We start from the raw sequence: 461373 nt of genomic DNA on the forward strand, positions 1-461373 counted from the left end.
TATTTATTATCGTAAGAAAAGTCCTGAATTACATATTCAGTCAAAATATAAAATGCCAGGTGGTTTATTTATGGCATGGATGACGATGCTATTTTTAGTCTTCACTATAGTAATTTTAGCTTTAGATCATGACACACTGATTGCTTTAGAGTTTTCACCAGTATGGTTTATTGGTTTGTTTATTGCCTATAAATATAAAAAGAAAAAGATGTTGCAGCTTGATATTTTAAAAGCTCAAAAGGTTGATTATATTTAAGTCGAGTATAGTTGTTTTTATATTAAAGCTAGGTGAGTGCCTAGCTTTTTTATTTTGAAAATAATAATTTGTTTATGGTTACAATATTTAGTAGAAAACTTACTCAGAAAATTTTTGTAATGTCTGAAATTTTTTTCAGAACTTTAAACATAGTCATAAATATTAAAATGAATTAAATTGATTTTAAAACTAAAGATTACAAAGTAAAAGGAATAGTAATCCCATGATACTTAAGTGTAATGATAGTAATTTGTACGATTTTACTATTGGGAAAAGATACATCTGTTTTGGGGTGCAATTTAATGAATATCGAAATGAAACAAAGGTATCTGTTCGCCGTGATTCAGATGGTACCCCTGTTATTGTAGAAATTTCTAAATTTGAAATAATTAATCCTAGTATACCTGAAGGTTGGGAAATTTCATTTTATAAACAGGAAGATACTGTAACTACTACTATTGAACCTAAAGAATTTAGTGGAGCATTTTGGGATGACTACCATGATGGGAATCCTAAAATGGAAAAATTATTTGAAGATGCTTATATAAAGATCTGTAAGTTCCATAATTTTTCTATTATGTCTGATTGATTAATTAAAAGCCGATAAAAAAGCCTCATAACGAGGCTTTTTTATCATCCTTATTTAATATTTGGATCGCCTTTTTTCAAGAAAAAGCGAATCGCTAATTTTTGTAGGAATGTTCCATAAGGAGGGTGGAAAAGCTGAGTCGGGAAAAACCGATGACGAATAAATACAGTTTTTGCATGAGAAAGTTCACGAAAACCTTCTTCGCCATGATATGACCCCATGCCTGAGTTTCCGATACCACCGAAAGGAGCATCGTGGTTGACTACATGCCAGCCCCAGTCATTAATGGTCACACCACCCGAATGAGTTTCACGTAAAATACGATCACGTTCTACTGAATTATGCGTAAAGCAATAAAGTGCTAAAGGTCTTTCGTCCGATTTCACATAGGTAATCGCATCATCTAAAGAATCATAAGCCATCACAGGTAAAATAGGGCCAAAGAGTTCTTCTTTCATAATGCGCATATCTGGCGTGCAATTCAGCACAATCTGTACAGGCATCCTACGGCCTTGTTGGTCAAAGCTATAAGTGTCACAAGGAATAATGCATGCACCTTTTGCTTGTGCATCGGTCAAAATATCTTGAATACGTTTTAAATGGCGGTCATTCACAATGGATGTGTAATTCTCATTATTTTCAATGTTTTGACCAAACATTTTTATAAAGCTTGCTTTAGAGGCTTCTACAAACTCATCAATACTTTCTTTTGGAACCAACGCATAGTCAGGTGCTACACAGATTTGACCACTATTTGTTGCTTTACCATGCGTAATACGTTTTGCAGCATCGGCAAGCGGGTAGTTGCGGCTTACAATTGCAGGTGATTTACCACCTAACTCAAGTGTAACAGGTGTTAGATTTTCAGCTGCTGCTCGCATGACAACTTTGCCAATCGCAGGAGAGCCAGTAAATACAATATGGTTAAATGGTAAAGAGGTAAATCTTGCTGGGTCTGTAATTTCTTCACCAAACACAGCCACTTCATCTTCATTAAAGACTTCAGCCAGCATGCGTCGAAGCATTGCATTAGTATTCGGTGTAATTTCGGGCAGCTTAATCATGACTCGGTTGCCCGCAGCTAAAGCGGCAATGAGTGGGCCGAGTGCTAAATAAACGGGGAAGTTCCAAGGAACAATGACACCAACCACGCCTTTAGGTTGGTATTGCACACTTAAACGGTTTGATAAGAATAAAAGCTCGGTACGGCGTTTACTTGGGCGCATCCAGCGGCGTAAATGATGAATCGCATGATCGGCTTCTAGCACTGAGCCAAGTAGATCTAATAGTTTAGATTCATCAAGTGATCTAGAACTAAAATCGGAATTAATCGCAGCAGCCAAAGCATCTTGATAACGAATAATTTGTTTTTTGAGTTGATGCAGCTTTGTGCGACGTGCCTCAAGACTTGGATAGGGATCCGCCTCAAAATTGGCACGTTGTTTGGAAAAAATAAGTTCCATATGTTCGGTGGCAGAGCCGCTATATTCTTTTAAAGTGGAGCTTTCCATTATTGTTCCTTCCATACTTTTGCTTATCATACTTTATGCTTGAAGCGTCGTATGGTCGATGTTAAATTGAGACAACAAGAGGTAGTTTAGTGCCATTATGCACGTCACTCTAGGGATGGTGTGAGTTAAATGCCTAATAATCTTTATAAAAATGCAAATAGAGTTATCGAAGGAAATTATGATAATACATCCTTAGGCGCCAATACATATTTGCTGGGTTTGACCAGTTTATTTGATGAAATGGGTTTACAAGGGCATTCAATATCAGATGTTCTGTCGGGCATAAATATTTCGCCAGATGCTATAAATCAGCCTTCTTTATATATTTCTCAAGTCCAAAAAATTCAGCTATTTCAAAATATTCAAAAACTATCTCACGATCCCTTAATTGGTTTGCGTGCAGGGCAAAAGCAGCGGTTGTCAGATTTTGGGGTGTATGGTTACGCACTTTACTCTTCGCGTAATTTTAGACAAGCGGTAGAGCTTGGCATTCGACACATTAAGCTTGCAGGGCCTATTTTAAAGAAGTCTTTTTATATTCGAGATGATGTTGCCGTTTTTGAAGGGCAGGATATTATTGCACTTGGTAAGCTTTTGCCTTTAGTGTGCGAGTTTTGGTTTAGCTCCATGCAAACCTTAATTGAACGTGTGCTTGAAGGACCATTTCAAGCGAAGAAGCTTTTGTTGCCCTATCCAGCGCCTGCCTATGCAGAAGAATACGAAAAAGTGTTTCATTGCCCCGTTCAGTTTAATGCTGGGGTAATGCAATGGCACTTTGATTTAAAGTGGCTCGATGTGCCTTGCCCAAATGCCAACCCGATTACTGCGGACATGTGTAAGTCGTTTTGTGAGCGGATGTTAGGTGCAGCAGTAGCTGAAGAGCCCGAGTTAGTGAAAACGATTCGTTTAATATTATTGGATGGAACAGGGCTTTTTCCATCAGCTCAAGAAATGGCTGAACGGTTACATTTGTCAAAGCGTACCTTACATCGACGCTTGGCAAGTTTTGATTTAACTTATCAGGAGTTATTAGATGAGACTCGGCGCCGTCTTGCGGATGAATATTTGCGAGAAACAACTTTAACCATAGATGAAATTGCTGAAAGAATTGGCTTTTCAGATACCTCTAATTTTAGAAAAGCCTATCGTCATTGGACAGGCATTTCACCAAATGAGTATCGTGAGAAATTAATTTCATAAATTAAATATTTGAAAATAATTTAATCGTTTTCTAAATAGTGATGAGTTGAATTGTATGGATGAAAAAGATGGTGATTTAAATTTTGAAAGTTTTAAAAATATAAATAAGCCAAACTTCTTTGGTGATATTGAATATATTTACTCAATTTTTAAAATTAAAGAACTACCCGTAGATTTACTTTTTAAGATTCTAAATTTGATTTTTCCTGATTTCCTTATAATTGAAAATCATATTTTTTTAGAGAGTGAGTTTGATCAAGATAAATTTAATGATTTGAAAGAAGTAGAAGAGATAAGTAAAGCTCAGTTTTGGATGAATCTCATAGAATTGACAAGCCTACATGATGAGATAACGGCAGAGCAAGCTTTATTAATTGCGAAGAAAATCGTTGATTCTTGGAATGCAAAAATTAAATATGAGGGGTTAAATGCACACGGTAGAGCTAGATTTTTTGAAGAGATTGAATATGGTGAGTTTTTTATAACAATTGATTAGTTTTCAATTGTTATAAAACTAATATTAGAATGAGTTCTATTTGCTACTTAAATCGAGAGAGCAACTTTTTCTGCAAAAATGGATTACAGAGCAAAATCGCAAATAAAATAATAAATATGCCGATAATGCTGAATAAATCTGGTAATTCATGCCAAAAAACAAATCCCCAAATTCCTGCAAAAATAATAGCAATGTAATTCATTGGGCCAATTTGTCCTGCTGGCGCTAAGCTATAAGCATAAGACATAAATAGTTGGCTAATGTTTGCTAAAAGTCCTGCTGCAATAAGTAGGCTTAATTCATGCCAAGTGAAAATGCGCCAATGCCAAAACATTGGAATAGATGAAATTAAACTACCAAAAATACAGAAATAAAAAACGATACGTTCAGGCGGCTCTGTACTGGTTAAAGCTCTTACGGTGACAAATGCCATTGCGGATAAAAAGCATGCACCCAAGCCAATAAAAGATAATGCGTTAAATAAACCTTGGTCGGGTTTAGCGACAAATAAAACTCCAATGAGCCCAATAACTGCGGCAAAAATCATCGATTTGGTGATTTTTTCTTTTAAGAAAAGCCATGCAATCAACGGAATAAAAATAGGAGATGAATAACTAAAAACCATGGCATTTGATAGCTTTAAGTTCGCAATGGCATAGAAAAAACCATACATTGCGGCAAGCCCAACTAGGCTTCGCCACGTATGCATCCAGAGTTTATCGGTTTTAATAAAGTCTAGACCCTGTTTAAACAGCATCGGAATAAAAATAAATAAACCCACTGCATTTCTAAAAAACACGACAGTCGCATTGTCTACCGTTTGTGAAGCAAAACGAATGCATACCCCCATAATGGAAAATAATAGTGCTGATGTCATAAGACAAAGCAGTGCTTTTCCAAGTTGAGTTGAGGGGAGGTTTGGAGCAGTCTGATTTTGCATAGAGAAATACAGTTCTTAATTTTCGATGTTATTTTAGCAGCGATGTTAAGTTTTGGTGAAATGTGTCGTAATTAATATGGGAAATGTGAAAAAGATGAGGTGATATGCCTCATCTTTTAAACTTTATTAGGTCACGGGTGCTGGGTTAAACACAGCAAGTGAGTTATGAATACCCCAACGGTCCGACCACGTTTGTTGCTCGCCACTCGCTACTTGTAAAATCAGTTCAAAAAGTTCCCAACCCACTTCTTCAATAGTTTTCTTTCCAATTGCAATATCGCCAGCACTGATGTCGATCAGGTCATACCAACGGTTTGCAATATTGTTTCGGCTTGCCATTTTAATAACCGGCACAGCCGCCAATCCGTAGGGGGTACCGCGACCTGTGGTAAATACTTGAACCGTAATTCCAGATGCCATTTGCTGCGTACCACAGATAAAGTCACTCGAAGGCGTTGCCGCAAAAATTAATCCTTTTTTTGTCGATCTTTGACCTGGTGCGAGAACTTCTACAATCGGTGAGCGACCCGATTTTGCGATCGATCCCATCGCTTTTTCTACAATGTTATTCAGCCCACCTTTTTTATTACCCGGTGTAGTATTGGCACTTCGGTCGACTTGGCCTGCTGCTAAATAGTCGTCGTACCATTTCATTTCCCGAATTAGGTCTTTGGCAACTTGTTCATTTGCTGCACGTGGAGTGAGTAAGTGAATACCATCACGGACTTCCGTAACCTCAGAGAACATGACTGTACCACCACATTGCACAATCAGGTCAGCTGCGAAACCAACGGCAGGGTTAGAGGTGACTCCCGAAAATGCATCACTCCCACCACATTGCATACCTACAACTAAATGAGAAGCTGGAACTTCTTCTCGAGTACGTTGATTAAGCTTTTCAAGGTGTTGTTCTGCCACGGTTAAAATATGGTTGACCATACTTTCAAAACCGTTATGACGTTCATCTTGTAACTGAATAATATCTTCGTTTGCTAGGGGAATATATTTGTTTTCTTTAGGAATATTTAAAAGTCGTTCGGGTTGCATTTTTTCGCAGCCCAGACTCACAACCATAATTTCTCCACCAAAATTAGGGTTGAGTGCAAGGTTATGAATTGTACGAATAGGAACAATTGCAGCGGGAGCATCGATTGCTACACCACAACCATATAAATGATTTAATCCGACTACACCATCTACATTTGGATATTTAGGAAGTAAATCACGTTCAATAATTTTAACGACATAATCGACAATACCTTCTACACAGTTCACACTGGTCGTAATACCTAAAATATTCTTTGTGCCGACGCTGCCATCTTTATTTTTATAACCTTTAAATATATATCCGCTCAAGGCTGGAAGCTTTGGATCAGGACGAGTTGCTAACTCAAGATCATCTAGCTCAGGTGCCTCAGGCATTTGGGTAACGGCTTCATTTACCCAACAACCTGCGGGTAAATCTTTATTGGCATAGCCAATAATTTCCCCATAACGAACAATTGCTTCACCTTGCTTTAATGACTCTAATAAAACTTTATGTCCCTGTGGTACATGATCAACCAAGATGAGTTGGTATTCCTCAATAGGTGTAGAAGGTGGTAAACCGCCGTCATTCACTACAATGGCTACATTATCAAGAGGACTAATTTTTATGAGGAGAGGCTTCAGCATGATCGTTCCTTGTATACATTTGAAGAGAGGGCTATAACGCATAATTTGTTTAAGCGTTATAGCGAAGCATTTTTAAGAGGTAGGTTTTAACTCGAAGCGCTGGATTTTGCCGACCATAAAGAGGTAGCAAATAATTGCGATGACAGCATGTATGCCTACAAAAACAAGTGCACCATTGAAAGAACCTGTCGAGTTGATGATGTAGCCAATAGCAATAGGAATCACAATGCCCGCTGTATTACCGAAGGTATTAAATAAACCACCCGACAAACCAACCATTTCTTTTGGTGCGACATCCGACATGACTGCCCAACCTAATGCACCAAAACCTTTGCCAAAAAAGGCGAGCGACATAAAGAACAAGATGGCTGTTTGCGAATCGACATAGTTACAAACCACAATACTGGTTGATAACAACATTCCAAAAATAATGGGGAATTTGCGTGAGAAGGTCAGAGATTTATTCATCTTGATGAGTTTATCGGAAATCACACCACCTAATACGCCACCAATAAATCCGCAAAGCGCCGGTAATACAGCCGCAAAACCAGCTTCTAAAATCGACATGTGGCGTTCTTTAACAAGATAAACAGGGAACCAAGTAATAAAGAAATAGGTTAAACAGGTAATACAATACTGAGCGATAAAAATACCTAAAAGCATACGAGATGAGAGCAGCTTCTTAATATTTTTAAAATTCATTTTATTGTTTTCATCAGCAACTTTAAGCTGATTTTCACCCATGTTGGTAATAGCACCGCCTGCTTGTAAATATTTGAACTCATTTGAATTAATAGTAGGGTGTTTTTCTGGGCTATAAATGACTTTTAACCAGATAAAAGCAATCACAATGCCTAGTCCACCCATAATCCAAAACACAGATTGCCAGTGAACATGGGCAACGAGCCATCCCATGAATGGTGCAAATATGACAGTGGCAAAATATTGAGCCGAGTTAAATATCGCTGCGGCGGTTCCACGTTCTTTGGTTGGGAACCATGCTGCTACAATCTGGCTATTTCCAGGAAAGGCAGGACTTTCAGATAATCCAACCAAGAAACGTAAGATGAATAATGATGCAATAATGAGAGGGATAGAACCTAAAATATCGACAAAACCTAAGAGAATCGTGAAAAATGACCAGAGCATAATGCTCCAGAAATAGACTCGTCGAGCACCAAACTTATCGAGTAACCATCCACCCGGAATTTGGCCGATAACATAAGCCCAACCAAATGCAGAGAAGATATAGCCCATGGTTACTGAGTTTAATCCAAGCTCGTGAGACATCGGAGCAGCAGCCATTGAAAGGGTTGCCCGATCACCGTAATTTAATGAAGTGACTAAGAAAATCATCGCTAAAATGTAATAGCGGGTTTTATTATGCTTCGCTCGTTGCTGATTTACAGCAGCAAGATTTGTTTGCAGATTATCCATATACAAACTCTTTTTAATAATCGACCTATTTGCATATCCGTGAAATAGGTGACGTCATGTCAAATTCATCGATAGAATAGATGAGAAAACGGAATTTTGTATCTACTCTATAGTCCTAGTTCTAAAACCGCGTCTTTAGATGTATGACATCATATGATTAAAAATATTATTTTGGCAAGTAGGGTCGAAAAATAATTTTTATACGGGTTTATATTGACAAGTCATATGATGTCTTATAAGTTTTGATCATGAAAAAATAGTATCAAAATGCCAAGGAGTATTTTTAATGGCGACGTCTACACCTATCGTTAAATCAATTCGAGCAATTCCTGTTGCTGGACATGACAGCATGCTGCTCAATTTGAGTGGTGCCCATGGACCTTATTTCACTCGTAATATACTTATTATCGAAGATAACTCTGGAAATATTGGCGTTGGAGAAATTCCGGGTGGAGAAAAAATTTTAGCGACATTAAATGATGCTAAAGCCTTGATTGAAGGGCAGCCGATTGGCGAATATAAAAATCTACTCAAGAAAATTCAGCAAACCTTTGCTGACCGCGACAGTGGTGGTCGAGGCAATCAAACCTTTGATTTACGTACCACAATTCATGTTGTAACAGCTTATGAGTCAGCATTACTTGATTTGCTTGGTAAGCATTTAAATGTAAATGTTGCAAGTTTGCTTGGTGAAGGTCAGCAACGTAGTGAAGTTGAAGTTTTAGGATATTTGTTCTTTATCGGTGACCGAAAACAGACTTCATTAGACTATGCGACAACACCTCAACATCACCATGATTGGTATAAAGTTCGTCATGAAAAAGCGCTAACACCTGAGGCTGTACAGCATTTAGCAGAAGCATCTTATGACCGCTATGGGTTCAAAGACTTTAAGCTAAAAGGTGGCGTGTTACAGGGCGAACAAGAAGCTGAAGCTGTTACAGCAATCGCGCGCCGTTTTCCAGAAGCGCGTGTGACGCTTGATCCAAACGGTGCATGGTTTTTAGATGAAGCCATTGCTTTAGGTAAACATCTTAAAGGGGTGTTGGCCTATGCAGAAGACCCATGCGGTGCAGAACAAGGTTATTCAAGCCGTGAAATTATGGCCGAGTTTAAACGTGCAACAGGCTTACCCACTGCGACCAATATGATTGCTACGGACTGGCGAGAAATGTCGCATAGTATTCAATTGCAAGCCGTTGATATTCCTTTGGCTGATCCACATTTTTGGACATTGGAAGGCTCGGTTCGAGTTTCACAACTCTGCAATATGTACAATTTAACGTGGGGTTCACACTCTAATAATCACTTTGATATTTCACTTGCGATGTTTACCCATGTTGCCGCCGCCGCGGTAGGTAAGGTTACGGCAATTGATACACATTGGATTTGGCAAGAAGGTACAGATCAGCTAACGAAAGCGCCGCTTGAAATTAAAGATGGTAAAATTCAGGTACCAACAGCACCAGGACTTGGGGTTGAGCTGGACTGGGATCGAATTAATCAAGCCCATGAACTGTATAAATTAAAAGGTTTAGGGGCTCGTAATGATGCCGATGCGATGCAATTTTTAATACCAAATTGGTCGTTTAATAATAAAAAGCCGTGTTTGGTTCGTTAATATTTTACCGATATTTTTGAAAAATTCGCTTTTTGAGTTTTCTTAATGCTTTGCTGTCCATATGGGCAGCTTTTTTTATGTCTAACGATTAGTCCTAAAATTAAGAATTTTAACTATATTTTATAAAACAATAGGTTAAATCATTTTGGGTAATGAACTTTGATCTTTTTACAAAATTTAATTTTTCAGAGGAAAAATATATTGATTAAAATAAAATTTATGATGTAAGATGTCTGACAACATAAACATGTATGGATATTTTCTAATGGATGCTCTTGAGTTAAAAAACATTGTTTCTGATGGCCTTCTTTCTTTTCCGGTTACTGACTTTGACCAAAATGGGGACTTTAATAAATCTTCTTATGCAAAACGTCTTGAATGGCTAGCGCCTTATGGTGCAAGCGCATTATTTGCTGCGGGTGGTACAGGCGAGTTTTTCTCGTTAACTGGAAGTGAATACTCTGATGTGATTAAAACTGCGGTCGATACTTGTAAAGGTAGTGTACCGATTATTGCTGGGGCAGGTGGTCCGACACGTCAGGCGATTGAACAGGCAAAAGAAGCAGAGCGCTTAGGTGCACACGGTATTTTGTTAATGCCGCATTATTTAACTGAAGCAAGCCAAGAAGGTTTGATCGAACACGTTAAGCAAGTATGTAACTCAGTAGACTTTGGTGTAATTTTTTATAACCGTAGCGTTTCAAGATTAAATCTCGATTCAATCCAAAAGTTAGCCGAGATGTGCCCGAACTTAATCGGTTTTAAAGACAGCTCTGGTCAAATCGATATGATGACGGCAGTGATTCAGACTATGGGTGATCGTTTGTCATATCTAGGTGGTTTACCAACAGCAGAAGTTTTTGCAGCGCCATATAAGGCCTTAGGTTGCCCAGTTTATTCATCAGCTGTATTTAACTTTATTCCAAAGACTGCAATGGAGTTTTATAACGCGCTTCGCAGTGATGACTTTGAAACAACCAATCGTTTGATTAAAGATTTCTTCTTGCCACTGATTAAAATTCGCGACCGTAAATCAGGTTATGCGGTAAGCATGATTAAAGCAGGTGCCAAAATTGTTGGGCACGACGCAGGTCCAGTACGTCCACCATTAAGTGATTTAACTCAAGCGGACTATGAAGATTTGGCTGCCCTCATTGCGACACTTGGTCCGCAATAATTTTAACTGGTTAGGTATTGGAGCTTTAAAATGAGTAAAAATAACGGTCGGCAGTTTATTAATGGTCAACGCGTTGCTGCAAATGCGCCAGCCCTAAAAAGTGTAACTGCAAAAGACTATCAGCCAACAGGTTATGTATTTAGTCAGGCGACTCTTGAAGAAGTAGATCAAGCTGCTCAAGCTGCGCATAACGCTTTTTTAGTTTATAGCCAAACTTCTCAAGAGCAACGAGCTTCTTTTCTTGAAGAGATTGCTCGCCAAATTGAAGCATTAGGTGCGAACCTGCAAGAAGTCGCTTCACTTGAAACAGGCTTACCACTTCCTCGTCTTCAAGGGGAGACAGGCCGTGTTACTGGTCAGCTTCGATTGTTTGCTGAACTTTTACGTCGTGGCGATTTTTACGGTGCTCGTATTGATGTGGCATTGCCAGAACGTAAGCCTTTGCCACGTATTGATTTGCGTCAATATAAAGTTGGAGTAGGACCGGTTGCCGTGTTTGGCGCGAGTAATTTCCCACTTGCATTTTCAACTGCGGGCGGTGATACCGTAGCTGCTTTAGCAGCAGGGTGTCCGGTTGTTTTTAAAGCACACTCTGGCCATATGGCAACTGCCGAACTTGTTGCAGAAGCCATTGAAAAAGCAATTGAAGTTTGTGGCATGCCTAAAGGCACATTCAATATGATTTTTGGCGGCCGTATTGGCGCAAACTTGGTAGAACATCCACTGATTCAAGCAGCCGGATTTACAGGTTCTCTTGAGGGTGGAATGGCGCTTTATAACCTTGCGCAGAGTCGTCCTCAGCCAATTCCATTCTTTGCTGAAATGTCGAGTGTGAACCCTGTAGTGGTTTTATCTCAAGCGTTGAGTTCTCGTGGTGAACAAATCGCTCAGGACACGGTTGCCTCGTTTAATATGGGATGTGGTCAGTTCTGTACAAAACCCGGGTTAATTTTAGGCGTACAAGGACCTGAATTTGACAGTTTCGTAGCAGCTTTAGCTGAAAGCACGCAAAAAGCTGTGCCTCAGGTCATGCTGAATGAAGGAACTTTAAAAAGCTACCGTCAAGGTATTGATGCTCTAAACAGTGAAGCTGGTTTTGAAGTTATTGCGACAGGTCAAGAGGCCGAGCTAGTTACTCAAGCAAAAGCCCATCTATTTAAAGCGGACCAATCTGTTTTACTGTCAGGCAACCCAAAACTACAACATGAAGTTTTCGGACCAATGTCGATTGTGATTGGCGTAGAGGATGAAGCGACTTTATTAAAAGGAATTGAGGCTTTAGGTGGACAGCTTACGGCAACTATTATCGGTGATGAAAATGAGCTGTCCGAAGCAGGCGAGCTTCTTCATTTGCTAACCGGCAAAGCTGGCCGTGTATTGTTTAATGGCTTTCCGACAGGAGTTGAAGTGTCTGATGCCATGGTACATGGTGGTCCTTTCCCTGCAACAAGTGATGCACGCGGAACTTCGGTAGGTACGGGAGCAATTGAGCGTTTCTTGCGTCCGGTATGTTTCCAAAATACACCACAAGTTTTATTACCCGATGCATTAAAAGATAGTAATCCACTACAGATTACTCGTCTGGTTAATGGACAGTTAAGTCAGGCTCAAATTTAAAAGTTGTGCAGCTCAATCAACGCTATTGGGCTGCATATTTTTTAACTTATTCAACGCATTATTAAATATCAACAGAAACATAAGTTGCTTACTTTTTAAATATGTGTGAGGGTTTGATAAGGGAGATAAAATATTTTGATTTTAATAACTTAGAGGTATAAAAACCGAATATGACTATCGTCTAAGTTTATAGTAAAATGAATTTTCTAATTTTTTCAACATTTCATGAGTTCTTCAGATTATGTCTAGCGCAATTAAACCTAGATCAACAAAAAAACTAAGCCAGATTATTGTAGAACAACTGATCGAAAAAATTCAGTCTGGAGACTTCCAAGTCGGAGAGAAAATTCCGACCGAACTTGAATTAATTGAAACTTTTGAAGTAAGCCGTTCTGTTATTCGTGAAGCAATTACTGAATTGCGTTCTTTAGGATTTGTCGAGACTCGTCACGGAATTGGTACTTTTGTAAAAGAGCAGACGGTTGAACAGAATTTTTTGCTGTCTAATGCCAGTTTAGAAACCATTAACGATATTGTTTCTTTACTTGAGCTTCGGATTAGCCTTGAGTCTGAAGCTGTTTTTTTAGCCTCTGAGCGCCGTAAGCAAATCCACATCGATAAAATGAAAGCTGCACTTGAAGATTTTGAACGTCATATTTCATCAGATGCAAATGATGGCACAGTAAAAGCTGATTATGATTTCCATATTGCCATTGCTGAAGCTTCTGAAAATCAATATTTCGTTGATTTTTTAAAGTATCTGGGTGAAAAAATTATTCCGCGTGCACGCTTAAAATCGATTGAGCAAAGTCCCGAAAACCGTGAAGAATATTTAAAAGCGGTTCACCATGATCATGTCAATATTTATAACGCAATTGTCGATCAGGATGGTTTGTTGGCTCGACAAATGATGCGTGCTCATTTGTCTAAAAGTATTAAAAAGTTTAAGCAGTAAAGCTTGAGCTAAGACTAAAATAAAAAAAGAGAGCTTATTTAAGCTCTCTTTTAATTTTATAGAGTGTTATTTACAGCTAAAGTTTTCAGCTTTCTCGCTATCACCTTGACCATTGTAACGGGCAATCAGTGGGTAAGGGCAAAGTGGACGGGTGCGGTCTGGTGCCCAGTCTTGTGGAAGCTCAGTATTCACTTGTCCACTTGGGTTACCTGCGCCGCGTGCGGTCGCAATGATTTTGTCAGGTGCTTGGCCATATTCGACCCAGTTAACTAAAGCAGTCAATGCGTCAAATTGGTCGGTCGCAATGCCATCACGCGTATGGTTCATGCCCGGAACTCTAAAGAAACGTGCAAATTCAGGCGCAGTACCTTTTGCATCATTTTTATAGTGTTGTAGCAGCTGATCATACCAATTTTGGGTGTCATCCACAGAGAAAACACCGTCTGCTGTGCCTTGTACCACAATCATTTTTCCACCATGATTGCGGAGTTTATCCAGATTCAATTCATCTGGGGGCATCATGAATGACATGGAGCTTTCAGTGTATATATCATTAGTTGCCGAGAGTTTTGGATAGTCGGTATCAAAGTTAAAATTAAAGGCAAATTGTCTAGAGTTTTGAGCCACAGTTGGGTCGGGCGGAACCTGAAAAAGAATGCCGACTGCAACTGGGTCACGCGCTGTTCCCACCGAAGATTCAAATTTCCAGCTTGCCCAGTTACTGCCGACTAAACCAGGGTCGAAAGGCTGGGTTGCATAGAGTGCTTGTCCAGCCGAATTTACAGGGCCGCGGTAAATGTTGGCTAATACATCAATTTGTTCGGTACTTAAACAAGTGCCATCTCTTGTGCTTGAGCAAACGGGTACATGCTTATGAATATCAAAAGCTGTACGACAGGCCTCAACATCTTGAACTAAGCCATCTGCAACACCGTCTAGCGCATCGCATCGATCTAAAATCGATTTTGCTAATACTTTACGCTCTGAAAGAGTAAGAGCGGTACTTAGGTCATTTTCATTTGTTGCAACACGACGAAGTTGCTGTGCTGTGTAGAGTTGAGCCGCGGCTGCACGAGGTAAATGAAAACCCGGTGTGCTTGCCAAGATTCCATCATATTGGTCGCCCAAACGAGTTGCAGCAATCATGGCATGACGCCCGCCGTTCGATGTGCCGCCTGCATAGGAGCGATCTGGTAATTTACCATATGCTGTTTTAATTAGGTTTTTTGCCATAGGTGTGAGTTTGGTAATCGCACCGTAGCCGTAGTCAATTCTAGCTTGAGGGTCTAAACCGAACATTGGATTTTGTGAAGCATTATGTCCGGCATCGGAAGAAATAACCGCAAAACCATCATGCAGGGCATTGGTGAGGGGACCTCCGCTGCCAACCTGACCCGTTGCAGGCACTAAGTTACCATCGGTTCCACCATTACCTTGATAGAGAAAACGACCATTCCAGTCTATTGGTAAGCGCATTTCAAAACCAATTTGATAAGTTTGTCCATCGACAGGGCTTACACGTTGGTCCATATAACCTTTGACCAAACAATGAGCGCCAATCGGTTTGTTGGCGACAGTCAATGTGCCTGCTTCTTGAAGGGTAGCTGAGCTAATAACTGTATTGTTGTATTGAAATCCAAGTAAGTCCGTACAGCTTCCAGTCATTTTTACGCCCACAGCAGGAGACAACTGCGGTGGTTTGGTTGTAGAAGGAACCGTTGTGTCATCACTATCACTTCCACAGCCTGCCAAAGAACCAAGCATGGCAAGTACTAAAGCGGAGTGGGTCAAAATTCGTTTATTGTTGGTGTAATTCATTTATTCATATCCTTATTGAATGAATGGTCGCAATTAATCTAAAACCAGAAAATTAGCTGTGCTTCGTGCAATCATTTTGTTGTTTTGCCAAGCTTCACTTTCGAGATTCAGTACGGTTTTGCCTTGTTTAATGAATCGGCATTTTGTAATGACTTCACCCACAGCACAGGGCCTTAAAAAATCCATAGTTAAGTTAATGGTAGTAGCTGGTTTACGGTCATTGGCAAGAAATGCAAAAAGCCCCATCACGTCATCAAGCATCGCGCAGATCATGCCGCCTTCAACGGTGCCGCGTGGATTGGTAAAGCTTTCTAGCGCCGAGTAATAGATCGTGAGCTCAGTATTTTTTTCATTCCAATGAATATTGTGTCCCCCCAAATGGTGGTGGATGGGCGGTAAGTGTTCTAAAGTTTTTTGATCCATAATTAAGAGTCCATCCTTTTTGTAGTGTTATAAAAATTATTATTTCAGGGTATAGGCATCATAAATAACCGCTTTGCCCAAACGCATTGCACTACCTACTGCAACAGTTTGGTTAAGCCATGAATATTTGGGTGAGCTGGTCTCAAACTGCATGGTGATTTTGAAATAGTAATTTTTCGGGTCGACATCTTTGCCTTGGGCAAGCTGTTTTAGCGTTTCTGCCGAGCCATGTCGGTAACCTTTTGTTTGAAGGTAAATAAGCGCGCCGTCATCGGTTTCTAACAAATATCGCGTATCAATAATGGCTAATCCTTTACTGTCGACAATTTGCCAATCTGCGCCATTATTTAAAATGCGGCCCTTAAGTGATTTCCCTTCAAATGTCCCACCTGTAATCGGAATAATTCGGCGTTTACCTGCGTCACTGGTGGTACCTAACTCCCAAACAGGCGTATTCAAATCCACACTAAATTTTGCTAAAGGCTCAAGCTGAATAGGTGGCGGGCTATATTGAGTTTCGGCATGAGACAGGGCAATCAGACTCATTCCGCAGAGTAGTGTTACAACTTTCTTCATGATGAATTTCCCGAAATAAAAAGAGGTTCTATGTGCGACAGAACCTCTTGTTTTGAATTATTTAAATTTCCATGTGTAGTCAATGTTGATACGGGTTTCATTTACAGGCTTGATGTTCGCTGTAGAGAGCATGTTGTTGTCATAAATGGCATAGCGCGCACGTAGCCCTAGATTTTTTAACCAGCCACTTTGAACGGTGTAGCCTAAATCAAAGTCCGTTTCGCGTTCTTTTAGATTAGTTCCGCCTAAGTTGGGTGCATAAATATTATGACCTGTGGTGTAACGGGTCATAAAACGTAAACCCGGTACATAATCTTTAAAGTCATATTCATAACGGAAGCTATAGGCCTTTTCTTTTGGGTTTAAAAACTCGCCCGGCCATGTGTCAATGAGAAGCCCAGTTTCACCTCCAGTCAAATACGGAAAGGCGGTGTCGCCGTGATGCTGGAAAGTTCCAAAAATAAATTTATGGTTTTGATGTTTGAGTTCGAAATGCGCATGATACAGGTCATTATCAACTAAGCCTGCTTTCGCTTGTCCGTCATCTCGGCTGCGGTAGTAACGTAATTGCGAGCTAAGATTGGTGGTGTCATTAATTTTATGTTGGTGTAAGGCACCCACCATGGTTTGGTTATAAAGATCATCAACATCCATATAAAAAGCGGTGATCTTGAGTGCGGGATTAAACTGATAGTTTCCACCTAAATAATAGAGTCCATCCGTTTCAGCACTTTTAAAGCGTCCATTTACGCCTGAAATTTTAATTTTTTCATAGTTGGTCGAATCACGATGATTCACTTTATCGAGGTAGGCTGCCTGTAAATCAAAATCTTTAATATCTTTACTGGTCAGTGAAATTCCTCGATAGGTTTGAGGAAGCAAACGAGCAGGTGAAGCCACTAAAACTGGGTTCATCGGCATGAGCGTACCAATGCGTAGCTCGGTCTGGCTCATTTTCGCTTTTGCTGTGACCCCAATTTCGCCATAAGAGTCAGCAGGTTCATTGGTGCGAGTGTCTCTAGGTAAGTTTCCTGTACCGCCATGCTCTGCGTCGGCATCAAGTTTAAAACCCGCCGTCGCAAGAACATCCAGCCCAAATCCGACAGTCCCTTCGGTATAACCTGAATTGGCTTTGAGAATAAACCCTTGTGTCCAGTCCTTGGCAGCAGGGTAAGCAGATTGCTCTTGATAGTCGCGGTCAAAATAGAAATTTCGTGTGGTGAGTTCTACTGAACTGTTGTCAATAAAATTGCCAGCCCACACTGAACCAGAGAGCATAAGGGTAGAGTACATCCATAATTTCGACATAGCATTTCTTCCTGAAATAACATTTTTTTGTTTTCAATAAGGCATAGTTGTTGTGTCTGCCTTGTTTGGTTTTAAATCGAATTATTTTCCGAGCAGTTCTCGGGCCACGATTTCTTTCATAATTTCATTGGTTCCCCCATAAATTTTTTGTACCCTCGCATCCACAAAAAAGCGTGAAATCGGGTATTCCTGCATGTAACCGTAGCCACCAAAAAGCTGAAGTAATTGATCAATCACTTCACATTGAACATCGGTAATAAAGCATTTCAATGCGGCGACCTGAGTCACGCTTAACTGGTGTTGTTGATAAAGCGCTGCACATTGGTCTACAAAGGCTTGGGCAGCTTTTGCTTTGATGTGTGCGTTTGCGAGCAAAAACCGTGTGTTTTGCATTTGGCTTAAAGGTTGTCCGAAAGCTTTACGTTCCAAAACATAGTCTTTAGTAATTTCAATGGCGCCTAAAATTGACCCCAACGCCATCATTGAAATGCTCAAACGCTCACGCGGTAACTCTTGCATTAAATAAGCAAAGCCTTGTCCTTCTTCACCTAAACGCTGAGTTGTAGGCACATAAACATCATCAAAAAATAGTTCGGCTGTATCTTGAGCATGTAGCCCGATTTTTTGTAATGAACGGCCTTTTTTAACGCCATCTAAAGCGGCATTGACTAATAAAATCGAAATACCTTTTGCTTTAGCTTGCGGATCAGTTTTCGCAACCAGAACGATCAGGTCGGCATGCAAACCATTTGAAATAAACGTTTTTGAACCATTAATACGATAATGGTCATTTTCTAAAATCGCTTGAGTGCGTATGGCTTGTAAGTCTGAACCCGCATTGGCCTCTGTCATGGCGATTGCAGTGACGACTTCACCTGTCACCATTTTCGGTAACCAATAACGTTTTTGCTCTTCAGTTCCAATATTTTGCAGATAAGGTGAGACCAACTCATTTTGCCCGCCAATGGCAACCGCTAAAGATGCAAAACCAGCTTGAGCAGTTTCTTGAACCAACATGAGTGAGTAGTGCACAGGAGCACCGTAGCCACCATATTCTTCGGGTACATCGACGCACAAAAAGCCATTTTCCCCAAGACGAAGCCATAGATCACGTGGGATGAGGCCATCGTGTTCCCACTGTTCATAATACGGAGCAACCTGTTCTTTTAAGAACCTGCGGTAGCTGTCTCGAAATAGTTCAAATTCTGTATCGTGTGGCATGTTGAACCTTTTTTTAGGCAAAAGTGAGGCTAAGGCCCAAACCGAAGTTTGAGCTTCCTTTTTTATTTCAAATACTTATTGCTTTAAGGTGGGTACCCGAATAATCAGCGGGTTTTCGGCCTGTTTTTGATAAAGTTCATCAATTAAAGCAGCACGACGCTTGGTAATATTGCCTTGATTGAGGTTGCCTTTATCGGTCACTTCACCTGCATCGAGTTGAGGTGGCTCGGTCATTAAATAAAGCATTGAGACTGTATTTGAACTGCCAGTCGCATCTTTATTAAAGGTGGTTAAAAATTGGCGAAACCATTGCTGGACTTTAGGGTGCTGCAATATCTCTGCTGGAGAATGTTCGCCCAGCTTAAGACCAGCTTGTTGAGCACAAGCATCTAGTTTTGGAAAAATCAAAAAGCCAACCGCATTTAGGTTTGAACCTGTAATGCAGACATCTTGAACCAGTAAATTACCTTGAATGAGTACTTTGTTGCGTAGTGTGCCCACATTCACAAAAGTACCCGTATTGAGTTTAAAGTCTTCAGCAATTCGTCCGTCGTACATTAGACCTTTAGTTGGATCCTTGATATCGACCAAACGAACGGCATCACCCGTATGGAAAAAGCCTTCGTCGTCAAAAACAGTGCTTTGCTGGTCTGCTTTTAAACGCCAATAGCCTTTCATGACATGTTTGCCACGAACACAAAATTCTAGTTTGTCACCACATGGAACTAGCTTAATTTCGCATCCCGGAGCAGGGTAACCAATAAAGCCAGCCATCACGCGTGGGCCAGTGGTAAAAGCACAAGAGGGAGCAGTTTCGGTCATACCCAATCCGCTCATAATGCGAATTTTTTCTCCGCAATGTTGCTGAGCAATTTTATCGAGTCTGTTCCAGCCCGCTTCTGAAAGTGCTGCACCTGCAAAGAATAAAATTTTAACTTTGGCAAAAAAGCGGTCTCTTAATTCTTCATCTTTTTCTAAAGCTTCGGTGAGTTCTTCCCAACCCTTTGGCACATTTAAATAAACGGTTGGAGAAATTTCTTTGAGATTACGAATGGTTTCGTCAAATTTTCCTGCAACGGGTTTGCCGTCATCAATGTAAATCGTACCGCCGTTATAGAGTGCGATACCGACATTGTGACTGCCACCAAACGTGTGGTGCCAAGATAGCCAGTCGAGTAGGACAGGTGGTGTTTCTTCAAACTCAGGGAAAGTCTGCAACAACATTTGCTGATTAACACACAACATTAAATGCGTGGTCGGCACAGCTTTAGGCAATTTGGTTGAACCTGATGTAAATAGAAATTTAGCAATCTGGTTTTCATCAAGGGTTTGATAAAACTCTTGAACATTTGAAACAGGCGTATCTAATAGCGATTGAAAAGACGTGCAAATCTGATCGCCCACAATCCCTTTATTGGTCACCACTTCAATATCAGGTGTAATACATGCCTGAATCGCTTTGGCAAAAGCTTGTCCATCGCTGGCATAGACCATACCCGGTGTCAGCACTTCAAACACATGTTTAAGTTTGCCAAAGTCTTGAGAAATCAGAGAGTAGGCGGGTGAAATAGCAGAGAAAGGCACACCTGCCAGCATGGCAGCCATAGATAGTGTTAAATGTTCAAGATCATTACCACTTAAAATGATCAGAGGTCTTTCTTGGCTTAACTTACGTTCATGTAAAGCCTGAGCAATGTGCCATGCACGTTGTAAAACTTCTGCATAACTCAGTTTGACCCATTCACCTTGAGCATTGCGTTTTGCTGCAAAAATATGGTCTGGTTTAGTTTGTGCAAAATGAATTAACCGATCTGTCAGTTTTTGTGGATACGGTTTTAATTGCTCTTTTGGGCTGATATAGAGCGTGTCATCTTTATGGTGATAATGAATATCATGTTGCCCTAATTTTACGAACCGTTCGCGGTCTTGTGATTGAGTGGCATTCATTTGCATTTCTTTCACTCCATGGAAAGCGCATCACTGCGCTTTATTTTTTGCATCATGCAATTTTTATTTAATATGTTGTCCGCATTAGCCTGACTAAATCGGGTAATGACGTGATTGTGTTTGAATGGTGATCCAGCGTAGGTCGGTAAATTCGGCAACAGAGACTTTACTACCAAAACGTCCGTAACCACTCGATTTTGTTCCACCAAATGGCATTTGAGCTTCGTCATGTACGGTTGCGCCGTTAATGTGACAAATACCCGAATCAATTTGTTGAGCGACTTCTAATGCCTGTGAAATATTTTGGCTAAACACTGCCGAAGAAAGACCGAACTCGCTGTCATTTGCCAGTGCTACGCCTTCTTCAATGCTTGAAAAGCGTTGAACTGTGCATACAGGTCCAAATGATTCTTCGCGGTAAAGCAGCATGTCAGGTTTAATATTGAGCACCAGCGTCGGTTGCATGGTGGTGTCTTCAATATGAATGCCTAAAGGTAAGTCAGCACCTTTGTTTTGAGCATCTTCCAGCAAATGCTGAATACGGTTTGCAGCACGTCGACTTTCTAAAACACCGAGTACATTGTCTTTTGAGGTTGGATTACCTGCCCGAATGGAGCGGGTTTTCTCAATCAGCTTTTCAATAAACTGGTCGGCAATATTGTCTTGAACCAAAACACGTTCGGTCGACATACAAATTTGCCCCTGATTAAAGAATGCTCCAAAAGCAACTGCATTTACGGCTTCATTAATGTCAGCTTCATTTAAAACCACGACAGGGGCTTTACCACCCAATTCAAGTAAAACAGGTTTTAAATATTTAGCTGTAGTCTCGGCAATAATTTTTCCGACTTTGGTTGAACCCGTAAAATTAATACGCTTCACAGTTGGATGAGAGACTAAACGCTCTACGATTTGTGGTGCATCTTCAGCGGCATGCGTAATCACATTCACCACACCTTCGCCAAGACCTGCTTCATGTAACACTTCACCAATGAGACGATGTGTTGCTGGGCAGGCTTCTGAGGCTTTTAATACCACTGTGTTTCCACAAGCCAAAGGCATAGCAAGCGCACGTGTTGCCAAAATGACAGGGGCGTTCCAAGGTGCAATTCCTACAATCACACCACAAGGAACCCGCACACCCATTGCAAGATTGCCCGGCACATCTGACGGAATCAGACTTCCGTCAATTTGTGTGGTCATGGCTGCTGCCTCACGTAACATGTTGGCAGCAAGATGAACGTTAAACCCATACCATGTTGCAGTTGAACCTGTTTCTTGCATTCCAGTTTTAATGAATTGCTCGGTCTTTTGATCCATTAAATCTGCTGCTTTTAATAAGCGTAAACGGCGTTCGGTAGGCGAGAGTTTCGACCATACTTTGAAAGCTTGTTGTGCCGAATCGATTGCACGATCAACATCTTCCAATGTTGCAGCAGCAGCTTTAGTTGCCACTGATCCATCAATGGGACTAATACGCTCAAAAGTTGCTTTATTTGATGCATCAACAGATTGACCGTGAATAAGTAACTGTACATTTTGCATGGGTTGTGTCCTTACATTGCCATTAGTGAATCAAAAGTTAACCAGTACGTTTATAGCTCTGTAAACCCGGTTTAATTGATTTTTCATCTAAAAATTGTTTCAAACCTTCTTGGCGACCATTTTCTGTATCGCGGTGGATACATTGATCAAGTTTGGCATATAGGTAGTCTTCGTTTTGATCCCAAGTCAGTTCACGACAACGCTTAAATCCATTTTTAGCGGTACGAAGAACCACAGGGTTTTTCTCAAGTAAGCAATTTGCAAGCTCAGTCACTTCTGCTTTTAACTGTTCAAGTGGTACGCTTTTATTCACAAGACCCATAGTTTCAGCTTCTTTACCACTAAAGGTTTTACCCGTCATGATGTAGTACAAAGAGGCACGGTGACCAACTGTGTCTGCCATTGCTTTGCTTACAAGGTTACCCGGTGGGATACCCCAGTTAATTTCAGATAAACCGAAAGTTGCTTCATCTGCTGCAATTGCGAGGTCACAAGCCACTAAAGGTGAGAAACCGCCTCCAAAGCACCAGCCGTTGACCATTGCAATCGTTGGTTTTGAATACATGCGAAGAAGTTGCCACTGCCAACGGCATGAGTCGCGGCGAATACGTTCTTGATAAATTTCTGGTTGAGTATCGACTTCACGGAAATATTCCTTCAAGTCCATGCCTGCTGTCCAAGAATCACCTGCACCCGTCAACACAAGCACACGTGCATTTTGATCAAGTTCTATTGCTTCAAGCACATCAATCATTTCACGATTGAGTGTCGGGCTCATGGCATTTTTCTTTTCTGGGCGGTTTAGTGTTACCCATGCAATTCCATCTTCAACTTTAACATCTACTGTTTCCCAGCGGTTTTCATAACTCATCTTCATACTCCTTGAATGATTTTTAGCTGTTCTGGAATTTAATTTAATATCAGTTAAACTTACATTCAAGTCTTTTTTATAAAATTTCATAAATATTTTATAATTCATTGTATTTTAAATATTAATTAATTTTATTGATTATTTTATATAAAAATATGTTGATTTTTTAGTAAGTTTAACTGATATTTTTGCTGTGTTTAAACAATAATACACAAAGGGCTAAATGGAACGACTAGTCAATAAGGGATAACACAATGGAAAAGATATTAGGACAGTCTGCAAGGGCAAAAATCACGTTGCTATTATGCTTTGCAATAGCAATTTTTGAAGGTTTTGATCTTCAGTCAATGGGGGTAGCCGCTCCAAGAATGCGGGCTGAGTTTATGTTGGACAATGGACAGATGGCATGGGCATTTAGTGCTGCAATTTTAGGAACACTACCAGGTGCCATATTGGGCGGTAGGTTTGCAGATATCGTCGGGCGCAAGAAAATTCTGATTTTTAGTATTTTACTTTTTGGAATTATGTCTTTGCTAACGGCTTATGCTGCTAACTTTAGTTTGCTGTTACTCATTCGTTTTTGTACTGGTTTAGGAATGGGTGGGGCGCTTCCGATGATGATTACACTGGCATCTGAAGCTGTACCCGATAAATATAAAGGAACCGCGGTGAGTATTATGTATAGCGGCATTCCTTTTGGTGGATTACTTACTTCTGTCGTTGCTATGTCATTGGCCGGCGATGCAGAGTGGCGTCATATTTTCTATATTGGTGGTATCGCGCCAATTTTACTCATTCCACTGATTATGCGCTTTTTACCTGAGTCAAATGATTACCTGCAACGTAAAGGTCAAGCGCAAAAAACCACGCCATTTTTGGAAGTTTTATTTGCGAAAGAACGCCGTATGTCGACCATTCAGCTTTGGGTCAGTTTTTTCTGTACGCTCGTTGTACTGTATTTCTTGTTGAACTGGTTGCCGTTGCTGATGGGCGCGCAAGGCTTATCGAAACTTCAGGCAAACTATGTGCAGATGGGCTACAACGTGGGTGGAATTTTAGGTTCGATTCTCATGGGCGTATTGCTGGATAAATTACGCATGAGTTTTGTGATTAAACTGATTTATCTCGGCATTTTATTTTCGCTTTGTTGTTTAGCAATTTCTCCGACCGTGGCTTTACTTGCACTTTCGGCAGTGGGTTGTGGCTTATTCATTGTGGGCGGACAATCGGCATTATACGGTTTGGCTGCCATGTATTATCCAACCGAAATGCGTGGGACAGGAGTGGGTGCAGCAGTTGCAATCGGGCGTATCGGTTCTTTTGCAGGACCTTTAATGGCTGGTTTTTTACTCTCGCTTGGACAAAGCTCGACCATCGTAATTGGTTCAAGCATTCCAGTGATTTTAATTGCAGCGATCTCTGCATTACTTCTTGTCAAAAAACCTAAACAGCCTGTACATTTAGTACAAAGCTCAGGTGCTCGCTAAGTTTTAACGAAAGTATGGGGTTAGCGCCTCATACTTTCACTACAGATTTTCTTATGATGATTGAAAGGTTATGGTACGTTCGAATTCAGTTCAAAAAAAAGTAGAAGATGAGCCTAAGTTAAGTTATATGATTGCTCGTGTTGACCGAATTATTAGTAAACATTTAACAGAACATTTAAAAGAGCTTGAGATTACCTTGCCGCAATTTACTGCGCTTTCTGTTTTAGCTTCAAAAAGTAATGTATCCAATGCCAAACTTGCTGAGCGTTCTTTTATTAAGCCGCAATCGGCTAACAAAATTTTGCAAGATTTACTGGTTAATGGCTGGATTGAGAAAAAACCGGACCCAACACATGGCCGCCGTATTTTAATTACCCTGACTGAAAGCGGTGTTGAAAAGCTAAATAAATGCAATGAAGTGGTTTTAAAAGTCGAAGAAAAAATGCTTGAAGGCATTGATATCAATCTAGCTTATTTAATTCGTAATAACCTCGATATTATGGTTAATAATCTTAAAAACCTTTGATGAAAGGTTGTTTGCAATTTAATTTATTAAACTTAATAGAAATGCTTAAGCACTGATTCACACAGAAAATTTATTTCATTTTACAAATGAACTTGCTAGCATCGAAGTGACGTTTTTGGTGATGTGTGGCAGCGAATGTCTTCAGGACAACAAGTTTTACTTAAACTAAGAAAAATGATTATTTCAGGGGAACTTGAAGGCGGTGCCAGAATTGCCGAAATTCCGACTGCCGAGTTACTTGGTGTTTCAAGGCAGCCTGTTCGTATTGCCTTTCGCTTGCTCGAGCAAGAAGGCCTCCTCATTAAAAACCCAACTCGTGGTTACACAGTTCGTGAAATTTCAGAAGAACTTGTTCATGATGCACTTGAAGTGCGAGGTGTGCTCGAAGGATTGGCTGCGAAAACTTTGGCAGAACAAGGCTTAAGTGAAGAGCAGAAAAAGACGTTGCAACATTGCATTCAAGAAACTGAAAAATTATTTAATGATAAAGACGAATTTGGCGATGTTGAACTAGAACGTTATCACCATTTTAACGTCATTTTTCATGACACCATTATTGAGGGCGCGCAAAACGTCGCACTCATCCAAGCCTTAGCGAAAAACAATCAGCTACCAATGGCTTCTGCTCAAGCCATTACCTATGACCAGAATCAAGCTTTGTCTGAATATCGCCGTTTGCACTATGCACATTTACAGCATTGTTCGATTTTTGATGCGTTGGTACATCGTCAGGCAGGGCGTGCTGAAACTTTAATGCGTGAGCACAGTAGTGTGGTGATTTTAGGTGAAACGCTCAGAAATGTTCTCAGCGCTTAAGCTGAAATAAGTTCCTTTATATTTGAATAAAGGAACTCAAGAATTAAAGCTCAATCACAAGATTTTTAGTTTTTGCACGAGAACAGCAGGGCGTAAATTGGTTGTTCAAAGCATGTTCCTCATCGGTCATAAACATATCTCGATGATCAGGCGTGCCTTCTACAACGCGAGTAATACAGGTCCCGCAAATGCCTTGTTCACATGAAACAGGAATATCAAAACCATTTGCAATTAATGCCTCAGTAGCAGTCTGCTCTGGTAATACTTCAATTCGGCGGCCAGTACCTTTCACTTCAATAGTAAAAGCTTCATCATTAGACGTATCTACTTTTTGCGCGACAAAATGCTCTTGATGTAACTGTTCATTGTGCCAGCCAGCTTGTTCGGCTGAGCTCATGACAAACTGCATAAACCCTGTTGGCCCACATACATATAAGTGTCTATGTGGTGAAGTTTGGGCTAAAACCTCTGCCATATTACATTCAGTGTGTGGCTGATCTTGAATATGAAAATGGACTTGGTCACCAAAGTGCTCGGTTAAGTTGCCATAGAAAGCAATCATTTCATGACTACGAACAAAGTAGTGCAATTCAAAAGGAATATTGGCCGACTTAAGTCGATATGCCATCGACAAAATAGGGGTAATACCAATACCACCAGCAAATAAAACTGCCTGTTTTGTTTGAGGGTGAATCTCAAATAAATTACGTGGTTCACCAATCTTTAAATGGTCGCCTTCACGATATTCAGTGTGGATGCAACGTGAGCCACCGCGTGAATTGGCATCATGTAAAACACCAATGACATAGCGATGCTTTTCAGTGCAGCAGTTTGAAAGTGAATATTGACGGATTAGCCCGTTTTTTAGATGCACATCAATATGTGCACCTGCCTCAAAATTCGGTAGCGCTGTGCCATTTGCCGCAACCAATTCAAAAGCACGAATGGTCGGGGTGAGCTGATGAATTTTTTGAATAATAACGTCCATGTTCATACTCCTTTAAATAATCCGAATGTTTGGAAACTTCTGTGCGGACGTTTCAGGAGGTGTTTTATTTTCTTCGGCAAGCAGTCGCTCAATCACCTTACGAGATTGTACACCGCCTGCGTCGATATTGAGCATTAGTAACTTGCGATGAGGATTGTTTAAAATATTTTGCTGCTGTTGCTCAAGCATTTCTAAATCTTCAGTAAAGATTTTGCCTTGGCCTTCACGAATTTGATCGGTGAGTTCAGCATTATTTGGTTGGAAGTTACGTGCCATTCCCCAGAAATACCAGTGTGAGGTTTCAGTTTCTGGCGTAATAAAATCAACCACAATTGAGGAAACTTTTTTGTCTTTCGGTGCGTGATAACCACCATGTCCAGCATGTGCTACACCTACTTCAATATGCACATTGCTTGGCGCAAAGAAGTGGCAACGTTGCCAGCGGTCAACAGGTACATCATCTGCTAAATGATTACCGCGAAGGGCCATTTGCCAAAATGGAGGTGCGATCACATTTTCCATATAGCGTTCGGTAATGACATGATCGCCGTCAACTTTAGTCACAGGCAATGATTCATCAATCTCTTTTTGCCCAATACTGCTTGAGTGAACATAGGTCTCGTGGGTTAAATCCATCAGGTTATCGACCATCAGGCGATAGTCACAGTGAATGTGGAACAGGCCTCCGCCATAGCTCCATTCGGGATGATCTGCCCATTCTAAAGTTGGCAGTTTTGCTTCATCTGCTAAAGCTTTCTCGCCTGGCCATATCCAAATAAAACCGAATTTTTCAATAACTGCATATGATTTATTGCAAGGGAAACCATTTACACGTTGAGCTGGCATTGAAACGGTCTTTCCGTCACAGCTCATGACTAAACCATGATAACCACATACAAGGTTGCCATCTTCTACATAGCCCAATGAAAGTGGGGCACCACGATGGGGACAAAAATCTTCAACGGCTGCAACTTGGTTTTCTTTGCCACGATAAAAAACAATTTTTTCACCACAGATGGTGCGACCTAATGGTTTGTCTTGGATTTCTTCTGGACGGCAGGCAACATACCAAGCATTTTTAATAAACATTGTGACGACTCCTTATCACTTATTGGATCCAATTTATAATAAATAAAAATATTGGTCAATTGATAAGCAGTATATTTTTTAAAAAATATTGATCTTTTAATTTGGTTGTTTTGTATATTTTTAATTGCTATTAAAGACTTTTTATATTTACTTTGAATTTTAGAGGCTAAATTTTTATTCATCTTAATTTGGATCCATAATGACTATGGTTAAGCCATTATGGAGAGTGAAAATTTAGAAATTAACAGTGTAGTGAAGCATCATGCGCTGTTCATCCAGACTTTTGCCGTGTTTGGTGTCGTAGTTAATATTTAAGAAAAGAAACTTAAGATTTTTAATCCAAGCATTTAGGTCGTACTGAATCAACACATCACTTTCTTGCTCAAAATCATTTTGATTCATTGTTTGAAATGAATCGCCATAAATATATTTATAGGTGATTTTTAAACCCTTGATATAGTCTTTAAAGTCATACGATGCAACGAAATGATACGACTTTTCGTCTGCTTTGGTAAACGCGCCTAAGGTCCAGTTCACCATATGGGGGATGGGCATATTATCGAGTTTTGGAATACCATCTTTGCCAAAGTTTTCTTGATAGCCAATTCCAGTTGTAAAGTTTCCATGTTTAATGAAATGCATGGCTCCTACAGATGTATTGTCATATTCACCAAGCTTTGATTTACCGATATCGTCATGGCGGAACACACGTAATTTTGTGGTGTGCTGCTTTGTCCATTGATAATCAAAAGCAAAGTAACTTTGATTGATGAGATCTGTTAAGTAACCATTATAAAATTTCCAATTATATTGAGGCGTTTTCCCATCCCATTGGAAAAAGTAAAGCCCATCAGATTCATGTTTTGAGATGGCGAGTTTGTGGTAGTCCTCCTCATTTTTGGGTGAATAACGATTAATCAAACCTAGCTCGAAATTTTGTTGCGGTGTCTTATATTTTAATTCCAAGCCTTTATAGTTAACTCGTAATTGATGTGTATCCACTTGTGGCGTAAGTGGTGAATCGGGAGTGATTTCACCTACATTCATGCGAAAGTTTTGATATTCAAATCCAGCACCTAAGCCATATTTAATTTGGTCTTGTGCTTGTTTCTTGGTGTTAGGGTCAAAGGGTATGACCATATCATTGGTGTGTTGGTCGCTACTTAGGCGATATGCGTATTGGATGCTTGGATTGAGGTGTAGCTGAATATCATTAAGCTTGGTTGACCAGTCACCACGATAAATCAGACCTTGGCTCAAGCTATGAGTATCGGGACTAGTACTATTTTCATATTGTCTGTCGAAGTTGAATGTTTTTAGTGTGAGTGTATTTTGAAAATTAACATCTACTTCACTATGAGCTAAACAGCAGGCAAGGGTTGTCCCTGAGAAGAAAATCCCATAAATAAAAATATGCTTCATTTTTAAATCCGTTTAAAAGCGTTTTACTGTTCTAAATCCGACATGGCTAGTTGCAAGGTCGAGTTCCTGTGGATGCCTCGCGGCAGCACGATAACGCGCGCAATAGTTGGTAGCGCATAAATAAGATCCACCTTTAATGGTGTATTGCAAAATCTGTTCGTGACTTTGCCGATATTTCGATGGATCTCCCATATGGTGATCTCTTGGACCTGTATAGGGTGTTTGCGTCCATTCCCATACATTGCCAATCAAGTCATATAAGCCAAATGGGTTTTTACTAAAACAGCCAACAGGGGCAACATCCTTAAAACCATCTTCCTGAACATTTTTATAGGGAAATTCACCTTGCCAGAAATTGGCTACAATATGGCCTTCGTGGGTAGGGCCAATATCGGAATTTTGTTGAAAACCTTTGGCTGCATATTCCCATTCAAGTTCGGTCGGTAAGTCATGACCCAGCCAATTTGCATAAGCGTAGGCATCATTCCATGTCACCATGCGAACAGGCTCATGAGGTGTAGGTTGTTTAGAGTTATTTAAGCCCCATGGATGTTTCCAGCTGGCCCCTTTTTCGAATTTCCACCATTGTAATTCTTCAACTGGATGATCTGGTTGTATAAACATAGCTGCGCCACCTTGCTTCTCTGCATCGGTGACATAACCCGTTTGTTTAACAAATTCTTGAAATTGAGCATTGGTGACTTCAGTTGCATCAATTAAAAAAGCTGGAACTAAAGTTGGCTGTAAATTTAATGGGCGTTCATCTTCATAACCTTGTGTGGTGCCTAAAACAATCTTTCCTTGAGGAAGTTTGACCATGCCTGCTTCTTTATTTTTAGGCCAACCCGAAGGAAGGCCTGAATAAGAATTACATTTAGCTTTACTGCCTAAGTCAGGCAAGGTGGTCTGTTGTAGTTGAGGCGTTGTTTTGTGGCATGCACAAAGTAAGAGGAACGATGAAAGCATCATGATCTGTTTCATCTGGTTTTCCCTACTTTTTATTGTATTGCTCAAAATCCACAACACCATTTTCATCAGCATATCTTAAATATTTGTCATTTAAGACTTTAACGATTTCAGGATGTTCTGCGTAAACATTATGTTGTTCATTAAAATCTGTTTTTAAATTGTAGAGTTCCCAACCATGGCTCTTAAATTTAGAAGGTGAGTTTTCAACAAGTTTCCATTCGTCAGTTTTAGCGTAGCGGCTGCCATGTAATTCTTTAAAGTCATAATAATTAACAGGACGAATACGGGCAGTATTATCTTTAAACGCAGGGATCAGACTAAAACCAGATGGTTTAATTTTGGTGCTTGAAGTTGGATAAACCTGACTATTTTGAATACCAGCTAGCTCCATCACAGTTGGGAATATATCTCTGACTGTCGCAAAGTTATTGTTGATTCCATGTTGTTTAGAAATCTGAACAGGTGATTTAACAATAAATGGAACTCGCACACCGCCTTCTGAGGCGGCTGACTTCCAGTGCGTAAATGGTGTGCTACTCACTTCGGCCCAGCGTGGTCCCATATAAACATATGAGCTGGCGTTGCCTATATTTTCATAACGATTGTCGGCATCACCCATTGGGAAATTGTGATCACCACCTTCAGCGCCGTTATCTGACATAAACACAATCAAAGTATTGTCATATAAATGATGCTTTTTAAGATACTGAATGACATCACCCACGCGATCGTCTAACTGAGTGACCATGCCAGCATAAACTTCCATTTTGCGTGCTTCATGTTTGCGCTCTTGTGGCGTGAGTTCATTCCAGCTTTTGGTCCCTAAAGCTTGATTGCCGCGCTCGATTGGATATTCTGCATTTGCAGGAATTAATCCTAATTTCTTTTGACGTTCAAAGCGTTGTTTGCGAATTGCATCGTAGCCTTGATCATATTTACCTTTGTATAAGTCTCTATAATGAGCAGGTGCTTGTAATGGCCAGTGTGGAGCCGTATAGGCTAGGTAAGCAAAAAATGGTTTTTGTGCTTTATTTTTATCTAAGTACTCAAAGGCTTTTTGTGTAAAAAAGTCGGTTGAGTAGTAGTTGTCAGGCAAAGTAACCTTTTGACCATTTTCAGTGTACTGGGTATTGCGCGGATAGTTTTTAGGTTGGTCTTTAAAGTGTAAATCGAAGCCATCGAGCAGGGCAAAAGATTGATCGAAACCACGGGCTTTAGGGTTTTGTTCGGGAGCATAACCTAAGTGCCATTTACCGACCATGAAGGTGTAATAATCTTTAGTCTTTAAAATTTCTGCGAGTGTATAAGCATTTTGCGTTAAGTGACCTGAATATCCATCAATTTTGAGTAGTGCACGCGGACTATCGGCGCCAACCAATTTTTCTTGTCGTTTTGACGTTTCATACATGGCGCCTAAACCGACCAAGTGATTATCTGCACCTGTCATAAGTTGCGCACGTGTCGGTGAACACATTGATGAAGCATGAAAATTAAAAAGCATTTTTCCTTGCTTTGACAGGCTATCAATATGAGGGGTTTTAATTTCGCCACCATAAGCACCAATATCTGAAAATCCAAGATCATCGGCCAAAATAATCATGATGTTAGGTGGTTGTTGATTTTTTGGAGGTGCTGCTTGCGCTGTGTAAAACAATTGGCTGGCAAAAAAAAGTCCCCATGTAAGCTGACTTACTCTTTTGAGTTTCATAACAACAATCCTTTGAAGTTTTAAAATGCATCTTGCATTCCATAAAAATGAACTGAGCTTTTTTGGCTAAAAAATGCTCTGGAATCGATCATAATAGATTTTTTAATATGGATCCATAAAAATATTAAAGCATTCTAATTTTATGTTTTTAATAATTTTATACTTATATAATTTATGTGTTTATAGAGTTTTTAATAATGCATTTATAATTTTAGTTGATTTTTTGGATCCAAATATTCAGTATAGAAAAAGAGCAGGATGCTCCAAAACAAATATTCCTCTAGGTCATTATGGATACGGATATGCATAACCACCCAATCGCTCTTATCGGCAATGTCGTGTGTATCTCTTATCCACATTGGGAGATACACAAATGGAAAGAGACGTTCTAAGTGAGATCAATCAAAACAACATGAGCCGCTACCAATGGTTCGTCATTTTGATCTGTATTTGTCTCAATATTATTGATGGTTTTGACGTGATGGTGATGGCTTTTACCGCGCCATCGGTGTCAGCAGAATGGTCACTTTCAGGGGCACAAATAGGCTTGTTGCTCAGTTCGGGCCTTTTTGGAATGGCTGCTGGTTCCATTTTTCTCGCGCCTTTAGCCGATAAAATCGGTCGTCGTTTACTCATCTTGGTTTGTCTTGTGATTGCAGGTCTTAGCATGTTGGGCTGTGCTTTAGTACAAAGCCACGGCATGTTGGCAGCACTTCGGTTTATTACTGGAATTGGTGTGGGTGGGATTCTTGCCAGCAGTAACGTTTTGGCAAGTGAATATGCCAATGCACGCTGGCGCAGTCTTGCAGTGAGTTTGATGTCTACTGGTTATGGACTTGGCGCGACACTCGGTGGAGTGCTATCACTGGCTTTGATTGAGCATTTAGGTTGGCGCTCAATCTTTTTAGCAGGTGGGGTGACTACCATTGCAATGCTACTCATTAGCGCATGGTTATTACCAGAATCTTTAGATTATTTACTCGCGAAACGACCAAATCAGGCACTCGAACGCATTAATACAACGGTAAGTCGTATGGGGCTTAACCAACTGCCAGTTATGCCACGTTATGAAAAAAACAATACACAAAATGGCAGTGAACTAGGCAAATTATTTGCTGGACAACTTGGATTTCAAACACTTTGTCTTTGGTTTGCATTCTTTTTAGTGATGTTTGGCTTTTACTTTGTCATGAGCTGGACACCAAAAATTCTTATTTCAATGGGAATGTCACCACAACAAGGGGTAAGTACCGGCATTTTAATTAGTATTGGTGGGATTTTCGGTGCAGCCATTATTGGTTTATTGGCATCACGCATGAAAATTTTCTATGCCTTAAGTCTATTTTTAGGACTAACGTCTGCATGTGTTTTCCTATTTGTCGCAGTCTCGGCTCAAGTGAGTATTGCTCTCATAGTCGGCTTATTACTCGGCACACTCATTAATGGCTGTGTAGCAGGTTTATATTCGATTTCTCCAACAATTTATGATGCCGAAATTCGTAGTCGTGGCGTGGGCTATGCGATTGGTTTTGGTCGTATTGGGGCAATTTTATCGCCAACGGTTGCAGGCATTTTTCTGGATAAAGGTATAGCACCCGCAACACTGTATGCCTATTACGGTGTGGTCTTTATTTTGGCTATTTTCCTGATTTTAAGTTTAGGTAATGCTTTTTACCGCAGTCAAAAAGAGCAAAACTACTCGCTTAAAACAGCACCTTAATCCATTAAAAATTAAATAGTTGAGATAAAAAATGAAAAAGACACCATTATGGGTGGGGGTATGCTTGTGCCCATTATTTAGTCAAGTCGTGCATGCCGAGTTTATTGAAGACAGTAAAGCTGAGCTGACACTACGTAATTTCTACTTTGACCGAGACTATAAAAAAGACCCATATCCCTATACAGCAGCCAGAGACTGGGCGCAGGGTTTAATTTTTAAAGGACAGTCTGGTTATACTGAAGGGACAGTTGGGTTTGGTGTAGATGTACTGGCAATGGCAGGTTTTAACCTGATGGGAAGCCGTGCTGATGACTATGCGCGTAGTGGATTATTACCAGTGAATACCGATAACTCGCGTGATGATTATTATGGAAAAATAGGCATTACAGGGAAGGCCAAATTTAGAAAAAATGAGCTTTTTGTGGGGGATTTAGTTCCACAATTACCGACTATATTTTCATCGCCAGCGCGTTTATTTCCACAGACTTATCGTGGTATCCGCTTTGTTTCAAATGAAATTCCAAATCTTCAACTTGAAGGCTTTTATGTCGATGAAGTGCGCCAGCGCGACTCAATTCGTTATACCGATGTTGGAACGGACAATATCAACCATCGTTTTGACAAAGCGGCAACTAGCGATTCTTTTTATACATTAGGTGGAAGCTATCAGTTAAAGGATTATCGTCTACGGGCTTACCATGCTGAACTCAAAGACATTTACCAGCAACAATTTTTAGGTTTTAACGGGAAGCAGCCTTTAAACGATCAGCTTAATTTTTTAAGCGATGTACGTTTTTTTAACAGTGAAGAAACTGGAAGTAAAAAAATAGGAGAGGTCGATAACCGACATATTAGTGGCTTATTTGGTTTGAACTATCAAAATCATACTGTTTCTTTGGGCTACATGCAGTCGTTTGGCTCGACTGGTCTGCCATTTTTGTCGGGAACTGAAAGTCCAGTCGTGCTTGATTTTATGAGTTCGGACTACTCAAATAAAGATGAAAAAGTCTATTCGATTCGTTATGAATATGACTTTAAAAATGCGCGGGTAGGTGATTTTTCATTAAACGGACTGCGTTTTATGACTCGCTATGCAAAAGGCGAAGACATTGATTTGTTGCAATACGGCGATCAGCGTTTTAAAGAAGAATCGATGGAATTTGATTTGGGCTATAAAATTCCTGAAGGTAAGTTAAAAGGTTTGGGAATGCGTGCTCGCTTTTCTCATTATCGCAACGATATGCCGACTAATATGACCTTTCATTCGACAAATGAAACGCGGTTAAATGTCGATTACACCTTTAAATTTTAATGATTAATATTTAACTAAATTTAAGACAAGTTAAAACATTGTGACGATCAATGTTTTAACTTTAGTTATCAACTGCACAAAATCCCTCTATAATACCGCCAATCTTATTAAAGCTAATTGAGTCGTTCATTAAACACATGGCTTTAATCTCTCATTTTTTTAAGTCAATTTCTTCGCTGTGATTCGGCTTATTTTTCAATATTTAGAATTTTATGTGTCTGTGCTGACACATAAAAATATTTAGGTGCCAGCATGGAAATCAAGGTTAATTATCTCGACAATCTTCGACAGGAAGCTAAGTTCGATGACTTTACGGTAATTGCCGATCAACCAATTCGCTACAAGGGTGACGGTTCGGCACCGGGCCCATTTGACTATTTTTTAGCATCGTCAGCATTGTGTGCAGCGTACTTTGTAAAAGTGTATTGTGCCGCTCGAGATATCCCAACCGATAATATTCGTTTATCGCAAAATAATATTGTTGACCCTGAAAACCGCTATAAGCAAACATTTAAAATTCAAATTGAATTACCAGCCGATATTTCAGAGAAAGATCGCCAAGGGATTTTACGTTCGATTGACCGTTGTACTGTTAAAAAAGTGATTCAAACTGGTCCTGAATTTATTATTGAAGAAGTGGAAAGCATCGATGCAGATGCACAAGCATTGTTATTGCCAAGCTTAACTTCTGAAAACCATACCTATATTCAAGGTAAAGACCTACCGTTAGAAGAAACCATTGCCAATATGTCTGCCATTTTGGCAAATTTGGGCATGAAGATCGAAATCGCATCTTGGCGTAATATCGTGCCAAATGTATGGTCATTACACATTCGTGATGCACAATCTCCGATGTGTTTTACCAATGGTAAAGGTGCAACTAAAGAAAGTGCTTTGGCGTCTGCATTAGGCGAGTTTATTGAACGTTTAAACTGTAACTTCTTCTATAACGACCAGTTCTGGGGTGAAGATATTGCCAATGCTGAATTTGTGCATTATCCAGATGAAAAATGGTTTAAACCGGGTCCAAATGGTGAATTACCTAAAGAAATCTTAGATGAATACTGTCTTGAGATTTATAACCCAGATGATGAGTTACTCGGCACACATTTATATGACACCAACTCAGGCAACGTAGAACGCGGCATTTGCTCGTTACCTTTTGTGCGCCAGTCTGACGATGAAGTTGTCTATTTCCCATCAAATTTAATTGAAAACTTGTACTTAAGTAATGGTATGAGTGCAGGTAACACTTTGGCAGAAGCCCAAGTTCAATGCTTGTCAGAAATTTTTGAACGTGCTGTTAAACGTGAAATTTTAGAAGGTGAAATTGCACTTCCAGATGTTCCTGAAGACGTATTAGCAAAATACCCAAGTATTGTTGCTGGTATTAAAGGTTTAGAAGAGCAAGGTTTCCCTGTATTAGTTAAAGATGCATCGTTAGGTGGTCAGTTCCCAGTAATGTGTGTGACTTTAATGAACCCACGTACGGGTGGGGTGTTTGCATCTTTTGGTGCGCATCCAAGTTTTGAAGTTGCATTAGAACGTAGTCTGACAGAATTACTTCAAGGCCGTAGTTTTGAAGGCTTAAATGATTTACCACAACCGACTTTCCAAAGTAATGCAGTCACTGAGCCAAACAACTTTGTTGAGCACTTTATTGACTCAAGCGGTTTGGTCTCTTGGCGCTTCTTTAGCTCTAAATCTGACTATGACTTTGTTGAATGGGATTTTTCTGGCGAAGGCGAAGAGTCGAATGCAGAAGAAGCTGCAACATTGTTTGGCATTCTCGAAGAGATGGGCAAAGAAGTGTATATGGCAGTGTACGAGCACTTAGGTGCGACTGCTTGCCGTATTTTAGTACCGGATTACTCAGAAATTTATCTGGTTGAAGATTTGATTTGGGACAATACCAATAAAGCACTTTCATTCCGTGAAGATATTCTAAATCTACACCGTTTGGATGATGAACAGCTTGAGGCGTTGGTTGAACGCTTAGAGGAATGTGAGCTAGACGATTATACTGAAATCACCACACTCATTGGCATCGAGTTTGATGACAATACAGTTTGGGGTCAACTCACAATCTTAGAACTGAAATTGCTAATTTATGTTGCTTTACAGCAATTTGAAGAAGCAAAAGAGCTTGTCGAAACTTACTTGCAATATAACACCAACACCGTTGAGCGCGGATTGTTCTATCAGTGCATGAACGTGGTGCTTGAAGTGATGCTAGATGAAGAACTAGAGCTTGAAGACTACCTGACTAATTTCCGCCGTATGTTTGGTGATATGCGTATGGACGCGGTATTAGGTTCTGTCGATGGTAGCGTTCGTTTCTATGGTTTAACACCAACAAGCATGAAACTTGAAGGACTTGATCGCCATTTACGTCTGATCGAGAGTTATAAAAAATTGCATGCAGCTCGCGCGAAAGCCGTAGCGATGTAATTTAAAAAGCGAAATAAAAAAGCCTATTTTTAAATAGGCTTTTTTTTATAAAACAACTTGCTGGTTTAAGCAGAAGCTTTGGTGATCTCTATGGTTTCTGCATCTACTCTATGATCTGGCTGCTCATCCAAAGTATGTTTAGCGGGAATATACGACATTGCACGTTCCGCAAGAGCTGTAATGGTAAGACTTGGGTTAACGCCCAAATTGGCACCTAACATTGAACCATCTACAACGTATAAGTTTTTATAGTTAAAGACACGGTTTTGTCCATCTACCACGCCACGCTCTGCACTTGAAGCAATTGCACAGCCACCCATACAGTGAGCTGTAAAAGGCACGTTAAACAAAATTTCAGTAATGGTCGTCATCGGGTGACCGTTAAACATTTTGGCAACTTTTTCGGTAAATGCATTGGCCTGCGGAATATACACAGGTAGCTTTTTACCTTCGCTCGATAACACCTTACCAAAAGGCCAGAACCAATTACGTTTCAAGCGCATGTTAATGGAGGCATCAGCTGTTTGCATCACCAAGAAGATTAAAGTTTGACGTGCAAAACTGACAGGATTACTCATGCGAAGGAAAATAAATGGATGGCAAATAAGTGCCCATAACCAAAAGAAGATACGCGTCCAACCCGGTTTACCTTTAGCCATGTAAGTACACATGAGGCCCATGGCATCTGAACCAGTTTGGTAACGCGTCGCTTCAATGTGAGTGTCATGGTCAAGGTAAATACTTGAACCAATGGCAACACCTTTACTCATGTCGGCATCTTTACCAAAAAAGCGAACGCCTAAAATCGACTCGGCATTAGTACGAACGCGATTACCTAAATCATCAGAAATATTAGGCAGTGAACCTGATTGTTTTAAACGGAACAACATCTCTTGAGTACCCAAGGACGATGCCGAGAAAATCACATTACGAACACGCCATGTACGGCGTTGTTTGTTAAACCATGAGCTTGAACATTCAGTCGTAACTTCATAGCCATCGCTACCATCGGCTTTACCATTGAGTGGTTTAACGTCAACAACTTTGGTTTCTTCGTAAACCTTGGCGCCATTTTTTTCGGCAAAGTACAAATAGTTTTTATCTAATGTATTTTTTGCATTGTGTTTGCAACCTGTCATACAGCCGCCACATGCGGTACAGGTTCCGCGGTCTGGACCTTCGCCGTTAAAATAAGGGTCTGAGTAGGTCTTGCCGCCTTGTTCACCTTCGGGTGGAAAAAAGGTTGCAACACGAGTCGGTTTAAACGTATGCCCAACACCAACTGCATCGCCCATTTTTTTGAGCATGTGGTCGGCAGGACCGAAAATTTTATTATCAGTCACCCCAAGCATACGTTCTGCTTCAGCATAGTGCTGTGGCATTTCTTTTTTCCAGTCCGCCGCATCTGCCCATGTGCCTTCATCCCAAATATGTTCAGGTGGGACAAGTAGGGTATTGGCATAGGTAATTGAGCCACCGCCTACAGCATTACCGCAAATAATGGTGACATGGCGAAAAAAACGCATGTTGAAATAACCGAAAAGTTTCATGCCCGGGCGCCAAATCCAGCGGCGGGTATTCCAGTTATTTTTAGCAAAATCTTTAGCTTCCCAGCGTCGCCCCATTTCCATTACAGCAACAGAGTAGCCCTTTTCGGTTAGACGGCAGGCAGAAACACTACCACCAAAGCCTGAACCAATAATGAGGTAATCATAGTCATAATTGTTTGTTGTCATGCCGAGGACTCCTCTCTGGCGATATTTTTATATTGACTGTGTATGTTTATCAATGAATTGCCCAATGCGCTCAATCGAGTCATTAGATTCATTTAGTATACCCGCGTGGAACTGAAAAACATGTCCGACTCGGTCATAAACCTTCAAGTTCGTCGGAATACCGTATTTTTCAGTTTGTTCAGCAAGGCGTTTTGCATCGTCTAATAAGACTTCTTCTGTACCGACATGAATTAAAACAGGTGGTAATCCAGTTAAGTCGGCATAGAGTGGGGAACAGATTGGATCGGTTACCAATTTTTGTCCGCAATAGTTTTTTGCACACCACGCTAACCAGTCTTCGGAGAGCATCGCATCTTGAGCAGCATGAGTTTTCATCGTGCTTCCAGAGAGGCTTAAGTCAACCCAAGGTGAAAGTAAAACTAATGCCGCTGGTAACGGTAACCCTGCATTTCGTATCGCAATTGCAGCACTTAAACTCAGGCCACCGCCAGCAGAGTCGCCAGCGATCACGAGTTTCGTCGGGTCTTGTCCTTGAGTAAGTAAAGCTTTATAGACTGTAATTACATCTTCAATAGCAGCAGGGCTTGTGTGCTCTGGGGCTAGGCGATATTCAGGTAACCAGACTTGTGCTTGAGCTGTATGTCCGATTTGCGCAGCAAGCTTGGTATGACTTTTTGAGCTACCCACCACATAGCCTCCGCCATGTAAATATAAAATACTGAGGCCTGATTGAGTCGTTTTGGGCTGAATATGGACTGTCGGTACTTGAGTAATGGTTTGCTTTTTTGTTTTATAGCCACGTGGCCCAAGCACAATTGCACTGGCTGCATCGCTACAAAAACGTTGTAGCTTTAGTGGTGTTTTAGGGGATAAAGCTGGACGTAGCGTGGTACGAATAGTCCATGCAAGAAGCTGCTTCATAATAAGGACTCATACTAAGCCTAATATCAGTCAGCATCTCTTAAAATTAAGCGTATGCTGACCACTATTTTTATTTTGCTGATTTATTGAGTAGACGAGTTTGCAATGCAGTCGCAGTTGCAAAAATCTTTTGGTAACCCTGTGGAAGAATACGTTGAATGACATCAACGGCCTTCGCATCAGCTCCAATGAGTAAGCGGCGACGGTCCTTACGGACAGCTTCTAAAATTTGTTGAGCGGCCTCATCAGCAGGGGTACGAAGTAATTTATCGAAAGCATCCTGACTTTTTAGAGGGTCCATGCCTAAAGACTGGACGCTATTATTCATGCGGGCAGCTTTGGCAATATTGGTACGAATACCACCCGGATGCACACAGGTCGCACTCACTCCAGCATTTTGCATATCGAGTTCTTGGCGTAGAGATTCAGTAAAGCCACGAACAGCAAATTTACTGGCATTATAAGCACTTTGGGTCGGTTGAGCTGTTAAGCCAAACATACTAGAAATATTAATAATATGCCCATCACCACTTTGCTTTAAGTAAGGTAAAAACTCTTTGGTGCCATAAACCACACCCCAAAAGTTAATACCAATCAGCCATTCAAGATCTTCATAGCTCACACCTTCAGCCGTACTACCTATTGCGACACCAGCATTATTAAAAATCAGGTTAACTTGGCCATGTTCATCTACAACTGTCTTTGCCCAAGTTGCAACTTCATCACGTTTAGCCACATCAACTTTTTGAGTAGTCACTTTGACTGAATAAGGCGTTAACAGCTCGACTGTTTTAGCTAATCCAGCTTCACTAATATCGGAAAGTGCCAGATGGCAACCTTGTTTTGCGAGAGCTATAGCAATTGCTTGTCCAATACCAGAGCCAGCACCTGTCACAGCTGCGACTTTATTTTTAAAAGACTTCATAAAATTCTCCGTTTATTTTTCTCATTTCCTATGGTGAAGCTTGTTTAAGAAATAGCCGAAACCTGACTGTAGTTTTCAATATCGAAGCGACGAGTACGTTGACGATATTCAAGGGTAAAACCCGGCCAGTTATTGGTATTTTTGCCATCAGCAGTTTGATACCAACTGGTACAACCTTGTGCCCAGACAGTTTTTTTCATTTTTTCTTGAATGCTTTGATTAAACTCATGTTGAACTTCTGCACGAACATTGGTGAACAGAAGTTTGTTTTGTAGGGTTGTTTGAATGGCATCTAAAATATAATTCACTTGGCTTTCAATCATATAGACAATTGAGTTGTGCCCAAGATTGGTGTTTGGACCATAAAGCATAAAGAAGTTTGGAAAGCTGCTCACAGTTAAGCCGAGATAAGCTTCCGCACCATCTTTCCATGTGTCTTTTAAGGTACGACCATCAAGACCTGTAATCTGCATTGGCGCCATAAATTCTGTTGCGGCAAAGCCTGTACCATAAATAATGGTGTCGACTTCACGTAGATTTCCTTTCGTATCTAAAATGCCGTTTTCGGTAATTTCTTGAATGCCTGTATTAATGACGTCTACGTGAGACTGAGTCAGTGTTGCATACCACTGGTTAGAGATTAAAATACGTTTACAACCAATTGGATAATCCGGCATTAAACGGTGGCGTAACTTCCCATCTTTAACGACTTTACGGATGTGACGTTGGAATAAATATTCCACCAAAGGCATTTCATTGAGTGAAGTTGTAAAAGCAAGTAGGCGAATTTCATGATGACCATATTGCAAGGCACGGTCTAGACTTTGCAAAATCGGCAGTTTACGGAAAGCCTTTTTCTCTAAAGGTTGGTAAACCCGATCTGGTTTTGGAATCACGTAAGGTGCAGAGCGTTGATAAACGTCTAGTTGCGCTACCTGTTTAGCAATTTCGGGTACAAACTGAATTGCGCTTGCACCTGTACCGATCACTGCAACACGTTTGCCAGTTAAGTCATAGTCATGATCCCAACGTGCTGAGTGAAATGCTTTACCTTTAAAGTTTTCAATACCTTTAAGTTTTGGATAGGCAGGGCGGTTGAGTTGGCCTACAGCGCCCACCAAGAATTCAGCTTCGAACTGTTCACCAGAAGTACTTTGAATGTGCCATACACCTTGCAGAGCATCAAATTCTGCACTGGCTATTTCAGTGTTAAATTGAACATGCGGGCGAATATCATATTTGTCGGCACAGTGGCGTAAATATTGATAAATCTCTTGAGATGTTCCGTAGCGATTTTTCCAGCCCAGCTCTTGCTCAAAAGAAAAAGAATAAAGATGAGAAGGCACATCACATGCAGCACCTGGATAGGTATTGTCACGCCAGACACCGCCGACATCGGCAGCTTTTTCAAATAGGGTAAATTGTTCAAAACCTGCTTGTTTGAGACGAATGGCAAGTCCTAGACCACCAAAGCCAGTGCCAATAATAGCAATGCGTACATTTTTATTTGAATTAGTCGACGAATTAAACATAGGCTGCTCTAAATCCTTAAAAACAGTGGGCGAAAGATTCGCAATTTCCTGTATGCAGAATAGACGTTTATTAACTTGATTTAGAGGATGGATGAGGACAAAATATTGTGATTCGAGGACATTTTTGGATGGTACAGTGACGTACGCATGGGCATTTGAACGCAGTGTACATAGTGTTCGGTTAATGGCTGATTTTGCAGTGGAATCAGGCATTTCTTATCAAACCATTTTAAAAGGAACTGGAATTAGCCAGCAGCAGTTGCTTGATCCCAATATGGTAGTTTCGGGACATCAAGAATTACAGCTCATCCATAATTTAGTCGAACTCTTTGAAGATCGGCCAACTTTAGGTTTAGAAGTAGGTACACGTTATCATTTCACCACATTTGGACCTTTAGGTATGGCGCTTATAAGTAGTGCTAGTATCCGTGAAGCGCTTGATTTTGCACTGACTTATTTTTCATTAACGTTTGCATTTACCCGTTTTATTGTTTCAGACACTAAAGACGGTCCCCTTATTGAACTCACAGATGAAGATATACCATCTTCGGTTAGACAATTTATTATTCAACGTGATGCCGCCGCGCTTATTACGGTACAACGCGACTTAGTACAAGATAATTTTTGCCAGTATTTGGCTTTTTCTTTTCAGCCTAAAGGTGATGTACAACCTTATATAGATTTATTTGGTATCTTGCCAGAGTTTGGCGCAGGTCGGAATTTTGTTCTACTCGATGCGCACAAAGTTGACCAAAAGTTGCAGATGGCCAATGATCTTGTTTTAAATACAGCCGAAGAGCAATGTCGGCAAATTCTCGATAAACGTCAGTCACAAAAGAAGTTCACGGCATTGGTACAAAGACAATTGATGAATATTCGAGGTGAAATGCCATCCATGGAAGTGGTTGCTGATCGATTGCATTTAAATGCTCGCACTTTACGTCGCCATTTAGCGCAAGAAGAGATGACGTTTATCCAGATTCGGGAAGAAGTTAGGCAAGTTTTAGCAGAGCAATATTTGGCATTACCAAAAGCTTCGGTTGAGCAGATTGCAGAGTGGTTAGGCTATGCAGAAACAGCCAGTTTTATTCATGCTTATAAAAGATGGCATGGCAAAACACCTCATGCCATGCGCTTAAACAATCAATAATTAACATATTTTATTTCGCTAACCGCAAATGTAATAACCGCGTTGCTGAGGTGTGGCGAATTTCATCAATACGCGCATTAAAATAACGTTCAGTAATTGCTTCGCCTGAAAGATCTTCGACTACTTCAAATCCCATTTGCTCCACGGCCTGATGTAAATCTATTGGTTTAAATTGTCCCAATAAAGGCTCTTTCAGCAAGTGGGTAAACTGTGCAACGCCCATACTTCCAAGTCGCTCGATACCATTCAATTCTTGGAAATCAGTTGAATAGTCGAGTACAACTTCACTACCGTTTGCAGCAAATTCAGCAATACTTTTTAAAGTTTGCAAAGTGGTTTGAGGGTTTAAATAGTGTGTTGTGCCTAACCACGAAAAAAAAGCAGGAGCGGTTGGCTCATAGAGACTTCTAATCAAAGCTTCCGAAATAGACTCTTTTTCAAAGTTAATCGCGACAAAATCAACGGTAGCAGGAATATTTCCTAGTTTTTTTAGCTTGGCCTGTTTGGCAGCTTGAGTATCAGGATGGTCTACTTCAAAGATTTTCAAAGCAGGGTAATGATGAGACTCGCGTAGGGCAAAAGAGTCTAGGCCAGCACCCACCAATACATATTGTTGAGTGTTCTGTTGAACTGCCTGATCAAGTAAATCTTCGGCATAACGCGAGCGCCCGACCACTTGCCCAGTAAGTAGACCTAAAGTACGGTTTAAAACCGCAGAATTCATGACCTTAACAATCAGTGAATTAGAGAGAAGTTTTTTCCAGCCTTTACTGGTTAGCTCAAAAGCATAAGGGTCTGAAAATATGGGGTTCTTTGTGTTCTGAAAATGATTGGCCCGTAATGCAGCAGCAGCTTCAGCGGTACGACTTGATTGACCTTCTTTCATCTTTATCCTGTTTTTTTATTTCTTGAAGATATTCAACGAAGAAGGCAGTGTATTTCATGAAAACCTAAAATACACTGCCTATTTCTTACAACTGATTTGATTGAAATTACAAATTAGTGAGTTTTTGTGGTTTGATACGTCACTTCATAATCTTTCAAATCTACTTTTTTCAAACGTTGTTTCAGCTTTTTCAATGACCAAGGCCATGCAGCAAAGTTACGTCCGTTGGCATCAAGGTAGTAACTCTTACAGCCGCCGCTATTAAATACAGTCGTTTTTAGGTGTTTTTGCACTAAATCGTTATGCTTTTTAATCACATCAGATTTAACATTTATCTTGCTAATTCCTTTGTTTTTAATTTTCAATAAGCCATCTACGATATAGTCGAGCTGTGCTTCTGCCAAACCAATGAAAGAGTCATAGACCAGTACGTTAGGCCCTAAAACTAAAAATGCATTTGGTACATTTTCAATGTTGGTCCCCAAGTAAGCTTCTGGTGAGCTATCTTTCCATATATCTTGTAAACATTGACCTTTTTCATTATGGACACGTTTACCAATTGGCGGGTGAGATACTTCAAAGCCTGTACCCCAAATAATCACATCAACTTCGTGGCGTTCACCATTGGCAGCAACCACCGTATTGCCTTCAACTTTCACTAAACCATGAGGGATTAGGGTGGTGTTTGGTGCTTGTAGCGCTGGATAATAATTGTTAGCGAATAAAATACGTTTACAACCAATATCAAAGTTTGGCGTTACGTTTTTACGTAGCACAGGATCATTAATCTGTAATTTAAGTAATTGCTTACCCAATACATTTACTGGTTTTAATGCAAGTGGATTACGTAAACCAAAGTTAATTGCATTCAGCGTTAACGCTACACTTTTACGCCAGCTCGCCTGAATAGACGGATATTTAGCAATCACTGATTTACTAAATTCACCCAAGTCTGTATCTGGTTTTGGTAGTACCCAAGGTGCTGTACGTTGGAATACAAACAGCTCTTTCGCTTTTGGTTGAATTTGTGGCACAAATTGAATGGCAGATGCGCCAGTACCAATCACGGCAATGCGTTTACCTGTCAAATCATAATCATGGTTCCATTTAGCAGAATGGAACATCTCGCCTTTAAATGTTTCTAAGCCTTCAAGACGTGGAATTTGAGCTTCGGTAATTGGACCTGTGGCAAAAATAACGGTTTTAGATAAATATTGACCAGTACTGGTATCAAGTACCCACACATGACGTGAGTCATCCCACGCTGCGTTGAGCAGTTCGCTATTAAACTCAATTTTAGACGTAACATTAAACTCGTTACTCACATCTTCCAGATAGCTTAAGATTTCTGGTTGGCGTGCAAATAAATGGCTCCATTTTGCACTTGGTGCAAATGAGTAGGAATAAAGAGCAGAAGGTACATCGCAACCACAACCTGGATAGGTGTTTTCACGCCATGTTCCACCCACGCGGCCAGCTTTTTCAATAATCTTATAATTGGTATAACCAACTTGATCTAGGCGAATGGCAGCGGCAATACCTGAAATGCCAGCACCCACAATAAAAGTATCGAAAATATGGTTTGGTGATTTGACAGCTTTTTTTGCTGAAGCATTTGTTTTCATTTGAGCAGTCATATGTGTACTACCTATAAATTTCTTATTTAAATAATTTGTACGATGTGCCAAGGAACTTGTTATACAAGCTTGGAGATGCACGTTTCATGAGCCAGAATAACTTTGCATCAATTTGAGGAATGGTATACAACTCATCCTGATCAAGGCGATTAAGCGTTAATCTTGCAACATCGTCACTTGTGGTGAAGGCATAGTTCATCAGTGCATGGTCTGCTAGCTTTGAATAACGTCCAGGAATTCGGCCATTTTTAATGATATTGGTTGGAACCAGCGTCGGGCAGAGTACATTCACTTTAATATTAAACTTATGCAGTTCAGCTGAGAGCGTTTCTGAAAGAGCACGTACACCCGCTTTAGTCACGTTATAAGCGGTCATTTCTGGTGCAGCAGTGTAAGATGCAGCAGAGGCCACATTAATAATCGCGCCGTAACCTAGCTTTTTAAACTTTGGAACAAAGGCATGGCAACCGTGAATAACACCCCAAAGGTTAATATTCATAACCCAATTCCAGTCTTCTAGGCTTAGCTCATCAAACTTACCACCCAAACCGACACCAGCATTATTAATGACAAGAGTTACAGGATGCCCAAGTAAGATTTCAGCAGTTTCAGCTAGATGATTAACCTGTTCAGCATTACCCACATCACAACGCATAGCAAAAGCTTTGGCGCCTTCTTGTTCAAGAAGTTTTACTGTTTCTTCAGCAGCTTCGAGATTAATATCTGCACACACTACGCTGCCACCACGTTTCGCAAGTTCCATTGCAAAACTTCGACCAATCCCACTGCCTGCACCCGTTACTACGGCATAAGCTTTTTGGCTTGGTTTAACTTTCTTTTTGCCAAATAAAATCATGATTCATCCATAAATAGCTTGAAGAGATACCAGCTATCTGTTCGATAGCTGGAAATGCAGGACGATTAAGACATGCGTACTGGTGGGGTAAACTCCTTAACAAAGTAAGGTGCAATTGCACCGCCTTCGGTCAGCAATTTCTTTTTGTAATATTCAAGATACTCAGTTGTATCATGATCATTTGGATGAAAGTCTGGACGTAAGTAGTCAAGAATTTGACCAATCGTACTACCGAATACGCCATCTTTTGGACCAAAGATTAAGCCTACACCGCGACGAGCATCTTTCCAGAATTTTAAAGTCAGCATTTCTTGCGGCTTTCTTAAAACAGGAACAAATAATGTAGTGGCAGGAATTAACCCTAAAATGGTAATGAGAGCTAGAACGAAACCAGAAGCTCGTAATGGATAGCTGCCATTTAGGATTTGATAAACATCGTATGCAATGTCTTTATGTTCAGATTCTTCAAGCATGTGCCACATCCACAATGCACGGCTTTTCTCATCATTTGAGTAGTAGAAATTCTTTTCATGCTTCATCATGTATTCAGCAAGTACCGCAGTAAAATGCTCAATACCTGCCATCATTGACAATTTTAGTGGTTGTGGAAATTTCAAAAATACATATTTAAAGAAGTTCGAACCAAGAAAACGATATAGCGCAACAGGATATTCAGCATCTTGAAGGGCATCGTTATATTCATTGTGCAATTTAGAATGAATTGCTTCTTGGCCAATCAGTGAGGTAACACGTTGCTTTAAAACTGGGTCTTTAATAAATTCGCGGTGATGGCGAGCGGTTTCAATAACCAGATCTTCACCATAGGTTAAAAACACCGAAAGTGTGGCAAAAAATAAAGTAGCAAATTGGTTGTCCATATAGAATCTGACATCAATTTCCTTACCATCAAAACCAATATTTAAGTGACGAATTGGAATAGAACTTTTGCTAGCAAAATCGGGTACTTCAATTTCACGCTGAAATTTAAGTTTGTTGAATGATTTTTTAACTGCGGTCGAGATCATGGCGACACCCTGAGGCAAAGTAGTGGTGCATTTTGATGAAAATCGATAAACTCAATGATCAACAAAGCACTATAAAATTCCATTTTCAAAAACAGATGATTCTCTGCATTGACTACGGTGTTGTTGCTCCGTTATTTGTTTGATTATTTGGCTGAATAACGGAAGAAGAGCCGATGTAGACAAGAGCTACTTAATGACTCTTCTTTAATTTTTTCATATTAATCTGACATTATGTTCGGATTCAATTCGGGTAAATTTTTAAATATATAAAAGTATTTTGTAGACATTTTTTGCAGTAAAATTTTTAATTGATTTGATTTTATATATTTGAAAAATAATAAATTAATTTATATTTAAGCTAATAAAATAGCCACTTGAAACACATATTCACTCATGGCTCTGGGAATGTTTTTCTAAATTTTTTTTCGCTAAGTTTGACAACTATTCGGATTTTGTTTTTTTATTTCTACCCAGTCGAATTACATGCTAATCTGACTTTATGTTCGGATTATTGATTAGATCGTATGACTACGCGTAAACCTCGTCAAACTCGAGCCAAAGTCACTGTCGACACGATTATTGAAGCAGGTTTTATTGCAGTGGCACTTCATGGACCAAGTGGTACTACAACACGTCATATTGCAGAAATTGCAGGCGTGAGTGTCGGGTCTTTATATGAATATTTTAAAAATAAAGAAGAAATTTATGATGCGATGAATCATTTTTTTGTTCGGGAAATTCTGGACATGATTACAGAGCTTACGCCGACGATTTTACAGCTGGAATTAGAGCCTGTTATCGAAATGATTTTTTATACTTTTAGTGATTTATTAAAGAAAAATAATGACCGTTACTTAACCGTTTTACGTTATGCAGGAGAATTGCAGTACGATAAATACATTCCAAAAATTGAACAGGCCTTAATGGAAGTCATCATGAAATATATGATGCACAATCCTAAATACCTAAAAATCAATAATTTGCCTGTAATTACCTACATTTGTATCAATAGTGGAATTTTTAATGTTGCGCGGCACCTTATTTTGCCAAACCCTTTTATTAGTTTTGACGAAATGGTGCAGGGGCTAACGACTATGATTATGAGCTATATTAATACAGAGATGGCACGTTCAGAAGAACATTGAGCTGAGTTAGAATTTTTATAAGTCCGATTAACAATAACAAAGCCCCCGCATAAATTTTATGCGAGGGCTTAGTTGCATTATGGCATGGTTGGAACTTCTTCAGGACGCATATCGAAAATCAAAATTTCGGCGTTATCACCATTGGTAAACGATAAACTTCCGCCTTCACGAATACGTGCAGCATCGCCAGTGTTAAATGTTTTACCATTTACATCAACACGACCTTTAGCAACGTGTAGATAAACATATCGACCCTCAGGAATCACAAATTCAGCAGTTTCTTCACCATCAAAAAGACCTGAGTAAATATTAATGTCTTGTTTGATCGATAAAGTTTTCTCGCCACCTTTTGGTGAGATGATCAAATGCAATTTACCGCGTTTGTCTGCTTCATCAATATGAACTTGTTGATAGCCCGGGTCTGTATTCACTTCATTTGGAACAACCCAAATTTGCAAGAAATGAACGCCTTCTTGAGCTGAATGGTTAAATTCACTATGAGCAACACCACGACCTGCACTCATGAGCTGAATGTCACCTGGCACAATCACAGAGCCTGTACCCATTGAGTCTTTATGCTCTAATGCACCTTCAAGTACATAGGAAATAATTTCCATATTGCGGTGAGGGTGAGTACCAAAGCCTTTAGATGGAGCAACGTTATCATCGTTAATTACAAGTAGATCAGAAAAACCAACTTGTTTAGGATCCCAATAGTTAGCAAATGAAAAGCTATGTTTTGATTGTAACCAACCATGATGTGCTGCACCACGCTCGTGAGATAAACGCATATCAAACATGATGTATTCTCCTGATTTAATTTTCTATCTGAGCGTAGTTTATCGTAGCGTTTATTGTAATAAAGCACTGAAAATGGAAAGCTTGGTACGATTTTTAGAACGATTAAATGAAAATTATTTGTTGACTAAGAAAAAAGCTATTTTGGTTAAAATTGAAATTTTACCTTTAAAGCTAAAGATGAAATTTGAGAAATAGTAAGATCACCAAACACTTTTAAATAAAACAATTGTAAGAAAAATGAATCTTTTTAGCCTATTTAATCGGTAAAAAATTTAGACATCTTTCATGCTATATACACATTAGTCTACAATGTGTATTTAAAGGAGCTTAATAATAAAAATGAATAAAAAGCTAATATTAAAAATAACTAAACCTAAACTGTTTTGAAATAAAGTTACTTTTCAATGGAAATGTTTTGTATTTATTGCTTATTTAAATGATGGATTTAAAATCACCTTTCTTTTCAATAATTTGAGTGAGAGTGCGTTATTGTAAATAAATGTGAAAATATTCACAAAGCTATAATTTTTTGTTAAGATCGTTAACATTAAAAACATAGAGATAATAATAATGATCAATAAAGTATTAATAGTGTTGTGTGTGAGTATTGTCTTTGTATTAGGGTATTGGGCCTATTTAGATAGTCAAAATAAAAGACATCAAGAGCTCATGCGGATCATACAAGAAGCAGAAAGAAACCTACAAAGTATCGAACGTAATCCAAATCATGCTCATCACAGCAATTTAGCTTCTTATAATATGCAAGAATATATTGGCGAAAAAAAATTATTTTCTAGCAGCATTGAGCTATAAACTTCTAAATTTTACAGCGTCATTGGTCATATCTTTTCATAAATTTTGATCATGTTTCTGTTGAATCTGTTAAACTTATTGAACGTATAGTAAAAAAGCTGCATAGGGGTTATGCAGCTTTTTTGTGTTTCAAGAGGGGCTGTGGCTATTTCCTATGTATGAAAACAGACATCAAATGAGTGGCATATTTGTTGCTTCATAAGTTTGAGATTCTTGTTTATAGGGCTGAACAGAAAAACAATATTGTTCAGCGACCTACATAGACGTAAATATTCCATAGTTCAGATTTTGCATAGAGGCTACTTATGGCAGCGCCCAATTCTTCGGCAGGCTGGTTAGAGCGTTTATTTAAGTTAAGCGACAATAAAACCACTTTCCGAACTGAAGTTCTTGCTGGTGTAACTACATTCCTAACGATGTGTTACATCATTATTGTCAATCCACTCATTTTATCTGAAACCGGCATGGATCATGGTGCCGTATTCGTTGCGACCTGTTTGGCAGCAGCTATCGGATGTTTAGTAATGGGGATCATTGCAAATTATCCAATCGCACTGGCCCCTGGTATGGGTTTAAATGCTTACTTTACCTACTCGGTTTGTATGGGGATGGGCGTGCCATGGCAAACAGCTTTAGCGGCTGTTTTTGTTTCAGGCCTTGTTTTTCTTGCAATTAGCTTCTTTAAAATTCGTGAAGCGATTGTCAATGCGATTCCGATGTCGCTTAAATTTGCAATCGGTGGGGGTATTGGTTTATTCCTAGCACTGATTGCTCTAAAAAATGCTGGAATCATTGTTGATAACCAAGCGACATTAGTCGGTTTGGGTGATATCAAACAGCCTACAGTATTATTAGCGCTATTCGGATTTTTAATGATTGTAGTTTTACACCAATTAAAGATTCGCGGTGCAATCATTATTAGTATTCTAGTCGTTACAGGCATTGCTACTGCTTTAGGTCTAAACGAATTTAAAGGTGTAGTGGGTCAAATCCCTTCAATTGCACCAACATTTATGCAAATGGACTTTAAAGGTCTATTTACAGCAAGTATGGTCGGCGTCATCTTCGTATTCTTTATTGTCGATTTATTTGACAGTACGGGTACTTTGGTTGGTGTTTCACACCGTGCGGGTCTTTTACAAGACGGTAAATTACCTCGTTTGAAGAAAGCATTATTTGCAGACTCTACTGCAATTGTTGCTGGTGCTGCATTAGGTACATCTTCAACTACACCATATATTGAGTCAGCTTCAGGTGTAGCAGCGGGTGGACGTACTGGTTTAACCGCTGTTGTGGTTGCAGTTTTATTTATCTGCTGTTTATTTTTAGCACCTCTTGCTCAATCTGTACCGGGTTTTGCAACGGCGCCAGCTTTATTGTTCATTGGTGTGTTGATGATTCAAGGTATCACTCATATCGATTGGGATGATATTACTGAAGCTGTTCCAGCCTTTTTAACTATTGTATTTATGCCATTTACCTATTCAATTGCTGACGGTATTGCAATGGGCTTTATTAGCTATGCATTAGTTAAATTATTCACGGGTAAGGCAAAAACTGTACCGTACATGGTGTGGATTATTGCTGCGCTTTGGGTATTTAAATTTATCGCGTTTGGCGGTTAATATGATTTTTTATAATTTTCTTCTTGAGCTATCTTAGACATAGTTTTTAATAAGAAGAAAATTATAAAAGGGTGTGATTTTGACCACACCCTTTTTTCTTTAGATGTGGAGTTAATATGAATCAAGTCGAGCTGATTCGTGCCTTACCAAAAGCCGAATTGCATGTGCATATTGAAGGGACTTTTGAACCTGAATTAATGTTTGCAATTGCCCAGCGCAATCAGATTCAGATTCCTTACAAATCTGTTGAAGAAGTAAAGCAAGCTTATAACTTTCATAATCTTCAATCATTTCTAGATATTTATTATGCTGGTGCAAATGTTCTTGTACATGAACAAGACTTTTATGATTTAGCATGGGCCTATTTTGAGAAATGTGCTGAAGATCATGTCGTTCATACAGAAATGTTCTTCGACCCGCAAACCCACACTGACCGTGGTGTTGCGTTCTCAACAGTGATTAGCGGTTTAAAGCGTGCGTGTGCAGATGCTAAAGCTAAGTTTGGTATCAGCTCTCAACTGATTATGTGTTTCTTACGTCATTTAAGTGAAGAAGCTGCATTTGAAACACTTGAACAGGCTTTACCATTTAAACAAGACATTATTGCAGTCGGCCTCGATTCAAGTGAAGTAGGGCATCCTCCAGCTAAATTTGAACGTGTTTTTGCTAAGGCTCGTGAAGAAGGTTTCTTAATCGTTGCTCACGCTGGTGAAGAAGGTCCACCTGAATATGTATGGGAAGCTTTAGATCTACTCAAAGTGAACCGTATTGATCATGGTGTACGTTCTGAAGAAGACGAACAATTAATGACGCGTTTAATTAATGAAAAAATGCCGTTAACTGTTTGCCCTTTAAGCAACTTAAAGCTATGTGTTGTTAAGGATATGAAAGATCATAATATCCGTCGTCTATTGCAAAAAGGCGTACACGTAACGGTTAACTCAGACGATCCTTCATATTTCGGTGGATATATGAATGATAATTTCTTTGCTATCCAACAAGCTTTAGACTTAAACAATGATGAGTTGAAGCAACTTGCAATTAACTCTTTTGAAGCCTCTTTCATTTCAGATGAAGAAAAACAAAAGTGGATTGCAGAAATCCAAAAGATCTAAATAAAAAACCGCCTATCTCAGGCGGTTTTTTTATACATATGTTTTATTTAGGTTGTTTGGTCATACTATTTAAAATATTGTCTTTATCAACAAAGTGATGTTTTAAAGCTGCAAGCACATGCCCAACAATCAGCAAGCCTGCAAACCAAGAAATATAAACGTGTAATGGTTTAACAACAGCTAAAAGCTCTGGGTTATCTTGTACTAAACGTGGAATTTCAAATAAATATAAAACAGGGGCAGGGTGACCAGCGCTCCAGCTAAATAAACAACCAGTGACAGGTAAAGCCACCAAAATCACATAAAGTAGTAGATGACCAACATGTGCCAAAGTTTTCATCATTGGAGACATGCTGTCAGGTAGTTTTGGAGCTGGATGTGTATAGCGCCATAAAATCCGGATAATCACCAAAAAGATAATGGTGGTTGCAATATTTTTGTGCAGTGTAATGACATCGCCTTTAAAGGGACCATCAACGTCATAACTTAAAAAATTTCCACTATAGAAACCAATAGCCCATGCTGTGATGAAAATGATTGCCATCACCCAATGCAGGATTTGTGCGGTACGGGTGTAATACTGAGATGAAACAGCAGGCATAAAAAACCTATTTTTTTGTCGTTTTGATTTTCAATTTTATGAGAAAGCACTGATTTTGAGAAATGTTTTAAATGTAACAGAGCGTGCTAAAAACAGAACGTTTAAGGAAAAATGCATTTGATGAGCCGAATTTTACGGGCGAAAAAAGATTGCATAAATGCATCAAATTATTTGTTTCTTCTAAAGTCGAGTTTAGGCACAATACGCGCTGCCAACGTTCAATCAAAGGAAAAAATGATGAAAAAATTGATGCTCGCTCTAGCGCCAGTTGTTTTAGCTTTAACAGCATGTGCAACGACTACAGGTACGGGTACAGGCGCTACTTCTGCACAAACAACAACTCAGCAGTTGGGTGTTGCTGCATTAAAAGTTGCTGTAAATGCGAAATGTATTACAGAGATTAATAATGTTGCAGCTTGGAAAACAGCAACAAAGCTTATGACTGCTGAGCAACGTGATAGCATTCAAACGAATGTTTGTGGTTGTGTGAGCGAAAAGGCACCAAATAGTGTAACGGCAGTAGAATTAGCAGCAGCTGCATTTGATGTAAATGCACGTGCTACAATTGTAAACCAAGTGGTTTCAAAAACTGTAAATGAGTGTGTGGCAGAAGCTTTACAAAAGTAATTAATGATTTTTGTATTAAAGAAGGCTGATTACTATTGATCAGCCTCTTTTGTTTAAAGGTGAAGAGTAAATGTTTATTGCTGGTGTAGATGAGGCGGGACGTGGTCCATTAGTAGGTTCCGTTGTGGCAGCGGCTGTTATTTTAGATCCGAATAATCCAATTGAGGGATTAAATGATTCTAAAAAATTAACTGAAAAGAAACGTGAAAAGTTGTTTATTGAAATACAAGAAAAAGCTTTAGCTTGGTCAATTGCAGAAGCAACGCACGCTGAAATTGATGAATTAAATATTTTACAAGCGACTTTTTTGGCCATGCAACGTGCAGTTGATGGTTTAAAAGCTCAACCACAAAAAGTGATTGTAGATGGGAATCAAATTCCAAAAGGAATCATTATTCCTTGTGACGCTATTGTTGGGGGAGATGCGAGTCATCCTGAGATCAGTGCTGCGAGTATTTTGGCAAAGGTTACACGTGACCGACAAATGGCAGAATTAGATCAGCAATATCCATTATTTGGTTTTGCCAAACATAAAGGATACCCAACTAAAGCGCATTTTGAAGCGATTGCAGCGCATGGGGTAATTGATCAGCACCGCCGCAGCTATGCTCCTGTTAAACGTGCTCTAGGCCTATAAATACAAAGTCCTAAAAAATTTAAAGCGACTAGAAAGTCGCTTTAATTAGGGAGAGAATAACTTCATATTAACGATTGAAGTTTTTCTGTGCATAATTATCATCTTCAAAAGAAACTTGATAATCTTGATCAAGATGTTGAAGGTGTTCATGCATTGCACGTTCATGTTGAATACGTTGATAAATTTCTTCGCGATGAACAGAAACCTCTTTTGGTGCATTCACACCAATACGAACCTGGTTTCCTTTGACGCCAAGCACAGTAACACTGACTTGATCCCCAATCATTAATGTTTCCCCGACACGGCGGGTCAGAATCAGCATGTTTATCTCCTTGCTAAACGCTTAAAACTGCAATATTGGTACCCAAATAAAAGCTCAACCTCAGTTTTCAGTCAGATTCTAACAGAAATATGAGAACAAAGTCATATTTTGATAATCACTGCCAAAAAACTTTCCGTTTAATATAACAGAGCCGCTATAAAAAAAACTATAGCGGCTCTGTGTTTTCTTTGATTATTGTCGGACAAGTAAACATTTTTTAATGAATTATTGACCGTTTGGTAAAATTAAGCGCGGGCGCTGCTTTCACCATGTTCACGATCTAAACCAAAAGCGGTATGTAGACAACGAACAGCAAGTTCAAGATATTTCTCGTCAATAATGACAGAAACTTTAATTTCAGAAGTTGAAATCATAAGAATGTTGATGCCTTCGTCAGCTAGGGCGGTGAACATCTTGCTCGCTACGCCTGCATGTGAACGCATACCTACACCTACGATAGACACTTTAACGATGTCATCACGTGTTGAAACTTCACGTGCACCAATATTTTTGGCAGTTTCATTTAAGATTTTTTCAGCTTTCGCTAAATCAACACGGTTTACAGTGAAAGTGAAATCTGTTGTGCCATCTTCTTCAACATTTTGCACTATCATGTCGACTTCAATATTGGCATCACTTACTGGTGATAAAATTTTAGAAGCAATACCTGGTTCATCAGGTACACCTAAAATCGTTAATTTTGCTTCGTCACGGTTAAAAGCAATACCTGCAATAATTGGCTGTTCCATAGTATCTTCCGCCTCAGTCGTAATGAGTGTACCTACATTTTCTTTAAATTCTTCGTCAAACGCGCCGTCGTTATCATTATCAAAACTTGATAATACACGTAAAGGAACTTGATATTTTCCGGCAAATTCTACTGAGCGAATTTGTAAAACTTTTGAACCTAATGAAGCCATTTCTAGCATTTCTTCAAAAGAAATACGGTCGATTTTTTTGGCTTTAGGAGCAACACGCGGGTCAGTGGTGTAAACGCCATCTACATCAGTGTAAATTTGGCATTCATCTGCTTTTAGCGCAGCAGCAAGAGCAACACCAGAAGTATCTGAACCACCGCGGCCTAGTGTTGTGATATTTCCATTAGCGTCAAAGCCTTGGAAACCTGCAACAACAATAACACGGCCTGCATCTAGGTCATTGGTCATGACATCTGTATCAATAGACTCAATACGCGCCTTGGTAAATGCACTGTCAGTTTTAATACCGACTTGACGTCCGGTATAGGATTTAGCTTCCACACCAATCGAATTAAGTGCCATAGCTAACATGGAAATCGTCACCTGTTCACCGGTTGAAACCATTTGGTCTAACTCGCGTGGGTCAGGTGTTTCGGTAATGGCTTTAGCGAGAGCAAGTAAGCGGTTTGTTTCACCACTCATTGCAGATACGACCACAACAACCTTGTGACCGTGATCATGCCAACGCTTAACACGACGAGCAACATTTAAAATGCGCTCGGGGGTACCCATAGAAGTACCGCCATATTTTTGAACGATTAATGCCATAGTTTTTCCATATAAGCCATGACCCTGAGAGGCTTTTCAGGGTCAGTTACACAAAAAGTGAAGTCTTATTTTTGTTCAAGCCATGCAGGTAATGCAGCAATAACTTGTCCAAACTTCTCGTTAAGTGGCGCGCCACCTTGTGCTAAGTCAGGTTTACCACCACCTTTACCACCTAACTCGGTTGCTAGATGCTTGATGATGTCACCTGCTTTTAGATTTGCAGTGTATTGTGATGCAACTGAAGCAAGTAGGCTAACTTTGTCACCCTCTACGCCAGCTAACACAATAACTGCATTCTCTAATTTTGATTTAACACTGTCGTGCAAGTTGCGAAGTGATTTCGCGTCTACACCTTGAACAGTGGTAATAAGCGTTTGACGACCAGAAATCGTTTGTACCTGATCAATCAATTCTGACGCTTGGAAGTTTGCCAATTTCTGATTGAGCTGTTCAATCTGCTTTTGTAATGCAGAAACAAGTTCTACGTTAGCCTGTACACGCTCAACAGTTTGGTCTTTCTGTGCTTTTAATAAGCCATTAATGTGCTGGATATCAGCATCAGTTTTTTGAACTACTTCTAAAGCTTTAGTACCAGTCACTGCTTCAATACGACGTACCCCAGCAGCTACACCGCCTTCAGAAGTGATTTTAAATAAACCAATATCACCTGTACGCTTAACGTGAATACCACCACAAAGTTCAATGGAGAAGTTTTTCTCATCAATCACTGAACCCATAGCGAGAACACGAACTTCGTTACCGTATTTTTCACCGAACAACATCATTGCGCCTTTTGCTTTTGCTGCTTCGATGTCAAGGAGTTCAGTAGTTACAGCTGTATTTGCAATAATTTCTGCATTTACCAAACGCTCAACCTGTTGTAACTGTTCAAAAGTTACGGGTTGGTCGTTAGCAAAGTCAAAACGTAAGATATCACTTGCAACTAAAGAACCTTTTTGTTGTACGTGTGAACCTAAGATTTGACGTAGAGCAGCATGTAATAAGTGAGTTGCCGAGTGGTTGCGCGCAGTAGCTTCACGAATATCTGCTTTAACAATCGCTTCAACGTTTTGATCAGCTTTAAGGTTACCAACGGTCACAATACCTTGATGAACAAAGGCACCGCCTGACTTTTTGGTATCTTGAACTTCAAAAATACCAGTTTCGTTTTTGAAAATACCTGTGTCACCAATCTGACCACCACTTTCTGCATAGAAAGGAGTCTGGTTTAAAACGATAAGTGCTTCGTCGCCTTCAGAAACTTCATCAACTTGTACGCCATCTTTGTAGATCGCTACAATTTGGCCTTGACCAGTGGTGTTGATATAACCGTCAAACTGGGTTTCGCCTTCAACTTGTACAATGCTGTTATAGTCAATAGCGAATTTACCAGCATCACGAGCACGTTGACGCTGAGCAGCCATTTCTACTTCAAAACCAGCTTCGTCAATAATAAAGTCACGTTCACGTGCAATATCAGCAGTTAAGTCTGTTGGGAAGCCGTAAGTGTCGTAAAGTTTGAAGACTGTTGCACCAGGAATAGTCTTGTCTTTTAACTGAGCAAGTTCACCTTCAAGTAGTTTTAAACCTTGCTCAAGTGTTTTTGCAAACTGTTCTTCTTCACGAACTAAAGTTGCTTCAATCACATCTTTACGAGCTGCGAGTTCAGGATAAGCCTCACCCATAACTTCGATTAAAGGTTGCAACATTTTGTAGAAGAACGTACCAGTTGCACCAAGCTTATTACCGTGACGCACAGCGCGGCGGATAATACGGCGTAGTACATAACCACGACCTTCATTGCTTGGGTTTACACCATCAGCAATTAAGAAACAGCATGAACGCGCATGGTCTGCAACTACACGTAAAGAAGGCTGACCTTCGTCTTCAATACCAATAATGTTTGCAGCAGCTTTTAATAAGTGTTGGAACAGGTCAATGTCGTAGTTTGAATTAACATGTTGCAATACAGCAGAGATACGTTCTAAGCCCATACCTGTATCAACAGATGGAGCAGGGAGAGGGTGAAGCACGCCGTCAGCAGTACGATTGAACTGCATGAAAACGTTGTTCCAGATTTCAATGAAACGGTCGCCATCTTCTTCAGGTGTACCTGGTAAACCACCCCAAATGTGATCACCATGGTCAAAGAAAATTTCAGAACATGGACCACATGGACCTGTATCGCCCATTGCCCAGAAGTTATCAGATGCGTATTTTTCGCCTTTATTATCACCAATACGGATAATACGTTCAGGCGCTAAACCAATTTCTTTATTCCAGATGTCATAAGCTTCATCATCGGTGTGATAAACGGTCGCATATAAACGGTCTTTAGGGAGAGCTAACCATTCATCGCTAGTCAAAAATTCCCAAGCGAATTTAAGTGCATCACGTTTGAAATAATCACCAAATGAGAAATTACCTAACATTTCAAAGAATGTATGGTGACGAGCAGTGTAACCAACGTTGTCTAAGTCATTGTGTTTACCACCAGCACGTACACATTTTTGTGATGTCGTTGCACGTACATAGTCACGTTTTTCAAGACCTAAGAAGCAGTCTTTAAACTGGTTCATCCCAGCATTTGTAAATAATAAAGTTGGGTCGTTGGCAGGAACAAGAGAACTCGACGCGACACGTGTATGCCCTTGCGTCTCAAAGTAGCGCAAAAATGCTTCACGAATTTCAGCAGATGTCATTAAACGAGTACTCACAACCAAGTCACTCCATATTTTCGAATTTGGCTAAATGTATCAATGCTTGTTTGTTTTATGTCAAACCTTAGCATGTGATACGGGGCTTATTTTTTAAAAACGCTAAATTGTAGCGGAAAAACCCCACCGAACCAACGATTTTAAAAGGAATATCTTACAAAACTGTGATTTGGCTAAAAATCTATATTCAATTGGGCGTGACGTGCTTTACTATATGCCTTCTTTAGCCTGTAGTTTTGTAGATAAGGATAGGTCATGCAACGTATCGCCATTAATGGGTTTGGCCGAATTGGACGTAATGTTTTACGTGCCTGGTTTGAGAGCTCAAAACAATTTCAATTTGAAATCGTGGCGATTAACGACATAGCTGATGTGCAAACATTAGTGCATTTATTTAAATATGACTCAACACATGGTCGCTTCAATGGAAATGTGGAAATATTCATTGAAAATGAAAAAGTTTTTTTGAATATTCAGTCAAATCAACGAACGCTAAAAGTTGAGGTTTTAAACCAAAAACAACCCGAACTTTTACCATGGTCTAGTTTAGATATTGATGTGGTACTTGAGTGTACAGGACTGTTCCGTTCTCACGCTGATGCAACGCGTCATCTACAAGCAGGGGCGAAGCGTGTCATTATTGGGGCAGCACCTTTTGATCATGTCGATGCAGCCATTGTTTATGGTGTGAACCATCATGAAGTGAAAGTGACTGATCAGATCATATCAAGCGTTTCATGTACTACGCAGGCTTTAGTTCCATTGGTGAAAATCATTGATGATGCTTTTGGTATTGAAACAGCGCTTATGACCGAAATTCATGCAGTAACGGCAGACCAATCTGTACTCGATCACGCACATCGTGATTTGCGCCGCGCTAGAGCTTCAGGGCAAAATATTATTCCGACCACATCTAGTGCACTCGGTGCATTAAAACGTGTTATGCCTAAAATGGAAGACCGTATAGATGGTTATTCAATTCGGGTACCTACTATTAATGTGGCTGCTATTGATTTAACTTTTATCGCGCAATCTCCAATTACTGTGCATCATATTAATGAATTGCTAATCAAAGCATCTCAAACAGACTATGCAGAAATTATGGCAGTAACAGATGAGCCGTTAGTTTCCAGTGATTTTAACCATTCACCTTATTCACTCATCGTGGATTTAACTCAGACTATGGTCGTTGGGCATCAAGCTAAAGTATTTGCTTGGTACGATAATGAATGGGGCTATGCAAATCGATTATTAGATTTGTGTGATTCTTTCTGAAATTGAATTTAATTAATAAAGGATGTTGAATAAACATCCTTTTTATAATTGTTAATTTGAAGTATAAAAAGTTAAAAATAATGAAAATTATAAATATTAGTGTTGTGTAAAATTATATCTATTTGTATGATTCGAAAATATTAAAATTTTAATTATAGAGTTCATATGAAATTTAAATCAAAAAAAATAAGTGGTTTTTTAATTATTACATCTACTATTATTTTAACCGCTTGTGGTGGTGGAGGCTCAGATCAAAATACTAATGATCAAGCTGAAAGTAATTTAGAAAAAGACGATGCGATTTACCAAGTTTATTATCAACCTTCTAATTTTTCTTCAGGTATTTATAGTGATTCTTTTGAAATTACTCAATATTCAGTTAAGAATAATGAAATATTTTTTGCAAAGTCACATAACCAGCCATTAGAAACTGAACTTTTAACTGAAAAGAAGATTTTAAATAAAGGGACGTTACAAACTAATATTGTGAAAAGGTTAACATCTAGCAGTTGGACTTATGAATTAACGCCTGATTTGAAAAAGAATTTAAAGTTTGAAATTGTGAAGTTGGATGGTGAAAATATCTTTGACCGTGTATTACCGGGCTATAAAGAAAATAAAAATCTAGAAACGGGTCTTCATAGTCAACTTGATAAAAATTTAATTGAATTTTATCAAAACTATAAGAATGTTAGGTTTCCAAAAAATAGTTATTGTTATCGTTTAAAAGAGACTCAATGGAATCAATCTTATATTTCAGATATATCTGGTTTTGATTCAAGTCCATCGTTTAGTGAGAAAAAGCAGTCAATTATCGAAAGATATAATAACTTAGGTCCAGATAAAAAGTATTTTAGGCTTCTAAATTCGCAGTGGTATGGGTATAACTTAACTGTTTTAGAAAACTTAGAAACTGGTGATATTGAAAGTGCACTGGGTAATAATAATGATCAGTTTGCTTCTATGGAATTTGTATCAAGCAGCTTATGGGATGCTGATAGAAGTTTGGCGTATGAGAAGTCTCACCTTTATTCTATAGAAGATAACCCAATTAATGATGTGCACTCATTAATTGCTTTCAGACAAAAGCTAAAAATTGCAAATCTTGAAAAAGGTTGTTTTGCTTTTAATACTCAAGCAGCTCAAGCTATTCAAAGATTAAATTTAGTTAACTGGCAATCAGGTGATAGTTCAGATATTGGCCCATTCTTTGGTCGAAGAACTTTTGCCTATAATATGAGTGAAGTAGAATAAAGTATTGAATATTCTAGTTAATTCATGAAATCTTCTTTTTGACTTTAGAGTTTATTAAGAAAGATTTATGCAAATTGTCAGGTGCATGGCAGAAAGTATCATGCTACACTAAGAGAAATCGGGTGTGTTCCCGATTTTTTTATGTGGGGTCGTTCCACGTTGATCAGATTTTAGGCTTGAAATATGACCATTTCAGAGACATGGTTGCTGCCTGACGGGGTAGCAGATGTATTGCCGGAACAGGCACAAGTCATTGAAAAACTTCGCCGTGAAGCTTTAGATTTCCTCGCGGTGCGAGGTTATCAATTGGTATATACACCATTTATCGAATACATCGAATCGTTGTCTTCATTATCAGAATCAAATCAAGACTTAGATTTAGTAACTTTTAAGGTTATTGATCAGCTCTCAGGCCGTTTACTCGGTGTTCGTGCTGATATGACGCCACAAGTTGCACGTATTGATGCACATGTAAGACCAGTTGAAGGTGTTGCTCGTTACTGTTATTCAGGGACTGTATTACATACTAAACCACAAAACTTCAATGCCACACGTGCACCTTTGCAATTAGGTGCAGAGTTATATGGCCACGATAGTATCGAAGCTGATGTCGAAATGGTCGATGTTATGCTGGGATTGATTGAGAACATCTATACCTTACAAGGCGCGCATTTAGATTTGGGCCATGTAGGTTTGTTCCGTAGTCTAGTCAAGTATGCTGGCCTGTCAAAAAATGAAGAACATGAACTGTCTGATCTTTATCAAAGAAAAGCATTGCCAGAGTTAGCAGAGTTTACTCAAAGCCTTAACATGGGTTCTGATTTCTATGCGCTTGGTCGTTATTCTAGTGATCTAGAAGCATTACAGACGAATTTAAGTGCCAATATTTTGCAAGATGCTGAATTTAAGTCAGCATTAGATGCACTGAAGACGACGCTTGAACAAATTAAAGGTCGTTGGCCAAATCTCAATATCGGTATTGATGTTGTAGAGCTACGTAGTTATCACTATCACACGGGCTTAATGTATGCAGTATATGCGCCGAACCGTGCTGCGCCGTTAGCGCAGGGTGGTCGTTACGATGGTATTGGTGAGCACTTTGGTCGTGCACGTCCTGCTACTGGCTTCAGTTGCGATTTATATGCTTTAGGTGCAAATCAGTTCGCCGAAATAGAAACTGTTGTTGCTCCAAAAGGCTCAGAACAAGATTTACTCTCAGCAATTTCGAATGCACGTGCTCAAGGTTTACGTGTCGTTCAATTGTTAGGTAATGATGATTTAACTTCTATTCCTTATGCAACACATCAACTGGTGTCGCAAAATGGTCAATGGAATATTGAAAAGATTTAAACGCCAACGGTAAATTTTTACTGATGGTTTCCAATTTTAACAGCATGATGTAATGAGGCTATTATGGGCAAGAATGTTGTGGTACTTGGTACCCAATGGGGCGACGAAGGTAAAGGTAAAATCGTCGACCTGCTCACAGATCAGGCGGCTGCGGTAGTACGTTATCAAGGCGGACATAACGCAGGTCATACTCTTGTCGTAGGTGGTAAAAAGACTGTATTGCACCTCATTCCATCAGGTATTTTACGTGAAAACGTATTGTGCTTAATTGGTAATGGCGTGGTGCTTTCACCAGCAGCATTAATTGAAGAAATGGGAATTTTGGAAGCTGAAGGTGTTCCTGTTAAAGAACGCCTACGTATTTCTCCAAACTGTCCACTTATTTTGCCTAACCACATTGCACTTGATCAGGCACGTGAAAAGAAACGTGGTAATGCTAAAATCGGTACTACAGGTCGTGGTATTGGTCCTGCTTACGAAGATAAAGTAGCTCGCCGTGCAGTGCGAGTTGCTGACCTTGTTCGTGGTGGCGCGGCATTAGAAGAAAAACTCCAAGAAATGCTTGAGTTACATAACTTCCAATTAACTCAGTTCTACGGTGTAGAGGCTGTTAAATTTGAAGATGTATTGGCTCTTTGCAACCAATGGCGTGAAGTTCTTGCTCCATTAGTAGTTGATGTTACTAAAGTGTTGCATGACTATCGCAAAGAAGGTAAGGCTGTAATGTTTGAAGGAGCTCAAGGCTCACTTCTAGATATTGACCACGGTACTTATCCATACGTTACAAGTTCAAATACAACTGCTGGTGGCGTAAGCTCTGGTTCAGGTATGGGACCTTTACATCTTGATTATGTATTAGGTATTACTAAAGCTTATACAACACGTGTAGGTGCTGGCCCATTCCCAACTGAATTGGTTTACGATGCAGCAGCTGATGCTGGTGACCCAGTGGGTAAACACCTTGGTACAGTGGGTCATGAATTTGGTGCTTCTACTGGTCGTCAACGTCGCTGTGGTTGGTTTGATGCTGAAATCCTTCGCCGTTCTGTAGATGTAAACTCACTTTCTGGTATTTGCTTAACTAAACTAGACGTTCTAGATGGTTTAGAAGAAGTAAAAATCTGTGTGGGCTATGAAAATACAGATTCAGGCTGTGTAGGTTCTTCTGATGCGGTTTCTTTTGAATGCTTGAAACCAATTTATGAAACTATGCCAGGTTGGAGCGAATCGACTGTTGGTTTAACCAGTATTGATCAATTACCAGCAAATGCTTTAGCTTATGTGAAGCGTATTGAACAATTAATCGAATGTCCGATTGATATCGTTTCAACTGGTCCAGACCGTGCAGAAACAATTGTTTTACGTCATCCATTCTCTGCTTAATTAGCAAAGATTAAAAAGGCCTCCTAAAAGGGGGCTTTTTTATACCCGACTAAAGTGCAGTTTTCGTTTTGCTTAATTCAGATTAAAACCTTATGTACATAGATGAGGGATGAGGGGCTCAGGATGAAGCTACAACCGACTATTTCAAAAACAATTTTCTATTCGTTTTTATTTGCTATTGGTGGATCTCCAACGCTGGCTATGCTGGTCATTTATGGACAAACATATCATGAAGATTTCTTTATAACTGCTTTTATGAGCTTGTCAGTTTTGTTCGCATGTGTGTTAATTCCTGTGGTACTCATACAAAATAGCTATTTACTCTGGAAAAGGGAAAGTCCTAATCTTGAAGAGAAAGTTAAAACCTTAAGTCATGTTTATCTTGGCTTAAATGTAATATGTTTGATTTTTTGGATTTATTTGATGACTTTATCGACTTGATCGTTACATAAATACTATGATCATGAAGGAATGAGACATTCAAAGCATAAGCGGGATTTCTTATAATAAGTACAAAAGAATAAACAGCTTTTTTAACGAATTAGGTGATCCATGTTGATGAATAAAAAACTCTTTTTAAGCTTGTGTGCAGCAAGTGTGATGACCATTTCTGGCTGTGCAACAGTAGCGGACATGGCAGGCGCAGATACAGCAACCTTAAATGCTCAATCTGCTCAAGGTTTTAATAAGATGGTGCAGGAAGCACGTGGTAAGGGTGCTCTCGATACAAGTTCTAGTACATATAACCGTATTAATGCTGTATTTAACCGTTTAAAACCATATGCGAACCAGATGAATCAGACTGGTCAGCCATTTAGCTGGCAGTTAGCGGTGTTGAAATCAGATACCATTAATGCTTATGTTGCACCTGGTGGTAAAGTGGTGTTCTATACAGGTATTGTGAATAAATTGAACCTGACAGATGCTGAAATTGCAGCTGTTATGGGGCATGAAATGACTCACGCCTTAGAAGAGCATGCGAAAAGTAAAATTGGTGCTCAAGCTTTAACTGATTTAGCATTAAATATTGGCTTAAGTCAGATTAATGGTGGTAATGTGGGGCAACTAGGGTCGGCTGCGGCTCAGTTAGGTTCACAAGTGGGTGTAGGCTTGCCATATTCTCGTAGCTTGGAAAGTCGTGCTGATCAAGGCGGCTTAATGCTAATGGCACGTGCAGGTTATAATCCAAATGCAGCGATTACACTTTGGGAAAAAATGAATAAACTTGAAGGTGGCGGTGGTTCATCATTCTTGTCCACTCACCCATCTAACTCTCAGCGTATTGGCGATATGCGTAAAAACTTGCCTGCGGCAATGGCAGTTTATAATAGCCGTAAATAAGATATAAATTTTTTATAAAAGAAAACGGATGCTTAAGCATCCGTTTTTTGTTTATGGGGCAGGGTTGGGTTGTTGGGTATGAATAGCTTCAATACCTTGTAAAACTTCACTAGATAATTCAATTTCAAATGCCTGAATATTTTCTTTAAGTTGATCTAGGTTAGTTGCTCCAATAATGGTACTCGTCACAAAGAATTGTTGTTTGATAAATGCTAATGCCATTTGAGTTAAGCTTAGTCCATGTTTCTCTGCTAGCTGTGCATATTGCTCAGTTGCCCATTCGCTTTGAGGGTTGCTGTAGCGGCTAAAACGAGGAAATAATGTGACACGAGCATTAGCAGGACGAGCACCATTTCTAAACTTGCCAGAGAGATAGCCAAAAGCAAGAGGAGAGTAGGCAAGTAAGCCAACATCTTCATATTTCGCAATTTCAGACATACCTATTTCATAGGTGCGGTTGAGTAGACTATATGGATTTTGAACACTTACAAATTTACTTACACCCAGCTTTTCAGCCAAATGTAAAAATTTCATCGTGCCCCACGGCGTTTCATTCGATAAACCAATATAGCGAATGCGCCCTCGGTTAATCTCTTCTTGTAGAGCAAGTAATGTTTCTTCTAGAGGTGTTGTGTCGTAATCATTTTGTGCTTGTTGGTTGCCATAAGCGAGCGTACCAAAAAAGTTGGTATGACGTTCAGGCCAATGCAGTTGATAAAGGTCAATATAGTCGGTTTGGAGACGTTTCAAGGAGCCATCTAGGGCTTTAGCAATATGATCGCTGTGGAAGCGCGTATGGCCTTCTCTGATGTGTGTTCCTCCAAAGCCTGGCCCTGCAATTTTAGAGGCAAGAAAGACTTTGTCACGTTGACCATTTTGGGCAAACCAATTGCCAATAATTGTTTCAGTTGCACCATAGGTTTCAGGTTTTGGCGGAACTGAATACATCTCTGCCGTATCCCAAAAATATAAACCGTGTGCCAAAGCATAATTGAGTTGTTCAAATGCTTCTTGCTGAGAGTTTTGCTCACCAAATGTCATGGTGCCTAAACAAATTTCTGGAAGCTTGAGGCCTGTGCGACTAAGTGGGTTAAATTGCATACAGCGGAATCCTTGGAAATTTTGAGTTAGCCTAACGGAGAATATGTATTCAACTTAAATCATAAAATTAGAATAGTTTGTAAGTTTTGTGTATTAACTCATTGTTGCATATAAAAAAAGCAAACCGAAGTTTGCTTTTTATTAAAAATTTAATAAATATTATTCGTCATCATCATAGTCTTCATCAGAAACAGGTGCTTCTTCTAATGAAACATCAAAAATAAGAATAGCCTTACCATCTGTCTGGATCATGCCTTGATCTTCTAAGGTTTTAAGTACACGACCAACCATTTCACGTGAACATCCCACAATACGGCCAATTTCTTGACGAGTAATACGAATTTGACGACCGTTTGGCAAAATCATTGCTTCTGGTTGTGAAGATAGGTCGATTAGACAACGTGCAATACGCCCAGACACATCAATAAATGCAAGATCTGTCATTTTACGAGTCGTATTTTTTAGACGGCGAACAAGTTGTGCAAAAACAGCATAACTTAAGTCTGGATATTGTTTGCTAAGTTCGTGGAAGTTGTCATAAGAAATTTCTGCAATTTCACAGACATCACGCGTACGAACTTCAGCTGTACGTTGCGGGTTCGGTTCGAAAAGCCCCATTTCCCCAAAGAAGTCGCCCGGATTCAAATATGCAACAACAATTTCACGTTCGTCATCTTCACGTAAAATAATTGAAACTGAGCCTTTTAAAATTAAATATAAAGATTTCGACTCTGTTCCTGCATCAACAATTGTGGTTCGTTTTGGATATCTGTTGATGTGAGCACGTTTTAACAATGCTTTAACGGATTCAGGTAGTTGCCCCGGAGATAAAGCATCTGTGCTGAGTTGTGAAAAATTTGAAGTCATGCTTAATATGTTCCGAATAGGGTAAACAATTCACACAAGCCCGAGATGAGCTATTACACAGAAGAGATGAAATTCCTTATCAACTCATTTTATGTTAGTGTACAAAACAAGGGTCTGTTGACATTTCACAGATGGTTGCGACATAAGACAATTCTTTTAGACGTTACCAAGCAAGAGCTATGAAATTTAGCCATTCTAAATAAATAGATCTTAACAACGGAACGTACAAAATAATATGGTCTTGCGCTGTGCCTGCGCTGCTTAAATGGCAACTCAGATTATGGCTGAAATTTCACAAACTATATAACAAAACTGGACAAAGGATTGCCATTGTCTGGGTTTTGCGTCTTATTTGGATTAATTTTTAGCTCTAACGCAATCCATAGATGAAATGTCAACAGACCCTGCTTAAATTTATAATTTTTTTTAGGTAGTTGCAATGCAAACAAGTGTACATTGGCTAGAGAATGTTGCTTTTGAAGCGAAATCGGATAGTGGGCATAGTGTCATTATGGATGGCTCACCTGAGTATGGTGGTGAAAACCGTGGTCCACGTCCTATGGAATTGCTATTAATGGGACTTGGTGGGTGTGCTTCGTTTGATATTGTGACCATTTTAAAGAAATCTCGCCAAGATGTGACGAATGTTGTATGTAATTTAAAAGCTGAGCGCGCTGACACAATTCCAGCTGTTTTTACTAAAATCCACTTACACTTTGTGGTAACAGGTAAAGCTGTTAAAGAAAAACAGGTTGCAAAAGCGGTTGAATTGTCTGCCGAAAAATATTGTTCAGCGAGTAAAATGCTTTCCGATGGTGGTGTAGAAATTACCCATGACTTTGAAATTATTGAAGCGGAATAAGACAGTTTTTTGATAGCTAAAAATTAAAAGAAGCTGACATTAGAGTTGGCTTTTTTATTGTCAAAAATAACTAAAAAATAAGAGGAGGGATGAAATGAATATTCGTACTGCTAAACGGGAAGATACTCAAGCAATATGCGATTTACTTAAACAGATGGGCTACCCACAGCCACTCACTCTTATCCAAGAAAAATTTGAAATACTGCATAATGACGCTAACTCACAAATTTTGGTTGCTGAAGAAAAGGGCAAGATTTGGGGTTTTTTATCTCTTTATTTTATTCCGCAAATTGCCTTAGAGGGTGACTTTGCCAAAATATGTTATCTATGCGTTGATGAGAATATACGTAGTAAAGGTGTAGGGCATTTACTCATACAAGAAGCTGAGCAACAAGCCAAGCACCGTGGTTGTGATCGAATGGAACTTCATTCTGGAGTACAAAGACCTTTGGCACATCAATTTTACCTAAGAGAAGGCTATATCGAAGCACCAAAGTATTTTCGTAAAGCCTTAAATTAACGAGCTGTATTTAGAAAAAGCTGCGGATCTACCCGAGCATTATTAAGGCTCATGCCCCAATGCAGATGAGGACCTGTCACGCGTCCAGTTTTGCCCACTAAACCTAGTGTTTCTCCTTGGCGAATATGTTGACCTTTTTCTACTTTAATTGTGCTTAAATGGCAGAACATGCTGACTAGGCCTTGGCCATGATCAATCAACACAGTTTGACCATTAAAAAAATAAGATCCGGTTTGGATAACGACACCATCTGCTGGTGCAACAACTTTTTGTCCCACTGGTGCAGGGATATCTAACCCTGAGTGAGGAGCGCGCTCTTCACCATTAAAAAAGCGTTTTCTTCCAAAAGAATTGGAAAACTTCCCTGAAGTTGGGCGTATAAATGCTGGTAAGGTTTGCCATGAACTCTTTGTAAATGAGCTATAAACATCATTTTGTTCTTTAGCTTCTTGAGCATAGCGGTCTAACTGGCTTTGGTTCGGGTTCACATAATCTTGGTTAGTGACTTTAATCCGTTGCTCCGCATAAGGATAAGACTTAATTTCTATTTGAATAGGGGTTTTATTCGTATCGAGTTGTACACTACCAAGTGGGGTAGATAACGGAATACCAAGTACAGCATAACGCTGATGACCTTCCTGACTGATTAAAACTGGCTTTTGTTGAAAGGTGACCCGAGTAATATCACTAGTTAAGGGAATAACTGCGATTCCACCAGCTCTTCGAGAGTCTTGGGGGAGCTCGGCAAAGCAGTAAAAAGGTATTGATGTAAAAAGCAAAGTAGAAATGAGTTTTTTTATTAACATAGCAACAATAATTTTATAAGAGAATATTCGAGATTATATCAGTAAGTTTTAATTAAGAGTTATTTTAATTTTTTTAATAATTGAATTCTAATTTTATTTATTACTTTATTTTAATAATTGGTTGTTTGTTTATCCTTGTTTTTGTGATTTTCTTTATCTTATATTTTAAATTTTCTAAACTTAACTTTTTATTTTGATTATTTATTAATTCTTGCTATTTTTCTTTGATTTTAAATATCTTGTTATTTTAATTTTTATTGTCAATAATGATTTTTTGGTTAAATTTATAATCAAAATTTTAATTATTATATAAATATTTTAAAGGACTTTAATATAATGTTAAATATATCTTATGAAGATCGTTTTACTGAAATATGGAAATACATGCAACGAGGGTTGGTTTATCCAGCCCCCCATGCAATTTTTACTACGGTTTGGCTTAATACCGAAATTACACGTGAAAAAATTCGTCAGTTAATGATCGCTGTGCGTCAAGAGGTCAATAAGAATCCAGCACTTTCTAGTAAAAATACAACTTTGGCAATTGGCATATCTTTTGATAATTGGGATCTGATTTGTAAAAAAGATAAGTTGTCACGACCAAAGGGAATGCAATTACATTATCCAGAAGAAAAAAATCCAAATGTCTCAGAAGTTTTCTCTGATTCTAATGGGAGTTTTAAAAATTCGGATGGCGACATTTGGTTACATGTAAAAAGTGATGATGCTGATGCGTGTACAGTATTACAGAAATATATTGAGCATTTTTTAGCTTCAGATATTAAAGAAATATTTAGTCAAGTTACTGCTTCACAATCTAAAACTGGTCGCAATGGTAAGGTTTTAGGGTGTCGTTTTTCTGAAAATTTAAATAATCCATCTGATCCAATTTCACTGGCAAAACATACTTTAATTGGTGCAGAAGACATTGATCATTTTGGTGGCTCATACGTTTTATCTCAAAGGTTTTTAATTAATTGGGATCAAATCAATATGATGTCAGAAGATCAAATTGAAGATTTGATTGGACGTAAAACTGACGACACGATTATTCCAGACCGTGATAGCCGTTCGCACATTAAAGCTTCTCGTGTACAAGATGAAAATGGAAATACTACACCAGTTCTGCGTTTAGGCTTACCGTTTGGCCGTGCTGAGTCAAATTCAAGTTTTAGAGTGCCAAAATCGGTAACTAAAGCAGATGAAGCAGGGATTTATTTTGCTGGTTTTGCAAAAACTGCTGCAATTTTAGAAGAGGTTATGGCAAGTCAGATTGGGGCAATAGAAGGCTTTATGAATGACCGTCTATTCAATAGCCTTCATTCAGACTTGGGAGGAATATTTTATATTCCAAGTTTAAAAGATTTAGCATTAGATGATGCATCAGAATATTTAAATGATTTTAGTCGATTAGATAAAGATAACTGGAATTTTTTCCCAGGTATGGATTGGAATCGATTTGATCGCCATTATATGAATAGTTCCGATAATGGTTTGATGTACTACAATCATAGTAATTATCTTTTTAACATGGCAACTGGGCTAAATCCCCATAGTGAATTTTTTAAACCACCTTCTAATCGTATTTTAAGTTTACTTGAGAATACATTTTCTTTATGGCAAGACAACTGGTATTTCAATCGGAAACAAGAAGAAATTGAACAAGGGGTGGATTATTATATTGATGAGTTTGACATCAGTGATAAGCCTGAAAATATTATGGGTTTATCTATTATGTTGCGCAAAGGTTGGGCTATTCGATTAAGCTTACAGTTATTCTCATCAGAAAATTATGGTTTCCGCGGACGGAAAATTTTATTAAAAAATGGTGAAATGATTCCGTATTCAACTGGGCGCGAATGTGAAGGTAAGGTCATTTATGGATCGGATACTTATCGCATTATGCCTGATGAAATTATTGTAGGAGCTATGCCAAATCTGACCTTGGGTGAAGGTCGTTATGTCATGAAGTATTTATCTGAAGAAGAACGTCTTCAGGGCTTTTTGCGTAATTTAAGTGAAGCATCGGGTGTTGGGCATGTTATTCCAAATTATAAAAAGGCACTAGATTTAGGTTTAGCTGGTCTACAACAAGAAATTGCTAAACATGCAAGCAATGCGCAGACTCCAGAGAAGAAAGACTTCTATGAAGCTTCAAGATTAGCACTAACTGGTATTTCTGAATATTTCTTAAATTACTCAAAGCTTGCATTTAAAGTCGCAGGCCAGATGCAAAAAGGACAAGAGTTCGAAAGAGATAATTTAATTGCAATTGGTCGACGAATGGAAAAGTTGTCCAAAGATAAACCGGACACATTTATTGAAGCAGTTCAATTTATTTTCACATTGCATAGTTGTTTGCATTTAAATGGTGAGCCAACAGCATTTGGACGTATGGATCAGCTGTTACAACCTTTCTTGGACAACCATTCGGCTAGGCCTGAAGAGGCGCAAGAAATTATCGATGCGTTCTATATTAAGCTAGATGAAAAAGTACAACAAAACCGTATGTTTATGGAAGACCATCAACCTTTTGGTAATCTCGCAATGGGTGGTAGTTCGGGACCTTATCCTCAAGGTGCATCTTTGGGACAATGGATTCAACAGATTACAGTTGGTGGGACAGTAGCTGATGGTACAGAAGACTTTTCTAAAACCAAACCAGCTTATAATGAGGTCACAAAATTATTTATTCGTGCATCAGGCCGGTTACCGTTAAATGCACCGTGTTTGTCTCTACGCACTCGCAAGGATATTCCTGAAGAAATTTTAGAAGTGGCTGCACATGCAATTTTATCTGGCGGTGCTCACCCAATTTTATTAAATGATGAAAAACTCATTCCTAGTCTTCATCAAAGTGGAAATGGTGTAGGGGGGCATGCACTCACTAATCTGCCAAATTGGAATTCTAAAGTCGATATTCGTTCGGCACAGAATTACGCTTGTGATGGTTGTTATGAACCTCAGTTCCCTGGCGAAAACTGGTTTTCTTTAGGTGGATTCTCGACATTACAGCCTTTGGAGTGTGCACTAAATCAGGGTAAAACAATTTCAAGTGCGGGACAAAGCTATCTGTTTGGACAAACTGTTTCATTAAATACTAAACCTGCTGATCAGATTGATAGTTTTGAAGAATTATTAGAGTTATACAAGCAACATTTTGAATTGCTCAATCGCAAGGCATTCAATGGGCAAATTCTAGGCTACGGTGCCAATACAGATATTTGTCCATCTCCAATTCTAAATGTCTTGATGGATGACTGCTTGGCTAAAGGGCAAGATTTTTATAGTGGTGGTGCTAAATATAATATTTATGGACCGTGTTATATCTCGCTCAGTAATACAATTAACTCGTTGTATGCCATTAAGGCGATGGTTTTTGACCCGTTAACCGCAGTTACTACATTGCCTGAACTATTAGAGTGTCTCTGCTGTGACTGGGGATATAAAATGACTGAGCCATTTATTAGCAATTTAGCTGGTCATGCCCGTATTGCCGCGCAAGCTGATCGTTATAAGCGCTTACGTGAAATTGCTTTGGCACAACCACGTTATGGACGTGGTAACCCCGAAGTCGATAAACTAGGCGATGAGATTGTTAAAATGATTGCTGAGATATCAGTCAAGACATTTACTCATCCATGGCCACAATTCGCACAAAGCCTTAAAAATTTGGCTGAACGCTATGGTTCAAAAGAGCATCCGTTTGGTATACAGATTCAACCGGGTGTGGGAACTTTTGAAAATCATGTGGAGATGGGGGCATGGAATGGTGCGAGTGCTGATGGTCGCCGTTTAGGTACGACAGTAGCTTCTGATCTAAGTCCATCACCAAGTCCAGCAGATTTGGCAATTGATCATCAAAAAGTTGAGTTTAGCCGTGCTTTACAAGGTTTTAATGGTATTGGCACAGACTTAATGGCTGATGGAGCACCTACAGATTTTAATATTGGTGAAGACTTTGGCGTTAAAGAACTTGTAGCTATTCTGAAGCAATTCAGTCAAGGAAGTTCATCTAATATTTTAACAATAACAGTAGCTGACCCAGAAACATTTGCTCAAGCTGTGACATCACCTGAGCAATATAATTTGTTAAGAGTACGTACCGGTGGTTGGTCAAACTTCTTTACATCTGTGTTCCCTACTATTCAGGAGCAACACCAGCGTCGTCCTGTGTCGACGCCAGACCTACCCAAAGAAAAAACAGAACAAGCAAAATGTCCATTTCATCAATGGACTAATTGATTAGTTGTTTTAAAAGGCAGTCTTTTTAAATAAAGGCTGCCTTCAATTATTTTAATATTTAACAGTGATAACTATTAAAAATATCACAGCTTTCAAATTGCCATTTGTTATAAGAATTCAGATAAAAACATGACATTTTTGCTTTCTCTTAAAAATTATACAAAATGTACTTGAAATAGATCGCTCACAATCCCATATTATAATGGAGTCTTACTCATTGTTGTTTTAATAACATTATGAAAAATATATATAAATTTATTTGAAATCCGAAAAAGTGTTCCCATCTATTAGACAAGTACAAATTTGTTGTGAGGAATAACAAGAATGCGTTTTGAAAAATTTACAAACCGCTTGCAGCAAGCCCTTTCAGATGCTCAATCTTTAGCGATGGGTAAAGACCACACCGCGATCGCAGGTATTCATATTTTGAGTACCCTCTTAGAAGAGCCATCAAATATTAGTTTGTTGCAACAAGCAGGTGCACGATTACCTGAACTTAAACAAAAGCTTGAGCAAGCTATAAAAGATGCTCCGACCATTGCGAATCCGACTGGGGATGTCAATTTAAACCCTGAAGCTGTTAAGGCGCTTAATCTGGCAGATAGATATGCGCAAAAGGCGGGTGATGAATTTTTGTCAACTGATTGGGTGCTATTAGGCTTAGCAGAGACAGGCGAAACTAAAAATATTTTAAGTGCCGTAGGTGTAACTCCCGACAGTCTACGCAAAGTAATTGAACATATTCGAGGTAGTGATAAAGTCATGAGTAATAATCACGAAGATCAACGTGACTCACTTAATAAATATACGATTGATTTAACTGAGCGTGCCTTATCTGGAAAACTTGATCCGGTGATTGGGCGTGATGACGAAATCCGCCGTACCATTCAAGTTTTATCACGTCGTACAAAAAACAACCCTGTTCTTATTGGTGAACCGGGGGTTGGTAAAACAGCTATTGTTGAAGGTTTGGCTCAGCGTATTGTCAATGGTGAAGTGCCAGAAGGCTTAAAAAGCAAACGTGTTTTATCTTTAGATTTAGGTTCATTACTTGCTGGTGCTAAATATCGTGGTGAGTTTGAAGAACGTTTAAAAGCTGTTTTAAAAGATTTGGCAAAACACGAAGGCGAAATCATCCTGTTTATTGACGAGCTGCATACGCTTGTAGGCGCAGGTAAAGGTGATGGCGCTATGGATGCAGGTAATATGTTAAAACCTGCATTAGCTCGTGGTGAATTGCGCTGTGTGGGTGCAACAACTTTAGATGAATATCGCCAATATATTGAAAAAGATGCTGCATTAGAGCGTCGTTTCCAAAAAGTGTTGGTTGATGAACCAAGTGTTGAAGATACCATTGCGATTTTACGTGGTCTAAAAGAGAAATATGCCACTCACCATGGTGTGCAAATTTTAGACTCAGCGATTATTGCCGCGGCAAAAATGTCTCATCGCTATATTACTGATCGTCAATTACCAGACAAAGCAATTGACTTGATTGATGAAGCCGCTTCTCGTATTAAGATGGAAATTGACTCTAAACCTGAAGCACTTGATAAACTTGATCGCCGTTTAATCCAGTTGAAAATGCAATTGGAAGCTGTGAAAAAAGATGAAGATGTCGGCAGTAAAGCTGAAGTTAATCATCTTGAAAAACAGATTGCTGAAGTCGAGAAAGAATACAACGATCTTGAAGAAATCTGGAAATCTGAGAAGACTCTTGTCGAGGGTACTAAACAGGCTCAGGTTGAACTTGATAAAGCGCGTATTGCTTTTGAGAAAGCTCAGCGTGAAGGTGATTTGGCTGAAGCAGCACGTTTACAGTATGGCGTAATTCCAGAGTTGCAAAAACAACTGGAGCAAGACGAAGTTGCTGAAGAAAACGAAGAGCCAAAACTCATTCGTACTAAAGTGACTGAAAATGAAATTGCCGAGGTTGTGAGTGCTGCAACAGGAATTCCAGTTGCTAAAATGATGCAAGGCGAACGTGAAAAACTCCTTAATATGGAAGAGTTTTTACATGACCGTGTTGTAGGTCAAGATGAAGCTGTTGTAGCCGTTTCGAATGCCGTACGTCGTTCACGTGCTGGCTTGTCTGACCCGAATCGTCCTAGCGGATCATTCTTGTTCTTAGGTCCAACAGGTGTTGGTAAAACAGAGTTGACCAAAGCATTGGCGAACTTCTTGTTTGACAGTGATGATGCCATGATTCGTATCGACATGAGTGAATTCATGGAGAAACATTCGGTTAGCCGTTTGGTTGGTGCGCCTCCAGGATATGTGGGTTATGAAGAAGGTGGTGTTTTAACCGAAGCTGTTCGCCGTAAACCATATAGTGTAGTGTTGTTTGATGAGGTTGAAAAAGCGCATCCAGATGTATTCAATATCTTGCTACAAGTGTTGGATGATGGTCGCTTAACAGACTCACAAGGTCGAGTAGTAGACTTTAAAAACACTGTGATTGTGATGACCTCGAACTTAGGTTCACAAGATGTACGTGAGCTAGGTGAGGGTGCAACAGACGATGAAGTGCGTACCATTGTAATGAATGCGGTAAGTCAGCATTTCCGTCCGGAATTTATTAACCGGATTGATGAGCTTGTGATTTTCCATTCACTCAAAAAAGCACAGATTCGAGGCATTGCTGATATTCAGTTGGATCGCTTACGTTCACGTCTGGTTGATCGTGATATGAGTTTAACTGTAGATGACACTGCTTTTGATTTATTGATTGATGCTGGTTTCGACCCTGTTTATGGCGCGCGTCCATTAAAACGTGCGATTCAACAACAGATTGAAAACACATTAGCGCAAAAAATCTTGTCGGGTGATTTTGTCGCAGGTGATACTATTTTAGTGAAAGGTGAAAATGGTCATTTAGTCTTCGATAAAATGAAACTCAGCTAATCTTGTTCTGCTAAAACCGAAAAGAGAATATGGAAACATATTCTCTTTTTTTATGGCCAGACTATTTAGGTTTTTGATGTGAGTAAAGCAATTAGGGTGTCTGAAACTTTCTGAGTTAATGTCTTTAACTTTTGTTCAGGATGGCCAGATAAAAAATAATGGTAATGATAAATACGTTCTTGATAAGAAATGCAGATAAAAAAGGTACCTACAGGTTTTTCTGAGGTTTCACTTCCCCCAGATTTTAATAGCCCAGTACAACTTACAATAATATCGGCTTTGGGAAATAACGTTTGTCCCAGCTTGCACATTTCCTCTGTAACTTGTGGTGACTCAGCTGTGTAAGTCTCTATTAACTTGGGATTAATATTTAAAATGCTAATTTTAATGCTAGGGTCATAACTCACTAAACCACCGAGTAAAATGTCTGCACCGCTATTTTTATGAATAGAAAATTGACTGGTTAAATAACCGGAACTCGCACTTTCAATAAAGGCAATTTTGAGTTGAAGATTTTCTAATAGTTGGCAGCAGTGCTGAAGCATTATTTCACCTCGATTGGTGTTTATTTATAAGTAAAAACGATTTACAGATAAATTATAAAATTACAGTAAGTGATTTAAGGGTGTCATTCAAGTCTGGGATAAAAATCTATAAAACTGCTTGAATATTCACAAAATGCCTGTGAAAAAAATCCGGTTTTAAAATGATCAATGTTAATTGTCGGGAAGTTTATTTATAACATTGCGACATGCGTAAAAAATTGTTAATTTTGTTCGATATAACGAACAATAACAATTTTAGGATGAATGAAATGAACAATAAGCAAGGGTATATGCTGGGAATTTTGAGCGGTGTATCTGTATTATTATCAAACACATGGGCAGCACAACCAATGTCGGAAAGTGCACTTGCCACTCAAACAGGGGCGATAACCGCATCTTTACCCGTGATTATTGCCAAAGCTCAGGACGATGCCAAAAAACCAGCGATAGAACAACAACAAGTACAGCAGGCGTTAGGAGATAACTATTTACAGCAAGTTCGATGGGATGCGCTGAGAACTAGCGTACTTTCTCCGTATCAAGAACAAAAACAGAATCATGTTGTTGATAGTAAAGAAAAGAAGAAGTTAGAAATGATTGCATTACCGGAAAGAGCAGACCGTTTTACTAAATATGATTTTGAGTCAAAAAATGTTCATGGTGAGGTTATTATTACCGTGAAGTAATAATAACCTCTAGTCTCATTAATACTGATCTAGACCAGGGTGCTGAATTTTCCATGCACGGTGGATTTTTTGATTACGTTTAAAATCAAGGCCGATGGTTTCAGAAGTGATTTCTTCAACCTGAAAAATAGCCTCGATCTCTTCGTCCATTTCAAAACCACGATAGTTATTCGAGAAGTAAAGCGTACCTTCACTGTGTAAACGGTTCATTGCGCGTTTAATAAGTGAGATGTGGTCACGTTGTACATCGAATGTACCATAGAATTTTTTCGAGTTTGAGAATGTCGGCGGGTCAATAAAAATAAGATCGTATTGTTCATGACCTTCTTTTAACCACTCAAAACAGTCGCTGGCAAAGAACATGTGTTGTTCATCTGCATGATCTACAGTTAAGCCATTTAAAACAAAGTTTTCTTTTGACCAGTTTAGGTAAGTGTTAGATAAATCCACACTTGTTGTACTAGCAGCACCGCCAAGCGCAGCATGTAAGCTTGCAGTAGACGTATAGCTATATAAGTTCAAGAAGTGTTTACCACGTGCTTCTTGAGCAATACGTAAACGCATTTGACGATGGTCAAGGAATAAACCCGTGTCTAGGTAATCAGTCAGGTTAACTAAAATTTTAGCTTTACCTTCTTGAACGATAAAACGTTTTGAAGCTGTACTTTGCTTCGTATATTGAGTTGTACCCGTTTGGCGTGCACGTGTCTTAATAAAGATGGCATCACGGTTTAAACCAGTAACAGCGCGAATTGCAGCAAGCGCTAAATTAAAACGTTTTTTAGCTTTTTCTGGATCGATTGTTTTTGGTGGTGCGTATTCCTGAACGTGTAAACGGTCACCATATAAGTCAACAGCGACATTAAAGTCAGGTAAGTCTGCATCATACAAACGTAAACAATAAACATTTTCTTTCGTTGCCCATTTTTTCAAGGCAGTCATATTTTTTTGCAAACGATTAGCGAAGTCTTGAGCTTCTTCCATTTCAATAGGTTGAGCTTGCCAAGTTGCTAAAAATGGTTGAGTTACTTTTTCAGGTTTGATTACACCGAAACGAATATAAATTGGCAACTTACCATTCATTAAGCGTAAGGTTTCAGGCGCTTCAAATGCTAGAACATCAGATTGTTCAATTTGAGCTGCAATAACTGCTGCATATTGATTTGGGAAATGTTTTTGTAAAAGCGCTGATAAACCTAAGTATAGAGAACGGTTTGAAGCTTTTTCACCTAAACGTTCACCATAAGGCGGGTTAGTGACAATAAATGCAGTTTTGCCTTCAGCAGCAAAATCTGGCCAATCCGCTAAAGTACGCTCTTCGATCTGAATCTGACCTAATAAACCTTCAAAACCTGCCGCAATAATGTTTTCACGGGTTGCTTTAATTGCTTCCCAGTCTGCATCGTAGGCATAAAATTTAGGTAAAGGTAATTGAAGTGCTTTTTCGTGACGTTCTGCTGCTTCTGCTTTAAGTGAAAGCCAAAGTTCGCGGTCATGACCATGCCAGCCATTAAATCCAAAACGGCGAACAAGTCCTGGTGCACGGTCAGTTAAAATCATTAATGCTTCAATGATAAATGTGCCTGAACCACACATTGGGTCAAGTACAATCTCTGGATTACGCTGTTTGAGCTGAGCTTTTTGCAAAATTGCCGCAGCAAGGTTTTCTTTAATTGGTGCATCGGTCATGTAACGGCGGTAACCACGCTTATGGAGCGAGTCACCTGATAAATCTAGGCAGTAAGTATGTTCAGTTTTACCTGCCAAAGCATAGATCGTAATTTCTGGTTGTTTGGTGTCAATGCTAGGACGACGTCCTACAGCTTCCATAAATGAATCAACAACGCCATCTTTTACACGCAGTGTAGCAAATTGCGAATTGACCATGATTTCACGTTCGGCATGCAAGCGAATTGCAAAGGTACTTTGTGGTGCAAAAACAAGTGACCAGTCAAAGCTCATTGCACCTTCGTAGAGTTCTTCTGCCACATCACGTGCATCATGCGTAAAATCAAGTTCATAAGTATGAATAGGAAGTAAAACACGGGACGCGAGACGTGACCACATACAGATGCGGTAAGCTTGTTCAAGCGTTCCTTCAATGATTAAACGTCCTGCTTTACGTTCTGTCACTTTGGTGCCAAGTTGTTCTATTTCTTCTTGTAAGAGGGGTTCTAAACCATCAGCACAAGTAATCCAATAGTGGTTTAAACGTAAAGAGGTATTCATAAACTCGATTGACCAAAACATATAAATATTAACGATGCAAAGTTTAACTTATTTTGATGTCTAAAGGTTTTTAAATTATTGCAACCTATCATTTAGCAACCAATAAACTGATTTTTAAAGAGTAATACCTTGTAATTGGTATGTATTTTGCTAGACCAAGATAATTGATGGTTATTTATTTAAGAGACAAAGTCGATTTTTAACCATTTTTATAATTTTAATGGATGGGGACCTTATAAATGAAAGACATGATGGGGAATGGTTTTATTGCTAATGCAGATGCTTTCTCAGTGGCCACACAAATATATGTACGTATGCGTCGGGTAACGGGGCGGGTAATAGATGCAATGTATGTGATTCAAAATAAAGATTATGCAAAATATGTAATTACGGTGGCGTTAGAAACAGAGGATGATGAATTAAAACGATGTGTTGAGCGATTAAGATCATTAGTTGAAACACTGCCAGAATCTTCTCAAAAAGAAACGCCCGCTGTTACTAAGGCGGATGAAGAGCCAGAAATAACAGCCGAAGACATTTATCGGGCACAAGTTCCACATCATTACATTGGTGCCTTAAGGTAATCTCGAATAAGACCCTAAATTTTTGGTCAATTTAGGGTCTTATTCTGTAAAGTTCTTCTGTGAAAAGAACGGAATTCAGCTACACTATGCACGTTTTCGCGATTCGACCCATAGGAATCCATTATGCATATTGCAGCGTTGCATCAGCCGAGCCAGGTTCAGCTCAATCAGGACGGAAATTTAAAACATTTTTTAACAATTGAGGGACTTTCAAAAGAAAACCTCACTAAGATTTTAGATACCGCACAAAGCTTTTTAGATGATAATAATAATTTAATTAACCGTCCGCTCTTAGAGGGATTGACGGTTATGAATCTTTTCTTTGAAAACTCCACCCGTACTCGTACTACTTTTGAAGCAGCAGCAAAACGCTTGTCTGCCAATGTATTGAATATTGATATTGCACGTTCAAGTACATCGAAAGGTGAAACATTACGAGATACGCTTTGGAACCTTGAAGCAATGGCTGCTGACATTTTTGTTGTGCGCCATTCATCTTCAGGTGCTGCTCATTTCATTGCTAAAGATGTGTGTCCAAAGGTCGCAATTATTAATGCAGGAGATGGACGTCATGCCCATCCAACGCAAGCGATGCTCGATATGCTTACCATTCGCCGTGAAACAAAGAAACCGTTTGAAGATTTGAGTGTTGCCATTATTGGAGACATCAAACACTCTCGCGTAGCACGTTCGGATGTAGCAGCATTACAAACCCTCGGATGTAAAGATATTCGTGTGATTGCACCGAATACATTATTGCCAGTGGGCTTTTCAGAATATGGTGAACACGTTCGCTTATTCAACAATATGGATGCAGGGATCGCAGATTGTGATGTGATTATTGCCCTACGTATTCAAAATGAGCGTATTGACTCTCCAGCATTATCTTCACAGTCTGAATTCTACAGAATGTATGGTTTAAACAAAGAGCGTCTAGGTCTAGCTAAACCGGACTGTATCGTGATGCATCCGGGACCAATGAATCGTGGTGTAGAAATTGACTCAAGTGTTGCGGATGGAGACCAATCAGTTATTTTGAAACAAGTAACCAATGGTATTGCTGTTCGTATGGCCGTATTGGCGTTATCAATGCAAGGCCAACTCCAAGAGCAAGGTTTAATTGAAGCGATTACGTTGTAAGGAATGGATCACATGAGTATTGTAAAAATTGAAAATGTACGTGTGTTAGACCCAGTCCAAAAAACAGACAGCGTACAAACTGTATATCTTCAAAATGGCAAGTTGGTTTCTCCAGTAGAGCAAGTTGAACAAACCATTGATGGACAAGGTAAATGGTTAATGCCAACCATGGTTGATTTGTGCGCACGTTTGCGTGAACCGGGTCAACAGCAACACGGTACACTTAAATCTGAAGGTAAGGCCGCACGTGCTAATGGTATTTTGCATGTGATTACTCCACCAGACTCAAAACCGATTGTACAAGACAACGGTGCGCTTATTCATGGCTTGATTGAAAAGGCATGGCTTGATGGCGGCATTCATATGCATATTATCGGTGCTCAAACCCAAGGTCTAAATGGTAAACAACCAGCAAATATGGCGGGCCTAAAAAAGGGTGGTTGTACTGCTGTTTCAAATGCTAACGCTGCTTTTGAAAATGATGATGTGGTTATTCGTACTTTGGAATATGCAGCGGGTCTTGGCTTAACGGTTGTGTTCTATGCTGAAGAACCACAAATTGCTAAAGATGGATGTACACACGAAGGCTTTATTGCTTCTCGCCAAGGTCTGCCAATGATTCCGGCGCTTGCTGAAACTGTAGCGATTGCAAAATATTTGCTTATGATTGAAGCAACTGGCGTAAAAGCTCACTTTGGTTTGTTGTCTTGTGGTGCATCGGTTGAATTAATTCGTGCAGCAAAAGCAAAAGGCTTGCCTGTAACTGCTGACGTTGCAATGCATCAGTTACATTTAACTGAACACTTAATCGACGGTTTCAATTCACTTGCACACGTTCGCCCACCATTGCGTTCTGAGCAAGATAAAGAACTTTTACGTCAAGGATTAAAAGAAGGCGCAATTGATGCAATTTGTACGCACCATGAACCTTTAAGCAGTTCGGCAAAAATGGCGCCATTTGCTGAAACTCAGCCGGGTATTACCGCTTTTGATACTTATGTATCTTTAGGTGTCCAACTCATTAATGAGGGTTTATTTGAACCTCTTGAATGGGTTGCTAAAGTTACGAGTGTTCCAGCACAGGTTGCGAATATGACCTCGCGTTGGGAAGATGAAGCTGGATGGGTGTTGGTAGATCCTGAATTAAGCTGGACAGTAAGTAAAGACACTATTTTATCTCAAGGAAAAAATACCCCATTGTTGGGTCAAACCTTGACGGGTAAAGTACTTCAAACTTTTGCTAACTGATAAAGTGCTTAGTTAAAGTAAATTTAAAATATAAACAGGTAGATCAATATGATCTACCTGTTTTGTAAATACTAGATGGAAAATTGTATATAAATTATATAAAAAACAACAAAAGATTGAAGGAAGATTAGAATAAAAAACTATCAGCAAAGAGAAGTATTTGAATAATCAAAAGTTGCTGATTACGACGTATAAGATTCGGGAGAATAACCAATGTCGATAAACCCTATAGAATTGCTTAAAGAAAAAGTATCTTCAATATTATTAAATGAACAGGATGGATACCTAGGCGAAAAATCGAATGCTTTATCTAAGTTTTATCCAATTTTACTTTCATTATTAGCTGCTAAACCTGATCTTATCGGACAATTGAAAAATAGTTTGGCTCCTTCCTTATCAGACCTTTTTTCTCATAATGACCAAATCAAAAATACTGTACTTACCCATTTAAGTGGTACAGCACCAAATAATGAAATTGAAAGCACGCTCAACAGTGCAATTAAACCCAGCCTTAATGCAATTTCAGATGTTGCAGGAAATGACCAGCAAAGTATTGTGAATTACTTGCGCCAGCATGCAGATACTATTCGTTCATATTTACCAGCATGGGCAGTGGGTCTATTAGCTCCGCTAGGACTTGGTGCAGGTTTATCTTCAGTTCCACATGCAACTTCAGCAGCCCCGCCATTAGCTGCAGCAACTGAAAATACAGGTAAGTCTCGTGGGTTCTTACCGATTATTGCCCTCATTATTTTGGGTCTGATCATTGCTTGGTTATGGCGTTCTTGTCAGCATAAAGAAGCTGTACCAGCCTCAGAACCGACGGCTGCAAGTGGTGTTGAAGCTGCTGCTGCACCCGCTAGCTTAACTTTAAGTACCGATGATAAAGGTACAGTGAGTGAGTGTCAGGCTGGAATTGGTGATCAAGGCTTCTTGGCAACGCTACAAACCAACGTTAAAAAAGTTTTTTCGACAACTCAAGATTGTAAGGTGGATACAAGCCAAACTTATGCAGCTTCATTTACCGACAAAGATGCGCTTGCAGGTGTGTTAGGTGCGTTAAAAGGTGTGCCAAATGCATCTTTAGAATGGGTGGGCGACAAAATTACTTTGAAAGCAGGTGATGCGGCAGCATTAGAAGCTTTAACTGCAAAAGTAAAAGCATTGGTGCCACATACAGAGGTTGTCGGTACAGCACCAGTAACAGCTGAGCAATCTGTAAGCAATAGCTTAACTGCTTCGCAAACTGCTCTAGGATCAATTGACCCGAACAATGTCGATGTAAATGCTTTGGTGAAAGCACTTAACTTGCAAATTATTAATTTTGCGAGTGGTTCAAGTGACATACCTGCCGATAACAAAGCCATTCTTGACCAAGCTGCAACACTTTTAAATAAAGTGACTAGCATCAAATTAAATGTGGGTGGTCATACCGACTCAACTGGTAATGCTGCTGCAAATAAAGCTTTGTCTCAACGCCGTGCTCAAGCAGTTGTAGATTATTTAAAATCTAAAGGTGTGGATGCTTCTAAATTAGTTGCAGAAGGCCATGGTTCTGATCAGCCAGTTGCAGAAAACACGACAGAAGAAGGTCGCTTTAAAAACCGTCGTATTGAGTTTTCAGTAGCCCAATAATCGACTGATTTATGAAAAATTAGTTATTTTAATTTGAAAAAAGCTTCTCATTTTGAGAAGCTTTTTTGTTGAGACAAATAATGTTGGATTGATATGAAAATCAGTTTGGTGGGAAGTGGGCGAGTTGCCTTTCATTTGGCAAAGGCTTTATTGGGCCAAGGTCATAATATCGTACAGGTCTATGCGCGTGATTTTGATAAAACCCAAAAATTTGCAGAGAAAATTCAAGCAAAAGCATGCCAAACTCTTCGCGAATTTCAACCGACCGATCTTATCATTTTAGCAGTTTCAGATAGTGCAATTGCAGAGCTTGTAAAACAAGTTCATGAATTCTTTCCTGACACACTTATTGTCCATACTTCGGGTAGTACTGATATTGAAGTCATCAGTCATGTACATGAAAAAGCAGGGGTGTTTTATCCATTACAAACATTTAGCTTAGAAAGAGATGTTGATTGGTCTGCAACGCCGTTATTTGTTGAAGCAATAACAAATATCGACCAGAAACTACTTTCAGATTTAGCAAATAGCCTAAGTAACCGAGTATATCAATACACCTCAAAACAACGTTTAACTTTACACTTAGCGGCTGTGTTCGCTTGTAATTTTAGTAATTACTGTTTTGATATGGCAAAACAGGTAGTAGATAAAGAGCTGGTGGACTTTAGCTTGCTCTATCCTTTAATTTTGGAAACGGCAAAAAAAGCCACTGAAAATGATCCAAAGCACATGCAAACTGGACCTGCTGTAAGAGGTGATCAAAATATCTTGGCCATGCATCAAAACCTATTAGCACAAGCAGAACGAGATGATTTAAAAGACATATATCAACTTTTAAGTGATGGCATCTTAAAACGCCATCACTCGGCTTAATGTTTGTTTAAAAATCAAGGTTCGCCGTTATTTCCCCATTTTAAAAAGCCCGCACGTTGATTTAAACGTTCAAAATACTGGTCGACGTGCTTAAGCGTTGGATGGTCAAAAGGAGTGGCCTTCCAGCGTTGTACAGATAGACCAATTGGAATATCGGCTAAGCTAAATTGTGAACCTGCAACATAGGCTTGAGTTTTTGCAAGTTGTTGATCAAGAATCTGCATATGGCGATTCCAGTTATCAATACCTTGTTGTAATAAGTTTGGATCTTGATGATCTGGTGAATGTCTCAGCAAAGACATAATGGTATAAGTCCAACTGTTATTCAGCTCTATCGCTTGCCAATCAAGCCACTGGTCTACAAAAAATCTTTCTTTCGCTTGAGTAGGGTAAAGCAGGTGCTCTTTATCATAGGCATTTGCTAGATAACGGATAATACTGTTGGATTGCCAAAGTACTAAATTGCCATCTAAAACAACAGGAATTTGCCCATTTGGGTTTAATTCTAAAAATTCAGGAGATTGGGCAGAACGAACGCCTCTTCCCCAATCTTCTCTTTCATATTCAAGATTTAATTCTTCACAGAGCCATAAGACTTTACGAACATTGATTGAGTTATCGCGTCCTAAAATTTTTAACATGTTGTTTTCTGACTTTTCGTGAGATTAAGTAAATTGAATGTAATACAGATTCTTTAATTTTTTAAGATTTAATAATAAAAAAGATAGCAGAACAAATACTAGCTATAAGAGCATAATTTTTTTGATATTTATTATTCTTTTGTGGTGAAAATATACAGACAGTTTTGTATAAAAAGAGTTAAAATAATGTATTGAAAATGAAAATATAAATTCTGAATGTATCTTAATTTTACAATTGATGATCAAGACAAGATCATAGGGGAAGACGTAATCCAAGTCGGCGAGTCATTTTCTCCAACTTAAATTACACTGTTTTGTATGAGAATTTAAAATAGTATTTTAGATAGAGAAAAATATTTTATATGTTTAATTTATTATTAATGGGGCTTTCATTTTTTTTTGGATTTTTTTTAATCTTATGGTTAATTTTTAAATTTCTTCTTCTTGTGATTAAGAATATCTATACAAAGTATATTTTTCTAGGATTATCCTTAATTTTACTTTTAATTTGGGGTAGCTATTTTATTGTAAAAAATTATGAACAAAGAAAAATGGAGAAAAATTTTTGTTTGCAAGCTAAAAATTTTAATACAAATCAATTGTATGAAAGAGCGATGGCAAGTTATTTTCAGAGTTATAAAGATGATATCATTTTTAAAAAATCGAAAGATAAAGTAGATGATAATGAAAAAAGTGATAATGCTACTTATAATCTATTTGTTTTAAAAGAAAATATTCGTAATCTTGATGACTTGCAAAATGCTTTTAAAAGTCAAATTGAAAATCCACATAATACAATTAATTCTAAAGTTACTGCAGGAAAAAGAGGAAATAAAATACTTGATGAGGATTTGGTGTTAGATGGTATTTCTCATGGTAGTGTTGTGGTTTTAACAGGGTTTTCAAAAATACGAGACAATATTGACGTAAATAATAAAAATTTTTATCAGCAACTCAATAATAAAAATAGTTTTTTATTAACATTTTCATCAGATGGCGATGCCAATCTGCAAAATTTTTATCCCTATAACTGCTGTAGTATTATTAATTATGATAATTTAATTAATAATAAGGAGGTTAGTCATCTTTCTAAGCAAAAAATAACTAAATATTATTTAATAGTTTCTTATTATAGATATAAAATTAATGCATTTATTAAGGACATGAAATATATACCACTTAAAGAAATTTATATTGAATCTCAGGCACATCCTATTGATGAATGTGGAAGGGTTTATTTTAATGTTTATCTTCCTGTAGAAAGATTGAGTATTAATTGAAGTTGGATTAGGCTAAATAATGATATGTGATATAGTTTATATTGAAAATTATGAATTATTGTCTTTATGTTAGTTTTAAGGTTTTGATTAATTGTGAAAGGTGAAGATTGTTTGGGTTTTAATTATATGACTTTATATAATATATTAATTGTCTTTGGGCTCGTTTAAAAGTCAAACTTCCTACTTGAGATTTAATGGGGATTAAAATGAAAGAATATAAAATATTGTTTTTTTCTATATTGTTGTTTTTATTGATATTTGATTTTATTAATAATAAATATTACGAATATATAATTAATAAAAATGAAGAAGAAGGATTTTGTACAAGTGAGAATAGATATCTTACTGATGAAGAAAAAATAATAGATTTAAAAGCAGATTTTTTGGCTATAGAAATGGAACATTGGATTAGAGATGGTCGTGAAGGATTTAATGTGGATGATAATGTGATGTATGTTTCTAAATTTAATTTTAATAATAAGGAAAAAATTATTGAAGTGATACGTACTGCAAAATTAGATAAAACATTCGAAGATAATATGGGTATTGTGGCAGTGGCAACAATGCAGGAATATTATGATAATAAAGATTGTAAGAAAGATAAAAGAAGATGCAAAGATTTAAGCGAAAATAAGAATAATTTAAAAAGTTTATGGACAAAAGATAATCGTGTGGATATTGATTATTTGAAAAGCTTGCCAATGAACTATTCTGTAATAACTTATGGGCGAACAATTTATCCACTTTCAAGTTTGAAGAAAATAAGTAACAGTAATTATAGTATAGAAGAATACTCTATTGATAAGCTTTGTTGTGATAATAAAGAAATCCTTAAATCGATTAAAACAATCGATTTAAAAATGATAAGGAATATGAAAAGAATGGAAGAAGGTGGAAAAATTTATAGCACCAAAGAACCTGATTTATATTTGGATCAAATTGATGGTCAAAATATTGATAATATTTATATTATGAAGTTATATGAAAATTTAGCACTTAATGAGCCAGAACAAGTCCAAAGATATGGATTACGTATGAGTATAGGCTCTTTAAGACGTGATATACATCCAAACGTTAGAAAAATATTAGTCACAGCATGTGGCAATATTTCAGAAGAAGAGCAAATATTTAACTCTAGTGAAACTCAAAGTGGCGAAGATGTTTCATTAAGAAAAAGAAATAAACTATATTAATTAGATTTTTGCTATTTTATAATTTTAATACTATTTAGAAGTTTTGATAATTTTAGAGATTAACTAATGTCATATCTAAAGAAAAATTTATTGTTTATGTACTTTTTATTTTTAGGAGGATGTATGAATAAAGAAAAAGCCAATATACCTCAAGAGGGGGATATGGTTATATGGAAACAAAATAATAATTTAGTTGTTAAAGCAAAATTAGGGGAGCGTAGAATACATATTCCTGATCAATTTGATTCAGAATTTTATCGCCCAGAAAGAGAGCATTATTTAGGACAGTTTCCAATAAATTATATACCTGAAAAATTTGCTTCAATCACTCAAAAAGAGATAGATAGTTTACCAATGCCTGATTCAAATCGGCAATTACAATTTAATTTAATTTTAAGAAACTCAAGTTTTCAGGCTACAGATGGGTATGTGCCAGATCATAAAGATCAAGTGCGAGTTAATATTGAAGGTCTAACTATAGATATGCGAGAGCAGAAATTAGATACTCATAAAATAATGCTAAATAATTTTAATTCTAAATATATAGATCTTAAATCAAAGTTCAAAAAAAATGGTTTAGATTGTTATAAAAGAAATATATCTGATAAAGCTTTTTCTTGTTATGGATATTCGAAAAATAAAGATGTTACTGGAGTTTTTTTAGATGTATTCGCATCAGAAAACACTAGTGATAATCATTTTATTCAAATTTATGGAAATAGTTATGAACCTAATAAATATGGGGGAGTATGGGTTAAATGGGAAACAAATTTAAATAATTGGGAAGACTGGCAAGAAATTGATAATGCAATTTGGCGTTTGTTAGATATCTGGAATGTGGCTCCTTTAGAAATTAAGTCAAAAAATACTAGAAAATGAATATGTTAATAATTAACTTAAATTATTAATATATATGTAATTAAAAAATATATTGAGGTATATGATTTACGCTAATTTAAAAAGGCATTAAATACTAATATTTAATGCCTTCATTTTTTGTCTTTAGTAGTTAAATTTTACTTTATCTTTTTAAAGATAAAGTCATTAATCTTATGACCTGACTCAATACCACGGCGTTCAAACTTAGTCACTGGACGCCAGTCTGGACGTGGGTAGCTGTTGCCTTTACCTGCCAGGTTTTCAAGGTCTGGACGGTTATCTAATACATCTAGCATCCATTCAGCATACGGTTCCCAATCTGTTGCTGCGTGGAACGTACCGCCAAGCTCAAGCTTTTGTTCAACCAATGGCATACGCTCATGAGCAACAAAACGGCGTTTGAAATGACGTTTCTTTTGCCAAGGGTCTGGAAAGTAAAGTTGTACGCAGTTAATGCTGTTGTCTGGCATTTCACGTAGAACTTGAATCGCATCTGCATCAAGTACACGTAAGTTTTTAACTTCTGCTATACCTGCTTCATATAAGCATTGAGCAATACCAGGTACATGAACTTCAATACCTACATAGTTGCGTTCAGGGTTCGCTTTTGCCATAAGAACTAATGAACGACCCATACCAAAACCGATTTCAACAGTTAATGGGCGCTCTGGATGTTCGAAGTGTTGACGTAAGTCGCCAACAGGATATTCCAAAATTAAATCGCGATGTTGTTCTAATGCCGTGCGTTGAGACGTATTAAGTGGTGCTGAACGACGCATAAACGTCACAATTTCACGGTGTTCAGGCAAATTGTCTAAGTCTGCAATTTGCGTTTCTAGCTGATCGATCGACATAACCTTGGCAATATTGAAATTCAAATGCGGTATTTTAAGTCTTCATGGGATCAAGTCAAATGTTTCGGTGTTTTTCTTCATGTAGATGTCATGATCAATATTTACTCTAAGAGACTAATTAAAACTCATATGAACACTTTTACTCATGAAAACTTTTCAATTAAGAACACTTTCGGTCTTTTTAAGTGCATTAGGTGCATTTTCATATAGCTCAGTTGCTCAAGCACAGCTCATGTTTAGTCAATATGTTGACGGCAGTAGCAATAAAAAAGGCTTGGAAATTTATAATCCAGATGGGGCTACAGTTAATTTAGCCGATTATGAGATCCAACAATTTAATAATGGCGGAACAGCGAAGACAGTGGTTTTTCGTTTACAAGGCACACTCGCGAGTAAACAGAAGTTTTTAGTGGGCCGCTCAGAGTTGCAAACAGAGCTTGGAAGTAAAGTTAATCAGGTGGCTGCTTTATCTTTTAATGGAGATGATGCGGTTGTACTTGTTTATAAAGGTACGCCTGTAGACCGTTTTGGCCGTATTGGTGAGCGTCCAGCAGCGGGATGGGGGACGGCAGTTTCAAGCTTGGGAAATAGTTTTAAGCGTATTGAAACTGAGAACCCAGCTTTAAATGTTGATGCAACCGCAGCATTTGATTTGGACCATTCATGGTCGGCTTGGACAAACCGAAATGACTTTTCAAATTTATCAGGTTCTACAACTCAGCCTCCTGTTGAAACAGTAAGTTGTTCGAGCTCAGATACAGCTATTGCTGACTTGGCGGCAGCAACTCAAGACCAGACTTATACTGTGCGTGGTGTGATTACGGCTGATTATCGTTATGCCAATGGATTCTCTGGTTTTTATGTTCAGACGCCAGACACAAAAGCACGTGCAAATGTCAGCAATGCTATTTTTGTTTATATTCCAAATAGTAGTGCGGTAAAAGGTGGGCAAGTTGGTGATGAAGTTATTTTACGTGGCCGTTTAACGTCTTATCAAAACCAGCTACAGATAGACCAATTACAACAAGATATTCAAACTTGTAATAGCAATATGGCAAATCAGGTTCAGCCGGTTAGCCTTGAACTTCCGTTTGCCAGCTTAACTGGTGGCTCGGCCAACTCTCCGCAGCGTTATCAAGGTATGTTGGTCAAATTACCTCAGACTTTAACGGTGAGTGAGAACTACAATTATGGTCGTTATGGTGAATTATCTCTAAGCTTAGGCCGCTTATATATTCCAACCAATTTATATCCAGCATTATCTCCTGAAGCCAAAGCTCTAGCTCAGAAAAATTTATTATCGAAAATTATTTTTGATGATGGCTATAACAATCAAAACCGTACACCTTGGTTACCAAGCAATTTTAGCGCTGCCAATACGTTACGCTCGGGTTATCAACTTAAAAATGCTGAAGGTATTTTAGAATATCGTTTTAATGGTTGGCGTGTACAACCTGTGCTTGGACGTAATCAGCCTGAAGTTATTACTCAAACAAACCCGCGTCAAAGCGTCCTTACCAAAAATGCTAATCACATTCGTGTAGCTTCATTTAACGTTTTGAACTATGACAATGGCGCAACGGGTTTCCCAACAGAGCGTGGTGCGACAACACAAGCTGAGTTTGATAAACAGCATCGTAAAATTGTGAGTGCATTAAAAGCGATTGATGCTGATGTATACGGTTTAATGGAAATTTCGAACAATGGTTATGGGCCTAACAGTGCAATTGCCAATTTGACCAAAGCTTTAGGTAGCGATTGGAAATATGTGGTTCCTGAAAACTTAGACCGTTTAGGTGGTGACGCAATTGCGGTTGCTATTATTTATAACAGCAAGCGTGTTAAGCCTTTAAATAAACCTGTTGTGCTTGATTTAGGCGACAAGAACCGAACAACTTTGGCGCAAAGTTTCCAAGCAGTTCGTGGTAATAAAACGTTTACTGTTATTCCAAACCACTTGAAATCGAAAAGCTGTAGTGGGGTCGATGCTAGCTCTACTGATGCAGACCAAAAAGATGGTCAAGGCTGTTGGAACCCAACTCGTGTGAAAGCCGTTGATCAAATTGTGCAGTGGCTCGCGAAAAATCCAACTCAAGTGCAAAAGCAAAATGCTTTACTTGTAGGGGATATGAATAGTTACGCAAAAGAAGAGCCTATTTTGGCATTTGAAAAAGCGAACTATAAAGTTTTACTTAATGACACTAAGGTCGGTCAGGGTACTCAGGCATATAGCTATGTGTATGGTGTTGCAAGTGATGCTAACGGTAATGGTGGAGCAGGTAACTTAGATCATGCAATTGCTGATGCAGCTTTATATCCAAAAGTGGTCAGAACTTTTGCATGGCATATCAATGCAGATGAGCCAACGGTTCTAGATTACAACGAAGAATATAAAACGGATGAGCAAAAGGCATTGTTCTATGGTGAAGATGCTTATCGTTCGTCGGATCATGACCCTGTAATTGTCGATCTAGATTTAAATGGAAAAGACTCAACTCATCCTGACGATGATAAGAAAAATGGGATTTTTGATTTCTTAACTGAATTAGTGAATTGGCTTAGCCAACTTTTTAAGCGTAATTAACGGAAAAATTGCGTGACGCAAATGTGTTTTATCATATTTTAAACAATCGTCACGCAAGACAACTTGCAAGGAATGACTTTTTGAAGAATATTAGATGGTGTAAGTATTTTATAAGTTTACGCTTTTTTACAATTAAAGAATTGTGCAAACCTTGCAGGTTTTCTAGAAGCAATTTAAAACGTTAATATGAGATAACAAGGATCAGATATGAAATTATATTATTCGCCAGGCGCATGTTCTTTAGCTGCACATATTATTTTAAATGAAATTAATGTTGATTTTGACTTAGAACGGGTAAATTTAAAAACTCATAAAACAGAAAAAGGTGCAGATTATTACGAGATTAATCCAAAAGGATATGTACCAGCTTTAGAAATTAATCCGGGTTTAATGTTAACTGAAAACGTTGCGATTTTACCGTTCCTTGCTCAGCATGATCCTAAACAAGATTTGATTCCTCCATCGGGGATGGGTCGTGCGAAAGTATTGGAATGGTTGGGATATTTGAACTCTGAATTACATGATGCTTATGCCGTATTCTTTGGGGCGCCGTTAACAACTGATGAAAAAACTAAAGCTTATGCAGAAATTGATCGCCTTTTAAAATATATCGATAACTATTTGTCTGAATCTGATTATGATTATCTCGTAAATGATAATTTTGGCCCAGCAGATGCTTATCTATTTGTTTTAACAAATTGGTCAAACTCAATTGAGCATGACTTAACACCATATAAACATATTATTGCGCTACGTAATAAAGTTGCAGAACGTCAATCTGTACAAATCGCGATGCGTGATGAAGGTCTAATTTCATAAGTGGTTTTTAGGCTTAAAAAAAGCCCCTGTATGAACAGGGGCTTTTTTATTTTTAGAGATTAGTGTTGAGCATCTTTTTTCACTTCAGCAGCGGTATTTTCAACAGCTTGAGCTGTATCAGCAGTTGCCTTACGGGCAGTTGCTTCAGTTTTTGCAGCAGCTTCAGCGGTTGCATCAGCAGCGTGGTCAGCAGCAGCATCAATTTTGTTTGAAGCGTTGTCTGTTGCAGTTGCAATATCATTAGCAGCTTTATCACCAGCAGACTTAATATCAGCACTTGCTTGTTGAGCGGCATTTTCTAAGTGTTCACCCGTTGTCGCACCTGTTTCTGGAGCTTTATCTTTATTACATCCAACAAGGGCAACGGTCGCAGCAAGACCTAAAGCAACAAGTAATTTATTCATTGTGTTTTTCCTTCTAATTCATGGCATCCAAATATGGATGTCTAAAATATAAACATAAACTAACTGATTAATAAAGATCGAAAATTGTTAAAGAGTTGTAACTCCAATATTAAAAAAGCCTAGCATTTTGTAATGCTAGGCTTGAACTAAACAATAATAATTTGACTGATTTTATTGCCCAGAACGGATGATGTAATCAAACGCAGAGAGTGATGCTTTAGCACCTTCACCTGTAGCAATAATGATTTGCTTGTAAGGTACAGTCGTACAGTCACCTGCAGCAAATACACCTTTGACATTGGTTTCGTTGCGATCATTCACAATGATCTCACCACGGTTGGTTAACTCAACTTCACTGTCTTTTAAGAAGTCAGTGTTTGGCAATAAACCAATCTGTACAAAGATCCCTGCAAGCTCTACTACATGTTCTTCATCAGTGGCACGGTCTTTATATTTAAGACCAGTCACTTGTGAGCCATCACCCAGTACTTCTGTACTTAACGCATTCATAATCACAGTTGTGTTTGGCAAGCTATGCAATTTGTTTTGCAACACTTGATCCGCACGAAGTTTTGTATCGAACTCAACCAAAGTCACATGCTCAACAATCCCTGCAAGGTCAATTGCAGCTTCAACACCTGAGTTACCGCCACCAATCACTGCAACACGTTTGCCTTTGAATAATGGACCATCACAGTGTGGGCAGTACGCAACACCACGGGTACGGTATTCTTGCTCACCCGGTACATTCATTTCTCTCCAACGTGCACCTGTTGAAAGGATCACAGTTTTTGATTCAAGTTTTGCACCGTTTTCAAGTTCAACTTCAACCAGACCGTTTTCAGTTTGGTTGGCACCCGTGATTTTGCTCACGCGTTGCAGGTTCATGATATCAACATCATATTCACGAACATGCGCTTCCATCTCGGCAACAAACTTAGGACCTTGAGTCTTTTGCACAGAGGTGAAGTTTTCAATATCCATGGTATCCATGACCTGACCACCGAAGCGTTCAGCCACGATACCGGTGTTAATACCTTTACGTGCTGCATAGATTGCAGCCGTTGCACCCGCAGGACCACCACCAATCACCAATACATCAAAAGCATTTTTGGCATTCAGTGCTGCTGCATCTTTTTCAGCAGAGTTGGTGTCAAGTTTTGCTACAATCTCTTCAAGGGTCATACGACCTTGACCAATGTGTTCGTTGTCTTGGAATACCATCGGTACAGCCATGATTTTTCGTTGTTCCACTTCGTCTTGGAAGAATGAACCATCAATCATGGTAGCTGTGGTGTTCGGGTTATAAATTGCGATCAGGTTAAGCGCCTGTACTACATCAGGACAGTTATGACAGCTTAATGATACGAACACATCAAAGTTTGCTTTGAGGTTTAAACCTTTAATCTGGTTGAGTACTTCATCAGACACTTTAGGGGCATAGCCAGAGACTTGTAACAGTGCCAAGATCAAAGATGTAAACTCATGGCCCATCGGTAAGCCAGCAAAGAACACACGAGGCTGTTCACCTGCTTTAGCCACACCAAAGCTTGGATGACGTGTATTGTTGCCATCAAAACGGGCAGTGACTTGCTCAGAAAGCTCAGCGATTTCACTCACCAGTTCTTTAATTTGAGCAGCTTTATCTGATTCATCTAAAGCAGCCACTAATTCGATTGGACTTTCTAAACGTTCTAAATAAGCTTTTAATTGAGTTTTAATGTTTTGATCTAACATCTGTTTTTACTCCAATGCATCCAAATTCTTTCAATAGATGCATAGTACGTTAAAACACAAAATAGGTAAAACAGTATGTTTTTATATATTTGATCGGTTTTTTGAATTATTGAAAACATTCATAAATAAGATCAAGAATTTATCTTTAAAATCCACTTTTTTAGCTTTTGTAGCGTTTTAAAGTGAAAGTATTTAAAAATTTATATATGTTATATGGCTGTAAAGATTTTATGTCATAACATTAAAAGGTACTTTCATGTCATTGCAACGCGGCATTTATCAGCATTATAAAGGTAATCTCTATCAAGTTTTTTCTGTGGCAAAACACAGCGAGACTGAAGAAGAATTAGTCGTTTATCAGTGTCTTTATGGTGACTATTCAACTTGGGTACGTCCGCTAGATATGTTTACTGAAACGGTTCAAATAGCTGATGGAAGTATCGTGCCGCGCTTTAAGTTAATTCAAAGCACTTAACTCAAACGGCTTTCATATAAAATAACGATTTTAAAGGGTGAATATATGCCAAATACTTTTTTCTTACAAAGAGTTGCCGATTTATATGACACCTTTAAACAACACGATGCACAGCAGACAGATCGTTTGCTGCGTTATCGTAATATTGAGGCGGAGTCTGCAAAACTTCTGTCGCAATTTATTCGAATGCAGCAAGCCAAATCAATTTTAGAAATTGGGACTTCAACAGGTTATTCTACTTTATGGCTTGCTGAGGCGGCACAAGCCACTCATGGAAAAGTAACCACGCTTGAAATTGATGCCAATCGTAGTACCGAGGCGAAGCGCCATGTTACAGAATTGGCATTAAATGAAGTCGTTGATTTTTGGGTAGGAGATGCCGCCGACTATTTAAAAGAAGCTCAGGAAACTTTCGATTTTATTTTGTTAGATGCTGAGCGTCCTGCTTATGAAAATTATTGGCCCGATTTAAAACGTTTAATGAAGCCAAAAGGTGGCGTGCTGATTATTGATAATGTTATTTCACATGCAGCTGAGGTCAGTTCATTCTTAGCTTTAATTAAAAAAGATGAAAATTTTATGAGCAGTATTTTACCCGTAGGTGCTGGTTTATGTATGGTGGTTCTGAAGTAGGTTCGCTTTTTTGAGATATTCTTGCCGATAAGCTTGTGGACTACAGCCCTGTACTTTATTAAATGCACGAGTGAAATTGGCAGGATTGGAGTAGCCCAGTTCATAGGCAATATGGGTAATCGTAAAAGTAGAATTCTCTAATAAATCAATGGCGCGCTCAGTGCTGATTTGTTGCTTTAAATTTTGAAATTCGACGCCTTGCTGTTGTAAATAGCGTTGCAAAGTTTTAGTCGAAATATTTAATACTCTTGCACATTCCATTAGGGTTGGGACTTGATTGGCTTGCCGCAACATCATGCTAACCCATTCAACAATTTCACCTTGATGATAGATCTTCTGGATTTGTTCCTGACAGCGTTGTTCAACTATTTTTAAACTATGTGCATCAGCTAAAGGCAAGGGCAGTGCTAATTGTTGCTGATCAATCACCACGCGTATACCTGAAAGCCACGTATAGTTAAAGTGGAAATTGGCTTTCACTAAGGATATGTAACGTTCTTGATAACTCGGCTCCGGAACGCTCAAATACACTTGGTAGCGTTGTAATTGCTGACCTGCCAATTCTAACAAGCTGTAGTAAAAGGCCACGGCAATCGCTTCAATATGAAAGGCCAAACATTGCTTATTCATCTGCAAAATCGGTTCAAATAATAATTCAACCTTTTGCTGATTGGTCGGAAACCCAATGCTGAGCTTAAAACTCGGCATAATCAGTCTAAAATATTGTGCAATCAGCCTAAGTGCATGTTCCAAATTAGGGCTGGTCATTAGCGCATAACCGACCAGACTATGTGAACTGAGTTTTATATTTTTACCCAGTTCAAAGGCTAGGTCTTGAGTGTTGGGCAGACTTAAACCCATCTCAATGAATTGTTCAATTTGCTGAATCGACAATAATTCTGTTTTTGCCAGTTCTTGTTGGAATGCCCTCAATAAATCATTATCGTATTGATGCGTGCCGATTAAAATTTCAATCAGTCGTAAATAATAACGTGATGGGATAACCGGAATCTGTTGCTTCTGCACAAGAAAAACTCAGAAAAGTCTTAAAATGATAATAGCAAGTCTTAAAATGATAATATAGAGGGGCTATGAACGAGCACAATCAATTCAAGCAAAACATTTTGTGTTTGATTGGAGTCTCTAATGAATATGCATACTCAACTGGATGTCGAGCAAGCGACAACAACATTTAAGGATAAGAAACGTCATTTATGGCTACTGGGTTTGGCTGTACCGACCATTGCAATGGGTGGGCTAGCAGGCTATCAATTTGGTCCTAAAAAAACTAAAAAATTCTTCGCTTCATTTGGGCCATTATTTATTCATGGTGTTATTCCTGCATTAGATAAACTGATTGGGGAAGACAAGGAAAATCCGCCATTAGATGCAATCGCGGATTTAGAAGCGGATCCGTATTACGCTCGCATTGTTAAACTTTTTATTCCTTTGCAATACGCGACCAATATCTATGGGGCATATTTAGCCAGTCGTAAAAATACATCTCTTGCTGATCAGGTTTTACTGGGAACTTTGGTGGGAATGGTTAATGGGATTGCCATTAATACGGCACATGAACTTAGCCACAAAAATGGGCAGCTTGAACATTATTTATCTCATTTAGCCTTAGCGCCTTCGGGGTATAACCATTTCCGAATTGAACACCCTTATGGACACCACCGCCGAGTTGCGACACCTGAAGACCCAGCATCTTCACAATTTGGTGAAACCTTTTGGAAGTTTTTACCGCGTACAGTAATTGGCAGCTTTAAATCAGCGATTGAAATTGAAAAAAATCGTTTAGAACGTAAGAAATTACCTTTCTTCTGTAAGGAAAATGAGCTGATTCATGGCTGGGCAATGTCGGCTGTGTACCATGCAGCCATGTTTGCTAAATTTGGTGCGCGTTCGATTCCATTTCAAGTTACTCAAGCTGCGTATGCAATAACTTTATTTGAATCGGTGAATTACATTGAACATTATGGTTTAAAGCGTGCAAAGAAAGAAAATGGCCAATATGAACGTACTTTGCCAGAGCACAGCTGGAACAATAATAATGTGGTGACTAATTTGTTCTTGTATCAATTACAACGCCATTCAGATCATCATGCCAATCCAACTCGCAGCTTTCAGACTTTACGTCACTTTGAAGATGCGCCGCAATTACCAGCAGGTTATGGTGCAATGATTTTGCCTGCATTTATTCCATCTTGGTGGTCAAAAATTATGGATGATCGCGTTGTCGAGCACTATAAGGGTGACCTTAGTAAAATCAATATGCATGTTGATGTGAAGGAAAAAATGCTAGAGAAATATATTGAGCAAAATGACGCGGCTTAATAGCCAAAATATATAAAACAGATCAGCCCCAGCGGGCTGATTTTTTATGATTAAGCAGAAATACGGAGTCTGTTAAAATGCAGATCAAACTCAAGATATTTGTGAACAAATGCAGTTTTATCAGTGGTGCGTAACAAATTATTGTAGATAAACTCTGGAACTGGATGGTAGAGCTCACCTGAGCCATTGCTATAGAAAATTTTTAAATAGCGTGAAGAAACATCGTATTTCCAAGAGGTTACAACAACAGATTTTTCCATATAATTACTCCTACTTTTGTTTGATCTTTTAATACATATATAAAGCTCTTTTGTTTCATAATTCGACAGTACTCTAAGTTAAGCAGGCTGACAATTCATAAATGAATATTGCTATAAATTTATAAGTATAAGAATTGTAAAAAATTAGCTATAAAATTTGAGTAGAAAGTAGGGCTTAGATTTATAAAAATAACCAATAAAAAAACCACCCTAAAAAGGGTGGTTTTCAGACGTAGTGGTCTAATCTAAAAAATTAGATTTTACCAACTAAGTCGATAGATGGAGCAAGAGTAGCTTCGCCTTCTTTCCATTTAGCTGGGCAAACTTCACCTGGGTGAGCGTGTACGTATTGAGCAGCTTTTACTTTACGAAGAAGTTCAGAAGCGTCACGGCCGATACCACCTGCGTTGAGTTCAACGATTTGGATTTTACCTTCTGGATCGATAACGAAAGTACCACGGTCAGCTAAACCTTCAGATTCAATAAGAACGTCGAAGTTTTTAGAAAGAGTCCAAGTTGGGTCACCAACTAATGGATATTGGATTTTTTTGATTTCTTCAGAAGTGTCGTGCCAAGCTTTGTGAGTGAAGTGTGTATCAGTAGATACAGCATAAATTTCAACACCAAGTTTTTGGAATTCAGCGTAGTTGTCAGCTAAGTCACCAAGTTCAGTTGGACAAACGAAAGTGAAGTCAGCTGGATAGAAGAATACAACAGACCACTTACCTTTAAGGTTAGTTTCGTTAACTTCAACAAATTGGCCGTTGTGGTAAGCAGTTGCTTGGAATGGTTTAACTTCAGTATTAATCAAGCTCATCATTGTCTCCATGATTGAGGTTTATATTTAAACTTGTTTACGAGATGTAGAATAAATAAAAATTCTTTATTGGGGAAATAGTATTTTTACATGACTAAAATCGGAAAATCGAATAAGTGATAAATTTACGATTTTTAAGTCCCCAAACACTGTATTCGATTTGACTGCAAAAACATGTAAATCAAATGACAGTTATCGTAAAAGAAACTTGCATAACAACATGAAGTCTAGTGAGTCAAAATTCAAGGGTAAAATTTTAAAAAATTAAAAATATATAAAAACCCAACTGTTTTACCTGAAGAGCATTAAAGCGTAAAATAGCGGATTGTTGAATTTTCAGGAAAATTTGTCTGTGCAGAATGATTTAAATATAGATCAATGGGTGATGGCGAGAGATCGTTACCGTTTAAATCGTTTGCGTAAAGATAAAAAAGCCAATACAGCAGAGATTGAAAAATTATTTGAACAATCGAATGCCAAAGTAAGACAGCGTTTTGAACGTCTACCTAAAATTAAACTGAATCAGGATTTACCTGTTTCTCAATATGCAGACCGATTAATTGATGCGATTCAAAAGCATCAGGTCATTATTGTGGCAGGTGAGACGGGTTCAGGTAAAACCACACAGCTTCCTCAGATTGCAATGTTAGCGGGACGTGGCTTAACCGGTATGATTGGGCATACCCAGCCTCGTCGTTTAGCTGCACGTAGTGTTTCTCAGCGTATTGCAGAAGAAGTCGGCGAAAAGCTTGGCGAATCGATTGGTTTTAAAATTCGTTTTAATGAACAAGGTTCGCAAGATTCAATTGTACGGTTAATGACCGATGGTATTTTGCTTGCCGAGTTAGGCAATGACCGCTTCTTGTCTAAATATGACACGATCATTATTGATGAAGCGCATGAACGCTCACTCAATATCGATTTTATTATGGGTTATTTAAAGCAGTTACTGCCAAAACGCCCAGACCTAAAAGTTATCGTGACTTCGGCAACTTTAGATGTAAATCGTTTTAGTAATTACTTTAATGATGCACCAGTTTTTGAAGTAGAAGGTCGTAGCTATCCGGTTGAAGTGCTTTATCGTCCAATTTCAGAGATGAATATTGGCGGAAGTGATGACGATGAGTTTGATGATTTCGAAGAAAACTTACCTCGAGCAGTCGTACAGGCAGTTGAAGAATGTTTTGCTGATGCCGAAGCAAAAGGTCACCCCGAACATGCCGACATTTTAATTTTCTCAAGTACAGAACAAGAAATTCGTGAGTTGCAGGAAACCTTGCAAAAGTACGGGCCAAGACACACCGAAATTTTACCTCTGTATGCGCGCTTAGCTGTTTCTGAACAACAAAAGATTTTTAGTCCGGGTGGAAAAGGTCGTCGTATTATTATTGCGACCAACGTGGCCGAAACTGCACTGACTGTTCCAAATATTCGTTATGTGATTGATAGCGGTTTTGCCCGTATTTCTCGCTATAACTACCGTTCACGTGTGCAACGTTTACCAATTGAAGCAATTTCTCAAGCTGCTGCCAATCAGCGTAAAGGGCGTTGTGGTCGTATTGCTGCGGGTGTGTGTATTCGTTTATATAGCGAAGAAGACTTCTTAAGTCGCCCTGAATTTACCGAACCTGAAATTAAACGTACTAACTTAGCGTCTGTTATTTTACAAATGCACAGTTTAGGTTTGGGTGAGCTAGAAAACTTTGATTTTATTGAGCCACCAGATTTCCGACTTGTAAATGATGGTCGTAAGTTGCTCATTGAGTTAGGTGCACTTAACGAAAAGAAAAATGAGCTGACTAAAGTCGGGCAAATGATGGCACGTATGCCGATTGACCCACGACTCGCTCGTATGATTGTTGGCGGTGCTCATTTTGGTGTACTTAAAGAAATTTTGGTTGTGGTGAGTGCTTTAGCTGTTCAGGATCCGCGTGAGCGTCCAGCAGACAAACAAATGCAGGCTGACCAAAAGCATGCTTTGTTCAAAGAAGCCGATTCGGATTTTCTGTTTTATTTGAAGCTTTGGGATACTTTAAATCCTAAAGGTGAAGCTGGAATGTCTGAAAATAAACGACGTCAGTTTGCTAAGCAGAATTTTTTAAGTTGGTTACGTTTACGTGAGTGGAAGCAGACACACCAGCAATTAGTTGAGTTAGCAGAAGGTTTAAAACTCAGCTTTAATGAAAAACCTGCAAACTACGAAAACTTGCATCGTGCATTATTGACGGGTTTATTGTCTTTTATTGCCAATAAAACTGATGAACGTAATACCTTTATGGCAGTGCGTCAGCAAAAGGCTAAAGTTTTTCCAGCAAGTACGCTGCACAAAACCAATACCTCTTGGGTGATGGCTTTTGAGATGGTCGAAACCTCTCAAGTGTACTTACGTACTTTAGCCAAAATTGACCCTGAATGGATTTTGCTTGCTGCGCGTGACTTATTAAAATATCACTATTTTGAGCCGCATTGGTCTAAGAAAGCTGGGATCGTAAATGCATATGCGCAAATTTCGCTGTTTGGTTTAATTATTGAACCAAAACGTTTAATTAATTTTGAAAAAGTTGACCAGCCTGCTGCTCATGAGATTTTCTTACGTGATGCATTAACCACTGGTAATTTGGGTACGATCCCACCATTTTTAAAACACAACTTGCTTAAACTTGAAGAAGTGGAGCGAGTTGAAGATAAATTGCGTCGCCGTGATTTAGTGGTCGATGAAGAAACGATTTATCAGTTTTATGCCTCTAAGATTCCTGAAGAAATCGCAAGCCGTCGTAGTTTTGAAGACTGGCGTGCCACAGTAGAAGCAAATAACCCGCGCTATTTATTTATTGAAGATGATTCACTCTGGCTAAATGACAGACCAACAACGCAGCAATTCCCAGATCATCTACACAATGGGCAGCTACGTTTAGCAACGACATATCATTTTGACCCGAGCCATGATGAAGATGGTGCGACTGTTCAAATTCCTGTACAGGCATTGCCTCAGGTTGATGAAAATATCTGGTCATGGGGAATTCCGGGGTGGCGACAAGATTTAATTGAGGCTTTACTTAAAGCTTTACCTAAAGACAAGCGTCGTAATGTAGTGCCTATTCCTGATACGGCTCGTAAGCTCATGCAAGGCATTGATGCTGTACATTTACGTGAACATATCTTTAGTTATTTAGCTTTTGCCTTACGTGGTGAGCAAATTACTGACAAAGATTTCTCGTTTGAACGCATTGATCCATATTTGGTGCCTTTCATTAAGGTTATTGATGAAAAAGGTAAGTTGATTGCGAAAGGTCGTGATTTACCTGAGTTAAAAGCGCGTTGCCGCGTGGAAACACATCGTCCAGTTAAACAGCAAAAAGGTGAGTTTAAAAACTTCCCTGAGAATTTTACTTTTGAGGCTTCACATAAAGTGACGGGTGTTGTTGTGAAACAATATCAGGCTTTGGTCCCGACAAAAGCTTTTGCTGAAATTGAAGCTAAAGATGACTCAGGCGTTGTTATTCAAACCTTTAATGATCAGGCCGAAGCCATTAAACAGCATCGTGAAGGGATTATTCGTCTGGTCCATATGCAGCTTGGCGACTTGGTTCGTCAGTTGAAAAAGCAGATTTCAAAACCGCTCGCGTTGGCTTATTCACCTTTGGGTGATAAAGCTAAGCTTGAGCAGATGTTGGTCTATGCAACGTTGCAGATGGCAATTACAACTTTGCCAATTAATGCAGATGAATTTAACAAACTGCTCGAGCAGGTCAAAAAGCAATTTTTGAGTCATGGTCAGCAAGCACTTGAGCAATTAAGTGATATTTATATTCAATGGCAGCAAATTCGCCGTCAGTTATTAGTACTCGACCGAGACATATTTGGCCGTAGTGTTGATGATATTGAAGATCAACTCGATTTAATGTCACTTAGCAATTTTGTTTACTGCCAACCCGTCGATCTTTGGCAGGAATATCCACGATATTTAAAAGCGCTGCTATTGCGTTTAGATCGATTGCCAAATAATCTACAGCGAGATCATGCCGCTATTGATGATGTCGATCCATGGATGGACAAGGTATTTAAATTCAAAAACGATTCAAAAATCAAAGAATTGTATTTGATGTTGGAAGAATTCCGCATTTCTTTATTTTCTCAACCGATGAAAACCAAGATGCCTATTTCGCCAACTCGACTGCAAAAGTTATGGGATCGTTTGGGAATCAGTTAAGATAGATCGGGGTCTGTTTATGTTGTTGTTTAGCCTACAACGCAATTTATAAATGAAAGATTAACAGACCCTATTCATTTTTTTAGGAGTTTTACATGGGCATTCGTATCACAGGTACTGGGTTATTTCACCCAATAGAAATCATTTCTAATGAAGAACTGGCCGACAGTTTAAATGCTTATGTGGAACAATATAACCAAGAGAATGCAGAGAAAATTGCAGCAGGTGAGCTAGAAGAGTTACGTGGTTCTAGTGCTGAATTTATTGAAAAAGCGTCTGGTATTAAGCGCCGTTACGTGATTGAGAAATCAGGTATTCTCGATCCAAATCGTTTGCGTCCTCGTTTGTCTGAACGTTCAAATGATGAACTTTCACTTCAAGCAGAGTGGGGCGTCATTGCTGCGAAACAGGCAATGGAAAATGCAGGCGTAACTGCTGAAGATATCGATGTTGTAATTTTGGCATGTTCAAACATGCAGCGTGCTTATCCAGCTGTAGCGATTGAAATTCAGTCGGCACTCGGTATTCAAGGGTATGCCTATGACATGAACGTTGCATGTTCAGCTGCTACTTTTGGTTTGAAACAAGCAGCTGATGCAATTCGTTCTGGTGCTCGCCGTGTTTTATTGGTGAATGTTGAGATTACATCTGGTCACCTAGACTACCGTAACCGTGATTGTCACTTCATTTTTGGTGATGTTGCAACGGCTTCTATTATTGAAGAAACCACGACTAAAACTGGTTTTGAAATCTTAGATATTCATTTATTTACTCAATTTTCAAACAATATTCGCAATAACTTTGGTTTCTTAAACCGTAGCGAAGATGCAGTGGTTGACGACAAGTTATTCCGTCAAGATGGCCGCAAAGTCTTTAAAGATGTTTGTCCGCTCGTAGCAAAAATCATTAATGCACAGTTGGAAAAAATGCAGTTAACTGCAAACGATATTAAGCGCTTCTGGTTACACCAAGCCAATGCCAATATGAATGAACTAATCTTGAAATATGTGGCTGGTAAAGAGGCAGATCTAAGCCGTGCTCCAATTATTCTAGATGAGTTTGCCAATACCTCTTCAGCAGGTGTGATTATTGCTCTACACCGTACAGGCCACGAAGTGGATGATGGCGAATATGGCGTGATTTCATCTTTCGGTGCTGGTTATTCAGTCGGTTCGATCGTTGTACAAAAGCACGTTGCTTAAGTTGCAAAGTTAATTAAAAACGCTCGTAAGAGCGTTTTTTTATGAGCGAAATCATATAAAAAAAGCGAACCAACATTGGCCCGCTGAGATTAAATCAAAAGTTATTAAAACTTTTTGGTGTAGTTTACAAACAAGCGGTCTTCACCAAAGTCATTGCCGTGTTTTACGTTGTAATCAATACGAATGTATTGCAGGGCAAAACCTTTTAAGAGCGGTTGTTGAAATGCATAGTTTAAAATCACATTCGATTCTGTTTCATGATTTTTCTCACCATTGGCTGCTTTAAAGTCATTTCCATAAACGTATTTCACCATCGCATTTAAGCCCGGAACGTAATCTTTAAAGTCATAGCCGTACATCACATGGTAAGACTTTTCATCTTCTTTAAAGAAACCTGTTGCGTTCCAGTTAATGAAATACGTCTCTGGTAAGAAACCATCTGGTAATGGATAAGCCGACTCACCCATAATTTGTTGGTATCCTAAACCGAAGGTATGATTTTTTACTTTGAGAGTTTCTAGCACCCCAATATTTTGTGCATCAATATCAAAAGTATTGCCATCATCTTTTGCATTGAAATATTTAAACTTAGACGTAAGAGCAAAGTTAGGTTGTTTCCAATTATGTTCAAGTCCAACATAGTGCTTGTTGTAGAGGTCTTCTAAATTACCAAAGTAATATTCGCCCTTGAGTGAAGGTGTAAATTGATAGCGCAGGTCAATATAATTTAAGCCATCAGATTCTTTAGTGATTCCATTTGCCGTAAATGAAAACTTTTTAAAGTCTTCTTCATTTCGTGGCGAGACTTTTTCAACTCGACCAATTTCAGCATAGAGCTGATCTGAAAGTTGCGACTTAAGATTGGTTCCCCAATAAGAGGCAAGCAATTGTCGGCTTGCATCCACAGCTGTTACGGGCAGGTCTAACCAGAGTTCACCGACACTTAAAAGTGTTTTGTCATAACCCAGTTTTAAAGTGGCGCCGTATTTTAAAAAGTCCGATGCCTGAGATTGTGTTTCCTTATTAAAAGGCAAAACTGTGTCAGCAACATGTTTGTCTGAACTCAAGCGCACGGCATATTGAACAGAAGCATCAGCACCAATGGTAATCGGCTTGTCTGCAATTTGCAGTGGAGTGTCATGCATTTTTGATTTATAAAATAATGATGCTGCTTGAGACCAGCTGCCCGTATCTTTGAGCGCATCATTATCAAAATTACGGTTGATATAAGCATTCTTTAGCGTGAACTTCCATTCATCTGCGCTTTGTTGAGCCGTATCTGCTGCCCATAAACTTGAGCTAGTCAAAAAACCTAATAATGTTGCTATTGCTAAATTACATGGTTTAAAGCGGTGTAATAATTCCATAATCCATTTCCAAAAAGATGCGCCAGTCCTCGGCGCATTTATATTTACTGCTGGGTAAGTGTGTTTTGATGGTTAAAAGTTGATGGCGTTTGTGCGGCAACAGAGGCTTTTAGATTGACCATAAATATTGCAAGTGCAGCAATCACACCCGGAATTGCAATCGCTAAGAAATTCATTTGGTGAGGAAGCTCAAGTGTAAGTAGGGCTCCTGTTAAAACTGGTCCAATAATTGCGCCGATACGGCCAATTCCAGATGCCCAGCCCATGCCAGTTGAACGAAGTGCTGTTGGATAGAACTGCGCAACAAAAGTGTAGAGTAAGATTTGTGAGCCAATTGTGGCAGCACCAGCAATCGCAATCAGGCTATATAAAATAAATTGTGGACTATTAATGCCCAGTAGAATTAAAGCTGCTGAACCCACAATAAACATAATGGTAATAACAGGTTTCAAATGGAATCTGTCCGCTAAAGCACCGCCACCAATTGCTCCGACCATGCCGCCAATATTGAGCGCGAAGAGGAATAACATGCTTGCACCTAATGAGTAGCCCGCTTGCAGCATGAGTTTAGGTAACCAGCTTCCTAAGGCATACACCATGAGTAAGCACATGAAGAAAGCAATCCAGAACATAAATGTGCTGAAGGTACGACCTTGCTGGAAAAGTGCACGGACAGGAGCATCTGTTGTTGTGATTTCGTTTAATACCAGTTGTGTATTGGCGTTTACCTGAGTTTGAGGCGCAATTTTACTCACAATACTTTTTGCCTGCTCGCTATGGTTCGATTTCACTAAAAAGGTGAGAGACTCTGGCAAAAATTTCCAAATGAGTGGGAGCAATAACAGGGGAATACCCGCAATTAAAAACATGATTTGCCAGCCCATATCTTTAACGAGCCATGCGCCGAGTAGAGCAGATGTCATGCCACCAATTGCGTAGCCACTAAACATAATTGCAACTAATGTACTGCGGATTTTTTTGGGTGCGTATTCGGTCATAAGCGCAACGACGTTTGGCATAACGCCACCAATTCCAAGACCTGCAATAAAGCGTAAAATAGCGAACTCAGTTGGTCCTTTGGCAAAGGCACCAATAAAGGTAAATCCACTAAATAAGGTGACACAAATCAGGATGGTTTTTTTACGCCCTAATTTGTCTGAAAGCGTGCCGAAAATCATGGCACCAAACATCATGCCGAATAGAGCAGCACTGGCGAGTAAACCAGCTTCTACCGCAGTTAATGACCATTGTTGCATTAACAGAGGAAGAGCAACCCCGTAAATAACTAAATCATATCCATCAAAAATAATAATAAGTAAGCACCAGATTAAAACTTTCCAATGAAAAGATGTGAAACTGGCTTTATCAATTAACTCATTAATATTAACCTTGCTCGTATCCATTTTCTTCACCTCCAATTTGTGAAGCATCACGTTATTTTTTAATAAACTATTTTGTTATTGGATTAGAGTCAAAAACCTAATTGATATATCTTTATGTCTTTAAGGTATTGTGTTTTTATTGGTTTAATTATTTGAAAAATATATATTTATATTTATTTTTTTAACTGTCTTTGTTATATCTTTAAAATAGGGTTAAATATTGTATTATGAGAATTTTAAGGATTTTATAGATATTTTTTTATAGATTTTATTGATGAGAATCACAGCTAAAAATATAGCTAAATTTATATTATGAGTTGAAGTAAAAAATATAAAAACAAAATACTAAAGTCTATTATTTAATTATTTTAGAAATTGATCTTAAAAATGAAATTTAATTTATATTCAATAAAAAATGCCAAATCAGACTTAGCAAATTATTTGTATTTTGATTTGGCGATTGAGGTTTGATTTTAGTGAGGGCGCTTAGATAAAAAACTTAATTTGTGGCTGGAGTTGAGCGTGGTGTAAGAATGAAATGGGCGATTACACCAATACAAATACCCCAAAAAACTGAGCTTAATCCAAGGAAATGCATGCCTGATGCTGTCGCTAAAAAGGTAATAAGTGCGGCATCACGTTGATTGTCATTTTTCATGGCAACAGAAATATTGGTGGCAATTGCTCCAAGCAAGGCTAAACCTGCTAGTGCTGCAACCAACTCTTTAGGAAGTAAGCTAAATAGCATGACAATACTGCCAGCAAATAAGCCTCCTAAAATATAAAAAATTCCGTTGGCAATTCCTGCGATATAGCGTTTTTCTTTAAGTTCATGTGCATCTTTGCCCATACATAAAGCAGCGGTAATTGAGGCAAGCACAATCGTAATACCGCCGACGCAAGCAACAGCTAAAGAGGCAATACTGGTGACAGTAATAATGGGTTTGGCTGGGGTGTCGTAACCGCTGAGTTTCATAATCGCCATACCCGGTAAAAATTGGCCGGTTAGGCTGACTAAAATGAGAGGAACAGCGAGGTTGAGCGTTGAATTCCATGTCCATTCTGGGCTAATCCACTGCGGAATGGCTAAACTAAAACTTACGTCAACCGGATTCATTTTGCCTAAAATGAGGCTTAATAAAACTCCGGCAGCTAACACCCAAATCATGGTGTAACGTGGCATTAAACGTTTGGCAATTAGAAAGACAATGAGCATGCTAAAGACAATAAAAGGCATGCTATCAGACGCGGTAAAGAGGCCAATACCAAATTGAAAAAGAATACCAGCCATCATGCCCGCAGCGACATCTTGCGGAATCCACTTCAGTAACTTGTCGAAGTAACCTGTAACGCCAATTAAAAAAATAACGATGGCAGAAGTAATATAGGCGGCTACCGCTTCATTCAACGAGACATTGGGAAATAGGGTAACTAATAGGGCAGTGCCTGGTGCAGACCATGCGGTTATGACAGGTGTTTTATATTTAATTGAAAGATAAATACCTGAAACGGCAGCACCAATTGAAATTCCCCAAATCCATGACACCATCATATCGGTGGACACATGGGCGCGCTGAGCAGCTTGGAAAAAAATAATCAGTGGGCCCGAGTAGGAAATTAAAACTGCAAGAAAGCCAGCAACTGTTGCTGATATAGACCAGTCATTTTTTAATGTCTTTAACAGGGTTGCCATGTGTGATTGCCTCCATGCAAATCATATTATTTACCCAATCATGTAAAAAGATCAGGGTTAACCCTGATCTCCACCTCCAACTGAAATAACCGAGCCAGTCATATATGATGCTTCGTCTGATGCAAGAAATAAAATTGCATTGACTTGTTCTTGAATTGTGCCATAACGGCCCATAAATGTTCGATCTATGGTTTGATCAACCACTTGCTGCATCCAGTCTTTTTCATTTTGACTTAACGGATTGGCATTTCGTGGCACTTTTCGAGGTGGTGCTTCGGTTCCGCCAGTCGCAACGGCATTGACTCGAATTCCGTCTTTAGCATGTTCAAAAGCAAGCGATGCTGTTAGAGCATTTACACCGCCCTTAGATGCAGAATAGGGAATACGATTAATACCACGGGTTGCAATTGAAGATACATTTACAATAACCCCCGATTGTTGCTTAATCATGGCAGGTAACACAGCGCGGCAACACCATAACGTTGGAAATAACGAGCGATTCACTTCCTTAATGATCTCTTCTTCAGAAAACTCTTCAAAAGGTTTCATCCAGATTGCGCCACCTACGTTATTAATCAGGATATCTACCCGACCATAGTGTTCAATGGCTTTTGCAACAACCGCTTGCGCACCTGTATAGGTTTCAAGGTCAGCATTAATCGTAACAGCATCACCGCCTGCACTCTGAATTTCTTTAAGAACTTCATCAACATATTCAGAGCGGTCAGCCATGATGACTTGTCCGCCTTCAGCTGCGATTTGTAAAGCTACGCCACGACCAATGCCTTGAGCACTACCCGTAACAATCACGACTTTATTAGTAAATCTTTGACGGTTTGACATAGATAGCTTCTCCACCTTGAGTTAGTTTGCAGAGAATTTTTCAAACAAGAAACTAGCAGGTTTGATATTTTCAGTTTCTAACCAGCCACGAACAGCTTCTACCATTGGCACCGGTCCACATAGATAAATATCGACATCGCCATCGTTTAACCATTCACTTTCAATATGACCAGTGACATAGCCTTTGCGTTCATGCTGACTTTCAGGACTTGCAACCACAGTTCGGTATTCGAACCACGGGAATTTCGCCTGCAATTCATTAAGTTTTTCTAGAGCAACCAAATCAAAGTCATTGGTGACACCAAAGACTAAACGAACAGGCTGTTCTGAACCTTTTTCTTCAAGCACTTGTAACATCGACATAAATGGGGCAATGCCGGTACCGCCTGCGAGCATCAGCACTGGGCGAGCTACATTACGTAAATAGAAGCTACCGAATGGACCAGTAAACGTCATTTTGTCGCCAGCTTGGGCATTCTTACTTAAAAACTCACTCATTTTGCCGTTCGGCACGTTACGGACCACAAAGCCCGTTAAGCGATTGCCCGGTTTTGAGCTAAATGAATATGAACGTGTTTCGCCAGTTTCAGGAATTGCAACATTCACATATTGACCTGCAAGGAAATGAATATCCGGTTGACCTTCATCAAGTTGGATATCAAATGTGATGGTTGAATCTGATAAGTTTTCAACGCGGGCTAATGTGCCTTGGAAGCTATGAATTGCAGTTTTGCAAACATCTGACGAGGCTTGAATCTGAAATACGGCGTCTGAAGTTGGGCGACATTGGCAAGCAAGAATATAGCCTTGCTCAGCTTCTTCAGGGGTTAACGCATCTTCAATATAGGTTTCTTCTGGCATGTCATAACTACCGGACTCGCAAAATGCGCGGCAAGTTCCACATGCTCCATCACGGCAATCCAAAGGAATATTAATTTTTTGGCGATAGGCTGCGTCAGATAAGGTTTCGCCCTGAGCTACGTTAATAAAACGTGTAACACCATCTTCAAATTGAAGTGCAACATTGTGGTTTGACATGGCATGTATCCTACAAAATATTTGAAACTTTTGCCCTCAGCCAACCATCCGTTTAACTGAGGGGGGTATGTCTTAAAGGTGGTAAATATCAATAACCTGATTGATGTAGTCATTTTTCAAAACGACATACTTGCTCAAGATTTTTGGTTGATCACCTGAAAAATCGATCACATAACGTGACATACCGAAATAGCTGTAATTTGTCTTGTAACGGAAACTCAAGGTATTCCAGTTAAAGCGAACAGTGACTTTGTCTCCGTCGCGCTCTACGACTTCAATGTTGGCAATATTGTGGCTTGTGCGTGTGTCTGGCATGGTTGCAGATGAGCGCTCGGTTTTAATACGGAACACGCGGTCTTCTAAACCTTGACGGTCTGGATAATAAATAAGTGAAATTTCAGATTGCGGATCTTCAGTTAATCTATCGTCGTCGTCCCAAGCTGGCATCCAGAAAGAAGCTTCGGGTGCATAGCATTCAATCCAATCTTCCCATTGTTCATCATCTAAAAAACGAGCTTCACGATAGAGAAACTGAGCAATATTTTCTAAAGTTGCTTTGTCTTGAGTGCTCATGCTGTTTCTCCCTGATCAGCAATTTCTTTCTCTGATGCAATCGCGTGTTTCATGGTGTGTAACCAATATTGATGTTGGGCAAGATAAAGACCTTCATCTTCAGTTTTGATACCACTTAACATTGGTTTTAAACCGATTTCATTCGCTGCATCGTCTGGTCCATAAATCCAATGTTTTGAACCACGGCACATGTCATTCCATTCAAGGGCAATACCGGCGTAGCCTGCCTGACAAGCACGGAATTCTTCTAAATCGTCTGGTGTTGCCATGCCTGAAGCATTAAAGAAATCTTCATATTGACGAATACGACGTGCACGAGCTTCAGGTGCTTCACCTTTAGGTGCGATACAGTAAATGGTAACTTCGGTTCTATTGACAGAAAGTGGGCGAAGTACACGAATTTGCGAACCGAACTGATCCATCAAATAAACGTTTGGATAGAGACACAGGTTACGTGAACGCTCAATCATCCATTTCGACATCGCTTCACCGTATTTTTCGGTGTATTCGTCTGCTTTCGGGAAGTTTGGACGGTCTTCGGGGTTTGCCCATTGTGTCCAAAGCAACATGTGGCCATTTTCAAAGCCATATGAACCACCGCCTTGTTTGCCCCAAGAACCTGCACTCATCGCACGGATGTTATCGGCAGCTTGAGTTTCTTTACGGTGTTGAGTTGTTGCAGCATAGTTCCAGTGCACAGCAGAAACGTGATAACCATCGGCACCATTTTCAGCGGTGAGTTTCCAGTTACCTTCGTATGTATAGGTAGATGAACCACGTAAAACTTCCAAACCATGTTCAGACTGGTCAACAATCATGTCGATGATTTTGGTAGTTTCACCCAAGAATTCCTCAAGTGAAGGAACGTCTGGATTCAAGCTACCAAATAAGAAACCTTTGTAGCTCTCAAAACGAGCCACTTTTTTAAGGTCGTGTGAGCCTTCTTGGTTAAAACAGTCAGAGTAACCAGCTTCACTTGGATCTTTAACTTTTAGAAGTTTACCTGAGTTGTTAAATGTCCAGCCGTGGAAAGGGCAGGTATATGTTGCTTTGTTACCACGCTTGTGACGGCAAAGTTGTGCTCCGCGGTGTGAACACGCATTGATCATGGCATTGAGTTCGCCGTTACGGTTGCGGGCAATAATGACCGGCTGACGACCAATGTGAGTGGTGTAGTAGTCATTATTATTTGGAATTTGGCTTTCGTGTGCTAAGTAAACCCAATTACCTTCGAAGATATATTTCATTTCGAGGTCAAATAGGGCTTCGTCAGTAAACACTGAGCGATGAAGTTTAAATTCACCTGTATCGATATTATCTACAAGTAATTCATCAATACGGTCAAGATGGCTAGTATTGATTACAGGAATACGTGGCATGTCCGTTCTCCGACTTTCCAAAAGTGTGGAAGTCACCAAGGCCTTAGCTACGATCTACAAGGTCTTGATATCCTAATATTGTCAATGAAGCGCGTGAGTGCGCTGGGTGTTTAACCGTGAATTGATGAAGATGAATAGCTTGAAGATTGGCAAGAGGGCTTTTTTCACAAAGCCATTCATCACTTCATCGGTTTGTTGCTTGTATATACCTTAAAAGAATGGTTAAACTGTGTCTAAGACTGAATTTGCATTTTTTTATATCTTAAAGGTATGGAAGCCTTATGGAACTAAGACATTTACGGTATTTTGTGGCTGTTGTTGAAGAGCAGAGCTTTACAAAAGCCGCGGAAAAACTATTTATTGCTCAACCACCTTTGAGTCGACAGATTCAAAATTTGGAAAGTGAGCTTGGAATTCAACTGTTTGAGCGCGGAAGCCGTCCTTTACAGACAACACCAGCCGGACATTTCTTTTATCAGCACGCCCTTAAACTTTTGTCGAATGCTGAAGAAATAAAAAGTATGACCAAACGTATTGGTCTGATTGAACGAAGTGTGACGATTGGTTTTGTCGGGTCTTTACTCTATGGTTTACTGCCGCGGATCATCTATTTATTTCGGCAACAGCAGCCTCATTTGAATATTCAATTGATGGAGTTAAGTACGACCGAGCAACTACAGGCATTAAAAGAAGGACGTATTGATGTTGGGTTTGGACGTTTAAGAATTAGTGATCCTGCGGTGAGACGTATTTTGCTACGTAAAGAACGCTTGGTGGTTGCTGCGCATACGAGTCATCCGATTGCTCAGCGTACAGAAGGGGTATATCTGGCCGATCTCATTGATGAAAAGATGTTTATGTATCCCACTTCGCCGAAACCTAATTTTTCGACCCAGCTTTTAAATATTTTTGCCGAGCACAGTTTGGTTCCAAAAAATATGCATGAAATACGGGAAATTCAGCTGGCTTTGGGCTTGGTGGCTGCGGGTGAAGGTTTGTGTATTATTCCTGCCAGTGCTGATACCATTCGCTTTCCTCATTTAAACTACATTCCGATTTTAGATAACGGCGCAGTCAGTCCGATTTTTATTACTGCTCGCGCAATGGATCGAAGTGAAGACTTACAGCTTTTGTTCGATTGTATTTATCAGGTTTACGATTTAGAGGGTATTCCATATAAACGTACCGTTTTTACACTCGATCAGAATCCGATAGATGATTCAGACGGTATCGACTTTTAAATAAAGCAGGGCATAGCCTCAAAGGTTGAAGCTAAGCGTTAAATGGTTCTAGAAAGCCCAAATCAGTTTTAGCCAGCTGGTATGGCCTTCGGGACGATATTCGACTTCGGTTTCTTTTAGAAATTTGGCTTCGATAGACCAGTTTTTATCGGCATATTGAATGCCTGGACCAATTGCAAAAACCTGTCCTTTAAACCCAATGTCACTTCCGTTTACTTTGTCATCTGTAGTTTGTTTAAACGCATAGCCTTCAACTGCAACTTTGAGTTTTGGGTTAATGCGGTAACCTAAGCTATAGTCACCCGCAATGTATTGTCCAGACTGGTAGTCGGTTGCATCGTTACGTGTATTCCAGCTATAAGACAGTTTAGTTGAAAGATCTAAGCCTGCCGCGTTGGCATAACTATAGGCAATAATCGGTCGAATGGTGTGATAGTTTTTCCCGAGATTGGCTTCAACTGGATGTGTCGTACTTGGAGTGTCGTATTCACCTGTTCCCAGCACGGTTTCTAGGGCTGCAAGCCAGTGATGATTTCCTTGATGCCAGCCGAGCATACCACCCAAAATCAAGTCTCCGAGTCCTTGGTTTGAGTCAGCCATTCCATTGACTTTAAGGCGTAGATCAACCAATGGTTGGGCTGCATAAAACCCGAGTTGTCCATCCATAATTTTTTGATCAGTCATCCAGACCAACCGCGGAACCACAGCGTTGACATCAACATGGAATTGGTCGGGACCATTTTGAAACTCTGATGCATGATAATTTTGATAATAACTAAGTAAGTAGACACCAGCAGGTGGTAGAGCACCCGCCATCATACCTTCTGCACCCAAAGCAAAAGAGTCTGAGCCATTTTCTGTAGCAAATGCAGATGGAACGTAAAGAGCAGTGATGAGTACACCACATATGATTGCAGAGATTTTGTTATTCATAGAATGTCCTATTCTGTGTTGTTTCGCTTGTCACTAAAAAAACGTTATTCCTTAACGATCTTTAAAAACTTGAGTCTGTTTAACCTCTAAATTTGAGATGCAGAACTCCTGTGAGCCTTGTATTTGCTTTCTAAATTACAAATACAAAGCTCATTTGAAAAAGCAGAGTGCTTAAAGGTTTATCTTCAAATATGTTTGAATAAAGCTGAACGTGACTGTCCAGTAGCACCATCGGCTGCACTTAAGAAACGTTCAGTATGAATGTCTCGTTCGAATAAGCGACTTTGCATGAGCGTTGAAATTGCCGAGTCAATCATGATTGGTGGGCCGCACAAATACGCTTTGTGTCCACCACATCGATTTTCAAAGTAATCGGCAACAGCCTCATGCACAAATCCGGTAAATCCAGTCCATTGGTCTTCTGCTTTTGGTGCATTCAGGGCAGGAATATAACGAAAGTTCGGATAGTCTTTTACGAGTTGTTCAAACAATTCTCGGTTGTATAGCTCTGCCAAGTCTCGTGCTCCTTGGAACAGGTAAATCGTGCGACTATCTCCAGACTCAAGCAAATCTAAAATCATCGATTGTGGACTTGAAAGACCTGACCCACCTGCAATAAAAATGGCATTTTGATCATCTGACTTGCGTACAAAAAATTGACCATAAGGGCCTGAAATATCAAGCGAATCACCTGGGGCAAGCTGTTCATGTACATAAGTCGTCGCTGCACCGCCTTCAACTTTACGAATATGCAGCTCAACAATGCCCACTTCACTTGGTGAATTGGCAATTGAAAATGCCCGTGTTCCTTCAATATCTGGAAATTGGACATTGATATATTGGCCAGCTTGGAACTCGATTGGGCGATCTAGTTGTAGACGAATACCTTTAATGGTTGGCGATAGATCTTTTATTTCAATTACGGTCGCTTGATAGTCTTGAACTAAATGACCTAAGAAATCTGGGTCTTCATCGACATCGGCTTCAATAACCATGTCGGACTGTGGTTTGCAGCAGCAGGCAAGCACCTTATTTTCATCGCGTTCGATATCCATGAGCGCAAATGGTGAAGCTTCACCAACATCGTAAAAACCATCGGTGACTTGAACCTTACATGTCCCGCAAGTGCCATGACCACAGGCAAAGGGCAACCAAACGCCTTGGCGTAGGGCAGCATCTAAAATGGTTTGGTCTTCTTCTACTTCAATCGTTGTTCCGATCGGTTCAATGGTGACTTGATAACTCATGACACACCTCCGAATTAAACGTAGCTGTCGTTATAGCCATTTAATTCTGGCGTAACGAAACGAAGTAATGACTTATGACCAAAACCAAGCTCTGCCAAGCTTTTAGTACTCTCTGGATTGATTGTTTGATCATCTAAGATGTATTGCACTTTTGACCAATCAATTTTGGCAAAATCTGGATGTTGGGCAAAACCACCTGTAATTTGTTGCTCAATCAACTGTCCAAAAGTCTGTTGAGGTGAGGCAAGCATGGCATGTGCCGAGCAAAAAAGTGTGTGATGATCCCAACCCACGTAAAGTAAGAATTGATCGCCATAATTTTTTTGCAGATCAAGCGGTTCAAATTGATAGTTGTTGTGTATCGCGCGAACAGTCATGTTCAATCTCCTTATTTCCTATCAGGCAGCTTGATCACTGCCTGAATAATTCCTTGTGCTTAAGCTGCGTTACCTTTCCATTTTTTCCAGCGCTGTTGGTCTGGTGAACCTTCAATATCCAGATTGTCGGCCCCGACATTCATGCGGTAATAATCGCGGAGCATGGTTTCGAGGTCACCGCCACCACAGTTGCCTTGCAAAATTTGATTTACAGGTAACCATGCTTGTATATATTTCTCAGGCTCGCGCTCGAAAATGTCATGACAGCCATCTGAACAGGTGTGGTAGCGTTCGCCTTGGTAAATGCTATGGCGATAACTAAACTGAGTCGGGTCATCACCCATTTCAGTAAAGGTCATTGGTATCTGACAAACCTGACAAAGCTGCGGTAAACCTGCGCTATAGAAGCGTTTACCTTCGGCTTCCATTTTGCGAGCCAACTCCCATTTTGGACGGTAGTATTTATCGAAAGTGTCTGGATATTTAGCCGATAACCAATCCATTTCTTCATCGGTTGGAATCCATGTATGGAAACCAGCAGCATGACCAAAGTTATAGAAAATCCACCATGCCTGATGTGAGACATGCTCTTTTTCTTTCACAATCACATCGCTATATTTCGGCATGCGAATGCCATAACGGCTTAAATCTTTAAATAGCGCACCGCCTGCTTGTTCAAAATAAACTTCCCACGCTTCTTTCCACGACATCACTTTGTTTGGCAGCATGTAATCCATCATCATGCCCACAATTGAAAGCAAACGCGTCCCACGCCAGAACCATTTATCAATCCATTCCTGCACAATCGGTACGTTGTCTTCATGTTGTTCGAGCAAAAATTTTACGATTTCAAGACCAAGCGTCATGTGGCGCGCTTCATCTGACTGTGCACTAAAACCAAAGGTTACGGTTGCCATATCGCCGTTATAAGCTGCACCCGACATAAACGGCACAAACAGCAAATTGGTAAGTACATATTCAAAAGCAAAACTAATCGCTAATAAAAACTCGAAAGGGCCAGCAGAACGGGCATCTTCAAAAAATGATTTAGGCACAGACAAATACCAAACGCGGTCATGCATGTGCGCCCAGTCCTGAAAACCATCAAAGAACTTGTTGTAATGACTCATGGCATGAATTTGAGTCTGTACATGACGCAGCTCATCAATCGACTGCATCTGAGAAGCAATACGTGCTCCAATACCACTAAATTGGCGACCTACATGTGCATAGCCTTGATAAGCCTGATATTCAAGTGGAGTCACCGCCGTTAAAAAGAGTTTGATGGCATTGAGGTAACGTTCATTGCTGACATTCATCTGACCATTGTTTTGAGCAAAAGCATCAAAAATGGCATAAAGTTTTTTCTCTTTTTCTGCCTGATATTTCCAGTAAGCATCCATGGTTAAACGGAATGGATCTTCCCATTTAGACCAGTCCGTAATTTTGATACCTTCAAACTCTTCATAAGGGAAGGCCTCTTTACGGTCAGCATAAGAAAAGTCCCAGTCCAGATCACGGGTTAAAGCGCGGTAACGATCTTTAGCATTTAATTTTTTGCTGGTTTCTTTCGTTTGAGTTGTCATGATTGATCATCCTTAAATCTTTGTTAAACAACGTCTATGTTGTGATTAATTCCAATGAAGGCGGAAGGTGTCGTCATCTTCTTCGACGTTGCCGCCCAGCGTAATCATGTTGAGTTGTAACGATTGGATGTCCCAATCTTGGCCTAGTTTTTCAGATACGGTTTCGGCTTTAATCACCAAATCAGTTTCACTTTCAATTCGGATCATGGCGGGTAAATATTGAATTGAAGCTTCAGGGTTATCTTCTTCGATCGCTTCGAGGATGTAGCGTGAAGTATCGTTGTCTTGTAATGCGAGATAGACTTTAGACATGTTGCTTCTCTTTAAGCATTTGTAAGTGGTTGTAGGCCGAGTTTTTTTGCGCGTTCAATTACAACTTGTTCTGCTTGGTCGACTGCATCTGTTGTTAAGGCAGTTGCTGCCCAAGGTGTAAAAGCTGCTTTTACTTGAGCTAAAGACTGGGTGAACCATTCATTTAATAGCTGTTTGTTATGATCGGATTCTGCTGTGGCAGTTTTTATGACAGTGTCTGACCACTTACGTAAATCACCTAAAGTGTCTTTCATAAACTCAGTCAGCATGGCTAAGTCGCGAGCATTTTGACTCACTAACCACTGATCAAACTGTTGATAGACAAGCTCTGTCACAAAACCATTAATCACAAGATTTTGTAACAAGAAAAGTTTGAAGTAGTCTTGCTCGGTGAGGCTTTCTTCACACAGACGGCGTAAGCCTTGCCATGCAGGATGCCGCATCCAAGCCTGTTTTGCCTGTTGTAATGAATCGCCGCTATTACCATCTAGAGCTAAGCCAATCCGTGAGATGTACTGCGCAATTCCTAAATGATCCATCGCGGCATAAATACAAGCTTGTGTAAGCACGGTGCCATAACCATAGGCACTGCCAGACATCATGTGTAAGTTTGCAGTTTGTTCAATATGCCGAAATGGTAGTAGGCACTCAATGACCTTGGTTTTGACTTCGTCAGACAAATGCTCTGCAAGCTGACGTTTTTCAAAAAAAGCAAAATTACTTTCGGCGGTGTCTTGTAAACGTGCACGGTGTTGAACATAAGTTCCATAATAGAATTGACGTGGATCTTTAAATGCATACCAATCTTGCATTTGCAGGGCAGTATGGGTTTTGTCATTTAAAGTCTTTTCAGGTTTCCACAAAGGACGATAGTGGAAGTTAGTTTCTGCCTGTACATCGAAACTTACTTCTTGATATCGAGTTGCTGGCTTACTACCAAATCGTCTTTCGATATAGGCGTAGTTTTGGCGGATAGGTTCGACATTTGACGTTTTGATTTCTAAAGTCATGGCTTTATCTCCTTATATTTTTTACATCTGATCATCGTGATCGTTGCTATTACGTTGCGTGCCGACTAAGGTTGCTTCAGTGCCATAGCGCCATTTTTCTTCCTGAGCATCATTAAAAGCTTGCTGCTCTTGGGTCATTTCAACCACTTGATTGGTCTTACAAAAATCATTAAATGCATGTTTAGGCAAAACCAGTTCCACAAATAGACTTGGGTCGTAAATGGCAAAATCGAATTCGATAAACTCTGCGTTTAAGTCGCCAGTCACCCGAATATATTTGGTTAGTGCTTCGACTTGAGGTTGCGTCATGCTGTACTCCATCAAGATATGGTCTTGAAATTGATGAATGCTCCTTGCTTTCACGATTAGCTTTACAAAAGCTATGCCAACTTTATTTTTATAATTAAAAACAATTGCTTAGTATTTTTATTAAAAGTGCAGCATTTTAAAAATTCACCATTTCATGAATTTTTTTGAATGGTGAAATAGAGATATTCATGATTTGATGAAAAAGGCCGTAAAAATTTATTTTTAGAATGTTTGAGCTTTTAAGAGGAGAGATTTAGACATACTTTTTTAGTATGAAGTTATGTCTTTAAGGTACTAGGACATTTATCTGGTTCTTCTATAAGATGAGATAACACCCAAATGTGTTTAATGGATTAAAACAGATCACTCATGGCTCGAGTAAAATACGATACAACGGGACGATACGCAGATCATCCGCAAGAAATTCACGATTTGCTGTCTAAACTGCACTTTGATACTGCCCACGGCCAAATCTGGTTTGATGAATATCGGATGCTGCTTTTACACACCAGCATTATGGGATATTTGCGTAAAGACTTAGCACACATGATTGGGCTTGAGCGGACTAAGCGTTTCTTTATTCGTTTAGGGTATCAAGCAGGGTTAAAAGATGCAGAAGTTACAACGAAAATGCGTCCCGATTTAAATGAACACGATGCTTTTATGGCAGGTCCACAAATGCATGCCATTCGTGGAATGGTTCAAGTACAGGCTAACCAACTCAATTTAAGCCACGATAAAAAACAGTTTTATGCCGATTTAAATTGGCTAAATTCTTTTGAAGCCGATGTGCATTTAGAGCATTTTGGCCCAAGTGATGAACCTGCATGCTGGATGCTTTTGGGTTATGCATGTGGATATAGCAGTTTTGCGACGGGTATGACCATTATTTATCAAGAAATAGAGTGTAAAGCTTGCGGCGATGAGCATTGTCGTATTATCGGAAAGCCTTTAGAAGAATGGGAAAATGCAGATGAGCTGATTCAGTTCATGTCACCCGAACCCATGGAAAAAGAATTGATAGCGTTGCAAGCTGAACTTTTTGAGCTCAAAAAATCAATTTATAGCGACAGCGAAGCCGATTACCAATTATTTAGTTCTGTGGGTAAGTCAGCATCTTATAAACAGGTCTGTGCATTATTAACCAAAGCAGCAGGTTCGAAAGTTTCGATTTTGCTACAAGGTGAAACAGGCGTTGGTAAAGAAGCTTTTGCACGAGGAGTTCATGCAAATAGCCAAAGAAAAGACCAACCTTTTATTGCGGTGAATTGTGCAGCGATTCCACCAGAGTTAATTGAGTCCGAATTATTCGGTGTAGAAAAAGGTGCTTATACGGGGGCACATCAATCTCGCTTGGGCAAGTTTGAACGGGCCAATGGCGGTACTATTTTTTTAGATGAAGTGATTGAGCTTTCTCCTCGTGCACAAGCAGCACTATTACGCATTTTGCAAGAAGGTGAATTTGAGCGAGTAGGAGACTCACAGACGCGTATATTAGATGTCCGTGTAATTACAGCAACCAATGAAGACCTTGAGCAGGCTGTGAAAACAGGACGCTTTCGGGCAGATTTGTATTATCGTTTAAATATTTTCCCAGTGCAAATTCCACCTTTGCGGGAGCGCCGTGAAGATATTCCTTTACTGGTTGAACACTTTCTTCATCGTTTTGAAAAAATGTACGGTAAAACCATTCAGGGTGTAAGTGAAAAAACCAAAGTTTTTATGCAGCAATATGAGTGGCCGGGCAATATTCGTGAGTTGGAAAACTTATTAGAAAGGGCGGTTTTATTAACGGACGATCAACAACTAATTAAGTTAAATGCCATTTTCCCACAGATTAAGCATGACCCAGAGCAGGCTATAGCGGTTGAAACTGACTTTGGGCAATTATTACAGGCAGAGTTTAATTTAGAACAACACGAGAAGCAGTTAATTTTAACGGCTTTAAAAAAGGCAAATCATAATGTGTCTGAAGCGGCACGTTTATTAGGGCTAACTCGGGCAGCACTGGATTATCGAATTAAAAAATTTCAGCTTTGAGTCGATATCAACAAGCTCAAAAATAAAGGCCTAACTTTAAACGTTAGGCCTTATTCATTATTGCACTTTCGCTGGGAAGCCATCTTCTTCAAGTGCTTCGGTAATTTTATCGACGCTTTCACTGCTTTCAACAGTCACGATTTTGGTCGCTAAGTCTACATCTACTTTTGCATTTGGGTCGATATCTTGAATCGTCGCAGTCACGCCACGAGCGCAGCCACCACAAGTCATATTTTCAATAAGTAGTTTCATGTTCATACTCCATCAAGAATGAGATGTTTGTTTGGATAACTAAGAGTCTAAACCTTGTCATGATTGTAAGGTCAATACTAAATTTTTAAAAAAATATGCTTGACCTTCCCATGATGGGAATCTGTATGCTCAATACAGAATATTAAATTTTGCAGATTTGCAGAGGTGTTTGATGGACTCAAAAAACACAAAATTGCCAGCATATAGTGAAACACTTCCAATCGAAGGCATGACCTGTGCCTCGTGTGTAGGTCGTGTCGAAAAAGCACTTAAGAAAGTTGAAAATGTAGAGATTGCTAACGTTAATTTGGCAACAGAAAAAGCGGTTGTTTATTCAAATCAACCGATTCAGCGCGAAGCACTGGTTAAAGCAGTTGAACGAGCAGGTTATGATGTTCCAAAAGCCGCACCAGTGGAGTTGTCTATTGAGGGCATGACCTGTGCATCTTGTGTTGCACGTGTTGAAAAAGCCCTTAAAAAAGTAGAAGGTGTTCAAGAAGCTACCGTCAACTTAGCAACAGAGCAGGCTTGGGTACAAGCAGATGCATCAGTCAATGTTGAAGACCTCATTCGCGCCGTTAAAAAAGCAGGTTACGACGCAAAAGCATCTGAAAAAAATCAAGATGAGCAACTCGACAAAAAAGCCTCAGAGTTAGATCAGCTTAAAAAAGATTTGATCATTTCGATTGTGTTGGCCTTACCTGTGTTTATTTTGGAAATGGGTTCACATCTCATTCCAGCTTTTCACATGTGGGTCATGCACACGATTGGTCAATACAATAGCTGGCTTTTACAGTTTGTTTTGACCACCTTAGTACTCGTTTTTCCTGGTCGCCGTTTTTACCAAAAAGGTATTCCGGTCTTATGGCGTTTAGCACCCGATATGAACTCGCTGGTTGCTGTTGGAACCTTAGCTGCCTATAGTTTTTCAGTTGTGGCAACCTTTATGCCACAGGTTTTACCCCAAGGCACGGTCAATGTTTACTTTGAAGCGGCTGCCGTTATTGTCAGTTTAATTTTGCTTGGACGATATTTTGAAGCCAAAGCCAAAGGAAGAACCTCACAAGCTATTCAACATTTAGTAGGAATGCAGCCCAAAACAGCTCGTATTCAGCGTGACGGTCAAGTGGTGGAAGTTGCTGTTGCCGAAGTGGTCAGTGGAACTATTGTAGAAATTCGCCCGGGTGAACGTGTGCCAGTCGATGGTGAAGTAGTCGAAGGACATAGCTACATTGATGAATCTATGATTACGGGCGAACCAGTTCCTGTTGAAAAAATAATGGGACAGCAGGTGGTGGGTGGTACGGTCAATCAAAACGGAACACTGAATATTCGGGCAACCGCAGTGGGTAGTTCGTCTGTGCTTTCACAAATTATTCGCATGGTTGAACAAGCCCAAGGTTCTAAACTTCCGATTCAGGGTTTGGTCGATAAAGTCACCATGTGGTTTGTACCGGCTGTTATGTTAATTGCTGCAATCACTTTCTTGGTTTGGTTTATTTGGGGACCAGAGCCTGCACTGACTTTTGGTTTGGTGAATGCTGTTGCGGTACTGATTATTGCTTGTCCTTGTGCGATGGGACTTGCAACACCAACTTCTATTATGGTCGGTACTGGACGTGGTGCTGAGTTAGGTGTCCTGTTCCGTAAAGGTGAAGCTTTGCAGCTTTTACAAGAAGCGAAGGTCGTTGCGGTTGATAAAACGGGCACACTTACCGAGGGTAAACCGACACTGACAGACTTTAATGTGCAAGCAGGTTTTGAACGTAAACAAGTGCTGACTTTAGTTGCTTCGGTCGAAGCCAAGTCTGAACACCCAATTGCTCTCGCGATTGTTCAAGCAGCAAAAAGCGAAGGCCTAAACTTATTACCCGTAACAGCATTTAAATCGATTACAGGTTCAGGTATTGAAGCTGAAGTTTCAGGTCAAAAAGTACAAATTGGCGCAGACCGTTATATGCATCAACTTGGTTTAGATACCAACTCATTCCAAGCGATTGCGGCTCAGTTGGGTGAAGAGGGCAAAACACCGCTTTATGTTGCCATTGACCAGCAACTTGCAGCAATTATTGCCGTAGCAGATCCAATTAAAGAAACAACCTATGCTGCGATTGATGCCTTGCATCAATTAGGTCTCAAGGTTGCCATGATTACAGGAGACAACCGTCATACGGCACAAGCCATTGCCAAGAAGCTAAAAATTGATGAAGTTGTGGCCGAGGTTTTACCCGAAGGCAAAGTCGATACAGTCCGCCAACTGCAAAAACAATATGGTCGCTTAGCTTTTGTAGGTGATGGCATTAATGACGCACCAGCCTTGGCACAAGCAGATGTCGGTTTAGCCATTGGAACGGGCACAGATGTTGCCATTGAAGCAGCCGATGTTGTGCTCATGTCAGGCAGTTTAAAAGGTGTACCAAACGCAATTGCGCTAAGTAAAGCCACTATGCGAAACATACGTCAAAACCTGTTCTGGGCATTTGTATATAATGTTGCTCTGATTCCAATTGCAGCAGGAGCGCTATATCCAGCATTTGGTGTATTACTTTCACCTATGTTTGCAGCAGGCGCGATGGCACTTTCTTCGGTTTTTGTCTTAGGCAATGCATTACGCTTAAAACGTTTTCATGCGCCAGTACAGTAAGGGTGCTGAAAATCAACTTTTGGTTTAAGATCATGACAGCAGGTCTTAAACCAAATTTAATATTTGAGGTGTGAGATGAATATCGGTCAGGCATCCAAACATTCGGGCATTTCGGCGAAAATGATTCGCTATTATGAAGAAATCGGTTTACTTGAAGCAGCTCAGCGTTCTGCTTCTGGCTATCGCATTTATTCAGAAACAGACCTTAAAACTTTAAACTTTTTAAAGCATGCTCGGGAGTTAGGTTTTTCATCTGAACAGATGAAAGAGCTTATTTCGCTTTGGAAAAATACAGACCGGCAGAGTGCAGAGGTGAAAGCCTTAACCGTAAAACACATTGCCGAATTAAAACAGAAAATTGCCCATCTCCAAGAAATGGTTAATATCTTGCAGGCTTCAGCCGATGATTGCTGCGGCAACCAGCAAGCTTCTTGTGCGATCTTAGATCACATTGAAAAAGGCGTGGGTGTAAGCTAAGTTTCATTAAAATAAAAAAGGGAAAATCATGGCTTATACAGCTTCTTGTCTTTGTAATGGGATTCAACTGCAAATTAATAGCGAATTAGAACCCATCATGATCTGTCATTGCACGCAGTGTCAAAAAGCCCAAGGTGCTGCTTTCGCTGCCATTACTCAAGTACAAAAAAGTGACTTAAATATTGTGCAGGGTGAAAACCTTTTACAGGCTTATTTTGCATCGCCTAATAAAAAGAGAGTGTTCTGTAAAACTTGTGGTTCACCGATCTGGAGTGAACGTCTAGATAAGCCTGAAGTAGTGCGTTTGAGGGTAGGGCTTATTAATGAAGAAATATCGATATCTGCCAGTTCTCATGCTTTTGTGTCTTCAAAAGTGAAATGGTATCCAATTTGCGATAGTGCTCGCCAATATCAAAATGGGGTAGAAAACCCTTAAATATTAAGGTTTGATCATGTTTTATTCATTTGTAAAAAAACGTGAACAAGACTAGCCATGAATAAATAATGTGCTATAACTGTACCTAAGGTAATCGTAATATCTCCTCGATCCACAGGGAAACTTGGGACAGGGTAAAAGATACGATAAGACCTTACATATAGCTAGCAAAGAGCATGTAAGAGATGGATAGACACAAATCTTAGATTGCTCACCGTTGCAGAAAAGCCCGTGAAACGGGCTTTTTTAATGCCTGTAAAAAAGCTATTTATTGGTTGACCAGAATATAAATAAAGTTTTTATGACGCCATTTTTTACCATTTGTTCTTAAGCAAATAAAAAGATGTAAAAATAATAAAAATTTTTAAACATACAGACTATTCTGTATTGCAATTTAATTTATTTATAGGTACATTTACTTAACGGTTTAAAGTTCAAGTTTAATAATGAACTCATGGTCGTTGTGGGAGATCTAAGAGCCTGCATTCTTCCCCAAGATGCGGGTTTTTTTTATGCCTATAGAAAAGTGATTATTAACTCGACTTAAATAAAAAACATATAATTTTCTGTTACTTATTATATTTTAATAAGCCTACGATCTAAAGATGCGTAGGCTTTACACGTTTAAAAATTTAGGCGCGATAGGCCAAACAAGCTTGAGCACACGCTAAACATGCTTTAGCACAGATCTGACAGTGCTCATGTTCATGTTTACTGCATTCCGCTGCACAAAGTTGACAGGCATTAGCGCACAATTGCATGGCTTGTTCAGCAAGCTCAGAATTTCTTAACTCTAAAGATGTACACAGTTGGCAGGTTTCTACACATGTCATGCAATGCTTAATACATTCTCGCATCATATGGACATGTTCCTCTTGCAAACATGCAGCTGCGCACGTTTTACAAGCGATCATACATTCAATACAGGCTTGAACTGAGGTGGAGGTATCACAAAATAAAGCTGAGTTTGTTTCTTGTTGAATTTCCATAAGAGTTCTCCTAGCGAAGACTATTATTAAAAAATGGAATATCGTTATATTTTCTATTTTAGAAGATCATTTTTAAGGCATGGGTGTTTGATATGAAAGGTCTACAAATCGCTAATACATGATTAACCTCGTAGTAGAATGTTACATCCAGTTTTTAGCTTAAACGCTAGTAATTTTTGATATTGATAGGGGATTTAAATTTAAGGATTGTGTTAAATTTAATTGCATATAATACTTTTGGCTAATTTCTTATTGTGTGAATATTAGGCAAATTAGGAATGTGAACTTTGAAGGACACGAAATGGAAAACGTTAATCAATACGCTCACGGAGCTGAGCATGAAGTCCACATCCATTGCAAACGATCATTGAGCACATTAATACTGAGTATGTTCGTATTAATTACAACTGGTCGTTAAAAGAAAAAGCACCCAAGGGTGCTTTTTCTATATGCGTACTATAAAGATAAGTTTTAAGAGTCTATAAAGCCACGACGTTTTTTGTAGGCTTTACGGTCATAAGAAGGGATATTTGATTGCTGGAGATCAATCGCCAGTTGTTTCTTGCGTTGAAACTGAACTTCATTAAGAAGAGCAGCATAAATTTTGGGTCGGTCAGTTTTAAACTTATCTACATCCAATGGAATCTTATCTTCATTCTTGACAATGTATAGAACAGAGCCATTGCCATTTGTTTCATACACCGTCCAACCAAGCCGTACAGCATAGAGTCCGGTTTTCTGATTTTTACCTAAATAAGATTTAAAACCATCTGGATGAGGGCGAACATAAGCATTCATCATGCATCCTCCATCATCTGATTTATGTGATGAAAGCGGCGATCAATGAATTGATGGGGAGCAAGACATCATATTCAGTAAAATCACGATTTCTAGTTGTTTATATATTGTTCAATTTTCAAATTTCAAGTGAGGCGGGAAACTGTTATTTCTTGAGTTATATAAGCTCAAAAATAGTAAAAAAAGCTTATTTTTTGAGGAACAAATTTTCAAGTTAATTTCTTGTGAGCAAGAAAGAATAGCTCACTATTCTGTATTTGTGTGATCGGTTTTGCATATTTAAAAATGATAAAATCCTAAGTGAATTCAAGGTCAGTTTGATTTAATTGTTTGTTTTAAAAATAAATAATTAAGTTTTAATATTTCTTGTTACAACCATTTTGTCGACAATAGATGCACCTTTTTGACATATTTCGCCTAGCATAATTAAAGAGTTCGTTGCCTATGGTGTCATTTATGTTCATTGGACTTGTGGTCACCATTTTGTTGACTCCAGGCCCAACAAATACATTGTTAGCCTCTGCTGGAATACAGGCAGGAGTGAAGCAGTCTCTTAAACTTATTCCTGCTGAAGTGATGGGTTATCTCATTGCAATTACTTCATGGGGTATTTTACTTGAGTCCGTTTCACATTTTATTCCGTGGCTTCCACCTGTATTAAAGTTAATAAGTGCAACTTTTATTCTCTACCTTGCATTTAAACTTTGGACAACATCGACAAACGACATCAAATTAGACAATCCACTGATTACGCCTAAGGCTTTATTTGTCGCGACACTTTTAAATCCTAAAGCTTTACTCTTTGCTTCTGCTATTTTTCCACATGCAGCATGGGAAGTGTTTCACGTATATTTTATTCATATTGCTGTTTTTTTATCATTAATTACACCCATTGCTTTTTTATGGATTGCTTTTGGAACCGTATTAATTTCAAACAAAGTAACTTGGTTAAACCAACGTAATTTACAACGTACGGCTGCATTTATTTTAACTTTTTTTGCTATGCCAATCGGCTATTCAGCGATTAGCTCATTTTAAACTTAACTCGTTATTTATATTAAAAAATTTAATTTTCAGGAGATTTTTATGAAAAGATTAAAAGTAATTATTAAGGATCAGTTTAACCAAGAAACGATTGCTTTGGCAAAAGTTCGACCTATGAATGACCATGCCCTTGAACTTCACAAAAGCGTTGAACATATTGAAATTGACGATGATATTATTTTGCCGAACATGGATTTACTTTATGAGAACCCTAAAGACGGCAAAATTTATCAATTGATTGGAGCATTCAGCGAGGAATAGCTTTTAGCTAAGAAGCGCTGAAAATAGAGCCAAACTACGTAATAGACACAATTAAAATATTGAAGATGCCCAATACTTATGGGACTATGCTTTTGCAAAAAATGTGACCTAATCCACATTTTTTGCATTTCAGGACTAAGTGGTTTTCACTAAGCCCATTCCTTCAATGAGAAGTAGGAATGGGCTTTTTTTATTGCCCATTATTCTTTAAATGTTTCATCTAAAGCTTGTTGAACAGCTTCTATACGTGATTTACACGCTTTATAAGCAGTAATCGATTCTTCAACAATCTTCATTAAATTATCAATATCTGGACTTTCTTGAGATTCAAGTAGTTCGGCATTTTTTTTCAAAATGTCGTGGCCGTCTTTAAACGTTAACTCTTCATTGTTCATTTGGAATTACCTGTGTAATGTTGGCTTCAATCACACCATCTTGCATTTCAATGGCAATGGCAGGGTTTGAAATTTCATGTATAGACCGAATCGCTTTTCCTTCGGATCTGACAATTGCATAGCCTTTGGCTTGAACTTGTTTGGGGTTTTGTAAAAGGATTTCTTTCATTAATGATTCGATTTGAGTTAATGAAAATTTAACCTGTTGTTGTGAACTAAACTGAATACGCTCTTTCATTTGGTCAAGCAGGCGATGTGCCGAGTTAAGTTGACCTTGGGCCGAAGATTTAATCTGATGAAGTAGCTGATCATTCTTACTTTGATACGTTGTGATTTGATGCTGCGAAAGAAGCTTAATGGTTTGCAGACTATCAACGGCTTCTTGTACGCGTTCAACAATATGGTTACGGATGCCAGCAATCACTTTACTTGGCGTGTCGAATGAACGATGGGCAATTTCATCAAGAATGGTTCGGTCTTTTTCATGACCAATACCAACCCAAATCGGTACAGTACGTTTGCAGAGCAGGGCTGCAAGTTCATAATCATTTAAATAAGCCAAATCATTCACAGATCCGCCACCGCGAATAATTACAATAAGATCTGGTGGAAATTTAAATGTGCTGGCCCATTGTCTTAAACCTGAACCTAAAGACTCAATCAAACTAGTTGCAGCGGTGTTCCCTTGAAAAGTAGCGGTGTGATACACAAAATGGCAAACACCATTTCTCTCTAGAGCATCGGCATCTTTTTTAAAGTCACCTAGGCCCGCAGCATTTTGAGGAGCAATGACTAAAACATTTTGAATGTCAAAAGGAGTAGGCAGGAGTTTGTTTTTGTGAATTAACCCTTCTTGTGTGAGGCGTTCAATAATTTGCAGATAACGTTTAGCAATTTCACCTAAGGTAAAGCTTGAGTCAATCTCTTCAATATTGACCGAAAATCCATATTGAGGATCAAAACGTGCTCTAATTTTGATGAGCACATTTAAGTCGCTTGAAATCTCAATGCCAGTTTCGCGTTCAAACTTTAAAACAATTTTACTGGCTGAAAATTTCCAGATCGTAGCTTTACAACTGGCAATAACTTTATCAGTCTCTGCATCTTTTTCTGCAAGCTCTAAATAGTAATGGCCGCCTTTAATATTTAAATTTCGAATCTCTGCTTTTACCCAGACTGGCTCATCAAAAGCCAAACGTATGACTTCCTGAACTGTGCCGAGATATTCACTAAGGGAAAACTGAGGTTCAGACATACAAACTAAACATTAAAGGACTAACCTAGATAGTATAAAAGCCATCCAACCAAGGCAATTGCTGTCTATGAATATCGGGTTCTATTTAAAATAAATACAACAATTTAAAGAATTAACAATTGGAAATTGATAGGGTTATTTAGACCGAAAGGTTAAAAATGAAAAATTAATAAAAAGATAATTCTTAATAATTACAACCGATTAAAAAATAAAGTTTGCTTTATGAAATATATGAGCGTATAAAGCTTACTTCCAATTGCGGGGTGGAGCAGTCTGGTAGCTCGTCGGGCTCATAACCCGAAGGTCGTTGGTTCAAATCCGGCCCCCGCAACCAAAATATTATGCTCTGTGATGTACCACTTTTCATAATGCGAAAATTATGAAAAGCAATTAGCTTATAAATAACCCAATATAAAGCTAAATATTAAATTCTAGACTGACTGTCCATACCTTAAATCTAGCGTTCTAATTAAATACCGTTAAATCACATGAGCTCAGTGATGAGTGAATGATTGTGAATATAGTAAATGAGTGGCAAATTGCCACATCCGTAAATGGCAATGAGATTAATGTGAGGATCGTTCCTCATGTGCGTAAGCAAAACTCTCAAGATGGTTATCGTTGGGTCGAAGTTGGTAAGAAAATTCAACTTCAATCTGGTGAAGAAATCGAATTAAACCAAGATGGTAAAAGCTTTTATGCTGGATTTAATCAACTTTATCGTTTAACAACGTATTGTTGATAAAATCATGGTAATAAAGCTAAAAAACCTATCTCCTTTAAAAGAGATAGGTTTTTTTATATCTATATGAATCATAAATAATTAAAGTTATAAAAAGCAAAAACGAATTAAATTGATAGAATTATTATTTTAATTATATTTATAACGACCTTAACCCGCTCGCCAGAATTGACGTCCCATAACCTTAAAATTCTTTCCATTTTCTTCGGTTACACGGCGGTCTCTAAATTTTTCATTCAAACTATGTAAAATTAAAGAGCCATCAGCTTCTTTAAAAATTTGCTTAATCATTCCTTCCCCTGCAAAGTAAACCGCATAAATCTCGCCATCAATTACTTCAGTTTGAGAGATATCAATACCGACCAGATCTCCATCTTTAATGTAGTCTGTCATACTATCGCCTTTAGCTTTGATAATACGCATGCACTCTTGAGCAACCCGTTTTTCTTTAAAGAATGAAGCAGGAAAAGGAATTTTCCCATTAATTGCATCGAAGTGGAACTCGATCGACTCACCTGTACCACACGAAAAACTAGCTTCTACCACTTCAATCCAGACATATTGATCGGTGGATTCTGCACTCACGACTGTGGGGCTAAATACATCACTTTCTCTAAAAGCATCTTCTGTATTTCCAGTCGTTAACCAATATCCATCTACACCTAAAAACTGGGCAATAAGTGGAAGAAACGCAGATTTTAAATTTTTCCCAGACTCTAAAGCCTGATAGGCCGGCTGAGACATTTTTACTGCTTCTGCCACTTCAGCCTGAGTTTTTTTGGCTTTAATTCTAGAATCTTTTAAACGGTCTTTAAGAGCCATAACGATTACACCAGCAAACTTATAACAAATATATAACTAAAGTTATATCGAGTAAAACAACTATAGTTATTGACTAATAATAACTATAGTTATAATATCAGTTATATCTTCAGATGAATAGATAAAGTTTAAATCGTATTTGAATCACTATTTATTGAATTATCAAAATGTTGAGATGAAAGCTAAATTTATTTTGTTTCTAGAGGAGGCAAAATAGAAGGGAGATAGCTCAATTATTATTTACAGATAGGCTATCAAAACAAAAAATGGAATAAAAAAAAGCCCGATTCCGTGGATCAGGCTTAATGTTCGTCGATAAAGGGTATCAAGAACATGAAGAATTTAACAAAGATTGTGAGTCGTAACAAAAGTTTCCGATATACGGCAAAGCCTTATTTGAACTTTTTGGTCAAAAAATTAAAGTTCGAAAAAGGCGTAAACGTAAGAGCTTTCATACTTTTTTACAATTTTAGAAAAAGGAATATCTACTTTTAAATTAATGCGTTAAATGCATACCGTTTAGTTCTTTAGGTTTGTTGTACCAGATGAAACGTTTTGAAAACACATTTGTAGTCATAGCTTAGCTATATTGCTCAAAGAATGGATCAAAACTTCAAGAATAACAAACGATAAAGATGCCTTATTAAACGTGTGAGTTGGAGATAGTGAATGACTACAGCAATGCAGAACAGAGCTAAACAACTTAAAAATGCAAAACGTGGAGGATATGTTCCGACAATTGCAAAAGACGTAAACAAATACAAGGTACAAAAAATAAAAAGGGCGCTTGAAGAGGCAAAGCAAATTGCAAGTGAGCTTGAAGATGATGCATTCGAATTCGATGATCAAGTCTCAATGCAAAAAGCGATAGGTGCAATCACCGTGATTGAGTTGATTGAACAAGCCTTAAACAGTGCACACTAACAGGCTTTAGCATACAAACATTCTTTCTTGGACCCCTGAAATATGGGGTCAAGGATAAGTTCGTCTTGCGATTTAGCGCGGTTAAAAAAACGTTAGTGTTTTTTATTGACTGTAATAAAGAAAACTAAGGGTATTTATAAAACCTGAAAAACGACAAGCAAGTAAGAATAGCGAGTTTTCAAGTTTTACCCTTTAAAGCAGGACAAGATGATGAAAACAGTTCAAACAAGTGGTTTAGCCACATTTTTAGATTTTTATAGCATTGCAATTATGGTGGCTTTAGCAGTCAGCTTAGTTGTGGCAGTCGTGTTGATGATGCGTTTCCCTCGCTCACCACAAGAATGGATTGTTGGACTGATATGCACGGTCGTTTCAAGCTTAACAGGTGGCTCATTTATTATCATGAAATGGAATTTACATGAATGGGTATCGGATATTTGGGGAATGATCACACTATGTGGATTCTTCTTTATTTGCGGTTTGCCGGGCTGGGCGATTGTGAGATGGATATTTAACTTCATCAATAAACAAGAAGGTAAAACGATTGTGGAAGTCATCAAAGACTTAAAAAAAGCGAAAGATGATCTGCAAAATAGCTAAAAACAGTTTCAATGATATAGGTAAAATAAAATGAATATTGACCAGTACTTAGAAGCAATCATAGACAGAGAAGGTGGATATATTAATCACCCATCAGACCATGGGCATGCCACCAAATTTGGCATTACAGAAACAGTCGCTCGATCAAACGGATATCAAGGTGATATGCGAGATTTACCTTTAGCTGTGGCCAAGTCTATTTATAAAAAACAATATTGGTTTGAACCCCAATTTGACCAGATCAATAAAATTAGCCCTGCTATTGCAGAAGAGTTACTTGATACGGCTATAAATTGTGGAGTTAACTTTACAAAGCCTTTGTTACAACGTGCTTTAAATCTGCTAAATAAGCAAGGTGAAGAGGGCTGGCCAAATCTTACCTTAGATGGTCAATATGGGCCTTTAACTTTTCAAGCACTGAGTACGTATTTGAATAGGCGTAATAAAGATGGAGAAATGGTATTACTACGCGTTTTAAATATTATGCAAGGGCAGCACTATATTGAAATTACCGAGAAGAACCCAAACTACGAAGACTTCTTTTATGGTTGGATCTTAAATAGGGTGGCGTTGTAAAAATTGTAGTTAGATAAAAATATGTTGATAGACAAAAAACTTGAAAAGCCTAACCATGAGTTGAGGCTTTTCAAATCATCATATGTCGAGTAATGATTTATTGTGCAATGAGTAAAACTGCAAGAAGAAAGAAAATAGCGCCACTAATTTTATTGAGTATAGAAAAATTATTTCCAGCCAACATCTTTTCTTTAAAAATTGAAGAGAAATTTGCATAGACCAAATGAATTAAAAATCCAATAAAACAAAAGGTTAAAGAGAGAACTAAAAACTGAGTTAAAATTTCTTTCTTTATATCAATAAATTGAGGGAATAGAGCAATAAAAAATACGATTGTTTTGGGGTTAAGCAAAGATGCAAGTAGGCCTTGATAAAAGAGTCTAGATTTACTTACATTTTTATCGCTTTGTTGATCAGTGATTAAATCTTGCGATGGCGATTTTTTGCTGAAGTTTTTATATCCAAGATACATTAAATAAAATGCACCAATAAATTTTAAAACCGTAAAAATAGTAGGGTTGCTGGTAATAATAAGACCTACACCACTAGCGGAAATTACAGCAATTACAAACATACCAATGATTAAGCCGCTAATACCAAATAAAGCAGTTTTAACACCATAGTTGATTGAATTTGTGACAGTAAATAAAACGCCAGGTCCGGGGCTTAGGAGAGTAAGAAATGCAATTGTTATAAAGACTAAAAGACCGCTCACGCTGATATATCCTATTTATCAATGAGACAAGATTATGCGATTACTTTAAATGAGAAAATAAGTTATGTATACAGACAGTTATGTATATTTAAGAGTGAAATAGATTAAGTGTTTAAAATATGCATTTCTATAAGTAAGTTGGATAATAAAAAGCTTAATACCCAAAGCAACATAAACATACACCCCTAATAACAGGGAATGTTAGTATGCTAAACCTATACCTCAAGAAATATACAGCATGACGAAAAAAGAACGGCAGTTTAAATCTGGCGAATTTCGATTTTCCTTTTTATCGTTTAAATATTGGGGGGTATGGTTTTTAGCTTTTATTTTGATGTTATTCGCGATGTTACCTTGGGCTATTCAATGGCGTCTTGCCGATTTTCTCTCAAAAATAGCTTGGAAATCTTTAAGTTCAAGAAGAAAAACAACACTACGTAATTTAGAAGCATGCTTTCCTGAAAAAACACCTATGCAAATTGAGGTGAAAGCCAAACAGGTTTTTGTTGATACTTTAACTGGAGTATTTGAAGCATTAAATGCATGGTACAGCCCAAATTGGTTTAAAAGTCGTGTACATATAGAGGGACTAGAAAATTTAACCAATAATCAAGAAAATGGCGTACTTTTATTAGGCACTCATAGTACGCTTTTAGATGCTGGTGGAGCTGCGTGTACCTTATTTTTTAATATGGACGTAGTTTACCGACCTCAAAACAATCCCTTTTTAGATTTTCTGATTCATCGGAGTCGTGCAAGAGTATATAAAAACCAGATTGCTCGAGACAACATGCGTGGACTTATACAAAACCTTAAACATGGTCACGCAATATGGTATAGCCCAGATCAGGACTTTGGTTTAAAGCAAGGTGTAATGGCATCATTTTTTGGTATACAAGCGGCGACTGTAACAGCACACCGCAGACTGATGGATATTTCAAAAGCAGCAGCAGTGCCTTTGTATTTTTACAGAAGTGGCGATATCAGAAATCCTCAATATCATGTACTCGTAGAACCTAAATTAGAGAATTTTCCGAGTGGCTGCGAAGTGAGTGATGCTGAAAGAGTCAATAAAATTATTGAGAATCAAATTCGCATAGCCCCTACACAATACATGTGGTTTCATCGCCGTTTTAAGACCCGTCCTGCGGGTGAACAGAAATTCTATTGAGGGACTTATGAGGAGTAGCAAAGTGACTTCTTTGTATTAAAATGAAACAAAATTTGATTTTTAAATCAAAGAAATTTTAATGAAATCAATGTGAAATAGAAGCGTTCCTAAGCATTTAAGTTTTCTTATCTGAATTATTTTGAATATCGATTGCAAATGCTTCTGAAGCGTGTATTATCGAGAATAACTAACAAAATATTCATGTCATTATAAATTTCTATTTGCGCAGTTTTATATTTATAATCCTTCGGTTTTTTCAGATATTTAAGTTTTGACGTCTATTTTTTAGTTAAATTGGTTTTCTCCAATAATAAGTTATAATATTTTAAGATTCAGGATATAACATATGTCTACTACTACTGGTACAGTAAAATGGTTCAATGAGACTAAAGGGTTTGGTTTTATTGTGACTCAAGATGGTAAAGATATTTTTGCTCATTTTACTGATATTCAAACACAAGGTTTTAAAGTTTTGTTGGAAGGTCAACGTGTTGAGTTTACCGTAGTACAAGGTAAAAAAGGCCCTCAAGCTTCAAATATTGTGATTCTTCAAAACTCATAAATAAATAGAGCTTTTAATTGATTTAGATATATTATTTAAATAAAATATGTTTAAGTCTAAAGCATTTTATTAGAGTTTAAAAAAACCCACTTTATCTTTTGTGGGTTTTTTATAAGTTTTAATTCAACTTATATTCAAAAAACAACTACAAACATACTCTTATAAACATGTTTCTAAGTTTTTCTGTTAAAATATAATGAATTAGGTGTGTGGTATTAAAATGGATATTTGTATTGGCGGTATTTTTGACGGTCAGAAAATAGAACAAGATAATGATTTCTTAAAGATTGAAGAGCATTATTCTGATAATAGTTCTAAATATATTAAGCAACACTTCCACTTGTTTGGGCAAATTTTTAGCTTCTGGGTGTGTGAAGATGTTGATTTAAGTCAAGCAATAAGAAAAGCTGAAAGTATTTTAAAGAAGAAAAATGAAAATATTTAGCTAATTAATAAAAATATATTTACTACCACCTTCTACTTTAAAGATTTACTTATTAAATTAATTCAAATAGATTTAATAAGTAAAATTTAATTTTTGAAAATCAATGATTTTATTTTGCAGCTTTAAATGTTGCTTACAATATTTTAGCATTGGTTACAGACTTTTACAATTTATGTGTGGAATTTGATGGATATAGTTATACATTAGGCTTAAGCAAAAGTTGTTTTATTTATTGCGCAAATAAAACAAAGCCCACTTTAATAATATATTTTATTAAAGTGGGTTCTTTATTCAGACGGTCATCTTTAATTCAATATTCATAATTAAACTATAGATAATATTTATTGTTATAGCCTCCCTTAGAAAGGAAAACATTTTAAATGTTAAGTGAAGTACAACCTAATATTTGCTTTATTGGCAGTAGTAATTTAGCTTTGGCTTTAATCGGAGGAATGGTTTTAAAAGGATTTAAAAAAGAAAAAATACACTTAATTGAAGAGAAAAAAATTAACGATACACAGGCATTGAAGCAAAAAGAAAATGGTTTAAAAAAAGCTGACATTGTTGTGTTGTTACTCGACCCAAAACAATTAAAAGAGACACTTGCGCCATTTAAAAAATGGTTAGCAAATAAGATTATTGTTTCTATGATGGCAGGGATTGATATTGCACACCTATTCAGTTTTACAGGTTCAAAGAAAATCGTTCGTGTGATTTCAAATCCGCCTGTGCTTATGCATACGGGTACTCACGTGCTTATTGCTTCAGAGCAAATGGACCAGCTTGATAAAGACTTAATTGAAACTTTGTATTCTGCAACGGGCCAGACTTTTTGGGCGCCGTCTGAAACACAAAGTGATGCCATTATTGCATTATCTGGTTCAGGGCCAGCTTACTTTTTCTATATTTTAGATAGCATGATTAAGACGGGCGTTTCACTAGGTCTAGATAAACAATTTGCCTTAGATCTTGCGCTTCAAGCGGCTACCGGCGCAGTCGATATGATTCGTAAAAGTAATGTTCCACCAGCGGAGTTATGTGGAAAGGTGACTTTAGCAAACGGGATTACCGAATCTGCTTTACGAATGTTTGAATTAGGCAATGTGTCAGATGATATACGTTTAGCCATGAGGGCCGCATATCATCGTAGCAAAGAAATTACTTCAGAAATTCTTTCTGAGGCTCGTTAACTCTTTTTAGTAAACTAGGCCTTTAAAAAGTATTCCCAAATAATGAAACCTAAGCCAAACCCAATAAAAGAGTAGAGAGTAATAATAAAGAATACAAAACTGGCCTTATTTTTTTTCTTCAAAATGTTCATGGCGATGCCTCCAATTCAGATTAATTTTATTATGGAGATGAGGAGGCTGTAATCATAGATACAGAATTTTTTAAAAAAAATATAACAGAGCCAAAATCTGTTATGGTCTAAGCCGCTTAACTCAATAAGAAGTTTCGAATCAATAGTTTAAGTGGATGCGCTAAAGGCATTCCACCTTTTATTCAATTAACATTAAATCGGCGGTATTGGCAGATTTAAGAGGGCGTAGGGCAAAGGTCGAACGGGTGTGTCGAATTCCCTTAATTGAATAGAGTTTTTTCCGCAAAAAACGTTCGTAATGGTCCGCATCTTTTACAGCTACTTTCACTAAATAATCATAATCACCTGTCACCAGATGAGCTTCTACAACCTCAGGTATATCGGCTAATGCTTCGCTGAAATTTTCCAGCATTTCATCGTCATGGCGTTCTAAAGTAATTTCTATAAAGAATACTTCATGAATACCAATCGCCTTTGGGTTTACGTTTACCGTATAGCCTTCAATAATTTTTAAAGTTTCCAGACGTTTCAGTCGTGTCCAGCATGGTGAAGATGAAAGACCGACTTCTTCTGCTAATTGGGCAACAGTTAAACGGCCATTGCCACGTAATGCAGATAAAATTTTCCGATCTATGCGATCTAGTGTGTATTCTGTTCTGTTCAAAATATAAACCAAAGAAGAATCTTCTGATAAAATTAAATATACTTCATTTTTATGCTGTGAACATTTAAAAATATTAAAAAATACAGGAAACATTTTGAGTTAAAGGTACATACACTAGTTCTATGCATCGAACCTCTCTGGATAAGGGTTGTGATGGAGCAAAGAGCACTGTTTTAGTAAGGGTGACTAAACAGTGCTCTTTGCGGATCTCTTATAAGTTCTTAAATCTATTTTTATGCATTGTCGTTGTGTACGAAAACAAATTAAATAATAACTTTTATTTATCAATTGAAGAAAAACTAATCATTATTTTTTATCTAAATTTTCCTTTATGGTGATTTCATTGCAAAGTAGGAAGCAAGGTTATGATCACCCAGCACGATATAAACCAAAAACAATATCAAAATAAATCTTTAGACTATTTGAATAGCCAAGCGCATTCTGAAGGAATTGAATTTAATAAATTTATTCATGAAATTCAGAAATATGAAAAGGCTGTGGTTCTAGATTTAGGCTGTGGTGGTGGTCATGTTTCTTATAATGTTGCTCCACATGCTGATCTCGTTTTTGCCTACGATTTATCTCATGAAATGTTAGACACAGTGTCTAAGGCTGCTAGCCAACGCAAATTAAAAAACATCTTTGTGCAGCAGGGGATTGCTGAAGACATGCCTTTTAGTGATCAACAGTTTGATGTCGTGATTAGCCGATATTCAGCTCATCACTGGCAGCATGTTCCGACTGCAATGAAAGAAGTAAACCGCGTTCTTAAGCCAGATGGCATTGTTATTTTTGTAGATATTATTAGTTCTAGCTCGCCAATATTAGATACGTTTTTACAGACGATCGAAACGATTCGAGACCCAAGTCACGTAAGAAACTATAGTGTGAAAGAGTGGGTCTATTTTATAGAAGATGCAGGCTTTGACTTAGTCGCTTTAGACAAGCAAACGCTTTCATTAGACTTTGATAGTTGGGTAAAGCGTATGAAAACTCCTGAAGATCAAATAAAAACTTTACGCTATTTACAGGAAGGTTCATCTGACCTCGTGAAGAAGTATTTCAAAATTCAAAATGACGGTAGCTTTGAAAGCCATGTGGGTTATTTTGTCTTTAAGAAGTTAGGGTTTTAAAGTGCTAATGAGTAAGGGTTTTAGTCGATAAGAAATGAATTAAATATCACAAAAACTCTTTTCTTGATTCGCTTGGATTATATTAAAGAAGATTAGAAAACAAATTTAATATCATTTATTTGATAAAACTTAATCACACATTTTTTTTAAGGTGATTAAGTATTCAAAAGGAAAGGTGATTTATTTAATTTTCTTTCTATTAATAGACACTTATAAATAATTATTATTTAATACGCCCGCAATATTATCACTAATACTTTTAATAACTTTGTCGGGGAAATAATGCGTAATATTTTAGTAACGGTTTTTACTTTATTGGTAGGAACATCAATTTATGCTGCTCAAGAATCTAAAAGCCTTGTAGGGCAAACACACTGCGAGAAAACGGTTGAGCTACATGGCTTTTTAAGCCGTGCTCAACTTGATTGTAATTATCACTATTCTTCTGAAGAATTAATTCATGAAGCTGAAAAATGCACTAAACATGAGCTAGGTGATAAATACGGTAAAGAAGTCATGAGATTCGGCATGAACCAATTTGAAGAGCGCAAGAAAGGAGATTCAAAAGGTCAATTATGTAGCCGTGTTTTAAAAGATTTTCCAAACTATATTAAAAAATAAAATAAGGTTTTAAAAACCTCTTCTAGCAAGCCGATAAAATGGATTTAATTATTCATTTTATCGGTGTATCACCACATATAATTTGCCAATTAAACCAGATAATAAACTTTAAAAAACTAGATAAAATTTTCAGTCCATTTTTTATCTAATTCTTTTAAATCATCGTATGCTTTTTCAAATTCGCTCAATGAAAAAATTAAGTGAGGAGCAGAAGGCGAGGTTTCCCAGACTACGGATGTCACAACATCATGAATATGGTTAAATGCGTAACCAAAACGAGTCCATATGACTTTATCTGCTGAAACAACTTGTTCCACCATAACGACATTGCACACTAGATCTAAATCATCAGGGCAAATTAAAATTGGAACTACTGTTGAAATAGCTACATTTTCATAAGCTTGTGGTTTAAGAAGTTTCCATGCATTACTTAATGCCAACTCACTATCATAATCATATAACCAACCTTGGGCTGGAACTAAACTTTCTGTGCCATCAATAATGGAGATATTTTGATCCACCCATCTATTTAATGGAATATTATCAATTGCGAGAATAGGGAAAGGTTTTAAATTGCCATTAGCATCTTTTATACATCCCTCAATTGGATGTTCATATAAAAGAGTAGCTGAGATAGTATTCATGTTTATGAGTTAATGTGTGTTAATCAAATATAATATATTCTATTCAATAGATTAATGAATCTAATTCAATGAAAATAATATTTATTTAATTATTTTCTAGCCAATATCACATTGACACTTAAAATCTCTCTTATTATTCTTCGTTTCAGGATGAGAGAGGGACGCTTTGTGCGTGCTGGTTCTATATGCCCAGTCTGCTAACCCTCTTTTGTTCTATTATTATTTTTACTAAATAATCAATTTCTAAAGAAGTAATTAAATATTCTAATCCAATAAAAAATAATATTTATTCAATTATTTTCTAGCCAATATCACATTGACACTCTAAACCCCTCCGATTATGCTTTGCCTGCTGGCCACATTGCCAGTCGGTTTTAGCAGGCCGTATTTACCCAACGCACACGAAAAAGTCTCTCTTTTTTGTGGGCATCCCTACGTGTCTCCCTCTGCGGCGGAACGGGAGGGGGACATCTTCGGATGTGCTGGTTTTTGGGTAAATCAGTCTGCTAACCCCTTTTCGTTTCGCCACCATAATCATTTAGCAGTGATGTGGCAAAACTTCTTTATTACCCAAAGGAGTCCGCTCATGCGTACTATTTCTTCTCATTTATTGGTCTTTGCCAAACTCTCTCTATCTATACCGCCCAACTGGTCTTTAAAACGGTTTAACCGACTCTAGGTTTTCTACAACCTTAGCTCGTTACGACTAAAAAATCATAGCAACAATAAAACCTGAGATAGCTTAGGCACATTTTTGTGCTGCTTTTGCATGCCTGTTTTTAGCACTCATTTTAAGAGTGACGGCATTTCTATCTCTTTTAGATACAACAAAAAATTATTTAAACGGTATTCCTATGCCAAATTTAGAATCTTCATTTAGAGCACTCAGAGTGCTTCACACCGCAAAAGACTTATTTAATCAATATGGGTTTCATAAGGTCGGGGTCGACCAAATTATTGCAGAAGCCAAAGTTGCAAAGGCGACTTTTTACAACGACTTTCACTCAAAAGCACGACTCATCGAGATGTGTCTCACTTTTCAAAAAGACGCGCTCAAAGTAAAAGTGTTTTCCATTGTTAATTCTTACTGTGAGCAAATGGTGCTCGATAAACTTAAGCAGATTTACCTTTTACATGCCGACTTAAATAGCTTTTATCATTTACCCTTTAAAGCAATTTTTGAAATTGAAAAGCTCTATCCAGTTGCCTATAAAGTTGTAGTTGACTATAGAAACTGGTTTGTAGGCGAGATACATAAGTTGCTTTTAACCTTAAAAGCTACGGCTTCAATCCAAGATGCTTATATGTTTTTATTTATGATTGATGGCGCAATGGTCCAGCTTTTAGATAAAAGTGCGGTAGATGAAAGAGGTCGGTTGTTAGATTATTTCTTTTTAAATTTTGCTTAAGCGACAAAACTCACTAAAGAAAAAGCCTCCAAACAAGGAGGCTTTTCAATTTAAATAAAAATAGCTGCTTAGCTTAATGCCGCAGGTTTTGCAGCCTGTGCCATTCCTTCAAAATATTGAACGGCAGGCGATCGAGCCATATAAGCTAAAGCTTGCTCGGTGTCACCTTCATGAAGTGGGTTAAATTTTGGAGAAACCCATCTTAATGTCGCTTTCCATAAATATTTAATGGTTGGTAGGTTATCTGAGCGAGTCGCAGTTTTTTCAAATTCACGAATAATTTTGAAGTAGCCACGGCGCATTAATTTTTGAATGTCTTCGTGCTCTAAATCTTGTTGGCCTAAACTACGCGCAAAGTCAGCAAGGAAATAAATAAACAGTGGGAAAACAACCGCCATAATCACTTGGCGCGACACATAAAAACCAAACTTGTTTGTTAAGAGGTGCTCAAATAAGTCGTAGGCAACACAGCGATGTTCAACTTCTTCAGCCAAATGCCAGCGGAACAAATCTGCCATGGCAGGGTCGGCTTTGTCCCACGTCTTACTGTCGAGTGTCCACTGGCCAATGGTTCCGGTAAAGTGCTCAATTGCAGCAATCACACCTACTCTAAAAAGTAACCAATATTCATCGAGTTTTTCGCCTTTTAAGAAGGGCATACCTAAAGGTTTGTCACCCAATAAAATGTTAAATACAAAATGGGCGCGGTTAAGTGTTTCTTGAATGTCGTAGCCATTTTCACGTAAGAAGTCCTGAGCCTTTTCATGGGCACGTGCATGAGCTGCTTCTTGGCGAACAAAGCCAATCACTTCTTGTTTTAAGGTTTCATCGGTAATCAAGGGAAGGGTTTTATTAAACACGCGGCAAAACCAAAATTCACCAGCCGGCAAAAGCATATTTATACCATTGGCTACGTGTGAGCATAGCGGATCATTCGGCATCCAACAGACAGATGACTCGGCAAAATCAAAATGTACTTTTCTTGCTTTAAGTTGATGATTCCCTGTGATCATATAAGTCACCCTATTCATAATTGTTCATTTAATGCGAATGGACAATTTTTAGCATTAAGTAAAATTGATCACCATGTGAGTAAAGGACAAAAACATCTAACTAAAGGCTTCTAGAGATAAAAACGGTCTAAGGTAGAGATTTCATAAATAAAAAAAAAGGCTCCTTATAAAAAGAAGCCTTCAGTTAGGGGAGTTAGGCTATAAAGTTTTTAAGCCTCGTTATTTTTATAAGCTAAATCGCTTTATTATAAATTTCACGCTAAGTCACGTATCGTGCTTAAAAGTCTAGATCGCTTGCCACTGATCTTTAACTTCTTCTGAGTTTTTATTCAGAATGACTTGGTTTTCTTTCACTTCACCAATCCATCCAGTAGGAATAAGGTGATGTTGACCGCTTTCATCTCGGGTGAGTTTGAGTTGGTTTTCACCATCTAGATGGTCGACTGTACCTACTTTGGTACCACAAGAAGCAATAACGTCTGCGTGTTTTTTAATATCATTAATATTTAAAGTACTCATTTTAGACCTCTTCTTTAGAAATAGAAAAACGGTAAGACTTAAATTACTTTAAATAATTGGATAAATCAGGGGTTTTTAATAAACCTTACAGGATGGGTTTATAAATTCACTTAATAAATATATTCGAGTAACAATGAAATAATTAGATATAAAACTAATAATATTTATCTTTTTATTACAATTTATATGTTTATTTAAACAGAAGTATTTAGATAAGGTTAAACCAAGTCTTATAAATAATTATTTGCAATGAATATTAAAATACCTATAAATGTGACGATATTAAGTGTCTTGAGTGAATTTGAATCTGCCTTGGCTGAAGATAAAAGCAAGCTTCGCATAAATTTACTCTCTCAATTGGTAAATTTAGCCAAAAACTTGCCTCATCCAGCTTCGGGTCAGACCTATCAACGTTGGCAGCTTTTTGCTCAGATTGCTGGAGTCGATTTAAGTTTAGCGAAGCTTTTTGAATCGCATTGCGATGCCATAAGCATTTTAAGTGAATTGGGTTATCACCCAGAAATAGATGACCAGCTTTGGGCTGTTTGGGCAGCAGACGGTGGACCAGCTCCATTGCAGGTAAAAGATAACCTGTGTAATGGCATAAAGCCTTGGTGTTCTGGTGCAGAGTTTATCCAAAAAGTTTTGATGAGTTATAAAAATCAGCAAGGGCAGGCACAGCTTTGTATTGTCGACTTGAGTCATTCCTCTATTAGCACAGACTCAAGCCACTGGCATGCAGTCGGGATGAATGCGACACAAACCGCAAGAGTAAGTTTTGAAAATACACCTGTTAAATTGATTGGTCACCCAAATAGTTATTTAAAACGTCCAGGCTTTTGGCATGGTGCAGCAGGTGTTGCGGCATGTTGGTACGGTGCCGCCGTTGGTTTAGCTGGTTTTTTACAAGAAAGTTGTCAGGTCAGTCCGAATCCTTTTAAAAAATTGTACCTAGGAGAGGTCGCTCATCAATTAGAAATTACTAAGCAATATTTTCAATATGTTGCTGAACTGATTGACAGCAAACCCATGCTAAATCATGAGCGGGAAATACGAATTTTACGTGCCCAAACAGAACAATGCTGTCTGAGTGTGGTTGAGCGAGTAGGCAAAGCGTTAGGTGCTCGTCCTTTTTGTGAAGAGGCTACTTTTGCACAGCTCATGGCTGATTTGCCTGTGTTTATCAGACAAAGTCATGCAGCTTTTGATTACCAACAAATTACAGAACTTTGTTTATCGGACCAAAGCCTATGGGAACTTTAAAACATCCTTTGGTCGAAGACCGCATTATTTTTGGTGAGGGTACGTCCAAAGAGCAATGGTTAAATGCATTTCAACAACAACCTTTAGCGGCTTTAGATCTTGAGTTGTTTCGCTCTAAAAGGGTGGTGATTGTTGCTCCACATCCTGATGATGAGGTGCTTGGTTGTGGTGGCTTAATGCAGCAACTTATTGCACTGAATTGTAAGATACTCATTTTAGCAGTGAGTAATGGCACCCAAAGCCATCCTAACTCTACAAAATATCCTCCAGATCAGCTCAACATTCTGCGCCCGCAAGAAAGCCTAGCAGCCTTAAAGTGTTTAGGAGTAGCAGGGTCAACCGAGCATGTAGAACTTAATTTGTTAGATGGTCAGATTCATTTACAAACCGATCAACTGTGGCAGAGTTTAGAACAGATCGTTCAAGCCGACGATATTCTAATTTGTAGCTATGCCTTTGATGGTCATCCAGATCATGAAGCAGTAGGTAAAACCGTACAAGCTTATGCAACCGCTAAGCAACTTCTATGTTTACACGTATTAATTTGGGCTTGGCATTGGGCAAGGCCTTTAGACTCACGAATTGATTGGTACCGAGCAAAAGCCTACCGCTTAACCCAAGAACAACTAACTAAAAAGCATCAAGCAATTTTGCAGTTTAAAACCCAACTTGAAGCAGATGAAACCACGGGTAATGCTGCGGTTCTTTCTTCAAGTGCAATTAAACGTCTTTTAATGCCTTATGAGGTCTATTTGAGTGATTCATTCTCGCATGTACTTTGAAGATTTATATCGTCATAACAGTGATCCGTGGGGCTATGACTCTCATTGGTATGAAGCTCGTAAAAGACAAATTTGTCTCGCGCTGCTGACAAGACCTCGTTATTCAAAAGTGTTAGAAGTAGGCTGTTCAAATGGGCATTTAAGTTTTCATTTAGCGCAAAGAGCCGAGCAATTGCTGTGTATAGATGTCTCTGAGTGTGCTGTTCGTTTAGCGTCCGAGCGCTTAAAAGAATTTGAGCATGTGGTTGTTGAAAATAGAAAAATACCTGAAGACTACTCAATTCAAAAATTCGACCTCATTTTAATTAGTGAGATGGCCTATTACTTATCTGCTGATGAGTTGCAGCAGTTTATTGAAAAATTAAAACATAGTTTAAATGACAACGGCGAGATTCTTTGTTGCCATTGGCGTCATGAAATTCAAGATTTTGAATTAAATGCAGAACAAGTCCACCAAGGCTTTCAGCAACATTTTCCATTTCATCACTATCTCAGCTTAAACGATCCAGATTTTATGATTGATCTATGGACGGCGAATACTTCCTCTTTAGCACAGCAGGAAAAACTAAGATGAAAATAGGTATCGTCATTCCAGCGCATAACGAAGAGCACTATCTATCTGCCTGTTTGCAATCTATTCAGGTCGCTATAGATAACATTAGCGGTTATGACGTAGAAGTGATTGTGGTACTAGATAACTGTACAGATCAGTCGCGGTTAATTGTACAAAACCACCAGATCAATTGGATTGAATGTAATTACGCATGTGTTGGGCAAGCACGAGATTTAGGAATTCGCCATTTAATTGGCCGTGGCGTGACATGGATTGCATGTACGGATGCAGACACGGTGGTTAGTCCTGATTGGCTGCGCTATCAAATCCAGCACCAACCCACAGATGCAATTTGCGGCACTGTAACGTTAGATGATTTTAGTCATCTATCTATAACTAAACGGCAAAAATATTTAGCGCATTATAAAGATCAGATGGATCACGCGCATATTCATGGGGCGAATTTAAGTTTTAGTGCAGAGGTCTATCTTTTGGTAGGTGGCTTTGAGCCTATTTCATGCCATGAAGATGTATCTCTAATCAAAAAACTGATCAAGCATTGTTGCAATATTACTTGGAGTAATCTGGTTCGAGTGACAACGAGTAGTCGCTTGAACGGAAGGGCACCTCAGGGATTATCGTACTTTTTAAATAATCTCTAATCACTTAAACCATGACCTCTCCCAATATCGAAATATTCTTTAAATTTTTAGGGTCATATTTAATTTTGATAATGCTACCAACTTTATATTGATCGTGATTTTGTTTAGCAATAAGAACCTTCAGGTTTTCAGTAATGATTTCGCCTTGCTCAGTTTGAAATTTTAATTTTATATAACATAGAGGGCGATATTGCACCTTAGCTAATGAGTCCTGAAAATACACAACCTCAGCAGAAGTCATCTTTCCTCGTTTATAAATTAAAAACTTATGAACCAGACTTTTAAGAAAAAAGGTCCAAGCAATATAGACAAAGAATAAGCTAAACCAAACCACTCCAATAAAAGTCAAAAAAACAGAAAATTTCACTCACTCAAACCAAAATTATTCGTTTAACGCATTATTCTAAATGAACAGATTTGTTCGATCTAGTTTATGTGTGATGTAAAACATAAACTGATAAAACCTTATAGTTAAGCGTCAAAAATAATGAGATAAATAGCAGGGTATATAACTTAGTTGTTGTATTTATGCCTACATATGTAAACAAGTCTTATTAACACATGCTTTAACCCTTAAAATTCTAGAAAAGAAAGTTTTAAGGTGTATAGGTTTGGATTTTTTAAGTTTTTTTCGCGATATTCGGGTTCAGTTAAGCCATTATCCTTGGCTAGAAATGTTTGTTTCACTCACCATTTTGATTTTATTTGCAGCAATCGCAAATTTTATTGCTAAACGCATTATCGTTCGGGGCGTCCGTCACTTAGTGACCAAGCTAAAATCACCCAATCAATCTATTTTTGCCCAGCATAGCGTCATAAAGAAATTTGCAAATATTGTTCCTGCTGTTGTGATTATGAACGGCATTGCAACAGTTCCTCATCTAACTCCAAAGTTCATTTCTTTTATAGAAATGGGGGCGCAAGCATTTATTTTTCTTACACTCGCGCTTACGGTCAGTGAAATATTAAACATATTTAATCTTATCTATCAGCGTAATCCAAAATCTAGAAATAAGCCGATTAAGGGCTACTTACAACTGGTTAAGTTAATCTTATTTGTTGTGTGTGGCCTGATGATTTTGGGAACATTCCTTAAAAAGGATGTGTTCACTTTACTGGCAGGTTTTGGTGCGATGGCTGCGGTATTAATGTTAGTTTTCCAAAACACTATTTTGTCTTTAGTGGCGAGTGTACAAATTGCTTCTTATGACATGGTGCGGATTGGAGACTGGATTGAGATGCCGTCGCTTAATGCGGATGGTGATGTAATTGATATTTCGCTTCATACAGTAACTGTGCAAAATTTTGATAAAACCTATACCACCATTCCAACCAATAAACTCGTTACCGATACGTTTAAAAACTGGCGAGGTATGAGTAATTCGGGTTGCCGTCGAATGAAGCGCTCACTCTTTTTAGATCAAAGCAGTGTTCATTTCATGAGTGACGAAGAGCAACAAAAGCTCAAAGAGTTTTTATTATTAGACCAATATCTTGATGCAAAACAATCTGAAATTGACGAGTTTAATAAGCATTTAGGAAATCAATCCCGTTATAACAAGCGCCGTTTAACCAATATTGGAACATTTAGAGCCTATGTTGAGTTCTATTTGCGCCAGCACAAAGGCATTGCTCAAAATCAAACCATTATGGTTCGTCAATTACAGCCAACTAGCCAAGGTTTGCCTTTAGAAATTTATGCATTTTCAAATACCACTGCATGGGTTGCCTATGAAGCAATTCAGTCAGATATTTTTGACCACTTAATTGCGATTCTTCCTGAATTTGGTTTACGTGTTTACCAAGCGCCTTCGGGTCATGATTTGCAAAGATTAACCACAGAGATTAATCCAAGCTAACTTTTAAGCTGTTAATAGCAGGTCCTCAACTATTTTAAAAAGCTCCTAGATGGGGGCTTTTTTAATGTTTCATTTGTAGTGACCTGCTAGAAAAATATATAAATCTGATAATCAATTGAATCATTCCATTTAAGACCTAGAGGTTGAGGAGGCGAAAATTGAATTCGAACCCTTTTCTCTAGATTATCCAGCAAACCAAATATTTTGATGATCACACATTGGACTTAAATGTTTAATGCGTAGATTATCTTGCTCAAAATTACCACTCCCTCCAGCAATATCTAATTCGCTACCTAAGCGGATATGCCTACCTTTATAGCTTAAAGCTTCTTTTTCAGAATCCCACTGAGCGGTGTGTTCGGGAAAGATAATGAGGATATCATTTATATAGAGACATTCTTGTTTTAGCTGCAAAATTCCCGTTAGGCGTCCTGAAGTAGAAATACCATTAGATTGATAAACAGGGAGTTTTACCGCACTGGTATTTTCGTTCGCTTCTTGCTGCTGACAGCCTGTAAGAACGGCAAATACAACTGCGCAAATTAATTTATTATTAATACCCAATTTTGTTCCTATAGGGATTTCCATATAATTTTGATAGTAATGGACTAATGTTTCATATCAATCTTTAGATTGTTAGATAAGATTTCATCCCACTACGGTTTAAACTTAAGCATTTTAGCCAAATGAACTCATTCACTGGCATAATTAATTATTTGTTATTATATTTTATTTATTTGTATATTGTTATCTTTTTCATTTGAGTTTTTAGGTTATATGCATCGTGTAATTTTCTTCGAAAAAAAGTATTTGTAATTTATTTTTAACCTTAATTTTATCTTAAGCCATAAATATTTAGATAAGAGCTAATAAGTACGTATGTTTGGAGAACATACATTGATAAATCATGAAAGTTTGTCTAAAAGTTTAAGTAAGGTTCCAGAAGTCACCTTATTATTCTGGATCATTAAAATTGCAGCTACAACGCTAGGTGAAACTGCTGGAGACGCGCTATCTATGTCCCTAAATTTGGGATATATCATTAGTACGGCAATTTTTGCTGTGATCTTTGCAGTATTTGTCGGACTACAAATTAAATCTAAAAACTATAATTCATTTTTTTACTGGGCGACAATCATTGCCACTACTACGTTAGGTACGACAATTGCTGATTTCGTTGATCGAACTTTAGGTGTGGGCTATGCAGGAGGGAGTTTAATATTACTTATTTTATTAGGCTTATCTCTGTTTGTTTGGTATTTAAGTTGCGGCACAATTTCAGTAAAAAGTGTTCGATCTGCAAAAAGTGAAGCTTTCTATTGGTTAACCATCATGTTTTCTCAAACATTAGGGACAGCTTTAGGAGATTGGACTGCTGATACTCAAGGCCTAGGGTACACCAGCGCCGCTTTAATTTTCGGTACTTTATTATTGGTGCTAGCAATCTGCTATTTTTATACCAAAATCTCAAGAACTTTATTATTTTGGTTGGCCTTTGTTCTGACCAGACCTCTAGGTGCGGTATTAGGTGATTTTCTTGATAAACCTATCGCGCATGGTGGATTAGAGTTAAGCAGATTTAGTGCATCTTTTATTTTATTAGCTTTCATTGTTGTCTGTTTAGTGGTCTTTAAACCTAAAGCAGCTCAGTCATCTCATTAAACTAACTGTTTATTAAAAACCACATGATTCTCTTGGGTGATGTGGTTTTTTTATTTGAGAATGGGCGTTATTACTATTTAAGAGACTTTACGGGTTATCCACCAAAATAATAATGCCAGAAGGCTAACACCTGCACCGAGTGCACATACGCCAAACCATCCAGCATAGGCGTAAGTCACTGTGGTACTGATTGCACCCAATCCACTACCGATTGCATAAAACAGCATGTATAGACCAACAAGCCGGCTATGCGCTTCTGGACGAGTGCGAAAAATCATACTCTGGTTGGTCACATGCAAGGCTTGTCCGCCCAAGTCTAGTAATACGATGCCAATCACTAGTGCCCAGAGCGAATAAGCCATGAGTGAGAGTGGACCCCAAGCAAGAAGTAATATTACGAGTGCTGCCATGCTTGTGCGCTGAGCATATCCGCGGTCGGCCCAATAACCCGCACGTGCGGCAGCCAGTGCACCAACAACTCCAACGAGCCCAAAAGACCCAATTACAGTATGCGAGAAGTTATATTGTGGCGCACTCAACGGTAGTACCAATGCACTCCAGAAAATATTAAATGCCGCGAACATGAGTAAAGCCAAAACACCGCGCACTTGGAGTATTTTTTCTTCGCGCAGCAGTTTTAACATCGATGCTAAAAGTTGCGAGTAACGCATGGTAACGGGCTGAATTTCTAAATGAGGCAAACGTTTCCAAAGTGGTAATGCAATCATGAGCATGATGATGGCTGCACAAAAGTACACGCCACGCCAACCCGCTATATCACTAATTCCTCCTGAAAATACACGGGCAAGCAATAAACCAATGAATACACCACTTTGTGCAGTACCAACCACATGTCCTTGCTCATGTGGGAGAGCAGCACTTGCAGCATAAGCAATAAGTCCTTGAGTCATGGCTGTGCCGAGTAAACCCACGGAAAGCATGCCTGCTAAAAGAACAATTGTAGAGTGAGCAAAGGCAACCACGAGCAATGCAGATATTAAAGCCAATAACTGAATAGCCATTAATCGACGCCGATTTACAAGGTCACCCAACGGCACTAGAAACACGAGTGCAAGGGCACAACCTATTTGAGTGGCTGTAACCACACCACCAATGGCGGCATGACTAACATTAAAGTCTCTTGCCAATATGTCGAGCAAAGGCTGCGCATAATAGACATTTGCTACGCTTGCACCACTTGCTATAGCAAATAGCAATATTACGCCACGGGGCATGCTTGAAAGCGGGTTATCGCTTTTAGCGTGTGAAGTTGAAGATGCAAGAGAAGCTTTCATGGGCCTAAATCCATTCAATCTAGTTTTAAAATGCAACTAGTTGAATATTAAGCCTGCTAGTTTTAAAATGCAACTAGATAACTTGTTACTGAAGATTGGTAAGGAAATTCGATGACGAACCCTACATTGTTAAAAGATGAACCTTGTCCTGTTGCACGTTGCGTCAACCTCATAGGGGACCGCTGGTCACTGCTCATTGTACGTGATGCTTTTGATGGAATGCGCCGTTTTGGAGATTTCCAGCGGAGCTTGGGTGTTGCGCGAAATATTCTTTCTGACCGACTTAAAAAATTAGTGGATGCTGGTGTGCTTGAAATGCAAGATGCTTCGGATGGCACGGCTTATCAAGAATATGTATTGACCCATAAAGGGGAGAGTTTATTTCCTGTGATTGTAGCTTTGCGACAATGGGGAGAACAGAACCTATTTGAAAGTGGGGAGCGCCATTCTCTGTTAATTGATAAAAATACAGGTCAGCAAATTCCATTTATGGCACCAGTTGCGGCAGATGGAACAGTGCTGAAAGCTTCTAATACTCAAGTGCAAAAGGTGAAATAAAATAAGACAAAACAAAAATAACCTTTTTTAACTTAAATTTGGGCAGATTAGTTGGTAACCTTGCGCGTCAAATTAAGGTGAGATTATGAGATTTATATTCCTCTTTATAAGCGCAATTTCAATTCAATGTTATGCAGCATCAGAAGCCATGGAACTTCATTACTGTGAAACTGTGAAGAAAGCAGCGAGTGGGGTGATGGATGCTAGACAACATGAAGTGCCAGCTAAAGAGTTACACGACATCGCCGATCATCTGGAAGAGCAACAAGCCAAACAACTTTATCAAGAGCTTATTAAATCTGCATATTCTTCAAAATTATTTGAAGATCCTCTCATTAAGTCAAAAGCTGTCGAAAATTTTCAAACCACGTGGCATGAGCAATGTTTAGCAAAAGAATTAGCTAAAAATATTTGAGGGTGTTAGTGGGAAATGGCCAATTACGAGCCAAGAAAGAACTACCTAGTAAGCGTCGAATCGTGACGCTTACAAAACACTGAGTATTTAATAATTAAAAAAAATGATTGAAAATTAATAAGTGTTAATATATTAATGCAGAGCAAATGAATCTTTTTAATACAATCATATAAAGGAGGTGGGTAATATGAATAATCATTCCGATTACACATTTTCATTATATGTATCTGGTATAAATTTAAAGGAAATTAATCCTTTAGAGTCGGCTAAGCTACTTGAAGCTCTTTGTAAGATGCTGGGAGCAAAGCATCTAAAATGGGGTGATATTAAAGAAGGTTCAGCGGATTATGCTGTAAAGGTGGATCCGGAATATTTTGATGAAAAAGTTGATAATTTCAATAAAGCTGTTTCAGAGAAGACGGGGCCAATAAAAACGATTGACGAGTTTTTATCAAAACATCCTAAAGCATGCACAGTATTGCGCTATAAAGAGTCTTCTAATCAGGAATATATTGAACTCCATAAATTTCAAAAGAAAGATGACGGTTTTGTTTTCTTCCAAGAAGAAACTTTAAGGTGTCGAGTTATCGGTTTGCATGAAGGAACTGATAAAACAGATCATATCTATGTTCAAACAATATCTGGTAAGAAGGTTAGTGTTGCTTTATCGCCTCATATTGCTGCTACATTAGGCTCAAAATATAGAACTCAACACCAAATTGAAATATTTGGTAAAGCCAAATACAGATACATAAGTTATAACGACGTTGAACTACTTTCATTTGTAGCTGAAAACATTGAAGAAGTACCTGAAGGTTCACTATCAAGTTGGATAGAAGATTTTAAGAATGCAGGGGATAGTGGTTGGAATCAATTTGAAGACCCTATTGCTGAGTGGCTGAAGGAGCGTCACGAGTGATTGTAGCGATTGATAATAATGTATTGGTTTCATTGGCATCGGATAGGGCATTATTTGTTAACCTAGAAACATACTTGAAACAGAACAATGCAACATTATTAATTCCTACACCTGTAATAGCTGAGTTTATTGCATATGATTTAAATGCTAGAAGGACTCAATTATTAACCCTCTCTCATGGCAAAGTACTTAATGGTAGTTTTGATAGGAAAGCAGCTCTTATTTGTGGAGAAATGGCACATGAACTGGGAAAAGAATTTTTTAAAGAAGATAAACAAAAGGTGAAGGTTGATATTCAAATACTCTCAATAGCAGTGTCAAATAATGCAAAAGTACTTTTAACAGAGGATAAAGGAATTATTAACGCAGTGGCTAAACTTGGTTTGGATATTCAAGTTTTAAAAAGAAATGAAATCAAACTTGGGTCAGATCTCTTTGATAATGTTAATGAATGATTAATTACAGCCACTAGAGATAGTGGTTTTTTTATACCTTGTGCTATCCTCTTAAAAAAATAAGGAGATGTGTATGTGGATAATACTATTAATAATCATAATATTTATATTAGCTGTGGGAGTGTCAGTAAAAAAGGAATTAAAGAAGAGTGGCGGTTATAAAAATTATAAAGCTAAGAGGTTGACAGAAGGGGGATTAGAAAAAAGATCATCTCATCTTAATACTAGCAAAGAGATGAAAGTAGAACTTCCAGATCCATTTTTAAAATATAGTGTGGAGTCTAAACAATACGAACTTGAATATGATTGTGCTTACGACTTTGAAGAATATCCATTCGAAATAGTTGGGGAGTCTTCCTATCAAGAAAATATCAAGAAATTTGCGATACAGCGCGAAAATAAGGGCTGTTTTATAAAAGTAATTGCAAAAATAATTAGAGAGCCAACCAATAAATATGACAAAAATGCATGCCGCGTTGTGATAAATGGTCTGACAGTTGGTTATTTGCCGCGAAATAATGCTGAAAGCTGGGTTAGGTTACTAAATAAACTTAATATACATGAAACAGCTCAAATCAATGTTAACGCAGTTATCGTTGGTGGTGGGAGTGCTGAATATAGTTATGGTGTTAGATTAAATATTCCTACTAGAATTGCTAACTCTGCAAAATACATCAAAGAATTGAAAGAGCAAGTAAATGAATAAAATTTTAGTATTATGCCTTTTTATATTTTTAGCAGGTTGTAGCGATAAAGATTCAAATAGTAAGCCTATATATGGCAAGGAATATGGATTGCCTGCTAATTGTAGAGCTTATATTCAAGTTGCTATAAATCAGTGGAAAAAAGGAACACACGATACTGAAACTACAATGGATGCTATTGAGCGAAATTGTGGTGAAAATGGGGAGCTTTGGAACTATAAGCCCAAATAAAGCATCCTAAGATACTTTAGAGCTAATTTACTGTTACTTGTTTTGTAATTGAGAAGCAATAAAAAACCACCTAATTCTTTCGAATTAAGTGGTTTTTAAATTTTGGAGCGGGAAACGAGACTCGAACTCGCGACCCTAACCTTGGCAAGTTATAATAAATTATAAATAACAAAAGTTTATGATTTTATGGTGCAGAAGTGGTGTCGAATAATTTTTTACAATTAAAGTAGAGAAATTGAACATAATATTAAACTGTTATTCTAGCAATCAAATCTTCAAAATAAAAGAAATGCGTCTTATAAGGATAGAAACGCACATCTATAAAATTAATCAGCTATCATTTGAAATTATTTAAAATTAATATAGTTATTAAGAATCATAAGGATAGACAATTAGAATAGCATGTAGAAATTTTAATACAGTCCCTTATACTGTTTTGAAGTTTACAAAGTATAATTTAAGTTAAAAATTTAGGTATAACAATAAAAGATTTATTTTGAATGTATATTTTCCTTATTGGTAAAAAATTCTTGAGAACTAAAGAAGTAGGAAGCTAAAAATATATTTTATAAAATAGACAGAATTAAGAAATAATTTAAAGAAATAAAAAATTATAAATAGCATCTTGTTGATAGTTATATATTTTTTATTTAAATATCTTTTGATGTTTTGTATTAATATAAATTAACAATAGCAAATATAAGTCAACATGACCAGTGTGAATTTTGAACAAATGGTAAAATATAGAATACATAATTAGATAATATATTTGGATAGGATGACTGTGTTGATGAATATTGAAATAGCATCAACATTTAACTTAATTAAAAATAGGTGAAAATATGAATAATATCCAGTTGAAACCAGAAGCAGCTCAAACAGAAGAAGTGGATTTAATTTTTTTAGGAACAGTTCAAGAAGAAACCAAAGGTTTCGATTTTGAAGGAACATATGAGCCTAGAAATATGGATAAATATGATGGTGATGCCATTATTCCATAAACAAAAAAACTAGGTTAGATAAAGAGATATTTTTATCTCTTTATCTTTTGAAAACTTATTAGAAGAAAATACTCAAAATGTACAGATTAAAAAATAATGTTTATGCATGTATTGATCAAGGTTGTCTAGTTTTCTTAGACTCAAGAAATTACCGATATTTCCAATTGAATGAGAAAGATACAGCAGAATTGCTAAATTGTGAAATAGAGAAAACTAAATTTAATAAATTAATTGAAAAACAGATTATTGAGTATGATAGAGAAAATAAGTTAGAAACTATTGTCAAAAAGGAAAGAGAACTACCACTAAATAGTATTTTATCAAATACTTATGCTGCAAAAAGACAAGTGAATTTTGGAAATATTGTAAAAGTAGTATTCATTAATACTTTAAATAAAGCACGGATAAAGTTTCTAAAAAGTCCTTTTCCGAAATTTAGAAATAAAAGTACGTTTAGTAAAGTTAATGATAATAAGATCGCTGAAGTTATCGGGACTTATAACGCCTGTATAGTTTTTTTACCATGGAGTAAAGTAGATGAGTGCTTATTTCAGTCAATAAGCTTAAAGCAGTTCCTTATGTTACATGGTATCGATTCTGAATTAGTAATTGGAGTTAAAACGAAACCATTTAGGGCTCATGCATGGTTAGAAAAAGATAGAAAAATATTAAATGATGAATTGCAACACATTGAAAAATATAAGCCAATAATGGTGGTAAAGTAATGTTTAGATATATGCTGGAATTTAAAAAAAGCACAGACTTTAACTCTTCTATTAACTATAGTTTGTTAAATAAAGAATTGGAAAAAATAGAAATAAATTCAAAAACAAATCTATGGTTAAGTCACCCTACCAGTTCAGGTGAAACTTATTTCTTTAGCAATGCAATAATTATTGGTAAATTATTTAAAAAAATTAAAAATAAATCTTCTAAAGTTGAAAATAAAAATAAAACAATTATAACTATTGAAGAGCTTGTTAAAGATTTTTGGGGCTCATATATAGCTATAATTTTTGATAATGAGAATGTCGAAGTTTTTAAAGATCCAGCATGTTCATTTGATTTTCTATGGACTATAAATAATGAAAATACAATTGGGTTTTCAGATGTAGAGTTTTATAAAAAATATAGTGAAAGTAATTTGGAAGTGAATGACAAATATGTGGCTGCATCTTTATGCTATGAGAGATTAAACCTAAGAGAAACCGGCTTTAAAAATATCAGCAATCTACTTTCAGGTGAGAGTATAACTTTATATGATTTAAAAATAAAAACTATATGGTCACCTGAAAAATTTGTAAAAAGTGATAATCTAACAATTGATGTGGCAATGGATGAGTTGAGAAAAGTTGTTATTGACTGTGTAAGTTGTTGGGGTAACGAATATAATAATATTTTGTTGAATCTATCAGGAGGTTTGGATTCGAGCTTAGTTGCTACTATTCTTAGAAAGCATACAAATACTAATATTTACGGATTGAACTTATGTTTTGACTCTGAATTAGGTAATGAAGAGCGATATGCTAGAGATGTCAGTAATATGTATGAATTTCCACTTTTTGTATTTAAGATGGAAGAAAATAAATTTAATCTAGAAGATAAATTAAGTATATATCCTATTCAATATAAGCCATTGAAATATGGTTTAGGTTTTGAAATATTAGATAAAGAGTTAGAGATTCTAGAAAAATGCAATATTGATTCTATCTTCTCTGGATGTGCAGGGGATGTATTATTTCAAACAAAAAATTCAATATTTATTGCTCAAGACTATTTTAGAGATAATGGCTTGAAGGGATATCTTTCAACAGCAATAAGAACAGCTGAATTAACAAATAATACAATTTGGTCAGTTTTTAAGAAAACTGCTGCTTCTATATTATTTGGAAGTAGGAGGTACGCGTATGAAGGAAAAATTGATAAAAGTATTTGCAATGAAAAATATAAACAAGTTATTGATAATAAATATTTATCTCATCCATGGATAGAGAATATTTCTCATATCAACAATGGGAAGAAATTTCAAATATTCTGCTTGGCAGATTCTCAAAACTTCTATACCAATTTTTATACCTCTAATTTTGTCGATAATTTACATCCATTGTTATCTCAACCAATTATGGAGTATTGTCTATCCATTCCAAGTTATATTTTGACACCTCAATTAATTAGTAGAGGACTTATTCGTGAAGCGTTTAAAGACTACTTGCCAGAAAGTATATATAGGAGAAGGACGAAATCAGGGGTAGGTTCATATTATGCTGATATTATCGAGGATAATTTTAATAATATTACCGAAATTTTGTGTAATGGAAGCTTGGTTAAAAAAGATATTATTTCTAAATTTGATCTAAATTTATTAATAGAAAAGTCAAAGAATAATGATACCGTTAAAATGGAGCTATTTAGATTATTTACAAGTGAAATGTGGATGAGAAAGGTTGAAGGAAAAAAATTATGAATTATTTAAAAAAAACAAATTTATATATACTATCTCAATTTGTTCTATCATATATTTTTAATAACAATGATAAGAAAATTGTATTTAACTTCTTTACATATATTTTTATTATTCTACTTTCCTCTTTAGCTACAGTTCTAGCGCCTCTAGCTTTAAAGTATTCAATTGATAGTTTTAGCTCAGGGGCTGAAAATGCAATTTTAGTAACTTCTATTCTATTAAGTTTGTACGTAATATCACAATCCGCATCTCGTTATCTGATAGATTTACAATGGACTTTTTTTTGCAAAATTGAACAAACTATACATAGCTTGATGAGGAATGAATCGATTTCACATATTATAAATTTACCAGTTAAATATTTACATAATTACACTTCTGGGAAGTTAGTACAATCTATTAGTAACGGTACTCGGAGTGTAACTATATATTTGCAATCTTTTATCCAAGTTGGCCTTTTAATCATATTTCAAGTTGTTGGTACATCAATTGTAATCCTTTCTTTTTATGACGTTTCCTTTTTGCTGATTATTTTATTTGGAATTACTTTGTATATTTACTATTTTGTTCAAGGTAATAATAAGATAATGGTTTCAAATAGGGATGTGGTAGAAGATCAGAATAATGTTAACTCTGACTTAAATTCGGCTTTTTTATACCCTGAAACTAATAAGTATTTAAGTGTTGAAAAAGACTATATTGAAATAATGGGTAAACAAAATGAAAAGCTAAAAAAATCATATATTACATATTTCAACACTACAATATCTGTAAACTTTGTAACAACAATAATTTTTACTATCCTCTTAGGTTTAATTACGTATTTATCTTATTCAAAGCTACTTCAAGGAAAAATGACGATAGGTGATTTTGTTTTGATGATTACTTATTTGCTCCAATTAGTTAAGCCAGTTGAAGCTGTAGGTGGTGTTATGAGACAAGTGAACCAAGGTAGGGTTTTTCTTGATAATTATAAAAAAATTAATAGCCTTTCTACAGAACAAGAAATTTGGAAAGGCAAAAAAAATATTGAAAAGTCTTATATTAATATAGATATTAATTCTTTAAATTTTATTTATCCTAATAATAAACATACAGCACTAGATAATGTTAATTGTTCTTTTGAGAGTAATACAGTAACTGCAATTATAGGTAGGACTGGTTCAGGAAAGTCTTCTCTTGTAAAACTTCTTTATGGTTTTTATGATGATTACGAAGGTGAAATTAAATTTAATAGTATTGATATAAGAAGCCTTAGCCTAAAATCTTTAAGAAATAATATTTCAGTTATTTCTCAAGAATGTCATATCTTTAACTTACCTATCTGGAAAAATATTACAATTGGAACTGATCGTAGTAAAGATGAAGCAATAGAAGTTGCTAAAAAGTTTAAAATTCATGAGTTTATTTCTAAATTAGATAAAAGTTATGACACTGTTGTAGGTGAGCATGGTGTTAAGATTTCTGGCGGAGAAAGACAGCGAATTTCACTTGCGCGAGCTTTTTTAAGGAATTCACCTGTAATTATTTTTGATGAGCCAACCTCTTCATTAGACTCGGTTACAGAAAAAGAAATTATGGATTTATTATTTGATAAATTCACAAATTCTACGATTATTATTATTGCACATAGATTAAATACTATTCGTAATGTTGATAAAGTAATTGTTTTAGATGGAGGTCGAGTTATTGAAACTGGTAAATATAGTGATTTAATTTATACAAATAATAATTTAAAAGATTTGATGAAAGAAATTGATTAAAGGAATATTTATATGATTTTAGATTATTTTGATCATAATTTTATTGATGAGTTTGTAGCTAATTATAACAAATCTAGTTGGTTTTATAGAAAGAATATTTTTGATCCAGATATGTTATGCAACTGGTCGGAACTAAATTATACTATTTCTATATTGGACTCTTATAATGATGTGTTAATGTTAGGTGAAAGTGGTTTTGTTTCACCATATAATTTATTCAAAGATAAGAAAAAGAGAGCACAGGAAATTTCAAATGTCTTTAATAAATATATTTTCAATGGTTACACTTTTGTCCTAAATAGTGCGCACACGAAGCACGTCAAGCTTGCTAAGTTCTGTTCAAATCTGTCCCAATTTTTATGTACGAATACACAAGCTAATTTATATGCATCTTGGAAAAATTCACGTAGTCCTTTTGGGTCTCATTGGGATGAGCAAGATACTTTCATTATTCAATTAGAAGGATCGAAAAAATGGAAGATTTATGATTTTGCAGATCTAGACCCTGTAAATCATAAACATATAGTAAAGAAAAGTGAAAAACTACTTGCCGAATTTACTTTGCAAAAAGGGGATGTTTTATATGTTCCAATGGGGCAAATACATTCGGCTGAAACAGGAGATGATATTTCTCTACATGCAACTATTGGAATTCATAGGTATACCGCTTTAGATTTATTAGATTGGCTGAAAGATGATTTGTCTAAAATTCCTGAGTTTAGGAAAAGAATGCCAAATATAAATGATAAAAAACAAATGGAAGAATTTGTTTCAAACTTCTTTTCTAATTTATCTAAAGTTCAATGGAGTTCTAATAAAATTCATAATGTTATGCATCATCTTAAATCTAATTTTAAATTCAATTCTCTTTTAAATTTACCCTATGTAGGAATTGAGTCAGCTGATGCAAATTTTGCGAATCAAACTTTTATATTAAATCATTTTATTAGATATGAGAAAGAACATCAAAATGGATTAATTATTACTAATGGACTAAAGAAATGGGTTGTGCCTAAAGAGATTTCAGCTTCTTTTAATGAGTTGTTATTAGGAAAGCCAGTTCACTATTCTACTCTTTCTAGAGAAGGATTTGAGAATGGTATGCAGATTAATTATATTAATAAAGTTTGTACAGATATGATTCATGCTGGAATTATCACTATTTATAATTAATTTTAATAATAGTTTCTTAATTTTTTGATGACTATAACATCAAATTTTACTTTATAACTATAAAAGGGCATTTAACCCTTTTATAGTTATAAAGCTTAATTTTTCCAGCTTTATCCAGCAAGCCAAATAGTTTTATGATCACATAAAGGGCTTAAATTTTTAATTCGCTGATTATCTCGCTCAAACCGACCAAAACCACCAGCTAAATCTAATTCTTCGCCTAAAGCAATTTTCTTACTTTTATAAGTTAAAGTTTGATTTTTAGGATCCCATTCTGCATATCCTTTAGGGAAAATAATTAGAATATCATTTACATATAGACATTCTTGTTTTAACTGCAACGGGCCCCTTAATCGTGCAGAGGAAAAAAAGCCATTTGATTGATAACTTGGTATTTTCACATGGCTATTTTCGACCCTCGATACTTGTGGCTGACAAGCGACCAAAAGTATATTAATAGCGGAACAAATCAATTTTTTATAAATATCCAAGTTCACACCTATATGTGAGTTAAATACACTTTGATATTAATCGAGGGGATCATTCCCAAAAAATTAATTTGTTAGGAAAGAGTATCTCCGTCTTAATTCTTCCGTCTCGATCACCGTTGCTACCTTTTAATATTAGATTTTTCAAGGATACTTATAGCTTTATTCGAGATCGTACAGACGCTTACCATCTTGTCCTTTATTGAAAGAATGCAGCCGTTAAATTTGATTAAAGATAATTATAAGAAGAGGCGGAAGGAATCAGATTTTTTAGCTAAGCAATAGACATAAAAAAACCACCTAATTCTTTCGAATTAAGTGGTTTTTAAATTTTGGAGCGGGAAACGAGACTCGAACTCGCGACCCCAACCTTGGCAAGGTTATGCTCTACCAACTGAGCTATTCCCGCAATGTGAGCACATTATAGAGTGTTTCACTAAAGTGTCAACACTCTTGTGATTTAATTGAACATTTAATCAGCACGACGCCAAACTGTACCTTGACGCGTATCTTCTAATACAACACCTTGGTCGAGTAAAGACTGACGAATACCATCTGCTTTAGCAAAATCTTTTGCTTTTTTTGCATCCACACGTTGTTGAATAAAATCTTCAATTTCAGCATCAGACAAAGCAAGCGCTTCTTGTCCAATATCTGATTTTAAGAAATCATCTACATTGTGTTGTACCAAACCTAAAATGTTGGTGAGGTGACGTAGTGTCGAATAAAGCACAGTCGCTTGGTCTGCTTGCTCTTCTTTTACAGCACGGTTCAATTCTTTGTTCAGTTCAAACAATACCGCCATTGCCTCGGCTGTGTTGAAGTCATCACACATTGCATTGTTAAAGCGTTCAACAAAACTTTGATCAAGCGTTTCAGTTGTCGTTTGACCATACACTTGTTGGTAAGCTTTAAATGAGTGATAGAAACGAGTTAAAGAAGTTTTTGCTTCTTTAAGTGCCACATCAGAGAAGTTCACAGGACTACGATAGTGTGAAGACACAATAAAGTAGCGAATCACTTCAGGGTGGAATTTCTCCATCACGTCACGAATAGTAAAGAAGTTGCCTAAAGACTTAGACATCTTTTCACCATCAACGTTAATAAAGCCAACATGCATCCAGTAGTTTACATATTGTTCGCCAGTTGAAGCTTCACTTTGCGCAATTTCATTTTCATGATGAGGGAACATTAAATCTGAACCACCACCATGAATGTCAAAGTGATTGCCTAAGCAGCAAGTCGACATGGCAGAACATTCAATGTGCCAACCCGGACGGCCATTGCCCCAAGGAGATGCCCAAGATGGTTCATTTTCTTTGGCATGTTTCCAAAGTACAAAGTCAAACGGATGTTTCTTTTCAACTTCTACGTCAACACGCTCACTTGCACCAGCTTGCATATCATCAAGCTTACGACCAGAGAGACGACCATACTTCTCAAATTTGGTGACTTCAAAATAAACATCGCCATTTGCAGCAGGGTAAGCAGAGCCTTTATTGACCAGATTACCAATCATGTTTTGCATCTGATCAATATATTCAGTCGCTTTAGGTGCTTCATCAGGTGCAGCACAGCCTAAATTAGCTGCATCTTCGTTCATTGCATCAATAAAACGAGTAGTGAGCTGCTGAATGGTTTCATCATTTTCATTCGCGCGTTTAATAATTTTGTCGTCAATGTCGGTAATGTTACGAATATAGCGAACATTCCAGCCTTGGCTACGCAAGAAACGAATAATGTAGTCAAATGCAACCATAACTCGAGCATGCCCGATATGACAGTAATCGTAAACGGTCATACCGCAGACGTACATATCGATGTGACCTTCTTTGCGAGGTACAAATTCAACTTTTTTTCGTTGCTCAGAGTTATATAAAACAAACGGTTGCATAAGGGTTTTCAAACACTCAACAAAAACAGTGTTACATCATAACTGATGCATCATTTTTCACAAAGTTTTATACAAGAATTTTATAAGCTTGTGAAATCTTATACATTTAAAAACGTGTAGATGATTGAGTTATGTTAGAATGCCCCCAAATCTTTTGATTAAAATCACCGATCTTCACAAGAGATCAGATCAATTATTTTGAGTCAAACTCGTATGCCCAACCCTACAGATTTTCAAAGCAGCGCATTAGCAACCTTGCGTATTGAGCAGCAAGCCCTAGACGTGTTAGCAACACAAATTAATGACAGTTTTAATCAGGCCTGTGAAATATTGTTACAGTGTAAAGGCCGTGTTGTGATTACTGGCATGGGGAAGTCAGGGCATATTGGCCGTAAAATGGCTGCGACTTTTGCTTCAACTGGTACACCATCTTTCTTTATGCATCCGGGCGAAGCTGGGCATGGCGATTTGGGTATGCTGGTTCGTGGTGACGTTTTAATTGCGATTTCCAATTCTGGAAAAAGTGATGAAATCATGATGTTGATGCCACTTATTAAACATCTTGGTGTACCTCTTATTACCATTAGCCGTACTGATAAAGGGCCAATGCCTCAAAATGCCGACATCGCTTTAACTTTAGGTGAGTCTGATGAAGCATGCCCACTCGGATTAGCTCCGACATCAAGCACAACTGCAACCTTAGTATTGGGTGATGCGCTGGCTGTTGCCTTACTTGAAGCGCGTGGTTTTACTGCAGATGATTTTGCTCGCTCGCATCCTGCTGGAGCATTGGGTAAGCGTTTACTTTTACATGTAAAACACCTCATGCATACAGGCGATGAATTGCCAAAAGTTTCACCAGATACTCCAATGAATCAAGTGCTTTACGAAATTTCTAATAAGCGTTTAGGCTTGACCACGATTGTAGATGAACAGGAACACTTGCTTGGTATTTTCACCGATGGTGACTTGCGTCGTTTAATTGATAAACAGCAAGGTTTCGATGTGAATTTACCTGTTTCTGAAGTAATGACAAAAAAACCGTCGACTATTTCTCAAGAAGCACGTGCGGTAGAAGCTCTACAACAGCTTAACCTGAAAAAAATCAGTCAATTTGTTGTGGTGGATGACCAAAATAAAGTGATTGGTGTAATTAGTATGCATGACCTTATTCAGGCAGGGGTAAATTAATCAATGGCATCTTATGCATTGTTAGAACAAGCACGTCATCTACAGGCATTGGTTCTGGATGTCGATGGTATCTTGAGCGATGGCTTTGTAACTTTAACCAATAGTGGCGATGAGATTAAATCATTCGATATTCGTGATGGTTTAGGCATGAAACTTGCGCAGCAAGCAGGCATGAAAGTCATCATTATTACAGGTCGAAAAAGTAATATTGTTGAAAAGCGTATGTCTGATTTAGGCGTAGACCTCGTTTTTCAAGGTCGTGAAGACAAAGGTTCTGCGTTACGTGAAGCTTGTGCACAGTTTAATATTTTGCCTTCCGATTGCTTGTATATGGGCGATGACTGGCCTGATTTATCTGCTTTTGCAATCGCAGGAATGAGTGTCACTGTGCCAAATGGTCATGAAGAAGTACGTCGCCGTGCGCATTTGGTTACCCAGTCGATGGGCGGACGTGGTGCTGTACGAGAAGTCTGTGATATGTTGCTGATCGCAAAAGGCATTTACCAAGAACTTCTTGAAAAATATCTTGCAGTACCGCATTAATAATAAGATTACTTAAAAAGGTAGGCTATTCCTGCTCATGGATACCAGAGTTTTATCTATTGTCGCTGTAGTTATTGCTGCTATAAGTGGTGGTTATTACTACTATAGTGGCAAAGCAAAAAAACTAGACATTGCTTCGGCGAAGAATATGACATATTCGGCGCAGGGCGTCCATTTGACTCAAACTGATGATCAAGGCAATTTGTATATTCGTGCTGAAGTTCGTCAGCTTGAACAGGATATGCAACAAAAAACATCAAAGTTGGATCAACTCAAAGCATCTATGTATAAAGATGGCAAAGTTGATGCAACGTTCTTTGCGAAACAGGCAAATGGTTATGATGATAATAGTAAAGTTATCTTATCGGGTGATGTGGTCGCAACTAAACTTGCTCCACAAGGAAAGATTGAATTCCAAACCGATGAGTTAACGGGTTATCCAAAAACCAGAGAAATTGAAACGAATCACCAAGTGGTTGTTCAATCTCCACAAGGCGATTTTGTTAGCAAAGGATTAAAAGCCAATTTGAATAACGGTCAGTACGAATTTTTTAATATTCGAGGAAAGTATGCACCAAAGTCTTAATTTAAAACGTTCTTCAGCTTTCCTAAAACAAGCTGCGGTTATTACATTCGTTGCTTTAACATCAGCTTCGACTTTTGCGTTGCCGTCTGACCGTAATCAACAAATTTCACTTGTGGCAGACCGTGCAACTTATAACGAAAAAACTGGTTTGACGACATACACTGGTAATGTCGTGATTGAGCAAGGTACGATGAAGCTTCAAGCTGATTCGATTGTTGCGACGTTAAACTCTAAGCGTGAAATCCAAACCATTACAGCTAAAGGCCGACCGTCTAAGTTTCAGCAACAAATAAGTGCTGATAAAGGTGTGGCACGCGGTGAAGGACAAACCATTGTTTATAATGCAGATACCGGCATTATTACATTGAATGGTGGCGCATATTTATATCAAGATGGTTCTAGTATTCGTGGTAACTCATTGAAATATAGTATGAATAAAGGTGATGTTGAAGCTCAGGGCTCATCATCAAATCGTGTGCAGATTATTATTCCACCATCAAGTTCAAAAAGCTTTCCAGGAGCGCGTGAATAATGCAACAAGCTCTTCAACAACCCCAAACTTTGTGTATTAAGCACTTAGGAAAAAACTATAGTAAGCGTTGGGTCGTCAAAGACGTATCTTTTAGTATGCAAAGTGGACAGATTGTTGGTTTGCTTGGCCCTAACGGTGCAGGGAAAACCACAAGCTTCTATATGGTTGTAGGGCTAGTGCGCATGGACAAAGGTGAAATTCACCTTGATGATCTTGATATGTCTGATTTGGCAATGCATGAACGGGCACGCAAGGGTATTGGATATCTTCCGCAAGAGGCTTCTATTTTTAGAAAGCTGACCATTGCTGAAAATATTATGTCCATTTTAGAAACACGCAAAGACCTAAATAAGCAACAGCGCCAGCAACGTCTTACTGAATTATTAAATGACTTTAAAATCAGTCATATTAAAGATTCATTGGGAATGAGTGTATCTGGTGGTGAACGCCGCCGTGCTGAAATTGCACGTGCATTGGCTGCCGATCCTAAATTTATGTTGCTTGATGAACCATTTGCCGGCGTTGACCCAATCTCGGTTGGAGATATTAAAGATATTATCCAGACTTTGAAGGATCGTGGCATCGGTGTACTCATTACTGACCATAACGTACGTGAAACTTTGGCAATTTGTGAACGTGCATATATTGTGAGTGAAGGGGCTGTAATTGCAGAAGGTACACCACAAGAAATTCTGGACAACGAACAAGTCCGTAAAGTCTACTTAGGTGACGATTTTACAGTTTAAATAAAATAGTTAATCTATTTGTCTAAAAAGAGGTCAAGGCCTCTTTTTGGTTTTTTTGTATTTAATTATTAAAAACAATAAATTAGCGCATTCACTTGAGGAAAATGTAATGTGTGAATTATTCCTGCAATTATGCTTCTTTATGCAAAAAAATATGTAGAATGTAAAAGCTTTTAAACGATAACAAACAAGATCAACAAGACAAGCATGATTGGATATAACCAGAGAAGAGTAAAAAGGACATGTAAAAAGCCGGCTTTCCTGAAAGGGTTGATGCTTTTAACTTCATTGCATGTGCCTGTGGTGATATATGCTGCTAAACCAAGTGAGCAATATCACACTTTAAAAGACAACTTATCGCAACTTTTTGCCCCTAAAAGTAGTGATGAATTTAAAGTTGCCAAGATGCAAGAGCTGAGTAATTTTAAGCTAGATCGTTCTAGAGTTCAGGAGTTTCCGACTGTTCAACTCAATGATAGATCAGCTGCATCTTATTCAAATTTGCCATCAAGGCAAATGACTTTGCAGGAAGCGGTGAAAATCGCAATCCAGCGTAACCCGGATATTTCTCAAGCCATTTCCACTTTAGCTGGTCAAAATGCAGGTATTGATTACGCCAAGGCGGGTTATTACCCTCAGCTTTCAGGTGGAATTACTACAGGTGACTTGAGTAGTGGTGAGCGTGGTCGGCAGTTATTGACCTTAAATGCAACTCAGATGCTCTATGATTTTGGTAAAGTTAAATCAGGTGTAGATGTTGAGCAAGCCAAGGTTCAAGTCGAGCAGGCCAATGTGCTGGTCAGCATTGATGATATTGCACTTGATGTCGCGCAAACCATTGTTAATATTCAACGCTACCTTCAATTAAATAAAATTGCCGAGCAGCAAATTGCAGGTATTCAACGTATTCAGGATATTGCGAATTTACGTGCAAATGCCGGTATTAGCAGCCAAGCTGACCCAATCCAAGCCCAGTCTTATTTGCAAGCTGCCCAGTCTGGTTTGATTGCTCAGCAATCTTTATTACGTCAGTACCAACAACATTTAAGAACATTGCTAGGTGCAGATGTATCTCGAACTGGCTGGATTATTTCAGATGATTTGGTGAAAGTGTCCGATTTATATGGTGAACCTGAATTCAATACCATTCCAAAAATGATTGCGGCGCAAGCGAGTGTTGAAGTTGCCAAGGCACAAAAGGAACAGACCCGTTTAACACGTTATCCAACTTTGTCAGTCAAAGGTTCCTTAAGCCAGGCCATTAATGGTCGAAACCCAAACAATGATAAAGATGACGGCCTATACAGTTCCGTCATGCTTGAAGCAAGCAGTCAGTTTTATCAAGGTGGAGCCGTTTCTTCTCAGGTAAAAATGGCGAGTTATGCCGAAGAAGCTGCAAAGTCTAAGGTCAATTCAGTTTATATGGATGTTCTTGACCAGATCAGAACGAGCCGTGAGCAAATTGAAAATAAACAACGTCAAATGCAGGTGTTGACCAATCGTCAAGCCACAACGGTTCGTACACGTGAACTTTATCAAGAGCAGTACAAGCTCGGGACACGTTCATTGGTCGATTTATTAAATGCAGAGCAGGCCATTCATAGTGCTAATTCAGAACTTGAGTCTGCACGTTATGACATCTACAACAGTATTGTTCAGTACATTTCGGCAACAGGACGTTCCCGCCAAGCCTATGGCTTAAATAATATTTCAATTCAGGGGTTCGAAGTACAACCATGATGACAAAAATAAACTACCAGCCCTGGTTACAGTCGGTCTTAACGATTGCTAAACATTATCGAATTGAGCCTTCAGAAGAAAGAATCCGTTTGCAACTTGACTGGAACCAGAATCAAAATCTTGATGATGTTTTACAGCTCATTACACGTCAGGTTGGTCTCAATTTACGTAAAGTACCTTTTTCTTTAGACGTACTGAATCCGTGGCGCCTGCCTGTCATGGTCGAGTTTAACGACGGACAGGTCGGTGTTGTTGATAAAGCTGATACTCAAGGAAATGTCAGTATCCAGTTGAGTGGAGATCACGGCCTTTCCCAAAATTTAAGCTTAGATGTCTTAAAAAAGACAATTAAGAATGTCTATATTCTGCGTCCTGAAACTTCTATTCCCGATGCGCGTATTGATGAATATATCAAACCGTATGAAGCAAGCTGGTTCTGGTCAATTGTACTCAGAGACTGGAAGCGCTACGTTGATATTATGTTTGCCTCACTCATTGCCAATGTACTGGCACTGGCAACCATTATTTTCTCAATGCAAGTCTATGACCGTGTTGTACCTTCACAGTCTATCCCGACTTTATGGGTTCTGGCAGGCGGTGTACTGATTGCTGCTCTTTTTGAGTTTACCCTACGTATATCGCGGGTGTATTTATCCGACATTATTGGTAAACGTGCTGACTTACGGGTTTCAGACCGTGTATTTGGCCATGCATTACGCATCAAAAATAAAGACCGGTCAAAATCTACCGGTAGTTTTATTTCCCAGATTCGTGAGCTCGAAGGGGTTCGTGAACTGGTGACTTCTACCACCATTAGTGCAATTGCCGATTTCCCGTTCTTTTTCTTGTTCCTGACCATCTTTGCGATTATTGGCGGGAAATTGTTCTGGGTAATGTTGCTGGTTGTGCCACTTATGCTTTTGCCGGGTATTCTGGCACAGAAGAAGCTAGCGCAGCTCGCACAAGAGGGTATGAGAGAATCTTCAATTCGTAATGCTATTCTGGTAGAAGCAGTGCAGGGTATTGAAGATATCAAGCTTTTACGTGCTGAATCACGTTTCCAAAACCAGTGGAACCACATGAATGAAGTTTCAGCCGACATTGGTATGAGACAACGTAAAATCGTTGGTACCTTAATGGCATGGACTCAAATGCTTCAAGGTCTGACCTATGCGATTGTGGTTTTAGTGGGGTGTTTTGCCGTAATGGATGGTGAAATGACCACAGGTGCCTTAGTTGCCTGTTCAATTTTATCTTCACGAATGTTAGGTCCAATTGCACAGATTACAGGCGTTCTAGGACGTTTACAGCAGGCGAAAGTTGCAAAACAAAGTTTAGATGAACTTATGCAACGTCCGATTGATCAGGCTGACCGTTCACATCTGGTACATAAGGCTGCTTTAAATGGTGATTACGAATTAAAAAATGCCTTGTTCCAATATGGAGAAGATGACCCGAGACCAAGTTTGGCAATCCGTCATTTAAAAATTCGCGCGGGTGAAAAAATTGCAATTCTGGGGCGTAATGGGGCGGGTAAATCAACATTGCTTCAGCTTCTATCTGGCATGCAAGTCCCAACTCAAGGTTCGGTGTATTTAGATGGTCTGGATCTGTCTTTAATTGACCCATCTGATGTACGTCGTGATATGGGTTTACTTAACCAGAATGCGTATCTTTTCTACGGTACGATTCGTGAGAACCTTACTTTGGGTGCTCCGCTTGCAACCGATGAAGAGATTCTTCGCGCTTTAGTGGTGACGGGTGCATTGCCTTTTGTTCAAGAGAAAAAAGAAGGATTAGATCACCTGATTTTAGAGGGTGGCGTTGGTTTCTCGGGTGGTCAGAAACAAGCATTATTATTGGCTCGTTTATTGATTCGTCAACCTAACATTTTATTGTTAGACGAACCAACAGCAGCCATTGATGATGTGGCCGAGAAGCAATTGATTGATCATTTAAAAGGATGGCTGGCACATCGGACTTTGGTGGTTGCGACTCACCGCCGAGCTGTTTTAGAACTGGTGGACCGTATTATTGTGGTTAACGATGGCAAAATCGTGATGGATGGTCCAAGAGATCAGGTCCTTAATCAATCAATAGCCCAACAAAAACAAGTGCAAGGGGGTAATTCATGAGCGAACCACAAAAAGAACAAGAACTCACCCGTTCAATGAATGTCTCTTATAGTGAGCCACCATTACCACGTGCCAGTTTAGTAATCTGGATTGTGGGGATTGGCTTAGTTATTTTCTTTATCTGGGCATGGGTATTTAAACTTGAAGAAGTGTCTACTGGTACGGGTAAAGTGATTCCATCGTCTAAAGAGCAGGTGATTCAGTCTTTAGAGGGCGGTATTTTAACCAAGCTGAATGTACAAGAAGGCGACATTGTTCAAAAGGGCGAAATTCTTGCGCAATTAGATCCAACCCGTTTTGCGTCTAATGTGGGTGAATCTCGATCTTTACTGATCTCTGCTCAGGCAACAGCAGCGCGTTTGCGTGCGGAAGTTAATGGTACGCCATTGATTTTTCCCGACATTGTGATGAAAGAACCAAAACTTGTACATGAAGAAACGGCGCTATATCGTTCACGTCGTGCTGATCTTGAGCAAACACTTTCGGGTTTAAAACAGGCTTTGCAACTGGTGCAACAAGAACTGGCGATGACAGAACCGTTAGTGGCTAAAGGTGCGGCAAGTGAAGTTGAAGTTTTGCGTTTACGTCGTGAAGCAAATGATTTGCAAAACAAAATGAATGATGCGCAGAACCAGTATTATGTTAAGGCTCGTGAAGAGTTATCGAAAGCAAATACGGATAGTGAAACGCAACAACAAATCGTGCTGGGTCGTAGTGATAGTTTAGATCGTGCAGTGTTTAAAGCACCGGTACGTGGTGTTGTAAAAGAAATTGCAGTCACAACCCATGGTGGTGTTATTCCGCAAAACGGTAAATTGATGACGATTGTTCCGATTGATGAGCAGCTGCTTATTGAAGCGCGTATTTTGCCGCGTGACATTGCCTTTATTCGTCCAGGACAAGAAGCACTGGTTAAGATTACTGCCTATGACTATTCAATTTATGGTGGTTTAAAAGGTAAGGTTACGGTTATTTCACCGGACACGATTCGTGATGAAGTGAAACAAGACCAATTCTATTATCGTGTTTATATCCGAACTGATTCTGACAAGCTTTATAATAAAGAAGGTAAGGCTTTTGGTATTACACCGGGTATGGTGGCAACAGTAGATATTCGTACAGGTGAAAAAACAGTACTGGATTACTTACTTAAACCGTTTAATAAAGCGAAAGAAGCGTTACGAGAAAGATAATAAAAAAAGCCCCGAGATTCGGGGCTTTTTTATGGGTTTGATTCTATTAAATTCACGTTATAATTTGATTTTTATTATGCTTTATTTAATTTATGGCTTTTACGATTGCATCCCAGATTACATTTGAAGAAGAAATTAAAAAAAGCAGATTTCAGGCTATTGCTGCGCCAGTTGAAAATGAACAGCAAGTTAAAGAATTTTTAGAACTTAATAAAGATATCTCTACAACTCACCAATGTTGGGCGTGGAAAATTGGGCATAACGTGCGCTTTAACGATGATGGTGAACCGTCAGGAACAGCAGGCCGTCCAATCTTGGCGACCATTGAAGGGAATGACCTGACGAATATTATTGTGATGGTTAACCGCTGGTATGGTGGAATAAAACTTGGAACAGGTGGGCTTGTTAGAGCATATGGAGGCTGTGCTGGGCAATGCTTGCTTTTGGCCGAGCGTATTGAACTCATTGCAAAGAAAACGATTTACTTTTCTTGTCACTTTAATGAGTGGGCCATATTTCAATATGAACTTACTCAACAACAAATTGAATATCAGGAAACCTACACTGCAACAGGTGTAGATATTGAAGCAAGGCTACAAATACATCAAATTGAACCGCTTGCCTTGAAACTCCGAGATGTAACACGTGGCCGTGAAGAGTTAAAAATTGAAGAGGAATTAACTGATGACTGATTCCTTATTGAAATATCGGGAGCAACATAAGCACCGCTTAAACTATATGCCATGGTTATATTGGACTTTAAAGCCTAAACATCGTGCTTGGGCTGAAGAATGGCAAAAAGAATATCAAGCTTATTTGATGGACATGGAAACCGTTGAGATTGGTGAAAACTGTTTTATTTCACCGTTAGCTCACATTTTTGCTGAGCCAGGACGTAAAATTATTATTGGTGATAATTGCTTTATCGCAGCAGATTGTAGTCTGCATGGACCGCTTGAAATTGGTAATGAAGTCGCGATAAATCATCATTGTATTTTAGACGGTGGACGAGCCGGCATAAAATTGTATGACCAAGTTCGTATTGCAGCATATTGTCATTTATATGCATTTGATCATGGGATGCAGTTAGACCGTCCACTTTACCAACAGCCTGTCACTTCTAAAGGAATTGAAATTGAGCAAGATGTTTGGTTAGGGGCACATGTTGGTATTAAAGATGGGATTAAAGTAGGTAAGCATGCTGTGGTCGGGATGAATAGTATGGTGACCAAAGATGTTGAGCCTTACCATATTGTCGGTGGAAATCCCGCAAAATTTATTCGTTTAAGAGAATAATGCAGTCTTAAGAATGTAATAAAATGTTTGATCTTTAAACAAAAAAGTTGATTTTTATACATAAACCTTAACATACCAATTTTTATCTATGTTAAGTTAAAGCTAAGTTTTAATAATAATCTCCAAGGCAATAGACCTTAAGAAGAGAGGCTAACATGAACCGTGTTATTGCGTGTATTGACTCATCACCGTGTATTAATGCTATTGCAGATGCAGCAGCATGGGTGGCTAAAGCAACCGGACGAGAACTTGTATTATTACAAATTCTAGACTATTACCCTGCAAGTTATCATCTTGGTGAAATTAGTGGAGTAATTGGCTTTGAAAGCAATGCAATGCTGCTAAAAGAGTTAGCTGAGCTGGAACAAAAACAAAGTGAACTCGCTTTAGACTATAGCAATAATTTACTCCGTCATATTTCTGATCTTATTCAAGAAAAACATGGTATTACCAGTTCAAAAATTCAAGAAAAAGGTGATTTTTTAGAACAAAGTTTTAATCTATTGCATGAAAATGACATCGTCATTTTAGGCCGAGTCGGGGAGCGAGCTGCCGAAAAACATAAACCAATCGGTAGTAATGTTGAGAACTTTATTCGCGGAGCCAATTGTACTGTTTTAACCATTGGGGAAAACTTTAAAATACCAACCCGTTTTATCTTTGCTTATGAATATTCACCAACTTGCCAAAAAATGATGCGCCGTATTGCCCAAAGTGATTTATTGCGAACACTGCAATGTCATTTGGTATATGTGGGTGATCATCCAGAAATATTAAATGAACCTGAGCATTACCTGAAACAAGCGGGCATTGATGTTGTGACCGTTTATCGCTATGGTGATGTTGCACAAAATATTTTAGAGTACCAACAAGAACACGGTATTCAAATTATTGTGCTTGGCGCATTTAGTCATAGCAAGATTCATCAATTCTTCTTAGGAAGTATTGCGACAACCATATTCCGAAACGCGACTGTACCGTTACTTGTGGCTAAATGATAAGATTTCCATATAGTTATCCGCAAATCTTGTGGATAACTATATGGAAAAGCAACAGTAATAAAAGTAATTTATTGATTATAAATAATAAAATAAAAAAGATGATTTTTTAACCATTATTTCACAATTGCAATTGCGAAGCCATCATGACCTTTTGAACCAACCGTTTGTAAGGCTGTACAAGACAATATTTGTGGGTGATTTTCGAGAGCTTTAAACATTTCACGGATGCCTTCAATACTCGGTTTTTTATTATCTGGATTTAAAATATCACCTGCGCGAATCACATTATCCAGCACAATAATCGTACCCGATCTAGAGAATTTTAGGCTCAATTCTAGATATTCTGGATAGCCCTGTTTATCTGCATCAATGAAAATAAAATCAAAAGGCTCAATAGATTGAGGATCAATTGTAGACAGAATATCAGCAGCGCGGCCAGCTCTAAGATCGACATTTACTGGAAGGTTAGCATGGTCGATATTTTTTTGAGCCATTTCTGCATGAGTAGCACGGCCTTCAATTGTGAGTAAATAACCATCTTCAGGCAAAGCACGACCCAACCAGATGGTACTGTATGCAGCAAAGGTTCCAATTTCTAAAACTCGTTTGCATTTATTCATTTGAATAAGCATCTGCAAGAACATACCTTGATTAGGTGCCACTGCAAGATGATTTGAAAAGCCGTGTTCGTCGGTATTCTTTAATGCATATTCGAGTCGCGGGTCTTCAGGAATTAAATGTGAATCGATATATTGGTCAATGTCTGTCCACATCTGCTGCATAATCAAATTTACCTATATGTTGATCGGGCTATTTTAAACGTTTATGTCTAGAGTGCAAAAACCTTCGGTTCAAGAAATTTTGGTTGATTATTGAATAAGCAAATTACTTTTTCTAAACCGATCACCAAAATTAAAAAATGATCACAAAAGGCTCATTTATTGCTTATTTTATAAATGATTAGTTAGGAATGTATAAATAAGATGAATATTACGTTGGGTGCTTTCACAAATGTAGATCTTGAAGAAGCTATTGAAGTTTATTGTTTAGCTTTTAGTCGTGAGCCATGGAATGAGCAATTTGATGATTTAGAACCAATGAGAAAATATTTTGAGAGTTATTTTCAATCTGCATGTTCTTTTGGCTTTTGCGCAAAATGGGAAAACCAATTAATTGGAATTGGGATGGGGCATATTCATCCGACCATACAAGGAATACGTTATTCTCTAGATGATTTTTTTATACATCCTCAATATCAAGGCAAAGGAATAGGTACCCAGCTTTTAAAGCATATAGAAGGAAAGTGTAGGGAAAATAAAATAGAAACGATTGTTCTACACACGTTAAGAGATTCTATTTCTGAAGATTTTTATAAAAAGCATGGTTTTAAAACGCGTTCAAAACTTATCTCTTTAGCTAAACGCTTGTAATAGGCTTATGTAAAAACTCCTTTCGATTGAAAGGAGTTTTTTAATTTAAAAATTACACATCGAACTGTTTCGGGTGAGGTCTGGTCCCCAAGTGCGATAGCCTTGAGTATCAATATGAATTTGCCCAGAGCTATATAATCCAATACCCATATTTAAGCTTTGACCATGCTGAGCCCAGAACTGACAAAGTTTAAACTTGGTATTTTCGATAAATGCATAATCTTGAGCTTGTGGGAACTCAGGGCCAATACGGAAATCGATTGCCGAATTAAATAAATGTTTAGATGAGCTTGCGCCACCAGCACATTCATTTAAAGGTAAGTCACGGTAAACCGAGGTTACTTCAAAGTCGGTTAGAACTTTTGCTGCTACTAAATATTTAAATACGCGTAGGGTCGATAAAGAATTGCCCCAAAGTTCGCGATTAGGCACGGCATATTCTGAGCGTCCACATTTTTGCCAATCACGTGCTGAGCGTAATAACTCAAAACTTGGCACAATGCCTGCGACGTTGTTTCGGGTTAAGAAATTTTCGTATTCACGAACACGTTGGTAATTTTCACCAGAACCTAACCAGCCTCGATAAGACGCAGGCTCAACTTTAGGGGGGATCGGGCGCTCGATAATAACGCGCTCTTGTGGAATAAAGATTCGTTTACCACTTGGAGAGGTTTTGCCTGTTGTTGTGTGTTGGGGAGAGCTGGCACAACCTATCATAACCGCTGGGATTATGCATAAGGGAACCATACTCTGCAAAAACTTCCGCATAAGAAAAATTAAGCACTTATAAATATTGCGGCTATTTTAATGCAAAATAGTGCACAAATTACGAGGAATTTGCAATGAAATGTTTGAATAGGGTATAAAAAAGATCAGCGGTTGCTGATCTTTTTTTTGAAATTACTTTTCAAGATATTGTAATTTATCAGGTTTGCCATTCCATTCTTCACGGTCAGCTGGTTGATCACCAATTTGCGTAATGTTAGGCCATTTTTGAGATAGATCAGCATTTAATTCAATAAATACTTCCTGACCTTCTGGTAACTCATCTTCAGAGAAAATTGCATTTGCCGGGCACTCTGGTTCACATAATGCACAGTCAATACATTCATCCGGATTAATCACTAGGAAATTCGGACCTTCGTAAAAACAGTCAACAGGACAAACTTCTACGCAATCTTGGTATTTACATTTAATACAATTTTCAGTGACAACAAAGGTCATGGCGACAGCTACCTAAAAAATATGGTTTCATTTCGAATAGCTTATTTTAGGCAAAAAAGGGGTAAACAAACAATTGCTTTTATTGATATTCTTTATTCATGCATATGAAGATAAGTTAATGCGTTGATAATCAAACAGATCTTCGAGCCTTAGGAACTGCGAATCTATAAAATTAAAATAATAATATATTTTATAAAACAATAACTTAAAAAATATTTTATTTAATTATTTAGATGTCATTTGAGTCAAGGCATCTATTTTAATAAATGCCTTAACTTTTCATTTTTTCTTTTACAAATTTTGATTTTCAGCTTTTTTAGCTAAAAATCCTTAAATCTTGAGAGTTAAACGTTACACATTAAATGAATATCTTCAGGTTCGAGCTGCCAAAGTTGTTGATCTGGAGCACTTAAAGGTTGTGCTCCATGCTTCATATAGAAGTCTACAGTGCGCCGACTTGGGGTTGCTGAAATATACAGTTGTTTTGCACCGAGTTGCTTAGCGGACTCTTTTGCGGCTTGCATAAGCTTAGCACCAATACCTTGACCTTGCTGGTCTGCATCGACATAGAAATAGTGGAGTAACTTTGCGTGAGGGTAATCCACTATAAGTTGATTTGAGACTACACTTACACCAACGAGTTTTTCAGAAGCATCAAATGCGCCGACAAATATTGAACCTTGCTCAAAGAGTTGTTTCAGTTTAGGTGGGTCATTTTCTAGATGATATGCGTCCCAATGTTGTACATCAAAAAAACAATCAACTAAGTCTAGATGTTGCTGTTTTTGTATGTAGTTTTGAGTAATTAATTCACGGCGGCTAATTTGCTGCCAAATAAGATCGATTTCTGAATATTGCAAAGATCTTAAGATCATATAAATATTATTCTCCAATATGAATAAGCAGACCGAAGCCTGCTTATTCAGGCGTGATTTATTAAGATTTGAGTGCAGCTTTCAGCTCATAGAGTTGTTCAAGTGCCTGACGAGGCGATAAGTTATCGACTTCAATTTGCTTAAGTAAATCTAGAGCTGGGGATGAAACTTCGATCTCGACAACTTTTTCTATAATTTGTGAACCAGTGTTTGCATCTGGTGGAGCAAACAAATCATTTTGAAAGCTGGTTTGTAGATGTTGCTGCTGCTGTTTTTCTAAGATACGCAAACGCTTCTGCGCTTCTTTAATAACATTGGCAGGAATACCCGCTAATTTTGCAACTTGTAAACCATGACTTTGACTCGCAGGGCCTTGCTGAACTTTATGCAATAAAATCAAATTGCCGTTTAGCTCTTGCGCCGTCACATGATAGTTATCAATACCTGCTTCACTACCAAGTTCAGTCAACTCAAAATAATGAGTGGCAAAGAGACATAAACATTTTATGCGCTTCGTTAAATCAACTACGCAAGCCCAAGCTAAAGATAAACCGTCATATGTACTGGTTCCGCGGCCAACTTCATCCATTAAAACAAGCGATTGATTGGTCGCATGATGCAGAATTTGCGAAGTTTCTGTCATCTCAACCATAAAGGTAGATTTGCCTGTAGATAAGTCATCGGCTGAACCAATACGAGTGAAAATTCGGTCAATTGGACCAAGCTTGGCTGCTTTAGCAGGAACATAGCTACCACAATAAGCAAGCAAACTAATTAATGCTGTTTGACGCATGAAGGTTGATTTACCGCCCATGTTTGGACCGGTAATAATTGCCATACGGTGCTGAGCATCAAGGAAAGTATCATTTGGGGTAAATGGAGCTTTATTTAATGCTTCAACCACAGGGTGACGACCTGCCTGAATTTTAATGCCTGTTTCTGGGGTAAATTCAGGACGTGCCCAATTATTTAAACGTGCTTGATGAGCAAAGTTTGCCACCACATCAATTTGAGCAATTGCTGAACTCATCATTTGAAGATGAGCAATATTTTCGCGCAGATTTTCAAGTAAAGCTTCGAATAATGCTTTTTCACGTGCTAATGCGCGCGACTCGCTCGACAGAACTTTATCTTCAAAACTTTTTAGCTCTGGCGTAATGTAGCGCTCAGCATTTTTTAATGTTTGACGGCGAATATAGTCAGCAGGGGCTTGTTCTGCTTGAGCACGAGTCAGTTCAATGTAGTAACCACTTACACGGTTATAGCCGATTTTAAGGGTGTTAATACCTGTGCGCTCGCGTTCTTTGATTTCTAAATCAATTAGGAACTGACCTGCATGATCGCGAATTTGGCGTAATTCATCGAGATCAGCATCATATCCTTCTGCAATTACATTGCCATCACGAAGTAATACTGGCGGATTCTCAACAATTGCTGCCATCAAATGATGATGAAGCGCTTTAAAATCTCCAAGTTCTTGATCAAGTTGAACTAATAGTTTTGATTTTTTCGCTTGAATGACTGGAGTTAGCGTTGTTCTTAAAGCTGGAATTTGTGCACAAGCGTGACGGAGCTGCACTAAATCGCGTGGTCGCGCACTGCCCAATGCTACACGGCTAAGCACACGCTCAATATCACCAATTTCTTTAAGAACTAAACGAAGAGGACTTTCATGGTAGCCTTGAATGAGTTGCTCAATCGCATCTAAACGAGCATCGAGTAAGGCCGTATCACGAACAGGTTGCATGAGTGTGCGGCTTAATAAACGGCCACCCATTGCAGTTTGGCAATCATTTACCAGTTGGAATAATGATGTTCCATGTTCAAACAATGGCTCGATAATTTCTAGATTACGGCGCGTGATTGGGTCGAGCGCAATAAAGTCTGTACTTTGTTCAAGCTGAATTGAACGGATATGTGGTAATGCAGTTTTTTGGGTTTCTTTTGCATAGTGAATGAGTGCAGCGGCAGCAGCTTTAGCTAAAGGTAATGGGTCTAAACCAAAACCTGAAAGTGTTGATACCGTAAACTGATCACATAAAGTTTTTTGTGCGTTATTTAGATTGAAGTCTACATTTGGACGTTTGGTAACAGGGCATTCTAAGTGTTTTTTAATTTGCTCGATAATATTTGTATCGACCAAGTCTTCATCAATCAATATTTCACTTGGCATTAAACGCGCAAGTTCAATAGGCAATTGTTCAGGCTTGTAATCTTGTTGTTGAACTTTAAAAATGCCTGCACTTAAGTCGAGTAACGCGAAACCAATCTGGTTTTGATGAATGCATAATGAAACGAGATTAGACGATTGATAACTGCTGAGTAAAGCATCATCAGTTAAAGTGCCAGGTGTAAGAATACGAACAACTTTACGATCAACCGGACCTTTACCTGTCACTTCTCCCACTTGTTCGCAAATGGCTACAGTTCGCCCAGCTTTGACAAGACGTGCAAGATAACCTTCTGCTGAATGATAGGGAACGCCTGCCATTGGAATCGGGTTGCCGTTTGCTTTACCACGATGGGTTAAGGTAATACCTAAAAGTTTAGCTGCTAAATGGGCGTCTTCAAAGAATAGTTCATAAAAATCGCCCATACGATAAAACAGCAACGCATGTTGATAGTCTTTTTTAACCTTGAGATATTGCTGCATCATTGGAGTATGGGTGGAGAGATCGGCCATGATTTCAGCGCTATTCATGCGTAATAAACCCTTAAAAAATCAATAATATTTTACGTTTGGTCATCTAACCAATTCTAACAACTTCTGTGTAAATTGGACTTAATCTAAGAAAAAAGTATACCTTTTAGTGTACCTTTTTTATGTCAAAATTGAGTCAACAGTGTGTGAGCTTAACTTAATTTCTCACGGTTACCATCTTAACAAATTGAGACTGATTGGCAAAAAGGATTCCTAAAATGAACGAGGAAATAAGCAGCAAAAAGAAAATAACCTTATCAGCTTGAACTATCACTCAATTTCTCATGCATAAAATCAATGATCGCTCTTGTTTTAGCGGGTAAGTAACGACGATTTGAATAAAGTGCAAACAATTGCAATGGCGCTACTGCTTGTTCAAACTTAATTTCGATTAGGCGACCGTCATTAATATAAGGTTGGCAAGCTTGTTTCGATAGAATTGCGAAACCGACACCTGCTACAGCTGCTTGTCCTGCCATCTCTCCGCTGTTTACCCGATAATGTCCTTTAACCTTGATGGTCTCGAATTCTCCCTTTTTATTCACAAACTGCCAAGGAGCACCTTTGAGTGCACTTACTGTTGTAATACAGGGTAATTCTTCAAATTGCTGGATATGAGTCGGGGTGCCGTAACGCTGAATGAGGGATGGGGCTGCAACAATGGTGCAACGGATAGTCACCAGATGACGTGCGATGTAGTCACTATTATCCATCTGACCACGGGTAATAATAATCGCTAAATCCAGATCATCTCGCAGAGATTCGAAACCTGATAAATTTGTGACACAGCTGATCTCAAGGTCTGGGTACTGACAGGCGAAATCGGCAATAACAGAACCCAGCAATGCAGGACCTATTTCATTGGGAATACAGATCCGTAATGGGCCTTTGAGTTGCATTTGCCGCAACGTTAATTCTGTCTCAGTTTGTTCAAGTGCCTCTAGTAATGGTTTTGCTCGGGTGTAGAGTAATTGCCCCGCCTGAGTGAGTTTCATATGTCGGGTGCTACGCTCAATGAGCTGAAGATCCAATTTTTCTTCTAACTGAGAAATACAGCGACTCACGTTTGATGTCGGCATTTCAAGGATTTTCGATGCTCCAACAAAACTTTCTCTTTCAACCACAGCAATGAACACTTTCAGGGCATTAAAATCCAGAGCTGGACGCATCAATTATCCTATATTTGATAATAATAAGTGCCATTTCTACCATGTAATAAACACTATTGATAGTAGTTAAACTTGGATATCTTTCATCCATAGGTTGCTTGCTATGCCATCGATTACGCAGACATTTAATCATAAAGCTCTCATGCGGATAGCCATTGTTATTGCTATTGTCCAGTTCACGAATGCGCTGGAATATATGTTGTTCAATCCTGTTTTTGTTTTTATGGCAACAGATTTCGCAGTACCAGTATCATTCTCAGGCTATGTGTCCGGCATGTACACACTAGGTGCCGTCCTTTCGGGAATTATTGCTTTTTACTGGATTGATCATTTCAATAAAAAGCGGTTTTTAATTATCAATATAGCGTTGTTGGGTCTACTAACACTTTTGACTACCTGCATATCCAGTTTTAGTCTTCTACTTGCACTTCGTTTTTGTGCAGGGTTGGTTGGTGGTACGACAATGGGTGTGGGTATAAGTATATTAATAAACAACGCACCACCTAACTTACGGGGAAGAATGCTAGCCACGGTGATCGCGTCATTTTCAATCGTAAGCATTGTCGGAATGCCTACGATCTTATTTTTGTGTACACATTATGGCTGGCATGTGGCTTTGTGGCTCATAAGTGCATTGTGTGTGTTGGCACTGCCATTGATTGTATCCATCATTCCCCAAGACCCAGTCTCTTTAAATACGTTCCCTAAGCTGCCTCTTGATAGGGACACTTTACTGTTCGCTTCCAGTAATGCGTTTGTTCAGTTTAGTCCTATGCTGGTTATTCCTATTCTGGCACCATTAATGATACAGCAGCTAGGCGCTTCGCAAGACCTACTACCTTGGTTATTTTTTAGCGGGGGCATAATGGGCTATTTATCTACAAAAATTACAGGGATATTGACCTCCCGTTTTTCGGCTTTGATGTTGGCTACAGGTTCGACCATTGTCTTTATATTGAGTTTGCTAATACCTATTCTAGGCTATCAACATGCAACGTTATTTATTAGTTTATTTCTCGGTGCATCTTATAGTCGTTTGGTGTCATCTTCGGTGGTTTCGATTCAGTTTCCTGATGATAGGCAAAGAGCTGGATTTTCTTCTTTACAGACCTCAATCATGTATCTGTTTACAACCATTGCATTTTTCCTATCTGCTTTTTTATTACCTGATCATGGCATGACACCACAAAATCTAAACAAGTTACTGATGATATGTGCAATTTCTGCAGCAGGGTTCCCAATTCTCGTTATTATTCTGCAAAAGAAACTGGCTAAACGTTTTTGTCCAACATAACTCTAAAGTTGCTATTTTTTCGATCCATTAAAAGAACAACGACTAATGTAAGATAAAAAAACTGATGGATAAATTAAATATCCATCAGTTTGAGTTCTATTTATAAATCACGAGCAACTAAAGTTAAAATGTCGTAAGTTGCGACAAGTTCACCGCGTTGGTTTTTAACTTTAATATCCCACACCACAACACCATGCGCAGGCTGAGACGGATCTTTTTGTGGTTTAGGTGTTTTTTGTTTACAGGTGAGTTCAACCTGAATCGAGTCACCGATTTTAACTGGTTCAACAAAGCGTAAGTTGTCCATACCGTAATTGGCAATCACAGGGCCTTGTGCTGCATCTACAAATAGACCTGCTGCGGCAGACACAATGAAATAGCCATGTGCAACACGCTCACCAAAGAAAGATTCGGCAGCTGCAATTTTGTCGGTATGCGCATAGAAATAGTCACCGCTTAAACCAGCAAAGTTAACAATATCTGCTTCGCTTACGGTGCGACGCGCTGTTAATAAACGTTCACCAATCACTAATTCATCAAAAGACTTTTTAAATGGATGTACGCGGTCTTCGTTAACTTTCGAGCCAGCAGTCCACGAGTGGGTAATTTGTGTCAGGCTATTTGGAGAACCTTGAATAGCAGTGCGCTGCATGTAGTGTTTAACGGCGCGAATACCACCTAACTCTTCACCGCCACCTGCACGTCCAGGTCCGCCGTGTACAAGATGAGGCAGTGGTGAACCATGTCCTGTACTTTCTTTTGCCGACTCTGCCTCGAGTACATGCACACGGCCATGCCAAGGTGCAATTTTTTGAATAATCTGTTCAATATTCTCATCGTTATTTTTAACGACTGAAGCCACTAAGCTACCTTCACCACGTGAAACAAGATCGCTAAGCTCTTCAATGTTTTGATATGGCATAAGGGTACATACAGGACCGAAAGCTTCTGTGGTATGAACATTTGTCGCTTGTAAAGGTTGTTCGCAGAGCAATAAAGTTGGAGCGAAAAAAGCACCTTTTTCAGGATGATCTGCATTAAATGTAAAGCTATCGTTGCCACCAAAAACAATTTTTGCGTCTTTGCTGAGCTCGGCAACTTTTTCTGCAACATCATGTTTTTGTTTAATGCTCGCTAAAGCACCCATGGTGGTTTCTTCTTTTTGCGGGTCACCCACCACAACTTTAGCAAGTTTGGCAGTTAGCTTCTCTTGCACAGAAGCTAACAAATTTTCAGGAACGAATGCACGGCGAATTGCAGTACATTTTTGGCCTGCTTTTGTGGTCATTTCACGGAAGACTTCACGCACAAATAAATCGACAGTTTCTTCATTTGCCTCAGGGCTTAAAATTGCACTGTTTACCGAGTCGGCTTCCATGCTAAATGGAATTGAATATTTATTGAGGTGAGGGTGGTTACGTAGTTTTTGACCTGTGTAGGCAGAACCTGTAAAGGTCACACAGTCTTGTGGGCCTAACTGTTCTAACAGGTCATAAGTCTGACCGCAAATGAGTTGTAGTGAACCTTTTGGTAAGACATGTGCTTCTTCAATGGCTTTTACAACAGCTTGAGTTAATTGGGCGCCGTCAGTTGCTGGTTTAACAATACATGGCACACCTGCAAGTAGCGTCGGTGCAATTTTTTCAAGCATTCCCCAGATTGGGAAGTTAAAAGCATTAATATGAACTGCAACACCAGCTTTAGGACTTAAAATGTGCTTAGCGCCGAAAGTTCCATTTTTAGATAATTGAATCCAGCTGTCTTCAGTAATAATTTTTTCGTCATTGAGTTCACGGCGAACCAGACTTGAATAAGCAAATAATGTCTGGATACCACCTTCAATATCAATCCATGCATCTTTACGAGTTGCACCTGTTGCATAAGCAAGTTTGTAGAACTCTTCCTTGCGCTCAAGTAAATGTTGGGCAATTTGTTTTAAAGCATTTGCACGTTGGTGAAACGTCCAGTTTGCCAGTTCTGAACCATTTTGTTTGGCATATCGAACAACACGTTTCATATCAATGCCATGACTACTTACGGCATAAATCGGTTCACCTGTAATGGCATGGTAAACAGGACGTAGTTCTTCACTCGTTGAATGCCATGTTCCATAGACATAAGAAGCAAGGTGAGGTAGTTGATGCTCAGACTGCTGAAAATCTGTGTCAGTTGTGGTTCCTTCTAGGTGTGCTTGTTCAAGCATGACCAAACTCCTTTTTATGTGATACATCAATTATAAAAATTGCAAAAATATGATTCATAATTTCAGATTAATTTGTCTAAAAGTCAACTTTATTTTGATTTTTAAAAGTAAAAAAGTTTTTTACATTTGATTAATATTTACTTATTTCAATAATTTAATGTGATTTTAGTGGGTGGATTTAATTTGATACTAAAAAATAGGTTGACTTTGTTTTTGGTGTATCGAAAAATAGATTTAAGGGTGATGCCTACAGGGAATGAAAGAATGGAAAACAACTACCAGAAATTTGAACAAAATATTGCCAATGACATTACGATCGAGGCTAAGGATGAAATGCCCGATGCCTATCGCAAAACATTGATTCGTCAAATTGGGCAACATGGCCATTCTGAAATTGTAGGTATGTTGCCTGAAGGGAACTGGATTACTCGTGCGCCAACTTTAAAACGTAAAGCAGTTTTGTTGGCGAAAGTACAAGATGAAGCGGGTCATGGTTTGTATTTGTACAGCGCGGCAGAAACTTTGGGTGCTGACCGTGATGACATGATGGAAAAGTTGATTAATGGGAAAATGAAATACTCATCAATCTTTAACTATCCAACTTTGACTTGGGCAGATGTCGCTGCGATTGGTTGGCTTGTCGATGGGGCAGCCATTGTGAATCAGGTTGCACTTTGCCGTACTTCATATGGGCCATATGCACGTGCAATGGTACGTATTTGTAAAGAAGAAAGTTTCCACCAACGTCAAGGTTTTGAAGCGATGATGGCTTTGGCAAACGGTACATCAGAACAAAAACAAATGGCACAAGATGCGGTAAATCGTTACTGGTGGCCTGCACTCATGATGTTTGGCCCAAGTGATGAGCATTCTCCAAACAGTGCACAAAGTCTGGCGTGGAAAGTCAAACGCTTTGGTAATGATGAGTTACGCCAAAAGTTTGTCGATAACACCGTACCGCAAATTTTGCAGCTTGGCTTGGAAGTACCAGATCCAGATTTAAAGTTTAATGAAGAAACAGGCCACTATGAGTTTGGCGAGATCGACTGGCACGAATTTAATGAAGTGATTGCTGGACGTGGACCATGTAATCACGAGCGTATCGAAGCACGCCGTAAAGCATGGGAAAACGGCAAATGGGTTCGTGATGCAGCAGTGGTCTATGCAAAAAAGCAGCAGCTTGAAGCGAACAAAGTGGCTTAACAAGATTTATGGAAAAATTTGAGGAAATGAAAATGGAAGATAAAAACAACTGGTCGCTCTACGAAGTATTTGTACGTAGTAAACAAGGCTTAAGCCACCGTCATGTAGGCAGCTTAAGAGCACCCGATGATGAGATTGCACTGCAACATGCTCGTGATGTTTACACGCGCCGTAACGAAGGAATTAGCATTTGGGTGGTTCGTTCAGAACTGATTAAATCTTCACAGCCAGATGAAAAAGCTGAATTTTTCGATCCTTCTCTAGACAAGGTTTATCGTCATCCGACTTTTTACCATATCCCAGATGGCATTGAGCACATGTAAGGGAGAATGGAAATGAATAATACAGTTTTATCTAAATTCTTATTACATATTGGCGACAGTCAACTGGTTTTATCTCAGCGTTTGGCTGAATGGTGCGGGCATGCACCTGAGCTTGAAGTTGATATTGCTTTAGCAAATATCGGTTTGGACTTGTTGGGTCAGGCAAGAAACTTTCTGACTTTGGCTGGTCAATATGATGAAGCTAAGCGTGATGAAGATCAGCTTGCGTATTTCCGTACAGAACGTGAGTTTTTAAACCTATTGTTGTGTGAACAACCCAATGGTGATTTTGCTCAAACGATTGTGCGCCAGTGGTTGATGGACCATTACCACCTTCATTTATTTACGGCTTTAGCGCAAAGCTCACTTCCTGAATTAAGCGCCCTTGCTGTGAAATCTTTAAAAGAAGTGAAGTACCACATTCGCTTTTCGACAAGCTGGATGGAACGTTTAAGTTTAAGCACAGATGAAGCACATCAACGTGTGCAAGACGGTTTAAATAATTTATGGCGCTTTACTGCTGAGTTATTTGAACTCAATGCAGACGAGCAAGCACTAGTTGCAGAAGGCGTGATTCCAGATTTTTCAAATGAAAAAGAACAATGGAACCAAACCATTGCAGATGAGCTTAAGCGCTTTGAATTAAACGTTGCTGTGAACGGTGCTTATCGCCGCGGTGCAAAACAAGGATTGCATACTGAGCATTTAGGTTATTTGTTGGCTGAAATGCAATGTATTCAAAGAACTTATCCGGGCATGACCTGGTAAGACAAGGAGGTGAGCCATGCAAATGATTCGTCATTGCATCGACCAATGTTGGGATGTTCTACAAACGGTAAGTGACCCTGAAATTCCGGTTTTATCTGTTGTGGATTTAGGCATGATTCGCGGTGTAGAAATTAACGATCAACAAGAAATTATTGTTCGTTTAACTCCGACATATAGCGGTTGTCCAGCAACAGATATGTTGAAAGCACAAATTGCTGAAGCCTTTACCGCAGAAGCTTTGACACCAGTCAAAGTAATGGTCGATTTGTCAGAAGCATGGACCACAGACTGGATGTCTGAAGCGGGTAAAAAGAAACTGCAAGTTTATGGCATTGCACCACCTGAAGGGTTGGCGCATCAATGTGGTACTCACGTTCACTTAAAAGATGGTGTTGAGTGCCCACGTTGTAAAAGCCGACATACCCGACTGTTAACAGAGTTTAGTTCTACTGCCTGTAAAGCACTTTATAAATGTCAGGACTGTCTTGAGCCTTTTGATTACTTCAAATGTATTTAAGTCTTTAGATAAGGAAATCAGCCATGAGCCAATTTGTACCATTAAAAGTAAAAAGTATTACACCGCAAACCGATCAGGCAATTTGTATTGCATTTGACGTTGTACCTGAACAACAAGAACAATTTCAATTTCAACCGGGTCAACACTTAACCATTCGCCATTTAACTGAAGCTGGTGAAATCCGCCGTTGTTATTCAATTTGTAGCTATGCGGCAAAAGAAGACATCAGTATTGCGGTTAAAAAAATTGATCAAGGTCAATTTTCAAACTGGGCAAATGACCATTTAAAAGTGGGTGATGTGCTTGAAGTGATGCCACCACAAGGTGTGTTTTTTCAAAAAGCAGCCAAGATCGGCGGACAAAACTATTTAGGTGTTGCTGCGGGCAGTGGTATTACCCCAATTTTATCGATTGTTAAGCAAGTTTTATTTGAACAACCTGAAGCGAAATTTACCTTGCTCTATGGCAATCGCTCATGGAAACAAACCATGTTTGCCGAGCAAATTATGGATTTGAAAGATCAGTTTAAAGAACGTTTTCAGCTCATCAATATTTTTTCTCGTGAGTTCAACGATAGTGAGCTGATGAATGGTCGTATTGATGAAGAAAAGCTAAAACAACTTTTTGATTTTGATGTGCTTGAAACGAGTTTTGACCATGTATTTGCCTGTGGTCCAGATGAAATGATGAATGCCGTAGAGAGCACTTTGCCAAACTATGGTATTGCAAAAGAAAAAATCCACACCGAACGTTTCCATACAGGGCAGGCTCGTAAACGTAGCGCTGAAGCGGATGCGAACCGTAAGGAAGAAAAAGTAAACATCATTTTAGATGGTCGTGAGCTGATTGTTTCTGTGGCTCAAGATGATGAAAGTATTCTTGATGCGGCTTTACGTGCGGGGGCTGACTTGCCGTATGCCTGTAAAGGTGGGGTGTGTGCGACTTGTCGTTGTAAAGTTGTTTCTGGTGAAGTCGATATGTTCCTTAACTATAGCCTTGAAAAAGATGAAGTTGAAAAGGGCTATGTGCTGAGCTGTCAAACCTTACCAAAAGGCCCAAATGTTCGTTTGAGTTTTGATGAGTAGAGGCTGTCATGCAAGAGTTGATCAAAGCCAATACAGCTGCTGACGGTGTTTTATTATTAACCCTAAACCGTCCAGAAAAAAGAAATGCTTTAAACAATGCAACATTGCAGTATTTATGCGAGTTGCTCGAAGAAGCTGAACATAATGCTCAAGTCAAAGCAGTGGTTTTAACTGGTAATGCTCAATGTTTTGCGGCTGGAGCAGATCTTAGCGAGCTGGCTGCAATGGACGCTGTGACTTTGCAACTCGATATTCGTCCGAAGCTTTGGCAAAAAATTGATGCGTTTAGTAAGCCACTGATTAGTGCAGTCAATGGCTATGCCTTAGGCGCTGGGTTTGAGCTGGTTTTACATTCGGATATGGTGATTTGCGGTGAAAATGCCCGTTTTGCTTTACCTGAAATTACTTTGGGTATGTTGCCGGGTGCAGGCGGAACACAGCGTTTAGCGCGCTTGGTTGGACAACAACTCACCATGCGCTGGGCCATGACAGGTGAAATGATTTCGGCAAAACAAGCCGAGCAACATGGTATTTGCAGTCAAGTGGTTCCGACCGAATTAACCGTTGAATATGCGGTTCAACTTGCAGCCAAAATTGCCAAACAAGCGCCTTTAGCGATTCGCGTGATTAAACAATCAATTAAAAGTATTCATGAAACGACTTTAAGTCAGGGACTCAAGTTTGAACGTCAAAACTTTGTCTGGCTGGCGGCCACAAAAGATCGAAACGAAGGGATTAATGCTTTCTTTGAGAAAAGAAAGCCAGTGTTTAGAGGTGAGTGATGGACTATCAAAATATTATTGCTGAAGAAAAAAATGGTGTTGGCTATCTGACATTTAACCGCCCAAAAGCACTGAATAGCTTTAACGTTGATATGCACCGTGAAGTGGCTGAGGTGTTAAACCTGTGGACTAAAAATCCGGATGTTCGCTGTGTGGTGATTAGTGGTGAAGGCCGCGGCTTTTGTGCAGGGCAAGACTTAGGTGACCGTGTAGTTGACCCAAATGCTGAAGCTCCAGATTTAGGATATTCCATTGAAACTTACTATAACCCGCTGATTAAAACGATTGTAAATATGCCAAAGCCTGTGATTTGCGCCGTAAATGGTGTGGCAGCAGGTGCGGGGGCAAATATTGCGCTGGCGTGTGATTTGGTGATTGCAGCGAAATCGGCAAACTTTGTACAAGCATTTTGCCGCTTAGGTTTGGTTCCAGACTCTGCGGGTACATGGTTTTTACCACGTGCCGTAGGCCATGCACGTGCGATGGGATTGGCTTTGTTAGGTGACAAACTCCCAGCAGAAACTGCAAAAGAATGGGGCATGATTTGGGATGTGGTTGAAGATGCTGAACTTAAAACAAAAGTCACTGAACTGGCAGAACGTTTAGCGAAACAGCCTACTTTTGGTTTATCTCTCATTAAAAAGGCGATTCATCAATCAAGCAACAACACCTTTGATGAGCAAGTGCTGTTAGAGCGTGATTTGCAACGCATTGCGGGTCGTTCAGAAGATTATCGTGAAGGTGTACAAGCCTTTATGAATAAACGCGAACCAAATTTTAAAGGGCGCTAAGCATGACAGATTTAGACTTATCTTGTGCCCGAATTGCCGTCATTGGTTCTGGCACTATGGGTATCGGCATTGCTCAATTAGCCATCGTTAATGGGCACTCAACCATTCTATATGATCTAGATGCTCAAAAAGCGCAACAAGCCGCCCACGGCTTGGAGCAGATGTTTAAAAAGTTGGTTGAAAAGAGCAAGCTCACAGAGCAGCAAGCTGATGAAGCCTTAGCGCGTTTAACGGTGGTGAATCAAGTTGAAGCGCTACGTGATGCAGACTTAGTGATTGAAGCAGTCGTCGAGAAAAAAGAAGTTAAGCAGTCTTTATTTAAACAGCTCGCTGAAATTTGTAGTGCGCAAACCATTTTTGCAAGTAACACATCTTCAATTTCAGTGACTGCAATTGCGGCGGGTATTACTCATCCTGAGCGCGTAGTGGGTTTACACTTTTTTAACCCTGCGCCAGTCATGAAACTGGTTGAAATTGTACAAGGCTTAAAAACTCCAAACAGCTTATGTTTGGCTTTAAAAAACTTGATGTTGAATTGGAAAAAAATTCCCGTACTCACCAAGTCGACTCCAGGTTTTATTGTTAACCGAATTGCACGTCCGTTTTATGCTGAAGGCTTTAGAGCACTGCAAGAACAAGTTACTAGCTATGACCAGCTAGACTATGCTTTAAAGCAATGTGGCGGTTTTACGATGGGGCCATGTGAACTTACTGACCTCATTGGACAAGATGTTAACTTTTCAGTGACCCAAAGCGTTTACCAAGAGTTCTTTTATGAGCCGCGCTACCGTCCAAGCCTAATTCAAAAAGAATTAGTCGATGCGGGCGCTTGGGGACGTAAGTCAAAACAAGGCTTTTATAACTATAACGAAAAAAATCAGTACGAGACATTCCAGCCTCAAGCTGTGACTGTCAAACCAGTTGATGCCCATATTCAGCTCAAAGGGACATGGTCTCAGATACCTGCTTTTTTAACGCGTTTAGGTTTAAAAAGCGGATCTGCAAGTGATGACAACATCCTTCAAATTGATGATATCGACTTACGTTTAAGCCAAGGTGAGTCAGCCAATATTCATTACCTAAGCCGTAAAGTGGTTTTAATGGATTGGCACCATGATTTTGAGCAAGCGAAAGCTTTAGTACTGAGTCATAACGAGCTTTGTGAAGCAAGTGACCTCGCTAAAGTTGAGGCTTACTTTGCACAGTTTGGTATTAGCGTGATGTGGATTAAAGACCATCCGGCACTATTAACCTTACGCACTATCGCTTTACTCATTAATGAAGCCTGCGAAGCAAGTTTACATGGTGTTGCGAGTCTGGAAGATATTGATAATGCCATGAAATATGGAGTGAATTATCCTAAGGGTCCTTACCAGTGGTTGACACAAATGGGCGGCGCTTATGTGCTCCAAACCTTAAATAACTTATATGCACTGTATGGAGAGGAAAAATATCGCGCGAGTATCTACCTCAAGCAATATGTAGCGAAAACTCAAAACATTGCTACTCAATATTCACGTGATATGACCGAATTTGCATAATCAGGAGTCAACATGGAAGACGTTTTAATTTGCGATTTTATTCGTACCCCAATTGGACGATATGCAGGTGCCTTAAGTGCTGTACGTGCAGATGATTTAGCAGCATTGCCCATCAAATATTTAAAAGATAAACATCCGAACCTACCTTGGAATACGGTAGACGAAGTGTTTTTAGGATGTGCTAACCAAGCAGGTGAAGACAACCGTAACGTTGCACGTATGGCAACACTCTTGGCAGGCTTGCCTGATACAGTTCCGGCGATGACAGTTAATCGTTTATGTGCCTCAGGTTTAGATGCAGTAGGGCTTGCGGCACGCTCAATTAAAGCAGGTGAGGCGCAGTTTGTGTTGGCAGGTGGTGTTGAGTCAATGAGCCGTGCACCATTTGTACAAGCTAAACCAACCGAAGCGTTTAGCCGTACACCTGAAATTTATGACACCACTATTGGCTGGCGCTTTGTAAATAAGCAACTTAAAGCGCAATACGGCACTGACAGCATGCCGGAAACTGCCGAAAATGTAGCTGAAAAATATCAAATTAGTCGTGAAGACCAAGATGCTTTTGCATTGCGTAGCCAACAAAAAACGGCTGCGGCACAACAAAACGGTTTCTTTAACGATGAGATTTTGCCAGTCGAGATTATAGACCGTAAGAAAAACGTGAACGTTGTTAATCGCGATGAACATCCGCGTGAAACGACACTTGAAGCACTCGCAAAACTAAAAGCACCGTTTAAAAAAGAAGGTGGCTCGGTGACTGCCGGAAATGCCTCTGGTGTAAATGACGGTGCTGCGTGTGTGTTAATTACCAACCGTGAATTTGCAGATGCACATGGTTTAAAACCTTTAGCACGCGTAATTGGTATTGCAAGTGCAGGAGTTGAACCCAAGTATATGGGTATAGGTCCTGTTCCTGCTGTGCAGAAAATTTTAAAGCAAACAGGTTTAACGCTAGATCAGATGGATGTGATTGAGCTAAATGAAGCATTCGCAGCCCAATCTTTAGCTTGTATGCGTGAACTTGGTCTAAAAGATGACGATGAACGCGTGAACCCAAATGGTGGTGCGATTGCGCTAGGACATCCGCTCGGTATGAGTGGTACTCGCTTAGTCATTACCGCAACACGTGAGCTAAAAAAACGAGGTGGACGCTATGCACTGTGCACGATGTGTGTGGGTGTTGGACAAGGTGTCGCACTGATTTTGGAAAATTTAAATTAATTCAGACGGTTTTAAAAATTACATAATGAGGAGATAGGCGATGGACAGCCTTACAACGGATAATGTTGAACAATTAACACTTGCAGAGCTTAGAGAGCTGCAAACTAAACGGTTAAAACAAACCCTGACTTTTGTATATGAAAATAGTCCGGTCTATAAGAAAAAGTTCGATGATGCAGGTGTACATCCTGATGATTTCGTGACTTTAGACGATCTGGCAAAGTTTCCATTTACAACGAAACAGGATTTAAGAGACAACTATCCGTTTGGAATGTTTGCCGTACCGCAAGAGCAAATTGTGCGTTTACATGCATCATCAGGCACAACGGGTAAACCGACAGTAGTGGGTTACACCCAAAAAGATATTAACACTTGGTCGGACATTGTTGCGCGTTGTTTACGTATGGCAGGTTTAACCGCGAAAGATATGGTTCAGGTTGCTTATGGCTATGGACTATTTACAGGTGGTCTAGGTGCACATTATGGTGCCGAGCGCTTAGGTGCAACGGTTATTCCAATGTCTGGCGGCCAAACTGAAAAGCAAGTTCAGCTTATTCAAGACTTTAAACCAACTGCAATTATGGTTACGCCATCGTATTGTGTGAGCATTATTGAAAAGCTCGAACAACAATTTGGTACTGCACGTAATACGTCTTTAAAAGTCGGTATTTTTGGTGCTGAGCCATGGACCAATGAACTGCGCCGTGAAATTGAAGAACGCCTTAATATTAAAGCACTCGATATTTATGGTTTGTCTGAAGTAATGGGGCCGGGCGTTGCGATGCAGTGCTTAGGTGAGGGTGAAGGACTAACTATTTGGGAAGATCATTTCTACCCAGAAATTATTAACCCTGAAACGGGTGAAGTCTGTAAAGATGGCGAACTTGGCGAGCTAGTCTTTACCACCATTACCAAAGAAGGTTTACCGATTATTCGTTACCGTACTCGTGATTTAACCCGTTTACTCGCTGGTGAAAATCTGGCAATGCGTAAAATGGATAAAATTGTAGGCCGTAGCGACGACATGCTGATTATTCGTGGCGTGAACGTTTTCCCGACCCAAATTGAAGAGCAAATTTTGCAAGTTCAGCATTTAGTTCCAAATTATGAAATTTTGGTGACTAAAAAAGGACATATGGATACTTTGCATATTCGTACAGAGATGTGTCATAACTGTAATATACAGGCCAATCAACTTGCTCAGGAGTTGATGAAACGCATTAAAACCATGATTGGGATTAGCGTTACTGTAGAAGTTGTTACAGAAGCGACCTTACCTCGTTCGGAAGGTAAGGCAAAACGGGTAATCGATATGCGTCAGATTGCTTAACATCAAGATTATTCAGGGTATAGAATCTATACCCTGAAACTAAACGCCAAGACATGAGTATGAGTGCAAAAATACAGCAAATAATTGATTCTGTTGTAAAGAATGAAACCTTAAGTGGAACTTCGCTTATTTCGACAATTTTTGGAGATTCAGTACTTCATCGGGGTGGAAACATTAGTCTTGCAAGCCTGATTCAGTTATTAGAGCTGTTTGGTTTTAATGACCGTGCCGTAAGAACCTCTGTTTTTCGTTTAGTTAAAAATGATTGGTTATGTTCAGACAAAATTGGCAGAACCAGTTTTTATCGAATTACCGATTCGAGTCGTTCGACTTATTTGCAGGCCGAACAACGCATTTATAACGACCAGATGAAAGAGTGGGACCATTATTGGGATCTTATTCTGATGTCTAGCCTCGACACTGAAAATAAAGCGTTGTTAAAGAAAGAACTTGAATGGTTAGGATTTGCCAATATTTCGACAAACTTAATGGCTTATCCGGGTTGTAACCGTATTGAACTGCAACGCTTGTTGGTTGACTTAAATATGAGTGAGCAAGTGGTGGTGTTTAAAGCCGAAACATTGCAGCTCTTTAATAATTCAGTCGATACCATTGGTCGTATGCTCAGAACTAACTGGCCCATCGATGAATTGCGCCAAAGATATCTACAGTTTCTCGATATTTTTAGAGAAATTGGCGTGTTGCTGATGCAGGAAAACGAACAACTCGAACCAGTTCAGGCCTTTCAAATTCGAACTTTGCTGATTCATTATTATCGACGAATTTTATTGAAAGACCCTGCATTACCGCTTGAGTTGTTGCCCACTGACTGGCCTGCGATTAGTGCGCGAACTTTATCAATGAATATTTATAAAAAAGTATTTGAACCTGCCGATGAATACTTCTTGTCTGTTGCCGCAACAGCAGAAGGACCAATGCCAAATGCCACAGCACACTATTGGCGCCGTTTCGGAGGTTTAGTTGCGACAAATGAGAGGTTAAATCATGCCTTGTTATAGTATTGACGGTGTTATTCCAGTGGTCAGCCCAGAGGCTTTTGTACATCCAACGGCTGTTTTAATTGGTGATGTGATTATTGAAGCGGGCGTATATGTGGGGCCATTTGCTTCATTGCGTGCCGATTTTGGTCGTATCCATATTAAGCAAAATGCCAACGTACAAGACAATTGCACCGTTCATGGCTTTCCGCAAAGCGTGACTTTAGTTGAGGAAATGGGGCACATTGGGCATGGCACAACTTTACATGGTTGCCGCATTGGAAAAAATGTTTTGGTCGGCATGAACAGCGTAATTTTGGACTATGCCGAAATTGGTGAAAACACCATTATCGGTGCAAATAGCTTAGTCAAAACCAAAGATATTATTCCGGCAAATGTATTGGCAATGGGGAGTCCGGCCAAGGTTGCGCGTGATTTATCAGAACAAGAAAAAAAGTGGAAAACCAGAGGCACGCAAGAATACATTGAACTTGCACAGCGCTGCTTAAACTCCATGCAAGAAGTTCAGCCTTTAAGCTCAGAGTTGGATGACCGCCTGACCTATAAAGACTTTAGTTCTTCAAACTATCAGATTAAACAAGATAGCGTTTAACCGCTATTCATAAGTCGATTTCAATACACATGAGTTCATAAAACTTAAGGAATACTCGCACGAGTAGGGAGACGTTTGTGCAAAAAAATGAAACTACTGCGGTTGATCAATTCGCAGAGCTATTGGGTGTTCAAGTGCTGCATCGCAGTTTTGATGAAGCGCGTTGTCAGCTTAATGTGAAAGACGAACACATGAATGCCTTGGGCGGCGTGCATGGTGGGGTCATATTTTCTTTAGCTGATATTGCCTTTGCGATGGCTTGTAATGCAGGGGATGCGCCATATACTGGCCTACAGGCTGATATTCGCTATATGAGCGGTGCGAAAGATAAGGTGTTATTTGCAACGGCAACCAAGGTCGGCAGTAGTAAAAAATTTGCGCATTATGAGGTGGTGATAACAGACGGTTTGAATAATAGAGTCGCTTTGTTTACATCTACTTGTTACAGACTTGCGCCGTGATAGGCAGCTACGAGGCACTGGATATAAAAAATGTTAAAGGAATGATGGCACATAAAACTTGGGGATGAAAAAATCTATAAAATAAAAAAGCTAATAAGCGGTTTTTTATCTAAATTTAGTATCAGCGTAAAATACATAAACAATAAGAATAATCAGGTAGATAAGATGCAAGTCCCCAAAAGGAACTGTCAAATGTTCTATTCTTTTTATCATACTTTCTAAAGGCAAGTATTTGATTAAAAAACTAATTAAGTATAACTAGAATTTTTATGGTGTACTTAATAATTAAACTACCATTTATTTAATAAAATACTTCTTTTCATGTGATAGTTAATCTAAATGTGGGTGTTAAAATTATAAAAGAAGAATCTTATAAAGTTTCTAAGATATTAAGGAAACGCAAACCTACTCAAGTCTTGATTATAAATAAAAACTATTGCGTAAAACAAAATAAGTATTGGCATTTAATTAGGGTTTTTCCCATTCTTAATCTGTTTTATGTACACGTTCCAGTAGGTAGCTGTCTCGGAAAACACAAGGGATTTGGTGTGTCTAATTTGCCTGAACTTCGTGTTCCGTTCTATACCTTTCGTAACGCAGTAAACATTCAATTTTGCAGTTTAAGGAAATATTGATGTCGAATTCTGCTGTTGTTGATTCAGTTGCTTTTGCCTTAAGGCAGGCTGAACTATCACAAACTGCGATTGTTCCGATTCGTGCTGAACTCGGTGGTGAACAGGCAGGTGTGGATATCGCTTATGCAGTACAGGAAATCAATACTGTACGTGCACTCTCGGAAGGACGCCGTTTAGTAGGTCGTAAAATTGGCCTCACTTCTAAAGTGGTACAAGCCCAACTCGGCGTAGATCAACCTGACTTTGGGATGTTATTTGCTGATATGGCATATGGCGATGGCGAAACTATTCCAGCGGGTAAGTTGATTCAACCAAAAGTTGAAGCTGAAATTGCGCTCGTACTCAAAAAAGATTTAACCCAAGCCCGACATACATATGCAGACATTATTAGTGCAACTGACTATGCCTTACCGGCTATTGAGATAGTCGATAGTCGCATTGAGAACTGGAAAATCTCATTGATTGACACGGTTGCTGACAATGCATCAAGTGCAGCTTTTGTGTTGGGTTCACGTCCAGTACAGCTTAATCAACTTGATTTAGTTAACTGCAAAATGATTATGACTCGTGGTGATGAGGTCGTTTCACAAGGTGTTGGTAAAGCTTGTTTAGCTAATCCATTGAATGCAGCAGTTTGGTTAGCTGATGAAATGGTACGACGCGGACGTCCATTACAAGCAGGAGATATTGTCCTGACTGGGGCATTGGGTCCAATGGTGGTGGCTCATCCTGGGGATGAGTTTAAAGTTGAAATTGAAGGCTTCAATTCAGTTGTTGCATGCTTTGCTGCTGAATAAAGGATAAGGAAATGAAAAAGATAAAATGTGCCTTAATTGGTCCAGGAAATATTGGAACAGATTTGCTGTATAAATTGCAGCGTAGTGAAGTTTTAGAGCCAGTATGGATGGTTGGAATTGATCCTACTTCTGAAGGCTTAGCTCGTGCTGCAACAATGGGTTTAAAAACCACGGCTGAAGGCGTTGATGGTTTATTACCTCACGTACTTGAAGATGATATCAAAATTGCTTTTGATGCAACTTCAGCATATGTACATGCAGAGAACAGCCGTAAGCTTAATGAGCTTGGGGTGTTAATGATTGATTTAACTCCTGCGGCAATTGGTCCATTTTGTGTGCCGCCAGTGAATTTGGAAGCTTTGTTAGATGCTGGTGAAGTACCCAATGTAAATATGGTGACCTGTGGTGGGCAAGCAACTATTCCAATGGTCGCGGCAATTTCACGGGTACAAACGGTTAGCTATGCTGAAATCATTGCAACGGTTTCGACTAAATCGGTTGGCCCAGGTACGCGTAAAAATATTGATGAATTTACCCGTACAACTGCTGGAGCAATTGAAAAAGTTGGTGGTGCCAAACAAGGTAAAGCCATCATTATTATTAACCCGGCTGAACCACCATTAATGATGCGTGACACAGTACATTGTTTAGTTGAAGGAGAGCCTGACCAAGTTGCAATTACAGAATCAGTCAATGCCATGATCAAAGAAGTCCAAAAATATGTTCCGGGCTACAAACTGGTGAATGGACCTGTATTTGATGGCAATCGTGTTTCTATGTTTCTTGAAGTAGAAGGCCTAGGCGATTATTTACCGAAATATGCAGGTAATCTTGACATTATGACTGCGGCAGCTGCACGTACTGCAGAAATGTTTGCAGAACGCGTTTTATCTAATCAAAAAGCTGAAGTTGTTTAAGGAGAAACCGTATGTCTAAGATTATTGTGCATGATATGACGTTACGTGATGGTATGCATCCACAACGTCATCAAACTACAGTTGAGCAAATGATTGCCATTTCAACCGCGTTAGACGAAGCGGGTGTGCCATTAATTGAAGTGACTCATGGTGATGGCTTAGGAGGGAGTTCTGTTAACTACGGTTTCGCTGCTGCAACAGATGAAGAGTATTTATCTGCTGTTGTGCCACGCATGAAAAATGCCAAGGTGTCAGCGTTGTTATTGCCTGGGATTGGAACAGTTGATCATTTGAAAATGGCACATGAGATTGGTGTTTCAACCATTCGTGTTGCAACACACTGTACAGAAGCAGACGTGTCTGAACAGCATATTACTGCCGCACGAAAATTGGGAATGGACACAGTAGGCTTTCTAATGTTGGCACATATGGCATCGCCACAACATTTGCTAGAAGAAGCAAAAAAAATGGTGTCTTACGGCGCTAACTGTATTTATGTCACTGACTCTGCTGGGTACATGTTGCCACAAGATGTTACCGATCGGGTTGGGTTACTTCGTCAAGAACTTGATAGCAGTATTGAGTTAGGTTTCCATGGTCACCATAACTTGGGTATGGGCGTTGCCAATACCGTTGCTGCAGTTGAAGCTGGTGCAATTCGGGTTGATTTGGCTGCTGCTGGTCTAGGAGCTGGAGCAGGTAATACGCCACTTGAGTTATTTATTGCAGTTGCAAATCGTATGCAGATAGATACAGGCGTAGATTTGTTTAAAGTACAGGATATTGCAGAAGATCTCGTGATTCCAATGATGCTAAACCCAATTCGTGCAGATCGTGATGCAGCAACATTAGGGTATGCGGGTGTGTATTCTTCTTTCTTATTGTTTGCAAAACGTGCTGAAGCTAAATATGGTGTTTCTGCGCGTGAAATTTTATTAGAACTTGGTCGCCGTGGTACGGTTGGGGGACAGGAGGATATGATTGAAGATCTTGCCTTAACCATGTCAAAAGCGAAAGTAATGAGCGCATAAGTTTTTACAAGTGAAAAAGAGCACTCCGTGAGAGTGCTTTTTTACATCTAATGATTTGATCTAGATGAAATAACTTGGGTATAAGCGTTATTTTCTATAAATGGATGGACATCATTTTTGATTGGATGAGCTTCTATTTAAATAAAAAAACGATTAGAAAATTAAAAATAGCAAATTTAAATAAAGATATTTTAATAAAAAATAGATATATAACAAATATTTATTCTAGTTTTCAGTAGATGATTAATCGTTTTTAGTGATCTGTTAAAAATCCTCATTACTGGAAAAGTAACATTTTTTTAAAGCATTGAGTTTAAAAAGAAAAATATCTTAATACTCTAGTCGAATTTTTCATAAAAATAGAGTTGAGCATGATAGGGCTTGGTTTCATGGATTGATTGAAAGGAAGTACGCAATGCGTCGTCAAACGTTATGGATCGCAATGGCTTGCGCAATAGCAACAATAGGGGCTACTGGCACATATGCTGGCTTTGTTGAAGATAGTCAGGTTCAGCTGAAATTTAAAAACTTCTATTTAGATCGTCAGTATGATGACACCCCTGCAAAAAACTGGGGGAGTTGGTCGCAAGCTGTGACACTGGATGCAAAATCGGGCTATGCAGAGTTTGGGGCGTTACAACTCGGTGTTGACGTGTTAGCACAGTATGCTGTGCGTCTGGATGGCCGTGACCGTAATGCCGATTGGGTTCTGCCGTACAGTGGGATTTCTGGTACAGGCACAGGAAAACAAGAGCGCCAGTTTGGAAAAATAGGAGCAACTCTTAAAGCGAAAATCAGCCAAACTGAATTAAGAGTTGGTGAAATTTTACCTGTAACACCAGTAATTCATTTTGATCCATCACGTCAATTATTGACTACTTATAATGGGGTGTGGCTAGAGTCAAAAGATCTTAAAAACACCAAATTAACGTTAGGTTATTTGGATAGTATCAATGCCCGTTATGAAAATCAGCCAATGGATTTTGGTCTGTGGCCTAAAGCATTAAATAATGATGGTAAAACTGATGGGATGTATGTTGCAGGCATAGATTATCAATTAAATAAAAACTGGTCTGCAAGTTACTTTTATGGTGATGTAACGAATATCTATCGTCAAAATTACTTGGGTGTGAACTATAAAAACAATTATGACAAGTTAAAAGTCGATTCACACATACGTTTTTTCGACAATGCAGAGTCGGGAGACGCCTTGTATGGTGATATTGATAATCAGGCATTATCTATAGGCTCAACCTTAACTTATGGCTCACACAGCGTAGGTTTATCCTATCAGCAAATGTTTGGTGACCATGGTAGTAACCCGAGTCCAGCAACTGGTGCACCATATTTCCCATCCCTCGCAGGTTGGGTACCTCAGCCTTATTTGGATAACTGGTCAGTTGCGAGCTTTATCCGTAAAGATGAAAAATCGGTGGGTGTGGCTTATAGCTATGATTTTAGTGATCTCGGCATTAAAGGTTTAAAAACCACTGCAAAATATTGGCATGGTTGGGGCATTGATTCAGCTTATGAATCAAGTGCATTAACAGGTAAAGGCAAAGAAGATGAATTCAACTTTATTCTGAATTACGTTGTGCCAGAAGGAAAGTTAAAAGGCTTAGGTTTTCAGTGGATGTATATTGATGTGAACTTCAACAATATTGCAGGCCAAGCAAGCGATTTGCAGGAACATCGTATTGCAACGATATATACCTATAAATTTTAAATATTTATTTAAATAACAAGTGGTTATTAATATTTTTTTTGTATCACCTCATCGTAAACAAGTATCAGTTTAGGCGCTGTGAACAGGTAAGATAGGTGAGTAAAACATTTAAAATTTGGCCTATTAAAAGCAGCTTAATCTTGATTTGAGCTGTATAAATTGTAAGAGGAATGACATGGGCACAGTACAAATCCCCGAATATAAAACAGATCCATTTTTTGGTTTGGAAGATAAATGGATTGAAACAGCGACAGGTGAATTAACTCATTATCATGAGCTTGGAGAAGGTACTCCGATTTTATTTTTACATGGCTCTGGTACAGGTGTTTCAGCAGCAGCAAATTGGTGGTTAAACTTACCACAAATTGCTGAGCAAGGACGTTGTATCGCGATTGATTCAATTGGTTATGGTCAAACTGTTGTTGCGGACGGGACTGCTTACGGTATCCGTGCGTGGGTAGATCATGCGGTTCGGGTACTCGATGCGCTAGGCATTGAAAAAACGTGGATAGTAGGTAATTCTTTAGGTGGTTGGTTAGCATTCCAGTTTGCTTTAGATTATCCAGAGCGTGTACTCGGTATTGTATCAATGGGTACTGGTGGTGCTAAGCAGACAGCAGCGCTTAAAGCACATGCTAATCCTGAATTGACAGAAGCTGGTATCCGTAAAACTTTAGAAATGTTTGTAGTGAATAAGTCTTTAGTTACGGATGAGCTAGTTAAAGTTCGTTTTGAGGCTGCTAAAAATGACTATGCATCGGATCGATTGATGGAAGTAGTTGGAGCACGAGATCGTGACCGCTTTGAATTTCCTCTCAACTTCGAAAAAATGAAAGATATTCAGATTCCAGTATTACTGATTCATGGTGTGCAAGATGTAGTTATTCCTGTATCACGTACTTGGGATATTTTGAATATTGTACCTAATGCTGATGCACATATTTTTAGTCAATGTGGACATTGGTCACAAGTTGAAAAAGCTGATGAGTTTAATCAGCTTATTAAGCAATATTTAGCAGTACATGATGTTAAATAAGATATAAAAAATACAGGAAGAATAATTTATTCTTCCTGTATTTAAATTAAATTTTTTAGTTTTTTGCTGAGCCTCGTCATTTGATCTTAGACTTTTGTATTAAATAAGATAAGTTAGAGCTGGTTAATATTTAAGTAAAAAACTTTACTTAATAAATCCATAAATTCTTTAACTCCTGAAGATTCTGCATCTTTGCGGTAGCTTACAAATAAATCTAAAAATGGTAGATCTACATCAAGTGGTCTAGTGACAATATTGTTTAAAGTTAGCGGTTCTATATAGCTCGGTAAAATTCCGCAACCCAATCCCATTCCTATTGAATTAATATTAAATAAAATATTATGAGCAGTTTGCACAATATTAAATTTAATTTTATGAAGTTCAGCAAAATTAAGAATTGTATTATGTAAAATTGACGACTGTTCTAATGAGGGAATAATAAAATCAATATTGTTTAAAAGCTTCACTGGAATACGCTCGTACTGAGAAAGTGGGTGATCTCTGGGAAGCAAGAGCATTAGAGGTTCACGTAATACAAATTGACTCTGAATTTCATCGTTATTTAAGTTATCTCTCATAAAGGCAATGTCAATTTCACCTTTCTTTAAAGCTTCCATTTGTTCGGTATTATTCATGCTCCGTAATTCAATTTTTAAGTTTGGATTTTGTATGCGTAAACTGGGAAGAACAGACGGAAAAACTTTCATTTCTACTACCGGAACAAAACCAATGGTCAGTTGTTGTTTTTTAAATTTTGAAACTTGACGAGCCATTGCAATTGCTTTGTCCGCCTGAGCTAAAGTCAGTCGAGCTTGTTCAAGAAATACAGTACCTTCTTCCGTAAGTTCTACCTTACGTTTGGTGCGGTGTAATAGTTTTACGCCGACTTCATCTTCGAGGTCTTTAATTTGTTGACTTAGAGAAGGTTGTGCTGTGTAAAGACGTAACGCTGCCTTACTAAAGTTGAGTTCTTCTGCGACCATTACAAAGTAGCGTAAATGACGTAATTCCATATCAGTTGTAATCCAAAAATCTTTTATTAACTTTGGGGCGTTAATAAAATATGCTAAATGATTGAAAACCATAAATCCCTTTATAAAACTACTGATCAGTATCAGTCGAACTTAATTTTAATATTTAAAATCTATAATGAATAATTCATAAAAAGTCTAATTTGAAACAAATAAAATATTTCACTTAAAACAGTTAAAAAATCATTATCCATTCAAATTGAATTTTAAGTTGTGCGCTTTTTGGTGGCAGCAGGAGAGCTTCTCATGAATGGAAAAATTGAAGTGTGTGAAATCGATGCTTTAGTCGATGCACAAAATGGACGTATCTCGCCAACTATCTACACAGATCCACAATTATACGAACTAGAGTTAGAACGTGTTTTTGGACGTTGCTGGCTATTTCTTTGCCACGAAAGTCAAATTCCAAAATCAGGAGACTTTTTCAACACATATATGGGAGAAGATCCCATTATTGTTACTCGCCAAAAAGATGGTTCTATTAAGGCATTATTAAATCAATGCCGTCATCGTTCTATGCGTGTGAGCTATGCTGACTGTGGCAATACACGCGCATTCACGTGTCCATATCACGGTTGGTCTTACGGAATTGATGGTTCTCTTAAAGATATTCCATTAGAAGGTATTGCTTTCCCACATGGCGCTTGTAAAGAAGAATGGGGATTGCAAGAAGTTCCACGTGTTGCTAGCTACAAAGGTTTAATTTTTGGTTGCTGGGCTGAAGATACTCCTGAATTACTTGATTATATGGGTGATATTGCATGGTATCTCGATGCAATGATTGACCGCCGTGAAGGTGGCTCTGAAGTGATTGGTGGCATCCATAAATGGGAGATTAACTGTAACTGGAAATTTGCAGCAGAACAGTTTGCTTCTGACCAATACCATGCGCCTTACTCACATGCCTCAGCAGTACAAGTGTTAGGTGGAAAACCAAATGATGATACTTCTAAAGCATTAGGTAGCGCGCAAACTGCACGACCAGTTTGGGAAACTGCAGAAAGCTGTGTGCAATATGGTCAACGTGGCCATGGCTCAGGCTTCTTTCTGACCGAAAAACCAGATGCTAATTTCTGGGTGGATGGTCAGGTGGCAGATTATTTCCGCGAAACTTATGAAGAAACAAAAGAGCGTTTGGGCGACACTCGTGCTTTACGTTTGGCAGGCCATAACACCATGTTCCCAACTTTGTCTTGGCTAAATGGTATGACGACCATGCGTATTTGGCATCCACGTGGACCAGATAAAACTGAAGTTTGGGCATTCTGTATCACGGACAAAGCAGCGCCACAGCATATCAAAGAAGCGATGGAGTTGAATGCTTGTCGAGCATTTGGTCCGGCTGGTTTTGCTGAAGCCGATGACGGTGAAAACTGGATTGAAATCCAGAAAGTTTTACGGGGATATAAAGCGCGTAAGAGCAAACTCATCATGGAAATGGGCCTTGGTAATGAAAAATACCGTGAAGATGGTATCCCTGGTATTACCAACCATGTTTTCTCTGAAACAGCTGCACGTGGCATGTATCGTCATTGGGCAAACTTGTTGATGCATGAAAAATGGGAAGACGTACAACGGGCAGATGAGGCTTATGAGCAAGAGCTTTTGAAAAAAGCGGCTAAAAAGGATGAGAAGGAGCTTGTGAAATGAATCAGATCATTGACTCATTAAAACCACAGCCAGTATGGCGTTCTATCGGATTAGAACTTCACCACGACATTAGTCAGTTTTTATATGCAGAAGCGCAGTTATTAGATGACTGGAAATTTCGTGATTGGTTAGACATTTTGAGCGAAGATATTTTATATACACTCAAAACGACGACAAATGCGCAAACACGTGATCGTCGTAAATGTATAGCACCACCATCAACATGGATTTATCACGACGATAAATTTGTACTAGAGCGTCGTGTAGCCAAATTAGAAACCGGTATGTCATGGTCAGAAGAACCCCCATCACGTACACGTCACTTGATTACCAATATTCGGGTCGAAGCAACAGAACAGGCGAATGAATATCAGGTTTTTAGTAACTATTTGCTTTATCGCTCACAGAAAGAAAAAGACGTGCTGGTCTATGTGGGTAAACGTGTTGACCTGATTCGAAAAGATGATAGTAGCAGCTTGGGTTGGAAAATTGCTAAACGCGATATCACTCTCGATCAAGCGACTTTGATTTCTCACAATATTACGGTGTTTTTCTAATGAATAAAATTTTCGTTTGTCAGATTGATGAGTTGGATGAAGGCGAAGCGCTGAAAGTAGATTGTAATGTAGGTGATATTGCTGCACTTGCAGTGTTCAATTTCAATGGTGAGTTTTTTGCCATGAATGATAAATGCAGTCATGGTAATGCTTCTATGTCAGAAGGTTACTTGGAAGATGATGGTACGGTTGAATGCCCACTCCATGCATCACGTTTTTGTTTGAAAACGGGTGTACCACAATGTGTACCCGCGACTGATTCGATTCAGACATTTCCTGTCGTGATTGAAGACGGCGCACTCTATGTCGAAATGGTAGGAGCGTAATTATGGGATGGCTAGAGGGTGAAGTTGCGCTGATTACTGGTGGTGGTTCAGGACTAGGACTCGCTTTAGTTGAGCGCTTTTTGCAAGAGGGTGCACATGTTGGTGTGTTGCAACGTTCACAATCAAAAGTAGATGAATTGATTGCACGCTATGGTGACAAAATTGTAGCGGTTACCGGAGACGTAGCTAGTTTTCAGGATAACGTTCGTGCCGTGCAGGCCACAGTGGAGCGCTTTGGAAAGCTAGATTGTTTTATTGGTAACGCTGGTATTTGGGATCATTATGCTGACATCGTCAACATGAGTGGCGAACAGTTAGACAAAGCCTTTGATGAAATTATGAGTATTAACACGAAAGGCTATTTGCTTGGTGCAAAAGCAGCTTTAGATGAGTTACTCAAAACTGAAGGCTCGATGATTTTTACCTTATCTAACTCAGCGTTTTATTCATCTGGTGGTGGTCCAATTTATACCGCATCAAAACATGCTGGTGTGGGTTTGGTGCGTGAACTGGCCTATGAGCTGGCACCCAAAGTACGTGTGAATGCAGTTGCTCCATCTGGCATGAATGTCAATGTGAAAGGCGCAGCATCCCTTGGGCAGGAAAATCTAGGATTACTTGATGCACGCGATCCCCAAAAAATTGGGCAGGGTATGCCATTGAGATTCTTACCCGAACCAGAAGACATGACTGGTTCTTATGTATTGCTCGCATCACGTCAAAATAACCGACCATTATCCGGTGTTTTCATTAATGCTGACTGTGGTTTAGGCATTCGTGGCTTACGCCAAGCGAACGCTGGTTTTTTTGATGCTTAATTTTAATCCGATATTAATGGACTAATAAGGCAGCTAAAAACTGTCTTATTTCGGAGCTAACCATGACTGTTAAACTTATTTGTGCTTCTCATAGCCCGCTAATGGAATTTGCGTCTCCGGCAGAACAGCAGCAAGAACAAACGGTGCGTAAGACTTTTGAAAAACTTGCTGCAGAAGTCAAAGCATACAACCCAACCTTAATTATTGCTTTTGGACCAGATCATTTTAATGGCTTCTTTTATGACCTGATGCCTAGTTTCTGTGTTGGTATACGTGCGACAGCAGCAGGTGATTGGAATTATGGTCCTGGTGAGCTTAATGTGCCGGAAAGCACAGCATTAAGCTTAATCCGAAAGGTACTTGATGAAGGCGTAGATGTGGCTTATTCATATCGGATGCAAGCAGATCATGGGGTAACCCAACCGCTTCATTTTTTATGTGATGGTCAACTGAGCCGTTATCCAACGATTCCTATATTTATTAATGGCGCTGCTGCACCAATGCCTACAACAAAGCGAACGCTTGCTTTAGGTCGTGCAATTGGAGCGTTCATCAAAACAATTAATCAGGAAAATGAACGTATTCTAATTTTGGGGACAGGTGGGCTTTCACATGATCCACCAACACCTCAAATGGGTTCAGTGCCACCAGAAGTCGAAGAGTTTCTCATTGCTGGACGTAACCCGACGACTGAAGCTCGAAATGCGCGTCAGGCTAAAATCATTTCAGTTGGACAGCGTTTGGCTGCAGGAGACAAAAGTGTAGCTGTTCCACTTAATCCGGAGTGGGATGAACAGTTATTGGAAAAATTCAAAAATGCAGACTTTATTGCACTTGAAGCAATGACTGAAGATGAAATCCGCCGTGAAGGTGGGCGTGGGGGACAAGAAGTCCGTACTTGGATGGCTGCTTTTGCTGCATTACAGACTGTAGGTGATTATGAAATGACCTTACATTGCTATGAACCAATCAGTGAATGGATTGCGGGCTTTGGCATAGTGTCTGCCGAGTTGAAATAAAGGGTAAGCAATGAATATTCAAACTATTGTCATCATTGGTGCTGGACAAGCTGGTGCAAGTGCTATTTTAGAGTTGCGTGGTAATAAATATGAGGGTCGAATTATCCTGATAGGGGATGAACCTCATTTACCTTACGAACGCCCACCATTGTCTAAAGACATGATTCTACGACCAGAACAGACTAAGATTGAAATACTGTCACAACAGAAATTAGAAGACTTAGGCGTAGAGTTTATTAAAGATAATGCTGTTGTAAAGATTGTACCTGAACAATATCAAGTGATTTTGAAAAATGGCGAACATCTCCATTATGACAAATTATTGTTAGCAACAGGTGGTGCACCTCGCCGTCTTCCAGTTTTAGATGCATTGGGTAAAAATGTTTATACCTTACGGAATTTAGAAGATTCGCAGGCATTAATTCCAGTACTACAGCCGGGTAAGCGTATTTTATTGGTCGGCGGTGGCGTGATTGGTCTTGAGTTAGCATCTAGTGCTCGATTTAAAGACTGTCATGTGACTGTGCTAGAACAAACTCCAATGATTATGGGGCGTTCACCAGCAATTATTAGTGAGTTTTTACTTAATCAGCACCGTAGCCGAGGTGTTGATATTCGACTAAATGTGAAAATTTCTGAAACCCAACTGCGCGGTGAAGAGATTGTCATCACCTTGGAAAGCGGTGAGGAACTCATTGCTGATGCAGTTATTTATGGTATTGGAATTGTACCAAATGCCCAATTGGCTATAGACGCTGGCTTGAACGTCGATTTCGCTATTAAAGTGAATGAAAATTGTCAAACTTCCCATCCGGATATTTATGCTGCTGGTGATGTAGCAACTCAGTTACGTGCGGATGGTCAGTATTCTCGTATAGAAACTTGGGAAAATGCCAATAATCAAGCAGGTATTTTTGCTCGCCATGTGATGGGAATAGAACAGCCGAAAACGAATCCATCATGGTTTTGGACCGACCAATATGATATTAATTTTCAATTCGTTGGTGATATGTCTGCAAAAGAATGGCATATACGAGGCGATATAAATACGCAACAGGACCAAAATGTTAGTTTCACCTTATTTGGGTTAAATCAAGGCATCATTGTTGCTGGTATTGCAGTTAATCAAGCTAAAAATGTACGGCATTTAAAAAAATTGGTTTCTAGTTCTATTACCTTTGATAGAGAAAAGCTACTTGATGTATCGATTGAATTACGTAAATTAATTTAATTAGGGTTCTTATACTAAAAGCCTATTTAATACTAAAGATAAAAACCGTCATGATTATATGGCGGTTTTTTTATGGGTAATCATATCAGTTCTATATGAGTTTATAATATTAATACTTATTTTAAACTACATTATAATTTATAACTATTAATAAAAAACATTAAAGTTCGCTATGTAAGATATTTTTTATATAGTAAAAATTTATTTTGTCTTTAATTTTTAATTAAGTAATTGTAATTTATGTTAATTTTTAAATTTATTATAAAAATTTTATATAACAAGTTAATACGTGAGCTGTCTTTCTAAGACTTTGATTCATATTTTTATAAATTTATAAAACTTAAGGCTAATTTAGAAAAAGAGACCTTTAATAAAATATATCAAAGGATTTTTTTAAACTAGTAGAAAAGGATTTTTCTATGGACCGTGCAGGAAATAAGCACTCTATTATTACAATTGTCATTTGTTTTTTAATAGCTGTGATTGAAGGAATTGATATACAAGCTGCAGGTATCGCTGCTGTAGGTATACGAGAACATTTTGGTTTAAATAGCTCTCAGCTAGGCATTTTTTTTAGTGCAGGCATCTTGGGATTATTACCTGGTGCATTAATGGGCGGTCGTTATGCAGATCGTGTTGGTCGCAAGATGGTGCTGATCGGGGCAGTGACTATTTTTGCAATATTTACTCTTCTTACAGTTTGGGTGAATAGTTTCTACACTTTGTTATTAGTACGTTTTTTAGCAGGGGCAGGATTAGGGGCAGCAATGCCAAATTTAATTGCCTTAGCCTCGGAAGCTGTTTCTAACCAAAATCGTGGGCGTGCTGTAGGTTTGATGTACTGTGGTATGCCAATAGGTGCCATATTAGTATCATTGATTGCAGCTTATGATGTAACTGGAAATTGGAAAACAATTTTTTATGTCGGTGGAATAGTTCCAATTCTTGTAATTCCACTCATGATTAAATTTTTGCCGGAATCTCAAGAGTTTTTACAAACTAGATTTCGTGATAAATCTATTGCTCGCTTAGAAAGCTCTTTTAAAGATCTATTCCGAAATAACTATGCGGGTCAAACTCTCTTGTTGTGGGCCAGCTATTTTTTCACTTTGATGGTTGTATACATTATGTTGAGCTGGTTGCCGTCTCTATTTATGGAGTTAGGCTTCTCTCGTCAACAAGGCAGTTTAGCTCAAGTGTTTTTCCAAATGGGAGCTGCTATAGGTACCGTTGTACTGGGTATTTTGATTGACCGTTGGAATAAAGCTTATGTGATTATCCTTATGTATATAGGTATTTTAGCTGGCTTATTTAGTTTGAATGGGGCTGGGAATTTAACTGCAATGTATGCAGCAGCAGCCTTAATGGGAACATTTACTATTGGTGGTCAAGGCGTTTTATATGCTTTTGGAAGTATTGTATATCCAACAGAAATTCGAGCAACTGGCGTAGGGAGTGCAGCAGCAGTTGGGCGTATAGGAGCAATGCTGGGTCCTGCAATTGCTGGTCAGTTGCTTGCTATGGGAAGTGGTGCTGCAGGTGTTATTTCTGCTGCTATTCCTGGAATTGTTATTTCAGCATTACTGATGCTTCTGGTGATTCGTCGATTACATCAGGTTAAATAGTTCAAATAGAACAATGGAAAAAGCTCTTATTCTCAGAGCTTTTTCCGCTTTTTCCCTCATTTAAGAAGTCTTAAATCTATCCACTCTAAGCTTAAAGCAAATCGATCATTGTAACTATCATACGAATTTACTTCGTATTTGAAATAAGAATCTAAATTGAGTAAGAGAAATGTACCCAGTTGCCAAGGAAAAGCTTTGGAATCGTTCATTTATCCTCTGTATATTGAACAACCTTTTTTTATTCATTTATTACTATGCTTTGCTCACCATATTACCTCTTTATATTTTAAAAGAATTATCTGGTTCAATTAGTCAGGCAGGTTTAGCATTAACCCTATTCTTGATTTCATCGATTGCCATTCGTCCTTTTGCCGGTCTAATTATTGATTGGTTGGGTGAAAAAAATGCATTACGAGGTTCAGCATTACTGTTTGCATTTTTGGCCTTTGGTTATTTATGGGTCAATCAACTATGGATATTGCTGCTGATTCGTTTCTTGCATGGAATCTGGTTTAGTATTTTGACTACGGTAACAGTACCCATTGTGAATGAATTCATACCAGAGCAGAGAAAGGGTGAAGGTATGGGGTATTTCGTCATGTCTACGAATTTAGCAGTAGTATTTGGACCGATGATTGCTTTAGCCACGGTACGCTACACCAGTTTTTATAACCTATTTATTCTTCTCACTTTAATTGTTTGTTTAGGTTTAGTTTTTTGCTTCCTTATACCTGTGTCTTCGTTAAAAGATAAACCTTTGGTTCACACAACCCGCAAGATTACTTTAAACGATATTATCGAAAGAAGAGTGGTTCCTATAGGTGTGATTGCATTATTTGTTGCAATGGCTTATTCAAGCATTATGAGTTTCATTAGTGTCTATAGCGAAACGAAACACTTACTCGCTGAAACAAGTATTTTTTTTATTATCTTTGCAATATCAATGATTATCGCGCGTCCTTGGGTTGGCTATTCATACGATAAAAGAGGAGCTAACTCAGTGATTTATCCTTCGTTTATTCTTTTTGCGGTAGGATTATTCTTGGTGAGTCAAATGCAAACCCAGTGGGAATATTGGTTTGCTGCGGTTTTAATTGGTGCAGGGTACGGATCACTTTTTCCTATTTTTCAAACGATGGCTATGCAAACGGTTGAGAAAAAAAGAATTGGTTATGCGGTTTCAACATTTTTTACTTTATTTGATTTAGGGATGGCAATTGGTTCAGTTCTGGTAGGATTTATTATTGCCCAAATAGGCTATGAAAAAACTTACCAACTGTGTGCATGGGTGACGATAATGACTTTATTTTTATATCGTTGGCTATGTGATCGAGATATAAAGAAAAAAATTGGGATATGACATGGAATTACGTCACTTACGTTACTTTGTTGCGGTCGCTGAAGAGCTAAATTTTACAAAAGCTGCACTGCGCATGCATACGGTACAGCCTTCGCTAAGTCAACAGATTAAAGACTTAGAAGATGAAGTCGGTGTTCAGCTTTTTATACGCAGCAAACGAAAAGTGGAACTTACGAAAGCAGGGGAAGTCTTTTTTAAAGAAGCTCTCATTATTTTAGAACACACCGAGAAAGCCATTAGTTTGGCTAGACAAACTGCGAAAATTGAGCAAGAGCAATTAAATATTGGTTTTGTTCCCGTAGCTGAAATGAAAGTTTTCCCTTACATCATGCCGAATATTAGAGCACATTTCCCCGAGCTTACAATTGATTTTCAAAGCTTAACCGATGATGCTCAACTACAGGCGCTTAAGAAGGGAGAGATAGATATTGCTTTTACACGTTACGGAGCTAATACCGATGAACTGGTTTCTATTCAAATCTTTCAAGAACCGTTGACTTTAATTATTCCTAAAAACTCGCCAGATATTCAACAGGAACGCATTAGTATAAAAAGTTTTGAGAACCATAACTTTGTGATGTGTAATGAAGATGCTTCACCTGAACTTTATCGAATTATTGATGGTTTCTTTAAAAAATCTAAACTTAATGTCAATGTTGTGCAGTACTCAACTAACATTTTATTGAATGTTAACTTGGTTGGAATGGAAATTGGATGGAGTCTCGTTCCTCAGTATGTCATCCCCCTTTTGGGAGACAAAATTGTAGTGAAAAAGACCATAGAACCTTTGCCTATGATAGGTTTATATGTTTCTTATAGAAAAGATCATGTTAACAAAGCGATAGATTTGATATTGGATGTACTCAAAAAACAATTTCATCTAAATTTTGCCTTTTAAAAAAAGCCATTCTAAAGAATGGCTTAATTACTTTTAGTTAACCAAATGCATTTTTTGGAACAACTCTTCACTTATACTGTTTACTGTTTGAGGTATAGCGAGTCCTGCTATAAAACGATCAGGTCTTAAAATCACCATAGATTGATTCGTTTGACTAAACCAAGAGCGAATTTCAGTATCTACATCGCCAATAGTAATTACATGCTCATGAGAAGAACGGTTCGGTGCATCTAACTGAACAGCAGGTACGACTTGAATAAACTTAATTCCTAACTTGCCCCATTTTTTCATTACATTTGGTGATATACCCCAAGTAGGATTAACTCCCCAAGCAAGTATGGCAAAGTTATTGCCAATCACTTCGTCCAGTAAAACTTTGTCTTTATTTTCAAGCTGAACATGCGGTTGAATGAACATCTTTCCGACAGGGGTATTCTTTTGTGGAAAGGGTGCCAGGATGCCTTGATGATATTTCGGCATAGGTTTAAAACGCATTTCTAATAAATAGCGTTTTATCGGTTGTATGTAATTTAATACATAAGCAATACCATCACGCATGGCACCTTGCCATTTTTTTGGTGGGGCAAGTACATGACCCGCTAGAACAGATAAATTAATCATGGCTTGAGCGTGGTCTTTTCTCTCCAGTTGATAACTGTCTAGAATTTCTGGGCCTGCAACTTTTTTAACGACTAAGGCCATTTTCCAAGCAAGATTAAAAGCATCACGCATGCCACTATTGTAACCTTGACCTTGCCATACGGGCATAATATGGGCTGCATCTCCAGCTAATAAAATACGATCTACACGGAAACGGTCTGCAATACGTGCATTGTGGGTATAAACGCGCTGACGAATCACTTCAATATTGTCCGTATGAGGTAAAACTTTACCTAATAATCGGTTGATATTTTCGGGTTTACTTAGTTCTTCCTGAGTTTCTCCAGGCATTACCATAAACTCAAAACGACGAATACCATGTGGTAAAGCTGCTGATACATAAGGACGAACAGGGTCACAGCATAAATATACATGAGGAGTCGCGAGTGGATCGTTAGCAAGATCAATAACAATCCATTGGTTAGGTGCAGTTTCTCCCTCAAAATTAATGTTAAGCGTGCGTCGTACAAATGAATTTCCACCGTCACAAGCAATTAAATATTGTGCTTGAACAACTTCCTGTTTTTGATCTTTTGTCGTTAGGCTTAACGTCACGTAGTCGTTGTCTTGAGTAAAGCTATTTAATTGACGTGAAAAGCGTACCTCTGTTTTTGGATAGGCCGCTAAACCTTCTAATAAAACACGGTCAACTTGAGGTTGGATAAATGCATTACGACGTGGCCAACCAAATTCGCGAGTCATAGGTTGAATATCTGCAAAACACCGCCCTTTAGGAGTTAAAAACCGCATAGCATGATTGGGAGTGGTATGTGGTAAAACTTGTTTGATCAAACCTACTGACTGAATGGTGCGTAATGATTCATCATCAATACCAATTGCTCTTGGATAATCAATAAGTTGGTCTAGTTGCTCAATAACAGTAACTTGTACACCTTGTTTACTTAAATAATTTGCAATTGTTAACCCAACTGGGCCTGCACCTAAAATTGCAACTTCCGTGGTGTGATGGTGAGTTTGATTCACAGTAAATATCCCTTACTATCAAGTTTTCTTATTAATATCAAAATTGAAGGTAGGTTGAATTTAATCAATAGTTTAATAAGTGAACTTCTAAAAGGAAGATGTAGATTTAAATTTTTTTAATATACTGTATTTAAAAGAATTTTTACATTCTTGCAATAGTTTTTTTTAATCCAATCATTGTTTTTAATTATAATTAAAGTGAGTGGTTTTTAGATATGAAAAATTATCAATTAAGAAAAAATTAAATTTATTTTAACAATAACTCCTTCATTATTTAGCCTTACTTTTCTAATGATTTAATTTAAAACAAATGGCATTTTGCGTGCTTGACTGCAATAGGGTTGGGCACTATTCTTTGCCTGCTGGCCTACATTGCCAGACGGTCGTCGCGGACCGTGATGAAAGATCGCATCAGAGTTATTCCTTCTGAGGGATAGTCTTATGCGTGAACTCCTCGTCTCCTCCCGTTGCGGTAGGACGGGAGAGGGACACCTTCGGGTGTGCTGGTTATATCTTTCACCAGTCCGCGAACCCTTTCTCGTTCTGCCACCATAATTTTAATGTCGGCAGAACTCCCAATAAAAAGGAGTTGGCTTTGCACATCCATTATTTCTTGGCAGCCTTTGCCAAAAGCTATAACGACACTGCTTAAAAAATTAAAGCAGCTTGATAACCACAAGGTTTTCAGGCTTTAAGTCTTTTTATTTAAAACTTAGCAATAACAAACTCGAGATGTGCCAAGCACAGTCTTTACGGCTTTGCTGTGCCTTTTTTTCTCCCAAAAAAGTATCTCATTTAGAAACAACAAGAATTTATAACGGTAAAAATATGCGAAATTTAGTTCTCCCAACGCGTGCAATAAAAGTTGTAAATAAGTCGATTCATTTATTTCACCATTTTGGGTTTCATACGGTTGGGGTCGACAGAATTGTGAAAGAGTGCGGAATTCCCAAAGCGACTTTTTATAATTACTTTCATTCTAAAGAGCGGTTTATTGAAATCTGTCTAATCGTACAAAAAGAGCGGTTAAAAGAAAAAGTGGTTTCAATTGCTGAGTACGGCAAAGACGCAAGTGCTAGGGATAAACTCAAGGAACTTTATCTTTTACATACCGACTTAGAGGGGTTGTACTATTTATTATTTAAAGCCATTTTTGAGATAAAACTGACCTATTCAAAAGCCTATCAAGTCGCAATTAAATATAGAACTTGGCTCATCAATGAAATCTATAGTCAGCTTATAAAACTAAAAAACGATGCGACTTTTCAGGATGCAAAACTATTTTTATATATGATTGAAGGCGCAATTATTCAGCACTTAAGCTCAGATGGGAAAGACGACAGAGAAAACTACTGGAATATGATTTCTAATGTCTTTCTTTAGACGTTTCGGCTTATTGGGGGGGAAGGCATAAGCCTTAATTCTAAAATAGCTATTGGATGAACTTTGAGAGTTGACTTCAAATTGTGGCTTAAGTGGTCTGAGGTCAAGTTTTTTTAAAGATACTTAAGCAATATGGTTTGCGTAACTTCAATCAAATACTGAAATATTTCGAATCAGCGTATGAGTTGCCTACGTCAGACATCGTGTCGTGCAAAAGTATGCTGAATATAAATAGAGGAGTCATTCATGGGTACGCGTTCAACCATTATGGATACCAATAGCTTTCGTCCAGAACATGCTGCTGAGCTGGACCATGCTACCCGCAAACTGACCGATAAAAGAAATAAAATTTTAGGTGAATCCTATCGCTTGTTTTATCGTAATCCCGTGCATCTGGTAAAAGGACAGGGGCAATATTTATGGGATGCAGCAGGTCATCAATATCTGGATGTTTACAACAATGTTGCCAGTATTGGTCATTGTCATCCTGCGGTGATTGAAGCGGTAAATGAGCAAATGAAAATGCTCAATACGCATACGCGTTATTTACATGAAAATATTTTGGATTATACCGAAGAACTTTTACAAACCACTCCCGATGAAATTGACCGTGCCATGTATATGTGTACTGGCTCAGAAGCGAATGATTTAGCGATTCGTATTGCACGTGAATATAGCGGTGGTACAGGAATCATTGTGTCTCAAGAGTCGTATCATGGAACCAGTAGCTTAACCTCAGGATGCTCTCCAGCGCTTGGAACTGAGCAGCCTTTAGATCCTACAACTCGTCTAGTTCCTGCACCCGATTATTATCGAATTCAAACTGAAGATTTAGGCACATGGTTTGCGCAGCAAATCCAACAGCAAATTGATGATATGAATGCAAAAGGGATCAAGTTTGCAGGTTTTTTAGCGGACTCAATATTTTCTTCTGACGGTGTAATGCCTAATCCTGTTGGGTTCTTACAAAAAGCGGTTGATGTCGTGCATGCCAATGGAGGTATCTTTATTGCTGACGAAGTACAACCGGGTTTCGCGCGCACTGGCGATTCTTTCTGGGGCTTTGGTCGCCACAATGTTGTACCTGATATTATTACCACAGGTAAGCCAATGGGTAACGGGGTTCCTGTGTCAGGGCTTTTAGCCAAGAGTGAAGTCCTTGCTGCTTTTAGCGATAAAATTCCATATTTTAATACCTTTGGTGGTAATCCCGTTTCTATGGCAGCGGCACAGGCTGTACTTAAAGTGATTCAAGAAGAAGAATTGCAAACCCATAGTAAATATGTGGGAGGGCTACTTCTCAAAGAACTCACTAAACTTATGGATAAACATGAGATGGTGGGCGATGTACGTGGCGCTGGTTTATTTATAGGATTTGAACTGGTTAAAGATAGAGCGACAAAAGAGCCGAATAAAGCATTGGCTTTGAACCTTATTGAAGAGCTCAGAAATACTCATCGAGTTTTAACCTCAGTTGCAGGTCCTTATGGCAACGTATTAAAACTGCGCCCACCTTTGGCTTTCCAAATAAAAGATATCGATTGGTTAGTCGGTGCTTTAGATCAAGCCTTAACAAAATTAAAGTAAGTCACTTTAAATATAAAAAATACCCTTCAAGTTGGATGTTAAATCTAATTTGAAGGGTATTTTGTTGTTCAATTATCTTATGTGTCTTTAGACGTTATCTCGAATTGTTTAAATAATGAAAAGGCCTTTATTCAAGGCCTGTATTTGGAATGTTTTAGTGTCTTAATTGACGTGGAGTCACACCAAACCAGCGTTTAAATGCACGAGATAAAGCACTTACTTCTGAGTAACCTAACAAGAATGCCATTTCTGAAATTGGAATATTTTTCTGTTTAATATAATGTTCGGCCAACTCACAACGAACCTGATCGACTAAATGGGTAAAGGTCAGTCCTTCATTTTTTAAACGGCGGGTAAGGGTGCAACTCGTTAAACCAATATCGTGAGCGATTTTTTCAAGGTTTGGTTCACCTTCACTCAGTTCAAGTTGGATGTGAGAGCGAACCTGATCTGCAAGACTTTGACTTTGAGAAGAGCGATTGAGTAATAGCAGCGTATCTAAAATCACTGTTAATAAAATAGAATCACGCCCCGGCATAGTATGTTGGACGTCTTTTTTTGAAATGATGATGGAGTTAAAAGGTTGATCAAAATAAACAGGGGCGTTAAATAGTTTGCTGTGTTCTTGCCAGAATTCAGGTCGAGTATGCTCAAAGTGAATCGCGCGAGGTGAATAATGAGGACCCATCACTTCACGGATCACATTCATAAACATGCCCATGGTCAGTTCTGCATCTTGGCGGCGAGTTAAAATCGCGCCGTGTTGAACCTGATAATCTATGCGCCAGCTATCACCTAAATCGACCATTCGATTAAGCGTATCTTTCTGATGTAAATAAAAATTATTGGTCATGTTCATGAGTGCAGACTCTAATGTGTTTGAACAAAGACCAATGTACCCAATGAGCCCTAATGATTTGGGTTGAAACTGTTGACCATAATGCAGACCAAAATTATCACAACCTGAAACGAGCGCCGCCTGTTCAAGCACCTTGCAATAATTGGGGAGTTGTAAGCTCAAAGTTGGGCTAATTAAAAGTTCAGGATTAATACCACTAATACCTAAAACGCGATCAACATCTGCACCTTTTTGATGAATAAACTCGCTTAATCCAGAGGCAGCTGCAGACAATACACCTTGATTACACATATTTGAGTCGACAAGATGAGTTGGGTTGAGATGTAACATGTCAAGTCTCATGATATTTATTCCTACTATTCTTATATTAAGCAAAAGCCATACCAGTTTTTGCTTGCGTCCTTGATTTTGTCCTGTTAAAAGTTTTTATAAAATAATGACTTATGTGTTGCTGTTTTAAGTTTCAGACTTGATTCTTTAAGAAGAGATCAAGAGTTGTATTTAAGGTTGGGTAGCGAACTAAAAGAAGGCAGAAAATGCATTAGAGATAGGCAAAAAGGGCAGAACTAAAACAAGAAATTAAGCGGTTTCTCATGCATACAACATGTATTGTAGGCATGAGAAAATAAGTGAAATATTAATTTTTTGTAGTTTTTGCCGTTTGTGCGCCATAACTTAAACTGGCCATTGAAGGTCTAAATTGACCTGTATTGGCATCGCGGCCCTGTAGTAAGAACTTAGTATTGGCTTGACCGTAGCTCTGTACAGCCTGCTGAGAAAATTTTCCAATATCAGAACTCGGACTGCGCAATCGATTAATAATTAGTACCTTCTGAGTCGCCGCAAAATCTTGCATCATATTTTGATCGCCTTCACTGTCACCTGCGATAAAAATTGGCCCATAACCATATTTAGAGACTAAAAAACGTTGGATGGTTGCGGTCTTTCCTTTACCTTGAGTTTGCGCATAGCCATGACGAAACTCAGGTAAAATTCGATTTTGTGCATCTCGTTCTAACTCCATGGCGTAGGCATTTTTTTCATTAATGTTATAGCCGATCTCTGGATTAGAAATAATTTCCTTAATCACATCAATAAAAGATGCCGAGCAGACATAGACATCAATGCCATTGTCCTGAAAGGCTTTAAATAGATTTTGCATTTCACGGTATGGTCTTAAACCATTTTCCCAAGTGGTTTTCACAACACCTGCTTGGCCTGAAAGCGCTGCTGGGGATGTCCATGTCACAGGTCCAATCGGTTGCTGCATTTGCCAAGCCACCGTTGCTTTTACCAAATTACGGACTTCTTGTTCGGTAAGTCCAGTAAATAAATAAGTGACCCACGGATATGCAACTTCATGATCAAAGGTGTCTCCAATCGCCGCATATAGGTATCTCATTTTAGTAATGAAATCGAGATAATGCGGATTTTGTTTAATTTGATCGAGACTTTGCTTACCTTTGAGACCGCTATAGTGGTGATAAAGCCATGTGTAGCTGGCAATAATATCTGGGGCAATTTTATCAATATTGACGGCTTGACCTTGCTGGTTATTGTAGGCCGCTTCAAAATTTTGCGAGCTAATTCCTTTACGAATAATCTGATTAAGCTGCTCTGGCGTGACATTAAACGCTAAATGTTCAAGCTGATAAATTAAAGTTGCTTCTTCGATGTCTAAAAATACCGAGGTATTGTCAAAGTCAGTGACAATATACGGGCGTTTGTCAGGATTGTAGTTTGGGCTATCTTTTCCATAGGTAGCAATTAATTGATTAAGTTGGTCAAAGTTAAAAGCGTCCCATTGACCTTTTTGGATATATTCCTTTTTGGGAATAGCGACTGCGGGAGATGTGCTTTGTATAGGGTTGTAGTTACATGCACTTAGAGCAATCATACTTGCCAGACTACTGGTGAGTAATAGTGCTTTGGCAACTTTGCTCAGTTGATGGGTAGCTTGCATAAACCCTTCCTTTAAATTCTATAAAATTTAAAAACTAAAAATTGAAAATGAAGAAAAGCGATCTAAATCACTTTTCAAATTCCGACAGGCATTTGTCCGTTTAAATATTTTTTACAGAGACGCACAGTTTCATTGGACCATTGATTTCCAAGACTTTGAGCCATTTCTGTTTGTGCGTGAGAACCATTCCAAGCCATCATTTGAATGCGGCGTTGCATGATAAAAGTTGGGATCATTTCATATTCTTCAGACTGAATATGACCTACGCGCTCGTAGCCTTTTAACCAGTAATCAACCCAATGAGGCGCATTTGCATAATGTTCATTGAAGCTAATTGCAGCAGCGAGGTCATGCATAAACCAGCTCATGCCGCAGTCATCAAAATCGATCACACCGATACGTTCTTGTTGTAGTAATAGATTGGTTAAACGCAAATCGGCATGAATTAGGCCATAGCGTTCTTGAGTTTTACCAAAGAAATTTAAATCTTTCGAAATCTGTGCAATGGCTTCTTCAATTACGCCGTGATCTTGTGGTCTTAAATGAGGTGCATTTTTCCAGTTTCCCCAGTGACCATCTGCACCAACCATGGTTTCATGATTCCATACAATCCGTTGAAAGTTTTCAGGCGCTTGCCATGTCTTACTATGTACGTGCAACTTTGCGGTAATTTGTCCTAATTGTTCAAATGCAGTGGGGTCAACTTCAACAGTCGGCATATCGCCCTCAACCCAGTTGAAAAGAACTGCATAACGATAAATATCATTCGATAGTTTCAAGGTAATTACGCGTTCACCCGATTGATCTGCAATCGCCACAGGAACTTGGATTCCACTTGCATTTAAAGCATCTAACCATTCAAGCTCACTTTGTATATCGAGTTTGCTGTGATAGTTCGGACGGTGAATTCGAAGTGCATATCGGGCAGACCCAGTCGAAACTTGATAGGTTGCATTTTCAGACTGACACAGTAGTTTGACCTGTCCTTGATAGTCTGATGGATACTGCTTAATTGCTTGTTCTGCCAGTATTTGTAATTGAACTTGGCTTAAAAATTCATTTTGTTCTACAGACATAACCCATCTCCTCAATTTAATTTTTAAACACGTTTCGTGTTGAGATGCCGTCGATCTTATAAAAGAAAAAATGAATCAACTTGACTTCAAGTGGTCGGGGAGATGTTTTGCTGTCAAGTTTTATGAATATCTTTTGCGCAACTATTGGTGGTGTAAATTTAGTCGATAAGGCATACGACAATGAAAGAATCTGAATTAAGCGTGGATGTTGGTGCTTTACAACAGGACGCAGAGTATTTTGCAAAACGTCAGTTAAAAAAGGGGGCAGTAGGTTGGTTACTTTTAGTGGGGCTAGGTGTTTCTTATGTCATTTCGGGTGACTTTGCGGGTTGGAATTTTGGGCTGGCACAAGGTGGCTGGGGAGGACTCTTTATTGCAACAGTCATCGTCGCGTTTATGTATCTCTGCATGAGCTTTGTAATGTCTGAGATGTCGACGATGTTGCCCACTGCTGGCGGTGGCTATAGTTTTGCCCGTGTTGCATTTGGTCCTTTTGGAGGATACCTCACAGGGACTGCGATTTTAATTGAATATGCAATTGCACCTGCTGCCATTGCTGTATTTATTGGGTCATATTGCCAATCACTCTTTGGAATTGGCGGTTGGGCCGTTTATTTAATTTGCTATTTAGTTTTTATGGGCATTCATCTGAAAGGTGCAGGTGAAGCGCTGAAAATCATGTTTGGAATTACCGCCGTTGCTTGTATTGCACTGGTCGTATTTATCGTCGCCATGCTTCCCCATTTTGATAGCGCACGTTTGTTTGATATTCCAGTCAGCGCTAATGCAGGTGCGAGTAGCTTTTTACCGTTTGGCTATATGGGAATATGGGCCGCAGTACCTTATGCCATCTGGTTTTTTCTTGCAGTTGAAGGGGTGCCACTGGCTGCCGAAGAAGCAAAAGATCCAGTACGTTCGTTGCCACGAGGCTTGATTGGTTCAATGTTGATATTGGCGTCGTTTGCACTTTTAATTTTATTTTTAGGCGCAGGTGCTGCCGGCTCAAATGCTTTAAAAAATTCAGGAGCACCTTTAGTTGATGCACTCATTGCCGTATATGGTCAGCACACATGGTTGGCAAGTTTTGTTAACTTTGTAGGTCTTGCGGGTCTTGTCGCAAGTTTCTTCTCAATTATTTATGCATATTCGCGTCAAATTTTTGCATTGTCACGTGCGGGATATTTACCAAAAAACTTATCGCTTACCAATGAAAATAAAGCGCCATATTGGGCCATTATCATTCCGGGCATTATTGGCTTTTTGCTCTCTTTAACCGGTGAGGGTGACTTACTCATTTTAATGGCAGTATTCGGTGCAACAATCTCTTATGTGTTGATGATGCTCTCACATATCAAATTACGTTTGTCTCGCCCTGAATTACCACGTCCTTATAAAACGCCAGGAGGAATATGGACGTCTTGTATCGCTTTGATTCTTGCTGCTGTTGCTGTAGTGGCAGGGTTAATGGTAAATCCAAAAGTTTGGTTATTGGCCGCGCTGATTTATGTCGGATTTATACTCTATTACTTGTTATATAGCCGTCACCATTTGGTGAAAGGTACGCCTGAACAAGAGTTCGCCATGATTGATGACTGAGTTTGAGTGCAGTAAAAATAAAGAGGCTTCGGCCTCTTTTTAAGTGTTATAAAACGATTAAAATGTTTAAAACCAAAATAAAAAAGTTTAGATATTTAACTCAAAGTTTACTTTTACACGGTCCAAAACAATTAAGGTCCGATATGTTTTTACATCTTCATTATCGGCGAAATGTTTTCTAACTAAACTTTCAAAATGAGATAAGTTGTTGCTCAGCATGATAATGATAAAAGAGACGCCTCCATTCACAAAGTAGCACTGTTGAATCTCTTCAACAGAAGCAAAGTATTGTTTCGCTCTGTCCATAACTACAGAGCGGTCTTCGCTAAGGCGGACTTCAATGATAGACGTAATTTTTTCACCAAATTTTAGCGGATTTAAAATAGCGCAATTTCTTAAAATAATTTCCTTTTCTTCCATACGAGATATACGTCTTTGAACGGAAGCAGCAGATAGACCAATTTTTTCAGAAATTTCTCGATGCGAAGTCTTATTGTCTTTTTGCAGTATTCTTAAGATTGCATAATCAAAATTATCTAAAGAAATATCTGACATGAGTAAATCTCTCATTAAGCTTTAAATATAGAGTTATTTAATCGTTTTATTGAGGGAAATAGAAGAAATATATTGATTACATAGAATTAAAATTTCAATCATTCCCAGAGCAGTAAATATGATGATTGAGACAAACTCCAAGCAAGGCATGGCATTTGCAGCCGCATTTCTATCTTTAGTTTCTGTGCAAATAGGTGCATCAATAGGAAAAGCCCTTTTTCCAATTCTTAGTGCAGAAGGAGTGACCTTAACTCGACTTGCTTTAGCAGCATGTTTTTTGTGGATTGCCTTTAAACCTTGGAGAGACTGGAATAAACAGACCAATTGGAAAAATCTAATTATTTATGGGGCAATTCTCACTTTAATGAATACTTTAATTTATAAAGCATTTTCTTATATGTCTGTTGGAATCGCGATTTCCATCGAAGTGTTAGGGCCACTTACGGTTGCTATTTTAATGTCTAAAAATAAATTAGATTTTTTTTGGGGCGGGGTATCTCTTATAGGTTTGCTTCTTTTATCCATGGGCAATTCAAATAATAACTTCAGCTTTATTGGTATGACGTATGCTCTATTGGCAGCAGTAGGTTGGGGACTATATATTATTTATGGCTCTAAAGTTGCACAAGGGGGCGGAAGCTCGGTTGCAACTGGAATGTTCCTAGCGGCTTTGTTTGCAACACCTTTAGGCGCATCTCACATTATCCATATTTTTGATAGTTATAAGATTCTTTTTACATGTTTACTCATGGCGATGCTAGCGAGTGCGATTCCATTTATATTAGATATGGTTGCGATGAAAAAACTGCATCCACGGGTTTTTGGAATATTAGTGAGTGCATCACCCGCGGTGAGTGCTTTGGCTGGATGGCTGATTTTAGATGAACGATTAAATCATTTTCAGATCGTTGGAATAGCAATTATTATGGCATCGTGTGCAGGATGTTCTTATTTCTCCTATAAACGTAATACTGCATAAGACCATTCATTTATGATGACTTATGTCTAAAAGCTAGATGAATCGATTTGAAGGGGGAGAGAAATAATAAATAGAGCCCCCCTTAAAAAGGCTACCTCTGTACAAATAGAATATAAAAACAGCAAGTATCACTTACTGAAGTGCAATTTTAATCTGATTGATATTTATACAATATGATTACAAGATCACAAGGATATGAACTGATGAAATTTCTAAAATTTCTAACTTTTAGCACGATTCTTACGTTGTCCGCGCATAGTTATGCGACAGTGAGTGGTGGACAAAAAATTGAAGTATTAGGTTATCAGCAAAAAGAGAAAAAACTTTATGTATTAAGACACTACGAAGATGGTCGAGGACGCCTACCACAACTATATTATTATCTATTAAATAGTAAATCGCCTGACAAACTTATTGAAGTTAAATCTCTCTATATCAATCCAAAAACACATAAGATTGATTATGATCAAGATAGTACAGCGTTTGATAAGGCTCTCAATAAAATTAAAAAAAATTTAACCCCTTTGATCGTAAGTAAGAGTAAGACTGTAAAAATTCAGACCTTAAAAACGCATCAGAACCAAGTAACATCTTGGTTTGATCCTTCAGGGAAGATCACACAATATAAAACAGAATATGTTGTAAAATCGCCGTCTTTACAAAGTAAGACCCACATTGCGGTTCATTACACCAAAGCAATAAAAATTTCCCAAAATTATAGCGTGCCTAAACAAAATAAGAGGTTGGTTGTCGTTAAATATCTGGGGGTTCCAGAAGAAACTGGTTACGATATTGAAGACCCTGTTTTACTACTACCTAATCAAAATCTTCTTTAGGGATGCAACCATACAATTTACACAGGATTAATAATGAATAATTTGAATTTTAAAACTCTAAAAAAGTATTGGTTGCCATTTGTAGGTATTGCTTTAATCGCGGGCTCTTTAGTATTGGCATTTGCTTGGGTCGCTGGTCTATTTGGACATCGAACCACTAGCAAAACATTTTTGGGCGAATCATTAAGTAAATTTGATCCCGGATATCGACGTGCACACGGTAAGGGTATTTGTTTTGATGGCATTTACCACAGTAATGGTGCAGCGGCAGCACTCTCTAAAGCGACTGTATTTGCCAAGTCTGATATACCAGCAATTGGTCGATTTTCTATTGGAAGTGGTAACCCGCATGCGGCAGATAATTCTACAGCAACAGTCAGTATGGCTTTATTGCTTTCCGCAGCTGATCATTCACAATGGCGCATGAAATTAAACAACTTTCCCTATTTCCCTACGCGAAATGCTGAAGGTTTTTTGGCGCAGCAAAAAGCATTTAAACCAGTTCCATCTACTGGCAAACCTGATCCAGTCCTTGTTGAAGCTTTCTTAAAAGAATATCCCGAAGCGCGTAAGTCTATTGAACAAAAGGCAAAGATGCCATTAACTGGTAGTTTTAGTGGCGCAGAATTTTATGTGGTAAATGCATTTATATTGCGGGCTGCCAATGGACAAGAACAGCCAGTGCGTTGGTCTATGCGTCCTCATTCAAAATTTATTAGTCTGACCAAAGAACAACGTGATCAAGCTGGCCATGATTTCTTATTTAAAGACATCAAAAAACGTTTAGCTGAAGGGCCGCTGTATTGGGATTTAGTTTTGCAACTTGCCGAGCCGGGAGACCCAGTGAATGACCCATCTCAACCTTGGCCAAAAGAACGTAAAGAAGTTATAGCGGGAACATTGGAAGTCAAAAATGTGACTGAACAGGTAAATGGTGTTTGCCGTGATATTAACTTTGACCCAACCTTGGTTCCACCCGGAATTGAGTTATCAGATGATCCGGTACTCGCAGCACGAGCAGGTATCTATGCGCAGTCTTACAATGCTCGCTTACGTGAAATTGGATTTGGCAAAGCAACGGATGCCGTGGGTAAATAGGAGAGATCAGCCATGCAAAAAAAATCTAACGATAATGCTCCACGTCATTTTAATTTGACTGCTCGAGTACTACACTGGGTTATGGCAGTAGCGATTTTGGCCATGCTATTTATTGGTGTTGGAATGACAACCTCAATCACTTGGCGTCCGTGGTTAATCGATATTCACCGTCCTTTAGGAATCGCAATCTTATTGTTGGTCATCGTAAGATTAATAAATCGACTCTATTTTCCAATTCCACCTTTGCCGCCGACTGTACCCCGTTGGCAGGCGTTTATTGCCCATGCATCACACTGGCTACTTTATCTTTTGATGTTTAGTTTGCCATTGCTCGGATGGGCAACGCTTTCGGCAGGTAATTGGCCTGTAACGTTATTTCCGGGTTGGGACCTTCCACCAATCGCTCCAACCAACTCTACGCTCTATGCATGGTTTCGCACTCTACACGGAGTTTTGGCTTGGCTGTTATTTGCTGTCGTTATTGGTCATCTGTCTGCTGCGTTATTACATGCATGGGTTTATCGCGATGGCGTATTCTCAAGTATGGCTTTGGGTTCTTCTACTGAGTCTAATAGAGATAATGAAAAGAAGAGTGTGGATTGAGAAGGAGTTATTCAGCTCTTAAGCTCAGATCAGGCGGATAAGAGGGATAAGTCAGCGGAAATGGTGACTTATTTTGATGGAGTTAAAACAAATAAATTTGGAATGAAAGATGTTCTATTTAAGTTACATTCGATTTTGGTTTAAAGTTTTAAATGATTGATAATATTTAAATTTAATATATTTTATCTGTCTAACAATCGGAAAATATAAATTTCCTATAATTCTAAATATTTGTCATAGCCTTATGAGCTTCAAGTTATAAGATTGGTAATGTGTAATGCATATTGAAAATATTATTCGAAAACTAGATTTAGTGACTTTAAAGATATTTCAAACAGTCTGTGATGAAAAATCTCTGAGCAAGGCCGCTGAAAAAAATATGATTGCGCTATCTGCTGCAAGTAAGCGTTTGACTGATTTGGAGCATTTGATTGGAACCAAACTGTTTATTCGTGATGGTAAAGGCATGCAAATTACACCTGCTGGTGAAAGTCTGCTTTACCATTGCAGAACCATTTTAGACTCGGTTTATAAAGCTTCGGTTGAGTTAGAAGAATACAAAATAGGCATTAAAGGTTTTGTACGATTACAGGCAAATTTATCAACGATAATTCAGTTTTTACCCGAAAGCCTACATCCTTTTATCGTTGAAAACCCTCAAATTAAGATTGAGCTTGAAGAACGTCCAAGTATAGAAATTATTCAAAATGTAAGTAATAAAATTGCTGACTTAGGGATCTGCATTGCTGAGAATTTATCAGAAGATCTGGATTATTATCATTATCGTAGCGATCGGCTGGTCGTGGTTATACAAAACCAGCAATATTTAAGTGAACAGAAAATCATTTCCTTTGAAGATGCATTAGATTACGACTTTATTGGATTACATACCCAAAGTGCGATTAACCGAATTTTACAGCAAAAGTCTGAAGCCTTAGGAAAGCAGCTTAAACTCAGGATATTGGTGACGAGTTTTGATGCTGTTTGCCGGATGGTACAGGCGGGTATGGGGATAGGAATTTTGCCTCATAAAGTTTTCGAAATCTTTGGTAAACCCTTAGGGCTGGCAAGTGTGGAGTTAACCGATGATTGGGCAAAAAGAGACTTATATCTGGTGTCCAAACATGATGAGTTTTTAAATCCAGTAACTTTGCTTTTGAAAGAATATTTTATGCATCCGCACAAAGAAATAACATCTGAATAAATTTTATAGGTTTCGCAAACCACGAAGGCTTGTTGATCTTTTAAGAATTGTATTACTGCTGATTGCGCCATAAATTTAACTCTATCGGAAGTAGATATAATATGGATTGTTATGAGCCTAGCCCTTGAGAAAATAAAAGTCCTTGAAATAGGTACCCTAATTGCAGCTCCTTTTGCAACACGCATTCTTGCCGAGTTCGGTGCGGAAGTCATAAAAATTGAGCCTATTGGCAAAGGTGATCCACTTCGTAAATGGCGTAAGTTACATCACGGAACGTCTTTGTGGTGGTATTTACAGTCACGTAATAAGAAATCTTTAGCGCTTAATCTTAAGTCACCAGAAGCAATTGCTTTAATCAAAAAGATGATTGTCGACACAGACATTCTGGTCGAAAACATGCGCCCCGGTGCGCTTGAAAAATTAGGTCTAGATTGGGAAACCTTAAAATCAATTAACCCTAAACTAACTTTTGTTCGCATATCTGGTTATGGGCAATCTGGTCCATATAAAGATAAACCCGGCTTTGGAGCAATTGGTGAGGCCATGGGTGGAATTCGCTATACCACAGGTTCGCAAGACTCTGCGCCTGCACGAGTTGGGGTGAGTTTAGGTGACTCACTTGCCTCATTACATGCAGTGATTGGCGCTTTAATGTCGATTGTGAATATCAAAACCAATAACGGTAACGGACAGATTGTTGACGTGTCACTTGCAGAAAGTGTCTTCAATATTATGGAAAGTGTTGTGCCGGAATACGACTTGCATGGTTTTATTCGAGAGCGTTCTGGAGGTTCTTTGCCGGGTATTGCACCTTCAAATACCTATCGAACGAAGGACAATGCTTTTGTTGTAATTGCGGGAAACAGTGACCCAATTTTTAAACGTTTGATGCATGTGATTGGTCGCGAAGATTTGGCGAATCGACCTGAGTTTGAACACAACGATGGACGTGCGCAACAAAGTGATTTGTTAGATGCTGCAATTGAATCATGGAGTCGACAGCATTCAATTGATGAGGTTTTGCAGCAGCTTGAACAGGCTGAGGTTCCATCTGGGCGAATTTATTCTGTAGCCGATATGGTCAATGATCCGCATTTCAATGCACGTGATATGTTGCTTTCAACCGAGTTACCCGATGGTCAAGTGGTGAAAATGCCGGGTATTGTTCCGAAGCTTTCTGAAACACCGGGGCAGGTCAAATGGCGTGGTCCTGAGTTGGGCGAGCATACTGAATCTGTTTTAAAACAATATGGTTATCAAGCTGAAGATATTGAAAGCCTGCGTGTATCAGGAGTAGTGCAATGACAGCATTTTCCGACTTACTTGTCGTACAAGAAGTCTCTCCACGAGATGGTTTGCAAATTGAACCGACTTGGGTGCCCACGACAAAGAAAATTGATTTAATTAATCAGTTGTCGACAATGGGTTTCTCTCGAATTGAAGCAGGGTCTTTTGTCTCTCCAAAAGCGATTCCGAACCTGCGCGATGGGGAGGAGGTTTTTGCTGGAATTACACGCCATAAAGATATTATTTATGTTGGGTTAATTCCAAATTTAAAAGGCGCGATTCGGGCAATTGAAGCCAATGCAAATGAGTTGAATCTTGTGCTCTCTGCTAGCCAAACCCACAACCTTGCCAATATGCGAATGACTAAAGCTCAATCGTTTGCAGGTTTTACCGAAATTGTGGAACAACTACACGGCAAAACACAGTTTAACGGAACTGTAGCAACAACATTTGGTTGTCCATTTGAAGGCAAGATTAGTGAAAAAGAAGTGTTTAGCTTAGTTGAACATTATTTAGAGTTGGGTATTCATAATATTACACTGGCGGATACCACTGGTATGGCGAACCCCGTGCAAGTGAAAAGGATTGTCTCTCACGTTTTATCGCTAATTTCGCCTGAGCAACTGACCCTACATTTTCATAATACACGTGGATTGGGGCTAACTAATGTTCTTGCAGCTTACGAGGCGGGAGCAAGACGGTTTGATGCTGCATTGGGAGGTTTAGGTGGGTGCCCGTTTGCACCAGGGGCGTCGGGAAATATTTGTACTGAAGATTTGGTCAATATGTGTGAGGAAGTTGGAATACCCACCACTATTGATTTGGATGCTCTCATTCAACTTTCGAGAACGCTACCCGCACTTTTAGGGCATGACACGCCAAGCCAGCTTGCAAAGGCGGGGAGAAATACTGACTTGCATCCGATACCGGATTACATCAAATCACTTAATTAAGATACGTCATTCAAGATAGTTGGAAATAAGACGATATTTGTATCGTCTGCGGTCAACTCGTCTTTAAAATCTTGATGGGACGTGTCTTGAGGCTCATTTTCAGGAGAAAATAAATGAGTTTAAAGCAAAGCATGGAATTATCGGCTGAAGCAATTGCCGAAAAGCAATTAATAAAAAAAGTAGCATGGAAAATCATGCCATTAATTATGGTGTGTTACTTATTTGCCTTTTTTGATCGTATCAACATCAGTTTTGCCAAGTTCCAGTTACAAGCTGATCTATCTCTAAGTAATACAGCTTATGGTCTGGGTGCCAGTTTATTTGTAATTGGTTATGTAATATTTGAAGTACCCAGTAATTTATTGCTACATAAATTTGGTGCCAGAAAATGGATTGCACGCATCATGGTTTCTTGGGGTGTTGCAACGACCTTAATGGTGTTTGTGACTACTGAATGGCAATTTTACGTATTACGTTTCTTGATCGGTGCAATGGAGGCAGGCTTTGCACCGGGTGTGCTTTATTACATGACGCTTTGGTTTCCACAAACCTATCGTGGTCGAATTATTTCATTATTCTTCCTTGCTTCTGCCTTTTCAGGCATCTTTGGAGGACCAATTTCAGGGGTATTGTTGTCATCACTTGATGGTGTGATGAACATGCGTGGCTGGCATTGGTTATTTTTAGTCGGTGGCGTGCCATGCGTTTTACTGGGTCTTTGTGTTCTTACTTATTTAAAAGATCGTATTGATGATGCGCAATGGCTATCATCCTCAGAAAAAGCTCATTTGAAACGTTTGGTTGAGCCTAAACAACCAGAAAAAGCTTCTCATTCATTATGGGCTGCTATTAAAACACCAGGTTTATTAATTCTAGGCGTTATCTATTTTCTGATTCAAATTGCATCTTATGGTCTAAATTTCTGGGGGCCCCAGTTAATAAAAAGCTCAGGTATTGATGATACCCAAATGATTGGTTTTCTTAGTGCTATTCCATACCTCATGGGAGCAATTACAATGGTAATTGTTGGACGTTTAGCAGATAAATCTGGGGAGCGTTTAAAATTTACTGCTGGTTTACTCTCTTTAGGTGCTATTGGTTTCTTTACAGCAGGTTTCTTTGATGCCAACCCAGTTGTGGTGGTGATTTCACTTGCGTTATTAGGGGCTGGTATTGTTGCTGCAATCCCTTCTTTTTGGAATTTACCGCCCAAAGTCTTGGTTGGAGCTGGGGCAGGTGCTGCTGGTGGCACAGCGCTCATTAATACATTAGGGCAAATGGGGGGAATTGTTAGTCCTATTATGGTTGGTCATATTAAAGACATAACAGGAAGCACAACACCCGCACTATATATTATTGCAAGCTTATGCGTTGTGTGTATTGCACTATTGATATGGGCTACACCAAAACGATTACAAGAGAAAGGTTAAACGATTCACTCATGCTCAAAGCCATTTAGTTGGCTGTGGCATGAGTGTAGTTAATATTAAAGTGATATAACATGATGATTATTTATAATTTTTATAATTATATTCTAAGTGGGTCAGCATATTTATAGGAACTGTACTTTCTATTATTTAAAGCCATTTTTGAAACGAAATTGATCTATCCAAACACCTATCAAATCGCGGTGAGATATCGAGCATGGCTAATGAATGAAATCTATAGCCAGCTTATAAAGCTAAAAACCGATGCGACTTTTCAAGACGCCAAACTGTGCTTATATATGATTGAAGGCGCAATCATTCAGCTTTTTTATTCAAATCAAGTCGATGAGAGGGAAAAGGTGCTGGATTGTTTTTTATGCAGTTCAGGTAGGTGATGTAAAATGCTGGGCCGATAACAAAAAATATTAGACCGGTCGTCTATAGGTCTATATAGTGAGGTCTTACTTTGTTGACCTTCTATTTTAAAAGAGAAAATTAATGTCTATTATTCTTCATCATTTAAATGCTTCACGCTCATTTCGCATTCTGTGGTTACTTGAAGAAATTAGTCAACCTTATGAATTAAAAAGTTATTTTCGAGATAAAACTACAAATCTTGCACCTCAAGAATTAAAAAACATTCATCCTTTAGGGAAATCACCTGTGATTGAGCTCAATGGAAAAGTGATTGCAGAATCAGGTGCAATTGTAGAAATTTTGATTGAAAAGTTTGCTCCACAACTTATGCCTGCTAAAGATTCGGACAGTTATCTTGATTATTTACAATGGATTCATTTTTCAGAAAGTTCGGCTATGGTTCCATATTTATTAAATATTTTTAATTCAATTGAGTTAAAAAATGGAACTCAATTAAAGTTTTTGGACCGATATGCGCATGCTGAGTTGGATAAAGTATTTTCGTATTTAGATCAACAATTACTAGGCAAAAAATTCTTAGTAGGTAATAGCTTAACGGGTGCAGATTTTATGATTGGTTTCGTAGTCTATGGTCTAATTAATTCTTTAAATATTCGCTCAAAATATCTCAATATTGAACAATATGTAAAAAGTCTAGAAAGCTTAGAAAGCTGGCAAAAAGCCATGTCTATAGAACAAAATCTTCATCACTAAACCAATGCCTAAAAACGAAATGCCCTTAAGTACTTAAAAAAGAATTGATTTCTCAAGTAGAGAAATCAATTCAGCAATTTAGATCCCTTCAACAAAACTCACCATAACATCACAGCAGCCTTGGCGTTTACTTTTGGCAAGCTGATATTCAGGTGAAAAATAACATTCACGTGCAGTTTCCATATCTGGAAACTCAATCACCACGTGACGTTCAAACTCTTGTCCCTCTAAAACTTCTGAGGCACCGCCACGCGCAAGAAACTTGGCACCGTACTTTTGAAAAGCTTGCGGAGCAGTAGCCATATATTGTTTATATTGTTCCATATCATGAATGGTGACATGAGCAATCCAGTAAGCAGACATATCGTATTTCCCTATAATTCATTCAATAAAGGTCTATTTACCTTTTCCTAAAATTTGTGATTTCACGCATCTAAAATATTTTTTGCGACAGCAGCAGCTTCAGCAATATGTTCAGCAACTGCTTTTTTTGCCTTTTCTGGGTCTTTGTGAAGATAGATGGCTTCACACATATTTTTAATACGTTGATAACCTGAAATTTCACGTTTTGTTGATTTCATGGTCATGGCACGAAGGCGGCTAATTCGGCCATTTAAGCGCTGAACTACTTCCCAAGCAATATGATGATTTGCTGTAGTGAAGATGGTTTGATAAAGCTGGGTTGAGGTCGCAATAATTAGATTGATGTCATCGGCAGCAAATGCAGCTTTAAGATCTTCTAATAGAAGTTTTAATTTTTCAGCAGTTTTTTCATCGAGGTTTTTAGTGCAGTCAACCACAGCACTTTGTTCTAACAAAAGACGAATTTCATAAATCTGTGAAGCGATGTCCCAGTTAAGTAGCGAAACGATAGGGCCTTTATTAGGTAAAATCTCAACTAAACCTTCTGCTTCTAAATAACGAATCACTTCGCGAACCACAGAACGGCTCACGCCGAGTTCTTCACATAACGTTCTTTCAACCAGTCTTTTTCCTGAAGGAAAATAGCCCGTAATAATGGCATTGCGCACTTTATCTAAACACAGCTCTCGTAATGTTACGGGCGGGTTTTCAATTTTAAGATTCATAAATAATTAAATTTTCCTGTTTTTTAACATGTTGAGTTTCATCACATGTTTTTCAATAAAAATTAGCATAGCAAACTCTTGCTTTTTTTTCAGTATGTATTATGGTATACCATAATACGAATGACAAGATAATTTACTTGCAAGGAAGAGCAATGGAACTCATACGTAAAACAGTGCTTCATGTAGAAACCACTTATGTAGATGGCGGCAAAGAAGCAGCAAAGCCTTTAAAAATGGTGGCAGCCGCAGCGGTGATTAAAAATCCGTGGGCAGGGCAAGGTTATGTAGAAAACCTAACACCGGAAATTCGCCGCATTGCACCGATCTTAAGTGAACATTTAACCAAGCTTATTCTTGATGAAGTGGGTTCGGGTGAAGCTGTTGAAGCTTTTGGTAAAAGTGCAGTGGTTGGCTTAAATGGTGAACTTGAACATGCATCAGCTTTAATTCATACCTTACATTTTGGTAATACTTACCGTAGTGCTGTTGGTGCGAAATCTTATTTGGCATTTAACAATACCCGTGGCCCGGCAAACGCGCCGATTTTAATTCCAATGATGGATAAAAATGACGAAGGCCGCCGTTCTCATTACTTAACATTGCAATTTGCAATTCCAGATGCACCTGCTGCCGATGAGCTGGTTGTTGTGATTGGTGCAGCAACAGGTGGTCGACCACATCATCGTATTGGTGATCGTTATAAAGATTTGGAAGAGTTAGGTCATGATGTCAAAAACCCTGCAGCTGTCAAATAACCGTATTGCTCACTATTTTGAGCAAGGCGAAGGAGAGCCTCTGGTTCTAATCCATGGAGTGGGAATGCAAGCTGCGGCATGGTATCCACAAATTGAATATTTTTCTAAACATTATCATGTAATTTCAGTAGATATGCCGGGACATGGTCAAAGCACCAAATTACCGGCAGACGCAAAATTACAAGATTTTGTTGAATGGACCATCGAATTTATTACAGCCTTAAATTTAGGACCTGTAAATTTAGCGGGACATTCAATGGGATCGCTGATTACGACAGGAGTCAGCGTCACGCGTCCTGATTTAGTTAAACGGATGGCGGTGCTCAATGGTGTATATAAACGTACAACCCAAGCACGTAATGCCGTGATCCAAAGAGCTGAAGAGTTAAAAACAGGCCGTATTGATGTTGAGACTCCGCTACAGCGCTGGTTTGGCGAAAGTGAAGTCGAGCGTATAGCGGCAGCCAAAGTGAAATCATGGCTCGAAAATGTCGACTTGTCTGGTTATACCACTGCATATTCTGCTTTTGCGCAAGGCGATGAAACCTATGCAGATGACTGGTCAAAGATTACTTGTCCTGCTTTGGTGTTGACCGGAACGGATGATCCGAACTCAACTGCAGAAATGGCTGTGCAAATGGCGAATCAGGCAAAGCATGGCACTGCAATTGTCATTGAAAATGAACGTCACATGGTGAACTTAACTGCACCTGACAAAGTGAATAATGCAATGCAAGCATGGTTGGAAACCAGCGTTTAAATTGCCACACATTGCTGAAGGAATATAACAATGAGTGAGATGGATACTATTAATAAAATACGTGAACTACGCGATGCTTTCGGTTCATTTATGACGGGCGTTACCGTGGTCACAACCTGTAAAGAAGATGGAACGCCACTTGGCTTTACAGCGAACTCTTTTGCTTCGGTGTCTTTGGACCCAGCTTTACTTCTAGTGAGTATTGCCAAGACATCAAGCAATTATCATAACTTTGCAAACACACCTCATTTTGCGATTAATATTTTGGCAGAAGAGCAAAAAGATGTTTCGAATACCTTTGCTCGTCCAAGTGAAGACCGTTTTGCAAATATTTCATGGTCAAAAAGTGCTTGCCAAAACCCGCTGATCGATCATGTGAGTGCATGGTTTGACTGTACAACTTATCAGGTTGTCGATGCAGGCGATCATGCCATTTTAATTGGTAAAGTTGAAGATTTTGCTTCGACAGGTTTTGCAGGTCTTGGTTATTATCGTGGTGGATATTTCACTCCGGCCAAACTTTCTGCCGAGGTCATCTCTGGTCCTAAAGTGGTAATGAGTGCGATTATTGGTCATGAAAATACCATTTTGCTTGAAGAAACTGCCGATCATAAATGGACTATTCCACATGTGATGGTAGATAAAGACGGTGCCGATAAAGCGCTTGAGAAAATCTTTGCAGAATATCAGCCAGATGCTTCTGCCAACTTCATTTACTCTGTATATGAAAACGTTGAAAACCAGCAGCAATATATTTCATTTTTATGCAACACACCCGTAGCTCAAGCCACCAAAGGTCAGTTTGTCGATTTAAATAACCTAGAGAAACTTGAGTTTGTAGACAGCGCTTTAGAAAGTATGCTGATGCGCTATCGCAAAGAAAACCATCTGAAAACGTATGGTGTTTATTACGGAAATCAGACAACAGGTACAGTTCGTCAAATCGTTAAAGAGGAAGTTTAATCATGCGTTTTTCATTATTTGTGCATATGGAACGTGTTTCTGATCAGCAAACCCAGAAGCAGCTTTATGATGAAATGATTGAGCTTTGTCAGATTGCAGACCGTGGCGGTATGCATGCGGTTTGGACAGGTGAACACCATGCCATGAACTTTACCATTGCACCAAACCCATTTTTAAATCTGGTCGATTTAGCCAATAAAATCAAAAATGTTCGTTTAGGTACAGGTACGGTGGTAGCACCATTCTGGCATCCGATTAAACTTGCAGGCGAAGCTGCAATGACCGACATTATTACCAATGGCCGTTTAGATATTGGTATTGCTCGTGGTGCATATTCGTTTGAATATGAACGTATGGTTCCGGGCATGGATGCATGGAGTGCAGGTCAGCGTTTACGTGAAATGATTCCTGCCATTAAAAACCTTTGGAAAGGCGATTATGAGCATAACGGTGAATTTTGGCAGTTTCCAAAAACCACTTCAGCACCTCAACCGCTTCAACAACCGCATCCACCAATCTGGGTTGCTGCCCGTGATCCAAATAGCCACGAATTTGCTGTGCAAAATGGCTGTAATGTACAGGTAACGCCTTTGCATTTAGGTGACGAAGAAGTTGAAAAGCTCATGGGACATTTCAATGCAGCTTGCGAAAAGTTCAATGAAATTCAGCGCCCTGAAATTATGTTGCTCCGCCATACCTATGTGGCAGATAGTGAAGAAGATGCTCAACTGGCAGCAGATGAAATCAATACCTTCTATAACTATTTCGGCGCATGGTTTAAAAATGAGCGTGAAATTAATCAAGGTTTAATCGCGCCTTTAAGCCCTGAAGAAATTGCTGCACATCCTTTTTATACACCAGAAGCGATGCGCAAAAATAACGTGATTGGACAGGCCCAAGAAGTGATTGACCGCTTAAAAGCTTATGAAGCGATGGGTTACAACGAATATTCTTTCTGGATTGATACGGGCATGAGCTTTGAACGTAAAAAAGCTTCATTAGAACGTATGATCAATGAAGTTATGCCGGCATTTGCATAGAGGCGAATATCATGACAGCAGATTTTCAGCTTTATATTAATGGTCAGTTTGAATCTGGTGCAGCGACTTTTGAAAGTATTAATCCTGCAACAGGTGAAGTCTGGGCACACATGCCGGAAGCTCGAACCGATGAAGTCAACCGAGCAGTTCAGGCCGCATCAAGTGCGTTAAAAGCACCGGCTTGGGCAGGTTTAACTGCTTCACAGCGCGGTAAATTACTCTATAAACTGGCTGATTTAATTGAAAAAGCTGCACCGCAATTGGCTCAAATTGAAACCAGTGACACGGGCAAAATTATTCGTGAAACATCGAGCCAGATAGCCTATGTCGCTGAATATTATCGCTACTATGCAGGTATTGCCGACAAATTAGAGGGTAGTTTTCTGCCGATTGATAAGGCAGACATGCAAGCGTGGATTGTTCGTGAACCAGTAGGTGTGGTTGCTGCAATCGTTCCTTGGAATAGTCAGTTATTTTTATCGGCAGTGAAGGTCGGCCCAGCTTTAGCGGCAGGTTGTACCGTCGTGCTAAAAGCCTCTGAAGATGGTCCTGGGCCATTGTTGGCTTTTGCTAAATTAGTCCATGAGGCGGGTTTTCCGGCTGGAGTGGTCAATGTGATTACTGGTTTCGGCCCTGAATGTGGCGCCGTGTTGAGTAGTCATCCGGACGTTGCCCATGTTGCGTTTACAGGTGGTCCAGAAACGGCAAGGCACATTGTGCGTAACTCGGCTGAAAATCTTGCAAAAGTTTCACTCGAATTAGGTGGCAAATCTCCATTTATTGTATTTGCTGATGCAGATATTCAAAGTGCGGTAAATGCTCAGGTCGCTGCTATTTTTGCGGCCACAGGGCAGAGTTGTGTGGCAGGTTCACGTTTACTGGTTGAAGAAAGCATTAAAGATGAATTTGTTCAACGTTTGGTTGAGCGTGTACAAACCATAAAAATTGGTTTACCTCATGAAATGGCAACCGAGTTTGGGCCACTTTGTACTTTACGCCAACGCCAAAAAATTGAGCAAGTCGTTGCAACTTCAATCCAGCAAGGTGCAAAACTTCTTACTGGCGGTAAAAGCCTTGAGCGAGCAGGGTATTACTATCCACCGACCATTTTAGATTGCACCGATGCACCTCAAGCAGATTGCATTACAACCGAACTATTTGGTCCTGTTTTATCGGTAGATAGTTTCAAAGATGAAGCGGAAGCTGTGCAAAAAGCCAATAGCACGCCTTATGGGCTGGCGGCAGGCGTTTTCACCACCAATTTAAGCCGTGCGCACCGTATGACTAAAGTCATTGGGTCGGGAATTGTTTGGTTAAACACTTACCGCGCTGTTTCTCCACTTGCGCCTTTTGGTGGACATGGACTTTCGGGACATGGGCGGGAAGGTGGCGCAAATGCTGTTTTAGATTACACCGCTACCAAAACAGTTTGGTTACGTACCTCAGATGAGCCAATTGATGACCCATTTGTCATGAGATAAGTCATGAATTGAGGCATGAAAATATAACGGGATTTTAATTTCAAGGATGAAAAAATGAATCAGTCAAACCCAGTAATCGCCTAAAGCTTTAAATAGTTGAAAACGTAAAACTAGATGTATCGATGCTTAATCAAGTATTGATCGGACTGGCTTTACCTTTTTCTTGGCTAAAACAACACAAATAGAGAAATGAGCTGTTTGTAAAAGGAAATAAAAAGATGAAGCCGAGTCATATTGAAATGACTTTGGCTGGGCAGATTTTTTTGATGTTGAGGAAATGAATTCCTCAAAGAGAGATTAAGGATATGAGCCAAAACGAAAATAGCAATAATGCTTTCGCTATCGAAAGTCATTCTATTGATTATGTTGCTCCCTCTGAACGTAATGGGAAAGTTCGCGATCTATTCACATTATGGTTTTGTACCAATATTGCACCGCTTGCCGTGATTACGGGTGCAATGTCCATTTTAACCTTTAACCTCAATATCGTAAGTGCATTGCTTGCGATCTGCTGCGGACATTTTTTTGGTGCAGCGATTCTGGCTTTAACCTCTGCGCAAGGTCCGCAGGTCGGCATTCCTCAAATGATTCAGAGCCGCGCACAGTTTGGGCGTTATGGGGCATTGCTGGTTGTCCTGTTTACTACCCTCATTTATTTAGGTTTTTTCATCTCTAACATTATTTTGTCAGGCAAAACCCTACATACTGTTGTTCCTGCCATTCCAGTGCCGACCGCGACCGTGATTGGCGCAATTGCAGCAACCACAATTGGTGTGATCGGTTACCACTTTATTCATAAGTTCAATAAAATTGGAACTTGGTTTATGGGTGGTTCGTTGCTGATCGGCCTCATGATTATGGTGCCGCATATTAATGCAGATGTACTTGCTAAAGGCTCTTTCAATATGAAAGGCTGGTTTGCCATGTTTGGGTTGTGTGCTGTATGGCAAATTAGTTTCTCACCTTATACCTCAGATTATTCACGATATTTACCAAAGTCGATTGGTATTTATAAGCCATTTATCTTTACCTATTTAGGCGCATCGTTAGGAACTATTTTTGCGATGGCATTTGGTACGATTGCGGTCAGTATTGGCTCAACCACAGATGCGATGGAAGCGGTAAAGTCGGGTACTGGGCTGTTCGGTTATGTTCTTATGATTTTGTTCTTATGCAATATCATTGGTCATAATGCCATGAACCTATACGGTGCGGTTCTGTCTTGTATTACCTCTATTCAGACTTTTGCAGGGCAGTGGATGCCAAGCCGAAATATTCGAGTCGTGTTATCAATCATTGTGTTAGTTCTAGCGACTTTAACGGCACTTTGGGCATCAAGTAACTTTATTAGTTTCTTCTTGAATGTGATTTTTGCCTTGTTATTTATTTTGGTGCCATGGGTGTCTATTAATTTATTAGATTTCTATGTCGTGAATAAAAAGTCTTATGACATTCAATCGATCTTTGCACGTGATGGTGGTATTTACGGCAAATTTAATGCAAAAGCGCTTACGGCTTATTTCATTGGGATCGCGGTACAAATTCCATTCTTAAAAAATGCGTTTTTCACAGGTGCATTGGCCGATGTAATTCCAGATGCGGATATTTCTTGGGTCATTGGATTGGTGGTGAGTCTGGTGGTGTATTGCGTCTTTAATCTAGGAAAGATTAAATGTTCAACACCCGCATTAAACGCAAAATTACCTCAATAAGCATTGTAGTGAAAGGAATCTCACAATGAAAAAAAGCTATTTACAAGCGGCTCTAAGCGCAGCATTGATGGCCGTAATCTATCCAAGTTACGCAGGTGTAAGTTTTGGAGATACCGATGGTGAATACGGTAAGCTCACCGTATCAGGCTATGTTCGCGCTAACTATCAAGATAAACACTATGGAGAATCTGCTTCTGATCAAAAAATTCGTTTTGATGCTGCGCAGTTAAAACTGGACTACGAGCGTGGACCGTTATTTGGTCATGCGGAATATCGTTGTTATCAATATGACCGTCTATGTGATTTTTCTACGTTGGTTGATGGTTATGTAGGATACAAATTAAATAAAACAGATCAGGTGGTGGCAGGTGTTCAGCCAATTCCATTTGGGCCGGGCCGTTTCTGGGGCAATAGCCTATATGGAAGTATGAGCACAACAGCAGGTTTAGAAGATGTTCATAATCTTGGTTTGAATTATCATTTTGAATTGCCGACAGCAACCAAATTTGATGTGGGGTATTTTGCGGTAGATGGTGGAAACTACACAGGTTCTACCCAAGATTCAGGTCGCTATACTGCAAACTACGTGAGTTCAGACGATCCGAATAAAACCGATTTGCAAGAAAAGAACATGTGGGTAGGCCGAGTGACTCAAGATGTAAATCTTGGAATTAATGGTTTAACCACACAGCTCGGTGGCTCATATTGGACATCGGATATTGAAAATAAAGCCGCTTCGAGTGATGGCCGTCGTCATGCGTGGGCACTTTTTGGTAAAGCCAATTATGGCAATTTCAATGTAACCCTTACTGGTGGTAAAAATGACGTAACTAATCAGGATCAGCTTAATCCTAATCAGTCACTCATGGGTTCTTACGACACTGAATATTATGTCGCGAACAAAGGAACGTTCTATACCGCAGATGTGGGCTACTCTTTCAAAAATGTTAAGCAGATCGGAAATATTACGCCGTACTTTATGTACAGTCAGTACGATAAAGATCAGGACAATATGAAAGATTCGATCCGTAATATTATTGGTGTGTCTATTGACCATAAACAGCTATCTTTGGTGGCTGAATACATCATGAGTAAAAATGACCCGTTCATTGGTGGGACTCAAGATTCACTGGCACAAGGGGATGATAACCAGTGGAATAAGTTGCTTAACTTAACGCTGTTTTATTATTTCTAAAAACATTTAAACATTCGGGCATGCCGAAAATTTTTTTAAATTAATTTTTGGTATGCCATAATACAAAGTTGATGGTGAGCTATTTAATTTATCTATCGCTTCACTATCAATGCAGAAGATCTCAACAGGATAATGATCATGCAGCTTAATGAACTCGCTTTATTTCGTCAGCAAGCCTTTGTTGCTGGAAAGTGGTGCGATGCAGACCATCAACAAACATCCGAAATTTTAAATCCGGCGACATTAGAAGTGATTGGTACTGTCCCCAATATGGGCAAGGCTGAAGCCGAGCGTGCCATTGAAGCTGCCAAAGAAGCTTGGCCGCTATGGAAAAATAAAACAGCAAAAGATCGATCAATTATTTTAAAAAAATGGTTCGATTTAATCATTTCGAACGCAGATGACTTGGCTTTTATTTTAACAAGTGAGCAAGGGAAACCTTTAGCCGAAGCCAAAGGTGAAATTTTATATGCTGCAAGTTTTATTGAATGGTTTGCCGAAGAAGCAAAACGAGTGTATGGCGATATTATTCCAAGCCCATATCCCGATGCTCGTATTGTTGTAAATAAACAGTCTATTGGTGTCGTTGCAGCCATTACGCCGTGGAATTTCCCCGCTGCCATGATTACGCGCAAAGTGGCTCCAGCCTTGGCGGCAGGTTGTCCTTGTATTGTAAAACCAGCACCTGAAACGCCTTTTACTGCTTTGGCTTTAGTCGACTTAGCTGTACAAGCTGGAGTGCCTGCTGAAATTTTTAGTGTGATTACGGGCGACGCAGTTCATATTGGTGACGCGATTTTTGAAAGTGATGTTGTACGCAAGTTTACTTTTACCGGTTCAACACCCGTCGGCAAAATGTTGCTTGAGCGTTCAGCAAAAACCTTGAAAAAAGTTTCCTTAGAGTTGGGTGGCAATGCGCCGTTTATTGTATTTGATGATGCCGATTTAGATGCAGCAATTGAGGGAGCACTCATTGCCAAATTTAGAAATGCAGGGCAAACCTGTGTCTGTGTTAATCGATTCTTGGTGCAGGCTGGCATTTATGAAAAATTTATTGATGCCTTAAGCCAAAAAATTCAAAACTTTAATATTGGTAATGGATTAGAAGCAGGGCATGACATTGGGCCATTAATTAATGCCAATGCGGTGAAAAAAGTTGAAGCACATATTCAAGATGCTTTAGATAAAAATGGTCGTCTTGTGATTGGTGGTAAAAAGCATACAGCGGGTGAGTTATTTTTTGAACCGACACTGATTGCAGATGTTACCGCAGATATGGACGTTGCAACCCAAGAAACATTTGGCCCACTAGCAGCCGTATTTAAATTTGAAAACGAGCAACAAGCGGTAGAAATGGCAAACGCAACTGAATTTGGTTTAGCCGCATATTGTTATACCAAAGATTTAGGCCGTGCTTGGCGAATGAGTGAACAGCTTGAGTACGGCATGGTCGGAATTAATAAAGGCCTTATTTCAAATGAAGTTGCGCCTTTTGGTGGAATTAAACAGTCTGGTTTGGGGCGTGAAGGTTCTAAATACGGTATTGAAGATTATCTGGAAATTAAATACACCTTGTTTGGAGGATTGAATATATGAGTAATGAAAAATTTGAAAAGGGTTTAGCAATCCGTAAACAAGTTCTTGGTGAAGAATATGTAAATAATTCAATTAATAATGCCGATGAATTTAATCTACCTCTTCAAGAGCTAGTGACTGAATATTGCTGGGGAGCTGTTTGGGGACGTGAAGAGTTAAGTAAGCCTGAGCGCAGTTTAATTAACTTGGCAATGATTTCGGCTTTAAATCGTCCACATGAATTAAAACTACATGTTAAAGGTGCACTTCGAAATGGCGTACCTAAAGAGAAAATTCGTGAAGTGCTTTTACAGGTAGCCATTTACTGTGGCGTGCCTGCTGCTGTAGATAGCTTTCGTATTGCTAAAGAAGCAATCAAAGAGTTTGAATCTGAGCAATAAACTTTCGGTTTGAATATTATAAAAAGGCCTTGTTCAAGTGTTGCATCGCAGTTTCAAGGAAGCTCGATGCCTACGCTATATGAGTGGTGTTAATGGCTTAATTATGCGATCTACTTTATCCATTAATTTGGACAATTCTTTTACTTTAATCACACCTCATGTTGGGTGAGAGTGTGGTGTGGATGAATTATTGGAAAGTTGAGTAGATTCATAATTAAATGTCTTTTTAGCTAACGGATGTCTGGTTTTTCAGGAGAGCTTTCTCTATGGTAAAAGCGATTTCATCCTCACTTCTTCCGCCATTAATTTCAAATTGTTCAGCAAAAATAAAGTGTGGAACCGAACGCACACCTTGCAACATCGAGTTCTCAGCCTCGTGTGCTACGCGTGCATAGCATTCTGGATCAGTGGCAATTGAAATGGCCTCATCGTGTTCAAACCCGTAAGAGAGAGCAACATTGGCCAGAATATTCACATCAGCAATATTCTGTGCACCTAGGAAATATGCCTCAGTAATAGCGACTGCGAGTTTATGCTGAGTGCCTTTTTCACTTGCTGCCATGATCAGTGCATGAGCTGCTTGAGTGGGATAGGTATAAAGTTGACGGCTAAGATCCAGCTCTAACCCAGATTTAAGTGCTTCAGTTTCAACTCTTGCAAATGAAGACTTTGGGTTAGTTACCCCATATCTCTTTTTGAGTAAATCTGGAATATATAGACCAGTCACGGGTACATGGGAGAGTAATAGGACAGGGTGATGCCGAATATTGGTGACAAGCGTTGGAAACCGTTCTCTCAAAACTTTATTGAGTCGATATTGACCAATAAGACACCACGGGCAGCTAATTTCAGTGTAAAGATCTATTTGCAACATACGGGCGTCCTCATCAACGATCTGCAATAGCAGGTGCAGCTCGAACAAAAGCTTTATCTACAATTTGATTGACTAAAAACTTAGCAAGATTACCTCTAGAGAGCTTAGAGCCGAGGTTGGTTTTTCCATACCAACCCACAGTCACATTGCCGTCACTAGGGCCATCTTTAAGATTTGGAATACGTACCAGTGTCCAGTCCAAGTCCGAATTGGCAATCAATTCGCCAGTCGCTTTGATATCCTCAAACCCTTTGCGTGCGATCACTTTAAACAGTAAGGCGAACGCATGCGCTTTGAAGACAAAGCTATCCTTCGGATCACGATAGGCAGCGGTCGAAATCTGAATAAGGCGGCGCACGCCTGCGTGATGCATCGCAGCGATGATATTGGCTAAACCGTGCATAACGGGTTTATCGCCTTGCACTTTGAGAGCGTTGGGGCCAAGGGCACTAATCACCACATCGGCATCATTGATGCACTTTGCAATCGCATCTTGGTCACTCAAGTCGCCGACAATAATTTTTACTCGTCCTGCGAACGATTCGAGTTTTTTGGCGTCACGTGTATAGACGGATAGTGAGTAGCCTTGCTTTAAAGCTTCTTCGATAATGTGCTTTCCAGTCGGGCCAGTCGCACCGAACAATGCAATAGTTTTCATGATCATACTGCTCCCGCCAAAATGGTCTGTACGGCTTTCTCCGTGATTTCAATGGCAGTTTTAGCTGCGTCGGGGCCAGAAACAGTGCCTTCAACACGTATTACTTCAACGTCGGTTACGCCAATAAATCCGAGCATGTGCAGCAGATAGTTGGTTTGAAAATCGAACTGTGCCCAAACACCTTCCGAGAACACACCACCCGCAGCGGTAACGAGATAAACCTTTTTGCCAGTCAGCAACCCTTTTGGTCCATTATCGCCATAGCCAAAGGTAACGCGCGGCCAAGTGACGTGATCAAACCAAGCTTTGAGTTGTGAAGAAGGGCCAAAGTTAATCATTCCCGAACCAAGCACAACTACGTCAGCAGCCTTTAATTCATCAACTAACTCTTGAGCGATTGCTACTGCTTTTGTTTGCTCTGGTGTTCGATCATCTGATGCCATAACACGGCCTTGAATATAGGCTAGGGTAATATGTGGCGGTGGATTCGCGGCGAGGTCACGTACCGTTAGCGTACCGCCAGAGCGAGCCTGAATACCTTCGGCAATTTCGGTTGCAAATCGGGTGGATAGACTGTCAGCACCGCGCGGACTAGATGTGATTAAAAGAATATTACTCATGATAGATCCTAAGGTTAAAATAATGACTAGGTAACTAATAATTACTGAATTACTAATTGATACTATTCATGGTATATTCACTGTTCAATCTTCACAAGAAGGCACATTCATGTTACTGAGTCACACCAATTTTCCTGATGAGATGCCAGACCCGAATATAAATGGCTGCCGCGCGACCCGAGAAATTCTGGATCGAATTGGAGATAAATGGAGTCTTTACATTATAGCGTCGCTTGCTAAAGGTACGATGCGTTTCAATGAGTTAAGACGGGGTATCGATGGCATTTCCCAACGAATGTTGACCTTAACTTTACGAGGGCTTGAGCGTGACGGATTGGTGAGCCGAACAATGTATCCAACCATTCCTCCCCGAGTCGATTATGAGTTGACTGAATTGGGCCAAACATTATTGGTGCCTGTCATGGCATTAGTGTCTTGGGCGGATAACAATCAACTCGCCATTAAAGAAGCGCATGAACGCTTTGATGAAAAGTCGGATACTGATTAAATTTATAAGAACTTAAAGTATTTTTTAATTTTGCGCTGTTGAAGCTCATTATTTATGTATTGGTCTTTAATTAATGAATTAGCTCTCTCTTATTCAAACCAAGACTTTTAGAAAATTACATGGCTTTTGAGCTAAGCGATGACTTCAAAAAAACCATGCAATTTATAGATAAAAGCTTTTAAAGACTTCAAATTTATTTAATTCGATACCACGTTTGGTTTCGGCCAATTGCAGAGATACCAATGTATCCACGAGCGATAAGTTTTTCGCCATCTGGTGATACGGTTACACTAAATTTATAAGTCTTATCTGACTGTGGGTCGAGGATAGATCCTTTGTCATATTTATTTTGACCGACACTTTTTAAATTTTTGACGATGGTTAAACCAATTAAAGATTTGTTTTTGTAGGTACCTTCACACATCGTACATTTGTTGGCTTCAGCCGGAACAAGTATTTTTTCAATATTCGCAGACAGATTACCATTTTTATCTTCACTAAATCTTACCAGTGCTCTTGGTTGATTGGTTGCATCATCAATAGTTTTCCAAACACTGCCATGTAGTTTGTCCGAAGCAAATGAATGAATCGAATAAAAGCTAAGTAAAAGTAAGAGTAAATATTTTTTCATATCAATTATTTCTCAAATTAAAAATGGATGGTTTTAAAGGTCTAAATTATTAATTTTAAATTTAACTTCACAGTTTTCTTAATATTGAATCTATAAGCTAAACAATATGTAAAGTTATAATCTATTTGTGGGGATATTATTTTGATCAATTTATTTATGCAATTGCGAGAAAGGACAGAATTATTAAATAAGATATTAAAGGCTGATTATTAGATTATAAATTGTTAAGAGTTTTAAAAGTATGGGGTGAGTAAGCAGACATATATTGTAATAAATGATGACAAAATATATGTATAAGAGAAACAAAAACATCAACTAATTTTTAAATTATTTAGATTGCGTGTAATACATCACAAATTCAAAAAATAACATTCAAATCATGTGATTAGTGTCGATTGACAGTGAGCAATATTAAGTCTTATAACTAAACAATCCTGAAACTGTTTCTTTAAGAGAAACAGAAAAATCATAATATAAAGATGAATAGACATTAGAACGAAAATATAAGGAGAAGAAATGAAAGTCCTTAAATCTACTTTATTTTCTCTTATGGGAATGCTGATAATAACTAGCGCAGATGCTGGAAATACATCTACATCATTAAGGGTTAGTTTAACAATTATTGAAACATGTGATGTTTCAACACAAGGAAACTTGGATTTTGGTTCAGTGGTTCGTTCTCAGCCAGTTGCTGGGGCAGCAACCAATATATCTGTTCAATGCACCCAAAATACACCGTATCAAGTGGCGGTAACTTCAGACAATAACTTTGAACTTAAATCTGCTGCAAGCACAGCATCTGTTGCATATGTACTGTATCAAGATGCTGGTCATACTCAAATTTGGGGAGGGGCCGCAGATAAACTACATTCAAGAATTGCCACAGGGATGAAAGAAAATATTCCGATTCATGGGATAATTACATCGAGTACCAATGTTCAGGCAACAAAATATGAAGATTGGGTTCGTGTGAATGTCGTCTATTAACAGTAGATAGATTACTCAAGGAGTATTTATTTGATTAATAATGTGATAAAAATTATATAGATATATAAATTATAATTTTTTCCTAAGAGAAATAAATGAATAGTCTTGTAGATTTTTACGCATTATGTACGGTTTTACTATTTGTAAAAATGTTTGGAATATCTGCATATCAAGGATATTACAGAATTAAAAATAAGGCTTTTAAGAATATAGAAGATGCTGGATTTTTAAAGGTACCAGCATATTCTGCTGAGCTACCACAAGTGGCTAGAGCCCAACAGGCTTGGCTGAATGATTTAGAAAATATTCCAATTTTCTGGGTATTGGGTGCTTTATGCATTTTTTTAAATACCGATTTCACCATCACAAAGTGGTTATTTTTTATTTTTACATTTTCTAGAGTCACTCATACTTTGACATATCTAACTTCTATGCAGCCATGGCGCACAATTTCATATAGTGTGGGAATACTTTGTTTATTTATTATGGCGAGTCAGATCATATATAGGGTTATTTAGGGTTATTTATATCTGAAAATGCGACGTTTGCTGATAAGAAAACATATTAGCTATCATAGTTTGAAAACATCAAAAAATTTAACAAATCAAAAGCAATCGATATTCGCCATCTTTTTCAACAGGCGCTCGATGAACACAAGGCAAAACCTTTTGAGTGGGATGATCTACGGCCAAACGCCAAATATGGCCGGTGCCTAAATTTACAGGTTGAGCAGCGGGTTTAGGCTGATAATGCAAATCAAAAAAATACTCTGCCAAGAAAGCTTCAAATTCACCATCAGGGCCATCATGTAAATCTTTGAGCTTTTCTCTAATTTCTGGAATTAAAACTTTTTGTTCAACCTGATCATTGGAAACAATATCACTGGCAGCGCCGTGATAGGTACATAAGAATGTATCGGTTTCAATGGGCGAGCGATCAACATGAAATGAATATACATCTGTTGAAATGAAATCTAGCTCTTCATCGCGTTCATAATGTTTAAGCAAGTTAAGTACTGGCGATGCGCCGAAATCAGTTAACTGCTCGATATCCTCTAAAATAGTTTTTCTTGCCAGATTGCCTTTTTCAGAAAGTTGTAGCGCTAAAAGGTTTTCAACAGAAACTTCTGTAATATTTTCTTTTAACTGAAGCTTATTCACAATTTCTTTAAAGTCGCCAACCAAATTTCTGTGCCAGCAAATCGCATTTGTTTCTCCTTGAAACTTTGTATTTACAAGTTCAGGGAAACTAGACACTTGTCTAATTTGTTTGCTGTCAGAAAACGCATTCTTCATAGGAGAATTAAATAAAATAATAGAGCATGTCTAATATTATAGCCTGAGCTTAGCCAAAAAATATTCCCTTGCAATTTATTAAGCCAGCTTAGACTTACTTCAGAAGAACATTATTTGCCTCTGAAGTAAGGTCTTTAAAAGTCGAGTAATTTATTTACCACTCATATTTCACACCTACTCGAAAATTAGTCGGAGCACCGTAATAGCTATTTGTGGTGGCTAAATGGTATTTCTCATTAAATAAGTTATTCACATTAAAGTTGAGCATTAGATTATTGTTGACCTTATAACGTGCCATTAAGTCGACTAAAGCGTAACTTTCTTGAGTAAATCTACCTGCTGCAGAGACTGCATTTTTTTCATAAATTTCGCTTTGCCAACGAACACCACCACCAATGGTGAGGGCTTCATCAAGATAAGGCAGGGTGTAGGTGGTAAACAGTTTGGCTGTGTTATTTGGCACGCCGGTATTTAAACGGTTGTCTTGGCTATCTTTTGATAAGTTACGGCTAAAGCTTGTGGAAACTTGCCATAAATCAGTCAACTTACCTGTCGCTTCAATTTCAAAGCCGCGGCTTTTGGTGCCAGATTCTGTTCGATAGGCTTGTGAACCATCTGGGGCAAATACATCGGCTAATGCAATCGCTGTATTGTCCTCTTTAGTTTCATAAATAGCAGCACCAACATTTAATTGATTATCAAAAAACTCACCCTTAATACCCAGCTCGGTACTATTACCCATTAATGGGTCTATGTATTCGCCTGTAACAGCTTTCTTATCTTGTGGTGAAAAAATATTGGTGTAGCTTGCGTAAGCAGTCCAGTTGTCAGTGAAATCATAGGTAATACCTACATAAGGAATCACCTTGCCACTTTCTTCTTGTGTTGTGTAGGTGGTCTTATTATCAGCATTTGAATGGTTGCCTGTTACACGTTCCCAGTCTTCAATTCGAGTGCCTAAAATGACTGCAAGATTGTTGGTTGCTTTAAGGCGAACAGCACCAAAAATAGATTGGCTACGATCATCTCCACTGTACCAACCATCTATTTTTGTTTCGGGGCGGTTAGGTGTACTACCATCCCAAGCAAAAATATTTTTTAGAGTTCCATCCCATGTCATTCCGTTATTCCAGCCCGAATAGGTTGGACGTTTATTTTTACTTTTTGTGTAAGTTGTGCCTAACACCACGTCATGAGTTTGATTAAACAAATCAAATGAACCATTCAAAGTTAAATTGAACAAGTCTTGAGTAGGGCGATAGTCCCAACGGGTTGCATACAACATTGCCCCGCTACCAGTAGCTTTATCGATTCCTTTACTTGAGAAGGTATAACCTACAATTTCATCCGAATCTGTAATGGTTCTAGACACCATACCTTTTAATTTCCAGCGGTCATTAAACTGGTGTTCAATATCAGCAAAGTAAGATGTCGTTGAACGGTCTGAACCCGTCCAACTCGCTGCCGCTGAATCTGAACGGGACCAGTTAATCGGTGTGCCATCTGTATAAAAGCTTGGTAAACCACCTCTAGCGACACCAGTCAAATCGAGTTGTTGGTAACTTGCACCCAAACTTGCTTTGGTTTGTTCAGTTAAATCAGCTTCTACGACTGCATAAGCAACTTTACGTTCTTCGTTGTAGCGGTCGATATAAGAGTTTGACTTTTGGTAGGCAAAAAGAGTACGACCACGAATACTTCCTGATTCATTAAGAGGTGTGGAAACATCAATATCGGTACGATAAGAATCCCATGAACCAATGTCAGCACTCACCGAAGCCTTAAAGTCCTGTAATGGTTTTTTTCGGACCAGATTAATACTTGCGCTTGCACTGCCAGCACCTGTCATTAAGCCATTTGCACCTCGCACGACTTCGACACGATCAAATAAAGCCATGTCCTGACTCTGGAAAATACTTGCATATGAACTCATGAGCTTTACGCCATCGAGTAAATAGCTATCTACTTCTTTGCCGCGAGCGTAAATAGGCGAATTATCACTACCAATATTCCCGCCTTGTTTAATAGAGAGTCCTGCTGCTTGATTTACAACATCGGTTAATTGGGTCAGATTCTGATCTTTCATTTGTTGATTGGTGATGACACTGACCAGCTGAGGTGTTTCTTTCAAACTTAACGCTAAGCCCGTAGAGGCGGTGGTCGCTTTCGCTGTATATAAGCCAGAACCTTCGGTTGTTAGGTTTTCGCCATGATCAGCATTAACATGAATCGTTGCTAAATGAGCCGTACCTATTTCACTGCCTGCCGTATCAAATTTATTGTTATTATTTGCTTTTGTTTTAATGGCTTCTAACTGGAAAACTTTGGGTTCAATTGGAGCGGGTGGAGCCTTCGCTCGGATGCTATAACCACCGTTGTTTACTTTAACGGCTTCAAATGGATGGTTTTGTAATAACAGACTTAAAGCATCTTCAACAGCGTAATTCCCTTGAAGCGCTTTGCTTTTTGTTTTTGAAAGACTGGTATTATCGTAGCTAATGGTTGTACCTGTTTGAATCGCCAGTTGTTTAATGGCCTGATCAAGCGTGTTCTGGCGAATTGAAATACTGTAAGTTTGTGCAGCGTAAATAGACGTTGAGGTAAGCGCCGTGACCACCAATGGCGTACTCCATAGCACTGCACGTATAGCCAAAGCCAATTTACTTTTTGCTTGATAATCCTTCATGTGGTCTTCTCGACAGGGAGTGTATTTCTCTATAAGTCGAACCAGATCAAAAAAAGGGTCACATTTTTTTATCTTTTTTTAATATTTAACAAATAGGGACTGTAATACGTCAGCTCAAGTTGATGACTATAGGCCAAAGTTTCTAAGCTTTGCTCAGGGTTCTTTAGAGAAAATACGCCAGAAACTTTTAGAGTTTTTAATTCTGGGGCGAGATGATAGGTTCCTTTTTTATAACGGAATAGCTCATCCAGCACTTTTTGAAGTGGCCATTGATCTACAACCAAAAGTTGTTGGGTCCAATAGGGCTGATCGTTATCGAGAGGAAGAGCTTTTGAAATATATTTTTCATCAAAAAAAGCACGCTGACCTTGTTTTAATATTTGGCGTTTAGAAGCGTTCTCTGGCTCAATGGCTACCGCATGTTTATAGACTTTGACTTTGGTTTGTTCGCTATTTTCTTGGCGAACCGTAAATTGAGTACCTAAGGCTTCTACTGAACCATTCTTGGTTTCGACAATAAATGGCCGATGTTGAACATCCTTTGCCGTTTCAATATAAATTTCTCCATCAATCAGCTTTATCTGACGTTTCTCTTGCGTGAAATTTACATCGACATAGCAATCACTTGCCATAATCAGTTGAGAACCATCCTTTAACGATACTTTTTTAATTTCACCCACTTTGGTGTGATAGTCCGACTGCCATTTTTCCCAAGGTATGAAATAGGCAGACAAGCCAACGATGACTAAACCTGAAAGGCTCAACAGCATATTGCGTTTTGCAGCAAGATTAAATTTTTGATTAGACTGAACTAAAGCTTCGGAAGGGAAGTTACCTGCGAGGTTTGATAAACCGTGGCTAAATTTTTCCATTTGCTGGAGTGCTAGCTGGTGTTCTTTTTTTTCGGCTTTCCACTGCTCAAATTGTTGTTGCTGTAATGCTGTCATTTCACCCGAATGTAGGAGTACCAACCAGTCTGCGGCTGCATCTAAAACATGAGGAGGAATTTTATTAATAGCTGACATACAGTAGAAATTTGAGCGCGTTGAAAGGGATTAATTATAGAGGTCTATACAAGCCAAAAAAGCGTGTTTCATATCTCTTTTTACAGTGGCTTCAGAAATATTCATTTTTTCACTAATTTCTCGATAAGTCATGCCGTCTAGTTGAGACATCAAAAAGACCTGAGCCGTGCGGGTGGGTAGTTTTTCTAATATTAAATGAACCTGATATAAGGTTTCTTGAATATAAACTTCATGTTCAGCAGAAGGATAATATTCTTCTGGAAGATGCTGTAGAGCATCTAGGTAGAGATTTTCAATATGCTGACGGCGCCAATGGTCAATAATGACATGTTTGGCGATCCCCATAAGCCATGCCTGTGGTTCCTTAATTTTTTGAAAACAATATTCACTTTTTAAAGCACGATAAAACACTTCCTGACTCAAGTCTTCAGATTGATGATGGTGCTGAAGTTTGTGTTTAAACCATGATAAAAGCGTAGTTTGCTGAGAACGGTAAATTTGGCTAAACCATACCTGTTTCTCTACATTGAGGTTCATAGCAGCGGAGTCCACAAATTGGCAATGAGTAGCACAATTAAACACACAGTTAAATTATTCTTAAATAGTAATGATAATTATTATTAATATCAATATTGCAAAACTATATATTCTAAAAAATTTGATGCTTTAATTTTTGGCTATTTAGGGCCTGTACCTTAGTCGCAGAGGCATGTATCGTTAGGGGATGATCCTTTAAAATTATAAGGAGTTTGATAAGCAACATCGTTCAATTAAACAACCAAACTATACCACCACGATAAAACAACAACAGTCTCAAGATGAGTCGTATAAATAACAAGGAATAAAACATTTTGTTTTATTGGTGAATCTTGAAGTGGGGTATCAATGATCCAGATGGGGGTCTATGAAAAAACATTTTATGGTTGATTTATTTATGTTCGCTTCGTCTTATTTTAAAAAACACAAGAAAAATTACCGCAGCGTAAAGGACCAGCAGCTTACAATTGCAGCCAAAGCAAATATCTTTATTTGCATCATTTTTTGCTTGTTCTGGACCATATATTTTGCATTTGCACAAATGTGGTTGATTGTTTACATGGATATCTTTTTTACAGTGATCTCCATATTTAGCCTTTTTCTTATTTATATAAATCGAATTTCAGCGGGTATTCTTCTTTCACAAGTCGTACTGCTGGTTTTTCCAGTGGTGTTTTGCCTATTTTTTGATATAGCTACCGTTGATCGTCCGCAGGTAGCTCATTTATTTTTACCTGCTGGAGCGATATTGGGGTATTTGAATTACCGCAGAGACCCAAGCTATTTACAATTCATTTTAATTTTATTGTCGATTGGGTGTTTTATATTTTTTAGTGGAACCTCTTTTAATCTTGAGAGTGCTATACCGCTATCTGAAGATATTCGCGATCATGGCGGATGGATTGCGACTTGTGTGGCTACACTCATGATTTGTATTTCAATTTATACCATGCAATTAGAGATACAAATAGAAAACAGCATGGTGAAAGACTTACGCTTAGCTCTTGCTAAACAACAATTTGAGCTTTTTTATCAGCCACAAATTAATTCATCTGAAACTTTGATTGGCGCAGAAGCTTTATTAAGATGGCAACATCCTACTTTAGGTTATGTGCCTACAAAAGATTTCATTCCAGCAGCCGAAACTTTTGGATTAATGCCAGAGATTGGGGAGTGGGTGTTAGCTCAAGGCTGCAAAGTTTTACAAGAGTGGAGCAAAAAAGCCGAGACCAAAGATCTTACGCTTTCCATCAACATTAGTGCTGATCATTTTATGCAAGCTACCTTTGAGCAAGCCGTAATTGGAATGGTTCAAAAATATCAGATAAATCCATCGCGGCTCATTTTAGAAATCACTGAAAATATTGCTTTAAATAATTGTGTAAGCTTGATCGAAAAAATGCATTTCCTGTCAAAAAATGGAATTCAGCTTTCCCTTGATGATTTTGGTACAGGTTATTCATCTTTAAGCTATTTACAAAAAATGCCCATCAGCCAAATCAAAATTGATCGTAGCTTTGTGCAGGCAGCTTTGGATGATAAACGTAGTAATAAACTCGTAACTGGCATTATTAAAATTGGACTAGATTTGAACCTTCGAGTGTTAGTAGAAGGTATCGAAACGACTGAACAATTTAGTGCTTTTAAAAATAATGGATGCACTGAGTTTCAAGGCTATTTATGGGGATGTCCGATGCCGTTAAATGACTTCTTAAAACAGATTGCCTATTTCAAAAAATAGGCAAAAGAGCAATTTCAATAAGAATTCATAGTAACCAACATCCATACTTAAAAGTAAACTAGGCCACTCCAAAAGAGTAATTAAAAAATTTTAAAGAGTGGCCTAACTAATTAATATGTTTCAATAATAAAAACGAATCTATCTACATGTGAATTTTACGATAGATCGATTTTACCTTTTCGGGGCTAATTGCCAGCATGTGAATCGCGCCGTGAATCATTCCTTCTAACAAATGAAAGTTTACTTGAATACCTGCATCCCACAGTTTTTGAGCATATCTTTCGCCATCATCCCGAACAGGATCATATTCACAAACAAAAATGGTTGCATTTGGCAGTCCATCCAAAGACTGAGCGAGTAACGGACTTACAAATTCATTCTGTTTTTCATTTTCATCCTGCCCATATTGATCCCAGCAATAATCCATGGTGGATGAGTCCAAACCATAACCTTCAGCGTATTGGCGATAAGAATTACTACTCATTGTTGCATCTAAAGCAGGGTAGAAAAGAAGTTGATGGCTCACCTTAATTTCTGGGTATTGTTTTGCCATTAGACATGTGGCCGCAGCTATGTTTGCGCCCGCACTATCTCCACCTACAGCAATACGGTTTGGATCAATTCCAAACAGTGAAGCATTTTCGCTGATATAACGGAATGCCGTAAAAAAATCATTCAAAGGTGTTGGGAACTTAAACTCTGGAGCCAATCGATAGTCCACAGAAAACACAACCAGTTGAGTGGATTCTGCTAATAACCGACACGAGCGGTCCCATGCATCTAAACTTCCCAGACACCAGCCTCCACCATGAGCAAAAACTAAAGCAGGCCGTTGCTCAGTATTTTCGAGTGAATAGGGAACATAAACACGCACTTCAATTTCGGCACCATCTGAAACCTCAACATTAAAACTTTGTTGATAGCTTGCATCATGCTGAATACCTTGCTGATCAATAATGTCTTTATTTACGTGTTCTCTTAACGCTTGTAACGAGTTTGCACCTTGTGGGGCTGGTTTAGATTTAAGCCAGCTTTCAATTTCAGCAAGTAGAGGCATCGCTTTTTTCCTGCTGCAAGAAATCTAAAATGAGTGAGCTAAATATTTCGGACTGTTCTTCCATAATGAAATGACCGCAGTCTTTGACAATCGCGCTGTTTAAATGCGATGAAACCTTTTTCATGGTTTCATAAGGCGCATTATCTGTGGCATGTTCAGCGCCTATGGCTAAAACTGGCATGTCTAAACTTTTAGTTTCTCTGATTTTATTTTGACGGATGGTTTCTGGAATAGAGCGGTAATAATTAAACCCAGCCGTTAAACGACCCGGAATTTTATAGGCTTCAATATAAGTTTCAGTCGCAACTTTATCTCTGTGCCATGACCATTTATCAAACATATAATTTAAATAAGTATCTTCACGGCCTGTAATTAAAGCTTCGGGTAGGTCTTGGGTCTGATTAAACATGAAATGCCAAAGAAAAATGTTTTCACTTGGTTCAACAAAAATAGGAGGTGCGGGGGCTAAACCGGGAATCACAGCCTCTGTGACCGCAAGACGAGTCACTGATTCAGGAAAATCAGATGCAAGGGCATAGGCAACCCACATGCCAATGTCGTGACCAACAACCGAATAAGTTGGATATTCAAGTTGAGTCATGAGCATCGATAAAATTTTGGCGATACGCCCCGTATCGTAACTTCCATCCAGTGGAGCTGAATTTCCTGTTCCGGGTAAATCAACAGCGATGGCTTGATAACCCTGTTTCGCCAGTTCAATCATGACTTTGTGCCATGCGTACCATGTTTGCGGCCAGCCTGGAATTAGTAATACCGCTGGACCTTCCCCTAAGGTCACATAGTGTAATTTTTTGCTTTCGATGTGAATGTAATGATGATCGAATGCGTTATGTGAGTTTTCATTGGATTGGTGAGTTTTCATGTTGAGTTCTCTTACGGTTCCTTAAATCCCTAATAACTGATTAATTTGAGTCTGATTTACAGGAGCCGCAGCAAAGTCATCAAAAACTTTATCGGTGACATGAATAATATTTTGCTTAATGAACTCGGCACCTTCGCGTGCGCCATCGTCCTTATTTTTGAGGCAACATTCCCACTCTAATGTGGCCCAGCCTTCGTAGTCGTAATGTGCTAACTTTGAAAAAATCGTTTTAAAGTCAACTTGACCATCACCCGTAGAACGGAATCGAGCCGCTCGATTTCCCCAGCTTTGATAGCCGCTATACATTCCTTGGCGGCCCGTTGGATTAAATTCGGCATCTTTAACATGAAACATGCGAATGAAATCTTTATAGATATCAAGATATTCCACATAGTTCAGTTGTTGCAAAACAAAATGGCTTGGGTCAAAAAGAATATGGCAACGTGGATGGTTGTGAGTCCGCTCTAAAAACATTTCAAATGTAATGCCATCATGCAAATCTTCACCGGGGTGAATTTCGTAGCAAAGGTTGACGTCTTGTTCATCACAAGCATTCAAAATCGGAAGCCAACGACGTGCTAATTCATCAAACGCCGTTTCGATGAGCCCTGACGGTCTTTGAGGAAATGGAAATACATAAGGCCATGCTAGCGAGCCTGAAAATGTCCCCATATCTTTAAGACCTAAGCGGGCAGATGCCTGAATTGAAGCGAGCATTTGTTGTTTTGCCCACTCGGTTCTAGCTACTGAATTACCATGCAAATGAGATGGGGCAAAGTTATCGCACATTGAGTCATAAGCAGGATGCACAGCCATTAACTGCCCAAAAATATGAGTCGTTAACTCACTAATTTTTAAGCCATGATTGCTTAAAGTACCTAAGATTTCATCGCAATAATCTTGGCTTTCTGCTGCCAAATTGACATCAAATAAACGCTTATCCCAAGCAGGGAGTTGTACAGCTTCAAAGCCTTGGTTTGCTACCCAAGCAGCAATATCTTCTAGACGGTTAAAAGGGAAAACATCATCACTAAATTGAGCAAGATGAATACTTGGACCTTTGATGGTTTTCATAATAAAACCTAATTAGTTGTCGATCGACAAACAATAGGCTTAATTTTTGATAAAAACAACTTTTTATTTGAAAATCAAAACAAAACGAGAGTATTTTGAATAAATCTCATTGATTTATTTGTGAAAATATTTTTTTCGAATAATAATGAAAAGACGTACTAAATTTGATGAAGGGTCATTATGGCTGGCAGACCAAGAGAGTTTGATCGAGAAGAAGCCCTCGTAAAAGCGAGAGATTTTTTCTGGCTTCACGGCTATGAAGGCACATCCATGTCAGATTTAGTTGAAGTTTTGGGGATTGCCTCAGCTCGAATTTATAAAGCGTTTGGCTCAAAAGAGGCCTTGTTTAGAGAGGCCATAAATCACTATGAAAAGAACGAAGGTAATTTCGCGCTAAACGCTTTAAAGCAAAAAAATATTAAGGATGCAATAAACCAATTATTTCAAGATGCGCTAGCGCTTTACACGCAAACCAACCATTCCTATGGGTGCATGGTCGTGTCGGCAGCGAGTGTGCTAGGCGAAGAAAATCAAGCTGTTTTAGACTGGATGAAAGCACAGCGTATTGCACGGGGCCAAAGTCTGGTTGAAAGATTTATTCAAGCAAAATCAGATGGTCAATTGGTTGCAGATGCAGACCCCGAAACGTTGGGTAAATACTACGCACTTGTTCTCCACGGGCTATCTGTTCAAGCAAGAGATGGATATTCCAAAGAAGAGCTTTCTCAAGTGATTCATTTTGCATTAAAAAATCTAGAGCAATATGTTGTAAGTGTTTAATCAATTGATGTTTCAAGCAAAGTCTTAAGAGATTTTTTTTATGATTAATAGCTCTAATCAAATTCACTCTTTAAATAAATTTGAATTAATCATGAGGGGTAAGCCAAGACTACTTAATAAACTCGTTCGAGAATTTGGTACATTCTTCATTTCTAAATTAATAAGCTCGATAAATTCTTTATTAAATTGTTTTCTAGGATATTTTTCTAAAATTTCCTTTTGAAAAGATAGGGGGAGTTTATATAGACCGTCGCTAATCACATCACAGGATGCACCTTGCTGCAATAGCGTAATTTCTGCTGGGTCAGAATGGTCTATATAGCCGTTCATATGTAAGCAGATAGCATCTTTAATAACTTCACTTTTTTTCTCATCGAAGCTATGTTCTTTAGCCTTTTGCTCAAATTGTTTAGCACTCTCATAGGTAAAACAGTGACAACCTTTAATATGAATATGTTGCTCAGTTAATCCAATATCATGAAAAAGTGAGGCTATTAAAAGTGACTCATCATCAAATTGCCGTTTTTGTATATTGCCTAAAGCAGCCCCCCAGAAATAAGTGCGCCATGAATGATTGTAGATAGATATATTTGTTTTAGCCTCTAGTTCATCAAGCGCGACTTTAACCATTTGAGTATCTGGTATTACGATCTGATCGATATCAAAATCATCCGAAGTTTTGAACCGAAAGTAATTTATTTTTAGAGAGGCCATAACACTTGGCAGCATAATTTTTTGAATTAACTTAATTTTGTCTTTGAAGCTGAGCTGACCATTGGTAGCTTGCATCCAGTGATACGAGCCAACTCTTTTATTTTTCATTATTAGATCTCATTTTAGAGTAATTACTCTAAAATATTGCCATAGATGTTTTTTTGCAAGCTTTCTCTTTTAAGACATCGATAGGGCTTTGATTGATAGGCATTTTATAAACCCCAATTTAACAATAAATTTTAATTATTTATCCTTGCTTTTTAATGATCTAATTTAAAACAAATGGCATTTTGTGTGCTTGACTGTAAAAAGGTTGGGCACTATCCTTTGCCTGCTGGCCTACATTGCCAGTCGGTTGTCGCAGACCGATTCACACCCGCATCAGGATTATTTCTCTGAGGAATATTTTTGTGCGCGCATCTCGTTCCCTCCCGTAGCGGTAGGACGGGAGAGGGACACCCTCGGGTGTGCTGGTTGTGTGACCAGTCTGCGAACCCTCTTTCGTTCTGCCACCATAATTCTAATGTTTTGGCAGAACTCCCAATAAAAAGGAGTTGGCTTTGCACATCCATTATTTCTTGGCAGCCTTTGCCAAAAGCTATAACGACACTACTTAAACTTTTAAAGCAGTTTGATCGCCGTAAGGTTTTCAGGCTTTAAATCATTTCGTCTAAAAACTTAACTAACAATAAAACTTGAGATGTGCCACGCACAGTCTTTACGGGCTTTGCTATGCCTTTTTTCTCCCAAAAAAGTATCTCAATTTGAAAAACAAGAATTTATAACGGTAAAAAGATGCCAAATTTAGCTCTCCCAACACGTGCCATACAAGTCATCAACAAGTCGATTGATTTATTTCACCATCACGGATTTCATACGATTGGAATCGACCGAATTGTGAAAGAGTCAAACATTCCGAAAGCGACTTTTTATAACTATTTTCATTCTAAAGAACGATTTATTGAAATCTGCTTAATTGTGCAAAAAGAACGTATAAAAGAAAAAGTAATTTCAATTGCTGAGCACGTAAACCACACGAACGTGATTGATCAATTAAAGAAACTTTATTTCTTACACACCGATTTAGAGGGGCCTTACTATTTATTATTTAAAGCCATTTTTGAAATAAAACTGACTTATCCCAAAGCCTATCAAACCGCAGTTAAGTACAGAACATGGCTCATCAATGAAATTTATAGCCAGCTTAGAACACTCACAACCGATGCCACTTTTCAGGATGCAAAGCTATTTTTATATCTGATTGAAGGCGCAATTATTCAGCTTTTAGGCTCGAATACGGCAATCGAGCAGGAGAGTATGGTGGATTGTTTTTTGTTCGGATTTTAATAATTTTTTTTGATTATTTAATAGCCTAAGTGTTGGAGCATGTTATGTCATTTTTAGACAAGATTAATGTCATTAATGCACAAGTCGGAACAATATAATTATGTTGAAATCAGATTTATCAAATAAGGTTGAAATGGGTGAGTAAGCCTAAAATGATCCAGCTAAATAAATTTTGAGCTGAGCTAAAAATAATCATCTTACTAAGTTTTTAATTATAAAAACATAAAGCTAAAAAGATGATTAATTATATTTAAAGGAAAGGATTCTATGTATATATCTAAACAAGGATGTATAGGTACACTCGTGCTTTTATATAGCATAAGTGCAAATGCAGAAGTTACCCTAAAAGACAATTTTAAGTTCACGGCAAATTTTATTGATTTAGCCATGTATAGCCAAGAAAGTGCGGTAGATGATAATTTTACTAACTCAGCAGGTTTATTTCTAAATACTGAAATTAAATTGGCGAATGAAAATTATGATTTAGGTGTTTTAAAAGCACAATATGTATTTAATGGTTTAAATGATGATGCACAGCTAAATACCTCAAACAACTGGTTTGGGGGAGTTGGAAGTTATGTCGGAGGAGCAATTGCTGCCAATGATTTGGCTTCATCCCAACTCAGTTTACTTACTTGGGATAAGTATTGGAATGATAAGACATTATATACTTCTGTTGGGCGTACTAACCTAAGAAGATATTTCCTCTATAACAACTGTCAAAATATTCTGTTATGTACTGACCCGATTAAAGGGGCAATGGGTTCATTGCCTACTAACTATGCGTATTGGGGCGGCTACACCAAATATAATTTTTCAGAAAATATCTACATGCATGCAGGAATTTTTGAAGTAAACACAGATGATTATGTTTATAAGAAGAAAGGATTAGATTTCTCCTTTCATCACCAACTAGGTTACACCCAAGTATATGGGGTGGGATATAAAGACAAAAATAGTAAAGCAGAGTTATTATATTTTTATAATAACTCTGAATATCGGAATGCATATACACAAGAAAAATATGATGGTACAGATGGTTTAAATTTTAGATTTAATCATGATTTTAGTAATCAGAATATTCCAACTGTATTTGGTGCTTACTCATATATTGATGAGAAAAACCAACCTTATAAAAACTATTGGGAACTTGGGCTAAGCTATAAAATTAATCAAGGTAAGAATCATTTAGGTGTGAAGTTTGGTCAGTCTCAGCTCAATGATGATTATGTTTTAATGACTCAAAAAATTAATGGTAATGATAATAAAACAACCTCTTTTCTTTCTTTAGATACCGATATTAATTACAAACGTTTAACTTTAAGCCCATTCGTACAATACATCTGGAACCCAGATAACTACTACCGTTCTACAGGAAAAACCTTCAATAGCAATGTGATTGTGGGTTTAGTCACTCAAATTAAGCTCTACTAAGGGAAAAAAGAGATGAAGATTACAAAAATGAGCCTGCTATTCACAGGTCTATTCGTCAGTAGTGTCGCTTGCGCTGAATATAGTTGTCAGCAGCTTGAACTAACAGACTGTCCAACCACAGTTGATAAAAAATTACCTGATCCACATGATATGTTGACATGGACACAACAACAAAGGGTGGTTGGCTTTCGAAATACCTTCCGTAGTTATGATGGCAGTGTTTTTCATCCTGATAAGAAAAACGTGCTTGAACTACCAAAATTAAAGAACAGTATAAAAAATAAGGATATTCATTATTCGGTAGACGGGAAAAACTATAATTTAAATGATTACTTAAAAAGCCAAAGTGTGGCAGGTCTAATAGTATTAAAAGATGGCAAAGTTGCTTATGAATACTACGGCCAAGGCAATAATAAGACAACTCTATGGACTTCTCGTTCAGTCGCAAAATCTATTGTGGCAACACTGATAGGAGTCGCTATTCAACAAGGTAAAATCAAATCAGTAGATGATCCAATCATTCAATATTTACCTGATTTGAAAGGAACTGCTTGGGAAAAAGTGTCATTAAAACAACTGTTACAACACACCTCAGGTGTTGAATGGAATGAAAACTATAAAGATCCAAATTCAGATTTTGCAAAAATGACCTATTGTGAAGCAGCTAAGGATCCAGATGCTTGTGTCTATAAAAATGTGAAAAATTTGAAATCTAAATATGAACCAGGAACGGTATGGTCATATAGCACGGGTGGTGCATATCTGGTGGGTAAAGTCTTAGAAGCTGCAACCCATGAAAATATTGCTAAATATCTCGAGGACAATGTCTGGAAACGGGTAGGTATGGAGCGAGAAGGTGTTTGGCAGTCGTATACCCGCAATCAAGTTGATATGGGTGGCCATGGGTTTAATGCAACTTTGCGTGATTACGCACGTTTCGGACAATTTATATTGAATGACGGGCGTGTTGCTAATGGCGACAAAATGCTACCTGAAGGTTGGACAGCGCAAGCAACTGAATGGAATCAGGCGAAAGGTTCGGTATCTGAAAACTATCCAAACGGGATATATGGTTTTCAATGGTGGAATTCACATGCCAAAAAAGGTTCACCATTAACGACTCAAAATTCTGATGCAACTTTCTGGGGACTGGGTATTTTTGGGCAGATGCTCGCTATTAACCCTAAAGACAAGATTGTAATGATGCAATGGAGTACATGGGAAACTGCAATGCCTTCTGCTCAACTTGATAATGAAAAAAGTTTATTTTTTAATGCGGTAACTCAGCATCTTACCCAGCAAAAATAAATGATTTTCTATGGATTAGACTGTCATTAAATTTTAACTTGATATTTAACAAAGGTAATTTTAGAATCCGCCCAACTAATTTTTAGGAGCTTCAATGTGAGTACTTGCTCGAGTGACGCTAGTCGATCGGTAATAGTCTAAGTATCCACTGAAGTCCTGACAGACCTCTTTTTGTGGATACAAGAAGAGGTTTTTTATTTTCATCTTTTCATTTCTATTATTAACCCATGATTTACTCATGACGGGTTGCAGTACTTGCATGTGCTCCATAACTTATGGGAGTGATGCCAGTGTTATTTACTTTAAAGAAACGCTCACTTATTTCTGGTTTATGTTTATTCGCCTTATCTAACGCTAGCCATAGTGGACGACCAATGGTTGTTGACGATGCGGCTCTTGTTTCTCCAAAAACCTGCCAACTTGAAACTTGGATGCAGCATAATTCTGACAGCAAAGAATATTGGGCGATGCCAGCTTGTAATTTTGGTGGAAATTTTGAATTGGCTGTAGGTGTGGGAAGAGTAAACGATGATACTGAGCACGTCAGTTATGCAACTTTTCAAGGTAAAACCTTATTAAAACCCTTAGAGACTAATGATTGGGGAATCGGTTTTTCTTTTGGAACTCAAATCAATACTAAAGATTCTTCAAAAAAAGATTGGACGGTTAATGTTCCATTAAGTGTTTCTATGTTGGATGATAAATTTTTAATCCATACCAATATTGGCTGGTTACGTGAAAATACTACCCATAAAAACCAGACCACATGGGGGATTGGTACCGAAATACAACTTGCCAATCCATTAACGCTAACTACCGAAGTATATGGTAATGACCGAAATAACGCCTTTTATCAAGCAGGTTTTAAATACATGATCTATAAGGATCTTGTGCAATTAAATGCAAGTTATGGCAATCAAATGTCTCATCACGATAATGCTTTTTTCTCTGTCGGATTTGTATTTCTAACAAAGCCATTTTTGCCTTAATAACTTAGAAATATCTCAAAGTTCCCTTTAAAAAAGTGCTCTTTTGAATATAAAAGAGCATAAATAAAATAAGTGTATATTTCATACAAGGAAAATTTCTCTCTCTTCTTTTGATTTCATCTAAAACATAAAGTAAAGTTCGTTCACAAGATATTAAATAAAATGAATGGCTTGTTATGAATATTATAAAAGGTACTAATTTTTGGAGATTACTTTCTATCATATTAGGTTTTATTATTTTTCTAGGATTGTATTATTTTTTTATTGTATATCCTAAGGATACAGAGCAAGCCAGAATAAGATTTTCAGAAGAGGTCATGGCTTCTTTTTTTTGGATGGACTTATCTGATGAAGTGGAAATAAACAGTATTATTTTAAAAGAAGGCCTAGAGTTAAATCCAATTAATGATGAGATATATATTAAAGATCTGAATGGATTAAGTTCATTTTACACTTGGAATGGTGACTCTAAAGAAATGAAAGATGTCTTAAATAAATATTCTGAGTATTCATATTTTGGTAATAAGGGCATTCGAGGATTATGCTTAAAGCTTATGTTTGTACAACGATATAATCAAAAAATTCAGCAAGAAAATTATTCTTCACCAAGGTTATCGGCATCAAAAAATATCAATCAACGTTATCTGGAAATTATATCTCCATGGTTAGGGGACATGAAGGCTTTTGATGAGTTTTATAAAGCTAAACACATGATTCCAAATTGTAAGATATAGACATGGCTTCTAAAAATTTTCTTTCTACGCTTGCACGGAAAAGTAAGGAGAACAAAGGAAATATAGTCTTATGCTCTATTCTTTTTATTATTCCTTTATTTGTATTTCCTGCTTATCCAAAAAATGAATGGCAGTACGAGCTATATCAATACATTACAAAAACTATGCATGTAACTGTTGGTACGAAAGGGCCATTACCGTTTTTTACGACTCTTTATAGCATTTACATAACCATAGTCATGTTCTTTTTAGGCTGTGCAGTATGCTATTTTTTTATTAAAGAACACGGGATTAACAAAGCTTATCAAGAAGAAATTTATAAATTCTTTTTTAAAGCCGAGTTTGAATCTTCAAAAAAATACCCTTGGTTAGAAAAGCCTCTAATTAAAAAGACTTTAGTCTCAAGTACATTTGCTATATGTTTGATTATCGGAATTTTTCATTTTATTGATGATGATATTTCTCAGCACAGACCTAGACGTAAAGGTGGACTTATAGCATTTAGTTATAATTACAGAGTGGGGGTGATGTTCTGGGAAATAGCAGTCAGCTTATTTAGTATTTTCCCGATTTTTTATTTTGGGCTTTTATTCTTATATATCATTAATTATTTTTTCCGCGGGTTAGGTACAGGTAAGGTGGCTATTCCTTTAGAAGTGCCAAGCAAAAAACAAAAGCGAAGTAGGAAGGTCTGATATTTTCTTTTTGAACTGATTAAACACATTTCACTAAATCTATCAATAACTGTGACAGATTCTAACTTTTTATAGCATGTAAATACGACTATCCTAATTGGACTTGAACACCTCCTTTTGAAGTGTTCCTCTTTTAGTTAGATTTTTAGGTATTTAAAAAATGAATAAAATGCATGTAACTGTAGCAATCATTATTGGTTTAATTGTTGGTGGTGTAATCGGTGCTCTAGGTTACTCTAAAACTGCTGCGCGTTATGACGCAATGACCACAGCCTGTGTTATGGTAAATCAAGCGGTTGAACACGGCATTTTGAAACCTGAACAAGTAAAAGAGCTTGGTGAGCTAACAGGTCAAAGCCTTAAAAAAGATTACGAGTCAGTTGCAGCTAAATTTAAATTTTCTGAAAAGCAATTAGGCAATGCATCTGAAGGTTCTAATTGTAGTCAGTTTATTGTTGGGGTGAATGCCGCAAAATAAGCTAGAGTAAGCCCACAAACTGTGGGCTTTTTTTATGAAGCTTATTTAAACAGCTACAAGTTCAACTGAACATATTGTCTACAGACTGCTATAATAATGATCAATTCAAAATCTAACTTAAGCTTGTTCTAAAGGCAGGCTTTTGTATGTGTAAACAGATCTGCTAGGAAATATGAAACGTTATTTAAAACCAACTCAATCAACAACTTCCACTTGGACCACAGAGCAAGACTGTTTCTTGATCGAAAATAACTTTCTTTCAATTCAGCAACTCATCGAACAATTACCTTTTTCTGAAGAAGAGATACGAGTGCGTCGTGCTGTTTTAGGGTTAGTTCGACGGGATAAGCAAATGAAAACATATTAATTTTACCAAACGATAAAAAATAATATGAAAGTAAATATTTCTAATTATCTCTATTCAACCATTCATTTTGCGGATGAGTTATCAAAACCATAAAATTTTTAGGTGTTTTTATGGTGCAATTTACATAAAGTTTGTATTACTTACAAACCGCTCTGATAAGTATACCTTTTATTACATTACTTTAAGCATAATTAAAGTTAGAAAACATTCATAGATCAGCACTTTATAACAATAGTACGGAGATAGAGGTTAATGCCAAAGTATTTAGCTGTAGCCGAAAAGGTTTATAAAAATATTAAAAAAGATAGCTTATTCACTGATGACATTACTCAGAACCTTAACTGTTTAATTAGTCAGATTCGAAAAGCTATCAAAGGAACGGAGTTTAAACTCAAATACAACTATATAGACTTTGAAGAAAACTTAACGAAACCGTCAAGTGAATGCAAGGTCCAGATTGATTTGAGTGTTATGCCGAAGTTCGTAAATGAAGGTGAGTATCTTCTTTGGTTAGCCGGTTTTATTGAGCGAATCACAGAAGGGGGAAAACCTAAATTACCGCCAATTTCACACTTTTTACCACCAGGTTTTAAGATGTCGAAAGATGCATTTCCTGTGACTGTTGCTCCTGTAAAAGAAGAGCATGCAGACATGATTATCAATTATTTTAAATCTGAGGATTTTATTAAAACTAATAAAACTCCTTCATAAAAGAATATAGAAGTGAACGTCCACCTTGCTTCTATATACTGCTGGTTTTAAAGTTCAGCGACCGCCTTCTGGGGCGGTTTTTTTTACTCCGAAATAAAGTCTGAATTAACTTTTCTTTTTTGAGTAAAAGTATATTTTCGAGAATATTAAATGTATGTAAATATAGTCAAGATTGACTAATTTTTATAGATAACAATATTTTAGCTTTATTCTTTCATAAAGAAAAATATACGCTTTTCACATAAGCCATGTGTCTATTAACGCAATTAAACATTTAGCTGTTCATAATCTTTAAAAAAAGAGAGCATGAACGATATGAATGAAAATGCAGAGCTTATAAAATATATAGACGTTGCTGAAAATGTCTATGAACGTGTCTATGAGAACAATCAAGTTTCAAATGATTTGATTATTAACCTGAACCGCATTATGGCGGAAATCAAAAAACAGGCCGAAGAAAAAGACCTGAGGTTGAAATATAAATCAATCGATTTTGAATATTGTTTGAGTTTACCTTTGGCAGATCGAGATATAAAAATTGACCTCAGTTTGATTCCTCACTTTGAACACCGTGATGAATGCATTTTATGGCTGACTAACTTTATTGGGAAAATAAGTGTGCCTAAAAAGATGACGAAACAGAAATTGAGCTTTCACTAAAATTTAGCTTTTAAAGAGATATATGAATCGCCACTAAAAGATTAACAACACCTACAGCTAAACAGTTATGCTTTATTGCAAATCGACATTTCATAATTAGAAAATGACATAGAGCACTCAAAATGAAAAAGCTTGCAATAACCTTTGCTGTTTTGGTTCAACTATCGACCTATGGCTTAGCCAATGATTCTACGGGTTACGTCGGTACAGGTGGGATTCAATATCTCAAAAATTCGCAGATTGCTATGCAAAGCGAAGATCTATTCATTAGTAAAAAACGAATTAAAGTCGATTACCTCTATAAAAATCTAAGCAATAAAGATGTCACTGAAACGATCTTATTTCCGCTACCACGTATTGATAATTTCTTTGAGTCTGACTTTGCTCACACCGAAGAACTTTTAAAAAGTTTTAAGATTGTGGTGGATGGTAAAAATATTAAACCAGAAATGCACGTGCGAACCTTTATTCAAAAAGATGAGAAATCACCTCTGATTGATGCAACGGATGAGTTTAAGCAGTGTGGTTTTAGTGAAAAAGACATGTTAAACCCGTGGCTACGTAATAACTATGATTATGAATATTATGTAGATAAGCTAAAACAATGTAATAAGCCACAAATACAGAAAATTTTAGCTAGTTTTAAAAAAGATGATGTAATTCCATGGTCATCTCAAGTGATCTATAGTTGGAAGCAGACCTTTAAAGCTAATAGTTTGACTAAAATTCAGCATGAATATAAACCTTTGGTGGGTGGTTCAGTTGCTCTCTATCCAGATGAATATAACCAGCAATTTTGTATGGATAAACAATTTAAGCAGGGCTTAAAAAAAGCTAGTTCGGAAAATTCGCCGTTTAGCGCGCTGGGCTATATTTTGACGACGGGTGCAAATTGGGCAAAGCCGATTGAAAACTTTAAATTAACCATTGAGCGCGATAAAGACGAACTGGTTTCATTTTGTTGGGATGGTCCAGTCAAAAAGATTAGCCCGACTCAATTTCAAATGACTAAAACCAAGTTTGTACCAAAAAAAGACCTAGATATTATTTTTGTCAAAATTAGATAAGCGCATACAAACTCTAAACTGTATAAAATTGCATCACTCTTGATTGTGTGACATAACTTAATGATGGCACATAATAACAAGAGGATGCCGCAATGTTGCTTAAGGGAAAAGTGGCTGTCATTTTTGGAGGCAGTGGGGCAATTGGCACTGCAATTGCGAAGGTTTTTATTCGTGAAGGTGCTCGTGTCTATTTGTGTGCAAGAGATTTCAATAAACTTCAAAATATTGCGGCACAACTACAACAACTTGGGGGCGTGGTTCATACGGTCAACGTTGATGTGTTAGACAGTCAGTCAATAAATAATACCGTGGCTCAAATTGCTCAAGATACAGGTGGACTAGATTTAGTCATCAATGCGACCAGTTTTATACATAATCAAGGCAAAGAAATTTTGGAATTAAACCTTGATGAGTTTGTTGGGGGAATAAATCCATTTCTAACGTCGCAGTTTAATATATCTAAAGCTGCGGTTCCTTATATGGGCGGCGATCGTGGCGGAACAATGATTTCAATTGTGGCACCTTCAGCTCGGATGGCGATACCGGGTCATTTAGGCCATATTGTGGGCTGTGCTGGAGTCGAAGCTTTTATTAAAGCACTTGCCAGCGAGCTAGGGCCTAAGAATATACGAGTACTGGGTGTTCGCTCACATGCAATTGTTGATGCTGTTCAAGCCGGTTCCTACACGCGAGAACTATTTGAGTCAAAAGCACAGGCAATGGGGCTCAGCATAGGACAATGGCTAGAGGGTGCGGCTCAGGGCACTATGCTAAAACGGCTACCGACACTTTCTCAGGTTGCAGAAACTGTCGCTTTTCTAGCATCCGAACATGCGAACTCAATGACTGCAACGGTTGTAAATATGACCGCAGGCGCAATAGTTGATTAGCACAATTTATTTTTAATCCAATAATCTAAACTAACATAACGGCCACCTCCAAGCACAAGCAGAGCAAGCAGCATAACCGTGTAGGTCGCGGCAAATTCAATTCCATTATTTAAAACAACAAACGAACCACTCGACGTAAGCCAGTCATAGTTGCCATAGTTTTGCAGGATCTCTCGGGCTCTTTCTAATTTTTCAGCCGAGGCTAATACTTGCATGTTGGCGAAAGGTGCATTTGGATCAGCAATTGCTTGCCAGCCATTTGGCAGATGTACCGTAAATATAGCGACCAGCATAGTAATAATAAGGGGAATACTAATTAAACGGGTAAACAGACCAAATGTTAAGAGTATGGCGCCTGCTAGTTCAGTTGATGTTGCAAGGACGGCCATTAAATAGGGGAAAGGAAGCCCTAAACCTCCATCTGAATTGCCAAACCATTCTACAATATCACTGAAATGCATCAATTTATTTGTGCCTGCCATCCAGAATATTGGAACGAGATACAATCGAATAGCCAGTGCCGCAATGCCATCAATATGTTGTAGAGACTTACCGAGATTTTGATAATATTTAGATAAGCCATAAATAAAGTTCTTCATGATAATTTCACACCCAATACGATTGAATAGTAATTAGTCGGATGAAAACTGTATTTCTTACATAAAAAAATTTTATTTACGGTGTAATAAAAAAGGATTTGGTCCGTCTAACTTTATGTACATGTGTACAAACCGAGAAATTATCTTTAAAGGAATACAAAAATGAACAAACTCAACTCAATGACCTCAGTGGCAGCATTATTGGCACTTTCTGTGGCAGGCGCTACACAAGTGACTGTGGCAGCAACTAATACAACAACTGAAATGCATGCAACCAAAGCAGCAGATGGTAAATGTGGCGAAGCAAAATGCGGCGCTAACAAAATGAAAAAACATGAAAAATCTGCTGAAGCAAAATGTGGAGCAGATAAAAAAGCAGCAGATGGTAAATGTGGAGCAACCAAAAAAGCAGCAGATGGCAAGTGCGGTGCAGATAAAAAAGTCGCTGATGGTAAGTGTGGCGCTAAGTAAACAATCTAATCATGGATGATGTCGGCCTTCTAGTAAGTGTCGGCATCATTTCCAAAAGGAGAAATCACCATGATGGAGCTGTCAGGTGTAGGACTTGGTTTAAGGCGTGATTTTATAGATTCGTTTCTAGCTGCAAAAACATATCCAGACTTTATTGAAGTTGCCCCAGAAAATTGGCTTGGTTTTGGTGGCCGACATGCAAAATTACTCGAACAGTGTGCTGAAAAAGCGCCCTTAATTTGTCACGGCTTGTCATTATCTATTGGAGGACCGCATCCACTTAATCTTGAATTTATCGGCAAAATAAAAAGCTTTTTAGAACAATACGAAGTACCAATTTATTCTGAACATTTAAGTTATACAAATGATGGGGGCTATTTATATGATTTGTTGCCAATACCCATGACGAAAGCCGCGGTTAAATATGTCGCTGAACGTATTTTACGTGTGCAAGATATTTTAGGGAAAAGATTAGTTATAGAGAATGTTTCTACGTATTTAATGCCAAATGCCGAAATGAGTGAAGCTGAGTTCATTCGTGAAGTGCTTCAATTTGCAGACTGTGATTTGCTTCTGGATGTAAATAATGTCTACGTCAATAGTATTAATCATGGCAGTGATGCATTTGGATTTATTCGAGACATGCCAAAAGAACGAATCCGTTATTTACATATTGCCGGACATGAACAAGTTCAGAAAAATTTGTTAATTGATACACATGGGGCAGAGGTTTGTGACCGTGTGTGGGAACTACTGAGATATACCTATCAAGTCTGTGGTGTGAAACCAACTTTGCTTGAGCGTGACTTTAATATTCCGTCATGGCAAGAATTAGAAGAGGAACTCGCTAAAATTAAACTCATTCAACAACAGGAGAGTGGCTATGAACGGAAATCAAACACCCTTCCAAACCCTGCAACAACAGTTTTGTGAATGGATTAGAGATCCTGATTTGGAAATCCCTCAAGAGCTTCCTGTCGAAAGAATGCAAATTTATCGGGATTTACTTTTTAATAATGTCAGTTCATTTATTGACTTAGTTTATCCTGTAGCTCGCGCGATGTTACCAGAGTTAAAGTGGCAACAAGTACTCTCGGAGTTTTTTCAAAAAGCTAAGTGTCGTTCACCTTTGTATAATGATATTTCTCTTGAGTTTAGAGAATATTTGACAGATCAGCGGCACCCAATATTGCAAGAATACCCTTGGTTGGCTGAGTTATTGCAATTTGAATGGCTTGAATTGTATTTAGATACTGTTGAAATTGAAGATGTCGTTTTGCATGAAAATTACGCTTGGCAATTAAGCACTAAAGTATGGGTATTGGTTTATCAATATCCTGTTTATATGTGGACGACTTTAACTACACAAGAACAAGTTGAAATTATGCCAGGTGCAATCATGGTCTGGCGCGATGATCAGGATAGAGTATGTATTGAACAACTTTCTCCATTGTTTGCTATGCTAATTGAACAGTTAACTCAAAATATAATGTTAACTGAGCATGATATTTATATACTCATTCAATCTATATTGACTGATTTGTCTGAGCCTGAAATTTATCTGCAAATTCAAGAACTAAAAAATCTATTAACTCGATTACGATTAATTCAAACTCCCCATAGTTTTAAAGAGGTACAGAGATGACTTCAGCCGCGGCATCACCTCATGACGACTTAGGGGATCAACTGCATAATCCAGTATTTTTACAAGACTTAAGACAGCAAATGATTAAATTTGCTTTTTTACAGTTATCGTCGCTTCCGCAAGCTGAGGATGTCGTGCAAGAGGCGTTAACGAGCGCTTTTCAAAATTTAGATTCATTTAAAGGGCGGGCTGCCTTCAAAACATGGGTATTCGCGATTTTAAAAAATAAAATTATTGATGTAGTTCGACAAAAGTCACGTTTGGTTGCAATCTCTGAATTATTTAAAGATGAGGAAAGCGAGCTCAGTGTCGACGAGTTATTCGATGCGTCAGGACACTGGCACAAATATGAAGCACCTCACACATGGCAAAGTCCCGAAGAAATGATAGAGCAGTCAGATTTCTGGATAATTTTTGAAGCCTGTTTAGATCATTTGCCAGCCAAATATGCTCAAGTTTTTATGATGAGAGAAGTGATTGAACTCAGTTCTAATGAAATCTGTAATAAGCTGGAAATTTCTATCTCAAATTTTAATGTATTGATGTATAGAAGCCGCACCCGATTACGCGAATGCTTAGAAAATAAATGGTTATTGAAGGAGGATTGTTCATGTTGACATGCCGACAAGCCACTCAACTATTGTCTGAAAAGCAAGATAGACCGCTGTTTTTACGTGAGCAAACTAGTTTGCAATTGCATTTGTTGGCGTGTAGATCATGCCGCCGTTATGCAAAACAAATCAAAACAATTAGTCAGCTTTCTAAAGTATTTAAAAATTTGGATGACTAACTTTAGTTAAAAATTTATTTATTGCTGGCCTTAACGTGTTAAAAGCTTACATACTATAAAAGTGAAGGAATTTTTAAGACAGGATGAAACGTGAATTTAAAGAATCTTGAAGCATTTTATTGGGTTGTGACTTTAAATAGCTTCAATAAGGCTGCGACTAAATTACAAACCACCCAGCCTGCGGTCTCTCAAAAAATCACATCTCTTGAAAATGAATTAGGTTTTAAAGTTTTAGACCGAAGTTTGCGAAAATTTAAATTGACCCATAAAGGTATAACACTATTTAAATATGCTGAAAAGTTTATGCGCCTAGAAACAGATCTAGTGGCTGAACTGACCGAAAACCAGCACCTGACTGGCACCATTCGTTTAGGCGTTTCCGAAACCATTGTTTATACGTGGTTAGTCGAATATATCGAAAAGGTTCAACAAGAGTTCCCAAAAATTTCAGTAGAAATTGTGGTAGACCTGACGCCTAACTTACAAGAAGGTGTTCGCACAGGGGATTTAGACATGGCCTTTTTACTTGGACCAACTTTAGCTTTTGAATGTATTGAACAGACTTTATGTGACTTTGAACTAAGTTTCTTGGCATCACCTTCATTTAAAGGCGGGGTTGCGCAAATGTCATTTAAAACTTTAATGTCACATACCATTTTAACTTACCCTAAAATTACCTATCCCTATAAAGAATTGAAAGCCAGAATGAAAGAACAAGGAATAGATGAACCACTCTCAATTACTAGTTATTCATTAGCGACTTTATTGCGTTTAGCCGAGCAGGGCCTAGGCATTGCTGTGGTGCCGACTTTAACCGCTTTAAAAGAAATTACTGATGGCCGATTAGAAATATTAAACACACCCATTCAGTTAAAGACGTTTCATTTCACTTCAATCTATATTCAAGGAAATGATGTTGCTTTGAAAGAAAAACTAACCGAAGTTGCCGTTAGGGTGTCGGAAAGTGCCATGAAAAGACTCAATGAACAAATTAAAAACTAGGCTGTTTTCGAATATCTTAAGTCACTATTTTTCTTGTTTTAAGAAGCTGTTTTTTATGTGAAATCATAAAAGCAGCTTATCTACATCGATAAGTAAAATTTATCCTTGTTTATAAGTAATTTAAAAATAAATAAAAATCAAAAACTTATAATTTCAACTTTATGTAAAAAGTCTTATTGTTCGTAGGGATTAGCTATGTTTTTATCGTAAATACAAGATTTGATCACCGATTGTGTTGATTGGGGAACAGGGAATCTTTGTCATTTTAAAGGATTAAAGAATATTGTTTGGGAAAAATGATGTTCTTGGTTCAACCTGAAAATAGCGTTGTTAAGCTCAAATGGATGAGGAACGCATTAATATGTCTTTACTGAAATCTTCTTTTTTATCAGATCGCCAATGGGCCATTGTAGCCTCAATCTTTATGATGGCGACCTCTGCAATGGGGCCAGGATTTTTAACCCAAACCGCTGTATTTACAGTCAAGTTAGGTGCAGCATTCGGTTTCGCAATTTTAGTTTCCATTCTGATTGATTATGTAGTTCAACAAAATATTTGGCGAGTGGTCACACTTACTCAAATGCGTGCATCAGACATTGCCAATAAAGCATTACCAGGTAGTGGGTATTTACTGGCGTTTCTGGTGATTTTGGGCGGTTTTTTCTTTAGTGTTGGTAACATTGCAGGTGCAGCTTTAGGTTTAAATGCACTTTTTGGCCTAGACACAAAGTGGGGCGGTATTTTAAGTGGTGCGTTAGCCATTTTGATTTTTGCATCAAGAAAAGCAACGCTTGCTATGGATAAAAGCATGATCGTGTTGGGATTGCTTAAAATCCTGCTGATTATTATTGTTGCTGTCATTGTAATGCCTCCTGTAGGTCAAGCTGTACATCAAACTTTTGCTCCAGATCAGATCGACTTTGCCATTATTACCACCATTGTCGGCGGTACAGTTGGTGGCTATATCTGCTATGCAGGTGCCCATCGTTTACTCGATAAAGGTGCTGTTGGCCCTGAAAATATTGATGAAGTTGCTAAAGCTGCGACCAAGGGCATTATTGTTGTCGGCATCATGCGCTACGTATTGTTTTTAGCGTTTTTAGGTGTGGTAGTGAGCGGTGCAACGATTGATTTAGCCAGTCATGATGCAAATCCGGCAGCTCAAGCATTTCAATATGCAGCAGGTACATTTGGTTTTAAATTATTCGGTTTAATTTTCTGGGCAGCCGGCATTAGTAGCACCATTGGCGCAGCATATACTTCAGTATCATTCTTTACTGCATTTAAAAAGAACTTAACACCAAAACAAACCAACTATACGACCATTACCTTCATTGCATTGGCCTTATTGCTCTATGTGTTATTGGGTGCAACTCCAGCAGGTCTACTCATTTTTGTGGGTGGTTTTAACGGTTTGGTGTTGCCAATTGGTCTTACAATTTTTGTGTACGTTGCTGCGTGCCGTAAAGATTTAATGGGTAATTACAACTATCCAAAATGGTTGCTTATTTTGGGCGGATTAACATGTCTGTTGACGTGGTGGATGGGCTATATGTCATTTACGACAGTATTTAACTATTTGACCAAGCTTTAAGCCAGACTTTGTTAAGTGATAAAGGAATAATGCCATGTTTGTAGATTTAAATAGTGATTTGGGTGAAAGCTTTGGCTCATGGAAAATGGGTAATGATGATCAGATTTTACCTGTCGTGACCAGTGCCAATATTGCGTGTGGCTTCCATGCGGGCGACCCACTCGGTATTTTAAAAACGGTTCGTAAAGCAGTAGAGCTTGGTGTGACCATTGGTGCTCATGTGTCTTATCCAGACCTTGTAGGCTTTGGCCGCCGTAATATGGATTTGTCACGTGACGAACTGATTGCAGACGTGCTTTATCAAATTTCTGCACTCGATGGCTTGGCTAAAGTGGCAGGCTCAGAAGTGCAATATGTTAAACCGCATGGCGCACTTTATAACACCATTGCACATGACCAAGCTCAGGCTGCAGCAGTAATTGATGCCATTAAAATGTATAACCCTGAACTGGTTTTGGTTGCTTTGGCTGGGTCAAACTTAGTCGAGCAGGCACGTGCTGCTGGTTTAAAAGTTGTGTCTGAAGCATTTGCAGACCGCGCTTATAACAGCGATGGTTCACTGGTATCTCGCCGTCTCGAAGGTGCGGTTTTACACGACTCGGCATTTGTTGCGAACCGTGTGGTGTCTATGCTTAAAAATGGTGGGGTTGAGTCAATTGACGGTGTATTTACCCCAATTCAAGCCGACACCATTTGCTTACATGGCGACACCGACGGTGCGCTAGAGATGTCGGCAGCCATTAAAGCCGAGCTTGTAAAAAATAATATTGAAATCCGCCCGTTTGTAAATAAAGCATAAGGATGAGCACAATGTATAAGGATATTAAAGTCGACCCAGCTCAGCTTGAAGCCGCTTTAGATGCGCGTTTAAAAATCCGTGCAGGTTTTGATAAACCGACAGCAGGCATGGCTGCGGGCATGACGCAGGTCAACATGATTTCGGTGCCAAAAGAGTGGGCATATGACTTTTTACTCTATGCGCACCGTAACCCGCAAAGCTGCCCAGTACTTGATGTGCTTGAAGAAGGCATCTATGCAACTAAGCTTGCGACAGACTCAGACATTCGAACTGACTTCCCACGTTATCGCGTTTGGAAAGATGGCGAAATGGTTGATGAAGTGATCAATGCGAGCGAGATTTACAACGCCCATCCTGATTTGGTGACTTTCTTAATTGGTTGCAGTTTTTCGTTTGAAACCGCTTTGCAAGAAGCGGGCATTGAAGTTCGCCATATTCATGACGACACCAATGTGCCGATGTATTTGAGCAATATCAAGTGCGAACCGGCAGGGCGTATTTCTGGAAATATGGTGGTTTCCATGCGACCAATTCCATCGCATCAAATTAGTGAAGCGGTAAAAATTACATCGCGTATGCCAAGCGTGCATGGTGCACCTGTACATATCGGGCATCCTGAAAGCTTAGGGATTTTGGATGTAAATAAGCCAGACTTTGGTGATGCTTCTCGTATTGAAGCAGGTGAAATTCCAGTGTTTTGGGCGTGTGGAGTAACACCGCAAGCGGCTGTAATGAACTCGAAAATTCCTTTTGCGATTAGCCATGCACCGGGTCATATGTTTATTACCGACATTCCTGACCGCGCTTGGATTGGCTAATTGGACTAAAGAAGAATTAAAAGGATAAGCAAATGCGTTTTTTATCGGTAAACGCCGATTGTTTTCTGATTGAGCTTGCGAGCCTAGAAGAAACTTTGGCGTTGTACAATAAATTGCAAAATACGCAATTGAATGGAATTAAAGACTTAGTCCCCGCTGCAAAAACAATTTTGGTTTTTTTTAACGAGATCGAAACTAACTTTAAAACGCTGGTTGCTTCAATTCAAAGCCTCAAAATTGATTCTGGATTTGAGCGTAGCAGCCAAGAAGTGATTGTGCCGATTCGTTACGATGGCGAAGACCTTGCGCAAGTTGCCGAGCTACAAGGTTTGTCTGTGGCTGATGTGATTAGAAAGCATCACCAAAGCGTGTGGAATGTCGCTTTTATTGGTTTTGCGCCGGGCTTTGCTTATATGAGCAGTCCCGATAAGCCTTTTACCGATATTCCACGCTTAACGGTTCCGCGTAAAAAAATACCGTCAGGTTCTTTGGGGTTGGCTGGAAAATACTCTGGTATTTACCCAAAAGACAGCCCAGGTGGCTGGCAGCTGATTGGGACTACCTCGGAAAAAATGTGGGATTTAGAGCGTAAAAATCCAGCACTACTTTTACCGGGCATGACTGTACATTTTGAGGATGTCACGCATCGTCCAACAACTGTGACTGTACCACAGCAAATCACGCGTAAGGCTGAGCCGAAACAATCTGTGCCACTGTTTACGATTACTGCGCCAAGTTTACAAATGCTTATTCAAGATGAAGGGCGTTTAAACCAAACCAATATTGGCGTTGGCGTGGCTGGTGCAATGGATTTATCTGCCATGCATAGCGCCAACCGTATTGTGGGTAATCCAACCGATACGCCCGTCATTGAAGTTTTAAATGGTGGGCTAAAAGCCAAAATGCAGCATGCAGGCGTTATTGCGGTGGCAGGCGCGATCTCAAACATTCGTGTGAAATTTGCTGACGGGCAAACCGCAGACTTTGCAAGCTATCAACCGATTGATTTAGATGAAGGCGATGAATTTCAAATTCAGCCACCAACCGCAGGCTTAAGAAACTATCTGGCAGTTCGTGGTGGTATAGACGTTGAACCTGTACTCGATAGTGCTTCGTTTGACAGCTTGGCAGTGTTAGGGCCAGAGCCTTTAAAGCTTGGAGATACTATTTATCAAGGGCAGGTCAAAGCAGCCAACATTAGCGTAAATGAAGTGGGCAAATGCGACTTGCCAAAAGCTGGCGAAGTCGTTGAGCTAGATATTGTGATGGGGCCGCGCACAGACTGGTTTGAACAAGACAGTATTGAACTACTGTGTCAGCAAGAGTGGCTGGTGACCAATGAAAGCAACCGCGTCGGGCTAAGACTTTCAGGTGCACAGCCTTTGACTCGCAAAATAACCCATGAACTAGAAAGTGAAGGCACATGCATTGGTGCTTTGCAGATTCCACCGAGTGGCCAGCCCGTTTTATTTATGAATGATCACCCTTTAACGGGCGGATATCCAGTCATTGCCTCAGTTGCTAAACACCATTGGGATTTGGTGGCACAGATTCCGGCAGGTTGCCGCATCAAATTTAAAAAAATTGCCGAATTTACAGATTTTGAGAATGAATGATGAATACAGAAAAATTATTGATTGCTAACCGTGGTGAAATTGCCGTTCGTATTATTCATGCTTGCCGTGATATGGGAATTGCATCGGTCGCGTTATATGCAGATGATGACATTGGCAGCATGCACGTCGAACTTGCAGATGAAGCATGGGGCTTGGCGGGAGCAACTGCCAGCGAAACCTATTTAAATATTCCAGCGATTATCGAAGTTGCAAAAAAGTCGAAAGCCACTATGGTGCATCCGGGTTATGGTTTTTTATCTGAGCGTGCTGAGTTTGCCCAAGCCGTGATTGATGCTGGTTTAAAATGGGTAGGGCCATCACCAAGTGCCATTGAAAAACTAGGTGATAAAATCGAAGCGCGTAAAATTGCTGCCTCGGTGGGTGCGCCCTTAGTTCAAGGTACTCAAGACCCACTCAATAATGGTGATGAAGCTTTAGCGTTTGCTAAACAATATGGTTTACCAATTGCCATTAAAGCGGCATTTGGTGGCGGTGGCCGCGGCTTAAAAGTTGCGTGGAAACTAGAAGAAGTTCAAGAGCTTTATGAGTCGGCAGTACGAGAGGCAAAAGCTGCCTTTGGTCGTGGTGAGTGTTTTGTCGAGCAATATTTAGATAAACCGCGCCATGTAGAAGCGCAAGTAATAGCTGACCAACATGGCAACATTGTGGTACTAGGTACACGTGATTGTTCATTGCAACGACGTAACCAAAAGTTAGTTGAAGAAGCACCAGCGCCATTTATTAGCGATGAGATTTATCAGCAAATTTTAACCTCGGCAAAAAACATTTGTCAGGCTGCAAACTATGTGGGTGCGGGAACAGTTGAGTACTTATTAAGTCGTGACGGCAAGCTTTCTTTTTTAGAAGTAAACACCCGTCTGCAAGTTGAGCACCCAGTGACCGAAGAAACCTCAAAAGTCGATTTGGTGGTTGAGCAAATTCGCGTGGCTCAAGGTGAAGTGCTTTCTATTAAAGAAACACCAAAGGCACAAGGCCATGCGATTGAGTTTCGTATTAATGCCGAAGACCCAGCACGTGGGTTTATTCCAGCCTTTGGTGTGTTGAGTTTATTTGAAGCGCCGTTTGGTCACGGTGTACGAGTTGATACAGGTGTTCGAACTGGCTCTTTAGTGTCTAGTCATTTTGATTCACTCATGGCAAAACTGATTGTGACTGGTCCAACCCGTGAAGTTGCAATTGCTCGAGCTAAACGTGCTTTAAAGCAATTTAAAATTGAAGGCGTTGCATCGGTTTTAGATTTTCACCGTGCGGTACTTAATGAACCTGACTTTACCGATGAGTTTAATGTACATACGCGTTGGATCGAAAATGACTTTAAACAAGAGTTAAAGTCGACTAAACGTGGTATTCCAAACCATCAACAACCAATGCTACTCAGCTACATTGAAATTGATGGGAAGCTCCATCGTTTAGGTTTACCTGCTGGCATGTTTGCACAAGGCCCAGCAACCGCCGTTCAAGCCCAAACAGCCGAGCCAGAAGTAAGTGCCGAGCATTTACTTGCTCCAATTAATGGTGTGATTAGCGCTTGGAAAGTCGAAAATGGTGAGCAAGTCACAGAAGGTCAAGTGGTTGCCATTATGGAAGCTATGAAAATGGAAGTGCAAGTACTGGCACATCGCAGTGGCGTTATTCAGATTAGTGTAGAGAAGGGCGCAACCTGCCATGCAGAAACTGTGATTGGTAGCATTAATTAAGTTTTGAATAAATGATTTGACCTGATTTTGTTTTTAGTTTGATCGGGTCAAATCAGATGCTTATTTATTAACTCAGTCAGCTATTTTCACAGTACTCGTTAACCATTTTCAACTTGAAAGCCAGTACTGATTATGAGATATTTATCACAGTTAAGTGATATCAAAATTAATCACTGTATTGAAAGCTCGCCTATGCGAGCTTTAATTTTTAGCCCAGTTTAAGCATTTCTCACTTAATGAGCTGGCTGCATAAAAATAATTGAGAATTTATCATCCATTTTAAAGGCGAATTGAAGAACGCGAATGAAAATTCTACCTTCATCTGAATATGATCAAATTCTAAAATACAGTGTCTATTGGCTCGTCATCTCGATTGTGATTGGAGTCGTAGCGGGGCTGGCCTCGACTTTAATCTTTGTCGCCTTTGATATTTCAAACAAAGTTCGAAGTCTGCATCACTGGCTCATCTACTTTTTGCCTTTTGTGGGTTTTGGCATTGGCTATCTAATTAAAAAATATGGTTCACCAATTGAACGGGGAACCCATTTACTCCTTGATGAAATTCATCAGCCTAAGTCGTTTATTCCGAAACGAATGAGCCCCATCATTTTTATAACCTCAATTTTAACGCAGTTGTTTGGTGGTTCGGCAGGGCGTGAGGCACCAGCAGTCCAGCTTTCAGGTGCTTTAATTGACCACCTAAGCCATATTTTAAAAATCTCGGACGATAACCGCAAAATTTGTTTAATTGCCAGTATTGGTGCTGGCTTTGCTGGGGTGTTTGGTTTGCCTCTGGCCGGTGCAATCTACGGTTTAGAAATTACAGCGTTAGGTAATTTAAGATATTCAGCCATTTTTCCATGTTTTGTGTCGGCTCTAATTGCTTCGACCATCCCTGAACTATTTGATATTGTTCATCCGCATATCTTTTATGTGATTAGTGAGTTTCCAGCCATTCATTTTGGCACACTCATGAGCTTGATTGCGGCAGGGTTAGTTTTTGGTTTAGCTGCGCGTTTCTTTATTGCTGCCATTCATTTGGCGAGTGATCTCTTTTATAAGTACATTCGCTATTTGCCATTAAGAACCATGGTCGGTGGTATTGTGATTATGCTACTTACTTTGTTTACCGCACATCAGCAATACAACGGTTTGGGTACAGATAAAATCATCGCATCTTTTTATGTGCCGATTGAGTTTTACGACTTTTTTAATAAGACCGTTTTTACCGCCATCACTTTAGGTTCAGGCTTTAAAGGTGGCGAAATTACACCACTGTTTTATGTGGGCGCGACATTAGGTAATGCTTTAGGCGCGGTTTTAAACTTACCACTTTCATTACTTGCAGGCTTAGGTTTGGTGAGTCTGTTTTCAGGGGCGAGTAAGGCACCGTTGACTTCGATTATTTTAGCCATTGAGCTATTTGGAATGAATGTTGCCACGTATGCGATTATTACTTGTTTGTTGGCAGCGCTATTTTCAGGGGATTGTGGATTGTATCGCCGTAAAAAGTTGATGGATTGATTAAGGCTTTGTAAGGAGTTGAGTGGTTTCAAATTGCTTAACTCCTATTAAATCTTCTTTTTTTTAATAACTATAATGAAAATTGGCATATTAAATGCTTAATAAAAATTGATAAGCAAATGAAAAGAAATGAAGTTCTATCTCTTGTTGGGAACTATAATGAGAAATAGAAAATTATTTTAATATTAGAAAAGGAATAACTTAAACTGTGTCAACATTTATTCTAATACTTACTTTTTTCGTGGGTGTACTTGTTGGACGATACACTATATTTTTAATTCAAAAGTCTTTATCTCTTTTTATATCTGTGGTCGATGAATTTTTAAATAAATACATTGTCTTTTTTCTTTTAGCTATTTTGTTTTTTATTTTATTCTCTCTAATTTTAACAGGAGGATTTATGTTGTGGCACATTCTTAGTGGTGGAATAACGGAGCTGGGTAAGCTTGTATATCTATCTGGATGGGCGGTTGGATCCGGATTTTTTGGATTTCATCCGAAGAATAATAGTTTTAAATGATAGATAAGTGGTTAATATAAAAATAATCTTAAAGAGGGTGCTATGTCTATATTGGGCTTCGCTATTTTTTTTATATTCTTATATGGTATTGGCTATTTTGTAGTTAAAGCAGGGTGGAAGCTTCGCTATTTAGCGCCAATATGGTTTTTATCGTTTTTTATTATTACTCTATTTGTTTTAGCAATTTTATTTCCTAAAGATTGGACCAATGCACAATTTTTTACTATAGATGGTCCTAATCACTTAGCACTCCTTTCTTTATTAATATCTTCATCTTTAAGTTCACTTATTACGTCTATTTCAGTTTTGGTTGCATGGGCTATTCGACATGATGTCATTTAAATTGTTTAGATTAAAAAATCTTAGGCAATCTAATATTTATATTAAAGAGCTAAGTTCTCTCTCATTTGGAGTAGTAAAATGATTGAGTCCATTTCTATGATCGTTTTGTTAGGTGCTTTTTCAGGTACTATTTTTGGGCGCTACTATAGAGCAGTCTTTGTCTTTTTATATGATAAAGTTTATATACTCCTTAAAGACCTTCTAACTAATCCTTTCCTTTCAATTGTTTCGATGTTTTTTGCAATAGTTTCTGTTTTCCTATTCGCGCTATGGGGTAATGTCTTTTCTTTGGTTATCTCTGACGAAAATTGGTTGTATTTCTATAGGCCATATTTTGTTGGAATATTGGTAGGTGTTTTTTTGCTTAGATTAAGTAGTGAAAAATAAGTTTTAAGTAATTGAATTTAAATTATTCTATCTGTATCTGGTGATTGAAATGAAAATATTAAAAATACTTAAATGGCTTATTGTCCTATTTCTAATGTTTGTTATCTTATTGGGTATGATCGAATTTATTGCAAATAAATTCTTTGACAATGCAGCTACGAAAGATGCATGTGCTGACTCTGGAGGGGCATGGGATCATCAAAAAGATACCTGCCAATTTGCTCCTAATGACCCTAGAAGTAAAAAATAATTGGGAATATAAATGGAAAAACAATTTGCCGATGAGAAAATGCAGAAATACTTGCGATTAATGCGTTTACGTAGAAACTTTGTATTCTCAGTATTAGTATTTCCATCAGTTGTTATTATTGTATTGATGCTAGCAAGAGTAGATGAAAAGTACTTATCTATTTATTTTCCTATAACCATGATTCCTATCATATTATTTTTGATGTTTAAGTTGCTAGCTAACGATATATGCCCTTGGTGTAAATGTGTTTTTTTCATGAATGATCTAGGTTCTTTTGTTAATGGGCTAAGTTTTATCTTCAGAAAACAATGCTCTCACTGCGGGAAGCCAGAAAAATTATCAAAAAATGAAGATGTACATGATTCTTAAAAGTATAGACATATTATCGCCATAAAAAGTTGATGGATTAGTGAAGCTTTTCTAAGGAGTTGAATAGATTAAGTTAAACCTAGAAATTTTCTATTTTCACTAGAAAGAGAACTTAAATCAATATTTAAACCACCCACTCCATATATTCTATGGAGAACTTTCTGATGTAAATCAATCATGTGGTTTTCAAGCTCAGTATAGTTAGTAATACAATCTGAGTATGCAGCTTTATAACCAGATATACGTGATTCAATAGCAATCCCAAGATTAGCTAACTTAATATTACTATCCAGTAATTGTTTGATTGAGCCTAATTGTAGTAATTCAGTACGGATCATGTGTAATTGTTCATTTGTCAAAATAAGCTCATAGTTAGCATTACATTTTTTCTTACTTAAACCTAATCCTAAAAACTCAACTGTTTCGTCTGGGTTGTAAATTACTGTCTTTGAATTTAATTCACTAAGTAGGGGTATATCTAAATCTAATTTTTTTAAAGATGTACGGCAAAAACTATCAATTTGTTCACATTCATGCTTACTCTTAGCAAAGAAAATTAAATCATCAGCATATCTTACAGCGCTAAAACCATTAGCTTTAATTTCACTATCAAAAGTTCCTAAAAATAAATTTGCAAAAAAAGGAGACAAAGGCATTCCTTGGCGGACACCATGTCCTCTTCTAATTCCAAGTTTTTTAATCCGTGATGCTTGAGAATTTGAAGTGATTCGTACTTCACGATTTATTATCGAAAATAATAGAGGATGTAGAGAACGATGTTTAACTAAAGATTTAATCTTTTCCTTAAGTTTTTCACGGTCTACATTATCGAAGAATGCAGTGATATCAGTTTTATAAACCCAATTATGCTTCTTGCGAAGTTCACAGGCTTTCTTCGCCGCATCTTTGACTGTTTTTTTAGTGATAAAACCATAGCTTATACCATTATCAAGTTGATTATGATAATAATTGTTCAGTACATTTAGTAAAGCTCGCTGTACTATACGGTCTTCAATAGTCGGTACACAAATTAACCTATATTTACCATTCGATTTAGGAACTAAAAACGGATGGAGATCAGTAAATCCATAAGATCTATCTAACAACTTTTTTGAAATTTTTTTTAATAGTTGTTTTTTATTATGATTAAAATCATTGAGACTCATATTATTTAAATCTAATGAGTTTTTAGATTGTTTTTTTGAATTTTTCCAAATATGGTCCCAAGCTTCTTCAAGATTAGCAAGGCTTGCAACCTGAACTAATGCAGTTTTTACTTTTTTTGTCATCGTAATTCTTGCCGCAAATGTCTAACCCTAGGTTTGCGTTAAAGAGGTGGAATCTCATGACTACTCAGCCCGTCATGGGCGAATGAATAGTCCAGAGACACGCCAGTGACCCATGACCAACTAGTGACCGTGGTATCAGTATGCCGCTTGGATACGTGCAGCGCAACTCGCAAAGAGATGCAAACCGTGAACCGCGCAACCGCCGCCGAACAAATGAGAATGAGACGCAATAACAAAGTATTTAACTCACTCAAATCCAAATCCTCCCAATAACAAATGTGTAAATGACTTAATAGGGCGCAAATACCGTATGAAAGCCAATCGAAAACACAGCCAGAGTGAGGTGACGACTTACGCGCTTCCCCATCCGTGCTCATGGGCTGCCCCACACGCTCTTTACCCGCCTTCCCGACATTACCTAGGGAAGAAGACGGGTCCAAGCTAGAAATCTCATGACTACTCAGCCCGTCATGGGCGAATGAATAGTCCAGAGACACGCCAGTGACCCATGACCAACTAGTGACCGTGGTATCACAATGCCGCTTGGATACGTGCAGCGCAACTCGCAAAGATGAAAATTAGAAGCTACGTTCTAACAATAATGAGGATAATGGTTTATTTTTCAAGAACAAAATCAAATTATTTATAAAAAATTAAATCTACTGGTTTTTTATCTAGGTATTTAGTCGATTGTCCATTTAGTTATATTTTTCTTATATCTTCGACCGCTCTACTTTAATACGATTGTCATTTCACACGCTTGACGCCAACAAAAGCGAATACTATCCTTTGCGGGCTAGCCTACATTGCTAGCGGGTTTTAGCAGACCCTATTTAACAAAGACGATATTCGAAACCTAGTTTTGTGTATCGTGAACTCGTTCGCCCCCTTTTTCTCTACGGTAGGGCGGAAGGGGGACACCTTCGGGTGTGCTGGTTTCTTTGTTGCCAGTCTGCTAACCCTCTTTCGTCCTGCCACCATCATTTAGCAGTGATCGGTAGGATTTCTTTTGTTAACAAAGGAGTCCGCTATGCGTACTAATTTTTCTCAATTTTTGGCCTTTGCCAAACTCTCTCTATCCATACCGCCAAACTGGTCTTTAAAACGCTTTAACCGTTTGTAGGTTTTCTGCGACCTTAAATCGTTACGACTAAAAAATCATAGTAACAATAAAACCGAGATAGGCGAGCACACCTTTTTTGTGCCGCTTTTGCATGCCTGTTTTTAGCACTCATTTTAAGAGTGACGGCATTTCTATCTCTTTTAGATACAACAAGAAATTATTTTAAGCGATATACATGAAAAATTTAGAATCTTCATTTAGAGCACTGCGCGTGCTTCACATAGCAAAAGATCTATTTAATCAGGATGGTTTTAATAAAGTCGGTGTCGACCGAATTATTGCAGAAGCTAAAATTCCTAAAGCTACTTTCTATAACGACTTTCACTCAAAAGCACGACTCATCGAGATGTGTCTCACTTTTCAAAAAGATGCGCTCAAAGTAAAAGTGTTTTCAATTCTCAAATCTTACCGTGAAGAAATGGTGCTTGATAAACTCAAACAGATTTACCTTCTTCATGCCGATTTAAATGGCTTTTATCGTTTACCCTTTAAAGCAATTTTTGAAATTGAAAAGCTCTACCCAAAGGCCTACAGCGTGATTATTGAATATAGAACTTGGCTAATCAACGAAATTTATAAACTGCTTTTAACCATCAAAACTACGGCTTCAATGAAAGATGCCCACATGTTTTTGTTTGTGATTGATGGGGCAATGGTGCAGCTTTTAAGTAAAAACAGTGTAGATGAGCGAGACAAGCTACTTGAATATTTTTTCATAATGCTGTCTTAGCGATAAATTCAAACACATTCTAAAAGGAAAAAAGCCCGTAACTGGGCTTTTCATTTATTCGAGTTCAAGCTGATCGTCATCTTTAGTGACTTTGATTTTCAACTTTTTATATTTACGTTTGTTGGGATCTAAAGCAGAATTTGACACTTCATCAGCAAACTTTGGATTTTGCATGAGTTTTGCATAGGCTCTGTAACCTATGCGAATTCGGGTAGGTGGACAATCTGTTCTTTTGGAATAATATTCAATAAGTGAATTTAATTCCTTTAACAAACTTTGATGTTCCATTGGGTTGATTATTTTCTATTAATTAGTAAGTTATTTTTAGCATACTAAACTTTAGAAAGTTTCTAAAGATCTAGTTGATATACATTACTTTTAATAAATGTGATTTTAATTTCACTAATTTCATAAATGATGATTTATTTTGCATTTTATTTAAGGTTTTTGATTTCTTTTTAATCAAATAGTCATAATTAAGGGTTAAATTAATTTTAGAAAAAGAAAATAGATAGAAGATTGCCACGAACAATAACGATTTAAGCAATTTTCTCGAACTGTAGTATTCAGCTGACTTTAACGAGTCGGCTTTTGTTTTTGTGGTTAGGTTCTCTAATTTCCTATTTGTATAAATTGATGCAGCAGTTCATCCATAGATCTATTTAAAAAATAAAAGCCCCATAAAGGGCTTTTTATTTTATATCTTGATTAAAACTTAAGTTTTTTAAGCCCACGGCTCACACCATTTTGTAAGGCTGCTTTAATAATTGGGCCAATAAAAGGAACGCGACCTTTAAAGCTAATAGTGTATTCCAAACGAGTACGGTTATTTCCCAAGTCAGTAAATTTCATGACACCACGGTGACCCTTAATTGGACTAATGCCGCTCGTGATTGCGTACTCGATCAGTTCATTTTCTTTATAGACTAAATTTGTTTCTACAAATGAAGGGGTGAGTGGAATAGACATTTTGCGTGCAGAACCAACACCATTACGGGCGTCTTTGCCGTTGCTAATACGAGTCACTTTAGCAGGAGCGAAAAGTTTGCTTAGGTTTTCATGCTCACTTAATGTTGCAAAGACCTTGTCTACGGGTGCATCAAATTCTTGTACGATGTTGATTTTTTGAGTTTTTAACATCTTATTCCCTCTATAAATTATTTTGACATGGACGATTGTCAGAATTTGGATATTAGCATGCTTTGGGTAATGGGGGAATTCTTCTTCGTCGGAGTTATCTTAAGTCCGAAAAAAGCACTGCGATAAATTTACAATGCTTTTTGGTCTTTTGTTAATTTTTTAAAGAAGGGCTGAATCACAGACCAGTTCGTTGAAACCCAGCAAATAAAGGAACCTGTGGTCACCATTGCTGTTCCTTGCCAAAAGCTCACTGAAAGTTGAGTTTGTAAAACAAACATAGCCAAAATCGACGAAATAATAGGGGTGAAATAAGAAGCCACCACAAGTATGGTAATGTTTCCATGAATGATGCCAATGTTCCAAGCAGCATAACCAAAACCCATGGCAGCGGATGCCACTAAAAGAGTGATGAGCGCTGGAATATCCATTGATGGAATAGCGAATTGCCCCGAGACAAGCAGCTTGAGCCAGAGAGTGAGCGCGACACCAACAAAGAAAATGGAAATGGGGTTTTGCCCATTACTCATTTTTTTAGTGATTACACAGTAAAAAGCCCAGATGATGGCACCTGTAAATGCCAAAATATAGCTCAGTGGGTTGCTATGAAAATTATCGACAAGACTATTTAGACTAAAATCACCGCTTCCAGTTTGAATAAAAATAATGCCAGAAATTGAAATAAGTAAGCCGAGAATAATAAGAAAATTAAACTTTAATTCCTTAAAAATCACGAAAGCCAAAACCGTTAAACTCGGCCACAGATAGTTAACAATACTAATTTCTATTGCTTGTCGCGCTGTCTGAGAATAAGCAATCGCAAATGAAAAGCACACCTCATATGCGACAAATAGAATTGTGCCAAATATTAAGTATTTTTTAGAGATCTGTTTAAAGTCTGGGACTTTGAAAATGGCAAGCAACAGTAGCGCACTTAAAGAATAAATAAGCGTAACACCTAGCTCAGGTCCAAGGGCTGCGCTGACTTGCTTCATCAGACCAACCAGAGATGCCCACATGAGAATGGCGCTTAAACCAATCAATGTTGCTAGATTTTTTGACATAAAATTCAGTATATAACGGTTAAAAAATGGTAAAAGATTAAGTTGTACTAATGAAAGAAATCAACTTTCAAGCTAAGGAATATAGGACAAATTATATAAAATATAAACAATTAAATTTATTGATTGGTTGAATCTGCTATGTTTGTTTAAGCATAAAATTGAGTAAAGAAATTTCTTAATAAAACAACATTTTTAGGAGGAAAATATGGAAGTCATTAAAACGGTTGGTGTTGTTGGAGCAGGTGTAATAGGTGCAAGTTGGACGGCCTTATTTTTATATAAAGGATTTAAAGTTAATGTTTATGACCCATATCCTATAGATGAAGCTGTCTTTAAAAATAGAATATCTGCAAATTTAAATGATTTATTTGCTTTAGATCAAAAAGCTGAACACACCCACACTCAACCGGATGTGCTGTTTCATCTGGGTATTTTTAATAATTTAAAAGATGCGGTTTCAGATGTAGATTTTATTCAAGAAAATGCTCCTGAACGTCTCGATGTAAAACAACAGCTATATCAAGAAATCACCGCATATTGCCCTGAACATACTATTATTGCTTCAAGCTCATCAGGCTTAAAAGTGTCTGATTTTCAAAAAGAGGCACAACATCCTGAACGTATTTTATTAGGTCATCCTTTTAATCCGCCTCATCTCTTACCTTTGGTCGAGATCGTTGGCGGTAATTTGACTGATCCTCAAATTTTAAAACAAGCTTCTGAGTTCTATAAACAGTTGGGTAAGCACCCAATCGTTTTAAATAAAGAAGTAAAAGGACATGTCGCAAACCGTTTACAAGCTGCACTATGGCGAGAAGCTTTTTCACTGGTTGAACAAGGCGTGTGCTCTGCCGAAGATATTGATGTCGCGATTACCAGTGGGCCGGGTTTAAGATGGGCATTATTTGGTCCCTATATTAATATGCAGCTTGCAAACCAAAAGGGGTTTAAAGAGGCAATTCATCATTTAGGCCCACCAATGACAGAATGGTGGAACGATATGCACGCATTTCAACATTCAGACGAGACAACAGAGTTATTGGAAGCAGAAACCAATCAGCTTTTAATCCAATATAAAGATATCGATTTATATCAAACCAGAGACAAAGGTCTGGTCGATATCTTAAAGCTTAGACAGCAATTCAAGTTAGATTAAGTCAAATTTTTAAGACAAAGCCAATCATTTTATTACAGGGATGATTGGCTTTTTGCTGGGTCAAATAACAAAAACATCCCTAGCTGAAATAATCCTATATTCATTAAATGTTACTGAAATCTCTGTCGCGTTGCATTTGAACTATATGTCTTACGTGAAGAGTAAGAATCGTTGCAAACCGTAAAGAAAGCCTCTCCATAATCAAAGGACATCATAAAGAACAGAGGAATAACAATATGCGCGCTCTAACTTACCACGGTGCCGAAGATGTTCGAGTAGAAACAGTAGCAGACCCTATTATTCAAGAACCGGATGACATTATTTTACGCGTGACTGCCACAGCGATATGTGGCTCTGATTTACATTTATATCGAGGAAAAATCCCTAGAACCGAACAGGGCGATATCTTTGGGCACGAATTTATGGGCGTGGTTGAAGAAGTCGGCCCAGCTGTTACCGCAGTGAAAAAGGGTGATCGAGTCATTGTTCCTTTTGTGATTGCTTGCGGCGAATGTTTCTTTTGCCAACTTGACCTAACTGCTGCTTGCGAAACCACCAATACAGGTCGCGGCGCAATTATTAATAAAAAGCAGATTCCACCGGGCGCGGCTTTATTTGGCTATAGCCATCTTTACGGCGGTGTACCGGGCGGGCAAGCGGAATATGTGCGTGTGCCAAAAGCCAATAAAGGCCCTTTTAAAGTGCCAACTTCACTGTCAGATGAAAAAGTACTTTTCTTGACTGATATTTTACCCACTGCTTGGCAAGCCGTGACCAATGCCCAAGTGAAACGTGGCTCAACCGTTGCAATTTATGGTGCTGGACCAGTCGGGCTGTTAAGTGCTGCTTGTGCCAAGATGCTCGGTGCTGAAAAGATATTTATGGTCGATCACAATGACTATCGATTGAATTATGCAGCGGCAACATACGGTGCTATTCCAGTTAATTTCGATGAAGTCGATGCGGCTGAATTTATTATTCAACATACCGACAATTACCGTGGGGTCGATGCTGTGATTGATGCGATTGGCTTCGAGGCAAAAGGCAGTGTGATTGAGACAGTTCTAACCAATTTAAAGCTTGAAGGTTCAAGTGGAGCAGCGCTTCGTCAATGTATTGCCGCAGTTCGTCGTGGTGGTGTAGTCAGCGTACCAGGTGTATATGCAGGCCCGATTCATGGTTTCTTATTTGGCGATGCTTTTGATAAAGGCCTGACTTTTAAAATGGGCCAAACCCATGTGCATCAATATTTACCAGAATTATTAAAGTTGATTGAGCGTGGTGATTTATCACCGGAAACCATCATTACCCATCGAATGAAATTAGAAGATGCTGCAGAGGGATATCGCATTTTTAATGAAAGAGAAGAGGACTGCCGTAAGGTGATTCTGCTTCCTTAATACGCTCTCTTATAATTCATTCTTAAGCCTCTTCGTGAAAGGGGCTTTTTTATTTTCAAGATGCACAATTTTTAGTGCAGCTTTTTACTTTTCATTCTAAAGCGCACTCAAATTGCCCAAGCTTAGTATTACTTTTAACCAAAAACGTAATACTAAGCTGGCATGTCCTTTGCATAGTCATAAACAATCAAAAGTGATCTAGGGTTCCGATACTTCACGTATGACTGGACCGAGAGTTCACGGTTCCTAGCGAACTACACGGAGGGATAAAAGCCCGGGAGGAAGTCTAAAACTATCCGACAGGAGTAGCTATGAACACTGCAAGTTATCATAACAATCAGGCAATTTGGACCGAACTTTTACCCGGAGGACATCACTGGTCGGGTCGTATTCAAAAGGGAACTATTCTTAGATTTACCTCACTTGGTGCTCAGGCAAACGTTTCTTTGTTTTGTGTAAATGCTGCCGATGTGCTTGAACGTTTTAACATGCCCGACAGTTTAAAAGGGCAACATACCGCCTATTTAAAAGCTTCCAATGTTCTCTACTCAGACCTTGGCCGTGTCATGGCCTCAATTGTTCATGACGACCATGGCTGGAACGACGCACTTTGTGGCCCAAGTCGACCTGAGCAAATTGAAAAGCAATTTGGCAATCGCACATTTCAAGATGCCCGCAATGATATGTACCAAAACGGCTTAGACAGCTTACTCATTGAAATGTGTAAATACGGGCTTGCCAGCCAAGACCTGAGTGCCGCGGTTAACCTATTTTCTAAAGTTGTGCCAGATGAAAACGGCGCTTTGTCTTATGTCAGTTCTGATAACACCAATCAAAGCATTGAACTGCGTTTTGAAATGGACTGCTTACTATTTTTATCAGCTGCACCGCATGGTTTAGACACCAGCCCAAGCTATCAACCTGCCGATATTCAACTTAGTTTATTTAAAGCCAATTCTCTAACAGACAACGATATTTGTCGTGACGCCTGCCCGCAAAATCAGCGTGCGTTTCAAAACACAGCCCGCTACTACGCGCTTAGCAATATTTAAATTAGGAGAAGCATCATGACAGTTTTACAATCATTTGAAAAAGCAGTTTTAAATGAAGTTTGTCCTGCGGGTGAAGCGTGGATGTGCGAGGTTAAAAAGGGTCAATATTTTCGAATTATTGATCTTGAGGGAAATCAAGCGGTCGATACTTTGTTTATGAGTGCCGAAAACCCGACTGAGCGTTATAGCGCAATGGACACTTTGGCCATTAACCAGCACATCTATTTAGAAAAGGGTACCAAGCTCTACAGTAACTTTGGCCGTCCAATTGCTGTCATTCATGATGATAACTGCGGTCGCCATGACACCATTGGCGGTGCCTGTTCATGTGAAAGTAATACGGTTCGCTATGCACATGAAACCTACCCTATGCATAGTTGCCGTAACAACTTTATGTATGCCTTGGCAAAACACCCGATTGCAAAAAAGCATGGCTTAAATGTTCGTCACATTGGTCCAAATATTAACTTTTTTATGAATGTGCCTGTGACACCAGACGGGCAGCTTAAATTTGATGATGGAATTTCAGCGCCGGGTAAATATGTCGAAGTTCGGGCAGAAATGGATTTGATTGTTTTAATTTCCAATTGTCCGCAGCTCAATAACCCATGTAACGCCTATAACCCAACCAAAATTCAACTGGTTGTCCGTGAAGCGGAAGGGGTGTAAGCATGTTTAAAAAAGTTCTGATTGCTAACCGTGGTGCAATTGCCTGTCGCGTGATTCGCACCCTTAAGAAACTCGGGATCGCTTCGGTTGCGGTTTACTCCGAAGCCGACCGTGATTCTTTACACGTGACTTTGGCCGATGAAGCTTTCTTGATTGGACCTGCGCCTGCGCATCAAAGTTATTTAAATATTGAAAAAATCCTTGAAGTTGCAAAACAGTCGGGAGCTAAAGCCATTCATCCCGGTTATGGTTTTTTGTCTGAAAATGCCGAGTTTTGTGATTTGTGCGAAAGCCAAGGTATTGCGTTTATTGGGCCTACTTCAAGCCAAATGCTCGATTTTGGTTTAAAACATACTGCACGTGAACTCGCTATTAAAAGCAATGTACCTTTACTTCCGGGCAGTTCACTACTTGCCGATGAAGCCGAGGCCTTGTTTGAGGCTGCTCGTATTGGTTATCCAGTCATGCTGAAAAGTACCGCGGGCGGTGGTGGTATTGGCATGCGTCTGGTCTGGAACGAAACCGAGTTAAAAGATGCCTACCAAACTGTATCTTATTTAGCGCAGGTCAATTTTAAAGACGCAGGATTGTATTTAGAAAAATTTGTACAACATGCACGCCACATCGAAGTACAAATTTTTGGTGATGGGCAAGGACAAGTTTTAGCCTTGGGTGAGCGTGATTGTTCGGTGCAACGCCGTAATCAAAAGGTGATTGAAGAAACACCTGCGCCACACCTAAATGAACAGCAACGTGACTACCTTCAAAAAGTTGCGATTCAACTGATGCAGTCGGTGCACTATCGTTCGGCAGGCACAGTTGAGTTTGTCATGGACACCGAAACCCAAGAGTTTTATTTCTTAGAGGTCAACACGCGTTTGCAGGTTGAGCACGGCGTGACCGAGCAAGTGTTTGGTGTCGACTTAGTCGAGTGGATGGTTACTTTGGCAAGCGGTGACTGGTCAGCACCCACTGAAAACTTAGAGCCAACAGGACATTCCATTCAGGTTCGTCTTTATGCTGAAGATCCGATTAAACAGTTCCAGCCAAGTGCAGGCCTACTTACCCATGTTAAATTTGACCCGCAAGCCCGAGTCGAAACATGGGTAGAAACAGGTTCAACGGTGTCGTCTTTTTATGACCCAATGATTGCCAAAATTATTGTGACCGCAGCAACACGGGATCAAGCCATACAGGCAATGAGTGCTAGTCTTGCCAATACACAAGTGGCAGGCATTGAAACCAATCTGGAATACTTACAAAACATTATTGCTTGCGATGTGTTTGCTTTAGGCACTCAAACCACTCGTTTTTTAAATACGTTTGAATGGAAAACTCAAAAAATTGAGGTGTTGCAGGCTGGCATTCAAACTGCCATTCAAGATGTAACTGGTCGATTAGGTTATTGGGATGTCGGTGTACCGCCATCAGGTGCAATTGATCCGCTCAGTTTAACTGTGGCAAACCAGCTTCTAGCCAATGAACCAAATACTGCAGGGCTTGAATGCACATTACAAGGGCCAACTTTAAAGTTTCACTGTGACAGCCAAATTGTGATTACGGGCGGTGATATGCCTTCAAAACTTGATGGCGAACTTGTCCCGATGTGGGAAACCATCAATGTGAAAAAAGGCCAAGTTTTAAAATGCGGACTTATCCGTTCAGGTTGCCGTAGCTATATAGGCGTGAAAGGTGGTTTCGATGTTCCTGAGTATTTAGGGTCACAAGCGACTTTTACTTTGGGGCAGTTTGGTGGGCACGCAGGCCGTAATTTATTAATTGGCGATATGCTGCCGATTACTGAATATTCAGCTCAATCGACCACAGCTCTAGCTCAAGCACAAATTCCTAGCTTTACTCAAAACTGGGAAATTGCCGTGATGTATGGCCCACATGGCGCGCCAGATTTTTTCACCAAACAAGACATTGATACCTTCTTTGCCAATGAGTTTGAAATTCACTATAACTCAAGCCGTACAGGCATTCGTTTAATTGGACCAAAACCTGAATGGGCACGTGAAGATGGCGGCGAGGCAGGCTTACATCCATCCAATATTCATGACAATGCTTATGCGATTGGTGCGATTGATTTTACGGGAGATATGCCAATTATTCTTGGTCCCGATGGTCCGAGCTTAGGTGGCTTTGTTTGTCCTGCGGTGGTCATTCATTCCGAGCTTTGGAAAATCGGGCAATTAAAAGCAGGTGATAAAGTCAAATTTGTACCAGTCAGTTACACGCAAGCAAAAACACTCGATCAAAAATATCATCAAAGTTTAACCGCGGCTGATACAACTCAGATCAATTTTAACCCAGCCATTCAAGCAGAACCCGACACTTTAAAAGATGCTGTTTTAGCCACTTTAGAAGGTGAAGCGGACTTACCAAGCGTGACCTATCGACCAGCAGGAAATAGCTATTTGTTGGTTGAATATGGCGAGTTGGTACTCGATCTAAATTTACGTTTCCGTATTCATGCACTCATGCAATGGGTCAAAGATCAAAACATTCAGGGCATTATTGACTTAACACCGGGTATTCGTTCATTACAAATTCATTTTGATTCAATCCAGCTCGATCAACTGGAGCTTTTACAAAAACTTCAACAAGCAGAAGCCGAGTTACCCGATATTCAAAATATGCAGGTGCCTTCACGCACTGTCTATTTGCCTTTGGCGTGGGAAGATTCACAAACTCAACTTGCTACCGAGCGCTATACACAAATTGTTCGACCAGATGCACCGTGGTGCCCAGATAACGTCGAGTTCATTCGTCGTATTAATGGCTTAGGTTCCAAGCAAGCGGTTAAAGATGTGGTCTACAGTGCGAACTATTTGGTGATGGGTTTAGGCGATGTGTATTTAGGAGCACCTGTTGCAACGCCACTTGACCCACGCCAACGTTTAGTGACCACAAAATATAATCCTGCACGAACTTGGACACCTGAAAATGCCGTCGGTATTGGCGGTGCCTATATGTGTGTGTACGGCATGGAAGGGCCAGGTGGCTATCAGTTTGTTGGCCGTACCACTCAAATGTGGAGTCGTTACCGTAAAAATGCCGACTTCGAAGATGGCAAACCGTGGCTACTGCGCTTTTTTGACCAAGTGAAATTTTATGAAGTGTCTGAGGCTGAACTTCTGCAAATGCGTGAAGATTTTAAGGCGGGTCGTCTACAACTTCGCATTGAAGATGGTGTACTCAACTTAAAAGAATACAACGCGTTTTTAAAAACACATCAAGACAGCATTCAAGCCTTTAAAGACACTCAGCAAGCCAATTTCGAGGCTGAGCGCCGCCGTTGGCATGAAGCAGGCTTGCAAGAATATATCTCTGAAAGTCTAGATGCAGTTGATGAAGGGGAAACAGTGGTTATTCCTGAAGGAGGCTGTGCAGTCGAATCACACATGCCGGGGTCAATCTGGAAAATCGAATGTGCATCGGGAGATATTGTTGAAGAAGGTGCAACCCTTGCGGTAATTGAGGCAATGAAAATTGAAATTCCGATTATTGCGCCGGAACGCATGAAAGTAGAAACCATTACCATTGAAAAAGGGCAAACCGTAAAAACAGGACAAGTGCTATTTACTTTGGCACCAGTTGCTTAAACCAAAAGAGAGCATCGATATTGATGCTCTCTTTTTTATTATGCTTCAGTCAAATGCTTTAATACTTTATGACCATGTTCAACCGCTTTTAACTTAATTGCAGACTCTGGATTACCTGATAAAGGGGATACGTCATAAAGCAAATAAGTGCCGCTTAACTGCATTTGCGTATATTGAATTGAATGTTGAACTGCTTTTAAAAAGCTGTCGATTAAGTTTTCTTGGTCGTTCACCATGTTGGCTTCTGTTTGGCCGACCGTCATGCTAATAATGACTTTTTTATCTTTTAATTTGTCGCCTTGAGAGCCATAAGCAAACTGATACGTAAAAACTTCATCAAACCATAATTTCAAAATTGCCGGCATATTAAACCAGAACATTGGATATTGCAGAATGATAGTGTCGTGGCGTAGTAACGCTTCTTGTTCAGCAATCACGTTAATTTTATAGTCCGGATAAAGCTGGAAAATATCTCGCACTTCAAGGTCCGGATAGGTTTTTATAAGTTCATTCACAATTGTTTTATTTGCAATTGATTGAGCGTAGTAGGGATGGGCCAAAATAAGTAAAGCCATAATAATGCCTTGTAGCTATAAAAATCATAGTCACTATAATTTTTATAGTATGGGTGTACAATAACTATCAAAGTTGATAGGTGGCGTTAAAAATGGCAAATACTGAAAATAAATGTGAAATCAGCATGAATGGAAAAACTTATCCATGTCATATCAGTATGGCTATGGATTTGGTGGGTGGAAAATGGAAAGGCGTTATTTTGTATTATTTAAAAGATGGGCCAAAACGTTTTAATGAAATCAATCAATTAATGCCAACTATTACAGAAATGACCTTAAGTCTCCAACTTAAACAGCTAGAGCAAAGTGGCTTAATATCTCGAACCGTTTATGGTGAAAAAGCACCGATTAAAGTGGTTTATGAAATGACCGAATTAGGTCAGTCTTTTAAGCCTGTTTTAGAGTCTTTATCGTTATGGGCGCATACGATGATTAATCAGCCATAAGATGAAAAATTAACTTTTTAAAAATATAAGTATTAGCCCCATCCCTGTGCATGGGGCTTTTTTTTGCCCAAAAATCACTCATAAATATCGATAAAGCCTATCAAAACGATGCTTAAAAACTGGCACATTTTCTGCATCTCATCTCAGTAATACAAAAACTGAATTTGGTAATACCAAACTAGAGGTGCGATATGAACGATGTAAAACCTGTGGTTCAACCAAAGCCAACTTTAAAAGCCTTTTTAGTCGAATTGCTCAGCGTACGTGCAGGCGTATATATCAAGCAAAACAATCAGCCGCCTAAAACAAAAGGATAAGACTGTGGCAAAACAAAAGTTGGCTCGAATCAGTATTACCGTACCTGAAGCGACCCTCAACGCGCTCGACCAAAAAATTGTTGAGCAGAGCTATGAAAGTCGCTCGCAAGCCATTGTCGACATGATTAATAAACACCTGATTGCGGAGCAGGCACAGGCCAATGAAGTCATGGTGGGTACTTTGACTCTGCTTTATGACGCGAATCAAATGACCTTACGTAATCAGTTGGTTGATTTACAACAACAGTTTTTAGCTCAAGTGATTAGTTCGCTTCATATCCAGCTCGACCAACAAAAGATATTGCAAGTCATGTTAATGCAGGGTGCGAGTTCCGAACTCAGGCAGATTAGCCAGCAATTTATTGTGCTTAAAGGCGTGATTAAAGGGCATTTAGAACTGATGGATGCCGTCATGCCCCCTATACAGCAAAATGACTAAATAAGGAGTAGCGTGTTGAAAAATTTATGGACCATCCAAGATTGGAAAACGGCATATCAAATTGAGCAAACCCATCTTAAAGATCTGATTGGCTATGTTGCAGAAATTAAAAATGATGACAATGCATGGATTGAAATTGCATCGAACAAGCAGATTCAGGCACAAATTGATGTTTTAAAAGATCAGAATATTGCTGACTTACCACTATACGGCGTGCCATTTGCGGTCAAAGACAATATTGATGTTGCTGGCTTTCACACCACTGCTGCCTGTAAAGAAGTTGAATATTTAGCGACCCAAGATGCTGCCGTAGTAGCCAAGCTAAAAAAAGCAGGGGCGATTGTGATCGGTAAAACCAACCTCGATCAGTTTGCAACAGGACTGGTTGGCGTTCGCTCCCCATATGGCGCAGTAAAAAATAGTTTTAACCCCGAATATATCAGCGGGGGGTCAAGTTCAGGGTCTTCGGTAGCGGTTGCCAACGGCATTGTGCCTTTTAGTTTGGGTACTGATACGGCGGGGTCAGGGCGTGTCCCTGCTGGTCATAATAATATTGTGGGTCTTAAACCGACAAAAGGCTGGTTTTCTACCACAGGTTTAATTCCTGCCTGTCGAACCATTGATGTCATTTCTATTTTTGCGCTGCATATTGATGATGCGTGGACCATTGCCAATTTAATGCAGGGCTACGATGAAACAGATGAATATTCACGAGCACATCCAGCCAATGTACCGACTCAATTTTCTAAACAAAAAATTGCTATTCCAGCTCAGCTTGAGTTTTATGGAGATATTGAGTCTGAAAAAGCCTTTTTAGTGGCAATTGAGTGTATTAAAAAACTTGGCTATGAAGTTGAGAGTATTGATTTCAGCGCATTTAATGAACTTGCTGCTGCACTATATAACGATGCTTGGGTAGCGGAAAGAACAGTCGCCGTTGAACGCATGTCAACACGTGAAAAGGCTCATCCAGTTATTGCTCAAATTATTGCACAGGCAGATAAATTCAAGGCAACAGATGCACTTCAAGCTGAATATAACCGCGCCGTATTAGCTCGAAAAATTAATTTGGCATTACAGCCTTTTGATGCCTTGATGGTTCCGACAGCACCAACTATTTACACCATTGCAGAAGTTGAAGCCGATCCTTTAACTAAAAATGCGCACATGGGAGCCTATACCAACTTTGTCAATTTTGCCGATCTTTCGGCTTTAGCTTTACCAAATGTACTCCGTGAAGACGGCCTACCAAGTGGGGTAACTTTTATTGCACCTGCTTGGCACGATCAGGCACTCGCCAATTTTGCGCAGCTTTGGCAAACCGAAACATCGCTGAGTCTGGGTAAATCAACTCAACATTATCAAAAAAGTATAAAGATCCACTCGAATCATTCAGTGCAGCTAGCTGTGGTGGGAGCGCACTTAACAGGCATGCCGCTTAATTTTCAGCTCACTAGCCGCAATGCCACTTTGCTTAAGAAAATCCAGACCGCAGAGACTTATAAACTCTTTGCCTTAAAAAATACCACGCCACCAAAGCCGGGGCTGCAATGTGATACAGCAGGGACATCAATTGAAGTCGAAGTGTGGGATGTTCCCTTAGCAAATTTTGGAGCCATTGTGGCTGAAGTGCCTGCACCACTTGGTATTGGGAACCTGAAATTAAAAGATGGTACATGGGTCAAAGGCTTTATTTGCGAAGCTTATGCCATTCATGATGCAACCGATATTAGCCATTTTGGAGGCTGGCGAGCTTATATACAGTCACTTAATCAAACCGCTCAAAGTGTTGTTAGTAAAAATGTTGGGGAAGTTTCTATATGATTAAAAAAGCGTTTTTATCCGTATCTATTTTATCGGCAGTTGTATTGGGTGGGTGTGACAATACAGCTAAAGTGCCTGAGGCCAAACAAGACGCTCAGGCGGCTACAAATACAAAACCAATTACTATTGGCTATAGTGATTGGCCGGGTTGGGTGGCTTGGCAAGTGGCTATTGAAAAAGGCTGGTTAAAAGAAGCAGGTCTAAATGTAGAGTTTAAATGGTTTGATTACTCAGCTTCGCTTTCAGCCTTTTCGGCAAATCAGCTCGATGCTGTGTTAGTCACCAATGGCGATAACTTGGTAACAGCATCGGGTGGTACTCAAGGCATGATGATTATGGCAACGGATTATTCTGCGGGTAATGATGTTATTATTGCAAAAGAGGGTATTAATAACATTCAAGACCTAAAAGGAAAATCAATCGGTGTCGAAAAAGGCTTAGTTGACCATCTTTTACTGGCAACAGCTTTAACTGACCATAATATTAAAGCGGATGAGGTGAAGCTGGTAAACTCAGCGACGAATCAATTACCTCAGGTGTTCAATAGCCCAGATATTTCTGCCATTGCCGTTTGGCAACCTGTTGCGGGTCAGGCCTTAAAAGCAGTAGCGGGTTCTAAAATCATCTATAGCTCTAAAGACAAACCGGGTTTAATTTATGACACCCTGACTGTCAACATGAGTCATTTAACTACCCATCAAGATGAATGGAAAAAAGTCATTCAGGTGTGGGACAAAACAGTTAAATATATTAATGACCCTGCAACCCATGCCGATGCAGTTAAAATCATGGCAAACCGATCAGGGGTCGACCCAAAACAATATGAGTTGATGGTTAGCGGTACACATCTATTAGATATCAATGCCAATCAAAAAGTATTTGCTAAATCTCAAGGCTTTGATTCGATTTATGGCTCTACTTATCACGTCAATAAATTTAACGTCGAAAATGGGATTTATAAAACCGAACAAAATGTAGATGGGCTAATTTATCCAACACTCATAGAACAATTCAAATAAGCCAAATAAATAAAAAGCCCAAGTTCAACTTGGGCTTTTTTATGTGTTTCTTATTTTTCTGTACTGACCTGAGTCATACGTGGAATTTTTGGTAAGTCTTGTAAAGCAGGGTCAAGCTCATCTTCTTCAGCATGAACTAAATAATCTACCCGTGAACGGAGCTGTTTAAACTCAGGTGTGCTCATTAAGTCGAGTGAGCGTGGACGCGGCAAATTAACTTCAATAATTTCCTTAATTTCACCTGGGTTGGCTTTGAGTGCCACAATCCGGTCTGCCAGTAAAATAGCTTCATCCATGTCATGGGTTACAAAAATAATGGTGATATCAATGTTTTGCCATAAATCCATTAAATGCTTTTGCATTTTTTGACGGGTGTGTGGGTCGAGTGCACCAAAAGGTTCATCCATCAGTAAAATTTTAGGTTGATTAACTAAAGCTCTAGCAATCGCAACCCGCTGTTTCATACCACCAGAAAGTTGGTGTGGATACTGATTTTCATACTTTTCCAAACCAATAATATTAATCCATTCGCGTGCTTGAGCTTCGGCTGTCATTTGACTAGCGCCGCGCATTTGCGGACCAAACATCACGTTTTCTTTTACAGTTTTCCACGGAAAAAGGGTATAGCCCTGAAACACCATGCCGCGTTCAGGACATGGGCCCGTAATGCATTCGCCGTCTACTAAAACTTCTCCGCTATGGTATGGGTCTAAACCTGCAATAACACGGCTTAGTGTCGATTTGCCGCAGCCAGAAGGACCAATCACACAAATAAATTCTCTTTTGTGAATTTTTAAATCGAGCTTATTTAAAACAGTACGTTCAGTTTGACCATGCTTAAAGACTTGGCTCAGTTGTTTAGCTTCTAAAATAACAGGACGTTCATAAATTTTTTGAAAGTATTCATGCGCGTTAAATGTTGAATCGTTCATTATTTTGCTCCTACTTTCCAAGTGAACATCCGCTCACCTAATTTCATTAATACCCAATCACAGACCAGACCAATTACCCCAATAATCAAAATAGCCGCATAGACATTGTCAAAGTTTTGATAGCGTGCCTGTTGGGTAATAAACCACGTAATACCTGAAGTCGTACCAATCAACTCTGAAACAATTAAGTATGTCCAAGCCCAGCCTAGTAACACACGTAAGTCACGGTAAATATCAGGTAAGGCAGCAGGAATCACCACATGAAATAAACTTTTGAGCTTATTGGTGCCAAGCGTATAGCCAGCTTCAATTAAGTTTCGATCTACCATTCGAGTGGTATTAGCAATAATCAGAATTTGTTGAAATAGCGTACCAATCACAATAATGGCAATTTTAGGCGCGTCATTAATCCCTAAAATTGCCACTGCAAGTGCGCCAAAAGCCGGTGCGGGTAAATAGCGGAAAAACTCAACAAACGGTTCTGTTAACAGAGATATTCGCTTAGAAAAACCACACAAAATACCCAGTGGAATCCCAATCAGTGAAGAGATAAAAAAGGCTGAAAAAACCAGTTTGATACTGTGCCATAAACTTTGATGAAACCACGGTGAGTCAGGTTGTTCTGGTGGTGTGGTAAAGGCGGTGACTAAAGCCTTAGCGACTTCGTGGGGAGCGGGTAAATAAATCGGATTGACTAAAATACCTTGTGGTGGTGCAGAATTTCGATTGACTGCATTTTGTGCTTCGAGATAGAACACATTTTTATCAATGCGACTTCCTACTTGTAAGTAAGAAACACTTCCCGAACTCGTGATTTGTACTTGAGGATGCCAAACAAAAGGTAAGTAACTGATTGCGCACCAAAGACATATTGGAATAACGAAAGAACAAATACTGAGAATCAGCTTGTTCTTTCGCGTAAATTCCTTTGCAACATAACCCATATCGAGAGCTCCCCATTTTGATCAGTATTACGATTTTCATAAAACGTAATATTATTAAGCAAAATAGGTGCCATCTTTATGATGCTCTCGACGAGTTAAGAAGACGAGGGAACTAAAGTTTCATGTAAGTAAACCCAATAACATTTTTCACTTTCTACTTTAATGCAGGCCGTTGAAGTACGTAATGTTTCGGTTTCATCAGATTGCTGATGTTCTTGATATTGCACCCAACAATAATTTTCAAATTCGTATAAAGCGGTACTCTTAAGAATGTCGATTTTTAAAGAAGGTTTTTCCCCGATATTCTGGCTAAATAAACTATTTACTTCCGCGAAACCAATGCTGTGACCTTGAACCGTTACCATCTTAAAATTTTGATCAAAGCTACCTAAAAGCGGGCTCAGACTTTGCTCTGCATTTTTGCCTGTAAATACATTTTCTATTAAAACATGTAGGTCAATAACACTTTGAATGGCTTGATCCATTTGTTTAGACATGGGTTTTCTCCTTTAAAACGGGAATGAGTGAAAGTAAGCAGAGCAAAGCTGCAATTAAAAAAGTATGTTGATAGCGAAGCAGGTCGCTTGAGCCAGACATCAAGTTATATATCGAAATGAGAACAACAGTACCAACACTAAATGAAACTTGTCGATTAATATTCCAGAGCACACTCCCTTGTAATAAATCTTGGCCTGAAAAATCAATCAGTGAGCTAATTTGGGCAATATTGGCACTTAGACCGCCACCCATACCCATTAATAAATAAGCAATCACTAAAAAGCTGATGGGGCTAGTGTTTGAAATACAAAACAAAAGAAATATGCCAAGGCTATGTAGGGTTATTCCAATAATAAGAAGATACTTTTTTCCTAACCGTTGATAGAACAGGCCGCCACTAATCATGGCTGCGAGTGCCCCAGTTGCATAGAGCAACATGAATAAACCAGTTTGTTTTGCATTAAAGCCAAAGTTAAGCTGTAAATTAAAAATATTGAGTAAATTAACGCCTGTAAAAATACCCGGAACGGCGTAATAGACAATAAATGCATTGCATAAATTTTTATTTTTTAATAACTGAAGATTAAGAACAGGATGGGAAATTTTTTTCGCATGTCGAATGTAAAAAATAAGCATTCCCACCGAAGTTAGAAAACTCATTATAGCGAATGAGGCGTTGTGGTAATCGCTATAGAATGAAAAGGAGAGTAATAAAGATAACAGGCTTATATTAAAAATAACCAAGCCTTTTATGTCTGGTTTTTCACTCGATACATTCTTTGTTTTTTTAACCCATAACCACGCCAGAGCTGCTGCCAGTAAAGAAAAAGGAAGGTTAGATAAGAATACCCATCGCCAATTCAATGAATCAATAATCACACCGCCAATGGCAGGTGAAAAAGCTGGCGCAATCAATGCAATTGCCATAATTAATGTAGAAATGCGTTGGCGTTCTTGATTGGGGAATAATGCATATACGAGTGCTTGCCCGACTGGAATTAATAAACCTCCAGCTACGCCTTGAATAAATCGCCAAAAAATTAAGCTATAAATCGATTCACTAAAGCCAATAAAGCAGATGCTTATCGAGAATAACAGCATTGAATAACACAATAATTTTTGGTTCCCAAGTTTGCTGGCTAACCATAAACTCATGGGCATAATTAAAATGAGGCCGAGAATATACGCATTTGTTACCCAAGCGACCATGGATTGGCTAACTGAAAATGACGATGCAATATTAGGCAATGCAATTGCAGACATAAAAATGTTGATGCAATCAATAAAGAAACCAAGTAAAAACACTGTCGCTATTTTATATCGATAAGACATACCTACCTCCGTGCAGGCAGGGTAAGATCCAGCTCTTTTATTGTCGATGCAAGCGAAGTAAAATCATTGTTTGATAATTTTAAACAATTGGCTTAATTGTGCAAAAAAACCTCAAGCAAATTACCAGTTTTTTACAAGTCGTTGATTCCGGCTCTTTTACCAAGGCTGCTGAAATTTTAGGCTTAAGCCGATCAATGGTGAGTATTGATATAAAACAATTAGAAAAGCAGCTAAATACAAGCCTATTAATTCGCAACACCCGTAATATTGCATTAACTGAAATCGGTCAGCATTTTTATGACGATTTTAAACAAATCCAACTTCAGATTGATGAGGCATTTGAACGAAGCCAACACTTAGGTACAAGCATTACAGGCACTTTACGATTTTCGTCTACGAATGAATTTGGCCAACGTTTCATTCTGCCTTTACTGCCTGAGTTTTGTCGGCTTTACCCACATTTACGTTTACAGTATTCGTTTAACTCATCTCTCGATGATTTAGTGACTGAAAAATTAGATCTGGTTATTCGATTAGGGAATTTAAAAAACTCATCTCTAAAAACTCGAAAAATCGGAGAATATCCAATTTATCTTGTGGCTACTCCGCAGTTTATAAAAGACCATCCTATAGAAAATATATCTGATTTAGCGGATGTACCTTGGATAGGTCATACCTTATTAAATTGGCAAGATTCACAATATATTTTGCAAAATAGTTTAGGGGAAAAATATCCCTTACCTTTTATTCGAAGTCAGTATGAATCTAATTCGGTCACTGCAATTCATCAAATGGCTCTTTCATCTTTAGGTATTGCAATTTGTCCAGCATGGTTGGTTGATGAGGACATTCAAAAAAAACGACTTGTTCGATTATTACCGGATCTTTCTTTACCTTTACAAAATATTCAGTTGCTGTACCCGAATACTTCTAATTTATCGGCTAAAACTCGTGCCTTTATAGATTATTTAGTAACCCATCTTTCTTTTAGATAAACTAAAAAGTATGTAAGTTATGGAAGCTAAACTATTTTATATAAATAGACAATTCTGTCTGTTTTTTATAAAATACCGATGATTACGACTCAGTTTTATAATAATGATGTCCCATAAAATATTTCAAATTTTAGATAGTTTAGGTTTGGTTGCACAAAATCGTGTACTTCATGTGCAATTTTCAAACCCATCATTAAACAATCAAGTCTTCTTACAACGCATTGAAGGCGAACATACGCTTAATCAAGGTAGCGTTGCTGAGTTACTGTGTCTCTCGACAAACGCACATATTGCATTAAAACAATTTATTGGCTGTCAGATTGCCGTCGATCAGGTGACGGACATGGGCCAGCTCTTTAGAACGACAGGCATTATTACCGAAGCGAGCCAAGGCCAAAGTGACGGCTCACTCACCATTTATAACTTAACCTTAAAAGACCCAACTGCACTTTGGCATAAACGCCGTAATAGCCGCGTGTTTATGAATAAAAGCGTGCGCGATATTAGCGAAATTCTGTTTAAAGAATGGCAAGGCAAAAGTCCGCTGTTTGCTTCAAGCTTAACGCTCGACACAACCGGTTTAACTAAAGACTACGATGTGCGTCCATTTGTGATGCAGTCAAATGAAAGTGACTATGACTTTTTAACTCGTCTGTGGCGCAGTGAAGGCATTAATTGGTTAGTGGATGAATCACAGCTTTTGGTCGCCGACCCGAATGCTTCTATTCAGCCACAAGTGTTACGTTTAATTGACGATAACCAAAACTATCAAGCGCTTGAACGTCGTAACCTACGTTACCAACGTAGCAGTGCGACAGAACAGTTCGATACCATTACCCAAGTTAAAGCTGAGCGCCGCTTACAGCCGACATCTGTACATGTGCAACGTTGGCAAGCCGATGCCCTGCAACAAGAAGAGGGTAGTGGTAGCGTACAAGGCACACAAAAGCACAGCGAACACTATGACAATGCCAGCCTAAACCTTGAAGATGCATGGCATGTTAGTCCCGCGTGGATGCAAGACTTAAACGGTGAAGATCAAGCTACAGCTTCAGGCAATAGCCAGATTGAACAGCTTAACCAGCACATTAATGCTTACCATCACCTGAGTTCTAAACAATTTACCGTTTCAGGTAACGTCCGTGATGCACAGGTGGGTTACTGGTTTGAACTGAATGACCACCCAGAACTCGACCAACATGACAGCGCTGATAAAGAGTTCTTAATCTTAAGCAAGCACTACTATAACCAAAATAATTTACCAAAAGAATTACAACAGCAACTTGAGCGCCTGTTACCAAAAGACAAACTCAAGGCAGCTCAACTCGATAGCCAAAACCCTGAGCAGCGCCACTTTGCTGAGCTGAATGTTGTTCGACGTAACATTAAAGCTGTGCCTGAATATCACCCGCTAGAACACCGACCAGCTGCTTACCCACAGCGCGCTAGAGTGGTGGGATTAGAGGGTGGAAGTATTCATGTCGACCAGTGGGGACGCATTAAAGTCCGCTTCCTGTTTACCCGAACTGACGACCATAGCCATGACGGTGGAGCGGGAAGTAACGACAATGACACCGACTCGGCTTGGGTCGATGTACTCACCCCTTGGGCAGGCGCGGGTTATGGTGCACGCTTCTTGCCACGTGTCGGTGAGATTGTTGCCATCGACTTTTTTGACGGCAACATTGACCGTCCATTTGTGGTGGGCCGTATTCATGAAGCTGAACGCTACCCAACGCAGTTCGACCAGAAGGGCCAACTACCTGACACTAAAAAACTCAGTGGTATTCGTTCAGAAGAAGTCGATGGCAAAGGTTTTAACCAACTCCGTTTTGATGACACCACAGGCCAGATCAGTGCCCAGCTAAAAAGTAGCCATGCGGCAAGCCAGCTCAACTTAGGTAACTTAAGCCATCCAAAAGACAAAGCTGAAAGTGACGGTCGTGGTGAAGGTTTTGAGCTACGAACAGACCAATGGGGCGCAGTTCGAGCAGGCAGTGGCTTACTCTTGAGTACCCATAAACAGGACCAAGCTCAAGGCGTGCACCTTGATGCAAACGAAGCCAAACAGCAAATCGAAGGTGGCCTTAACAATGCCAAGGCACTCAGTGAAGTAGCCAAAAATCAGCAAACTGATCCATTGGAAGTTCTTGAGAACTTAAAAACGTTCATAGAACAAATTGAAGAAAAAGATCAAGACAAAGCTGCCGCTTTTAAGCAAGCTTTGATGATATTAACTGCACCTAACAGTATCGCTTTAGCCAGTAATGAAGACATTCACCTCAGCGCAGATGCTCAGTTAAGTCAAACTGCGGGCGATAGCATTAACCTGACCACTCAAAAGAACCTGATTGCACACGCCCAAAATAAAATCAGCCTTTTTGCAGCGCAAGAAGGGGCAAGACTCTATGCAGGCAAAGGCAAAGTCGAGATACAAGCACAAGGTGATGGAGCAGATTTAATTGCCCGTAAAGCTGTTCAGATTATTTCAACAGAAGACAAAATTGAAATTAGTGCTTCTAAAGAAATCGTTATCACGGCAGGTGGGTCTCAAATCAAGATTAATGGCTCGGGCATTTTTCCTGTCACTGGTGGTAAGTTTGAGGTGAAGGCTGGGCAGCATTTGTTTATGGGGGGAGGAAGTGCAAACTTCAGCTCTTCACTACCGCCTCCACCTAAGCGTAGCCCAGGAAATTTAGAAATCATCCATGATTATGCGCATGGTGAGTTTGTTAAAGGTGGAAGTTATACGGTTGTTGACAACTTAGGAAAAGAAGTCACTGGCAAGTTGGATGATAAGGGATTTGCAAGAGTTTCTGGCTTAGCAACAGGAGCCGTGAAAGTCTTTTTTGAGTCAGACAATCGTGATCCTTGGGATGCAGCAAGTGACTTTAAACGTCCAGTTGAATGGCCAAATAAGAATGATGTAGATATTGAGCAATCAGATTCATTAATTGCACAAATGAGTAAGACAGCCCAGTCCAAACTTGGTGAATTATCTAAACAATTAACCAACCCTGCGAATATTATGAAAAATATTCAAACTGCACAAAGCATAAAATCTGAAGGAGCAAAGGCTTTAATGCCAATGTTAAAAACAGAGGCGCAGGGATTAGTGACTGATCAAGTGAAAAGCTTTTTACCCATTTCAGAAGCAGGCCAAAAAATAGGGAATAACATTGATCTTGCATCAATTCAAAAAATAAATGACTTCAGCAAATTAAGTTCTGTTGATAGCAGTAGCTTGATGACTAATGCTCTTCCTCAATATTTGCAAAGCCCTTTTAAAAAGAATTCGTAGAGAAATAAAATGTCTGGAAAAACAGAAGTTGTTAAACCATTATCAGAACTTGCTATTAAAGATGTTAGTCATTCAAAACAAAAAATAGATGATTGGTTAAAAAGTCATACGCATCAAATTGTGACGTTAGACTTGGTTGCAAGTGTAATGGGAACAATTCCAATTATTGGCAATGTCATGGCTGCCATCGATGTGGTTTCCGACATTTGTTATATCTACGATAAAGGTTTTCAAAATGCCGATATTATGGATTGGACCACAATGGGTATTGACCTTATTGGTGTTGCGCCTATTCCGGGAACAACAGCAATACGTACTTCTGCTCGCCCAGCCCTGTTCCTAGTCCGTCAAGAAGTTAAACGTGTGGGTAAAGCTGCTTTAGGTGAAGCAGTGATTGTGGTGATCTCTAACCATTTAAACGATCAGGTTGCAGGGGACATAGAAAAATTCTGCAAAACCGGGTTAAACAAACTAAACTCAATTTTAGCCACTTGTGGTGGAACCGTCCAAAATGCCACAACACAAATTAACGGCGGAATTGTTCGAGTTGTAACAAAAGGTCAAGTATTTACCAATGCTGGGTCAAATACAAACCGCGCTCAACAGCAAGCTGCCGGTGTTATTAAAGGAATAAAAAGTGGTGACTTAACGCGAGCTGGAAAAAATTTAGTTTACATGACCGAAAACTGGGGGAAGGCTCTTATTAAAACAGGAGCAAACTCCAATGCTAAAGTTGTCACTTCTTTAGTTCCAGCACATCTAAAGCAGCCGATATTAAATGTAGGCGCAACGATTAATAAAATTGGTATTACTGCCAATACTAAAATTAAAGGCTTAGGAAATGCAGCGCAGCCGCAAACAATTGGATGGCTATTTGATGTATTGAGAATGAGTGCTTCTAAATTTAGGAAAAAGAAACCAGCTCAAGTTAAGCCAACTCAAACTACACAAGTTAAGCATGATAAGAAAAATAATAAATTAGAAAAGGCGAATACTGAACATGCAGCAACTCATAATGCGAATGCATGTAAAAACTGTAAAGGGGGTGCGACCAAACGATCGATTACCTTTGCCATGGGGACAGAGTTCTTAAATCATATAGATGCACAAATTCATCCATTATTGATAGAGCAATTCTCGAGAACGTATGTATCAAACTTATATCAATACGACCAATCAATTTTTGGTGCGCGGTGGATTACACCTTTTACAACAAAAATTGTTCGTTGTTCAACTTACAACATACATCATCCAAAAGAACCGATTGAACAAGAGGGATGGGAGTACATTGGCAGTGATGGCCGTCCAGTTCGCTTACCAGAGCTAAAAGTTGGACAGAGTTATTATGACGAAGTAGAAACTTTTACTTATACAGTTGTCTCACCTGAAATTAGAGCTATTTCATATGGGGTTTCAGAGACTCGCTTCTATCAAAAATATAGAAATGAGTTTCGTCTAGTCTCCATAGAACGTCAAAATGGATTTAGCGTTGGACTACGTTATGACCATGAGTTAGAAAATGGTGATAGCTATTTATCCGATATTCTATTTAAACAGCAACAACAAACATTGGCGCATGTAGCATTACAAATTAATGATGTGCAAAAAGTTGTTGCAGCTTGGTTGGTTGAAGATGGTCAACTCATTAGACAACTATCCGCATATCAATATAATGAGCAAGGCGATTTAATTAAGGCAACTAATGAGTTTGCTGCTTCTTATGAATATCAATACCAAGCTCATTTATTGACTCGTTATACAGATCTTACTCAAAGAGGAATGAACTTAAAATGGGATGGCATTTTACCTAGCTCAAAAGCGATTGAAGAATGGGCCGATGACTATAGTTCTGCTACTAAATTAGACTGGGATGAAAACATTCGCGTAACTTCAGTCATGGATATCGATGGTAACGTGACTGAATACTATTATGGTATTACGGGTTATACCTATCGAATTATTTATCCAGACAATTTGCAAGAATGGTTCTTTAGAGACCAAGCAAAAAATATAACATCACATATTGCTACAGATGGAACAGAAACATCATATACCTATGACGAACGCGGTAATGTCTTAAGTATGGTTCAGGCCGATGGTTCAACCTTCTATTATGAATATGACGAAAAAGATAATCTGACAGGTTTTGTTGATGCTGAACAGGGGCGTTGGTTTAAAGAATACGATGCTTCAGGAAATATAATTAAAGAGATTGATCCGCTGAAGCATGAAACAACCTATGCCTATAATGCAATGGGATTGGTAACTTCCATTAAGGATGCTAAAGGTGGTAAGAAGACACTCAAATATGATGATCAAGGCAACTTGGTTACTTATACTGATTGTTCTGGTAAAGAAACGCACTGGCACTATGATGATCGTGGGCGCGTCAAATTTATTGAAAATGCTTTAAAGCAAAAAGTTGAATATTTCTATACGGAATTAACTACTAAACCAAGACAGCCTCTAAAAAAAGGCTTATCGCTAAATGCTTTTGGACAGCTCGAAAAAATTAAACATGCTGATGGTGCTGAAGAACATTTTATTCATGACGAAGAAGGTCGTGTATTAGTTCATGTTGACTCTAAAGGACAGCAGACACGTTATGAATATGACGCAGCGGGTTTAATTACTAAGCGTATTGACCCATTAAATCAAACCTTGAAATATCAATGGGACCGTTTAAGTCGCTTAAAACGTTTAGTTAATGAAAATGGCGCAAGTTACGAGTTTGTCTATGATGCGGCAGGTAGGCTAGTAAAAGAAATTGATTTCGATGGCAAAGAAACTGCTTATACGTACGATGAATATAATGGTCGTTTAACTAGTAGTATTGAGGTCGCTTCTGCCTATGGTCAAGATTTCAAAGATCGTGCCGCACCTAAAGACCGTATTCAGCAATTTATTTTTGACAGCATGGGACGTTTAGAACAACGTACAGCAGGATATGGCTACCAAGGACAAGAGCTTGAAGAAAAGCAAACAGAAGAATTTTCTTATGATGGCTTAGGTAATCTAGTTCAGGCTAAAAATGCCGAAACTAACTTGCAATGGTTTTATGATGCAGCAGGCAATTTAATTAAAGAACATCATCAAGATGTTGTGACTCAGAAAACTGCTGTGTGGAAACATGTCTATGATGAATTAAATAATCGAACTACAACCATTCGACCAGATGGACAGAAAATAGATTGGCTAACTTATGGAAGTGGGCATGTCTATGGCGTGGCTTTAAATGGTGAAGATGTTGTTAGCTTTGAACGTGATGATTTACATAGAGAGACATTACGTCACTATGCAAATGGTCTTAGCCAACAACAACGTTATGATGAAGTCGGGCGCTTAACTCAGCAATTAATGTTGAGTGGGCATGACAAAGGCTATCAGGCTCAAACTAAAAATAATGCTATCCAGCATACCAACCAATTAATTGAACGCTTATATCATTACGATAAAACAGGTGAGTTAACGCTCATTAAAGATACACGTCGTGGAACCATTCACTATAAATATGATCCTGTCGGGCGCTTATTAGAGGCAACCAGTAAGCTTGGAAAAGAGACATTTAATTTTGACCCGGCAAGTAATATTCTAGATCGATATAACAGTACCAAAGAGCAATCCTCACAACCCACTGCCACTGAAAAAGGTCTTGGTTATAACCGCTTAGTTAGTAACGTCGTGCAGGAATATCTTGACCAACAATATCAATATGATGCTTTTGGGCAATTGATTCGACAAAAGTCATCACAAGGTGATTTAAATCTTGAGTGGGATGTGTTGGGACGTCTTGTTCGTAGCCGAAACAATCAATATACGGCGGATTATCGTTACGATGCTTTAGGTCGACGTATTCAAAAAAGAAGTAAACACCACCACACTGGGCAAGAGCAGAACATTATTTATGGTTGGGATGGTGATACTTTAGCTTATGAATCTAGTCATGACTTAACAAAACACTATTTCTACGAAAAAGATAGTTTCGTACCTTTGTTGCAAGCAGCGTATCGTCACTCAATTGAGCTACATCAAACCCAAGACTGGACAGAAAAAACATATAGCATTTATAAAGACCCTTTGTGGAATACAGTAAAACAAAGTCAAGGCTTTGATGATGTATGGTTCTATCACTGCGACCATTTAGGCACACCACAGGAAATGAGTGATCAGACAGGTGCTATTGTTTGGAAAGCTCAATATAAAGCTTGGGGGGAGTGTAAGGTTGAACAAGCTAAATCAGATTTCTTTGAAAATTCAGAAATTATTAGCAATAATATCCGTTTCCAAGGTCAGTACTTTGATGACGAAACAGGGCTTCATTACAACCGTTATCGTTATTATTCGCCGTATGTTGGTCGGTTTATCAGTAAAGACCCGATTGGATTGTTGGGGGGATTAAATGTTTATGCGTATGCACCGAATCCTAATAACTGGGTTGATCAGTTAGGTTTAACTTGTAGTAAATATAGAAGAGCAAGTTTAAGAGATATTAGGAAAAAATTGGGTATCCCAATGAGCCAACAACCTATAAGGCAAAAAATGGTTCCTTTAACAGATAAAAATGGTAAAAGAATTCTTAATCAGAATAATATGCCAATAATGACTCGAGAGTTAACATATAATGTTAAAGGAAAAGAAATTGTAATTCAGGATCATTCAGCTGGACATGATTTTGGTGAAGCCGATGGAAAAGGTAATCAACCATCCCATCATAATGTTAGACCCGCTGAAAATACACGTACGGGTGCAGTTGACGGAATGGATGACCATTTTTATTTTGATTGCAGGAATAGTAAATGATAGAAAAAATTAATTTGTTAAATCCAATGGCTCTAAAGAGTCATAATTTAGATAGTCAAAATATAGAAATTACTAGAGTTGTAATTTCTAATAATGACCCAACTCTTGAAATTAGATTTGTATTTAAGAGGGATGATTTTTCATTACATGTGGATATTAGTTTTATTGGAGTGGAGGAGTTGTTAATTAAAAATATAAGCTTTTCAAATATTGTTGAAAATTATTTTATAGAGAAAAATATATTTTCAATAAAAACAAAATTAGATGGGCTTATTGAGTTTAAGTATGAGTGGGGCAATATTGAATCGATGAAAAACATTAAGGAAGGTGTGTTTTAGATTGTTATTTTTGATTTATATTGTATTGGTGGGTAGATTTGTGAAATGAATTTAAAAAAGCAGAGAATTTTTTGGACTCAGTAATAGATGTACAAAAGTGTAATTGTATGAAATTTAATTCTAAGTTTGTTCAACCTTTGGAGAATGAAATGGTTGCTGTAGCTTTGGATTCATTAGGAAAAATACCAATTACAGGCATACGTAATGTACTAGAGGAAGGGGGAAATATTTCATGGTTTTTTTATTGTGGAGAATTTTCTGAAGATGATGATTTCTTTAAACCAATACATATATGTCATTTAGAAAACTATCTTCCCGAAGTTATTCCTTATTTGGCGTTGGAAGAAGGGTTTAGATTTGTAATAGATAAACAGGGTTACGAAGATGTATGGAAGGAAGAGTAGAAACTCAATTTATATTTTTTAACTTATAAAGATATTTATTAGTTTTTTATGAAAACTCTATAGGATATAACTGTAAATAATTAAGTAATTTAAGTATGGAATATAGAAGTATAGAATTTGATAAAATTGCTAAAAGCGAACAGCAATTACAGTCGCTCTCATTTATTGGTATTAATTATGATAAAAAATTAAAAAAAGCATTAACAGAAGAATATAAAAATCCTTCTGTTGTTGATATTAATATGCTTAAAGATCTTGAGGATAAATATAATTTGGTTCTTACCGAAGAATATAAGAATTTTTTATTGGAAACGAATGGTGGGGTACCTTCAAAGAGTATTTTTGATCTTACAAAGAAAAAGGATATTGTTATAGGACATTTTTTTACATTGTACTCTAAGGTTGAAATGTACACCCTACAAAATAATAATAATTCTTTAATTTCCTTTCCTATGGGATATTTTTCAATAGGTGACACAGTGAATGGGGATTATATTTTAATAAATTTAATCCTTAATGATAGTGATTATGGTGCAATCTTTATATTCTTTCATGAAAAAGATGAGTTGAAGAAAGTATCTAACTCATTCAATGAGTTTTTAGATAAATTACATGATTGATTTTTAATTTGATATATTCTGATAAGAAAATTATATTAAGTGTAGAGTAATTTTAAAGTTTTATTAATAAATTATAAAATATTATTTAAATAGTAGTGCTTTTAATGTGACTGCTTAGAAGCACTACTTAAAAACTAGTTATTTTAAAGGTTAATTTGTGACTTTTTATATCATTTAACCCTCTGAGTATACTCTTAAAGATTTTCTTGTGATTTGAAAGGAAGGTAAAAATATCTGTTGATTTAACTAAAGCTGATAGAGAAATTAAATCGGCTGTAAAATGTGGGTAAAAACAGTGGCTAAGTCAAAAGTATTGATGCATGTAGAATTAAAAACTGTCGGGAAAAAGTTTTTGGAGGTTATAGATAATGGATTCATGGCATAAGTTATATTCAGAAAAGTTAGTAAATTTAATTGTGGATGAGTTTCTAGTTCTTTACGAAAATTATAGTAAAGATGAAGATAAAATATATGCTTTAGTATTAATTACTGACGATGATGCTTTGACAAATTATATAATGATATCGACAGAACGTACTAGAAATAGTGTACATGCAGGAGTTGACTGGGAACCACATTCATGGATGCAGGGCTTAAGTGATGATGATGATACTTTTGGAGTTAGAGCTTTTACTCCAATTATAATGGAACATTATGAGAATGATATTGCTCCAAAGTTTCAGAAAGGGTTTGATTATGATGTAGAATTTAAAGAAAACTTAGAGCTCTATGTATATGCTTTAAAAGAGGAAAAAAATAAATTAATAGAAAAAATGGGTAAAAGTATTGAAGAAATTGTTTTCTTTGTATCTATCTTAGGAAATCCTGATATAGAGGTATCCACTGCAAAAGAAATTAATACTTTAACCAAAAATCTAAAAGATTTTTTAGAAATAAAAAAATAATTTTAATATATTGAAAGACACCCTTAATTTTGAATAAATAGTTTTATTATGATTTTTCAATAATAGGGTGTTTTATATAGGTTAGTATGAGTAAATAAATGAAAAGTTGGGATCAAGTGACTAAAGATGCTAGTGATTTTATTTCATTCTTAGAACAAGGAAATTTCTTTAATAAACCATTTCTGATAAGTGGAGATTATAAAATCATTACTGATGCTAAGGTTGGTATTAATTATGCTACGAATGATGACTTTGATACTTTTGATGAGTGGGAAACTGTAACGGATACACCCAACGTATTTCCAGATGATTTTGAATGGAATGATAAAATTAAATATAAGTTAAAACAGAATAATTATTTTGATTTTGAACAAAAAGAATTTAATGGTGCTAAAGAAAAATGGGTTTATGGGGAAGTTTGTATACTTACTGAATTAATGTATAGAGATATAGGGATTATTTTTCAGTGTTATGCGAATGATTGTTTACCAGAAATCTGGAAAAAAATTCTTGAAGTCTATTTAAATGGTGGGTTTCCATGTGGTTGGGATGAGCATCTTCCTAATGGTAAATTAGTAGTTTACTCAAATAAATGACTTATTTTTTGTTTTATGAAAAGTGTAAGGTTTATAATACTTATACTTTTCATAGGTGTTAATTAAATTTGAGATGAATGAAATTAAAAAATCTATAAGCTTGTGGTATCTTGATGATAACTATTTGTCTTTTTTAGGTAAATTTAGAGAAATAGAGATTACACCCGATATTATAATTTTTGGATATGAGACAGCATTAAAAGAAAATCAACATCTTCATGAAAATTATTCTGAGATTAGTGAGAAAGCTTGGGTGATTGGTCGTACAGGTCAAGGTGATGAGTGGTTTTTACATAAGTCAAAAAATAATATTTTATTTTATGATCATAACCAAGGAGAGTATTTTAATATTAATCGGTTTTTAGATATGAAAATTAATTTTGAAAAGTTTCTTAAAATAGCATTTATTTATCAGAAACTTGAAGAAGAATTGGATATACACGAAGAGCTTAATGAAGTTGAACAAGATCAATTTAAGAAATTAGTCAATTCTATTAATGAAGGTTTATATGAAAGATGTCCATTTAAATATTTTTAAGTTTTTTATTTTATAAGGTTAGATAATTTTTAGATAAAATGTTTGATAATATTTAATTGTCTTAAGTAGATATAATACATGGTCATCCAATATCAAAAGATCGATAAAATAAATATCTAAAGAGGTCATAATGAATATTTGGTGGAATATTGATATTAAAGATGGAGTTGTTAGTCATGACTCCATTTCTTGGATTGATGATAATTTTGAAATAAATGAAGATACAGTTTTTGACTTGTCTGAAGATTTATTACAAATTTCTTTTAATAACAATAAAATATTGGATGTCGGGTGGTATCCAGATCTAGAGGTAGATGGTTGTTTTAAAATTGTATTGATAAAAGATATGAATTGGGACTCACCTATAATTGAAAAAGAGTGTGGGGATATAAAAAGTTTAAAGGAAAATATATCAAATATTATATCTAATAATATTTAGGTGGTGAACACGTTACTAATTTGGGGTTTGTGAACCCCTCTTTCATATTCAAAGCATTAACAGGAAAGAAGTAAATGCAAGAATCCAATTTTGATTCAAATGCCAATATTGAAGAATATTTAATCAATTGCGGTTGGTATACAGGAAGAAAAATAGATATTGAACGCATCATAGAAACATGGAAAGCAGATAATTATAAAATTTTTAATTCTGCTATAGTTTTTGTCCAAAGTTTTAATGGATTAAATATAGCTCATGAGGCATATAGAGGAAAAGAAAAAGATTTTTCGTATTTCAATTCTATTAAAGCAACAGAAGGTATAGATCCTGCCTGGATATTTGAGGAGTATTCATTAAAGGCAGGAAGTGACCTTTTACCAATTGGATTGGGCTATAGTGAACATTTAACATATTTTATAGATCCATCATTTAAGTTTTATGGTGGTTATGATGACTATTTTTGCAAAATTGGGGATTCAGTTAATAGCTTTTTTAATAATATTTTTTATGAAAAAAACTTTATTCAATTGTAAGTAATTAAAAAGTTAACAGTCAAATACTCTAAAAGTTTTGACTGTTAATCAATGTATAGAGGCAGATATTTATGCTATGTATATTAAGAGAAAAAACAATTTATTAGATGAGGATGATTTCATAAAAAAAGATCTTGTAACAGATGACTTTTTTATTGCTAGAGATACGGATAAACCTTATATCTATGTAGTAAGTCAAAAATTTGTGGATATTATTAATAAATTTGAATTCAAAATGAAATTCTTAGAATACTAAAAGATTAACAACTTTTAAAAGTGAATTAATAACGTAAGTTTTTAATTCACTTTATATCTTTATTACGTTCGTCATCTTCATCCACTCTTGTATTCATATGGTTAAGTTTCTCTTTACAAAATAGACAGATGTTTCTGTATTTTATAAAATAATGCCAATCCTGACAAAGTTTTCATAAAAAAGATGTTATCTCATATACATAGAATTCTAGAAGATTTGGGTATCAGCTCGCAAAAACGCGTGCTTCATGTTCAGTTTTCTAATCCATCGTTGAATACTCAAGTCTTTTTACAAAGCATTGAAGGGCAGCATCAGCTAAATAAAGGACTGACTGCTGAGTTATTTTGTCTTTCTACTAATGCCCATATTTCATTAAAACAATTTATTGGTTGTCAGGTTGCAGTCGATCAAGTAACTGATCAGGGGCAGCTATTTAGAACTACAGGAATTATTACAGAAGCCAGTCAGGGGCAGAGTGATGGTTCATTAACATTGTATAAATTGAGATTACAAGACCCGACCGCGCTATGGCATAAACGCCGCAATAGCCGTGTGTTTATGAATAAGAGTGTACGGGACATTACTGAAATTCTATTTACTGAGTGGCAGAATAAAAGCCCGTTGTTTGCTTCTGCCTTAACTTTGGATTTAAAAGGTCTAACCGAAGATTACGATGTTCGACCTTTTGTTATGCAAAGTAACGAAACGGATTATGAGTTTTTAACCCGACTTTGGCGTAGTGAAGGCATTAACTGGTTAATTGATGAAGCTCAGTTGTTTGTCACTAATAGCTCGGATGAAATTCAATCACAAAAGTTACGTTTAATTGATAATAATGAATCATATTTAGCATTAGACCGAAGAAATATCCGTTATCACCGCAGTAGTGCTGTTGAACAACAAGACAGTATGACGAGCCTTGTGCCAACTCGAAGCTTACAATCTACAGCCGTGCATGTGCAACGCTGGCAGGCGGATGCTTTAAGTCAAGAAGAAGGCATGGGCAGTGTTCAGTCAAAGCATAGTCATAGTGCTAATCAGGATAACGCGAGTTTAAGTCTAGAACATGCATGGTATGTCAGTCCTGCTTGGATACAAGATTTAAAAGGTGAAGATCAAGCTACTGCATCGGGTCATCAGCAGTTAGAAAAACTCAATCAAAATTTATCTGATTATTATGCGTCTCAATCAAAATATTTTCGTGCGCAAACTACAGTACGTGACGCGCAAGTCGGTTATTGGTTTGAACTGAATGAACATCCTGAAATAGATACGCATAGTGGGACAGACAAAGAGTTTCTGATTATTGGCAAAAGCTTCTATCTGCAAAACAATTTGCCTAAAGATTTGCAAAAACAAATCAATCAACTTGTTAGTCAAAGCCAATGGCAAAACAATCAATCAGGACCAAATGACCAGACTGAGCGTCAGGGTAATGAGCTCATCTTGTCACGCAGAAATATTAAAACTGTTCCTGAGTATGATCCATTAGGGCACCGACCAGCAGCTTACCCACAGCGCGCTAGAGTGGTGGGACTAGAGGGTGAAAGTATTCATGTCGACCAGTGGGGTCGTATTAAAGTCCGCTTCCTATTTACCCGAACTGACGACCATAGTCACGACGGTGGAGCAGGAAGTAACGACAATGATACCGACTCAGCTTGGGTAGATGTACTCACCCCATGGGCTGGTGAGGGTTATGGGGCACGTTTCTTGCCACGTGTCGGTGAGATTGTAGTGATCGACTTCTTTGACGGCAACATTGACCGTCCATTTGTGGTGGGGCGTATTCATGAAGCCGAACGTCACCCAACGCAGTTTGATCAAAAAGGCCAATTGCCGGAGACCAAAAAACTCAGTGGTATCCGCTCAGAAGAAGTCGACGGTAAAGGCTTTAACCAGCTACGTTTTGATGACACTACAGGCCAGATCAGTGCCCAGCTCCAAAGCAGCCATGCAGCAAGCCAGCTAAACTTGGGTAACTTAAGCCATCCAAAAGACAAAGCGGAAAGTGAAGGCCGAGGTGAGGGTTTTGAACTCAGAACAGACCAGTGGGGTGCAGTAAGAGCAGGCAGTGGTTTACTCCTTAGTACCCACAAGCAGGATCAAGCTCAAGGTGTACACCTTGATGCAAATGAGGCCAAGCAACAAATCGAAGGCGGACTTAGCAATGCCAAGGCACTTAGTGAAGTTGCCAAAAATCAGCAAACTGACCCGTTAGATATGCTTGAGAATATTCAAACTTTCTTAGAAGTTCTCAAACAAGAAGATCCTAAAAAGGCTGCTGAGTTTCAATCAGCAGTGATGCTATTGGCATCTTCAAAAAGTATTGCTGTAAGTAGTAATGAGGATATACACCTCAGTGCAAATGGTCAGCTCACTCAAAGTGCTGGAGATAGCATTAATATAAGTACGCAAAAGAATATAGTAAGTCATGCGAGTCAAAAAATAAGTCTATTTGCCGCCCAAGAAGGTGCTCGACTTTTTGCAGGTCAAGGTAAAGTTGAAATTCAGGCACAAGCTGATGGCTTAGATGTGATTGGTCGAAAGGGTATACAGATTACTTCAACCGAAGACACGGTTTTTATTACCAGTCCAACTGAAATTAATCTGACTGCAAGTGGATCTCAAGTTAAGTTGAATGGTTCGGGTATTTTCCCTGTCACCGGCGGTAAGCTTGAGGTGAAAGCAGGGCAACATTTGTTTGTGGGAGGAGCTAAGGTGGCAACGCTAAGTCCTGAATTGGTGATGTTACCTGACTACCATTTAACTTATATAGCAAAAGATTTAGATGGAAATCCCTTGAAAAATAAGAAGTATTTGATGATTTTACAAAATGGAGAAATGGTTAGTGGTGTAACGGATGGTCAGGGTAAAACTCGGAAAATCACAACCAAAGGTCCTCAGAAAATCCAGATTAGCTTAGAAGATCATGTTCACGATGGTTTTGTAACTTTTGAAGAAGAATAAGTGATGAATAAAATTAAATTAAAACTATTTATTAACGTGTTGCCTGATAATGACGCGATTCCTTGTCATGACATGCTTTATTCTGTAACAGAAAAGGGTAGAAGACCTGGCGAGGCAAATAAACTTGCTATAGCAATAGCGAGTACAAAAACTCCTAAGCCTCTTATGCAGCCATTGGATATGAAATCCATATATAAGAACAAACCGATTACTGGCCAAGCAATAGCGCAAAATATGGCAAAGTATAAAGATGCACAAGAAAGTATAACCCTTGTTCATAACAGAGAAGACAGAACTGATTTGAAGGGTTTTACCAAAGAAATGTATTTGCCAGTTGGAGAATATGATCTTTGGATTAAGCGTAATGATTCTGAATGGGAAAAGGCCATCAATATAAATGGTACGTCAGGCATTCAGATAAAACAAGAAAAGCAAGGAATAACCACGATAGAGTACCAGATTAAGCAATATTACCGCTATAAAATAGAGGGTTTTAGAGGCTCTAAATTATCTGATAATATTTCATTTGAAACTTTCACTTTTGACAAAGAGGGTAAAGAAAAGAAAATTAGTTTAACGAATGTCAAAGTGAAAATCGTAGATAAAAATGGTTTTACACCACCTCTGTATTCGCCAAAAGGTGAAATTATATTTGTAAAATTTAAGTTTATAAATATGGATATCCAACCAGACAAAAAAGATATACAACATTTCACCACAATTAGTAAAAATAATTATGTCACTGTGCAATTGAAGTCGGTTGCTAAAACCACTAAGCAAAAAGAGAATACGACAGTAACATTGCAGGGAAATGGAAAACCCCCTGTTATTTTAAATATGCATAGAGAGGAAATGATTGTTCTTTCAGCAGAGGACTATGCTGAGTTTGAGAAAGAAAGTTCGAAATTAGATAAATTATTTGGTAATTCTTTTGATGCTAAAAATAAATTAGCAGAGGCAATAAAATCTGGTAGCGTTTCTAGTGTTAAAAAAGCAGAAGATGAAATAAAAGAAGCAGAGAAGAAAATTGAAGAGGAGCTAAATAAAAACTTTAAAAAAGCAGCTGACTTGACAGAGGTTATTACTTTTGAGGCTCGTCGAAAGAAAAATCCAAGTGGTAACACGCAAGAATTTGATTTCAGACGTCGATATTTGCGTACTGATAGATATATGCAATTACAACAAAAGAAAAAAAATAAAGAAAGTTTTAAGGTTACAGTCTTAGGAACTGAATTAAAGAAGCTTAAAGATATAAAGCAAGACTTTAAGAAAATTAATGAACAGGCTATTCACAATGAGTTTAAAAAAGTCAGTCTGGATTTGGCTAAATATTCTAAGCAAACTGGAACAAAGGTTTGGGACTTCTCTGCTTTTAGTGCAGGTTTTGTTGAACAAATTAAAATTTCAGATAGTTTAACGGTAGATATTCAATCTCAATGGTTAAGATGTGTTGGTGGTGCTGGTTTCTCATCAAGTGCGAGTTGGAAACCTGAAAGTGGAGAAGTGAATGCTAAGGCAAATGTGAATGCCCAAGGTAAGTTGGTTTTGTTTGAGGGGAAGGCAAAAACTACCTATGTTATTCCATGTGATAAAGGTTGGATGCTGAACTTTGAAGATATTGATTTAGGGGCATTCCGGTTTATTGTTGGCATGGAGCTCTATGGTTTTGCTGGTGCAAAAGTGGCCGCAGGAATTGGTTTAGAGATCAGCTACAGTAAAGATGGTCAACAACAATTAGCTGCCAATGGTAGGCGAAACCGAAATCCCTCACTTGCCAATAATATGGGGGAAAACCGCCCAAGATTTGTACCAATGGATCGTGATGAAAGTATTATTCCTGGTAGCGGTGCAAGTTCTGAGGGGCAAATTGAAGCATTTGCTGGGGCTGAGGCAGGTATCAAACCATCGGGTGAATTTCAGTGGCTTTCACCGGAAGCTAAAGATTTCAAGGCTTTGGCGAGTTTGGCATTGGATTTTGCTGTTAGTGCTGGATTGGGAGCGGGAGTTAATTTTAAACTATTTTATTGGGCACAAGAAAATCAATTCCGTTTTAGGGCCAAAGCAGCCTTATGTGTTGGTTTAGGGGCAAAAGGTGCATTAGATTTCGTTATTGATTTTAGTCAGATGCTTGAAGTGTTGAAATGGGTGCACTACCAGCTTATACGCGCTCAATTCACAATATTGGGTTTTATTGCGGAAGATGCTTTTAGAAATTTAAGTCAATTGGCTGTAATTGCTCTGGGTAATGACTCTATAACTGCTAAAACTCTCAATGACATTGCTGAGGAGTTTGATAATTTTAATGGTAAGTATTCCGATGCGAAAAATTCAGTTGATTTAGCCAATAAAATTAAAAGACAACCTGAGTGGCTAAAACAAGCAACCCCTGAAGCCAAGGGAATGCTAATCTACCAAATGACTAGACACAATAAAGTTACTCATTTAGCCGACTACCCGTCATCTTTAACGTCTCCATATTTACCTAGCCATAAGCAAGCTGTTATTGCAATTTTTGAAACTATTACAACAGAAAATGAATGGTTAAATGTTCTCCAAAGAATGTCTTTTGATGGCTCAAAATCAACTAATAGTATTAAAAAATTAGAAAAACAACTTTTGGTTTTTTTACATGATGGTGTTTGGTCTCAGGTCTCAGATATTGTAAAAGAATATGCTTTTAATTCAGATACAGTTGGACGTGGAAGTGAATATGTTGATCAATATGAAAAATTACGCTCAAAAGTTGTAAAAACAATTCCTTTACATGAAAAAGCACCAATGAATAATCCAAGAGAATTAAAAAAATTACGAGAAAAGATGGCGAGTGAACCAAGTATTGTTAATGCGGATGCTTTAATTGCTTTAAATACGGAAGCAGTACCATCGCTTGAAGTCGATGGTACTGATGCAGAATTGTTTATTGCAGCAAATTATCAACAAAACTCTGATGGTTCATATATGGCTTAAAGTTATTTAATCGGCTGCTGGATATTGGCAACACAGCGAACAGAATATAAGCGATATTTTGACTTACTTTCATCATTTGGAATAGGTAAGGCTTTACTTCTAGCTATATTAAAACCATCAGCCATCATTAAGTTATCAGCTCCCATTGCTAGAGTACCTCGTAAAACCTTTTCAGTACCTGTTTTTGGTCCTGTTGGGTTATTGCTAGGTGAGTGTTTGTAATAATCTTTATCGTACCAATCATTCATCCATTCATAATTATTAGTAACAAGATCATAAAAACCTAAAGGGTTTGGTGGTGTTTGACCTATAACCGGAATATTCGCGACAGTTTGTAAGTCATGTAAATGTCTGTAGTTATCATATTGATCTAATCCCCATAGGTTTTTCTTTGGTTCTACTTTACCTGTATTTGTTGCAAATAAAGTATATTGTCCTTTATTTCGGGCTACATATTCCCATTGCGCTTCAGTAGGTAAGTCCATCGGTGTACCTACTTGTTGCCCAAGCCACTGACAGTATTCTTTGGCTTGTTGCCAAGCCATACCAGTTGCTACTTCGTGAGCAATATTTGAACCATAACGTTTATTATCCGTACTCGCAGGTTGTCCAGTAGCTTCAGTAAAAGTATTAAAGTCCTCTAAGGTGGTCTTATAAGCATTCATATTAAAACTACTCAGTGTAACTTTATGAAGTGTTTTATTATCGGCCCCTGGAGAGAATGGTTGGTTACTAGGTTTTTCAGTATTACCCTTCGGGTTCTTCACTGCCATACTGTTTGGAACCATTTTTTCTAATTCTGGAGTTACTAGTCCAAAGTCACCCATTAGGTAGCTACCACCTTCAACAAAGATCATATTCTTTTTGGTTTTCTCAACCAATTTCTGAATTTTTTGTTGAAGTTCTGGTGAGGGCTTTGATGACTTATGATTTGTTTCAGTAGATTTAGCACAAGCGCTTAAAGCAAAACTTGAAAATAAAACAACAGCTATATTCCGTTTCATCATTTTTTAGGAAATCATTAGGTTGAATATTGATGAAACTATTTTAGTGAGAGACTTGAAAGATATAAAGAGCGGTTTTGTTATTCAACTTAGCGAATAATCATTATAGTTTATGAAGAATCAAAATGAACTCAGATACTTTATAAGTGAAAATAGATTAGATGCTCTTTGGGGAGAGAAATCAGGTATGAACCAATTGGGTAGTTAAAAGAGAGATTTATAATTCCTAATGATATATTTACAAAAAACAAACTTAAATTTTTTATTCTATTTTTTTGATAATTTGTCTAAAAGCATGCTTAGGGCAGGGTGTGGCACTTTTTAACCTTTAACCAGAAAATTGAATTTATATAAATAAGCATAATAGATAGACAGATTAGTCTTGACAAGTTTTATGTTTTTTGCACTTTAATTTTTGCTTTACGTTTTGATGATGTGTTCATAACCAAATAGAAATATCTTCTGGTTAATATAAACTTAAATATTGTTAAGCAAATGTTTCATAAAAACTAAATGAATGATATTTATGATAATTTATTAATTAGTTTTAATTTTTATTTAATATATAAAAATCAACAACTTATTTTTAATTACAAAAAATAACAATATTATATTTTTATAAGAATAACTTTATTAAGCTATATTTTATAACCATCTTAACTATTTACTTTTAGTTTAAGTTGATATGATTTTTATATAAAATATGTTTGTTTATATGATAAACTGCGCGTAAATTTTTTGAATATAAGGTTTTTAGACTGATTTTTTAATGTTTTATCAATATTAACTTTTCAGTAAAGCCTTGAATAAATAAGAAAACAGAGGAATGAAAGTTGTGTTGAAACGAAGTATTTTGATACTTTCTCTGACTGGAAACATTATCGGTCTATCAGGTGCTCATGCAGCAGAACCTGAGCCTGTAAAACTTAAAAAAAGTTGTATTAAAAAAAATCCTTTAGCAGAAGGTCAGAATGACCCTGAGCTATTGAATATTTTTAAACAAGTTTGTGATAGTGATAATACGACTCAAAAAAATGATTTATTAGCTAAAGCAGCTATGCGCTTTTATCAAACCAATCAACCAGTTAAAGCATTAAATTTGGCAAGTCAATTGCAAAGTCAAAATATACGCGGTTCATTAATAACAGATGTTTTATTTTTATCTGGTGTAAGCATTGCAAATAACTCTTTGCAGCAAATGCGAAGTCAGGAAATGCGTTATTTAAGCAATGATGTAACTTATCCACCCGCTAAACAATTAATTGAAAATATCCATACTTCAATGCCTGCGCCAGATACTTCAAATGTTAAGGCGGCTACAGAAGGTGGCTCAGTTGATAATGAAAGAAGAAGTTATAGAAAACAAACTGTAACCCGCAACAGAGTTACAGCTTCCAGAGCAGCAACAAAACGAGTAGCAACTCCAGCAAAAGCAACTGCGGTTAAACCAAAAACTGCCCCTGTAGCCAATGTTAATAAATCAAAAAGTTCGCCTTTTGACCCTTTAATTAAATAATCAGGAATAGAATCTTATGGCTAAGAGAGAAAGCGTACAAAAGAAGCTTCAGCGAATTCGACCTCCACGTGTTCAGCTTACATATGATGTCGAAATTGGTGATGCAAAAGAAGCGAAGGAACTACCATTTGTTGTTGGTGTGATGGGTGATTTTTCGGCAGCTTCTGAGCTTGAACGTACAAAATTAAAAGATAAAAAATTCATTAATGTCGATTTAGATAATATTGATGAAGTTATGGAGTCATTGTCTCCAAGAGCTGCTTTTCAAGTAGATAATACGCTGACTGAAGAGGGTGGAAGAATTGCAGTTGATTTAACATTTAAGTCAATGGAAGATTTTCGCCCAGAAAATGTTGTTCAACAGGTTGACCCATTAAAGAAACTTGTTGAAGCACGTGAGCGTTTAACAGATTTAAGAAATAAGATTTCTAACAGTGAGCGTTTAGAAGACTTACTTGATGAAGTGCTTAAGAGTACTGATCAAATCCGTAAATTAAGTGCGGAGGCTGATCATGAATAATGCTCAATCGGCAGCAATGCCTCTTGCTGAAAATGAACAAGTTAATCTTCTAGACTCGATTGTTGAAGAGAGTCGTATTGCTCGAAATGAAGAAGAACATTCGCGTGCAAAAAGCTTAATAGGTGAACTTGCCAAAGAAGTAATGGCAGGCACAATTACAGTTTCTGAAAATATGACTTTATCAATCGATAAGCGTATTGCGGAAATTGATGCACTGATTTCAAATCAATTAAGTCAGATCATGCACAATGAGCAATTCCAAAAGATTGAGTCAACTTGGCGTGGTCTTTACTACTTCTGTCAAGAAACACCTTCTAATCCCCTCATTAAAATTCGTATGTTGAATACGACTAAAAAAGAGCTGGTTAAAGATTTTCAAGGTGCTACAGACTTTGATCAAAGTACTTTGTTCAAAAAAATCTATGAAGAAGAATATGGATCTTTTGGTGGTGCACCATATTCAGCACTGATTGGTGATTTTGAATTTGACCGTACACCTTCTGATATGTATTTGCTTGAGCAAATCTCTCATGTTGCTGCAGCGGCACATGCACCGTTTATTTCGGCGGCTAGTCCAAGCATTCTTGGTCTTGAATCATTTACAGATATTGACCGCCCTAGAGATGTGTCGAAAATCTTTGAAACAGCTGAATATGTTCAATGGCGTTCATTCCGTGACAGTGAAGATGCTCGTTATGTCGCTTTAACCTTGCCGCATGTGCTTGGTCGTCTTCCTTATCATCCAAAGGAAGGAACTGCTACAGAAGGGTTTAATTTTGCTGAAGATGTTTCGGGTGCAAACCATAACGAATATTTGTGGATGAATGCTGCTTATGCTTTCGGTACTCGTTTAACAAATGCATTTGATATGCATGGTTGGTGTGCTGCAATTCGTGGTGTTGAAGGCGGTGGTTTAGTAGAAGGCTTACCTGTTCATACGTTTAAAACACAAGATGGCGAAGTGGTATTCAAGTGCCCAACAGAAATTGCGATTACTGATCGCCGTGAAAAAGAATTAAGCGATTTGGGCTTTATTCCTTTAGTGCATTGTAAGAATACCGATTACGCTGCTTTCTTTGGCGCGCAATCAACTCAAAAACCTAAAAAATATGACAATGATACAGCAAATGCTAACTCTGCTTTATCAAGTCAAATTCAGTACATCATGGCCGTTTCACGTATTGCTCATTATTTAAAAGCAATGATGAGAGACAAAGTGGGTAGCTTTGCTTCTGCTGGAAATGTTGAAGCATTCTTAAATGAGTGGTTGTCACAGTATGTATTACTTGATGATGGCGCTTCTCAAGAAGCGAAAGCTCAATACCCTCTGCGCGAAGCGTCTGTAAAAGTTGTAGAAGATCCTGCTCAACCAGGTCACTACAAATCTGTGGTTTTCTTGCGACCACACTTCCAGCTGGATGAGTTGTCAGTTTCTTTGCGACTTGTTACTGAGTTACCTCAGTCCTCAAATTAATAAAGGTCAGCGAAAGAATAACTTTAAATTACAAATAGGAAAGTTCTAAATGAAAGATATATACGTTGAGTTTCGCGGTAAATATAAAGTTGATGGCGAGTCTCGTGACTCTGAGCACAAAGGCTGGTTAGAAGTTAACTCTTGGTCTCACAACATTCGTCAACCTAAATCTGCTACTTCAAGTAGTGTTGGTGGCCATACTGCTGAACGTGTTGAACATTCAGATATGCTTTTTATTAAAGACTTAGATGCAACTAGCCCGAAATTATGGGAAGCATGTTCAGCTGGTTATACATTTGATGAAGTACAAATTGATTTTTATCGTGCAAATGGCGATAAACGTATCAAGTACTTACAAATTAAATTGAAGCATGTTCTAGTTTCTAGTGTAACTCCAACTGTTAACGAAGAAGGTGTTCCAACTGAAGCGTTTGGTTTGAAATACGCAGCTGTTGAGTGGACTTATAACCAACAAGATATTAACGGTACTGCTAAAGGTGCTGTTACTAAGAAATGGTCACTTTCTAATAATACTGCTTCTTACGCAGCATAATTATCTAAGTGAATATTTGGTGGAGGCTGACATAAAGTTAGCCTCTGCTGTCTTTAAGCATGCTTGTTGTGAACTCGAATGAATTTAGATCGGCTTTATCCATACGGATTTCGTTCAACTTTGTTTGATCGCTTAATTCCTGAAAGTGAAGATTATGCAAAGGGTCTTTCTATTCAGCAGTTAAGAGAATCGGTAGCAAAAGATTTAGAAGACTTGCTGAATAGTCGAGTCGCTAAATTGGATCATGTGGTCGATGATTATCCGCTAGTTAAAAAATCTATACTTCAGTTCGGGATTATTGATTTTGTGGGGCTTTCTACAGCCAATCCGCTAGATCGAGACAAGATTTGCCAATCCATTGAACAATCAATAGCAGCTCATGAACCTAGATTAAGACAAATACGGGTAGAGATGTTGTTGGATGGACATAATATGGGGGCACTATGTTTAAGTATTCAGGCTTATCTAAATATTCATCCACTGTATGAACCTGTCGTTTTTGATGCATTGCTAAAACCGACAACGCAGCAATATGTAATTTCAGCGAGAACCTAAGCGTAGTGGGTGTGTTGTGATAGAAGAGCTTTTACCGTTTTACGAAAAACAACTACAAGAATTTGGTCAGCAATCTCGTGAATTTTCACAAAAATATCCGAAAATTGCTCAGCGTTTATCTTTAAATCAAGAGCAAATTGATGATCCGCATATTGAGCGTCTTATACAGGCGTTTTCATTAATTGCTGCCCGCATTGATAAAAAGCTTGCTGATAGTTATGACGTATTTACGCGCTCTCTATTTGAGGTGATGTTCCCTCAATACTTACGTCACTTTCCTGCTTGTTCGGTGGTAAGTTTCGAAGATATAAATAAGATAAAGCAGCTCACAGAAGCGCATATTGTTCCTGCACACACCGTCTTAAAGTCGCGTAGTTTCAAAGGGGTTCAGTGTGAGTTTAACACTACACAAGAAGTTAAATTACTCCCGATAAGTTTGCAAGCGCTAGAGTTTAAAAGCACACCTAGTGCACATATGCATTTAAGTCAAAATGCGACTTTAAATTTTAAATTCGAAATTTTTAACAATGCTCATCTATGTTTAAAAGATGAAAAACTACCTATTTATTTAGATGCGATTTCTAATTTTCCACTTCAAGTGCTAGACAGCATTTTTAAGAAGGGGACAACTTTTGCTATTAAAATAGGGCAGAAAGTTGTTGAGCTGAATAAAAATCCATTTGAATTAACTGGCTTTACAGAGCAAGAAAGTCTATTGCCTCTTGATCAGCATACTCATCATGCCTATCGATTACTGATGGAATATTTTTGTTTTCCTGAAAAATTTAATTATCTAAAACTCGATTTAAGTTTTTTAAAGCTTCTATCTTTAGAAGAGAGTAGTTTTGAGCTACTTATACATTTTAAATTAAATTTAAATGATCAAGCTGTAGTCCGAAATTATTCTGAATTAAATGTCGCTAACTTTAAATTGTTTACTACACCCGTCATTAATTTATTTGAAAAATACGCTGAACCTCAAAAAATTGTACACAAGCAATTAGAATACCCACTGATTACAGACGCACATCATCCTGAGTTTTATCAAGTCTATTCAATCACTGAAATGAATATGGTGCGTGAAAAAACTAGTCACGAAGAAAGCTATGTTCCAGTACTGCCTTTTTTTGCGATGAGCCACTATCATTCTGACACGGCACGTTTTTTCTATTCGGTGAATTATCAAAAGCTACAACCCAATTTCGTCGAAATGGGTTATTCAATTATTTCTAAAAATTTAAATCCTTCTTCAACACGTTCGGATTTTATTAGCACTAAACTATTATGCTCAAATCGTGACTTACCACATGAAGCATTAGGACAGTCCAATAATATATTAAATCTAAATGATAGTAGTTTGGCTCGCCGTGCCATTGTTTTAAAAAGACCTACAAAACCTTATCAATTTGGTCAAAGCCAGAGTGAGCAGTGGCGTGTTATTTCGCATCTTTCATTAAATAGTTTAGCTTTAATGAAAGGTGATGCGGTATCCCATATTAAAGAGTTACTTGCGTTATACAATTTACCATTATCAAAAGAAAATTATTTAATTATTGAATCAATTAAGCATCTTGAATTTTCACTTACTCACAAACTTGTAGATGGAAAGCCATTTCCAATGTTTGTAAGAGGGGTGAAGGCCGAGTTGCAAATTGATTCATCGGTATTTAGAGGGCATAGCCTATACATTTTTAGCCAATTGTTAAGTCGTGTTTTTAATTTAAAGGTTCAAATTAATAGTTTCGTTGATTTGGTCGTTAAGGATTATTCATCTCAGCAGGAGTTATACCAATGCAGTCAGAACGTTGGTGGCAAGACTCTTCTATAACAGCTGAGCTCTTTACAAAGCCAAAGTCTTTTGAATTTATCCAAGCAACACGGCTATTAAGACACGATTCAAGTCGCACAGTTAGTACATCTTGGAGTGATCATTTTAAGTTTGAGACATCCTTTAATTTAAATTTTCCTGCTACAGAAATTGAAAATTTAGAATTAACGGACGAGCGGATTTATATCACGAATTTAATTGTTGGTCTTACGGGCATACAAGGCGCTCTGCCTTATACATATACGAATAAGATTAAGCAGGCCCCGCGTCAGCAAAGAGCTGAAACTAAAGAGTTTCTGAGCTTATTTAACCATAAGCTTACTGCTCAATATGTAGAGTCGAGCATTACCTATAATTTGCCGATTCGATATGAGATCGAGCATAAAAATGATTATCTCGATATTTTGCATGCATTAAATGGCTATGTACGATCACAACATCAGCAAACAGAGCTTGATGATTATTTTGCAGAGTTTTCAGGATTAATGCAGGGCCAGAACAATACAGTTCATGCATTAAAAACGATGTTGTCTTGTATTTTTAAACATGAAATTACGATTAAAGAATTTATACAAGAATCTTTTAAGTTAGCGAGTGACCAGTTAACGACTTTAGGTGGAGCTCAGCCGAGTCTACTTGGTGTTAATACTTTTTGTGGTGAAACTATTCAGCAAATTGATGGGAAAATTGAAATTCAAATTGGACCATTAAAGCGTCAGCAATATCTCAGTTTCTTACCAAATAAAGAATTAAGTTTAAAACTAAAAAAAATTGTAGAAACTTGGTGTAGTCCAACTTTATCAATAGATCTTCGACTCGTATTAGATGAGTCAGAAATACAACCTATTTGCCTCACTCACAATAATGTGAGTGGTTTGGGGCAAGGTTCTTTTCTTATATCACGAGAACCGAAAGTACATAGTCATGAAACTTGCTATAGCCTTATTGGAGAGCGAATATGATTAAAAAAATATTACTCTCGTTCATCGCTATTTTTGCATTAGTTAGTGGATTTATTATTTTCTACTGGCGTGATGTTCAATATAACCCTGATAAGGGTGATTTTTTCCTTTATTTCCTACTATTACCAGCAATTATTACTTTGGTGATTTTATCACCATGGTTAATTTATAGTGCTTATAAAAATTATAAAGAAAAGAAAGAACAAGCTATAAATCAAGATAAAGGTGATGCTAACCAAAAACAAACTGCGGTAACCGATGCACCACTCGAACAGCTAGATTTTAATCTTTACTCTTCTTTTGCTGTACATGCACTCGGTGAGAATGAAAACATTATTGAGCAGCTACAAAACTTTAAAAGTCCAGAGCTGGATGATCAACTGTTAAATTCTTACGGATTGCCTCTTTTATCTTATCGTATTAAAGACTTGGATGAAGATAATCATGAGGAGAGCGAATATGCTTCTCCACGACAAGTTCGTATGATGTTATTAATAAAACAGCAATTAGAACAAAATATAGAAAACTTATATCTTCTTGCAGAGCATTTAAAACGTTCGACTTTATTTTATGAATCACAACAAGCCCGTGAATATCATATGCATCCGGCATGGGTTGATCCCGAGTCTGAATATGATGATGTTCAAATGCCGATAGTAGAAGTTTATCGTTTAAATCGCTTAAATCTACATATCCTTCTTTCTGAAGATTTATTACATATCTGGAATGATGAACAAAGTAATGAATTAATTTTAGAGTTTTTTGCTGAGATCGGCATTCCTGCTCAAAAGATCCATATTGAATATCATTTTTTTGGAGAGCAACTGGCTTACCAAGAACTGATACACCTATTAAAGGGTATTCATAAAAGGGAGCATGAGATGTTCTTTTTGCTCGTCGCCGATTCCGAAATTGATCAGGATCTAGTCGATGAAAAGTCTTGGATAATTAAAGATTATATTCCTGCTGAATTTGCAGCAAGCTGTTTACTTGCTGATCCTTTAGTAAAAATTCAAGAATTAGAACCTACAAAAAATCTAAAAGTTGTTGTAGGCCAACAAGATACGGCAAAGCTTTTTACTAATTTTGAATTTCATGATTTACCTCAGCATGAAGGTGAGGAACCTTATGTGCTGATATTGTCAGATCAGACCGATATAAAAGTTTCGAAGAAATTGCAGCAACACTTTCTTCAAACACCTGTAGAACCCCATCACTATATTTATGTGAAATCTTCATTAGGGCATACCCAACATTTAGCTGATATTTATGGCTTTATGCTGAGCATGCATTTCCCTGAACATATCATTCCTTTTGTCTTTGGTGAAAATACAGTGTCAGCACATACATTTGTGCAAAGTGTCACTGAAAATTCAGAAGATGATGTGATGGTGTTGAATAACTAATTTAAACTTTGGACTTAGAACGAGAATAGAATGCATACAATTTTAGGCTACTTGTGGCAGTACATCACGAATCCTAAAGCAATTATCGCCTTGTCATTGTTCGTGGCATTGATGTCTTCATATACTTCAATTCCTCGTCATATATTCTGGGCTTTAGCAACTGCCTATGCTTTGGGTCTTATTGTTTATGGTATCTATTGGCTTATTCAACGAAGAAAGCATGCTGCTCAAGGTGAAGAGTTAGCTGAAGCAATTGAAAAAGATAACCAAGCTGAATATGGCAAAAATAAAGATAAAGAAGAGCTTCAGCTTGTTAGTCAACAAATGAAAGAATCAATTCAACTGATTCGTAAATCTAAGTTGGGTGATAAAAAAGGCAATGCTGCACTATATGAGCTTCCTTGGTACATGGTTATTGGTAACCCGGCAGCAGGTAAAAGTTCGGCTATTTATAACTCTGGTTTAAAGTTTCCATTTGAAGAAACGCATCAGAAAATGGTATCTGCTGGCCTAAGTGGTACTCGAAATTGTGACTGGTTCTTCTCTACAGAAGGTATTTTGCTCGATACAGCAGGTCGTTATTCTGTTTATAGTGAAGACCATTCTGAGTGGTTAGGTTTCTTAAATATTTTAAAGAAGAACCGCTCTAAAGCGCCGGTCAATGGTTTGATTCTAATTGTTAGTATTGCTGAGCTCATTAGTCAAAGTCCTGAAAACTCATTAAAGCTTGCTAAAAACTTACGTGCACGTATTCAAGATCTAACTGAACGTTTAGAAGTTGTTGTGCCTGTTTATTTAGTCTTTTCAAAGATGGATTTAATTGCAGGTTTTACTGAATTTTTTGAGTTTTACGAAGCTCAAGAATACAACCAAGCTTGGGGAGCAACGCTTCCATATGAGCAGAGTTCTTCTCATAACGCGGTAGATTTGTTCGAAAAACATTACACCATTCTTTATGATGGTCTAAAAGGGGTAAGTTCGACTCATTTGAGTCGCCGTCATTCGCAAAATATCTCACCAAGTGTAATGACCTTCCCATTAGAATTTAAAACATTAAAACCCGCTTTAAAAAGCTTTATCGGTACACTTTTTGAAGATAATCCATATCAATTTCAACCTGTTTTCCGTGGGTTTTACTTCACCAGTGCTTTACAGGAAGGTGTGATTGAAAGTCCAATGACGGAACAAATTGCACAAGAATTCCAGCTCACACAGGTTGCTCAAAGTGATTCAAAAGATCATTCAAAAATTACTCCTAACCATGGCTATTTCTTAAATGGTCTATTTTCAGATGTTATTTTAAAAGATAAAGACCTTGTTAAGCAGCACGTAAATACGGGTAGAAAACGTCAGCGTTATATTGCATTTATTGGTGCTTTGGCAGGCGTTTCAATTATTCTTGGCGTATGGGTTTGGTCTTATCGTAATAACCAACAATTAATTGGCGAAGTTCAAGCAGATCTAAATAAAGTAGTTCAATTAGAAAGAGCTTCTGGTCAGCAATTGTCTACCCAATTAGAAGCTTTACTTATTCTTCAAAGACGTTTACAGCAGTTAGATGAGTTTGACGAAAATAGACCACTTAAGTTTAGTTTTGGTTTATATCAGGGCAATGAGCTTCGTGAAAAGCTAAAAGCCGAATATTTAAAAGGTGTTAAGCAAATTGTATTGACACCGACACAGCAAAATATTGCTCAATATTTGCAACGCGTAAAAAATAATGAAGTGACATTAAAAGCGAATCATACGAATGTGGAGATCAAGCAAACCGCTCAGACTCAACAATATTTAGAACCTTCAGATACAAATCCTCAAGATGCTTATAATGCATTAAAAGCTTATTTAATGATGAGTAATCCACAATATATGGATGCAAGTCATCTGAGTGATCAGGTTACACGTTTCTGGCGTTCTTGGTTAGACGCAAATAAAGGCCAAATGCCACGTGCAGATATGATTCAGGAAGCTGAACAAATCTTGTCATACGCAATGACTTTAGCGAATGATAAACAGTTCCCAATTTTAGATGCAGATTCGCAAATTGTGGATCAAACACGTCAAGTATTGCTCTCTGTTGTTCGAGGAATGCCTGCGCGTGATCGTGTTTATAACGAAATAAAAATGCGTGCTGCGGTACGTTTCCCTGCGTTGACTGTAAGTCAGATTGTGGGTGAGGCTAATAAAAATGTTGTATTAGGTAGTTATGCGTTGCCTGGCGTATTTACCCAAAAGGCATGGAATGACTATGTAGAAAAAGCAATTGAAGAAGCGGCAGATAAGCCAACAGATAGTAAAGATTGGGTGCTAAATAGTCGTCAATCTGATGATTTAACTTTCTCTGGCAGCCCAGAGCAAATTAGAAAGCAACTGACAGCACTCTATAAGCAAGAATACATTGCGGAATGGAGAAAATTCTTAAGTGGTATTCATTATGCTAAAGCTGGCCAATTTGCTCAGCAAGTAAAAAATATTGATGTTTTAGGTGAGCCACAGAACTCTCCAATTAGAACATTAATTGAAAGAGTGGCAATTGAAACAAACTGGGATAATCCAGTTGTACAAGCTGAGTTGGCAGCTCCACAAAAAGGATTTGTTGCATGGTTTAAACGTAAGGTTTTAAATCATGATGATAAGACTGCTAATCAAGTAGCAACTAATGCTCAGGGCGCTATTTCTCAAGAATATCAAATGTTCTATCAGTTGGTTCGCAAACGCGATGATCAACAAGGTAAATCATTGCTTGATGAATATATGACAAATTTAGCCCTAGTTCGTAGCAAGTTTAATGAGCTTAAGAATGCAGGGGAAGTTGGGCCTAATGCGATGACATTAGTCAAGCAAACCCTGAATGAGCAAACTTCTGTATTTAACCAGACGCAAAAAATTGTAGATGAAAAAATGGCGGTTGGTTTTAGTGAAATTGATCAGCGATTACTACAAAAATTAGTAGTTAGTCCACTGACACAGGCTTTCGAGAGCTTAATTACGCCGACACAAGACGAAATTAATAAATTATGGGTCATGCAGGCGTATCAGCCATTTACAGCAAATCTTGCTAAGAAATATCCATTTAATTCATCAGCTTCTTTGCAGGCGACAAGTAGTGAAATTGGACAAATCTTAGGTGAAAACGGCAGCATTTCTCGTTTTGTAAAAGAAAATCTTGATCCATTTGTTATTCGTCGTGGTTATACATTAACGTCTAAGACATGGAAGGATTTAGGAATTAGTTTAAATCCTCAATTCGTCATGAATTTCCAAAGATACGTTACTCCATCTAATGGTATGGCAACAGGTGAGTTGAATAGTCAAGCTCCTGCTGCACCTGCAACTAATCAATCTAACTTCCAGTTCTACCCAATTCCGAATCCACAATTGCTTTCATATACCGTGGATATTGATGGTCAGCGCATGACTTATGAGAACGGTGTGCAACAGTGGGTGAACTTCATTTGGCCAAATCAAGGCAGTATTCCAGGTGCTCGTATTACCGCTGTGGATTTACAAGGTCAAACGCATACGATTTTTGATGAGCCGGGTGAATACGGTATTAACCGCTTAATTGATAGTGCTCAGCGTAAAGAACAAAATGGCGGATTTGAAATGCTTTGGCGTAGTAAAACTGATCCATCATTAGTTGTAAAAATGAATTTCCGTCTGATCAGCAGTAATTCAGGCAGTATTGGTTCAAGCCGTGGTTATGCCGGTATGCAACTAGTGGATAAAGTGACTGCAGATAAAGCTGCTCGTGTAGTGTCTGCTCAGCAGGCGCCAGCTCAAGCAGCTGCTCCAGCAAAAACAGAAAATCCTGTTTCAGCACTTGCTCAGCCTTCTGCGGGAGTTAAACCATGACATGGAAAATAACCTCTATGCGAAAGGAGGAGCAATAATGCAGACATTAAAAACAACGCCTTTGTATTACGGCAAAAGTCCTGCACGAGGCGACTTTTTAAAAACAAAAGGTCAGAATGCTCTAATACAGTTGCTTGATCAGTGGATTACTGAAGCATTGGAATACGCAATGCAATCGGGCAGCTTTAAAGAAGCTTATAATACGTTGCCTTCACTGGATTTCTTTATTGCAAATCCGAAAGAAAATATGTTTTTAGCGGCTAACCTTCTCGCAAGTGAAGATAGTTCGGGTCGATCTTTTCCAATGGTACTCAGCCATTTATTAGAAATTGATTTACCGTATGATAATTTGCTATATGCACCTTATAGCTATAAACATGTACTCGTTGATTTATTCCAAAACAATCGTACTTTAAAAGGAATTAAAGATTCAGATCTATTACTTGGAAAATTAGGTCACTTACAAAATCAAATTCAGGTTTTAACTGAACGAGAGTGTGTAGGTTTCTATGAAAATCATACGATGCATTCATTTGCTCAGTTAATGAAGTTAAGTATTTATGAATTAGCGCAAAGTATGATTGGGCTAGGATTATTACTTCAGCCAATTTTACAAAATGGAACCAGTCGCTTAAATAAAGTTTTAATTTTGCCTATTAATAATCCTGCTTACAGTTATGAAATAGCAGCCTTTTGGGTCAGTATTATTTGTCGCTTTTTAAAGGAACATAATACTGAGGTGTTGATAGGTTTGTTACATCGAGAGCAACCTGTATTATTCTTCGGCTTTCAAGGGGCTGATATTTTAGCCTTGAGCGATATTTTTACTCAGAATATGGATAGTAAACATTGGGTTTCTTTAATAGAAGCTCAATGGATTGATACTTATTTGGAACAAAATGCTGGTTTAGCTACGCTAGAACAATCATTATGCCAACGCCAATTAAGTTTAAATCAAGGCTTAAAACTATTTAGACAGACTTTTTTGGGTGAATAATAATGAATCAACGATATCAAACTAAACTTTCACAGCTCATAAAAGGCTGTTTTATCTATGCGATTGCTAATTATGCTTTGGCTCAGCCTATTGTTGTAGAAGGTGTGGTTCCTAACGAGGCGAGTAAACAGACTATCTTATTAAAAATGCAGTCTGTTTATGGTGCCGATCAGGTTGTAGATAAAATACAAGTAAGACCCGTAGCCGCTCCAAATGGATGGAGTGACTCGGTAACTCGAGTGATTACCCCTGATCTTAAAAAGGTTTCACAAGGGAAATTAAGTGTAAATGGTACTAGGTTTGAGTTGAGTGGAAAAATGCTGAATCCAGCAGATATTCAGCCTACAATTCAGTCTTTTCAAGGGTTAGTACAGCCACCATATCAACTGTATTCGCAATTATCAGTCAATCAGGCTGAGCAGAAAATCATTGATGATGCACTTAAAAATCGAATTATTGAGTTTGAATCTGGTAGCGCAGTTTTAACTGAAGCAGGCCAAAAAATTCTAGATGAGATGGTTGTTGCTTTAAACAAAGTAGGCGGCAAAAGAGTCAAAATCGTGGGACATACAGATAGTTCAGGTGATGCGACTAAAAACTTAAAACTTAGCCAAGACCGTGCATTAGCAGTTAAAAACTATTTGATTAGCAAGAGTATTCCTGCCGACCATTTATCTACAGAAGGTTTAGGTTCATCTAAGCCAGTTGCAGATAACACTTCTCCGGAAGGAAGAAAGAAAAACCGTCGGATTGAGTTTACTGTTCTATAAATATAAGGAGAAGAACATGGCTAGCCCTTACATTACGATTGGATGCCCAACCACTGGTGGAGGGCAAGTCATTTCAGGAAACAGTACATTTTTAATTGATGGAATTGCAATTGCTTGTGTAGGAGATAAGGCGACTTGCCCGTTGCACAAAATAGTGGCAACGATTGTATCGGGAGATCCGAATATGCTTGTCATGGGTAAATCAGCGGCGCGTGTAAATGATTCATTATCATGCGGCTGTAAATTATTGCCAAAACAGAGTTTAGTTAATCAAGGATAAGGGTAGAGATATTTTTATATAGATATAAATATCTACTAAAACATATTAACGCTTGAAATGATGAGTAGTTTGTCTGGTAAAGCTGAATTTTGTTAATATACAGGCATTATGATTTTAAGCATTAAATTATTTAAAAATATTGAGAGTAATGATGAGTAATTTAAAAATTTTAATTACAAAACTTTCTACAGTTGCGCGAACTGCTTTAGAAAAATCGGCTAATGCTTGTGTTATTCAACAAAATTACGAAATTGAAATTGAGCATTTATTCTTAGAGTTACTTAATCAATCTTTAGAGAATGATTTAAAGATTTTATTAAAGAAATATAAAATTTCATCTGAAGCTTTAGCTGATGATTTAAAAGAAACAATTTCTCAATTACCGAAAGGTAACTCACGAACTCCTATTTTTGCTAAATCTATTGTTCGTTTGTTTGAACAAGCATGGTTGTTGGCTTCGGCTGAGCAAAATCCAGTTATTCGCAGTGGTCATTTATTAGTGGCGTTATTAACTGCACCTGATTTATATCAAATTGCGACTCGTGCTTCGAGTTTATTTGATCTCTTACCAATTGATTCAATGAAACATAAGTTTCTTGAAATTTGTGAGAAGAGTATTGAACAACAAGATGAAACAAAAGCATCTTCTGGTGAAGCTGAACCAATAGACGCGACTGCAGCAAATACCAAAACTGCTAAAACACCAGCACTTGATCAATATACGATTAATCTCACTGAAAAAGCGAAACAAGGCGGTATAGATCCAGTTATTGGGCGTGAGTATGAAATTCGGTTAATGCTCGATATTTTAATGCGTAGACGCCAAAACAACCCGATCTTAACTGGAGAGCCAGGCGTTGGTAAAACAGCGGTGGTCGAAGGTTTAGCTTTAAAAATTGCTCAAGGTTTAGTGCCTAATGCCCTTAAAAATGTCCATTTACATGTGCTTGATATGGGACTTTTACAAGCAGGTGCAAGTGTTAAAGGCGAATTTGAAAATCGTTTAAAGCAAGTGATTCAAGAGGTTCAAGCCTCGGTTCATCCTATTATTTTATTTATTGATGAAGCGCATACTTTAATTGGTGCAGGTGGACAAGCAGGGCAAAATGATGCTGCAAATCTTTTAAAACCAGCACTTGCACGTGGTGAATTGCGGACGATTGCTGCGACTACTTGGGCAGAATATAAACAATATTTTGAAAAAGATGCTGCATTGAGTCGACGTTTTCAGGTGGTAAAAGTAGAAGAGCCAACCGAAGAAGTTGCGGTAGATATGTTGCGCGCGATGATCCCTGTTATGCAGCAGCATTTTAAATTACAAATTGATGATGAGGCGATCGTTACAGCAGTTCACTCTTCACATCGATATATTAGTGGTCGTCAACTTCCGGATAAAGCAGTTAGTGTTCTTGATACGGCAGCAGCACGTGTTGCGTTGACCCAAAATGCCCAACCTGTAAAGCTTGATCAGTTAAAGGCTCAAGAGCATAACTTAAAGCTTGAACAGCAAATTTTAGAAAATGAACATCGTCAGATTCCAATTCATCATGAACGATTAGAAACTTTAAAAGCTCATTTAGAGTCTTTGCAAAAAGAGATTCATGAAACTGAAGAGCAGTGGAATAAAGAATTAGAACTTGTTCATAAAATTCAGGAATTAGAAGCACAGAATCATTCTAATGAATCTGAAGCTTATGATCAGATTAATCTACTGCGTAAAGATCTTGCTGAAATTCAAGGCCAGCAACCATTAGTATTTGAAAGAGTAAATTCTCAAATCATTAATGAAATTATTTCTGATTGGACCGGAATTCCTGTTGGAAAAATGGTCAATGATGAAATTAAGCAGATATTAACGCTTGAAGATAAATTGGGCGAGCGTGTAATGGGGCAAGATTATGCGCTTACACAATTAGTTCAGGGTATTAAAACTTCAAAAGCAAGACTTGATGATCCTAACAAGCCACAAGGTGTATTTCTTTTGGTGGGCCCAAGTGGTGTCGGTAAAACTGAAACTGCATTAACTTTGGCAAATGAATTATATGGCGGTGAGCAGCATTTAATCACCATCAATATGTCTGAATATCAAGAAGCACATACTGTATCTTCGCTTAAAGGTGCACCTCCTGGATATGTGGGATATGGTCAAGGTGGTGTTTTAACAGAAGCTGTTCGCCGTAACCCTTACAGCGTTGTGTTGCTTGATGAAATTGAAAAAGCACATAGTGATGTTCAGGAACTGTTCTATCAAGTATTTGATAAAGGTACTTTAGAAGATGGCGAAGGACGAGTAATTGACTTTAAAAACACCACTATTTTGTTGACTTCTAATGCTGGTTCAAGCGCGATTATGCAAGCTTGCTTAAATACACCAGTCGAAGACTGGCCGACAGCTGAAGAGTTGATTGACCATTTAAAACCAAGTTTATATAAGCAATTTAAACCTGCATTTTTAGGCCGAATGAGAGTTGTGCCATATTTCCCATTGCATGACGATCTACTTGTACGAATTATTAAACATAAGTTAGGCAAGATTACAGCAAGAATTGAAAAACAATACGGTACACAAGTCCAGTATTCTGAAGATTTGGTAGAGCTACTTTTAAGTCGTTGTACAGAAGTCGATAGTGGTGCGCGTAATGTTGATAATATTTTAAATTCTACGGTGTTACCTGCATTGGCTACAGAAATTTTAGTGGCTTTAGCAGAGCAAAAGTTGCCAAAAATTATCATGATTGATGTTAAAGATGACGAAATTCAATATTTACTAGATCCGGTTGCAAAAGCTGCTAAAAAAAGGACCAGTAAAAAGTTGAAGTCAGAAGTTTAAATTGAATAGAGCTAAAAATTAGATGAATATTGATATTTCTGAACTCCTTGAACCCATTAGTGATAGCTTACCTTGTGGTGATGACTTTTCATTTTCTAATGAATTTCATGAAATCAAAAAGGCGAAAACACAAGATGATCTATTGCTAGATCAAGGCGATTGGGTTGCTGAGCGAAAACAAGCCGACTGGGATTTTGTATCAAATAAAACGAGTGTTTTGCTAAAAGAGAATACAAAAGATATTCGTCTATTAACTTGGCTCATAGAGGCTTGGACTCATCTTTATGGTTTTGAGGGTATGGCGAAAGGTTTAACTTTAAGTCATACCATGCTTAATCAATACTGGCAGGAAATTCATCCTGTTATTGAAGATGATGACTTAGATCAACGCATTGGTTTATTACAGGGTTTAATTAATCAGTTACCTGGCTTGTTGAAGAAAGTCTCTTTAACCAATACAGTGCCTTATTACAATTTGCTTGATTACGATAATTTTCTATATCACGAGAACATTCGTCGTAAGCAAACTGAAGAGTACGATAGTCAGTCGGGACCATCGGAGTTAGAACAGTTCGATCAAGCTATTTTTAATACGTCTAAAACTTTTCAATATTCTAATTATCAAGATTTTAGCTCAGTCTTAACCGAGTGGGATGTTTTAAAGCAAACCCTTGACCATTTAATGGGGCTAGACTCACCGAGTTTTGGTGCAATTGATTCAGCATTTGAAACTATTCACAGCACATTACGCAAGATTTATAAAGCAGAAGCTTTCGGTACTGGACTTACGCCAGTCCAAGAGCAGGCGACTGTCATCACGAGTTCATCTATGGAAAATCAAGTGCCTGTACAAGTTGTTTCAGATCAGCCTGCTTTTCAGCCTCAAGCACAAACACACTTGGCGAACCGTGAGCAAGCAATGAAAGTGCTGCAAGAAATTGCGGATTACTTTCAGGCAAACGAGCCGCATAGTCCTGTGAGTTATATGCTTCAAAAAACGATTAAATGGAGTCAAATGCCATTACATGAATGGCTAGCACAAGTCATTAAAGATGAGCATCCATTACAAATGGTTCAGGAAATGTTAGGTGTGCAGCCTAAAAATGAATATGAATAAAGATTGGTAAAGACATATGTTTAAAGCTGAAAAAGTCCTATGGGGCGAAGGTTTATTTTTAAGACCTCAACATTTCCAAATTCAAGATACCTATCATGAACAACGCTTGAATCATACGGTTCGTGCGGTCGTACCTTTTTCATATGGTATTCAGAAATTAAGTTTCGATGAGGCTCAATTGAGCACACATATTCTTGCTCTTGAGTCTGTAGAGATGATCTGGCAAGACGGTGAAATTTATCAGGCGCCTGCATATGATTTATTGCCTGAACCAATTTTATTGGATGATCTTAATTTACGTGGTGAGATGCTAATTTATTTAGCATTACCACTCTTACAAGCAAATAAGCAAAATCTAATTGATCAAAACCAAGCACAAAAGGGCAGATATCAATCACACCTTGTCGAAACGCATGATCTGTTTACTAACGCTACCGAAGCAGATATTAGTTTGCTACGCCGCCGTGCTGTTTTTAAATTATTAGATGTACATAGTAATCCAGATCATAATCTGGATGGTTTCTTATATCTGCCTATTGGAAAGATTAAACGTCAAAGTTCAGGTGCTTTTGAAATTGACCGAAAGTTTATTCCACCAATTTTGCATGTGGATGCCTCTGAAACACTCATTTCAAACTTAAAAAGAACTCTGAACGTTATTAAGGCAAAAATTAAGACGATTCAAACCAATAACCGAGAAAATGAACAGAAATTAATTGAATTCCGTTCTGGTGATATCGTTTCGTTCTGGTTGGTAAATGCCTTAAATACAGCCCATGCTGGTCTAAATCATTTTGTGCAATATCCACAAATTCATCCAGAGCGTTTGTTCTTCGAATTATTGCGTTTAGCAGGTTCATTATTAACGTTCTCGACGGCGTATGATGTTGATCAGCTGCCTGCTTATAAACACCATAATTTACAAGAAAGTTTTACTCAGTTAGATACGATTCTACGTGATTTACTCGATACGATTATTTCGAGTCGTTATATCAGCATTGCGCTTAAAGAAATCCGACCTTCATATTGGGTGGGAAGTCTTGAGACTGATAAGATTACTCGAGATACTCGACTTTATATTGCAGTATCAAGTAGCGCAATGCAGACACATGAGTTAATCCAGATTGTGCCTTTACGATTCAAGATCGGTAGCACTTTAGATGTGGAACAACGTGTAGTTGCTGCATTGCCTGCGATTCCATTGCATCACTTAATTCAAGTTCCAACTGCAATACCAGTACGTTCTGGGGTGAGCTATTTCGAGATTGAACCACATCATGAACTTTATCAGCGCATGTTAGATTCAGAAACGATTTGTATTTATGTTCCAGCTGGTTTCCAAGATATCAGTATTGAACTGATTGCGGTTATGAACGCTTAAGGGTAAAGGAGAGAAAAATGTCACAATCCACAGGTGCTCCTTCTTTATTTGATGATGGACAAATTGGAACGGGTGGGAACAATAATAGCCAGTCTCAAGCAAAACTACAGGCAATCAATCTTATTGATTTATTGCATGACGGCTTTTATTTGGTTTTTTTAATTCGAAATCAGTATGTGCCAGCAGACGCTCAGCAGTTTCGTGAAAAAATCTTAAATTTACTCAATCAATTTGAGCAGCAAGCTAAAAAGTTACAATTTTCAGCTGATGATATTCATGATGCTAAATATGCATTCTGTGCTTTGATTGATGAAACGATCGTAACGCAACAAGACCCTAGTTATTTTAATTTGCAAAATGCTTGGTTAATTAGCCCGTTACAATTGAGCTTGTTTGGTTCTCAGTTAGCGGGTTATCGCTTCTTTGAAATATTGGAGCAATTACGTAGCCGTGGAAAAGAACGTCTAGCTGCTCTAGAAGTATTTCATTACTGCCTTTTATTAGGTTTTCAGGGTAAGTACCGAATCGAATCTACGGAAAGTCTCAACCATTTAGTATCAAGAGTAGGTGACGAAATTGACTATTTGAAAGGAAAAAAAGTTGCCTTTTCGCCGTTCTCGGCCATTCCCGATCAGATACGAAATATTATTCATCGCGAAGTACCTTTCTTTTGGATTTTGATCTTTTTATTGATTTTTGCATTGCTTACCTTTGCTGGGTTAAGATTTATGCTGAATAATCAAAATGATAAAGCATTATCTAATTATCAAAATGTGATTTCTGCTCCTCAAGAGCAAGCACATATTACAATTTATTTACCTTGATGATGGTACGAAATGGCTCAGGAAAAACCAACTTCTATTCGAGTTTTACAATCGAATAAAAAAAAGCCGAAATCACCAATACTTTATATTGTCATTGGTGTTATTGCCGGGGTGTTTGTCAGCATCTCGCTATTCCTGTTCTTGTCTCAACCGCATTCGTCAGAATCAATAGCAATTGAGAGTAAATCAACAGAAGAACAGATTTTAAATCAAGAAACTGCTCATTCTCCTGATGAACAAAATCAGGTTGCTGTAAGCCAAGACAACGAAACAGATTCAATGAGCCGTGATGGTTTTGAACAACCTAAAGATAATGAATTAAGTAATATCTTTAAACCTGCTCAGCATAAGCCTGCTACTGTCAATCAACAGCGAGTTTCTCCGTTTGACGAACAGCTCACGGGTGAAAAGAAAGTTCAGGTTGTGCCTCAACTACAGACGGGTGCAGCTAAAACGGCTCAACCGAAGGTACAGCCGGCTCAGCAAAAGCCAGTGACTAAAACGCCGCAGCAACAAGTGGCACAGGCTAAACCTGTTGTTGAGAATAAAGCTCCAGCCGAACCCGAAGCTGAGGTTGAACCACCTAAAGCATCGGTAGATATTAAAATTACACGAAGTCCTTTTGCTGTGAATTAATGAACAAATGATGATTTTTCTCATTTTCTTTTGCTTTACATGCTTAGCAATTGGTTTAGCGTTTTTAATGTCTTATGAGCTAAGGACGAGAAGCAAAGATTTTGTTTTGTCATTACTGCCGCAAGGCCGTAAACAGCTTAATCAGGTTAGACAATTTGCTCAAACAATGAATCAGGCAGCTGCACCTGAAAAGCTGCAATCCCATTGGCATTTACAGCAGTGGTGGATTGTTATTGCAGGATTTTTCTTGTTTGCCAGTATTTTAGTGTTTGCTTTTACTCGACCTATTAGCTCAACTCGAATTGAAGCTGAATATCTCAAAAAAACAGATCCTCAAATCTACGCGCTTTTGAACGGTGAAATACTATCGCCACCACCAGAAGTGGATGAAAGCCTAATTGAAGCCGCAATTGTAGAGGCTACACAATTAGAGCAACAATATTCTGCTCAAAATAGTGGAACCATTAATTCTTCACCTATTGATAATACGAGTTTTGATGGGCGAGCTATTTTAGATACCAGTTTAGTAGATCGTAAATGGAGCAAAATGAACCCCCGTTATAAGCAGCGTTTACTCATGGTTTTTAAAATCATGAAAGAACAATATGGTTATGAGTTGGTTCTATTAGAGGGATATCGTAGTCCTGTGCGTCAGAATATGTTGGCAGGTAATCCGAACATGACAAGAGCAAAAGGGTATCAGAGTTATCATCAATTTGGTCTGGCAGCAGATGTCGCCTTTAAACGAAATGGAAAAGTGGTTATTTCTGAAAGAGACCCTTGGGCTATGCAAGGCTATCGTTTGTATGGGCAAGTTGCTGAATCGGTTGGGCTTACATGGGGTGGACGTTGGAAATCTATTCAAGATTATGGTCATACAGAGTTCCGTATGCCGGGCTTAAGAAAGACACAGGAAATGGCAGAAAAACTGATTGCCGAAAGTTTGAATGATATAAATTAAAAAGAGAAGAATATGTTTACAGAACCTAGAATACAGGACATAAAAATTGATTCAGTGATTAGCCCATTGAGCTTTCTATGACTTCATCTTTAAAACGTTTGGCTCTATTTAATCAAGGCTTAGGTAAAACTAGTCCATTTGCAAAAGGTGTGGATGGAACTTTACAGGCTATTGAGCATTTAGGATATGTACAGATTGATACCATATCGGTTGTAGAGCGAGCTCATCACCATATATTGTGGAGCCGAGTGCCTGACTATGATTTAAATCATTTAAATAGTTTGGTTCGTGAGCGCCAGATTTTTGAATATTGGTATCATGCTGCGTCTTATCTTCCTATGAAAGATTATCGCTATGCACTGCCTGCTATGATGTCTGTTAGGAAAGGGGAAAGCCGTTATTTTAATAGAGGCGATCAGCAGCTCATGAATGAAATTTTGGCGCGTGTTCGTGCTGAAGGTAAAATTCGATTAAGAGATATTGATAAGAATAATAAAAAGAGTTTAGGAAACTGGTGGAATACTGGACCAGGCCGTCGTGCTTTTGAGCAGTTATATATGCAGGGTGACCTGATGATCTGTGAACGTAACGGAATGGAAAAGGTCTATGATTTGACCGAGCGCTGCTTGCCTGAAAATATTGATTTAACTATGCCTACGCTTTATGAATATGCGCAGTATTTATTTAATAATACGCTTCGAGCACATGGGGCATTTACATGGAAGCAATTAGTTCATTTAAAGAAAAATGATTTAAAAGAGGCTATGCGTGTTGTGCTAAAAGAGCAGGTTGATGCTGGTGTTGTATCAGCGGTTAAACTTGCCGACGGTCAAACTTTATATGTTGATGTGGCTGCTATAGAACAAAAGCTTACTACTGATTTTGGTTTAAAAATACTTTCGCCGTTTGATAACTCACTTATTCATCGTGACCGTTTAACTTCTTTATTTGAGTTTGATTATAGGATTGAATGCTATGTACCGGCGGCTAAAAGGGTATATGGTTATTTTTGTTTGCCGATTCTATATCAAGATGATTTAGTCGGTCGACTAGATTGTAAAGCGCATCGTTCTATAAAAGAGTTAGAAGTAATTAGTCTGCATCTAGAAAAAACAATCAAAGATAAAGAGCATTTCTTTTTTGAACTAGATCAAGAGCTCAAACGTTTCGCAGCATTTAACCAATGTTTAACTGTTAATGACAAAGTGATTAAGCTTATTCGTACTAAAATTTAAACACCAAAAGCACTCCAGCTTTTGGTGTTTTCACTTTATTAGTTCAAGGACATACGATATTCAATAATCCCTGGTTTTTGTGCAATCCAGTCATAAAGCTTTTGTGCTGTTAGATTGGTTTCTTGAGTATGCCAATATAAACGGTCACAATTGTGTTCAATTGCTTGCTTCTGCACATACTCAATCAGTTGCTTACCGATGTGTTGTCCACGAACTTCAGGGGAAACATAGAGGTCTTCTAAATAACAATAATTATTTTCTGCCCATGTTGAACGATGAATAACATAATGCACAATTCCCAAAACTTGCTCGCCTTGTTTGGCAACAGCACAATAAACGGGTTCATTTTCATCGAAAAAGCGTTCCCAAGTCACTTTTGTGACATGAAAAGGTAAATTTACCTGATAAAAATTTTGATAAGCAAGCCAATATTTTTCCCATTGTGAATAGTCCTGCTGTTGAACAGGGATGATTTGAATAGCTTGATTTTGCATAATAATTACACTCTATTTTAAAGTAATGGAAAATGGACAACTAGAGTGTAGTTTTGATAGTGGTATTTTTATAAGGTACACTTTTGATATTTTTTAAAGTACCAGTTTATTATGGCAGCTTCGATTTCGGCATCGTTCCCACATTTGATTTTGCCAAAAGGGCAGATTAAAGATGGGCTATATTCGGCTTTGCGTGATGCTATTTTAGATGGACGGCTATCTGCCGGAACAAAATTACCCTCAAGTCGTGCCCTAGCAGAGATGATGTCAATTTCAAGAAACTCTGTATTGGCAGCTCTTGAACGATTATTTGATGAGGGATATTTATTTACCAAACCAAGTTCGGGTACCTATGTTGCTGAGGTTGTGCCAGATCAGTTAATACATGTTCAAGAAAATTCAAAAAAAATGTCTAAAAATAATCATCAATCCTTAAATATTAATCCGAATATGGAAGCATTATTAACTTCATGGCGAGAGCAGTCATGGTCGAGTCAAAAGAAAAAAATGTTCCATGTGGGTGTAGGTTGTGTTGATTTATTTCCTCATCAACTTTGGGGAAAGTTATTAAATCAAGCTTGGCGGCAGTCGTATTATCAGCTTGGTCAATTTCACGACCCGCGTGGCTATCTGCCTCTACGTCAGGCAATTTGTGAATATGTCCGCTCCACCCGAGGGCTGAATTGCAACGAAGAGCAAATTATTATCGTAAATGGGACGCAGCAAGCTATTCATTTAACGGCCTATGCTTTACTTCAAGCAAATGATGAGGTGTGTTTAGATGACCCGGGTTATGACGCTGCTTTTAATATTTTCCGAAGTTTTGGTGCACAGGTAAATTTAATTGAAAGTGATGAAGAGGGAATGCAAGTCTCAGACATTATTCGTCGTTATTCAAAAAGCAAACTGGTCTATACAGCGCCTTCACATCAGTTTCCTGTAGGTGGAACCTTAAGTCTCGCCCGCCGTTTTTCGTTACTCGATTGGGCATCTCAACAAGAGAAATGGATTTTTGAAGATGACTATAATAGTGAGTTTCGCTATGGCACACATCCTATTCAAGCTCTACAAGGTTTAGATCAGCAGCAAAGAGTTATTTACTCTGGTACTTTTACCAAAATGATGTTTCCAGAGTTTCGGTTAGGATTTATGGTTGTGCCTGAAGTATTGATCGAAACCTTTAGTGCAGCAAAATACTATACCGATGTTCGAAGTTCTTATTTAGAGCAAGTGGCTTTGTCTCAATTTATACAAAAAGGTCACTATGCTCGGCATGTACGCAAAGTTCGAAAAGCTTGCTATGAGCGCCAACAAGCATTGATTAAAGCGATTGATGAGCATCTTGCAGATGTGCTTAGTGTTCAACCTACAGATTCAGGTATCCATGCAGTGTGCTGGTTAAAAGGTAAGTGGACAGAGCAAGGATTTATTGATCAGTGTTCAGCTCTAAACTTGGCTGTTCAGCCATTATCAAGATATTGTCAGATGCCAACCAAAAAGGCCGCGGTACTTTTTGGCTATGCAGCCCACACACCTAATGAAATTATTGAAAACATTCAAAAAATTGCACATTATTTACAAGAAAAATAATAGCCTAGGTTTTGTTATTTAGATAAATTTAATCATTTTTTAAATGCTTGAATATGAATTTCTATGATGATCAATTGGTTATATAAAAATAGAGATGTTATTAAAATTTTTAAAAATTAATTTTAATTAATATTATTTTAAGCTAGCACAATTAATCTAACTACATCAAAGCTTATTTAGTACACCTTTTGGCCACATTCTCCAGATGTGGCCGTTTTTTTATCAAAAATAAATATAGTTCGGAATAACTTAATTAATTTTTAAAGAGAAATAAAAATTAATCTTCTTCCATAGCATTACTATAAAACTTAACTCCCAGTTTAATACGATCACGCCCATTACCCATACGCCAGCGGTTAGTATCTCTTAAAGAATATACACAGCCACAGTACTCTTGTTGATAAAACTCTTCTCGTTTACTGATTTCAATCATACGGCTTGAGCCACCGTTTTTACGCCAGTTGTAATCCCAGTACTGAATTTCAGGATAGGGCGCAGCAGCACGAATTCCGCAGTCATTGATTTGCGCCATATTTTTCCAGCGAGAAATTCCTAGCGAACTACTGATGAGACTAAAGCCGTTTTCATATGCGTAAAGGGCAGTTCGTTCAAATCGCATATCGAAACACATGGTGCAACGAATACCACGTTCGGGTTCATCTTCCATACCTTTTGCTCGAGCAAACCAATTGTCAGTGTCATAGTCTGCATCAATAAACGGGATATTATGCTTTTCGGCAAAACGAATATTTTCCTCCTTACGGATGAGATATTCTTTTACTGGATGAATATTAGGATTATAAAAAAATATTGAAAATTTAATGTCTGAGTCAATCAAGGCTTCCATCACTTCTCCTGAACAAGGAGCGCAACAAGAATGAAGTAATAATTGATCGTGTCCAGATGGGAGTTCTAATTTTAAACGTTGAGTTGACATAATAAAAAAATTAAATTGTAATGCAATTCATTATATATTTATTTTTTATATAATGTGAAATGAATTATTTTCAATCTTACTGTGAAATTAATTTAATGTTATTTATTAATATTTTTAGTACTAAGCTAAATATAATGAATTAAATATTGTATTAAATATTAAAGTCATCTTTATAATTAACCTTAAAGTTATTGTTAAATATACTATATGATTAAATAAATTATGGGTGGATTTTATATGTTAAAAAATAATAAACCTTAAATATTTTTTGATAAGTGTTTGATGTATCTGAATATAATTTTAAGTTTTTATTGTGATATGTGTCACAAATAAACCTTATTTTTTCAATTAAAGTATTTCTTTAGATTTATATCTTTAATAAATTTATACTATAAAATTCAGTGTGTTTTTTTAATTTAAGCGTGTGATAATTTGAGATATGAAAGATTGGCAATGTAAGTATTGTAACGGTTACATTATGGTTAATCATTCAAAGATTAGCGTAGGAGAAAAAGTTTACTTTTTGGTATATAAATTTGATGCAAAGAATGAAAGGAAAAAATTATATAAAAAGGGAATTGTGATTGCACGTCACGATAATATACTTCACATTGAATCACGTAAAAAAACTTATAAAATCGAGCAAATTAAAGTCTATCCATTAGGCGCCCCAATGCCTTTCGTGTACAACATGTTTTGGATTTGTGGATGTCCGTGTACTCTACAAAACTAATTACTTAAATTTAACTGATAGCAAGTTATTTTATAGATTGAACTGGATTAATCATCAGATCTATTTTTTATCTTTTGCTTTTACAGATAAGACCTATAACTTGATAAAAGCGGCTCATAACATATAACAAAATCCCTGTTATTTATTTGACAAAACAAAGACGTACTCTTATAAACCTCAAGTAAAGTTGAGGTCAATTGTGATGAGTGAAAATAAAAAAGCTGACCCTAGTCGCGTTTTGACTGTGGGTGAAGTTGCAAAAAGGAGCGGGGTTCCTGTTTCAACCCTTCATTTTTATGAAGCGAAAGGACTTATAAAAAGTATAAGAACGAATGGTAATCAACGTCGCTATCCCTTAATTATTTTAAGATATATTGCGATTATTAAAGTTGCTCAAAGGGTAGGTATTCCTTTAAATGAGATTAAAGAAGCTTTAAGTCAGTATCCGATAGGTAGCAAATTAACAGCTAAGCAATGGAAGGATTTATCGAGTCATTGGCGAGAAAATTTGGATGATCGAATTCAAAAATTAACTCGCTTAAGAGATGAAATGGACTGGTGCATTGGCTGTGGTTGCTTATCATTAGAGCAATGTCCATTAAGAAATCCTGAAGATATTTTAGGACAAGACGGATCAGGGGCCCGGATTTTAGAAAGACCTGAATAGAATAGTTCAAAAAATGGCTTTTAATTGGGAATATCTTAATTTCCAATAAATTAAATTTATTTTGCTAGAACATTCAAGTGAGTTTTTTATTGTAAGCAAGTCATATGGAACATGAATTTTTTTGATATCTTTAGTTTTTTTAGTAAGAAGCAAAAAATTATGAAAAAAATGATCTTTCTTGGCTTAGCGCTTGTTTCGTTAACGGCTTGTTCGTCTGTACAACATAAAGATTCAACTCCACCAAAAATTGGTTCACCAAACCCAGCTAGTCAATATTGTGTTGAACAAGGTGGGAAATTAGAAATTAGAAATGAAGCAAATGGTCAGGTTGGGTATTGTCATTTACCAAATGGCCAAGTCGTCGAAGAATGGAAATTATTCCGTGATAACCAAGCGAACTGTATAGCAGAAGAAGCTCAAAAATTAGTGGGGCAATCTGGTCTGACTGATGATCAAATTAAACAAAAGACTCAATCAGAGATTGTGCGTAAAGTGGCTCCTGGTCAACCAATGACAATGGATTATCGTACAAACCGAGTTACAGTCACTATTGATCCTGCTTCTAAGAAAATTACTCAGGCAACTTGTGGTTAATTTGTTTAATTAAAGTTTGTTAAACCAAATCTTGAAGTAAAAAAGCCTGTTGAGATGCAGGCTTTTTTATGACTTTAATTTTGGGAATAATGAATGACTGGATACTCTTTTTGTTGGGGCAGTTGTTGCAAAGCGTGATTAATTTTGATGAGAAAAATATCAACTTTATCTTGGCTTGGATTATTGGTGTTGTATGAAGCTCTTTCTTGATAGTTAATTCCACATCCAATAATTTTCATATTTGAAGGATTAAAGCTCCAGTCATTTTTATTTTTGATAGAAACATCTAAATCACTATCACATTCTTTCCAGAGTTTTAAAAATTGATTGGAATATACAGCGGGAGTTCCTTGTGCTCGGTAGACTGTAAATCCCTGCATTTCAGAGTTAGCAAATTGAAGGAGATGATTAGTAGGCATTCCTCCCCAAAGCATAGCGCTATCTTTTGGTAGCTTTATTCCGGTTATATGTTCTTCTTTAAGTGGTGCAGTTTGCTCATCTTTCTGTTTGGACTTTTGAGATTTATAAACCAGTTTTGTTCCAACAGGAACTGTTACGCCTTTGACTTGAGTGATTTGTTTTGTATAGAAATAAGGGGAATCATCTCGATTACAGCCAGTCGGGTTATAGCAACCAATGCAACCACTTAACAATAAAACAGGAAAACTTAAAATACTTAATTTGAAAAGTCGATCCATTTTTTTTGTCTTTAATTATGGCTAGAAATTTAATATATCAGCTTTAAATCAATAATAAAAAAAGCCTCTAGCGAACTAGAGGCAGAAAAACATCAGATGCAAGAACAGGTGAATTATGCATCTGAGTTAAGTAGGTTGTATCAAACCATGTAAAGCACTTTACCAGCAAAAATGAATAAAAATAGGGAGGTGCGACTAATGGCTAATATTTGTGGTTTTAAATTTATACAAATTAGCGCTCTTATTTAAAAAACTAGTTCTGGAACATCTATGAGGGTTGATGAAAGCGCTACAATTTATGTTCTTCATTAAACAGACCGATATGGATTGTTCAACCGTTGTCTTTTTGTGCTGCTACCCAATAGTTATTCGTGATTTGTACCAGACTTAATGATAATTTTAATGTCATCCGAAAGGACACAATAACGACGAACATACGAATAATAATGAATTGAAGGTAGGACCCAGTGTTTATTAGTGTATTTGATCTTTTTAAAATTGGCATCGGCCCATCTAGCTCCCATACAGTTGGACCCATGCGAGCGGCATACAGTTTTGTGGATGATTTATTGAAGCAAAACAATTTACAAGCAACGGTTAGAGTTCAGGTGAAGTTATACGGTTCGCTTGCAGCAACCGGTGTTGGTCATGCGACAGATAAGGCTATTCTTTTAGGCTTAATGGGCTTTGACCCTGAACATGTCGATACTCAAGCAACTACAAGCTTGATTGAAGATGTTCTTGAAAATAACGCCATCCGGCTTAATCAGCAAAAGAATATTTCTTTTGACTATAAGCACGATGTACTTTTCTTGGATGAATCTTTGCCTTATCACCCCAATGCAATGGAGCTGATTGCGTATAACGACGCGGAAGAAATTTTATATGAAGAAACATATTACTCAATTGGTGGCGGTTTTATTGTTAGTCAAAAGAAATTAACACAAACCCAATCTGAAACCAGTGACATTAAAGTTCCATATCCATTTCATAGCGCGGCTGAACTTTTAAGCTTATGTAAAACTCATCATTTGTCGATAAGTGAATTAATGCTTGAAAATGAAAAAAGTTGGCGTAGTGAAAGTGAGATTCGTAGCAAAATTATGGACATCTGGAAAGTGATGCAGCAGTGCATTCACAACGGATTAATTAATGAAGGGATATTACCGGGTGGATTAAACGTAAAACGTCGGGCTAAAAAAATTCACGATAAGTTATTAAATAAGAAAAATTCAAACCTGATTGTGACAACTTTTCATGCCATGGAGTGGGTCAATTTATTTGCTTTAGCAGTAAATGAAGAAAATGCTGCTGGCGGCCGAGTAGTGACAGCACCCACAAATGGGGCAGCTGGAATTATTCCGGCAGTTTTATATTACTACGTGACTTTTTCTAAAGACTTTTCTGAAGACAAAGTTGTTCGCTTTTTTCTAAGTGCGGCAGCAGTTGGCATTTTATGTAAGCTCAATGCATCTATTTCTGGTGCAGAAGTGGGATGTCAGGGCGAAGTCGGCTCAGCATGTGCAATGGCTTCGGCTGGTTTAGCCGAGATTTTAGATGCATCACCTGAACAAGTAGAACACGCGGCCGAAATTGGCCTTGAACATAACTTAGGTTTAACGTGTGACCCGATTGGTGGCTTGGTTCAAGTTCCTTGCATTGAGCGAAATGCAATTGCAGCTGTAAAAGCCATTAATGCAGCACAAATGGCACTTCATGATGAGGGGGAGCATTTTGTGACGCTCGATAAAGTTATTCAGACCATGAAAGAAACTGGCAAAGATATGTCTGAGAAATATAAAGAAACTTCAAAAGGTGGCCTCGCTGTTAATGCAATTGAGTGTTAAATAATAAGATGGGGCGAGAAGCCCCATCTTAATTTGAACATTAAGCCTAGCGAGCAACGTATTTATAAAAACCAGATGAAAGAGTGACCATTATTGTTTTAACTTTATTTTTGAATGTTTAGTTCAGGGGGTAAATGCTGCGTCAAATAATCAATTGCAAGACGAGTTTTCAGCGGCATAAAAGGCAGTGTAGGCCATACCAAATGAATCGGAAAAGCAATGCTTGACATGGTTTCTAACACTTGTAAGAGCTTACCGTTTTGTAATTCATTTTGAATGAGCCAATCGGGTAGCCAAGCGATACCTGCTCCAGCAAGCGCTGCATTTTTAATGGCTTGTAAGTCATTTAAAAGAAGTTTTGCTTTCGGTTTAATAAATAAAGGCTCGCTATTTTCCTTTTGAAGTCGCCATTTTTGCATTTGACCAAAATGCGGGTCGGCAATCGTGGTGTGGTGGTCTAAGTCTTCAATATTTTCTAGGGGACCTGCTTCATTTAAATAGTCAGGTGAGGCACAAAGTAACATTCGATGCTCACCAATCGGTTTGGCAACGAGTTGAGTAGTGTCAGGTAATGCCCCGATTCTTATACATAAATCAAAACCTTCTTCGACCAAGTCGACAGTCCGATCATTAAATGAAATTTCTAGCTGTAAGTCCGAATGCTGTTGAGCAAATTTAACAATGAGCGGGGCAGCAAAGACTTGTCCAAAAAGTAAAGGCACAGACATTCGTAAACGACCCGTTGCGTTGATTTTTCTTTGGTCTAGCAGGGCCGCTGCGTTTTGTATTTCACTTAACGCTCGGCGGCTATGCTCATAAAACAAAGCGCCTTCGTCAGTCATGCTGAGCGAACGTGTTGTTCTTTTAAATAGAACCACACCAAGCTGATCTTCAAGACGGGCAATATTTTTACTTATGGCTGAGCGAGTTAAATGCAATTGCTCGGCAGCTTTTACAAAACTTCCAGCTTCAACCACCGTCACAAATATAGAAATTGCACTTAGCTCATGTTGCATGATTGTTGCCTAAAGGGAACCAATGATAAGAAATAATATCACCACTGTTGAATTTATTGTGGAGTTAATATGGCTTCATTAAAAACGTGGAGATGGTCTTGGCTAAAATATTGGTATTAAAATCTAGCATTATGGGTGAGGGTTCACAGACCAATCGCCTCATTGATATCATGCTTGAACATCGAAAAGATCAAGGTTTGCAAGATAACATCACCATACGCAATTTAGCTCAAATGAACCTGCCTGTATTAGATCTGGAAATTTTTCAGGCACTTCGTGGGGCTGAAAATAATAATCAAGACATTCAGCAAATCATTGCTTTGTCTGATGAATTAATTGCCGAATTAAAAAGTGCCGATTTACTCGTGATTGGCGCACCCATGTACAACTTAAATGTCCCGACTCAACTCAAAAACTGGTTTGATTTGGTGGCACGAGCAAGACAAACGTTCCGCTACACCGAAACTTACCCTCAAGGTTTGGTTGAAGGGGTAAAAGCGGTGGTGCTAAGTAGTCGGGGCGGTATTCATGTTGGCCAAGAAACTGAGGCAGTCACGCCTTATCTCAAAGCGGTTTTAGGGCTAATGGGCATTCATGACGTCGAATTTATCTATGCAGAAGGCTTAGACATGCAAGCCTATCGTAACAATGCATTAGATATGGCAAACCAGCAAATTAAAGGATTCGCCTTTTAAATTATGAGTTGAAACTCTTGTAGCTCTAATTGATCACAAGAGTTTCTAAGTCTATTTAAATTACATTTCTAAGTTCATTTGCCGTGTTGCGTAACAATGGCAAAATTTGTTGAACCAAATAATCTTCTTGTACACGGTTGGTTTGAGACATGCAGTTCAGTGCTGCCACAGCCTGACCTTGCGCATTAAAAACAGGCACAGCAATCGCAATTACGCCAAGCTCATGTTCTTCTTTGGAAAGGCAATAATCCGATAATGAAATGTCCTTAAGCACTTCAAAAAACTTTGACTCATCTACAATGGTAAAAGGGGTTAAGCGTCTTAAACCATAATTTTTTACCCACGTATGCTGGGCTTCTTCGGACAGTGCTGCCAGCAATACTTTACCTGTAGAAGTTGCATGAGCAGGCAATCGGTTTCCTAAATGCATACCATACGGGCTTACACGTAAATTATCTTGCTGTGGTAAATAGCTACGGGCAATCGGCACGACTTCGTTATCATCCAACACCACAATAGAAAAAGTAAGAGATGTCTGCGCACATAAAAGATTTAAAAATGATTGAGCAACTTTAGGCAGGTGGGCAGAGCTTAAATAAGAACTCGAAAAGCGCAGCACGCGATGAGTGAGCCAAAAGTAATGTTCATCGGTTTCTAAATAGCCTAAGTATTTTAAAGTTTTTAGATAACGCCTTGCCGCTGTACGGCTAATACCGGTTCGCTCTGCTACTTGAGTGACATTGAGCCGTTGCCTATCTGTTCCAAAAGCTTCCAGTAAAGCCAAGCCTTTTGCTAATCCTGCAATGTAGTCATCTTGACGAATTTTCTCATGCGAGTTCGGGTGCTCTAAAAAAGCATCGAGAGAAGGCATCCTTTCATTCCTGTTATTTTGGTTGTTTCTGTCCGCTATTCGGACAAACTAAATGATAAACGGTTATTTTCGTCTTGGATACATAGTGCACAAAACTTAAAGCCAGTAATTTAAAAGTCAGGATGAAACAAGGATGAAGTTATGGATATTTTAAAGACACAGGTTGCAATTATTGGATCTGGACCAGCAGGGTTATTGCTCGGGCAACTTCTATATAAAGCTGGCATCGACCATATTATTGTTGAGCAACGTAGTGCTGAATATGTGGCTTCACGGATTCGTGCAGGAATTTTAGAACAAGTTTCGGTCGACTTACTTAAACAAGCAGGCGTTGACCAAAATTTAAAAGACAAAGGATTGCCGCATTCAGGCATTGAAATCTTAACCAATGGTGTAAAACATCGGGTTGATTTGGCGGCACTAACAGGTGGAAAACAAGTGACCGTATATGGTCAGACCGAAGTCACCAAAGACCTGATGACTGCGCGTGAAGCAGAGCAGCTGACTTCATTTTATGAGGCTCAAAATGTGCAGGTTAAAGATTTCTACACTGCGCCCAAAGTTGAGTTTGAATACCAAGGTAAAGCCTTTCAAATTGAGTGTGACTTTATAGCAGGTTGTGATGGCTACCATGGTGTCTGCCGTGCCAGCGTACCTGAAGATAAAATTAAAACCTTTGAAAAAGTTTATCCATTTGGCTGGTTAGGTGTGTTGGCAGATGTTCCACCTGTAGCCGATGAATTGATTTATGTACAGTCAGAACGTGGATTTGCTTTATGCAGTATGCGTTCAGAAACGCGTAGCCGTTATTATTTACAAGTCCCTTTAACCGATCACGTAGAAGATTGGTCGGATGAAAAGTTCTGGGATGAGTTAAAAAACCGCCTAGACCCTGAAAGCCGTGAAAAGCTAGTAACTGGGGCCTCTATTGAAAAAAGTATTGCGCCGTTACGTAGCTTTGTGACTGAGCCAATGCGCTTCGGAAAACTATTCTTAGCAGGTGATGCTGCGCATATTGTTCCACCAACAGGAGCAAAAGGCCTAAATCTCGCGGCTTCCGATATCGCTTATTTATCAAGCGCGCTTGTTGAATATTATGTGGAAGGTTCAGAACAGGGTATTGATGAATATTCTGAAAAATGCCTACAACGTGTATGGAAAGCTGAGCGTTTTTCTTGGTGGATGACTCATTTATTGCATCGCTTTGAAACTGAAAGTGAGTTTGATCATAAGATTAAACAAGCCGAACTAAGTTATGTACTTGGTTCGATTGCAGGTAGAACAACATTGGCTGAAAACTATGTTGGTTTGCCTTATGAGATCAAGCAAATTGATAGTTTTAAGCACGCAAGCTAAAAGCTAGATAAAAAATAAAAAGGGCATGAAAATGCTCTTTTTTTATAAAAGAAATTGGATGGGATAAGTTAGTTTAAGAGATGTGGTCATACTAGAAGTAGCCATGATATTTTTGAATAATAAATTATTAGTTAGCTAGAATAAATAATTTTTAAATATTAAGAGTTGGCGTTATGCAATTTATTTTTAAGAAATAATTTAATTGGTGGTTCTGATTTTTCCTCTTTAAGCTAATTCATTAGCTGTAATATTGATTGAGTTAAGATCGAATTTTAATATAAATTTAATAAGATGTTCTATTGTGTTGGTTTTATTGATTATATGGAGTGGGTTAAAAGATCTAGTGTAAAATATATTTTTAATAATTATAGAAATGAATGTAAGTTTTAATTTATTATTATATTTTAATTCTGCGATGTAGATTTTAGTTAATAGATGATTTTTTATAAGGTCTTAATTTTATATGAGTTAATACATCTGGTGAAGATCTGGAAATAAAATTTTTTGATAAATGGTGTAATTGGATTATAAAATTAATCATAAGAATGTATGTAAGTAATTATTAATAATTGGGAGTGTCTGGAAAGTGTTGGGCTGGAAAAATACTAATTTTGGCTTAATTAAAGAGGCCAATCTTAAAGTATTATTTTTTAGAAATACTTAATGGAAAGAGTAGCTAATGAATTATAGTTTTTTATCTTTTATTATAACAGTGTTGATTATTAATCTATCACCTGGACCTGCTATGGTTTATGTAATGAATCAATCATTAAAATATGGAATAAAAGCAGGATTAAAGGCAGCAGCAGGAGTAGAGTTTGGTGTCTTCTTCTATGTATTATTAACGACATTTGGGTTAATGGTTATCTTTCAAGAAACTCCTATGCTATACAAAGTTATTCAATTTATTGGTGCTTTGTATTTAATTTATTTAGCATATCTGTGTTGGCCCAAACGTAAATCAATAGAAAGCCCAAATATTCTTTCTCAAAACTCTACAGAATCAGCCCGCCATGCATTTAGCAAAGGGATGCTGATTAATTTGTCTAACCCAAAGATTGGCCTCTTTTTTGTTAGCTTGTTACCACAATTTGTACCTTCAAATTCTCATCCTGCTTGGATGTATTTTCTCTTATATGGGCTAATTTTTAATTTTGGAGGTATTTGTGTCAATATGACTGTTGGCGCAATGGCTCGAAAATTAAAAACTATTATACAGAGAGCATCATGGTTTGATTATGTTCCACCACTTTTGTTCTTATCTATTGCTGTTTTAAGTATAGTACAGGTGGGGTTGTGAGTTTATATTCTTGGAATTTCTACTTGTCCTCATGATCTTACTATTACCATGGTCTAAAAATAATGAGATGGTATTTTTTAGATTATCACTATTTTTCTAGTGGCATCGAGTTCGCTTATCTGTGGGCTCGACAGACATAAGTTGCCCATGAAAAATTAGAATTGAGTAAACAAGAGGAAGCTTTTTATAAAGCAAGATTAACTACTGCTAAGTTTTTGTATCAAAAAATCTAGTTTGTACGCAAAGCCGCGCTACTACTTTTTATGAAAAAATTTAATTGGAAAAAAAAGGGGAATAGGACACGCTTTGCTTAAAAGATCAGCATTAATAAAAGCTTTTGTCATATTTTTTCAGTATATTGCTATTAATTTCTTTATTTATAAATTCTAAGTTTGTATGGAACAGGACCAAGCACGCATACCTAAATATATTCCTATTCGCGATGCAATTGCCCATGATATTGAATCTGGCGTATTAGACGCTCATGCAAAACTCCCATCGGAAAGGGTGCTATCTGAACAATTCCAAACCACTCGTGTTGCTGCACGTGAAGCACTGCTGGCTTTGGAAACTGATGGTCTGATTTATCGATTAGACCGCCGTGGTTGGTATGTTCGTTCTCCACGTATTATTTATCACCCCCAATCTACAAAAAACTTTAACCAGTTTGTGATTGAACAAGGCTATGAACCTTCCACCGAAGTGATTTCCAGTGAGCTAACAACTGCAACTTCTTGGGATGCCAAGCATTTAAAAGTTGAAAAAGGGCATCCGATTTATTCAGTTTGGCGTCGTCGCTGTATTAATGGACGTCCTGTTTTGGTTGAACATTTACGTGTGAATGCAGAGCTTTTTCCTGAGTTTTTAACTCATGATCTCAAGCAATCCATTACTTTACTGATGGCAAATGAATATAACTGCCATATCACCAGAGCCGACATTAACCTCTATCCAACAGCTCTATCGGAACAACAGGCCAAAGCGCTTCATGTCAATGTTGGCGCGCTCGGTTTATATATTTGCCGTAGTAACAGAAATGAAAAGGGCGTGATTACCGATGTTGACCAAGAATATTGGCTACACGATGTCTTAGATTTACATTTCGAAGCACGAGCATAAAAATACAATCTGGTTTAAACCAGATTAATCAAACTGTCATATAAACCTGTTGAAATAAGATCATCAAATAATTGCATTCGATGGTTTGCAGATGAAACAGTATGTTCAACAGACAATTAAACTTGGCACTGCATCAGTTTTAGGTGTAGTGGTCGCTATTCAAATGGGATGTTCATCAGCAACATCAAAACAATCAGAAGAAATTACAGTCTATACGGCAGTGGAAGCCGACCAGCTGAAGCAATACCAAGAGGAATTACATAAAGCCTATCCTGAACTGAAAGTAAAATGGGTACGTGATTCAACTGGTGTAATCACCGCTAAACTTTTGGCAGAGCAGAAAAACCCACAAGCGGATGTGGTTTTTGGTGTGGCTTTAACCAGTTTGCTGGTCATGGAAAAGAAAGACATGCTTCAGCCTTTTAAACCAGAAGGCATCCAAAATTTAAAACCAGAATTTGTCAGCCAAAAACCTGTACCGACTTGGATGGGTATGGATGCATGGGAATCTGCAATTTGTGTCAATAAAGTCGAATTAGAAAAACGTAAGCTACCGATTCCAAAAACTTGGAAAGATTTAACCAACCCGATTTATAAAAACTTAATTGTGATGCCAAATCCAGCCTCAAGTGGTACAGGTTATTTAGATGTCACAGCTTGGATGCAAATTTGGGGTGAAAAGCAGGCATGGGACTATATGCAGGCTTTGGATAAAAACATTTCACAATATCCTCATTCGGGTTCAAAACCTTGCAAGATGGCAGCACAGGGTGAAATTCCAATTGGTGTTTCTTTCGGTTATCCGGCATTTAAATTAAAAGCAGAGGGTGCACCTTTAGAAGTGGTTTATCCAACAGAAGGTTTAGGCTGGGAAATGGAAGCCTCAGCAATTGTGAAAGGAACCAAGAAATTAAGTAGCGCACAAAAATTTATAAATTGGTCGGTAAGCAAAGCGGCAAACGAAGCTTATGCACATAACTTTTCAATGGTGGCTTATAAAGGCATTGAAAATACCACTATGGACTTCCCGAAAAATCTTCCTCAAATGCTCGTAAAAAATGATTTTTATTGGGCGGCCGAGCAGCGTGAACGTATTTTGGCTGAATGGTCAAAGCGTTTTGAAAAGTGATCTTTTGGATAAGGGCCTCATTATGCAAATACCTTCGTTATTGCAGTCATCGCTGCTAGGTCAAAACCAAAAGGGTGAGTTAGCAGGGCATTTACTGTCGTCATTAACGACCTATAAATATCCTGAACATGGTCCGTCGGTTCTAGAAGTGGTGGATATACAAAAAAAGTTCCAACACTTTCATGCCCTAACGCATATTAATTTAGACCTGAAAGCTGGCGAGTTCGTGAGCTTTTTGGGACCTTCTGGATGCGGTAAAACTACTTTACTACGCATCATTGCGGGTCTAGAAAAACCTGATTATGGAAAGGTTATAAAAAAGGGCACGGACATTACGTTACTCAGTGCTGAAAAACGTCACTGTGGCATTGTGTTTCAGAACTATGCGTTATTTCCAAACTTAAATGTAGAAGAAAATATTGCTTTCGGCTTAGACAAAAAAAAGTGGGATAAGGCACAACGTAGCCAACGGGTTCAACAGTTATTAGAACTAATTGAGTTACCTGATATTGCAAAAAAGTATCCCAACCAATTATCAGGCGGGCAGCAGCAACGTGTTGCGCTTGCTCGGGCAATTGCACCGAATCCAGATATTTTACTGTTGGATGAACCCTTATCTGCACTCGATGCACAAGTGCGTCTAAACCTAAGACAAAAGATCCGTTCGATTCAAACGCAGCTTAATTTACCAACCATTATGGTCACACACGATCAAGAAGAAGCTTTAAGCATTTCTGACCGTGTGGTTGTCATGAATCATGGTGTCATTGAACAAATTGATACGCCGCACAATATTTACTACAAGCCACAAACCCAATTCGTTGCAAAGTTTATTGGCACCATGAACTTTTTGATAGCCACTTGTTCAGGCGCCAATCAGCTCGAAGTTTTAGGTTTTATTCCTTTAAATTTGGAGCAACAAAAACTTAAAGCAGGGCAAAGCTACAGGATTGGTTTTAGACCCGAAGCTGTCGAGTTAGTTGATGATTTTGGTAGTGATAAAGAATCATTGTATTTGCCAGTTAAAGTATTAAGCACCGAATTTTTAGGCGCAAAACGTCGTTTGTTTTGCACTATTCATATCGATGGAATTGAGCAGGCAAAACACCTGTTGCAAATTGAAATTGAAAATACCAAGTTCAAAACTTTGCAAGAACTCATGTTTATAAAAGTGCCTAATCAGCTCATTCATATCTTTGACGAACAAGGGTACGCACTATGTTAAATGAAGCTGCATCAGCGGTTTTAAAAACACAGCCGCGTCGAAAAACTGAATTTTCATTAAGATCAAATATTGCTTTGGCTAGCGTCGCAATTGCTTTGACTTTAGCGATTATTGCTCCTTTAATGATGCTGTTTGAAACCGCATTTTTTGATGAAAATCAAAATTTTGTTGGCCTTGAAAATTTTTATCATTATTTTGGCAGTCCAGCTTTACTTAGCTCTGTATTTAATTCGGTGTGGGTTGCTTGTACTGCTACTGTCATTACAGTATTGCTTGCCAGTATTTATGCTTTTGCACTCACCAATGTGAATATAAAAGGTAAAGGCTTCTTTAAATTGGTGGCTTTTTTACCTATTTTAGCGCCGTCACTTTTGCCTTCTTTGGCATTGGTTTATTTGTTTGGTAAGCAAGGCGTATTAAAGCCTTTACTGGGCGATATACAAATTTATGGCCCAATCGGCATTTTAATCAGTTATTGCTTTTGGCTATTTCCAGCAATTTTGATGTTGATGATGGTGTCTTTTCGTAGTGTCGATCAGCGTTTAATTGAAGCCTCTTTGTCGCTCGGCAAAAATATCTGGAAGACACATTACCATGTCACATTACCTGCAATTCGCTATGGACTCATTAGCGCAAGCCTAGTGGCTTTTATTTATGTATTAACCGATTTCGGAATTCCGAAAGTCATTGGCGGTTCATTTAACATGATGGCGCTTGATGTCTATAAACAGATTATTGGTCAGCAAAACATGAGCATGGGTGCGGTAATTTCCATCTTGTTATTGCTACCAGCAATTTTTGTGTTCATTTTTGATCGCATACAAAGCAAGCGGCATGCATGGTTTCAAGCTTTTCAGGCTAAACCTTATGTTTCAGCCCCGAATAAAAAACTTGAAGTCATTCTGAGCCTATTTTGTGGTTTGGTTTCAGGTGCAATTTTACTGATTATCTTTACGGCTGTGCTGGCGTCATTCATTCAGTCTTGGCCTTATGATTTGTCTTTAACTTTAGCACATTACAGTTTTGAATATGTCGATGGCGGCGGTTGGGCAGCGTACTTTAACTCGGTTCGTATGGCACTCTTTAGTACGGTTGTGGGCACGGCACTTATTTTTATGGTGGCACTGTTAACCGAACGTTTTAAAGCACATCCATTCATTAAAAACTATGTACAAGCTTTGGTTTTATTGCCACTCGCTGTGCCGGGATTGGTCTTGGGTATTGCTTATATTTTGTTTTTTAACCAGCAAAGCAACCCATTAAATGTGCTGTATGGGACCATGACCATTTTGGTGATTTCAACCATTGTGCATTATTACACCGTGCCACATCTTACTTTAACCAATGCCATTAAACAGATTCCGCTACAACTCGATCAGGCAGCACAAACTCTAGGAACATCAAAATGGAAAACCTTTTGGAAAGTGTATTTGCCCATGTGTTTTCCAGCGCTATGCGATGTATCGGTCTATATTTTTGTGAATGCCATGACCACTGTATCGGCTGCGATTTTCCTCTATTCACCAGACACCAGTTTAGCGGCGGTGGCGGTTTTAAATATGGATGATGCAGGCGATACGGTTGCTGCTGTTGCCATGAGCATTCTCATTTTAACCACCTCATGTGTTGTAAAACTTATTCATTGGTTATTTACCAGAAAAAATATGGCAAGAAGTCAGCAATGGCGTGAAAGTGCTCAATAAGTTTAGCTAAACAAAATTTTTATTTAACCGACTGAAATGAAAATGCTTTGTTCAACAAGGCAAGGGTTTATTCATCCTAAATTTCGCAAATTGGAAGTCTTATGAATCACGCACAGTTTGATTTAATTGTTGTAGGAGCCGGTATTTTAGGTTTGTCCGCTGCCATACAAGCGCAAGAACAAGGCTTAAAAGTTTGTATCTTCGAGAAAAATGCTCAACCAGTGGGGGCAACTCGTCGTAATTTCGGCATGGTTGGAACATCAACCTTAACCCATCCTGAACAGCAGTGGCGAAAGTACGCACTTGAAACGTGTTCTTTTTATCAGCGTATTCAGGCTGAAACCGATATTTCCTTTGCTCAACGCCAAGGTATTTATCTCGCAAACACTGCACTTGAATGGCAGGTTTTAAAAGAGTTTGCCGAGCGTGCAAATCATTACCAAATTCCAGTTCATTTGCTAAAGCATGATGAACTGGTCACCCAATTTTCTTATTTAAATCCCGAACAGCAGTTTCAAGGCGGCTTGGTTTTTGAAGAAGATTATTCGGTCGAACCACATGTGATTGGGCAACGGCTATTAGCTTATGCACAAAGAAAAGGTGTGGTGATCTATACCAATGCATGTGTAGTACAGACCGAATACCAGCAGAAAAATTGTCAGGTTCATCTAGCAAATGGCGAGATTTATCAAGCGAATAAAGTTTTGATCTGTCACGGTGAAGTGATTGATGTTTTATATCCAGAGTTGCTGCAAAGTTTGAACTTGAAACGTTGTGGCTTACAAATGGCACTGACTCAACCATTTCAACAAAAATTAAATGCTTCTCTTTATTCAGGCTTATCTATCTCTCGTTATCCAGCTTTTGAAATTTGTCCGAGTCATCATGAGCTGGTCCAAGCATCGCAGCAGGGGCTGATCAAAGAATTTGGTATTCATATTTTAATTAAACAAAACGAATTTGGCGAACTGATTGTAGGCGATAGCCACGAATATCATTCGATTAATGAAGCGCCTCAGTTCGAGCAGCGTGAAGATATTAATGAGTTTATTCAAGCCTACTGCCATGAAAAATTAGGGCTGACTTTACCTCCAATTCAAAAACGCTGGAATGGTTATTACCTGACCCATGAACATGATTTGGCATGCGTCACTGAAGCTGAAAAAAACATTTTTCTAGTGAGTGCAATTGCTGGTAAAGGCATGACCACAGGGGCTGGCTTTATGAAAGATATATTAGAACAAAATATTTACTAGTTTGTCATCTGGTTTAAACCAGATTGATGTATATTGAAATGAACGCGTAAGAAATGAGTAACATTATGAACATGCAACCCCAACTAGATATGGATTTAGAGAACAAGTATTTGCTTCTAACGCCAGGCCCGTTATCAACATCGGCGACAGTACGCCGTGCCATGCAAAAAGACTGGTGTACTTGGGACCAAGAATATAATTCGCTTGTACAAGATATCCGCTCTCGATTGGTCAATTTGGCAACCAGTCAGCCTGAAAAATATACGGCTGTGCTAATGCAAGGTAGTGGTAGTTTTGCCGTGGAGTCTGTACTGGGTTCAGCTATTCCGCATGATGGCAAAATCTTGATTATCAATAATGGCGCTTATGGTGCACGTATGGTGCAAATGGCGCGTTGCTTAAATATTGAAGTGATCGAGCTGAACTACTTAGAAACTCAAACACCAGATTTACAAGAGATTGAACGCGTTTTACAAGATAAAACCATTAGTCATGTTGCTTGTGTGCACTGTGAAACTACCACAGGAATTTTAAACCCGATTCAAGACATTGGCCGTTTAGTTAAATCGGCAGGGAAAATCTGGATTGTAGATGCGATGAGTTCATTTGGCGGTGTGCCAATGGATATGGCTGAACTTGAAATTGATTTACTAATTTCAAGTGCGAATAAATGTATTCAAGGTGTTCCGGGCTTTGGTTTTATTTTGGCGAAACGGGATTGCCTAGAAGCGTGTAAAGGTTTGGCACGTTCGGTTAGCCTCGATTTATATGACCAGTGGAACACAATGGAGCAGCATAATGGTAAATGGCGGTTTACCTCGCCAACCCATGTGGTACGTGCATTTTATCAAGCATTACTTGAGCTTGAGGCAGAAGGCGGAGTTGCTGCACGGAATCAACGTTATTTACAGAACCAACAAACCTTATCTCAAGGTATGCAACAACTCGGCTTTGAGTTGGTACTTGGTGAAGAGTGCCCACAATCACCAATTATCACCACATTCCTTTACCCGACAGTTGAAACATTTAGCTTTCAGTCATTCTACGAAACCTTGAAAAAATCAGGCTACGTGATTTATCCGGGCAAAGTCACTGACCTCAACTGCTTCCGTATAGGCAATATTGGCGAAGTTTATATTCATGACATTGAAGGGCTTCTTGCTGCGATTGAGAGTTACTGTAAAAGTCACCTAAATCAAGCTGTAACAGCATAGTTTTTATTAAAATATTTGAATTAAAGGAAATACATCATGACAACCAACAATACACAAATTCAGGCTGTTGTTTTTGACTGGGCAGGTACAACTGTAGATTTCGGCTCACGCGCACCAATTTTGGCTTTTATGGCGTTATTCAAAGATAATAAAGTTGAAATTACGGTTGAAGAAGCGCGTGCTCCAATGGGTTTAGAAAAACGTGATCATATTGCTGCCGTTTTAAAAATGCCGCGCGTAGCAGCAGCATGGCAGGAAGTATATGGGCAGCCTGCAACAGAGGCAGATATTGACCGTTTATATAAAGACTTTATTCCTTATCAATTGAAATCAATTCCAACATGTTCTGCTTTAATTCCGGGTGCATTGGAAACGTTTGAAAATATTAAAAAGCGTGGTGCAAAAATTGGCAGTAACACGGGATATGCATCTATGATGATTAGTCGTTTGGTTAAAGATGCTGCCGATCAGGGCTATCGACCGGACTGTATCGTTACGGCAAGTGATGTGAAATTTGGCCGTCCATATCCTGAAATGTTATGGAAGAACTTAATTCAACTCGATGTGTCTGACATCAAAACTGTTGTAAAAGTGGATGATACCGTGGTGGGCATTGATGAAGGTTTAAATGCCGGATGCTGGACAGTAGGACTTGCAGTTAGCGGTAACGAAGTCGGTTTAAGCTTTGAAGAGTGGAGTGCATTATCGGCTGATGAACAGATTGTGCTAAAAGATAAGGCATATCAAAAAATGAATGCATCGGGTGCTCACTATGTGATTGATAGTGTCGCTGACTTACCAAATGTGCTCGATGATATTGAACGCCGCTTAGGGCAGGGGGAACGACCTTAAACAAAGTTTAGATCTATAGCTTTTTAAGCGTAGCTCCCTTGGGAGCTACGCTTACCTAAAAAATTAAAATGAAGAGTAGATAAACTCTACATACGTGGAAATAAGGAGCAACTTTAATGAGTAGATTCCTTATTTCTTGCTAACGATCCAAAACATGTGTTTAGTTCGTTAGCACCATCAACCATATAGGCATATGACCTATGTGATAGATCTTTTTATGACTTTTGAGGGTCATATAATTTTTCTTTAATGAATAGAGCTGGTATCACACCACAAATCAGATAAGCTGCACCCATTACCACAAAACCTAAACCAATAGACCCGCCAGAGGCTAAAAATCCAATCGTTGCAGGGGCTAATGCAGCGCCTAAACGTCCGACGTTATAAGCACCACCAATGGCTGTACCGCGAATGGCAGTCGCAAAACTTTCAGTCATATAGGTTGCATTTACGCCATACGGGATGCCATAGAGGAAACCGAAGGTAACGAGTAAATATAAAATATTGCTTGGTGAGTTATAAAAGACGATTAGAGGTAGGAAAATAGCAGTACCAATTGCACCAAATGCATAGGTAAAACGACGTCCTAATTTATCTGCCATCATGCCCGCAAGAACTTTACCTAAAATCATAGCGGTATATGTACCTACCATATAGGCAGTCATTTCTTTAAACTTCATACCCAGTTCACTTTCAAGGTATGACGGCATCCAGTTATTTACGCCATAGTAACCAAACTGTAAGAAGCCAGCTGTTAAAGCCCACAAGATAAACATATTTCGGTTTCGTTTATCTTGGAAAATAAGTTTAAATGCTGAGGTTTTCGATGCGTTTTGAGCCACAACAGGTTGTTGTAGTCGAGATTTTTGCCATGCTTCTGGTTCGGGTACCAAAATATGCATGAGAACAGCAATAATGACTGGAATAATCGCAACATAAAACAGCATGCGCCAGCCATGATCAGGAATAATCCAACCTGCAAGCAAAGTCGCAACAATATAGCCTACGGTCCAGCCAGCTTGTAGCGTGCCGAGTACAGTTGTACGGAAACGTGTTGGTACATATTCGGCCATGAGGGTATTGCAGGCAATATAAAGTGAACCCAAACCAAGTGATGCAAAAAATCTTAAAATACCAAATTGAAGAAAGCTCTGAGTAAAACCTAAGCCACAGGTGAGGAGTGAGAAAATTAAAATAGAAATAACAACAATGCGGACGCGACCAAATTTATCGCACGCCCATCCCCCAAAAATTCCACCAACAGCCATACCTGCCAATGTAAAACTGCCGAGCATACCTGCTTGTACTGAACTTAATCCAAAATCTGCCTTAATACTATTTAAGCTGTAAGACAGCAGCATCAAATCTGCTCCATCTACCAATAGTGCTAGAAATGCAAAAATAAATGCTATTTTCCACGTATGAGGTTGTATACGAGAAAAACCTTCTTTGTAATTTGTAGCCATAATCCATTACCTACATTTGATTGAAAGCACTTCAAGTCGTTTTGAAGTGCTTAAAATTTGATTAAGACGCAGCGCGAATCATGTTTCGGGCAATAATCATTTGTTGAATTTGGGTCGTGCCTTCATAAAGGCGGAACAAACGGACATCGCGATAAAAACGTTCAATCGCATATTCACTGATATAGCCCGCACCGCCGTGAATTTGTACGCAGCGATCAGCGACACGGCCACACATTTCGGTTGCAAACATTTTGGCGCAGGAAGCTTCAGTGCTAACGTTTTTTCCTGCATCACGTAGGCGGGCAGCATCTAAGACCATGCATTTGGCTGCATAAATCTCGGCTTTTGAGTCAGCTAGCATGGCTTGAATGAGTTGAAATTCGGCAATCGGTTGTCCAAATTGCTTACGTTCGATGGCGTAATTTAAAGAATCATCTAACATTCGGATTGCTGCTCCAACACTCAAAGCCGCAATATGCAAACGGCCTTTATCCAGCACTTTCATAGCAGTTTTAAAACCAACACCTTCAACACCACCAATGAGTGCCGAAGCAGGGATGCGGCAATTTTCAAAAATAACGTCACAGGTATGGGCACCTTTTTGTCCCATTTTTTTATCGCGTTTGCCAAGAGAAATGCCGGGAGTTTGGCTATCAACAATAAAGGCAGAAATGCCACCAGCGCCTTTAATATCAGTGTTTGTACGTGCCATGACTGTAAATACACCAGCATGAGGAGCATTGGTAATAAAGCGTTTGGTACCATTTAAAATATAAAACTCACCATCTTTTACTGCGGTGGTTTTTAAAGAGGCAGCATCAGAACCTGCGTCAGGTTCGGTTAAGCAAAAAGAACTGATCACTTCACCACGAGCTAGACGCGGTAAGAAAAATGATTTTTGCGCTTCGGTCCCATCAATAATCAAACCACTTGAGCCAATACCATTATTGGTTCCAATCAGAGAGCGAAAAGCAGGAGAGGTACGACCTAATTCAAAAGCGACATAGACCTCTTCTTCTATCGTTAGGCCAAGACCTTCGTACTCTTCAGGAATGGTTAAACCAAATAATCCCAGCGCTTTCATTTGTTCAACGATGTGTTGAGGAATTTCATCCGTTTCAGCGACTTCATTCTCATGAGGAATTAATACACCTTCAACAAATTGTCGAATCATATCAACAAGTTGATCTAAGGTTTCCTGATCTCGAATCATAGTCTCGTCCTTTTACTACATGCAAAAAACATCAATGTGATGTTCGTAAAATCATCAATATTTGAAGCGATAGTAATCAAAGGATAAACGTAAAACAATATATTTTGAAAATTAATTTCGCAATGCGATACTTTGTTGTTGTTTTATGTTTGCCTAATTTATTGATTTATTTAAGCTATATTTTCTTATGAAAAATCATTATTTTTAGTGGAAAATTAAAGTTTGATTTTTAAAATGAGCTGTGTATATTAAAAATATATATCGCTATGCGAAATTTTAAATGGATAAATTTTCCAATAGGAAATGAGTCACAAAATATAGTGGGATGAAGATGGGTGCTTTAAATGGAATTCGGGTGCTTGACTTAAGTCGGGTATTGGCTGGACCTTGGTGTGGGCAGATTCTCGCCGATCTGGGCGCAGAAGTAATCAAGATTGAAAGACCGAGAGTCGGTGACGATACTCGTTCTTGGGGGCCACCTTGGATGAAAAATGACTCAGGCCAAGACACCCAAGAAGCCGCTTATTACCAGTCCACTAACCGCAATAAGTTATCGGTTGCCATCGATATTGCCAGTTCTGATGGACAAGAGTTAATTAAAGCCCTCATTCAAGACACCGATGTCGTGATTGAAAACTACAAAGCGGGTTCTTTGAAAAAATACGGTTTGGATTACGAGTCTTTATCTGCCATTAACCCTAAACTGGTGTATTGCTCAATTACAGGATTTGGTCAAACTGGCCCAAGAGCACAAGAGCCTGGTTATGACTTTATTATTCAAGGCATGGGCGGACTCATGTCAGTCACGGGTGAACGTGATGATTTGCCGGGCGGTGGGCCACAAAAAGTAGGTGTGGCATTTTCCGATTTAGCCACAGGTCTTTATTCTACGATTGCCATACAGGCTGCTTTACTCAACCGCCATGTAACGGGTTTAGGCCAATACATTGATATGGCTTTGCTTGATGTTCAAATTGCCACAATGGCAAATCAGGGAATGAACTATCTTTCATCGGGTAATATCCCGAAGCGTTATGGCAATGCACATGCCAATATCGTGCCTTATCAGGTATTTAAAGCTTCTGACCGTGATTTTATTATTGCATGTGGAAATGACACTCAGTTTATTCAGCTTTGTAGAAGTATTGGATTACCCGATTTACCAAATGATGCACGTTTTGCCCGAAATGCAGATCGAATCAAACACCGTGAGGAAATTATCGGGATTTTATCAAAACACTTTTTAACTAAAACGGCAGATGAGTGGGTAGATGCAATCTATGCGGCTAAAGTTCCGGTAGGTGTGATTAATAACTTGGAACAAGCTTTCCAAGAGCCGCAAGTGATAGCACGAGAAATGTTAGTCGAGATGAACCATCCTCAACGTGAAAAATTGAAGGTAATTGGCTCACCAATTAAACTTTCTAGAACACCTGTTGAGTACAAAACAGCTCCTCCATTGTTGGGTGAACATACGCAGGCGGTTTTAGGTCGGGTAGTTTCTCCTGAAAAACTAGCTGAGCTCAAAGAAAAGGGCGTAATTGGGTAATTGATTTAAAAGCGGAAGGTTAAAATTATATTTAAAATCAGAAAATAAAATCTTTAATCTTTCGCTTTAATGAGTTAAATGAAGTTATCTTTTAGATGCAGACTCGAATGTTTGCTCTTTTGCTATTTATAGAAAAAATAGATTATAATTTTCGCAGTGCGAAACAAAATATGGATTGGTATGACAATGAATGATGCAGTAGATGCAGAACCGACAGAAAAATTATTAGCGCCGTTAAGGCATGAATTATTACATCCGATTGAAGATATGCAGGATGAAAATGATCGCCAATTTATTACTGCATTAGCACGTGGTTTAGAGCTATTACGTTGTTTTACGCCTAAGCATCAGCATTTGGGCAACCAAGAACTTGCTCAGATGACTGGTTTGCCAAAACCAACCATTACTCGCCTTACACATACCTTGTCGCGTTTGGGTTATATCAAACAAGTACCTAATTCAAGCAAATTCCAGCTTTCAGTGGGTGTTCTTGCGTTTGGTTATTCCATGTTGTCTAACGTATCGATTCGCTCTATTGCTCATCCATATATGAAAAATTTGGCAGACTATGCCGGCGCTGCTGTTGCCATGGCAACACGCGATCGACTGAATATGATTTATCTTGATGTGGTACAAGGCAAAGGCAATATGACCATGCGCCGTCAAGTTGGAACCTATTTACCGATTCATTTAAGTTCGATGGGGCGTGCATGTTTAGCTGCAATGCCTGAAGATGAACGAGAGTTTTTACTTGATGCCATTCGTAGCAAGCACAAAGAAGACTGGATCAAAATTAACCGCGATCTAGACAAAGCGTTTAAAGACTACCAAGATTTTGGATATTGTTTTTCGATCGGTGAATGGCATAAAGATGTCAATTCGGTTGCGGTTCCACTCATTCATGAACAACATGGTTTACTAGTATTTAACTGTGGCGGTCCAAGTTTTATTATGAACCGTGAAAAGCTTGAAGAAGATATCGCACCGCGTCTTTTACATATGGTGAATAATATTCGAACCGAAATTAGCTAAACCAATCTGATTTACTTATAAAAGCCAGCTTTGCTTTCCAAGGCTGGCTTTTTAGTAGGCGAACTTTAAGCTGTTTGCTTGTGAAAGTTCGGTTTTCTTTTTTCTTTGAAAGCATTTAATGCTTCTTTAAACTCGGAACCTTGCAAACAATGTGAGAAAATAGTCGACTCATGATCAATACGATTGAGTAGATCATCAATTGGCATATCTCTTAGTAATTTTTTACTCAGCTGTAAGGCCTGACTTGGTTTATGAGCCAGTTTAATTGCCATATCTTCAACGACTTGATCCAACTCAGTTGCCTCAAATATTTCATTCAATAAGCCATAATTCTTCGCTTGATCTGCCGAAAACTTTTCACCGAGTAAAATAATTTCTGAAGCACGAGCAAAGCCCAATAATCTTGGCAAGATATAACTTGAACCTGCTTCAGGTACCAGTCCCAAGTTTACAAATGGGAACTGAAAAATAGAGTTTTGGCTTGCATACACAAGGTCACAATGTAGAAGCATGGTGCTACCGATGCCAATGGCCACACCATTAACTTTAGCAATAATCGGTTTTGGAAAGGTTGCTAAGCTTTTTAAAAACACAATGGAAGAGGGTGGTTCGGAACAGGTTGTATCGCGTGTTTCGAATGCGTTGACATCATTGCCACTGGTAAATGCAGCTCCTTCACCAGTCAGTATAACCACGTGAACGTCTTGATTGGTTGCAGCTTCATCTAATGCCAGACTTAGAGTCGCATACATTTCATAGTTAATTGCATTTTTTTTGGTGGGATTGCTCATGGTGAGCGTTAGTATATTTTTATCAAAAAACTGTTGAATTGAGCCTGTTTTAAGCACGTTTTGAGCTCTATTGTCCTGTTGCATCATTCATTCCTTTAAATTAACTATTTGAAAATTATTTGTTTCTTTTTTACGGAAACTCATACTTATTCAAATAACTTGCCGTCTAAAATTTAAACTTATTAAAATGATGCTATCGAAAAATAATTTTGTTATCAATTATTTTGTTTTATATTGTGGTATAAAATTTTGTATTGTGAAATTTTTACCTTAAATCACTTTAAATGATGATGGGATTTATGCGTAAATAAGCATCTAGCTCTGCGAAGGAAATGAGAAGCTAGCTATAGAACAGTGAGTGAAAAGAATATGAAGACCAAAATTACAGAACTATTTGAAATCGAGCATCCTATTATTCAAGGCGGTATGCATTATGTTGGTTTTGCAGAGCTGGCGGCTGCGGTTTCAAACGCGGGCGGTTTAGGCATTATCACTGGCCTGACTCAGCGTACGCCTGAAAATTTGGCAAAAGAAATTGCACGTTGCCGAGAAATGACCGATAAGCCTTTCGGGGTAAATTTAACCTTTTTGCCTACGGTGAATACTCCTGATTATCCGGGTTTTGTAGATGCAATTATTAAAGGTGGTGTAAAGATTGTAGAAACAGCGGGGCGGAATCCTGAACAAGTCATGCCGTATTTAAAAGCTGCTGGCATTAAAGTAATTCACAAATGTACTTCAGTTCGACATAGCTTAAAAGCTCAGCAAATTGGGTGCGATGCGGTTTCTGTAGATGGTTTCGAGTGCGGTGGTCACCCCGGCGAAGATGATGTGCCCAATATGATTTTATTGCCTTTAGCTGCCGATGCATTAGAAATCCCGTTTGTTGCTTCAGGTGGAATGGCAGATGGACGCTCACTCGCTGCTGCTTTAGCGATGGGTGCTGATGGAATTAATATGGGAACGCGCTTTATTGCGACTCAGGAAGCTCCCGTACACGCAAATGTAAAACAGGCAATTTTAAATGCAACCGAACGAGATACACGTTTAATTATGCGTGCTTTACGTAATACTGAACGTGTTATGAACAATGCTGCTGTAGAAAAAATCGTGGCAAAAGAAAAAGCACTCGGCGATAACATTAAATTTGAAGATATTATCGAAGAAGTTGCGGGTGTTTATCCAAAAGTCATGATTGATGGTGATGTTAATGCAGGTGCATGGTCATGCGGTTTAGTCGCAAGCTTGATTCATGATATTCCGACATGCGATGAACTGGTTAACCGAATTGTCAAAGACGCAGAAGATATTATTCGTGGGCGTTTATTAGGACTTTTATAGAATTATCCTAGCTTCTATAACTTATTATTAACCTAATTTATATACATCAGCACAAGTTTTAATTGTGCTGATTTTTTGCATCACTCACACAATAATAAAGACATAAAACGGCAAAAATTAAACCCAAAATACAGACACCCATCCATCCGTAGTGTTTCCAAGCGTAACTTCCCGCTGTTGTGCCTAAAGCGCCGCCAGCAAAGTAACCAGTCATATAAATTGCATTAAATCGTGAGCGTAATTCTTGATTAAGTTTAAATACGATACTTTGGTTGGTGACATGAACAGCAGAAAGTGAAGCGTAGAGAATAAGTAAGGCAATAATATAAAAAGCGAAGTGGTAGGGTAAAAGTGAAAAAAGAATCCAACTTACAATAAGCCCGACGCCACAATAAATTGAAATTTTATGAATATAGCCTTGGTCAATAAATTTGCCTGAGAAATTGGCAACGAACGTCCCTAATACCCCAACAAAACTAAAAAGCCCGATGGTAAAATCGCTAAAAAAATAGGGCGCTGGAGCCAAAAGCAACGACATCGTGGTAAAGGTTAAACTCACACAAGCAAATGTAAAACCCCCAATATAAGTTCTAGTTCTTAAACGTCGATTTTGAATAAAAATCTGCGGAAGCGAGCGGATGGTTTTTGCATAGTTTTCAGATTTAGTCGGTGGGAATAACCCGATATTACGGTGCAAAATAAAGGCAATAATAAGTAATAGAAAACCACTGACCAGATAAATAATGTTCCAAGCAAAAAGCGTAGACATCAGCCCTGAAAGGGAACGGGCGAGTAAAACCCCCATCATGAGGCCACTTAGTAAAAAACCAACCACACGGCCACTTTGTTGAATCGGAACCAGACTTGCAGCAAGGGGTAATAACAATTGAGCTGAACTAGAAAATAGACCGGTAATGACGGTACCAAGCAGTAAAAGATAAATATTGTGCGAAAAACCGCTAATAATTAATCCACTTGAAGCCAATAACATAAAGATAAATAGCAGTTTGCGCTTTTCTATTATGTCGCCCAACGGCATTAAAAAGAGTAAGCCACATGCGTAGGTGATTTGGGCTAGAGTTGGCACCCACGCTGTAGTTGTTTCAGTTAAATTTAGGCTTACACTAATTGAGTGAATAAGTGGCTGACTAAAATAATTTCCACCTGTACAAATGCCTGCGGCAATCGCCATTAAAATAATGGTTGGGGTATAGAGTGCGTTTTTCATCATGCCTTAGTCATAATGAAAGTGGAACTTTAATCAACACAACCATGACTGTTTTAAGCAAGATTGTTAGTGCGTTTCATTCAAGGCATCTTGAATGTTGTGCACCATGTGAATTAAACGTGGTCCAATTTCACCTTCAAGTTTTTCCGGATTTAAATGAAAACTTGGCGCACCACAGTTAAAAACATAAAGACCATGTTTGGAGCTGACTAAAGGTACAGCCACCGAGTTCACTTCTTTATGCCACTCGCCTAAAGACAAACAATATCCATAATCTTGGTAATCACGGAAAGCTCGTTCTAAAGAACGTTTTATGGCTGGCCAGTTTTCGGGATTCTTTTGTTTCAACGCATCTAGTAGAAAGTTGCGTTCACGTTCAGGGGTCGCAGCTAAGCATGCTCGGCCCATTGAACTACTATGAATTGGCAAAGTAGAACCAATTGGACGACGCATATTTAATGCAGTTTCAATTTGCACAACATCGATATACACCATATTTAAGCGATCACGCGTTGCCATCGCCACAGGTGCTTGAACATACTGACTCATCTCTTCCATATATTGATGAGCAATATTGCGAATCGAGATGTTAGATAATGCAGAGTATCCTAAAGATAAGACACCAATATCTAGTGTGTATTTGGTCGAGTTAGGCAATTGTTTTAAATAACCTAATGACACAAGGGTATTTGTAATACGTGCAATGGTCGGTTTAGGTAAACCTGTCATTTTTGCTAATTCTTGATTACCCAGCACCTGATTATTTGCAGAAAAGCATCTTAAAAGTTCTAAACCGCGTGCTAAAGAAGCAATAAATTGTGGGTTATTTTCCCGATGTATATGCGAAATAGGATCTAAACGTATCTCATCAAAATTTATTGGTTTTTCAGTTTCCGTGTTTTGAGACATTCGATCCTCAAATATAATTAAAGCAATAGTTTTGCCATTATATTTCGCTCTGCAAAATAAATCCATTCATCACTGCGCTGTTGTGATGAATGGATATCTGGTGCAGTTTATGAAACGTTTTCAATCACCATCGCAAGACCTTGACCTACACCAATACATAGGCTCACCACGGCATATTTCTTTTTACGACGAATTAGCTCGCGTGCTACTGTTAAGCTAAGACGAGCGCCAGATGCACCAAGTGGATGACCAACTGCAATCGCGCCACCGTTTGGGTTCACACGTGGGTCATTAAAATCAACATTTAAGCCTTTTAAACAAGATAAAACTTGTGAAGCAAAAGCTTCATTAATTTCAATAATATCCATGTCATCTAAAGTAAGACCAGCACGCGCAACGGCTTTTTTAATAGCTTCGATCGGGCCTGCACCCATAATGCGCGGTTCAATACCCGCAGCTGCGGCTGATAAGATTTTTGCCATTGGTTTTAGGCCATATTTTTGACCGGCAGCTTCTGAACCAATCAAAAGTGCTGCTGCACCGTCGTTAATCCCTGAGGCATTACCAGCTGTAACCACACCACCTTCAAATAGAGGTTTTAACTTTGTGAGTGCTTCAACAGTTGAGCTTGGGCGAGGGTGTTCATCTTCTGAAACGAGTTTAGGCGGTAATTTTTTGCCTTGGAAAACTTCAATTGGAGTAATTTCATCAGCAAAGAAACCTTCTTCTTTGGCTTTTTGATATTTGGCTTGTGATTGAGCTGCAAATAAATCAGCTTGCTCGCGGGTAATACCAAAGTCAGCAGCAACGTTATCACCCGTTTCAGGCATTGAATGTCCGCCGTACTGAGCAATAATTTTTTTATTTGGAAAACGAGATCCAATGGTGGTGTCATAAATTTTTGCATCACGGCTATAAGCACTTTCGGCTTTACCCATTACAAAAGGTGCGCGAGACATACTTTCTACACCACCTGCGATATAGAGTTCGCCTTCACCACAAGTAATGGCACGTGCTGAATCAATCACAGCACCTAAACCACTAGCACATAGGCGGTTTACCGTCTGGCCTGGTACAGTGACAGGTAAACCTGCAAGTAACAGGGCATTTCTCGCCACATTACGACTATCTTCACCCGCTTGGTTAGTGTCGCCTAAAATCACATCTTCAATATCCGCGCCTGGCACACCAGTTTTTTCAAGCAACTTTTGAATGACGGTTGCAGCTAAATCATCAGGACGAATAGAGGCAAGCTCACCTGCATGACGACCAAATGGACTGCGTAAACCATCATAAATATATGCATTTAACATTGAGAAATTCCTTTTCAAGACTTATTAGTAAAAGTAAGAGGTAAATGAAGTGCGACACGACGCTGTAACCACGGACTAGGGCGATAGCGCGGGTCATGCGTAAGTGCTGTTATACGGTTCAGAATGAGTAAGATTTTTTCGCTACCGACTTGATCGCCCCATTCAATTGGTCCAAACGGATAACCTAAACCAAGACGCACCGCGGCATTAATGTCATCTACCGTGGCAACATTTTGCTGGGCAATATCACAGCCTAGATTAATCACCATCGCTAAAACACGCTGAGCAACAAAGCCAATACTTTCATTAATCATGCTGACCAGACTTCCATCTAAATTGAAAATAGAGTGAGCTGCCTGACGATATTCAGGTTTTGTAACAAGTGAAGGCATCAAGGTGCGATGCTTTGCAATACCGTAAAGCATGTCTATAGCAACAGCTTGTTCTGGGTTAATCCCTAGGCGGATTGCCGCTTGGGTTGTGTCTTCACCGTAGCAAGCGAGTAAACATAAGCTATCTGTTTGTGGTTCAGAATTGGTGTCTAAGGCAATATTTTGCTGAGTTAAATAATCTTCGAGCTGTTTTTTATCGTCTAAGAAATCGGCAGCGATCCAAACTTTTGGATATTGCGTTAAACGCTCTACAAACTTGGCAGGTTGTTCACCTGTTTTTGAACCGGTTTCATAGTTATAAAAACCTTGATTAACCTTACGTCCAAGTTGTTTGGCATCAAGCATTTGCTTGGTCAGTGGATTTGGTTTGTAGCGGGCTTCTTCATAGTACTGATGATAAATCGACTCCATCACAGGATGTGAAACATCAAGACCAGTTAAATCGAGAAGTTCAAAAGGACCCATTCTAAAACCAACGCCGTCACGTAAAATTCGGTCAATTTCACTAATGTCGCAAACGTTTTCATTTAAAATTTTGAGTGCTTCGGTGCCATAAGCCCGACCGGCGTGATTAATAATAAATCCAGGGGTATCTTTGGCAACAACAGGGCGATGGCCAAATGCACGAGACAGATCGTTTAAAGCATCAATAATAAGTGGGTCAGTTTTTAAACCACGAATGACTTCGACTACTTTCATGAGTGGTACTGGGTTAAAAAAGTGATAACCCACGACACGTTCAGGTTTTTTGCAGTTTGCAGCAATGGCTGTAATAGAAAGAGAAGAAGTGTTTGAGGCTAAAATGGTATTGTCTGAAACAATGTCTTCAAGCTGTTGCATCAAACTTTGTTTGATATCGAGACGTTCAACAATTGCTTCTACAATCAGGTCGCAATTTTTTAAATCGTCAATTTGCTGAGCAACAATCAAATGGTTATTTGCCGCTGCTGCTTGTTCTGATGTAATTTTATTTTTGTCGACTAACTTTTGAAATGTGGCAGCTAGTTTTTCTTTAGCCTGTTCTGCTGCGCCTGCTTTGGCATCATATAAATAAGTAGTATGACCTGACTGCGCAGCTATTTGAGCAATGCCACTGCCCATAATACCGACACCAATCACAGCCATGCTTTTAATATCATAAGTCATGTCGATCATCCTGATAATTAATCTATATTTGAAATTAAACGGAAAAATAGGGGTGGGTGATTTAGCTTAAGCATTGTTTATCACCATCAACTGGTAAGATTTGACCTGAAATAGAGCGTCCGCTATCTGAGGCTATAAAGAGGCATAAATCTGCAATATGCTTTGGATTTACAAAATATTTGAGCGACTGATTTTTCAGTGCGTTTTGAGTCACTTCTTCAAGTGAGGTATGGGCTACATCGGCACGGGCCTGTAATACACGTTGAAATCGATCACCATCTACTGCACCCGGAAGAATAGCGTTAACTCGAATATTGTCTGCACCGAGTTCCATAGAAAGCGTTTTGGTAAAACCAATCAGCCCCCATTTTGAAGTAGAATAAGCCAATCGGTATGGATAGCCTAAGCGGCCGGCAATAGACGACATATTAATAATCACGCCTGCTTGTGCTTTCTTTAAATGGGGAATGGCTAACTGGGTAATTAAAAAAGTGCTATTCAAGTTTAAATTAATCACTGTGTTCCAATCATCAAAACTTAGTTCATCTGCGGCAACAGTCGGGCCTGAGATGCCGGTGTTATTGACTAAAATATCAATACCACCAAGTTTCTGAATTGCCTCATTAAACATGAGTTTAATTTGCTCATGATCAGCCAAATCACACGTATGTATATACAGCTTAGGATAATCTTGTTGAAATTGTTCTAGGCTTTTAGCACTAATATCACAAACGAAAACTTCATCATGATTGTTTAAAAAGACTTCAGCAATGTATCGTCCAATCCCTGAACCACCTGCACTAATTAATACTTTTCTACTCATTTTCATTCCTTTGTTATTATCGTTTTAAATTATTTACCTTGATAAGACGGTTTACGTTTTTCAATAAAAGCTTGAACGCCTTCATTTTTATCTTCGGTAGAAAACAGTAACTGGAATGATTTTCGTTCTAGAGTTAGGCCGGCATTTAATGGCACGTCTTCGCTCATGAGTGCAACTTCTTTAATTTGTTGCAGGGCAATAGGAGGCATTTTTGCGAGGCTCTGTGCCATTTGAATCGCAGTTGGAATGGTTTGGTCGTCTTCTGTGACTTGTGAAACAAGACCGATGATATAAGCTTCTTCTGCTTTCACCATGGCACCCGTCATAATCATGCGCATGGCATGAAATTTACCAACCGCACGGAATAAACGTTGTGTCCCACCAGCACCTGGCATTAAACCGACTTTAATTTCCGGTTGACCAAAGGTTGCGCCTTTACCTGCAATAATAATATCAGCGTGCATTGCAAGTTCGCAGCCACCCCCTAATGCATAACCATTTACAGCAGCAATCACGGGTTTAGGGCACTGAGCAATCGCATTCCAATAACGTTCGGTATGACGCAATAACATTTCAGTTGAAGTTGCGGTTGCCATTTCTTTTAAATCTGCACCTGCGGCAAAGACTTCTTCGCCACCTGTGAGCACAACTGCATTGATCTCATCGTTAAAACTTAATTCGGTAAAAGCTTGTGCTAATTGTTTGCGAACCTCTGTATTCAGTGCATTTTTTGCTTCAGGTCGGTTAATTTTTACAATCGCTATTTTTTGAATAGAAAAGTCGACTTCAACGAAATTATTCCCTGTTAATACACTCATTTTTGAATTCCTTGTTTCGCATATCAAAACTATATTCCTTTTATGATGCTTATTTTGGAATTTATTTCAAGTCTTATTTAGTCCATTAGAGTAATTAGGATTTATTAAATAAGCTAAGTAGTTGATATTCCGTAATGGTATGTTTTTAAATTTCGTTTAACGAAATTAATTTTCAAAAAAGCTTGAAATTTGTATTTTTGTTCTCGTACTATGAAACACATCCGCAGTAAACAAGATTTAAAACATGGTATCCAGACAAGCTGGAGATGGCTGATGGATACGATGGAAATACATAAAAAGGGAGATCACAGATGATCCGTGATGAAGGGATGTTGGAGCAGTTACTTTCAACAATTCGAGATTTTGTAAAAAATGAATTGATCCCTCGTGAAAACGAAGTGGTAGAGAAAGACAAAATTCCGGATGACATTGTGCAGCAAATGCGTGAGCTTGGTTTGTTCGGTCTCACAATTCCAGAAGAATATGGTGGCTTAGGTATCACCATGGAAGAAGAAGTCAGAGTTGCATTTGAACTTGGACAAACTTCACCGGCTTTCCGTTCTTTAATTGGTACCAATAACGGTATTGGCTCAAGTGCAATTTTGATTGATGGCACAGAAGAGCAAAAGCAAAAATATTTACCGCGTTATGCAAGTGGCGAAATTATTGGTTCATTTTGTTTAACCGAGCCTGAATCTGGTTCCGATGCTGCTTCTTTAAAAACCAGTGCCGTAAAAGATGGCGATTTTTATGTATTAAACGGTACCAAACGTTTTATTACCAATGCACCTCACGCTGCAACTTTCACCGTAATGGCGCGAACCAATCCTGAAATTAAAGGGTCAGGCGGTATTTCAGCTTTTTTAGTTGAAGCCAATACACCAGGTATTACATTGGGAAAAATTGACCAAAAAATGGGTCAAAAAGGCTCACATACGTGTGATGTGATTTTTGATAATTGCCGTGTGCCTGCTTCTGCACTGATTGGTGGGGTAGAAGGTGTCGGTTTTAAAACGGCCATGAAAGTGCTTGATAAAGGGCGCTTGCACATTGGTGCGTATAGTGTGGGTGTTTCTGAGCGTATGTTAAACGATGCATTACACTATGCAATTGAGCGTAAACAATTTGGTCAACCCATTGCGAACTTCCAGTTGATTCAAGCCATGCTTGCTGACTCAAAAGCTGAGATTTATGCGGCCAAATGTATGGTTTTAGATGCAGCCCGTCGCCGTGATAATGGCGAAAACATTAGTACAGAAGCATCTTGCGCAAAAATGTTTGCAACTGAAATGTGCGGACGTGTTGCTGACCGCTGTGTACAGATTCACGGTGGCGCAGGCTATATCAGTGAATATGCCATTGAACGTTTTTATCGCGATGTCCGTTTGTTCCGTCTCTATGAAGGAACCACGCAAGTTCAACAAATTATTATTGCCAAAAATATGATTAGGGAAGCTACAGCCTAATAAAAAATCAAATGCCATGAGGCATTGGATGCCTCATGTTCCTTCTGAGGATATGGACATGACAACAGAAACAGTTACACAAAATACGGCTAGCAGTGAAGCTATCCAGACACCAAAAAAGATTTGGATTACCGCATTTATATTCGCTTTTTTAACATTGTTGTGTGATGGGGCAGACTTAGGTTTTTTGGCATTAAGCCTGACCAGTCTTAAAACAGAATTTCATTTAACGGGTGTACAAGCTGGAACACTAGGTAGCTTAACGCTTTTTGGATCGGCTATAGGTGGCCTGATTGGTGGCTGGGCGTGTGATCGTTTTGGGCGGGTCCGCATTATTGTGTTCTTTATTGCTTATTCTTCAGTTTTAACCAGTGCACTGGGTTTTACTGATTCTTATATGCAATTTGCAGTTTTAAGAACTTTTGGAGCGATGGGCTTAGGTGCGCTCTATATTGCTTGTAATATTTTAATGTCTGAAATGGTGCCAACCAAACATCGCTCAACTGTTCTGGCTACGCTCATGACAGGTTATACCTTGGGTTCTTTGCTAGCGACTTTATTAGCAGGACATATTATTCCTGAACATGGCTGGCGTTTCCTGTATTGGATTGCGATTACTCCTGTAGTGTTGTCAATTTTGATGCACTTTTGTGTACCTGAACCAGAGTCTTGGAAAAAATCTCGTCAATTAAAAGCGTTAGAAGTCGCTCAAAGTAACCAGCCTAAAAAACGTCAAAATCCATATCTTGAAATTTTAAGAGATAAGAAACACGGCACCATGTTTGTTCTTTGGATTATTAGTACAGGTGCATTGCAGTTTGGTTATTACGGCGTAAGTAACTGGTTACCAGCTTATTTAGAGTCTGATCTTGGCATCAAATTTAAAGAAATGGCCATGTATATGGTCGGTACTTTCCTGATTATGATGTTTGCCAAAGTAATTGCTGGGATCGTTGCCGACAAATTAGGACGCCGCGCTGTATTCGCTTTCGGAACTATTGGTACAGCTTTATTTATTCCGGTCATTGTCTATTTAAATACACCAACCAACATTTTATGGATGATGCTGTTCTTCGGTTTCCTTTACGGTATTCCATACGCCATTAATGCTACCTATATGACGGAAAGTTTCCCGACTTCAATTCGAGGTTCGGCAGTGGGTGGTGCTTATAACATTGGCAAAGTACTTTCTATTTTCTCTCCATTAACAATTGGTTTTCTATCGCAAAACGGTTCTATTGGCTTAGGGCTTTTGGTGATGGCTGCGGCTTATTTTATCTGCGGGGTAATTCCATTGTTATTTATTAAAGACCGACTATTTAACCCGCAAAAGGCAGAGTGACAGATCAATCTGTCACCTTAAATTAAGGATGAAAAGGGACAAGTGAGATGATAAATAAAATCACCAGTGACATTGAGCCGATTTTAAAAGCTATTCCTGATGGCGCAACCATCATGACAGGCGGGTTTGGTGTGACGGGGCAACCTGCTGAATTAATTGAAGCCTTAATCGATTTAGGAAAAAAAGAACTGACCATTGTAAATAACAATGCGGCTTCTGGTGATCGTGGTTTAACAAATCTGATTATTGCGGGTTGCGTTAAAAAAATGATTTGTTCATTTCCGAAATCTGCGGGATCAACTGTTTTTCAAGACTTATACCGCGCAGGAAAAATTGAGTTGGAACTGGTTCCGCAAGGTAATTTGGCATGTCGTATTCAGGCTGCTGGTGCAGGCTTAGGCGCTATTTTTACTCCGACTGGTTATGGCACCAAAGTTGCCGAGGGTAAAGAAACCCGAACCATTAACGGTAAAAACTATGTGCTTGAATACCCACTTGAAGCTGATTTTGCACTGATTTATGCCGATAAAGCCGACCGCTGGGGCAATTTAACTTACCGCAAAGCGGCCCGCAATTTTGGACCAATTATGGCAAAAGCCGCCAAGACCACCATTGTTCAAGTGAATGACACCGTAGAGCTAGGAACGCTTGACCCAGAGTGCGTTATTACACCGGGAATTTTTGTTCAGCACGTTGTAAAACTAGGAGATATCTAATGTCAGTTCAAAAGCGTTCTCGTGAAGATATTGCCAAACTCATCGCCAATGACATTCCAGAAGGTTCTTATGTCAATTTAGGTATTGGCTTACCGACCAACGTTGCTAAATTTCTGCCAAAAGACAAAGAAATTTTTTTACATTCGGAAAATGGTGTCTTGGCTTTTGGTCCACCACCACAACCTAGTGAAGAAGACCAAGATTTGGTTAATGCCGGAAAAGAACTCGTCACTTTGTTAGACGGTGGATGCTTTATGCATCATGGTGACTCGTTTGACATTATGCGTGGTGGCCATCTGGATATTTGTGTAATTGGTGCATTCCAAGTTGCGGTAAATGGGGACTTGGCAAATTGGCATACTGGTAAAGCAGATGATGTACCCGCAGTCGGCGGTGCTATGGATTTGGCGGTCGGCGCAAAAACGATTTATGTCTATATGGAACATGTCACTAAAAAAGGTGAGTCTAAAATTGTAAAAGAACTGAGCTACCCAATGACGGGTGAGCAGTGTGTCAATCGTATTTATACCGATTTATGCATTATTGAGCTCAAAGACCAAAAAGCTTATGTCACAGAAATGGTGGAAGGCCTAAGTTTTGATGAATTACAAGCAGTCACCGACTGTGAACTAATCGATGCACGTGTAGCCTAAATACACACGGAAAAAATGCTTCTTTAAGGATTAAAAGATGAAAAAATTAATTTTAGCTGCAGCTTGCGCTGCGGCTTCAGGGACTATTTTTGCAAATTCTTCAGATACCACAGAACAAAGAATTAATTTGCTAGAAACCGAGCTGCAAAAATTAAAAGCAGAACTTGCTGCTCAGAAACAAACTCAAAATAATTTACAGGTCAAACAGGTAAAGATCGAAGAGAACATTGAAAAAACTAAAGCGACTGTAACAGAGAAGCCTGTTGCTCCTTCGTGGGTCACTTGGACGGATAATGTTAAGGTTTACGGTATTGCCCGTATTGATGCAGCGGTTGATTTCAAATCATCACCAGACTCGGGCGGTAGAATGACCAGCAGCCTGTATCGAACACCTTTTGAAAGTGAAAAACGTTCAAATCATGCACGCTCTGATGCCATGATTAATGCAAGCCGACTAGGTGTTTATTTTAATAGTCCTAATAAAGCGGTTACTGGAAATATTGAAGCCGATTTCTTCGATAGCTCTAACATGGGAACGGGGGATGGTAAATTCCGTATCCGTCATGCTTTTTTCACCTATAAAGACTGGACCTTTGGTCAAACATGGTCACTCATGTCCAACATGGAAACGCGTACCGAAGCTGTCGATTACACGCAATTTGTGGGAACTTCCTATACGCGTACTCCTCAAATTCGATATGACTGGAAAATTGATGCCAATAATGATTTAAAAGTAGCCTTGGAATATACAGGTTCGAGAGTCTCGGCATTTCCAACTTTAACGGGACGCTATAGCTTTAAACAAGGGCCTTTAACGGCACTTGCTCAAGGCTTTATTAATGAAAAATCTACAGATGTCGCAACTGCCACGGTGAAGAAAGTAAGCTGGGGCGCTGGAGGCGGCTTAAAATATCAACTCACGCCACAACAATCGGTACAAGCAAATTATCAATATATTGTTGGTGATCAAAAATTTATGCCTTATACCACGCAAAGTGGTTTGGCAAATTCAACAAGTTTAAATGCCGCGGGTGATTTCTCTTTAAACGAAGACAAAACAGATTTGGTTATGAATAAGTTGAATAGCATCAATATTGGTTATTCATATAAATTCAATGAGCAATGGCGTGCAAACTTATCGGCTTCGATGTTTGATTATGATGACGACACTGCTTATGCCAAACTCAACCCAGATGCCAACAAACGTCTAACGGACTACGCAGCTAACGTCTTTTATTCACCGATTGAGCAAATGGATATTGGTATGGAATATCATCAAGGCAAACGAGAAGTGTTTGATGGCAGAACCGCTGATGTATCACGCGTAAACTTTGTATCGATGTATAAATTTTAAAATAGGGCGTAGTTAAAAATGGAAAAAATAGTTGAGCCCAATGCAGAAAATATACTGTCAAAAAGCTTTATTTTTATCATGGCAATGACATGTGGAATTTGTGCGGGTTCAAACTATTATAACCAGCCCTTAATCTATTCAATTGCAGAAGCATTAAAAGTTAATGCTGATCAAGTCGCTTTAACCATTGTCATTAGCCAACTGTCATATGCAGTTGGCCTTTTTATATTAGTTCCCCTAGGCGACTTTTTTGAAAAGCGCAGTTATATTTGCTTGCTCATGTGTTGTACGGGGCTTGCACAAGTAGGGTTATCCTTAAGTCAAACCTTGCCAGCTTTATATGGCTTTACCTTTTTAGCCACATTCTTTTCGATTGCAACTCAAGTTTTAGTTCCTTTCGCCTCAGGTCTAGCTAGTCCGAAAAAAAGCCCTCAAGTTGTAGGTACTCTCATGAGTGGTTTGTTCTTGGGAATATTATTGGCGCGTTCTATTGCAGGTTTACTTTCTACAGTTTGGTCTTGGCATGCGGTTTATTTAATTAGCGGAATTGTCATTTTAGTGTTCGCTTGGGTGATGTGGGTGAAGTTACCAATTGCGCGTAAGTCTCACCAACTCAATATTCTACAGATTTATGGTTCATTATTTTCATTAGCAGCTCACCAGCCTCATTTACTGCGCCGTGGTTTGGCAGGGGGAATTGGCTTTGGTATTTTGGCTTTAATATTTACTACCATGACTTTTATTTTGGCGAATGAGCCTTATCACTTTAACGATTTTCAAATTGGTTTATTTGGGATTGTTGGACTGGCAGGTGTGTTTGCGACCCCTTGGGCAGGTAAGAAAATTGCGGCAGGGCTTGAGAATAAAATTGCAGTGATTTGTATGGGCTTATTAATAAGTGCATGGATACCACTATTTTTTGCGCAGCAGTCTCTGGTGGCCTACGCTGTAGGGGTTGTTATGGCGTACTTTGGTTTATCGGCATTTCATGTGCTTAACCAAAATCTGGTCTACCGAATTTCGGCCGAGGCACGTTCTCGTATTAACTCAATTTATATGACCTTATATTTTGGTGGAGCCGCTTTGGGTTCTTTTATTGCGGTGTATGCATGGAAACACTGGGGATGGGAAACATGTGCTGTTTTAGGTTTAGCGATGGCAATATTAAGTTTCGTGATTGATCGCTTAGATTTTTATGAAATGAACAAAATTGCAAAGCAAGAAAAAGCTCCATAAACAGGAGCTTCGATATTTTATTATTTGCGAATAATCATTAAGGTTGCCGAGGCAAAAGCATACACTTTGCCGTTCTCATCTACGATTTTTCCTTCGGTACTAATAATATTACGGCCCGCATTAATCAATTTGGCTGTCGCATAGTAAGACGTATCAACTTGCATGGGACGGATCATTTTTACATTTAAATCAATAGTGCCATAGCCGACGCCATGTTCGAGCAATGTATGAGCTGCACTGCCAGTAGCTGTATCTAAAGCTGTGGCGCAAAAGCCGCCGTGTACACCACCTTGTATATTTCTGTGTTCTTTGCGAGGGGTAACTTTATAAGTTGCTTTACCTTCGGATACTTCAACGAGCTCCATTGGTATGGTGTGAGCCATAGGTGATGGTGAAACTTCACCATTTTTTAAAGCGGTTAAAAACTCAAGACCTGTGTATTTCGGGCTTTCCATAAATCGTCCTTGGATAATTAAGCAATCTAAATAACCATACTATAAATTGAATTTTTACGGAATAAAATTTTGCAATACAAAATTTAAAGTTATTCTAATTAAGCAATGCTAATTACTTTTTATTCTATATTTATATTTTAAAACAAGTGTTTATGTTTTATATCTATTTCTGAGTTACGATAATTTTATTAAATTAGTGAAAATATATTTTGCTATAAGAAATTTTTTGATATTTTGGTGAGATTGAAACAATAAAAGTCCACTTTAGGGAAAAACAATATCTGCCCATCACGCAGGCAGAGAAGTGAAAGGAAAAAACTATGCCTTTATACAAAGCTCCATTACGCGATATGCAATTTGTACTGCATGAAATGCTTCAAACAGAACAGAACTATCAAGGTTTAAGCAAATATCAGGAAAGCGTAAATCGAGAATTAATTGATCAATACTTAGAGGCAGCAGCAGATTTTTGTGAAAATGAATTGGCGCCTATTAACCAAAATGGCGATCAGGAAGGCTGTCATTTAAATCAAGGCGTAGTCACAACTCCGAAAGGTTTTAAAGAAGCCTACCAAAAATATGCTGAGCTTGGGTTTACCTCTTTAACTGCTGACCCCGAATATGGCGGGCAAGGCTTATCGACCTTATTGCGGATTGCCATTTCAGAGATGTTATGTGGTTCTAATTGGGCTTGGGCAATGTATCCGGGCTTGTCTCATGGGGCAATGAGAACAATTGAGCACCATGGTACTGAGCAACAAAAACAGAAGTTTTTGACTAAACTCATTAGCGGTGTCTGGACTGGAACCATGTGTTTAACCGAATCACATGCGGGTTCGGACCTTGGGTTAATTAGAACGAAAGCAGAACCAAATCCGGATGGTAGCTACTCCATTACGGGGGAAAAGATTTTTATCTCGGCGGGTGAACATGATCTTTCCGAAAATATTATTCATATTGTTTTAGCTCGTTTGCCTCAGGCACCCGCAGGGACTAAAGGTATTTCTTTATTTATTGTGCCTAAAGTTAATGTAGATGATGAAGGTAATTTAGAAGACCGTAATAAAGTCGTCTGTAGCGCGATTGAACATAAAATGGGTATTCATGGTAATGCGACCTGTGTGCTTAATTTTGATGGCGCGAAAGGTTATTTGATTGGTCCGGAAAATCGCGGGCTTAATTGTATGTTTACCTTTATGAATACCGCACGTATTGGAACGGCAGTACAAGGGCTTGCTGCTTCTGAAATTTCATTTCAAGGGGCATTAAATTATGCCAAAGAGCGTCTCGCTATGCGTTCGCTATCTGGTCCTAAATATCCAGAAAAAAATGCCGACCCAATTATTGTGCATCCAGCTGTGCGTTCGATGTTAATGATACAAAAAGCTTTTTCTGAAGGTGGACGTGCACTGGCTTACTTTTTAGCTCAGCATGTTGATATTGTGGAAAGCTCAAACGATCAGGAACAGCAGAAACACTCCGATGAATTACTGGCTTTTTTAACACCAATTGCCAAAGCTTTTTTAACCGAGTCAGGTAATGAATCTGCAAAGCATGGCGTTCAAGTATTTGGCGGCCACGGCTTTATTGTTGAACATGGTATGGAGCAAATTGTACGTGATGCACGTATCTCCACATTATATGAAGGAACAACCGAGATTCAGTCTTTAGATCTGCTTGCGCGTAAAGTCCTCAAGTCTGAAGGTAAACTCTTAAAGAATATGACTGGTTTAATTGACCAGTTTATTAGTCAACAGCAGTCCAATGAAGTGCTGAAACTTTATCTAGAAAAATTAGCTGAGCTTAAGCAACAATGGCTGTCACTGACTAAAACGATTGCAGAGAAAGCCAAGCACAACCCAGAGGAAATAGGAGCAGCTTCGGTGGATTATCTTTATTTTTCCAGTTACGTCGTGTTCGCTTATCTATGGGCTCGAATGGCACAAGTTGCCCATGAAAAATTAGAATCGGGTACACAAGAGGAAGCTTTTTATAAAGCAAAGTTAACAACAGCTAAGTTTTTCTATCAAAAACTTTTACATCGTACACAGAGCCATGCTGCTTCTATTGAGTCTGGCGCTGAATCTGTGATGGAGCTCGATCAAGACGCTTTTGCATTTTAGTGACTAGTAATTTTTAGGATCACTAGGTGAAATTGATATGCGGAATTTTACCCATTGATTAAATTTGTAACTTTAGACTCATGAGTTTTTGGTAGGAAAAAACAGTTGAGCCAAAGAAATAGATCGTTAACATAAGCATTAAAACGTGAATTTTCATCAAATATTGATGTTGAATAAGGACTATGGAAAGAAAATCATGAATGCTTATTATCAATTATTGAATAGAACAATTGGTCCTCAAGGTGAAGTCATTGCTCATTATTGCTCAACTGTTCATGCACAAGGGGCATGGAATCCTCATGAACAGCATATGGCACCTGCAAGTGGGGTTATTGCGGCAGAGTTAGAGCAATTTTCACCACGACAAGATATGCGAATTGGCCGAATTAGTTTTGATATTTTTGGATTGATTGCATTTGGTGAATTTACGATTAAGACCCATGTAATTCGTGCCGGTAAAACCATTGAATTGATTGAAGCAGAAATGCAGGCACAAGGTAAAACCTGCATTGTGGCTAGAGCATGGCGAATGTGTACTCAAGACAGTTCCGATATTGCTGGACTTGAAGATCATCCAATTCATCACCCAGATACCTTTACAGAATGGACAGGTATGAAAAGATGGCCGGGTGGCTTTATTCAAACGCTAGTCACTAAAACTGGTGATCAGCACCGAGCTGGCAAAGGCATTGTTTGGCTCAATAACGATAACGAAATGGTGGAAGGTCAGCCAACGACAGATTTTGCGCATTTAATTGGTATGGTAGATACCGCAAATGGGATTGTACCAAGACAAGAAGGCGAATTTACTTGGGGCTTTCCAAATCTTGATTTGCAAATTCACATGCACCGTTATCCGCAAGGTAAATGGTTAGGTCTAGAAACTGTTCAGCAATATGGGGCGGATGGTATTGGTTTAACCAGTGCAGTTTTACATGACGTGTATGGTCCATTTGGACGAAGCGAGCAGATTTTGACGTTACGTAAAATGGCTAAATAAATATTTGAGCCAATAAAAAGTCATCCCGAAGGATGACTTTTTTATTTTCAGATTTAAATTTTAAGTAATTTCTTAGCTACGTACTTTAATGAGTGTTGGTGTAAGTTCATCCCAACGCTGTTTTGCAGCATCCATTGCTTTCATTTTGATATGTCCATAACCACGAACTTCTGCTGGTAATTTTGCAATTTGTTCAGCAACTGCCAAGTTATGATTGTCTGGTGCTTCAACAAGTGTTTCAACAAATGCAATGTAACGGTCACGCCATGCTTGTTCGTGCTGACGCTCTTCTTGACGCGCAAATGGGTCAAGGAAAGTTTCGCGAAGCCATTGTAAGCGAGCAAGCATCATCATTGGGAAACGCATCCAGTAACCGAACGCACGTTTACGGACATTTTTTAGACCACCGAGTAATGCTGGTGGAGCAAGGTGATACGTTAAACGTAAGCCTTTACCGAACTGTGTCTCAATCGATTCTTTGAAGCTCTTACCTGTTAAAAGACGTGCAACTTCATATTCATCTTTATATGCCATGACTCTATAAAGCTGAGTTGCAATCGTACCCGTTAATTCCTCAGGTAACTTTTTAGCGGCCAGCTCTACAAGCGCACGATATTTAGCTGCGTAAGCTTCATTCCAATAGTCTGTTAGACGAGCAGAACGGTCTTCAACAAGTTCAGCTAAAGTTTGGGGAGTTTTGGTTTTTGGCATTGCCGCAACTAAGCGTGCAGCTAAAGTTGGGTCGCTTGCAAGATGACAACCCACGCGGAAAGCTTCGAGGTTCTTTTCAACAGCAGTACCATTGAGGCGAATTGCTTTTTCAATGCTTTCACGCAGTAATGGAATGCGACCAGATTGCCATGCCATACCGAGTAATAACTGATTGGTATAAATTGAATCACCTAACAGTTGTGTTGCAATGCGAGCTGCTGGCAGAGAAACCAGTTGGCCTTGACGAACACGACCACGAAGACGATCAATTAAATCGCTAATCGGTGCATACCAGTCACGAGATTTAATAAACTCAGAAGTAGGAGTACTGTCTTCATTCACAATAACCAATGCATCATCTTTCAAACGAGATAGGGCAGCGCTACCGCCAGCGACTACGGCATCTGCACCAATGAGTAATTCACATTGACCTGCCGGAATTTTGGTAGAAGAAATTTGCTCATCACTTGCTGCAAGTTGTACATATGAATAAACCGTACCACCTTTTTGCGCAAGACCTGCCATGTCCATCACACGGGTAGCTTTACCTTCGAGGTGAGCCGCCATACCAAGGAGTGCACCAATAGTCACAACACCTGTACCACCAATACCACCAACCATAATACGACTTGGAACATCATATAACTGAGGAATAACTGGTGATGTTGGCCAGCCTGCACCAATTCCTTCAAATTTAGCCGGACGTTTCATATCACGTGTATGAACAGTCACGAAACTAGGGCAGAACCCTTCAGCACAAGTGAAGTCTTTGTTACAGCTACTTTGGTTAATTTGACGTTTAGTACCTAAAGCAGTCTCTACTGGTTCAATAGATAAGCAGTTTGATTTTTTTGAACAGTCGCCACAGCCTTCGCAAATATCACTATTAATGTATAAACGCTCAGCCGGATCAGGGTAGGCATCACGTTTACGACGACGGCGCTTTTCACTGGCGCAGGTTTGTACATAAATTAAAGCGGTTACACCTGTAACTTCACGAAGCTCGCGTTGAACTGCGTCGAGCTCATTACGGTGGCGAATTTCGACACCCGGTGCAATACCGTCTTCTTCATTTAATAGTTTAACTTCATCAGTCACAATAACTTGTTTTTTAATACCTTCGGCAGCGAGCTGGCGAGTTAACTGCGCAACACTCAAATGACCATCTACATGCTGACCACCTGTCATAGCGACTGCATCGTTGTAGAGGATTTTGTAGGTAATATTAGTTTTTGCAGCGATAGACTGACGAATTGCTAAGTAACCTGAGTGGAAGTAAGTTCCGTCACCAAGGTTAGCAAAAATGTGTTTTTCATTGGTAAATGGTGATGCACCCACCCAACTTACACCTTCACCGCCCATTTGAGAGAACGTTTCAGTACCACGGTCAAGTGAAACGGCAATATAGTGACAACCGATACCGCCTAATGCACGGCTACCTTCAGGCACGACTGTTGAAGAGTTATGTGGGCAACCACTACAGAAATACGGTTTACGTTCAGCAAGATCAATAACACGTTTTGATTCTTGCTCTGCTTTTAGCAGTAAGTCGATTCTGCTTTGGATTTGTGTTTTTAAGCTTTCTGGAATATCTAGTTTTAAGAAGCGAGCAGCCAACATTTTTGCAATAGGTTCAGGCTGGTACTCATAGTGACCAATGAGCGGTGCCTCTTCAATAGAGGTACTCCATTCGCCTTTGCCATCAGTTGCTTTACCAATCACATGTGGGCGTTTGCCATCAGGCAGTGAGTACAGCTCATCTTTAATTTGTGTTTCAATAATTGGACGTTTTTCTTCAATAACGATCAGTTCTTGTAAACCTTCGGCAAACTCACGAACACCTTGTGGTTCTAACGGCCAAATCAGTCCGACCTGATAAACACGTAGCCCAAGCTGTTGGGCAGTTTCATCTTCAATACCTAAAATGCGTAAGGCTTCAATGGTATCTAAATAACCTTTACCACTTGCAGCAATACCGATACGGGCATTTTCACAAGGCCATGTAACGGTATTGATTTTGTTGGCGCGGGCATAAGCCAAAACAGCAGGTAAGCGATATTTATAAAGACGTTCTTCTTGTTGAATGCCGTGATCTGGCCAACGAATATTGACGCCACCCTCTGGGAAATTGACATCTTCTGGTATAACCGGAGTAACACGGTCTAGGTCGACATGAACAGAAGCAGAAGTCTCTACAATTTCACTGACTAGCTTCATTGAAGACCACAGGCCAGAAAAACGTGAAACTGCAATGGCGTGAACACCAAAGTCTAAAATTTGTTGAACGGATGTTGGGTAGAAAATTGGAATACCGCAACCAATCATGACATGTTCAGACTGGTGAGGGATTGTAGAAGATTTACATGAGTGGTCATCACCAAATAAAGCAACAACACCACCACGTTCAGAGGTACCAGCTAAGTTAGCATGGCGGAGTACATCGCCTGAACGGTCAACACCCGGGCCTTTACCATACCACCATGAAGACACTCCATCATATTTGCCTTGGCCTGAAAGATTAACTTGTTGGGTACCCCAAATAGCGGTAGCAGCCAAGTCTTCGTTTACACCAGGTTGAAATACAACATTATGGGATTTAAGTAATCCTTGAACTTGCCAAAGGAAACTATCATAGTTACCAACAGGAGAACCGCGATAACCAGAAATAAAACCAGCAGTATGATAACCATTGATCGCGTCACGGCGAGTTTGGGCAAGAGGCAACCGAACAAGTGCCTGAATGCCTGTCATATATGCTGTACCGTTATCACTTACATATTTATCTTCAAGTGACACATCCTTTGTTGCAATAATATTTGGAGTGACTTTTGTAGCTATATTCATTTATATCTCCTTAGAATTTTTAGTAGCTCGGACTACTTTCTTTTTTCAACATCCAGTTGAATATTTGGAGCAAGTGACATACGAAATAAAAAAAGATCGGTTCCTCTTCTTAAAAAGAATTAGTGCCAATGTATGTACATTTAGTCATTGTGGTTGAACTAAACTGGTGCAACAATCCGTAATTTAGGAAAACATATTTACGTTATGCGCAAAAATCTCGATGGTGGACTATTGCATGCAATGCATGCATTCCTGAAAGTGATTGATAGCGGGAGTTTCACAGCAGCAGCTGAGCAGATGGATCTGACCACAGCACAGGTTTCACGTCTTATCAGCGAGCTAGAAACACGCTTAGGTACAAAATTAATACAACGCTCAACGCGCCAGCAGGCACTGACCGATATTGGTGCGACTTACGCCGAGCGCTGTCGCCAAGTCATTTCAATGGTGGATGAAGCAGAATCAGAAGTAACAGGAACGGCATCTAAACCCAAAGGACGTTTACGTGTATTAAGCATGGGAAGCTTTGGGCATCATTATGTTTTTCCAGTAATGGCTGAGTTTTGTAAGCATTATCCTGAATTAACCGTGGAATATACGACTTCACAGTATGTTCCAGACTTGTTGGCAAAAGGGGTGGATGTCAGTCTGTATTTAACTGAATCATTAACAGATTCTCGTTTTGTTGCACGCAGAATTGGCACTATTTTTTCTGTTTTATGTGCTTCACCTGCGTACCTAGAAAAACATGGCGTTCCTAAGTCCCCAGAAGACTTAAAAAACCATGCCTGTTTACGCTTAGTAAACCCATCTATTACCCCAGATTGGCACTTATTAAATGCAAAGGGGGAGTCTTACCAAATTGATACTGGCGGGCAACTCATTGCAGATAACCCTGAGTTATTGTTGGATGTGGTGCAACAAGATATGGGCGTGGCGTTATTGCCGATGTTTTCGGCTTTAGATGCAGTTCAGAATGGAAGATTATGTCATATCTTGCCAGAGTGGCGTTCACCCGATATAGGGGTTTATACCTTATTGCCTTCACGTCATTTCATTGATGCTAAAACGCGTGCATGGTTAGATTGGGTGGAAGAACATATTTCCCCAAGAATCGAAATGGATGCTTCTTATTTTTATAAATAATCAGATAAATTTTTAAGGACTACAATTGAAAAAGGATGAAGAATAATACGGATTTAGAATAAAAATAGGGTAGAAAATGCTTCTGTTGAGAGAGGCATTTAATACAAAGATAAATAATAGATTTTAAAAAAATTGCATGAGGAATTCAGTCCCAATTCCTGAACGAAATGAGATAAAGTTTAGACGTGATAATCTGGTACTCAGCCTAATATTAAGCTTTATACCAGATGCTGAGCTATTTTAATTTATGACTATGCGCACTTGGTTTGCCAATAAGCATTTGCATAATTCGACAAGCTTTTTCGGTTTAATACATTGCTAATATTTTGACTGGCTTGCATTAGCTTTTCTAAATCAATACCAGTTTCAAACCCCATATGTGACAGCAAATAAAACAGATCTTCGGTCGATACATTACCCGAAGCTCCTTTGGCATAAGGGCAACCACCGAGTCCTGCAAGAGAGGAGTCAAAAACACGAATACCTTGCTGTAAAGACTGATAAATATTGGCAATCGCCATACCATAGGTGTTGTGGAAATGCCCGGCTAAAACCTTGCTGTCGAGTTCAGCAAGGCATGCTTGCCAAACCTTTTGAACGCGATCTGGTGTTGCTGTACCAATAGTTTCACCTAAAGACACTTCATAGCAGCCCATGTCATAGAGTCGTTTAACAACTTTTACCACTTGTTCAGGGGCAATAGCACCTTCATAGGGACAATCGACAATACAAGAGACATAACCGCGTACACGAATGTTATGGGCTTTTGCTGCACTTATGACATCGCTAAATTTTTCAAAGCTCTCATCGATTGAGCAGTTGATATTTTTACGAGAAAAACTCTCAGAAGCTGCGGTAAAAACCGCAACTTCTTTGCATCCTACCGCTTGAGCAGTTTCAAAACCTTTGATATTCGGCGTGAGCAGACTAAATTGCACATCGGTTGTTTGGGGTAATAGCTTAAATAACTCATCACTTTGAGCCATTTGCGGCACCCATTTTGCCGAAACGCATGAACCGACTTCAATACATTTCAGACCTGCATTAATCAGGTCATTAATGAAGTTTAAGCGTTGTTCGACAGTTAAAGCCTGCTTTTCATTTTGGAGGCCGTCTCTGGGACCGACCTCCACAATTTTGACAAACTCACTCATGCAACTTCCTCCTGTACAGGCTGAAATTCTACAAGCTCATCGCCAGCTTTGACTTGGTCACCGACTTGGAAATAGGAATCTACAATTAGGCCGTCTTTAGGGGCACGAATGGTGTATTCCATTTTCATTGCTTCAAGCGTCATTAAAATATCGTCTTTTTTAACGCTATGATTTGCGCTCACCAGTACTTGCGTGACCACACCCGGCATTGGTGCTTTTAGGTGACCTTCATCGGCTTGGCTATCTGCTTGATTAAAGTCTTGGCGAATATAAGCAAACTTATAGCTTTGCCCATTTTGGAACAATGTAATGCCTTGCTGACTTTGGTTAAAAGACAGCTTTTGCTGAGTCCCGCCTATTTGAACAGAGGCAGTATGTGCATCAATCAATTGACCAGAAATTGGGTAGCTTTGACCGTTATATTCTGCGGTGAAGCCATGTTCATTTGAGGCAAATTTAATTTGGATATTTTGGTTTAAATAGTTCAATTTAATACTGTGCTGATAAGCAATATTTAAACGCCAAAGCGGCTGAGCTTGCCAAAGATGTTTTTGGCTTGAGCTGTTGTTATTAAGTTTACTTAGAAACTCAATAAATGCCGCTGCCACCACAAGTTCTGGTTTGATTTCTTCAGGGCTAAACAAGAAGTTTTGTTCACGTTGAATCAGGTTGGTATCAAGCTTAGCTTGTTTAAAAGATTCACTACGAACAATTTTTTCAAGAAAGGCAATATTGTTGCCTAAACCATCCACATGGAATTGACTTAAAGCGTGTTGCATTTGAATGAGCGCAGCTTCACGGTTTTTACCCCATACAATGAGTTTGGCAATCATTGGGTCGTAATAGGTCGTGATTTCATCGCCTTCAACAATACCGCTGTCTACACGCACATATTGGTTTTGAGTTGGGTAGTGTAGGTAGTCAATTTTACCGATTGCAGGTAAAAAGCCTTTTTCTGGTTCTTCGGCATAAATACGTGCTTCGAGCGCATGTCCGTTAATTTGGAGTTGGTTTTGTAATTTAGGTAAAGGTTCGCCATAAGCCACACGAAGTTGCCATTCAACCAAGTCTTCCCCTGTAATCATTTCAGTGACAGGGTGTTCGACTTGTAAACGGGTATTCATTTCCATGAAATACGCTGTACCGTCTTGTTCCACAATAAACTCAACCGTACCTGCGCCAACATAATTTACGGCGCGTGCAGCATCAATTGCAGCTTGGCGCATTGCATCGAGCTTCTCGCTTGGCATTTGTGGAGCAGGGGCTTCTTCTAGTACTTTTTGATGACGGCGTTGTACAGAACAGTCGCGTTCAAACAAATGTACATAGTTGCCATGTGTATCGCCAAACACTTGAACTTCAATATGGCGTGGTTGAATCACATAACGTTCAATTAAGACGTCATCATTGCCAAAGCTTGATTTTGCTTCACGTTTACAAGAAGCTAAGGCATGCAGAAAATCTTCACTGCGTTCAACCAGACTCATGCCTTTACCACCACCGCCGGCACTGGCTTTAATTAAAACAGGATAGCCAATTTGGTCTGCCTGTTGTTTTAAAAAGTCGGCATCTTGGTTGGTTCCGTGATAGCCCGGTGTTAAAGGAACACCTGCTTTTTCCATTAAAGCTTTAGAGGTCGCTTTTAAGCCCATCGCTAAAATGGCATCCACTGGCGGGCCAATAAAGCAAATGTTGTGTTGTTGGCAAGCGAGTGCAAACTGGTCATTTTCTGAAAGGAAGCCGTAGCCAGGGTGAACCGCTTGGCTGCCTGTATCAATCGCTGCTTGAATAATACGATCAACCTGTAAATAACTTTGCGTTGCAGGGGACTGACCAATATAAACCGCTTCATCTGCAAGTTTGACATGTTGTGCATTTGCGTCTGCATCGGAGTAAACGGCAACCGTTGCAATACCTAATTTTTTAGCTGTACGAATTACACGGCAAGCAATTTCGCCACGGTTCGCAATTAAAATCTTTTCAAACATGATGATCGTCCTTAATTGTTGTTATTCGAGTTAGAAACCCAAGCAGGCTGCTGTTTATTTAAAAAGGCACTCAGACCTTCTTTTGCCTCGTTGCCTTGACGAACTTGCGCAATATGATGTGCTGTCTGTTGCAGCAAGTCATTGCTCATGGTCTGGTTGCTCACCATTTGAATGAGTTGTTTTGATGCCGCTTGAGCATGCGGGCCACCGAGTAATAGAGCATCAACAATTTCTTGAACTTTTTTATCTAAGTCTTCAGCATCTGCAACTTCATGTGCCAAGCCAATGTGTTTGGCTTCACGTGCTGAAATTCGCTCGGCAGTTAAGAAGTAACGAGAGGCTTGTCTTGCACCAATCGCACGAATCACATAAGGACTAATGGTAGATGGAGCAAGCCCTAAACGAACTTCAGATGTTGCAAACTTGGCATCAGTGCTGGCAATGCAAATATCACATGCCGACGCCAAGCCCATGCCGCCACCAAAGGCAATGCCATGCACTCGGGCAATGGTCGGTTGCTTAAGCGTTGCAAGTGCATCCAACATTTGCGCAAGTTTTAATGCATCTGCTTCATTTTCTGCTGAAGATGCCTGACCTGCCTGTTTCATCCAGTTGAGGTCGGCACCTGCTGAAAAGCTTTTACCGCGACCTGCTAAAACCACAACACGAACATCATCACGGGTATTGATTTGCTTAAAGCAGGCATGTAGCTCTTCAATGACTGTCGTATTAAAAGCATTGTGCATTTCAGGGCGATTCAGCCAAACATAGGCAACCTGATCTTGTTGTTCGAGTTGTAAAAATTGATAGCTCATATACACCTCTTACATGCGGAACACGCCAAATTTGGTTGGCTGGATTGGGGCATTCATAGCAGCAGCAAGACTTAAACCAAGTACCTGACGAGTTTGAGCTGGGTCGATTACACCGTCATCCCAAAGACGAGCAGAAGCATAGTATGGATGGCCTTGGCGCTCGTACTGTTCACGAATTGGTTGTTTAAACTCGTCTTCTTCTTGTGCTGACCACTCGGCACCTTTTTGCTCAATCTGATCACGTTTTAAAGTCGAGAGTACACTTGCTGCTTGTTCGCCACCCATCACTGAAATACGAGAGTTCGGCCAAGTCCATAAAAAGCGTGGTGAATAAGCACGTCCACACATACCGTAGTTACCCGCACCAAACGAACCACCAATAATCAGGGTGAGTTTTGGTACATTTGCAGTTGCAACTGCCATAACCAATTTAGCGCCGTTTTTGGCAATCCCTTCATTTTCATACTGGCGGCCAACCATAAAGCCCGTAATGTTTTGTAGGAATAACAATGGAATATTGCGCTGTGTGCATAGCTCAATAAAGTGCGCACCTTTTTGTGCAGACTCTGAAAATAAAATCCCATTATTGGCAATAATGCCGACTGGCATACCGTAAAGTGAAGCAAAACCAGTAATCAGTGTAGAACCAAAGCGTGCTTTAAACTCATCAAAACGAGAGCCGTCTACAATACGGGCAATCACTTCACGAATATCGAAAGGTTTACGTGCATCACTTGGCACCACGCCATAGAGTTCCGATGCATCAAACAATGGTTCATCAACTTGTTTACTTAAGTCATTTGGCTTTTTATTGAGGTTAGCAACAATGTTTCGTGCAATGGCAATCGCATGTTCATCATTTTCGGCTAAATGGTCAGCTACACCCGAAAGACGTGTGTGTACATCACCACCACCTAAATCTTCACTGCTTACCACTTCACCAGTCGCAGCTTTTACAAGAGGAGGGCCACCTAAGAAAATCGTACCTTGATTACGGACAATAATGGTTTCATCAGACATGGCAGGAACGTAAGCACCACCTGCGGTACAGCTACCCATTACTACAGCAATTTGGGCAATACCTAGGCTCGACATGCGTGCTTGGTTATAGAAAATACGCCCAAAGTGATCACGGTCTGGGAAAACCTCATCTTGCATTGGTAAATAGGCACCGCCTGAATCCACCAAATAAATACAAGGCAAATGATTTTGTTCAGCAATTTCTTGGGCACGTAAATGCTTTTTAACCGTAAGTGGGTAATACGTTCCGCCTTTAACCGTTGCATCGTTGGCAACGATCATGCAAGTGATGCCATTGACCTGACCAATACCCGCAATCACACCCGCAGCAGGAACATCATCTTCATAAACTTTATACGCTGCCAACTGTCCAATTTCTAAAAATGCCGTACCGACATCAATCAATTGATCAATACGTTCACGGGGTAAAAGTTTACCTCGAGCCAAATGTTTTTGACGGGCATTTTCACCGCCGCCTAACGCAATACGCTGGGCAACTTGTTTTAGATCTGTGACCAAGGTTTGCATGGCTTGCTGGTTTGTTTTGAAGTCTTCACTTCGAACATTAATCTTGCTTTGTAATTGGTTCATAAGATGTGTCCTTATTTATAATTATTATTTGGTTTCATTGAAGAGTTCGCGGCCAATCAACATACGGCGAATTTCAGAAGTTCCTGCACCAATTTCATAAAGTTTTGCATCACGCCATAAACGGCCAGCAGGGAATTCATTGATATAACCATTACCGCCTAAAGTTTGAATTGCTTCACCCGCCATCCATGTGGCTTTTTCGGCAGCATATAAAATGGCACTTGCAGCATCTTTACGTAGGCTGCGGTCATGGTCAGCTTTGTCACAGGCAGCACCAACCGCATAAACAAGTGCTTTACATGCCAACCAAGTTGAATACATATCGGCAAGTTTGCCTTGCATAAGCTGGAATTCACCTAAAGCTTGGCCAAACTGTTCACGTTGGTGCAAGTATGGAATCACGACATCTAGACAGGCATCCATAATACCTAAAGGTCCAGCACTTAAAACTGCACGTTCATAGTCCAAACCACTCATCAGTACTTTTGTGCCGTTACCGACACCACCGAGTACGTTTTCAGCAGGCACTTCCACATTGTCAAAAAACAGTGGGTAAGTGTTAGAGCCACGCATACCAAGTTTGTCTAAGTGATTACCATGGCTAAAGCCTTTCATGCCTTTTTCAACTAAAAAAGCAGTCATACCTTTCGCACCGGCTTGCGGATCAGTTTTAGCGTAAACCACGAGTACATCTGCATCACCGCCGTTGGTGATCCACATTTTTGAACCATTTAAAACGAAGTGATCTCCTTTTTGCTCAGCACGTAATTTCATGCTGACCACATCAGAACCTGCATTTGGCTCAGACATCGCAAGGGCACCCACATATTCACCAGAAATCAGTTTTGGTAAATACTTTTGTTTTTGCTGTTCGTTACCGTTACGGTTAATTTGGTTTACACATAAATTAGAATGAGCACCGTAAGACAAACCAATGGCTGCCGAAGCACGGGAAATTTCTTGCATAGCAATAATATGAGCTAAATAACCCATATTGGCACCGCCATACTCTTCAGAAACCGTCATGCCTAAAAGGCCCATATCTCCGAATTTTTTCCAGAGATGTGCAGGGAATTTGTTGTCTTGATCAACTTGTTGGGCAATTGGTGCAATTTCCTTTGCACAAAAAGCGGCCACTGAATCTTGAAGCGCAATTAAAGTTTCATCTAGGCCGAAATTTAAGCTGCGTAGGTTCATGATATTTTCATCCTATTGGTTATATTTGTTGTCCATAAAATATTTTGTGGGTATTTGATAAGTAACATACAATGATTTTTTGAAAAAGTGAATACAGATTCATAAAATGATTTACAATTCATTTTATTTGTTAGAGAATAAATTATGAGCTATAAACGATCATCTTTAATGCAAGAGCGGATGGAGCAAAATCGTAAATCGATTTTGAATTCAGCCAGAAAAATAATTTCAGAGGGAGGATTTAAAGACGCGCAAATACAAACAATTGCAGAGCAAGCGGGCGTATCTAGTGGACTGGTTTATCGCTACTTTGATAATAAAAGCCAAGTGCTTATTGAGGTTTTGTCCGAGGCTATTAATACAGAACTATTGGTGATTGATTCGATTACCGAAAGTGAGTTATCGGCAAAGCAGAAATTACATAAGGCGGTGGCAACCTTTGTAAAACGGGCACTCAATAGTCCTCAGCTTGCATATTCACTCATGTTTGAACCCGTCGATTCAACGGTTGAACATGAGCGTTTTCGTGTGAAGCAATTGATTAAACAAAGTATTAAAAAAATACTTGCGGATGGAAATGCAAGTGGTGAGTTTGTCTTGGATGATTTAAACACAGCAGCACTTTGTGTTGTCGGTGCCATGACCTATGTAGTGGTTGAACCCCTGGACCCAGCTCAAAATACAAAGTTTGATCATGCGCACAAAGACTATTTTTCAAAACAGATTGCTGACTTTTGTGTAGATGCTGTGCAGAAGAAATAGGGCATATAAAGGATAAGCATTACAAAGTAGGCGGTTTGGAAAAGTAGTTGCAGTAACAACAATTAGATCAGGTAAGAAGAGAATTACAAGAATCAAGGAGAATGATTCAATGCAACAAGAACGGTTAAGCTACGCCTCGGGACCAAGCGCACAGCCCTTATTGGGTATGACCATTGGTGAACAATTCGATCAGGCCTGTCGGCAATATGCAGAAAAGGAAGCCATCGTCAGTTTCCACCAAAACAGACGATTAACCTATAAAGCTTTACAGGATGAAGTAAATGCTTTTGCTTGTAGCCTTTTAAAGTTGGGATTAAAAAAAGGAGATCGATTAGCCATCTGGTCACCTAACTGTGTGGAATGGACGGTAACCCAATTTGCAGCTTTTAAAGCAGGGATTATTTTAGTCAACCTGAATACAGCTTATAAAAGCCATGAACTTGAATATGTGTTGAATAAAGTCTCATGCAAAGGATTGATTATTGCTTCTCAATTCAAAACGACTGATTACCAAGAACTACTCACGAAAATTGCCCCTGAGTTAACCAATAGTCCAGACAAAGTGCTCAGTTCAGCGCGACTGCCACATTTAAAATTTGTGATTAAAATTGATGACCAACAACATACGGGCATTCATCGCTTTAGTGATTTAGTTACTACACCAACTTCTGAGCAGCTTGAACAATTAAAACAATTAGCGAAGCAACATCAGTTTGATGAAACGATTAATATTCAATTTACCTCAGGTACAACAGGTAACCCTAAAGGGACCATGTTGACCCACCATAATATTTTAAATAATGGCTATTTTGTTGGTGAAGGGATTCGATTAACCCCTCAAGATAAAGTGTGTATTTCTGTGCCGTTGTTTCATTGTTTTGGCATGGTGATGGGGAATCTGGCATGTGTAACACATGGGTCAACCATGGTCTATCCATCGGCGGTATTTAATCCTTTAGAAACTTTAAAAGCGATTCATCAAGAGCGTTGCACGGCAGCGTATGGCGTGCCAACCATGTTTATTGCCACCTTAGAGCATGAGCAGTTTAATGAATTTGATCTATCAAGCTTAAGAACAGGCATTATGGCAGGTAGTCCTTGCCCACGTGAAATTATGCAACGTGTGATAGACCGTATGCATATGTCTGAAATCACCATTTGTTATGGCATGACTGAAACCTCGCCAGTGAGTGTACAAAGTTCTGTAAATGATTCGATTGATAAACGAGTAAGCACAGTCGGGCATGTTCATCCGCATGTTGAAATTAAAATTGTCGATTTAGAAGGGCAGATTGTTCCGCAAGGAACTTTGGGTGAGCTATGCGTTCGCGGTTATTCAGTGATGGCTGGCTATTGGGGTGAGGAAGAAAAGACCAAAGAGGTTATTGATTCGGCTGGCTGGATGCATACGGGTGATATTGCCGAAATGGATCAAGACGGTTTTATTAAAATTAAAGGCCGTATTAAAGATGTGGTGATTCGTGGTGGGGAAAATCTCTTTCCAAAAGAAATTGAAGACTTTTTATATACCCATCCAGATGTAAGTGATGTGCAAGTCATTGGTTTACCAGATGCCAGATATGGCGAAGAACTTTGTGCTTGTATTATTTTGCATGAACATCATCAAATTGATGAAAACAGTATTCGCCAATTCTGTAAAGAGCACATTTCTCATAATAAAGTGCCGCGCTATGTCCGATTCTTTAATGAGTTTCCAATGACCGCTTCAGGCAAAGCACAAAAGTTTAAATTGCAGGAAATTATGCGAGCTGAACTTAACTTAACTGGAAATGTCTTTGATTAAAGAAGTCGAAAGCCTGTTCAAAGTGCAGCAAACTATAAATTTAAAGGCAGTTTAAATAGAGGATAAAACAAAATGGCAAAAGACTTTAATAGCCCCAAAGTAGTCGAAGGATATGACGAACATATTCGTAAATTAATTCCAGGTTATGAAGTCATCCATCAACAGGTGGATGCCATTTTACAATCGGTATTGCCACCAAATGCTCATATCTTAATTGTGGGCTGTGGTACGGGGTATGAACTCGAATATTTACTTAAACGACATCCGAACTGGAAATTTACAGCAGTTGATCCATCTTTAATCATGCTGCAAAAAGCCCAAGAACAGGTTGAACTTTTAGATAAATCTTCACAAGTCACCTTTGTACATGATGAAACTTCGGCTTTGCCTCTGGAAAATTGCTTTGATGCTGCACTTTCTATTCTTGTGGCGCATTTTATTGCAGACGATATAAAACCTATATTTTTTAAAGATATTTATGATCGCTTAAAAGAAAAAGCAGTTTTACTTACTTACGATTTAATGACGTGTGTAAACCCACAGCAGCTTCAGGCACTACGTTATTTATGCTTGGCTCAAGGTTTAACGGAGGAGCAATGTCAGAAAATGTTAGAGCGTATGGCACAAGACTTTTTTAGCTTAACGACAGAAGGATATATAAAGCTTTTGCAAAAAACTGGTTTCGAGAGCGTACAGTCGTATACGCAAATTTTGACTTATCAGGGTTTTATTGCAAAAAAATAATGTCAGTAGAGACAAAGGAATGTTGTCTTAACACCTAAATATTCTCAATGAGGAAGAGAATATAAAAAACGAAAAAAATTAGAAGAACTAGCTTTACCTATAACACATTAAAAAGTGGCCTCAATGCTGCTTAAGGGAGGTTTTGTCTAAAAAATATGATGGAAGACTTTCTAGAGGAAGAAAGTCTGATGTTTAAGGGCCTGTTTTAGATAGGTACATAACAAAAAGGATGTCGAGATCTTTAAGTCTAATTAAAGATCAAAAAAGGAAAATTTCATGATAAATGCTTTAAATACAACGGTTCAAAAAAGCCTATTGGCAATTTCTGTGACTCTGTTTGTGTCTTCTGCTTTTGCAGGTCAAACAAATCCTGAAATAGAACAACTTCGTCAAGAAGTAAAAGAACTACGGGCTATGCTACAAGCAAATATACAAGCTCAAAAATCTTTAACGCAACAAAGAGTGGAGCTAGCAACTTCGGCAACACCCCAAGCTGCTCAGCCTACAAAACAAGTGTTAACTAAGTCTGGCGCAGAATTTAACTTATATGGATATATACGGGCAGATGCTTCTTATCAAATGAAGGGGGCTTCTACCATGTATAACAATATTAGCGGGGTTCCACTCGAAAATACGCCAGAAGAATCTGCTCAAAAAGACCAATTACACAGTACCGTTAATGTGACACGTTTCGGGTTGAATTTTAAAACCCCAACTGCTATGGGTGATGTGGGCGGGAAACTGGAAATGGACTTCTTTGGAGCTGCAACTCGTGATCAGTTTCGGATACGCCATGCTTATTTAACCTTTGATAAATGGCTCATCGGTCAAACGTGGTCAACATTTATCGCACCTGAATATTATCCGGAAACGATTGATGCAGGCACATTTGTAGGCAGTGCATTATTAAGATCACCGCTCGTACGCTATAGCGATAACTTAACTGCCAATACGAGTTTTGCAATATCGGTTGAAGACCCGAAATATACTGCGACAACTGACCCTGACAATAAAATGCGCTTACCAGCTTTGGTAGGACGCTTAAATCATAAATTTGCCAATGGTTCGATGTTATCTGCCCGTAGTTTAGTTGCCGAAAAAAGAACTAATAATGATGAGCAAGTCGCTTGGGGGGTGGGCTTCGGCGGTAAATATCAAATTACGCCCGACACCTTACTCAAAGCCGATTATTACCATGTCAAAGGAGATGGGCGTTTCTTGCTATGGAGTAACAGCGGCTATGTAATAGATGATCAAAATAATATGCATAGCAATGAGTTTGACACCGTTTCTTTCGGTATCACTCATCAATTCACGCCACAAATTCGTTCAACCTTAGCTTATGGCTATATGAAAGCCAAAGATGATAACCGTTTTGCCGAATTACAACGTAATAGCACCACTCAAAACAAAGAGCTTTGGCAGGGTTGGATAAATGCACTGTATAACCCTTACAAGCCAATTACTTTGGGGGTCGAATATGTGTATGGCGAGCGAGAAACTTTTGATGGCCGTAACGGGATTGATAACCGCTTCAATATGATGGCGAGTTATGACTTTTAATTTATTCAACAAAACCTTGAATAATCTGTTTTTTCTTTAGGGTGCAATATGTCGTTTTAAAAAATTAAATATGAATTTATCTCACAGAGGAGGTGAGTAAATGACAACATCTAAATTAAATGTAAATGAAGTTATTGATCAGGCCCGATTTACCCCTTTTCACTGGAGCATTTTGCTTTGGTGTTTATTAATTATTGTTTTTGATGGTTATGATCTGGTGATTTATGGCGTTGTACTGCCTTTGCTAATGCAAGAATGGTCATTAACGGCTGTACAGGCGGGGATGTTAGCAAGTACAGCACTATGCGGAATGATGTTTGGGGCAATGTTCTTTGGAACTTTGGCAGACAAAATAGGCCGTAAAAATGTGATTTTAATTTGTGTCACTCTTTTTAGTGGTTTCACCTTTTTAGGTGCTTTTGCATCAAGCCCACTTGAGTTTGGGGTGCTTCGATTCTTGGCAGGACTAGGCATTGGTGGGGTGATGCCAAATCTAGTTGCTTTGACCTCGGAATACGCACCTAAACGTATACGCAGTACTCTGGTAGGGACCATGTTTAGTGGTTATGCGATTGGAGGAATTCTTTCAGCCTTAATTGGTAGTTATTTGGTTGAAAGTCAGGGGTGGCAAATTATGTTTTTAATTGCCGGTATTCCACTATTTTTATTACCTGTCATTTGGAAGTTTTTACCCGAGTCATTAACTTTTTTAGTTAAAACTAGTAAAACTGAACAGGCACATAAAATTATTCAAAAAATTTCACCTGAACAAACACTAACAACCCATACGCAATTAGTGCTTAATGAAGATAATGTTCCAACAGGCAGTTCTGTAAAGGGATTATTTCAACAAGGCCGTGCATTCAATACAATCATGTTTTGGCTCGTGTTCTTCATGTGCTTACTCATGGTGTATGCCTTAAGTAGTTGGTTACCAAAACTCATGCTTGCAGCAGGGTATTCACTCGGGAAGAGTATTTTATTCTTGCTTGCTCTAAATGTTGGCGCGATGATCGGTTCAATCGGCGGCGGTATTTTGTCTGATAAATTCCACTTAAAACCTGTAATTATGGGAATGCTACTGGCGGGTGTTCTGGCATTGGTAGGTTTAGGCTTCAAGTCACCAGCCTATGTTTTATATGGTTTGGTCACTGTGGCAGGAGCGGCAACGATTGGTACCTCAATTCTGCTTTATAGCTATGTAGCGCAATATTATCCATTAAGTGTGCGTTCTACTGGAATTGGCTGTGCTTCTGGTGTTGGTCGTATTGGGGCAATTGTTGGTCCAATCTTAACGGGCATGTTATTAGTTCTAGAGTTACCGCATAAGATGAATTTTGTGATGATCGCAATCCCTGCGATTTTAGCACTTTTCGCTGTTATGGTGCTTCGACGACATGCCGTTGAACCGCCTATTACGCCAAAGCTTACCGCCGAGTTAGAAGGTAATTAATCAATATTGATATAGGTAGGGAGTAAATTCCTACCTATATCTGGCGTTTTATTTATGAAGTAATTGGTTTACATCAACCAGATTTGCCATTTGTTGATTACCGCGATCATTAGGATGTAAATGATCTCCCGAATCATAAATTGGGTTTAATTGATCAAGATGTTTAGGGTCTTTTAAACCTTGCTCAAGATCAAGTACGCCGTCAAATGTTTTGCTGGTTCTCATCCAATGATTAATGCTTTGACGTAATTGATCTTTATTCGGTTGATAGTAGTTATCAAGAGGAGTGTTGGGTAAGGCACCTGAAAAGGGAAGTAACGTCGTCCCAATTACTTGAATACCTTGGCGATGTGCTTCATCTACAACACGTTTATAACCTTGAGTGAGTGCTTCAAACGATGGTATTTGTTGTTTAGGTGCAAAAGCTGTACCGGGCCATGAAATATCATTAATACCCACCAGAACAATTAATGTTTTCACTCCAGAATATTGAAATACTTCTTTTTTTAAGCGTTCTAAAGCACTGTCGCCCATACCGTCGTTAAGTAATCGATTCCCTGAAATTCCACTATTAATGACAGCCACTTGATGTGTAGATAAGCGCTTAGCTAAAAAGTCAGTCCATCTCGTATTTGCATCTAAAGTCGCCGTTGCGCCGTCGGTAATTGAGTCTCCAATGACTGCAACAACATGTGCTTTACGCTTCGGTTTTACTTCAATAGCAGATAATAATAATCGTGCAGTTGTTGTTTTGGCACTGTTAGGTGTATTTAAGTTCGCGGCCTGGTTACCAGCAATAATCCAACTGGTTTGTTTAGCATCCCAGTGAAAAGTTTTAAAGATCGTTGGTTTTTGGATAAAGGTATTTACCATTAACTGTGCATGATCGGGAACTGGTAATTGGATTGGATCACTAATCAGTTGTTTGCCAGGTAAAATTTGTGCTTTAAGTTTTCCAGAAAAATAAACTGGATAAGCACTCTTTGATTTAAGACTTTCTCCTTTGATTAGTCCTACAGTAGTTTTATCAATAGATAACGGTTGATCCCCATATTGATTGGTAAAAATGAGCCGAACGGCTTCACCACCTAAACTAATTTGGCTGATTTGTTTGATGGTCTGATTAGATATTTGATCTGGAATATTGGTTGGAAAAACGAAATCTTTATTCCAGACTTTTTGGGGGCTGGCTGCCCAAGTGGTAATCCATTGGCGCTTTTGTACTTCTGCTTGTGCAAAGCTCGTAAATAAAACGAGAGAGAATAGGGCGGGTTGATAAAGTTTCATCTCGTGAACTCTTTAAAACGAATTAAAGTTATCTTGAAACAAATTGCTGGCTTGTTATAGCGACATAAGCGGAATAAGATTTGTGAATGAAATTCATAAATAGATGTTGTTATGTCATATTTTGATATTAATCGGTCTGGCGAGTTGGCAATTTTTATTCGAGTGGTCGAGCTTGGAAGTTTCTCTGCCGTTGCAAGAGCTTGTGACATGACGCCGTCTGCGGTCAGTAAGTTAATTTCTCGGTTGGAAAAAAGACTTGGCGTTAGGTTGCTTAACCGTTCAACACGCCAGTTTCAGCTTACCAGTGAAGGATGTCAGTTTTATGAGCAAGGCATTCACATACTCAATAACTTAGATGAACTAGAGCAATCAGTTACCGCAAATCACATGCCGCAAGGGCGAATTAGAATTCATACCAGTCTTTCATATTGGACACATTTTTTATTGCCTTGTATTTCTCTATTTAACGAGTGCTATCCACAAATTGAATTAGAGGCTCATTTGAGTGATGAAGTCATTAATTTAGTTGAGCAACGGATTGATGTTGCAATTCGGACAGGACCTTTAAAAAGCTCAAATTTGGTTGCTCGCTCACTCGGAAGCACGCAGAAACATTACGTCTGTTCACCTGCATATATTGAAAAGTATGGTTGTCCGCATCACCCAGAAGAGCTTTATGAACATCAGCTTTTAGATGTAAGTTATCAGCGCCAGAATAAAACATGGTTCTTTAAAAAAGACGAGCAAGAAATCACGCTTGCACCTACTCAAGTGCTGAGAGTAAATCATGGAGAAGCAATCTTACAGTTAGCACTTGCAGGTCTTGGCGTTGCACAGCTCAATGAGTTCCAAGTCCGAAAAGCTCTAGAGCAAAAACTATTGGTTAAAATTCTTGAAGACTGGAATATCAATGCTTCTGAAGAATTTCATGCTGTTTGGATAGGACATGACAAATATGTTCCTAAACGCGTAAGGGCATTTTTAGATTTCTTGGTAGAACAGGCAAAGATTAGTTAATTAAGTTTTTTCTGGCACTTAACTGACATTGGTGCATGGTTTCATTCATCGTTTCCACAAAGTGCATATCCGCATCAATATTTTGTAAGCTTACTTTAGGTAAGTTTTCTACAAATTGTGGCGAATAATGTTCTTCTAAAGAGTTATAAATACAGTTGCATTGTGAAAGTGCACGTCCTGCCCAAACACAATGTCTGTTAAATTCATTTTTACTGATAGATCTGCAACCTAATAAACTTATAGAACTTATTAATAGGGTGCACATTAAAACAATACGATATAAAAAAAACATCATAATTGCTCTTAGTTGGTTGTTGTTATCGTTCGATTTGGTATAGAGATGTTCTAATCTTTAATTGGCGTTAAATCTGGAGATTTTTTCCGTATAAAGATAAAAGTTTGGATAGGTGAAAAGATGGCAAGAATTCTTTAAAAGTGTTTTAAGCTGAACGATAAGATAATAAAGATGAAGAAAAATAAAATGATATAAAATAATAGTCATTAGAGACTCCTTGATAAAAGAAGTTACGCCCAATCACTGCTATTAATTATGGTGGTGAAACGAAAGAGGGTTAGCAGACTGATACCTAAGAAACCAGCACACCCGAAGGTGTCCCACTCCCGTTCCTCCGTCAAAGGCACGAGGGGCTCCACACCAAAAAACGTGTTTTTAGTGCACTTAGGTAGACGGTCTGCTAAAACCGACTGACAAAATAGGTCAGCGGGAGCATCATAAGCTGAGCGTTAAAGCGGGTCAATTGCAAAAATAAAAGATTGGTTTATATAAACAAATATTAATATTTTTAAATTTTGATTAATAAAATAACTGATTATTTGGTATTTAAAGGTTTGATTAATTATTATACCTAATCTTTATAATTGAGTTTTAATGTTTATATATCAAATATTTATTAATTGTTAATTTATATATTGTTTGTAATCATTGACTTAATAAGACACAAACTCGGAAAGGATGAATAATTTTACTTTCATGAATATGACAAACTGAAATAATTAGCTAATGCCAAAATTTAATTAAAATATCAATTGCAAGAATGATATTTTTTGATCATTTATTTAAGTTTGATTTTTACAAAAGCTTGCATAATCTACAAAAGTTAAGAGAACCACTGCGGTAGGTCAACAGAAGATAATGTTATTCATAAGCTTAGATTTTAAGATTAATCATGGTGATCTCAATGTTAAGAATTTTTTGGGCAGTGAGTACAGTATTTGCAATCGCGATGGGTATGAGCGCTTGCCAAGATCGACATTCAACAGATGATGATGGAACACATGGCTCTAATGATCCGACCGTTCCTCAACAAATGGATAAAAACTCATAATTATTTCATCTAAGAAAACTCACTTTTACGTGAGTTTTTTTATCGTTATTTTCTATAAAATATGTAACACAATAAAAAAGATAATTATATAAAAAGATAAAATTAATCAATGAATTAGGTTGATATTATCTTTTTAACAATTTGTTGTTACTGAATTGTTTCGCTATTAAATTATAGTTTCAAAAAATTAATAAAATAAACACAATAAATTACTTATATTCATCCAAAATTCATTTTAATGATGAGAGTTTTATAAAGGTAAGGATATGCCCCAGTACTTAAGAATAGCTGAGAGAATCTATCAAAATGTTAAAGAAAAAAAAGGCTTTACAGATGAGCCTATGGAGGATCTTAATAATTTGATGATTGAACTCAGACATGAGCTTAAGGGGACAAAGCTTAAGCTTTTATACAATTACATTGATTTTGCTGAATTACTGATTAAACCCTTGCAAGAATCTAAAATTAAATTGGATTTAAGCCTTATTCCAAAGAGTAAAAATACACAAGAATTTGTACTGTGGCTTGCAGGTTTTATTGAAAGAATTACTACAGGCGGGCAGGAAAAATTACCGCCTATTCAAACTAAAGTTGCTTTACCTGACTACGCCTATGAAGAAACACATTCTTCTCCGGTAAAACCAGTTAATAATGGAGAAGAAATTATTGAATATTTTAAGAAAAAAGAAAGTTAAATAGTGGCATATAAAAAAGAGCCTATTTCCGAGGGCCAATCGGAAGTAGGCTCTTAGTTTTTGGACCAAAAGAGAATGTTATAAAAACAACTTATCTTCCATTCCATGCATCTTTAATTGCTTGTTTAGCATGTTCCCATTTTAAACGAGATTCAGCTTTGAGTTCTTCCCATTTTTGTTCCAAACCGCCTTCGACATCTTCAAACTGAGTGCCTTGTTCCGATTCAGCACGTGCACGATGTCCTAATTCATAGGCTGTCGAAAAGTCTCGGTCATAATCGAGATCGGGAGTAGTAAGCTGAGCTTCTTGATAATAAGGACGAGTAAGGTAACTTTCGCGCCAATAAGTGTCAGAATAATTATGGTCGCCGGCTGGCAGTCGTGCGTGATCGCTATTTTGATCTGTCATCAGTTTTTCCTCATCTTATTTAATTTTATGCTTATGGTAAATTTAGGAAGGTGAGGGCACCTTCCTAAATAAAATGAATGACCGCATCAAATGACATTTAAGTCAGCATCGGATTAGCGTTGCTGATTATTGTTATTTGAGTTTTGTTGCCCTGAATCTTTTTGATTCGAGCCTTGTTGTTGGCGGCGATTGTCATTTTGCTGTTGTTGCTGCTGATTGTTTTGTTGCTGTTGGTTGCCGTTTGGCTGTTGCTGATTATTACGGTTGTCATTTTGCTGTTGTTGTTGCTGTTGATTATCGCGTTGATTGCTTTGATTATTAGTAGTGCTCATCTTTAATTACCTCATATCATTTATGATGTGTGTTTTATCTGAGAGCTTCAGATAGCTTTATTAAAACATGAAAATTTTTAATGTGTAGCCTTGGGGTGTTACCCTATATTTAACTGTAACTTTGAAAACTAAATAAAACCTTGATTTCTATAAAGTGTAATTTTTATCAATAAACATAATTAATATGAAGATAGATAAAATTACATTTGAGTAAAGTGGTGTTAAATAAATGCTATGGTCATTTCTAAATGTGTATATGTTATCTTTTATTAAAATGAATTTATTTTTTATTATCTAATATTATGTATTCTATATCTTTAGAAATGCAATAAATAAGTTGTCTAATTTTAAGACATGGTGGGCCTTTAAATAGTCGTCTAAAGTTATAAAAATTATTTTTATAATAAATAGAATAAAAAAAGGTGCCTACAGGTTTTTCTTTAGTCTCAGAACCTCCTTTTTTTAAGAGGCCTGTGCAGGCAATATAAAGATCGGCATGTAGGAGTTCTTTGCCTTTTTTGATCATCTCTATAGTGACTTGCATCGATTCAGGTGTATATTTTTCAATAAGTTCAGGTGAGATATGAAGTGTATTTTCTTTGACACGTAAGTCATAGCTGACTAAGCTTCCAATAAGAATATCACCTGAGTAGGGGCTTAAAGAGAAGCGATAAGCTAAATAGCCCGCCGAAGCACTTTCAAAAAGTGCAATTTTAATTTTTTCTTGTGCGAGTAATTTGCAACATGAATTAAACATTGGTTTTCTCCTTAAAACTGTTTTTAATTTAGTTATAAGATTATTTTTAATTTATTTTTGTTAACTTTTTAAACTTTATGATTTTTAAAGTAACTCAAATGTAATGTAAATTTATTGTTTATATATTTTTTATAAAAACAGATGGTTAAATAATTCTAAAGGTGAGAATGTAATTTTGTGTTATTTCTTATGTAATTGAAATTTAATGATTTTAAAATTATAGATTATTTCTTAATAACGTAATATAACAAAGATAGACTGGGATTATAGTTTAGCTGAAGTATGGTAATTTATATCTCACTAAAGGAGAATAGAAATGCCTGTTGTAGTGAAAGAAAGATTATTAGACTTATTACAAGATAATCAACAAAACTATTACGAATTATTTGTTTTTTTCCTTGATCCTGATATTTCTAGTTTTGAAAAAGAAAAGAAAGCAAAAGATTTTCTTAATGAAGAAATTGATAAAATAGATCAAAAGGAAATTGATTTTCCTGCCACTATAAATACGGTTAAACAATGGTGTGAGAATGATAATAAAGAAAATTGTGAATTATTTCAGACTTACCTAAACCGTAGACAAAACGGGGGTGAAAGAGAGTATTTTAAGAATGTTGGTCAGGCATTCGAATTTTTAATTAAGGTTTCTCCAACTAAAAAAGTAGATGGTGCATGGCTATATAGTTCAGTTCACTACTGGAATGATCCGGTTTTTCATGACCTCATTATTACTTATTTGGAAGAGCTGGGACTAGGTGAGCCGAAAGCAAACCATGTCTGTATCTATGATGACCTGCTACGTGGTCTCGGACTTGATAGTTTTGATCTGCTTTTAGAGGATGAATATTATCATAATGCCGTGATTCAGCTGGCGCTTGGTTATGCTCCACCTGAGTTCATTCCTGAAATTGTCGGCTTTAATTTAGGTTATGAGCAACTACCACTGCACCTACTCATCAGTAATTATGAGCTTGCGGAACTGGGTATTGATTCTAAATATTTTAATTTGCACATCACTATCGATAACATTGATAACGGGCATGCAGATAAAGCAATTAAAGTTATAGAGAATATTTACGATAAATACAGAGATAAAGAACTTTTCTTTAATAAATTGAAGCGCGGTTTTGCGCTTAATGGTCATGGTGTTTCATCTTCAAAAATTATTAAAAATTTAAATCTTGAAGATTTGGTCCTTAAAATTTTAAAAAGAAAAGCGCTCGTGGGTCAGCTCATTCATAACGAAACTAGACAGTTTGGATGTAAAACGATTAACCAATGGTTATCAAATCCAGAAGACGTTAAAGGGCTGGTTACACATCTTATTGATCACAAGTGGATTAAATTTAATACCGACCCAGAACAAAGTGTGTTCTGGCGAATGATTAATGAAGAAAATGGAAAAATGTTTGGGGTATTTAACCCTGTAGAACGTCAAATTATTCATGACTGGATTGCAGGTAGTGATCATTCTTCTAACTTCTTGGCCTATAGCAGGGAGTTAAAGAATAGCCAGCGCATTCAAGACTATCTCTTTAGCTATATTTCCGATGGCGAACTAGATGCACTCCAAGAGCGTGTTCAGAAATCACGTGATCTTGCTATAAAAATTTGCAAGCTGACCCCGTTTTTGGCCCCAGATTCACATCATAAAAGCATTGGACTTTGGAGCACTCGTAAATATGTCGAACTCCTTTTTCCATATTTAAGTTCCTTTAACAAAACTAACTCTTGAAGTTTTTTAATTCACCCCACGTTTAACTTTAAAAACATAGGTAATGAACATGACTGATAATGTTAAATCAACAAATAAAACAAGTGAAATGGCTGGTGCTGACGCTGCAAATAAAGCCAATACTACCCAAAAAACTGAACAATTAGACTCAGTCAGAGACGATGCAACCAATGAAGCATTAACTACAAACCAAGGTGTTAAAATAGCGGATAATGAGAATAGCTTAAGAGCGGGCATTCGTGGTTCAACGCTATTAGAAGACTTTATTTTAAGAGAGAAGATTACTCATTTTGACCATGAGCGTATTCCTGAACGTATTGTTCATGCACGCGGTGTAGGTGCGCACGGTTACTTTCAAGCTTATGAAGGTAATGAGCGCTTAACAAAAGCAGGATTTTTAACTGATCCAAGCATTCAAACACCAATTTTTGTACGTTTCTCAACAGTGCAGGGACCACGTGGCTCTGCTGATACCGTTCGTGATATTCGTGGTTTTGCGATTAAATTTTATACCCAAGAAGGTAATTTCGATTTAGTCGGCAATAATGCACCAGTATTTTTTGTGCAAGATGGTATTAAATTTCCAGACTTCGTTCATGCGGTAAAACCTGAACCAGATACAGAAATGCCAACAGGAGCAACTGCCCATGATACTTTCTGGGATTTTGTATCTTTAGTACCTGAGTCAGCTCATGCAGTAATTTGGGCAATGTCAGACCGTGCTATTCCACGTAATCTACGCTCAATTCAAGGTTTTGGTGTTCATACATTCCGTCTTATTAATGCCCAAGGAAAATCTCATTTTGTGAAATTCCACTGGACCCCTAAACAAGGTTTAAGTGCTTTAGTATGGGATGAGGCTCAAAAACTTGCAGGTAAAGATCCAGATTTCCATCGTCGAGACCTTTATGAAGCGATTGAGAATGGAGTTTATCCTGAATGGGAATTGGGTGTACAAATTGTCGAAGAAGAAGATGAAATGAACTTTGACTTCGATTTGTTAGATCCAACAAAAATTATTCCTGAAGAGTTGGTTCCAGTGACTCCAATTGGCCGATTTGTTTTAAATAGAAATGTAGATAATTTCTTTGCGGAAACAGAGCAGGTGGCTTTTTGTCCGGGACACATTGTGCCAGGAATCGATTTCACAAATGACCCACTTCTACAAGCACGCCTATTTTCGTACACCGATACGCAGTTAAGTCGTTTGGGTGGACCGAACTTCCATCAAATTCCAATTAATAAACCGGTATGCCCATTCCACAACAATCAACGTGATGGTATCCACCAACATACGATTCACAAAGGACAGGCTTCCTATCAACCAAACTCAATTGATAATGATTGGCCAGCAGAAACACCACCTGCTGCTTCAAATGGTGGTTTTGAAAGCTATCCTGAACAAATTAGTGGTCACAAACTTCGTCAAAGAAGTGAAACCTTTTCCGATCATTTTTCACAACCGCGCCTTTACTACAAGAGCCTTGCGCCTCATGAGCAAAAGCATGTGGTCGATGCCTATACTTTTGAATTAAGTAAAGTGCAAAGAAAACACATCCGTGAGCGCCAAGTTCAACAAATTTTGGCAAATATTGATCTCGACTTAGCTCGACAAGTAGGCGCTAATTTAGGAATTGAAGTTCCTGATTTGACTCTAGATTATAAGAAAACCGCAGTTGAAAAATCGGCTAAATTATCTTTCTTGGCTTTCCCACCAGAAGATATTCAAGGCCGAAAAGTTGCTGTGCTTATTCATAACCTTGTGAAGTCAGATACACTTGAAGCTATTAAAAATTGGGCGATTAAAGAAGGTGCGGTTGTTCATTTACTAGCGCCGAGCTTGGCTCCAGTAAAAGACCATAAAGACAATATTATTGTGGCTGATGGTATGCAAATGGCTGAACCGTCAATTGCTTATGACGCGGTAATCATTCCTGATGGCGATAACTTAAATGCCGTGCTGCAAGATGGCGTAGCGCGCCACTATGTACTCGAAGCTTATAAACATTTAAAGCCAATTGCATTTTTAGGAAATAAATCTGATTTACTTGAACCGCTAGGTTTAGTCGCCGATGAAGGTACACTAGTTGAAGATGAATTCCAGCAAATTGCTGAAAAATTCAAAAACTTGATTATGACTCATCGTGTTTGGTCACGAGAACAGATAGCTGCTCACATACCAGCTTAACAAATAAAAAAAGCCCTGAAAGATTTATCTTTCAGGGCTTTTTTATATCTTAGGGATTAACCATTTACGATTTGACCGCCGTTTACATGAATCACCTGACCTGTAATATAACTTGCATCATCTGAAGCAAGGAAAAGATAAGCAGGTGCAACTTCACTTGGTTGTCCCATTCTTCCCATTGGCGTATCTTTACCAAATTCTGCAACGGTTTCTGCATCAAAACTACTTGGAATTAAAGGTGTCCAGATAGGGCCGGGTGCTACACCATTTACGCGTATACCTTTTTTCTGTTTCATTAAATTGTTCGATAAGCTGCGCGTAAAAGTAGTAATAGCACCTTTAGTACTTGCGTAATCGATCAGCTCATCATGACCTTGATAGCTGGTAATACTGGTCGTGTTAATAATACTGTCGCCTTCTTCCATATAAGGAATAGCTTCTTTAGTAAGATAAAACATTGGAAAGATATTAGTTTTAAATGTCTTTTCTAACTGCTCATTACTAATACTTTCAATTTCCTTTTGTTGATATTGCACACCGGCATTATTCACTAAAATATTAATTTTGCCGTACTGTTGTAGAACTTTATCAATATCGAGTTTTGCAACATCTGGGTCAGAAATATCACCTTTTAATAAAAGACAATGTTGTCCTTCTCTTTCAACGAGTTGTTTAGTGATTTCGGCATCCTCATCTTCTTCAAGATAAAGGATGGCAATATCGGCACCTTCACGGGCAAACAATACAGCGACAGAACGGCCTATCCCACTATCACCACCACTAATAACTGCAACTTTACCTTTTAACTTCTCGCTACCTTTATGGGAGCTTTTTATAATCTCTGGTTCAGGATGCATTTTTTCCTGATCGCCTGGTTGATGAGATTGAACTTGTGCTGGAGCAGAAGTCGGATACTGATTTGTTGAGTTTTCCATGTTTTAAATACCTCTGTATGAATATCTAATTTTCCTAGGGTGAACTGTTGTTTTGTAAATATAAGTAAAATGAATTTTTTAATAAGTTTTCTTTGTTATTTTATATATAAGGATGTAAAAAAATATTTTAAATTTAGAATTACATAATATCCATTAATTTGATTTTATTTTTATCAATCATACTCTCAATAATAGAGCGGTTACCTGTGTCGTCTAACCAATTTTCTATTGGTATATTGTTAGATAAATCTAATATTTCCTGAATAACTTTTTTTGCTCCCTCTATATTCTGTGGAGCTTTATTATCTTGATGCACTATATTGTCGAGCAATAATTTTATATCTTCTTGTTTCATATCTTTTGATTTAATAATGTATAAGTCTCTTTGGAAGGGATGGCTTGCATGTGGGGGATCTAATCTATAACTCCATTCTTGATCATAATTTTGCCATGAATTCTTAGACTTAATATGACCTAATAGAATTTCTGGAATAGAAATATGGATGTATTGTAGTGTTGACTCTTGATCTTTTAATTGCATGGCTAAACTACTCAAATTGTCTTAATAAAATCAGTTTTAAATATTAATATTAATCTCTCAAGTAAATTTAATTTAAAAATGTAATGATATATATTATTGTTTTTTATTGAAAATAAGTGTTTTTATCTGTGTTTATTTAATTAGGTATGTTTCATTATTTTACTTTTTGTTTATAGGTGGGTTGTTTTGTTGTTTGTATAAATATTTTAAATCTGTTTGTAAAAATATATTGTAATGTTCAGTTAAGTAATAATAAGTGATCTAATTATTTAAAGAGTAAAATATGAAGAAAAGTAAAATGTATAAATTCTTATTTAAATAATGAAGTTATAAAATTTTTACGCTTTCATTTTATATACATTTAAATTGATTGATACACAGCATCGGTAGGAAAATATTATAGATCTTCTATCTTAATTAAATCCGTTAACCAAAAGCGGTAGTGACTATAATTAAATATAGGAAGATATAACTATGGCTAATACTAGATATGAAGATGATGATAACAATAGAACAGGTACTTCAAATCGTGGATTTGCAAGTATGGATCCTGAAAGAGTTAAAGAAATAGCAAGCAAAGGTGGGCGAGCTGCCCATGCCAGTGGTAATGCGCATGAATTTACTTCTGAAGAAGCTCGTGAAGCTGGTCGAGCTGCGCATGCAAGCGGTAATGCACATGAATTTACATCTGAGGAAGCTCGTGAAGCGGGTGCCTTAAGCCATAAAAATGGTGGTCGCGGTCGTAGCCGTGATGACGACGATGATGATGACGATCGCGGTAGCCGTTCAGGCGGTCGAGGCCGTAGTCGTGATGACGATGATGATGATGACGATCGCGGCAGCCGTTCAGGTGGTCGAGGCCGTGGCCGCAGTCGTGATGACGACGATGATGATGACGATCGCGGCAACCGTTCAGGTGGACGAGGCCGAGGTCGCAGCCGTGATGACGACGATGATGATGATGATCGCGGCAGCCGTTCAGGTGGTCGAGGCCGTGGCCGCAGTCGTGATGACGACGATGATGATGACGATCGCGGTAGCCGTTCAGGTGGTCGAGGCCGTGGCCGCAGTCGTGAGGACGATGATGATGACGATCGCGGTAGCCGTTCAGGTGGACGAGGCCGAGGTCGCAGCCGTGATGACGATGATGATGACGATCGCGGTAGCCGTTCAGGTGGTCGAGGCCGTGGCCGCAGTCGTGAGGACGATGATGATGACGATCGCGGTAGCCGTTCAGGTGGACGAGGCCGAGGTCGCAGCCGTGATGACGATGATGATGACGATCGTGGCAGCCGCTCAGGTGGTCGAGGCCGTAGCCGCAGTCGTGACGACGATGATGATGACGATCGCGGCAGCCGTTCAGGTGGTCGAGGCCGTAGCCGCAGTCGTGATGACGATGATGATGACGATCGCGGCAGCCGTTCTAGCGGACGAGGTCGTGGCCGCAGTCGTGATGACGATGATGATGACGATCGCGGTAGCCGTTCAGGTGGCCGAGGCCGAGGTCGTAGCCGCGATGACGATGATGATGACGATGATGATGACGATCGCGGTAGCCGCTCAGGTGGTCGAGGCCGAGGTCGCAGCCATGATGACGATGATGATGACGATCGCGGTAGCCGTTCAGGTGGTCGAGGTCGTGGCCGTAGCCGCGATGACGATGATGATGACGATCGCGGTAGCCGCTCAGGTGGTCGAGGCCGAGGTCGCAGCCATGATGACGATGATGATGACGATCGCGGTAGCCGTTCAGGTGGTCGAGGTCGTGGCCGTAGCCGTGATGACGATGATTATGATGGTCGTGGACAAAACTCTCGTAATCAAAAACGTGATGCTTCTGGACGTTTTACGTCTTAAGCATAATGTTTTAAAAAAGAAGGAGGCTTTTGCCTCCTTCTTTTTTAAATTTATTTACTTTACTGTGGGAGTAGTTGTAGTCCTTTTACAATATCAATGTACTCAGAACCGTTTAACCAAAAAGATTTTTTTAAAAATAGTGTCGTCATAATACTTTCGGCTGCTTCACTATCTGGATTTTCACAGAATAATCCATAGCTTTCACCTAAAACCGCATCATTTTCAATGAGGCGGATATAATAAGCATGTTGCTCATTTGCATAACCTAAAACCGCATCACGTTGATTTTTCATTTCGCATGTCTCCATACCAAAAACTGAATTTAACCAGAATGTTAAGTGTTCAGAATCTCATTTGATAAAAATCAAAAACAGTCAGCGATAAAGACTATTTCAAAATAGGTTTTGATTTTCTTCAAATTGCCATTTCGCTCAAAACATCCCTGTTAAAAACAAAATGGATTAAAATCTGATCATGAGATTTATTGTTATGCAAAAAAAATATTTCGTCAACTTGAAAATGTAACTTTTTCAAGTTACATTGTTTGTGTAGGATTTGAACAGTGGAAAGGGGGCAATATGCCAAAGAAAAAAGAGTTCGAGCATGGCGGTGTACGAGAAAATGCCGGACGTAAAGCACAGTTCAATGAACCCACCAAAGTCATTCGTGTTCCCGAGTCTCAAGTTAACTTTATCAAAAATTGGTTACTGAATAATGTCAAAACCAACAATTTAACCGACTTTAACTCAAAACTTAATGTCCAACAGGTCTATCCGAATAACGATAAAATTTACCACATTCCTTTGGCAACGGAACGTGTTGCGGCAGGTTTCCCTTCACCTGCACAAGATGATATTGAGCAAGCACTCGATTTAAATGAATATTTAATTAGAAATGAAAATGCCACGTTTATTGTCAAAGCCAACTCTTTGTCCATGTTAGATGCTGGAATTGATATTAATGATCCGCTTATTGTGGATCGTAGTATTCCCGCTAAATCGGGTGATATTGTCATTGCACTCATCGACAATGATTTCACCGTTAAGCGCTTAATGATTGATAGTCAATTTCAGCCCCCTAAAGTGTGGCTAAAAGCAGAAAATCCTGATTATCAAAATATTTATATTGAAGAGGGGCAAGAACTGGTGATTTGGGGAGTTGTGACGTATAACCTCAAACGAATGAGATAAATTTTTTTCTTATATTTATTATTTAAGTTACTGACCCGAAAAGTGAGTCAGTAACTTTTCGTTGAATGATTTTTAAATTTGCCCAATCAATAAGCACGTTGCGATAACGACCATCAAACCACCTGAAAAACGGCCGACTAACTGTGCTGCTTGTGGTCTGGTTTTCAAAATAGCCTCTGAACCATAACCCACCATTAAGTAAATTATCGCGCAGCTAATCATGTGAACAACACCAAAGGCAAGAATTTGTGTTGTCACTGACCATGAAGCAGTAGTGTCAATAAACTGAGGAAGCAGCGCTAAAAAGAGTAAAAAAACCTTCGGGTTTAATCCACTTACATAAACGCCTTTAGTTGCCCAGCTCAACCATGACTGAGCCTTTTCAGAACTAGACTCATTCGGAGTAGGAGGGGTAAGTAATAGGTTTATTCCCATCCATAACAAATAAGCAGAACCTGCAATGGTTAGGATCATGAGTGCAGTTGGATTATTTGCTACAAGCAACCCAACACCAGCCGCTACCAATAAAATCGTAATAAAGTGCCCAAATAGCATACCTGCAACAGCGGGTACGACGACTTTGCCCTTAATTCCTGCCGAAATGGCATAGGCCCAGTCTGCCCCTGGAGTAATAATAAAAAGAATGGAGACACTCCAAAATGCAATAAAAATGTTAAAAGCCATATGCTTATCTCGGCAAACTATTATTCAAAGGTTTCGCTCGCGGTTTAGAAAAAATCCCTATTTATTCGAGCTTGTTGAAAATAATATGCTCATGTATTTAGAATGTGCTTTTAAATGTTTGCTCATATCACACTCATTTGGGGTAAATTTTTCTAAATGGATCGCACAGATAAAAAGATTCTTGCTGAATTGCAATTAAATGGCCGATTATCTATTACTGAATTGGCAGAAAAAGTAGGCTTGAGCATTTCACCTTGTCATAGACGAGTGAAGGCTTTAGAAGAGTCGGGAGCCATCAAAGGCTATCGGGCAGAACTCGACCCAAACTTAGTGGGATTTGAATTTTCAGCGATTGTTTTTATTACGCTTAAAGAGGGTGATAAACAGGCAGTCGAAAAGTTTGAAAATGCCGTGATAGACATCCCGCAAATTATTCAAGCGCAGCGTTTGTTTGGTGAGCCAGATTACTTGTTGCATGTAGTCGCTAAAGATTTACCGGCTTTTCAGCGTTTGTATGATGAAAAATTATCTGCTATTCCAAGTGTGCAACGACTCATCTCAACCATTGTGATGAAAGATGTAGTGCCTGAACGTTTATTTCCGATTGGCTAAGAATCAGCAGATATAAAAAAGAAGCTTTAAAGCTTCTTTTTTAGTTGGTAAGGGAGTTAAGCATCGAGTGTTTTACATAAAGAACAGATCGTGCCGTTATGTTTGTGAGAGAACATAATATCTGGGCGCTCGTAACCTTGCTCACATACGCGGCAGTGGTAAACCGTTGCAACTGGTGTACCTTCAACATCGTAACGTGGTTCTTTAATACCGTCATCGTGTGACTTGATATAGTATTTTCCTTTGGTTAATAAACCCATGACTGGAGTTAATACAAAAGCAAGTACCAGTGCGATAAGCGGAGAGTAAGGTGCCAAGAAACTACCGAGTAAGCCGAAGAACGCTGCAATTGATAAGCCTGCTGATACAAGGAACGCAACCATACCGACAGGGTTTACGTTGTAGAGCATGTCACGGCGATATTCTGGTTCTTTCGGTGAAAGTTTTAAAACATATTTGTTGATTGAAATGTCTGTTGCAACCACTACCACCCATGCAATTGCAAAGTTTGAATAGAACCCTAAGATTTTACCCAGTACCGCAAACATGTTGCCTTCCATTAAAGCAAGTGCAATTGCCAAGTTCACCATCACAAACACAATACGACCCGGATAATGTTTGCTAATACGTGTGTAGGCACTTGTCCATGCAAGGGAACCAGAGTAAGCATTGGTCACATTAATTTTAATTTGAGAAATAACCACCAAAATCACTGCGAGTGTCAAAGCAGCCCAACCCGGAAGCATGTCATGAAATGCTGCATTAAACTGTTGAACAGGTTCAGTGCTGTTTACGCCCGGTATTTTTGTGAGTAAATAGAACCCTAAAAATGCCCCAATAATTTGTTTGATTGCCCCTAAAATTACCCAACCCGGACCTGCTGAAATAACGGCTGCCCACCATGCTTTGCTATTTTCTTTTGTTTTCGCAGGCATGAAACGCAAGTAATCAATTTGCTCACCAATTTGCATGATGAGCGATAAACAAATACCTGCACCAAGCATAATCGCGGCCATGTCTACGGTTGCAAAACCTTCTTTACCTGTAAAAGTAGCAAATTGGCTAACTAAGGTTGGTTCTTGATAAATCAGGTAGGCCACAGGACCAATCATCAGAATAAGCCAAAGTGGGGTAGTCCAAACTTGTAATTTACTCAAGGCTTTCATACCGTAAATCACCAATGGAATCACCATAATGGTTGAGATGAGGTAACCAGCCCAAAGCGGAATGCCTAAACCGAGCAATAACCCTTGCGCCATGATTGAACCTTCAAGGGCAAAGAAAATAAATGTGAAACTGGCGAAAATGATACTGGTAAGAACCGAACCGATGTAACCGAAACCAGCGCCACGAGTAATCAAATCAAGGTCGATGTTATAGCGCGCTGCGTAGTAGGCTAAAGGAATGCCAGTTAAGAAGATAATAATCGCTGCAAATAAAATGGAGAAAACAGCATTGGTTGTTCCGTAAGACATACCAATACTGGCACCAATAGAAAAGTCAGCAAGATAGGCAATGCCACCAAGTGCAGTAATAGCGACAACTTTGGGACTCCAGCGCCGAAAGCTGTGTGGAGCATAACGTAAAGTATAATCTTCTAAGGTTTCATTCACTGCTTTTTGTGAATCTGTACCACCTTGCACAGTGTCCAGATTTGGATGTTCAGATACACTCATAACATCAATCTCCCAATCATTTTCGGTCAATCAACACAAATATTGATCATTGTTTTTTGATGGTTTTGAGTGTGTGATTTTTGGGAAAAATTGAAAATACGTTATTTTGCGTATATGTGCGTATTCGAGAAAATCGCCATGATAAATAACTTTTGGCATAAGGATTGCTGGGTTTAATGCAGCCCCATCCAAAACATGAGTGTTATGCCAGATTCTTCACGCCCCCAACAAGCGCCACAACGTGTGATCAAAACACGCCGTGAATATAATATTTGGGTGGCAGATGAAAGTATCGAAGATTATGCGCTCCGCTATGCGCCTACCTCAGTAAGAAAATGGTCACCTTGGACGGTGACCAACACCGCAATTTCGACCGTTAGCTTTTTGGCTATGGAAGCCATTGGGGCGACCATGCTTTGGCAATATGGCTTTAGCAATGCAGTATGGGCAGCAATTGTCGTATGTACCATCATATTTTTAACCAGTTGGCCGATTAGTTACTACGCCGCAAAATATAATGTAGACGTCGATTTGCTTACTCGTGGTGCAGGTTTTGGCTACATTGGCTCGACCATTACATCTCTAATTTATGCCAGCTTTACCTTTATTTTGCTTGCGTTTGAAGCCGCAATTATGGCGATGGCACTTGAGCTAGCTTTAGGCATTCCACAAGTTATTGGTTACTTAATTTCTGCCTTAGTAATTTTGCCTTTAGTGGTCAAAGGCATTGGTTTTATTAATAAAGTTCAGGCGATCACACAACCAATCTGGCTCTTATTACTGTTATTACCGTGGTTTTTTGTACTTTGGAAACAGCCACAAATTTTAAGTAGTAGCCTGCATTTTGTTGGGGCGGTTTCAAACTCGACCGATTTTAATTTGTATTACTTTGGTGCGGCGTGCACTCTTATTTTTTCATTTGTGATCCAAATTGGTGAGCAAGCCGACTATCTACGCTTTTTGCCGCAACAAGAAAAAAACAGAACCGCATGGCGTTTTGCCGTTTTTTTAGGTGGTCCATCTTGGATTATTTTTGGATTCCTAAAAGTATTGATGGGCATGCTGCTGATGGTGTTGGCTTTTCAGCTGTTTATTCCTGTCTCTGAACTAGACAATCCAACTTATCTGTATTGGGTTGCCTATCAACAATTTATTCCAAATCCTCAACTTGCTTTAATTCTCACATTAGCACTAGTTTGCGTGGCGCAAATTAAAATTAATATGACCAATGCCTACGCTGGCTCATTGGCATGGTCAAACTTTTTTGCTCGTTTAACTCATAGCCATCCGGGGCGAATTGTCTGGCTTCTTTTTAACGTTTTTATCGCCATTGTTTTGATGGAAATGGGGATTAGCCATGCGGTTGAACGTATTTTGGGGCTATATAGCAATATCGCTTTGGCATGGATTGGTGCCGTTGTTGCCGATTTAATTATCTGTAAACCTTTAGGTTTAAGCCCAAAGGGAATTGAATTTCGCCGTGCTTATTTATATGACATTAACCCCGTAGGTGTGGGTGCTTTACTGATTGCTTCAGTGTTATCGATGCTCAGTTATTTGGGCTTTTTTGGACTCATGGCAAAAGGATTGGCGAGTTTCATTGCTTTGGGGAGTGCGGTGTTATGCGTTCCTATTATTGCTTACCTAACTAAAGGCAAATATTACATTGCACGTCAGCCTGAAAAAATTCAGGCGACTTCGGTTGCTAACTGTGTGGTATGTGAACGGGACTATGAACTTGCCGATATGGCAGGCTGTCCAGCCTATAATGGTACGATTTGCTCTCTATGCTGTTCACTTGAAGCACGCTGTCACGATTTATGTAAACCTGATGCACGTTGGTCAGTACAACTCAAAAAAGCCATTTGGCACTATTTACCAGAACGTTGGGCCAGCCGTTTAAATAGCAGGGTCAGTTTATATTTATTACTGACTCTGGGGCTGTCTATTGTTTTGGCTGTGAGTTTGAGTCTGGTTTATATCCAAGAAAAAACCTATTTAGAAACCATTAATGCGGCAGCCGTTCCTCAGCTATTTACGCTATTTGTTAAAATTTACACCATTTTATTTTTATTGATGAGCGTTGCTGCTTGGTGGCTCGTATTAAACGATGAAAGCCGTCGTAATGCCGAAATTGAGACACACCAACAAACAGCATTATTGATTGATGAAATTGCTGCCCATGAAGTCACTTCAAAAGACCTGCAAGATGCCAGAATTTCGGCAGAGCGGGCAAATGACGCAAAAAGCCGTTATGTCATTGGAATTAGCCACGAATTACGAACACCTCTAAATAGTATTTTGGGCTATAGCCAATTGCTTCAAAAACAAGAGCAGCTTTCAGAACAAGGCAAAATGGCGCTCGGTGTGATTAGCCGTAGTGGACAGCATTTGACTTCACTGATTGATGGTTTACTAGATTTAGCACGAATTGAAACAGGTAAAATTTCTTTAAATGTAGTAGATGTTCATTTCCCTAATTTTATTGAACAGATTATTCAAATGTTTCAGCCACAGTTTGAACAGAAGAATTTACAGTTTATTTATGAAATTGGAGAGAACCTACCGCACTATGTCCGTACCGACAAAAAACGCCTAGAGCAAGTGCTCATCAATTTACTGGGCAATGCTTTAAAGTTTACAACGAGTGGCACAATTACTTTAAAAGTCGAGTACCGTTTTCAAACGGCTTATTTTGAAATTAGAGATACGGGCTGTGGTATTGCCGAGGCAGATTTAGAGCGAATCTTTAACCCGTTTGAACGAGGTAGCAATGTGGTTCAAGGCGGATTTACCGGAACAGGGCTAGGACTGCCCATTGTAAAATTATTGGTCGATTTACTCGGTGGCCAGCTATCTGTGACTAGTCAGCTCAATCATGGGTCACAGTTTAAGATTAAGTTTTACTTACCTTCAAAAGAAGTGGTTCATCCAATTTCTAATGTTTACTCCAACCAGATTACGGGTTATCAAGGCGAGCGAAAACGAATCTTGGTTGTCGATAATGAAGCGGTGGACCGAGGTTTAGTTGCTAATTTTCTCAAACCTTTGGGATTTATTATTGAAGAAGCCGAGTCGGGCATTGACTGTTTAAGACGAGTACCTATTTTTCAACCTAACCTGATTTTGATGGATTTAAATATGCCTTTGATGGGCGGTTGGGAAACTGCGCGATTATTGCGTCAGAATAATATTACCAATGTGCCGATCTTAATTATTTCAGCGAATGCAGGCGAGCGTGAAGTAAATCCACAAGATGCCGTCTTAAGTGAAGACTTTATGTTAAAACCAATCGACCTGAATTTGTTGCTGAGTAAAATTGGAGACAAATTAGGTTTACTATGGATTGATTCCAAATCAGAGACATCCATTGAAAATAATGAAGTTCAAACACTTGATCTAAACGTTTTTAAGCAGGAGCAAGCCACTGTTCATACATCAATTACACAACCAGAAAATAATGATCTGCTCGATTTACCGCAAAGCTTGCAGCAATTAAATGATTTGATTGGACAGGGGTACATTCGGGGAATTCAACAGACTTTAACGCAATGTCGTCAAAATTTTCCGGAGCATGATGATTTATGGGAACAGCTTGAACAGACTATTCAAAAGTTTGATTTAAAACACGCGCAACGATTAATTCAGGATAAGCAATGAGTACGCAACATGTTTCTTTTCAGCAAGCTTCGCCCAACGAGCAGGCTGTTATTCTGATTGTGGATGATGTGCCGGAAAATTTAGGCTTGCTGCATGAAAGTCTGGATCAGGCAGGTTATCGCGTGCTTGTCACAACCGATGGGTTGAGTGCAATTGAAATAGCACACCGATGTTTACCGGATATGATTTTACTCGATGGCAATATGCCACATATGGATGGTTTTGAAAGTTGCATACAGCTTAAAGCGAGTCCAATTACGCAGTTTATTCCTGTCATTTTCATGACAGGCTTGTCGGAAACAGAACATATAGTGCGTGGTTTTCAGGTGGGTGGGGTGGATTATGTGACTAAACCACTGAATATTGAAGAAGTACTGGCAAGAGTGAAAACACATTTGGCACATGCCAAACTATTCCAACAACAAAAACAGGTGATTGATGCAACGGAAACAGCCATTCTCGCGCTAGATGTTCACGGTAAAATTGTGTGGAAAACCCAAAAGGCTAGTGATCTACTAAATCAATATTTGCCTGAATTAGAAGGTTTTGAAGCAGGTTTAAAAGCTTGGTTTTCAGACTTAGAGCAAGAAAAAGACCCCAAAAAATTAACCAGCTGTTCTTATTCGACGCCATCTCAACAATTACAGCTTTTATTGCTTACGCCGTGGGAAACTGAACCAAGTGTGGCAAAAAAATATCTGATACAAATCAAGACATCTACGCCAGCTTTGGAAATGGCTGATATTTTGAAATATTGCCCACAATTGACTCAGCGTGAAGCAGAAGTCATGCACTGGCTATTATTGGGTAAAACCAATAAAGATATTGCAGAAATTTTGGAGCTGAGTCCACGGACGGTAAACAAGCATTTAGAGCATGTGTTTGGAAAACTTTGCGTTGAAAATCGGACTGCTGCTGTGGCGCACATTAATAGTTTGGTACAAGAGTTTCATTAAGTTAGTTTAAAAAATAGAGGCCCCATCGAGCCTCTATCACTTTTTTTACTTCAAGTTCTGTTTAAAGAAACTGTTCAATTTATCAAATGGAATGAGATCGACGCGATCATATAAATCGACATGTCCAGCACCTTTAACGTAGTAAAGTTCTTTAGGTTGGCCTGCGAGTTTATAAGCTTCTTCACTAAACTCCTTTGAATGAGCCTGATCACCTGTAATAAACAACATCGGACGTGGTGAAATCGTTTCAATGTCGTTAAATGGATAGAAGTTTAAAAATTTGACATTACTTGTGAGCGTTGGGTGAGTTGTAAGCTCTCTCGATGAGCCTTTAGGCGTATATTCTCCACGTGGAGTACGATAAAAGTCGTAAAATTCACGTTGAATAGGGTGTGTATCTGCTGTTAGCTCATGCGTAGTTCCGCTGGTATATTTGGTTTCACCACCTTTAAATTCAACATAACGCTGTGCAGCGGCTTCTGCAATAATTTGCTTTCTTTGCTCTAGGGTTTGTGAGTGACGTAAGCCATTGCGGTTTGCTGCGCCCATATCATACATGCTGACAGTTGCTATCGCTTTCATACGCGGATCAATTTTTGCAGCACTAATGACAAAACTTCCACTTCCACAAATACCCAGGGCGCCAATATGTTCACGATCAATAAAGGATTGTGTTCCCAAATAATCTACAGCGGCACTAAACGCTTCTGCATAAATGTCTGGTGCAACCACATTTCTTGGTTGGCCCGAGCTTTCACCCCAAAATGATTGATCAATTGCTAAGGTTACAAAACCCTGTTCAGCCAGTTTTTGTGCATAAAGCATAGAGCTTTGTTCTTTGACAGCACCCATAGGATGACCAATTACAATCGCAGGGGCTTTAACCTTTTTATTCAGTTTTTTGGGAATAACCAGATTGCCGACAATATCCATATTGTATTGATTTTTAAAAGTCACCTTTTGAATAGTCACTTGCTGACTTTGATAGAAGTTATTTGCACCATTAGACATATCGGCCGCCATACCAGAAGTTGAAGAAAATAGACCAATAGTTGCTGCACAAATTGCAGCCGCCGTATGGGTTTTAAGCTTTTTAAACAAGGGAGATGTAGTCATAGATACCTCAATAAAACCATTTAAAGGGGGAGATTAATTCACGCTTATTTCATTTGAGAAATTGAAATTTTGATCGGTTGGTTCTGCTTAAATTGTTGAGGAATGGCATCCAGTTTCCCAAGAAAAATGAGACCATTGGCATAGCCAACATGAGAATCTTTATAGAAAAAAGCCAGATTGCCCCACGGAGCATAATAGGTAAGATCACCAGCCTTGCCCGCATAACCATGAGGCGCATTCTGCGTAGTTAGCTTGGCGGGTAGATCGGCTATTTTTTCAGTAGAGTCATAATCTTTAAGTGTTAATGTCAGTGGAAGCTGTTTGATAAAATCTTGAACAGTAGGTGTCATGGCTAATGTGGCAAATAACGGTTGCTGTGTTCCATCAATATCAATACGGATTTTCATCATCGATACCCTTTGTTGATTTTTACCTTGAGGCTTTATTGCATAAGAGGCGGAAGTAACTGAGAACAAAACACATAGGCTGACTAAGCCTTTAAAAAACTTATGATTAGCCATATCAAATTACCTCACTTCTTTAAGAAACAAGCACATAAATGCGATGAAACTATTTATTCTTTAACGTAAAGATATGAGTGGAATTTATTAATTTTTTACAATAATAAAAATGACTCATAATAATCGCCTCAGTTTATTTAAATCTTCATGTTTACTGCTTGATATGGATTTTAACGAATCTTCTTTTTAATAATTAGTCTAAAAAACAAACATGGACTTATGAGCAATATTCATGAATGGTTTTATGCTCTATAATGAGATTGACCCTGAATAAGAGATAAAGCAGATGATAAATAAAGAAAACTATAATGATCTTTATGCCTTTCTCATGGTGGCTCGCGAGGGTAGTTTTACTAAGGCTGCTGGGAAAATGGGAATTTCACAATCTGCTCTAAGCCATACCATTCGCGGTTTAGAAGAGCGATTAGGCATGTTACTTTTGACTCGAACCACCCGTAGTGTTTCACCAACAGCAGCAGGTGAAAGGTTGAAACAAACCATTAGTGCCAGCTTCGATCAGATTGATAATGAATTATCTCTATTAACTTCATTTCGAGACCAACCTGCCGGCACGGTTCGGATTAATGCCAGTAGTCATGCAATACGGGAAGTATTGATTCCAAAACTTAAAAAGATTGCAGGTGAGTATCCAGATGTACAAGTTGAACTAACTGCCAATAGTGGAATGGTCGATATTGTTGCAGAGCGGTTTGATGCAGGGGTTCGTTTCGGAAGCCGCGTAGCTGATGGCATGATTGCAGTACGTATAAGCCCAGATGTCAAAATGGTGGTCATAGCAACTCCGGCATATTTTGAAAAATATGGAATTCCACAAACACCGAAAGATTTATTGAGTCATCAATGTATTAGCTTTCGTTTAACAACCCAAGGCAGCGTGTATGCGTGGGAATTTGTGAAAGATGGTCAAGAAACAAAAATCAAAATTCAGGGTCAATGGATATTTAATGAAAGCTACGATATCGTCGAGGCGGTTAGAGCTGGATTTGGACTTGCTTATATTCCAGAAGATTTGATTCGAGAAGATCTAAAAGAGGGTAATCTGATTCAAGTTTTGGAAGAGTACAGTATCCAGTTTCCCGGATACCATTTGTACTACCCACATCGCAGACAACTTTCACCTGCATTAAGATTGGTTATTGATGTGTTGCGTGAGTAGCATTACGCCATGTAAGAAAAGCAGTTATAGACCCTAACAATAAAATAATAGCGCTCAAATAAAATGTCGCGGTATAGCCATGTGTGTCATATAACACGCCGCCTAGCGTTGCTCCCAAAGTAATTGCAAACTGAATAATGGCAACCATTAAACCGCCGCCAACTTCGGCATCTTGGTGTAATGTTTGAGCCAGCCAAGTATTCCAAGCAACAGGTACCGACGTTCCAATAAATCCCCATAAACCCATCAATATGGCAACGAACCATATATGCTGACCACCCAGCACAAAGGCTCCCGCGATGCCTGCCATGATGAAGGGAATGATGATGAGGTAACGATAAACATGTCGGTGAAGCATCAAACTAATAAGGAACGTACCCACTAAGCCTGTAACACCTAATATTAATAATAAGGTAGATAGTTGGGCTGCATTGACATGAGTGACAGTTTCTAAAAATGGACGTAAATAGGTAAAGAGTGCGAATTGCCCCATAAAGAGCAATAAAACACCTAACATAACGTACAGGACAATGGGACGTTTAAGCAGGCCAAAAGGGTTTTTAGATTTCTCAACTGACAAGATTGCTGGAAGAGCCGGCATACTTTTAAATTGCCAAATAAGCGCAAAAACCGCAATTGGCACAATACAGAAAAAAGCACCACGCCAACCAATGATTGAGCCTAGGAAACTGCCTAAAGGCGCAGCAATGGTTGTCGCTAAGGCATTTCCGCCATTTAACAAACCGAGTGCTTTAGGTACTGAAAGTGGAGGAACGAGTCGCATAACAATTGATGTCGACATCGCCCAAAAACCACCAATCACCACACCTAAAATTGCACGGCCCAACATAAATAAGACAGCAGAATGAGCAAATGTAATGATAATGCCTGAAACAATCATGAGTAGGGTAAGCAACAGCATGATAGGGCGTCGGTCCCATGTTTTAAAAACACGGCTAATTGATAGACTGGTAATAACAGCGAAAATGCCTGAAATGGCAATAGCTTGACCGACTTGGCCTTCACTCATATTTAAATCTGTAGAGATTGGCGTGAGTAAACTGACGGGCATGAACTCCGAAGCAATTAATACTGAACAGCAGAGTGACATTACAAATACGGCACCCCATGCGGGTGTATTGTTTTCCTGTAAGTTCTGCTCAATTTGACGAAAAGAAGACATAAAAGTTCCGATTTTAAAACCTTTGAATGTTCATGTAAGAAATGAATCAATTTGGCCAGAGAGCTTAACAGCAATAGTTTGAAAGGATTAGGCACAGAATTACGAATAGAATTATGAGTTTTATGCATGAATTGTATTTAAAAAGCATACAGACTCACTGCTAAAAACAGGCTATTTTTTTACACTTAAATTTGTTCTTATAGTCAAAGATAAACAAAGTCATTTTTAAATAAATATGAGTCGTAATACGAGGAATTCATTGTGAATATTCAACAAAAAGATGATACGAAACACGGCAGCTTTAGCTTGCTTGATGGTGAAACCGTTGCGGGTGAAATGACTTATACATGGGCAGGCGAAGGCATGCTGATTATTGATGCCACAGATGTAAATGAAAATTATCGGGGACAAGGGGTAGGTCGCCAATTACTTGATGCTTTGGTGGCTTTTGTTCGTGAGAAAGACGTAAAAGTAATTCCGCTTTGCCCATATGCTAAATCGGTATTTGATAAAGATCCAAGTATTGGTGATGTACTTAGAAAGTAAGCAATAGATTAAAAATAATTAAATAAAAATCGGGCCTTGTTGTCCGATTTTTTATGGATTTTGCTAGGTGGTAATCTATTGAGTTATTTTACAATTTGCAGATGATTTTAACTAAATTAACTACAGAAATATTTTTACTTTATTTTCAATAACGTTGGCTCTACTGCTAATTTATCCGCCAAATATTGAATTAATACACTTAATTTCGGCGGGACATGCCGTGTAGGAGGGTAGAGTAACCAAAGCCCTCCGCTGTAATAGGTCTTAAAATCCCAGTTGGGCAAAACCTGAACTAAGCTCCCTTCTTGTAGGGCATGACGGGCTACAAAATACGGTAAGCTCGCAACACCTAAATGCTGTAATGCTGCACTCAAACGCACACCCGTATGGTTTGCAGCATAACGGCCACGTACCGCAACACTTATGGATTTATTTCCTTGTTGGAATTTCCATTTTGAATCACTGGTTTGTTCACCCAAGTAAATACATTCATGCTGCTTTAAATCATGAGGATGACTCGGTGTGCCATGTTTTGCCAAATACTCAGGTGTGGCACAAACCAAGTGATCAATATCAATGAGCTTTCTACCCATAAGGCCACCTGGTGGTTGCTCTGTAATTCGAAGTGCTAAATCGACTCCATCATCAATGAGATCTACATAACGATCTTCTAAAAGCATTTGAATATCAATTTTTGGGTAGCGTTCTAAAAATTCAGGTAAATGCGGATGAATCATAAAATGACCCACAGCTTTTGGAACGCTCATGCGAATGACACCTTCGGGTTCGACATGAAATTGGCCTGAACTTTCCATAACAGCTTGAGCCGCATTCACCATATCTAAACAGCGTTGATAGACCTGTTGCCCACTTTCACTCAAACGAAGTTTCCGTGTTGTGCGATAGAGTAAGCGAGTGCCTAAAGCACGTTCTAAACGGGCAATCGCACGACTAACAGCAGAAGGTGTTGTACCAAGTTGCCTTGCAGTTTCAGAAAAACTTTCCGACTCGACAACCTTAACGAAAGTCGCCATTTCGTTTAACAGAACCAGACTTTGATTTGTGCTCATGAGGCAAAAGTTATTTGGATTTTAATTGGATTATCGCGCCTTAGAAATCGCAATACAATCTTTTTCATCTTAAGGGGTGTGTGAAAAAGTATGACACAAGCATTGTATTTAAAAGGTGTACTAAGTGCTGAGATTGAAATTCTAGCGTGTAACCCATGTGAAGATGGACGTTTTGCAGTGCGTTTATCCGCAACACCATTTCATCCTCAAGGTGGTGGACAGCCAAGTGATACGGGAAAAATTGCAGAGGCAGATGTTGTTCATGTTGGGATTGAACAAGGGGAAATCATTCATTATTGCACACAGCCTGTTGGGTTAGGAGCGGCATTCGCACAAGTCGATGAAAAGAAACGCCATTATCATAGTCGATTACATTCGGCTGGGCATCTTATTGCCCATGTAATGCATTTATTCGGCTGGCAAGCCACAAAGGCTCAGCACTGGCCTAATGATGCTAGGGTTCAGTTTATTCCTCTAGACACGGTTGAACAACTTGATGCTGAAATGCTTCAGAACAAATGTTCTCAATATATTCAAGCTAATGTTCCCGCCAATCTGCATCAACATGCTGATGGTTTTCGTGAAATTAATTTTGGAGATTTTCCTGCATTTCCATGTGGTGGAACTCATGTCGCAGCATTAGGGGATATTGGCCCTATAGATATTCAATCTTATCAGTTTAAGAAAGGAAAACTAAGTGTTAGTTATAGCGTAGCTGAGGAGATTGAATAGATGTGGCAGTTGTATGGACATGAGTTTTTAACTTTAGCTCTTATTCATTTTTTGGCTGTTATTTTACCGGGACCAGATTTTGTAATTACGGTCCGACAAAGTGTGCGCTATGGCTACTTAGTTGGATGTCTGACTGCAATTGGTATTGGTGTCGGAATTTCGGTTCATGTGTTTTATACACTGGTTGGGATCGGTTTTTTAATCCAGCAAAGCGAATGGCTCATGTCACTGATCAGAACAGCGGGAGCAGCTTATTTGATTTATTTGGGTTGGCAGTGTTTACGTAGCCAGCCGAATACAAATCTTGAGATCAATAACCAAACTGATAGTGATGCTCCAAGTTTGTTTAAAGCTTTTACGATGGGTTTCTTAACTAATGCATTAAATCCGAAAGCTACCATCTTTTTTCTGGCAATTTTTACAACGATTGTAAGTACCACCACACCGATGAAAGTTCAGGTTTTTTATGGAGTGTGGATGTGTATGGTTAATGCTATTTGGTTTATGGTGGTGAGTGTGCTGTTTGCACAGCCTATTGTACGTAAACGTTTTTTAGAGTTTGGGGTTTATTTTGAGCGGGTGATGGGAGTTTTATTAATTGGGATTGCATTGAGATTGATTTGGGAATTATTTCTTTAATTTAGACTTGTTACGTTTCACATCATAGCCATTTATAAGTTTGGAATATACTTTACATATTCCAAACTTAGATTAAATTTAATTTAAAAAAATTAAGCAAATCCACCATTTACTCGAATGACTTGTGAATTTACCCAACGTCCATCTGGGCCAGCTAGCATGGCAACTACACTGGCAATTTCTTCAGGTGTTCCAATTCTTTCCAATGGGGCAAGTTTTGCTATAGCCGAAATCTGCTCCTCAGTTTTTCCATTGTAAAAAAGGTCAGTACCTGTTGGACCGGGCGCGACGGCGTTTACGGTAATATTTCGGCCGCGTAACTCATTTGCTAACACATGTACCAAACCTTCTACACCTGCTTTTGAAGCAATGTAGGGACCATATGCTGGAAAAGATTTAGCAATTACACTGGTTGAAAGCGTAATAATTCGACCACCATCCGGCACTGTTTCGGCTGCATGTGCCAATATTAAAAATGCACCCCGTAAATTGGTATGAATTACTTTATCGAAATCAGGCAGGGCTTCAGGTGTAATTTTTGCTATAGGCATAATCCCTGCGCTATGGACCACGACATCTAATTGACCGTTAATGGCTTTTACTTCTTGAAATAAACGGCTGACATCATGTTCATTTGCAACATCCGCTTGAATAGCTGAGGCTTGACCACCTTGCTCAATAATATGATCTACAGTTGCTTGGGCATGAACCTTATTGCCTGCATAGTTAACAATCACATAAAAGCCATCTTGAGCTAAGCGTTCAGCAATAGCACGACCAATACCGCGTGAAGCACCAGTAACAAGAGCTGTCTTATTTGAAATATTCATTTTTAGATTGCCTGTTTGAGTAGGTATGGCTTATTTTAATAATATAGAAATATGGAATAAATCTTCATAATTGGATAAGATAATTCCATATATATTAATAATAGATAGGGTTAAAAGCGAGCATTATGGATAAATTTGATACCTTACAACTTTTTACCCGCATCGTAGAGCTGGGTAGTTTTAGTCAGGCAGCCGATCAGCTAAATATCCCACGCGCTACAGCAAGTAATGCCATTAAAGAGTTAGAAAATAATTTACAGTGTCGTTTGCTAGAGCGGACGACTCGGCATGTAAGACCATCACTAGATGGACAAGCATTTTATGAGCGTTGTACACAAATATTATCGGAACTCGATGATGCAGAATCATCTTTACGTAATGTAATTGCACAGCCCCGTGGTTTATTACGTGTCGATTTATCAGGCGCACATGCAACTAAAATTGTTTTACCCAATATCGATCAATTTCATGATTTATATCCCGACATTGAACTCGTAATTAGTACGGGTGATCGCTTGGTTGATCTGATTAGGGAAGGGATAGACTGTGTGGTGAGAGCAGGGCGTTTGGATGATTCCACTTTAATTGCTAGGCATTTGGTCGATATGCCACAAGTCATTTGTGCAAGTCCTGACTATCTAAATAAACATGGAACACCTTTGCAACCAGAAGAGTTGTTATCACATTATTGTGTTAATTTCTTCTCGACATCAGGCGGGCGAAATTATCCATTCGAATTGATGGTGAATGGCAAAAAACAAGATTATTTTTTGAAAAGTTGGATCGCGGTAAATGATGCTGAAAACTATGTATTATCTGCTTTACGTGGGGCAGGTTTAATTCAGGTACCTCACTACCATGTGGCGAATGAGTTAAAAGAGGGGCAACTGGTTGAGGTTTTATCTGAATGGGAAATCCCGAAGATGTTAGTTTCTGCTCTATATCCGCAGCACAGGCAGCTCTCGCCACGCGTACGGGTTTTTGTCGCTTGGCTGAATGAGTTATATACGGGGTATTTTTCAAAATAACGATAGCGTATAACGTATAGATAAAATGCTCTCTAGCACATATAAAATTTTGGTGAATATGTGATTGAATTACCCCATGCAAATGATTGGATTGTTAGAAATTCTGACCCTAATAGTCTCGAACGAATTGAAGCCTTTTTTACCGATCATGCTTATGAGTCGCATCGCCACGATACTTTTGCAATTGGTCGAACATTAACAGGTGTTCAAAGCTTTCATTATCGTGGAGAGATGAAACATAGCTTGCCGGGAATGACCATGGTTTTACATCCTGATGAAAAACATGATGGAGAGTCAGGTAGTCGAGATGGTTTTAGATATCGGATGGTATACGTAGAACCTGCAACTCTACAGGAAATCATGAAGGGTAAACCTTTACCATTTTTTGAGAATGGTTTGAGTCATGACCCTCGATTATTTAAGGCAACGGATGTTTTATTACAAGGGATGGATCAACATATCGACCCTTTAGAAAATCAAGATGCTCTCTATGATTTGGCAACCACACTTTATGAAGTTTCTGGCAAAAATGTGCGAGCTTCCCATTCTTATGACTATGTTGCTGCGGAGCGTGCCAGAGAATTTATACATGCCTCTTTATATGAAAATATCTCTTTAGATGATATTGAAAAAAATGTGGGACGAGACCGCTGGAGTCTTTCACGCGATTTTCGACTGCTGTTTGGTACAAGTCCACATCGATATATGACTATGCGTAGGCTGGAAGTTGTGAAGTCCTGTTTAATGTATGGAGAGTCCTTGACTCAAGCTTCATTGATTGCAGGATTTTTTGATCAAAGCCACATGACACGTCATTTTCTAAAAGCATTTGGATTGACTCCAGCCCGATGGCGTATGATCAATAAGCTCTCTTTTTAAACAAGTTATTTAAAAGCCAGCCTGTTTAGGCTGACATAGCCTTTATCTTAAATTAGATTCATGCCTTTCAAAAAATCATAAAACATAAATATTCCGGAAATGATTAGCATCAATCCCATGGCTTGGTTTATACGATTAAACCAAATTTTATTTTTAATTTTTTTACCTAACACTACACCTGCCCAAGAGTAAAGACAGGGCGCACCTGCTGCTCCAATCGAAATGAGCAAAGAAACCAAAAATATGTGAATGCCAGTAATATGTGCTGTTGGGTACATAATTGTTGTAACAGGCAAAATAACTAATATCCCTTTCGGATTTAAGGCTTGTATCCAAAAGCCATTCCAGAAAGACAAGGTCTGAACTTCAGTGGTTTCATCACTCATATCGATATCTGTCTTTAGCATTTGATATGCAAGATAAAATGTATAAAGTGCACCTAACAATGCAATATAGTGCAAGGCATTTTGTGGAATGAACGCGGCGCCAATATATCCAAAAATCATGAATAACATCAGCATTGCACAACCGACACCCATAAAAAAATAAATTGTTCTTTTGAATTGTCCTGTTAGCCCAGCGTTTAGTCCCATAAAATTTACTGGCCCGGGGCTATACATCACACTCAAGGTATAAAAAAAGATTTCCATAACGTATCTACTGAAACAAAAACAACCCAGCATAGTTACTCTTAAATTTAGGGTCTTGTACGTTTGTGATGGCTCCTGCACAAACGTACAAGACGAGAAAAATCTGAAGAGTCATGATGAGGACCTAAAGTTATGACTCAGGATAGGGGTTTATGTTTGACACAAAAATTGCGCTGATTGTCCGTAATGATCTTGCGACGTGGCAGAGATTAAATGTGGTGGCTTTTTTGGCAACGGGGATTGCCTCTGCTGTACCTGAAATGTTGGGTAAACCTTATATCGATGCCAATGGTTATGAGTATGGCAACATGCTAGGGCAGCCGATGTTGGTATTTGAAGGTGATTTAACTGGTCTGCAAAAAGCGCATCGTAAGGCAATTGAGCAAGATTTAACGATTATTCCCTATGTCCATGCCATGTTTTCTACGGGAAATGATGAGGATAATCGAGCCGTCTTTTTGGCCGAAGATGCCAATCAATTAAATTTGGTCGGGGTGGCGTTAAGAGGACCTAAAAAAACAGTTGATAAAGCAATAAAGGGTCTTTCTTTGCATCAATAAGATTTTTATTGGAAGAAGGATAAAACCCACTTTTTGAGCAAAAGTGGGTTTTCTTTAAAAAATGATGATTAAATTTTATCTTGGGTTTTAGTATCAAAATCGCTGGCATCATGGCGTTCATGTAACTGTATAGCTAAATCGCCAAAAGTACGGTTGACCATACGACCACGTTGAACCGCAGGGCGCGCTAAAATCGCATCTGCCCAACGTTGAACATTTTTATATTGGTCAACCCCTAAAAACTCCGCGCCGTTATACACCCAGTTTTTAACAAGACCACCATACCAAGGGAATGTAGCAATATCAGCGATGCTATATTCAGAACCAGCCAAATATTCATGCTTTGCTAGATGCTGATCTAATACATCAAGTAAGCGTTTTGTTTCCAAGGCAAAGCGGTTAATTGCATATTCAACTTTAACGGGTGCATAAGCATAAAAATGTCCAAAACCACCACCTAAATATGGTGCACTGCCCATTTGCCAGAATAACCAGTTAAGACACTCAGTACGTGCAGCAATATCAGTTGGAATGAAAGCTTTAAACTTTTCAGCCAAGTAAAGCAAAATTGAGCCAGATTCAAATACTCTTAATGGCGGGTTTTGGCTATGGTCAACCAATGCTGGAATTTTAGAGTTTGGATTAATTTCTACAAAACCGCTGCCAAATTGCTGTCCTTCACCAATTTTGATGAGCCAAGCATCATATTCAGCATCTTGATGACCTAATGCTAAAAGCTCTTCTAGCAAAATAGTAACTTTTTGGCCATTAGGCGTTGCTAAAGAATAGAGCTGGAGCGGATGTTTCCCTACAGGAAGTGTATGCTCGTAGCGAGCGCCTGAGGTCGGCTGGTTTAAATCGGTTTTTTCTCCAGTCCATTGCCAAACTTGTGGAGGAATATAGTTTGAATCACTCATTTTTTATCTCATGTTTGGTGTAAATATAAGTGTTTAGTTATGTCGCAAGGCAAGCCATTTTTGTACGCTCGGGCGTTGCCATTGTTGCAGTGCATAATCTTTTAATCGCTCTGGTACAGCATCACCATTTTGAATAAGGCGTTGCAACATCAAAGCAAGTTCAGCATCCACAATGCTCCATGAACCAAAAAGAAATTCGGCATCAGACGCAAGAAGTTTTTCTACAACAAAGAACAGTTTCTCGGCTGCTTTTTTGCCTTCTTCTGAAAGTGGAGTGGAGGTGGGCTGAATAAAAATAACATCGGTTGGACGCTCAGTTCTTAGTGCCACTAAGTCTGATCGGAGCCATGCCTGAATTTGTCTTGCTCTTGCGCGTGCTTGAATATCTTTTGGATAAATAGATGTGTTTGGATAAAGCTCTTCAAGATATTCCAAAATGGCAGAAGATTCTGATAAGGCAAAATCGTTATGCTCAAGTACAGGCACTTTGGCAGTTAATGACTTTGCTACATAAGATTTTTCAAACTGGCCTTGCTGGCCTAAGTTGATGGTCGCTATTTCAAATGGAATTTGTTTTTCATGTAGCCCTACAAAAACTGTAAACGCATAGGGGCTTAGAAATTGTGAATCTGTGTACAGCTTAAAATGTTCATTATTCATTGTTATTATCCATGTCATAAAACAGATGCGATCTAGTCTAAGTGAGCTAAGCCAAGATTGGGTAGCTTTTTTGTGGAAAAGCTTTATCGGTTTTTAAATTAAGCTTTAATGTGCTGAAAATGTTGGCGAACAATGCTCAGCCAAGCTTGAACTGCTGGTGAGGCAGGAAGATTCTTTTTCCAAGCCATGACTAAGTGCCATTGAATATTTGGTTTTTCGAGTGGTACTGCTGCAAATAAACTAGGGTCAAGCATATCGGTATAATATTGAGGAAGAAGTGCGATCCCCATACGTTGTAACACCATATCTGCCAAAAGATGCCATTGGCTGGTACGGCAAGCAATGGTCGGGTAGAAACCATGCTGTTTACAGGCATCGAGAATAATACTGTTTAAAGAGAAATTTTCAGGAAACATTAAAAATGATTGGTGTTGTAGCTCTTCTAGATTTATTTTTTTACGGGTTGCCCAAGTGGCATCACGACGTAAAAGAACCATTAAAGGGTAATTACATAGCTCAATGCTATTGAAAATTTGCGTATCAAAAGGCTGCAATAAAACACCAACGTCTAAGTCGTTATTAAGTAAAGCTTGTTCAATACCGCGTGAACCCACTTCCATAAAAGCCAATTCAATATCAGGCCACTGTTGGTGATAATCAAACAAGGCAGTTGTTAGAAGCTGCGAACCTAAAGGCGGAACGCCAAGTTTTAAAGTCCCTGTTTTTAATTGTTGATAATTTTCTATCTCAAGAAAGATGTTCTGTTCTGCCTGAAGAAGCTCGACTGCATGTTGATAAATGCGTTCTCCAATTTGGGTTAATTCAATTTGTCTTTTTCGGCCGTGCTCAGGTTTGACCAAAAGTTGGACCTGAAGCTGTTCTTCAAGCTGTTGCATTATTTTACTAATGGTGGGCTGAGTCAGATATAACTCGTCAGCAGCACGGGTAAAGCTTTTAGTTTTTACCAGTGTAACGAAGCACTGTAATGATTTTAGAGAAAGCATAATAAAGAATAGATTATTCCATTTTTGAATAATTTTAACATGAATAATTCATATTTAGCAGCTTTAACCAAGATAGCATAATAGTGTAGTTAACCATTTAATTTCGCAAAATGAGTACTGAATCTGCTTCGGGAACACCCACACAACTTTCATTTTTAATTTTAGTTAAACAAATTTTGATTTTGGCTGGATTTTGGTGGGTAGGATATCTCTTACATCAAAAACTTGGTGTACCTGTCTCGGCAGGCATTTTAGGGATGTTTTTATTGCTTTTATGCTTGTTCTTTAAAATTATCAAAATGGATCAGGTGGCAATGGGAGCAACTGTTGTTTTAGGTGAGCTGTTACTGTTTTTTGTGCCTGTTGTGGTCGCCGTAGTTCAGTATAAAACCTTGTTTATGACCGAAGGCTGGCAAATTGTTTTGAGCATTGCGGTTGGGACCATTTCAGTCATGCTCAGTACATGTCTGACCATTCACTATTACAATCGTTTGAAAGCTTATTTGCATGCTCGAAAACGTCTTCAACATAAGCATATCTAAGAGAAAATGACATGAATATTTGGTCAATTCTTTGTCTGATCTGGACTTTGGCAGCCTATGTTGTGGCAAAGAAAATCTATCAGAAAAATCCAAAACTTTGGTTATCACCCGCGATTAGTGTGCCTGTGCTTACCATTATTTTGATGACGATTTTTGGAATTTCATATCAAACTTATGCAGAAGATACGCAGTGGATTGTTAATTTATTAGGGCCTGCAACGGTTGCTTTCGCTGTACCGATTTATCGCTATCGGGAAACGATTCGTAAAAATCTCGGGGTTCTTTCGATTGCAATTATTGTGGGCATGAGTGTAGGCGTAATGTCTGCCTATGAAATGGCACAGTGGTTCCACTTTAGCCCTGAAGTCACCAATAGTTTGATGGCCCGTTCTATTTCAACACCATTTGCCATGATTTTAGCTGAAGATATTCACGGTTCGGCAGCATTGGTTTCACTATTTACCGTCATTACGGGTTTGGTCGGTATGATTTGCGGCGATGCGATCTTAGCGATTACTAAAATCCGTTCTAATGTGGCAAATGGGGCAGCCTTCGGCAATGCAGCGCATGGTTTTGGTACAGTTAGAGCACAGCAGCGCAATAGTGAAGAAGGTGTAATTGCGAGTTTAACCATGGTTATTGCTGGTATTTTAATGGTACTCATTGGGCCATTTGCGATTCATCTATGGTTGCTGTTGTAGGCTTTGTCTAAGTCGGCTTGTCATGTTGTTGAATAATCTGTGATAGTTTTTTAATGGCTTGTCTCATCAGTTCAGGTTCAAAATCGCCTAAGCCAACAATTAACCCCGAACGTTGTTGTTCTTTTGAAAATGTCGGTGAAATTGCTTTAATAGCAATGCTTGCATCGACTGCCGAGCTTGCAACGTCAATATCATTAATATACTGAGCAAGCCATAACACCATATGCATGCCTTGATCGCCCGGCTGTAACCAAGCCAGTTCTTGAGGTATGTATTTTTCAATCAAGCCAATAATGTATTCACGAACTTCTGCATAGACATTCCGAGTACGTCGAATATGTCGCTCTAAATAACCTTCTTGAATAAAAGCAGCTAAAACATGTTGGTCGGCAGCAGGTGGGTGTCGATCAATTAACACTCTGAGCCCACAAAATGGTGCCACCAATTCTTTAGGCAACACCGCATAGCCAAGCCTAAGGGACGGAAATAACACTTTACTAAAAGTCCCAAGATAAATGACTTGGTCGGGTGCCATGCCTTGTAAAGATGGGAAGGGTTGACCGTTATAGCGAAGTTCACTGTCATAGTCATCTTCAATGATCCATGCATTTTGCTGTTTTGCCCAAGCCAATAAAGCAGTACGTCTTGCAAGACTCATTGGCATACCAAGTGGGTATTGATGAGATGGCGTCACAAAAGCAGCACGTGCATGTTTTGCAAGCTTAATGCCAGTTTCAATCTGAATGCCTTCTTCATCGACAGGAACACGAACCATACGAATGTTTTGTACAGCATGCTCAAAAATGGCTGTGGTCCCCCGATAAGCTGGATCTTCAACCCAAACTTCATCTTTTGCTTCAAATAAAATCTGACTGCAAATATAAAGTGACTGTTGAATGCCGGGAGTAATTACAATTTGTTCAGGTTCGCAGTGAACAGAGCGTGATCGGCGTACATAATCTGCTATAGCAATTCTGAGTGATAGCACGCCTTGAGGTTCGCCATATCCTGAAGGAATTCCTGCACCTCGTGATCTAAATTTATTACCAAACTTACGCCAGATATCACTTGGTTGGGTCCGACCGACGGGGACAGATACCGCAAAAGGAACATGAGGAAGTGGCTTAAATTCATCAAGCACTTTGGCATAAGAACGTGCCGATTTGGTCAAAGGGATTGCGCTAGGTGTGGTTTCTTTTTGAGAATTTTGCGGTGTAGTTTTTTTAGTCAAAGCATGAGACACGTAAGTGCCATTTCGTGGTTGAGAGTCAAACACACCTTCAGCTAAAAGCTGATCATAAGCTTCAATAATGGTTCCGCGAGCGACACCTAAGGTTAAAGCCAGTTCTCGTGAAGAAGGCAACGGATCGCCAGGCTGTAAATCACCACTTTGTACAGCTTCACGTAAAGCTTGGGTCAGCTGAGCACTAATCTTTCCTTGGCTTTTATCAATCTTTGCAATCCACGGAAGTTCAATAACTTTTGCCATTCTTGCCATAATTCTGGTCTACTTAAAAAAATACAAAGTGGTTCTTTTTAATAAACCACATAAACCAGAAAATTTACAACACAAAATATAAATAACCCTGATATTTACAGCGAGGTCTTGAGTCATGTATATCCCTGATGATTTTGCAGAAAACCGGTTGGATGTGTTGCATTCTCTTATTGCAGAATATCCATTTGGGGTGCTTTTTACTCATGGGAATAGTGGTTTAGATGCAAATCATCTTCCATTCGAATTACAGGCAAGCGAAGGTGAGTTGGGTGTACTACATGCCCATGTGTCACGAAATAATTCTGTTTGGCAGGACATTAAAAATGGAGATGAGGTACTCGTCGTGTTTCAGGCAGGAGATGCTTATATTTCACCAAATTGGTACCCATCCAAACATGAACAGCACAGACAAGTACCGACGTGGAACTATAGGGTTGTGCATGCTTATGGCAAGGTAACCATTCGAGATGATGAACGTTACGTCCGTGGTGTAGTGGCTCGTTTAACCCGTACCCACGAAGCATCTCAACCTGAACCATGGAAAATGTCCGATGCACCGAAGGACTATCTTGAACCGATGTTAAAAGCCATTGTGGGTATCGAGATTGAAATTACCAAGCTTCAAGGAAAATCAAAACTTGGGCAAAACAAAGAACGCCGAGACATTCTAGGTGCGGCAGATGGCCTATCAAAATCTGGTCATCAAACCATAGCCGATGCCATGTACAGTGTGGCTGAGTTAAATAAATAATTTTGAAAATATAAAAGCTTAATATCAATTGAGGAGATAAAGATGTCTTTGACTATACCTGTTGAGTTAGTGGGTGAACACGTTATTTTAAAGCCGCTAGATGTGAATCAGGCTGAATCACTGGCAGAGGCCGTTTGCGATGGGGAACTCTATAATCTTTGGTATACCCGTGTGCCAAGACCTGAACAGATGACTGGTGAAATTGAAAGACGTCTTGATTTGCAAAAATCTGGTTCTATGCTGCCATTTTATATTGAAGACCGAAAAACGGGGCGAGCGCTGGGCATGACAACTCTCATGCATATTGAAGAAGCACATCGCCGTGTAGAAATTGGTTCAACGTGGTATCGAAAGTCTGCACAACGTACGCCTGTAAATACTGAATGTAAAAAGCTATTGTTGGCTCATGCATTTGAGACTTTAAACTGTATTGCTGTTGAGTTACGCACATCTTCTTTAAATGTTCAAAGTCAAGCCGCGATTGTACGCTTGGGTGCAAAACTCGATGGTGTACTCAGAAGCCATCAAATTGTGAAAGATGATATTTTGAGGGACACTCATGTTTATAGCATTTTGAAACATGAGTGGCCTGCGGTCCGTCAAAATCTAGAATGGCTATTGAGCAAACCGCGTTAAAAAGAATTTAAACAAACTGCTTTTCTCTTTTTTGGCTTAGCCAGAAGAGAGAAGCTGCGGCAATCACCAACCATGGTATTAACGCCATATTCATTGCTTTCCAGCCAAATAAATCCAGTAAAGCACCTGCACTAAACGAACAAATCAAACCGACAACAAAAACCGTCATATCGTTAATGGCTTGAGCCTTGGCTTTTTCAGCCACAGAATAGGTTCCTGTGAGTAAAGAAGTACTGCCAATAAATAAAAAGTTCCAACCCACGCCTAATAGAATGAGCGAGATAGCAAAAGATGCGAACTGAATACCTGAGAGAGCAAACCCAATGTAACAGGCAAATAATAAAAGACCTGCAAACATGATTTTAATTACCCCAAAACGTGCAATTAAATTTCCAGTAAAGAATGAAGGTAGGAACATACCAAGCACATGTAGCTGAATGACGGTGGTAATTGATCCAAGTTCGTGATGTGAATGTCGCATAGCAATCGGGGTTGCGGTCATACCTAAAATCATGATGCCGTAGCCTGTTACTGCGCCAAATAACGCAACCAAATAGGTCGGTTGAAAGACAATCTGTTGCCATGGGCGACCAGCCGTAAAGTCAGACTTTTGCTCAACTGTATCGGCAATATGTAGGCTAGATAAAATTCCCATTGCCACAAATGAGATAATACTAATAATTAAAAATGAACCGATATATTCTAAATGCTGGAATAAGGGTCCACCAAAACGCGCTAAAGTCGGACCAATCAGTGCTGCAACAATTCCACCTGCCATCACCCAAGAAATAGCACGTGAGCGAAACGCGTCAGTTGCCACTTCACTGGCAGCAAAACGGTAAAACTGAGCAAACGACTGATAGGCCCCGACACATAGCGTACCCAAAGCCAGAAGCATGAGTGAACTATAAAAAATACCGATTGATGCAATAATGCCGCCGAGTACACCTAAGAAAGCGCCGAATAGAAAACCATTACGTCGTCCTACACGTGCCATGAGCATTGATGCAGGGAACATCATTAAGGCTGTACCCAAAAACATAGATGCGATGGGTAGCGTTGCAAGTGTTGGTGTGTTTGCAATATTAGCGCCAGCCAAGCCGCCAATGGTCATGACCATGACGGAAACGGTTTGGAAAAGTGATTGAGAACTCGCCAGAATTAATACTTGGCGGTGCATGGTATTTTGAAGCATAACGAGCCTTTAATTATATTCAGCAATAGCTGAGGCTAGGTGTCCGGTTTTTACATAAATAGAAGCGCCAGACAAACCCGCTTGAAAATGGGCATGTGTTTTCGGAGGTAGGCGTATCCATGTTCCAGCGTCATAAACCATTTCTTTATCGGCCATCTGACCTTGGGTAATCAAAATTTCGATTCCACCCTCAGCTTTTTCAGTAAAAAGTTGCTGCGGCTTGAGTTTTTCTAAATAGGTGTGCTCATAACTTGCATCAACCAATGTGCAAATTAAACGCGAATCTATTTCTTGCCATTGTGTTGGATCGTTGGTATTGATCCGTAAGGTTTGCGTTTCTGACGTAGGAATTTGCATAAGTTTGACAAAAATCAATGCACCTTCTTCGCTCGACGGTTGATGTACCGACTGATGTGGACTCCGTAAATACCATCCAGCGGGGTAGTGCTGATTTTGATTTTCAGTAAATACGCCTGAAAGTACGAGGATTTCTTCACCATGATGATGTCGATGTTCAGGAAAGATAGTTTGGGGCGCATATTTCACCAAACTGGTCGCACGAGCTATTTCATCGCCCACACGATCAAGCATGACACGATCAACTTCCCCACGGGGAGATTTCACCCAATGATAGTCTTCAGGTTTGACAATCACAGCCTGTGAAAAATCGGCATGGATCAACATGAATACTTTCCTCGTAAACTAAATTCTCTTTATTCAATAACAAAATAAATAGAATGAATTAGCAAGTAAAATTAATGCTCTGCTAAATTTTCTACTGCTTCTAACACACGTGCAGAATATGTGAGTGCTGCACCTGCATTTAAAGAAATAGCGACAGAAAGAGCTTCGGCAATTTGTTCTTTGGTTGCACCTGCTTCAATTGCCTTTTTGCTATGTATAGAGATGCAACCATCACAACGTGTGGTCACTGCAACGGCAAGTGCAATAAGCTCATGGGTTTTTGCATCAAGCTGACCAATTTTACTCGTTCCTGCTTCCATCGCACTTAAACCACGCATGGTGTCTGGTGCTAGTTTTGCAAATTTTGCGACATATTGAAGCAACGAGTCTCGATAACTATTCCAGTTCTGCATATTAAATACTCCAAATAAGTGGGATTGATCACTAACTGCAAATTAGTGACCAGCCATCACACCACCATCTACAGGAAGAATAGTTCCTGTAATCCATGAGGCATTAGATGATGCAAGGAATAAAATCGCTTCGGCAATGTCAGCAGGTTGACCGTTACGGCCTAATGGATGGAATGAGTTAAAAGTCGGTAAAGCTTCTTTAACCTGATCTTCACTCATAAACGTGTTGTAAACAGGTGTTTCCACTACACCCGGTGCAACGGTATTAATGCGGATATTTGATTCGGCCAATTCAATGGCTAAGTTATGAGTGAGTGCATGTACTCCTGCATTTGCTGCTGAGTAAGCAGAAG

427 protein-coding genes, 2 tRNA genes, 6 pseudogenes and 1 riboswitch (2 of these 436 running past the window's edge) are annotated in these 461373 nt (G+C 38.6%); of the genes and pseudogenes, 278 read left to right on the forward strand and 157 right to left on the reverse strand.

Annotation, left to right across the window (positions count from 1 at the left end; all coding sequences use genetic code 11):
• Together ACS125_RS09515 and ACS125_RS09520 are read left to right on the forward strand one after the other, a co-directional pair.
• Positions 1 to 256, forward strand: partial view of an amino acid permease gene (locus ACS125_RS09515; RefSeq protein ID WP_004793843.1) — the 3' end only. 1208 nt of this gene lie to the left of the window's left edge; the window shows 256 of its 1464 coding nt (coding positions 1209–1464); the start codon falls outside the window, past its left edge; the stop codon is at positions 254 to 256.
• Positions 257 to 479: 223 nt separating this feature from the next.
• Entirely contained in the window at positions 480 to 845 is a 366-nt protein-coding gene (locus ACS125_RS09520) for a hypothetical protein (RefSeq protein WP_443271737.1), read from the forward strand.
• A 50-nt stretch (positions 846 to 895) separates the two neighbouring features.
• On the opposite strand, the gene ACS125_RS09525 is transcribed toward ACS125_RS09520, so the two are convergent.
• Positions 896 to 2356, reverse strand: a complete 1461-nt coding sequence (locus tag ACS125_RS09525; RefSeq protein ID WP_443271739.1) for a coniferyl aldehyde dehydrogenase — start codon at positions 2354 to 2356, stop codon at positions 896 to 898.
• 129 nt (positions 2357 to 2485) lie between these two features.
• Between ACS125_RS09525 and ACS125_RS09530 the strand changes: the two genes are divergently transcribed.
• On the forward strand, positions 2486 to 3556 hold the full coding sequence (locus tag ACS125_RS09530) for an AraC family transcriptional regulator (RefSeq protein WP_443271741.1): 1071 nt from the start codon (positions 2486 to 2488) through the stop codon (positions 3554 to 3556).
• Between the two features lie 55 nt (positions 3557 to 3611).
• Complete coding sequence (locus ACS125_RS09535; protein ID WP_443271743.1) at positions 3612 to 4052, forward strand: hypothetical protein; 441 nt, start codon at positions 3612 to 3614, stop codon at positions 4050 to 4052.
• A gap of 43 nt (positions 4053 to 4095) precedes the next feature.
• On the opposite strand, the gene ACS125_RS09540 is transcribed toward ACS125_RS09535, so the two are convergent.
• The 3 genes from ACS125_RS09540 to ACS125_RS09550 all read right to left on the reverse strand — a co-directional run bounded on the left by ACS125_RS09540 (position 4096) and on the right by ACS125_RS09550 (position 8103).
• Positions 4096 to 4992, reverse strand: coding sequence for a DMT family transporter (locus ACS125_RS09540; RefSeq protein ID WP_400199784.1), 897 nt, complete (start codon positions 4990 to 4992; stop codon positions 4096 to 4098).
• 126 nt (positions 4993 to 5118) lie between these two features.
• Positions 5119 to 6666: a galactarate dehydratase gene (gene garD / locus ACS125_RS09545; protein ID WP_443271746.1), complete on the reverse strand. Its 1548-nt coding sequence runs from the start codon at positions 6664 to 6666 to the stop codon at positions 5119 to 5121.
• A 72-nt stretch (positions 6667 to 6738) separates the two neighbouring features.
• Entirely contained in the window at positions 6739 to 8103 is a 1365-nt protein-coding gene (locus ACS125_RS09550) for an MFS transporter (RefSeq protein WP_443271748.1), read from the reverse strand.
• 286 nt (positions 8104 to 8389) lie between these two features.
• On the opposite strand from ACS125_RS09550, the gene gudD reads away from it, so the two are divergent.
• The 4 genes from gudD to ACS125_RS09570 all read left to right on the forward strand — a co-directional run bounded on the left by gudD (position 8390) and on the right by ACS125_RS09570 (position 13473).
• Positions 8390 to 9724 (forward strand): glucarate dehydratase, encoded by a 1335-nt coding sequence (gene gudD, locus ACS125_RS09555; protein ID WP_443271750.1) that lies wholly within the window; start codon positions 8390 to 8392, stop codon positions 9722 to 9724.
• 265 nt (positions 9725 to 9989) lie between these two features.
• Positions 9990 to 10901 carry a 5-dehydro-4-deoxyglucarate dehydratase gene (kdgD, locus tag ACS125_RS09560; RefSeq protein ID WP_443273951.1) on the forward strand — a complete coding sequence of 304 codons (912 nt, stop codon included), beginning with the start codon at positions 9990 to 9992 and terminating at the stop codon, positions 10899 to 10901.
• A 30-nt stretch (positions 10902 to 10931) separates the two neighbouring features.
• Positions 10932 to 12518, forward strand: coding sequence for an aldehyde dehydrogenase (NADP(+)) (locus ACS125_RS09565; protein ID WP_443271752.1), 1587 nt, complete (start codon positions 10932 to 10934; stop codon positions 12516 to 12518).
• 241 nt (positions 12519 to 12759) lie between these two features.
• On the forward strand, positions 12760 to 13473 hold the full coding sequence (locus ACS125_RS09570) for a FadR/GntR family transcriptional regulator (RefSeq protein ID WP_005042034.1): 714 nt from the start codon (positions 12760 to 12762) through the stop codon (positions 13471 to 13473).
• Positions 13474 to 13539: 66 nt separating this feature from the next.
• Here ACS125_RS09570 and ACS125_RS09575 read toward each other — a convergent pair whose 3' ends face one another.
• The 8 genes from ACS125_RS09575 to ACS125_RS09610 form a co-directional block, all read right to left on the reverse strand.
• Complete coding sequence (locus ACS125_RS09575; protein WP_443271754.1) at positions 13540 to 15291, reverse strand: tannase/feruloyl esterase family alpha/beta hydrolase; 1752 nt, start codon at positions 15289 to 15291, stop codon at positions 13540 to 13542.
• A 33-nt stretch (positions 15292 to 15324) separates the two neighbouring features.
• On the reverse strand, positions 15325 to 15714 hold the full coding sequence (locus ACS125_RS09580) for a PaaI family thioesterase (protein ID WP_312824091.1): 390 nt from the start codon (positions 15712 to 15714) through the stop codon (positions 15325 to 15327).
• Between the two features lie 39 nt (positions 15715 to 15753).
• Positions 15754 to 16290, reverse strand: a complete 537-nt coding sequence (locus ACS125_RS09585) for a DUF3237 domain-containing protein (RefSeq protein ID WP_443271756.1) — start codon at positions 16288 to 16290, stop codon at positions 15754 to 15756.
• A 57-nt stretch (positions 16291 to 16347) separates the two neighbouring features.
• Complete coding sequence (locus tag ACS125_RS09590; protein WP_443271758.1) at positions 16348 to 17598, reverse strand: OprD family porin; 1251 nt, start codon at positions 17596 to 17598, stop codon at positions 16348 to 16350.
• A gap of 81 nt (positions 17599 to 17679) precedes the next feature.
• Complete coding sequence (locus tag ACS125_RS09595) at positions 17680 to 18819, reverse strand: acyl-CoA dehydrogenase family protein (protein WP_443271760.1); 1140 nt, start codon at positions 18817 to 18819, stop codon at positions 17680 to 17682.
• 75 nt (positions 18820 to 18894) lie between these two features.
• A complete protein-coding gene (locus ACS125_RS09600) occupies positions 18895 to 20781 on the reverse strand; it encodes a feruloyl-CoA synthase (RefSeq protein WP_443271762.1) in 1887 nt (628 codons plus the stop codon).
• Between the two features lie 78 nt (positions 20782 to 20859).
• Entirely contained in the window at positions 20860 to 22311 is a 1452-nt protein-coding gene (locus ACS125_RS09605; protein WP_443271764.1) for an aldehyde dehydrogenase, read from the reverse strand.
• Positions 22312 to 22348: 37 nt separating this feature from the next.
• The gene (locus ACS125_RS09610; protein ID WP_171056853.1) at positions 22349 to 23188 is read right to left on the reverse strand and encodes a p-hydroxycinnamoyl CoA hydratase/lyase; all 840 of its coding nucleotides are present in this window, start codon (positions 23186 to 23188) and stop codon (positions 22349 to 22351) included.
• Between the two features lie 248 nt (positions 23189 to 23436).
• Between ACS125_RS09610 and mhpT (ACS125_RS09615) the strand changes: the two genes are divergently transcribed.
• From mhpT (ACS125_RS09615) to ACS125_RS09625, 3 genes are all read left to right on the forward strand, one after another.
• Complete coding sequence (mhpT, locus tag ACS125_RS09615; RefSeq protein ID WP_005258683.1) at positions 23437 to 24669, forward strand: 3-(3-hydroxy-phenyl)propionate transporter MhpT; 1233 nt, start codon at positions 23437 to 23439, stop codon at positions 24667 to 24669.
• A gap of 70 nt (positions 24670 to 24739) precedes the next feature.
• Positions 24740 to 25195 carry a MarR family winged helix-turn-helix transcriptional regulator gene (locus tag ACS125_RS09620; protein WP_005070428.1) on the forward strand — a complete coding sequence of 152 codons (456 nt, stop codon included), beginning with the start codon at positions 24740 to 24742 and terminating at the stop codon, positions 25193 to 25195.
• Positions 25196 to 25318: 123 nt separating this feature from the next.
• A complete protein-coding gene (locus ACS125_RS09625) occupies positions 25319 to 26011 on the forward strand; it encodes a GntR family transcriptional regulator (RefSeq protein ID WP_443271767.1) in 693 nt (230 codons plus the stop codon).
• A gap of 43 nt (positions 26012 to 26054) precedes the next feature.
• Here the strand turns inward: ACS125_RS09625 and ACS125_RS09630 are convergent, their stop codons facing one another.
• From ACS125_RS09630 to ACS125_RS09650, 5 genes are all read right to left on the reverse strand, one after another.
• Complete coding sequence (locus ACS125_RS09630) at positions 26055 to 26999, reverse strand: PDR/VanB family oxidoreductase (protein ID WP_443271769.1); 945 nt, start codon at positions 26997 to 26999, stop codon at positions 26055 to 26057.
• Between the two features lie 12 nt (positions 27000 to 27011).
• The gene (locus tag ACS125_RS09635) at positions 27012 to 28088 is read right to left on the reverse strand and encodes an aromatic ring-hydroxylating dioxygenase subunit alpha (protein WP_443271771.1); all 1077 of its coding nucleotides are present in this window, start codon (positions 28086 to 28088) and stop codon (positions 27012 to 27014) included.
• A 234-nt stretch (positions 28089 to 28322) separates the two neighbouring features.
• Complete coding sequence (locus ACS125_RS09640) at positions 28323 to 29510, reverse strand: OprD family outer membrane porin (protein WP_443271773.1); 1188 nt, start codon at positions 29508 to 29510, stop codon at positions 28323 to 28325.
• 12 nt (positions 29511 to 29522) lie between these two features.
• On the reverse strand, positions 29523 to 30476 hold the full coding sequence (locus tag ACS125_RS09645) for a formylglycine-generating enzyme family protein (RefSeq protein ID WP_443273953.1): 954 nt from the start codon (positions 30474 to 30476) through the stop codon (positions 29523 to 29525).
• Between the two features lie 25 nt (positions 30477 to 30501).
• Positions 30502 to 32187 (reverse strand): arylsulfatase, encoded by a 1686-nt coding sequence (locus ACS125_RS09650; RefSeq protein ID WP_443271776.1) that lies wholly within the window; start codon positions 32185 to 32187, stop codon positions 30502 to 30504.
• 373 nt (positions 32188 to 32560) lie between these two features.
• Here ACS125_RS09650 and ACS125_RS09655 point away from each other — a divergent pair, with 373 nt between their 5' ends.
• The 3 genes from ACS125_RS09655 (at position 32561) to ACS125_RS09665 (ending at position 37670) form a co-directional block, all read left to right on the forward strand.
• Positions 32561 to 33907: an MFS transporter gene (locus ACS125_RS09655; protein WP_443271778.1), complete on the forward strand. Its 1347-nt coding sequence runs from the start codon at positions 32561 to 32563 to the stop codon at positions 33905 to 33907.
• A 31-nt stretch (positions 33908 to 33938) separates the two neighbouring features.
• Positions 33939 to 35219: an OprD family outer membrane porin gene (locus ACS125_RS09660; RefSeq protein ID WP_443271780.1), complete on the forward strand. Its 1281-nt coding sequence runs from the start codon at positions 33939 to 33941 to the stop codon at positions 35217 to 35219.
• Between the two features lie 252 nt (positions 35220 to 35471).
• Positions 35472 to 37670 carry an OsmC domain/YcaO domain-containing protein gene (locus ACS125_RS09665; protein ID WP_443271782.1) on the forward strand — a complete coding sequence of 733 codons (2199 nt, stop codon included), beginning with the start codon at positions 35472 to 35474 and terminating at the stop codon, positions 37668 to 37670.
• Between the two features lie 65 nt (positions 37671 to 37735).
• Here the strand turns inward: ACS125_RS09665 and ACS125_RS09670 are convergent, their stop codons facing one another.
• The 4 genes from ACS125_RS09670 to ACS125_RS09685 form a co-directional block, all read right to left on the reverse strand.
• Positions 37736 to 39406: a GMC family oxidoreductase gene (locus ACS125_RS09670; RefSeq protein WP_443271784.1), complete on the reverse strand. Its 1671-nt coding sequence runs from the start codon at positions 39404 to 39406 to the stop codon at positions 37736 to 37738.
• Positions 39407 to 39433: 27 nt separating this feature from the next.
• Positions 39434 to 40327, reverse strand: coding sequence for an alpha/beta hydrolase (locus tag ACS125_RS09675; RefSeq protein WP_443271786.1), 894 nt, complete (start codon positions 40325 to 40327; stop codon positions 39434 to 39436).
• 70 nt (positions 40328 to 40397) lie between these two features.
• The gene (locus ACS125_RS09680) at positions 40398 to 41252 is read right to left on the reverse strand and encodes an SDR family NAD(P)-dependent oxidoreductase (protein ID WP_443271788.1); all 855 of its coding nucleotides are present in this window, start codon (positions 41250 to 41252) and stop codon (positions 40398 to 40400) included.
• Between the two features lie 44 nt (positions 41253 to 41296).
• Positions 41297 to 42784: a flavin-containing monooxygenase gene (locus tag ACS125_RS09685; RefSeq protein ID WP_443271790.1), complete on the reverse strand. Its 1488-nt coding sequence runs from the start codon at positions 42782 to 42784 to the stop codon at positions 41297 to 41299.
• 136 nt (positions 42785 to 42920) lie between these two features.
• Here ACS125_RS09685 and ACS125_RS09690 point away from each other — a divergent pair, with 136 nt between their 5' ends.
• Positions 42921 to 43934, forward strand: coding sequence for an AraC family transcriptional regulator (locus tag ACS125_RS09690; RefSeq protein WP_034596331.1), 1014 nt, complete (start codon positions 42921 to 42923; stop codon positions 43932 to 43934).
• 10 nt (positions 43935 to 43944) lie between these two features.
• On the opposite strand, the gene ACS125_RS09695 is transcribed toward ACS125_RS09690, so the two are convergent.
• The 4 genes from ACS125_RS09695 to ACS125_RS09710 form a co-directional block, all read right to left on the reverse strand.
• The gene (locus ACS125_RS09695) at positions 43945 to 44820 is read right to left on the reverse strand and encodes a class I SAM-dependent methyltransferase (protein WP_443271793.1); all 876 of its coding nucleotides are present in this window, start codon (positions 44818 to 44820) and stop codon (positions 43945 to 43947) included.
• Positions 44821 to 44933: 113 nt separating this feature from the next.
• Positions 44934 to 46457, reverse strand: a complete 1524-nt coding sequence (locus ACS125_RS09700; protein WP_004793788.1) for a flavin-containing monooxygenase — start codon at positions 46455 to 46457, stop codon at positions 44934 to 44936.
• Positions 46458 to 46479: 22 nt separating this feature from the next.
• On the reverse strand, positions 46480 to 47313 hold the full coding sequence (locus ACS125_RS09705) for an SDR family NAD(P)-dependent oxidoreductase (protein WP_151963551.1): 834 nt from the start codon (positions 47311 to 47313) through the stop codon (positions 46480 to 46482).
• A 65-nt stretch (positions 47314 to 47378) separates the two neighbouring features.
• Positions 47379 to 48338, reverse strand: coding sequence for a metal-dependent hydrolase (locus tag ACS125_RS09710; RefSeq protein ID WP_174730392.1), 960 nt, complete (start codon positions 48336 to 48338; stop codon positions 47379 to 47381).
• Positions 48339 to 48862: 524 nt separating this feature from the next.
• On the opposite strand from ACS125_RS09710, the gene ACS125_RS09715 reads away from it, so the two are divergent.
• Entirely contained in the window at positions 48863 to 49483 is a 621-nt protein-coding gene (locus tag ACS125_RS09715; protein WP_238612476.1) for a TetR/AcrR family transcriptional regulator, read from the forward strand.
• Positions 49484 to 49560: 77 nt separating this feature from the next.
• Here the strand turns inward: ACS125_RS09715 and ACS125_RS09720 are convergent, their stop codons facing one another.
• Positions 49561 to 50283, reverse strand: a complete 723-nt coding sequence (locus ACS125_RS09720) for a pirin family protein (protein WP_009387780.1) — start codon at positions 50281 to 50283, stop codon at positions 49561 to 49563.
• 571 nt (positions 50284 to 50854) lie between these two features.
• On the opposite strand from ACS125_RS09720, the gene ACS125_RS09725 reads away from it, so the two are divergent.
• From ACS125_RS09725 to ACS125_RS09735, 3 genes are all read left to right on the forward strand, one after another.
• Complete coding sequence (locus ACS125_RS09725; protein ID WP_004793783.1) at positions 50855 to 51097, forward strand: hypothetical protein; 243 nt, start codon at positions 50855 to 50857, stop codon at positions 51095 to 51097.
• A gap of 305 nt (positions 51098 to 51402) precedes the next feature.
• Positions 51403 to 52722 (forward strand): NCS2 family permease, encoded by a 1320-nt coding sequence (locus ACS125_RS09730; protein WP_004793782.1) that lies wholly within the window; start codon positions 51403 to 51405, stop codon positions 52720 to 52722.
• Between the two features lie 116 nt (positions 52723 to 52838).
• Positions 52839 to 53837 carry an adenosine deaminase gene (locus tag ACS125_RS09735; protein WP_322904123.1) on the forward strand — a complete coding sequence of 333 codons (999 nt, stop codon included), beginning with the start codon at positions 52839 to 52841 and terminating at the stop codon, positions 53835 to 53837.
• 43 nt (positions 53838 to 53880) lie between these two features.
• Here ACS125_RS09735 and ACS125_RS09740 read toward each other — a convergent pair whose 3' ends face one another.
• A complete protein-coding gene (locus ACS125_RS09740; protein WP_443271798.1) occupies positions 53881 to 54438 on the reverse strand; it encodes a cytochrome b in 558 nt (185 codons plus the stop codon).
• Between the two features lie 237 nt (positions 54439 to 54675).
• Here ACS125_RS09740 and ACS125_RS09745 point away from each other — a divergent pair, with 237 nt between their 5' ends.
• Positions 54676 to 55065: a hypothetical protein gene (locus tag ACS125_RS09745; protein WP_004793775.1), complete on the forward strand. Its 390-nt coding sequence runs from the start codon at positions 54676 to 54678 to the stop codon at positions 55063 to 55065.
• 70 nt (positions 55066 to 55135) lie between these two features.
• Entirely contained in the window at positions 55136 to 55702 is a 567-nt protein-coding gene (gene rnhB, locus ACS125_RS09750; protein WP_443271800.1) for a ribonuclease HII, read from the forward strand.
• Positions 55703 to 55769: 67 nt separating this feature from the next.
• Here the strand turns inward: rnhB and csrA are convergent, their stop codons facing one another.
• The 3 genes from csrA to alaS form a co-directional block, all read right to left on the reverse strand.
• Positions 55770 to 56024, reverse strand: coding sequence for a carbon storage regulator CsrA (csrA, locus tag ACS125_RS09755; RefSeq protein ID WP_004793773.1), 255 nt, complete (start codon positions 56022 to 56024; stop codon positions 55770 to 55772).
• A gap of 245 nt (positions 56025 to 56269) precedes the next feature.
• Complete coding sequence (locus ACS125_RS09760) at positions 56270 to 57550, reverse strand: aspartate kinase (protein ID WP_004793772.1); 1281 nt, start codon at positions 57548 to 57550, stop codon at positions 56270 to 56272.
• A 65-nt stretch (positions 57551 to 57615) separates the two neighbouring features.
• Positions 57616 to 60252, reverse strand: a complete 2637-nt coding sequence (gene alaS, locus ACS125_RS09765; protein WP_023274289.1) for an alanine--tRNA ligase — start codon at positions 60250 to 60252, stop codon at positions 57616 to 57618.
• A gap of 270 nt (positions 60253 to 60522) precedes the next feature.
• On the opposite strand from alaS, the gene gap reads away from it, so the two are divergent.
• From gap to ACS125_RS09795, 6 genes are all read left to right on the forward strand, one after another.
• Positions 60523 to 61542, forward strand: coding sequence for a type I glyceraldehyde-3-phosphate dehydrogenase (gene gap / locus ACS125_RS09770; RefSeq protein ID WP_174729164.1), 1020 nt, complete (start codon positions 60523 to 60525; stop codon positions 61540 to 61542).
• A 165-nt stretch (positions 61543 to 61707) separates the two neighbouring features.
• Entirely contained in the window at positions 61708 to 62796 is a 1089-nt protein-coding gene (locus ACS125_RS09775) for a hypothetical protein (protein ID WP_443271803.1), read from the forward strand.
• A gap of 183 nt (positions 62797 to 62979) precedes the next feature.
• The gene (locus tag ACS125_RS09780; RefSeq protein WP_004793685.1) at positions 62980 to 64146 is read left to right on the forward strand and encodes an ATP phosphoribosyltransferase regulatory subunit; all 1167 of its coding nucleotides are present in this window, start codon (positions 62980 to 62982) and stop codon (positions 64144 to 64146) included.
• Between the two features lie 63 nt (positions 64147 to 64209).
• Positions 64210 to 65529, forward strand: a complete 1320-nt coding sequence (locus tag ACS125_RS09785; protein ID WP_004793683.1) for an adenylosuccinate synthase — start codon at positions 64210 to 64212, stop codon at positions 65527 to 65529.
• 123 nt (positions 65530 to 65652) lie between these two features.
• Positions 65653 to 65970 (forward strand): hypothetical protein, encoded by a 318-nt coding sequence (locus ACS125_RS09790; RefSeq protein WP_174741319.1) that lies wholly within the window; start codon positions 65653 to 65655, stop codon positions 65968 to 65970.
• 117 nt (positions 65971 to 66087) lie between these two features.
• Positions 66088 to 66870: a M48 family metallopeptidase gene (locus ACS125_RS09795; RefSeq protein WP_034596647.1), complete on the forward strand. Its 783-nt coding sequence runs from the start codon at positions 66088 to 66090 to the stop codon at positions 66868 to 66870.
• Positions 66871 to 66921: 51 nt separating this feature from the next.
• Here ACS125_RS09795 and ACS125_RS09800 read toward each other — a convergent pair whose 3' ends face one another.
• Positions 66922 to 67971, reverse strand: coding sequence for an NADP(H)-dependent aldo-keto reductase (locus ACS125_RS09800; RefSeq protein ID WP_174741317.1), 1050 nt, complete (start codon positions 67969 to 67971; stop codon positions 66922 to 66924).
• A 159-nt stretch (positions 67972 to 68130) separates the two neighbouring features.
• Positions 68131 to 68838 (reverse strand): cAMP-activated global transcriptional regulator CRP, encoded by a 708-nt coding sequence (gene crp / locus ACS125_RS09805; protein WP_009388407.1) that lies wholly within the window; start codon positions 68836 to 68838, stop codon positions 68131 to 68133.
• Between the two features lie 241 nt (positions 68839 to 69079).
• Between crp and ACS125_RS09810 the strand changes: the two are divergent.
• The 3 genes and pseudogenes from ACS125_RS09810 to ACS125_RS09820 all read left to right on the forward strand — a co-directional run.
• Positions 69080 to 69142 (forward strand): annotated as a pseudogene (locus tag ACS125_RS09810) (hypothetical protein); the annotation flags it as partial.
• 135 nt (positions 69143 to 69277) lie between these two features.
• On the forward strand, positions 69278 to 69700 hold the full coding sequence (locus ACS125_RS09815) for an OsmC family protein (protein ID WP_005041936.1): 423 nt from the start codon (positions 69278 to 69280) through the stop codon (positions 69698 to 69700).
• 94 nt (positions 69701 to 69794) lie between these two features.
• A complete protein-coding gene (locus ACS125_RS09820; RefSeq protein WP_443271808.1) occupies positions 69795 to 70220 on the forward strand; it encodes a GNAT family N-acetyltransferase in 426 nt (141 codons plus the stop codon).
• Here the strand turns inward: ACS125_RS09820 and ACS125_RS09825 are convergent.
• Positions 70217 to 71026, reverse strand: coding sequence for a peptidoglycan DD-metalloendopeptidase family protein (locus tag ACS125_RS09825; protein ID WP_443271810.1), 810 nt, complete (start codon positions 71024 to 71026; stop codon positions 70217 to 70219). The genes ACS125_RS09820 and ACS125_RS09825 overlap by 4 nt on opposite strands.
• A 336-nt stretch (positions 71027 to 71362) precedes the next feature.
• On the opposite strand from ACS125_RS09825, the gene ACS125_RS09830 reads away from it, so the two are divergent.
• Complete coding sequence (locus tag ACS125_RS09830) at positions 71363 to 75271, forward strand: Dyp-type peroxidase (protein WP_443271813.1); 3909 nt, start codon at positions 71363 to 71365, stop codon at positions 75269 to 75271.
• 324 nt (positions 75272 to 75595) lie between these two features.
• Complete coding sequence (clpB, locus tag ACS125_RS09835) at positions 75596 to 78175, forward strand: ATP-dependent chaperone ClpB (RefSeq protein WP_013198493.1); 2580 nt, start codon at positions 75596 to 75598, stop codon at positions 78173 to 78175.
• A 65-nt stretch (positions 78176 to 78240) separates the two neighbouring features.
• On the opposite strand, the gene ACS125_RS09840 is transcribed toward clpB, so the two are convergent.
• A complete protein-coding gene (locus tag ACS125_RS09840; protein ID WP_443271815.1) occupies positions 78241 to 78720 on the reverse strand; it encodes a CinA family protein in 480 nt (159 codons plus the stop codon).
• Between the two features lie 269 nt (positions 78721 to 78989).
• On the opposite strand from ACS125_RS09840, the gene ACS125_RS09845 reads away from it, so the two are divergent.
• Positions 78990 to 79406, forward strand: a complete 417-nt coding sequence (locus ACS125_RS09845; RefSeq protein ID WP_107882491.1) for a hypothetical protein — start codon at positions 78990 to 78992, stop codon at positions 79404 to 79406.
• Positions 79407 to 79424: 18 nt separating this feature from the next.
• Here the strand turns inward: ACS125_RS09845 and rlmKL are convergent, their stop codons facing one another.
• Positions 79425 to 81635 (reverse strand): bifunctional 23S rRNA (guanine(2069)-N(7))-methyltransferase RlmK/23S rRNA (guanine(2445)-N(2))-methyltransferase RlmL, encoded by a 2211-nt coding sequence (gene rlmKL / locus ACS125_RS09850; RefSeq protein ID WP_443271818.1) that lies wholly within the window; start codon positions 81633 to 81635, stop codon positions 79425 to 79427.
• Positions 81636 to 81874: 239 nt separating this feature from the next.
• Here rlmKL and ACS125_RS09855 point away from each other — a divergent pair, with 239 nt between their 5' ends.
• From ACS125_RS09855 to ACS125_RS09875, 5 genes are all read left to right on the forward strand, one after another.
• On the forward strand, positions 81875 to 82219 hold the full coding sequence (locus ACS125_RS09855) for a hypothetical protein (protein ID WP_004793661.1): 345 nt from the start codon (positions 81875 to 81877) through the stop codon (positions 82217 to 82219).
• Between the two features lie 123 nt (positions 82220 to 82342).
• Positions 82343 to 83359: an aspartate carbamoyltransferase catalytic subunit gene (locus tag ACS125_RS09860; protein WP_016141676.1), complete on the forward strand. Its 1017-nt coding sequence runs from the start codon at positions 82343 to 82345 to the stop codon at positions 83357 to 83359.
• A 12-nt stretch (positions 83360 to 83371) separates the two neighbouring features.
• Positions 83372 to 84607 (forward strand): dihydroorotase, encoded by a 1236-nt coding sequence (locus ACS125_RS09865; protein ID WP_443271820.1) that lies wholly within the window; start codon positions 83372 to 83374, stop codon positions 84605 to 84607.
• A gap of 213 nt (positions 84608 to 84820) precedes the next feature.
• Positions 84821 to 86242 carry an OmpA family protein gene (locus ACS125_RS09870; RefSeq protein WP_443271822.1) on the forward strand — a complete coding sequence of 474 codons (1422 nt, stop codon included), beginning with the start codon at positions 84821 to 84823 and terminating at the stop codon, positions 86240 to 86242.
• Between the two features lie 93 nt (positions 86243 to 86335).
• Complete coding sequence (locus ACS125_RS09875; protein ID WP_443271824.1) at positions 86336 to 87115, forward strand: Rossmann-like and DUF2520 domain-containing protein; 780 nt, start codon at positions 86336 to 86338, stop codon at positions 87113 to 87115.
• 14 nt (positions 87116 to 87129) lie between these two features.
• Here ACS125_RS09875 and ACS125_RS09880 read toward each other — a convergent pair whose 3' ends face one another.
• Positions 87130 to 87756, reverse strand: a complete 627-nt coding sequence (locus ACS125_RS09880; RefSeq protein ID WP_443271826.1) for a glutathione S-transferase family protein — start codon at positions 87754 to 87756, stop codon at positions 87130 to 87132.
• Between the two features lie 362 nt (positions 87757 to 88118).
• On the opposite strand from ACS125_RS09880, the gene ACS125_RS09885 reads away from it, so the two are divergent.
• The 3 genes from ACS125_RS09885 to ACS125_RS09895 all read left to right on the forward strand — a co-directional run bounded on the left by ACS125_RS09885 (position 88119) and on the right by ACS125_RS09895 (position 91108).
• Positions 88119 to 89036 (forward strand): hypothetical protein, encoded by a 918-nt coding sequence (locus ACS125_RS09885; protein ID WP_443271828.1) that lies wholly within the window; start codon positions 88119 to 88121, stop codon positions 89034 to 89036.
• 206 nt (positions 89037 to 89242) lie between these two features.
• The gene (locus ACS125_RS09890) at positions 89243 to 90229 is read left to right on the forward strand and encodes a hypothetical protein (RefSeq protein WP_443271830.1); all 987 of its coding nucleotides are present in this window, start codon (positions 89243 to 89245) and stop codon (positions 90227 to 90229) included.
• 123 nt (positions 90230 to 90352) lie between these two features.
• The gene (locus ACS125_RS09895; protein ID WP_443271832.1) at positions 90353 to 91108 is read left to right on the forward strand and encodes a hypothetical protein; all 756 of its coding nucleotides are present in this window, start codon (positions 90353 to 90355) and stop codon (positions 91106 to 91108) included.
• A gap of 137 nt (positions 91109 to 91245) precedes the next feature.
• Here ACS125_RS09895 and trmB read toward each other — a convergent pair whose 3' ends face one another.
• Positions 91246 to 91962 carry a tRNA (guanosine(46)-N7)-methyltransferase TrmB gene (gene trmB / locus ACS125_RS09900; RefSeq protein WP_004642023.1) on the reverse strand — a complete coding sequence of 239 codons (717 nt, stop codon included), beginning with the start codon at positions 91960 to 91962 and terminating at the stop codon, positions 91246 to 91248.
• Positions 91963 to 92107: 145 nt separating this feature from the next.
• Between trmB and ACS125_RS09905 the strand changes: the two genes are divergently transcribed.
• Together ACS125_RS09905 and ACS125_RS09910 are read left to right on the forward strand one after the other, a co-directional pair.
• Entirely contained in the window at positions 92108 to 94546 is a 2439-nt protein-coding gene (locus ACS125_RS09905) for an ExeM/NucH family extracellular endonuclease (protein ID WP_443271834.1), read from the forward strand.
• A gap of 207 nt (positions 94547 to 94753) precedes the next feature.
• Positions 94754 to 95365 (forward strand): glutathione binding-like protein, encoded by a 612-nt coding sequence (locus ACS125_RS09910; RefSeq protein ID WP_133974516.1) that lies wholly within the window; start codon positions 94754 to 94756, stop codon positions 95363 to 95365.
• Between the two features lie 59 nt (positions 95366 to 95424).
• On the opposite strand, the gene ACS125_RS09915 is transcribed toward ACS125_RS09910, so the two are convergent.
• Positions 95425 to 95769 carry a hypothetical protein gene (locus ACS125_RS09915; protein ID WP_004793635.1) on the reverse strand — a complete coding sequence of 115 codons (345 nt, stop codon included), beginning with the start codon at positions 95767 to 95769 and terminating at the stop codon, positions 95425 to 95427.
• Between the two features lie 171 nt (positions 95770 to 95940).
• Positions 95941 to 97506, reverse strand: coding sequence for an alkyl hydroperoxide reductase subunit F (ahpF, locus tag ACS125_RS09920; RefSeq protein WP_443271837.1), 1566 nt, complete (start codon positions 97504 to 97506; stop codon positions 95941 to 95943).
• Between the two features lie 256 nt (positions 97507 to 97762).
• On the opposite strand from ahpF, the gene ACS125_RS09925 reads away from it, so the two are divergent.
• Positions 97763 to 97981 (forward strand): DUF1653 domain-containing protein, encoded by a 219-nt coding sequence (locus ACS125_RS09925; protein WP_004793632.1) that lies wholly within the window; start codon positions 97763 to 97765, stop codon positions 97979 to 97981.
• Positions 97982 to 98026: 45 nt separating this feature from the next.
• Positions 98027 to 98614 carry an O-methyltransferase gene (locus tag ACS125_RS09930; RefSeq protein ID WP_443271839.1) on the forward strand — a complete coding sequence of 196 codons (588 nt, stop codon included), beginning with the start codon at positions 98027 to 98029 and terminating at the stop codon, positions 98612 to 98614.
• Here ACS125_RS09930 and ACS125_RS09935 read toward each other — a convergent pair.
• Positions 98591 to 99640: a helix-turn-helix domain-containing protein gene (locus tag ACS125_RS09935; protein ID WP_443271841.1), complete on the reverse strand. Its 1050-nt coding sequence runs from the start codon at positions 99638 to 99640 to the stop codon at positions 98591 to 98593. The two genes, ACS125_RS09930 and ACS125_RS09935, sit on opposite strands and share 24 nt — an antisense overlap.
• Before the next feature lie 120 nt (positions 99641 to 99760).
• Between ACS125_RS09935 and ACS125_RS09940 the strand changes: the two genes are divergently transcribed.
• Positions 99761 to 100954 (forward strand): alkane 1-monooxygenase, encoded by a 1194-nt coding sequence (locus ACS125_RS09940; RefSeq protein WP_238612460.1) that lies wholly within the window; start codon positions 99761 to 99763, stop codon positions 100952 to 100954.
• A 50-nt stretch (positions 100955 to 101004) separates the two neighbouring features.
• On the opposite strand, the gene ACS125_RS09945 is transcribed toward ACS125_RS09940, so the two are convergent.
• Together ACS125_RS09945 and ahpC are read right to left on the reverse strand one after the other, a co-directional pair.
• Entirely contained in the window at positions 101005 to 101214 is a 210-nt protein-coding gene (locus ACS125_RS09945; RefSeq protein ID WP_174732373.1) for a KTSC domain-containing protein, read from the reverse strand.
• Between the two features lie 253 nt (positions 101215 to 101467).
• Positions 101468 to 102031 (reverse strand): alkyl hydroperoxide reductase subunit C, encoded by a 564-nt coding sequence (gene ahpC, locus ACS125_RS09950; RefSeq protein WP_003652649.1) that lies wholly within the window; start codon positions 102029 to 102031, stop codon positions 101468 to 101470.
• A gap of 352 nt (positions 102032 to 102383) precedes the next feature.
• Here ahpC and hrpA point away from each other — a divergent pair, with 352 nt between their 5' ends.
• Positions 102384 to 106241, forward strand: coding sequence for an ATP-dependent RNA helicase HrpA (hrpA, locus tag ACS125_RS09955; protein WP_443271844.1), 3858 nt, complete (start codon positions 102384 to 102386; stop codon positions 106239 to 106241).
• A gap of 95 nt (positions 106242 to 106336) precedes the next feature.
• Positions 106337 to 107443: a beta-ketoacyl-ACP synthase III gene (locus ACS125_RS09960; RefSeq protein WP_130625617.1), complete on the forward strand. Its 1107-nt coding sequence runs from the start codon at positions 106337 to 106339 to the stop codon at positions 107441 to 107443.
• Between the two features lie 104 nt (positions 107444 to 107547).
• Here ACS125_RS09960 and ACS125_RS09965 read toward each other — a convergent pair whose 3' ends face one another.
• The 7 genes from ACS125_RS09965 to benA form a co-directional block, all read right to left on the reverse strand.
• Complete coding sequence (locus ACS125_RS09965; RefSeq protein ID WP_443271847.1) at positions 107548 to 108810, reverse strand: OprD family outer membrane porin; 1263 nt, start codon at positions 108808 to 108810, stop codon at positions 107548 to 107550.
• A 44-nt stretch (positions 108811 to 108854) separates the two neighbouring features.
• Positions 108855 to 110213 carry an aromatic acid/H+ symport family MFS transporter gene (locus ACS125_RS09970; protein WP_443271849.1) on the reverse strand — a complete coding sequence of 453 codons (1359 nt, stop codon included), beginning with the start codon at positions 110211 to 110213 and terminating at the stop codon, positions 108855 to 108857.
• A gap of 478 nt (positions 110214 to 110691) precedes the next feature.
• Positions 110692 to 111885 carry a benzoate/H(+) symporter BenE gene (gene benE / locus ACS125_RS09975; RefSeq protein WP_039757484.1) on the reverse strand — a complete coding sequence of 398 codons (1194 nt, stop codon included), beginning with the start codon at positions 111883 to 111885 and terminating at the stop codon, positions 110692 to 110694.
• A gap of 57 nt (positions 111886 to 111942) precedes the next feature.
• Positions 111943 to 112728 (reverse strand): 1,6-dihydroxycyclohexa-2,4-diene-1-carboxylate dehydrogenase, encoded by a 786-nt coding sequence (locus ACS125_RS09980; RefSeq protein WP_151963574.1) that lies wholly within the window; start codon positions 112726 to 112728, stop codon positions 111943 to 111945.
• Between the two features lie 21 nt (positions 112729 to 112749).
• Positions 112750 to 113766 carry a benzoate 1,2-dioxygenase electron transfer component BenC gene (gene benC / locus ACS125_RS09985; protein WP_443271851.1) on the reverse strand — a complete coding sequence of 339 codons (1017 nt, stop codon included), beginning with the start codon at positions 113764 to 113766 and terminating at the stop codon, positions 112750 to 112752.
• A 72-nt stretch (positions 113767 to 113838) separates the two neighbouring features.
• Positions 113839 to 114339 carry a benzoate 1,2-dioxygenase small subunit gene (gene benB, locus ACS125_RS09990; protein WP_443271853.1) on the reverse strand — a complete coding sequence of 167 codons (501 nt, stop codon included), beginning with the start codon at positions 114337 to 114339 and terminating at the stop codon, positions 113839 to 113841.
• Positions 114336 to 115718: a benzoate 1,2-dioxygenase large subunit gene (gene benA, locus ACS125_RS09995; protein WP_004793610.1), complete on the reverse strand. Its 1383-nt coding sequence runs from the start codon at positions 115716 to 115718 to the stop codon at positions 114336 to 114338. Before benA ends, benB begins: the two co-directional genes overlap by 4 nt.
• Before the next feature lie 106 nt (positions 115719 to 115824).
• Between benA and ACS125_RS10000 the strand changes: the two are divergent.
• Positions 115825 to 115955 (forward strand): annotated as a pseudogene (locus ACS125_RS10000) (hypothetical protein).
• Between the two features lie 44 nt (positions 115956 to 115999).
• Complete coding sequence (locus ACS125_RS10005; RefSeq protein WP_004702719.1) at positions 116000 to 116959, forward strand: LysR family transcriptional regulator; 960 nt, start codon at positions 116000 to 116002, stop codon at positions 116957 to 116959.
• A 48-nt stretch (positions 116960 to 117007) separates the two neighbouring features.
• Here ACS125_RS10005 and ACS125_RS10010 read toward each other — a convergent pair whose 3' ends face one another.
• The 7 genes from ACS125_RS10010 to ACS125_RS10040 form a co-directional block, all read right to left on the reverse strand.
• Entirely contained in the window at positions 117008 to 117892 is an 885-nt protein-coding gene (locus ACS125_RS10010) for a SphA family protein (protein WP_443271856.1), read from the reverse strand.
• 185 nt (positions 117893 to 118077) lie between these two features.
• Positions 118078 to 119139 carry an NADH:ubiquinone reductase (Na(+)-transporting) subunit F gene (locus ACS125_RS10015; RefSeq protein ID WP_151963578.1) on the reverse strand — a complete coding sequence of 354 codons (1062 nt, stop codon included), beginning with the start codon at positions 119137 to 119139 and terminating at the stop codon, positions 118078 to 118080.
• A gap of 14 nt (positions 119140 to 119153) precedes the next feature.
• Positions 119154 to 119516 (reverse strand): phenol hydroxylase subunit P4, encoded by a 363-nt coding sequence (locus tag ACS125_RS10020; RefSeq protein ID WP_151963579.1) that lies wholly within the window; start codon positions 119514 to 119516, stop codon positions 119154 to 119156.
• Between the two features lie 59 nt (positions 119517 to 119575).
• A complete protein-coding gene (locus ACS125_RS10025) occupies positions 119576 to 121102 on the reverse strand; it encodes an aromatic/alkene/methane monooxygenase hydroxylase/oxygenase subunit alpha (RefSeq protein WP_004702709.1) in 1527 nt (508 codons plus the stop codon).
• A gap of 45 nt (positions 121103 to 121147) precedes the next feature.
• Positions 121148 to 121414, reverse strand: coding sequence for an MmoB/DmpM family protein (locus ACS125_RS10030; RefSeq protein WP_000049450.1), 267 nt, complete (start codon positions 121412 to 121414; stop codon positions 121148 to 121150).
• An 11-nt stretch (positions 121415 to 121425) separates the two neighbouring features.
• Positions 121426 to 122424 (reverse strand): aromatic/alkene monooxygenase hydroxylase subunit beta, encoded by a 999-nt coding sequence (locus tag ACS125_RS10035; RefSeq protein ID WP_443271859.1) that lies wholly within the window; start codon positions 122422 to 122424, stop codon positions 121426 to 121428.
• Positions 122425 to 122445: 21 nt separating this feature from the next.
• The gene (locus ACS125_RS10040; RefSeq protein WP_032048352.1) at positions 122446 to 122733 is read right to left on the reverse strand and encodes a phenol hydroxylase subunit; all 288 of its coding nucleotides are present in this window, start codon (positions 122731 to 122733) and stop codon (positions 122446 to 122448) included.
• Between the two features lie 369 nt (positions 122734 to 123102).
• Here ACS125_RS10040 and mobR point away from each other — a divergent pair, with 369 nt between their 5' ends.
• A complete protein-coding gene (gene mobR, locus ACS125_RS10045; protein WP_443271862.1) occupies positions 123103 to 124773 on the forward strand; it encodes a phenol degradation transcriptional regulator MobR in 1671 nt (556 codons plus the stop codon).
• A gap of 57 nt (positions 124774 to 124830) precedes the next feature.
• Here mobR and ACS125_RS10050 read toward each other — a convergent pair whose 3' ends face one another.
• The gene (locus tag ACS125_RS10050) at positions 124831 to 125031 is read right to left on the reverse strand and encodes a heavy-metal-associated domain-containing protein (RefSeq protein ID WP_077164555.1); all 201 of its coding nucleotides are present in this window, start codon (positions 125029 to 125031) and stop codon (positions 124831 to 124833) included.
• 166 nt (positions 125032 to 125197) lie between these two features.
• Here ACS125_RS10050 and ACS125_RS10055 point away from each other — a divergent pair, with 166 nt between their 5' ends.
• From ACS125_RS10055 to ACS125_RS10065, 3 genes are all read left to right on the forward strand, one after another.
• Positions 125198 to 127669 (forward strand): heavy metal translocating P-type ATPase, encoded by a 2472-nt coding sequence (locus ACS125_RS10055; RefSeq protein ID WP_443271865.1) that lies wholly within the window; start codon positions 125198 to 125200, stop codon positions 127667 to 127669.
• A gap of 75 nt (positions 127670 to 127744) precedes the next feature.
• Positions 127745 to 128146: a Cu(I)-responsive transcriptional regulator gene (gene cueR / locus ACS125_RS10060; protein ID WP_004642046.1), complete on the forward strand. Its 402-nt coding sequence runs from the start codon at positions 127745 to 127747 to the stop codon at positions 128144 to 128146.
• Between the two features lie 28 nt (positions 128147 to 128174).
• Positions 128175 to 128582: a GFA family protein gene (locus tag ACS125_RS10065; RefSeq protein ID WP_443271867.1), complete on the forward strand. Its 408-nt coding sequence runs from the start codon at positions 128175 to 128177 to the stop codon at positions 128580 to 128582.
• Positions 128583 to 129214: 632 nt separating this feature from the next.
• On the opposite strand, the gene ACS125_RS10070 is transcribed toward ACS125_RS10065, so the two are convergent.
• Positions 129215 to 129571, reverse strand: a complete 357-nt coding sequence (locus ACS125_RS10070; protein WP_005303648.1) for a four-helix bundle copper-binding protein — start codon at positions 129569 to 129571, stop codon at positions 129215 to 129217.
• Positions 129572 to 130042: 471 nt separating this feature from the next.
• Entirely contained in the window at positions 130043 to 130372 is a 330-nt protein-coding gene (locus ACS125_RS10075; protein WP_004793585.1) for a hypothetical protein, read from the reverse strand.
• Positions 130373 to 130813: 441 nt separating this feature from the next.
• Between ACS125_RS10075 and ACS125_RS10080 the strand changes: the two genes are divergently transcribed.
• Positions 130814 to 131407 (forward strand): LysE family translocator, encoded by a 594-nt coding sequence (locus tag ACS125_RS10080; RefSeq protein ID WP_004793584.1) that lies wholly within the window; start codon positions 130814 to 130816, stop codon positions 131405 to 131407.
• Between the two features lie 48 nt (positions 131408 to 131455).
• Entirely contained in the window at positions 131456 to 131674 is a 219-nt protein-coding gene (locus ACS125_RS10085) for a hypothetical protein (RefSeq protein WP_004793583.1), read from the forward strand.
• A gap of 200 nt (positions 131675 to 131874) precedes the next feature.
• Here the strand turns inward: ACS125_RS10085 and xseB are convergent, their stop codons facing one another.
• Together xseB and xseA are read right to left on the reverse strand one after the other, a co-directional pair.
• Complete coding sequence (gene xseB / locus ACS125_RS10090) at positions 131875 to 132069, reverse strand: exodeoxyribonuclease VII small subunit (RefSeq protein ID WP_004793582.1); 195 nt, start codon at positions 132067 to 132069, stop codon at positions 131875 to 131877.
• On the reverse strand, positions 132059 to 133324 hold the full coding sequence (gene xseA / locus ACS125_RS10095; RefSeq protein ID WP_443271871.1) for an exodeoxyribonuclease VII large subunit: 1266 nt from the start codon (positions 133322 to 133324) through the stop codon (positions 132059 to 132061). Before xseA ends, xseB begins: the two co-directional genes overlap by 11 nt.
• 257 nt (positions 133325 to 133581) lie before the next feature.
• On the opposite strand from xseA, the gene ACS125_RS10100 reads away from it, so the two are divergent.
• Positions 133582 to 133658: transfer RNA gene (locus tag ACS125_RS10100), tRNA-Met, on the forward strand.
• Positions 133659 to 133832: 174 nt separating this feature from the next.
• Positions 133833 to 134066 (forward strand): hypothetical protein, encoded by a 234-nt coding sequence (locus ACS125_RS10105; RefSeq protein WP_004793577.1) that lies wholly within the window; start codon positions 133833 to 133835, stop codon positions 134064 to 134066.
• Between the two features lie 150 nt (positions 134067 to 134216).
• Here ACS125_RS10105 and ACS125_RS10110 read toward each other — a convergent pair whose 3' ends face one another.
• Positions 134217 to 134888 (reverse strand): XRE family transcriptional regulator, encoded by a 672-nt coding sequence (locus ACS125_RS10110; protein WP_004793576.1) that lies wholly within the window; start codon positions 134886 to 134888, stop codon positions 134217 to 134219.
• A gap of 669 nt (positions 134889 to 135557) precedes the next feature.
• Between ACS125_RS10110 and ACS125_RS10115 the strand changes: the two genes are divergently transcribed.
• From ACS125_RS10115 to ACS125_RS10125, 3 genes are all read left to right on the forward strand, one after another.
• Positions 135558 to 135812, forward strand: coding sequence for a hypothetical protein (locus ACS125_RS10115; protein WP_004793575.1), 255 nt, complete (start codon positions 135558 to 135560; stop codon positions 135810 to 135812).
• Positions 135813 to 136022: 210 nt separating this feature from the next.
• Positions 136023 to 136412, forward strand: a complete 390-nt coding sequence (locus ACS125_RS10120; protein WP_004793571.1) for a hypothetical protein — start codon at positions 136023 to 136025, stop codon at positions 136410 to 136412.
• 30 nt (positions 136413 to 136442) lie between these two features.
• On the forward strand, positions 136443 to 136988 hold the full coding sequence (locus ACS125_RS10125) for a glycoside hydrolase family 108 protein (RefSeq protein ID WP_174732380.1): 546 nt from the start codon (positions 136443 to 136445) through the stop codon (positions 136986 to 136988).
• A 97-nt stretch (positions 136989 to 137085) separates the two neighbouring features.
• Here ACS125_RS10125 and ACS125_RS10130 read toward each other — a convergent pair whose 3' ends face one another.
• Entirely contained in the window at positions 137086 to 137703 is a 618-nt protein-coding gene (locus ACS125_RS10130) for a LysE family translocator (RefSeq protein WP_151963590.1), read from the reverse strand.
• Between the two features lie 238 nt (positions 137704 to 137941).
• On the opposite strand from ACS125_RS10130, the gene ACS125_RS10135 reads away from it, so the two are divergent.
• The 4 genes from ACS125_RS10135 to ACS125_RS10150 all read left to right on the forward strand — a co-directional run bounded on the left by ACS125_RS10135 (position 137942) and on the right by ACS125_RS10150 (position 141071).
• Positions 137942 to 138874, forward strand: coding sequence for an LpxL/LpxP family acyltransferase (locus ACS125_RS10135; protein WP_004793565.1), 933 nt, complete (start codon positions 137942 to 137944; stop codon positions 138872 to 138874).
• 346 nt (positions 138875 to 139220) lie between these two features.
• The gene (locus ACS125_RS10140) at positions 139221 to 139436 is read left to right on the forward strand and encodes a cold-shock protein (RefSeq protein WP_004793563.1); all 216 of its coding nucleotides are present in this window, start codon (positions 139221 to 139223) and stop codon (positions 139434 to 139436) included.
• A 220-nt stretch (positions 139437 to 139656) separates the two neighbouring features.
• Positions 139657 to 139881 carry a hypothetical protein gene (locus ACS125_RS10145; RefSeq protein WP_443271875.1) on the forward strand — a complete coding sequence of 75 codons (225 nt, stop codon included), beginning with the start codon at positions 139657 to 139659 and terminating at the stop codon, positions 139879 to 139881.
• A gap of 380 nt (positions 139882 to 140261) precedes the next feature.
• Positions 140262 to 141071, forward strand: coding sequence for a pyrroline-5-carboxylate reductase family protein (locus ACS125_RS10150; protein ID WP_443271877.1), 810 nt, complete (start codon positions 140262 to 140264; stop codon positions 141069 to 141071).
• Positions 141072 to 141085: 14 nt separating this feature from the next.
• Here ACS125_RS10150 and ACS125_RS10155 read toward each other — a convergent pair whose 3' ends face one another.
• Both ACS125_RS10155 and ACS125_RS10160 read right to left on the reverse strand, forming a co-directional pair.
• Positions 141086 to 141202, reverse strand: a complete 117-nt coding sequence (locus ACS125_RS10155) for a hypothetical protein (RefSeq protein WP_004793556.1) — start codon at positions 141200 to 141202, stop codon at positions 141086 to 141088.
• A gap of 178 nt (positions 141203 to 141380) precedes the next feature.
• The gene (locus ACS125_RS10160; protein ID WP_031945309.1) at positions 141381 to 141866 is read right to left on the reverse strand and encodes an Lrp/AsnC family transcriptional regulator; all 486 of its coding nucleotides are present in this window, start codon (positions 141864 to 141866) and stop codon (positions 141381 to 141383) included.
• A gap of 365 nt (positions 141867 to 142231) precedes the next feature.
• Here ACS125_RS10160 and ACS125_RS10165 point away from each other — a divergent pair, with 365 nt between their 5' ends.
• Positions 142232 to 142999 (forward strand): class I SAM-dependent methyltransferase, encoded by a 768-nt coding sequence (locus ACS125_RS10165; RefSeq protein WP_005303690.1) that lies wholly within the window; start codon positions 142232 to 142234, stop codon positions 142997 to 142999.
• Positions 143000 to 143281: 282 nt separating this feature from the next.
• The gene (locus ACS125_RS10170) at positions 143282 to 143620 is read left to right on the forward strand and encodes a hypothetical protein (RefSeq protein WP_174732801.1); all 339 of its coding nucleotides are present in this window, start codon (positions 143282 to 143284) and stop codon (positions 143618 to 143620) included.
• 116 nt (positions 143621 to 143736) lie between these two features.
• Here the strand turns inward: ACS125_RS10170 and ACS125_RS10175 are convergent, their stop codons facing one another.
• A complete protein-coding gene (locus tag ACS125_RS10175) occupies positions 143737 to 144264 on the reverse strand; it encodes a hypothetical protein (RefSeq protein WP_443271880.1) in 528 nt (175 codons plus the stop codon).
• Positions 144265 to 145118: 854 nt separating this feature from the next.
• Between ACS125_RS10175 and ACS125_RS10180 the strand changes: the two genes are divergently transcribed.
• Entirely contained in the window at positions 145119 to 145673 is a 555-nt protein-coding gene (locus ACS125_RS10180; protein ID WP_443271882.1) for a TetR/AcrR family transcriptional regulator, read from the forward strand.
• A 68-nt stretch (positions 145674 to 145741) separates the two neighbouring features.
• Here the strand turns inward: ACS125_RS10180 and ACS125_RS10185 are convergent, their stop codons facing one another.
• Both ACS125_RS10185 and ACS125_RS10190 read right to left on the reverse strand, forming a co-directional pair.
• On the reverse strand, positions 145742 to 146686 hold the full coding sequence (locus tag ACS125_RS10185; protein WP_443271884.1) for a metal-dependent hydrolase: 945 nt from the start codon (positions 146684 to 146686) through the stop codon (positions 145742 to 145744).
• Positions 146687 to 146971: 285 nt separating this feature from the next.
• Complete coding sequence (locus ACS125_RS10190; protein ID WP_004793546.1) at positions 146972 to 147205, reverse strand: DUF2171 domain-containing protein; 234 nt, start codon at positions 147203 to 147205, stop codon at positions 146972 to 146974.
• Positions 147206 to 147454: 249 nt separating this feature from the next.
• Between ACS125_RS10190 and ACS125_RS10195 the strand changes: the two genes are divergently transcribed.
• From ACS125_RS10195 to ACS125_RS10210, 4 genes are read left to right on the forward strand one after another with little or no spacing between them, the layout of a single operon-like run.
• Positions 147455 to 148468, forward strand: coding sequence for an acyl-CoA/acyl-ACP dehydrogenase (locus tag ACS125_RS10195; RefSeq protein WP_151963599.1), 1014 nt, complete (start codon positions 147455 to 147457; stop codon positions 148466 to 148468).
• Positions 148456 to 149250 carry a PIG-L deacetylase family protein gene (locus ACS125_RS10200; RefSeq protein ID WP_443271887.1) on the forward strand — a complete coding sequence of 265 codons (795 nt, stop codon included), beginning with the start codon at positions 148456 to 148458 and terminating at the stop codon, positions 149248 to 149250. Before ACS125_RS10195 ends, ACS125_RS10200 begins: the two co-directional genes overlap by 13 nt.
• Entirely contained in the window at positions 149225 to 149824 is a 600-nt protein-coding gene (locus ACS125_RS10205) for a class I SAM-dependent methyltransferase (protein WP_224971445.1), read from the forward strand. Before ACS125_RS10200 ends, ACS125_RS10205 begins: the two co-directional genes overlap by 26 nt.
• Positions 149821 to 150465, forward strand: a complete 645-nt coding sequence (locus tag ACS125_RS10210) for a glycosyltransferase (RefSeq protein ID WP_443271889.1) — start codon at positions 149821 to 149823, stop codon at positions 150463 to 150465. The genes ACS125_RS10205 and ACS125_RS10210 overlap by 4 nt, the downstream gene beginning before the upstream one ends.
• A 4-nt stretch (positions 150466 to 150469) precedes the next feature.
• Here the strand turns inward: ACS125_RS10210 and ACS125_RS10215 are convergent, their stop codons facing one another.
• Positions 150470 to 150832, reverse strand: a complete 363-nt coding sequence (locus ACS125_RS10215) for a DUF3592 domain-containing protein (protein ID WP_443271891.1) — start codon at positions 150830 to 150832, stop codon at positions 150470 to 150472.
• Between the two features lie 244 nt (positions 150833 to 151076).
• Here ACS125_RS10215 and ACS125_RS10220 point away from each other — a divergent pair, with 244 nt between their 5' ends.
• The gene (locus tag ACS125_RS10220; RefSeq protein ID WP_004793532.1) at positions 151077 to 152324 is read left to right on the forward strand and encodes a mechanosensitive ion channel family protein; all 1248 of its coding nucleotides are present in this window, start codon (positions 151077 to 151079) and stop codon (positions 152322 to 152324) included.
• Positions 152325 to 152507: 183 nt separating this feature from the next.
• Here the strand turns inward: ACS125_RS10220 and ACS125_RS10225 are convergent, their stop codons facing one another.
• Positions 152508 to 152912 (reverse strand): hypothetical protein, encoded by a 405-nt coding sequence (locus ACS125_RS10225; RefSeq protein WP_353156854.1) that lies wholly within the window; start codon positions 152910 to 152912, stop codon positions 152508 to 152510.
• A 309-nt stretch (positions 152913 to 153221) separates the two neighbouring features.
• On the opposite strand from ACS125_RS10225, the gene ACS125_RS10230 reads away from it, so the two are divergent.
• On the forward strand, positions 153222 to 153986 hold the full coding sequence (locus tag ACS125_RS10230; protein ID WP_353156851.1) for a COG4705 family protein: 765 nt from the start codon (positions 153222 to 153224) through the stop codon (positions 153984 to 153986).
• Between the two features lie 77 nt (positions 153987 to 154063).
• Here the strand turns inward: ACS125_RS10230 and ACS125_RS10235 are convergent, their stop codons facing one another.
• The gene (locus ACS125_RS10235; protein WP_443271894.1) at positions 154064 to 155281 is read right to left on the reverse strand and encodes an MFS transporter; all 1218 of its coding nucleotides are present in this window, start codon (positions 155279 to 155281) and stop codon (positions 154064 to 154066) included.
• A gap of 111 nt (positions 155282 to 155392) precedes the next feature.
• Here ACS125_RS10235 and ACS125_RS10240 point away from each other — a divergent pair, with 111 nt between their 5' ends.
• The 11 genes from ACS125_RS10240 to ACS125_RS10290 all read left to right on the forward strand — a co-directional run bounded on the left by ACS125_RS10240 (position 155393) and on the right by ACS125_RS10290 (position 164964).
• Positions 155393 to 155839 carry a winged helix-turn-helix transcriptional regulator gene (locus ACS125_RS10240; RefSeq protein WP_443271896.1) on the forward strand — a complete coding sequence of 149 codons (447 nt, stop codon included), beginning with the start codon at positions 155393 to 155395 and terminating at the stop codon, positions 155837 to 155839.
• 85 nt (positions 155840 to 155924) lie between these two features.
• Positions 155925 to 156254, forward strand: coding sequence for a hypothetical protein (locus ACS125_RS10245; RefSeq protein WP_004793524.1), 330 nt, complete (start codon positions 155925 to 155927; stop codon positions 156252 to 156254).
• A 187-nt stretch (positions 156255 to 156441) separates the two neighbouring features.
• Positions 156442 to 157173: a hypothetical protein gene (locus ACS125_RS10250; protein WP_151963608.1), complete on the forward strand. Its 732-nt coding sequence runs from the start codon at positions 156442 to 156444 to the stop codon at positions 157171 to 157173.
• A complete protein-coding gene (locus tag ACS125_RS10255) occupies positions 157170 to 157628 on the forward strand; it encodes a PIN domain-containing protein (RefSeq protein ID WP_171500728.1) in 459 nt (152 codons plus the stop codon). The genes ACS125_RS10250 and ACS125_RS10255 overlap by 4 nt, the downstream gene beginning before the upstream one ends.
• A gap of 73 nt (positions 157629 to 157701) precedes the next feature.
• Positions 157702 to 158334 carry an HIRAN domain-containing protein gene (locus ACS125_RS10260; RefSeq protein ID WP_151963610.1) on the forward strand — a complete coding sequence of 211 codons (633 nt, stop codon included), beginning with the start codon at positions 157702 to 157704 and terminating at the stop codon, positions 158332 to 158334.
• A complete protein-coding gene (locus ACS125_RS10265; protein WP_151963611.1) occupies positions 158327 to 158563 on the forward strand; it encodes a kynureninase in 237 nt (78 codons plus the stop codon). Before ACS125_RS10260 ends, ACS125_RS10265 begins: the two co-directional genes overlap by 8 nt.
• Before the next feature lie 842 nt (positions 158564 to 159405).
• Entirely contained in the window at positions 159406 to 159564 is a 159-nt protein-coding gene (locus tag ACS125_RS10270; protein WP_185767872.1) for a hypothetical protein, read from the forward strand.
• A 77-nt stretch (positions 159565 to 159641) separates the two neighbouring features.
• Positions 159642 to 160289 carry a lasso peptide biosynthesis B2 protein gene (locus ACS125_RS10275; protein WP_238612429.1) on the forward strand — a complete coding sequence of 216 codons (648 nt, stop codon included), beginning with the start codon at positions 159642 to 159644 and terminating at the stop codon, positions 160287 to 160289.
• A complete protein-coding gene (locus ACS125_RS10280) occupies positions 160289 to 162028 on the forward strand; it encodes an asparagine synthase-related protein (protein ID WP_443271900.1) in 1740 nt (579 codons plus the stop codon). The genes ACS125_RS10275 and ACS125_RS10280 overlap by 1 nt, the downstream gene beginning before the upstream one ends.
• Positions 162025 to 163791, forward strand: a complete 1767-nt coding sequence (locus ACS125_RS10285; protein WP_238612427.1) for an ABC transporter ATP-binding protein — start codon at positions 162025 to 162027, stop codon at positions 163789 to 163791. Before ACS125_RS10280 ends, ACS125_RS10285 begins: the two co-directional genes overlap by 4 nt.
• A gap of 12 nt (positions 163792 to 163803) precedes the next feature.
• A complete protein-coding gene (locus ACS125_RS10290) occupies positions 163804 to 164964 on the forward strand; it encodes a JmjC domain-containing protein (RefSeq protein WP_353156836.1) in 1161 nt (386 codons plus the stop codon).
• A 110-nt stretch (positions 164965 to 165074) separates the two neighbouring features.
• On the opposite strand, the gene ACS125_RS10295 is transcribed toward ACS125_RS10290, so the two are convergent.
• From ACS125_RS10295 to cysS, 3 genes are all read right to left on the reverse strand, one after another.
• A complete protein-coding gene (locus tag ACS125_RS10295; RefSeq protein ID WP_443271903.1) occupies positions 165075 to 165455 on the reverse strand; it encodes a hypothetical protein in 381 nt (126 codons plus the stop codon).
• Positions 165456 to 165785: 330 nt separating this feature from the next.
• Positions 165786 to 165861: transfer RNA gene (locus ACS125_RS10300), tRNA-Gly, on the reverse strand.
• A 63-nt stretch (positions 165862 to 165924) separates the two neighbouring features.
• Complete coding sequence (cysS, locus tag ACS125_RS10305; protein WP_151964724.1) at positions 165925 to 167346, reverse strand: cysteine--tRNA ligase; 1422 nt, start codon at positions 167344 to 167346, stop codon at positions 165925 to 165927.
• A 213-nt stretch (positions 167347 to 167559) separates the two neighbouring features.
• On the opposite strand from cysS, the gene ACS125_RS10310 reads away from it, so the two are divergent.
• The 11 genes from ACS125_RS10310 (at position 167560) to ACS125_RS10360 (ending at position 178306) form a co-directional block, all read left to right on the forward strand.
• Entirely contained in the window at positions 167560 to 168537 is a 978-nt protein-coding gene (locus ACS125_RS10310) for a KpsF/GutQ family sugar-phosphate isomerase (RefSeq protein ID WP_013198420.1), read from the forward strand.
• A gap of 3 nt (positions 168538 to 168540) precedes the next feature.
• On the forward strand, positions 168541 to 169080 hold the full coding sequence (locus ACS125_RS10315) for a KdsC family phosphatase (RefSeq protein ID WP_002122322.1): 540 nt from the start codon (positions 168541 to 168543) through the stop codon (positions 169078 to 169080).
• Between the two features lie 37 nt (positions 169081 to 169117).
• Positions 169118 to 169666, forward strand: coding sequence for an LPS export ABC transporter periplasmic protein LptC (lptC, locus tag ACS125_RS10320; RefSeq protein WP_004793421.1), 549 nt, complete (start codon positions 169118 to 169120; stop codon positions 169664 to 169666).
• Entirely contained in the window at positions 169650 to 170198 is a 549-nt protein-coding gene (gene lptA / locus ACS125_RS10325; RefSeq protein ID WP_004793419.1) for a lipopolysaccharide transport periplasmic protein LptA, read from the forward strand. Before lptC ends, lptA begins: the two co-directional genes overlap by 17 nt.
• Positions 170198 to 170944 carry an LPS export ABC transporter ATP-binding protein gene (gene lptB, locus ACS125_RS10330; RefSeq protein WP_003650837.1) on the forward strand — a complete coding sequence of 249 codons (747 nt, stop codon included), beginning with the start codon at positions 170198 to 170200 and terminating at the stop codon, positions 170942 to 170944. The genes lptA and lptB overlap by 1 nt, the downstream gene beginning before the upstream one ends.
• Positions 170945 to 171217: 273 nt before the next feature.
• Positions 171218 to 172684: a TolC family outer membrane protein gene (locus tag ACS125_RS10335; RefSeq protein WP_174727378.1), complete on the forward strand. Its 1467-nt coding sequence runs from the start codon at positions 171218 to 171220 to the stop codon at positions 172682 to 172684.
• Positions 172681 to 174819, forward strand: a complete 2139-nt coding sequence (locus tag ACS125_RS10340) for a type I secretion system permease/ATPase (protein WP_174727375.1) — start codon at positions 172681 to 172683, stop codon at positions 174817 to 174819. Before ACS125_RS10335 ends, ACS125_RS10340 begins: the two co-directional genes overlap by 4 nt.
• Positions 174816 to 176012 (forward strand): HlyD family efflux transporter periplasmic adaptor subunit, encoded by a 1197-nt coding sequence (locus tag ACS125_RS10345; RefSeq protein WP_443271908.1) that lies wholly within the window; start codon positions 174816 to 174818, stop codon positions 176010 to 176012. The genes ACS125_RS10340 and ACS125_RS10345 overlap by 4 nt, the downstream gene beginning before the upstream one ends.
• 92 nt (positions 176013 to 176104) lie before the next feature.
• Positions 176105 to 176704, forward strand: a complete 600-nt coding sequence (locus ACS125_RS10350) for an IMPACT family protein (protein ID WP_004793414.1) — start codon at positions 176105 to 176107, stop codon at positions 176702 to 176704.
• A complete protein-coding gene (locus ACS125_RS10355) occupies positions 176697 to 177308 on the forward strand; it encodes a DapH/DapD/GlmU-related protein (protein ID WP_443271911.1) in 612 nt (203 codons plus the stop codon). The genes ACS125_RS10350 and ACS125_RS10355 overlap by 8 nt, the downstream gene beginning before the upstream one ends.
• 155 nt (positions 177309 to 177463) lie before the next feature.
• Complete coding sequence (locus ACS125_RS10360; protein WP_004793411.1) at positions 177464 to 178306, forward strand: universal stress protein; 843 nt, start codon at positions 177464 to 177466, stop codon at positions 178304 to 178306.
• A gap of 116 nt (positions 178307 to 178422) precedes the next feature.
• Here the strand turns inward: ACS125_RS10360 and ACS125_RS10365 are convergent, their stop codons facing one another.
• Positions 178423 to 179091 (reverse strand): O-methyltransferase, encoded by a 669-nt coding sequence (locus tag ACS125_RS10365; RefSeq protein WP_443271913.1) that lies wholly within the window; start codon positions 179089 to 179091, stop codon positions 178423 to 178425.
• Positions 179092 to 179292: 201 nt separating this feature from the next.
• On the opposite strand from ACS125_RS10365, the gene ACS125_RS10370 reads away from it, so the two are divergent.
• On the forward strand, positions 179293 to 179739 hold the full coding sequence (locus ACS125_RS10370) for a GNAT family N-acetyltransferase (RefSeq protein WP_151962438.1): 447 nt from the start codon (positions 179293 to 179295) through the stop codon (positions 179737 to 179739).
• Between the two features lie 45 nt (positions 179740 to 179784).
• Here ACS125_RS10370 and ACS125_RS10375 read toward each other — a convergent pair whose 3' ends face one another.
• From ACS125_RS10375 to ACS125_RS10395, 5 genes are all read right to left on the reverse strand, one after another.
• Positions 179785 to 180507: a D-Ala-D-Ala carboxypeptidase family metallohydrolase gene (locus tag ACS125_RS10375; protein WP_174727366.1), complete on the reverse strand. Its 723-nt coding sequence runs from the start codon at positions 180505 to 180507 to the stop codon at positions 179785 to 179787.
• Positions 180508 to 180639: 132 nt separating this feature from the next.
• Complete coding sequence (fdxA, locus tag ACS125_RS10380; protein ID WP_003650851.1) at positions 180640 to 180963, reverse strand: ferredoxin FdxA; 324 nt, start codon at positions 180961 to 180963, stop codon at positions 180640 to 180642.
• Positions 180964 to 181307: 344 nt separating this feature from the next.
• A complete protein-coding gene (locus ACS125_RS10385; RefSeq protein ID WP_238612422.1) occupies positions 181308 to 181838 on the reverse strand; it encodes a GNAT family N-acetyltransferase in 531 nt (176 codons plus the stop codon).
• A 61-nt stretch (positions 181839 to 181899) separates the two neighbouring features.
• Positions 181900 to 184539, reverse strand: a complete 2640-nt coding sequence (gene mutS / locus ACS125_RS10390) for a DNA mismatch repair protein MutS (RefSeq protein WP_443271917.1) — start codon at positions 184537 to 184539, stop codon at positions 181900 to 181902.
• 257 nt (positions 184540 to 184796) lie between these two features.
• Complete coding sequence (locus tag ACS125_RS10395) at positions 184797 to 185708, reverse strand: LysR family transcriptional regulator (protein WP_443271919.1); 912 nt, start codon at positions 185706 to 185708, stop codon at positions 184797 to 184799.
• A 103-nt stretch (positions 185709 to 185811) separates the two neighbouring features.
• Between ACS125_RS10395 and ACS125_RS10400 the strand changes: the two genes are divergently transcribed.
• Positions 185812 to 187002, forward strand: a complete 1191-nt coding sequence (locus tag ACS125_RS10400; RefSeq protein ID WP_443271921.1) for an MFS transporter — start codon at positions 185812 to 185814, stop codon at positions 187000 to 187002.
• A gap of 100 nt (positions 187003 to 187102) precedes the next feature.
• On the opposite strand, the gene paaZ is transcribed toward ACS125_RS10400, so the two are convergent.
• The gene (gene paaZ / locus ACS125_RS10405) at positions 187103 to 189205 is read right to left on the reverse strand and encodes a phenylacetic acid degradation bifunctional protein PaaZ (RefSeq protein WP_443271923.1); all 2103 of its coding nucleotides are present in this window, start codon (positions 189203 to 189205) and stop codon (positions 187103 to 187105) included.
• Between the two features lie 264 nt (positions 189206 to 189469).
• Between paaZ and paaA the strand changes: the two genes are divergently transcribed.
• The 18 genes from paaA to ACS125_RS10495 all read left to right on the forward strand — a co-directional run bounded on the left by paaA (position 189470) and on the right by ACS125_RS10495 (position 206980).
• A complete protein-coding gene (paaA, locus tag ACS125_RS10410) occupies positions 189470 to 190408 on the forward strand; it encodes a 1,2-phenylacetyl-CoA epoxidase subunit PaaA (RefSeq protein ID WP_443271925.1) in 939 nt (312 codons plus the stop codon).
• Positions 190409 to 190440: 32 nt separating this feature from the next.
• Positions 190441 to 190731, forward strand: a complete 291-nt coding sequence (paaB, locus tag ACS125_RS10415) for a 1,2-phenylacetyl-CoA epoxidase subunit PaaB (RefSeq protein WP_000389648.1) — start codon at positions 190441 to 190443, stop codon at positions 190729 to 190731.
• 12 nt (positions 190732 to 190743) lie between these two features.
• Positions 190744 to 191499: a 1,2-phenylacetyl-CoA epoxidase subunit PaaC gene (gene paaC, locus ACS125_RS10420; RefSeq protein ID WP_111854823.1), complete on the forward strand. Its 756-nt coding sequence runs from the start codon at positions 190744 to 190746 to the stop codon at positions 191497 to 191499.
• 16 nt (positions 191500 to 191515) lie between these two features.
• Positions 191516 to 192016, forward strand: a complete 501-nt coding sequence (gene paaD / locus ACS125_RS10425; protein ID WP_078224502.1) for a 1,2-phenylacetyl-CoA epoxidase subunit PaaD — start codon at positions 191516 to 191518, stop codon at positions 192014 to 192016.
• A 23-nt stretch (positions 192017 to 192039) separates the two neighbouring features.
• On the forward strand, positions 192040 to 193101 hold the full coding sequence (gene paaE, locus ACS125_RS10430; protein ID WP_416696807.1) for a 1,2-phenylacetyl-CoA epoxidase subunit PaaE: 1062 nt from the start codon (positions 192040 to 192042) through the stop codon (positions 193099 to 193101).
• Between the two features lie 8 nt (positions 193102 to 193109).
• Positions 193110 to 193883: an enoyl-CoA hydratase-related protein gene (locus tag ACS125_RS10435; protein WP_443271930.1), complete on the forward strand. Its 774-nt coding sequence runs from the start codon at positions 193110 to 193112 to the stop codon at positions 193881 to 193883.
• Positions 193883 to 194674, forward strand: coding sequence for a 2-(1,2-epoxy-1,2-dihydrophenyl)acetyl-CoA isomerase PaaG (paaG, locus tag ACS125_RS10440; RefSeq protein ID WP_033850325.1), 792 nt, complete (start codon positions 193883 to 193885; stop codon positions 194672 to 194674). Before ACS125_RS10435 ends, paaG begins: the two co-directional genes overlap by 1 nt.
• A gap of 2 nt (positions 194675 to 194676) precedes the next feature.
• The gene (locus tag ACS125_RS10445; protein ID WP_443271933.1) at positions 194677 to 196215 is read left to right on the forward strand and encodes a 3-hydroxyacyl-CoA dehydrogenase; all 1539 of its coding nucleotides are present in this window, start codon (positions 194677 to 194679) and stop codon (positions 196213 to 196215) included.
• 12 nt (positions 196216 to 196227) lie between these two features.
• Positions 196228 to 197436: a 3-oxoadipyl-CoA thiolase gene (pcaF, locus tag ACS125_RS10450; RefSeq protein WP_443271935.1), complete on the forward strand. Its 1209-nt coding sequence runs from the start codon at positions 196228 to 196230 to the stop codon at positions 197434 to 197436.
• Positions 197437 to 197476: 40 nt separating this feature from the next.
• The gene (gene paaK, locus ACS125_RS10455) at positions 197477 to 198766 is read left to right on the forward strand and encodes a phenylacetate--CoA ligase PaaK (protein WP_443271937.1); all 1290 of its coding nucleotides are present in this window, start codon (positions 197477 to 197479) and stop codon (positions 198764 to 198766) included.
• Between the two features lie 53 nt (positions 198767 to 198819).
• A complete protein-coding gene (gene paaX, locus ACS125_RS10460) occupies positions 198820 to 199785 on the forward strand; it encodes a phenylacetic acid degradation operon negative regulatory protein PaaX (RefSeq protein WP_000062822.1) in 966 nt (321 codons plus the stop codon).
• The gene (locus ACS125_RS10465; RefSeq protein ID WP_174753047.1) at positions 199772 to 200377 is read left to right on the forward strand and encodes a DapH/DapD/GlmU-related protein; all 606 of its coding nucleotides are present in this window, start codon (positions 199772 to 199774) and stop codon (positions 200375 to 200377) included. Before paaX ends, ACS125_RS10465 begins: the two co-directional genes overlap by 14 nt.
• Before the next feature lie 77 nt (positions 200378 to 200454).
• Positions 200455 to 200838 carry a PaaI family thioesterase gene (locus tag ACS125_RS10470; protein WP_322005386.1) on the forward strand — a complete coding sequence of 128 codons (384 nt, stop codon included), beginning with the start codon at positions 200455 to 200457 and terminating at the stop codon, positions 200836 to 200838.
• Between the two features lie 634 nt (positions 200839 to 201472).
• Positions 201473 to 202270 (forward strand): fumarylacetoacetate hydrolase family protein, encoded by a 798-nt coding sequence (locus ACS125_RS10475; protein WP_443271941.1) that lies wholly within the window; start codon positions 201473 to 201475, stop codon positions 202268 to 202270.
• Between the two features lie 11 nt (positions 202271 to 202281).
• Entirely contained in the window at positions 202282 to 203187 is a 906-nt protein-coding gene (locus tag ACS125_RS10480; RefSeq protein WP_005046818.1) for an acetaldehyde dehydrogenase (acetylating), read from the forward strand.
• 11 nt (positions 203188 to 203198) lie between these two features.
• Positions 203199 to 204218 carry a 4-hydroxy-2-oxovalerate aldolase gene (gene dmpG, locus ACS125_RS10485; protein ID WP_443271947.1) on the forward strand — a complete coding sequence of 340 codons (1020 nt, stop codon included), beginning with the start codon at positions 203199 to 203201 and terminating at the stop codon, positions 204216 to 204218.
• Positions 204219 to 204633: 415 nt separating this feature from the next.
• Positions 204634 to 205944, forward strand: a complete 1311-nt coding sequence (locus ACS125_RS10490) for an OprD family outer membrane porin (RefSeq protein ID WP_443271949.1) — start codon at positions 204634 to 204636, stop codon at positions 205942 to 205944.
• Positions 205945 to 206119: 175 nt separating this feature from the next.
• Positions 206120 to 206980: an alpha/beta fold hydrolase gene (locus ACS125_RS10495; RefSeq protein WP_443271951.1), complete on the forward strand. Its 861-nt coding sequence runs from the start codon at positions 206120 to 206122 to the stop codon at positions 206978 to 206980.
• A gap of 113 nt (positions 206981 to 207093) precedes the next feature.
• On the opposite strand, the gene hcaR is transcribed toward ACS125_RS10495, so the two are convergent.
• Complete coding sequence (gene hcaR, locus ACS125_RS10500; RefSeq protein ID WP_443271953.1) at positions 207094 to 207993, reverse strand: DNA-binding transcriptional regulator HcaR; 900 nt, start codon at positions 207991 to 207993, stop codon at positions 207094 to 207096.
• A gap of 264 nt (positions 207994 to 208257) precedes the next feature.
• Here hcaR and hcaE point away from each other — a divergent pair, with 264 nt between their 5' ends.
• The 9 genes from hcaE to ACS125_RS10545 all read left to right on the forward strand — a co-directional run bounded on the left by hcaE (position 208258) and on the right by ACS125_RS10545 (position 217495).
• A complete protein-coding gene (gene hcaE, locus ACS125_RS10505) occupies positions 208258 to 209661 on the forward strand; it encodes a 3-phenylpropionate/cinnamic acid dioxygenase subunit alpha (RefSeq protein WP_171429771.1) in 1404 nt (467 codons plus the stop codon).
• The gene (hcaF, locus tag ACS125_RS10510) at positions 209658 to 210218 is read left to right on the forward strand and encodes a 3-phenylpropionate/cinnamic acid dioxygenase subunit beta (RefSeq protein ID WP_107880337.1); all 561 of its coding nucleotides are present in this window, start codon (positions 209658 to 209660) and stop codon (positions 210216 to 210218) included. Before hcaE ends, hcaF begins: the two co-directional genes overlap by 4 nt.
• Complete coding sequence (gene hcaC / locus ACS125_RS10515; RefSeq protein WP_001033367.1) at positions 210218 to 210544, forward strand: 3-phenylpropionate/cinnamic acid dioxygenase ferredoxin subunit; 327 nt, start codon at positions 210218 to 210220, stop codon at positions 210542 to 210544. Before hcaF ends, hcaC begins: the two co-directional genes overlap by 1 nt.
• Before the next feature lie 2 nt (positions 210545 to 210546).
• Positions 210547 to 211362 carry a 3-phenylpropionate-dihydrodiol/cinnamic acid-dihydrodiol dehydrogenase gene (hcaB, locus tag ACS125_RS10520; RefSeq protein WP_107880335.1) on the forward strand — a complete coding sequence of 272 codons (816 nt, stop codon included), beginning with the start codon at positions 210547 to 210549 and terminating at the stop codon, positions 211360 to 211362.
• A 62-nt stretch (positions 211363 to 211424) separates the two neighbouring features.
• Entirely contained in the window at positions 211425 to 212381 is a 957-nt protein-coding gene (locus tag ACS125_RS10525) for a 3-carboxyethylcatechol 2,3-dioxygenase (protein ID WP_443271957.1), read from the forward strand.
• 10 nt (positions 212382 to 212391) lie between these two features.
• On the forward strand, positions 212392 to 213612 hold the full coding sequence (hcaD, locus tag ACS125_RS10530; RefSeq protein WP_443271959.1) for a 3-phenylpropionate/cinnamic acid dioxygenase ferredoxin--NAD(+) reductase subunit: 1221 nt from the start codon (positions 212392 to 212394) through the stop codon (positions 213610 to 213612).
• A 419-nt stretch (positions 213613 to 214031) separates the two neighbouring features.
• The gene (gene mhpT, locus ACS125_RS10535) at positions 214032 to 215237 is read left to right on the forward strand and encodes a 3-(3-hydroxy-phenyl)propionate transporter MhpT (protein ID WP_443271961.1); all 1206 of its coding nucleotides are present in this window, start codon (positions 214032 to 214034) and stop codon (positions 215235 to 215237) included.
• Positions 215238 to 215406: 169 nt separating this feature from the next.
• Positions 215407 to 216597 (forward strand): MFS transporter, encoded by a 1191-nt coding sequence (locus ACS125_RS10540; protein ID WP_443271963.1) that lies wholly within the window; start codon positions 215407 to 215409, stop codon positions 216595 to 216597.
• 1 nt (position 216598) lies between these two features.
• Positions 216599 to 217495, forward strand: a complete 897-nt coding sequence (locus tag ACS125_RS10545; protein WP_125699384.1) for a LysR substrate-binding domain-containing protein — start codon at positions 216599 to 216601, stop codon at positions 217493 to 217495.
• A 33-nt stretch (positions 217496 to 217528) separates the two neighbouring features.
• Here ACS125_RS10545 and ACS125_RS10550 read toward each other — a convergent pair whose 3' ends face one another.
• On the reverse strand, positions 217529 to 219139 hold the full coding sequence (locus ACS125_RS10550) for a bifunctional 3-(3-hydroxy-phenyl)propionate/3-hydroxycinnamic acid hydroxylase (RefSeq protein WP_125699385.1): 1611 nt from the start codon (positions 219137 to 219139) through the stop codon (positions 217529 to 217531).
• 828 nt (positions 219140 to 219967) lie between these two features.
• Between ACS125_RS10550 and ACS125_RS10555 the strand changes: the two genes are divergently transcribed.
• Both ACS125_RS10555 and ACS125_RS10560 read left to right on the forward strand, forming a co-directional pair.
• Positions 219968 to 220522: a TetR/AcrR family transcriptional regulator gene (locus tag ACS125_RS10555; protein WP_443271965.1), complete on the forward strand. Its 555-nt coding sequence runs from the start codon at positions 219968 to 219970 to the stop codon at positions 220520 to 220522.
• A gap of 246 nt (positions 220523 to 220768) precedes the next feature.
• The gene (locus tag ACS125_RS10560; protein ID WP_443271967.1) at positions 220769 to 222109 is read left to right on the forward strand and encodes an aspartate aminotransferase family protein; all 1341 of its coding nucleotides are present in this window, start codon (positions 220769 to 220771) and stop codon (positions 222107 to 222109) included.
• Positions 222110 to 222263: 154 nt separating this feature from the next.
• Here ACS125_RS10560 and qhpR read toward each other — a convergent pair whose 3' ends face one another.
• From qhpR to ACS125_RS10575, 3 genes are all read right to left on the reverse strand, one after another.
• A complete protein-coding gene (gene qhpR, locus ACS125_RS10565; protein ID WP_443273956.1) occupies positions 222264 to 223298 on the reverse strand; it encodes an AraC-like transcriptional regulator QhpR in 1035 nt (344 codons plus the stop codon).
• Positions 223299 to 223605: 307 nt separating this feature from the next.
• Complete coding sequence (locus ACS125_RS10570; RefSeq protein ID WP_443271969.1) at positions 223606 to 224931, reverse strand: haloacid dehalogenase-like hydrolase; 1326 nt, start codon at positions 224929 to 224931, stop codon at positions 223606 to 223608.
• Positions 224932 to 225005: 74 nt separating this feature from the next.
• Positions 225006 to 226007, reverse strand: coding sequence for a phosphotransferase enzyme family protein (locus ACS125_RS10575; protein ID WP_238612406.1), 1002 nt, complete (start codon positions 226005 to 226007; stop codon positions 225006 to 225008).
• Positions 226008 to 226187: 180 nt separating this feature from the next.
• Between ACS125_RS10575 and eat the strand changes: the two genes are divergently transcribed.
• Positions 226188 to 227603, forward strand: a complete 1416-nt coding sequence (eat, locus tag ACS125_RS10580; protein ID WP_004793358.1) for an ethanolamine permease — start codon at positions 226188 to 226190, stop codon at positions 227601 to 227603.
• 87 nt (positions 227604 to 227690) lie between these two features.
• Here the strand turns inward: eat and ACS125_RS10585 are convergent, their stop codons facing one another.
• On the reverse strand, positions 227691 to 228158 hold the full coding sequence (locus ACS125_RS10585; RefSeq protein ID WP_151821955.1) for an Lrp/AsnC family transcriptional regulator: 468 nt from the start codon (positions 228156 to 228158) through the stop codon (positions 227691 to 227693).
• A gap of 118 nt (positions 228159 to 228276) precedes the next feature.
• Here ACS125_RS10585 and ACS125_RS10590 point away from each other — a divergent pair, with 118 nt between their 5' ends.
• The 10 genes and pseudogenes from ACS125_RS10590 to ACS125_RS10635 all read left to right on the forward strand — a co-directional run bounded on the left by ACS125_RS10590 (position 228277) and on the right by ACS125_RS10635 (position 237676).
• Entirely contained in the window at positions 228277 to 229137 is an 861-nt protein-coding gene (locus ACS125_RS10590) for an EamA family transporter (protein WP_443271972.1), read from the forward strand.
• Between the two features lie 203 nt (positions 229138 to 229340).
• Positions 229341 to 229973 (forward strand): hypothetical protein, encoded by a 633-nt coding sequence (locus tag ACS125_RS10595; protein ID WP_443271974.1) that lies wholly within the window; start codon positions 229341 to 229343, stop codon positions 229971 to 229973.
• Between the two features lie 33 nt (positions 229974 to 230006).
• On the forward strand, positions 230007 to 231071 hold the full coding sequence (locus ACS125_RS10600; protein ID WP_174743234.1) for a catalase family peroxidase: 1065 nt from the start codon (positions 230007 to 230009) through the stop codon (positions 231069 to 231071).
• Positions 231072 to 231083: 12 nt separating this feature from the next.
• Positions 231084 to 231674 (forward strand): cytochrome b, encoded by a 591-nt coding sequence (locus ACS125_RS10605; RefSeq protein WP_440202192.1) that lies wholly within the window; start codon positions 231084 to 231086, stop codon positions 231672 to 231674.
• A gap of 277 nt (positions 231675 to 231951) precedes the next feature.
• Complete coding sequence (locus ACS125_RS10610) at positions 231952 to 232878, forward strand: LysR family transcriptional regulator (RefSeq protein ID WP_174729624.1); 927 nt, start codon at positions 231952 to 231954, stop codon at positions 232876 to 232878.
• Positions 232879 to 232989: 111 nt separating this feature from the next.
• Positions 232990 to 234183 (forward strand): CaiB/BaiF CoA transferase family protein, encoded by a 1194-nt coding sequence (locus tag ACS125_RS10615; protein ID WP_013198374.1) that lies wholly within the window; start codon positions 232990 to 232992, stop codon positions 234181 to 234183.
• Positions 234180 to 235118, forward strand: a complete 939-nt coding sequence (locus ACS125_RS10620) for a hydroxymethylglutaryl-CoA lyase (RefSeq protein ID WP_443271977.1) — start codon at positions 234180 to 234182, stop codon at positions 235116 to 235118. Before ACS125_RS10615 ends, ACS125_RS10620 begins: the two co-directional genes overlap by 4 nt.
• Before the next feature lie 113 nt (positions 235119 to 235231).
• The gene (locus ACS125_RS10625; protein WP_440202190.1) at positions 235232 to 236548 is read left to right on the forward strand and encodes an MFS transporter; all 1317 of its coding nucleotides are present in this window, start codon (positions 235232 to 235234) and stop codon (positions 236546 to 236548) included.
• A 134-nt stretch (positions 236549 to 236682) separates the two neighbouring features.
• Positions 236683 to 236940, forward strand: a pseudogene (locus ACS125_RS10630) (TetR/AcrR family transcriptional regulator); the annotation flags it as partial.
• A 103-nt stretch (positions 236941 to 237043) separates the two neighbouring features.
• Positions 237044 to 237676 carry a glutathione S-transferase family protein gene (locus tag ACS125_RS10635; RefSeq protein WP_443271980.1) on the forward strand — a complete coding sequence of 211 codons (633 nt, stop codon included), beginning with the start codon at positions 237044 to 237046 and terminating at the stop codon, positions 237674 to 237676.
• Between the two features lie 78 nt (positions 237677 to 237754).
• Here ACS125_RS10635 and ACS125_RS10640 read toward each other — a convergent pair whose 3' ends face one another.
• Complete coding sequence (locus ACS125_RS10640) at positions 237755 to 238039, reverse strand: DUF1330 domain-containing protein (RefSeq protein ID WP_001277471.1); 285 nt, start codon at positions 238037 to 238039, stop codon at positions 237755 to 237757.
• Between the two features lie 62 nt (positions 238040 to 238101).
• Positions 238102 to 238764: a GntR family transcriptional regulator gene (locus tag ACS125_RS10645; protein ID WP_443271984.1), complete on the reverse strand. Its 663-nt coding sequence runs from the start codon at positions 238762 to 238764 to the stop codon at positions 238102 to 238104.
• A gap of 152 nt (positions 238765 to 238916) precedes the next feature.
• On the opposite strand from ACS125_RS10645, the gene ACS125_RS10650 reads away from it, so the two are divergent.
• The 10 genes and pseudogenes from ACS125_RS10650 (at position 238917) to ACS125_RS10695 (ending at position 248646) form a co-directional block, all read left to right on the forward strand.
• A complete protein-coding gene (locus tag ACS125_RS10650) occupies positions 238917 to 239519 on the forward strand; it encodes an amino acid synthesis family protein (protein WP_000420415.1) in 603 nt (200 codons plus the stop codon).
• A complete protein-coding gene (locus ACS125_RS10655) occupies positions 239488 to 240279 on the forward strand; it encodes an alpha/beta fold hydrolase (RefSeq protein WP_031947970.1) in 792 nt (263 codons plus the stop codon). The genes ACS125_RS10650 and ACS125_RS10655 overlap by 32 nt, the downstream gene beginning before the upstream one ends.
• Before the next feature lie 30 nt (positions 240280 to 240309).
• Positions 240310 to 241242 (forward strand): flavin-dependent trigonelline monooxygenase reductase component, encoded by a 933-nt coding sequence (gene tgnA / locus ACS125_RS10660; RefSeq protein WP_443271988.1) that lies wholly within the window; start codon positions 240310 to 240312, stop codon positions 241240 to 241242.
• A gap of 2 nt (positions 241243 to 241244) precedes the next feature.
• Positions 241245 to 242282 carry a flavin-dependent trigonelline monooxygenase oxygenase component gene (gene tgnB, locus ACS125_RS10665; protein WP_443271990.1) on the forward strand — a complete coding sequence of 346 codons (1038 nt, stop codon included), beginning with the start codon at positions 241245 to 241247 and terminating at the stop codon, positions 242280 to 242282.
• A gap of 11 nt (positions 242283 to 242293) precedes the next feature.
• The gene (tgnC, locus tag ACS125_RS10670) at positions 242294 to 243763 is read left to right on the forward strand and encodes a (Z)-2-((N-methylformamido)methylene)-5-hydroxybutyrolactone dehydrogenase (protein ID WP_443271992.1); all 1470 of its coding nucleotides are present in this window, start codon (positions 242294 to 242296) and stop codon (positions 243761 to 243763) included.
• Positions 243764 to 243885: 122 nt separating this feature from the next.
• Positions 243886 to 244044 (forward strand): annotated as a pseudogene (locus ACS125_RS10675) (hypothetical protein).
• A 24-nt stretch (positions 244045 to 244068) separates the two neighbouring features.
• Entirely contained in the window at positions 244069 to 245475 is a 1407-nt protein-coding gene (locus ACS125_RS10680; protein ID WP_443271994.1) for a purine-cytosine permease family protein, read from the forward strand.
• 25 nt (positions 245476 to 245500) lie between these two features.
• Positions 245501 to 246670, forward strand: coding sequence for a hypothetical protein (locus tag ACS125_RS10685; RefSeq protein ID WP_336003191.1), 1170 nt, complete (start codon positions 245501 to 245503; stop codon positions 246668 to 246670).
• A gap of 138 nt (positions 246671 to 246808) precedes the next feature.
• A complete protein-coding gene (locus ACS125_RS10690) occupies positions 246809 to 248266 on the forward strand; it encodes an NAD-dependent succinate-semialdehyde dehydrogenase (protein WP_443271997.1) in 1458 nt (485 codons plus the stop codon).
• A complete protein-coding gene (locus ACS125_RS10695; RefSeq protein ID WP_000064100.1) occupies positions 248263 to 248646 on the forward strand; it encodes a carboxymuconolactone decarboxylase family protein in 384 nt (127 codons plus the stop codon). The genes ACS125_RS10690 and ACS125_RS10695 overlap by 4 nt, the downstream gene beginning before the upstream one ends.
• Before the next feature lie 226 nt (positions 248647 to 248872).
• On the opposite strand, the gene ACS125_RS10700 is transcribed toward ACS125_RS10695, so the two are convergent.
• From ACS125_RS10700 to ACS125_RS10710, 3 genes are read right to left on the reverse strand one after another with little or no spacing between them, the layout of a single operon-like run.
• On the reverse strand, positions 248873 to 249520 hold the full coding sequence (locus tag ACS125_RS10700) for a DsbA family oxidoreductase (protein ID WP_443272001.1): 648 nt from the start codon (positions 249518 to 249520) through the stop codon (positions 248873 to 248875).
• Between the two features lie 13 nt (positions 249521 to 249533).
• On the reverse strand, positions 249534 to 250178 hold the full coding sequence (locus ACS125_RS10705; RefSeq protein ID WP_443272003.1) for an NAD(P)-dependent oxidoreductase: 645 nt from the start codon (positions 250176 to 250178) through the stop codon (positions 249534 to 249536).
• Between the two features lie 2 nt (positions 250179 to 250180).
• Positions 250181 to 250798, reverse strand: a complete 618-nt coding sequence (locus ACS125_RS10710; protein WP_443272005.1) for an FMN-dependent NADH-azoreductase — start codon at positions 250796 to 250798, stop codon at positions 250181 to 250183.
• Positions 250799 to 250907: 109 nt separating this feature from the next.
• Between ACS125_RS10710 and ACS125_RS10715 the strand changes: the two genes are divergently transcribed.
• Positions 250908 to 251306 carry a winged helix-turn-helix transcriptional regulator gene (locus tag ACS125_RS10715; RefSeq protein ID WP_443272007.1) on the forward strand — a complete coding sequence of 133 codons (399 nt, stop codon included), beginning with the start codon at positions 250908 to 250910 and terminating at the stop codon, positions 251304 to 251306.
• 193 nt (positions 251307 to 251499) lie between these two features.
• Here ACS125_RS10715 and ACS125_RS10720 read toward each other — a convergent pair whose 3' ends face one another.
• On the reverse strand, positions 251500 to 251937 hold the full coding sequence (locus ACS125_RS10720; RefSeq protein ID WP_004793326.1) for a DUF2147 domain-containing protein: 438 nt from the start codon (positions 251935 to 251937) through the stop codon (positions 251500 to 251502).
• Between the two features lie 516 nt (positions 251938 to 252453).
• Here ACS125_RS10720 and ACS125_RS10725 point away from each other — a divergent pair.
• Together ACS125_RS10725 and ACS125_RS10730 are read left to right on the forward strand one after the other, a co-directional pair.
• Positions 252454 to 252924 carry a spore coat U domain-containing protein gene (locus ACS125_RS10725; protein WP_312822888.1) on the forward strand — a complete coding sequence of 157 codons (471 nt, stop codon included), beginning with the start codon at positions 252454 to 252456 and terminating at the stop codon, positions 252922 to 252924.
• A gap of 95 nt (positions 252925 to 253019) precedes the next feature.
• Positions 253020 to 253442 (forward strand): MAPEG family protein, encoded by a 423-nt coding sequence (locus ACS125_RS10730; protein ID WP_443272010.1) that lies wholly within the window; start codon positions 253020 to 253022, stop codon positions 253440 to 253442.
• Between the two features lie 78 nt (positions 253443 to 253520).
• On the opposite strand, the gene ACS125_RS10735 is transcribed toward ACS125_RS10730, so the two are convergent.
• The 4 genes and pseudogenes from ACS125_RS10735 to ACS125_RS10750 form a co-directional block, all read right to left on the reverse strand.
• Complete coding sequence (locus ACS125_RS10735) at positions 253521 to 254219, reverse strand: DUF1826 domain-containing protein (RefSeq protein WP_443272012.1); 699 nt, start codon at positions 254217 to 254219, stop codon at positions 253521 to 253523.
• Positions 254220 to 254373: 154 nt separating this feature from the next.
• Positions 254374 to 256905, reverse strand: a complete 2532-nt coding sequence (locus ACS125_RS10740; protein ID WP_443272014.1) for a TonB-dependent siderophore receptor — start codon at positions 256903 to 256905, stop codon at positions 254374 to 254376.
• A gap of 58 nt (positions 256906 to 256963) precedes the next feature.
• Positions 256964 to 257930 (reverse strand): annotated as a pseudogene (locus ACS125_RS10745) (FecR domain-containing protein).
• 30 nt (positions 257931 to 257960) lie between these two features.
• On the reverse strand, positions 257961 to 258467 hold the full coding sequence (locus tag ACS125_RS10750) for a sigma-70 family RNA polymerase sigma factor (protein WP_443272016.1): 507 nt from the start codon (positions 258465 to 258467) through the stop codon (positions 257961 to 257963).
• A 367-nt stretch (positions 258468 to 258834) separates the two neighbouring features.
• Between ACS125_RS10750 and ACS125_RS10755 the strand changes: the two genes are divergently transcribed.
• Complete coding sequence (locus ACS125_RS10755; RefSeq protein WP_443272018.1) at positions 258835 to 260208, forward strand: putative bifunctional diguanylate cyclase/phosphodiesterase; 1374 nt, start codon at positions 258835 to 258837, stop codon at positions 260206 to 260208.
• A 142-nt stretch (positions 260209 to 260350) separates the two neighbouring features.
• On the opposite strand, the gene ACS125_RS10760 is transcribed toward ACS125_RS10755, so the two are convergent.
• The 3 genes from ACS125_RS10760 to ACS125_RS10770 are packed head-to-tail and all read right to left on the reverse strand — an operon-like array spanning position 260351 to position 263222.
• Positions 260351 to 261265 (reverse strand): alpha/beta hydrolase, encoded by a 915-nt coding sequence (locus tag ACS125_RS10760; RefSeq protein WP_443272021.1) that lies wholly within the window; start codon positions 261263 to 261265, stop codon positions 260351 to 260353.
• On the reverse strand, positions 261249 to 262148 hold the full coding sequence (locus ACS125_RS10765) for an alpha/beta fold hydrolase (RefSeq protein WP_443272024.1): 900 nt from the start codon (positions 262146 to 262148) through the stop codon (positions 261249 to 261251). Before ACS125_RS10765 ends, ACS125_RS10760 begins: the two co-directional genes overlap by 17 nt.
• Before the next feature lie 21 nt (positions 262149 to 262169).
• Complete coding sequence (locus ACS125_RS10770) at positions 262170 to 263222, reverse strand: sugar phosphate isomerase/epimerase family protein (RefSeq protein WP_443272026.1); 1053 nt, start codon at positions 263220 to 263222, stop codon at positions 262170 to 262172.
• A 180-nt stretch (positions 263223 to 263402) separates the two neighbouring features.
• Here ACS125_RS10770 and ACS125_RS10775 point away from each other — a divergent pair, with 180 nt between their 5' ends.
• Complete coding sequence (locus ACS125_RS10775) at positions 263403 to 264002, forward strand: TetR/AcrR family transcriptional regulator (RefSeq protein ID WP_443272028.1); 600 nt, start codon at positions 263403 to 263405, stop codon at positions 264000 to 264002.
• Between the two features lie 63 nt (positions 264003 to 264065).
• Here ACS125_RS10775 and ACS125_RS10780 read toward each other — a convergent pair whose 3' ends face one another.
• Positions 264066 to 264824 carry an HD domain-containing protein gene (locus ACS125_RS10780; protein WP_443272030.1) on the reverse strand — a complete coding sequence of 253 codons (759 nt, stop codon included), beginning with the start codon at positions 264822 to 264824 and terminating at the stop codon, positions 264066 to 264068.
• 687 nt (positions 264825 to 265511) lie between these two features.
• Between ACS125_RS10780 and ACS125_RS10785 the strand changes: the two genes are divergently transcribed.
• The 12 genes from ACS125_RS10785 (at position 265512) to ACS125_RS10840 (ending at position 275396) form a co-directional block, all read left to right on the forward strand.
• Complete coding sequence (locus ACS125_RS10785; protein ID WP_443272032.1) at positions 265512 to 266063, forward strand: TetR/AcrR family transcriptional regulator; 552 nt, start codon at positions 265512 to 265514, stop codon at positions 266061 to 266063.
• 267 nt (positions 266064 to 266330) lie between these two features.
• On the forward strand, positions 266331 to 267497 hold the full coding sequence (locus ACS125_RS10790; protein ID WP_004793297.1) for a carbohydrate porin: 1167 nt from the start codon (positions 266331 to 266333) through the stop codon (positions 267495 to 267497).
• A 12-nt stretch (positions 267498 to 267509) separates the two neighbouring features.
• Entirely contained in the window at positions 267510 to 268805 is a 1296-nt protein-coding gene (locus ACS125_RS10795; RefSeq protein ID WP_443272035.1) for a serine hydrolase domain-containing protein, read from the forward strand.
• 284 nt (positions 268806 to 269089) lie between these two features.
• Positions 269090 to 269794 (forward strand): hypothetical protein, encoded by a 705-nt coding sequence (locus ACS125_RS10800; protein WP_034596275.1) that lies wholly within the window; start codon positions 269090 to 269092, stop codon positions 269792 to 269794.
• A 176-nt stretch (positions 269795 to 269970) separates the two neighbouring features.
• Positions 269971 to 270528: a hypothetical protein gene (locus ACS125_RS10805; protein ID WP_004793291.1), complete on the forward strand. Its 558-nt coding sequence runs from the start codon at positions 269971 to 269973 to the stop codon at positions 270526 to 270528.
• A gap of 2 nt (positions 270529 to 270530) precedes the next feature.
• Positions 270531 to 271223 carry a hypothetical protein gene (locus ACS125_RS10810; protein WP_004793289.1) on the forward strand — a complete coding sequence of 231 codons (693 nt, stop codon included), beginning with the start codon at positions 270531 to 270533 and terminating at the stop codon, positions 271221 to 271223.
• Between the two features lie 160 nt (positions 271224 to 271383).
• Positions 271384 to 271701 (forward strand): hypothetical protein, encoded by a 318-nt coding sequence (locus ACS125_RS10815; protein ID WP_004793287.1) that lies wholly within the window; start codon positions 271384 to 271386, stop codon positions 271699 to 271701.
• 172 nt (positions 271702 to 271873) lie between these two features.
• Positions 271874 to 272068: a hypothetical protein gene (locus tag ACS125_RS10820; protein ID WP_004793285.1), complete on the forward strand. Its 195-nt coding sequence runs from the start codon at positions 271874 to 271876 to the stop codon at positions 272066 to 272068.
• A 252-nt stretch (positions 272069 to 272320) separates the two neighbouring features.
• Positions 272321 to 272779: a hypothetical protein gene (locus tag ACS125_RS10825; RefSeq protein WP_004793283.1), complete on the forward strand. Its 459-nt coding sequence runs from the start codon at positions 272321 to 272323 to the stop codon at positions 272777 to 272779.
• 315 nt (positions 272780 to 273094) lie between these two features.
• Positions 273095 to 273439, forward strand: a complete 345-nt coding sequence (locus ACS125_RS10830; RefSeq protein ID WP_004793281.1) for a hypothetical protein — start codon at positions 273095 to 273097, stop codon at positions 273437 to 273439.
• 122 nt (positions 273440 to 273561) lie between these two features.
• A complete protein-coding gene (locus ACS125_RS10835; protein ID WP_443272039.1) occupies positions 273562 to 274506 on the forward strand; it encodes a DUF4424 family protein in 945 nt (314 codons plus the stop codon).
• 92 nt (positions 274507 to 274598) lie between these two features.
• A complete protein-coding gene (locus ACS125_RS10840; protein ID WP_443272041.1) occupies positions 274599 to 275396 on the forward strand; it encodes an SDR family NAD(P)-dependent oxidoreductase in 798 nt (265 codons plus the stop codon).
• Here the strand turns inward: ACS125_RS10840 and ACS125_RS10845 are convergent.
• The gene (locus tag ACS125_RS10845) at positions 275393 to 275995 is read right to left on the reverse strand and encodes an HvfX family Cu-binding RiPP maturation protein (protein ID WP_174759134.1); all 603 of its coding nucleotides are present in this window, start codon (positions 275993 to 275995) and stop codon (positions 275393 to 275395) included. The genes ACS125_RS10840 and ACS125_RS10845 overlap by 4 nt on opposite strands.
• 162 nt (positions 275996 to 276157) lie before the next feature.
• Here ACS125_RS10845 and ACS125_RS10850 point away from each other — a divergent pair, with 162 nt between their 5' ends.
• The 16 genes from ACS125_RS10850 to ACS125_RS10925 all read left to right on the forward strand — a co-directional run bounded on the left by ACS125_RS10850 (position 276158) and on the right by ACS125_RS10925 (position 289840).
• Positions 276158 to 276466, forward strand: coding sequence for an HvfA family oxazolone/thioamide-modified RiPP metallophore (locus tag ACS125_RS10850; RefSeq protein ID WP_238612369.1), 309 nt, complete (start codon positions 276158 to 276160; stop codon positions 276464 to 276466).
• A gap of 69 nt (positions 276467 to 276535) precedes the next feature.
• Positions 276536 to 277399 carry an HvfB family MNIO-type RiPP peptide maturase gene (locus ACS125_RS10855; protein WP_151962465.1) on the forward strand — a complete coding sequence of 288 codons (864 nt, stop codon included), beginning with the start codon at positions 276536 to 276538 and terminating at the stop codon, positions 277397 to 277399.
• On the forward strand, positions 277350 to 278111 hold the full coding sequence (locus ACS125_RS10860) for an HvfC family RiPP maturation protein (RefSeq protein ID WP_296514454.1): 762 nt from the start codon (positions 277350 to 277352) through the stop codon (positions 278109 to 278111). The genes ACS125_RS10855 and ACS125_RS10860 overlap by 50 nt, the downstream gene beginning before the upstream one ends.
• The gene (locus ACS125_RS10865; RefSeq protein ID WP_151962467.1) at positions 278108 to 278728 is read left to right on the forward strand and encodes an RNA polymerase factor sigma-70; all 621 of its coding nucleotides are present in this window, start codon (positions 278108 to 278110) and stop codon (positions 278726 to 278728) included. Before ACS125_RS10860 ends, ACS125_RS10865 begins: the two co-directional genes overlap by 4 nt.
• Positions 278722 to 278901 (forward strand): zf-HC2 domain-containing protein, encoded by a 180-nt coding sequence (locus ACS125_RS10870; RefSeq protein ID WP_216069827.1) that lies wholly within the window; start codon positions 278722 to 278724, stop codon positions 278899 to 278901. The genes ACS125_RS10865 and ACS125_RS10870 overlap by 7 nt, the downstream gene beginning before the upstream one ends.
• A gap of 90 nt (positions 278902 to 278991) precedes the next feature.
• Positions 278992 to 279903 carry a LysR family transcriptional regulator MumR gene (gene mumR, locus ACS125_RS10875; RefSeq protein WP_004793262.1) on the forward strand — a complete coding sequence of 304 codons (912 nt, stop codon included), beginning with the start codon at positions 278992 to 278994 and terminating at the stop codon, positions 279901 to 279903.
• A 340-nt stretch (positions 279904 to 280243) separates the two neighbouring features.
• Positions 280244 to 281497, forward strand: a complete 1254-nt coding sequence (locus ACS125_RS10880) for an NRAMP family divalent metal transporter (protein WP_081399177.1) — start codon at positions 280244 to 280246, stop codon at positions 281495 to 281497.
• Between the two features lie 34 nt (positions 281498 to 281531).
• Positions 281532 to 282296: a LamB/YcsF family protein gene (locus tag ACS125_RS10885; RefSeq protein WP_443272046.1), complete on the forward strand. Its 765-nt coding sequence runs from the start codon at positions 281532 to 281534 to the stop codon at positions 282294 to 282296.
• Between the two features lie 2 nt (positions 282297 to 282298).
• Complete coding sequence (locus ACS125_RS10890; RefSeq protein ID WP_443272049.1) at positions 282299 to 283114, forward strand: putative hydro-lyase; 816 nt, start codon at positions 282299 to 282301, stop codon at positions 283112 to 283114.
• A 32-nt stretch (positions 283115 to 283146) separates the two neighbouring features.
• The gene (locus ACS125_RS10895) at positions 283147 to 284730 is read left to right on the forward strand and encodes a 5-oxoprolinase/urea amidolyase family protein (RefSeq protein ID WP_443272051.1); all 1584 of its coding nucleotides are present in this window, start codon (positions 283147 to 283149) and stop codon (positions 284728 to 284730) included.
• A complete protein-coding gene (locus ACS125_RS10900; RefSeq protein WP_443272053.1) occupies positions 284730 to 286448 on the forward strand; it encodes an acetyl/propionyl/methylcrotonyl-CoA carboxylase subunit alpha in 1719 nt (572 codons plus the stop codon). Before ACS125_RS10895 ends, ACS125_RS10900 begins: the two co-directional genes overlap by 1 nt.
• A 303-nt stretch (positions 286449 to 286751) precedes the next feature.
• The gene (locus ACS125_RS10905; RefSeq protein WP_174740005.1) at positions 286752 to 287972 is read left to right on the forward strand and encodes a chloride channel protein; all 1221 of its coding nucleotides are present in this window, start codon (positions 286752 to 286754) and stop codon (positions 287970 to 287972) included.
• A gap of 562 nt (positions 287973 to 288534) precedes the next feature.
• Positions 288535 to 288834, forward strand: coding sequence for a hypothetical protein (locus ACS125_RS10910; protein WP_443272056.1), 300 nt, complete (start codon positions 288535 to 288537; stop codon positions 288832 to 288834).
• 78 nt (positions 288835 to 288912) lie between these two features.
• Complete coding sequence (locus tag ACS125_RS10915; RefSeq protein WP_443272058.1) at positions 288913 to 289221, forward strand: hypothetical protein; 309 nt, start codon at positions 288913 to 288915, stop codon at positions 289219 to 289221.
• A gap of 49 nt (positions 289222 to 289270) precedes the next feature.
• On the forward strand, positions 289271 to 289471 hold the full coding sequence (locus tag ACS125_RS10920; protein ID WP_174760181.1) for a hypothetical protein: 201 nt from the start codon (positions 289271 to 289273) through the stop codon (positions 289469 to 289471).
• 12 nt (positions 289472 to 289483) lie between these two features.
• Entirely contained in the window at positions 289484 to 289840 is a 357-nt protein-coding gene (locus tag ACS125_RS10925) for a hypothetical protein (protein WP_443272060.1), read from the forward strand.
• Positions 289841 to 289908: 68 nt separating this feature from the next.
• Here the strand turns inward: ACS125_RS10925 and ACS125_RS10930 are convergent, their stop codons facing one another.
• The gene (locus ACS125_RS10930; RefSeq protein WP_443272062.1) at positions 289909 to 291129 is read right to left on the reverse strand and encodes a reverse transcriptase domain-containing protein; all 1221 of its coding nucleotides are present in this window, start codon (positions 291127 to 291129) and stop codon (positions 289909 to 289911) included.
• Positions 291130 to 292427: 1298 nt separating this feature from the next.
• Here ACS125_RS10930 and ACS125_RS10935 point away from each other — a divergent pair.
• Positions 292428 to 292982, forward strand: coding sequence for a TetR/AcrR family transcriptional regulator (locus tag ACS125_RS10935; RefSeq protein ID WP_004793246.1), 555 nt, complete (start codon positions 292428 to 292430; stop codon positions 292980 to 292982).
• Positions 292983 to 293036: 54 nt separating this feature from the next.
• Here ACS125_RS10935 and ACS125_RS10940 read toward each other — a convergent pair whose 3' ends face one another.
• The 3 genes from ACS125_RS10940 to yddG all read right to left on the reverse strand — a co-directional run bounded on the left by ACS125_RS10940 (position 293037) and on the right by yddG (position 295183).
• Positions 293037 to 293270, reverse strand: a complete 234-nt coding sequence (locus tag ACS125_RS10940; RefSeq protein ID WP_004793244.1) for a hypothetical protein — start codon at positions 293268 to 293270, stop codon at positions 293037 to 293039.
• Positions 293271 to 293690: 420 nt separating this feature from the next.
• Positions 293691 to 294122, reverse strand: coding sequence for an SRPBCC family protein (locus ACS125_RS10945; protein ID WP_004793242.1), 432 nt, complete (start codon positions 294120 to 294122; stop codon positions 293691 to 293693).
• 128 nt (positions 294123 to 294250) lie between these two features.
• On the reverse strand, positions 294251 to 295183 hold the full coding sequence (gene yddG, locus ACS125_RS10950; protein ID WP_443272065.1) for an aromatic amino acid DMT transporter YddG: 933 nt from the start codon (positions 295181 to 295183) through the stop codon (positions 294251 to 294253).
• Between the two features lie 205 nt (positions 295184 to 295388).
• On the opposite strand from yddG, the gene ACS125_RS10955 reads away from it, so the two are divergent.
• The 5 genes from ACS125_RS10955 to uca all read left to right on the forward strand — a co-directional run bounded on the left by ACS125_RS10955 (position 295389) and on the right by uca (position 303068).
• Positions 295389 to 296339, forward strand: coding sequence for a 3-hydroxyacyl-CoA dehydrogenase NAD-binding domain-containing protein (locus tag ACS125_RS10955; protein ID WP_443272067.1), 951 nt, complete (start codon positions 295389 to 295391; stop codon positions 296337 to 296339).
• 236 nt (positions 296340 to 296575) lie between these two features.
• Positions 296576 to 297739: a zinc-dependent alcohol dehydrogenase gene (locus tag ACS125_RS10960; protein WP_443272069.1), complete on the forward strand. Its 1164-nt coding sequence runs from the start codon at positions 296576 to 296578 to the stop codon at positions 297737 to 297739.
• A gap of 187 nt (positions 297740 to 297926) precedes the next feature.
• Positions 297927 to 298022, forward strand: a riboswitch (guanidine-I (ykkC/yxkD leader).
• A gap of 28 nt (positions 298023 to 298050) precedes the next feature.
• A complete protein-coding gene (locus tag ACS125_RS10965) occupies positions 298051 to 298791 on the forward strand; it encodes an urea amidolyase associated protein UAAP1 (protein ID WP_443272071.1) in 741 nt (246 codons plus the stop codon).
• A gap of 15 nt (positions 298792 to 298806) precedes the next feature.
• Positions 298807 to 299460 (forward strand): urea amidolyase associated protein UAAP2, encoded by a 654-nt coding sequence (locus ACS125_RS10970; protein ID WP_005041686.1) that lies wholly within the window; start codon positions 298807 to 298809, stop codon positions 299458 to 299460.
• Positions 299461 to 299462: 2 nt separating this feature from the next.
• Positions 299463 to 303068, forward strand: coding sequence for an urea carboxylase (gene uca, locus ACS125_RS10975; protein ID WP_443272074.1), 3606 nt, complete (start codon positions 299463 to 299465; stop codon positions 303066 to 303068).
• A 38-nt stretch (positions 303069 to 303106) separates the two neighbouring features.
• On the opposite strand, the gene ACS125_RS10980 is transcribed toward uca, so the two are convergent.
• Complete coding sequence (locus tag ACS125_RS10980; protein WP_443272076.1) at positions 303107 to 303643, reverse strand: NAD(P)H-dependent oxidoreductase; 537 nt, start codon at positions 303641 to 303643, stop codon at positions 303107 to 303109.
• A gap of 92 nt (positions 303644 to 303735) precedes the next feature.
• Here ACS125_RS10980 and ACS125_RS10985 point away from each other — a divergent pair, with 92 nt between their 5' ends.
• The 5 genes from ACS125_RS10985 (at position 303736) to ACS125_RS11005 (ending at position 307688) form a co-directional block, all read left to right on the forward strand.
• Positions 303736 to 304089, forward strand: coding sequence for a winged helix-turn-helix transcriptional regulator (locus ACS125_RS10985; RefSeq protein WP_443272078.1), 354 nt, complete (start codon positions 303736 to 303738; stop codon positions 304087 to 304089).
• Between the two features lie 191 nt (positions 304090 to 304280).
• On the forward strand, positions 304281 to 304406 hold the full coding sequence (locus tag ACS125_RS10990; RefSeq protein ID WP_001000625.1) for a hypothetical protein: 126 nt from the start codon (positions 304281 to 304283) through the stop codon (positions 304404 to 304406).
• Between the two features lie 4 nt (positions 304407 to 304410).
• Positions 304411 to 304845 carry a CopG family ribbon-helix-helix protein gene (locus ACS125_RS10995; RefSeq protein WP_443272081.1) on the forward strand — a complete coding sequence of 145 codons (435 nt, stop codon included), beginning with the start codon at positions 304411 to 304413 and terminating at the stop codon, positions 304843 to 304845.
• A 12-nt stretch (positions 304846 to 304857) separates the two neighbouring features.
• Positions 304858 to 306669, forward strand: a complete 1812-nt coding sequence (atzF, locus tag ACS125_RS11000; protein WP_443272084.1) for an allophanate hydrolase — start codon at positions 304858 to 304860, stop codon at positions 306667 to 306669.
• Complete coding sequence (locus ACS125_RS11005; RefSeq protein ID WP_443272086.1) at positions 306666 to 307688, forward strand: ABC transporter substrate-binding protein; 1023 nt, start codon at positions 306666 to 306668, stop codon at positions 307686 to 307688. Before atzF ends, ACS125_RS11005 begins: the two co-directional genes overlap by 4 nt.
• A gap of 50 nt (positions 307689 to 307738) precedes the next feature.
• Here ACS125_RS11005 and ACS125_RS11010 read toward each other — a convergent pair whose 3' ends face one another.
• From ACS125_RS11010 to ACS125_RS11025, 4 genes are all read right to left on the reverse strand, one after another.
• Positions 307739 to 308620, reverse strand: a complete 882-nt coding sequence (locus ACS125_RS11010; RefSeq protein ID WP_024433808.1) for an ABC transporter ATP-binding protein — start codon at positions 308618 to 308620, stop codon at positions 307739 to 307741.
• Positions 308620 to 309564, reverse strand: coding sequence for an ABC transporter permease (locus ACS125_RS11015; RefSeq protein WP_057085796.1), 945 nt, complete (start codon positions 309562 to 309564; stop codon positions 308620 to 308622). The genes ACS125_RS11010 and ACS125_RS11015 overlap by 1 nt, the downstream gene beginning before the upstream one ends.
• Before the next feature lie 95 nt (positions 309565 to 309659).
• Complete coding sequence (locus ACS125_RS11020; protein ID WP_443272089.1) at positions 309660 to 310061, reverse strand: hypothetical protein; 402 nt, start codon at positions 310059 to 310061, stop codon at positions 309660 to 309662.
• Positions 310054 to 311394, reverse strand: coding sequence for an MFS transporter (locus ACS125_RS11025; protein ID WP_443272091.1), 1341 nt, complete (start codon positions 311392 to 311394; stop codon positions 310054 to 310056). Before ACS125_RS11025 ends, ACS125_RS11020 begins: the two co-directional genes overlap by 8 nt.
• A gap of 98 nt (positions 311395 to 311492) precedes the next feature.
• Here ACS125_RS11025 and ACS125_RS11030 point away from each other — a divergent pair, with 98 nt between their 5' ends.
• The 13 genes from ACS125_RS11030 (at position 311493) to ACS125_RS11090 (ending at position 331056) form a co-directional block, all read left to right on the forward strand.
• Complete coding sequence (locus ACS125_RS11030; RefSeq protein ID WP_443272094.1) at positions 311493 to 312389, forward strand: LysR family transcriptional regulator; 897 nt, start codon at positions 311493 to 311495, stop codon at positions 312387 to 312389.
• Positions 312390 to 312492: 103 nt separating this feature from the next.
• Positions 312493 to 315690 carry a DUF2345 domain-containing protein gene (locus tag ACS125_RS11035; protein ID WP_443272096.1) on the forward strand — a complete coding sequence of 1066 codons (3198 nt, stop codon included), beginning with the start codon at positions 312493 to 312495 and terminating at the stop codon, positions 315688 to 315690.
• Positions 315691 to 315699: 9 nt separating this feature from the next.
• Positions 315700 to 320490 (forward strand): RHS repeat-associated core domain-containing protein, encoded by a 4791-nt coding sequence (locus tag ACS125_RS11040; protein ID WP_443272098.1) that lies wholly within the window; start codon positions 315700 to 315702, stop codon positions 320488 to 320490.
• Positions 320487 to 320828 carry a hypothetical protein gene (locus ACS125_RS11045; RefSeq protein WP_443272100.1) on the forward strand — a complete coding sequence of 114 codons (342 nt, stop codon included), beginning with the start codon at positions 320487 to 320489 and terminating at the stop codon, positions 320826 to 320828. Before ACS125_RS11040 ends, ACS125_RS11045 begins: the two co-directional genes overlap by 4 nt.
• Before the next feature lie 71 nt (positions 320829 to 320899).
• Positions 320900 to 321232, forward strand: coding sequence for an immunity protein Imm33 domain-containing protein (locus ACS125_RS11050; RefSeq protein ID WP_443272102.1), 333 nt, complete (start codon positions 320900 to 320902; stop codon positions 321230 to 321232).
• 95 nt (positions 321233 to 321327) lie between these two features.
• A complete protein-coding gene (locus ACS125_RS11055) occupies positions 321328 to 321852 on the forward strand; it encodes an SMI1/KNR4 family protein (RefSeq protein WP_443272104.1) in 525 nt (174 codons plus the stop codon).
• 368 nt (positions 321853 to 322220) lie between these two features.
• Complete coding sequence (locus tag ACS125_RS11060) at positions 322221 to 322757, forward strand: DUF4303 domain-containing protein (protein ID WP_443272106.1); 537 nt, start codon at positions 322221 to 322223, stop codon at positions 322755 to 322757.
• 98 nt (positions 322758 to 322855) lie between these two features.
• On the forward strand, positions 322856 to 323353 hold the full coding sequence (locus tag ACS125_RS11065; protein ID WP_443272108.1) for a hypothetical protein: 498 nt from the start codon (positions 322856 to 322858) through the stop codon (positions 323351 to 323353).
• Positions 323354 to 323426: 73 nt separating this feature from the next.
• On the forward strand, positions 323427 to 323891 hold the full coding sequence (locus tag ACS125_RS11070) for an SMI1/KNR4 family protein (protein WP_443272110.1): 465 nt from the start codon (positions 323427 to 323429) through the stop codon (positions 323889 to 323891).
• 130 nt (positions 323892 to 324021) lie between these two features.
• A complete protein-coding gene (locus tag ACS125_RS11075; RefSeq protein WP_174742597.1) occupies positions 324022 to 324330 on the forward strand; it encodes a hypothetical protein in 309 nt (102 codons plus the stop codon).
• A gap of 74 nt (positions 324331 to 324404) precedes the next feature.
• The gene (locus ACS125_RS11080; protein ID WP_443272112.1) at positions 324405 to 324863 is read left to right on the forward strand and encodes an SUKH-3 domain-containing protein; all 459 of its coding nucleotides are present in this window, start codon (positions 324405 to 324407) and stop codon (positions 324861 to 324863) included.
• 439 nt (positions 324864 to 325302) lie between these two features.
• Positions 325303 to 328089, forward strand: coding sequence for a type VI secretion system Vgr family protein (locus ACS125_RS11085; RefSeq protein WP_443272114.1), 2787 nt, complete (start codon positions 325303 to 325305; stop codon positions 328087 to 328089).
• A gap of 3 nt (positions 328090 to 328092) precedes the next feature.
• The gene (locus tag ACS125_RS11090; protein ID WP_443272116.1) at positions 328093 to 331056 is read left to right on the forward strand and encodes an ATPase; all 2964 of its coding nucleotides are present in this window, start codon (positions 328093 to 328095) and stop codon (positions 331054 to 331056) included.
• A gap of 2 nt (positions 331057 to 331058) precedes the next feature.
• On the opposite strand, the gene ACS125_RS11095 is transcribed toward ACS125_RS11090, so the two are convergent.
• Positions 331059 to 332063 (reverse strand): formylglycine-generating enzyme family protein, encoded by a 1005-nt coding sequence (locus ACS125_RS11095; protein ID WP_443272118.1) that lies wholly within the window; start codon positions 332061 to 332063, stop codon positions 331059 to 331061.
• Positions 332064 to 332886: 823 nt separating this feature from the next.
• Here ACS125_RS11095 and ACS125_RS11100 point away from each other — a divergent pair.
• The 19 genes from ACS125_RS11100 (at position 332887) to ACS125_RS11190 (ending at position 355757) form a co-directional block, all read left to right on the forward strand.
• Positions 332887 to 333576, forward strand: coding sequence for a hypothetical protein (locus tag ACS125_RS11100; protein WP_443272120.1), 690 nt, complete (start codon positions 332887 to 332889; stop codon positions 333574 to 333576).
• A 16-nt stretch (positions 333577 to 333592) separates the two neighbouring features.
• Positions 333593 to 334096: a type VI secretion system contractile sheath small subunit gene (tssB, locus tag ACS125_RS11105; RefSeq protein ID WP_003651049.1), complete on the forward strand. Its 504-nt coding sequence runs from the start codon at positions 333593 to 333595 to the stop codon at positions 334094 to 334096.
• Complete coding sequence (gene tssC / locus ACS125_RS11110; protein ID WP_004793199.1) at positions 334089 to 335570, forward strand: type VI secretion system contractile sheath large subunit; 1482 nt, start codon at positions 334089 to 334091, stop codon at positions 335568 to 335570. The genes tssB and tssC overlap by 8 nt, the downstream gene beginning before the upstream one ends.
• Before the next feature lie 49 nt (positions 335571 to 335619).
• Positions 335620 to 336123, forward strand: coding sequence for an Hcp family type VI secretion system effector (locus tag ACS125_RS11115; RefSeq protein WP_003651052.1), 504 nt, complete (start codon positions 335620 to 335622; stop codon positions 336121 to 336123).
• A gap of 78 nt (positions 336124 to 336201) precedes the next feature.
• The gene (gene tssE / locus ACS125_RS11120) at positions 336202 to 336678 is read left to right on the forward strand and encodes a type VI secretion system baseplate subunit TssE (protein WP_002048404.1); all 477 of its coding nucleotides are present in this window, start codon (positions 336202 to 336204) and stop codon (positions 336676 to 336678) included.
• Between the two features lie 16 nt (positions 336679 to 336694).
• The gene (gene tssF, locus ACS125_RS11125) at positions 336695 to 338506 is read left to right on the forward strand and encodes a type VI secretion system baseplate subunit TssF (protein ID WP_443272124.1); all 1812 of its coding nucleotides are present in this window, start codon (positions 336695 to 336697) and stop codon (positions 338504 to 338506) included.
• Positions 338470 to 339468 carry a type VI secretion system baseplate subunit TssG gene (gene tssG, locus ACS125_RS11130; protein WP_443272126.1) on the forward strand — a complete coding sequence of 333 codons (999 nt, stop codon included), beginning with the start codon at positions 338470 to 338472 and terminating at the stop codon, positions 339466 to 339468. Before tssF ends, tssG begins: the two co-directional genes overlap by 37 nt.
• Positions 339465 to 340874, forward strand: a complete 1410-nt coding sequence (locus ACS125_RS11135; RefSeq protein ID WP_443272128.1) for a hypothetical protein — start codon at positions 339465 to 339467, stop codon at positions 340872 to 340874. The genes tssG and ACS125_RS11135 overlap by 4 nt, the downstream gene beginning before the upstream one ends.
• Before the next feature lie 30 nt (positions 340875 to 340904).
• Positions 340905 to 344726 (forward strand): type VI secretion system membrane subunit TssM, encoded by a 3822-nt coding sequence (tssM, locus tag ACS125_RS11140; RefSeq protein ID WP_443272130.1) that lies wholly within the window; start codon positions 340905 to 340907, stop codon positions 344724 to 344726.
• Between the two features lie 37 nt (positions 344727 to 344763).
• Positions 344764 to 345723, forward strand: a complete 960-nt coding sequence (tagF, locus tag ACS125_RS11145) for a type VI secretion system-associated protein TagF (RefSeq protein WP_004793188.1) — start codon at positions 344764 to 344766, stop codon at positions 345721 to 345723.
• 2 nt (positions 345724 to 345725) lie between these two features.
• Positions 345726 to 346493, forward strand: a complete 768-nt coding sequence (locus tag ACS125_RS11150) for an OmpA family protein (protein ID WP_443272133.1) — start codon at positions 345726 to 345728, stop codon at positions 346491 to 346493.
• Positions 346494 to 346509: 16 nt separating this feature from the next.
• The gene (locus tag ACS125_RS11155) at positions 346510 to 346773 is read left to right on the forward strand and encodes a PAAR domain-containing protein (RefSeq protein WP_005304032.1); all 264 of its coding nucleotides are present in this window, start codon (positions 346510 to 346512) and stop codon (positions 346771 to 346773) included.
• A gap of 148 nt (positions 346774 to 346921) precedes the next feature.
• Positions 346922 to 349603 carry a type VI secretion system ATPase TssH gene (gene tssH, locus ACS125_RS11160; RefSeq protein ID WP_312822793.1) on the forward strand — a complete coding sequence of 894 codons (2682 nt, stop codon included), beginning with the start codon at positions 346922 to 346924 and terminating at the stop codon, positions 349601 to 349603.
• A gap of 22 nt (positions 349604 to 349625) precedes the next feature.
• The gene (gene tssA / locus ACS125_RS11165) at positions 349626 to 350720 is read left to right on the forward strand and encodes a type VI secretion system protein TssA (RefSeq protein WP_004793180.1); all 1095 of its coding nucleotides are present in this window, start codon (positions 349626 to 349628) and stop codon (positions 350718 to 350720) included.
• 16 nt (positions 350721 to 350736) lie between these two features.
• A complete protein-coding gene (tssK, locus tag ACS125_RS11170) occupies positions 350737 to 352101 on the forward strand; it encodes a type VI secretion system baseplate subunit TssK (protein ID WP_004793177.1) in 1365 nt (454 codons plus the stop codon).
• A gap of 17 nt (positions 352102 to 352118) precedes the next feature.
• Positions 352119 to 352925 carry a type IVB secretion system protein IcmH/DotU gene (gene icmH, locus ACS125_RS11175; RefSeq protein ID WP_004793176.1) on the forward strand — a complete coding sequence of 269 codons (807 nt, stop codon included), beginning with the start codon at positions 352119 to 352121 and terminating at the stop codon, positions 352923 to 352925.
• Positions 352926 to 352937: 12 nt separating this feature from the next.
• Complete coding sequence (locus ACS125_RS11180) at positions 352938 to 353561, forward strand: hypothetical protein (RefSeq protein ID WP_443272137.1); 624 nt, start codon at positions 352938 to 352940, stop codon at positions 353559 to 353561.
• Between the two features lie 7 nt (positions 353562 to 353568).
• A complete protein-coding gene (locus ACS125_RS11185) occupies positions 353569 to 354522 on the forward strand; it encodes a M15 family metallopeptidase (protein ID WP_443272139.1) in 954 nt (317 codons plus the stop codon).
• Positions 354523 to 354599: 77 nt separating this feature from the next.
• Positions 354600 to 355757, forward strand: a complete 1158-nt coding sequence (locus ACS125_RS11190; protein WP_443272141.1) for a winged helix-turn-helix domain-containing protein — start codon at positions 354600 to 354602, stop codon at positions 355755 to 355757.
• 38 nt (positions 355758 to 355795) lie between these two features.
• Here the strand turns inward: ACS125_RS11190 and ACS125_RS11195 are convergent, their stop codons facing one another.
• Entirely contained in the window at positions 355796 to 356251 is a 456-nt protein-coding gene (locus ACS125_RS11195; RefSeq protein ID WP_443272143.1) for a GNAT family N-acetyltransferase, read from the reverse strand.
• 111 nt (positions 356252 to 356362) lie between these two features.
• Between ACS125_RS11195 and pdxR (ACS125_RS11200) the strand changes: the two genes are divergently transcribed.
• Positions 356363 to 357841 (forward strand): MocR-like pyridoxine biosynthesis transcription factor PdxR, encoded by a 1479-nt coding sequence (pdxR, locus tag ACS125_RS11200; protein ID WP_443272145.1) that lies wholly within the window; start codon positions 356363 to 356365, stop codon positions 357839 to 357841.
• A 277-nt stretch (positions 357842 to 358118) separates the two neighbouring features.
• Here pdxR (ACS125_RS11200) and ACS125_RS11205 read toward each other — a convergent pair whose 3' ends face one another.
• Positions 358119 to 358778 carry an epoxyqueuosine reductase QueH gene (locus tag ACS125_RS11205; RefSeq protein ID WP_034596265.1) on the reverse strand — a complete coding sequence of 220 codons (660 nt, stop codon included), beginning with the start codon at positions 358776 to 358778 and terminating at the stop codon, positions 358119 to 358121.
• 439 nt (positions 358779 to 359217) lie between these two features.
• Here ACS125_RS11205 and ACS125_RS11210 point away from each other — a divergent pair, with 439 nt between their 5' ends.
• The 3 genes from ACS125_RS11210 (at position 359218) to ACS125_RS11220 (ending at position 360772) form a co-directional block, all read left to right on the forward strand.
• Entirely contained in the window at positions 359218 to 359511 is a 294-nt protein-coding gene (locus ACS125_RS11210; protein WP_013198273.1) for a hypothetical protein, read from the forward strand.
• A gap of 199 nt (positions 359512 to 359710) precedes the next feature.
• Positions 359711 to 360178, forward strand: coding sequence for a redox-sensitive transcriptional activator SoxR (gene soxR / locus ACS125_RS11215; protein WP_081399172.1), 468 nt, complete (start codon positions 359711 to 359713; stop codon positions 360176 to 360178).
• Between the two features lie 159 nt (positions 360179 to 360337).
• Complete coding sequence (locus tag ACS125_RS11220; protein ID WP_443272148.1) at positions 360338 to 360772, forward strand: I78 family peptidase inhibitor; 435 nt, start codon at positions 360338 to 360340, stop codon at positions 360770 to 360772.
• Positions 360773 to 360846: 74 nt separating this feature from the next.
• Here ACS125_RS11220 and ACS125_RS11225 read toward each other — a convergent pair whose 3' ends face one another.
• Positions 360847 to 361470 (reverse strand): hypothetical protein, encoded by a 624-nt coding sequence (locus tag ACS125_RS11225; protein WP_151962513.1) that lies wholly within the window; start codon positions 361468 to 361470, stop codon positions 360847 to 360849.
• A gap of 467 nt (positions 361471 to 361937) precedes the next feature.
• On the opposite strand from ACS125_RS11225, the gene ACS125_RS11230 reads away from it, so the two are divergent.
• Entirely contained in the window at positions 361938 to 363317 is a 1380-nt protein-coding gene (locus tag ACS125_RS11230) for an L-serine ammonia-lyase (protein ID WP_174729440.1), read from the forward strand.
• 104 nt (positions 363318 to 363421) lie between these two features.
• Here the strand turns inward: ACS125_RS11230 and ACS125_RS11235 are convergent, their stop codons facing one another.
• Positions 363422 to 364333 carry a LysR family transcriptional regulator gene (locus ACS125_RS11235; protein WP_443272151.1) on the reverse strand — a complete coding sequence of 304 codons (912 nt, stop codon included), beginning with the start codon at positions 364331 to 364333 and terminating at the stop codon, positions 363422 to 363424.
• A gap of 98 nt (positions 364334 to 364431) precedes the next feature.
• On the opposite strand from ACS125_RS11235, the gene ACS125_RS11240 reads away from it, so the two are divergent.
• Positions 364432 to 365028: an NAD(P)H-dependent oxidoreductase gene (locus tag ACS125_RS11240; protein ID WP_443272153.1), complete on the forward strand. Its 597-nt coding sequence runs from the start codon at positions 364432 to 364434 to the stop codon at positions 365026 to 365028.
• A gap of 55 nt (positions 365029 to 365083) precedes the next feature.
• On the opposite strand, the gene pobR is transcribed toward ACS125_RS11240, so the two are convergent.
• Positions 365084 to 365899 (reverse strand): IclR family transcriptional regulator PobR, encoded by an 816-nt coding sequence (gene pobR / locus ACS125_RS11245; protein ID WP_443272155.1) that lies wholly within the window; start codon positions 365897 to 365899, stop codon positions 365084 to 365086.
• Between the two features lie 141 nt (positions 365900 to 366040).
• On the opposite strand from pobR, the gene pobA reads away from it, so the two are divergent.
• The 10 genes and pseudogenes from pobA (at position 366041) to phnX (ending at position 377053) form a co-directional block, all read left to right on the forward strand.
• Complete coding sequence (gene pobA, locus ACS125_RS11250) at positions 366041 to 367255, forward strand: 4-hydroxybenzoate 3-monooxygenase (protein ID WP_443272157.1); 1215 nt, start codon at positions 366041 to 366043, stop codon at positions 367253 to 367255.
• 679 nt (positions 367256 to 367934) lie between these two features.
• Positions 367935 to 368555: a LysE family translocator gene (locus ACS125_RS11255; protein WP_443272159.1), complete on the forward strand. Its 621-nt coding sequence runs from the start codon at positions 367935 to 367937 to the stop codon at positions 368553 to 368555.
• A gap of 77 nt (positions 368556 to 368632) precedes the next feature.
• Positions 368633 to 368785, forward strand: a pseudogene (locus ACS125_RS11260) (acyl-CoA dehydrogenase C-terminal domain-containing protein); the annotation flags it as partial.
• Between the two features lie 166 nt (positions 368786 to 368951).
• Entirely contained in the window at positions 368952 to 369674 is a 723-nt protein-coding gene (locus ACS125_RS11265) for a UTRA domain-containing protein (RefSeq protein ID WP_443272161.1), read from the forward strand.
• 91 nt (positions 369675 to 369765) lie between these two features.
• Entirely contained in the window at positions 369766 to 370803 is a 1038-nt protein-coding gene (locus tag ACS125_RS11270; protein WP_443272163.1) for a putative 2-aminoethylphosphonate ABC transporter substrate-binding protein, read from the forward strand.
• Positions 370804 to 370825: 22 nt separating this feature from the next.
• Positions 370826 to 372028 (forward strand): ABC transporter ATP-binding protein, encoded by a 1203-nt coding sequence (locus tag ACS125_RS11275; protein WP_174736205.1) that lies wholly within the window; start codon positions 370826 to 370828, stop codon positions 372026 to 372028.
• Positions 372022 to 373731: a putative 2-aminoethylphosphonate ABC transporter permease subunit gene (locus ACS125_RS11280; RefSeq protein WP_443272165.1), complete on the forward strand. Its 1710-nt coding sequence runs from the start codon at positions 372022 to 372024 to the stop codon at positions 373729 to 373731. Before ACS125_RS11275 ends, ACS125_RS11280 begins: the two co-directional genes overlap by 7 nt.
• A gap of 101 nt (positions 373732 to 373832) precedes the next feature.
• Positions 373833 to 374987, forward strand: a complete 1155-nt coding sequence (locus ACS125_RS11285) for a TIGR03364 family FAD-dependent oxidoreductase (protein ID WP_443272167.1) — start codon at positions 373833 to 373835, stop codon at positions 374985 to 374987.
• 53 nt (positions 374988 to 375040) lie between these two features.
• A complete protein-coding gene (gene phnW, locus ACS125_RS11290) occupies positions 375041 to 376201 on the forward strand; it encodes a 2-aminoethylphosphonate--pyruvate transaminase (RefSeq protein WP_443272169.1) in 1161 nt (386 codons plus the stop codon).
• A gap of 36 nt (positions 376202 to 376237) precedes the next feature.
• Entirely contained in the window at positions 376238 to 377053 is an 816-nt protein-coding gene (phnX, locus tag ACS125_RS11295; RefSeq protein WP_443272171.1) for a phosphonoacetaldehyde hydrolase, read from the forward strand.
• A gap of 215 nt (positions 377054 to 377268) precedes the next feature.
• On the opposite strand, the gene ACS125_RS11300 is transcribed toward phnX, so the two are convergent.
• Positions 377269 to 378519, reverse strand: coding sequence for an MFS transporter (locus ACS125_RS11300; RefSeq protein WP_191899331.1), 1251 nt, complete (start codon positions 378517 to 378519; stop codon positions 377269 to 377271).
• 61 nt (positions 378520 to 378580) lie between these two features.
• Positions 378581 to 379732 (reverse strand): acyl-CoA dehydrogenase family protein, encoded by a 1152-nt coding sequence (locus ACS125_RS11305; protein WP_443272173.1) that lies wholly within the window; start codon positions 379730 to 379732, stop codon positions 378581 to 378583.
• 331 nt (positions 379733 to 380063) lie between these two features.
• Between ACS125_RS11305 and ACS125_RS11310 the strand changes: the two genes are divergently transcribed.
• Both ACS125_RS11310 and ACS125_RS11315 read left to right on the forward strand, forming a co-directional pair.
• A complete protein-coding gene (locus ACS125_RS11310; RefSeq protein ID WP_443272175.1) occupies positions 380064 to 381281 on the forward strand; it encodes a CaiB/BaiF CoA transferase family protein in 1218 nt (405 codons plus the stop codon).
• A 186-nt stretch (positions 381282 to 381467) separates the two neighbouring features.
• Entirely contained in the window at positions 381468 to 382313 is an 846-nt protein-coding gene (locus tag ACS125_RS11315; RefSeq protein ID WP_013198245.1) for an IclR family transcriptional regulator, read from the forward strand.
• 65 nt (positions 382314 to 382378) lie between these two features.
• Here the strand turns inward: ACS125_RS11315 and ACS125_RS11320 are convergent, their stop codons facing one another.
• Entirely contained in the window at positions 382379 to 383188 is an 810-nt protein-coding gene (locus tag ACS125_RS11320; protein ID WP_443272178.1) for an enoyl-CoA hydratase, read from the reverse strand.
• 270 nt (positions 383189 to 383458) lie between these two features.
• Between ACS125_RS11320 and ACS125_RS11325 the strand changes: the two genes are divergently transcribed.
• Positions 383459 to 384445, forward strand: coding sequence for an NAD(P)H-dependent flavin oxidoreductase (locus ACS125_RS11325; RefSeq protein ID WP_296512514.1), 987 nt, complete (start codon positions 383459 to 383461; stop codon positions 384443 to 384445).
• Between the two features lie 58 nt (positions 384446 to 384503).
• On the opposite strand, the gene ACS125_RS11330 is transcribed toward ACS125_RS11325, so the two are convergent.
• From ACS125_RS11330 to ACS125_RS11355, 6 genes are all read right to left on the reverse strand, one after another.
• Positions 384504 to 385676 carry an MFS transporter gene (locus tag ACS125_RS11330; RefSeq protein WP_296512511.1) on the reverse strand — a complete coding sequence of 391 codons (1173 nt, stop codon included), beginning with the start codon at positions 385674 to 385676 and terminating at the stop codon, positions 384504 to 384506.
• 63 nt (positions 385677 to 385739) lie between these two features.
• The gene (locus ACS125_RS11335; protein WP_151962559.1) at positions 385740 to 386582 is read right to left on the reverse strand and encodes an IclR family transcriptional regulator; all 843 of its coding nucleotides are present in this window, start codon (positions 386580 to 386582) and stop codon (positions 385740 to 385742) included.
• 107 nt (positions 386583 to 386689) lie between these two features.
• Positions 386690 to 387895 carry a 3-oxoadipyl-CoA thiolase gene (locus ACS125_RS11340; protein ID WP_004793095.1) on the reverse strand — a complete coding sequence of 402 codons (1206 nt, stop codon included), beginning with the start codon at positions 387893 to 387895 and terminating at the stop codon, positions 386690 to 386692.
• A 14-nt stretch (positions 387896 to 387909) separates the two neighbouring features.
• Entirely contained in the window at positions 387910 to 389433 is a 1524-nt protein-coding gene (locus ACS125_RS11345) for a 3-hydroxyacyl-CoA dehydrogenase (protein WP_443272181.1), read from the reverse strand.
• Between the two features lie 61 nt (positions 389434 to 389494).
• Positions 389495 to 390256 carry an SDR family oxidoreductase gene (locus ACS125_RS11350; protein WP_443272183.1) on the reverse strand — a complete coding sequence of 254 codons (762 nt, stop codon included), beginning with the start codon at positions 390254 to 390256 and terminating at the stop codon, positions 389495 to 389497.
• Positions 390257 to 390285: 29 nt separating this feature from the next.
• Positions 390286 to 391074, reverse strand: coding sequence for an enoyl-CoA hydratase (locus ACS125_RS11355; RefSeq protein WP_016141391.1), 789 nt, complete (start codon positions 391072 to 391074; stop codon positions 390286 to 390288).
• A 311-nt stretch (positions 391075 to 391385) separates the two neighbouring features.
• On the opposite strand from ACS125_RS11355, the gene ACS125_RS11360 reads away from it, so the two are divergent.
• From ACS125_RS11360 to ACS125_RS11385, 6 genes are read left to right on the forward strand one after another with little or no spacing between them, the layout of a single operon-like run.
• The gene (locus tag ACS125_RS11360; RefSeq protein WP_443272185.1) at positions 391386 to 392540 is read left to right on the forward strand and encodes an acyl-CoA dehydrogenase family protein; all 1155 of its coding nucleotides are present in this window, start codon (positions 391386 to 391388) and stop codon (positions 392538 to 392540) included.
• A 58-nt stretch (positions 392541 to 392598) separates the two neighbouring features.
• Entirely contained in the window at positions 392599 to 393882 is a 1284-nt protein-coding gene (locus ACS125_RS11365; RefSeq protein ID WP_443272187.1) for an MFS transporter, read from the forward strand.
• Positions 393883 to 393929: 47 nt separating this feature from the next.
• A complete protein-coding gene (locus ACS125_RS11370) occupies positions 393930 to 394598 on the forward strand; it encodes a 3-oxoacid CoA-transferase subunit A (protein WP_443272189.1) in 669 nt (222 codons plus the stop codon).
• Positions 394598 to 395251: a 3-oxoacid CoA-transferase subunit B gene (locus tag ACS125_RS11375; RefSeq protein WP_443272191.1), complete on the forward strand. Its 654-nt coding sequence runs from the start codon at positions 394598 to 394600 to the stop codon at positions 395249 to 395251. The genes ACS125_RS11370 and ACS125_RS11375 overlap by 1 nt, the downstream gene beginning before the upstream one ends.
• Before the next feature lie 37 nt (positions 395252 to 395288).
• Positions 395289 to 396605 carry an outer membrane trimeric porin-like protein DcaP gene (gene dcaP / locus ACS125_RS11380; protein WP_443272193.1) on the forward strand — a complete coding sequence of 439 codons (1317 nt, stop codon included), beginning with the start codon at positions 395289 to 395291 and terminating at the stop codon, positions 396603 to 396605.
• Positions 396606 to 396623: 18 nt separating this feature from the next.
• Positions 396624 to 397841, forward strand: a complete 1218-nt coding sequence (locus tag ACS125_RS11385) for an MFS transporter (RefSeq protein ID WP_443272195.1) — start codon at positions 396624 to 396626, stop codon at positions 397839 to 397841.
• Between the two features lie 20 nt (positions 397842 to 397861).
• Here ACS125_RS11385 and ACS125_RS11390 read toward each other — a convergent pair whose 3' ends face one another.
• Positions 397862 to 398311 carry a PaaI family thioesterase gene (locus tag ACS125_RS11390; protein ID WP_174741056.1) on the reverse strand — a complete coding sequence of 150 codons (450 nt, stop codon included), beginning with the start codon at positions 398309 to 398311 and terminating at the stop codon, positions 397862 to 397864.
• A gap of 305 nt (positions 398312 to 398616) precedes the next feature.
• On the opposite strand from ACS125_RS11390, the gene ACS125_RS11395 reads away from it, so the two are divergent.
• The gene (locus tag ACS125_RS11395) at positions 398617 to 400419 is read left to right on the forward strand and encodes an acyl-CoA dehydrogenase C-terminal domain-containing protein (protein WP_443272197.1); all 1803 of its coding nucleotides are present in this window, start codon (positions 398617 to 398619) and stop codon (positions 400417 to 400419) included.
• 196 nt (positions 400420 to 400615) lie between these two features.
• On the forward strand, positions 400616 to 401419 hold the full coding sequence (locus ACS125_RS11400) for a thioesterase family protein (protein ID WP_443272199.1): 804 nt from the start codon (positions 400616 to 400618) through the stop codon (positions 401417 to 401419).
• A gap of 72 nt (positions 401420 to 401491) precedes the next feature.
• Here ACS125_RS11400 and ACS125_RS11405 read toward each other — a convergent pair whose 3' ends face one another.
• Entirely contained in the window at positions 401492 to 404974 is a 3483-nt protein-coding gene (locus ACS125_RS11405) for an indolepyruvate ferredoxin oxidoreductase family protein (protein WP_443272201.1), read from the reverse strand.
• Between the two features lie 204 nt (positions 404975 to 405178).
• On the opposite strand from ACS125_RS11405, the gene ACS125_RS11410 reads away from it, so the two are divergent.
• Positions 405179 to 406120 (forward strand): LysR family transcriptional regulator, encoded by a 942-nt coding sequence (locus tag ACS125_RS11410; protein WP_057085100.1) that lies wholly within the window; start codon positions 405179 to 405181, stop codon positions 406118 to 406120.
• A 251-nt stretch (positions 406121 to 406371) separates the two neighbouring features.
• Here the strand turns inward: ACS125_RS11410 and ACS125_RS11415 are convergent, their stop codons facing one another.
• The 5 genes from ACS125_RS11415 to ACS125_RS11435 are packed head-to-tail and all read right to left on the reverse strand — an operon-like array spanning position 406372 to position 412885.
• Complete coding sequence (locus tag ACS125_RS11415; RefSeq protein ID WP_443272204.1) at positions 406372 to 407274, reverse strand: hydroxymethylglutaryl-CoA lyase; 903 nt, start codon at positions 407272 to 407274, stop codon at positions 406372 to 406374.
• Positions 407271 to 409262: an acetyl/propionyl/methylcrotonyl-CoA carboxylase subunit alpha gene (locus tag ACS125_RS11420; RefSeq protein ID WP_443272206.1), complete on the reverse strand. Its 1992-nt coding sequence runs from the start codon at positions 409260 to 409262 to the stop codon at positions 407271 to 407273. Before ACS125_RS11420 ends, ACS125_RS11415 begins: the two co-directional genes overlap by 4 nt.
• 11 nt (positions 409263 to 409273) lie before the next feature.
• Positions 409274 to 410077, reverse strand: a complete 804-nt coding sequence (locus ACS125_RS11425; protein ID WP_443272207.1) for an enoyl-CoA hydratase/isomerase family protein — start codon at positions 410075 to 410077, stop codon at positions 409274 to 409276.
• Between the two features lie 9 nt (positions 410078 to 410086).
• Complete coding sequence (locus ACS125_RS11430) at positions 410087 to 411688, reverse strand: carboxyl transferase domain-containing protein (protein ID WP_443272209.1); 1602 nt, start codon at positions 411686 to 411688, stop codon at positions 410087 to 410089.
• 24 nt (positions 411689 to 411712) lie between these two features.
• On the reverse strand, positions 411713 to 412885 hold the full coding sequence (locus tag ACS125_RS11435) for an isovaleryl-CoA dehydrogenase (RefSeq protein WP_031948007.1): 1173 nt from the start codon (positions 412883 to 412885) through the stop codon (positions 411713 to 411715).
• Between the two features lie 144 nt (positions 412886 to 413029).
• On the opposite strand from ACS125_RS11435, the gene ACS125_RS11440 reads away from it, so the two are divergent.
• From ACS125_RS11440 to ACS125_RS11460, 5 genes are all read left to right on the forward strand, one after another.
• Positions 413030 to 413647, forward strand: a complete 618-nt coding sequence (locus ACS125_RS11440) for a TetR/AcrR family transcriptional regulator (RefSeq protein WP_004793061.1) — start codon at positions 413030 to 413032, stop codon at positions 413645 to 413647.
• 109 nt (positions 413648 to 413756) lie between these two features.
• Positions 413757 to 415451, forward strand: coding sequence for an AMP-binding protein (locus ACS125_RS11445; RefSeq protein WP_174759482.1), 1695 nt, complete (start codon positions 413757 to 413759; stop codon positions 415449 to 415451).
• A gap of 72 nt (positions 415452 to 415523) precedes the next feature.
• Complete coding sequence (locus tag ACS125_RS11450) at positions 415524 to 416195, forward strand: class I SAM-dependent methyltransferase (protein WP_443272212.1); 672 nt, start codon at positions 415524 to 415526, stop codon at positions 416193 to 416195.
• 279 nt (positions 416196 to 416474) lie between these two features.
• Positions 416475 to 417758, forward strand: coding sequence for a DcaP family trimeric outer membrane transporter (locus ACS125_RS11455; protein WP_443273959.1), 1284 nt, complete (start codon positions 416475 to 416477; stop codon positions 417756 to 417758).
• 100 nt (positions 417759 to 417858) lie between these two features.
• A complete protein-coding gene (locus ACS125_RS11460; protein WP_443272214.1) occupies positions 417859 to 419211 on the forward strand; it encodes an MFS transporter in 1353 nt (450 codons plus the stop codon).
• Between the two features lie 48 nt (positions 419212 to 419259).
• On the opposite strand, the gene ACS125_RS11465 is transcribed toward ACS125_RS11460, so the two are convergent.
• Positions 419260 to 420498: an SGNH/GDSL hydrolase family protein gene (locus tag ACS125_RS11465; protein WP_443272216.1), complete on the reverse strand. Its 1239-nt coding sequence runs from the start codon at positions 420496 to 420498 to the stop codon at positions 419260 to 419262.
• A 111-nt stretch (positions 420499 to 420609) separates the two neighbouring features.
• Here ACS125_RS11465 and ACS125_RS11470 point away from each other — a divergent pair, with 111 nt between their 5' ends.
• Positions 420610 to 421515, forward strand: a complete 906-nt coding sequence (locus ACS125_RS11470; RefSeq protein WP_312823582.1) for a LysR family transcriptional regulator — start codon at positions 420610 to 420612, stop codon at positions 421513 to 421515.
• On the opposite strand, the gene ACS125_RS11475 is transcribed toward ACS125_RS11470, so the two are convergent.
• The gene (locus tag ACS125_RS11475) at positions 421508 to 421810 is read right to left on the reverse strand and encodes a hypothetical protein (RefSeq protein ID WP_312823580.1); all 303 of its coding nucleotides are present in this window, start codon (positions 421808 to 421810) and stop codon (positions 421508 to 421510) included. The genes ACS125_RS11470 and ACS125_RS11475 overlap by 8 nt on opposite strands.
• Before the next feature lie 904 nt (positions 421811 to 422714).
• On the opposite strand from ACS125_RS11475, the gene ACS125_RS11480 reads away from it, so the two are divergent.
• Together ACS125_RS11480 and ACS125_RS11485 are read left to right on the forward strand one after the other, a co-directional pair.
• Positions 422715 to 422861, forward strand: a complete 147-nt coding sequence (locus ACS125_RS11480) for a hypothetical protein (protein ID WP_081399535.1) — start codon at positions 422715 to 422717, stop codon at positions 422859 to 422861.
• A 266-nt stretch (positions 422862 to 423127) separates the two neighbouring features.
• A complete protein-coding gene (locus ACS125_RS11485; protein WP_004793051.1) occupies positions 423128 to 423556 on the forward strand; it encodes a hypothetical protein in 429 nt (142 codons plus the stop codon).
• A 91-nt stretch (positions 423557 to 423647) separates the two neighbouring features.
• On the opposite strand, the gene ACS125_RS11490 is transcribed toward ACS125_RS11485, so the two are convergent.
• From ACS125_RS11490 to ACS125_RS11500, 3 genes are all read right to left on the reverse strand, one after another.
• Positions 423648 to 423965, reverse strand: a complete 318-nt coding sequence (locus ACS125_RS11490; protein WP_004793048.1) for a hypothetical protein — start codon at positions 423963 to 423965, stop codon at positions 423648 to 423650.
• 113 nt (positions 423966 to 424078) lie between these two features.
• Positions 424079 to 424297 carry a hypothetical protein gene (locus ACS125_RS11495; protein ID WP_004793047.1) on the reverse strand — a complete coding sequence of 73 codons (219 nt, stop codon included), beginning with the start codon at positions 424295 to 424297 and terminating at the stop codon, positions 424079 to 424081.
• Between the two features lie 280 nt (positions 424298 to 424577).
• Positions 424578 to 425054 carry a CinA family protein gene (locus tag ACS125_RS11500; protein WP_238611079.1) on the reverse strand — a complete coding sequence of 159 codons (477 nt, stop codon included), beginning with the start codon at positions 425052 to 425054 and terminating at the stop codon, positions 424578 to 424580.
• 316 nt (positions 425055 to 425370) lie between these two features.
• Between ACS125_RS11500 and ACS125_RS11505 the strand changes: the two genes are divergently transcribed.
• Both ACS125_RS11505 and katE read left to right on the forward strand, forming a co-directional pair.
• Positions 425371 to 426789, forward strand: coding sequence for an iron-containing redox enzyme family protein (locus ACS125_RS11505; protein ID WP_443272220.1), 1419 nt, complete (start codon positions 425371 to 425373; stop codon positions 426787 to 426789).
• 43 nt (positions 426790 to 426832) lie between these two features.
• On the forward strand, positions 426833 to 428977 hold the full coding sequence (gene katE, locus ACS125_RS11510) for a catalase HPII (protein ID WP_443272222.1): 2145 nt from the start codon (positions 426833 to 426835) through the stop codon (positions 428975 to 428977).
• 56 nt (positions 428978 to 429033) lie between these two features.
• Here katE and ACS125_RS11515 read toward each other — a convergent pair whose 3' ends face one another.
• Together ACS125_RS11515 and ACS125_RS11520 are read right to left on the reverse strand one after the other, a co-directional pair.
• The gene (locus tag ACS125_RS11515) at positions 429034 to 429912 is read right to left on the reverse strand and encodes an SDR family oxidoreductase (protein WP_004793039.1); all 879 of its coding nucleotides are present in this window, start codon (positions 429910 to 429912) and stop codon (positions 429034 to 429036) included.
• A 139-nt stretch (positions 429913 to 430051) separates the two neighbouring features.
• Positions 430052 to 430453 carry a DUF6367 family protein gene (locus ACS125_RS11520; protein ID WP_151962584.1) on the reverse strand — a complete coding sequence of 134 codons (402 nt, stop codon included), beginning with the start codon at positions 430451 to 430453 and terminating at the stop codon, positions 430052 to 430054.
• Between the two features lie 474 nt (positions 430454 to 430927).
• Here ACS125_RS11520 and ACS125_RS11525 point away from each other — a divergent pair, with 474 nt between their 5' ends.
• Positions 430928 to 432310, forward strand: coding sequence for a KGG domain-containing protein (locus ACS125_RS11525; RefSeq protein WP_443272225.1), 1383 nt, complete (start codon positions 430928 to 430930; stop codon positions 432308 to 432310).
• A gap of 59 nt (positions 432311 to 432369) precedes the next feature.
• Here the strand turns inward: ACS125_RS11525 and ACS125_RS11530 are convergent, their stop codons facing one another.
• Positions 432370 to 432603: a hypothetical protein gene (locus tag ACS125_RS11530; protein ID WP_004793031.1), complete on the reverse strand. Its 234-nt coding sequence runs from the start codon at positions 432601 to 432603 to the stop codon at positions 432370 to 432372.
• Positions 432604 to 432888: 285 nt separating this feature from the next.
• Between ACS125_RS11530 and ACS125_RS11535 the strand changes: the two genes are divergently transcribed.
• Positions 432889 to 433500: a LexA family protein gene (locus ACS125_RS11535; RefSeq protein WP_004793030.1), complete on the forward strand. Its 612-nt coding sequence runs from the start codon at positions 432889 to 432891 to the stop codon at positions 433498 to 433500.
• A 72-nt stretch (positions 433501 to 433572) separates the two neighbouring features.
• On the opposite strand, the gene ACS125_RS11540 is transcribed toward ACS125_RS11535, so the two are convergent.
• Positions 433573 to 434184 carry a LysE family translocator gene (locus tag ACS125_RS11540; protein ID WP_174727035.1) on the reverse strand — a complete coding sequence of 204 codons (612 nt, stop codon included), beginning with the start codon at positions 434182 to 434184 and terminating at the stop codon, positions 433573 to 433575.
• A gap of 156 nt (positions 434185 to 434340) precedes the next feature.
• On the opposite strand from ACS125_RS11540, the gene ACS125_RS11545 reads away from it, so the two are divergent.
• Positions 434341 to 434796: an Lrp/AsnC family transcriptional regulator gene (locus ACS125_RS11545; protein WP_000376211.1), complete on the forward strand. Its 456-nt coding sequence runs from the start codon at positions 434341 to 434343 to the stop codon at positions 434794 to 434796.
• A gap of 56 nt (positions 434797 to 434852) precedes the next feature.
• Here ACS125_RS11545 and ACS125_RS11550 read toward each other — a convergent pair whose 3' ends face one another.
• Positions 434853 to 436472, reverse strand: a complete 1620-nt coding sequence (locus ACS125_RS11550; RefSeq protein ID WP_443272228.1) for a purine-cytosine permease family protein — start codon at positions 436470 to 436472, stop codon at positions 434853 to 434855.
• Between the two features lie 195 nt (positions 436473 to 436667).
• On the opposite strand from ACS125_RS11550, the gene ACS125_RS11555 reads away from it, so the two are divergent.
• Complete coding sequence (locus ACS125_RS11555; RefSeq protein ID WP_443272230.1) at positions 436668 to 440132, forward strand: hybrid sensor histidine kinase/response regulator; 3465 nt, start codon at positions 436668 to 436670, stop codon at positions 440130 to 440132.
• Positions 440129 to 441088, forward strand: a complete 960-nt coding sequence (locus ACS125_RS11560; protein ID WP_443272233.1) for a response regulator — start codon at positions 440129 to 440131, stop codon at positions 441086 to 441088. Before ACS125_RS11555 ends, ACS125_RS11560 begins: the two co-directional genes overlap by 4 nt.
• Before the next feature lie 45 nt (positions 441089 to 441133).
• Here the strand turns inward: ACS125_RS11560 and ACS125_RS11565 are convergent, their stop codons facing one another.
• Together ACS125_RS11565 and ACS125_RS11570 are read right to left on the reverse strand one after the other, a co-directional pair.
• Positions 441134 to 442204, reverse strand: coding sequence for an alpha/beta hydrolase (locus tag ACS125_RS11565; protein WP_174738748.1), 1071 nt, complete (start codon positions 442202 to 442204; stop codon positions 441134 to 441136).
• A 44-nt stretch (positions 442205 to 442248) separates the two neighbouring features.
• Positions 442249 to 442725: a cyclophilin-like fold protein gene (locus ACS125_RS11570; protein WP_174727050.1), complete on the reverse strand. Its 477-nt coding sequence runs from the start codon at positions 442723 to 442725 to the stop codon at positions 442249 to 442251.
• Between the two features lie 286 nt (positions 442726 to 443011).
• Between ACS125_RS11570 and ACS125_RS11575 the strand changes: the two genes are divergently transcribed.
• Positions 443012 to 443902, forward strand: coding sequence for a LysR family transcriptional regulator (locus ACS125_RS11575; RefSeq protein ID WP_443272236.1), 891 nt, complete (start codon positions 443012 to 443014; stop codon positions 443900 to 443902).
• On the opposite strand, the gene ACS125_RS11580 is transcribed toward ACS125_RS11575, so the two are convergent.
• Entirely contained in the window at positions 443880 to 445085 is a 1206-nt protein-coding gene (locus ACS125_RS11580; protein WP_443272238.1) for an MFS transporter, read from the reverse strand. The two genes, ACS125_RS11575 and ACS125_RS11580, sit on opposite strands and share 23 nt — an antisense overlap.
• A 261-nt stretch (positions 445086 to 445346) precedes the next feature.
• Between ACS125_RS11580 and ACS125_RS11585 the strand changes: the two genes are divergently transcribed.
• The gene (locus tag ACS125_RS11585) at positions 445347 to 445631 is read left to right on the forward strand and encodes a GNAT family N-acetyltransferase (RefSeq protein WP_004642449.1); all 285 of its coding nucleotides are present in this window, start codon (positions 445347 to 445349) and stop codon (positions 445629 to 445631) included.
• A gap of 134 nt (positions 445632 to 445765) precedes the next feature.
• Here the strand turns inward: ACS125_RS11585 and ACS125_RS11590 are convergent, their stop codons facing one another.
• Positions 445766 to 446701 carry a LysR family transcriptional regulator gene (locus ACS125_RS11590; protein WP_174727058.1) on the reverse strand — a complete coding sequence of 312 codons (936 nt, stop codon included), beginning with the start codon at positions 446699 to 446701 and terminating at the stop codon, positions 445766 to 445768.
• Positions 446702 to 446791: 90 nt separating this feature from the next.
• On the opposite strand from ACS125_RS11590, the gene ACS125_RS11595 reads away from it, so the two are divergent.
• Both ACS125_RS11595 and ACS125_RS11600 read left to right on the forward strand, forming a co-directional pair.
• Positions 446792 to 447433 (forward strand): alanyl-tRNA editing protein, encoded by a 642-nt coding sequence (locus ACS125_RS11595; RefSeq protein WP_174727061.1) that lies wholly within the window; start codon positions 446792 to 446794, stop codon positions 447431 to 447433.
• A complete protein-coding gene (locus ACS125_RS11600) occupies positions 447434 to 448072 on the forward strand; it encodes a LysE family translocator (protein ID WP_174727063.1) in 639 nt (212 codons plus the stop codon). It abuts the gene before it with no gap.
• A 92-nt stretch (positions 448073 to 448164) separates the two neighbouring features.
• On the opposite strand, the gene ACS125_RS11605 is transcribed toward ACS125_RS11600, so the two are convergent.
• Positions 448165 to 448902, reverse strand: coding sequence for an SDR family oxidoreductase (locus ACS125_RS11605; RefSeq protein WP_443272241.1), 738 nt, complete (start codon positions 448900 to 448902; stop codon positions 448165 to 448167).
• Positions 448903 to 449027: 125 nt separating this feature from the next.
• Between ACS125_RS11605 and ACS125_RS11610 the strand changes: the two genes are divergently transcribed.
• Together ACS125_RS11610 and ACS125_RS11615 are read left to right on the forward strand one after the other, a co-directional pair.
• Positions 449028 to 449930 (forward strand): LysR family transcriptional regulator, encoded by a 903-nt coding sequence (locus tag ACS125_RS11610; RefSeq protein WP_443272243.1) that lies wholly within the window; start codon positions 449028 to 449030, stop codon positions 449928 to 449930.
• Positions 449931 to 449990: 60 nt separating this feature from the next.
• A complete protein-coding gene (locus ACS125_RS11615; protein WP_443272245.1) occupies positions 449991 to 450809 on the forward strand; it encodes an AraC family transcriptional regulator in 819 nt (272 codons plus the stop codon).
• 47 nt (positions 450810 to 450856) lie between these two features.
• Here the strand turns inward: ACS125_RS11615 and ACS125_RS11620 are convergent, their stop codons facing one another.
• Positions 450857 to 451459: a LysE family translocator gene (locus ACS125_RS11620; protein WP_443272247.1), complete on the reverse strand. Its 603-nt coding sequence runs from the start codon at positions 451457 to 451459 to the stop codon at positions 450857 to 450859.
• Between the two features lie 152 nt (positions 451460 to 451611).
• On the opposite strand from ACS125_RS11620, the gene ACS125_RS11625 reads away from it, so the two are divergent.
• Complete coding sequence (locus tag ACS125_RS11625) at positions 451612 to 452019, forward strand: DUF2000 domain-containing protein (RefSeq protein WP_174758944.1); 408 nt, start codon at positions 451612 to 451614, stop codon at positions 452017 to 452019.
• 68 nt (positions 452020 to 452087) lie between these two features.
• Here ACS125_RS11625 and yghU read toward each other — a convergent pair whose 3' ends face one another.
• From yghU to ACS125_RS11640, 3 genes are all read right to left on the reverse strand, one after another.
• Entirely contained in the window at positions 452088 to 452936 is an 849-nt protein-coding gene (gene yghU / locus ACS125_RS11630; RefSeq protein ID WP_443272250.1) for a glutathione-dependent disulfide-bond oxidoreductase, read from the reverse strand.
• 33 nt (positions 452937 to 452969) lie between these two features.
• Positions 452970 to 453596 (reverse strand): glutathione transferase, encoded by a 627-nt coding sequence (gene yfcF, locus ACS125_RS11635; RefSeq protein ID WP_443272252.1) that lies wholly within the window; start codon positions 453594 to 453596, stop codon positions 452970 to 452972.
• 98 nt (positions 453597 to 453694) lie between these two features.
• Positions 453695 to 454600, reverse strand: coding sequence for a LysR family transcriptional regulator (locus tag ACS125_RS11640; protein WP_443272254.1), 906 nt, complete (start codon positions 454598 to 454600; stop codon positions 453695 to 453697).
• 110 nt (positions 454601 to 454710) lie between these two features.
• Between ACS125_RS11640 and ACS125_RS11645 the strand changes: the two genes are divergently transcribed.
• Both ACS125_RS11645 and ACS125_RS11650 read left to right on the forward strand, forming a co-directional pair.
• Positions 454711 to 455142 carry a CidA/LrgA family protein gene (locus ACS125_RS11645; protein ID WP_443272257.1) on the forward strand — a complete coding sequence of 144 codons (432 nt, stop codon included), beginning with the start codon at positions 454711 to 454713 and terminating at the stop codon, positions 455140 to 455142.
• Between the two features lie 11 nt (positions 455143 to 455153).
• Complete coding sequence (locus tag ACS125_RS11650) at positions 455154 to 455843, forward strand: LrgB family protein (protein ID WP_206223122.1); 690 nt, start codon at positions 455154 to 455156, stop codon at positions 455841 to 455843.
• Positions 455844 to 455850: 7 nt separating this feature from the next.
• On the opposite strand, the gene pdxR (ACS125_RS11655) is transcribed toward ACS125_RS11650, so the two are convergent.
• The gene (gene pdxR / locus ACS125_RS11655) at positions 455851 to 457341 is read right to left on the reverse strand and encodes a MocR-like pyridoxine biosynthesis transcription factor PdxR (RefSeq protein WP_443272260.1); all 1491 of its coding nucleotides are present in this window, start codon (positions 457339 to 457341) and stop codon (positions 455851 to 455853) included.
• A gap of 115 nt (positions 457342 to 457456) precedes the next feature.
• On the opposite strand from pdxR (ACS125_RS11655), the gene ACS125_RS11660 reads away from it, so the two are divergent.
• Positions 457457 to 458092, forward strand: coding sequence for an FMN-binding negative transcriptional regulator (locus ACS125_RS11660; RefSeq protein ID WP_443272262.1), 636 nt, complete (start codon positions 457457 to 457459; stop codon positions 458090 to 458092).
• Between the two features lie 42 nt (positions 458093 to 458134).
• Positions 458135 to 458728, forward strand: coding sequence for a GNAT family N-acetyltransferase (locus ACS125_RS11665; protein ID WP_443272264.1), 594 nt, complete (start codon positions 458135 to 458137; stop codon positions 458726 to 458728).
• A gap of 7 nt (positions 458729 to 458735) precedes the next feature.
• Here the strand turns inward: ACS125_RS11665 and ACS125_RS11670 are convergent, their stop codons facing one another.
• From ACS125_RS11670 to ACS125_RS11685, 4 genes are all read right to left on the reverse strand, one after another.
• A complete protein-coding gene (locus ACS125_RS11670) occupies positions 458736 to 459923 on the reverse strand; it encodes an MFS transporter (RefSeq protein WP_224991685.1) in 1188 nt (395 codons plus the stop codon).
• A 9-nt stretch (positions 459924 to 459932) separates the two neighbouring features.
• The gene (locus ACS125_RS11675; protein WP_443272267.1) at positions 459933 to 460607 is read right to left on the reverse strand and encodes a cupin domain-containing protein; all 675 of its coding nucleotides are present in this window, start codon (positions 460605 to 460607) and stop codon (positions 459933 to 459935) included.
• Positions 460608 to 460678: 71 nt separating this feature from the next.
• On the reverse strand, positions 460679 to 461020 hold the full coding sequence (locus tag ACS125_RS11680; RefSeq protein ID WP_005069801.1) for a carboxymuconolactone decarboxylase family protein: 342 nt from the start codon (positions 461018 to 461020) through the stop codon (positions 460679 to 460681).
• A 42-nt stretch (positions 461021 to 461062) separates the two neighbouring features.
• Positions 461063 to 461373, reverse strand: the 3' end of a protein-coding gene (locus tag ACS125_RS11685) for an SDR family NAD(P)-dependent oxidoreductase (RefSeq protein ID WP_443272270.1). 460 nt of this gene lie beyond the right edge of the window; 311 of the gene's 771 nt are visible here — the last part of the coding sequence; its start codon lies off the right edge, out of view — the gene reads right to left on this strand; its stop codon occupies positions 461063 to 461065.

This window comes from Acinetobacter sp. PFS20, from assembly GCF_052261015.1.
In the GTDB taxonomy this organism is placed as follows: domain Bacteria; phylum Pseudomonadota; class Gammaproteobacteria; order Pseudomonadales; family Moraxellaceae; genus Acinetobacter.

Bases quoted from the DNA above. Each gene is read 5' to 3' on its own strand.
- ACS125_RS09520 (WP_443271737.1), top strand. From the start codon at position 480: ATGATACTTAAGTGTAATGATAGTAATTTGTACGATTTTACTATTGGG.
- ACS125_RS09525 (WP_443271739.1), bottom strand. From the start codon at position 2,356: ATGGAAAGCTCCACTTTAAAAGAATATAGCGGCTCTGCCACCGAACAT.
- ACS125_RS09530 (WP_443271741.1), top strand. From the start codon at position 2,486: ATGCCTAATAATCTTTATAAAAATGCAAATAGAGTTATCGAAGGAAAT.
- ACS125_RS09535 (WP_443271743.1), top strand. From the start codon at position 3,612: ATGGATGAAAAAGATGGTGATTTAAATTTTGAAAGTTTTAAAAATATA.
- ACS125_RS09540 (WP_400199784.1), bottom strand. From the start codon at position 4,992: ATGCAAAATCAGACTGCTCCAAACCTCCCCTCAACTCAACTTGGAAAA.
- garD (WP_443271746.1), bottom strand. From the start codon at position 6,666: ATGCTGAAGCCTCTCCTCATAAAAATTAGTCCTCTTGATAATGTAGCC.
- ACS125_RS09550 (WP_443271748.1), bottom strand. From the start codon at position 8,103: ATGGATAATCTGCAAACAAATCTTGCTGCTGTAAATCAGCAACGAGCG.
- gudD (WP_443271750.1), top strand. From the start codon at position 8,390: ATGGCGACGTCTACACCTATCGTTAAATCAATTCGAGCAATTCCTGTT.
- kdgD (WP_443273951.1), top strand. From the start codon at position 9,990: ATGGATGCTCTTGAGTTAAAAAACATTGTTTCTGATGGCCTTCTTTCT.
- ACS125_RS09565 (WP_443271752.1), top strand. From the start codon at position 10,932: ATGAGTAAAAATAACGGTCGGCAGTTTATTAATGGTCAACGCGTTGCT.
- ACS125_RS09570 (WP_005042034.1), top strand. From the start codon at position 12,760: ATGTCTAGCGCAATTAAACCTAGATCAACAAAAAAACTAAGCCAGATT.
- ACS125_RS09575 (WP_443271754.1), bottom strand. From the start codon at position 15,291: ATGAATTACACCAACAATAAACGAATTTTGACCCACTCCGCTTTAGTA.
- ACS125_RS09580 (WP_312824091.1), bottom strand. From the start codon at position 15,714: ATGGATCAAAAAACTTTAGAACACTTACCGCCCATCCACCACCATTTG.
- ACS125_RS09585 (WP_443271756.1), bottom strand. From the start codon at position 16,290: ATGAAGAAAGTTGTAACACTACTCTGCGGAATGAGTCTGATTGCCCTG.
- ACS125_RS09590 (WP_443271758.1), bottom strand. From the start codon at position 17,598: ATGTCGAAATTATGGATGTACTCTACCCTTATGCTCTCTGGTTCAGTG.
- ACS125_RS09595 (WP_443271760.1), bottom strand. From the start codon at position 18,819: ATGCCACACGATACAGAATTTGAACTATTTCGAGACAGCTACCGCAGG.
- ACS125_RS09605 (WP_443271764.1), bottom strand. From the start codon at position 22,311: ATGCAAAATGTACAGTTACTTATTCACGGTCAATCTGTTGATGCATCA.
- ACS125_RS09610 (WP_171056853.1), bottom strand. From the start codon at position 23,188: ATGAAGATGAGTTATGAAAACCGCTGGGAAACAGTAGATGTTAAAGTT.
- mhpT (WP_005258683.1), top strand. From the start codon at position 23,437: ATGGAAAAGATATTAGGACAGTCTGCAAGGGCAAAAATCACGTTGCTA.
- ACS125_RS09620 (WP_005070428.1), top strand. From the start codon at position 24,740: ATGGTACGTTCGAATTCAGTTCAAAAAAAAGTAGAAGATGAGCCTAAG.
- ACS125_RS09630 (WP_443271769.1), bottom strand. From the start codon at position 26,999: ATGGACGTTATTATTCAAAAAATTCATCAGCTCACCCCGACCATTCGT.
- ACS125_RS09635 (WP_443271771.1), bottom strand. From the start codon at position 28,088: ATGTTTATTAAAAATGCTTGGTATGTTGCCTGCCGTCCAGAAGAAATC.
- ACS125_RS09640 (WP_443271773.1), bottom strand. From the start codon at position 29,510: ATGAAGCATATTTTTATTTATGGGATTTTCTTCTCAGGGACAACCCTT.
- ACS125_RS09645 (WP_443273953.1), bottom strand. From the start codon at position 30,476: ATGCTTTCATCGTTCCTCTTACTTTGTGCATGCCACAAAACAACGCCT.
- ACS125_RS09650 (WP_443271776.1), bottom strand. From the start codon at position 32,187: ATGAAACTCAAAAGAGTAAGTCAGCTTACATGGGGACTTTTTTTTGCC.
- ACS125_RS09655 (WP_443271778.1), top strand. From the start codon at position 32,561: ATGGAAAGAGACGTTCTAAGTGAGATCAATCAAAACAACATGAGCCGC.
- ACS125_RS09660 (WP_443271780.1), top strand. From the start codon at position 33,939: ATGAAAAAGACACCATTATGGGTGGGGGTATGCTTGTGCCCATTATTT.
- ACS125_RS09665 (WP_443271782.1), top strand. From the start codon at position 35,472: ATGGAAATCAAGGTTAATTATCTCGACAATCTTCGACAGGAAGCTAAG.
- ACS125_RS09670 (WP_443271784.1), bottom strand. From the start codon at position 39,406: ATGACAACAAACAATTATGACTATGATTACCTCATTATTGGTTCAGGC.
- ACS125_RS09675 (WP_443271786.1), bottom strand. From the start codon at position 40,327: ATGAAGCAGCTTCTTGCATGGACTATTCGTACCACGCTACGTCCAGCT.
- ACS125_RS09680 (WP_443271788.1), bottom strand. From the start codon at position 41,252: ATGAAGTCTTTTAAAAATAAAGTCGCAGCTGTGACAGGTGCTGGCTCT.
- ACS125_RS09685 (WP_443271790.1), bottom strand. From the start codon at position 42,784: ATGTTTAATTCGTCGACTAATTCAAATAAAAATGTACGCATTGCTATT.
- ACS125_RS09695 (WP_443271793.1), bottom strand. From the start codon at position 44,820: ATGAAAGAAGGTCAATCAAGTCGTACCGCTGAAGCTGCTGCTGCATTA.
- ACS125_RS09700 (WP_004793788.1), bottom strand. From the start codon at position 46,457: ATGACTGCTCAAATGAAAACAAATGCTTCAGCAAAAAAAGCTGTCAAA.
- ACS125_RS09705 (WP_151963551.1), bottom strand. From the start codon at position 47,313: ATGATTTTATTTGGCAAAAAGAAAGTTAAACCAAGCCAAAAAGCTTAT.
- ACS125_RS09710 (WP_174730392.1), bottom strand. From the start codon at position 48,338: ATGATCTCGACCGCAGTTAAAAAATCATTCAACAAACTTAAATTTCAG.
- ACS125_RS09715 (WP_238612476.1), top strand. From the start codon at position 48,863: ATGACTACGCGTAAACCTCGTCAAACTCGAGCCAAAGTCACTGTCGAC.
- ACS125_RS09720 (WP_009387780.1), bottom strand. From the start codon at position 50,283: ATGTTTGATATGCGTTTATCTCACGAGCGTGGTGCAGCACATCATGGT.
- ACS125_RS09725 (WP_004793783.1), top strand. From the start codon at position 50,855: ATGATCAATAAAGTATTAATAGTGTTGTGTGTGAGTATTGTCTTTGTA.
- ACS125_RS09730 (WP_004793782.1), top strand. From the start codon at position 51,403: ATGGCAGCGCCCAATTCTTCGGCAGGCTGGTTAGAGCGTTTATTTAAG.
- ACS125_RS09735 (WP_322904123.1), top strand. From the start codon at position 52,839: ATGAATCAAGTCGAGCTGATTCGTGCCTTACCAAAAGCCGAATTGCAT.
- ACS125_RS09740 (WP_443271798.1), bottom strand. From the start codon at position 54,438: ATGCCTGCTGTTTCATCTCAGTATTACACCCGTACCGCACAAATCCTG.
- ACS125_RS09745 (WP_004793775.1), top strand. From the start codon at position 54,676: ATGAAAAAATTGATGCTCGCTCTAGCGCCAGTTGTTTTAGCTTTAACA.
- rnhB (WP_443271800.1), top strand. From the start codon at position 55,136: ATGTTTATTGCTGGTGTAGATGAGGCGGGACGTGGTCCATTAGTAGGT.
- csrA (WP_004793773.1), bottom strand. From the start codon at position 56,024: ATGCTGATTCTGACCCGCCGTGTCGGGGAAACATTAATGATTGGGGAT.
- ACS125_RS09760 (WP_004793772.1), bottom strand. From the start codon at position 57,550: ATGGCATTAATCGTTCAAAAATATGGCGGTACTTCTATGGGTACCCCC.
- alaS (WP_023274289.1), bottom strand. From the start codon at position 60,252: ATGACATCTGCTGAAATTCGTGAAGCATTTTTGCGCTACTTTGAGACG.
- gap (WP_174729164.1), top strand. From the start codon at position 60,523: ATGCAACGTATCGCCATTAATGGGTTTGGCCGAATTGGACGTAATGTT.
- ACS125_RS09775 (WP_443271803.1), top strand. From the start codon at position 61,708: ATGAAATTTAAATCAAAAAAAATAAGTGGTTTTTTAATTATTACATCT.
- ACS125_RS09780 (WP_004793685.1), top strand. From the start codon at position 62,980: ATGACCATTTCAGAGACATGGTTGCTGCCTGACGGGGTAGCAGATGTA.
- ACS125_RS09785 (WP_004793683.1), top strand. From the start codon at position 64,210: ATGGGCAAGAATGTTGTGGTACTTGGTACCCAATGGGGCGACGAAGGT.
- ACS125_RS09790 (WP_174741319.1), top strand. From the start codon at position 65,653: ATGAAGCTACAACCGACTATTTCAAAAACAATTTTCTATTCGTTTTTA.
- ACS125_RS09795 (WP_034596647.1), top strand. From the start codon at position 66,088: ATGAATAAAAAACTCTTTTTAAGCTTGTGTGCAGCAAGTGTGATGACC.
- ACS125_RS09800 (WP_174741317.1), bottom strand. From the start codon at position 67,971: ATGCAATTTAACCCACTTAGTCGCACAGGCCTCAAGCTTCCAGAAATT.
- crp (WP_009388407.1), bottom strand. From the start codon at position 68,838: ATGACTTCAAATTTTTCACAACTCAGCACAGATGCTTTATCTCCGGGG.
- ACS125_RS09815 (WP_005041936.1), top strand. From the start codon at position 69,278: ATGCAAACAAGTGTACATTGGCTAGAGAATGTTGCTTTTGAAGCGAAA.
- ACS125_RS09820 (WP_443271808.1), top strand. From the start codon at position 69,795: ATGAATATTCGTACTGCTAAACGGGAAGATACTCAAGCAATATGCGAT.
- ACS125_RS09825 (WP_443271810.1), bottom strand. From the start codon at position 71,026: ATGTTAATAAAAAAACTCATTTCTACTTTGCTTTTTACATCAATACCT.
- ACS125_RS09830 (WP_443271813.1), top strand. From the start codon at position 71,363: ATGTTAAATATATCTTATGAAGATCGTTTTACTGAAATATGGAAATAC.
- clpB (WP_013198493.1), top strand. From the start codon at position 75,596: ATGCGTTTTGAAAAATTTACAAACCGCTTGCAGCAAGCCCTTTCAGAT.
- ACS125_RS09840 (WP_443271815.1), bottom strand. From the start codon at position 78,720: ATGCTTCAGCACTGCTGCCAACTATTAGAAAATCTTCAACTCAAAATT.
- ACS125_RS09845 (WP_107882491.1), top strand. From the start codon at position 78,990: ATGAACAATAAGCAAGGGTATATGCTGGGAATTTTGAGCGGTGTATCT.
- rlmKL (WP_443271818.1), bottom strand. From the start codon at position 81,635: ATGAATACCTCTTTACGTTTAAACCACTATTGGATTACTTGTGCTGAT.
- ACS125_RS09855 (WP_004793661.1), top strand. From the start codon at position 81,875: ATGAAAGACATGATGGGGAATGGTTTTATTGCTAATGCAGATGCTTTC.
- ACS125_RS09860 (WP_016141676.1), top strand. From the start codon at position 82,343: ATGCATATTGCAGCGTTGCATCAGCCGAGCCAGGTTCAGCTCAATCAG.
- ACS125_RS09865 (WP_443271820.1), top strand. From the start codon at position 83,372: ATGAGTATTGTAAAAATTGAAAATGTACGTGTGTTAGACCCAGTCCAA.
- ACS125_RS09870 (WP_443271822.1), top strand. From the start codon at position 84,821: ATGTCGATAAACCCTATAGAATTGCTTAAAGAAAAAGTATCTTCAATA.
- ACS125_RS09875 (WP_443271824.1), top strand. From the start codon at position 86,336: ATGAAAATCAGTTTGGTGGGAAGTGGGCGAGTTGCCTTTCATTTGGCA.
- ACS125_RS09880 (WP_443271826.1), bottom strand. From the start codon at position 87,756: ATGTTAAAAATTTTAGGACGCGATAACTCAATCAATGTTCGTAAAGTC.
- ACS125_RS09885 (WP_443271828.1), top strand. From the start codon at position 88,119: ATGTTTAATTTATTATTAATGGGGCTTTCATTTTTTTTTGGATTTTTT.
- ACS125_RS09890 (WP_443271830.1), top strand. From the start codon at position 89,243: ATGAAAGAATATAAAATATTGTTTTTTTCTATATTGTTGTTTTTATTG.
- ACS125_RS09895 (WP_443271832.1), top strand. From the start codon at position 90,353: ATGAATAAAGAAAAAGCCAATATACCTCAAGAGGGGGATATGGTTATA.
- trmB (WP_004642023.1), bottom strand. From the start codon at position 91,962: ATGTCGATCGATCAGCTAGAAACGCAAATTGCAGACTTAGACAATTTG.
- ACS125_RS09905 (WP_443271834.1), top strand. From the start codon at position 92,108: ATGAAAACTTTTCAATTAAGAACACTTTCGGTCTTTTTAAGTGCATTA.
- ACS125_RS09910 (WP_133974516.1), top strand. From the start codon at position 94,754: ATGAAATTATATTATTCGCCAGGCGCATGTTCTTTAGCTGCACATATT.
- ACS125_RS09915 (WP_004793635.1), bottom strand. From the start codon at position 95,769: ATGAATAAATTACTTGTTGCTTTAGGTCTTGCTGCGACCGTTGCCCTT.
- ahpF (WP_443271837.1), bottom strand. From the start codon at position 97,506: ATGTTAGATCAAAACATTAAAACTCAATTAAAAGCTTATTTAGAACGT.
- ACS125_RS09925 (WP_004793632.1), top strand. From the start codon at position 97,763: ATGTCATTGCAACGCGGCATTTATCAGCATTATAAAGGTAATCTCTAT.
- ACS125_RS09930 (WP_443271839.1), top strand. From the start codon at position 98,027: ATGCCAAATACTTTTTTCTTACAAAGAGTTGCCGATTTATATGACACC.
- ACS125_RS09940 (WP_238612460.1), top strand. From the start codon at position 99,761: ATGAATATGCATACTCAACTGGATGTCGAGCAAGCGACAACAACATTT.
- ACS125_RS09945 (WP_174732373.1), bottom strand. From the start codon at position 101,214: ATGGAAAAATCTGTTGTTGTAACCTCTTGGAAATACGATGTTTCTTCA.
- ahpC (WP_003652649.1), bottom strand. From the start codon at position 102,031: ATGAGCTTGATTAATACTGAAGTTAAACCATTCCAAGCAACTGCTTAC.
- ACS125_RS09960 (WP_130625617.1), top strand. From the start codon at position 106,337: ATGGGCATTCGTATCACAGGTACTGGGTTATTTCACCCAATAGAAATC.
- ACS125_RS09965 (WP_443271847.1), bottom strand. From the start codon at position 108,810: ATGGAATTATTACACCGCTTTAAACCATGTAATTTAGCAATAGCAACA.
- ACS125_RS09970 (WP_443271849.1), bottom strand. From the start codon at position 110,213: ATGGATACGAGCAAGGTTAATATTAATGAGTTAATTGATAAAGCCAGT.
- benE (WP_039757484.1), bottom strand. From the start codon at position 111,885: ATGGCAACCCTGTTAAAGACATTAAAAAATGACTGGTCTATATCAGCA.
- ACS125_RS09980 (WP_151963574.1), bottom strand. From the start codon at position 112,728: ATGTCAAACCGTCAAAGATTTACTAATAAAGTCGTGATTGTTACGGGT.
- benC (WP_443271851.1), bottom strand. From the start codon at position 113,766: ATGTCAAACCACAATGTTGCACTTCAATTTGAAGATGGTGTTACACGT.
- benB (WP_443271853.1), bottom strand. From the start codon at position 114,339: ATGAGCACTCAAGACAAAGCAACTTTAGAAAATATTGCTCAGTTTCTC.
- benA (WP_004793610.1), bottom strand. From the start codon at position 115,718: ATGCCACGTATTCCTGTAATCAATACTAGCCATCTTGACCGTATTGAT.
- ACS125_RS10005 (WP_004702719.1), top strand. From the start codon at position 116,000: ATGGAACTAAGACATTTACGGTATTTTGTGGCTGTTGTTGAAGAGCAG.
- ACS125_RS10010 (WP_443271856.1), bottom strand. From the start codon at position 117,892: ATGAATAACAAAATCTCTGCAATCATATGTGGTGTACTCATCACTGCT.
- ACS125_RS10015 (WP_151963578.1), bottom strand. From the start codon at position 119,139: ATGAGTTATCAAGTCACCATTGAACCGATCGGAACAACGATTGAAGTA.
- ACS125_RS10020 (WP_151963579.1), bottom strand. From the start codon at position 119,516: ATGACTGTTCGCGCGATACACAACAACTATCAATTTGAACCGCTTGAT.
- ACS125_RS10025 (WP_004702709.1), bottom strand. From the start codon at position 121,102: ATGACAACTCAAACGAAAGAAACCAGCAAAAAATTAAATGCTAAAGAT.
- ACS125_RS10030 (WP_000049450.1), bottom strand. From the start codon at position 121,414: ATGTCTAAAGTCTATCTCGCATTACAAGACAACGATACTTCACGCTAC.
- ACS125_RS10035 (WP_443271859.1), bottom strand. From the start codon at position 122,424: ATGACTTTAGAAATCAAAACGTCAAATGTCGAACCTATCCGCCAAAAC.
- ACS125_RS10040 (WP_032048352.1), bottom strand. From the start codon at position 122,733: ATGACGCAACCTCAAGTCGAAGCACTAACCAAATATATTCGGGTGACT.
- mobR (WP_443271862.1), top strand. From the start codon at position 123,103: ATGGCTCGAGTAAAATACGATACAACGGGACGATACGCAGATCATCCG.
- ACS125_RS10050 (WP_077164555.1), bottom strand. From the start codon at position 125,031: ATGAACATGAAACTACTTATTGAAAATATGACTTGTGGTGGCTGCGCT.
- ACS125_RS10055 (WP_443271865.1), top strand. From the start codon at position 125,198: ATGGACTCAAAAAACACAAAATTGCCAGCATATAGTGAAACACTTCCA.
- cueR (WP_004642046.1), top strand. From the start codon at position 127,745: ATGAATATCGGTCAGGCATCCAAACATTCGGGCATTTCGGCGAAAATG.
- ACS125_RS10065 (WP_443271867.1), top strand. From the start codon at position 128,175: ATGGCTTATACAGCTTCTTGTCTTTGTAATGGGATTCAACTGCAAATT.
- ACS125_RS10070 (WP_005303648.1), bottom strand. From the start codon at position 129,571: ATGGAAATTCAACAAGAAACAAACTCAGCTTTATTTTGTGATACCTCC.
- ACS125_RS10075 (WP_004793585.1), bottom strand. From the start codon at position 130,372: ATGATGAATGCTTATGTTCGCCCTCATCCAGATGGTTTTAAATCTTAT.
- ACS125_RS10080 (WP_004793584.1), top strand. From the start codon at position 130,814: ATGGTGTCATTTATGTTCATTGGACTTGTGGTCACCATTTTGTTGACT.
- ACS125_RS10085 (WP_004793583.1), top strand. From the start codon at position 131,456: ATGAAAAGATTAAAAGTAATTATTAAGGATCAGTTTAACCAAGAAACG.
- xseB (WP_004793582.1), bottom strand. From the start codon at position 132,069: ATGAACAATGAAGAGTTAACGTTTAAAGACGGCCACGACATTTTGAAA.
- xseA (WP_443271871.1), bottom strand. From the start codon at position 133,324: ATGTCTGAACCTCAGTTTTCCCTTAGTGAATATCTCGGCACAGTTCAG.
- ACS125_RS10105 (WP_004793577.1), top strand. From the start codon at position 133,833: ATGATTGTGAATATAGTAAATGAGTGGCAAATTGCCACATCCGTAAAT.
- ACS125_RS10110 (WP_004793576.1), bottom strand. From the start codon at position 134,888: ATGGCTCTTAAAGACCGTTTAAAAGATTCTAGAATTAAAGCCAAAAAA.
- ACS125_RS10115 (WP_004793575.1), top strand. From the start codon at position 135,558: ATGACTACAGCAATGCAGAACAGAGCTAAACAACTTAAAAATGCAAAA.
- ACS125_RS10120 (WP_004793571.1), top strand. From the start codon at position 136,023: ATGAAAACAGTTCAAACAAGTGGTTTAGCCACATTTTTAGATTTTTAT.
- ACS125_RS10125 (WP_174732380.1), top strand. From the start codon at position 136,443: ATGAATATTGACCAGTACTTAGAAGCAATCATAGACAGAGAAGGTGGA.
- ACS125_RS10135 (WP_004793565.1), top strand. From the start codon at position 137,942: ATGACGAAAAAAGAACGGCAGTTTAAATCTGGCGAATTTCGATTTTCC.
- ACS125_RS10140 (WP_004793563.1), top strand. From the start codon at position 139,221: ATGTCTACTACTACTGGTACAGTAAAATGGTTCAATGAGACTAAAGGG.
- ACS125_RS10145 (WP_443271875.1), top strand. From the start codon at position 139,657: ATGGATATTTGTATTGGCGGTATTTTTGACGGTCAGAAAATAGAACAA.
- ACS125_RS10150 (WP_443271877.1), top strand. From the start codon at position 140,262: ATGTTAAGTGAAGTACAACCTAATATTTGCTTTATTGGCAGTAGTAAT.
- ACS125_RS10155 (WP_004793556.1), bottom strand. From the start codon at position 141,202: ATGAACATTTTGAAGAAAAAAAATAAGGCCAGTTTTGTATTCTTTATT.
- ACS125_RS10165 (WP_005303690.1), top strand. From the start codon at position 142,232: ATGATCACCCAGCACGATATAAACCAAAAACAATATCAAAATAAATCT.
- ACS125_RS10170 (WP_174732801.1), top strand. From the start codon at position 143,282: ATGCGTAATATTTTAGTAACGGTTTTTACTTTATTGGTAGGAACATCA.
- ACS125_RS10175 (WP_443271880.1), bottom strand. From the start codon at position 144,264: ATGAATACTATCTCAGCTACTCTTTTATATGAACATCCAATTGAGGGA.
- ACS125_RS10180 (WP_443271882.1), top strand. From the start codon at position 145,119: ATGCCAAATTTAGAATCTTCATTTAGAGCACTCAGAGTGCTTCACACC.
- ACS125_RS10185 (WP_443271884.1), bottom strand. From the start codon at position 146,686: ATGATCACAGGGAATCATCAACTTAAAGCAAGAAAAGTACATTTTGAT.
- ACS125_RS10190 (WP_004793546.1), bottom strand. From the start codon at position 147,205: ATGAGTACTTTAAATATTAATGATATTAAAAAACACGCAGACGTTATT.
- ACS125_RS10195 (WP_151963599.1), top strand. From the start codon at position 147,455: ATGAATATTAAAATACCTATAAATGTGACGATATTAAGTGTCTTGAGT.
- ACS125_RS10200 (WP_443271887.1), top strand. From the start codon at position 148,456: ATGGGAACTTTAAAACATCCTTTGGTCGAAGACCGCATTATTTTTGGT.
- ACS125_RS10210 (WP_443271889.1), top strand. From the start codon at position 149,821: ATGAAAATAGGTATCGTCATTCCAGCGCATAACGAAGAGCACTATCTA.
- ACS125_RS10225 (WP_353156854.1), bottom strand. From the start codon at position 152,912: ATGGAAATCCCTATAGGAACAAAATTGGGTATTAATAATAAATTAATT.
- ACS125_RS10235 (WP_443271894.1), bottom strand. From the start codon at position 155,281: ATGAAAGCTTCTCTTGCATCTTCAACTTCACACGCTAAAAGCGATAAC.
- ACS125_RS10240 (WP_443271896.1), top strand. From the start codon at position 155,393: ATGACGAACCCTACATTGTTAAAAGATGAACCTTGTCCTGTTGCACGT.
- ACS125_RS10245 (WP_004793524.1), top strand. From the start codon at position 155,925: ATGAGATTTATATTCCTCTTTATAAGCGCAATTTCAATTCAATGTTAT.
- ACS125_RS10250 (WP_151963608.1), top strand. From the start codon at position 156,442: ATGAATAATCATTCCGATTACACATTTTCATTATATGTATCTGGTATA.
- ACS125_RS10260 (WP_151963610.1), top strand. From the start codon at position 157,702: ATGTGGATAATACTATTAATAATCATAATATTTATATTAGCTGTGGGA.
- ACS125_RS10265 (WP_151963611.1), top strand. From the start codon at position 158,327: ATGAATAAAATTTTAGTATTATGCCTTTTTATATTTTTAGCAGGTTGT.
- ACS125_RS10270 (WP_185767872.1), top strand. From the start codon at position 159,406: ATGAATAATATCCAGTTGAAACCAGAAGCAGCTCAAACAGAAGAAGTG.
- ACS125_RS10275 (WP_238612429.1), top strand. From the start codon at position 159,642: ATGTACAGATTAAAAAATAATGTTTATGCATGTATTGATCAAGGTTGT.
- ACS125_RS10280 (WP_443271900.1), top strand. From the start codon at position 160,289: ATGTTTAGATATATGCTGGAATTTAAAAAAAGCACAGACTTTAACTCT.
- ACS125_RS10285 (WP_238612427.1), top strand. From the start codon at position 162,025: ATGAATTATTTAAAAAAAACAAATTTATATATACTATCTCAATTTGTT.
- ACS125_RS10290 (WP_353156836.1), top strand. From the start codon at position 163,804: ATGATTTTAGATTATTTTGATCATAATTTTATTGATGAGTTTGTAGCT.
- cysS (WP_151964724.1), bottom strand. From the start codon at position 167,346: ATGCAACCGTTTGTTTTATATAACTCTGAGCAACGAAAAAAAGTTGAA.
- ACS125_RS10310 (WP_013198420.1), top strand. From the start codon at position 167,560: ATGCCCAACCCTACAGATTTTCAAAGCAGCGCATTAGCAACCTTGCGT.
- ACS125_RS10315 (WP_002122322.1), top strand. From the start codon at position 168,541: ATGGCATCTTATGCATTGTTAGAACAAGCACGTCATCTACAGGCATTG.
- lptC (WP_004793421.1), top strand. From the start codon at position 169,118: ATGGATACCAGAGTTTTATCTATTGTCGCTGTAGTTATTGCTGCTATA.
- lptA (WP_004793419.1), top strand. From the start codon at position 169,650: ATGCACCAAAGTCTTAATTTAAAACGTTCTTCAGCTTTCCTAAAACAA.
- lptB (WP_003650837.1), top strand. From the start codon at position 170,198: ATGCAACAAGCTCTTCAACAACCCCAAACTTTGTGTATTAAGCACTTA.
- ACS125_RS10335 (WP_174727378.1), top strand. From the start codon at position 171,218: ATGCTTTTAACTTCATTGCATGTGCCTGTGGTGATATATGCTGCTAAA.
- ACS125_RS10340 (WP_174727375.1), top strand. From the start codon at position 172,681: ATGATGACAAAAATAAACTACCAGCCCTGGTTACAGTCGGTCTTAACG.
- ACS125_RS10345 (WP_443271908.1), top strand. From the start codon at position 174,816: ATGAGCGAACCACAAAAAGAACAAGAACTCACCCGTTCAATGAATGTC.
- ACS125_RS10350 (WP_004793414.1), top strand. From the start codon at position 176,105: ATGGCTTTTACGATTGCATCCCAGATTACATTTGAAGAAGAAATTAAA.
- ACS125_RS10355 (WP_443271911.1), top strand. From the start codon at position 176,697: ATGACTGATTCCTTATTGAAATATCGGGAGCAACATAAGCACCGCTTA.
- ACS125_RS10360 (WP_004793411.1), top strand. From the start codon at position 177,464: ATGAACCGTGTTATTGCGTGTATTGACTCATCACCGTGTATTAATGCT.
- ACS125_RS10365 (WP_443271913.1), bottom strand. From the start codon at position 179,091: ATGCAGCAGATGTGGACAGACATTGACCAATATATCGATTCACATTTA.
- ACS125_RS10370 (WP_151962438.1), top strand. From the start codon at position 179,293: ATGAATATTACGTTGGGTGCTTTCACAAATGTAGATCTTGAAGAAGCT.
- ACS125_RS10375 (WP_174727366.1), bottom strand. From the start codon at position 180,507: ATGCGGAAGTTTTTGCAGAGTATGGTTCCCTTATGCATAATCCCAGCG.
- fdxA (WP_003650851.1), bottom strand. From the start codon at position 180,963: ATGACCTTTGTTGTCACTGAAAATTGTATTAAATGTAAATACCAAGAT.
- ACS125_RS10385 (WP_238612422.1), bottom strand. From the start codon at position 181,838: ATGATCTTAAGATCTTTGCAATATTCAGAAATCGATCTTATTTGGCAG.
- mutS (WP_443271917.1), bottom strand. From the start codon at position 184,539: ATGAATAGCGCTGAAATCATGGCCGATCTCTCCACCCATACTCCAATG.
- ACS125_RS10395 (WP_443271919.1), bottom strand. From the start codon at position 185,708: ATGCGTCCAGCTCTGGATTTTAATGCCCTGAAAGTGTTCATTGCTGTG.
- ACS125_RS10400 (WP_443271921.1), top strand. From the start codon at position 185,812: ATGCCATCGATTACGCAGACATTTAATCATAAAGCTCTCATGCGGATA.
- paaZ (WP_443271923.1), bottom strand. From the start codon at position 189,205: ATGCTTGAACAAGCACACCTAGAAGGAACCACAACTGACACAGATTTT.
- paaA (WP_443271925.1), top strand. From the start codon at position 189,470: ATGGAAAACAACTACCAGAAATTTGAACAAAATATTGCCAATGACATT.
- paaB (WP_000389648.1), top strand. From the start codon at position 190,441: ATGGAAGATAAAAACAACTGGTCGCTCTACGAAGTATTTGTACGTAGT.
- paaC (WP_111854823.1), top strand. From the start codon at position 190,744: ATGAATAATACAGTTTTATCTAAATTCTTATTACATATTGGCGACAGT.
- paaD (WP_078224502.1), top strand. From the start codon at position 191,516: ATGCAAATGATTCGTCATTGCATCGACCAATGTTGGGATGTTCTACAA.
- paaE (WP_416696807.1), top strand. From the start codon at position 192,040: ATGAGCCAATTTGTACCATTAAAAGTAAAAAGTATTACACCGCAAACC.
- ACS125_RS10435 (WP_443271930.1), top strand. From the start codon at position 193,110: ATGCAAGAGTTGATCAAAGCCAATACAGCTGCTGACGGTGTTTTATTA.
- paaG (WP_033850325.1), top strand. From the start codon at position 193,883: ATGGACTATCAAAATATTATTGCTGAAGAAAAAAATGGTGTTGGCTAT.
- ACS125_RS10445 (WP_443271933.1), top strand. From the start codon at position 194,677: ATGACAGATTTAGACTTATCTTGTGCCCGAATTGCCGTCATTGGTTCT.
- pcaF (WP_443271935.1), top strand. From the start codon at position 196,228: ATGGAAGACGTTTTAATTTGCGATTTTATTCGTACCCCAATTGGACGA.
- paaK (WP_443271937.1), top strand. From the start codon at position 197,477: ATGGACAGCCTTACAACGGATAATGTTGAACAATTAACACTTGCAGAG.
- paaX (WP_000062822.1), top strand. From the start codon at position 198,820: ATGAGTATGAGTGCAAAAATACAGCAAATAATTGATTCTGTTGTAAAG.
- ACS125_RS10465 (WP_174753047.1), top strand. From the start codon at position 199,772: ATGCCTTGTTATAGTATTGACGGTGTTATTCCAGTGGTCAGCCCAGAG.
- ACS125_RS10475 (WP_443271941.1), top strand. From the start codon at position 201,473: ATGTCGAATTCTGCTGTTGTTGATTCAGTTGCTTTTGCCTTAAGGCAG.
- ACS125_RS10480 (WP_005046818.1), top strand. From the start codon at position 202,282: ATGAAAAAGATAAAATGTGCCTTAATTGGTCCAGGAAATATTGGAACA.
- dmpG (WP_443271947.1), top strand. From the start codon at position 203,199: ATGTCTAAGATTATTGTGCATGATATGACGTTACGTGATGGTATGCAT.
- ACS125_RS10490 (WP_443271949.1), top strand. From the start codon at position 204,634: ATGCGTCGTCAAACGTTATGGATCGCAATGGCTTGCGCAATAGCAACA.
- ACS125_RS10495 (WP_443271951.1), top strand. From the start codon at position 206,120: ATGGGCACAGTACAAATCCCCGAATATAAAACAGATCCATTTTTTGGT.
- hcaR (WP_443271953.1), bottom strand. From the start codon at position 207,993: ATGGAATTACGTCATTTACGCTACTTTGTAATGGTCGCAGAAGAACTC.
- hcaE (WP_171429771.1), top strand. From the start codon at position 208,258: ATGAATGGAAAAATTGAAGTGTGTGAAATCGATGCTTTAGTCGATGCA.
- hcaF (WP_107880337.1), top strand. From the start codon at position 209,658: ATGAATCAGATCATTGACTCATTAAAACCACAGCCAGTATGGCGTTCT.
- hcaC (WP_001033367.1), top strand. From the start codon at position 210,218: ATGAATAAAATTTTCGTTTGTCAGATTGATGAGTTGGATGAAGGCGAA.
- hcaB (WP_107880335.1), top strand. From the start codon at position 210,547: ATGGGATGGCTAGAGGGTGAAGTTGCGCTGATTACTGGTGGTGGTTCA.
- ACS125_RS10525 (WP_443271957.1), top strand. From the start codon at position 211,425: ATGACTGTTAAACTTATTTGTGCTTCTCATAGCCCGCTAATGGAATTT.
- hcaD (WP_443271959.1), top strand. From the start codon at position 212,392: ATGAATATTCAAACTATTGTCATCATTGGTGCTGGACAAGCTGGTGCA.
- mhpT (WP_443271961.1), top strand. From the start codon at position 214,032: ATGGACCGTGCAGGAAATAAGCACTCTATTATTACAATTGTCATTTGT.
- ACS125_RS10540 (WP_443271963.1), top strand. From the start codon at position 215,407: ATGTACCCAGTTGCCAAGGAAAAGCTTTGGAATCGTTCATTTATCCTC.
- ACS125_RS10545 (WP_125699384.1), top strand. From the start codon at position 216,599: ATGGAATTACGTCACTTACGTTACTTTGTTGCGGTCGCTGAAGAGCTA.
- ACS125_RS10555 (WP_443271965.1), top strand. From the start codon at position 219,968: ATGCGAAATTTAGTTCTCCCAACGCGTGCAATAAAAGTTGTAAATAAG.
- ACS125_RS10560 (WP_443271967.1), top strand. From the start codon at position 220,769: ATGGGTACGCGTTCAACCATTATGGATACCAATAGCTTTCGTCCAGAA.
- qhpR (WP_443273956.1), bottom strand. From the start codon at position 223,298: ATGTTACATCTCAACCCAACTCATCTTGTCGACTCAAATATGTGTAAT.
- ACS125_RS10570 (WP_443271969.1), bottom strand. From the start codon at position 224,931: ATGCAAGCTACCCATCAACTGAGCAAAGTTGCCAAAGCACTATTACTC.
- ACS125_RS10575 (WP_238612406.1), bottom strand. From the start codon at position 226,007: ATGTCTGTAGAACAAAATGAATTTTTAAGCCAAGTTCAATTACAAATA.
- eat (WP_004793358.1), top strand. From the start codon at position 226,188: ATGAAAGAATCTGAATTAAGCGTGGATGTTGGTGCTTTACAACAGGAC.
- ACS125_RS10585 (WP_151821955.1), bottom strand. From the start codon at position 228,158: ATGTCAGATATTTCTTTAGATAATTTTGATTATGCAATCTTAAGAATA.
- ACS125_RS10590 (WP_443271972.1), top strand. From the start codon at position 228,277: ATGATGATTGAGACAAACTCCAAGCAAGGCATGGCATTTGCAGCCGCA.
- ACS125_RS10595 (WP_443271974.1), top strand. From the start codon at position 229,341: ATGAAATTTCTAAAATTTCTAACTTTTAGCACGATTCTTACGTTGTCC.
- ACS125_RS10600 (WP_174743234.1), top strand. From the start codon at position 230,007: ATGAATAATTTGAATTTTAAAACTCTAAAAAAGTATTGGTTGCCATTT.
- ACS125_RS10605 (WP_440202192.1), top strand. From the start codon at position 231,084: ATGCAAAAAAAATCTAACGATAATGCTCCACGTCATTTTAATTTGACT.
- ACS125_RS10610 (WP_174729624.1), top strand. From the start codon at position 231,952: ATGCATATTGAAAATATTATTCGAAAACTAGATTTAGTGACTTTAAAG.
- ACS125_RS10615 (WP_013198374.1), top strand. From the start codon at position 232,990: ATGAGCCTAGCCCTTGAGAAAATAAAAGTCCTTGAAATAGGTACCCTA.
- ACS125_RS10620 (WP_443271977.1), top strand. From the start codon at position 234,180: ATGACAGCATTTTCCGACTTACTTGTCGTACAAGAAGTCTCTCCACGA.
- ACS125_RS10625 (WP_440202190.1), top strand. From the start codon at position 235,232: ATGAGTTTAAAGCAAAGCATGGAATTATCGGCTGAAGCAATTGCCGAA.
- ACS125_RS10635 (WP_443271980.1), top strand. From the start codon at position 237,044: ATGTCTATTATTCTTCATCATTTAAATGCTTCACGCTCATTTCGCATT.
- ACS125_RS10640 (WP_001277471.1), bottom strand. From the start codon at position 238,039: ATGTCTGCTTACTGGATTGCTCATGTCACCATTCATGATATGGAACAA.
- ACS125_RS10645 (WP_443271984.1), bottom strand. From the start codon at position 238,764: ATGAATCTTAAAATTGAAAACCCGCCCGTAACATTACGAGAGCTGTGT.
- ACS125_RS10650 (WP_000420415.1), top strand. From the start codon at position 238,917: ATGGAACTCATACGTAAAACAGTGCTTCATGTAGAAACCACTTATGTA.
- ACS125_RS10655 (WP_031947970.1), top strand. From the start codon at position 239,488: ATGATGTCAAAAACCCTGCAGCTGTCAAATAACCGTATTGCTCACTAT.
- tgnA (WP_443271988.1), top strand. From the start codon at position 240,310: ATGAGTGAGATGGATACTATTAATAAAATACGTGAACTACGCGATGCT.
- tgnB (WP_443271990.1), top strand. From the start codon at position 241,245: ATGCGTTTTTCATTATTTGTGCATATGGAACGTGTTTCTGATCAGCAA.
- tgnC (WP_443271992.1), top strand. From the start codon at position 242,294: ATGACAGCAGATTTTCAGCTTTATATTAATGGTCAGTTTGAATCTGGT.
- ACS125_RS10680 (WP_443271994.1), top strand. From the start codon at position 244,069: ATGAGCCAAAACGAAAATAGCAATAATGCTTTCGCTATCGAAAGTCAT.
- ACS125_RS10685 (WP_336003191.1), top strand. From the start codon at position 245,501: ATGAAAAAAAGCTATTTACAAGCGGCTCTAAGCGCAGCATTGATGGCC.
- ACS125_RS10690 (WP_443271997.1), top strand. From the start codon at position 246,809: ATGCAGCTTAATGAACTCGCTTTATTTCGTCAGCAAGCCTTTGTTGCT.
- ACS125_RS10695 (WP_000064100.1), top strand. From the start codon at position 248,263: ATGAGTAATGAAAAATTTGAAAAGGGTTTAGCAATCCGTAAACAAGTT.
- ACS125_RS10700 (WP_443272001.1), bottom strand. From the start codon at position 249,520: ATGTTGCAAATAGATCTTTACACTGAAATTAGCTGCCCGTGGTGTCTT.
- ACS125_RS10705 (WP_443272003.1), bottom strand. From the start codon at position 250,178: ATGAAAACTATTGCATTGTTCGGTGCGACTGGCCCGACTGGAAAGCAC.
- ACS125_RS10710 (WP_443272005.1), bottom strand. From the start codon at position 250,798: ATGAGTAATATTCTTTTAATCACATCTAGTCCGCGCGGTGCTGACAGT.
- ACS125_RS10715 (WP_443272007.1), top strand. From the start codon at position 250,908: ATGTTACTGAGTCACACCAATTTTCCTGATGAGATGCCAGACCCGAAT.
- ACS125_RS10720 (WP_004793326.1), bottom strand. From the start codon at position 251,937: ATGAAAAAATATTTACTCTTACTTTTACTTAGCTTTTATTCGATTCAT.
- ACS125_RS10725 (WP_312822888.1), top strand. From the start codon at position 252,454: ATGAAAGTCCTTAAATCTACTTTATTTTCTCTTATGGGAATGCTGATA.
- ACS125_RS10730 (WP_443272010.1), top strand. From the start codon at position 253,020: ATGAATAGTCTTGTAGATTTTTACGCATTATGTACGGTTTTACTATTT.
- ACS125_RS10735 (WP_443272012.1), bottom strand. From the start codon at position 254,219: ATGAAGAATGCGTTTTCTGACAGCAAACAAATTAGACAAGTGTCTAGT.
- ACS125_RS10740 (WP_443272014.1), bottom strand. From the start codon at position 256,905: ATGAAGGATTATCAAGCAAAAAGTAAATTGGCTTTGGCTATACGTGCA.
- ACS125_RS10750 (WP_443272016.1), bottom strand. From the start codon at position 258,467: ATGAACCTCAATGTAGAGAAACAGGTATGGTTTAGCCAAATTTACCGT.
- ACS125_RS10755 (WP_443272018.1), top strand. From the start codon at position 258,835: ATGAAAAAACATTTTATGGTTGATTTATTTATGTTCGCTTCGTCTTAT.
- ACS125_RS10760 (WP_443272021.1), bottom strand. From the start codon at position 261,265: ATGCCTCTACTTGCTGAAATTGAAAGCTGGCTTAAATCTAAACCAGCC.
- ACS125_RS10765 (WP_443272024.1), bottom strand. From the start codon at position 262,148: ATGAAAACTCACCAATCCAATGAAAACTCACATAACGCATTCGATCAT.
- ACS125_RS10770 (WP_443272026.1), bottom strand. From the start codon at position 263,222: ATGAAAACCATCAAAGGTCCAAGTATTCATCTTGCTCAATTTAGTGAT.
- ACS125_RS10775 (WP_443272028.1), top strand. From the start codon at position 263,403: ATGGCTGGCAGACCAAGAGAGTTTGATCGAGAAGAAGCCCTCGTAAAA.
- ACS125_RS10780 (WP_443272030.1), bottom strand. From the start codon at position 264,824: ATGAAAAATAAAAGAGTTGGCTCGTATCACTGGATGCAAGCTACCAAT.
- ACS125_RS10785 (WP_443272032.1), top strand. From the start codon at position 265,512: ATGCCAAATTTAGCTCTCCCAACACGTGCCATACAAGTCATCAACAAG.
- ACS125_RS10790 (WP_004793297.1), top strand. From the start codon at position 266,331: ATGTATATATCTAAACAAGGATGTATAGGTACACTCGTGCTTTTATAT.
- ACS125_RS10795 (WP_443272035.1), top strand. From the start codon at position 267,510: ATGAAGATTACAAAAATGAGCCTGCTATTCACAGGTCTATTCGTCAGT.
- ACS125_RS10800 (WP_034596275.1), top strand. From the start codon at position 269,090: ATGCCAGTGTTATTTACTTTAAAGAAACGCTCACTTATTTCTGGTTTA.
- ACS125_RS10805 (WP_004793291.1), top strand. From the start codon at position 269,971: ATGAATATTATAAAAGGTACTAATTTTTGGAGATTACTTTCTATCATA.
- ACS125_RS10810 (WP_004793289.1), top strand. From the start codon at position 270,531: ATGGCTTCTAAAAATTTTCTTTCTACGCTTGCACGGAAAAGTAAGGAG.
- ACS125_RS10815 (WP_004793287.1), top strand. From the start codon at position 271,384: ATGAATAAAATGCATGTAACTGTAGCAATCATTATTGGTTTAATTGTT.
- ACS125_RS10820 (WP_004793285.1), top strand. From the start codon at position 271,874: ATGAAACGTTATTTAAAACCAACTCAATCAACAACTTCCACTTGGACC.
- ACS125_RS10825 (WP_004793283.1), top strand. From the start codon at position 272,321: ATGCCAAAGTATTTAGCTGTAGCCGAAAAGGTTTATAAAAATATTAAA.
- ACS125_RS10830 (WP_004793281.1), top strand. From the start codon at position 273,095: ATGAATGAAAATGCAGAGCTTATAAAATATATAGACGTTGCTGAAAAT.
- ACS125_RS10835 (WP_443272039.1), top strand. From the start codon at position 273,562: ATGAAAAAGCTTGCAATAACCTTTGCTGTTTTGGTTCAACTATCGACC.
- ACS125_RS10840 (WP_443272041.1), top strand. From the start codon at position 274,599: ATGTTGCTTAAGGGAAAAGTGGCTGTCATTTTTGGAGGCAGTGGGGCA.
- ACS125_RS10845 (WP_174759134.1), bottom strand. From the start codon at position 275,995: ATGAAGAACTTTATTTATGGCTTATCTAAATATTATCAAAATCTCGGT.
- ACS125_RS10850 (WP_238612369.1), top strand. From the start codon at position 276,158: ATGAACAAACTCAACTCAATGACCTCAGTGGCAGCATTATTGGCACTT.
- ACS125_RS10855 (WP_151962465.1), top strand. From the start codon at position 276,536: ATGATGGAGCTGTCAGGTGTAGGACTTGGTTTAAGGCGTGATTTTATA.
- ACS125_RS10860 (WP_296514454.1), top strand. From the start codon at position 277,350: ATGAACGGAAATCAAACACCCTTCCAAACCCTGCAACAACAGTTTTGT.
- ACS125_RS10865 (WP_151962467.1), top strand. From the start codon at position 278,108: ATGACTTCAGCCGCGGCATCACCTCATGACGACTTAGGGGATCAACTG.
- ACS125_RS10870 (WP_216069827.1), top strand. From the start codon at position 278,722: ATGTTGACATGCCGACAAGCCACTCAACTATTGTCTGAAAAGCAAGAT.
- ACS125_RS10880 (WP_081399177.1), top strand. From the start codon at position 280,244: ATGGATGAGGAACGCATTAATATGTCTTTACTGAAATCTTCTTTTTTA.
- ACS125_RS10885 (WP_443272046.1), top strand. From the start codon at position 281,532: ATGTTTGTAGATTTAAATAGTGATTTGGGTGAAAGCTTTGGCTCATGG.
- ACS125_RS10890 (WP_443272049.1), top strand. From the start codon at position 282,299: ATGAGCACAATGTATAAGGATATTAAAGTCGACCCAGCTCAGCTTGAA.
- ACS125_RS10895 (WP_443272051.1), top strand. From the start codon at position 283,147: ATGCGTTTTTTATCGGTAAACGCCGATTGTTTTCTGATTGAGCTTGCG.
- ACS125_RS10900 (WP_443272053.1), top strand. From the start codon at position 284,730: ATGAATACAGAAAAATTATTGATTGCTAACCGTGGTGAAATTGCCGTT.
- ACS125_RS10905 (WP_174740005.1), top strand. From the start codon at position 286,752: ATGAAAATTCTACCTTCATCTGAATATGATCAAATTCTAAAATACAGT.
- ACS125_RS10910 (WP_443272056.1), top strand. From the start codon at position 288,535: ATGTCTATATTGGGCTTCGCTATTTTTTTTATATTCTTATATGGTATT.
- ACS125_RS10915 (WP_443272058.1), top strand. From the start codon at position 288,913: ATGATTGAGTCCATTTCTATGATCGTTTTGTTAGGTGCTTTTTCAGGT.
- ACS125_RS10920 (WP_174760181.1), top strand. From the start codon at position 289,271: ATGAAAATATTAAAAATACTTAAATGGCTTATTGTCCTATTTCTAATG.
- ACS125_RS10925 (WP_443272060.1), top strand. From the start codon at position 289,484: ATGGAAAAACAATTTGCCGATGAGAAAATGCAGAAATACTTGCGATTA.
- ACS125_RS10930 (WP_443272062.1), bottom strand. From the start codon at position 291,129: ATGACAAAAAAAGTAAAAACTGCATTAGTTCAGGTTGCAAGCCTTGCT.
- ACS125_RS10935 (WP_004793246.1), top strand. From the start codon at position 292,428: ATGAAAAATTTAGAATCTTCATTTAGAGCACTGCGCGTGCTTCACATA.
- ACS125_RS10940 (WP_004793244.1), bottom strand. From the start codon at position 293,270: ATGGAACATCAAAGTTTGTTAAAGGAATTAAATTCACTTATTGAATAT.
- ACS125_RS10945 (WP_004793242.1), bottom strand. From the start codon at position 294,122: ATGTTAAAAACTCAAAAAATCAACATCGTACAAGAATTTGATGCACCC.
- yddG (WP_443272065.1), bottom strand. From the start codon at position 295,183: ATGTCAAAAAATCTAGCAACATTGATTGGTTTAAGCGCCATTCTCATG.
- ACS125_RS10955 (WP_443272067.1), top strand. From the start codon at position 295,389: ATGGAAGTCATTAAAACGGTTGGTGTTGTTGGAGCAGGTGTAATAGGT.
- ACS125_RS10960 (WP_443272069.1), top strand. From the start codon at position 296,576: ATGCGCGCTCTAACTTACCACGGTGCCGAAGATGTTCGAGTAGAAACA.
- ACS125_RS10965 (WP_443272071.1), top strand. From the start codon at position 298,051: ATGAACACTGCAAGTTATCATAACAATCAGGCAATTTGGACCGAACTT.
- ACS125_RS10970 (WP_005041686.1), top strand. From the start codon at position 298,807: ATGACAGTTTTACAATCATTTGAAAAAGCAGTTTTAAATGAAGTTTGT.
- uca (WP_443272074.1), top strand. From the start codon at position 299,463: ATGTTTAAAAAAGTTCTGATTGCTAACCGTGGTGCAATTGCCTGTCGC.
- ACS125_RS10980 (WP_443272076.1), bottom strand. From the start codon at position 303,643: ATGGCTTTACTTATTTTGGCCCATCCCTACTACGCTCAATCAATTGCA.
- ACS125_RS10985 (WP_443272078.1), top strand. From the start codon at position 303,736: ATGGCAAATACTGAAAATAAATGTGAAATCAGCATGAATGGAAAAACT.
- ACS125_RS10990 (WP_001000625.1), top strand. From the start codon at position 304,281: ATGAACGATGTAAAACCTGTGGTTCAACCAAAGCCAACTTTAAAAGCC.
- ACS125_RS11005 (WP_443272086.1), top strand. From the start codon at position 306,666: ATGATTAAAAAAGCGTTTTTATCCGTATCTATTTTATCGGCAGTTGTA.
- ACS125_RS11010 (WP_024433808.1), bottom strand. From the start codon at position 308,620: ATGAACGATTCAACATTTAACGCGCATGAATACTTTCAAAAAATTTAT.
- ACS125_RS11015 (WP_057085796.1), bottom strand. From the start codon at position 309,564: ATGGGTTATGTTGCAAAGGAATTTACGCGAAAGAACAAGCTGATTCTC.
- ACS125_RS11020 (WP_443272089.1), bottom strand. From the start codon at position 310,061: ATGTCTAAACAAATGGATCAAGCCATTCAAAGTGTTATTGACCTACAT.
- ACS125_RS11025 (WP_443272091.1), bottom strand. From the start codon at position 311,394: ATGTCTTATCGATATAAAATAGCGACAGTGTTTTTACTTGGTTTCTTT.
- ACS125_RS11035 (WP_443272096.1), top strand. From the start codon at position 312,493: ATGATGTCCCATAAAATATTTCAAATTTTAGATAGTTTAGGTTTGGTT.
- ACS125_RS11040 (WP_443272098.1), top strand. From the start codon at position 315,700: ATGTCTGGAAAAACAGAAGTTGTTAAACCATTATCAGAACTTGCTATT.
- ACS125_RS11045 (WP_443272100.1), top strand. From the start codon at position 320,487: ATGATAGAAAAAATTAATTTGTTAAATCCAATGGCTCTAAAGAGTCAT.
- ACS125_RS11055 (WP_443272104.1), top strand. From the start codon at position 321,328: ATGGAATATAGAAGTATAGAATTTGATAAAATTGCTAAAAGCGAACAG.
- ACS125_RS11060 (WP_443272106.1), top strand. From the start codon at position 322,221: ATGGATTCATGGCATAAGTTATATTCAGAAAAGTTAGTAAATTTAATT.
- ACS125_RS11065 (WP_443272108.1), top strand. From the start codon at position 322,856: ATGAAAAGTTGGGATCAAGTGACTAAAGATGCTAGTGATTTTATTTCA.
- ACS125_RS11070 (WP_443272110.1), top strand. From the start codon at position 323,427: ATGAATGAAATTAAAAAATCTATAAGCTTGTGGTATCTTGATGATAAC.
- ACS125_RS11075 (WP_174742597.1), top strand. From the start codon at position 324,022: ATGAATATTTGGTGGAATATTGATATTAAAGATGGAGTTGTTAGTCAT.
- ACS125_RS11080 (WP_443272112.1), top strand. From the start codon at position 324,405: ATGCAAGAATCCAATTTTGATTCAAATGCCAATATTGAAGAATATTTA.
- ACS125_RS11085 (WP_443272114.1), top strand. From the start codon at position 325,303: ATGTTATCTCATATACATAGAATTCTAGAAGATTTGGGTATCAGCTCG.
- ACS125_RS11090 (WP_443272116.1), top strand. From the start codon at position 328,093: ATGAATAAAATTAAATTAAAACTATTTATTAACGTGTTGCCTGATAAT.
- ACS125_RS11095 (WP_443272118.1), bottom strand. From the start codon at position 332,063: ATGATGAAACGGAATATAGCTGTTGTTTTATTTTCAAGTTTTGCTTTA.
- ACS125_RS11100 (WP_443272120.1), top strand. From the start codon at position 332,887: ATGAAAGTTGTGTTGAAACGAAGTATTTTGATACTTTCTCTGACTGGA.
- tssB (WP_003651049.1), top strand. From the start codon at position 333,593: ATGGCTAAGAGAGAAAGCGTACAAAAGAAGCTTCAGCGAATTCGACCT.
- tssC (WP_004793199.1), top strand. From the start codon at position 334,089: ATGAATAATGCTCAATCGGCAGCAATGCCTCTTGCTGAAAATGAACAA.
- ACS125_RS11115 (WP_003651052.1), top strand. From the start codon at position 335,620: ATGAAAGATATATACGTTGAGTTTCGCGGTAAATATAAAGTTGATGGC.
- tssE (WP_002048404.1), top strand. From the start codon at position 336,202: ATGAATTTAGATCGGCTTTATCCATACGGATTTCGTTCAACTTTGTTT.
- tssG (WP_443272126.1), top strand. From the start codon at position 338,470: ATGCAGTCAGAACGTTGGTGGCAAGACTCTTCTATAACAGCTGAGCTC.
- ACS125_RS11135 (WP_443272128.1), top strand. From the start codon at position 339,465: ATGATTAAAAAAATATTACTCTCGTTCATCGCTATTTTTGCATTAGTT.
- tssM (WP_443272130.1), top strand. From the start codon at position 340,905: ATGCATACAATTTTAGGCTACTTGTGGCAGTACATCACGAATCCTAAA.
- tagF (WP_004793188.1), top strand. From the start codon at position 344,764: ATGCAGACATTAAAAACAACGCCTTTGTATTACGGCAAAAGTCCTGCA.
- ACS125_RS11150 (WP_443272133.1), top strand. From the start codon at position 345,726: ATGAATCAACGATATCAAACTAAACTTTCACAGCTCATAAAAGGCTGT.
- ACS125_RS11155 (WP_005304032.1), top strand. From the start codon at position 346,510: ATGGCTAGCCCTTACATTACGATTGGATGCCCAACCACTGGTGGAGGG.
- tssH (WP_312822793.1), top strand. From the start codon at position 346,922: ATGATGAGTAATTTAAAAATTTTAATTACAAAACTTTCTACAGTTGCG.
- tssA (WP_004793180.1), top strand. From the start codon at position 349,626: ATGAATATTGATATTTCTGAACTCCTTGAACCCATTAGTGATAGCTTA.
- tssK (WP_004793177.1), top strand. From the start codon at position 350,737: ATGTTTAAAGCTGAAAAAGTCCTATGGGGCGAAGGTTTATTTTTAAGA.
- icmH (WP_004793176.1), top strand. From the start codon at position 352,119: ATGTCACAATCCACAGGTGCTCCTTCTTTATTTGATGATGGACAAATT.
- ACS125_RS11180 (WP_443272137.1), top strand. From the start codon at position 352,938: ATGGCTCAGGAAAAACCAACTTCTATTCGAGTTTTACAATCGAATAAA.
- ACS125_RS11185 (WP_443272139.1), top strand. From the start codon at position 353,569: ATGATGATTTTTCTCATTTTCTTTTGCTTTACATGCTTAGCAATTGGT.
- ACS125_RS11190 (WP_443272141.1), top strand. From the start codon at position 354,600: ATGACTTCATCTTTAAAACGTTTGGCTCTATTTAATCAAGGCTTAGGT.
- ACS125_RS11195 (WP_443272143.1), bottom strand. From the start codon at position 356,251: ATGCAAAATCAAGCTATTCAAATCATCCCTGTTCAACAGCAGGACTAT.
- pdxR (WP_443272145.1), top strand. From the start codon at position 356,363: ATGGCAGCTTCGATTTCGGCATCGTTCCCACATTTGATTTTGCCAAAA.
- ACS125_RS11205 (WP_034596265.1), bottom strand. From the start codon at position 358,778: ATGTCAACTCAACGTTTAAAATTAGAACTCCCATCTGGACACGATCAA.
- ACS125_RS11210 (WP_013198273.1), top strand. From the start codon at position 359,218: ATGAAAGATTGGCAATGTAAGTATTGTAACGGTTACATTATGGTTAAT.
- ACS125_RS11220 (WP_443272148.1), top strand. From the start codon at position 360,338: ATGAAAAAAATGATCTTTCTTGGCTTAGCGCTTGTTTCGTTAACGGCT.
- ACS125_RS11225 (WP_151962513.1), bottom strand. From the start codon at position 361,470: ATGGATCGACTTTTCAAATTAAGTATTTTAAGTTTTCCTGTTTTATTG.
- ACS125_RS11235 (WP_443272151.1), bottom strand. From the start codon at position 364,333: ATGCAACATGAGCTAAGTGCAATTTCTATATTTGTGACGGTGGTTGAA.
- pobR (WP_443272155.1), bottom strand. From the start codon at position 365,899: ATGCCTTCTCTCGATGCTTTTTTAGAGCACCCGAACTCGCATGAGAAA.
- pobA (WP_443272157.1), top strand. From the start codon at position 366,041: ATGGATATTTTAAAGACACAGGTTGCAATTATTGGATCTGGACCAGCA.
- ACS125_RS11255 (WP_443272159.1), top strand. From the start codon at position 367,935: ATGAATTATAGTTTTTTATCTTTTATTATAACAGTGTTGATTATTAAT.
- ACS125_RS11265 (WP_443272161.1), top strand. From the start codon at position 368,952: ATGGAACAGGACCAAGCACGCATACCTAAATATATTCCTATTCGCGAT.
- ACS125_RS11270 (WP_443272163.1), top strand. From the start codon at position 369,766: ATGAAACAGTATGTTCAACAGACAATTAAACTTGGCACTGCATCAGTT.
- ACS125_RS11275 (WP_174736205.1), top strand. From the start codon at position 370,826: ATGCAAATACCTTCGTTATTGCAGTCATCGCTGCTAGGTCAAAACCAA.
- ACS125_RS11280 (WP_443272165.1), top strand. From the start codon at position 372,022: ATGTTAAATGAAGCTGCATCAGCGGTTTTAAAAACACAGCCGCGTCGA.
- ACS125_RS11285 (WP_443272167.1), top strand. From the start codon at position 373,833: ATGAATCACGCACAGTTTGATTTAATTGTTGTAGGAGCCGGTATTTTA.
- phnW (WP_443272169.1), top strand. From the start codon at position 375,041: ATGAGTAACATTATGAACATGCAACCCCAACTAGATATGGATTTAGAG.
- phnX (WP_443272171.1), top strand. From the start codon at position 376,238: ATGACAACCAACAATACACAAATTCAGGCTGTTGTTTTTGACTGGGCA.
- ACS125_RS11300 (WP_191899331.1), bottom strand. From the start codon at position 378,519: ATGGCTACAAATTACAAAGAAGGTTTTTCTCGTATACAACCTCATACG.
- ACS125_RS11305 (WP_443272173.1), bottom strand. From the start codon at position 379,732: ATGATTCGAGATCAGGAAACCTTAGATCAACTTGTTGATATGATTCGA.
- ACS125_RS11310 (WP_443272175.1), top strand. From the start codon at position 380,064: ATGGGTGCTTTAAATGGAATTCGGGTGCTTGACTTAAGTCGGGTATTG.
- ACS125_RS11315 (WP_013198245.1), top strand. From the start codon at position 381,468: ATGAATGATGCAGTAGATGCAGAACCGACAGAAAAATTATTAGCGCCG.
- ACS125_RS11320 (WP_443272178.1), bottom strand. From the start codon at position 383,188: ATGCAACAGGACAATAGAGCTCAAAACGTGCTTAAAACAGGCTCAATT.
- ACS125_RS11330 (WP_296512511.1), bottom strand. From the start codon at position 385,676: ATGATGAAAAACGCACTCTATACCCCAACCATTATTTTAATGGCGATT.
- ACS125_RS11335 (WP_151962559.1), bottom strand. From the start codon at position 386,582: ATGTCTCAAAACACGGAAACTGAAAAACCAATAAATTTTGATGAGATA.
- ACS125_RS11340 (WP_004793095.1), bottom strand. From the start codon at position 387,895: ATGTTAAATGCATATATTTATGATGGTTTACGCAGTCCATTTGGTCGT.
- ACS125_RS11345 (WP_443272181.1), bottom strand. From the start codon at position 389,433: ATGACTTATGATATTAAAAGCATGGCTGTGATTGGTGTCGGTATTATG.
- ACS125_RS11350 (WP_443272183.1), bottom strand. From the start codon at position 390,256: ATGAGTAGAAAAGTATTAATTAGTGCAGGTGGTTCAGGGATTGGACGA.
- ACS125_RS11355 (WP_016141391.1), bottom strand. From the start codon at position 391,074: ATGAGTGTATTAACAGGGAATAATTTCGTTGAAGTCGACTTTTCTATT.
- ACS125_RS11360 (WP_443272185.1), top strand. From the start codon at position 391,386: ATGATCCGTGATGAAGGGATGTTGGAGCAGTTACTTTCAACAATTCGA.
- ACS125_RS11365 (WP_443272187.1), top strand. From the start codon at position 392,599: ATGACAACAGAAACAGTTACACAAAATACGGCTAGCAGTGAAGCTATC.
- ACS125_RS11370 (WP_443272189.1), top strand. From the start codon at position 393,930: ATGATAAATAAAATCACCAGTGACATTGAGCCGATTTTAAAAGCTATT.
- ACS125_RS11375 (WP_443272191.1), top strand. From the start codon at position 394,598: ATGTCAGTTCAAAAGCGTTCTCGTGAAGATATTGCCAAACTCATCGCC.
- dcaP (WP_443272193.1), top strand. From the start codon at position 395,289: ATGAAAAAATTAATTTTAGCTGCAGCTTGCGCTGCGGCTTCAGGGACT.
- ACS125_RS11385 (WP_443272195.1), top strand. From the start codon at position 396,624: ATGGAAAAAATAGTTGAGCCCAATGCAGAAAATATACTGTCAAAAAGC.
- ACS125_RS11395 (WP_443272197.1), top strand. From the start codon at position 398,617: ATGCCTTTATACAAAGCTCCATTACGCGATATGCAATTTGTACTGCAT.
- ACS125_RS11400 (WP_443272199.1), top strand. From the start codon at position 400,616: ATGAATGCTTATTATCAATTATTGAATAGAACAATTGGTCCTCAAGGT.
- ACS125_RS11405 (WP_443272201.1), bottom strand. From the start codon at position 404,974: ATGAATATAGCTACAAAAGTCACTCCAAATATTATTGCAACAAAGGAT.
- ACS125_RS11410 (WP_057085100.1), top strand. From the start codon at position 405,179: ATGCGCAAAAATCTCGATGGTGGACTATTGCATGCAATGCATGCATTC.
- ACS125_RS11415 (WP_443272204.1), bottom strand. From the start codon at position 407,274: ATGAGTGAGTTTGTCAAAATTGTGGAGGTCGGTCCCAGAGACGGCCTC.
- ACS125_RS11420 (WP_443272206.1), bottom strand. From the start codon at position 409,262: ATGTTTGAAAAGATTTTAATTGCGAACCGTGGCGAAATTGCTTGCCGT.
- ACS125_RS11425 (WP_443272207.1), bottom strand. From the start codon at position 410,077: ATGAGCTATCAATTTTTACAACTCGAACAACAAGATCAGGTTGCCTAT.
- ACS125_RS11430 (WP_443272209.1), bottom strand. From the start codon at position 411,688: ATGAACCAATTACAAAGCAAGATTAATGTTCGAAGTGAAGACTTCAAA.
- ACS125_RS11435 (WP_031948007.1), bottom strand. From the start codon at position 412,885: ATGAACCTACGCAGCTTAAATTTCGGCCTAGATGAAACTTTAATTGCG.
- ACS125_RS11440 (WP_004793061.1), top strand. From the start codon at position 413,030: ATGAGCTATAAACGATCATCTTTAATGCAAGAGCGGATGGAGCAAAAT.
- ACS125_RS11445 (WP_174759482.1), top strand. From the start codon at position 413,757: ATGCAACAAGAACGGTTAAGCTACGCCTCGGGACCAAGCGCACAGCCC.
- ACS125_RS11450 (WP_443272212.1), top strand. From the start codon at position 415,524: ATGGCAAAAGACTTTAATAGCCCCAAAGTAGTCGAAGGATATGACGAA.
- ACS125_RS11460 (WP_443272214.1), top strand. From the start codon at position 417,859: ATGACAACATCTAAATTAAATGTAAATGAAGTTATTGATCAGGCCCGA.
- ACS125_RS11465 (WP_443272216.1), bottom strand. From the start codon at position 420,498: ATGAAACTTTATCAACCCGCCCTATTCTCTCTCGTTTTATTTACGAGC.
- ACS125_RS11470 (WP_312823582.1), top strand. From the start codon at position 420,610: ATGTCATATTTTGATATTAATCGGTCTGGCGAGTTGGCAATTTTTATT.
- ACS125_RS11475 (WP_312823580.1), bottom strand. From the start codon at position 421,810: ATGATGTTTTTTTTATATCGTATTGTTTTAATGTGCACCCTATTAATA.
- ACS125_RS11480 (WP_081399535.1), top strand. From the start codon at position 422,715: ATGTTAAGAATTTTTTGGGCAGTGAGTACAGTATTTGCAATCGCGATG.
- ACS125_RS11485 (WP_004793051.1), top strand. From the start codon at position 423,128: ATGCCCCAGTACTTAAGAATAGCTGAGAGAATCTATCAAAATGTTAAA.
- ACS125_RS11490 (WP_004793048.1), bottom strand. From the start codon at position 423,965: ATGACAGATCAAAATAGCGATCACGCACGACTGCCAGCCGGCGACCAT.
- ACS125_RS11495 (WP_004793047.1), bottom strand. From the start codon at position 424,297: ATGAGCACTACTAATAATCAAAGCAATCAACGCGATAATCAACAGCAA.
- ACS125_RS11500 (WP_238611079.1), bottom strand. From the start codon at position 425,054: ATGTTTAATTCATGTTGCAAATTACTCGCACAAGAAAAAATTAAAATT.
- ACS125_RS11505 (WP_443272220.1), top strand. From the start codon at position 425,371: ATGCCTGTTGTAGTGAAAGAAAGATTATTAGACTTATTACAAGATAAT.
- katE (WP_443272222.1), top strand. From the start codon at position 426,833: ATGAACATGACTGATAATGTTAAATCAACAAATAAAACAAGTGAAATG.
- ACS125_RS11515 (WP_004793039.1), bottom strand. From the start codon at position 429,912: ATGGAAAACTCAACAAATCAGTATCCGACTTCTGCTCCAGCACAAGTT.
- ACS125_RS11520 (WP_151962584.1), bottom strand. From the start codon at position 430,453: ATGCAATTAAAAGATCAAGAGTCAACACTACAATACATCCATATTTCT.
- ACS125_RS11525 (WP_443272225.1), top strand. From the start codon at position 430,928: ATGGCTAATACTAGATATGAAGATGATGATAACAATAGAACAGGTACT.
- ACS125_RS11530 (WP_004793031.1), bottom strand. From the start codon at position 432,603: ATGAAAAATCAACGTGATGCGGTTTTAGGTTATGCAAATGAGCAACAT.
- ACS125_RS11535 (WP_004793030.1), top strand. From the start codon at position 432,889: ATGCCAAAGAAAAAAGAGTTCGAGCATGGCGGTGTACGAGAAAATGCC.
- ACS125_RS11540 (WP_174727035.1), bottom strand. From the start codon at position 434,184: ATGGCTTTTAACATTTTTATTGCATTTTGGAGTGTCTCCATTCTTTTT.
- ACS125_RS11545 (WP_000376211.1), top strand. From the start codon at position 434,341: ATGGATCGCACAGATAAAAAGATTCTTGCTGAATTGCAATTAAATGGC.
- ACS125_RS11550 (WP_443272228.1), bottom strand. From the start codon at position 436,472: ATGAGTGTATCTGAACATCCAAATCTGGACACTGTGCAAGGTGGTACA.
- ACS125_RS11555 (WP_443272230.1), top strand. From the start codon at position 436,668: ATGAGTGTTATGCCAGATTCTTCACGCCCCCAACAAGCGCCACAACGT.
- ACS125_RS11560 (WP_443272233.1), top strand. From the start codon at position 440,129: ATGAGTACGCAACATGTTTCTTTTCAGCAAGCTTCGCCCAACGAGCAG.
- ACS125_RS11565 (WP_174738748.1), bottom strand. From the start codon at position 442,204: ATGACTACATCTCCCTTGTTTAAAAAGCTTAAAACCCATACGGCGGCT.
- ACS125_RS11570 (WP_174727050.1), bottom strand. From the start codon at position 442,725: ATGGCTAATCATAAGTTTTTTAAAGGCTTAGTCAGCCTATGTGTTTTG.
- ACS125_RS11575 (WP_443272236.1), top strand. From the start codon at position 443,012: ATGATAAATAAAGAAAACTATAATGATCTTTATGCCTTTCTCATGGTG.
- ACS125_RS11580 (WP_443272238.1), bottom strand. From the start codon at position 445,085: ATGTCTTCTTTTCGTCAAATTGAGCAGAACTTACAGGAAAACAATACA.
- ACS125_RS11590 (WP_174727058.1), bottom strand. From the start codon at position 446,701: ATGAGCACAAATCAAAGTCTGGTTCTGTTAAACGAAATGGCGACTTTC.
- ACS125_RS11595 (WP_174727061.1), top strand. From the start codon at position 446,792: ATGACACAAGCATTGTATTTAAAAGGTGTACTAAGTGCTGAGATTGAA.
- ACS125_RS11600 (WP_174727063.1), top strand. From the start codon at position 447,434: ATGTGGCAGTTGTATGGACATGAGTTTTTAACTTTAGCTCTTATTCAT.
- ACS125_RS11605 (WP_443272241.1), bottom strand. From the start codon at position 448,902: ATGAATATTTCAAATAAGACAGCTCTTGTTACTGGTGCTTCACGCGGT.
- ACS125_RS11610 (WP_443272243.1), top strand. From the start codon at position 449,028: ATGGATAAATTTGATACCTTACAACTTTTTACCCGCATCGTAGAGCTG.
- ACS125_RS11620 (WP_443272247.1), bottom strand. From the start codon at position 451,459: ATGGAAATCTTTTTTTATACCTTGAGTGTGATGTATAGCCCCGGGCCA.
- ACS125_RS11625 (WP_174758944.1), top strand. From the start codon at position 451,612: ATGTTTGACACAAAAATTGCGCTGATTGTCCGTAATGATCTTGCGACG.
- yghU (WP_443272250.1), bottom strand. From the start codon at position 452,936: ATGAGTGATTCAAACTATATTCCTCCACAAGTTTGGCAATGGACTGGA.
- yfcF (WP_443272252.1), bottom strand. From the start codon at position 453,596: ATGAATAATGAACATTTTAAGCTGTACACAGATTCACAATTTCTAAGC.
- ACS125_RS11640 (WP_443272254.1), bottom strand. From the start codon at position 454,600: ATGCTTTCTCTAAAATCATTACAGTGCTTCGTTACACTGGTAAAAACT.
- ACS125_RS11645 (WP_443272257.1), top strand. From the start codon at position 454,711: ATGAGTACTGAATCTGCTTCGGGAACACCCACACAACTTTCATTTTTA.
- ACS125_RS11650 (WP_206223122.1), top strand. From the start codon at position 455,154: ATGAATATTTGGTCAATTCTTTGTCTGATCTGGACTTTGGCAGCCTAT.
- pdxR (WP_443272260.1), bottom strand. From the start codon at position 457,341: ATGGCAAGAATGGCAAAAGTTATTGAACTTCCGTGGATTGCAAAGATT.
- ACS125_RS11660 (WP_443272262.1), top strand. From the start codon at position 457,457: ATGTATATCCCTGATGATTTTGCAGAAAACCGGTTGGATGTGTTGCAT.
- ACS125_RS11665 (WP_443272264.1), top strand. From the start codon at position 458,135: ATGTCTTTGACTATACCTGTTGAGTTAGTGGGTGAACACGTTATTTTA.
- ACS125_RS11670 (WP_224991685.1), bottom strand. From the start codon at position 459,923: ATGCTTCAAAATACCATGCACCGCCAAGTATTAATTCTGGCGAGTTCT.
- ACS125_RS11675 (WP_443272267.1), bottom strand. From the start codon at position 460,607: ATGTTGATCCATGCCGATTTTTCACAGGCTGTGATTGTCAAACCTGAA.
- ACS125_RS11680 (WP_005069801.1), bottom strand. From the start codon at position 461,020: ATGCAGAACTGGAATAGTTATCGAGACTCGTTGCTTCAATATGTCGCA.